This window comes from Anabaena sp. WA102 (assembly GCF_001277295.1).
Taxonomy (GTDB): domain Bacteria; phylum Cyanobacteriota; class Cyanobacteriia; order Cyanobacteriales; family Nostocaceae; genus Dolichospermum; species Dolichospermum heterosporum.
This window is the reverse complement of the sequence record NZ_CP011456.1, coordinates 519,044-980,416: the sequence shown is the minus strand read 5'-3', so window position 1 is coordinate 980,416 and position 461,373 is coordinate 519,044. Positions and strand designations below refer to the sequence as shown.

372 protein-coding genes, 5 tRNA genes, 7 pseudogenes, 1 CRISPR repeat array and 1 other annotated feature (2 of these 386 only partly in view) are annotated in these 461,373 nt (G+C 38.2%); of the genes and pseudogenes, 199 read left to right on the top strand and 185 right to left on the bottom strand.

All coding sequences use genetic code 11. From position 1 onward, the window contains the following. The 9 genes from AA650_RS03965 to acnB all read right to left on the bottom strand — a co-directional run. A protein-coding gene (locus AA650_RS03965) for an ATP-binding protein (RefSeq protein WP_053538045.1) crosses the window boundary here: on the bottom strand, window positions 1–1,804 show its 5' portion. It extends 176 nt beyond the left edge of the window; only the first 1,804 of its 1,980 coding nucleotides appear in the window; its start codon is at window positions 1,802–1,804; its stop codon lies beyond the left edge, outside the window. A gap of 175 nt (window positions 1,805–1,979) precedes the next feature. Next, complete coding sequence (locus AA650_RS03960) at window positions 1,980–2,321, bottom strand: XisI protein (protein WP_053538044.1); 342 nt, start codon at window positions 2,319–2,321, stop codon at window positions 1,980–1,982. After that, the gene (locus tag AA650_RS03955; protein WP_053541181.1) at window positions 2,309–2,722 is read right to left on the bottom strand and encodes an element excision factor XisH family protein; all 414 of its coding nucleotides are present in this window, start codon (window positions 2,720–2,722) and stop codon (window positions 2,309–2,311) included. The genes AA650_RS03960 and AA650_RS03955 overlap by 13 nt, the downstream gene beginning before the upstream one ends. A 145-nt stretch (window positions 2,723–2,867) precedes the next feature. Further along, complete coding sequence (locus AA650_RS03950) at window positions 2,868–3,107, bottom strand: type II toxin-antitoxin system HicA family toxin (RefSeq protein ID WP_053538043.1); 240 nt, start codon at window positions 3,105–3,107, stop codon at window positions 2,868–2,870. Beyond that, window positions 3,100–3,366, bottom strand: coding sequence for a type II toxin-antitoxin system HicB family antitoxin (locus AA650_RS03945; protein WP_015083084.1), 267 nt, complete (start codon window positions 3,364–3,366; stop codon window positions 3,100–3,102). Before AA650_RS03945 ends, AA650_RS03950 begins: the two co-directional genes overlap by 8 nt. A 10-nt stretch (window positions 3,367–3,376) precedes the next feature. Further along, a complete protein-coding gene (locus AA650_RS03940; protein ID WP_053538042.1) occupies window positions 3,377–3,580 on the bottom strand; it encodes a hypothetical protein in 204 nt (67 codons plus the stop codon). 35 nt (window positions 3,581–3,615) lie between these two features. Next, the gene (locus tag AA650_RS03935; protein WP_053538041.1) at window positions 3,616–3,864 is read right to left on the bottom strand and encodes a hypothetical protein; all 249 of its coding nucleotides are present in this window, start codon (window positions 3,862–3,864) and stop codon (window positions 3,616–3,618) included. Beyond that, window positions 3,864–4,016, bottom strand: coding sequence for a hypothetical protein (locus tag AA650_RS03930; protein WP_234413293.1), 153 nt, complete (start codon window positions 4,014–4,016; stop codon window positions 3,864–3,866). Before AA650_RS03930 ends, AA650_RS03935 begins: the two co-directional genes overlap by 1 nt. A gap of 89 nt (window positions 4,017–4,105) precedes the next feature. After that, the gene (acnB, locus tag AA650_RS03925) at window positions 4,106–6,736 is read right to left on the bottom strand and encodes a bifunctional aconitate hydratase 2/2-methylisocitrate dehydratase (RefSeq protein WP_053538040.1); all 2,631 of its coding nucleotides are present in this window, start codon (window positions 6,734–6,736) and stop codon (window positions 4,106–4,108) included. Window positions 6,737–6,933: 197 nt separating this feature from the next. On the opposite strand from acnB, the gene AA650_RS03920 reads away from it, so the two are divergent. From AA650_RS03920 to AA650_RS03905, 4 genes are read left to right on the top strand one after another with little or no spacing between them, the layout of a single operon-like run. Continuing rightward, window positions 6,934–7,812, top strand: a complete 879-nt coding sequence (locus tag AA650_RS03920) for an ATP-binding protein (protein WP_053538039.1) — start codon at window positions 6,934–6,936, stop codon at window positions 7,810–7,812. Then, entirely contained in the window at window positions 7,812–8,027 is a 216-nt protein-coding gene (locus AA650_RS03915) for a hypothetical protein (protein ID WP_053538038.1), read from the top strand. The genes AA650_RS03920 and AA650_RS03915 overlap by 1 nt, the downstream gene beginning before the upstream one ends. A 7-nt stretch (window positions 8,028–8,034) precedes the next feature. Continuing rightward, the gene (locus AA650_RS03910; RefSeq protein ID WP_053538037.1) at window positions 8,035–8,241 is read left to right on the top strand and encodes a hypothetical protein; all 207 of its coding nucleotides are present in this window, start codon (window positions 8,035–8,037) and stop codon (window positions 8,239–8,241) included. Continuing rightward, window positions 8,241–8,612, top strand: coding sequence for a hypothetical protein (locus AA650_RS03905; protein WP_039204460.1), 372 nt, complete (start codon window positions 8,241–8,243; stop codon window positions 8,610–8,612). The genes AA650_RS03910 and AA650_RS03905 overlap by 1 nt, the downstream gene beginning before the upstream one ends. Window positions 8,613–8,725: 113 nt before the next feature. Here the strand turns inward: AA650_RS03905 and AA650_RS03900 are convergent, their stop codons facing one another. From AA650_RS03900 to AA650_RS03860, 9 genes and pseudogenes are all read right to left on the bottom strand, one after another. Beyond that, on the bottom strand, window positions 8,726–9,502 hold the full coding sequence (locus tag AA650_RS03900; RefSeq protein ID WP_234413291.1) for a DUF3153 domain-containing protein: 777 nt from the start codon (window positions 9,500–9,502) through the stop codon (window positions 8,726–8,728). A 60-nt stretch (window positions 9,503–9,562) separates the two neighbouring features. Continuing rightward, window positions 9,563–10,084, bottom strand: a complete 522-nt coding sequence (locus AA650_RS03895; RefSeq protein ID WP_053538035.1) for a tetratricopeptide repeat protein — start codon at window positions 10,082–10,084, stop codon at window positions 9,563–9,565. Between the two features lie 236 nt (window positions 10,085–10,320). Beyond that, window positions 10,321–11,217: an acetylglutamate kinase gene (gene argB, locus AA650_RS03890; protein WP_053538034.1), complete on the bottom strand. Its 897-nt coding sequence runs from the start codon at window positions 11,215–11,217 to the stop codon at window positions 10,321–10,323. A gap of 144 nt (window positions 11,218–11,361) precedes the next feature. After that, window positions 11,362–12,342: an FHA domain-containing protein gene (locus AA650_RS03885; RefSeq protein WP_053538033.1), complete on the bottom strand. Its 981-nt coding sequence runs from the start codon at window positions 12,340–12,342 to the stop codon at window positions 11,362–11,364. Window positions 12,343–12,504: 162 nt separating this feature from the next. Next, window positions 12,505–13,221 (bottom strand): 6-phosphogluconolactonase, encoded by a 717-nt coding sequence (gene pgl / locus AA650_RS03880; protein WP_053538032.1) that lies wholly within the window; start codon window positions 13,219–13,221, stop codon window positions 12,505–12,507. A 770-nt stretch (window positions 13,222–13,991) separates the two neighbouring features. After that, complete coding sequence (locus tag AA650_RS03875) at window positions 13,992–15,680, bottom strand: potassium channel family protein (RefSeq protein WP_027404849.1); 1,689 nt, start codon at window positions 15,678–15,680, stop codon at window positions 13,992–13,994. Window positions 15,681–16,009: 329 nt separating this feature from the next. Continuing rightward, window positions 16,010–16,258, bottom strand: a pseudogene (locus tag AA650_RS03870) (four helix bundle protein); the annotation flags it as partial. Between the two features lie 245 nt (window positions 16,259–16,503). Then, entirely contained in the window at window positions 16,504–17,460 is a 957-nt protein-coding gene (locus AA650_RS03865) for an MDR/zinc-dependent alcohol dehydrogenase-like family protein (protein ID WP_053538031.1), read from the bottom strand. Window positions 17,461–17,592: 132 nt separating this feature from the next. Further along, entirely contained in the window at window positions 17,593–18,423 is an 831-nt protein-coding gene (locus tag AA650_RS03860; protein ID WP_053538030.1) for an inositol monophosphatase family protein, read from the bottom strand. A gap of 331 nt (window positions 18,424–18,754) precedes the next feature. Between AA650_RS03860 and AA650_RS27555 the strand changes: the two are divergent. Together AA650_RS27555 and AA650_RS03850 are read left to right on the top strand one after the other, a co-directional pair. Next, window positions 18,755–19,172: pseudogene (locus AA650_RS27555) on the top strand (transposase); the annotation flags it as partial. Between the two features lie 1,639 nt (window positions 19,173–20,811). Beyond that, window positions 20,812–21,153 carry a hypothetical protein gene (locus AA650_RS03850; RefSeq protein ID WP_039202515.1) on the top strand — a complete coding sequence of 114 codons (342 nt, stop codon included), beginning with the start codon at window positions 20,812–20,814 and terminating at the stop codon, window positions 21,151–21,153. 16 nt (window positions 21,154–21,169) lie between these two features. Here the strand turns inward: AA650_RS03850 and AA650_RS03845 are convergent, their stop codons facing one another. The 3 genes from AA650_RS03845 to AA650_RS03835 all read right to left on the bottom strand — a co-directional run bounded on the left by AA650_RS03845 (window position 21,170) and on the right by AA650_RS03835 (window position 23,741). Next, window positions 21,170–21,835: a hypothetical protein gene (locus AA650_RS03845; protein WP_053538028.1), complete on the bottom strand. Its 666-nt coding sequence runs from the start codon at window positions 21,833–21,835 to the stop codon at window positions 21,170–21,172. A 13-nt stretch (window positions 21,836–21,848) separates the two neighbouring features. After that, the gene (gene hrcA, locus AA650_RS03840) at window positions 21,849–22,925 is read right to left on the bottom strand and encodes a heat-inducible transcriptional repressor HrcA (protein WP_027402642.1); all 1,077 of its coding nucleotides are present in this window, start codon (window positions 22,923–22,925) and stop codon (window positions 21,849–21,851) included. A 456-nt stretch (window positions 22,926–23,381) separates the two neighbouring features. Beyond that, window positions 23,382–23,741 (bottom strand): rhodanese-like domain-containing protein, encoded by a 360-nt coding sequence (locus AA650_RS03835; protein WP_053538027.1) that lies wholly within the window; start codon window positions 23,739–23,741, stop codon window positions 23,382–23,384. A 30-nt stretch (window positions 23,742–23,771) separates the two neighbouring features. Here AA650_RS03835 and AA650_RS03830 point away from each other — a divergent pair, with 30 nt between their 5' ends. Continuing rightward, window positions 23,772–25,490 (top strand): DUF3352 domain-containing protein, encoded by a 1,719-nt coding sequence (locus AA650_RS03830; RefSeq protein WP_081424135.1) that lies wholly within the window; start codon window positions 23,772–23,774, stop codon window positions 25,488–25,490. A 718-nt stretch (window positions 25,491–26,208) separates the two neighbouring features. Beyond that, complete coding sequence (cysE, locus tag AA650_RS03825) at window positions 26,209–26,961, top strand: serine O-acetyltransferase (protein ID WP_027402645.1); 753 nt, start codon at window positions 26,209–26,211, stop codon at window positions 26,959–26,961. 234 nt (window positions 26,962–27,195) lie between these two features. On the opposite strand, the gene AA650_RS03820 is transcribed toward cysE, so the two are convergent. The 4 genes from AA650_RS03820 to AA650_RS03805 all read right to left on the bottom strand — a co-directional run bounded on the left by AA650_RS03820 (window position 27,196) and on the right by AA650_RS03805 (window position 32,492). Continuing rightward, window positions 27,196–27,954 carry a nucleotide exchange factor GrpE gene (locus tag AA650_RS03820; protein ID WP_053538026.1) on the bottom strand — a complete coding sequence of 253 codons (759 nt, stop codon included), beginning with the start codon at window positions 27,952–27,954 and terminating at the stop codon, window positions 27,196–27,198. 152 nt (window positions 27,955–28,106) lie between these two features. Beyond that, window positions 28,107–28,403, bottom strand: coding sequence for a DnaJ domain-containing protein (locus tag AA650_RS03815; RefSeq protein ID WP_053538025.1), 297 nt, complete (start codon window positions 28,401–28,403; stop codon window positions 28,107–28,109). Between the two features lie 225 nt (window positions 28,404–28,628). Continuing rightward, window positions 28,629–31,139, bottom strand: coding sequence for a tetratricopeptide repeat protein (locus AA650_RS03810; RefSeq protein ID WP_053538024.1), 2,511 nt, complete (start codon window positions 31,137–31,139; stop codon window positions 28,629–28,631). 333 nt (window positions 31,140–31,472) lie between these two features. After that, window positions 31,473–32,492: a transposase gene (locus AA650_RS03805; RefSeq protein ID WP_053537527.1), complete on the bottom strand. Its 1,020-nt coding sequence runs from the start codon at window positions 32,490–32,492 to the stop codon at window positions 31,473–31,475. Window positions 32,493–32,861: 369 nt separating this feature from the next. Between AA650_RS03805 and AA650_RS03800 the strand changes: the two genes are divergently transcribed. After that, window positions 32,862–35,243, top strand: a complete 2,382-nt coding sequence (locus AA650_RS03800) for a penicillin-binding protein 1A (protein ID WP_081424134.1) — start codon at window positions 32,862–32,864, stop codon at window positions 35,241–35,243. Between the two features lie 426 nt (window positions 35,244–35,669). Further along, the gene (psb35, locus tag AA650_RS03795; protein ID WP_053538023.1) at window positions 35,670–35,864 is read left to right on the top strand and encodes a photosystem II assembly protein Psb35; all 195 of its coding nucleotides are present in this window, start codon (window positions 35,670–35,672) and stop codon (window positions 35,862–35,864) included. 241 nt (window positions 35,865–36,105) lie between these two features. On the opposite strand, the gene AA650_RS03790 is transcribed toward psb35, so the two are convergent. The 3 genes from AA650_RS03790 to AA650_RS27545 all read right to left on the bottom strand — a co-directional run bounded on the left by AA650_RS03790 (window position 36,106) and on the right by AA650_RS27545 (window position 38,373). Next, entirely contained in the window at window positions 36,106–36,528 is a 423-nt protein-coding gene (locus AA650_RS03790) for a TerB family tellurite resistance protein (RefSeq protein ID WP_053538022.1), read from the bottom strand. Window positions 36,529–36,585: 57 nt separating this feature from the next. Beyond that, window positions 36,586–37,926 (bottom strand): 16S rRNA (cytosine(967)-C(5))-methyltransferase, encoded by a 1,341-nt coding sequence (locus tag AA650_RS03785; protein WP_053538021.1) that lies wholly within the window; start codon window positions 37,924–37,926, stop codon window positions 36,586–36,588. Window positions 37,927–38,223: 297 nt separating this feature from the next. Continuing rightward, window positions 38,224–38,373: a hypothetical protein gene (locus AA650_RS27545; protein ID WP_168637250.1), complete on the bottom strand. Its 150-nt coding sequence runs from the start codon at window positions 38,371–38,373 to the stop codon at window positions 38,224–38,226. Window positions 38,374–38,430: 57 nt separating this feature from the next. Between AA650_RS27545 and AA650_RS03780 the strand changes: the two genes are divergently transcribed. The 4 genes from AA650_RS03780 (at window position 38,431) to AA650_RS03765 (ending at window position 43,938) form a co-directional block, all read left to right on the top strand. Further along, window positions 38,431–39,672, top strand: a complete 1,242-nt coding sequence (locus AA650_RS03780) for an RNA-guided endonuclease InsQ/TnpB family protein (RefSeq protein WP_053538020.1) — start codon at window positions 38,431–38,433, stop codon at window positions 39,670–39,672. Between the two features lie 618 nt (window positions 39,673–40,290). After that, entirely contained in the window at window positions 40,291–40,686 is a 396-nt protein-coding gene (locus AA650_RS03775) for a Pepco domain-containing protein (RefSeq protein WP_053538019.1), read from the top strand. A gap of 7 nt (window positions 40,687–40,693) precedes the next feature. Next, window positions 40,694–42,574 (top strand): SUMF1/EgtB/PvdO family nonheme iron enzyme, encoded by a 1,881-nt coding sequence (locus AA650_RS03770; RefSeq protein WP_053538018.1) that lies wholly within the window; start codon window positions 40,694–40,696, stop codon window positions 42,572–42,574. 545 nt (window positions 42,575–43,119) lie between these two features. Beyond that, window positions 43,120–43,938: a DUF2887 domain-containing protein gene (locus AA650_RS03765; protein WP_053538017.1), complete on the top strand. Its 819-nt coding sequence runs from the start codon at window positions 43,120–43,122 to the stop codon at window positions 43,936–43,938. A 347-nt stretch (window positions 43,939–44,285) separates the two neighbouring features. Here the strand turns inward: AA650_RS03765 and AA650_RS03760 are convergent, their stop codons facing one another. Further along, complete coding sequence (locus tag AA650_RS03760) at window positions 44,286–45,734, bottom strand: glycoside hydrolase 100 family protein (protein WP_053538016.1); 1,449 nt, start codon at window positions 45,732–45,734, stop codon at window positions 44,286–44,288. 1,013 nt (window positions 45,735–46,747) lie between these two features. Here AA650_RS03760 and AA650_RS03755 point away from each other — a divergent pair. From AA650_RS03755 to purB, 5 genes are all read left to right on the top strand, one after another. Further along, window positions 46,748–47,818: an Mrp/NBP35 family ATP-binding protein gene (locus AA650_RS03755; protein WP_053538015.1), complete on the top strand. Its 1,071-nt coding sequence runs from the start codon at window positions 46,748–46,750 to the stop codon at window positions 47,816–47,818. Window positions 47,819–47,971: 153 nt separating this feature from the next. Beyond that, a complete protein-coding gene (gene rodA / locus AA650_RS03750; protein WP_053538014.1) occupies window positions 47,972–49,285 on the top strand; it encodes a rod shape-determining protein RodA in 1,314 nt (437 codons plus the stop codon). A 329-nt stretch (window positions 49,286–49,614) separates the two neighbouring features. After that, window positions 49,615–49,809, top strand: a complete 195-nt coding sequence (locus AA650_RS03745) for an NAD(P)H dehydrogenase subunit NdhS (protein ID WP_027402660.1) — start codon at window positions 49,615–49,617, stop codon at window positions 49,807–49,809. Window positions 49,810–50,032: 223 nt separating this feature from the next. Then, window positions 50,033–50,689, top strand: coding sequence for a hypothetical protein (locus tag AA650_RS03740; RefSeq protein WP_027402661.1), 657 nt, complete (start codon window positions 50,033–50,035; stop codon window positions 50,687–50,689). A gap of 67 nt (window positions 50,690–50,756) precedes the next feature. Next, a complete protein-coding gene (purB, locus tag AA650_RS03735) occupies window positions 50,757–52,052 on the top strand; it encodes an adenylosuccinate lyase (protein ID WP_053541177.1) in 1,296 nt (431 codons plus the stop codon). A gap of 411 nt (window positions 52,053–52,463) precedes the next feature. Here purB and AA650_RS03730 read toward each other — a convergent pair whose 3' ends face one another. Next, window positions 52,464–53,777 (bottom strand): IS1634 family transposase, encoded by a 1,314-nt coding sequence (locus tag AA650_RS03730; protein ID WP_081424133.1) that lies wholly within the window; start codon window positions 53,775–53,777, stop codon window positions 52,464–52,466. Window positions 53,778–54,520: 743 nt separating this feature from the next. Further along, window positions 54,521–55,687, bottom strand: a complete 1,167-nt coding sequence (gene hemH, locus AA650_RS03725; protein ID WP_053538013.1) for a ferrochelatase — start codon at window positions 55,685–55,687, stop codon at window positions 54,521–54,523. Between the two features lie 93 nt (window positions 55,688–55,780). Here hemH and AA650_RS03720 point away from each other — a divergent pair, with 93 nt between their 5' ends. Beyond that, window positions 55,781–56,413 (top strand): class I SAM-dependent methyltransferase, encoded by a 633-nt coding sequence (locus AA650_RS03720; protein WP_053538012.1) that lies wholly within the window; start codon window positions 55,781–55,783, stop codon window positions 56,411–56,413. A 150-nt stretch (window positions 56,414–56,563) separates the two neighbouring features. Here AA650_RS03720 and plsY read toward each other — a convergent pair whose 3' ends face one another. The 3 genes from plsY to AA650_RS03705 all read right to left on the bottom strand — a co-directional run bounded on the left by plsY (window position 56,564) and on the right by AA650_RS03705 (window position 60,213). Then, window positions 56,564–57,244, bottom strand: a complete 681-nt coding sequence (gene plsY, locus AA650_RS03715) for a glycerol-3-phosphate 1-O-acyltransferase PlsY (RefSeq protein WP_053538011.1) — start codon at window positions 57,242–57,244, stop codon at window positions 56,564–56,566. A gap of 135 nt (window positions 57,245–57,379) precedes the next feature. After that, window positions 57,380–58,591 carry a DUF3086 domain-containing protein gene (locus AA650_RS03710; protein WP_053538010.1) on the bottom strand — a complete coding sequence of 404 codons (1,212 nt, stop codon included), beginning with the start codon at window positions 58,589–58,591 and terminating at the stop codon, window positions 57,380–57,382. A gap of 116 nt (window positions 58,592–58,707) precedes the next feature. Next, window positions 58,708–60,213 carry an RNA-guided endonuclease InsQ/TnpB family protein gene (locus tag AA650_RS03705; protein WP_053538009.1) on the bottom strand — a complete coding sequence of 502 codons (1,506 nt, stop codon included), beginning with the start codon at window positions 60,211–60,213 and terminating at the stop codon, window positions 58,708–58,710. 76 nt (window positions 60,214–60,289) lie between these two features. Here AA650_RS03705 and tnpA (AA650_RS03700) point away from each other — a divergent pair, with 76 nt between their 5' ends. Then, a complete protein-coding gene (gene tnpA, locus AA650_RS03700) occupies window positions 60,290–60,694 on the top strand; it encodes an IS200/IS605 family transposase (RefSeq protein WP_053538008.1) in 405 nt (134 codons plus the stop codon). Between the two features lie 88 nt (window positions 60,695–60,782). On the opposite strand, the pseudogene AA650_RS03695 reads toward tnpA (AA650_RS03700), so the two are convergent. Then, window positions 60,783–61,160 (bottom strand): annotated as a pseudogene (locus AA650_RS03695) (DUF3119 family protein); the annotation flags it as partial. A gap of 88 nt (window positions 61,161–61,248) precedes the next feature. After that, on the bottom strand, window positions 61,249–62,034 hold the full coding sequence (locus tag AA650_RS03690) for an MlaE family lipid ABC transporter permease subunit (RefSeq protein WP_039205142.1): 786 nt from the start codon (window positions 62,032–62,034) through the stop codon (window positions 61,249–61,251). A gap of 333 nt (window positions 62,035–62,367) precedes the next feature. Here AA650_RS03690 and AA650_RS26060 point away from each other — a divergent pair, with 333 nt between their 5' ends. The 4 genes from AA650_RS26060 to AA650_RS03675 all read left to right on the top strand — a co-directional run bounded on the left by AA650_RS26060 (window position 62,368) and on the right by AA650_RS03675 (window position 65,225). Continuing rightward, window positions 62,368–62,664 (top strand): hypothetical protein, encoded by a 297-nt coding sequence (locus AA650_RS26060; protein ID WP_071992797.1) that lies wholly within the window; start codon window positions 62,368–62,370, stop codon window positions 62,662–62,664. An 876-nt stretch (window positions 62,665–63,540) separates the two neighbouring features. Further along, a complete protein-coding gene (gene sppA / locus AA650_RS03685; protein ID WP_053538007.1) occupies window positions 63,541–64,362 on the top strand; it encodes a signal peptide peptidase SppA in 822 nt (273 codons plus the stop codon). 122 nt (window positions 64,363–64,484) lie between these two features. After that, window positions 64,485–64,898 (top strand): chorismate mutase, encoded by a 414-nt coding sequence (gene aroH, locus AA650_RS03680; protein WP_053538006.1) that lies wholly within the window; start codon window positions 64,485–64,487, stop codon window positions 64,896–64,898. A gap of 39 nt (window positions 64,899–64,937) precedes the next feature. Then, window positions 64,938–65,225, top strand: coding sequence for a hypothetical protein (locus AA650_RS03675; RefSeq protein ID WP_053538005.1), 288 nt, complete (start codon window positions 64,938–64,940; stop codon window positions 65,223–65,225). Window positions 65,226–65,582: 357 nt separating this feature from the next. On the opposite strand, the gene AA650_RS03670 is transcribed toward AA650_RS03675, so the two are convergent. After that, the gene (locus AA650_RS03670) at window positions 65,583–67,568 is read right to left on the bottom strand and encodes an ABC1 kinase family protein (RefSeq protein WP_053538004.1); all 1,986 of its coding nucleotides are present in this window, start codon (window positions 67,566–67,568) and stop codon (window positions 65,583–65,585) included. 1,049 nt (window positions 67,569–68,617) lie between these two features. Between AA650_RS03670 and AA650_RS03665 the strand changes: the two genes are divergently transcribed. After that, window positions 68,618–69,592, top strand: a complete 975-nt coding sequence (locus AA650_RS03665; RefSeq protein WP_053541176.1) for an SDR family NAD(P)-dependent oxidoreductase — start codon at window positions 68,618–68,620, stop codon at window positions 69,590–69,592. 293 nt (window positions 69,593–69,885) lie between these two features. Here AA650_RS03665 and AA650_RS03660 read toward each other — a convergent pair whose 3' ends face one another. From AA650_RS03660 to AA650_RS03645, 4 genes are all read right to left on the bottom strand, one after another. After that, window positions 69,886–70,584 carry a DevA family ABC transporter ATP-binding protein gene (locus AA650_RS03660; RefSeq protein WP_053538003.1) on the bottom strand — a complete coding sequence of 233 codons (699 nt, stop codon included), beginning with the start codon at window positions 70,582–70,584 and terminating at the stop codon, window positions 69,886–69,888. Between the two features lie 268 nt (window positions 70,585–70,852). Then, on the bottom strand, window positions 70,853–72,028 hold the full coding sequence (gene devC, locus AA650_RS03655) for an ABC transporter permease DevC (protein WP_053538002.1): 1,176 nt from the start codon (window positions 72,026–72,028) through the stop codon (window positions 70,853–70,855). 92 nt (window positions 72,029–72,120) lie between these two features. Next, window positions 72,121–73,323, bottom strand: coding sequence for an ABC exporter membrane fusion protein (locus tag AA650_RS03650; RefSeq protein ID WP_053538001.1), 1,203 nt, complete (start codon window positions 73,321–73,323; stop codon window positions 72,121–72,123). A gap of 249 nt (window positions 73,324–73,572) precedes the next feature. After that, entirely contained in the window at window positions 73,573–73,902 is a 330-nt protein-coding gene (locus AA650_RS03645) for a hypothetical protein (protein ID WP_027402676.1), read from the bottom strand. A 1,452-nt stretch (window positions 73,903–75,354) separates the two neighbouring features. Between AA650_RS03645 and AA650_RS03640 the strand changes: the two genes are divergently transcribed. The 6 genes from AA650_RS03640 to AA650_RS03615 all read left to right on the top strand — a co-directional run bounded on the left by AA650_RS03640 (window position 75,355) and on the right by AA650_RS03615 (window position 91,123). Further along, complete coding sequence (locus AA650_RS03640) at window positions 75,355–82,263, top strand: type I polyketide synthase (RefSeq protein ID WP_053538000.1); 6,909 nt, start codon at window positions 75,355–75,357, stop codon at window positions 82,261–82,263. A gap of 260 nt (window positions 82,264–82,523) precedes the next feature. Continuing rightward, entirely contained in the window at window positions 82,524–85,175 is a 2,652-nt protein-coding gene (locus AA650_RS03635; protein ID WP_053537999.1) for a PfaB family protein, read from the top strand. Between the two features lie 238 nt (window positions 85,176–85,413). Beyond that, on the top strand, window positions 85,414–87,057 hold the full coding sequence (locus tag AA650_RS03630) for a PfaD family polyunsaturated fatty acid/polyketide biosynthesis protein (RefSeq protein ID WP_053537998.1): 1,644 nt from the start codon (window positions 85,414–85,416) through the stop codon (window positions 87,055–87,057). Between the two features lie 431 nt (window positions 87,058–87,488). Continuing rightward, the gene (locus AA650_RS03625) at window positions 87,489–88,817 is read left to right on the top strand and encodes a phthiocerol/phthiodiolone dimycocerosyl transferase family protein (RefSeq protein WP_053537997.1); all 1,329 of its coding nucleotides are present in this window, start codon (window positions 87,489–87,491) and stop codon (window positions 88,815–88,817) included. Next, on the top strand, window positions 88,818–89,123 hold the full coding sequence (locus tag AA650_RS03620) for an acyl carrier protein (protein ID WP_027402681.1): 306 nt from the start codon (window positions 88,818–88,820) through the stop codon (window positions 89,121–89,123). It abuts the gene before it with no gap. 140 nt (window positions 89,124–89,263) lie between these two features. Further along, window positions 89,264–91,123 (top strand): hypothetical protein, encoded by a 1,860-nt coding sequence (locus tag AA650_RS03615; RefSeq protein ID WP_199924371.1) that lies wholly within the window; start codon window positions 89,264–89,266, stop codon window positions 91,121–91,123. 464 nt (window positions 91,124–91,587) lie between these two features. Here the strand turns inward: AA650_RS03615 and cas2 are convergent, their stop codons facing one another. From cas2 to csx18, 3 genes are read right to left on the bottom strand one after another with little or no spacing between them, the layout of a single operon-like run. Then, complete coding sequence (cas2, locus tag AA650_RS03610) at window positions 91,588–91,866, bottom strand: CRISPR-associated endonuclease Cas2 (RefSeq protein WP_039203185.1); 279 nt, start codon at window positions 91,864–91,866, stop codon at window positions 91,588–91,590. After that, window positions 91,866–92,858: a CRISPR-associated endonuclease Cas1 gene (gene cas1 / locus AA650_RS03605; protein ID WP_053537995.1), complete on the bottom strand. Its 993-nt coding sequence runs from the start codon at window positions 92,856–92,858 to the stop codon at window positions 91,866–91,868. Before cas1 ends, cas2 begins: the two co-directional genes overlap by 1 nt. 39 nt (window positions 92,859–92,897) lie before the next feature. Beyond that, on the bottom strand, window positions 92,898–93,152 hold the full coding sequence (gene csx18 / locus AA650_RS03600) for a CRISPR-associated protein Csx18 (RefSeq protein ID WP_039203187.1): 255 nt from the start codon (window positions 93,150–93,152) through the stop codon (window positions 92,898–92,900). A gap of 293 nt (window positions 93,153–93,445) precedes the next feature. After that, window positions 93,446–94,359: a CRISPR direct-repeat array (repeat unit 36 nt; unit sequence ATCGCTTCTTTTATAGGAAGTGGAATTAATGGAAAC). A 141-nt stretch (window positions 94,360–94,500) separates the two neighbouring features. On the opposite strand from csx18, the gene AA650_RS29045 reads away from it, so the two are divergent. Then, window positions 94,501–94,632, top strand: a complete 132-nt coding sequence (locus AA650_RS29045; protein ID WP_257720892.1) for a hypothetical protein — start codon at window positions 94,501–94,503, stop codon at window positions 94,630–94,632. 78 nt (window positions 94,633–94,710) lie between these two features. Here AA650_RS29045 and AA650_RS03595 read toward each other — a convergent pair whose 3' ends face one another. From AA650_RS03595 to cas10, 8 genes are all read right to left on the bottom strand, one after another. Further along, window positions 94,711–95,283 carry an REP-associated tyrosine transposase gene (locus AA650_RS03595; protein ID WP_053537994.1) on the bottom strand — a complete coding sequence of 191 codons (573 nt, stop codon included), beginning with the start codon at window positions 95,281–95,283 and terminating at the stop codon, window positions 94,711–94,713. 118 nt (window positions 95,284–95,401) lie between these two features. Beyond that, a complete protein-coding gene (locus AA650_RS03590) occupies window positions 95,402–97,477 on the bottom strand; it encodes a WYL domain-containing protein (RefSeq protein WP_053537993.1) in 2,076 nt (691 codons plus the stop codon). 248 nt (window positions 97,478–97,725) lie between these two features. Further along, window positions 97,726–99,435, bottom strand: coding sequence for a hypothetical protein (locus AA650_RS03585; RefSeq protein WP_053537992.1), 1,710 nt, complete (start codon window positions 99,433–99,435; stop codon window positions 97,726–97,728). Further along, entirely contained in the window at window positions 99,420–101,270 is a 1,851-nt protein-coding gene (locus AA650_RS03580; protein WP_053537991.1) for an RAMP superfamily CRISPR-associated protein, read from the bottom strand. The genes AA650_RS03585 and AA650_RS03580 overlap by 16 nt, the downstream gene beginning before the upstream one ends. Window positions 101,271–101,289: 19 nt before the next feature. Then, a complete protein-coding gene (locus AA650_RS03575) occupies window positions 101,290–101,730 on the bottom strand; it encodes a hypothetical protein (RefSeq protein ID WP_053537990.1) in 441 nt (146 codons plus the stop codon). A gap of 12 nt (window positions 101,731–101,742) precedes the next feature. Beyond that, the gene (locus AA650_RS03570) at window positions 101,743–102,873 is read right to left on the bottom strand and encodes a type III-B CRISPR module-associated Cmr3 family protein (RefSeq protein ID WP_081424131.1); all 1,131 of its coding nucleotides are present in this window, start codon (window positions 102,871–102,873) and stop codon (window positions 101,743–101,745) included. Beyond that, window positions 102,873–103,037: a hypothetical protein gene (locus AA650_RS27540; RefSeq protein ID WP_199924370.1), complete on the bottom strand. Its 165-nt coding sequence runs from the start codon at window positions 103,035–103,037 to the stop codon at window positions 102,873–102,875. The genes AA650_RS03570 and AA650_RS27540 overlap by 1 nt, the downstream gene beginning before the upstream one ends. Window positions 103,038–103,131: 94 nt before the next feature. Continuing rightward, on the bottom strand, window positions 103,132–106,029 hold the full coding sequence (gene cas10, locus AA650_RS03565) for a type III-B CRISPR-associated protein Cas10/Cmr2 (protein ID WP_053537989.1): 2,898 nt from the start codon (window positions 106,027–106,029) through the stop codon (window positions 103,132–103,134). 468 nt (window positions 106,030–106,497) lie between these two features. Here cas10 and pipX point away from each other — a divergent pair, with 468 nt between their 5' ends. From pipX to proC, 4 genes are all read left to right on the top strand, one after another. Continuing rightward, on the top strand, window positions 106,498–106,776 hold the full coding sequence (pipX, locus tag AA650_RS03560; RefSeq protein ID WP_027402694.1) for a transcriptional coactivator PipX: 279 nt from the start codon (window positions 106,498–106,500) through the stop codon (window positions 106,774–106,776). Continuing rightward, window positions 106,773–107,462, top strand: a complete 690-nt coding sequence (locus AA650_RS03555; protein ID WP_053537988.1) for a YggS family pyridoxal phosphate-dependent enzyme — start codon at window positions 106,773–106,775, stop codon at window positions 107,460–107,462. The genes pipX and AA650_RS03555 overlap by 4 nt, the downstream gene beginning before the upstream one ends. Before the next feature lie 366 nt (window positions 107,463–107,828). Then, window positions 107,829–108,431 carry a cell division protein SepF gene (locus AA650_RS03550; RefSeq protein WP_053537987.1) on the top strand — a complete coding sequence of 201 codons (603 nt, stop codon included), beginning with the start codon at window positions 107,829–107,831 and terminating at the stop codon, window positions 108,429–108,431. A 52-nt stretch (window positions 108,432–108,483) separates the two neighbouring features. Then, window positions 108,484–109,299, top strand: a complete 816-nt coding sequence (proC, locus tag AA650_RS03545) for a pyrroline-5-carboxylate reductase (protein WP_053537986.1) — start codon at window positions 108,484–108,486, stop codon at window positions 109,297–109,299. A 181-nt stretch (window positions 109,300–109,480) separates the two neighbouring features. Here the strand turns inward: proC and AA650_RS03540 are convergent, their stop codons facing one another. Continuing rightward, window positions 109,481–111,556 carry a hypothetical protein gene (locus AA650_RS03540; protein ID WP_053537985.1) on the bottom strand — a complete coding sequence of 692 codons (2,076 nt, stop codon included), beginning with the start codon at window positions 111,554–111,556 and terminating at the stop codon, window positions 109,481–109,483. 151 nt (window positions 111,557–111,707) lie between these two features. Further along, the gene (gene hslO, locus AA650_RS03535; protein WP_053537984.1) at window positions 111,708–112,613 is read right to left on the bottom strand and encodes an Hsp33 family molecular chaperone HslO; all 906 of its coding nucleotides are present in this window, start codon (window positions 112,611–112,613) and stop codon (window positions 111,708–111,710) included. Window positions 112,614–112,728: 115 nt separating this feature from the next. On the opposite strand from hslO, the gene AA650_RS29040 reads away from it, so the two are divergent. Continuing rightward, window positions 112,729–112,854: a hypothetical protein gene (locus AA650_RS29040; protein ID WP_257720891.1), complete on the top strand. Its 126-nt coding sequence runs from the start codon at window positions 112,729–112,731 to the stop codon at window positions 112,852–112,854. A 76-nt stretch (window positions 112,855–112,930) separates the two neighbouring features. Next, window positions 112,931–113,314: a hypothetical protein gene (locus AA650_RS03530; protein ID WP_053537983.1), complete on the top strand. Its 384-nt coding sequence runs from the start codon at window positions 112,931–112,933 to the stop codon at window positions 113,312–113,314. A gap of 44 nt (window positions 113,315–113,358) precedes the next feature. Here AA650_RS03530 and AA650_RS03525 read toward each other — a convergent pair whose 3' ends face one another. Then, window positions 113,359–114,228: a CPBP family intramembrane glutamic endopeptidase gene (locus tag AA650_RS03525; protein WP_190381939.1), complete on the bottom strand. Its 870-nt coding sequence runs from the start codon at window positions 114,226–114,228 to the stop codon at window positions 113,359–113,361. A 197-nt stretch (window positions 114,229–114,425) separates the two neighbouring features. Beyond that, window positions 114,426–114,848, bottom strand: a complete 423-nt coding sequence (locus tag AA650_RS03520) for an AbrB family transcriptional regulator (protein ID WP_027402704.1) — start codon at window positions 114,846–114,848, stop codon at window positions 114,426–114,428. 1,257 nt (window positions 114,849–116,105) lie between these two features. Between AA650_RS03520 and AA650_RS03515 the strand changes: the two genes are divergently transcribed. Continuing rightward, window positions 116,106–117,101 carry a succinate dehydrogenase/fumarate reductase iron-sulfur subunit gene (locus AA650_RS03515; RefSeq protein ID WP_081424129.1) on the top strand — a complete coding sequence of 332 codons (996 nt, stop codon included), beginning with the start codon at window positions 116,106–116,108 and terminating at the stop codon, window positions 117,099–117,101. A 107-nt stretch (window positions 117,102–117,208) separates the two neighbouring features. Here AA650_RS03515 and AA650_RS03510 read toward each other — a convergent pair whose 3' ends face one another. The 4 genes from AA650_RS03510 to leuC form a co-directional block, all read right to left on the bottom strand. Beyond that, a complete protein-coding gene (locus AA650_RS03510; protein WP_053537981.1) occupies window positions 117,209–117,733 on the bottom strand; it encodes a TolB family protein in 525 nt (174 codons plus the stop codon). A gap of 288 nt (window positions 117,734–118,021) precedes the next feature. Beyond that, complete coding sequence (locus AA650_RS03505) at window positions 118,022–118,489, bottom strand: EVE domain-containing protein (RefSeq protein WP_234413289.1); 468 nt, start codon at window positions 118,487–118,489, stop codon at window positions 118,022–118,024. A 352-nt stretch (window positions 118,490–118,841) separates the two neighbouring features. After that, window positions 118,842–119,450, bottom strand: a complete 609-nt coding sequence (gene leuD, locus AA650_RS03500) for a 3-isopropylmalate dehydratase small subunit (protein WP_027402708.1) — start codon at window positions 119,448–119,450, stop codon at window positions 118,842–118,844. Between the two features lie 92 nt (window positions 119,451–119,542). Continuing rightward, complete coding sequence (leuC, locus tag AA650_RS03495; RefSeq protein WP_053537980.1) at window positions 119,543–120,946, bottom strand: 3-isopropylmalate dehydratase large subunit; 1,404 nt, start codon at window positions 120,944–120,946, stop codon at window positions 119,543–119,545. A gap of 184 nt (window positions 120,947–121,130) precedes the next feature. On the opposite strand from leuC, the gene petE reads away from it, so the two are divergent. Next, window positions 121,131–121,550: a plastocyanin gene (gene petE / locus AA650_RS03490; RefSeq protein WP_053537979.1), complete on the top strand. Its 420-nt coding sequence runs from the start codon at window positions 121,131–121,133 to the stop codon at window positions 121,548–121,550. 817 nt (window positions 121,551–122,367) lie between these two features. On the opposite strand, the gene AA650_RS03485 is transcribed toward petE, so the two are convergent. The 5 genes from AA650_RS03485 to AA650_RS03465 all read right to left on the bottom strand — a co-directional run bounded on the left by AA650_RS03485 (window position 122,368) and on the right by AA650_RS03465 (window position 128,961). Beyond that, on the bottom strand, window positions 122,368–124,602 hold the full coding sequence (locus AA650_RS03485) for a glycoside hydrolase (RefSeq protein WP_053541173.1): 2,235 nt from the start codon (window positions 124,600–124,602) through the stop codon (window positions 122,368–122,370). 127 nt (window positions 124,603–124,729) lie between these two features. Next, entirely contained in the window at window positions 124,730–124,963 is a 234-nt protein-coding gene (locus AA650_RS03480) for a NifU family protein (RefSeq protein WP_053537978.1), read from the bottom strand. A gap of 138 nt (window positions 124,964–125,101) precedes the next feature. Then, a complete protein-coding gene (locus AA650_RS03475; RefSeq protein WP_053537977.1) occupies window positions 125,102–125,740 on the bottom strand; it encodes a DUF3386 domain-containing protein in 639 nt (212 codons plus the stop codon). Window positions 125,741–126,105: 365 nt separating this feature from the next. Next, window positions 126,106–128,088 (bottom strand): WG repeat-containing protein, encoded by a 1,983-nt coding sequence (locus AA650_RS03470; RefSeq protein WP_053537976.1) that lies wholly within the window; start codon window positions 128,086–128,088, stop codon window positions 126,106–126,108. 111 nt (window positions 128,089–128,199) lie between these two features. Next, window positions 128,200–128,961 (bottom strand): S-layer homology domain-containing protein, encoded by a 762-nt coding sequence (locus AA650_RS03465; protein ID WP_081424128.1) that lies wholly within the window; start codon window positions 128,959–128,961, stop codon window positions 128,200–128,202. A gap of 143 nt (window positions 128,962–129,104) precedes the next feature. Between AA650_RS03465 and clpB the strand changes: the two genes are divergently transcribed. Continuing rightward, window positions 129,105–131,723, top strand: a complete 2,619-nt coding sequence (gene clpB / locus AA650_RS03460; RefSeq protein ID WP_053537975.1) for an ATP-dependent chaperone ClpB — start codon at window positions 129,105–129,107, stop codon at window positions 131,721–131,723. Between the two features lie 358 nt (window positions 131,724–132,081). Beyond that, on the top strand, window positions 132,082–132,654 hold the full coding sequence (locus AA650_RS03455) for a Uma2 family endonuclease (protein ID WP_053537974.1): 573 nt from the start codon (window positions 132,082–132,084) through the stop codon (window positions 132,652–132,654). Window positions 132,655–132,788: 134 nt separating this feature from the next. On the opposite strand, the pseudogene AA650_RS29405 reads toward AA650_RS03455, so the two are convergent. Both AA650_RS29405 and AA650_RS03450 read right to left on the bottom strand, forming a co-directional pair. After that, window positions 132,789–132,896 (bottom strand): annotated as a pseudogene (locus AA650_RS29405) (DUF4114 domain-containing protein); the annotation flags it as partial. A gap of 122 nt (window positions 132,897–133,018) precedes the next feature. Beyond that, window positions 133,019–134,734, bottom strand: a complete 1,716-nt coding sequence (locus tag AA650_RS03450; protein ID WP_053537973.1) for a hypothetical protein — start codon at window positions 134,732–134,734, stop codon at window positions 133,019–133,021. 513 nt (window positions 134,735–135,247) lie between these two features. Between AA650_RS03450 and AA650_RS03445 the strand changes: the two genes are divergently transcribed. After that, window positions 135,248–135,538: a type II toxin-antitoxin system Phd/YefM family antitoxin gene (locus tag AA650_RS03445; protein ID WP_233455512.1), complete on the top strand. Its 291-nt coding sequence runs from the start codon at window positions 135,248–135,250 to the stop codon at window positions 135,536–135,538. Then, window positions 135,522–135,875, top strand: a complete 354-nt coding sequence (locus AA650_RS03440) for a type II toxin-antitoxin system RelE/ParE family toxin (protein WP_053537971.1) — start codon at window positions 135,522–135,524, stop codon at window positions 135,873–135,875. Before AA650_RS03445 ends, AA650_RS03440 begins: the two co-directional genes overlap by 17 nt. A gap of 331 nt (window positions 135,876–136,206) precedes the next feature. Here the strand turns inward: AA650_RS03440 and AA650_RS27535 are convergent, their stop codons facing one another. After that, entirely contained in the window at window positions 136,207–136,344 is a 138-nt protein-coding gene (locus AA650_RS27535; RefSeq protein WP_168636213.1) for a hypothetical protein, read from the bottom strand. A 61-nt stretch (window positions 136,345–136,405) separates the two neighbouring features. Between AA650_RS27535 and AA650_RS26040 the strand changes: the two genes are divergently transcribed. After that, a complete protein-coding gene (locus AA650_RS26040) occupies window positions 136,406–136,498 on the top strand; it encodes a helix-turn-helix domain-containing protein (RefSeq protein ID WP_233455513.1) in 93 nt (30 codons plus the stop codon). A 13-nt stretch (window positions 136,499–136,511) separates the two neighbouring features. On the opposite strand, the gene AA650_RS03435 is transcribed toward AA650_RS26040, so the two are convergent. Next, a complete protein-coding gene (locus AA650_RS03435; RefSeq protein ID WP_053537970.1) occupies window positions 136,512–137,087 on the bottom strand; it encodes a DUF924 family protein in 576 nt (191 codons plus the stop codon). A 5-nt stretch (window positions 137,088–137,092) separates the two neighbouring features. Then, window positions 137,093–137,659: an SRPBCC family protein gene (locus AA650_RS03430; RefSeq protein ID WP_035082469.1), complete on the bottom strand. Its 567-nt coding sequence runs from the start codon at window positions 137,657–137,659 to the stop codon at window positions 137,093–137,095. Window positions 137,660–138,554: 895 nt separating this feature from the next. On the opposite strand from AA650_RS03430, the gene rd reads away from it, so the two are divergent. From rd to lpxD, 3 genes are all read left to right on the top strand, one after another. Next, window positions 138,555–138,719 carry a rubredoxin gene (rd, locus tag AA650_RS26030; protein ID WP_081424126.1) on the top strand — a complete coding sequence of 55 codons (165 nt, stop codon included), beginning with the start codon at window positions 138,555–138,557 and terminating at the stop codon, window positions 138,717–138,719. Window positions 138,720–138,803: 84 nt separating this feature from the next. Then, a complete protein-coding gene (locus tag AA650_RS03425; protein ID WP_053537969.1) occupies window positions 138,804–140,042 on the top strand; it encodes an NAD(P)/FAD-dependent oxidoreductase in 1,239 nt (412 codons plus the stop codon). 256 nt (window positions 140,043–140,298) lie between these two features. Further along, window positions 140,299–141,324: a UDP-3-O-(3-hydroxymyristoyl)glucosamine N-acyltransferase gene (lpxD, locus tag AA650_RS03415; protein WP_053537967.1), complete on the top strand. Its 1,026-nt coding sequence runs from the start codon at window positions 140,299–140,301 to the stop codon at window positions 141,322–141,324. A 213-nt stretch (window positions 141,325–141,537) separates the two neighbouring features. On the opposite strand, the gene AA650_RS03410 is transcribed toward lpxD, so the two are convergent. Then, window positions 141,538–141,942, bottom strand: coding sequence for an ExbD/TolR family protein (locus tag AA650_RS03410; RefSeq protein ID WP_053537966.1), 405 nt, complete (start codon window positions 141,940–141,942; stop codon window positions 141,538–141,540). Continuing rightward, a complete protein-coding gene (locus AA650_RS03405; RefSeq protein WP_053537965.1) occupies window positions 141,926–142,579 on the bottom strand; it encodes a MotA/TolQ/ExbB proton channel family protein in 654 nt (217 codons plus the stop codon). The genes AA650_RS03410 and AA650_RS03405 overlap by 17 nt, the downstream gene beginning before the upstream one ends. A 129-nt stretch (window positions 142,580–142,708) precedes the next feature. On the opposite strand from AA650_RS03405, the gene AA650_RS03400 reads away from it, so the two are divergent. From AA650_RS03400 to AA650_RS03375, 6 genes are all read left to right on the top strand, one after another. Beyond that, complete coding sequence (locus AA650_RS03400; protein ID WP_053537964.1) at window positions 142,709–143,014, top strand: type IIL restriction-modification enzyme MmeI; 306 nt, start codon at window positions 142,709–142,711, stop codon at window positions 143,012–143,014. Continuing rightward, window positions 143,011–143,262, top strand: coding sequence for a type IIL restriction-modification enzyme MmeI (locus tag AA650_RS03395; protein ID WP_053537963.1), 252 nt, complete (start codon window positions 143,011–143,013; stop codon window positions 143,260–143,262). The genes AA650_RS03400 and AA650_RS03395 overlap by 4 nt, the downstream gene beginning before the upstream one ends. After that, the gene (locus tag AA650_RS03390; protein ID WP_335337444.1) at window positions 143,222–144,082 is read left to right on the top strand and encodes a DNA methyltransferase; all 861 of its coding nucleotides are present in this window, start codon (window positions 143,222–143,224) and stop codon (window positions 144,080–144,082) included. The genes AA650_RS03395 and AA650_RS03390 overlap by 41 nt, the downstream gene beginning before the upstream one ends. Window positions 144,083–144,517: 435 nt before the next feature. Then, window positions 144,518–145,504: a hopanoid-associated sugar epimerase gene (hpnA, locus tag AA650_RS03385; RefSeq protein WP_053537961.1), complete on the top strand. Its 987-nt coding sequence runs from the start codon at window positions 144,518–144,520 to the stop codon at window positions 145,502–145,504. A gap of 120 nt (window positions 145,505–145,624) precedes the next feature. After that, complete coding sequence (gene hpnH / locus AA650_RS03380; RefSeq protein ID WP_053537960.1) at window positions 145,625–146,644, top strand: adenosyl-hopene transferase HpnH; 1,020 nt, start codon at window positions 145,625–145,627, stop codon at window positions 146,642–146,644. Window positions 146,645–146,832: 188 nt separating this feature from the next. After that, window positions 146,833–146,905: transfer RNA gene (locus AA650_RS03375), tRNA-Ala, on the top strand. Between the two features lie 16 nt (window positions 146,906–146,921). On the opposite strand, the pseudogene AA650_RS26025 reads toward AA650_RS03375, so the two are convergent. The 4 genes and pseudogenes from AA650_RS26025 to AA650_RS03360 form a co-directional block, all read right to left on the bottom strand. Beyond that, window positions 146,922–147,119, bottom strand: a pseudogene (locus tag AA650_RS26025) (3-phosphoshikimate 1-carboxyvinyltransferase); the annotation flags it as partial. 20 nt (window positions 147,120–147,139) lie between these two features. Continuing rightward, window positions 147,140–147,391: a hypothetical protein gene (locus AA650_RS03370; protein WP_053537959.1), complete on the bottom strand. Its 252-nt coding sequence runs from the start codon at window positions 147,389–147,391 to the stop codon at window positions 147,140–147,142. Between the two features lie 138 nt (window positions 147,392–147,529). Continuing rightward, entirely contained in the window at window positions 147,530–148,729 is a 1,200-nt protein-coding gene (locus AA650_RS03365) for an IS4 family transposase (protein ID WP_053537530.1), read from the bottom strand. Between the two features lie 55 nt (window positions 148,730–148,784). Then, the gene (locus AA650_RS03360) at window positions 148,785–149,801 is read right to left on the bottom strand and encodes an ATP-binding protein (RefSeq protein WP_053537958.1); all 1,017 of its coding nucleotides are present in this window, start codon (window positions 149,799–149,801) and stop codon (window positions 148,785–148,787) included. A 172-nt stretch (window positions 149,802–149,973) separates the two neighbouring features. Between AA650_RS03360 and AA650_RS03355 the strand changes: the two genes are divergently transcribed. Next, window positions 149,974–150,393, top strand: a complete 420-nt coding sequence (locus AA650_RS03355; RefSeq protein ID WP_053537957.1) for a hypothetical protein — start codon at window positions 149,974–149,976, stop codon at window positions 150,391–150,393. A gap of 242 nt (window positions 150,394–150,635) precedes the next feature. Beyond that, window positions 150,636–150,851: a hypothetical protein gene (locus AA650_RS03350; protein WP_053537956.1), complete on the top strand. Its 216-nt coding sequence runs from the start codon at window positions 150,636–150,638 to the stop codon at window positions 150,849–150,851. 93 nt (window positions 150,852–150,944) lie between these two features. Here AA650_RS03350 and AA650_RS03345 read toward each other — a convergent pair whose 3' ends face one another. Further along, entirely contained in the window at window positions 150,945–151,181 is a 237-nt protein-coding gene (locus AA650_RS03345) for a YgiT-type zinc finger protein (RefSeq protein ID WP_234413281.1), read from the bottom strand. Between the two features lie 146 nt (window positions 151,182–151,327). On the opposite strand from AA650_RS03345, the gene AA650_RS03340 reads away from it, so the two are divergent. Further along, the gene (locus AA650_RS03340) at window positions 151,328–151,549 is read left to right on the top strand and encodes a hypothetical protein (RefSeq protein WP_053537954.1); all 222 of its coding nucleotides are present in this window, start codon (window positions 151,328–151,330) and stop codon (window positions 151,547–151,549) included. Between the two features lie 40 nt (window positions 151,550–151,589). Here the strand turns inward: AA650_RS03340 and AA650_RS03335 are convergent, their stop codons facing one another. The 3 genes from AA650_RS03335 to aroA form a co-directional block, all read right to left on the bottom strand. Then, window positions 151,590–151,880, bottom strand: coding sequence for a helix-turn-helix domain-containing transcriptional regulator (locus AA650_RS03335; RefSeq protein ID WP_053537953.1), 291 nt, complete (start codon window positions 151,878–151,880; stop codon window positions 151,590–151,592). Beyond that, window positions 151,873–152,211 carry a type II toxin-antitoxin system RelE/ParE family toxin gene (locus AA650_RS03330; RefSeq protein WP_053537952.1) on the bottom strand — a complete coding sequence of 113 codons (339 nt, stop codon included), beginning with the start codon at window positions 152,209–152,211 and terminating at the stop codon, window positions 151,873–151,875. The genes AA650_RS03335 and AA650_RS03330 overlap by 8 nt, the downstream gene beginning before the upstream one ends. Before the next feature lie 141 nt (window positions 152,212–152,352). After that, window positions 152,353–153,702, bottom strand: a complete 1,350-nt coding sequence (gene aroA / locus AA650_RS03325) for a 3-phosphoshikimate 1-carboxyvinyltransferase (RefSeq protein WP_053537951.1) — start codon at window positions 153,700–153,702, stop codon at window positions 152,353–152,355. A gap of 339 nt (window positions 153,703–154,041) precedes the next feature. On the opposite strand from aroA, the gene AA650_RS03320 reads away from it, so the two are divergent. Next, entirely contained in the window at window positions 154,042–154,554 is a 513-nt protein-coding gene (locus tag AA650_RS03320) for a hypothetical protein (RefSeq protein WP_053537950.1), read from the top strand. A 320-nt stretch (window positions 154,555–154,874) separates the two neighbouring features. Here AA650_RS03320 and AA650_RS03315 read toward each other — a convergent pair whose 3' ends face one another. Continuing rightward, entirely contained in the window at window positions 154,875–155,450 is a 576-nt protein-coding gene (locus AA650_RS03315) for a thioredoxin family protein (RefSeq protein WP_053537949.1), read from the bottom strand. Window positions 155,451–155,693: 243 nt separating this feature from the next. On the opposite strand from AA650_RS03315, the gene AA650_RS03310 reads away from it, so the two are divergent. The 3 genes from AA650_RS03310 to AA650_RS03300 all read left to right on the top strand — a co-directional run bounded on the left by AA650_RS03310 (window position 155,694) and on the right by AA650_RS03300 (window position 159,573). Further along, window positions 155,694–157,307, top strand: coding sequence for an ABC transporter substrate-binding protein (locus AA650_RS03310; protein ID WP_234413276.1), 1,614 nt, complete (start codon window positions 155,694–155,696; stop codon window positions 157,305–157,307). A gap of 179 nt (window positions 157,308–157,486) precedes the next feature. Further along, window positions 157,487–158,512, top strand: coding sequence for an ABC transporter permease (locus AA650_RS03305; protein ID WP_053537947.1), 1,026 nt, complete (start codon window positions 157,487–157,489; stop codon window positions 158,510–158,512). A 137-nt stretch (window positions 158,513–158,649) separates the two neighbouring features. Beyond that, complete coding sequence (locus tag AA650_RS03300) at window positions 158,650–159,573, top strand: Rpn family recombination-promoting nuclease/putative transposase (RefSeq protein ID WP_053537946.1); 924 nt, start codon at window positions 158,650–158,652, stop codon at window positions 159,571–159,573. A 309-nt stretch (window positions 159,574–159,882) separates the two neighbouring features. Here AA650_RS03300 and AA650_RS03295 read toward each other — a convergent pair whose 3' ends face one another. After that, window positions 159,883–160,998, bottom strand: a complete 1,116-nt coding sequence (locus tag AA650_RS03295; RefSeq protein ID WP_053537945.1) for an ABC transporter permease — start codon at window positions 160,996–160,998, stop codon at window positions 159,883–159,885. Window positions 160,999–161,083: 85 nt separating this feature from the next. Here AA650_RS03295 and AA650_RS03290 point away from each other — a divergent pair, with 85 nt between their 5' ends. The 3 genes from AA650_RS03290 to AA650_RS03280 all read left to right on the top strand — a co-directional run bounded on the left by AA650_RS03290 (window position 161,084) and on the right by AA650_RS03280 (window position 164,127). Next, entirely contained in the window at window positions 161,084–162,235 is a 1,152-nt protein-coding gene (locus AA650_RS03290; protein ID WP_053537944.1) for an aminotransferase class V-fold PLP-dependent enzyme, read from the top strand. A 252-nt stretch (window positions 162,236–162,487) separates the two neighbouring features. After that, window positions 162,488–163,585, top strand: a complete 1,098-nt coding sequence (locus tag AA650_RS03285; RefSeq protein WP_053537943.1) for a glycosyl transferase — start codon at window positions 162,488–162,490, stop codon at window positions 163,583–163,585. A gap of 128 nt (window positions 163,586–163,713) precedes the next feature. Further along, the gene (locus AA650_RS03280) at window positions 163,714–164,127 is read left to right on the top strand and encodes a secondary thiamine-phosphate synthase enzyme YjbQ (protein ID WP_027403361.1); all 414 of its coding nucleotides are present in this window, start codon (window positions 163,714–163,716) and stop codon (window positions 164,125–164,127) included. A gap of 124 nt (window positions 164,128–164,251) precedes the next feature. On the opposite strand, the gene rppA is transcribed toward AA650_RS03280, so the two are convergent. Beyond that, window positions 164,252–164,998 carry a two-component system response regulator RppA gene (gene rppA, locus AA650_RS03275; protein ID WP_053537942.1) on the bottom strand — a complete coding sequence of 249 codons (747 nt, stop codon included), beginning with the start codon at window positions 164,996–164,998 and terminating at the stop codon, window positions 164,252–164,254. 74 nt (window positions 164,999–165,072) lie between these two features. Here rppA and hisG point away from each other — a divergent pair, with 74 nt between their 5' ends. Beyond that, complete coding sequence (gene hisG, locus AA650_RS03270) at window positions 165,073–165,717, top strand: ATP phosphoribosyltransferase (protein WP_027403360.1); 645 nt, start codon at window positions 165,073–165,075, stop codon at window positions 165,715–165,717. Window positions 165,718–165,766: 49 nt separating this feature from the next. On the opposite strand, the gene AA650_RS03265 is transcribed toward hisG, so the two are convergent. Both AA650_RS03265 and AA650_RS03260 read right to left on the bottom strand, forming a co-directional pair. Continuing rightward, window positions 165,767–167,155: a cytochrome c biogenesis protein gene (locus AA650_RS03265; RefSeq protein ID WP_053537941.1), complete on the bottom strand. Its 1,389-nt coding sequence runs from the start codon at window positions 167,153–167,155 to the stop codon at window positions 165,767–165,769. A gap of 3 nt (window positions 167,156–167,158) precedes the next feature. Further along, on the bottom strand, window positions 167,159–167,899 hold the full coding sequence (locus tag AA650_RS03260) for a cytochrome c biogenesis protein CcdA (RefSeq protein WP_027403358.1): 741 nt from the start codon (window positions 167,897–167,899) through the stop codon (window positions 167,159–167,161). A 352-nt stretch (window positions 167,900–168,251) separates the two neighbouring features. On the opposite strand from AA650_RS03260, the gene AA650_RS03255 reads away from it, so the two are divergent. Continuing rightward, window positions 168,252–168,659: an NUDIX hydrolase gene (locus AA650_RS03255; RefSeq protein ID WP_027403357.1), complete on the top strand. Its 408-nt coding sequence runs from the start codon at window positions 168,252–168,254 to the stop codon at window positions 168,657–168,659. A 56-nt stretch (window positions 168,660–168,715) separates the two neighbouring features. Here AA650_RS03255 and AA650_RS03250 read toward each other — a convergent pair whose 3' ends face one another. From AA650_RS03250 to psaK, 3 genes are all read right to left on the bottom strand, one after another. Continuing rightward, window positions 168,716–169,210, bottom strand: a complete 495-nt coding sequence (locus AA650_RS03250; protein ID WP_053537940.1) for an ureidoglycolate lyase — start codon at window positions 169,208–169,210, stop codon at window positions 168,716–168,718. 19 nt (window positions 169,211–169,229) lie between these two features. Then, window positions 169,230–170,573, bottom strand: a complete 1,344-nt coding sequence (locus tag AA650_RS03245; RefSeq protein ID WP_053537939.1) for a protein kinase domain-containing protein — start codon at window positions 170,571–170,573, stop codon at window positions 169,230–169,232. 731 nt (window positions 170,574–171,304) lie between these two features. Next, entirely contained in the window at window positions 171,305–171,565 is a 261-nt protein-coding gene (psaK, locus tag AA650_RS03240; RefSeq protein ID WP_027403354.1) for a photosystem I reaction center subunit PsaK, read from the bottom strand. Between the two features lie 229 nt (window positions 171,566–171,794). On the opposite strand from psaK, the gene AA650_RS03235 reads away from it, so the two are divergent. Next, window positions 171,795–172,229 (top strand): SufE family protein, encoded by a 435-nt coding sequence (locus AA650_RS03235; protein ID WP_027403353.1) that lies wholly within the window; start codon window positions 171,795–171,797, stop codon window positions 172,227–172,229. Between the two features lie 378 nt (window positions 172,230–172,607). Here AA650_RS03235 and AA650_RS03230 read toward each other — a convergent pair whose 3' ends face one another. Next, window positions 172,608–172,928, bottom strand: a complete 321-nt coding sequence (locus AA650_RS03230; RefSeq protein WP_027403352.1) for a DUF2973 domain-containing protein — start codon at window positions 172,926–172,928, stop codon at window positions 172,608–172,610. Window positions 172,929–173,175: 247 nt separating this feature from the next. Beyond that, window positions 173,176–173,490, bottom strand: coding sequence for a DUF2605 domain-containing protein (locus AA650_RS03225; protein ID WP_053537938.1), 315 nt, complete (start codon window positions 173,488–173,490; stop codon window positions 173,176–173,178). Window positions 173,491–174,000: 510 nt separating this feature from the next. Here AA650_RS03225 and thrS point away from each other — a divergent pair. Beyond that, window positions 174,001–175,821 (top strand): threonine--tRNA ligase, encoded by a 1,821-nt coding sequence (gene thrS / locus AA650_RS03220; RefSeq protein ID WP_053537937.1) that lies wholly within the window; start codon window positions 174,001–174,003, stop codon window positions 175,819–175,821. An 80-nt stretch (window positions 175,822–175,901) separates the two neighbouring features. Here the strand turns inward: thrS and AA650_RS03215 are convergent, their stop codons facing one another. Further along, on the bottom strand, window positions 175,902–176,363 hold the full coding sequence (locus AA650_RS03215; protein WP_053537936.1) for a DUF29 domain-containing protein: 462 nt from the start codon (window positions 176,361–176,363) through the stop codon (window positions 175,902–175,904). A 200-nt stretch (window positions 176,364–176,563) separates the two neighbouring features. Here AA650_RS03215 and AA650_RS03210 point away from each other — a divergent pair, with 200 nt between their 5' ends. The 6 genes from AA650_RS03210 to AA650_RS03185 all read left to right on the top strand — a co-directional run bounded on the left by AA650_RS03210 (window position 176,564) and on the right by AA650_RS03185 (window position 184,939). After that, a complete protein-coding gene (locus AA650_RS03210) occupies window positions 176,564–178,252 on the top strand; it encodes an NAD(P)H-quinone oxidoreductase subunit 4 (protein WP_053537935.1) in 1,689 nt (562 codons plus the stop codon). Window positions 178,253–178,428: 176 nt separating this feature from the next. Then, window positions 178,429–179,010, top strand: coding sequence for a hypothetical protein (locus tag AA650_RS03205; RefSeq protein ID WP_053537934.1), 582 nt, complete (start codon window positions 178,429–178,431; stop codon window positions 179,008–179,010). 77 nt (window positions 179,011–179,087) lie between these two features. Further along, the gene (locus AA650_RS03200; RefSeq protein WP_039199300.1) at window positions 179,088–179,318 is read left to right on the top strand and encodes a BolA family protein; all 231 of its coding nucleotides are present in this window, start codon (window positions 179,088–179,090) and stop codon (window positions 179,316–179,318) included. A gap of 108 nt (window positions 179,319–179,426) precedes the next feature. Continuing rightward, on the top strand, window positions 179,427–179,750 hold the full coding sequence (gene grxD, locus AA650_RS03195) for a Grx4 family monothiol glutaredoxin (protein ID WP_053537933.1): 324 nt from the start codon (window positions 179,427–179,429) through the stop codon (window positions 179,748–179,750). Window positions 179,751–179,823: 73 nt separating this feature from the next. Beyond that, window positions 179,824–184,128 (top strand): AAA domain-containing protein, encoded by a 4,305-nt coding sequence (locus AA650_RS03190; RefSeq protein WP_053537932.1) that lies wholly within the window; start codon window positions 179,824–179,826, stop codon window positions 184,126–184,128. After that, window positions 184,106–184,939 (top strand): hypothetical protein, encoded by an 834-nt coding sequence (locus tag AA650_RS03185; RefSeq protein ID WP_199308332.1) that lies wholly within the window; start codon window positions 184,106–184,108, stop codon window positions 184,937–184,939. The genes AA650_RS03190 and AA650_RS03185 overlap by 23 nt, the downstream gene beginning before the upstream one ends. Before the next feature lie 385 nt (window positions 184,940–185,324). Here AA650_RS03185 and AA650_RS03180 read toward each other — a convergent pair whose 3' ends face one another. From AA650_RS03180 to AA650_RS03165, 3 genes are all read right to left on the bottom strand, one after another. Then, entirely contained in the window at window positions 185,325–186,815 is a 1,491-nt protein-coding gene (locus tag AA650_RS03180) for an MFS transporter (protein WP_053537931.1), read from the bottom strand. A 337-nt stretch (window positions 186,816–187,152) separates the two neighbouring features. Next, window positions 187,153–188,349: a LeuA family protein gene (locus AA650_RS03170; RefSeq protein WP_053537929.1), complete on the bottom strand. Its 1,197-nt coding sequence runs from the start codon at window positions 188,347–188,349 to the stop codon at window positions 187,153–187,155. A gap of 532 nt (window positions 188,350–188,881) precedes the next feature. Beyond that, on the bottom strand, window positions 188,882–189,136 hold the full coding sequence (locus tag AA650_RS03165) for a DUF6761 family protein (protein WP_053537928.1): 255 nt from the start codon (window positions 189,134–189,136) through the stop codon (window positions 188,882–188,884). A gap of 1,123 nt (window positions 189,137–190,259) precedes the next feature. Between AA650_RS03165 and AA650_RS03160 the strand changes: the two genes are divergently transcribed. After that, window positions 190,260–191,021 (top strand): response regulator transcription factor, encoded by a 762-nt coding sequence (locus AA650_RS03160; RefSeq protein WP_027403339.1) that lies wholly within the window; start codon window positions 190,260–190,262, stop codon window positions 191,019–191,021. Window positions 191,022–191,437: 416 nt separating this feature from the next. On the opposite strand, the gene AA650_RS03155 is transcribed toward AA650_RS03160, so the two are convergent. After that, complete coding sequence (locus AA650_RS03155; protein WP_053537927.1) at window positions 191,438–192,181, bottom strand: ABC transporter ATP-binding protein; 744 nt, start codon at window positions 192,179–192,181, stop codon at window positions 191,438–191,440. 413 nt (window positions 192,182–192,594) lie between these two features. Between AA650_RS03155 and AA650_RS03150 the strand changes: the two genes are divergently transcribed. After that, the gene (locus tag AA650_RS03150) at window positions 192,595–194,142 is read left to right on the top strand and encodes a serine/threonine protein kinase (RefSeq protein ID WP_053537926.1); all 1,548 of its coding nucleotides are present in this window, start codon (window positions 192,595–192,597) and stop codon (window positions 194,140–194,142) included. A gap of 11 nt (window positions 194,143–194,153) precedes the next feature. On the opposite strand, the gene AA650_RS03145 is transcribed toward AA650_RS03150, so the two are convergent. Both AA650_RS03145 and AA650_RS03140 read right to left on the bottom strand, forming a co-directional pair. Continuing rightward, window positions 194,154–194,238: transfer RNA gene (locus AA650_RS03145), tRNA-Ser, on the bottom strand. A gap of 54 nt (window positions 194,239–194,292) precedes the next feature. Next, window positions 194,293–195,012, bottom strand: a complete 720-nt coding sequence (locus AA650_RS03140) for a M15 family metallopeptidase (protein ID WP_053537925.1) — start codon at window positions 195,010–195,012, stop codon at window positions 194,293–194,295. Window positions 195,013–195,554: 542 nt separating this feature from the next. On the opposite strand from AA650_RS03140, the gene AA650_RS03135 reads away from it, so the two are divergent. Beyond that, the gene (locus tag AA650_RS03135; RefSeq protein WP_053537924.1) at window positions 195,555–197,285 is read left to right on the top strand and encodes an Hsp70 family protein; all 1,731 of its coding nucleotides are present in this window, start codon (window positions 195,555–195,557) and stop codon (window positions 197,283–197,285) included. 12 nt (window positions 197,286–197,297) lie between these two features. Then, the gene (locus AA650_RS03130; protein ID WP_053537923.1) at window positions 197,298–199,088 is read left to right on the top strand and encodes a hypothetical protein; all 1,791 of its coding nucleotides are present in this window, start codon (window positions 197,298–197,300) and stop codon (window positions 199,086–199,088) included. A 438-nt stretch (window positions 199,089–199,526) separates the two neighbouring features. Here the strand turns inward: AA650_RS03130 and yidD are convergent, their stop codons facing one another. Beyond that, on the bottom strand, window positions 199,527–199,772 hold the full coding sequence (gene yidD, locus AA650_RS03125) for a membrane protein insertion efficiency factor YidD (RefSeq protein WP_053537922.1): 246 nt from the start codon (window positions 199,770–199,772) through the stop codon (window positions 199,527–199,529). 66 nt (window positions 199,773–199,838) lie between these two features. On the opposite strand from yidD, the gene AA650_RS03120 reads away from it, so the two are divergent. The 7 genes from AA650_RS03120 (at window position 199,839) to AA650_RS03090 (ending at window position 207,607) form a co-directional block, all read left to right on the top strand. Further along, window positions 199,839–200,531, top strand: a complete 693-nt coding sequence (locus tag AA650_RS03120; protein WP_053537921.1) for a diacylglycerol/polyprenol kinase family protein — start codon at window positions 199,839–199,841, stop codon at window positions 200,529–200,531. A gap of 258 nt (window positions 200,532–200,789) precedes the next feature. Further along, the gene (locus AA650_RS29035) at window positions 200,790–200,918 is read left to right on the top strand and encodes a hypothetical protein (RefSeq protein ID WP_257720890.1); all 129 of its coding nucleotides are present in this window, start codon (window positions 200,790–200,792) and stop codon (window positions 200,916–200,918) included. Window positions 200,919–201,001: 83 nt separating this feature from the next. Then, entirely contained in the window at window positions 201,002–201,376 is a 375-nt protein-coding gene (locus AA650_RS03115) for a CTB family bacteriocin (protein ID WP_053537920.1), read from the top strand. 752 nt (window positions 201,377–202,128) lie between these two features. Then, window positions 202,129–203,637: an HlyD family secretion protein gene (locus tag AA650_RS03110; RefSeq protein ID WP_053537919.1), complete on the top strand. Its 1,509-nt coding sequence runs from the start codon at window positions 202,129–202,131 to the stop codon at window positions 203,635–203,637. Between the two features lie 76 nt (window positions 203,638–203,713). After that, complete coding sequence (locus AA650_RS03105; protein WP_053537918.1) at window positions 203,714–205,882, top strand: peptidase domain-containing ABC transporter; 2,169 nt, start codon at window positions 203,714–203,716, stop codon at window positions 205,880–205,882. A 178-nt stretch (window positions 205,883–206,060) separates the two neighbouring features. Beyond that, complete coding sequence (locus tag AA650_RS03100) at window positions 206,061–206,384, top strand: hypothetical protein (RefSeq protein WP_053537917.1); 324 nt, start codon at window positions 206,061–206,063, stop codon at window positions 206,382–206,384. Window positions 206,385–207,427: 1,043 nt separating this feature from the next. Next, window positions 207,428–207,607, top strand: a complete 180-nt coding sequence (locus AA650_RS03090) for a hypothetical protein (RefSeq protein WP_053537915.1) — start codon at window positions 207,428–207,430, stop codon at window positions 207,605–207,607. Between the two features lie 162 nt (window positions 207,608–207,769). Here the strand turns inward: AA650_RS03090 and AA650_RS03085 are convergent, their stop codons facing one another. Next, the gene (locus tag AA650_RS03085) at window positions 207,770–208,645 is read right to left on the bottom strand and encodes an alpha/beta fold hydrolase (protein ID WP_053537914.1); all 876 of its coding nucleotides are present in this window, start codon (window positions 208,643–208,645) and stop codon (window positions 207,770–207,772) included. Window positions 208,646–209,474: 829 nt separating this feature from the next. On the opposite strand from AA650_RS03085, the gene pyrH reads away from it, so the two are divergent. From pyrH to AA650_RS03070, 3 genes are all read left to right on the top strand, one after another. After that, window positions 209,475–210,203, top strand: a complete 729-nt coding sequence (gene pyrH / locus AA650_RS03080) for a UMP kinase (RefSeq protein WP_027403325.1) — start codon at window positions 209,475–209,477, stop codon at window positions 210,201–210,203. Next, a complete protein-coding gene (frr, locus tag AA650_RS03075; protein WP_053537913.1) occupies window positions 210,190–210,738 on the top strand; it encodes a ribosome recycling factor in 549 nt (182 codons plus the stop codon). Before pyrH ends, frr begins: the two co-directional genes overlap by 14 nt. 266 nt (window positions 210,739–211,004) lie before the next feature. Beyond that, window positions 211,005–212,123: a geranylgeranyl reductase family protein gene (locus AA650_RS03070; protein WP_053537912.1), complete on the top strand. Its 1,119-nt coding sequence runs from the start codon at window positions 211,005–211,007 to the stop codon at window positions 212,121–212,123. A 60-nt stretch (window positions 212,124–212,183) separates the two neighbouring features. Here AA650_RS03070 and AA650_RS03065 read toward each other — a convergent pair whose 3' ends face one another. Together AA650_RS03065 and AA650_RS26010 are read right to left on the bottom strand one after the other, a co-directional pair. Then, the gene (locus AA650_RS03065; protein WP_053537911.1) at window positions 212,184–213,269 is read right to left on the bottom strand and encodes an AI-2E family transporter; all 1,086 of its coding nucleotides are present in this window, start codon (window positions 213,267–213,269) and stop codon (window positions 212,184–212,186) included. 88 nt (window positions 213,270–213,357) lie between these two features. After that, on the bottom strand, window positions 213,358–213,549 hold the full coding sequence (locus tag AA650_RS26010) for a hypothetical protein (RefSeq protein ID WP_081424125.1): 192 nt from the start codon (window positions 213,547–213,549) through the stop codon (window positions 213,358–213,360). A 271-nt stretch (window positions 213,550–213,820) separates the two neighbouring features. On the opposite strand from AA650_RS26010, the gene AA650_RS28560 reads away from it, so the two are divergent. The 7 genes from AA650_RS28560 to AA650_RS03025 all read left to right on the top strand — a co-directional run bounded on the left by AA650_RS28560 (window position 213,821) and on the right by AA650_RS03025 (window position 223,449). Beyond that, entirely contained in the window at window positions 213,821–215,404 is a 1,584-nt protein-coding gene (locus AA650_RS28560) for an ATP-binding protein (RefSeq protein WP_053537909.1), read from the top strand. Between the two features lie 250 nt (window positions 215,405–215,654). After that, complete coding sequence (locus tag AA650_RS03050) at window positions 215,655–216,857, top strand: WD40 repeat domain-containing protein (protein WP_234413275.1); 1,203 nt, start codon at window positions 215,655–215,657, stop codon at window positions 216,855–216,857. A 1-nt stretch (window position 216,858) separates the two neighbouring features. Then, window positions 216,859–218,106: an ATP-binding protein gene (locus AA650_RS03045; protein WP_081424124.1), complete on the top strand. Its 1,248-nt coding sequence runs from the start codon at window positions 216,859–216,861 to the stop codon at window positions 218,104–218,106. 1,307 nt (window positions 218,107–219,413) lie between these two features. Beyond that, a complete protein-coding gene (locus tag AA650_RS03040; RefSeq protein WP_053537908.1) occupies window positions 219,414–219,947 on the top strand; it encodes a YdcF family protein in 534 nt (177 codons plus the stop codon). Between the two features lie 105 nt (window positions 219,948–220,052). After that, on the top strand, window positions 220,053–221,216 hold the full coding sequence (locus tag AA650_RS03035) for a GuaB3 family IMP dehydrogenase-related protein (RefSeq protein WP_053537907.1): 1,164 nt from the start codon (window positions 220,053–220,055) through the stop codon (window positions 221,214–221,216). Between the two features lie 395 nt (window positions 221,217–221,611). Continuing rightward, window positions 221,612–221,935, top strand: coding sequence for a thioredoxin (gene trxA / locus AA650_RS03030; RefSeq protein ID WP_027403318.1), 324 nt, complete (start codon window positions 221,612–221,614; stop codon window positions 221,933–221,935). A 443-nt stretch (window positions 221,936–222,378) separates the two neighbouring features. Then, window positions 222,379–223,449: an LOG family protein gene (locus tag AA650_RS03025; protein WP_053537906.1), complete on the top strand. Its 1,071-nt coding sequence runs from the start codon at window positions 222,379–222,381 to the stop codon at window positions 223,447–223,449. 141 nt (window positions 223,450–223,590) lie between these two features. On the opposite strand, the gene AA650_RS27530 is transcribed toward AA650_RS03025, so the two are convergent. Continuing rightward, the gene (locus AA650_RS27530; protein WP_199924369.1) at window positions 223,591–223,740 is read right to left on the bottom strand and encodes a hypothetical protein; all 150 of its coding nucleotides are present in this window, start codon (window positions 223,738–223,740) and stop codon (window positions 223,591–223,593) included. A gap of 724 nt (window positions 223,741–224,464) precedes the next feature. On the opposite strand from AA650_RS27530, the gene AA650_RS03020 reads away from it, so the two are divergent. After that, window positions 224,465–225,787: a D-alanyl-D-alanine carboxypeptidase gene (locus tag AA650_RS03020; RefSeq protein ID WP_053537905.1), complete on the top strand. Its 1,323-nt coding sequence runs from the start codon at window positions 224,465–224,467 to the stop codon at window positions 225,785–225,787. Between the two features lie 243 nt (window positions 225,788–226,030). Here AA650_RS03020 and lptC read toward each other — a convergent pair whose 3' ends face one another. From lptC to metG, 3 genes are all read right to left on the bottom strand, one after another. Then, window positions 226,031–227,275 carry an LPS export ABC transporter periplasmic protein LptC gene (lptC, locus tag AA650_RS03015; protein ID WP_081424122.1) on the bottom strand — a complete coding sequence of 415 codons (1,245 nt, stop codon included), beginning with the start codon at window positions 227,273–227,275 and terminating at the stop codon, window positions 226,031–226,033. Beyond that, window positions 227,275–227,904, bottom strand: a complete 630-nt coding sequence (locus AA650_RS03010) for a LabA-like NYN domain-containing protein (protein WP_027403313.1) — start codon at window positions 227,902–227,904, stop codon at window positions 227,275–227,277. Before AA650_RS03010 ends, lptC begins: the two co-directional genes overlap by 1 nt. Window positions 227,905–228,132: 228 nt before the next feature. Then, window positions 228,133–229,728 (bottom strand): methionine--tRNA ligase, encoded by a 1,596-nt coding sequence (metG, locus tag AA650_RS03005; protein ID WP_039200952.1) that lies wholly within the window; start codon window positions 229,726–229,728, stop codon window positions 228,133–228,135. Between the two features lie 795 nt (window positions 229,729–230,523). Between metG and AA650_RS03000 the strand changes: the two genes are divergently transcribed. After that, window positions 230,524–231,363 carry an alpha/beta fold hydrolase gene (locus AA650_RS03000; protein WP_053537904.1) on the top strand — a complete coding sequence of 280 codons (840 nt, stop codon included), beginning with the start codon at window positions 230,524–230,526 and terminating at the stop codon, window positions 231,361–231,363. 419 nt (window positions 231,364–231,782) lie between these two features. Here AA650_RS03000 and AA650_RS02995 read toward each other — a convergent pair whose 3' ends face one another. After that, on the bottom strand, window positions 231,783–232,172 hold the full coding sequence (locus AA650_RS02995; RefSeq protein ID WP_039200949.1) for a DUF1815 family protein: 390 nt from the start codon (window positions 232,170–232,172) through the stop codon (window positions 231,783–231,785). A 1,869-nt stretch (window positions 232,173–234,041) separates the two neighbouring features. On the opposite strand from AA650_RS02995, the gene AA650_RS02990 reads away from it, so the two are divergent. The 6 genes from AA650_RS02990 (at window position 234,042) to AA650_RS02965 (ending at window position 238,988) form a co-directional block, all read left to right on the top strand. Continuing rightward, entirely contained in the window at window positions 234,042–235,076 is a 1,035-nt protein-coding gene (locus AA650_RS02990) for a HEPN domain-containing protein (protein WP_053537903.1), read from the top strand. A gap of 115 nt (window positions 235,077–235,191) precedes the next feature. Continuing rightward, window positions 235,192–236,781, top strand: coding sequence for an AAA family ATPase (locus AA650_RS02985; protein ID WP_053537902.1), 1,590 nt, complete (start codon window positions 235,192–235,194; stop codon window positions 236,779–236,781). Window positions 236,782–236,866: 85 nt separating this feature from the next. After that, complete coding sequence (locus AA650_RS02980; RefSeq protein WP_053537901.1) at window positions 236,867–237,241, top strand: DUF1257 domain-containing protein; 375 nt, start codon at window positions 236,867–236,869, stop codon at window positions 237,239–237,241. Window positions 237,242–237,332: 91 nt separating this feature from the next. Continuing rightward, window positions 237,333–237,545, top strand: coding sequence for a DUF2997 domain-containing protein (locus tag AA650_RS02975; RefSeq protein ID WP_015079055.1), 213 nt, complete (start codon window positions 237,333–237,335; stop codon window positions 237,543–237,545). 72 nt (window positions 237,546–237,617) lie between these two features. Then, entirely contained in the window at window positions 237,618–238,169 is a 552-nt protein-coding gene (locus tag AA650_RS02970; protein WP_053537900.1) for a nucleotide exchange factor GrpE, read from the top strand. A gap of 159 nt (window positions 238,170–238,328) precedes the next feature. After that, complete coding sequence (locus AA650_RS02965; protein ID WP_234413274.1) at window positions 238,329–238,988, top strand: Hsp70 family protein; 660 nt, start codon at window positions 238,329–238,331, stop codon at window positions 238,986–238,988. A 106-nt stretch (window positions 238,989–239,094) separates the two neighbouring features. On the opposite strand, the gene mutL is transcribed toward AA650_RS02965, so the two are convergent. Next, window positions 239,095–240,753, bottom strand: a complete 1,659-nt coding sequence (gene mutL, locus AA650_RS02960; protein WP_053537899.1) for a DNA mismatch repair endonuclease MutL — start codon at window positions 240,751–240,753, stop codon at window positions 239,095–239,097. A gap of 176 nt (window positions 240,754–240,929) precedes the next feature. Between mutL and AA650_RS02955 the strand changes: the two genes are divergently transcribed. Further along, window positions 240,930–241,265 carry a rhodanese-like domain-containing protein gene (locus AA650_RS02955; protein WP_053537898.1) on the top strand — a complete coding sequence of 112 codons (336 nt, stop codon included), beginning with the start codon at window positions 240,930–240,932 and terminating at the stop codon, window positions 241,263–241,265. Window positions 241,266–241,476: 211 nt separating this feature from the next. Here AA650_RS02955 and AA650_RS02945 read toward each other — a convergent pair whose 3' ends face one another. Then, entirely contained in the window at window positions 241,477–242,487 is a 1,011-nt protein-coding gene (locus tag AA650_RS02945; protein WP_053537896.1) for an adenosine deaminase, read from the bottom strand. Window positions 242,488–242,841: 354 nt separating this feature from the next. Here AA650_RS02945 and AA650_RS02940 point away from each other — a divergent pair, with 354 nt between their 5' ends. Then, window positions 242,842–243,300, top strand: a complete 459-nt coding sequence (locus AA650_RS02940; protein WP_053537895.1) for a pentapeptide repeat-containing protein — start codon at window positions 242,842–242,844, stop codon at window positions 243,298–243,300. A gap of 374 nt (window positions 243,301–243,674) precedes the next feature. On the opposite strand, the gene metK is transcribed toward AA650_RS02940, so the two are convergent. Next, window positions 243,675–244,916 carry a methionine adenosyltransferase gene (gene metK, locus AA650_RS02935; RefSeq protein ID WP_053541169.1) on the bottom strand — a complete coding sequence of 414 codons (1,242 nt, stop codon included), beginning with the start codon at window positions 244,914–244,916 and terminating at the stop codon, window positions 243,675–243,677. Window positions 244,917–245,376: 460 nt separating this feature from the next. Between metK and AA650_RS02930 the strand changes: the two genes are divergently transcribed. Beyond that, window positions 245,377–247,029, top strand: coding sequence for an AAA-like domain-containing protein (locus tag AA650_RS02930; RefSeq protein WP_053537894.1), 1,653 nt, complete (start codon window positions 245,377–245,379; stop codon window positions 247,027–247,029). A 96-nt stretch (window positions 247,030–247,125) separates the two neighbouring features. On the opposite strand, the gene AA650_RS27520 is transcribed toward AA650_RS02930, so the two are convergent. Continuing rightward, window positions 247,126–247,272 (bottom strand): hypothetical protein, encoded by a 147-nt coding sequence (locus tag AA650_RS27520; RefSeq protein WP_199924367.1) that lies wholly within the window; start codon window positions 247,270–247,272, stop codon window positions 247,126–247,128. Between the two features lie 86 nt (window positions 247,273–247,358). Continuing rightward, entirely contained in the window at window positions 247,359–247,505 is a 147-nt protein-coding gene (locus AA650_RS27515) for a hypothetical protein (protein ID WP_168635757.1), read from the bottom strand. A gap of 38 nt (window positions 247,506–247,543) precedes the next feature. Here AA650_RS27515 and AA650_RS02925 point away from each other — a divergent pair, with 38 nt between their 5' ends. After that, complete coding sequence (locus tag AA650_RS02925) at window positions 247,544–247,765, top strand: type II toxin-antitoxin system HicB family antitoxin (RefSeq protein WP_053537893.1); 222 nt, start codon at window positions 247,544–247,546, stop codon at window positions 247,763–247,765. Continuing rightward, complete coding sequence (locus tag AA650_RS25990) at window positions 247,753–250,491, top strand: AAA-like domain-containing protein (protein WP_081424120.1); 2,739 nt, start codon at window positions 247,753–247,755, stop codon at window positions 250,489–250,491. Before AA650_RS02925 ends, AA650_RS25990 begins: the two co-directional genes overlap by 13 nt. Before the next feature lie 31 nt (window positions 250,492–250,522). Here the strand turns inward: AA650_RS25990 and AA650_RS02915 are convergent, their stop codons facing one another. Next, entirely contained in the window at window positions 250,523–250,708 is a 186-nt protein-coding gene (locus AA650_RS02915) for a hypothetical protein (RefSeq protein WP_053537892.1), read from the bottom strand. A 274-nt stretch (window positions 250,709–250,982) separates the two neighbouring features. On the opposite strand from AA650_RS02915, the gene AA650_RS02910 reads away from it, so the two are divergent. The 3 genes from AA650_RS02910 to AA650_RS02900 all read left to right on the top strand — a co-directional run bounded on the left by AA650_RS02910 (window position 250,983) and on the right by AA650_RS02900 (window position 252,362). Then, window positions 250,983–251,399, top strand: a complete 417-nt coding sequence (locus AA650_RS02910; protein WP_053541168.1) for a XisH family protein — start codon at window positions 250,983–250,985, stop codon at window positions 251,397–251,399. Next, window positions 251,387–251,740 carry a XisI protein gene (locus AA650_RS02905; protein WP_027403289.1) on the top strand — a complete coding sequence of 118 codons (354 nt, stop codon included), beginning with the start codon at window positions 251,387–251,389 and terminating at the stop codon, window positions 251,738–251,740. The genes AA650_RS02910 and AA650_RS02905 overlap by 13 nt, the downstream gene beginning before the upstream one ends. A 226-nt stretch (window positions 251,741–251,966) precedes the next feature. After that, a complete protein-coding gene (locus tag AA650_RS02900; protein WP_053537891.1) occupies window positions 251,967–252,362 on the top strand; it encodes a CU044_2847 family protein in 396 nt (131 codons plus the stop codon). Window positions 252,363–253,143: 781 nt separating this feature from the next. On the opposite strand, the gene AA650_RS02895 is transcribed toward AA650_RS02900, so the two are convergent. Then, window positions 253,144–254,145, bottom strand: a complete 1,002-nt coding sequence (locus tag AA650_RS02895) for a phosphoribulokinase (protein WP_053537890.1) — start codon at window positions 254,143–254,145, stop codon at window positions 253,144–253,146. A 1,069-nt stretch (window positions 254,146–255,214) separates the two neighbouring features. Between AA650_RS02895 and petH the strand changes: the two genes are divergently transcribed. Both petH and AA650_RS02885 read left to right on the top strand, forming a co-directional pair. Continuing rightward, window positions 255,215–256,570, top strand: a complete 1,356-nt coding sequence (gene petH, locus AA650_RS02890) for a ferredoxin--NADP reductase (RefSeq protein WP_053541167.1) — start codon at window positions 255,215–255,217, stop codon at window positions 256,568–256,570. A gap of 131 nt (window positions 256,571–256,701) precedes the next feature. Beyond that, window positions 256,702–257,991, top strand: coding sequence for a homoserine dehydrogenase (locus tag AA650_RS02885; protein WP_053541166.1), 1,290 nt, complete (start codon window positions 256,702–256,704; stop codon window positions 257,989–257,991). Window positions 257,992–258,507: 516 nt separating this feature from the next. Here the strand turns inward: AA650_RS02885 and AA650_RS02880 are convergent. Together AA650_RS02880 and AA650_RS02875 are read right to left on the bottom strand one after the other, a co-directional pair. Further along, window positions 258,508–262,845, bottom strand: coding sequence for a DUF4347 domain-containing protein (locus AA650_RS02880; protein ID WP_053537889.1), 4,338 nt, complete (start codon window positions 262,843–262,845; stop codon window positions 258,508–258,510). 593 nt (window positions 262,846–263,438) lie between these two features. Next, window positions 263,439–263,876 carry a CAAD domain-containing protein gene (locus tag AA650_RS02875; RefSeq protein WP_039200902.1) on the bottom strand — a complete coding sequence of 146 codons (438 nt, stop codon included), beginning with the start codon at window positions 263,874–263,876 and terminating at the stop codon, window positions 263,439–263,441. An 807-nt stretch (window positions 263,877–264,683) separates the two neighbouring features. Between AA650_RS02875 and pcrA the strand changes: the two genes are divergently transcribed. Then, window positions 264,684–267,011: a DNA helicase PcrA gene (gene pcrA / locus AA650_RS02870; RefSeq protein WP_053537888.1), complete on the top strand. Its 2,328-nt coding sequence runs from the start codon at window positions 264,684–264,686 to the stop codon at window positions 267,009–267,011. A gap of 147 nt (window positions 267,012–267,158) precedes the next feature. Here the strand turns inward: pcrA and AA650_RS02865 are convergent, their stop codons facing one another. The 5 genes from AA650_RS02865 to AA650_RS02845 all read right to left on the bottom strand — a co-directional run bounded on the left by AA650_RS02865 (window position 267,159) and on the right by AA650_RS02845 (window position 271,999). Continuing rightward, window positions 267,159–268,118 carry a DUF4351 domain-containing protein gene (locus tag AA650_RS02865; RefSeq protein WP_053537887.1) on the bottom strand — a complete coding sequence of 320 codons (960 nt, stop codon included), beginning with the start codon at window positions 268,116–268,118 and terminating at the stop codon, window positions 267,159–267,161. Between the two features lie 19 nt (window positions 268,119–268,137). After that, entirely contained in the window at window positions 268,138–268,800 is a 663-nt protein-coding gene (locus AA650_RS02860) for a prepilin-type N-terminal cleavage/methylation domain-containing protein (protein ID WP_053537886.1), read from the bottom strand. A gap of 5 nt (window positions 268,801–268,805) precedes the next feature. Further along, window positions 268,806–269,363 (bottom strand): type II secretion system protein, encoded by a 558-nt coding sequence (locus AA650_RS02855; protein WP_053537885.1) that lies wholly within the window; start codon window positions 269,361–269,363, stop codon window positions 268,806–268,808. A 228-nt stretch (window positions 269,364–269,591) separates the two neighbouring features. Beyond that, window positions 269,592–271,151 carry a DUF7305 domain-containing protein gene (locus tag AA650_RS02850; protein WP_199924366.1) on the bottom strand — a complete coding sequence of 520 codons (1,560 nt, stop codon included), beginning with the start codon at window positions 271,149–271,151 and terminating at the stop codon, window positions 269,592–269,594. Window positions 271,152–271,291: 140 nt separating this feature from the next. Next, window positions 271,292–271,999, bottom strand: coding sequence for a type IV pilus modification PilV family protein (locus AA650_RS02845; protein WP_081424119.1), 708 nt, complete (start codon window positions 271,997–271,999; stop codon window positions 271,292–271,294). Between the two features lie 1,032 nt (window positions 272,000–273,031). Here AA650_RS02845 and AA650_RS02835 point away from each other — a divergent pair. The 6 genes and pseudogenes from AA650_RS02835 to AA650_RS02815 all read left to right on the top strand — a co-directional run bounded on the left by AA650_RS02835 (window position 273,032) and on the right by AA650_RS02815 (window position 284,134). Further along, a complete protein-coding gene (locus AA650_RS02835; RefSeq protein ID WP_199924365.1) occupies window positions 273,032–275,536 on the top strand; it encodes a beta strand repeat-containing protein in 2,505 nt (834 codons plus the stop codon). 720 nt (window positions 275,537–276,256) lie between these two features. Continuing rightward, on the top strand, window positions 276,257–277,831 hold the full coding sequence (locus tag AA650_RS02830) for a group II intron reverse transcriptase/maturase (protein ID WP_053537880.1): 1,575 nt from the start codon (window positions 276,257–276,259) through the stop codon (window positions 277,829–277,831). 88 nt (window positions 277,832–277,919) lie between these two features. Then, window positions 277,920–279,932 (top strand): annotated as a pseudogene (locus AA650_RS02825) (Eco57I restriction-modification methylase domain-containing protein); the annotation flags it as partial. 96 nt (window positions 279,933–280,028) lie between these two features. Continuing rightward, the gene (locus tag AA650_RS29400) at window positions 280,029–280,100 is read left to right on the top strand and encodes a DUF2887 domain-containing protein (RefSeq protein ID WP_442853958.1); all 72 of its coding nucleotides are present in this window, start codon (window positions 280,029–280,031) and stop codon (window positions 280,098–280,100) included. After that, window positions 280,096–280,599 (top strand): annotated as a pseudogene (locus tag AA650_RS02820) (DUF4351 domain-containing protein); the annotation flags it as partial. The gene AA650_RS29400 and the pseudogene AA650_RS02820, both read left to right, overlap by 5 nt. 115 nt (window positions 280,600–280,714) lie before the next feature. Further along, window positions 280,715–284,134: a helicase-related protein gene (locus tag AA650_RS02815; protein ID WP_053537877.1), complete on the top strand. Its 3,420-nt coding sequence runs from the start codon at window positions 280,715–280,717 to the stop codon at window positions 284,132–284,134. A gap of 4 nt (window positions 284,135–284,138) precedes the next feature. Here the strand turns inward: AA650_RS02815 and AA650_RS02810 are convergent, their stop codons facing one another. Continuing rightward, entirely contained in the window at window positions 284,139–285,125 is a 987-nt protein-coding gene (locus AA650_RS02810; protein ID WP_053537876.1) for a GntR family transcriptional regulator, read from the bottom strand. Window positions 285,126–285,388: 263 nt separating this feature from the next. On the opposite strand from AA650_RS02810, the gene AA650_RS02805 reads away from it, so the two are divergent. From AA650_RS02805 to AA650_RS02795, 3 genes are all read left to right on the top strand, one after another. Further along, window positions 285,389–286,156: a dienelactone hydrolase family protein gene (locus AA650_RS02805; RefSeq protein ID WP_053537875.1), complete on the top strand. Its 768-nt coding sequence runs from the start codon at window positions 285,389–285,391 to the stop codon at window positions 286,154–286,156. Between the two features lie 337 nt (window positions 286,157–286,493). Beyond that, on the top strand, window positions 286,494–287,396 hold the full coding sequence (locus AA650_RS02800) for a S1 RNA-binding domain-containing protein (RefSeq protein ID WP_053537874.1): 903 nt from the start codon (window positions 286,494–286,496) through the stop codon (window positions 287,394–287,396). A 272-nt stretch (window positions 287,397–287,668) separates the two neighbouring features. Next, window positions 287,669–289,912 (top strand): FdhF/YdeP family oxidoreductase, encoded by a 2,244-nt coding sequence (locus AA650_RS02795; protein WP_053537873.1) that lies wholly within the window; start codon window positions 287,669–287,671, stop codon window positions 289,910–289,912. A gap of 390 nt (window positions 289,913–290,302) precedes the next feature. On the opposite strand, the gene AA650_RS02785 is transcribed toward AA650_RS02795, so the two are convergent. Beyond that, window positions 290,303–291,367, bottom strand: a complete 1,065-nt coding sequence (locus AA650_RS02785; protein ID WP_053541165.1) for a mannose-1-phosphate guanylyltransferase — start codon at window positions 291,365–291,367, stop codon at window positions 290,303–290,305. Window positions 291,368–291,736: 369 nt separating this feature from the next. On the opposite strand from AA650_RS02785, the gene AA650_RS02780 reads away from it, so the two are divergent. From AA650_RS02780 to AA650_RS02760, 5 genes are all read left to right on the top strand, one after another. Further along, complete coding sequence (locus AA650_RS02780) at window positions 291,737–293,242, top strand: LCP family protein (protein ID WP_053537871.1); 1,506 nt, start codon at window positions 291,737–291,739, stop codon at window positions 293,240–293,242. 86 nt (window positions 293,243–293,328) lie between these two features. Beyond that, window positions 293,329–293,835, top strand: coding sequence for a pentapeptide repeat-containing protein (locus AA650_RS02775; RefSeq protein ID WP_053537870.1), 507 nt, complete (start codon window positions 293,329–293,331; stop codon window positions 293,833–293,835). Window positions 293,836–293,884: 49 nt separating this feature from the next. Beyond that, window positions 293,885–295,498, top strand: coding sequence for a murein biosynthesis integral membrane protein MurJ (gene murJ, locus AA650_RS02770; protein WP_053537869.1), 1,614 nt, complete (start codon window positions 293,885–293,887; stop codon window positions 295,496–295,498). 376 nt (window positions 295,499–295,874) lie between these two features. Continuing rightward, a complete protein-coding gene (mgtE, locus tag AA650_RS02765; protein WP_027404869.1) occupies window positions 295,875–297,224 on the top strand; it encodes a magnesium transporter in 1,350 nt (449 codons plus the stop codon). Window positions 297,225–297,309: 85 nt separating this feature from the next. Continuing rightward, a complete protein-coding gene (locus AA650_RS02760) occupies window positions 297,310–298,308 on the top strand; it encodes an aspartate carbamoyltransferase catalytic subunit (RefSeq protein ID WP_053541164.1) in 999 nt (332 codons plus the stop codon). A gap of 296 nt (window positions 298,309–298,604) precedes the next feature. Here the strand turns inward: AA650_RS02760 and AA650_RS27510 are convergent, their stop codons facing one another. Then, window positions 298,605–298,808 carry a hypothetical protein gene (locus AA650_RS27510; protein WP_152608789.1) on the bottom strand — a complete coding sequence of 68 codons (204 nt, stop codon included), beginning with the start codon at window positions 298,806–298,808 and terminating at the stop codon, window positions 298,605–298,607. Window positions 298,809–299,059: 251 nt separating this feature from the next. Here AA650_RS27510 and AA650_RS02755 point away from each other — a divergent pair, with 251 nt between their 5' ends. The 4 genes from AA650_RS02755 (at window position 299,060) to AA650_RS02740 (ending at window position 303,559) form a co-directional block, all read left to right on the top strand. Continuing rightward, window positions 299,060–299,968, top strand: coding sequence for a hypothetical protein (locus AA650_RS02755; protein ID WP_052149864.1), 909 nt, complete (start codon window positions 299,060–299,062; stop codon window positions 299,966–299,968). Between the two features lie 77 nt (window positions 299,969–300,045). After that, window positions 300,046–301,038, top strand: coding sequence for a pentapeptide repeat-containing protein (locus AA650_RS02750; protein ID WP_053537868.1), 993 nt, complete (start codon window positions 300,046–300,048; stop codon window positions 301,036–301,038). Window positions 301,039–301,141: 103 nt separating this feature from the next. Further along, a complete protein-coding gene (locus AA650_RS02745; RefSeq protein WP_053537867.1) occupies window positions 301,142–301,855 on the top strand; it encodes a hypothetical protein in 714 nt (237 codons plus the stop codon). A 183-nt stretch (window positions 301,856–302,038) separates the two neighbouring features. Beyond that, entirely contained in the window at window positions 302,039–303,559 is a 1,521-nt protein-coding gene (locus AA650_RS02740) for a bifunctional ADP-dependent NAD(P)H-hydrate dehydratase/NAD(P)H-hydrate epimerase (RefSeq protein WP_053537866.1), read from the top strand. 342 nt (window positions 303,560–303,901) lie between these two features. On the opposite strand, the gene rplL is transcribed toward AA650_RS02740, so the two are convergent. From rplL to rplS, 8 genes are all read right to left on the bottom strand, one after another. Beyond that, window positions 303,902–304,291 carry a 50S ribosomal protein L7/L12 gene (rplL, locus tag AA650_RS02735; RefSeq protein WP_053537865.1) on the bottom strand — a complete coding sequence of 130 codons (390 nt, stop codon included), beginning with the start codon at window positions 304,289–304,291 and terminating at the stop codon, window positions 303,902–303,904. A 74-nt stretch (window positions 304,292–304,365) separates the two neighbouring features. Beyond that, window positions 304,366–304,935 carry a 50S ribosomal protein L10 gene (rplJ, locus tag AA650_RS02730; protein WP_039201559.1) on the bottom strand — a complete coding sequence of 190 codons (570 nt, stop codon included), beginning with the start codon at window positions 304,933–304,935 and terminating at the stop codon, window positions 304,366–304,368. Between the two features lie 114 nt (window positions 304,936–305,049). Then, window positions 305,050–305,217: a sequence feature (ribosomal protein L10 leader region), on the bottom strand. A gap of 82 nt (window positions 305,218–305,299) precedes the next feature. Then, entirely contained in the window at window positions 305,300–306,016 is a 717-nt protein-coding gene (gene rplA / locus AA650_RS02725) for a 50S ribosomal protein L1 (protein WP_027404877.1), read from the bottom strand. 124 nt (window positions 306,017–306,140) lie between these two features. Beyond that, window positions 306,141–306,566 carry a 50S ribosomal protein L11 gene (gene rplK, locus AA650_RS02720; protein WP_027404878.1) on the bottom strand — a complete coding sequence of 142 codons (426 nt, stop codon included), beginning with the start codon at window positions 306,564–306,566 and terminating at the stop codon, window positions 306,141–306,143. Window positions 306,567–306,572: 6 nt separating this feature from the next. Beyond that, entirely contained in the window at window positions 306,573–307,205 is a 633-nt protein-coding gene (gene nusG, locus AA650_RS02715) for a transcription termination/antitermination protein NusG (RefSeq protein ID WP_027404879.1), read from the bottom strand. After that, complete coding sequence (gene secE, locus AA650_RS02710; RefSeq protein WP_015078220.1) at window positions 307,205–307,426, bottom strand: preprotein translocase subunit SecE; 222 nt, start codon at window positions 307,424–307,426, stop codon at window positions 307,205–307,207. Before secE ends, nusG begins: the two co-directional genes overlap by 1 nt. Before the next feature lie 181 nt (window positions 307,427–307,607). After that, window positions 307,608–307,680 (bottom strand) — tRNA-Trp (locus AA650_RS02705). Window positions 307,681–307,829: 149 nt separating this feature from the next. Beyond that, complete coding sequence (rplS, locus tag AA650_RS02700; RefSeq protein ID WP_039201563.1) at window positions 307,830–308,192, bottom strand: 50S ribosomal protein L19; 363 nt, start codon at window positions 308,190–308,192, stop codon at window positions 307,830–307,832. Between the two features lie 228 nt (window positions 308,193–308,420). Here rplS and hflX point away from each other — a divergent pair, with 228 nt between their 5' ends. Together hflX and AA650_RS02690 are read left to right on the top strand one after the other, a co-directional pair. Further along, a complete protein-coding gene (gene hflX / locus AA650_RS02695; RefSeq protein WP_053537864.1) occupies window positions 308,421–310,157 on the top strand; it encodes a GTPase HflX in 1,737 nt (578 codons plus the stop codon). Window positions 310,158–310,342: 185 nt separating this feature from the next. Further along, window positions 310,343–310,912: a Uma2 family endonuclease gene (locus AA650_RS02690; RefSeq protein WP_053541163.1), complete on the top strand. Its 570-nt coding sequence runs from the start codon at window positions 310,343–310,345 to the stop codon at window positions 310,910–310,912. Window positions 310,913–311,008: 96 nt separating this feature from the next. On the opposite strand, the gene AA650_RS02685 is transcribed toward AA650_RS02690, so the two are convergent. Further along, window positions 311,009–312,739 (bottom strand): bifunctional serine/threonine-protein kinase/formylglycine-generating enzyme family protein, encoded by a 1,731-nt coding sequence (locus tag AA650_RS02685; RefSeq protein WP_053537863.1) that lies wholly within the window; start codon window positions 312,737–312,739, stop codon window positions 311,009–311,011. 248 nt (window positions 312,740–312,987) lie between these two features. Then, window positions 312,988–313,536: a DUF2854 domain-containing protein gene (locus AA650_RS02680; protein WP_053537862.1), complete on the bottom strand. Its 549-nt coding sequence runs from the start codon at window positions 313,534–313,536 to the stop codon at window positions 312,988–312,990. Window positions 313,537–313,673: 137 nt separating this feature from the next. Here AA650_RS02680 and AA650_RS02675 point away from each other — a divergent pair, with 137 nt between their 5' ends. Then, window positions 313,674–313,856 carry a hypothetical protein gene (locus AA650_RS02675; protein ID WP_027403802.1) on the top strand — a complete coding sequence of 61 codons (183 nt, stop codon included), beginning with the start codon at window positions 313,674–313,676 and terminating at the stop codon, window positions 313,854–313,856. 624 nt (window positions 313,857–314,480) lie between these two features. On the opposite strand, the gene AA650_RS02665 is transcribed toward AA650_RS02675, so the two are convergent. Both AA650_RS02665 and ppk1 read right to left on the bottom strand, forming a co-directional pair. Continuing rightward, the gene (locus tag AA650_RS02665; protein WP_053537860.1) at window positions 314,481–314,915 is read right to left on the bottom strand and encodes a response regulator; all 435 of its coding nucleotides are present in this window, start codon (window positions 314,913–314,915) and stop codon (window positions 314,481–314,483) included. A gap of 467 nt (window positions 314,916–315,382) precedes the next feature. Next, a complete protein-coding gene (gene ppk1, locus AA650_RS02660) occupies window positions 315,383–317,548 on the bottom strand; it encodes a polyphosphate kinase 1 (RefSeq protein ID WP_053537859.1) in 2,166 nt (721 codons plus the stop codon). 1,135 nt (window positions 317,549–318,683) lie between these two features. Between ppk1 and AA650_RS02655 the strand changes: the two genes are divergently transcribed. From AA650_RS02655 to AA650_RS02645, 3 genes are all read left to right on the top strand, one after another. Next, window positions 318,684–318,896 (top strand): hypothetical protein, encoded by a 213-nt coding sequence (locus tag AA650_RS02655; protein WP_053537858.1) that lies wholly within the window; start codon window positions 318,684–318,686, stop codon window positions 318,894–318,896. A gap of 171 nt (window positions 318,897–319,067) precedes the next feature. Then, complete coding sequence (locus AA650_RS02650; RefSeq protein WP_053541162.1) at window positions 319,068–320,504, top strand: sensor histidine kinase; 1,437 nt, start codon at window positions 319,068–319,070, stop codon at window positions 320,502–320,504. 142 nt (window positions 320,505–320,646) lie between these two features. Continuing rightward, the gene (locus tag AA650_RS02645; RefSeq protein WP_053537857.1) at window positions 320,647–321,507 is read left to right on the top strand and encodes a tetratricopeptide repeat protein; all 861 of its coding nucleotides are present in this window, start codon (window positions 320,647–320,649) and stop codon (window positions 321,505–321,507) included. 157 nt (window positions 321,508–321,664) lie between these two features. Here the strand turns inward: AA650_RS02645 and AA650_RS02640 are convergent, their stop codons facing one another. Beyond that, window positions 321,665–322,063, bottom strand: a complete 399-nt coding sequence (locus AA650_RS02640; RefSeq protein ID WP_053537856.1) for a response regulator — start codon at window positions 322,061–322,063, stop codon at window positions 321,665–321,667. A gap of 218 nt (window positions 322,064–322,281) precedes the next feature. Here AA650_RS02640 and AA650_RS02635 point away from each other — a divergent pair, with 218 nt between their 5' ends. Next, on the top strand, window positions 322,282–324,825 hold the full coding sequence (locus AA650_RS02635; protein ID WP_053537855.1) for a DNA gyrase/topoisomerase IV subunit A: 2,544 nt from the start codon (window positions 322,282–322,284) through the stop codon (window positions 324,823–324,825). Window positions 324,826–324,911: 86 nt separating this feature from the next. Here the strand turns inward: AA650_RS02635 and AA650_RS02630 are convergent, their stop codons facing one another. Next, window positions 324,912–325,712 (bottom strand): DUF4058 family protein, encoded by an 801-nt coding sequence (locus tag AA650_RS02630; protein ID WP_053537854.1) that lies wholly within the window; start codon window positions 325,710–325,712, stop codon window positions 324,912–324,914. Window positions 325,713–325,851: 139 nt separating this feature from the next. Between AA650_RS02630 and AA650_RS02625 the strand changes: the two genes are divergently transcribed. The 3 genes from AA650_RS02625 (at window position 325,852) to AA650_RS02615 (ending at window position 330,405) form a co-directional block, all read left to right on the top strand. Beyond that, window positions 325,852–327,183, top strand: coding sequence for a P-loop NTPase fold protein (locus tag AA650_RS02625; protein WP_053537853.1), 1,332 nt, complete (start codon window positions 325,852–325,854; stop codon window positions 327,181–327,183). A 166-nt stretch (window positions 327,184–327,349) separates the two neighbouring features. After that, window positions 327,350–329,221 (top strand): tetratricopeptide repeat protein, encoded by a 1,872-nt coding sequence (locus tag AA650_RS02620; RefSeq protein WP_081424118.1) that lies wholly within the window; start codon window positions 327,350–327,352, stop codon window positions 329,219–329,221. A gap of 290 nt (window positions 329,222–329,511) precedes the next feature. After that, entirely contained in the window at window positions 329,512–330,405 is an 894-nt protein-coding gene (locus AA650_RS02615) for an alpha/beta fold hydrolase (protein WP_053537852.1), read from the top strand. Window positions 330,406–330,728: 323 nt separating this feature from the next. Here the strand turns inward: AA650_RS02615 and AA650_RS02610 are convergent, their stop codons facing one another. Then, entirely contained in the window at window positions 330,729–331,751 is a 1,023-nt protein-coding gene (locus AA650_RS02610; RefSeq protein WP_053537851.1) for an AAA family ATPase, read from the bottom strand. Beyond that, complete coding sequence (locus AA650_RS02605) at window positions 331,748–332,878, bottom strand: DUF262 domain-containing protein (RefSeq protein ID WP_053537850.1); 1,131 nt, start codon at window positions 332,876–332,878, stop codon at window positions 331,748–331,750. Before AA650_RS02605 ends, AA650_RS02610 begins: the two co-directional genes overlap by 4 nt. Window positions 332,879–333,281: 403 nt before the next feature. On the opposite strand from AA650_RS02605, the gene uvrA reads away from it, so the two are divergent. Together uvrA and AA650_RS02595 are read left to right on the top strand one after the other, a co-directional pair. Continuing rightward, window positions 333,282–336,224: an excinuclease ABC subunit UvrA gene (uvrA, locus tag AA650_RS02600; protein WP_053537849.1), complete on the top strand. Its 2,943-nt coding sequence runs from the start codon at window positions 333,282–333,284 to the stop codon at window positions 336,222–336,224. 119 nt (window positions 336,225–336,343) lie between these two features. Next, a complete protein-coding gene (locus AA650_RS02595; protein ID WP_168636296.1) occupies window positions 336,344–336,961 on the top strand; it encodes a PIN-like domain-containing protein in 618 nt (205 codons plus the stop codon). Window positions 336,962–337,461: 500 nt separating this feature from the next. On the opposite strand, the gene recG is transcribed toward AA650_RS02595, so the two are convergent. Together recG and AA650_RS02580 are read right to left on the bottom strand one after the other, a co-directional pair. Continuing rightward, a complete protein-coding gene (recG, locus tag AA650_RS02585) occupies window positions 337,462–339,927 on the bottom strand; it encodes an ATP-dependent DNA helicase RecG (protein WP_053537847.1) in 2,466 nt (821 codons plus the stop codon). Between the two features lie 534 nt (window positions 339,928–340,461). Further along, entirely contained in the window at window positions 340,462–341,019 is a 558-nt protein-coding gene (locus AA650_RS02580; protein ID WP_081424117.1) for a COP23 domain-containing protein, read from the bottom strand. A gap of 129 nt (window positions 341,020–341,148) precedes the next feature. Between AA650_RS02580 and AA650_RS02575 the strand changes: the two genes are divergently transcribed. The 3 genes from AA650_RS02575 to AA650_RS02565 are packed head-to-tail and all read left to right on the top strand — an operon-like array spanning window position 341,149 to window position 349,356. After that, a complete protein-coding gene (locus tag AA650_RS02575; protein ID WP_053537845.1) occupies window positions 341,149–344,637 on the top strand; it encodes a two-partner secretion domain-containing protein in 3,489 nt (1,162 codons plus the stop codon). Further along, the gene (locus AA650_RS02570) at window positions 344,627–346,435 is read left to right on the top strand and encodes a ShlB/FhaC/HecB family hemolysin secretion/activation protein (protein WP_053537844.1); all 1,809 of its coding nucleotides are present in this window, start codon (window positions 344,627–344,629) and stop codon (window positions 346,433–346,435) included. The genes AA650_RS02575 and AA650_RS02570 overlap by 11 nt, the downstream gene beginning before the upstream one ends. Then, window positions 346,387–349,356, top strand: coding sequence for a CHAT domain-containing protein (locus AA650_RS02565; RefSeq protein ID WP_081424116.1), 2,970 nt, complete (start codon window positions 346,387–346,389; stop codon window positions 349,354–349,356). The genes AA650_RS02570 and AA650_RS02565 overlap by 49 nt, the downstream gene beginning before the upstream one ends. Window positions 349,357–349,437: 81 nt before the next feature. On the opposite strand, the gene AA650_RS02560 is transcribed toward AA650_RS02565, so the two are convergent. The 6 genes from AA650_RS02560 to AA650_RS02535 all read right to left on the bottom strand — a co-directional run bounded on the left by AA650_RS02560 (window position 349,438) and on the right by AA650_RS02535 (window position 357,859). Further along, window positions 349,438–351,888 carry a protein kinase domain-containing protein gene (locus tag AA650_RS02560; protein ID WP_053537842.1) on the bottom strand — a complete coding sequence of 817 codons (2,451 nt, stop codon included), beginning with the start codon at window positions 351,886–351,888 and terminating at the stop codon, window positions 349,438–349,440. A gap of 332 nt (window positions 351,889–352,220) precedes the next feature. Beyond that, window positions 352,221–353,096, bottom strand: a complete 876-nt coding sequence (locus AA650_RS02555; protein ID WP_053537841.1) for a hypothetical protein — start codon at window positions 353,094–353,096, stop codon at window positions 352,221–352,223. 262 nt (window positions 353,097–353,358) lie between these two features. Continuing rightward, window positions 353,359–354,303, bottom strand: a complete 945-nt coding sequence (tsf, locus tag AA650_RS02550) for a translation elongation factor Ts (protein ID WP_053537840.1) — start codon at window positions 354,301–354,303, stop codon at window positions 353,359–353,361. A gap of 221 nt (window positions 354,304–354,524) precedes the next feature. Continuing rightward, entirely contained in the window at window positions 354,525–355,298 is a 774-nt protein-coding gene (gene rpsB / locus AA650_RS02545) for a 30S ribosomal protein S2 (protein WP_027403785.1), read from the bottom strand. Between the two features lie 242 nt (window positions 355,299–355,540). Continuing rightward, window positions 355,541–356,383 carry an RNA-guided endonuclease InsQ/TnpB family protein gene (locus tag AA650_RS02540; RefSeq protein ID WP_053537839.1) on the bottom strand — a complete coding sequence of 281 codons (843 nt, stop codon included), beginning with the start codon at window positions 356,381–356,383 and terminating at the stop codon, window positions 355,541–355,543. A gap of 171 nt (window positions 356,384–356,554) precedes the next feature. After that, window positions 356,555–357,859: an aminopeptidase P N-terminal domain-containing protein gene (locus AA650_RS02535; RefSeq protein WP_053537838.1), complete on the bottom strand. Its 1,305-nt coding sequence runs from the start codon at window positions 357,857–357,859 to the stop codon at window positions 356,555–356,557. A gap of 375 nt (window positions 357,860–358,234) precedes the next feature. Between AA650_RS02535 and AA650_RS02530 the strand changes: the two genes are divergently transcribed. From AA650_RS02530 to purU, 7 genes are all read left to right on the top strand, one after another. Beyond that, window positions 358,235–359,476, top strand: coding sequence for an FG-GAP repeat domain-containing protein (locus AA650_RS02530; RefSeq protein WP_053537837.1), 1,242 nt, complete (start codon window positions 358,235–358,237; stop codon window positions 359,474–359,476). A 185-nt stretch (window positions 359,477–359,661) separates the two neighbouring features. After that, complete coding sequence (locus AA650_RS02525) at window positions 359,662–360,657, top strand: ABC transporter ATP-binding protein (RefSeq protein WP_053537836.1); 996 nt, start codon at window positions 359,662–359,664, stop codon at window positions 360,655–360,657. Continuing rightward, window positions 360,658–361,470, top strand: a complete 813-nt coding sequence (locus AA650_RS02520) for an ABC transporter permease (RefSeq protein ID WP_053537835.1) — start codon at window positions 360,658–360,660, stop codon at window positions 361,468–361,470. It begins immediately after the preceding gene. 226 nt (window positions 361,471–361,696) lie between these two features. After that, a complete protein-coding gene (locus tag AA650_RS02515; RefSeq protein WP_053537834.1) occupies window positions 361,697–363,583 on the top strand; it encodes a GldG family protein in 1,887 nt (628 codons plus the stop codon). Beyond that, a complete protein-coding gene (pabB, locus tag AA650_RS02510; RefSeq protein WP_053537833.1) occupies window positions 363,580–365,319 on the top strand; it encodes an aminodeoxychorismate synthase component I in 1,740 nt (579 codons plus the stop codon). Before AA650_RS02515 ends, pabB begins: the two co-directional genes overlap by 4 nt. A 24-nt stretch (window positions 365,320–365,343) precedes the next feature. Further along, window positions 365,344–365,973, top strand: a complete 630-nt coding sequence (locus AA650_RS02505) for a DUF4340 domain-containing protein (protein WP_053537832.1) — start codon at window positions 365,344–365,346, stop codon at window positions 365,971–365,973. Between the two features lie 156 nt (window positions 365,974–366,129). Further along, window positions 366,130–366,984 (top strand): formyltetrahydrofolate deformylase, encoded by an 855-nt coding sequence (purU, locus tag AA650_RS02500; protein WP_027403777.1) that lies wholly within the window; start codon window positions 366,130–366,132, stop codon window positions 366,982–366,984. 6 nt (window positions 366,985–366,990) lie between these two features. On the opposite strand, the gene AA650_RS02495 is transcribed toward purU, so the two are convergent. The 3 genes from AA650_RS02495 to moaC form a co-directional block, all read right to left on the bottom strand. Then, on the bottom strand, window positions 366,991–367,524 hold the full coding sequence (locus tag AA650_RS02495) for a GNAT family N-acetyltransferase (RefSeq protein WP_053537831.1): 534 nt from the start codon (window positions 367,522–367,524) through the stop codon (window positions 366,991–366,993). Next, on the bottom strand, window positions 367,525–367,836 hold the full coding sequence (locus AA650_RS02490; protein ID WP_039200081.1) for a type II toxin-antitoxin system TacA family antitoxin: 312 nt from the start codon (window positions 367,834–367,836) through the stop codon (window positions 367,525–367,527). It lies immediately after the preceding gene. 96 nt (window positions 367,837–367,932) lie between these two features. Next, on the bottom strand, window positions 367,933–368,427 hold the full coding sequence (gene moaC, locus AA650_RS02485) for a cyclic pyranopterin monophosphate synthase MoaC (protein WP_039200083.1): 495 nt from the start codon (window positions 368,425–368,427) through the stop codon (window positions 367,933–367,935). Between the two features lie 37 nt (window positions 368,428–368,464). On the opposite strand from moaC, the gene AA650_RS02480 reads away from it, so the two are divergent. Beyond that, window positions 368,465–368,538, top strand: a tRNA-Arg gene (locus tag AA650_RS02480). 148 nt (window positions 368,539–368,686) lie between these two features. Here the strand turns inward: AA650_RS02480 and tnpA (AA650_RS02475) are convergent. Beyond that, window positions 368,687–369,088 (bottom strand): IS200/IS605 family transposase, encoded by a 402-nt coding sequence (gene tnpA / locus AA650_RS02475; protein ID WP_039204987.1) that lies wholly within the window; start codon window positions 369,086–369,088, stop codon window positions 368,687–368,689. Between the two features lie 55 nt (window positions 369,089–369,143). On the opposite strand from tnpA (AA650_RS02475), the gene AA650_RS02470 reads away from it, so the two are divergent. From AA650_RS02470 to AA650_RS02460, 3 genes are all read left to right on the top strand, one after another. Continuing rightward, window positions 369,144–370,139, top strand: a complete 996-nt coding sequence (locus AA650_RS02470) for an RNA-guided endonuclease InsQ/TnpB family protein (protein ID WP_234413273.1) — start codon at window positions 369,144–369,146, stop codon at window positions 370,137–370,139. Between the two features lie 536 nt (window positions 370,140–370,675). Then, entirely contained in the window at window positions 370,676–372,187 is a 1,512-nt protein-coding gene (locus AA650_RS02465; protein ID WP_053537830.1) for a group II intron reverse transcriptase/maturase, read from the top strand. A 91-nt stretch (window positions 372,188–372,278) separates the two neighbouring features. Then, window positions 372,279–372,608 carry a zinc ribbon domain-containing protein gene (locus AA650_RS02460; protein ID WP_053537829.1) on the top strand — a complete coding sequence of 110 codons (330 nt, stop codon included), beginning with the start codon at window positions 372,279–372,281 and terminating at the stop codon, window positions 372,606–372,608. An 86-nt stretch (window positions 372,609–372,694) separates the two neighbouring features. Here the strand turns inward: AA650_RS02460 and AA650_RS02455 are convergent, their stop codons facing one another. After that, window positions 372,695–373,918 (bottom strand): MFS transporter, encoded by a 1,224-nt coding sequence (locus AA650_RS02455; protein ID WP_053537828.1) that lies wholly within the window; start codon window positions 373,916–373,918, stop codon window positions 372,695–372,697. A 44-nt stretch (window positions 373,919–373,962) separates the two neighbouring features. Further along, window positions 373,963–374,937: a glycosyltransferase family 2 protein gene (locus tag AA650_RS02450; RefSeq protein WP_053537827.1), complete on the bottom strand. Its 975-nt coding sequence runs from the start codon at window positions 374,935–374,937 to the stop codon at window positions 373,963–373,965. A 15-nt stretch (window positions 374,938–374,952) separates the two neighbouring features. Between AA650_RS02450 and AA650_RS28555 the strand changes: the two genes are divergently transcribed. Next, complete coding sequence (locus tag AA650_RS28555; RefSeq protein WP_053537826.1) at window positions 374,953–375,150, top strand: hypothetical protein; 198 nt, start codon at window positions 374,953–374,955, stop codon at window positions 375,148–375,150. Between the two features lie 105 nt (window positions 375,151–375,255). Here the strand turns inward: AA650_RS28555 and AA650_RS02440 are convergent, their stop codons facing one another. Together AA650_RS02440 and csaB are read right to left on the bottom strand one after the other, a co-directional pair. Then, the gene (locus AA650_RS02440) at window positions 375,256–375,978 is read right to left on the bottom strand and encodes a C40 family peptidase (RefSeq protein WP_053537825.1); all 723 of its coding nucleotides are present in this window, start codon (window positions 375,976–375,978) and stop codon (window positions 375,256–375,258) included. Window positions 375,979–376,205: 227 nt separating this feature from the next. Then, a complete protein-coding gene (gene csaB / locus AA650_RS02435) occupies window positions 376,206–377,252 on the bottom strand; it encodes a polysaccharide pyruvyl transferase CsaB (protein WP_053537824.1) in 1,047 nt (348 codons plus the stop codon). A 26-nt stretch (window positions 377,253–377,278) separates the two neighbouring features. Between csaB and AA650_RS02430 the strand changes: the two genes are divergently transcribed. From AA650_RS02430 to AA650_RS02415, 4 genes are all read left to right on the top strand, one after another. Continuing rightward, a complete protein-coding gene (locus tag AA650_RS02430) occupies window positions 377,279–377,614 on the top strand; it encodes a DUF2499 domain-containing protein (RefSeq protein ID WP_015083349.1) in 336 nt (111 codons plus the stop codon). Beyond that, window positions 377,611–377,925, top strand: a complete 315-nt coding sequence (locus AA650_RS02425) for a DUF3593 domain-containing protein (protein WP_015083350.1) — start codon at window positions 377,611–377,613, stop codon at window positions 377,923–377,925. Before AA650_RS02430 ends, AA650_RS02425 begins: the two co-directional genes overlap by 4 nt. A 43-nt stretch (window positions 377,926–377,968) precedes the next feature. Next, a complete protein-coding gene (hisA, locus tag AA650_RS02420) occupies window positions 377,969–378,742 on the top strand; it encodes a 1-(5-phosphoribosyl)-5-[(5-phosphoribosylamino)methylideneamino]imidazole-4-carboxamide isomerase (protein ID WP_053537823.1) in 774 nt (257 codons plus the stop codon). Window positions 378,743–378,856: 114 nt separating this feature from the next. Next, window positions 378,857–379,291: a TOBE domain-containing protein gene (locus AA650_RS02415; protein WP_053537822.1), complete on the top strand. Its 435-nt coding sequence runs from the start codon at window positions 378,857–378,859 to the stop codon at window positions 379,289–379,291. Window positions 379,292–379,346: 55 nt separating this feature from the next. Here the strand turns inward: AA650_RS02415 and AA650_RS02410 are convergent, their stop codons facing one another. Then, the gene (locus AA650_RS02410) at window positions 379,347–379,631 is read right to left on the bottom strand and encodes a DUF427 domain-containing protein (protein ID WP_053537821.1); all 285 of its coding nucleotides are present in this window, start codon (window positions 379,629–379,631) and stop codon (window positions 379,347–379,349) included. A gap of 140 nt (window positions 379,632–379,771) precedes the next feature. On the opposite strand from AA650_RS02410, the gene AA650_RS02405 reads away from it, so the two are divergent. From AA650_RS02405 to AA650_RS02395, 3 genes are all read left to right on the top strand, one after another. Continuing rightward, window positions 379,772–381,262, top strand: coding sequence for a HEAT repeat domain-containing protein (locus tag AA650_RS02405; RefSeq protein ID WP_053537820.1), 1,491 nt, complete (start codon window positions 379,772–379,774; stop codon window positions 381,260–381,262). A gap of 233 nt (window positions 381,263–381,495) precedes the next feature. Further along, window positions 381,496–381,960, top strand: coding sequence for a hypothetical protein (locus AA650_RS02400; RefSeq protein ID WP_053537819.1), 465 nt, complete (start codon window positions 381,496–381,498; stop codon window positions 381,958–381,960). Between the two features lie 72 nt (window positions 381,961–382,032). Beyond that, window positions 382,033–385,230: a HEAT repeat domain-containing protein gene (locus AA650_RS02395; RefSeq protein WP_234413272.1), complete on the top strand. Its 3,198-nt coding sequence runs from the start codon at window positions 382,033–382,035 to the stop codon at window positions 385,228–385,230. A 124-nt stretch (window positions 385,231–385,354) separates the two neighbouring features. Here the strand turns inward: AA650_RS02395 and AA650_RS02390 are convergent, their stop codons facing one another. The 4 genes from AA650_RS02390 to AA650_RS02375 form a co-directional block, all read right to left on the bottom strand. Continuing rightward, window positions 385,355–385,651, bottom strand: coding sequence for a hypothetical protein (locus AA650_RS02390; RefSeq protein ID WP_053537817.1), 297 nt, complete (start codon window positions 385,649–385,651; stop codon window positions 385,355–385,357). Then, window positions 385,648–387,600, bottom strand: a complete 1,953-nt coding sequence (locus tag AA650_RS02385; protein WP_053537816.1) for an AAA family ATPase — start codon at window positions 387,598–387,600, stop codon at window positions 385,648–385,650. The genes AA650_RS02390 and AA650_RS02385 overlap by 4 nt, the downstream gene beginning before the upstream one ends. A 315-nt stretch (window positions 387,601–387,915) precedes the next feature. Then, window positions 387,916–388,425 (bottom strand): DUF29 family protein, encoded by a 510-nt coding sequence (locus tag AA650_RS02380; RefSeq protein ID WP_053537815.1) that lies wholly within the window; start codon window positions 388,423–388,425, stop codon window positions 387,916–387,918. Between the two features lie 81 nt (window positions 388,426–388,506). Further along, window positions 388,507–388,698, bottom strand: coding sequence for a hypothetical protein (locus tag AA650_RS02375; protein WP_053537814.1), 192 nt, complete (start codon window positions 388,696–388,698; stop codon window positions 388,507–388,509). 5 nt (window positions 388,699–388,703) lie between these two features. On the opposite strand from AA650_RS02375, the gene recQ reads away from it, so the two are divergent. Then, window positions 388,704–390,893 carry a DNA helicase RecQ gene (gene recQ, locus AA650_RS02370; RefSeq protein WP_053537813.1) on the top strand — a complete coding sequence of 730 codons (2,190 nt, stop codon included), beginning with the start codon at window positions 388,704–388,706 and terminating at the stop codon, window positions 390,891–390,893. Between the two features lie 451 nt (window positions 390,894–391,344). Here the strand turns inward: recQ and AA650_RS02365 are convergent, their stop codons facing one another. Beyond that, complete coding sequence (locus AA650_RS02365) at window positions 391,345–391,581, bottom strand: hypothetical protein (RefSeq protein WP_015083356.1); 237 nt, start codon at window positions 391,579–391,581, stop codon at window positions 391,345–391,347. Between the two features lie 347 nt (window positions 391,582–391,928). On the opposite strand from AA650_RS02365, the gene AA650_RS02360 reads away from it, so the two are divergent. The 9 genes from AA650_RS02360 (at window position 391,929) to AA650_RS02320 (ending at window position 400,886) form a co-directional block, all read left to right on the top strand. After that, window positions 391,929–393,893 (top strand): AMP-dependent synthetase/ligase, encoded by a 1,965-nt coding sequence (locus tag AA650_RS02360; RefSeq protein ID WP_053537812.1) that lies wholly within the window; start codon window positions 391,929–391,931, stop codon window positions 393,891–393,893. 91 nt (window positions 393,894–393,984) lie between these two features. Beyond that, window positions 393,985–394,434: a YlqD family protein gene (locus AA650_RS02355; RefSeq protein WP_053537811.1), complete on the top strand. Its 450-nt coding sequence runs from the start codon at window positions 393,985–393,987 to the stop codon at window positions 394,432–394,434. A gap of 389 nt (window positions 394,435–394,823) precedes the next feature. Next, the gene (hpsJ-A, locus tag AA650_RS27505; RefSeq protein ID WP_199924364.1) at window positions 394,824–395,600 is read left to right on the top strand and encodes an HpsJ-like protein, cyanoexosortase A-associated; all 777 of its coding nucleotides are present in this window, start codon (window positions 394,824–394,826) and stop codon (window positions 395,598–395,600) included. Between the two features lie 13 nt (window positions 395,601–395,613). Next, a complete protein-coding gene (locus AA650_RS02345; protein WP_053537809.1) occupies window positions 395,614–397,191 on the top strand; it encodes a cyanoexosortase A system-associated protein in 1,578 nt (525 codons plus the stop codon). Between the two features lie 285 nt (window positions 397,192–397,476). Further along, window positions 397,477–398,766, top strand: coding sequence for a dihydrolipoamide acetyltransferase family protein (locus AA650_RS02340; protein ID WP_053537808.1), 1,290 nt, complete (start codon window positions 397,477–397,479; stop codon window positions 398,764–398,766). A gap of 126 nt (window positions 398,767–398,892) precedes the next feature. Next, window positions 398,893–399,210, top strand: a complete 318-nt coding sequence (gene trxA, locus AA650_RS02335; RefSeq protein ID WP_053537807.1) for a thioredoxin — start codon at window positions 398,893–398,895, stop codon at window positions 399,208–399,210. A gap of 205 nt (window positions 399,211–399,415) precedes the next feature. Next, entirely contained in the window at window positions 399,416–400,111 is a 696-nt protein-coding gene (gene fabG / locus AA650_RS02330) for a 3-oxoacyl-ACP reductase FabG (RefSeq protein ID WP_053537806.1), read from the top strand. 213 nt (window positions 400,112–400,324) lie between these two features. Further along, the gene (locus AA650_RS02325; RefSeq protein ID WP_053537805.1) at window positions 400,325–400,531 is read left to right on the top strand and encodes a type II toxin-antitoxin system HicB family antitoxin; all 207 of its coding nucleotides are present in this window, start codon (window positions 400,325–400,327) and stop codon (window positions 400,529–400,531) included. 154 nt (window positions 400,532–400,685) lie between these two features. Next, window positions 400,686–400,886: a type II toxin-antitoxin system HicA family toxin gene (locus tag AA650_RS02320; protein ID WP_234413271.1), complete on the top strand. Its 201-nt coding sequence runs from the start codon at window positions 400,686–400,688 to the stop codon at window positions 400,884–400,886. 90 nt (window positions 400,887–400,976) lie between these two features. On the opposite strand, the gene AA650_RS02315 is transcribed toward AA650_RS02320, so the two are convergent. Next, window positions 400,977–401,411: a DUF29 family protein gene (locus AA650_RS02315; RefSeq protein ID WP_053537804.1), complete on the bottom strand. Its 435-nt coding sequence runs from the start codon at window positions 401,409–401,411 to the stop codon at window positions 400,977–400,979. Window positions 401,412–401,715: 304 nt separating this feature from the next. Here AA650_RS02315 and AA650_RS02310 point away from each other — a divergent pair, with 304 nt between their 5' ends. After that, the gene (locus AA650_RS02310; protein ID WP_053537803.1) at window positions 401,716–402,534 is read left to right on the top strand and encodes a hypothetical protein; all 819 of its coding nucleotides are present in this window, start codon (window positions 401,716–401,718) and stop codon (window positions 402,532–402,534) included. Window positions 402,535–402,715: 181 nt separating this feature from the next. On the opposite strand, the gene AA650_RS02305 is transcribed toward AA650_RS02310, so the two are convergent. Continuing rightward, the gene (locus AA650_RS02305) at window positions 402,716–403,564 is read right to left on the bottom strand and encodes a M28 family peptidase (protein WP_053537802.1); all 849 of its coding nucleotides are present in this window, start codon (window positions 403,562–403,564) and stop codon (window positions 402,716–402,718) included. A 266-nt stretch (window positions 403,565–403,830) separates the two neighbouring features. Here AA650_RS02305 and dnaK point away from each other — a divergent pair, with 266 nt between their 5' ends. After that, window positions 403,831–405,885, top strand: coding sequence for a molecular chaperone DnaK (gene dnaK / locus AA650_RS02300; protein WP_039201433.1), 2,055 nt, complete (start codon window positions 403,831–403,833; stop codon window positions 405,883–405,885). A 124-nt stretch (window positions 405,886–406,009) separates the two neighbouring features. Continuing rightward, on the top strand, window positions 406,010–407,002 hold the full coding sequence (locus AA650_RS02295; RefSeq protein WP_053537801.1) for a DnaJ C-terminal domain-containing protein: 993 nt from the start codon (window positions 406,010–406,012) through the stop codon (window positions 407,000–407,002). Window positions 407,003–407,027: 25 nt separating this feature from the next. On the opposite strand, the gene AA650_RS27500 is transcribed toward AA650_RS02295, so the two are convergent. After that, window positions 407,028–407,168 (bottom strand): hypothetical protein, encoded by a 141-nt coding sequence (locus tag AA650_RS27500; protein ID WP_168637285.1) that lies wholly within the window; start codon window positions 407,166–407,168, stop codon window positions 407,028–407,030. 29 nt (window positions 407,169–407,197) lie between these two features. Here AA650_RS27500 and AA650_RS02290 point away from each other — a divergent pair, with 29 nt between their 5' ends. The 3 genes from AA650_RS02290 to AA650_RS02280 all read left to right on the top strand — a co-directional run bounded on the left by AA650_RS02290 (window position 407,198) and on the right by AA650_RS02280 (window position 410,004). Continuing rightward, window positions 407,198–408,001, top strand: coding sequence for a Uma2 family endonuclease (locus tag AA650_RS02290; RefSeq protein ID WP_053537800.1), 804 nt, complete (start codon window positions 407,198–407,200; stop codon window positions 407,999–408,001). Window positions 408,002–408,894: 893 nt separating this feature from the next. Continuing rightward, on the top strand, window positions 408,895–409,527 hold the full coding sequence (locus AA650_RS02285) for a Uma2 family endonuclease (RefSeq protein ID WP_053537799.1): 633 nt from the start codon (window positions 408,895–408,897) through the stop codon (window positions 409,525–409,527). A gap of 30 nt (window positions 409,528–409,557) precedes the next feature. Then, window positions 409,558–410,004, top strand: coding sequence for a hypothetical protein (locus AA650_RS02280; protein WP_039201442.1), 447 nt, complete (start codon window positions 409,558–409,560; stop codon window positions 410,002–410,004). Between the two features lie 99 nt (window positions 410,005–410,103). Here the strand turns inward: AA650_RS02280 and AA650_RS02275 are convergent, their stop codons facing one another. From AA650_RS02275 to argF, 6 genes are all read right to left on the bottom strand, one after another. After that, the gene (locus tag AA650_RS02275; RefSeq protein ID WP_053537798.1) at window positions 410,104–410,901 is read right to left on the bottom strand and encodes a hypothetical protein; all 798 of its coding nucleotides are present in this window, start codon (window positions 410,899–410,901) and stop codon (window positions 410,104–410,106) included. Window positions 410,902–411,217: 316 nt separating this feature from the next. Further along, entirely contained in the window at window positions 411,218–411,511 is a 294-nt protein-coding gene (locus AA650_RS02270) for a helix-turn-helix domain-containing protein (RefSeq protein ID WP_039201443.1), read from the bottom strand. 3 nt (window positions 411,512–411,514) lie between these two features. After that, window positions 411,515–411,859, bottom strand: coding sequence for a type II toxin-antitoxin system RelE/ParE family toxin (locus AA650_RS02265; RefSeq protein WP_053537797.1), 345 nt, complete (start codon window positions 411,857–411,859; stop codon window positions 411,515–411,517). Window positions 411,860–412,005: 146 nt separating this feature from the next. Beyond that, window positions 412,006–413,487 (bottom strand): DNA phosphorothioation system restriction enzyme, encoded by a 1,482-nt coding sequence (locus AA650_RS02260; protein ID WP_053537796.1) that lies wholly within the window; start codon window positions 413,485–413,487, stop codon window positions 412,006–412,008. A gap of 390 nt (window positions 413,488–413,877) precedes the next feature. After that, window positions 413,878–414,483 (bottom strand): transcriptional repressor LexA, encoded by a 606-nt coding sequence (gene lexA, locus AA650_RS02255; protein ID WP_039201448.1) that lies wholly within the window; start codon window positions 414,481–414,483, stop codon window positions 413,878–413,880. Between the two features lie 176 nt (window positions 414,484–414,659). Beyond that, a complete protein-coding gene (gene argF, locus AA650_RS02250; protein WP_027403744.1) occupies window positions 414,660–415,580 on the bottom strand; it encodes an ornithine carbamoyltransferase in 921 nt (306 codons plus the stop codon). A gap of 229 nt (window positions 415,581–415,809) precedes the next feature. Here argF and AA650_RS02245 point away from each other — a divergent pair. The 7 genes from AA650_RS02245 (at window position 415,810) to AA650_RS02215 (ending at window position 422,493) form a co-directional block, all read left to right on the top strand. Then, window positions 415,810–415,881 (top strand) — tRNA-Thr (locus AA650_RS02245). A 281-nt stretch (window positions 415,882–416,162) separates the two neighbouring features. Further along, window positions 416,163–416,945: a TIGR04255 family protein gene (locus AA650_RS02240; RefSeq protein ID WP_053537795.1), complete on the top strand. Its 783-nt coding sequence runs from the start codon at window positions 416,163–416,165 to the stop codon at window positions 416,943–416,945. Further along, window positions 416,945–417,592, top strand: a complete 648-nt coding sequence (locus AA650_RS02235; RefSeq protein WP_053537794.1) for a hypothetical protein — start codon at window positions 416,945–416,947, stop codon at window positions 417,590–417,592. Before AA650_RS02240 ends, AA650_RS02235 begins: the two co-directional genes overlap by 1 nt. Further along, window positions 417,582–418,028, top strand: coding sequence for a HEPN domain-containing protein (locus AA650_RS02230; protein ID WP_053537793.1), 447 nt, complete (start codon window positions 417,582–417,584; stop codon window positions 418,026–418,028). The genes AA650_RS02235 and AA650_RS02230 overlap by 11 nt, the downstream gene beginning before the upstream one ends. 238 nt (window positions 418,029–418,266) lie before the next feature. Further along, window positions 418,267–419,286: a transposase gene (locus AA650_RS02225; protein ID WP_053537527.1), complete on the top strand. Its 1,020-nt coding sequence runs from the start codon at window positions 418,267–418,269 to the stop codon at window positions 419,284–419,286. After that, entirely contained in the window at window positions 419,283–420,527 is a 1,245-nt protein-coding gene (locus tag AA650_RS02220; RefSeq protein ID WP_053537792.1) for a restriction endonuclease subunit S, read from the top strand. Before AA650_RS02225 ends, AA650_RS02220 begins: the two co-directional genes overlap by 4 nt. A 148-nt stretch (window positions 420,528–420,675) precedes the next feature. Further along, window positions 420,676–422,493, top strand: coding sequence for a class I SAM-dependent DNA methyltransferase (locus tag AA650_RS02215; protein WP_081424113.1), 1,818 nt, complete (start codon window positions 420,676–420,678; stop codon window positions 422,491–422,493). Window positions 422,494–422,617: 124 nt separating this feature from the next. Here AA650_RS02215 and chlP read toward each other — a convergent pair whose 3' ends face one another. The 9 genes from chlP to AA650_RS02170 form a co-directional block, all read right to left on the bottom strand. Then, window positions 422,618–423,838, bottom strand: a complete 1,221-nt coding sequence (gene chlP, locus AA650_RS02210; protein WP_053537791.1) for a geranylgeranyl reductase — start codon at window positions 423,836–423,838, stop codon at window positions 422,618–422,620. Between the two features lie 567 nt (window positions 423,839–424,405). Then, complete coding sequence (locus AA650_RS02205; protein WP_053537790.1) at window positions 424,406–424,996, bottom strand: Uma2 family endonuclease; 591 nt, start codon at window positions 424,994–424,996, stop codon at window positions 424,406–424,408. Window positions 424,997–425,080: 84 nt separating this feature from the next. Next, window positions 425,081–425,872, bottom strand: coding sequence for an SDR family NAD(P)-dependent oxidoreductase (locus AA650_RS02200; protein WP_053537789.1), 792 nt, complete (start codon window positions 425,870–425,872; stop codon window positions 425,081–425,083). A gap of 195 nt (window positions 425,873–426,067) precedes the next feature. Beyond that, window positions 426,068–427,582 carry a thioester reductase domain-containing protein gene (locus AA650_RS02195; RefSeq protein ID WP_053537788.1) on the bottom strand — a complete coding sequence of 505 codons (1,515 nt, stop codon included), beginning with the start codon at window positions 427,580–427,582 and terminating at the stop codon, window positions 426,068–426,070. 2 nt (window positions 427,583–427,584) lie between these two features. After that, window positions 427,585–429,252, bottom strand: a complete 1,668-nt coding sequence (locus AA650_RS02190) for a PfaD family polyunsaturated fatty acid/polyketide biosynthesis protein (protein WP_053537787.1) — start codon at window positions 429,250–429,252, stop codon at window positions 427,585–427,587. A gap of 185 nt (window positions 429,253–429,437) precedes the next feature. Continuing rightward, complete coding sequence (locus tag AA650_RS02185) at window positions 429,438–432,752, bottom strand: PfaB family protein (protein ID WP_053537786.1); 3,315 nt, start codon at window positions 432,750–432,752, stop codon at window positions 429,438–429,440. Window positions 432,753–432,756: 4 nt separating this feature from the next. Then, window positions 432,757–434,109, bottom strand: a complete 1,353-nt coding sequence (locus tag AA650_RS02180) for a polyketide synthase (protein WP_053541161.1) — start codon at window positions 434,107–434,109, stop codon at window positions 432,757–432,759. 216 nt (window positions 434,110–434,325) lie between these two features. Continuing rightward, window positions 434,326–436,056, bottom strand: coding sequence for an SDR family NAD(P)-dependent oxidoreductase (locus AA650_RS02175; RefSeq protein WP_053537785.1), 1,731 nt, complete (start codon window positions 436,054–436,056; stop codon window positions 434,326–434,328). Window positions 436,057–436,364: 308 nt separating this feature from the next. Then, a complete protein-coding gene (locus AA650_RS02170) occupies window positions 436,365–441,743 on the bottom strand; it encodes a type I polyketide synthase (RefSeq protein ID WP_053537784.1) in 5,379 nt (1,792 codons plus the stop codon). A 1,713-nt stretch (window positions 441,744–443,456) separates the two neighbouring features. Here AA650_RS02170 and AA650_RS02160 point away from each other — a divergent pair. From AA650_RS02160 to AA650_RS02130, 7 genes are all read left to right on the top strand, one after another. Next, window positions 443,457–444,668: an ABC exporter membrane fusion protein gene (locus AA650_RS02160; RefSeq protein WP_039204155.1), complete on the top strand. Its 1,212-nt coding sequence runs from the start codon at window positions 443,457–443,459 to the stop codon at window positions 444,666–444,668. 193 nt (window positions 444,669–444,861) lie between these two features. Then, complete coding sequence (gene devC, locus AA650_RS02155; RefSeq protein WP_053537782.1) at window positions 444,862–446,040, top strand: ABC transporter permease DevC; 1,179 nt, start codon at window positions 444,862–444,864, stop codon at window positions 446,038–446,040. A gap of 195 nt (window positions 446,041–446,235) precedes the next feature. Next, window positions 446,236–447,240: an NAD-dependent epimerase/dehydratase family protein gene (locus AA650_RS02150; protein WP_053537781.1), complete on the top strand. Its 1,005-nt coding sequence runs from the start codon at window positions 446,236–446,238 to the stop codon at window positions 447,238–447,240. Between the two features lie 24 nt (window positions 447,241–447,264). Continuing rightward, entirely contained in the window at window positions 447,265–448,227 is a 963-nt protein-coding gene (locus AA650_RS02145) for a glycosyltransferase family 2 protein (protein ID WP_053537780.1), read from the top strand. A 356-nt stretch (window positions 448,228–448,583) separates the two neighbouring features. Then, a complete protein-coding gene (locus AA650_RS02140) occupies window positions 448,584–449,051 on the top strand; it encodes a DUF2141 domain-containing protein (protein ID WP_053537779.1) in 468 nt (155 codons plus the stop codon). A gap of 86 nt (window positions 449,052–449,137) precedes the next feature. Continuing rightward, window positions 449,138–450,397, top strand: a complete 1,260-nt coding sequence (locus tag AA650_RS02135) for a glycosyltransferase (protein ID WP_053537778.1) — start codon at window positions 449,138–449,140, stop codon at window positions 450,395–450,397. Window positions 450,398–450,705: 308 nt separating this feature from the next. Continuing rightward, window positions 450,706–451,962: a glycosyltransferase gene (locus AA650_RS02130; RefSeq protein ID WP_053537777.1), complete on the top strand. Its 1,257-nt coding sequence runs from the start codon at window positions 450,706–450,708 to the stop codon at window positions 451,960–451,962. A gap of 921 nt (window positions 451,963–452,883) precedes the next feature. On the opposite strand, the gene ftsY is transcribed toward AA650_RS02130, so the two are convergent. From ftsY to murG, 4 genes are all read right to left on the bottom strand, one after another. Further along, window positions 452,884–454,353, bottom strand: coding sequence for a signal recognition particle-docking protein FtsY (gene ftsY / locus AA650_RS02125; protein ID WP_053537776.1), 1,470 nt, complete (start codon window positions 454,351–454,353; stop codon window positions 452,884–452,886). 125 nt (window positions 454,354–454,478) lie between these two features. Beyond that, window positions 454,479–455,120, bottom strand: a complete 642-nt coding sequence (gene nusB, locus AA650_RS02120) for a transcription antitermination factor NusB (RefSeq protein WP_053537775.1) — start codon at window positions 455,118–455,120, stop codon at window positions 454,479–454,481. A gap of 67 nt (window positions 455,121–455,187) precedes the next feature. Then, the gene (locus tag AA650_RS02115; RefSeq protein ID WP_039201930.1) at window positions 455,188–455,973 is read right to left on the bottom strand and encodes a DUF502 domain-containing protein; all 786 of its coding nucleotides are present in this window, start codon (window positions 455,971–455,973) and stop codon (window positions 455,188–455,190) included. A 1,073-nt stretch (window positions 455,974–457,046) separates the two neighbouring features. Continuing rightward, window positions 457,047–458,120 (bottom strand): undecaprenyldiphospho-muramoylpentapeptide beta-N-acetylglucosaminyltransferase, encoded by a 1,074-nt coding sequence (murG, locus tag AA650_RS02110; RefSeq protein ID WP_053537774.1) that lies wholly within the window; start codon window positions 458,118–458,120, stop codon window positions 457,047–457,049. A gap of 85 nt (window positions 458,121–458,205) precedes the next feature. On the opposite strand from murG, the gene AA650_RS02105 reads away from it, so the two are divergent. Together AA650_RS02105 and AA650_RS02100 are read left to right on the top strand one after the other, a co-directional pair. Beyond that, window positions 458,206–459,018, top strand: coding sequence for a hypothetical protein (locus tag AA650_RS02105; protein WP_053537773.1), 813 nt, complete (start codon window positions 458,206–458,208; stop codon window positions 459,016–459,018). An 87-nt stretch (window positions 459,019–459,105) separates the two neighbouring features. After that, entirely contained in the window at window positions 459,106–459,867 is a 762-nt protein-coding gene (locus tag AA650_RS02100; protein ID WP_053537772.1) for an SDR family oxidoreductase, read from the top strand. Between the two features lie 161 nt (window positions 459,868–460,028). Here AA650_RS02100 and AA650_RS02095 read toward each other — a convergent pair whose 3' ends face one another. Next, window positions 460,029–461,039: an ABC transporter ATP-binding protein gene (locus AA650_RS02095; protein WP_053537771.1), complete on the bottom strand. Its 1,011-nt coding sequence runs from the start codon at window positions 461,037–461,039 to the stop codon at window positions 460,029–460,031. Next, window positions 461,036–461,373, bottom strand: partial view of an iron ABC transporter permease gene (locus tag AA650_RS02090; RefSeq protein WP_053537770.1) — the end only. It continues 751 nt past the right edge of the window; only the last 338 of its 1,089 coding nucleotides appear in the window; the start codon falls outside the window, past its right edge; its stop codon occupies window positions 461,036–461,038. The genes AA650_RS02095 and AA650_RS02090 overlap by 4 nt, the downstream gene beginning before the upstream one ends.

Sequence of the window (461,373 nt, the reverse complement as noted above, 5' to 3'; positions counted from 1 at the left end):
AAGCAATATAATAATTGTTTTTCCACTTATTTCCTGTTTCCCATACTACTAACATATCAATATCATTAGAATTTTTTTCTCCATGCTTTAAGTCTTCAATTAATCCATCAATTGAAAATTTATATTCTAAAACTTTTGGTGAATAAGAACAAAAAGGAAAACCGAACTTCTTATACTGAATTATGATTTCGTCCTTGAAAAGCCCAAGTGGATTCTTTTTTTCATCATATATATATATTTCTGAAGGCTCTATTTTGTGTTGAAATAAACAATCATAGATGAAAATCTGATCGGTTGACATAATCTCAATTCCGCAAATTACTTTTGCTCCAAGTAACTGATTAAACAAAGCAACTACTTCTTGTTCTCTTGCTGGTTTACATATAATCGGAATATTATAGATTGATAAATTTAGAGGGTTTTTTTCTGCATATTTTTTATATCTATCCTTCCATCTATCAACTAATTCTGGGCTTTGGCGATTGTCTTTTTGTCCAGTAGGACTTTTTGAAAATTGGCGGTATTGAGAATAATCAATAACAAGTATTTTAGCGATTTCTTGAGCAAAATCTTCTAACTCTTTTGAAAAAGATTTACGACCTATATCAACTTCACAATTATCAAAATGAATTACAATATATGTCCTGTCGGCATTTACAGATTTGTAATCTATAGGACGTATTTCTCCTTGTGGCATATTATCGGCTGCTAGTTGAATGCCACTTTTAAACATTTTTGCTGTACTTCTTATGTTTAAACCATTATTTAATTGCTCCCAAAAAGTTTCAGAATAAGAATAGCAACAGTAAATGTAAGGTTCGTATTGCCTACAAATATCTAACAGTGAATTTTTCAATTCATCATCTTTTAAGTATGATAAGTCTGTATTCTCGATTAATTGTATTAATATCTTAGAGTCATGAAAATCATAAATTATATCTAAATCTTTTAATTTACTAGGATAAAGCTTTAAATCTTTGAAATCTTTATATTTTCTATGCAAACTATCTTTTTTCTCTTTTATATGAGATAATCGAGTATTTTTTATTTGAAGAGGTAAATCATGAATCCATAAATATTCTATACCTTTTTTTTGATGATGATTATTCTGTCCATCTTTATCAATTACTTCAACAAATACTTCGATATTATCTTTTTTCTTAATAGCACCTAACCCAGTTTTTAGACGCAAAATATTTAGCCAAGTCTCAGCATCTTTTACCTGTAGCCAACTCAAATCACGAGGGAAAGTTTCTTTATCACACTTAATACAAATAGAAACTCCCTTATCAATACTATTAAAATTAGTATCTTGAGGATCATGATCAATAATCATCTTAGGAAATTGCTTTATATTGGGATCATCAACCCATTTTTTTGCATTTTCCATTCTAGCAATTATTTTAAAATCAGAAGTTTTACTACATATTTGAACATAATTAAAACTATAGGCTAAATATGTTGCACCTACCCCTTTATGACCTCTATATCCTTTATCTTTTAAAGTTACATTAGGCTGTAAAAAAGTTTTAAAGTTTTTTTCATCTAATCCAATTCCATTATCAGTTACCATTAAACAATTATTTTTTAAATCAATTGTCACCCAAATAGAAGGTTTATACTTTCCATCCTCTAATTTAATTCTTGCCTCAATAGAATCTAGTGCATTTTGAATAGCTTCACAAAAAGGATCATACCAACCATTATAAGAGGTTAAAAGATTATGTATTAATTTTTTAACTGCTATGGAGTTTAAACTAGAGTCATTATTTTCTAGAGGGTTAAATGGAGCAAGTTGTGACATAAATACAATACCTTAATATTTAAAGAACGGTTAAAATTCAACTTTGATATGTTAATGGCTTGAAGCTCAAAGTTACTTATCTAAAACCAACCATACCATTATACTATACCAAATCTTCTTCAAACTTAGGTATTTTCTCCACAGCAATCATCCACCCGAAACCCTCAAAACCTCTCTAAGCCACAGCAAACTCCGTCAACTTACGAGTTTCTGGATCATGAAAAGCCAAAACAATATCCTCTTTTGGTACACCTTCCCGTAATAACTCTGTTGCAATTCCTTCCTCAGTCCAATCTTCTTCAATGTAAATCTTCTCATTTTTAATACGAATATGGACAGAAATTCCCTTAATTCTTTCCTCAGTTGTCCAACCAACTTGAAACCATAAATATTGATCTCTTTTCTCATCAAAAGCTAAGAGCATTTCTATATTATCAGGAGATGCAGAAGAAAAAAGTTGATGATATTCTGTTAAGATTTTTTTGATTAAAAATCGGTAATTTTCTAACTTATCCATTTGGTAACAACCTCCTTGTCTGTATCTACAATGATTAATTTAAGTTGGTTTTCATCAACAACAACTTGGATAGTTTCGTCAAAATTAGCTTTATAAACAAGTTGACCAAGTGCTAAGTAAATCTGATGGTCTGGTGCAGTTCTTTTAAGATAATTACGGTAAATGATATACTGACCTACAGCCCTTTCTAAATCATAAATAAATGATGGATTTAGAAAACTTTTAACTTCTATCACTATTTTCTCATCACCTTTTTGAGCAGATAATGGACGTTCAGCACCTAGATCCGCAACAAGTCTTAATTTTCTATAAATTATATAATAAGGATCAGCCGTAATTGTCCAACCATCCTTAATTAAAGCATTTTTGACCGCATCATGGCAAGTATCCTTTGCTGGCATTGTTGACCCCGATAATAAACTATTATAACATTCAGGTGAGTCCATCCAGCCCACCCTAACCTAAATTATACCAAAGCCGCTTCTCCTTACTAATCACCCTCCCTTCATCCTCAAAACCAACAATTTGATCAAAAATATCCTTGATTTACCTCAACAAACCTTCAATCTCCTCATCACTAAAACCAAATTGCCGAAAAATCCGTAAAACATAACCTGGAGACATTTCCCTTGCACCCATATCTATAGGAACTACTCTCCTTTTACCTTCAACTTCACGAGTATATAAACAATGATCACCTTTTCCCTCTCTATAAAAACTACAACCTTCTTTTTCTAATAACTTAATTAATTCCTTGGGTCTTAAAGAAGGTATATTTTTAGGCATAAACCTTCCTTAATTCATAGATTTCTGATTGTTTTTCTTTTTCCTCAACTAATAAAAATTCATGTAATTCATCTATAGAAATAGGAGATTTATAAATATTATCTTCTGATTCATAAACATCTTCAAAAGATTCTATTGCTTCCTTTAATTTATTAACTGCATCTTCTTGAGTATCTCCCTGTCCAACAATACCATTTTCTAAACACAAACCTACCCAATAACCGGAACTTTGTCTGAGAACAACTGTGTAAAAGTTCATTTTTGTTTACCTATGGATTATGTATAAGCATTTTCTTAACATCAGCTAAAGATACGGAAAGACTATCTTTCTCTTCTTCCTTAGCATCCCGTAAATCTCTTAAATCTTCCAAATCTTCTAACAATTCCGTAATCTTCAAAAATTCCTCATAAGGTAAAACTGCAAATTGTTTTTGACCATTTTTTGTTAAAAACTCAGGATGTAATTCAATCATTTTTACACCTCTTTATATTCATAAGATTTTCTCCATTAATCATCTGCTAAAGTTTCCAACTCATCGGAAATTAAATTTTGCCAATCTTCATCACAATGGGAATGCAAATGAATAGAAGCTACCAGCAATTCTGAGAGAATTTTACCCTTTTGGCGATCGCTTAACTCAGAAAGTTGTAATTGATTAACCAGAGAAATCACATTTTGGCATTCTTCCTGTAATTCCATTAGTAACTGATTAAGCGTTGAGTTTTCACTGGTAATTTTTAGTTTTGCGAGTGTCATTAGTTTTTCCCCAATCTTTTTAACGCTTGTTTTATCCCTTGTTCAAAAGCTATGATTTCCTTTTCCCAATGATTAATCAAACCCGGATCTGGAAAATCCTTCTCTAATTCTAGCCTGATTTTTTCTTTGTGTTCAGCAATACGAGATTCCAAAGATGATATTGCTTTCTTAAAATGACTCTTCCCCATAAAATATAAATTATAACATTCAGGTGAGCCATCAAGACTCACCCTAACCTAAATTATACCAAAGCCGCCTGTTCCTCCTTACTAATCACCCTCCCTTCATTCTCAAAACCAACAATTTGATCAAAGTTCAAATAGCGATACAAATCATCAGCAAAAGGATGAATTCTTTCAGCGACAATATCCAAATATTCCTGCACATTAGGAAGCCTTCCCAATAATGCACAAACCGCTGCTAATTCCGCCGAACCTAAATACACTTGAGCGCCTTTACCCATGCGATTATTGAAGTTACGAGTCGAGGTAGAAAACACCGTTGTATTATCATCAACTCGCGCCTGATTTCCCATACATAAACTGCATCCAGGAATCTCAGTTCTCGCATTCGCACCTACAAAAACATCATACACACCTTCTACTTTTAATTGATGTTCATCCATTCTTGTAGGTGGTGCAATCCATAACCGCGCTTTCACCTCACCAGCACCTTCTAAAACCTTGGCTGTTGCTCGATAATGTCCGATATTTGTCATACAAGAACCCACAAAAACTTCTTGTACAGGATCATTGGCAACTGCCGATAATAACTTAACATTATCAGGGTCATTAGGAGCAGCAACAATTGGTTCTGTGATTTGGCTTAAATCAATCTCAATTATTTCTGCATATTCAGCATCAGGGTCAGCAGATAATAATACTGGATGATCTAACCATTCTTGCATTTTTGCCACCCGGCGCATAATAGTTCTGGCATCACTATAACCCCGTGCTACCATATTAGTTAAAAGGGCAATATTGGAACGTAAATATTCCGCAATTGTTTCTTCGCTTAATTTAATTGTACAACCAGCACAAGAACGTTCTGCGGAAGCGTCGGTTAATTCAAAAGCTTGTTCAACTTTCAAATTTGGTAAACCTTCAATTTCCAAAATCTTGCCAGAGAAAACATTTTTCTTGTTCTGCTTCTCCACAGTTAACAAACCTTTTTGCATAGCCACATAAGGAATTGCATTCACAACATCCCTCAGCGTTATTCCTGGTTGCAATTCTCCTGTAAACCGGACTAATACTGATTCTGGCATATCTAAAGGCATTACACCCAAAGCACCAGCAAACGCAACTAACCCAGAACCAGCAGGGAAAGATATACCCAAGGGGAAGCGAGTATGGGAATCTCCACCTGTTCCCACTGTGTCGGGTAACAACATCCGGTTTAACCAGGAGTGAATGATACCATCACCAGGACGCAAAGCTACACCACCACGGGAGGAAATGAAGTCTGGTAATTCCTGATGGGTTTTAATATCCACAGGTTTGGGATATGCGGCTGTGTGACAGAAACTCTGCATTACCAAGTCTGCACTGAAGCCTAAACAAGCCAGTTCTTTCAATTCGTCTCTGGTCATTGGTCCTGTAGTGTCCTGAGAACCCACTGTAGTCATGATTGGTTCGCAAGATGTCCCCGGACGTACTCCTGGCAAACCAGCGGCTTTACCGACCATTTTCTGAGCCAATGTGAAGCCTTTGCCGGTGTCGGTGGGGGATTGGGGGCGGATAAATAAATCGCTGGGTTTTAAACCTAATGCTTGACGGGTTTTGTCGGTGAGAGTCCGTCCAATTAGTAGGGGAATGCGTCCACCGGCGCGAACTTCGTCTAGAATGGTGTCAGGTTTGAGGCTGAAGGTGGAAATTACTTCTCCTGCGGCATTGAGAATAGTTCCTTTATAGGGATAAATGGTAATTACGTCACCGGTTTCCATTTTGCTGACATCGCATTGAATGGGTAATGCACCGGCATCTTCGGCTGTGTTAAAAAAGATAGGCGCGATCGCACTTCCTAAAATATAACCCCCAGCCCGTTTGTTTGGTACAAAGGGAATATCATTACCCAAATGCCATAATACGGAATTGATTGCAGACTTGCGAGAAGAACCTGTACCCACGACATCACCAACGTAAGCTACAGGATGTCCTTTTTTCTTTAACTCTGCAATGGTTTCTAAACTTCCCGGTTGACGGGTTTCTAACATCGCCAATGCGTGTAATGGAATATCTGGTCTGGTTGTAGCGTGGGTTGCGGGTGATAAGTCGTCGGTGTTGGTTTCCCCAGGAACTTTGAAAACGGTAACGGTGATAAATTCTGGTAATGTGGGACGGGAAGTAAACCATTCTGCTTCTGCCCAAGAGTTTATCACTTGTTTGGCGTAGGGGTTGGTTTTTGACAATTCCAAAACATCATGGAAAGCATCATACACCAACATAATTTTGCTGAGGGCGTTAGCTGCATAAGCGGCGATTTGTTCTCTTCCTTCTCCTCCCATTACCAAGGGTGTTTCTGAAGCTGTTGATACAGAGGTACTGGAAACTTGGAGTAAATCAATTAAGGATTGGACATTGTAACCACCAATCATTGTTCCCAGTAATTCTACTGCGTCAACTGGTGAAACCAAAGGACTGGTAATTTCTTTTTTAGCGATCGCAGTCAGAAATCCAGCTTTTACATAAGCAGCTTGATCTACTCCGGGGGGAATGCGATCGCGTAATAAATTTAATAATAACTCTTCTTCGCCTGTCGGGGGATTTTTCAGTAATTCACACAATGCTGATGTTTGTACTGCATCTAACGGTAAGGGAGGAATACCCAGTTGAGCGCGTTCTGCAACCTGTTGACGATATTCTTGTAGCATGGTTTAAATTTTTCTCCTGTAATGTCTTTCTTTATTTTATTGTAAAGGATATGTTACAGGAGTTACTGATAAACGAATTTGATCTATCATCAGTTTTTTGAGTAATATAAGAAATATTAAAATTTAATTAATTTCAAAATTGGATGTATTGTAATTATGTATAATGTTTCTAGTTAAGTTTTGAAGCTTTCTCTCTAATGAGTAACGGATTAAAGCAATTAACATCTGCCGAAATTGAACAAAGAATAAATCATCAGAAACTCTTTGGAATAGATGATTTATTTGAGTATCTTTTTAAATTTTGTAAAATATGTTTAACAGCAGATGAAAGTCAAATTGACGATTTTAGTCATTATGATTTAACTCCATCAGTATTGCTTTATGGTGTTCCTAATACTGGTAAAACAACACTATGTTATTCATTGTTTTATAAATTAAAACAAGAAGTTACCAATGAAATTAACTTCTATTCTCTTGATGTAGGGAGAATGCTTGATCCATCTTTAGGTCAATCTTCGCGTAATTTGGAGGATATTTTTGATGATCTAAAAAGTAAATGCAAAAATGGTTCTTCTGTATTTTTGTTATTAGATGAGTTAGACACTTTCTGTATGAGTAGAAGTAGAACTCAAGAACATGATGCTATTAGAAGGGCTATGACAACATTCATGCTTGAATTAGACCAACTTCATCCTAGTAAAGATAACAAACTTTTGATCTTTGGAATTACCAATGTTCCAGAGTTAATTGATACCGCAGTTTTCAGAAGATTCTCTTTAAAAAAAGAGATGCAACCTAAATTAGATTTATATTCTTTTGAAAAATATCTAAAGGATTTAGGTAGTACAATTAAATATTTTCCTTCTGTAGAAATTATAAATAAACTATATAATTTTTATCAAGAAAGAAATTTAACTGCGGGAGATGTAAAGACTTTTTACAAGGAAATTTACATTGATTATTTATGTCAGAGAATGGAAGAAAGTTTGATTCAAAAAAAAGTTTTAGAACTTTTTGAAAAAGGTTTTTCAACTTGGGAACATCTTTTAACAGCAAAAAAGGAATTGCTTAGATAATGTCTGATAAAACTGATGAAGATAAAAAGATAGAAAGATTAATAATTCATAAAAATTTAATTGGATGGTTAATCAATAAACTTCAGAAAGAAGGAATTGAATGTCAACGAACTACTGGTGATGATCCTGATGGCGATATACTATTACTTAATTCAGAAGATGTTCCCAGAGTCAAGGAAATAGTTCGTCAAATTCAAAAAGACTACAATTCATAATTTGATTATGCCTTACATAGAAGTAAAAAGTAGAAAAATAATTGATTCTACATTAGCTAAAAAAATCATAACTAAGGGTGATATAATTGCAGTTTTAACCACTGGACATATTACCAAACAAGCAAAGGTAGCATTTGATCAAGCTGATATAGCTTGGGCTGAATATATCGAAGAAAGACAATTTTTAGAATCTGAGGCACAGGAGGTAGAATAATGTTAGATATTACGTTTTACGGAAAAAATGGTGTATCACCGGCTACCATAGAATTTTCTAATAAATTTTATGAAACATTGATTAAATCAGACTTTGCAGAAATTGGTAAAGTTCGTGAATTAGAAATAGTAATTGATGAAGAAAAGAGTAAAATTGAAGCAATTGATCTAGAAAAAGGAACAATAACTAATAGACAAAGATTAATTGATTTCCTAAAAGAATCAATTGTTCAGGAAAGTTTAAATATGCTAGAAAAATTAGGAGATTCTCCTTCAAAACAGGAATATAAAGAGACAACTTCAACACTAAGAATTTTTCAAGAAATTCTCAAATGTTTAAAAAACAGAGAATATTGTTATCTTACATACTAATTGAGATGTTTGAGAGTTGCTTCTAGTTTTGAGAATTTAGGATGTGATAGCTTACTATTTCATAGTGATAATAGGAAATAAACACATCCTAAAAATTCTTAAATTCTGATATTTTACAATTCTTCCGCTGTTAACTGAATACCCGGACTTGGTAATAACGTATATCTCAGATATAATCCCAACCACACAAAACCGATAATCAACAAAGTCCCAATTCCCAGAAAATTCGGCAACCAAAATACTACCTCTACATGATTTATATCCCCTGCTTTAAGCTTCCATATTAGTTGATTACCATGCTTTTCTGGTTGGATAGCATTTTCATCATTTTCAATATTCTTGATTCCCCAAGGTGTTTGTAAGCTAAAGTCCAGATTGACAAGAGAACTATCACCTTTAGTCGTCAGCATAGCCAAAGAACGTAAATCTAAATCATAAACTAAATGATTTCTGGAGAATAGGAAAAAATTCCTATCTTCTGCAACTAAAGTAGAGGTAATATTTGCCAGTTCCGAACCATCACGATCTTCAGATGTGCGAGTATTGAAAAAGCCAGTAAATTTTTCTTGTAATTCCTTCGCACTGGTAAAGGGAATTTTGACAATAATTTCTGATGCGGAAACTCTTTCTGTTGAACCTGCTAATGTTCGCGCTCGATTTTCTAAAGTTTTTAACCATTCAGAGAGATAATCACCACTAAAAATAGTAATTTTTTCTGATAACTGAATATGCTGTACTAATTCACCATTATTTGTGCTATTAAAATTCACTCCTAAATCATACTTCACACAACCTGATAATAGTAATGAAGAAAGGATTACCATCAAGACAATTGGTTTGATTTTAGTAATTTTTCTAATTTTGTTAATAGAAAAAAATACAGATTTCATTGAATGTGATATAATCTTAATAAAAGTTAATACATTCATGACTAAATTTCTCCTTATTTGCTAAAAACTTAACCAAACTAAATAGAAAATTGTCAAACCTACAGAAATTAAACCTACCCAAACAAAATTATTGTCTTTAGTATTAACTGTACTCAAGTCAATGTATTCTCGTTCTACAGGTTTTGGTTTAGATGTAGATTTTTGAGATTGGGAAGTAACAAGTATTTTGGATTTGTTATCAGAAACTATACCAAAATCGGGAATTTCTGTCATCCACTCTTTTGGTCTGTTCAGTTTGGGTGCTTTTAAAATATAAACTAGGCGTTTTGCTTGTTGACGAATTTCATAATGGGGATGACGGCTGAGTTGTTGACAAAGATTTATTGCTTCTTCGGAACGTCCCGCAGCTTCATAAGCATTCACCAACCAAATTTCTACTTCACCAGCAAACCGGGTATTTTTTCCTAATAGAGTGCTGGCTTTTTCTAAACTTTCCACAGATTCTCGATATTGACCATTTTCAAAAGCAGTTGTCCCAATTTGGAAACACGATTTAGCGAGTTCTAAATTTTCTGTAGTCATTGGTCATTAGTCAGTTGTTAATTGTTGTCAAATTAAGCTAGAAATGGCTTATTTGTTGGCTTCCACACCCGCCCGGAACTTAATTTCCGGGCTAATAGCCAAAGTAAACGAAAGTTTACTAAACGATTTTAAAATTTTGGGGCTAAATTTAGTCATCTTTAGATGACTTAAGCTATTAGACAGGGAATTGATTCCCTGGCTGGCGGGGTATGGGTTTTACTTGTCCCCCATTCCGATTATTGTCTCGACTGATGAGAACCCAGAATCATTGTTCCAATCCCCACATCTGTAAATACTTCTAACAATAAGGCATGAGGAATGCGTCCATCAATTATATGTGAAGCTTTGACTCCTTGGGCAAGCGATCGCACACAACAATTCACTTTCGGAATCATCCCCCCACTGACTATACCATCAGCAATTAATTGTCGCGCCTCCCGAATATCCACCTTGGGAATTAAGGTAGAAGGGTCTTTATAATCTCTTAAAATTCCTCTCGTATCAGTCAGCAAAATTAGCTTTTCCGCCCCCAAAGCAGCGGCTATTTCCCCCGCTACCGTATCCGCATTAATATTATAAGCCTGTCCAGTTTCATCCGCCGCCACGCTGGAAACCACCGGAATATAGCCATTACTCGCAAGTGTTTCTAAAATTTTGATATTGACATTACTCACTTCCCCCACAAAGCCAATCCCTTCATCACCTTGAGGACGAGCCGTAATTAAGTTACCATCCTTACCGCAAAGTCCTACAGCCATTCCCCCAGCTTGGTTAATCAAAGCCACAATTTCCTTATTCACCCGCCCAACCAACACCATTTCTACCACATCCATCGTTGGTGCATCAGTTACGCGCAAACCATTTTTAAACTGTGCTTCAATTCCTAATTTACCTAACCAACTATTAATTTCTGGTCCACCACCATGCACTAAAATAGGTCGCAAGCCGACGCAAGATAAAAACACCACATCACGGATCACTTTATCCTTAAGGGAGCTATCCTTCATCGCTGCGCCACCGTATTTAACCACAACGGTACGACCAGCGAATTGTTGAATGTAAGGTAGTGCTTCGCTGAGAATTTCTACGCGATTAGCTTCAGCTTGCCTGATATATTCTGTATCATTAATCATGTTATTACCCAAGTTGCTAGTTATATAGTTTATGGGATAACTAGCAACAAGAGTTAATAAGCTGTTGTGATCATAGCAGGGGGCAGGAGGTCAGGGGTCATGGGGAAATATTTATTACCCTTACCCATTACCCATTACCTATTCCTAAGAAAGTTGAAACAAGAAAGTAACTAAATCTCCCTTACCCAAGCTAATGCGATCGCCTGGACGGAGGCGATGTCTGTTACCAGGTAACAGAGGTAAGTTATTAATGTAAGTACCATTAGAACTACCTGCATCCTCTATATAACAAGCATCTCCCTCAATCCGAATATCTGCATGAATCCGCGAAACAATCTCCGAATTTGGGAATCCCGAAACATCTATATCTGGAGGAACACGATCATTAGGCTTACCAATATGCACAACCGAGAGATTTTGTGGTAATTCTATTTCCTGATTAGCTTGAACATGGAATAATCGCGCTACTATCTGTTGTAATTGAGTATTTGCCACCTTTCCTGATGGTGCGACTGGAGCAACTTCAGGAATAGATATAGGATCTATCTGGGGTACATAAGCAGGGGGAATATAAGGCTCAGATCCTGGTACTGTATCCATAGCCACAGGTTCAGGAGTCAATACAGACGGAATATAAACTTCCGGTTCAGGTGCTACAGGTGCAGGTGGAGGAGTCAATACAGGCGGAATATAAACTTCTGGTTCAGGTGCTACAGGTGCAGGTACAGAAGGAACATAAACAGCTTGTTCCTGAACTACAGCCATAGGTGCAGGTGTAGGAGTCAGTACAGGCGGAATATAAACTTCTGGTTCAGGTGCTACAGGTGCAGATACGGTCGGATTAGATCGGGGCGCAACTTCCAACACATCAGGCTGTAGCAGTTGCATCATTAAGTCAGGAGCGACCACTGGTGCTGGCACAGGATTAACAGCACCAGTTGAGGCGACTGCAAGAGTAGCGCCAAAATGGAGATTGTAACCGCACTGACCACAGAAAGCGGCATCTGACTGTACAGTTGCTCCACAATTAGGACAACTAGCTGTAGCTGGTAACGGCGTATAGCAAGCTTCACATTGAACAGCGCCGTCTGGGTTAGGATGATTGCAATTAGGGCAGACGATCATGGATTTAAGCCTTAGTGAAGGTCGTTGTAAAAATATTACTGACAAGCACATAAGTAACTTTAGCTAGTGATGCTAAAAATTACTTACAGTGAGAACAGGTTGATCATTGGTGATGATTCTTCATCATCTCAATCAACCAAATCTCAAAAATCATAGTCAATGCTAGAGTTCCAAACCAGCCGCTGCGTCTAGCAACCAGTAGAGTTCTCCTTGGGGACGAATTAACCGTGATGGATAGGCGAAATCATCCGCTACCGGTGCAAAAACTTGGGCTAAAGCCGGTCTTTTATTAGCACCAGCAGCCATAAAAATCACACTGCGAGCCGCGTTAATAAATGGGTAAGTAAAAGTGATGCGGAGATTATCATCTTTATTACCAACAGTAACTAGGCGATCGCTCACCTTGAGAGCTTCCGTGTAGGGAAACAAAGATGCAGTATGGGCATCATCACCCATTCCCAGTAAAACTACATCCAATGCTGGGAACTCTCCCGATGCCGAATTAAAAAATGTTTGCAGATGCTGGTTATACTTAGCTGCATCTACCTCTGGGTTAGCAGATAAAGTAGGGATAGCATGAATATTCGCCTTGGGAAGTGCCACCTGATCTAACCATGCACGTCTCGCCATCAGTTCATTACTATCAGGATGATCTGCTGGTACATAACGCTCATCTCCCCAGAATACATGAATTTTATCCCAGGGCAACTTTTGATTAGCTATCGCCTCATACAAAGGTTTTGGTGTACTACCCCCTGACAAAGCAATTGTAAATTGCCCCCGTTCGCCAATAGCAGTTTCCGCTTTCGACAGTATCAATTCTAGCGCCCGTTGAACGAGTGCCGATACACTGGAATGGACTTCAACAGTTTTGTTCATGGCATTATCAACACATAGCCTGTTTCTTTGCAATACCATAGCGAACTTCTGACAATTTTCCGGTTTAACCCTAGAAACTTTTAATATCATCAGGTTAAGCCCAAGCTAATGCCTAGTAATCTGTCAACCCGAAAATGACGGGTGAAGGCAAGCAGGGGGAGAAGAGAGGCAGGGGGGGTAGGGGAGGGAAGAACAGAAGTTTTTTCCGATCATTACCCGTCAAAATAAATTTGACGAACTACTAGCCTAGCCATGAAATATCGTCCTCTACCTTCTTTACCATCATTTTCAGTTAGTTGTCAGTAGTCAGTTGTACTAATCGCTAATAATCACCCCAGAGAATTGTTATAGCGGACTTCCAATTAAAAAAATACCCAAAAATTTCTTGTGGTGCAGGACGAATTGCCCCTTAATCATCAAGAATTATCAAGGACGGGCAGGACTTGTGCTGAGCTTGTCGATAGCGTAGCGTGGCGTTAGCCATAGTATGCCCATCCCACAAAATTGGGTAATTTATTTTTTGGTGTTCCCTAGCAAGAATCAGGAAGTAGGGGCGCAGGGCCTGCGCCCAGTCCCTGCGCCCATGTCCTGCGCCCAGTCAAGAGTTAGGAGCAAAACCCTTTATTAGCAAGAGTTTAACCGTCAATTGATGTCCTAACTGCCTAATTTTTTCATGTTGCCCAAAATCTCTCAATCAAGTCTTGACTTCCGGCTGAGAATTTGATATCATTGACATTGATAAGGAAGAACTATCATAAAATAAAAATCAACTAAACCCCGATCCCCTTTCCTTCTTCTCGCCATAACTGATTTAACCTATTAGCGGGCATAGTTAAATACAGCACATCTCCGGGAGCAAGAATTGTTTCTAGCAAATCCCAGCCTTGTACAGTTTCATGGTTGATTTCCACATACAAAGGCACAAAATCCGCAAACTTAGCCACATCCTTCACCCACTCATCACAAAAAGGGTGTATCGGTGTAATAGTGGTTGCAAAAGCTACCCATAAATTATCAGCAATAATCCCATTACCAATAATCCTACCACCGAGAGCAGCCGCAGCAAAAGCAGGAGCAGCGAGTTCAGCAGGACTAAATACAGCCTCAAAATCAAATACCTGTTGTGCTATACCAGCAAAATCAGGATCAGCATAGTTGACAATTACAGGAATCTTTGGCGCTAAAGACTTAGCCTTGAGGGCAATTTCCAAATTAGTCGCATCATTATTAGTAACAGCTAAAACTGCGGTAGCAGTGTTAATATTACTTGCTTGTAAAGTAGCCCGAAAACTCGCATCAGCAAGAATAACCGGAATACTCATTCCTCTAGCAGTAGTCACATATCTATTATTAGCATCCGTTTCAATAACTACTACCTCATGTCCACTCAGGTGCAATTGTTGAACAATTCTAATGCCAATACCACTTAAACCACAAACAATATAATGATGATGTTGAGGAATTCTTGCCGCATCCAAAAATTGTTTTAAGCGACTACCCAGGATAAAATCCGTCAGCATCGCGTACCAAATCCCAATTACCGCAGCCCCAATTAGCATAATCACAATAGTAAATAACTTAATGCTGTCTGGTGCATTTTCGACAACCTTATCATTACCACCAGCCCCCGTAATCATGCCAACAGCAAAATATAAAGCATCAATAAAAGAGATACTATGTTTACTAGCAAAATAGGTAAAAGTGGATATTAAAATAATTACGAATAAAGCAATTGCCATACCCACAACTGATTGGGCGTGTTTCTGAAACTCCCGAATATTGGCAAAAACTTTAACTAATTTTCTGACTAATGACTTACGTTGGGGACGAATGCGAGGTTGAGTACCAATAATTAAGCGATCGCCTACTCTTAATTGTTGTTCCAACAGCACCGCAGATACTAAATTTAGCTTTCCTTCCACAGCCACATAATAAATCAGCATCCTTGTGGGATCTTCCCATAAATCACTAATTTTTCTGCCTTTCCAGGGATGATTTTCGTGGATATATTCCTCTTGAATTGGCCAAATTTGCTCAAGTAACTTAATTTGACCAATAGCCTTATTCCCCAAAGCCGCAAAGGTAAATACAGGTGCTGCCAAACCCACAACACTCATACTTAAATGATTCGACAGAGTTTGATCAAGACGTTCACCTAAATTCGTATTATAAAACCGATTAATAATCCGAATTTGGGGATTAAGAACCCGTGCTTGCATCATAATTGATAAATTCAAAGCATCATCAGAAGTTGCAATTACCAAAGTATGTGCTTCTGTAATTCCTGCCGCTTGTAAAGTAGAAGCTGCGTGTAACTCACCAACAATTATATTAGCAGCAGGTTCACCAGAAACAGGTTTGCGATGAATACCTACCACCAAAGCCCCCTGTTGTCTGAGTAAGCGAAAGATTTTATATCCGGTACGTCCTAAGCCACAAACAATAATTCGAGGTTTCATAAAACCGCAACATAAAATTTATATAAAGGGCTACATATCAGTTATCAAGAAAAGCATCACCGACTCAGAATTGAATTCAAGAATCCTTATTGTTGCTTAATTTGTGGCAAAATAACTGTAACTGAACACACGATATTTATCTCCAGGAAATTAAAAATTAAAAAATATTACGAGGTTAACCCGGATTTCTCACAAAGAAATAAAAAAAAGGTTAAAAACTACAAAAATGTATATTTAGGCAATACTTTGTCCATTTTTTGTAGGTCGGGTTAAGCGACAGCGCAACCCGACGCATTTGTTTGGTTATGGCTTCGCCACGCTCCCCGAACACAATCATTTAATTTAGCAACAAAAGCAGCCTCATAACGACGTTTACGCCAAGCTTCTGCCATATTCGCACAAACAGAACGAGAAGAACGACGAATTTGATCTGTTAGAGAATATCTTTCTTCAACAGGAAAATTTTTTGATAACCCAAAAATTTTCATTGCTGCTTCAACAGCAATTTGATAAATTCCCAAATCTCTATGAGATTTAACCATTGATATTGAGTTTGATTCTTCTGAGTTACCAATCATCTTCTTTCTCACCTCCTTTACTCTTTTACTCTTTTACTCTTTTACTCTTCACTCCCCTACTCCCCCCTACCTCCCCCACCTCCCCCACTCCCCTACTCTCCCCCACCTCCCGATTAAGGAGGGTAATTTAACTTGTGTGTACACGATAATTTGCAAGGGGAGGGTTAGGGAGGGGTAAAACATTTTATACAGCAATATGACTTTTCAAACACCCTCTGTTGATATCTTAATTCTATTAACCCTGATTAAGAACTCATTTCCAGTAACACTTTTAAAACCCCCTTAGTTTTGGCTTTTTCAAAAGCTTCTAAACCTTGAGAAAGAGGATAAGAACTATCAATTAAATATTGGACATCTACCTTTCCCGTCGCCAACAATTCTAACGCCGGAACAAAGGGACCACAACGAGAACCAATCAGGGTAATTTCATCTACTACTAACGAGGAAGCATCTAAACTAAGATTTCCCGCATAAGTGCTTTTTAAGATTAATGTCCCACGAGGACGTAAAGCCCGACGAGCAATATTAAAGCCTTCAGGATTTCCGGTACAATCAACGGAGATATCAAAATATCTATCGGTGAGACTATCAGCTAAACCTGTTTTAATTCCTTTTCCTGCTAAATTTATTAATTTGTCTTCGTGTCTTCCGACTACCAATAATTCACAACCAGTTAAGGCTAAAGTTTGGGCTATTAGTTGTCCTAGCTTACCATCTCCAACCACTAATACTCGGTCATCCTTAGATATTTGTATTTGTTGTTGAATTTCCAATGCTGCGGCTATGGGTTCAGTAAAAGTTGCTGCTGCTGTAGATACATTTTCGGGGACAAGATGCAAATTCTCAATAGGTAGAGATAGATATTCTGCAAATGCACCATTACGGTTAACAATTCCTAAAACCGTGCGATTTTCACAATGTGTTGGTTGTCCGCGACGACAAAAACGACAATTACCACAAGCGGCGTTAATTTCACCAACGACTCTTTGATTAATTAACTGTTTGGGAGCTTGTTCGACAATACCAACAAATTCATGACCGATAATGCCAGTATAGGGGTAATAACCTTTAATTAATTCTAAGTCAGTATTACAAATTCCTGCTCGCAAAACCCGCACCAAAGCCTCTCCTGGTGGTGGTTCAGGGATAGGAATATTGGTGCGTAATTCTAGTTGATTATTTTCTAACCAAAGTCCTTTCATAATTTTGTCAGTTGTCAGTTGTTATACTTGAGAAGGTAATAACTTGCGTTTTTACATCCATATATCCCCTTTACGCAAAGGCTCAATTTATTCCCCTGCGGAGTATAATTATTCGGTTTTAATTATTAGTTATTAAAATTTTACATTTTCTAGAAATGGTGTAAATATCGGAACTATATCGGAATTACTCACAACCATCGTAGGAAAAGAGCGATCGCTATAATCTATTCCCGGCGATAATGGAAAAGACTCAGAATTGAGCGATACCCACGTCCCACCCGCAGCTTGCACAATTACCCAAGCACCTGCAATATCCCATACCTTTGGTGTGGCTTCAATTCCTCCCAAAACCGCACCAGTGGCGACTGAAAGAAAATTATAACTAGCAACTCCTAACATCCGAATTTTACAGGGAAAACCTGGTTGAATAATGTCGGTACTGCGAGAACAAAGGTTAAAAAAGTGGTTTTTGCTAGGAGCATCTTTACTGGTATGAATGGGATGATTATTTAAAAATGCTCCCGTTGGCGTTGTTAAGCCCGATGAACCCGCCCAAAATCCATGAAAGACTTGATTTAATGGTGGTACGTAAACATAACCAAAAATGGGAGTTCCACGATAAAGTAAGCCCAAGGAAATAGACCAAATCGGAATTCCTCTGGTAAAATTTGTTGTACCATCCAAAGGATCAATAACCCAACACCATTCTGTATTCGGAAAAGTTTGACCTGCTTGCAGCAGCTCTTCACTATCACTTTCTTCGCTCAAAATGCCGTAACCGGAAAAGGTAGAAACAATCGCATCTCGAATTTCTTGATCTGCCCATTTATCAGATTTTGTGACTAAGCTACCATCAGATTTTTGTGAAGCTTGAACTTTGCCAAAATCCTGCATTAATTGTTTTCCTACTCTAGTAGTAGTAGTTTCCGCAAAGTCTAAAATCGTATTCCAAAAATCATTCATTTGATTAATTATCAGTTGTTAGTTGTCAATTATTAAATAATTTTATCATAGATGGATTCATAGAAAATTCAGTACAAAGTAAAAATCTGTATTTATTCAACGCAGTAATTATCATGAGCTTTTTTTAAAGTATCTTGAATATCTACTGCGACCCAATCCAATACTTGTCGGTCAAGGAAATGTAGGCTGGTTTGAGCGATAGCAAAGCGCTCCGTAGGAATCGCAAAACCCAACAAAATCCTTGATAATCTTGGGTTTCATGCTATTGCTCCGCGTTCACGCAGTGTCCCGCAGGGATACGTTTACGTTCCACAACCCAACCTTTCAATTTGCTAATACTGAAACAGAAATAGCTAATCTAGTTAAGCAACTTCAATCTGACGATTTAAACCTAATCGTACTGGAAGCAACAGGAGGACTAGAAACAGAATTAATAATTCAATTGCAAGCGGCTCTTTTACCAGTAGCATTAATCAATCCTCGTCAGGGAAGAGACTTTGCTAAAGCTACAGGTAAGTTAGCCAAAACCGATGCCACTCTAGTTTCTGACTTACCAGAATTAGGTCAATTAACTGCCAAGCAAATCTCTCGTTTAGTTGGTGTTGCACCAATTAATCATGATAGTGGTCAGCATAAAGGTAAACGAATGATTAATGGTGGTCGCGCCCACGTTCGTGCCATTCTTTATATGGGTGCTGTTGTTGCCATGCGTCATAAGGAATGTTATCAAAACTTTTTATGAGTGCCTGAGTTTGACAAGGCTGGGGCATCATTAGCGATCGCCTGAAGAAGAATCGCCCCCAACTAGAAAATGAGGCGATAGCGAAGCGCTCCGTAGGAATCGCCAGTAGACTATAGAAATTTGGTTTTGGACAAATCCTAAACAAGCAGATACTCATTGGGAGCAAGATTTACTGAAGGTAGTGAAAGAGAATACCTTACTAATGCTGGATAGAGGCTTTTATCATTTTGCATTTTGGCAGTAATTAATTGACCATAAAATTGATTTTATCACTCGGATAAAGAAAGGAGCATCCTATCAAATAGAACAGGTATTAACAAATTTTTTAAACATGAGTTTTTTCTGTTCCCTGTTACCCCAGGGGAAACGCATCTAATTTTTTTTGACAAAATGTAACTTATGTAAATAGAGAAAAAGGGCAGTATTAATAGTTTAATATCAAGTTAATATTTAAATACAGAGAAAATTTCATGGTAAATTTGTTTCTATAAGAATCAATAAAATAGGTTGAAGTGGTATCCTCAAAGAAAATAAAGAGACAAAATCTGGAAATGAAGTTACCACCAAAAATCACAATTGCAGATCACTTTAAAGATTTAGAATATCAAAGAGTTGAGCGAACAAAAAGACATAAATTAATAGATATAGACTTGATTTATTATTAAAGGGACTGGCAGGAGAGTCATTTATTTTAGTAATAGATGAAACAGGGGGCAAAAAGAAAGGAAAGACAACAGATTATGTAGACAGACAATATATAGGTAATTGTCAGATGGAAATATTTTTTGTCTGAATCAGGATGTCCAGGATTTGAGGATGTACAGGATGGTTATTTATCAATTGTTTGTTAGATGGAAATATTTTTTGTCTGAATCAGGATGTCCAGGATTTGAGGATGTACAGGATGGTTATTTATTAATTGTTTGTCAGATGGAAATATTTTTTGTCTGAATCAGGATGTCCAGGATTTGAGGATGTACAGGATGGTTATTTATTAATTGTTTGTTAGATGGAAATATTTTTTGTCTGAATCAGGATGTCCAGGATTTGAGGATGTACAGGATGGTTATTTATTAATTGTTTGTCAGATGGAAATATTTTTTGTCTGAATCAGGATGTCCAGGATTTGAGGATGTACAGGATGGTTATTTATTAATTGTTTGTTAGATGGAAATATTTTTTGTCTGAATCAGGATGTCCAGGATTTGAGGATGTACAGGATGGTTATTTATTAATTGTTTGTCAGATGGAAATATTTTTTTGTCATCCCTAGTTTTAGAACCTAATTGGGTCGCTACCACTTCCTCTAACATACCTCTAAGATACAAGGTTGGGTTGAGTGATAGCGAAACCCAACAAAATCCTTGATAATGTTGGGTTTCGTTCCATTGCTCCGCAACGCTGACGCGAACAACTCAACCTACCATATAATGAATTTTCAGGCTTGACCGAGCAGTATTAGCCCTGAAATATGGCTAACGCCACGCTACGCTATCATTTCAGGGTGGGTGTGGAAGCCAACAAATAAGCCACCTGTAGCTTAAGTTGACACCAATGAAGCTCTTGCTTTACCCCTACAAATCTAGGGTTTTCGTGATTTTACAAAAGTCCATGTCCTAACCGTTTTGAGTGTAATCAGGGTAATTATGCGCTTTTTAATGAGAATTGCCGGCTTTGGTTTGCTGATTTTAGGTATTTACTTAGTTGGGAAAAATATATTTTTTACAACCAATGTCTATCCTTACTGGTGGCGAGGAATTGCCGCTGATATTTCAGTGTTAGCACTAACATTAGGTGTATTGATGCTAGTTTTTTTCTCAGAAAGTATGAAAAATCTGGGATGGATTGCTATTTCTGTGGGTATTATGGCGGTATTTATTAGTAGTCGTGCAATTCTTAGTCCTACCAGTTTATGGCAATTTTTTCTCTCCTTAATTTGTATTACATCGGGTTATAAAATGTTCACAACTGGATACTCACCTTTTTGATTTTATTGTTTAGGAGTTAGATGATTATAGGCTTCTCAACTCCTATTTTATTTTCTATCTCTACAGGTGGACGGACACACAAATAAATCAAAGCTCCAAATAAAGGCATTACAAATAACCAAAATAATTGATTATCTTTCCCACCTCGTCGCGCCATATCATCTCCTAGTAATGTGGGAAACAATAGACTCAACATCACAAAATCTAAACTCATCACATGAATAAATCGGCTACTTTGCCACTGTTGGACAAAATCACCCCAATCGCCTTGTAAACCAGATGCGAATAAAACCGCCGCTCCTATAGTTAATAAAATTCCTAAAATGCGAGAATCTAGGATTTTCAGAAATAAATTTTTTTCACCAATAAACTTTTGATTGGGTTGTCTTAAAGCCAAATAGGGTAAAAGTGCAAAAGCACCTAATGCAAAAGCACCACTAGCGAAAGGCCAAGCTGGGATTTTTTGACCTCTACCATCAAAAAAGACGACTGCACTATATATAAAAGGCCAAATCCCCATGATATTAAATAAAGATATAATCAGAGGATTAATGCCTTGCCAATTGCCTGTAGAGAGATTTTTGATTAACTCAAAAGTATCAGGTTGTTCGGGAGGAGCAAAGAAAAAGGCATAGGAAACAAATCCTAGCCATAATAGACCAAAAGTGATTTTTCTCAACATGAATTTATGGAAATTAACTAAAAGCTTCCGAGAGATAATCTGCTGCTGCTGCAACTACAGCGATCGCACTCTCATAGTCTAACCTAGTTGGACCCAAAACTCCCACACTTCCTACTGGCACAGAACCCCGCCGATAAATAGCAGAAATCAAAGTACAAGTCCGAATAGGTTCAAGAGGATTTTCTGTGCCAATTCGCACTGTTACCTTAGACTTATTCATATCGTGCATTTCTGCTTCTTCACAAATTAAATGCCAAAGTTGGTCTTGTTCCTCTTCCAATAATTGCATAATTGTCTGTACCTGCTGTACCTGAGAAAACTCAGGTTGTCGTAAAACCTCTCCAATCCCCCGCACCATAATTTGTGTAGTTGTTGGTGCTAGAGCGCGATGAGTCAATTCTACCAAAGAACTTTTTAATAATTCACCATAAACTCTAAACTCCTGATCCAATTTACTCCAATCAAGATAGCCTATTTCTAATAAACTCTGTCCTCTTAAATGAGTATTCAAAAAGTTAGAGACAATCTGCAATTGATGATCAATTACCTCCGCTTCTGGTTTACTTTCTGGATTATGTAAAAATAAATCCATCACCTTAGAATGGGTTTCATAACTATCTGTCACCACAATTAACATAATTCGCTCTGATTCAATTTGCACCAGTTGCAAATGTCGTAACTTTGCGGTTGTGGGTTGCGGCATAGTAATTAAAGTAATACAGCCGCTCAATGTTGCTAAAATTTGGGCAGCGCCTTGTAATAAGGCCTCCAAACTGCAATCTTCCCAATGCAGATGTTTTTGTAATACGGTTTCTACCTCTTTTGCTAAAGTTTCTGATGGTTTAATTAATTGATCAACGTAAATACGATAACCAGAATCAGAAGGAATTCTACCCGCAGAAGTATGTGGTTGATAAAGTAACCCTGATTTTTCCAAAACACCCATCACACTGCGAATCGTAGCCGAGCTAACACCTAAATCAAATCCTTCAATTAAAGCTTTAGAGCCAACAGGCTCTGCTGTGGTAATATAATGACGTACAGTTGCATAAAGTATATTCTGTTGCCGATTAGTCAGATGAACTTGCATAAGTGATTTTTTTACTGAAGGCAAATCTTAATCAAAATTGGAAAAAAATGTGGTTTTTACCGCAAAAATGGAAAAAAGAATTAATTATTAATTAAAGTAAGATAGCAAATTATATACTTATATTGTATTAATTGAACACAAAATTTACTTTCAGCATTTATTTGCTGCATTTGTTATTACTACATAGCTGAAATCCAAAAAGAAGATGAATTTCTCTCTGTTTCAGTATTATCTCATAGTCTATCAACCTAAGTTGTGGTTTTAGTCACAAAATATTATTTTCTATTGATCAAAATTTTGACCGCGCCAGTAGAGGGTAGGGGTGGAAATATCTTGTTGATTCCTTCTGAATTCTGGGCGCAGGCCCTGCGCCCCTACGGAGAAGGGATACGATGATGAAATATCTTGTTGATTCCTTCTGAATTCTGGGCGCAGGGCCTGCGCCCCTACTGTTCCCTAATATTGCGGCACAGAAGGATCAACTAAAATCGAATAAGCGGAAATGCCACCCGTAATATTTTTAACATTTGTGAATCCTTGAGTAACTAACCACTGGCACATCTGAGCGGAACGCATACCATGATGACAGAGAACCAGAGTTTCTGCGTGGACATCAAAGCGAACAGGGACTTGTTGATTCCATTGCTCATATTCACTTAAAGGAAGATTGACAAAACCATCTAGCCGTGATATGGCAATTTCCTGGGGTTCACGCACATCTATTAACTGAAGGGGTTCTTCATGATTTTCAAGCCGTTTGGCTAGTTCCTCAACAGTAATTTCGGAAAAGGGTTGATCAAATGATGTATTTGTCATGCAGTTTTTCTAAAAAATCCTATACTATTCATGTTTGCAGAAAAGCTAGAAAATATAAAGAATGTGAACAGTCAACACTTAACAAAAAATATTAAACTTGGTTTCCTTATAGCTGGCATAATTACGCTTATACTAGTTTGTTTAGCTAAATTCTCCTGGTTTTCGGAAAAAAGTCCAGTTAGTCTTGTAGTTCGCAACTCTCAACCCGCTGCGGCTATATTTGTCTCCAAGTCCTCACCAGCAATGGTTTCATTATTGATCAATCCCGACGGGTTACAGAAAATAGCACCAAAAGGAGAATTTTCTCAACTCAAAAATCGTCTACTGGCAAAAAGTAATATAGATTATCAAGATGATATTAAACCCTGGTTGGGTGATGAAATTACCCTAGCTGTAACTACCATAGATATAGACCGTGATCCAGAGAACGGACTACAGACTGGGTATTTAATGGCACTTGCCACTGCAAAACCAGGGAAAAGCCGTGATTTTTTGGAGTTGTTATTTTCTAAACGGGCTTTTAGTGGGACTAATTTAGGAATTGAACGTTACAAAGGTGTCAAGGTTATTTATGATAATACCGAATATTCATCAGGCGTAAATATCCAAAATCCAATATCCAATATCCAAAATAATTTAGCTGGTGCAGTTGTTAATAATTTTGTTTTACTGGCTAATCATCCTCAAGTGATCAAGGAAGCAATTAATAATTTACAAGCTCCAGATTTAAACTTAATTAGTTCTCTAGAATATCAAAAAGCTACTCAAAAAATCTCTAAAAATGCTGTAGCTATAACTTTCTTAAATTTACCGGAAGTTGGTAAATGGCAAGGGTTAGAATTAGCAGAATCAACTTATAATAGCCAAATTCTATCTTTCGTTCTCAACTCCCAAGGGTTGCTCACAGAAAGTACATTTTTCACAAATTCCCAGATTTTACCTTCATATTTACCACTATCTCAACCTGTGGGAGCATTACAGTATATTCCAGAATCAACAGCTTTAGCGATCGCCGGCACAAATTTGAGTAAATTAGATAATAGCGATGTAGCAAAACTGTGGAAGCAACTGACAGCAAGCATTTACGGTTCTAGTAAAGATGGTACGGCTCGATTACTACAGCCCCTAGCAACAATCCAAGACCATTGGAATTTAAACTTTAGCGCAGATATTTTCAATTGGGTAACGGGAGAATACGCTTTAGCTTTATTACCCAATTCGGAAAATACAACCCTTAATTGGTTATTTGTCAGCGAAAAAACCCCAGGGTTAGCAGCAGGAATCACACATTTAAATAATATTGCCAGTAGAAGTGGCTTTAATGTTAGTTCCCTAACTTTAGATCAACAAAAAATATCAGCTTGGACAAAAATTACAGCCACAAGTAAAAATAACACATCTATTAATGTTGACACGAAAGTTAAAGGAGTGCATACAACCTTAGATAATTATGAAATTTTCAGTTCCGACTTAAAAACCCTGAAAACTGTTTTGAGTCAAAAGCAAAAATCTCTCCTAGAAAATCCCCAATTTCAAAACAGTATTGCGACAATTCCCCAACCCAACCAAGGGTATATTTATTTAGACTGGGAAAATAGTCAAGATATTCTCAAACGTCAACTACCTTTGCTTAAACTTGCAGAAGTGTTAGGTAAGCCACTTTTTGATAATTTAAAATCCCTGACAGTTAGCAGTTATAGCAGCGAACCAGGAACACTTAAAGGCGGAGTATTCTGGCAACTGCATTAAATGTCAGAATCAGGATATCCACCGATTAAAGGATAGACAGAATGAATAGCAATACAGTTCAGTTAAGAAAACATAGGTTGGGTTGAGCGATATTTTGCGTAATTCTTATGAAAATAAGGATTTTATGACCAATCAGCAAGCCCTAATTAGGGCTTGCTGATAGCGTAGCGTGGCGTTAGCCATATAAACCTAAAACCATCTAATAACAAAGGGTTTCGCGGATTTTTACCACAAAAAAGTGCCAGGTTTTGGCTAATGGTGTCTCAAAATAGGTGCAAGGTTTTTGAGAGGATGTTTGAAAAGTATCAGAGTTAATCGAGATCCCCCAACCCCCCTTACAAAAGGGGGCTAAATTCCTCAAAGTCCCCCTTTCCAAGGGGGATTTAGGGGGATCTGCTGTCGCCTCCCTTCAATAGACATCTCCGAAAATTAAATGTGCGTCGTTTGAAACCCTTGTAGAGACGTTCCATGGAACGTCTCTACAATCTTTACCGGGGAAGTCTAATAGAAAACTTATTCAGCAAACCCTAAGTAGGTGAACACAATAAAACCAAACTGTATAAAGAAACGTAAAATCGCCCAAACCCTCTTCACTCTTGCCTCTTGCCTCTTGCCTTTTGCCTTGCCATAACGACAATTTTCAACGCCAACCTACTTAATTACCAAGTCACGATAATATGGGAGAGTAGCTTGTTGTGCTATCAAGGGTACTATCTCAATGTTCTCTAGACTCCGTGCCGATTTTCGCATCATCTTTGAACGTGACCCCGCAGCCCGGAATTGGTTGGAGGTTTTGTTTTGTTATCCAGGTTTGCAAGCCCTAGTGTTTCACCGCTTTGCACACTGGTTGCGTCGTCTTGGTCTTCCCTTTTTCCCCCGCTTGATTTCTCACATTGCCCGGTTTTTAACAGGTGTAGAAATTCATCCAGGGGCTACAATTGGTAAAGGCGTATTTATTGATCACGGAATGGGAGTAGTAATTGGGGAAACAGCAATTATCGGCAACTACGCGCTGATTTATCAAGGTGTTACCTTGGGGGGAACAGGTAAAGAAAGCGGTAAACGTCACCCCACATTAGGGGAAAATGTCGTGGTTGGTGCAGGTGCAAAGGTTTTAGGAAATATTGAAATTGGTGATAATGTCCGCATTGGTGCCGGTTCAGTGGTATTGAGAGACGTACCATCTAGTTGTACCGTTGTCGGTGTCCCTGGACGGATTATTTATCGTTCTGGAGTCCGGGTTGCACCATTAGAACACAGCAATTTACCAGATTCAGAAGCCCAAGTAATTCGCACCTTAGTTGACCGCATTGAAGCATTAGAAGAACAAATTCAAGCTTTGCAAACTCCCGCAAAAACTCCGGTTTTAGTTGGTAAATTCCTTCCAGAAGATGAATTACCAAAAGAACACAATTTTTGTAATATCAGAGATAAACAGATTCAAGAATTCTTTGATGGTGCAGGAATCTAGTACCGCAAGGCGGAAGTCAAAAGTCAAAAGTCAAAAGTCAAAATGAAGACAGCATAGGCTTTTGGAGGATTTAGAATGGTTGGTTTATTTACGCCGTTTTGTACTAGTAGTCTGTCAACCCGAAAATGACGGGTGAAGGCAAGCAGGGGGAGAAGAGAGGCAGGGTGGCAGAGGAGTTAGGCGATCGCATCAACAATCTATCCCCTAAAGGCGATCGCTTAATCAGGTACTCCTCTATTTTTGTGTTGCTACAATCACCTGTGCTTCTCTTAAGACTCTATCGCCCCATAAATAACCCCGGATTACTTCCTGAATCACCGTATTTTCTGCGACATCTGCCCTTGATTTACGTCCTACAGCATACATTGTCTGGGAGTCAAAAGGTTTACCCTGGGCGACAATAGGAACAATACGGCGTTGTTTGAGTATTTCTAAAAGCGATCGCCTAATTAACTCCACTCCCTGTTGATTGCTGGTGAAAATTTCCGTTAATGATTCTGACATTGGTAACTTTTCTGGCTCACTGAATTCAGTATAATTACCATTAATCCAATCTAATAACTTTTCCCAGAAGCCTTTTTTTATTAGTGGTTTTGAGTTTGAGGTAGTAGATAATGCTTCTAGTTCTTCTTGCCAGTAAGTACAAGCCTGATCTAAAGCATCCACAATACCCAGCAAATCTTTGAGGAGTTTCTCCTGCTGCTGTTCAAATTTTCCCGATGCCTGTTTTTGAATTTCTTCCAAACGTATTGGCATCTGTTCTTGCTCTGTCCGAATTACCGCCAATGCTTGTACCAGAGCATCTTGGGTAGAATGCAATAATTTACCCTGTTGCTTAACTTCATGGCGGAGAGCAGTCCACTCGGACACCATTTGATAAGGATCAAAGGCATGAGCAGATGATGGTGGTTCACCTAAATATTCAGGGGGTAGTTGTTCTGATTGTAAATAATCTAGAAAATTGGCAAATAAAGCTTCTTTGTCAGTTGTCATTGGTAATCGGTAATTGGTGATTGGTAATTGGTAATTGGTAATTGGTAATTGGTAAAAATCTGTTCCCTGTTCCCTGTTCCCTGTTCCCTGTTCCCTGTTCCCTGTTCCCTGTTCCCTGTCCCCTGTTCCCTGTTCCCTGTTATATGAATTATTTAAAATGTGGCACGAATTAGATCATCTAAGCTAACTTCTAGTTGCGCCAGGGCTTTTTCTCGCAACTGTTTTAATATCTCTGGATTCAATTCTGCTTCTAGGGGACGCAATTTCAAGAACTCCTCCGATTGACTTGTCTCTCCTTTGCGAAGTGCCTCGTAAGCTCCTCGAATTGCCTTAAACTCTTCTGGATAAGTATGCGCGGGGAATTCACGTAATTTGGCATGATAAGCCGCTTTAATTTGGGCGCTGGTTGCTCCTGGTGAAATTCCTAAACGTTCGTAGTAGTCAGCCATAAATAATTTCCCATTAAGATGACATCAATTAAACTATCAGTCTTCATCTGTGTTTAAGTAGGTTGGCGTTGAAAATTGTCGTTATGGCAAGGCAAAAGGCAAGAGGCAAAAGGCAAGAGTGAAGAGGGTTTAGGCGATTTTACATTTCTTTACACAGTTTGGTTTTATTGTGTTCACCTACTTATCTGTGTTTATATGCGGTTCATTACTCTTGATATTTTACTTTTACAACAATTCCTGAAAACCCGCTTTTTTTCTACCCTTGCGTTTTTTAGATGGAGATGAATTTCTAAAGATAAAGTCTAAATCTATTCCATCTTCTTCGTCTTCTTCATCTTCATCATCATCATCTGAGAAATCAGGCATATTGTTTAACATCATTTTTTTGAGTTCTGGAAGCATCCGTTCAAACTCCGCTGGAGACATTTTATTGCCAAATAATTTTTTAATCATCCCTTCTAATAAGTCATTCATATCTGACATATCGAGATTGTCAAATTCATCTGCATCTGGCATAGCACTCTGAGTTTCTCTATCATTAACAAATGCCTGTTCTTCTCGAAATGCTTGTAAGGCTTTGGCATCTTGTAGGCGACGGGCTAATTCAAATCCCTGTTGTTTTAATTGTTCATAGTTTGGGTGATCAACGTGGTAGGTAGTGGCTCTAGCTAATAGCAATAAAGGGTTTTGTGGTTCTCGACGGAGTGCTTCATCTAAGAACGGCACAAGGGTTTTAATTTCGCCAAAACGGCGGGCTTGAAGTTGAATATTTGCCACAGCATTGCCCGGTTGGGGCATGGTGTCGAGGTAAGAACGCACGGGAATTTCTAGTTTTTTGGAACCATTTTCTTTGACGGCTAAGATAATTAAATTGGCAACTCTGGCTTCTGGGTATTCTATGGATAGGTTGATTAACTTTTGCTGATACTGACTTATTAAAGCGGCGATGCCTTTTTCCCGTTTAGCGAAGAGTTGAATAGAAAGAGCGATCGCTTGCAATACGGAAATTTGTTCTTCACCTGCTAATCTTTGGAGGAGATTGTCCCATACTTGGGCTGCGGCTTTTTGGTCTAATGACACCCGACCTCCGGAATTGGGCGGACTTTGAACTGCATTCACGAATATTTGACAGGCACGGATAGGCGGATCTGTGGGATCTTCTGTCTCCACAAAACGGCTAAATAAGGGATAACTTAACGTAGAGAGCGCATCTATCCAAGGCAATGTTTCTACTTCAGGTTCAAGATTCAAGTCGCCAAAATGCTTACCAAATTTGCGCCTAGCTTCATTGAATGCCTGTTTGTTATCTAGTTTCTTCCAACAGTGCAGCAGCGTCTGATAAACTTCTCCATACCGACATCCATTTTCTAATGCTTGGGTAAGTAGTGCGATCGCTTCATCATAATTTTCGCCTCCTGCCTCAATTAATCCCTTGCGTCCCCGCACTTCTGGCGATGTCGGACAAATTCGTTCTGCTTGTTGCACAGATCCCAAAGCGGCCCGATCACGATCTATTGCTATGTAAGCATCTGCCATCCAGCAGTGGAGATGTGCTTGGGTCAGTTTCAATCTTTGTGCAGGCCATTCTTGAGGGTTTCGTTTTGCTTCCTGTTCTAACCACTTCAAAAACCGTGTTAACAGGCGTGAACGTTCTTGATCATGATCATTAGCATCGAAAACTTCTAAGAGATTGATTGCCAATTGGGGGTTAAAGGGTTGCTCTGTCAACAAAGGCTGCCAGAATAGTTCAGCACAACTTGGTTCTCCTTGATTTAGTGCTTGTTGTCCGGCTAGGGTAAGCAGCAGTGGACGGAGACTTTCTAGTTCTGGAAAGCGTGGGGAACGTCGCTCCATCTTCAATAGCAGATGAGCGGCATCATGGTGATTACCTTGGTCAATCAGTTGCAACATTCGCAATATCGCTAATGCCTGTTGGCTATTTTTATCTACTGTTGTTCGTGAATTTATAAATTGGAAGGGTTTTTGTTCTGTTCTTCCATGTTGAAAAATCGCCAATCGCTCTAAAATTGGATGCTCCAAATACTTTGGTTGACCATATGAAAGTGATTTCAGCCCCAAAAGACTGGCCGCAGCATCCCAATTACCTATGACTTGTTGAGTATAAACGATCCAAGCTATGGGCAAATCTCCATCGGTGACGGCTCGCTTAATTTTCTGAAAAGATGTTAAAGCTGTTTCTGGTTGACCATTTTTGAGTGCCAGAACACCTCGTACCCAGTGGAGTTGATTAGCACTAAAGCGTTTAGATTGTTCCTGAATTAATTGCTCAACTGTAGCGGTATCTCCTTTGAGGAACAAGAGTTTTAGGTAGGAGATGCTGTAGTCTTTTGGTAGAGTACCTGCCTCAAAAGCATTTCTGAGTAATTTTAATGCCGCATCTAATTGCTTCAATTCCAATAAACATTTAGCTTGCCAGTAATGAACTTCTCCCACCAAACCGAATTCTAGAGCGCGAGCAAAGGATTTTTCTGCCTGTTTAAAATCTTGTTTCTGAAATTCTTGCTGACCCCGTAGCAACCAAATTTCTGATTCTGGGGGTGTAAATTCAATATTAGGGTGTAATCGCTGATTTTTCTTGATTTCTTCTAATGCTTGCCGATATTTTTTTTGGTTCAGCAATTCTTGCAGTTGCTTCTGGAAGGAGTTTTCCGCAACTTTTGTCTCTGTACTAGAGACCTGTGGTTGTGAGTGCTGTTTAGACTGATGTTTAGCCACTGGGCTTTCTTCCTAATTGTTGTTTGATTTTTACCCTTATAGTTAAGGGTGGCTCCAACTACTTTCTTAATTTCTATATTAGTAGGCAGTTCGCATTAATGTTACAGGGATTTGTAACATTTGGCTCTTGAGTACATAATATGCAAAATCTGAACAAAGAAATCTCATAAGCGATATTTTTGAATATTATGGCAAAATTTTGGCTCTTTGCCCTGTTAAGAGTTCCCCATTAGGAGTTCCCTATTACCGACTGGTAACTTAGGATACAGAAATGTTGAATAGCGTAATAAAACTTTACATATTGAAATAAACTTAGCCTATAAGTGCTATTTTTCATCTTATCCAAATAAGTTTTCTAAACCAATGAACATAACTTATTTCCTGACACATATAGGACTGAAGATAACGGAGTTTATCTAATAAAGTTTTGCCAAATTCTTGCGGTATTTCTATTAGTTGCAATATCAAATAAGCGATTAAACAGCACATTATCTGAATTCTAATTCCATTCTCATTCTTTGTCATAAGTCTGTCTAACTTGAGGTGCATTTTTAAGAATTTCCATAACAATTCAATTTGCCATCTTTGTATGTAAATTTCCATAATCTCTTGATTACTAACTTGCTCTTCTCCTTCATTTAATAAGTTTGTTGCTAAACGAAATTCACTCTTAGTTTCTATATCACAAAATGCTACTACTCTAATTTCCACTTCTCTTTCATCTTTGCCAACTTTACAATTACCATTTTCTAGCATTTCTAAAGTGACATTATTTTTAATTCTTAAGACAAAAGCTTTATTTTTTTGTTGTTTTAATTCAGATATTCTTTCGGAGGATGCAAATCCTCTATCCATTATCCCTACTCCTTTTGACGGAATTGCTTCTACTGTTTCTTGTCCATATTTATGGTCATGTCCTTGCCCAAAATGAATCACCATTCCACCAACTTCTGATGTCAAACTATCTAACCCACAAAATAGTTTTACTTGATGATATCCTTGACTCCATAATAATTTACTTGTTAATGTAATAATTGTTGAATCTATAGGAAATAATGCTTGGGTTTCTTCCTTTCCTTTTTTCTTTCTCAGTTGATTGTTTAATTCAGTTATTATCTCCAAAAATACTTGAGTATCTCTCTTTTTACTTGCCTTGGAAAAATTTGATATTTTTAAATCTATCCCTTGATTATTTAGTCTTTGAAATAAATCTCTCATACTCACTATACTTTTATCCATGACATACTGTAACCACACTGATACAAATGAAAATGTGTCCAGAACTGGATAATCTTTTTTGGGCAATGGTTTCAATATTGTTTTGACCACTTCTGGGAAATTCTTTAAGCGCATAATTTGATAATTCTTTATCTAGATTTTTTTAGATTGTATCAAATTATGGTACTTTTTTTTAATCTTTTCCTAACATTCAACACTTCTGCTTAGGATAATAAGTACGTAAGAGCCTAACATTTTCCATTCAGAGAGTATCTGCAAAGTTTGTTTACAGCATATACTGAGAAAAATTTTTTACCACCTATCAGACTTTTCTCATGCGATAATTGCATGAATTAATTGTCATTAATAATATTAATACCAATAATATGGCTTTGCAGAAAACATATATTTACACTGAATTAAGTTAATATTTTATGGGGCATTATATGGGATATTATATTAACACCAATATATTGCACTCAAACCAAACAGGAGAAACTGCTATTGCCATTGAGTAATCATCAACAAAATCACAAGTCCACAAATGAAAAATTACTACCGAAAATGCAGGTGAATGCAAAGCAGTTAATAACTCAGGTGACAACGGTATCATCTGGAATCTTGACCAGAATAGCCAGCAGCGATAAACCTTTTTATCGTCGTTTTTGGTTTTGGGCAGGATTAGGTGTTAGTAGTGGGATCATTGCTTTCCATTACACAATCTTAGAAATAGATAAAAATTTACCAGATCAGTCCGCACTCAGAGCATTGGTACGAGAGCAAACACTGACGATTAAAGCTGCTGATGGTAGTGTGCTACAACAGCAGGGAGAAGCTACAAGAGAGCAACTGAAAATAGAGCAAATACCAGATACTTTAAAGAAAGCTTTTATTGCTTCAGAAGATAGAAGATTTAATCAACACAATGGATTTGATCTCCAGGGAATTGCCAGAGCAGTTATCAATAACTTGCGATCGCAAAATGTGGTAGAAGGTGGTAGTACCATCACTCAACAGGTAGCGCGAATTCTCTTCCTCAAACCAGAAAAAACCTTCTGGCGTAAACTTAAAGAAGTCCGACTATCCCAAAAAATAGAGCGAGAATTGACTAAAGACCAAATTCTCGAACGTTATCTCAATCTCGTATACTTAGGTTCTGGGGCTTATGGCGTGGGAGATGCCGCTTGGGTATACTTCAGTAAATCCGTTGATCAACTGACTTTATCAGAAATGGCTACCTTGGCGGGTTTAGCTCCTGCACCTAACGTCTACGCCCCCGACAAAAACCCGAAAACAGCTACAGAACGGCGTAATCTGGTATTACAGCGGATGCTGGAAGATGGCATCATTACACCCGCCCAAAAACAAGCCGCGACTGAGGAAGCATTAATAGTTAACAGCAGTTTACCTAAACGGTTACAAGTTGATTTTCCCTACTTTACAACCTACGTTCACAAGGAATTGCCAAAGTACGTTGCCGCTGATGTTTTGGCTAGTGGTGGTTTAATAGTAGAAACAACCTTAAACCCAACTTCGCAAAAAGCCGCAGAAGCCGCAGTAGGCAAGATATTAAAAAATGAGGGACGGTGGCAAAACTTTAAACAAGCGGCTATGGTGGCCATAGAGCCTGGGAGTGGCGAAATTCAGGCAATGGTCGGCGGTAAAGACTTTGGTAAAAACCAGTTTAATCGTGTAACCCAAGCCCAACGACAACCAGGATCAACCTTTAAGGGTTTCGTCTATGCTACAGCGATCGCTACTGGTAAAAGTCCCTATGATAGTTATTTAGATGAACCCTTATCAATAGATGGTTATGAGCCAAAGAACTCCCATAACAAGTTCTCCGGTTGGTTAAACATCAGAGACGCGCTCACCAAATCCATCAATACAATTGCGGTAAAAGTCATAATAGAAATAGGTTTTGAACCCACCATTAAACTGGCCCATGACATGGGAATTAAGTCAGAACTCAAACCTAACTATTCCTTGGCGCTTGGTTCTAATGAAGTCAACTTATTAGAATTGACCAACGCCTATGGTACATTCGCCAATCAAGGCAATTATGTAGAATCTCATGGCATTCGTCGCATCCTCAACCGCGAAGGAGATGTCATTTGGTCAGCTAAATATAAACCCAAACAAGTTCTAGATGCTGATAGCAGTGCCATCATGACCTGGATGTTAAGAAATGTTGTCACCGATGGTACTGGTGCTGCGGCTCAATTAGATGATAGACAAGTTGCCGGCAAAACAGGTACTACTGATGAATCCCGTGATTTATGGTTTATTGGTTATATTCCTCAGTTAGTGGCTGGGGTGTGGTTAGGGAATGATGATAACACCCCTACCTATGGTAATAGTGGTAGTGCAGCTTATGCTTGGCATGAATTTATGGCAGAAGCTCTCAAGGGAATGCCTGTAGAAAAGTTTCCCCGACGACCTAATTTAGAAAATCGTAAAGGTACTATCAAAGCCCAACCTCTTAAACCAAGAAAACTTATCTATAAGTCGGTTGATGATAATAATCAAAAATCAGATGAGGACAACACCGATAATTCTGATTCCTCAACTAGACGCAGACGTAGAAGCAGAAGAACATATAATCAATCAGACGATTCATCAAATTCAGAAGAAAATCGGCCAAGACGAAGACGACGCTATAGTCAAGAGAATAATGATACATCTTATTCTACCCGTCGCCGCCGCAGACGCAGTCAAGAATCCAATGGCGATTCCCCTTCCCAATCACCTCGTTCACGACGCAGCCGCAGTCAAGAATCAGCACCGTCTAGATCATCTTCAGAAAACAAGAGTCCTGGAGGATCTTCATCATCACAACCTTCCTGGAGAGAAAGACTTAAACCCGATTCTTCAGGAAATAATTAAAATCAGGAGTCAGGAGGTAGGGGCGCAGGTCCTGCGCCCAGTCAGGAGTTCAGGAGTTCAGGAGTTCAGGAGTTCAGGAGTTCAGGAGTTCAGGAGTTCAGGAGTTCAGGAGTTCAGGAGTTCAGGAGAAAGAAGAAAGAAGAAAGAAGAAAGAAATTTCTCCCCTACTCCCCCTACTCCCCTACTCCCCCTACTCCCCCTACTCCCCTACTCCCCCTACTCCCCCTACTCCCCTACTCCCCCTACTCCCCCTACTCCCCTACTCCCCCTACTCCCCCTACTCCCCCTACTCCCCCGCCCCCTGCTCCCCTACTCCCTATTCCCTATTCCCTAGAAACAGCAAAGATTTTTCCTGGGGTAGATGTAGGTGATTAACTCAGTTTATACTTTGTTAAGAAGTGTAACCTACATTAGACGAATATAGTCATGAGTTATTTATTGCTCCAAGTCCAAGTACCAGATACCGGAAATCACTTTCCCCTAGCTTTTACTTTGGTGTATGTAGTGGGTTTTGTCGCTGCTATCACCATTGGTTCAATTGCCTGGTACAACTCCAAACGTCCCCCCGGTTGGGAAAATAAGGAACGCCCTGACATTATCCCCAAGGTAGAAAAGGAATAGATTCGGTAATTGGTGATTGGTGATTGGTCATTGGCAAGAATGTTTTACCCATTACCCATTAGAGACTTCCAATTAAAAAAATATCCCAAAATTTCTTGTGGTGCAGGCATCTTGCCTGCCAATAGTACAAGGACAGGCAAGATGCCCATCCCACAAGATTGGATAGCGAGGCGCTGCTGCAAGCAGTTCATCTTTTTTGTGGAGTTCTCTTACCCATTACCCATTACCCATTACCCATTACCTAATTCTGTACATCCACCCAACGACGGTAAAGTTTTTTAATCTGTTTGAGCAAAGTTATATGGATACTGGGGTGAGATTCACTAGACTTGCTTAACTCTTCCAATTGAGAGAGGAGTCTTGCTTCTTCAACGGCTACATCACCGTCACTGTAAATTAAGCCACTGATAGCTTCAATCAAATCCTCGTAATCTTCCTGAGTTGGGCGATCGCCTAAATATTCCTTGACCCATTGGTAACACTCATTTGGCTTGACTGGCACTAATTCATACAACCAAGGTTTAATCTCTGGATCATTGGCTAAACCTTTAACTTGGGCTATTTCTCGCAGATATTGCCGTTCTTCTGGTTGGATTTTGCCATCAATCCAAGCTGCTCCAATTAGGATTTTTACTAGGTTTTTTACATGAGAATGATTAACCATCACTGCCTCCTCTGGTAGATTCGGGCTTTGATTAAATCTTACAATCACTATTGGTATTCACTCGGAATCCTTAGTTTTTCTTAAGCGCACCATAAAAAAACCATCCATATCTTGTTGGTGAGGCCAGACTTTCAACCACCCCAGGGGAGAAATATCGGCAAAATCAAAGCTGGGAGGTTCAATTTGCCAATGGGGATTTGCGGCTAAAAACTCCGAAATTACCTGTTCATTCTCCGCTGGATGCAGTGTACAAGTGGCATAAACTAAAACGCCACCAGTCTTGACAAAAGTTGCATTGTGTGATATAAATTCTTTTTGTAATTGGGAAAGTTCTTGAACAGAAGCCGGTGTTTGTCGCCAACGCGCATCAGCGTGACGGTGCATAGTTCCCAAACCCGAACAAGGAGCATCAAGCAATACACGGTCAGCCGAATTGTAGAATTGCGGTAAATTGCGGCTGTCTCCTGAACAAATTTCGATAGATTGTAAATTTAGACGTTGAGCATTTTCTTTTAATTTCCGTAACCGGGAAGCAGTTTTATCACAAGCCCAAATTTTGCCTTTATCTCCCATTAACTCAGCAATATGGGTGGTTTTCCCCCCTGGTGCAGCACAAACATCAATCACCACATTACCGGGTTGAGGGTCAAGTAAATGACCAACTAATTGAGCGCTACTATCTTGGACAGTCCACCAACCTTCATGAAAACCAGGTAAATTTTGAATTGCGCCGTTATTACCAATTAATCGTAAAGCTTGGGGTAAATGGGGAATAGGTTTAACTAAGACACCAGCAGATGCAAAAGCTGATTCTACTTCTTCTAAAGAACTACGCAGGATATTTACTCGTAAATCAATTGTTGGGGTTTGATTCATCCAAGCACAAAGTTTTTCTGTTTCTGCAAAACCCAATTCTTTTAACCAAACCTCAATTATCCAATTAGGGAAACTGTGTAATATTCCCAATCTTTCTACTGGATTTTCTGGTAACTTTAGCGGTTCTGATGACTTTTCTGCAAGTCGGAGATATTGACGTAATAAACCATTGACAAACCCAGTTAAACCAGGAAAACCATTTTCTTTTGCTAATTCGACGGTGGTATTTACAGCCGCAGAAACGGGAATTCTTTCTTGATAACGCAGTTGATAAAAACCCAGATGTAAAATTGTGCGAAGGTCTTTTGGTTGTTGCTGAATTTTCTTTGTAGCAAGTTGGTCAATAATAGCGTCTAAAGTGCGTTGTCTTCTCACACTCCCATAGACTAATTCTGTCATTAATCGGCGATCTGCGTCGGGTAACTTAAATTTTTGTAGCGCTCGGTCTAGGGCAACATCAGCATAAGCTCCTTTGTGTACTTCTTTAAGAGCAATAAAGGCGAGTTGGCGGGGATTGGTCATGAAAGATAATCATCCTGTTTACTTTGGTTGAAATTGGTACACTTAAGTAATTGGACAAAAATATTTACAGTCATTGCGAGGGAAGGGAAGCAATCACAACCCTGGCGATTGCTTCATTTCACTTCGTTCCATATGGCTAACGCCACGCAACGCTTACGCAATAATATTGTGTAATTAATTCTGTCTCACTACTTAATTTACAAGGGAAACCGGGAAGTTTGAAAGCCCCTGAGAAACAGGAACGCTAGTTCCGTCTTTCGTGCTTCAGACAGGGGATGAAAAACGACACGGGCGGTTTTAACCACCTTCAATATTATCCTTGAGTTTCAAGCTATCTACCCAATCTTCTATCAATGCGGTAACTGTTTTCTCTCTTTGCGCTGCATATAAAAACAGCTTATGTTTTCTGCGTTCTGAGAGTCGGACTGATACTGTTTTATCTTTCATAATGTCTTGCGGTTGTTAGTACATTGTGTTATTATAAGACAAAGGGAGAAAAACGCAATGTATGGATGCCAGCAAATACTAATCAGTCCCAACAATGAATTAGGAGCGGTTCTTGAGTTCTTATGTGGGGAGTCAAATAAACTTGCTAATTGTGGGACTTATTATGCCAGACAATTGTTTTTTAAGACGGGTAAAATTCCTGGTAAGTTTGACTTGCATCGTGAGTTAGCAAGTAATTCACATTTTGGGGCAATGTATTCTCAAGCTGCACAGCAATGTTTAACAACTGTGGCGGAATCGTTCAAGTCTTATATTGGACTTTTGAAAGGGATTAAAAATGGTACAGTCACTCAAAAACCTAAGCTACCTGGATACCGAAAACCTGGATTAAATCTCGTAACTTTTCCTGGACAAGCTATTAAACTAAAGAACGGTAAGCTAAGATTTCCGATGGGTAGTAAGGTGAAAGTTTGGTTTGGGCTTAACGCTTTTTATGTTCCCATGCCTTCTAATTTAGAGCATAAGGACATCAAAGAATACCGCATACTGCCAAGGAATAATGAATTTTATTTGGAGTTAATTTATAAAATAACTTCTCACAAGCCCGACGTAAATATTGAGAATGTTTTATCAATTGATCACGGGTTGAACAACTGGCTAACCTGTGTCAGTAACGTTGGTACGTCATTTCTGATTGACGGACGCAAGTTAAAATCAGTGAATCAATGGTACAACAAACGAGTTTCGGTTCTCAAAGAAAATCAACTTCAAGGTTTTTGGTCTAAGCAATTAGCGTCAATAACTGAAAAGCGGAATCGCCGGATGAGGGACGCTACTAATAAAGCAGCTAGAATCGTAATCAACCATTGCATTGATCATAAAATTGGGACTGTCGTTTTTGGCTGGAACGTTGGACAAAAAGATTCTATAAATTTAGGTTCTAAAACTAATCAAAAATTTGTCCAAGTTCCTACCGCAAGATTAAAAAACCGCATTGCTCAACTGTGTGAACAATACGGCATTAAGTTCGTTGAAACTGAAGAATCTTATACCTCAAAAACATCGTTTCTAGACAATGATTTTCTACCTACATTCGGTGCAAAACCTGAAGGGTGGAAAGAGTCAGGAAGAAGAGTTAGCCGGGGTTTGTACCATTCTCAAGATGGTACAAAAATCAATGCAGATTGCAACGGTGCAGCTAATATTTTCAGAAAAGTAGCGGTAAAGCTAGGATTAAATTCTAGTGGAATCAGTAGAGGCGCATTGATATCGCCGTTAAGATTATTTATTTGGTCTTAAGAATCCCCGTCCATTTATGGCGGGGAGTGTCAAATATTTTGAATGTTCCTATCTTAATCCTGTTCATCCTTAAATCCTGGACATCCTGATTCAGACAACTCCATCACAAATTACACTTATGTACCAAAATCATCAAAACACCTATTGAAAATAGGCGTTGCTGAATTGAGGTATGAAATTTCCAAATTGAACCTTTAAAAATCTTACCTTTGCGTCTTTGCGCTTTTGCGTGAGACTAAAATTTATAAGCTGTTGTGCATTTAGTTTGTATAATTCTAGCGGGCAAGATGCCCGCACTACAAAGTTCAAGTAAATTATGGTTATCAAATTTAGCTGCGTAACAGCTTACCCTTAATCAGCAACGCCTGAAAATATTCCCATCTTAATCCTGTTCATCCTTAAATCCTGGACATCCTGATTCAGACAACTTCATCACAAATTACACTTCACTTAAGTAGGTTAGCATTGAAAATCGTCGTTATGGCAAGGCAAGAGGCAAAAGGCAAAAGGCAAGAGTGAAGAGGGTTTGGGGGATTTTACATTTCTTTACACAGTTTGGTTTTATTGTGTTCACCTACTTATGTGCGAGAATTGTCACAGCAGGTGTGAGAAAGTAACATGATAGACAAAAACTGGCAAGATGAAGAACTGTGGATTGTCACCGCAAGTAGTTCTGATGATGTTTCAAAACAAGGGATGAAAGCTGTTAGAGGTAATGGTAATCCTTACAGTAGTCCTGCGGTTACGGATGAAGAAATAAAAAACAGTCGCATTACAGCCGGCACCTTAGCGAAGCAAATGTCGCACTTTGTGGGAGTAATCAGTGGTGTGTTTAGTAATGTTCAGAAGCAAGTCGAAACCCAAGGGGAACTCCAGCTTGATGAAATTACCCTCACGGTAGAAATTAGTAGTGAAGGTGAAATTAAATTGCTGGGTACGGGTGTAAAGGCTGCTGGTAAGGGCGCAATTGAGCTAAAATTTAAGCGTTTATCACCCCAATCACCTGTAAATTGACCGCAATATGGCTAAGAATTGCGCTGTTGTCATTGGCGTTAACGAATATGACGAAATTCAGTGCCTCCAGTATGCAAAAACTGATGCAGAACGGGTGCGCGATTATTTTTCAACTGGTTTAGGTGTACAACCAAACTATCTATATTTTTTCTCTGATGATTCACCGCGCAACAGCCTGGGAAAGAAAACTCAACCAACCTACGGTACACTAAACAGCTTTTTCAATGATCGCTTTGAACAGCCTTTTTTAGAATCTGGGGATACTCTCTGGTTCTATTTTAGCGGTCATGGGATGCCCCACGAAGGACGAGATTATTTACTACCCATAGATGGAAATCCTCGCACTGTACCCAATTTAGCAATTCCCATTACCTACATCACAGAACGTTTGCGGCGCAGTGGTGCGGATAATGTAGTGTTGTTTATTGATGCTTGTCGCAGCACTGGTCAAAAAAGCGCTGGTTTGGGAATTGGTGAAGAAAAACAGCAAGGTGTAATTACCTTTTATTCCTGTAGTCCCAGTCAGGTTTCCTACGAAATTGAGGAAATTCAACAGGGTGCTTTTACTCACGTTTTACTCAATGGGTTGCAAATTCAAGGTGAAAGCAACTGCGCGACGGTTGAACGGTTGTATAACTATTTGCGCTATCAAGTTCCCCAATTGACCCAAAAGCATAAAAATTATCCTCAGACTCCCTATGCTGCCATAGAACCTGCTACAAAATTGCATTATATTTTATTGCCTAAATCTGCCACTGACAGGGATATTAGCACCCTGAGAGAAGATGCTATGCAAGCAGAAATTGAAGGAAATTTTGATTTAGCTTTTCAGTTATGGGTGCGTGTGAACGTGGCCGCAGGTGGACAGGATATGAAAGCCATTGCAGCCTTTGGGAGATTGTCAAATAAGCAGAACCTAACCCCCCAACCCCCTTCCCTACCAGGGAAGGGGGAGAAATCAAAGCCTCTCTCCTCCCAGGAGAGAGGTTTGGAGAGAGGTTCTTCAGAGGAACAGGGACAGAAAATAGCAGCAGCAAAACGCCAGGAGTTGACTGTAAATTTAGGTCAAGGCTTAACCATAGAACTGGTTCGTGTGCCAGCAGGGAAGTTTATGATGGGAATGCCCCCAGAGGAACGCCAAATAGCCCTAGAAAATGCCCTGAAATATAACGTAGAGCGTGAAGAGGCTGAAGAATGGTTAGATTGGTCTACCCCCCAGCATGAGGTGTATCTGCAAGAGTTTTTAATGGGCAAATATGCTGTTACCAATGCCCAATGGTACGCTGTCATGAAAACTAAGCCATGTGAGCAATATAATTCCGAGTTTCAAGGCGATAAGCAGCCTGTAATTGGCGTTTCCTGGCACGAAGCCCAGGCTTTTTGTGAAAAGCTATCTGAACAAACAAAGCGGGCTGTCAGATTGCCCACAGAGGCAGAATGGGAATATGCCTGTCGGGCTGGAACAACTACAGCCTTTGCTTTTGGTAAGACTATTACAACTGATCAAGTTAACTATAACGGCAATTATCCTTATGCGGATACCCCCAAGGGCAAATATCGAGAATGTACCGTAAATGTGGATAGTTTCACCCCTAACCCCTGGGGCTTATATCAAATGCACGGGAACGTCTGGGAATGGTGTTTGGATGAATTTCACGACAGTTATAGCGAAAAACCAGCGCGTTTAAAAAGTAATGGTAATGAAGTTTGGGGAGAATTGAAGGTAAATGAAGAAGATAATCGCGCTTATATATTTCGGGGCGGTTCTTGGTACACCTATGCTTTCTATTGCCGTTCGGCGAGTCGTAGCAGGGGCAGCGCGCGTAATCAAGGCGTTAATCTCGGTTTTCGTGTTGTGTTCGGGTCTTCCTCGCCAGGATTCTCTTAGCCCTTTACCCTCTTGCGCTTTTGCGCTCTTCTCTTTCTTCTCTACCCTTACCCCTCGCCGTCAGGCGATCAAATTTTTTTGATTTAGTAGGGTGCGTCAGATATCGAAATGTTTATTTTTACCGAAGTTATCATTTCTGACCCGACAATAAAGACTTGTAAACGATATCGCTGATTAATATTCGGATATTGTAAATTGAGGGTGGCTATCCTTGCTTATACTTCTTAGTATGTATGGCACATAGCTTGGGGTTGAGTTATTAAACGGGGCGGTTCTTGGTACAACAATGCTATCAATTGCCGTTCGGCGAATCGTAACAGGAACAACGCGCGTAATCAAGACAATAATCTCGGTTTTCGTGTTGTGTTCGGGTCTTCCTCGCCAGCACTCTCTACAGTCAGAGTTGATAGGAGGGATTCTATCAAGCGTACACCAGAGAGTCCAAACTCAAACCCAGTGATGTGGGTGACTATATCCAAATATAAAACCGAGCCAGTTAGCTTGGTAGGGAAACCGAAGACTTAACTGGCTCAATATTATAAACTATGCACACAGATACAATATTTTATCAAATTTTTCTCACTTTTCACACTCTATTGTTTGAATTGCTCGGACAACCAATAGAAAATGCTCAAGGTTATAATTTTACTTCCGTCGAAGTTAAAGAAAAAGCCTTTCGATTTGATGGTATTTTCATGCCAGATAGTTTGGAAAAACCCATCTATTTTGTCGAAGTGCAATTCCAACCCAAACTTGATTTTTATTGGGAATTAATAGCAGAAATAAACATTTATCTCAATCAATTTAAACCAGTACAAGATTGGCAAGCAGTAGCTTTATTTGCTAAACGGAGTTTAGATGTAGAAGTATTAACTAATTACCAACAAGAATTAATTGATAGTGGGAGAATCAAACGCATTTATTTAGATGAACTACCACCTGGTTCAATTGGTGTGGGGTTAATTGAATTAATTGTCAGTAAAGAAACCCAAGCACCAGAATTAGTCAAAAATCTCATGGCAAGAACAAAGACAGAGATTGATAATAACAGAGAAAAACAAGGTATTATAGAATTGTTAGAGACTGTTTTGTTGTCCAAATTTTCACAATTAAGCCGTCAGGAGATTGAAGCGATGTTTTTAGTTAGTGATATTAAGCAAACTAGGGTATATCAAGAAGCAAAGCAGGAAGAAGCAACAAACTTATTGGTGCGTATATTATCCAAGCAATTTGGGAAATTGAGTGGTAACTACATCGAAACTATCAGCAACCTCACAATAGAACAACTAGAAGACCTGGGAGAAGCATTATTAGACTTTATAGACATTACCGACCTGGAAGAATGGTTAAAATCTCATAAATAATCTATGATTCTGTACACAAACACTAAGCTGTTGTGCATTTAGTTTGTATAAGAGACTTCCAAGAAATAAATTATCCTAAGAAACGAACCACAGAGGCACAGAGTACACAGAGAGAGAATTTCTGCATCAGTTTTGGGACATTTTTTTATTTGGAAGTCTCTAATTCTAGCGGGCAAGATGCCCGCACTACAAAGTTCAAGTAAATTATGGTTATCAAATTTAGCTGCGTAACAGCTTAGCGTCCCGTAGGGATACATTGCAAGAGTCAGATCCCCGACTTCTCTAAGAAGTCGGGGATCTTGTTTTTCATAACTAAACCACCCTACGGTTTTCAGATAAAATTAGGTTTAAGGATTCATGTAAGGATCTATCCCACCAACTTCAAACTCACAGGCTCTAGAAACCACATCTGGAGGTAACTTATCAAAACTAATTAATGGTAAATAATCAGGATTATCTATGAGTTCCTGCGCTAATAAATAACCAGCAATTGTCCAAGTTTGATACTTTCTTGCTTGTTTACCAATTAATCTGCCTTTTTTTCCATCATAATATTCTGGCCATTCATCTTCCGATAATCTGACTTTAGCAATTGCAATAGCTTTTTCTGCCAACTGTGGTTTTTTTGTTTTCACCGCTGCTGCTGCTAACATCCACATTAAGACAGGCCAGCTACCAGCATTATGATATGACCAAGGTATATTTTTGGGGTCACATCCTGTGACGACTCGATATTCTTCACCTTGTAAAGCCGGATAACAGATTTTAACGGGCATATCTCCGACTAAATCATCCCATCGTTTTTCAATCAAATTCATAATTGCTTGGGACTGTTCTTCTGTGGAAAGGTCAGAAATTACAGCCATCAAATTTCCGAGGGTGAAGAACCGAGTATCCATTTGTGATGGTCCGACATTTCCGGCAAAATAACCACCTTTTTTCGGTAGCCATTTATCTAACTCATAATAAGGTAAGGAATCGGCATAAATATTGAAAAGATTAACCGCCGTTTTTCCGTATTCCTCACCCTTAAAGCGATAAATTGCATTCAGACGATTAATATCTATCCAGTAATGCTGACGAATATGACCACATAATAAAGGTAAGCGGTTATCAATTGCTTCGACAATATCCTCATTACCTTTACAAATTAGTAGTTCTCGCGCTGCACGTAAAGCGGCAAAAAATAGAACTTGAATTTCTAAAGGATGTCCATAAATTCCCATGCGTCTGTCTATCATACAAGCGCCATCAGGAACTAATAGCGTCGGGTACATATCAAACCGATTAGCTAAACAGATGTCCATAATTAACCTAATTCCTGTTTGGAATTCTGGTTGATAAGCCAGGGAATTATCTTGAGTAGCAACTACATAAGCACGTAATAAAATTAACCACCATAAACAAGAATCTACAGGTGTGACTCTGGCGATCGCGTGTTCACCAAAATCAGCTTCTAAAAACTCTTCCCCATTGGCAGAAACGACTTTAAAACTAGCTGGAATTAATCCTCTACCGGGTTTATAGGCATCTAATGCCTTTTCTTTCGGCTGTAACTTTAATGTTTCTTCTAGGAAATTCTTGACAATATCTGTTCTGCCTTTAATCAGAAAAATTAACGCCGAGGAAACAAAATCCCGGATAAAACATTGGTCATAATTTAATGCTTCGACGGATGAATCATAAGCCGCTACAGTACCAACGGGCTGACCTTTGTAGTAGAGAATTGAATTCTCTAATGCAAGCCAAGCTTCATTTTCTATATTTTTACTTGTCTCTAATTTGTTTAGTTGCATTACCAGACTAACTCCATTTAGATAGTATACTTGTTGGGAGTAGATGCACCTTTAATTCTTCTCTAATGCCATTTTCATCATAACTTTGAAATAGCAAATATCAATTCATTCAAAATACTAAATATCAGTCAATACCAAAATTAAACTCAATACCTTTGCCAAACTGAAAAAAGCCTTGATTCGTAGGTGGCGTTGAGAGCCATAATCCAATAAATGCGTTGGGTTACACTGTCACTCAACCCAATCTATAAGAAATGGCAAAGGTATTGTAAACTGCATCATATTTAACAGTTTTTTGAATTTCTAGAAACGTGGATTCTTCTGTATGTAGAACCACTTAAATATAGTATATCTACCTAATTAACAATTGGCTATTGCGATGACAAAATAAATTATTCCCCTACAACTTAACAAGTTATAACGTTTTTTCAGAATATGCAATATCAACAGCTAAGGGATCACCAAAAAATAAATTACCCAATTTTGTGGGATGGGCATCCTGCCTGTCCTTGGTAATTAGCGGGCAAGATGCCCGCACCACAAGAAACTTTTGGGGATTTTTTTAATTGGAAGTCCCTAAAAAAAATTGGGGGGGGGATTAATACTGATCAATAGATATATATTTTACTAGCCCTTCCTAAGTTGCAACTTTTGATATCCTTGATTAAGTACACAGGCAAAATTAATTATATAAAAGATTTGGATTTAATGTAGGGGTAGCGCCCCCGTGCCTACCCGTTGGGGCAACCACGGGGGGTTTGCCCCTACAGGATTCTGGTTTCTCAGAACTGACAACTAAACAACTAAGTAGGTTGGCGTTGAAAATTGTCGTTATGGCAAGGCAAAAGGCAAGAGGCAAGAGGCAAGAGTGAAGAGGGTTTGGGCGATTATACGTTTCTTTACACAGTTTGGTTTTATTGTGTTCACCTACTTACTCTAATAAAGTTAAGATTCTAGTATCTGTCAATGAAAATTTTTTAAGCTTTATAGTCAGCGGCAACGGTAAACACACTATGTATGATGTCCTAGATTCCCACGCAGTCCTAGAAGTGTTGCGACCAGTAGAAGATCCAGAACTTCGCAAAAGCCTGGTAGAGTTAAATATGATTCGCAACGTCAAAATTGACGGTGGCAAGGTTAGTTTCACTTTGGTGTTGACCACTCCGGCTTGTCCTTTACGGGAGTTTATTGTCGAAGATTGTCAAAAAGCTGTTAAAAAGCTCCCTGGTGTTACAGATGTGAGTATAGAAGTAACAGCGGAAACACCCCAGCAGAAAAGCTTACCAGACCGCAACGGTGTACCTGGGATCAAAAATATTATTGCTGTTTCTAGTGGTAAAGGTGGCGTTGGTAAGAGTACAGTAGCCGTAAATATTGCCGTTGCTTTAGCACAAGCTGGCGCTAAGGTTGGTTTATTAGATGCAGATATTTATGGACCTAATGATCCTACCATGTTGGGTTTGGGTGATGCTAAAATTAATGTCCGGTCTACAGAGGCAGGGGACATTCTCGAACCGGCGTTTAATCATGGTGTCAAGCTTGTTTCCATGGGTTTTTTGATTGATCGAGATCAGCCAGTAATTTGGCGCGGTCCGATGCTGAATGGTGTGATTCGTCAGTTTCTTTATCAAGTGGAATGGGGAGAACTGGATTATTTAATTGTGGATATGCCCCCAGGAACTGGAGATGCTCAATTAACTTTAGCCCAATCTGTACCAATGGCAGGGGCAGTTATTGTGACTACACCACAAACGGTAGCTTTGTTGGATTCCCGGAAGGGGTTGCGGATGTTCCAGCAGTTAAATGTTCCAGTTTTGGGAATTGTGGAAAATATGAGCTATTTTATTCCCCCAGATCAACCGGATAAGCAATATGACATTTTTGGTTCTGGTGGTGGTTCAAAAACAGCCGCAGAATTAGGAGTTCCTCTGTTAGGATGTGTACCATTAGAAATTTCTACCAGAATTGGGGGTGATAGTGGTATGCCGATAGTTATTGGTGAACCTAATTCAGCCGCTGCTAAAGCATTGAAGGCGATCGCTCTCACTGTAGCAGGTAAAGTTTCAGTTAATGCTTTGACATAAGATCAGGAGTATGGCTAACGCCACGCTGCGCTATCAGGAGTTCAGAAGGAAGAAATTTCTCCCCAACTCCCCCCACTCCCCCCACTCCCCCCACTCCCCCCACTCCCCCACTCCCCCTGCCCCCTACCCCCTGCCCAACTCCCTCCTCACACAATGTTATTAAAACCTTCGTTCCCGAAAATGCGTTGGCAATTCTGGCTTAAACCCTGGCAACAAATGGATGGGCTACTATTTATCCTCCCCGTTGCTGTTAGTATGTTCGGGGGGCTAATGATTCTGAGTACAGAATTAAAGCAACCTGTAACTGACTGGTGGTGGCACTGGCTGATAGCGGCGATTGGTTCAACTATTGCCTTGTTTTTAGCTCGTTGCCGTTATGAAAACTTAATGCAGTGGCATTGGTTCACCTACGGGCTAACGAACTTTAGTTTAATAGCTGTGATGCTCGCTGGTACTAGTGCCAAAGGCGCACAGCGTTGGATTAGTATTGCTGGTTTTAATGTCCAACCCTCAGAATTTGCCAAAATAGGGCTAATCATTACCTTAGCTGCGTTGTTACATAAGCAAACTGCTTCTACTATTGAGAATGTTTTCCGTGTCTTGGCAATTACGGCTGTACCTTGGGCATTGGTATTTTTACAGCCAGACTTGGCAACATCACTGGTATTTGGAGCAATATTTTTAGGAATGCTGTACTGGGCAAACGCTAACCCCGGCTGGTTAATACTCATGATTTCTCCGGTCATAGCAGCAATCTTATTTAGTATATCTTGGCCATTATCAACACCCATAGTTTTATCTAAAGAAATATCATTGAGTATATTGGGTTTAATATGGGCAGTAGCGATGGGGATAGTTGGTTGGGTTAGTCTGCCCTGGAAGCGTTTTGGTATTGGTGCTATTGGATCATTATGTCTTAATCTGCTTGGTGGCGAATTAGGCATTTTTGCCTGGAATCATATCTTAAAGGAGTATCAAAAAAACCGACTTAGTGTATTTATTAACCCTGAACATGATCCTCTTGGTGCTGGTTATCACCTGATTCAATCTCGCATTGCTATTGGCGCTGGTGAAGTTTGGGGTTGGGGTTTGTTTAAAGGTCCCATGACTCAACTCAATTTCGTTCCTGAACAACACACAGATTTTATTTTCTCCGCTGTTGCTGAAGAATTTGGTCTGGTGGGGTGCTTAATTTTACTATCAGTTTTTTGCTTGATTTGCTTTCGCTTGCTTCACGTAGCTCAAACAGCCAAAGATAACTTCGGTTCACTTTTAGCTATAGGTGTTTTGTCTATGATTGTGTTTCAACTGATTGTGAATGTTGGTATGACAGTTGGTTTGGCACCAGTGGCGGGGATTCCCCTACCTTGGATGAGTTATGGACGTTCAGCAATGCTGACTAACTTTATTGCGATCGGTATAGTAGAATCTGTAGCTAATTATCGTCAACGCCAGAAGTATTACTGAAGAGGAGTCAGGAGTCAGGAGTATGGCTAACGCCACGCTGCGCTATCAGAAGAATGAAGAATGAAGAATGAAGAATGAAGAATGAAGAATGAAGAATGAAGAATGAAATTTCTCCCCTACTTCCCCTACTCCCCCCACTTCCCCTACTCCCCCCACTTCCCCCACTCCCCCCACTCCCCCCACTCCCCCACTCCCCCCACTCCCCCACTCCCCCCACTCCCCCACTCCCCCCACTCCCCCACTCCCCCTGCCCCCTGTTCCCTGTTCCCTGTTCCCTGTTCCCTAATAAGCATTAAGCTATTAATAGGAAACTATTGAAGGTAAATAAGATGATCCTGCCTGGAGCAACTGTTCGCGTCAAAAATCCCGCAGATACATATTATCGGTCTGAAGGACTTGTCCAACGAGTGAGTGATGGTAAAGTAGCTGTATTATTTGAAGGTGGTAATTGGGATAAAATAATTACTTTCCGCTTAACAGAATTAGAACCTGTTGAAACTACAGTTCCGAAAAAAGGGAAATAGTAATTTAGTCTTTAGTCATTAGTCAGTGGTTATTAGTTATTTACTAAGACTATTGACTAATGGCAATTTTAAAAAAATTCTGCAATTCCTATAAGTAATGCGACAGAATTAATTACACAAATGATTTTGCTGTTCCCTGTTCCCTGTTCCCTGCTCCCTGTTCCCTGTTCCCTGTTCCCTGTTCCCTGTTCCCTGTTCCCTGTTCCCTGTTCCTTAACTGCTTATGCGTCTACCTTTACCACAGTTTGCTATTGAAAATCGCCATTCTCATCACTTTGCAGAGATAATTGAAACGACAAGTACGGAATTTTTGGCTCAGTGTTTAGAACCAGAAGACTTGAGTTTTCCACCAATGCCACCTTTTGGGAGTTGGGTTTGCGCTGTGGACGAAGAATCTGGTAATCAAGTTTATGCTGTAGTTTATCATGCCACAACTATGCCTATTGATTCTGTACATCGGGCAGTTGCTTTGGGATTATCTTTAGAAGCTTTGCGCGAGGAACAACCCCAGATATTTTCTATGCTCAAAACTGAATTTCGAGCGGCGATTGTGGGATTTAAGGAAAAGTCTATAAATATAGGTAATAACGGCAGGGTATATCAATACTTACCACCCCGTCCACCACAAATCCACCAGGCTGTTAATCATTGTCAGGCAGAAGAAATTATTCAGTTTACGGAAGAACTAGATTTTTTACGAACATTAATTTTTATTAGTGGTGCGCCTGTAGATTCTTTAGCTGCCGCCGCTATTCGAGGAGTATACCAGTTACGAAAAACTGATCGAGAATGGTTGATTAAAGCTGGAAGACATCTGAGTATGTTACTCAAAGATGATTATGATCGGTTGCGGTTTATCTTGAGCCAAATTCACCCTTAACCATAGAGTATTACTATTTTGGAGATGTCTAATGTAAAATATGACAGTTGTATTAGATGCTGTGAATGTGATTGAGCGTTATACCTTGCCCGAAATGGGCGATTTGTGGAGTGAAACCTATAAGCTGAAAACCTGGCTAGATGTAGAGATCGCGGTTTGCGAAGCACAGGCAGAACTGGGTTATATTCCAGCAGCAGCAGTAGAGGAAATTAAGGCTAAGGCGAATTTTGACCCCAAACGGGTGCTAGAAATTGAGGCAGAAGTTCGTCATGATGTGATTGCTTTCTTGACAAATGTTAATGAATATGTAGGTGATGCAGGACGCTATATTCACTTGGGTTTAACTAGTTCTGATGTTTTGGATACTGCTTTATCGCTACAATTAGTTGCTAGTCTGGATCTGTTGTTAAAACGCCTAGAAGATGTCATTGATGCTATTCGTAAAAAAGCTACTGCACATCGCAATACGGTAATGATTGGGCGATCGCATGGTATTCACGCTGAACCTATTACCTTTGGTTTTAAGTTAGCTGGTTGGTTAGCGGAAGTGTTGCGACACCAAGAACGGTTGCAAATTCTCAAAAAAACGATCGCTGTCGGTAAAATATCAGGTGCAGTGGGGACTTACGCCAACATTGAACCCCGTGTAGAAGCGATCGCTTGTGCAAAACTCGGACTTAAACCCGATATTGCCTCTACTCAGGTAATTTCCCGTGATATTCATGCAGACTTTGTGCAACAGTTAGCATTACTGGCTGCATCCATAGAACGTTTTGCTGTAGAAATTCGTAACCTGCAAAAAACAGACGTTTTAGAAGTTGAAGAATTTTTCGCCAAAGGGCAAAAAGGCTCTAGTGCTATGCCTCACAAGCGTAATCCCATCCGTTCGGAACGATTAACAGGGATGGCACGATTGGTGAGAAGTCATGCAGGGGCAGTATTAGAAAACGTCGCTTTGTGGCACGAACGGGATATTTCCCACAGTTCTGTAGAACGGGTAGTTTTACCAGATGCTTGCATTTTGACTCATTTTATGCTGCATGAAATCACCCAGTTGGCAAATAACCTGTTGGTTTATCCCGAAAACATGGCACGAAATCTTAACTGTTATGGTGGAGTCGTCTTTAGTCAAAGGGTATTATTAACCTTAATAGATAAAGGATTAAATCGAGAAGCAGCCTATACTATAGTCCAAGAAAGCGCCCATACTGCCTGGAACAAACCAGAAGGCAACTTCCGTGATTTAATCAGCACAGATCCTCGCGTCACTCAAAACTTATCCCCCGCAGAAATAGAAGCCTGTTTTGATCCACAACATCATCTCAAGCATTTAGAACAGGTTTATCAAAGATTGGGTATTTAGGAATGTGAATTAAATAAGGTGCAAAAGTAGGGTGTGTTAGCGACAGCGTAACGCACCATTCCAGGTTACATCAGAATTGCAGGTTATTAACCCACATTCCGCACCCTTGACTGTCACAAACGGTGATTACGGAGGTAAATTGATGAAAAATGAGTAAAAGAATACATTTATCTATAAAAAAACAAATTTTAGATAGGAAAATTGATTCAGATACATTCTCAATAAGAAGCAATAAAGAATGAGGGTGGTTTCTGGCAGAAAATATAATATAATTTTATTGTTAGTCTATCAAGACTTAATCATAACTTATATCCTTCTAGAAATAAACTTAAAAACAGCATTAAAACTTAAACTCATTAATAAAATCAATGAGTCAAATTGTATAATTAAACTATTAATAATGTTGATGAATCAACTTATATATCTGTAGTAATTACGGCAAGCTTCTGGGAGGAATAGGAGAATGTACTTCATTTCTGATGTCAAATTATAAAATTCTCTTTTTCCTTGAAAAGTCACAAGATGAACTGATTGAAAACATTGAAATATCCACCGCATAGTTGGATTGTTTATGGCCTTTCCTAATTGATTTTCTTCTTTGATTTTAGGACTTTTTTCGATAACTTCAATATTTTCTACTTGATGATATTTAAATTCTTTACTTATTTTTGTTAATTCCTTTCTAGCATCAGCCGCACAAGCAAATTTTTCTTGCGATAGGTTTTTTAACTTACTTTGAGTATTAGTCAAAGCTTTTTCTATTCTCTTTGATAATTTCTTTAAGTCAGATTTTTTTCTATCTTGACTTTGTACGATTAACCATCTTTGCTCTATATCTCCATAAGTTATTTTCTTCTCGGCATAAGAATATCCTGCTTTTTCACTTTTAACAAATTCCGATTCTGCTAAACTCATCACTAAGTTTTTTGCTGATTTTATCGTTAAGGGTACTCTGGTTAACCATTTGAGACTCGACATTAACTTGATATTTGATTCTGTATATAATGCGCTATCTGCTACTATCAAACTATCAACTTGTATTCTTTTCTGATATTCAACTGCGATTTCTCCAAATTTTTTAGAATCAACTTCATTCCCTGATACTGCTTTTATATATATTGGTATATCTCCATCTCCTGAACATACTAATTGTGTAATAAATTGTTTTAAATCTGGACGATGATCTCTAGAATAACCGTAAGTCAGCTTTATCGCTTGAGGTGATTGACTCTCTTCATTTTCTTTTTCTAATGAACCTGATTCTTTTGAATCTTCAAATATTACTGATGGTAAACTATTTTCATATTCTCCATGTACATGAAATGATGTTGAATCCAAGTGTGATGATGAGAGTGATATCTGATATATTTCTACTGCATTTAAACTGACGGCTAAAAATACTGTATCTAGTCCTTTTATAAATAATTTATCTAATACTCTCCCCAGCTTGTCATCATTGAGATATTCTGCTTTTACTCCTACACCAATTAAATGTTCACAAGCAATTAATTCAAAGAATTTTGGAAACATATATAACGGCTGTGACATCATACTTAAGCCGTTCAAAATCATCGCCTTTACCACCTGACCTGCACTGACTTTTTCTCCTGGCTCTGAACCTACTAAATTATTAATTATTTCTACAATCCCTATTGAATCTACTATTCCTGCTACTATCCCTAAATGGTCTATCTTCTTCAATTCCAGGTCTTTTGTACTAAACATGGTAACAGAAACTCCATATAAGTATCTGTTACCATGTTCTCATTTTTCTGTTGATTTAAAACGTTTTTTTAGTTTTTTATAGTCATTGAGGATAAAGCTTTCAATGATTCTGGACTAGGTTTTCCATTACAATCACCTCAGAATCAAAATTTCGTACTTAGTCGTTTTATTGACTATATATCTGCTTTAATAGTAATTATTCCTATTTAGCCTCAATAAATTTTAATCACCCCTCACAGGTATTAGTTCTTATGTACTAAATATATTGCTTTCCTTGGGGTGTGACACTTGGGGGTGCGGAATGTGGGTATTAAATTTGCGTTCCTTAGAACTGGAATTGGGTAATCGCACAAGCTTCCCCGGTCTGAAGACGCGGGGATTTCTGAAGAGTCCATAAAAGAACTTTCGTAGGCTAACGTGATTGGGGAATATGAAACTTTTTTCTTTCAAAATTCTGATTCGTCTAGCGCCTATAAATCTTTTACTACGGGCAAGGGGCAGGGGACAGGAAGCAGGGGTTCTTTTTAGGAACTACGGTCAGAAACGGTAAGTTCTACCGAGATTGTCTGTGGAGCGGGCAAACAAGATTGGAAGTCATTCTAAGACAGCGATGAAGCAGGAAATAAACACTAAGATTATCGCTGTCCAGATGTGTCTAGACTTTGGTAATTTTGGGTAAGTTTTATAGAACGGAAATAATTATTACCCATGACTCATGACCCATTCATTACCAATCACCACAACTAATGTAAAAGTCCGATAACGTGCAGTAAGCCTTTACCAGTGATTAATTCAATAATCAACCCAATAAAACCTAGCATGGCTATCCGACCATTCCAAACTTCTGCGCTGGTAGTGATTCCCCATTCCCACCGTTCTTGGGGATACATTTTCACCCTTTTTTTCATTTGGGTAACTTGAGAGAGTTTGAGATTAGGTTGTTGCAAGACATCAACTATCAGGTCGCATAAAGCTCTGATAAAAACTGGATTAGTATTGGGAGCAGGAACTCGTCCGAAGTTATGTATTCCTGCTTCTTCAGCTATTTCTCGATATTCAATGTCAATTTCTTGTAGTGTTTCGATATGTTCAGAAACAAAACTAATGGGGACAACTACCAAATCTTTCACACCTTTAGCACCGAGTTCGTTTAGTGCATCTTCTGTGTAGGGTTGTAGCCATTCTACCGGACCAACACGACTTTGATAGGCGAGGGTGTGGGGATTGGGACGATTGAGAGTTTGCATAATTAAGGTTGTGCATTCCTCAATTTCTTGCTGATAGGGATCTCCTGCTTCCTCTACATAGCTTTTAGGTACTCCATGTGCGCTAAAGAAGATATGCACACCATCAGGATGTGGAAACTTATCAAGTTCGCCAAGTATGAGTTCTGCCATTGCTTGTAGATAACCTGGTTCTTTGTACCAAGAGGCAATGACTGTATATTCAAGACTTTGGAGTTTGGGGTTTTCTTTCCATAGTTGTTCTAATAACCGGAAACTAGAACCGCTGGTGCTGATGGAAAATTGGGGATAAAGTGGGAGAATTACTAACTTATCAATGTGATCTTGGGTAAGTTGGGCGATCGCTTCCTCTGTATAAGGATGCCAATAACGCATTCCCACATAGATATTAGCTTCTTGTCCTAATTCACCTAACTTCGCCTTGATAGCTTCTCCTTGTTCTTCTGTAATCCGTCGTAAGGGAGAACCGCCGCCAATTTGCTTATAATTTTCTTGAGATGTTTTTTCTCGGCGTGTAGCAATAAACCAAGCCAGAGGTTTTTGCATCCAGCGAAACGGTAAACGGATAATTTCGGGATCTGAAAACAGATTATACAAAAAAGGTCCTACATCGTCTAGTTTATCAGGACCACCAAGATTAAGTAATAATACCCCTATACGACCCATAGCAGTTACTTTCCCCCAATCCTTACAGATTTTTCACTAATGTTAACAATATATCTTTATTAAATATAAAGCTTTATCGGCAGGAAAAATACAATGGCAACAATTTTTAGAGATTTAAGTTATAGATACCAATGGCTATATGATGGCATCTCTCGGTTAGCGGCTGTGACTGTGGGTGGTGAACCCCGGTTTCGTCAACTGGCTTTACAAAATTTAAACCTACAATCAGATACTCAGATTTTAGATTTATGTTGTGGTAGTGGTCAAGTAACCAGATTTTTAGTAAATTTTTCGGAAAACGTCACCGGTTTGGATGCTTCTCCATTGTCTATAAAACGATGCCAGAAAAATGTGCCAAATGCCACTTATATAAAAGCATTTGCTGAGGATATGCCTTTTGCAGATAATTTGTTTGATGTGGTACATACTAGCGCAGCTTTACACGAAATGCAGCCAGAACAACTCCGAAAAATCATTCAAGAGGTTTATCGGGTATTAAAACCGGGAGGAGTTTTCACTTTGGTGGATTTTCACCCCCCAACAAATCCGATATTTTGGCCGGGGTTGGCGATATTTTTCTGGTTGTTTGAAACCCAGACGGCTTGGGAATTGTTGAAAACAGATTTACCTGGTTTGTTAGGAGATTATGGTTTTGATGTGGGTAAACCTAGTTTATATGCTGGTGGAAGTTTGCAGGTAATTCAGGCAAGAAAAATTGTTGAATAGGAGTAGGGGCGCAGGGCCTGCGCCCAGTCAGTCCCTGCGCCCAGTCAGAGACTAGGAACGAGGTGTGGTAGGGATTTGAGCTTAAGTTGATACCATTAGGTAGGGGCAAACCCCCTGTGGTTGCCCCGAATAACGAACCAACAAAAAGTTCTAAGTAATTTGTTCTGTTTGTGTTTCTACCTTTTGACCAATTTTTGGTTCTGTACCCGCAATTAATCGCTCAATATTACTGCGGTGACGGATAATTACATATAAACCGCCAGTCAAACCAAGAAGAATGTAGGCTAAAGGTTGGTGGAAAATTACCATTAAAATAGAAACTGCGATCGCTCCACAAATGGAACTTAAAGATACAATTCTAGAAATGGCAATGACTACTGCAAATACTCCTAATGTTGATAATCCAATTTGCCAATTTATAGCTAGTAAAATTCCCACACCACTAGCTACAGATTTACCACCAGTAAAGCCGAGAAAGACTGATTTACTATGTCCTAAAAGGGCGGCTAAACCAGCTAATGTGACTAAATAAGGTTGCCAAATTCCGGGATTTACAGTTGGTGGAATTAAGTTTTGACTATAAGCAATGTTAAATAAGGCATAACCTAAATTTATGGCTAATACTCCTTTTAAAGCATCAATTAATAACACAAATGCCCCTGGGACTTTACCCAAAGTTCTCAAAACATTAGTTGCACCTGTTGAACCAGAACCAACTTCCCGAATATCAATTCCTTTTAATAGCTTACCTGCTAGATATCCAGTGGGGAAAGAACCCAATAGGTAAGCTAATAAAACCACCACTCCACACAAACTTAACCAAAGAAACATAAATTTGTCAGTTGTCAGTTGTCAGTTGTTAGTTGTTAGTTGTCAGTTGTCAGTTGTCAGTTGTCAGTTGTCAGTTGTTTTACCAATGACCAATCACCAATGACCAATCACCAATCACCAATCACCAATGACTAATTAAAAATCATCGTTAAAATCCCGATCTTTCATGGTTTTTGGGTCAGGGGCAAAAGCTAACCAGAGAGGGAATTGTAGTAATGTTAAACTAATTTGTTCCTCAGAATCATCAATGATAATTAAAGGCATTTGATTGGCTTTAACTAATCTCTCGGCTTTTTGGGCTAAAGCTGTCGGTGCTTCAAATAATACCACTCCTCTGTCGGGTCCAAAATCGGAACGACCGATACCTAAACAATCTTGTAAACCGCGTCGCCATTCACCTAAACGTTCTGGAGTGTTTGCTAAAATTAGGGTTCGCACGCGATAGCTTCGCTCGCCGGAGGCATCGCCATATAATTGATGTAATATCGAAATTGCCGATGAAGCAATTAAAATATTCTGTAAGCGGCTACCCATTGTCCGTAAAGCACCCCGTCCACCTAAGGTAAATAACCAATTTGAGATTTTTTCTGCATGAATTGGTTCAAAGGTGCGGCGTAATTGCCAGGGCTGTCCATAATAGTCTGGCTGGTTGCGGTATTGGTCAAGTAAGCGCCGGATTTTTTTAGTGGTATCCTGAAACTGCTGTTGACCAAGTTGTGGCATTTCCGATAGCGATAGCGTGGCGTTAGCCATTTGTTCTTGCACAGCTTTAGCTTCTTTCGGCGCTGGCTTTTCCCGTTCTTGTGCAGGTTTTACCAGTTGCATTTGTTCTGCTGCTGATGCCAAATCCTGTAAACTACCTGTGAGATAGTCTTTAAAACCTTGTACCCGAATTGCTATATCTTGAGATGTCCCTGCAAAGGTTGTCCGCATTTCATTACGAATTCGTTCTTGACGACGTTCAAGTTGTTCGACAGAAATTTGTAAGGCTTGTTTGCGTTGTTCTAACTGTGATAATGACTCTTGGACAACTTGCGAGAGTGCGGTTTGAGTTACACTAATTTGCGTCCGCAGGGTGGCATAAGTAGTTTCCAATTGAGCAATTTCTGCACTAAGGTCTGATGACTTTTGCTGTAATTGGGCTAATCTTTGTTTCGCTTGTATATATAGTGAATCTTCTGCTTCTAGTTCTGTTGTTTCTGACGTTGCCAATTCACCAGATGCTTTAGTTTCTAATTGTAAATCGGTGGACGGTTTTTCTGGTAGTTCATCTGTAGGGGGTTGCACTTCTATTTGTTCTAACCACTCATTTATGGGTTCTGGAGTTGGAGATTCTTCTGGGTTCATAAACGACTATATAAATTTTCCATGATACAAAAAATATCTTTCTTGAAATATCCAATTAACTAGAGACAAAATCTAATCAATGCTTGACACTCCCCGGTCTAAAGACGCGGGGATTCTTAATCGAATAATTGTAAAGACAACTGCTCGAATAATATCCGCTTTTCAGGTATTACCTTAGATGTACGGTTCTTGCCCTGATCCTGTTTGCCATTACTGGCAGAATCATCTCTGACAAGCGTAACTTTCCCGCAGTCCGCAGGTAGGTTTTTAATGTCTTTGCTGACAAATTTTAAATTAGCTCTTCGTAAAATTGTCCGGGAGGCTTGAGTATCAGCATGGTCAATATGACCGCAGTTTTCACAAATGAACTTTTCGCCATCTCTGTTAGCTTTACTAATATGATGACAAGCCGAACATTCTTGAGAAGTAAATTTAGGATTAACGGATAATACTGGCTTACCAGACTTCAATGCCAGCCAAGCGATTTTAGAAAATAAGTCACCCCAACTGGCATCAGAAATAGAGCGATTTAACCCACGTTTTGCAGATTGACCATTAGGCATAAATCGCCCTTTCTGCCGTTTAGGTTTGCAGCGGGACTTCATCGCCTTAACATTTAGATCCTCTTGGACAATTGCCTCAGCGGTGTTAACAACTTTATTGGCTGCTTTCCATTGATGATCATTCCGTTTATCTGCAATCTTTTTATGTAGTTTGGCGACTCTTTTCCCGGCTTTTTTACGATTATTAGAACCCTTGACTTTACGGTTAACCCGGCGCTGTCTGATTCTTAATTGACGACGGACTTTTTTGTTAGTTGCAAATTTAGGATTTTCAATAAATGAACCATCCGACAAAGAAATTAATTTATTAATTCCTACGTCAATACCCACCGCTGATTTGACAGTTTCAATTTCTGTGACTTCAGGTAGCGATTCAGGTAAATTGAGTAATACACTCATGTACCATCCGTCAGCTTCTTTAATTACTGTTACCGTCCTAATGTCAGCATCTACGGGAATAGTCCGACTATCAAAATAGCGCATAGTCCTCAGTCCAGGAAAGTAGGCATGGGAATAGCATCGGGGCTGATTGGATTCACGATTAACGGTTAATTTTACTTGTCCTGGCTTGAATTGAAAAGTTTTAAAATTAGCTGCTTTACGAAACGCAGGAAAACCCCTTTTGTGTTGAAAAAATCCGTTATAAGCAATATCTAATTTAGCTAAATTACCTTGTAAAACATCTGAATTAATTCGGCTATACCATTCAGATTCAGAACGTAATTCAGTTGTTCTCTTACTTTGAATATCAGTCGGACTACCCCAGCTTAAACCATGCTTCTTACTATTTTTTGTTAGCCCAGAGGACATTACGCCATGCTTAACGATAGGGCAGGTTAATGGGCAATAAGAACCATATTCAATACGACTATCTAAGTCTGAAAATGCGCCATATTGGTACATAACAGACTCATCTGATTTTTGGTTATTAGTTTCAAATCCGCGCTGACGTTCTGCTAAACAATAATTTCTGTGTTTCCGCAAAGTAACAAGCCACTCAGACATTAAGGCTTGTTGCCCAATATTCGGTTGTAGCTTGAATCTCCAGCGTATTTGCACAGGTTTATTTTGTTGATATGATTGACGATATGACTATCTTAGTCTACAATTTAAAGGAAGTCAATAGCTAAAATATATGAAAAAAAGTTCTTATGAATATCGGCATTATAATCACGCTGTCGGATTGAGCGTGATTCATTTAGTCTGGATACCTAAACGCCGAAAAAAAGTGCTTGTAGGGAAAATCAGGGATAGGATTTTTGAGATATTTTCGGCATTAGCTATTGAAAAAGATTGGAATATTCGGGCGTTAGAAGTTGCACCAGATCACATTCATTTATTCGTAGAGATTCATCCAACTGATGCAATATTTCAGGTAATTAAAGCATTTAAAGGACGCTCATCTAATTACCTAAGAAAAGAGTTCCCAGAATTAAAAAAGCTACCGTCACTTTGGACTAGCAGCTATTTCTTTTCAACTGCTGGAAACGTTGCTGCTGATACTATAGAAAGATATATTAATGACCCGCATCATGGTTGAGAATATTGGAAGCGGTTAAAACCGCACGAGTAGGCTTTCCCCCGCGCTCTAAAGAGACGCGGCTCCCAGCCTTCCCGCAATCTCCTGGTGGACAACGTTCTTCTAGACAAGATTTTAAGGTTTTGGGGTCAAATAAAATTGGCAAAAAGTGAATACTGTTCACTTCTTTAAAATAGAACAAAATGGGAACCGGATTCCAGAATATTCGCCAATTTTGCCATTCTTGGTAAGGAAAACGCTTAATTAACTTTTCGCCTCTATAAAGATCAAAATCAGTAGGGGTAAATAGAAAGCGCAGTGTTACAGCTTGCAACATCAAAAACAAACCTAATAGCGTTAATATTCCTCCCACCCAAGGTTGTACTAATAGGACGGGAATGGCGACCAAGACTAAGACAACAGGAATATTATAACTTGGCTTGAGTTCTACTGTTGATATGATGTTAGGTGTGAATGAACTATGCAAAATCTTTTTCTCCTGTTTCTATAATTCGTAATTTTTAATTACTCTATTTTGCCTTTTGCCTCTTGCCTCTTGCCTCTTGCCTCTAAAATCACTTTCCTGGCGATAATCCACTACCGGGACCTTGGAACATTACCCAAGATAAAAAGAAGTTGGTAATAAATATAACTAATAGGGCTGTGACAACAGCAGTTGTAGTTGATTGTCCTACACCTTTAGCACCGCCTGTGGTAGTCAAGCCCCAGCTACAGCCGATAATGGCGATTAATACACCAAAGCAACAGGCTTTAATCATGGCGTTACCAATATCCCAAATATCGAGAAAGTCCCGGGCTGAGTCTAGAAATACTGTATCGGAAAGGTTGTAAATATGGGTGGCTATGAGCAATCCTCCAGACATTCCTGTGATTAAGGATAGCAAAGTTAAGACAGGTAACATGATGAAGCAAGCCAGAAGTCTGGGAATAACTAGATAATCAATGGGATCTGTTTTTAACATTAACAGAGCATCTATTTGTTCTGTAACTTTCATTGTGCCGATTTCTGCTGCGAAAGCTGAACCTACCCGTCCTGCTAAAACTACTGCTGTCAATACGGGGCTAAGTTCTCTGGTTAATGCTACTGCTAATACGCCCCCAACGAGGTTCCCTGCCCCGAAGTTGATGAATTCCCGTGCTACCTGAATTGTGAATACTGCACCCACGAATATGGCTGTTAATAGGGCAATGAAGAAAGAGTCGGGTCCGACTATTGCCAATTGTTCTAGGGTGTTACGACGGTGAATTTTACCTTGAAGGAGGTGAAATATGACTTGTCCACCTAAAAAGGTCGCAGCCAGCAAGCGCTGACTCCATGTTCCTAAACTGGATTTGGCCATTGGTCACTGGTGGTGGGGGATAGAATTAACACTAGACAATATGCAAATTATTAACTTAGTTTACGGCTAGTCTCATAAAATTGAGCGAGTTTTTACAGTGGTTTTACTTCTAGTAAACTGCATACTGAGATGTAAATCCTGATTTTTTCAAGGTTTTACAGGTTTTAAACCTCAAAAATACCCAATGCACTTGGGGTAACTACTACCAGTGCAATTTAATGAAAACTTAAGATTCTTGACGAAATGAATGTTTGGGGGCGATCGCCAGTATTGTAGAGGTTGGCAGATAATTTTTCGGTTATCTCTCAAGTTACCCACTACCTCGGTCTGATTATGACTATATTTAGTAACTTTTTCCGATCTTTAGTGCTTACCACCATTTTTAGTTTTCTCGTCCCTGTCTTCCTCGTTGGTGGTTTGTTCTTGGTTTTATCACTTTTTAGCTATGTCCCTGGTCTACAAGGGATAATTTCGGATGTCTCTATGCAAATTCTGCATTTTCTCGCTACTTTCGGCAGTGGTAGTTCCCTCAACGGTCTATTTACGATTAGTTTAACTTGCGGCTTTGTTGGGGCGCTATTTGATATCTATGTTCATTACCGTTATCAAATTCTTCATACCGATTCTTGAATGTTGTCAAAGCATTTAAGCCATGTTGATGATTCAAAGAATCCCACAATGAGTAATCTTAATAATTGCGATCCATAGCTGAGTATTTCTATATTTACTGGAAGCTATTGGCTCTGTGCTGGAGATTTCTATTTTTTAAGGTCGTTATTTTCCCAAATTCTCGTGTAGTGCAGTGACACAACACAATAGGGTTGAGATGGGTATACTTGTGGCGAAGGCTAATATTTTTTAATACTTGGCTCTTGTTCCTTAAAAATACCAAATAAAACTACATATAAAATATAAAAATTTCCTTAAGCTTTTTAATAAGAGACTTCCAAATAAAAAAATGTCCCAAAACTTATGCAGAAATTCTCTCTCTGTGTACTCTGTGCCTCTGTGGTTCGTTTCTTAGGATAATTTATTTCTTGGAAGTCTCTAATGATTCGGGTGATATAGCAAGAGTTACCGAGTCAGGGGTTAAAAATAAAATTCTTACCCTTGTCTTTGGGACTTTTCCCAATTGGATTAGAGTTGACACTCCCTGGTCTAAGGGACTTCCAAGAAATAAATTATCCTGATTAACGAACCACAGAGGCGCAGAGGACACAGAGGAATAAGGGTTTGAGAGATTTTTGCGTTAGGTGGTTGAGTATTTTTTTATTTGGAAGTCCCTAAAGACACGGGGATTCTTGGTTCAACGAGACCACATAAGTGCTTGCCCCAAATATCGGGGTAGGCACGGGGGCGCTACCCCTACAAATCAAGACTTTTTTCGATTTGGACAAGGTATTGTTTATATAATCAATTTTGCCTACTTGTTTAGAACCCGTTAGGTTCGCGCTGGGCGTTCTATATTAAAGATATTCAGAAGATTAAAAAGTTATTTGATTGCCCATGATTTGGCCATTTAAGCCCAACTTTCGGAAACAAATTGCGCGGATTGAAGTTAGCGGTGCGATCGCTGGTGCAACCCGTAAGCACGTCCTAGAAGCATTGAAGACTATAGAGGAAAGTAAGTTTCCGGCTTTACTGCTACGCATTGATAGTCCTGGGGGTACAGTGGGTGATTCTCAAGAAATCTACAGCGCACTAAAGAGATTAGCCAAAAAAATCAAGATTGTTGCTAGTTTTGGGAATATTTCCGCTTCTGGAGGCGTTTATATTGGTATGGGTGCAGAACATATCATGGCGAATCCAGGCACGATTACGGGCAGTATTGGGGTAATTCTGCGGGGGAATAATTTAGAGGTGCTATTGGGAAAAATTGGTGTTTCCTTTAAGGTCATTAAGTCAGGACCGTACAAAGATATATTAGCTTTTGATCGGGAATTAACAGAACCGGAACAAACTATTCTGCAAGACTTGATTGATTGCAGCTATCAACAATTTGTGGAAACGGTAGCACAGGCTCGTTCATTAACCGTAGAGAAGGTAAGAAGTTTCGCTGACGGCCGAATTTTTACCGGACAGCAAGCCTTAGAGTTAGGTGTTATAGACCGCTTAGGAACAGAAGAGGATGCACGACGATGGACAGCGGAATTAGTAGGACTTGATCCTGAGAAAACTCTTTGCTATACGCTAGAAGAACAGAAACCATTTTTGAGTCGTGTTCTGCCGGGAAGTCGTCAAGCTAAATCGGTTATTGGTGGGGGGATTGATTGGCTAGAATTTGAAATGTCTACGAGTGGTTTACCCATGTGGTTATATCGTCCATAGAAAGTAGGGAACAGGGAACAGGGAACAGGGAACAGGGAACAGGGAACAGGGAACAGGGAACAGGGAACAGGGAAGAATTATTACAACTGACAACTGACAAATACAAAAGGAGGATTTTGGTAGTGAAATGGCAAATGCGAGCAATTCGGGGTGCAACAACTGTTGCAGAAAATAGTGTTGAAGCAATTCGAGATTCAGTGACAGAATTATTAGATGAATTGGAGCAAAGAAATAAACTCCAACCGGACGATATGATTAGTGTGACTTTTTCAGTGACAAAGGATTTGGATGCTATTTTTCCAGCAGCGATCGCCCGCAGTCGTCCTTTGTGGGATAGTGTAGCTATGTTAGATGTCCAACAAATGCACGTTGAAGGAAGTTTACAGCGCTGTATTCGCTTTCTAATTCACGCTAATTTACCAACTTCTACGCCAATTCACCATGTTTATTTACGTCACGCTGCTAAATTGCGTCCCGATTGGAGTTTACCCCAAACGTTACAAACTTCACAGCAGGTAGTGGAGACGAAAGTTTAAAATTAGCTGGTCAATAACATAAGTAAAAGTTAGCGCTAAATGAGCTATTACAGTGGTGACGCGGCTGCTCAACCTGCTACTATTGGTGGGAGTATTTTCACTCATCAGGGTACTGGTGTATGTGTAAAGTTAGATGCTTTTTTGGATATTCTTACCAAAGGTGAAGAGCCGCTTGTCATTGTCACCAGTGAAGGTTATTTTACGAAAATATATAAGTATGTGACTGCGTATAAGGGTTTTGTGTTTTTCACAGAATCCTTGGATAAATTGGATTTTAGTAGCAATATTGAGGTGATTTACGCTCAGAGTTTAGGAACGAATATTTGATTGTCTAAAATATGATTTGTGTGATTAATTAATCATCGTCTAAAATATGATTTGTGTGATTAATTAATCATCGTCTAAACTATGATTTGTGTGATTAATTTGATTTTTCTGATTAATTAATTATCGTCTAAACTATGATTTGTGTGATTAATTTGATTTTTCTGATTAATTAATTATCTCAATCAAAAAAACGTCTAAACTATGATTTGTGTGATTAATTTGATTTTTCTGATTAATTAATTATCTCAATCAAAAAAACGTCTGAACTATGATTTGTGTGATTAATTTGATTTTTCTGATTAATTAATCATCTCAATCATCTAAATCAAAAAAATCACAGTTTAGACAGTTTGGACATTATTCAGATGCTAATAAGTCCCGAATGACGCGAGTTACGGCTTTCTGGGTGACGCGAGTGGCAATTTGTTGACTTAAAAGTTGGACTCCTGGATTAACAATAATTTGGGCTAATTGAGGAGCAAATTTTGTGGCATCAAAGCCTTTAGTGTCTCGTAAAATTCCCGCAATGCGTTTAATATATTCTAAGGTTTGTTGTTGTTCAACTGAGGCTGAAGGAATTTGATGAACTGCGGTAATTCCTACCTTTTCTCGAAGTACATAAGTGAAGTTGTGTAAGGCATTTTTACTGACAGCATCTATACTGTTGAAAAATTCATCAACTAATCTATCACGAATAAATGCACCTCGGTCAGAGGAGAGAAATTCTACTCCTTGATTAACGACTAAGTTCAGATCATATTCTTGGTTACTGCGGGCATTTTTTAGCAGGTTTTCTAAGCGATTCCAGCGGAATTTCCCATCTTTAAACAGTAATTCTTGTAATGATGTTCTTAACTCGTTTGCGGGATCTGTTAACAGCCTTTTAGCAACATAAGGATAGGCTTCACTGAGAACTTTGAAATTGGGATCTATATAGATTGCAATTCCTTCCAAAGTCACAAGCGAACGAATAATTAAGGCGTAATATGGGGGAACACGGAAAGGATATTCATACATTAAAGCCGATAAATCATCGGTGATACTTTTAATATTCAAATCCGCGACACTTGCACCTTGGGCGTTAGCAAATACTTTGGCAAAAGCAGGAATAATCGGAGTTAGGTCTGTTTCGGGAGTGAGGAATTCTAGCTTTACATAGTCTTTTGCTAAACTATCAAATTCCCGATTAACGACGTGGACAATTGCTTCAATTAAACCATAACGTTGGGCTGGTTTTACTTCGCTCATCATGCCAAAATCGAGATAAGCTAATTTACCATCCATTGTCGCTAACAAGTTACCTGGGTGGGGGTCAGCGTGGAAAAATCCATGTTCTAATAATTGACGCAAAGAACATTGGACTCCAACTTCAATTAAATACCGGGCATTGATTCCTAAAGCGGCGATTTTTTCGGGTTGAGTTAATTTGATGCCGTTAATCCACTCCATCGTTAAAACGCGACGGTTGGTGTATTCCCAGTAAATTTTTGGTACATAAATATCCTTCATGTGACCATATAATTCAAAAAAGCGTTCTGCATTTTCGCCTTCATGAATATAGTCCATTTCTTCAAAAATGCGATCGCCTAACTCATCCAAAATTCCGACTAAATCACTACGTACCCGTTTGAGATTCCGCTGTACCCAAGCAGCCAGTTTCCGCAAAATATACAAATCTATCGTAATTCGTTCCCGTAAATCTGGACGTTGGACTTTAATCGCTACTTCTTCCCCAGTTTTCAATCTGCCTTTATATACTTGTCCCAAGGAAGCCGCCGCAATCGGTTGTAACGAAAATTCTGCGTAAATTTCTGACGGTGTTGCTCCCAATTCTTCCTGAATAAATTGGTAAGCTATTTCATTAGGAAAAGCTGGTAATTGATCTTGGAGTCTAGTTAATTCTTCTAGGTAAATTGGTGGGACTAGATCTGGTCTAGTGGATAAAGCTTGACCAATTTTAATGTAAGCTGGTCCTAGCTTTGTTAATAATTCTCTCAGTTGAACAGCGCGACGACGTTCATTTTTAACCAAAATTCTCCATTGCTTATCCCACCATAACCCGAAGACAAAGGCAAGAATTGGTTTTAAAACCGTCAGAATCCGCCGGACAACTTGCAGGAATCGCCCACTATACTGTGCTGCTATTTCCACAGGATCATACAGCACCGACTCCGGTTCAGATCCTGTCCTCACTTTGTGCCTTGGCTGTTGAGAAGCCTGCGCCGATTTGATTACTACCGTCTGTGTACTTTGTTCTGCTACTACCTCAATCACGGACAATTCGCCTCCGCGACTGTCCTCCTGACTTGTTCGAGAACTAGGGGGAAGTGTCTTAACCATCATGAAGAAGCCACCAGTTAAATCAACGTTGTTAAATATTGTAACAATATCTTGTCTTTTCGGGATATATTCGCAAATTAGAAATTCTTGCTGCTAGTTTTCTTGTTAACGGTCGAGTTTTAGTATATTTAAGTAAGGTATAGCGCAAATAGGTACGTCTGATGACGCTTGTGCAAGAATTACAGACGACTTATTTGTTTGGCTTCCACACCCACCCCGAAATGATAGCGTAGGGTGGCGTTAGCCATATTTCCGGGCTAATAGTCAAAGTTTACTAAAGTAAACTATAGACTTATGGAGATTTTTAGTCATCTTCAGATGACTTCTGCTATGAGACTGGGAATTCATTCCCAGTTGGGTTATGGGTTTTACGTTATACTCAAAACGGTTGGGACATGGACTTTTATAAAATCACGAAAACCCTAGATTTGTAGGGGTTTAAGTAGTGAGACAGAATTAATTACACAATGTCATTGCGTTAGCGCAGCGTGGCATTAGCCATATGGAACGAAGTGAAATGAAGCAATTCCAAGGGTTGTGATTGCTTCCCTTCCCTCGCAATGACTGTAAATATTTTTGTCCAATTACTTAACAATGCTCATTGGTGTCAACTTAACGTAAAATCCATAGCCTGGGAATGAATTCCCAGTCTCATAGCAAAAGTCGTCTCAAGACGACTCAATAACTAGAAAATTTTTGAACTTGTTTAGTTTACTAATGTTTTACCCCTCCCTAACCCTCCCCTTGTAAAGGGGAGGGGACTGGATTTTTAACTGGTTATTGTTGATATCCGAAAGGACAAAATAAATCGGCATCAATAATGTTATTGTTCCAATTATCGGTTTTTCTTAACCAACAGGTAAAATCGCCTATTTCCTCTTGCCTATTCCCTCTTGCCTCTTGCCTATTCCCTTCCTACAACGACAATTTTCAACGCCAACCTACTTAATTTGTTTGATGTCGCTGATTAGCGGATTCATGATAATTGACAAAATTGAAAATATTAATATAATGATTCTATACTAAAAATATAAATTTCCTCATAAAAAATGATTAAACATCTGCAAGGAAAAATAGCATTAGTCACAGGTGCTACTAGAGGAATTGGGAAAGGAATTGCAATTGGATTAGGTGAAGCTGGTGCTACAGTCTATATTACAGGACGCACTCTTGAACCTAATAATGACGGTCTTGGTGGGAGTTTACAGGAAACTGAAACCGCCGTTATAGAAGCTGGTGGGGTTTGTATTCCCGTGCAGGTTGATCATAGTGATGATGAGCAAATTCGCCAACTTTTTGCCCGGATTGAGAGAGAACAAAATGGTCAATTAGATATTTTAGTTAATAATGTTTATGCAGGAGTACAAGCTATTAGAGAGGGCTTTGGTAAAACTTTTTGGGAGTTAGAACCGAGTTTTTGGGATGCTGCGAATCATGTCGGTTTACGAAGTCATTATGTCGCTAGTATTTATGCTGCGAGGATGATGACAAAGCGGAAAGAGGGAATTATTTTTACTATTTCTTCTTGGGGCGGAATGTCTTATATTTTTAGTGTTCCCTATGGTGTAGGCAAAAGTGCCTGTGATAGATTAGCCGCAGATATGGCAAAAGAATTGAAAAAATATCATGTGACTTCTTTAGCTATTTATCCGGGGATTGTCGGTACAGAACAGATTACCAGTTTTGCTAAAGAACAGAGTTCAGAAGATGGTAAATCTCTATCATTTGGTGATAGTTATAATTGGGAAACACCCTTATTCACTGGGAGGGCGATCGCTAGTTTAGCTGCTGATGCTAATATTATCAAATATACAGGTAAAATCCAAATTGTCGCTGAAGTTGCCAAGAGATATGGATTTGTAGATGAAAATGGTAATCGTCCTGCGTCTTTACGTTCTTTGAGGTTTATTTTACCAAGGCAAATACCTTTTTTAAGAAATTATGCTGGGTTAATTCCTGATTTAACAATACCTTGGTTAGTGATTTTATTCTTTAGGGACTTCCAAGAAATAAATTATCCTGATTAACGAACCACGGAGGCGCAGAGGACACAGAGGAATAAGGGTTTGAGAGATTTTTGCGTTAGGTGGTTTATCGGTTGTCAAGAGATTGCTTCCTTTCACTCGCAATGACAACTCATGCAGCACAGGTTTATTAGAGACTTCCAATCAAAAAAATATCCCAAAATTTCTTGTGGTGCGGGACGAATTGCCCGCTAATCATCAAGGACGGGCAAGGATGCCCATCCCACAAAATTGGATCATTTTTTTTGTGGAGTTCTCTTAGTAAATTTGGTTAAGTACAAATCTAGGAGATAACCCTAAACTTCATGTTGGATTAAATAACCGTCCTCCATGTTGATAATTCTATCAGCAATATCTAAAATGCGGTTATCATGGGTAACAATTAAAATTGAGCAATCTTGTTCTTTTGCTAATTGCTGCATTAAATTAACCACATCTCGTCCTGATTTACTATCTAAAGCAGCCGTAGGTTCATCGGCCAATACTAACTTAGGATGACTCACTAAAGCGCGAGCGATCGCCACTCGTTGCTTCTGTCCCCCAGAAAGATCAGAGGGATAATAATTAATTCTATCTCCCAATTTCACAGCATTAAGTATTGCTTCAGACTGAATATAAGATTCCCATTGAGAAATATTAGATTGCAATTCTAAAGACATTTGTACATTTTGCATAGCAGTTAAGAAATCTAGTAAATTATGAGCTTGAAAAATATAACCAATTTGCCTACGTATTTGAACTAATTCTTCATTACTAGCATTTAATAATTCTTGTCCACTAAATTTTAAACTTCCCTCTTGGACAGAACGCAAACCACCGATTAATGTTAATAGAGTAGTTTTTCCTGAACCAGAAGGTCCAGTCATAATGACAATTTCTCCAGATTTGATCGTCAAATTAATATCAAATAAAGTTTGAGTTCGTAATTTACTATTACCAAAGTAATGATTAAGATTTGTGATTTGTAAAATATTAGCAGAATGTGAATATTGCATAAGTGGGTGAACGGTAAAAAACCGAAATATGTAACGAAAAGTAAAGTTGCTTAAGAGGGTGTTTGAAAAGTCATGATTGCTGGATCAAATATTTTACCCCACCCTAACCCTCCCCTTGTAAAGGGGAGGGAACTAATTTTTCCGGTTTCCCCCCAAAGCATCGGGGGGATTTAGGGGGGTAACAATGTGATGAAAATTACGGGATACCACTTTTCAAACAACCTCTAAAACCTCTTCTCTGTTCCCTTGTCATAATGACAATTTGTGGTTAATTAAAAATTTCTGCTGGATCTACCTTACGTAATTTATTAGTAGAAAAGAAACCAGAAGTTAAGCACATAATAATCACAGACGTAAATACTAATAAACCCTTATTTATATCCATAACAATTGGTAATTTAGTTGCATCTTTGGCAATATCATATAGTCCTAGAGAGATAGCAAAACCGGGAATATAACCCAAGACAGCTAAAATTATAGCTTGCTGAAAAACAACATTCAAAAGATATTTATTTCTAAATCCCATGGCCTTGAGTGTAGCAAATTGGACAAAATGGCTTGATATATTACTATAAAGGATTTGATAAACAACAATGACACCAACAACAAAACCCATCGTTACCATCAAATTAAACACAAATCCAATCGGTGTTCTTAATGTCCAATAGCTTTTTTCAAAATCAATAAATTCTTGGCGAGTCATCACTGTGACATCATCAGGTAAATTAGCAGATAAGGTTGCTAAAATTGTTTTTGGGTTAACATGAGGTTGCAGATTAATTGAGCCTATATCTAGTTCATTTGCTCTGCGTTCTGGAAAGATTCTAAAAAAAGTAGAAGAACTGACTATTAAATTACCATCCACACCAAAAGAAGGCCCAAGGGTAAATAACCCACTAACTTTAACCTTGTAACCAACTGTTCCTAAATAACTAAATATCTCCATACTGATAGGTTTATTTTTCTGGAAATATTCAGCAATTGGTCCAAATTCTGGACGTGCGGCTCGGTCAAAAAATACTTGATCAGGAATTTTGAGTAATTGAAAATCTTGATCTATTTCGGGTAATCTAAATATGGATTTAACCGGATCAAATCCCAGGACATAAATAGGATATTTGCGACCATTGAGAGGATTTTTCAGTTTAGCAAATTGGACATATAAAGGTTCAACTGATTCAATCCCATTAAAACCTAATATCTGATATAAACGACTGCGAGGAAAACTTTGAGTAGAAGTCAAGGATTTATATTGGGAGCTAATTAAAAACAAATCACCTCGAAGATGTTTATGTACTTGAGTCGCACTGGCATAAAGAGCATCTTGAAACCCAATTTGCATAAACATTAAAACAGAAATAAAAGCAATACCCGCTAATGCTACAAGAAAGCGTACTTTTTGCTTTGCTAATTGTAGCCAAGCTAAAGGTATATTTAAAATCATATTTTCTCCTATTTCCTATCTCATCATAGGATTTCAAAATACCCATTAGTCATCATCCCCATCAAATTAATTAGACAAATTACAGTTCAGGCTTATATCTGAATAAGTGCCTGGACTTGTAAATTAGTTAAATTAGAAACTCGTTGATTATCTGCTAATTTATCAATGCGAATTTTTACATCAACTATTTTATTATCTGTATCTGAACCAGGATTAGTGTTAAAGATATTTTGTCTGCCAACTTGTAAACCAATATCTGTAACTGTCCCTTGTAATTTTCCTGCGAAAGCGTCACCCGTGATAGTTGCTGATTGACCTAAACGAACTTTTTTAATGTCAGTTTCGTAAACTTCTGCAACTACATACATTTGTTGAGTTTGTCCTAGTTCTAATATCCCTTTATTGGCAATTATTTCTCCTGGCCAAGCATTAATTTTTAGGACTTGACCATTAATAGGTGAACGAATATAACTTAAATCTAACTCCGCTTGAGCTTGTTGAACAGATGCGATCGCACTTTTTATATTTGCTTGAGCTAGTTGCACATCTGTAGGACGAATTTCTGCAATACTATTAAGTCTAGCTTCAGACTCACTTAACTGTTTTTGCAAAGTTTCTACAGTCCGTTTCAGGTTAGCATTAGCTTCATTAAGTTGTTCTTGCACAGTATCCCTGCGTAATTTTTTAGTATCTGCATCAGAAGCAGAAATAGCACCATCTTCATATAATTTCTGATATCGTTTATTTTCGGTTTCTGAATTTTTTAGTTCAGCTTCTAGACGAGCAATTGTGGCTTTTTGGGTAGAAATTGATCCTCGTAATTCCACTTCTAAACGGGAAATTGCGGCTTTTTGAGCCGAAATATCACCTCTTTTCGCCCCTGCTTCTACTTGCTGAAGATTCGCTTGACTGACTTCTACTTGTCGTTTTGCTTTTTCTAAAGCTGCAAGATTAGGAATATAACTATCAAGAATTGCTACTACTTGTCCTTGACGAATTTTGTCTCCTTTTTTCACCAAAAGTTGATTAACTCTTATCCCTGTCTGAGAATTGGGTGCGGAAAGACGAATTACTTCTCCTTGGGGTTCTAACCGTCCTAAAGCAGCAACAGCAGTAATGGTAGGTGCAGAAATAGGGATAATAGGAGATATTGTAGAAGTTGATTTAGAATGTTTCTGAAAATATGAAAGGCTATAGAGAGATATTAGACTAGTAGCTATAACTCCAGAACTTGCTAACATTATCGGCCACAAACTCACAGGTTTTATTAATGAGTGCTTTTCTTTGTGTACCATGATTTTGTCTTTTAAATTAGGAAATACGACAGTATTTCTGATTCTCAATAAGAACCAGAAAAGTCCCTATACTTGATAACATCTCTTGACAACCTTATATATGATCCAATATCCAAAAAAAATACTATTGATCAAGAATTATTTACTCAGTTGATTAATTACCCATTACATAAAATATTTAAATGCTAAAATTTTGATAGGTAATGGGTAATCAGTTACTGACTATTACCAATTACCAATATCAAAAGTTTATTTATTCAGCACGACCTCTTTCTCTTTTTTCTTCCGCATAATTGCCAAGTATTCACTCCGTGTTCCGTCAACTCGATAGTGATCACAAATTTGACAAAGTTTGAGAAGATCCAAACGACTGAATATTTTTTGATGCTCAATAGCGTTGTCATTACGCCACCGCCAAAATGTTGTTCTATCAATTCGACGATTGCTTTCAGGCCATCTTCTCCGTGATAGAAAATCTACTAATTCATCTTCATGAAATGAGTAACCTTTTGGTAATTTGAGGAGGTCTTCTCGTAACTCATTCAGCGGGATGAGTGGATCTAATTCAGATAGTCTCATGCCAGCAATTCCTTGTAGTTTTGTAATTCCAATATTGCAGAAGCCAAATAATGCAATAAAGTTTAATTGACTAATTTAATGCTCAAAGACCGCTTTAAATTCACAGTCTAAATTTCCCTGATTTAATAATTTAGGTTAAACTTATTTTTTGGGAATTTCAACCTATATGCAACTAATTGTTTCATAAAACCTTATTTGTCGCACTATCTTAGATTTGTAAAAATTGCAAGCATCAAATTATTAACTCCTTGTATAGATTAAGAATTACTGACCTTTCATTATCTCAAACTTTAGAATCAATTTGATAGAAAAATATTTTTTTAATTCTTTAGATATATTTGGTAGTGACTAATTTTACAAAATATAAAAAAATCTTTCTGGAGATAGATGCAAATATTCACTATTTGGCATTAGAAACTAATGAACAATAATTACATATTCAAAATCCTATATCAAATCTTTTACCCCTCCCTAACCCTCCCCTTATAAAGGGGAGGGAACTGGATTCTTATTGTTTCCCTTCTTATAAAGGCTACGGTGTACACACAAGTTATCGAATCACCATTATTCCTCAAATTACCCCTCCCTAACCCTCCCCTTATAAAGGGGAGGGAACTGGATTTTTATTGTTTCCCTTCTTATAAAGGCTACGGTGTACACACAAGTTATCGAATCACCATTATTCCTCAAATTACCCCACCCTAACCCTCCCCTTATAAAGGGGAGGGAACTGGATTTTTATTGTTTCCCTTCTTATAAAGGCTACGGTGTACACACAAGTTATCGAATCACCATTATTCCTCAAATTACCCCACCCTAACCCTCCCCTTATAAAGGGGAGGGAACTAATTTTTCCGATTTCCCCCCTTTATAAGGGGGGATTAAGGGGGGTAACTTAACTTGTGTACGATAGCTTGTCAAGGGAAAAGGGGGTAACAATGTGATGAAAATTATGGGATACCACCTTTAAAATATCCTCTCAGGGAAAAATAAAATCTTTAATAAATTAAAACTAAGGATATGCAATCTATGTGCAACTTTGGTCAAAATGGCTAAAACTTAGATAATAATTTATGTATTGGATAAGCAAACACATTTTGTAGATAACTCTATCAATTTTACATTTGCAAGACTTTTATGAAGTTGCACATAAATTGCTTATGAGTTGCAATAGAGTTGTCACCAAACTCAGATTAATTTTGGCAAAAATTAATTTATAGACTACAGGATTAATTAGAGGATTCCATATTAAGCCGCCAGAGTATTCATCAATAATTAACGCAAAAAAAGATTTCAATACTGTTAAGGATGAAAGTCAATATTTACCTATACTAACTTCATCTAAGACTGTATAGAATCATCAGATATCTGAATTTATCCGTATTTATCTGCGGTCAATTACTCTTGAAACTTTAACTCCATATTACCTGCTCAAAAGAGCAAAATATGATCATGGCTATCTCCCAGTTTGAAACTGCTTTCACACAGTTAAAAGATGAAATTAGTAACTGTGAAAAGTCTGTACTCAAGATGATAAAAGTGAAAAAAAATATGCCTGAGACTACAAATATGAAAAATGAAATTAATGCTAAATTGCGAACAACCGATGTCGCAATTGTTGGTATGGCTTCTATTTTTCCCCAGGCGAAGAGTTTGCAAGAATACTGGGAAAATATTGTTCAGAAAGTAGATTGTATTACTGATGTTCCTGCGTCCCGTTGGCATATAGATGACTATTATGATCCTGATCCAAAAACACCAGATAAAACCTATTGTAAGCGCGGTGGTTTCTTACCAGATATTGATTTTAATCCTATGGAATTTGGCTTACCTCCCAATATTTTGGAGGTGACAGATATTTCTCAATTACTCGGTTTGGTAGTAGCAAAAGAGGCGTTAGAAGATGCTGGTTATGGTGCATCTCGACAATTTAATCATGAACGAACAGGAGTAGTATTAGGAGTAGCAATTGGTAGACAATTGGCTGTTCCTTTAGGTGCAAGATTGCAAGATCCACTTTGGAAAAAAGTTCTCAAAAATAGTGGTTTATCAGACGAAGATAGCCAGAAAATTATTGAAAAACTCAAAAGTGGATATGTGCAATGGGAAGAAAATGCTTTCCCCGGAATGTTAGCAAATGTGATTTCTGGACGTATCGCTAACCGTCTGGATTTGGGGGGAATGAACTGCGTAGTTGATGCAGCTTGCGCGAGTTCCTTGGGTGCATTAAGGATGGCTGTTAGCGAATTAGTAGAACATCGCGCCGACATGATGATAACTGGCGGTGTAGATACTGATAACTCAATTTTCGCCTATATGTGCTTCAGTAAAACTCCTGCTGTTTCTCCAGGGGAAAAGGTAAGACCCTTTGATGCTGATGCAGATGGAATGCTATTAGGTGAAGGCGTGGGAATGTTGGTACTTAAGCGCCTAGAAGATGCTCAACGAGATGGCGATCGCATCTATGCAGTCATTAAGGGCGTTGGCAGTTCCAGTGATGGTAAGTATAAAAGTATCTATGCACCTCGCGCCGAAGGTCAAATAATTGCTTTGAATCGAGCATATACAGATGCAGGAGTTTCTCCTGCTAGTATAGGCTTAATTGAAGCACATGGTACAGGAACGATGGTAGGAGATCCTACGGAATTTACATCTATTACCAGTGTTTTTGGCGAAAATAACCCGAAAAAACAGCATATTGCTTTAGGAACTGTTAAATCTCAAATTGGACACACTAAAGCGGCTGCTGGTGCTGCCAGTCTCATCAAAGCGGCTTTAGCATTACATCACAAAGTCTTACCACCGACGATTAATGTCAGTACCCCCCATCCTAAACTGAATATTGAGAACTCGCCATTTTATTTAAATACGGAAACTAGACCTTGGGTAAGTCATCCTACTCAACCCAGAAGGGCGGGAGTCAGTGCTTTTGGATTTGGTGGTACGAATTATCACGTTGTTTTAGAAGAATATGAACATGAACATCATCACCCTTACCGTTTACACCATACTCCACAATCCTTACTGCTATTTGCCCCCACCCCTTCAGAGTTGTTATCTCGTTGTCAACAAATCCAACAACAATTACAGAATGAGAATAAAGAAAAATACTATCAACAATTAATTACTGATTCTCAAACCGCTAAAATTCCCGTTAATTATGCCAGAGTGGGCTTTGTCGCCGATGATTTAGGGCAAGCTGGGGAATTACTGCAAATTGTCATAGAAGGGCTGAGAAACAAGCCTGAAGCCAAATCCTGGGAACATCCGCAAGGGGTTTACTACCGCCAAAAGGGGACAGACACAACAGCTAAAGTAGTGGCTTTGTTTTCTGGACAAGGTTCACAATACTTAGAAATGGGGCGGGAATTGGTAATGAATTTTCCCTGCTTGCGCCAAACCTACACTCACATGGATAGCTTGTTGTGTGAAGACGGGTTACAGCCTTTATCAAGTGTAGTATTTCCTCAACCTGTTTTTGATGAAACAAAAAAGCAAATTCAGTTAGCAACATTGCAAAAAACTGAATATGCACAACCGGCAATTGGTGTATTTAGTGCAGGCTTATATAAAATCTTGCAACAAGCTGGATTTAAACCCGATTTTGTTGCCGGTCATAGCTTTGGTGAATTAACAGCCTTGTGGGTCGCAGGAGTGTTAAATGAAGAGGATTATTTGTTCCTAGTAAAAGCTAGAGGACAAGCTATGGCTGCACCTGCTAATCCCAATTTTGATACCGGAGGAATGTTAGCTGTCAAAGGAGATATTCATCAAATAACGGAAGTAATTAAAAAGTTTCCCCAGGTAGCAGTTGCTAATAAAAATTCTCAGCACCAAGTAGTATTAGCTGGCAAGAAAGAGGAAATTATTCAAGTCCAAGATATTCTCAAAAATCAAGGTCTTACCACTTTTTTATTAGGAGTTTCCGCAGCATTTCATACACCATTAGTATCTCATGCTCAAAAACCTTTTGCCCAAGCCGTTGAAAAAGTAAATTTCAACGAAGCCCAAATTCCTGTTTATACTAATGTTACAGGTAGCCGTTATCCTCAAGAACCCCACGCCATTCAAAAAATCCTCAAAGAACAACTGTTAAATCAGGTGTTATTTCAGCAGGAAATTGAAAATATTTATGCTGCTGGCGGTTATTACTTTGTAGAATTTGGTCCCAAAAGTGTCCTTACCAATTTGGTGAAAGAAATTCTAAGTGATAAGCCACACATAGCTATAGCCGTAAATCCAAGTCATACCAAAAACAGCGACAAAACTCTTCGACAAGCCATAGTTCAATTGCAGGTAGCTGGATTATATTTGCAAAATTTAGATCCCTATCAAGTCGCAACTAAAATTCCCGAAGTTCCCGCTAAAAAAGTTTTAAATGTCCGCTTAAATAGTACCAACATTACCGAAAGAACTCAAAAAGCATTTGCGAAAGCTTTAGAGAATGGTCATCATGTGGGAGTGGTATCTCCCCAACCAACAATTGACAACAAACCGCCAACTGCATTTAATGAGAATCATCAACCACAGGGTAACAACAAACCGCCAACTTCATTTAATGAGAATCATCAACCACAGGGTAACAACGACCACCCAACTTCACTCAATGGTAAATTAGAACAAGTCGAAATCCAACCTGATAATCAGGGAAAAGTTATTCACAACTTAGAAAAAATTATCACAGAATTTAGCCAGCAACAACGAGATATTATCCACGTTCATGAACAATCTTTACACAATCAAACAGAATACACAAAGACATTTTCTCAATTAATGCAGCAACAGTATTTATTATTGGGAAATAATCAAACTACAGAACATCAATCCCAAACTCAACAACTAGCAATTTCCAACTCTGAACAGAACATGATGCGGTTTCATGATCATCAAGGTGATACCCTCCGCATTCATGAACAATATCTCAAATATCAACATGAATATACCCAAAATTACTTTCAACTTCTGCAAAAACATTTGCATTTACTGACCTCAGAAAATAAAGTCATCAATTTTGTAAATCATCCTCAAATTCAACAAGACTTAGAAAATGATCAAAAACCAGACTTACTGAATCAGAATATTTCCGAACCTCTTCCTCTCTGCGCCTCTGCGCCTCTGCGTGAAGAAAAAACCTTTGTAAATCATCCTCAAATTCAACAAGACTTAGAAAATGATCAAAAACCAGACTTACTGAATCAGAATATTTCCGAACCTCTTCCTCTCTGCGCCTCTGCGCCTCTGCGTGAAGAAAAAACCATCCCAAATATAGATAAAGCTACCCTTAGTCAAACTTTACTAAACGTTGTCAGTGATAAAACAGGCTACCCAGTAGAAATGTTAGAACTGTCAATGGATATGGAAGCAGATTTGGGAATTGATTCTATTAAACGGGTAGAAATTTTAGGAGGTTTATTAGAACTACATCCCGATTTACCTAAACCCAACCCCGAAGAATTAGGACAATTAAGAACCTTGGAACAAATTGCTGAATATATGCAAACTTTAGTTCCAGATATCTTAAATCAACAAGTAGAAATATCAACAGCAATTATTAGCAAAGAGGTATTAGTAGAAGTTCCCCAACCAGAATTAATTCCAGCCACACCCGTAGTTGAAGAACAGCAACAAGAAGGAGAAATTTTCCAAGATTTAAGCGATATTCTGCTAACAGTTGTCAGTGACAAAACAGGTTATCCTGTGGAAATGCTAGAACTGTCAATGGATATGGAAGCAGATTTAGGAATTGATTCTATCAAACGAGTAGAAATTTTAGGAGGTTTATTAGAACTATATCCCGATTTACCTAAACCCAACCCCGAAGAAATTGGAGAATTGAGAACTTTAGGCGAAATTGCCACTTATATGCAGCAACAAGCCCAGAGAATTCCTAATTTATTGACTGAAGAAATAGTAGAAGATATCACAATCACATCTGTACCAAATATCCGCCGCAGTATTGCTAAATTACAGCAACTTCCCACACCAGATAGTTTAGAATTTTCTCTTTCTGAAAATCACATTGCATTAATCACTGATGATGGTTCTTCCACCACAGAGAAATTAGCAGAAAGTTTGATAGCGAAAGGTTGGAAAACTGTAGTTTTAAGTTTCCCCGGTGTCGAGTCAAATGTTAATGCAGGTATCAATAGAGTAGTTTTAACGGATTGGAATGAAGACAGTTTACAACAACAGTTAAAACAGATTGCTGATAATTATGGGACTGTAGCTGCATTTATTCACCTTCACCCAGCAACATCATTAGACATAGATAAATCTATTCTGCGTCATGTCTTCTTAATCGCTAAATATCTGAAAGAACCACTCAACGCAGCCGCCAAATTTGGACGCAGTTGTTTTATTAGCGTTGCGCGTTTAGATGGTGAATTTGGATTAGGAGAAAGCCATAATTTTAGTGCAATTTCTGGAGGATTATTCGGACTTAGCAAGAGTATTAATCAAGAATGGGAAAATGTATTTTGTCGTTCCCTTGACTTAAATCCAGACTTAGATTCAGAAACATCTGTAAAAAATATCCTCGCAGAAATTTATGATGCAAACTTGTTAATTCAAGAAGTAGGATATAGCAACAAAGGTAGAGTTACTTTAATTGCAGATTTTAGCCCATTACCAACTACCAATTCTGCAAGAGAAATTACTAAAGATCAAGTATTTCTCGTGAGTGGTGGTGCAAAAGGAATCACAGCCCAATGTGTCATAAAAATCGCCCAACAATATCAATGTAAATTTATTCTTTTAGGGCGTTCCACCACAGAAGTTGAACCAGTTTGGGCAGAAAATTGTGAAAATGAAGCAGAATTAAAACAGCGAATTTTAGAAAATTTTCAAGCCCAAGGGGAAAAACCAACACCGATAATGGTACAGAAAAAGTATCAAATTATTTCCTCACAGCGAGAAATTCAAAATACTCTGAAAGCTATTGTAGAAGCTGGAGGGGAAGCAGAATATCTGAGTGTAGATATTACTGACACAGTATTACTAGAATCAAAACTTGCAGATGTAATTGAACGTTTTGGGGCGATAACAGGTATAATTCATGGTGCAGGAAACTTAGCTGACAAGCGCATTGAAAAGAAATCAATTCAAGATTTTGAAAATGTTTATGCAGCTAAAGTTAAAGGTTTAGAAAATCTCCTGCGGTGTGTACCAGCAAGTCAATTGCAATATTTAGTTTTGTTTTCTTCCGTAGTGGGATTTTATGGAAATGCAGGACAATCAGATTATGCCATAGCCAATGAAATTCTCAACAAATCAGCCCATCTAATTAAACATAATTACCCTAACTGTCATGTTATGGCTATTAACTGGGGACCTTGGGAAAGTGGCATGGTATCATCAGAATTAAAGAAAGCTTTTGCAGCCAGAGGAATTGAAGTTATTCCCGTAGAAACAGGAACACAAATATTAGTTGATGAACTAACAACGGCTAATCAAGGCACAGTTCAATTAGTGATTGGTAGTCCATTAATTTATGTTCCTGCAACCTTATCAAATGATTTAAAAACCTATCGGATTAAACGCCGATTAACATTAACAGAAAACCCATTTTTACAGGATCATGTTATCGCCGGTCGTCCCGTACTTCCTGCTACCTGTGGGTTATTATGGATGACTAATGCTTGTGAACAACTCTATCCTGGATTTACAGCCTTCAGTTCTCCCAATTTCAAAGTTTTAAAAGGCATAGTTTTTGGTGAGGACTTCGCAAGTGAATATATTTTAGAACTTCAAGAACTTGCGAAACATGAAAATCAGGAAATAGAATTTGCTGCTAAAATTAGTAGTCAGACACCAGACGGGAAAATCCGCTATCATTTCAGCACAAATCTAATTCTCAAAAGAGAAATTCCCACACCTCCAAGTTATGTAAACTTGAACTTTAATCAGGATGAAAATTTTCTCAAAACCAATCAAGAATTATATCAAGTAAATGCTTCTAGCCTATTTCATGGATTCACATTTCAAGGCGTAAAATCAGTTTTAAATACCAGTCCTAGTCAGATAACCATTGAATGCTGTTTACCAGAACCAACTACACAGCAACAGGGACAATTTCCGGTGCAAACATTCAATCCTTATATAGCAGATGTCCAGATTCATTCTCTCTGGATTTGGACACAACACTTTCATCAAGTTGGATGTTTACCATCAGAAATAAAGCATTTTGAACAGTTTGCAAAAGTCCCTTTTGGTGAAACATTTTATGTTACTTGTGAAGTCCAATCAAAAACAGAATCATCAGTAGTTACAGATGTGATTACCTATAACCGTCAAGGACAAGTTTATAATCGCATGATTGGTGCTAAAGGAACAATTCTACCTCGACAAATAGCCAAAGATTAGATTTTTTCACGCAGAGGCGCAGAGAGGATTTAAGGCATTGCTGATTAAGGGTATGAATTTTAGTCTCACGCAAAGGCGCAATCACGCTTCGTGATCTCGAAGAGTAGACGCAAAGGTAAGATTTTTAAAGGTTCAATTTGGAAATTTCATACCTCGATTCAGCAACGCCAAAATTAAAACTCTAAAACTTTGCGCCTTTGCTTCTTTGCGTCTTTGTGCGAAACATAATTAGGTTCAATTTTAAAAACCGGAGAATAATAATGAAATCAATTGCACAAAATCAAAAATTAGCAATTGTCGGTATGGATTGTTTTGTTAGTAATTCACCAACATTAAATAAATTTGAACGTCTGATTTATGAAAGCAAGCAAAATTTAGTTACATCTGAAAATTATCAGCAAACTCCATTAAGTCGAGAATTAATCAATTCTGCTCTAGAAGATGCTAAAATTCAACCAGAAACGAAGATAGCTTTAATTATCATTTCTCCTACAGAAAATTCTGCTAAATTAGCTAACTATATCTCTGCTGAATTAGCATTTTTTGCCGAGGAAAATTCGCTTTTATCGGCTTTGGATGTCAGTCAAAAATTATTAACTACCCAGCAAGTTGAAGCTGTTTTAATTGTCGGCATAGACAAGAGTTACCCGATAGAAATTAATGAAGGTGTATATACTTTTAGTTATGACGAAAAAGCTGAAAATGTAATTAAAACAGCAGGTGCAGCCGCAGTAGTGTTACAACTGCATGAAACAGCCAAGCAACAAAATCATTGCATCTATGCAATCATGGATGGTTTCAGTGTGGTCAAACATTCTCCCAATCACCCGGAAACCATTACTCAAGCTTGTCAGAATGCGTTTCAAATAGCAGATGTTCAAGCCGCAGATATTGGTTATTTAGAAGTGGTTGCTAGAGGGACTGCCAACGCAGATATAGCAGAAATTCAAGGTTTAATATCAGCCTATCATACAGGGGGAGAAAATCTGAGTTGTGGACTGGGTAGCGTTAAAGCAAATATTGGTAACACACAAGCCTCATCTGGTATATTTAGCCTCATCAAAACCGCACTTTGCCTATATCATCGTTATATTCCTGGTGTTCCCCAATGGTCTAATCCTAAACAGCCAGAAATTTGGCGCGGAAGTCCCTTTTATGTAGCGGTAGAATCAAAACCTTGGTTTTTAGAACCTGGTGCGACTAAAAGAGTGGCTGCGGTAAATATGATGGAAGAAAATAATATTTATGGACATTTAATTTTGTCAGAAGAAATCAGCCAAGTAGAACGCAGTAGTCAATATTTAGCAGAAATGCCTTATTATTTATTTCCTATTGCGGCTGATGATCGTTCTTCTTTATTAACACAAATTACCGCACTTCAACAAAGTTTCACAAATGGTTCTTCCATATCTCAACTTGCTAATGATTATTTTCAAAAATATCAGCAATATAAACAATCAACTTACGCCTTAGCAATTCTCTCACGACATCCAGAAGAATTAAAACGAGAAATTGAAAGGGCAATTCAGGGAGTAAAAATTGCTTTTGCTACTGGGAAAGACTGGCAAACTCCTCTTGGTAGTTATTTTACGGTTAATCCCCAAGGGAAAAAAGGTCATGTCGCCTTTGTTTATCCTGGTTCTTTTACTTCCTATATAGGACTAGGAAGAAATATTTTTCGTCTTTTTCCTCAACTACATAATGATGTTGTCATCAAAAGTGTTTATAACCGAGTCGCCAATATTGAAAAAATTCTCTATCCTCGAAGCATCAATAAATTATTAAGAAGACAACTAGAAAGCATAGAACAAACATTAATAGATGATCCCGTTTCTATGCTGGAATCAGAAGTTGGTATCGCCGGATTAATGACAGCAATTCTGAAAAACTATTTCCAAATTCAATCCCCATACAGCTTTGGCTATAGTCTTGGTGAAACCAGTATGATGTTAGCGCAAGGTGTCTGGACTAGCTTTAAAAGTACGAGCGATTATTTGAACTCATCTCCTTTATTTAAAACTCGGCTATCTGGTCCTAAAAACGCAGTTCGTCAACATTGGGGATTACCCTTAATTCATGAAGGTAAAAGGGAAGAATTTTGGAGTAACTACATTTTGATATGTTCCTATTCTCTAGTGCAAGAGGTTCTAAAAAATGAAAGTCGGGTTTATACTGTTTTAATCAATACACCTGAAGAAGTCATTATTGCTGGTGAAACTAAAGCTTGTGAAAGAGTTATTCAAACTTTAAAATGTGACGCTTTTCCCACATCAATTAATCATGTAATTCATTGTGAACCAATGCACTCTGAATATGATGAATTAGTAAAGGTCAATACCTTACCTATCCAAACCAATTCAAAAACAATTTTCTATTCTGCGGCAGAATACGCACCCATGAAAATTGATAGCCATTTAATAGGCAAAAATATTGCTAAAGCCCTTTGTCACCAACTTGATTTTCCTCGCTTAGTTAATCGTGCCTACAATGATAATGTCAGAATCTTTATTGAAGTTGGTGTTGGTAGTAACTGTAGTCGTTGGATTAGCGAAATTCTCAAAGACAAAGGACATCTAGCTGTATCCCTAAATAGAAGAGGTGTAGATGATCATACCTCCATTATTAAAGCCTTAGCCAAACTATTTAGTCATCGAATTGAGTTGGATTTATCACCTTTATATTCTTTGCCTAATATCAAATTTGCAGAAGATACTTCTTTATTAGATTATCAACACAAAATGACACCTATCCCTAATTATCAAAGTTTAAATAAAAATAATGCCCGTATGGCTAAAGCACACAACTTTTTATTACAGTCCCGGCAAACATCACTCCAACAACTTAGTCTCTTTCTCCAACAGCAATTAGACTTGTACAAAAAAATGGTGATACAAGCCAAAAAAGAACAGTAAAAATGGCGTTGCTGATTAAGGGTATGAATTTTAGTCTCACGCAAAGGCGCAAAGACGCAAAGGTTTGAGTTTTAAAGATTCAATTTGGGAATTTCATACCTCGATTCAGCAACGCCAAAATTTAAAGGTATGCGAAGAAAAGTAAAATCACTCAAAACTCTCTTCCTGTTCCCAGTTAAGAGTTCCCTTGCCCCAACGACAATTTTTAACGCCCACCTACTTATTCACTACAAAAATCATGTTAAAACAACATCAACAACTCAAATTTTCCCCTTCCATGAATAACAATTATCAAGGATGGCAAGGCGATTTAAATACTGTGTCCTTTGATGCAAAAAATATTAAAAATAAACTGATGAATTTGGATTCCCCTTGTTATATTCTGAATAAAGAAGGACAAATTGGTATTAGCAATGAAGGCAGTCTATCATATAGTGCTAACGGTAAAACTCAAAAGCTAGAAATGCTTTTAACTGTTCCTCCAATCGGATTTCATCAATTAGGTGATCCAGCTTTTCTAGAGTTCTACAGCGTCAAATATGCCTATATGACTGGAGCAATGGCTCAAGGTATTGCATCCGAAGAAATGGTAATTACCTTGGGAAAAGCCAACATTTTAAGCTCCTTTGGTGCAGGAGGTTTATCTCCTACCCGGATAGAAGCAGCAATTCACAAAATTCAACAAGCTTTGCATAACAAATCTTATGCTTTTAACTTACTTCATAGTCCTAGTGAACCTGCTATCGAAAGGCGTTTAATTGATTTGTATTTACAGCATCAAGTCAGAATAATTGAAGCCTCTGCATTCTTAGATTTAAGTGATAATATCGTCTACTATCGGGCGGCTGGACTGAGTTTAAATTCAGCCAATGAAATCGAAATCAAAAACAAAATTATTGCTAAAGTTTCTCGTCGGGAAGTTGCTACTAAATTCCTCCAACCTGCACCTACAAAAATTTTAACTCAATTAGTTGAACAAGGGTTAATTACTGAATTGCAAGCTAATCTTGCCGCAAAAATTCCTATGGCTGATGATATTACCGTAGAAGCAGATTCAGGAGGACATACAGATAATCGTCCACTGGTTTGTTTATTACCTTCTATTTTAGAATTAAGGGACGAAATTCAAGGCAAATATGATTATGAAAAACCCGTAAGAATTGGTGTAGCTGGGGGAATTTCTACACCTCAATCAGCCCTAGCAGCTTTAATGATGGGTGCGGCTTATATTGCCACTGGTTCTATTAATCAATCTTGCGTTGAAGCTGGGACTTCAGAATATACAAAAAAGCTCCTAGCTGAAGCAGAAATGACTGATGTAATGATGGCACCTGCGGCTGATATGTTTGAAATGGGAGTCAAATTACAAGTTCTTAAACGGGGAACTCTCTTCCCCCTTCGCGCTCAAAAATTATGGGAATTATACAGAAACTATAATTCATTTGCAGAAATTCCCCCAGATGAAATAGAAAAGTTAGAAAAACAAATTCTGCGAAAAACAATTTCCGAAATTTGGCAAGAAACATCTACTTATTTATCTCAACGTAACCCAGAAAAATTAAGTAAAGCTGCCAATAATCCTAAACTAAAAATGGCGTTAATATTTCGCTGGTATTTAGGATTATCTTCCCGGTGGTCTAATACTGGAGAAAAGGGTCGAGAAATTGATTATCAAATTTGGTGTGGACCAGCAATGGGAAGTTTTAATAATTGGGTACGTGGTTCTTATTTAGCTGATATTAATAATCGTCGAGTAGTTAATGTGGCAGATGAAATTATGACAGGTGCAGCGTATTTGTATCGGATTCAAAACTTGAAAATTCAAGGCTTACAAATGCCAGAAGAATACAGTCAATATCATCCACAAAGTAGCTTGGGTTGAGGGACAGTGTTCGCGTAGCGTGCCGAAGGCATAACCCAACATTAGCGGTAGGATAGCAAGGGGTGTTGGGTTTCGTCCATTGGTGTCAACTTAAGCTCAAATCCCTACCACATCTCGTTCCTAGTCTCTGACTAGGAATGCAGTTGATGAGGCTCTGCCTCTAATATTATTGAAGGCAGAGCCTTCTAGAATTCATTCCCAGTCAGAGACTGGGAATGAGATGACTTGAGTTCTTTGCGGGATAGAGGTTTTACGTGAACGTACCTCAACCAAACCTAAGTAGGTGAACACAATAAAACCAAACTGTGTAAAGAAATGTAAAATCGCCCAAACCCTCTTCACTCTTGCCTCTTGCCTCTTGCCTTTTGCCTTGCCATAACGACAATTTTCAACGCTCACCTACTTACATTTTACCAAAGGTTGTGATAAATATGGCTATAAATAGAAAGTTAGGACAGCTAGAAGAAACAATGGAAATCCTGAATCAACGGGCTAAAACATGGAATGTAGTTACGATTAGCCGGATTCGAGGAAATATTCAAGAAACAGTTCTCAGACAGTCTTTAAATATTATTCAATATCGTCATCCTGCGCTTAATTCTCATATTATTAACTCTCGAAATTCTTACTATTATCAGTCTAAAGGTACAGGAAAACTTCCTTTGCAAGTTGTTAATATTAGAGAAAGTCAGGAATGGGAAGCGATCGTTAATGCAGAAATGAATCAGGTAATTGATAGTAGTAAATACCTGCTGCGAGTCGTACTTGTCAAGATATTAAATCAGCAAAATATTAATTATCTGATTACAACCACACATCATGCTATTACCGACGGTTTATCAAGTGTCCAACTTCACTCAGAAATTTTAACCTACTGTCAAAAGATTACCGAAGGTAAATCTCTTCCCATAGTTACTACTTTAGAACGACTTCCACCCATTGAAAAACTATTACCCACTTGGACAAATAGTTTCAAAAGCAAACTAGGTAGAGTTGCTTTATTATTAAATATCGCACTTCAAAAATATTGGAATCAACCAAAAGCATTAAGAGTAGAAAAATATGTTCCTATTTCTCAACGTCGTTGCGAAATCATTCATAGACAACTTAGTGAAGAATCAACACGGCAGTTTATTCAGCAATGCAGACAAGAAAATACTACAGTACAAAGTGCTTTATGTGCGGCACTAATGTTAACAGTCTCCAAACAACTGGCTAAAAACCATGAAGATAATATTCCAGTTAGTTGTTTATCATATCTTGATTTAAGAAGACGGTTACAACCAGAAATTAGTACAGAGAATATGACGGTTTTAGCAGCGTCTTTGATGAAATTTTATAGAATTACCAATAATACATCTTTTTGGGAATTAGCGCGAAAAGTCAAACATAATCTCAATGAAAAAATTCACCAAGGAGAAATTTTTCAAATGATATATCTAGCTAAATATTTGATAAATTTTTCTTTACTATTCCCTAATCAAGTATCTCCTACAGTCTCAGTTTCCAATCTTGGTAAAGTCAATATTCCCCATAATTATGGAGAATTAGAACTAGAGGAAATCAGTTTTGTTGGTTCTCATGCTTTATATGCAGGAATGTTTATTGTTCACGCTGCTACTTTTCAGGAAAAAATGACCCTAAATTTTGTCTTTTCTCAACCTTCACTTAATCAGCAAACTATGGAAAGACTTGTTGATCATTGCATTGATTCTATCATGAAAGTCTCATCGCGTTACTTAATACCAGTAGGTACATAAATGAATAACAATATCTCTAATTCTCTCTCAGAAAACCAAGATAACGCTACTAAAATACAAGCTTGGTTAGTTTCGGAAATTTCCTCTTTACTGGGAGTTAATCCAGAAGAAATAAATATTCGTGAACCTTTAGATAGTTACGGTTTAGACTCAGCACAAACCATAGTTATCGCTAGTAAAGCCGAAAAGTTTTTGGGATTCAAATTGTCACTTATCCACCTTTGGTATTATCCCACCATTGAAGAACTTTCTCTCAGATTATCTGAAGAATTAGAAAATTCTCAGTCAGAAATTATCCAGATATAACCTCTACAAATTCTGTTTAATTACTGACAAACCAGTTTTTCCTCCTTGATTATTGGGACACTTCGCTAGATTAGGGTAGCCTAATTGAGCCAGGTGTCCTCTTTTCTAAATTCCTATTTTTAAACACGGGAGATTTTGTGATGAACGCAGCGGAAATTTTAGCAAAACTCACTCAACAAGGTGTATTATTTTGGTCAGAAAATAGCAAACTGAATATTCGTTCTCCCAAGGGTGTAATTACTCCAGAAATACAAATAGAAATAGCTAAATATAAAGAAGATATTTTAGCATTAATTCAGGAAATGAATGTTACTAATGACTATGTTCATGAACCTTTAATGCAAGGTATTAGTTTACAAACTATTGGTAAATTAATTGGTGGTTTTTCTGGAGAGTCACCCACGGGATATCAAATTCCAGTTATTAATCCTCAGTTTATGGCTGAGAACTTAAAAGTGACTTTTAGACCTTTACCGGATTATTATGATAATCAAGTTATTGTCAGATTTCGCCAACAATTAATATTTTATCTCCAAAAGCATGGGGTGAAGGTAATTCCTTGGAAAGAAGCAACAACGGAATTGAAACATACCATTAAAATTCCCGTTATTAACTGGCATAAATCTTTGAAAATGCAGAGTGTTAGAGCGGATATTGATGCTGTAATAGATGTAGAAAGACCAAATTCATGGTTAAGAAAATTAGGAATATTTGTCGCTGAAACTTGGTATAAGTTATCTTATACATGGCTGAAAGAAAAACAAAAAATGTCTGTTGTACAAATTGCTAAGTTAAGTAGTTGGGCTGAAGATCATGCTGCTAAATATGTTGAAGATCCAACAAATACACAAGTAATAATTTTAACTGATATAGATGATGAATTTGTTAATCCACTTACACCCTATCCAGAAAAAATTCGCATTGGCATAAATACATTGGTGAAAACTTTTTCAGAAATTGTGATTGGTGTATCTCATGAAAAATTTTCAATTCTGAATATGAATCTTTCTGATTCTAATTTTGCCCCCCATGAAGTCGAGAACTTTGCTTTAAAATCACTGATTCCCAAAGTATTTGTGCCGATTACTCCATTATTAATTAGTCGTTTTGAAATAGGAGAATATAATCCTCATTTATCAAGCTATGCTGGGAAATTAATTAAATTAGGGCAAGATTTAGCATCTACAGGGTTATTTCCGGCTGGGTTTAAATTAGATGAAGTTGTTAAAAGAAAATCCCATAGAGATATTGTGAATGTCATTGTGAATGGTAGAACAGGAGTATCTTATGGTTTTGTGGCTTATGCTGAACCTCCTCATTATGTAGGGAAGCCAGAAATCACTATTGATGAATGGGATAATTTATTACCTGTAGCGGGATTTAGTAGTTATGAACTTCGCCAAAATGAACAAGGTAGACGTTATATTAAACTAAATATCAACGCCGAAAATAGATTTAAGCAAATACCTGATATTTGGCTAGTTAGTTCTCGTTCTGGTGCGAATAAAACAGATTTAAGCATTGATACTGATATTCTACGGATTGGTTTACAAGATAAATTACATCTGCAATTACCATTAGGAAGTAATGCACAAAAAGCAGATATTAAACCATCCTATGATATCTATGTGATGTTAGCCATTAGTTTAGCTGCGGCTTTATATACACCAGAATTAATTGCTAATGGTGCGCCAATTGTTCACTTTCATGGTTATCCTGATGTTGATTGGTTTCAAGAAAAGGAATATTGTGTGGGGATGAATAATCCTTCTGTACCTTGTGGAACTTATGAATCAGGGGTTTTCAACTTTTTAGGAATTGCTGATTTAGGTGATCAAATAATCAGTGATGTCAATTTAATTAGCTTAGTAGAACCAGATCATGGGACAAATTTTATTGCTAATGATTTGGAGTATTTAGTAAATAGGTTAAAGGCTGGGTGTGTGACTGGACAAATTGAATTAGGTGGGAAAAATTTCCCTTCTCTGAAAAATCGCTAACAAGATCCCCGTAACAAGATCCCCGACTTCTTAAAGAAGTCGGGGATCTGATTTAGCTACGGTGTACACACAAGTTATCGAATCACCATTATTCCTCAAATTACCCCTCCCTAACCCTCCCCTTGTAAAGGGGAGGGAACTGGATTTTTATTGTTTCCCCCCTTGATAAGCTATGGTGTACACACAAGTTATCGAATCACCATTATTCCTCAAATTACCCCTCCCTAACCCTCCCCTTGTAAAGGGGAGGGAACTGGATTTTTATTGTTTCCCCCCAAAGCATCGGGGGGATTAAGGGGGGTAATTTAACTTGTGTGTACACGATAGCCTTTTAGGAGAGGGCTAGGGAGAGGTAGGGAAGGGGGGTTAGGTTTCTGGAGATTATCGGTTTCATCTAATACTTTTCAAACAACCTCTTAGATGTAACAAGATCCCCGACTTCTTAAAGAAGTCGGGGATCTGATTTAGATGATAGTAGAACCGGGAAGTTCTGTAACTGGTGGTTCTCCCCAAGTTTCAATTTGGTTGAATGTATGTTTACTTAATGGATAAAACCTGATACTATCTTCAGAAGATTTTATTTGTTTGCGGAGTCTTTTTTGCAATTCACTATATTTGGTTTGATTAAGAATACATTCAAAGACTGAATATTGAACTCTTTGACCATATCCTTCTAATAAATCAGAGACTTTTTTACGTCTTTTATCACAAGTAATGTCGTATACTATTACATACAATAACATTACCGGATTTGATAAGGTTTATATAGTTTACTTGGCTGGTAAACAAAATCTTTGAAAGCCTTGATTTGCTGTGTCATTAAATCCCAACGTGGTTGTTTCTCTCCTTCAGAATTTTGGACTTCTTCTTCTAGTCGTTGCAAGAAATACTTAATATATTTAGGTCTTCCCGAATTATTTAAGTAACAACCGCTATCATGATATTCAAAATCATTGTCAATGTTCATTATTTTGGTATTGACTAACCACAGTACCAAAGAATCAATAATTGGGGCGCGAAACTCTTCAATTAAATCAGAAGTTAATGCTGCATGGCGTTCTGTTCCTTGATGTAAACAAGCATAATAGGGGTCTAATCCTTGGAGTTCAATTAGTGTTAGTAGATGATTCCATAAAATTTGATAACCAAAACTAAGCATGGCATTTACTGGGTTTCCTGGGGGACGACGACTGCGAGCTAAAAAGACAAAATCAGGATTATTTAAACATTCCCCAAAAGCGTTAAAATATTGTGCAGCACCAGCGCCTTCTAAACCCATTAAACGCTCGATAGTTTCTGCTTCCCCGGCTTTTTGGGCTAACACTTCTAAACTTTTAATAGTAATTTCAGCGGTTTGAGAGGGATTACGGCGTTGCTGACGTTGTAAAAAGGTGCGACTATTTTTTAATTTGGCTTGAATAATTGTTCTAGCTGCTATCAATTTATCAATTGCTGTTAACTCTTGTTGATAACGAGATAGGCGACGATAACCACGCTCAATTGGCATTAATCTTCCATAACAGTATCCCATCCGAGATAAATAGGCAATGGGTATATCTCGCCAAAGACAGGTACGAATGGCTTGGGTGGTAATTTGTGATTTACCAAAGATTAATATTTGTTCTAGTAGTGGTAATTGAACTTCACCATGTACTATTTCTCCTTGTTTAATTATTAAGGTTTCACCTTTGAGGCTAATATAACAACCTTGGCGAGAAACATAAAGTGTTCGCATATATATAAACTAAAGATTATGTTATTCTGAGATTTATGATTAATCTTTTGTGATTTGTGACTGTTGGGACATGATTTCTGCTATCATGGTTTTGATTTGGGATGGTTGTAAAAAACGTACAACTCTATCTCCGGCTGTGGCATTTGCAAAGGTGGCGATGGTAACTAAGATAGTATTGATAATTACTGCTGCTAGTCCTAAAGGTGCTATTAGCAAAATAATCAGTGTAATTGTCCCATTAAGAAATGCAACGGCTAAGTTCCGCACTAAGGCAGCACGATTAGAAATATACATGGTTTAGTTGGAATTCGGTATTAATTGTACTTTTTTAAGTTAAATCACACAGAAAATTTATACAAGTGATTTTATGCGAATGACGAATTTATTTATTTGCGATGATTTGTTAGCGGCGGGGTCAGGTCAATGGCGGAAATGCTGATGTTTCCGTTAACCCCGTCGATGTCTTTCTGTATAAAGGTTTCAGGGTTTTTTATTGCCTGGTTATTTTCGGAAAGTAGCCGCCAATTGATACCCCGTCGCAAATGGCATCTAGACATTAGGCACTGTATGGGTTTAGAATGATGGGTATCGCTTCTTTTATAGGAAGTGGAATTAATGGAAACAAATTGGAGGGCGTAATGTCGAATATCGAATGGACTAGAGAATCGCTTCTTTTATAGGAAGTGGAATTAATGGAAACGAGTAATACCAATCTTCCCACTGCCTGCTGCTGCATTAATCGCTTCTTTTATAGGAAGTGGAATTAATGGAAACTCTTCCTTTTCCTGAGTCTCGCTAGACCACTCGCTGCATCGCTTCTTTTATAGGAAGTGGAATTAATGGAAACGTGGAATTGACGCACTAGGAGAATTAACTTTAAATAGATCGCTTCTTTTATAGGAAGTGGAATTAATGGAAACCCAGAACCTCAAGAGAACTAACAGAAGTCAGGCTATAAGATCGCTTCTTTTATAGGAAGTGGAATTAATGGAAACTCTAGCTACAGACTCAGGCATATTTGCATAGTTTGTAAATCGCTTCTTTTATAGGAAGTGGAATTAATGGAAACTTGACAAAGTGCCACTATCTGTGCTTTGGTTCTTCTTTATCGCTTCTTTTATAGGAAGTGGAATTAATGGAAACTTTACACCCAATCCCTTAATGTTAGCTAAACCTAAATCGCTTCTTTTATAGGAAGTGGAATTAATGGAAACAGAACTCTTTTAGCTAATGCGTGCTTACCAATACATCGCTTCTTTTATAGGAAGTGGAATTAATGGAAACCTAATTGAAGGGTACAAGGCTAACGCCTAAATAGATCGCTTCTTTTATAGGAAGTGGAATTAATGGAAACATATTGATGTTTGACCCAACATTTCCGTACTCTGCAATCGCTTCTTTTATAGGAAGTGGAATTAATGGAAACTTTTCTACATTGGTCAAGAGGCGTTCGATTTCTTCGGGAATCGCTTCTTTTATAGGAAGTGGAATTAATGGAAACTGTTGTCTAACCCAAATGACTTCTTAAACTCAAACTGCTCAAACTGTTCTATCGCTTATTTACTTAATTATTCCGGCTTTTTTCACTTTTGGTTTAGCAACACCAGCGTTAGCAAGTAAAGGAAAAGCTTTTGGTAAATGTATGTCAACAGCAACAAAAGCATCTATTAGACAAGATCAAAAAGATGGTAAATGTGGTAATGAGCCAGAGATTTATTATGGTTTATGTTGTTTGGGTATAATTGGTTTAGGTGTCGCAAATGAAGGCAAATAGAATATTAAAATTAATCATTTAATTAGATCCTAGATCCCAGATCCCCGACTTCTTAAAGAAGTCGGGGATCTTTTCTTTTCAATCATCGAGTAGTAGTTTTTTGAAGTCAGTAGAATTAGGTAAATTATGATCTAGCAAAAATTGTTGATAAATTGATTCTGACTCGATTTGCGTTTTGATATATTCTATGTTAGGAAGTGTTCCTGGTCGTAATCCTGCATATTCTAAATAGCTAGAAAATTCCCATTCTCCAGGATGGTTTACTATTCCGGCTTTTACTGGATTGAGGTGAATATAGCGAGAAAGATTGACAAGATATTCAGTTTCTTGGATGTGAATACTTTGAAACCGTCCCTGAAATAATACCCCCGAACGGTTAAACCGTTTATTAATTGCCTTTGTGTAAGCAAGAGAGAGAGATTTCATGGCATCAGATAGGGTTTCATCTCTCAGATATACCAATAAATGATAATGATTAGGCATTAAACAGTAAGCAACAATATCTACTACATTTTTAATAAGATGTTCCTTTAGTAACCGGAGAAAATAAATATAATTCTCGCGTTCAAAGAAAATATCTTGACGATTGTTACCACGATTATAAATATGATAAAAGTTACCACTTTGCCAGGGAGTTTTTCTTTGGGGCATAAATAAAAATATGGGATATTCAAATTTAATAAAATTTTACCAGATATCCGAGTTCCCAGATCCCTGAGTTCCCAGATCCCCGACTTCTTAAAGAAGTCGGGGATCTAATGTCGGGGATCTAATATCTATAAACATTCACAATGTCTTCACCGATTTGTTTTAATTTATTAACTAATGATTTTGGTTTTATTACCTTCACTCCTCCTTTAAAACCAAGAATCCAGCGCAAAAGTTCCACATCATCTAAAGACCATTGAGGTAATATGACTTGAAACCGATGAGGATAGTTTTTATTTTCTGTTTTATCAAGACAAAAAATAGATTTAGGCAAAGTTAATCTCTTACCTGTGATTGGTAGAGACATTTTCATCTGTTGTGGAGGAAACCGTTTAGTTCCTTCGGCAACAAATCTAAAAAGTTCATCATTAAACCATAGTTCAATAGTGATACACACTAGAGAACGTTCTTTTTTATTAACACTCAGAAATTGCTGTTGGTCTTGGGGATTGTAACCTAAAAAAATTCCTGCACTTCCTTGAGATAGTTTTTGTAATTTTTTTAAGGCACTTTCTTGTTCTTGTCGAGAACGCACCTTTGTTTGTATTTGACCAATGAATAATCTATCTAATCGTTCAAAACGAAACAAACCATTATATTTACCTGATACACATTCATAACCCAAATACCAAGCTGTGTTAGAAAAAACAATTTGTAATGGAAAACCTAAAAAGAATCCTTCCTCATCTAGGGTAAACTTGCCACCACCACTAAAACGATTTAATTCTAATAATTGTCCTTTAGCGATCGCTTCCTCAACTTGCTGTAAATTTCTGGCTAGAGATTCTGCTGGTAAATACTCTGGGTCAATCATACTGCGATTAGCGATCGCCCGTACTGGATAAATATCACTGACCCCTAAGCGACTTTGTGCCATGCGAGTAGCAAAGGTTTCATAAATTTCCAGTGCTATCGGGTCATTGAGACTTTGTGCTTGAGACTGGAGAACTTGAAACACCTGAGTTAATTCTAGTGCTGATAAAATTGCCGTTCCCGCAAAATAACCGTCTCGCATAGAAAAATTATGTAATATTTTATATGGTTTAAGGACTTTTTCAATATCTTTACGGACAGAATCTAAAGTATTACCATCAATAATCTCATATTCTTGCAGTGCGGACAGTAAAGTTTTTAAACTTCCTTGTCCAGAATTGGATAAAAACGGATGATGTAAGATGAACCTAATAGTTTGCAATAATCTCTGAAACGCTGGTAAATCTGAGTAGGGATGAGTTACCACAGCAACGGAAGCGGTCAGAGAAACAGCGCCAGGGGAGATAGGGAGATGGGAAGGTGAAGAGATAGAATTAACACCAATGAGGGAATTTTGCTGCAACCATAGTAAATTAGAGGCGATCGCAATTTCATCTGCATAGATATTCCCATACAATTGGCTGATACAAGCGGTGATTTCTTCTAGTGAACTGGTAAATTGAGGGATTTTACCCAAAATGCTGGCTAATAAACTGGGGTGAGTTGCTTGCAGATTACCAATTCCCGGATAGTTAATTATCAAGGAAATTAGATACATCAATCGCTCAAAATCCAGCAATTTACTGTAAGCATGAAAAGTAATTTGACTATTACGGTTAGTGCGGTTGATTAGAGTTCGAGAAAGCTGTTGAATTTGGGTAGAGATTTGGTGAAAGTTGAACTTTGGGGACGTGACATCAACTTCCTTAACTGCTGCAAACCCTTCAGCGGCCATTGGTGGAAAATCTTGCAGCCATTGGTGCATACTCTCAATTACCACATCTGGAACTTGACGGGTGCGTTGTTGATTCCATCCTTTACAAGTTAGCAAAGGGGTTTTTAAGTACCACCCCATCCATAAAACCGGGGAAGCTACGACTAATTTTAACTTTTCTAATAAATCCAATCGCCACGCACGCTTGGCATTAGTGGCATCATAGACTACAGCATTATTTTGAGCCAATGCTGCTGTGATTTGAGAAATTACTGCTGCTTCTATATCTATCCAATCACCCTGAATAGTGGTATCCCCATAGAGTTCTTGACGAATAACATCAGTAGAGACAATGCGATAATTCCCCAACTTGGCTAATTCAGTGGCGAAAGTGGACTTACCGCTACCAGGGACACCAATCAGGATGTGACAGATAGGAGGAGTAGACATGAGATGATGGTAGTGTCAAGAGCTTTTAAGTCTAACAAGTTTATCCAAACTACAAAATTATCTAAGAGGATGTTTGTAAAGTATTAAGTTGTAACAAGATCCCCCCTAACTCCCCTTAGAAAGGGGGGAACTAGAGTCAAAATCCCCCTTTTCAAGGGGGACTTAGGGGGATCTCAAGATTTTGGATACATGACGAAGGACTTTTAAAACATCCTCTAAGGTTAATTAGATAATTGAGAAAAAAGTATCTAACTCAGTCCATCAGTCATCAACTTATCAATAACCCAGTTTTTAACTTCAGAATAAATGTAGTAGTTAGTTTTATCAAGATTAACAAACTTACTTTCGGTTAAGTTTAATAGCTTGTAAGTTTGATCAATAATGATTGTTATCTCTGCTATAATTTCTTCTGGTTTACAAGCCACAAACTCTTGCTCATTATCACAATTTTCTTTGTCTTCCTTGAGTATTTTAGACATATTTTCTTTGGAAATACCTTCTGCACTGTGAATCAAATTATTTCTTTTTTCAATCCAATAATCTAGATTATCTAACGAAGTGGTAATTTTTTCCCAAGATGCCTTTTCCTTTACTTTATCTCTGTGTTGGATGAGAGCATTAACAAAGTTCCATTTACTAAATCTTCCTGGTAGACGATATTTGGGTTTGTGTTGAAAATTCCAATTTGCCCAACTTGAATTATTTTTATTTTCATTTTGCTCAAAATATTGCCACAAGCGAGGCTCAACTTTTCTCTTATCCAAGTACCAATCATGAGCATAATTTATTTTATCAAAGTATTTTAATCCATCCAATTTAATTATTAAATAATGTAAATTTTCTTCACAAAAAGAACCCAAACGAGATAAAAAATTTGCAACTTGGTTCAATTCCCAATAAATGCAACATTGAGTATAAAGATTTAGTGACTTGTTATATTTAACAGATATCTGTTTAAATATGCCTAGTGCCTCACTTGAATTGATGACTCTCCTAGCACCTAAACTGTCTAGATTGAAATAGCAAACAGCCATATCTAAGGATTTAACTACAGATTCAATTGCTGCTTTGCTGTCAGCAATATCTGTAACACCTGATTTACTCAATTGTTCTAGAGTTTCTATCCACTCTTTGAGAATTTGGGACGATCCATCAAAATCCCAACGTTCTAATAATTGTTTGATAATTTGATATTTTTGTGTACGATTGTAACGCCAATAAGAAATCTGTTGACACCTAGAAGGTTCTCCAGCTAATACATCTTTAATTGATAAAATAGGGTCGAGAAAAATTTGATTTTGGATTTCAGATGACATAGCCTGCACTCTAAGAGCAGTTTGCATCTGGTAAGTCCCTCCCTTAATACTTATTAAAATTTGCTCATTTTTATCTAGACTGCCAAAAAATTTGTAATACTCATGAAGTAACCCATCTTGGTTAATAGCTGAAATATTCTCAGTAATAAGTATGGGATGTAATTTTATATCTTTTGTAAATTCAATGTTAAACCAGTATTGCAACAGTTCAAATAGATGTATGGAATCTGTATCATATCCCACTCCAGGAGGTTGATTAGTTATAAAAATATAAGCGTTTTTGATTTGAAATCTGTCTCTAGCTTCCTTGATTACACCCCAAATTCTGCCTGGACGAATGCGTTGATGCCATTTATTGTTATCTTGTATGTAAGCTATTTTTAATCTCTTAGTAAATTCTCTAAAAGAGAATTTATCTAATCCCAATTCATGACAAACTGTTTGTTCAATAAATGTTTTTCGTTCGTCCCAAGCAACTTTATCATCAGGAGTTAAACCTGAGTAGTCTATATTCGGCTCATTACGGTCAAACCCAACAGGAAAGTAATATTCGTCAACTTTGATAGATAAGTCAGAATTGCCAATATTTGCGATTAAAATTGTCATATTTGTACCAGAAATATTTTCTAAATAAAATTCCAAATCTCAGAGTAATTTGAGCCTGCTTGCTCTTGCAATTTGTCCAGATATTGTTTTCGGGGATTGTCTGAATCTTCATTTACCCCAAAAATAGTAACTACTTGAAAATTTCCTACTTCTGCAATCCATACAGGAGATGGTTTTGCCGTTGAACCGCATAGATGCCGATGGTATCTTCTGCCTTGATACTCTATTTCATGTAACTTGGCTAAGGCAAAGAGTTTATTCTTCTCTGTACTGCCAGTAACACAAACAATTCGACAGTTGCTATCAACTACTTCTGCCCAAGTTTGCGGTGTAGGTGTAAGTATCGACCGGGGATGATGATAATTAATTTCTTCCTTTTCCCTAAATTGTTGTAAAGCCGTGTAAAAACCTTGTAATCTTAACCTGAATATCAGTTTTAGTTCATTTAAGTTGTTAGGAATCTTCCAGAAGTCATCTTTACTTATTACTGTTAGGCTTGCACCACGCCACCAAGGTGGATTGGAACGATTTTGGCGAGAATAACAAGGTCTTCGTGAACCCTGTCCTACTCCTCCTAAATGAAACATCAACCAAGTGAGGTTTTGTAATAATTGTTCTAAAGCTTGTTTTTTGTTTTCTAATAAACTTATAGTTTGGGAAGAATGATGTAAAATTAACTCACCTTCAGCCAAACTATAATTCTCATTTTTTTTAGTATTTTCCTGGTTTCTTCCATTTGTTATTTCTGATCTAAATAATCCTGTATGTGGTTTTGGTTCGATATCACCGAAAATTTCCAACTCTAAATCTCGTATTTCCTGATTATTCGATAAGACCCCTAAAGCTAATGCTCGAAACCAATAACGCATTGTTGAACGAAAAGCTGTAGGACGAACTTCTGCTAAAGCTTTTCCTGGAGGTTTCCATCCTCCATCATCTTTTGGTCGCCATGCTGTAAATTTTTGTCCTCCATGAATTAACTGCCCTTTGAGTTTAAAAATAACTGCTAATATTCTTAACCTTCTCTTTGGTTTCTCATCTTTAACATCTAATGAGCCGTATCCAGTATTGACTCTAGAACCAATACCGTATCCTAACCCTCTTTTCAACCATACGATGACTTGGTTGAAAATTTCTTCATAACAGTCATTGCCTTGACGCAGACCAATTACAAAAGTAGATTTTTTTAGAGATATAAAAACATTTGGGTTAGTATTGTACTCTGGTGGTGTCGTCCTATCCCATTTCCAAATAGAGTTAGCCATATCGGGACTCAAGCCACCTTGCTTATCCTCTCCAGGCAGTGGATAAGCATCTAAAAAAATGACTAAACCCATACTTGAATTTGGGTTGATGTCACCAAAAATATGTTTAATTTGCTCCTCAGTAAAATTGGGATCTTGCATAGCGATCGCTCGTGCTACACCCTTGAGTGTGCTGCTAGGAATATAAGGCATTCCCAAGGCATCAAAAGCTGGCAATAGCATTGATTCTGGACCTTTTGTCCCGCCTACTCTAATCCGCCACGGGCAAGTTACTTCAAACCATTCATGAGATAACTTTTTTGTCCTACTTGTTAGACGACTCAGAGACTTAGAAACATCATTATTTTTAAATTCTTGAAAAAGCTCCAAAATTGTGCCGCCGTCTATAGTTCCATCGCCAGATTTAACTCGCATCCATCGCAGATACTCAACAAAACTAGCATTATTATGAGATAGTTTATCTGGTAAATCTGGATGATCAAGCCAAGGAGATGGTTGGGATAGATTGTTAATAATATTACCATCTCCATCAGTATTACCAGCAGAAATTTTATTTCTCGGTTGTTTTAGCTTAGGTTTTTCCCATGAGTGATAAGAGTCTGTCATCAGTAATTCTCCCAGTGTATTATCCCGCAGTAGTATCTTGGTTATGTGTTGGCTGGACATCTGGATAAACTGCTTCTGCCCAGAAAGCAAACTCACGGGCAATTTGCAGCGCCAGCCCAGTTAGACCTAAATACTCAGACGCATTGAAAGATTCAGAATCACCACGTTTAGTAAGATTATTTAAACCTTGTCGTTCTAAGAAATGATCTGGTTTCTCTGGAAAAGCTATTTTTCCTAATATTTGAAAAAAGCATTTCACCACATCTTTTTTGCTGTTTTGACTAAGGGCAAACTCTTCAGCCTTGAGTCGCAGTAACCCCCAAGTAGCTATATAGGTGTAAAGTTCTACAGCTTGACTTTTCTGCTCTTTCTGGGCAGCTTGGTTAATTGTATCCTGTTGTAAATTACTTAAGCTTTGATAGACGTGTGTGGAAATGGTGCGCGGATCGTAAGTTAACATTATTGGTTACTCCTAGTTACTCCAAAGTTCTACAAAACCCCTACCCAGGCTTTCTTGTCCACCTAGCTGCCAACTTGTTTGCTGTTGTAGTAAACTCTTAAAAGTTGCACTCGCGGTATCACCTTTATCATTCATGGCTACGTTAGTTCCCCAAGGGAACAGATATACCGTTCCTGGTGGTACAAATGCCCGTTGTGGAAGCAGGGCAAATTCCTTATCTTGTTCCTTGCGTTGGATAGTAGATACACCACCCCACAATAAAGGGCGATCGCTCACACATCCGCTTAAATTCTCTTGCCAATTAATTGGATAAACTCCATACAATGCCGGCTGTTTCTCTGCTATTCCAGGAGTCAGCAAATAAGCAAAATTACTCCCATCTTTTGGTTGTTCATAAGTTGCTAAGTTTCGCCACGGCTGAAAATCTGGCAGAGATGAAATTAAAGCCCGATGTCCTTCACCACCTAAACGCACCACCATTTGTTCCAACTTTGCACTTATAGCAGCCACTAATCTCCATCCAGAACGTAGACGTATGGCTACCTCAGTAAAATAGCCTTCCTCATCTCGTACTTGTCTAGTACCAGACTGCATACGAATATGCGGTAAAATTTGCACACTCCAAGGATCTTCATGAAAATCTTTGGAATTGGTGAGGGTTTCTCCCTGCAAATACTGAATCAAAGCATCAGCTTTAATCCAAGGTTGAGGTCTTCCACATATAAACTCATCTGGTTTAATAGATGGTGTCACCATTGGTTTGAGTTCATCAGAGTCAAAAGGAATGTATTTCCGAACTTTTTCCTCTATAGGCTGTAAACGTTCGATTCTATGCCAATCATTCGTTTTTTCATCTAAGTCATCTCCTCCTGCTTCTTCATTAATTCTCCGCTTAGAGACTGCTAGTAAATCCTTGGGTGTTGGCAACCACAAATTATCGTCTTGATCCAATAAAAACGAGCCGAGAAATTCTAAATCACGATTCTTTTGTTGATACTGCTCTAAGGCTGATCTCAGTGATTGAAACACTGTAATTGGTAATGGTGGAAATTGCCCTTTAGCCCAAGAACCTTCACTGGGACTAAAGGGTTTGGCTTCCCGAAATAACAATACATCCAGTGGTTCAATAGAATACCAGTACATTAGTTACTCTCCTGAATATTAGATTTCCCCCAATTTTGACGTTGCACCATTTTGTCTACCCAAAAGGCACTAAAGCGCAATATGTTTCCTAAGTCTTCAGGTTGAGTACCAGTTTGTTTTTCGGTTCTTCGGTTATTTTTATGGAAAACCTGGTTCAAAATCATTGAAAGCCTTATTCTGTAGGCATTTCATTGAAAATATGGAAATAATTGTTTATAACCCTTGTCCCGTAAGGGTTTTGTTATCATCAATCCTCAATCACCATAAAAGAGACGCAAGAGCCTGTTTTTCTTTTTCTAATCTTTTAACCCAATCTTCCCATTTATTTAGCCAAGTAACTATAGAAGGAAAATTATCGAGTTTTTTGCTTTCATCTCGCCGATTCATAATTACATTGGCTGCTTTACCAAATAGTTGGCAATTCTCAGTTACAGCAGCGCGGCGAGGTAATTCTTCTGCTAGTCGCAAAAGCAATGGACTCAATTCCTCTGATGGTGAATTAACTAACCCGTACCAAGATTCTAATAATTCACCTTTCATAACAGCTTCTAGAGTATTTCCACCGCCATAAATGACGCGAAAACACAAACCATCTTTATCTGGTAGCTTTTTCGCTCGTTCTTTTTCTGCTTCCCAAATATTTTCTAAAACTGTAGGTAAAGGTACGCTTTTGTGAGCAATAACAACACCTATGCTCATTGTTGCTCCTGCACCCATAGTAAAGTGAGGACGATTAGATATTCCCGGTATATTTGATTGAGGAATCCAGTAACCGCCTTCATTTTTAAACTCATTGTACGGGTCATTACCTCCACACCAAGCTGCTCGTAGTGATAGCAGATATTCAGGCAAATCTTCCAGAGGTAAAACTGCCATAACATCGTCACCACCACTGTAGATAACTTTGCCACAAAAACGCTTTTCTGTCAGATAAGGTACGAGGCGATTGGAAAAATCTAATAAAGCACGATTTAGTCCTACGTGCGTGGCTGGACCCATACGTTTTTTAGTATCGAGCAATTTTAACCAATTTTCATTATTTAAATTATTTTTATCTACTGCGTCTTCAACGATATATTTATCATAATTTTCAAGTTTTGCACCTGAAACGTACTTACCCATATTATCGCCATCAGCAAGAACAATTACCCACCAATCAGAAGGACTTCCATCACTAAAACCACTTTGTTTATGTGCTTGTTCTACTAAACTCCGTAAAGTTTTAATTTCTTCTTTATCTTGCAAGCCCATATCTTCAGATAGCCACTTACTAGAAAACATGACACCGTTGTAGTCTTGACCATCTCGATTGTCAGGGTTTATTTTTTCATCAGTTTTATAAATATGGAAGGGACGACGGCGAGTACGATAATCAAATTTATGGTGTTGTTTTGGTAAGAATTCTTGCTGAATTAACTTATCGAGATAATCCCAATAACCATTAACTTTACTTGGATGATCATGAGCGAATCTAGCAGCAGCAATAGAACTTAAATTAGGAAAGCGAATTAATTTTTCATGGTCGATTTCTTCGTCTTTACAATTTACTTGAATTCCTAAAGATTCTGCAACACCTCCATATCCCCAAGCCATGCGTTTAGTTAGTTCAATAGCATTTAGCTTTTCTGAACCATTAAACAAACCTGGATATACTAGAGACATCAGCCGCCAAAACAGACCCATTGACCCTGAAGATAATCCGCCACCTTCACGAAACTGCTCGTTATAAAGTAAATTAGGATGCACTGCACTGAATTGACCAGAAAGGGTAGAACGTTCTCCTGGAGAAACTGGTAAACTCCATCTGCGGGTATTCTTGACTGATTGAATTAACTTACCCAGTCGAGATTGCACATTTGCCCACCAAGTCCCAACATTTAGTGATTGATAGGCTTGTTTTTCAGCCTCTGTTGGAGTAGGGTTATCATGACGTGAAGGAGCGATCGCTTCTGTTGCTTCTATCCAATCAATATTAAAACCATCTTGGTTTTTAGAAATCTCCAGTGCTTGCTCTGGATTACCCAATGGCACAGCAGTCCAGTAACTCTCCCAAGTATTATTTATCTGAGCATCCCAAAGTTTATTCCACTCCCAACAGCCATGCTGCTGCCATTTTTGTAAATCTCTCAGGTCAGCATCTGTAGCTTCAGCTTCAAGAGACTTTAAATTATTTGGTTGAGTCAACCATTCAATCACCTTAGTTTTAATATTAGAGCGGATTGGGTGAGCGATCGCTTGCCATTCCTTTGCTAATTGTTCATTCAGTTCTTTACCCAATTCTTTAGCAGCTTCTTTCCCTGGTACTAACACTGTGATAACATTAGGAAACCCTGCTGTTGAAAGAGAAGTGGATTGAGATTGATTAAATAGATTTACAGGATCTGTCCTATTAGAAGTATGTTTAAACTCTCCTTTCATATCTGGATACTTCTTGACTATAAAAGCATCAATAATCTCCTGACTCCACAAGGATGGAGTTATTACAGCATCGGGTCCATATTTTTCGGCAACATACCAACATAGTTTGGCACTAAGATAGTGCAACAGATAAGAACCTGCCCAGAAATCTAAGAATTTGCGTGATGATTTAATAAACTCCTGTACTGGCGAAAAAGTGAATAGCAGTAGATAGGGATAGGGATAGGGATGTTCAGGTTTTTCTGATTCTGAGCGCCAGTCGGACGGAAACATTGCACCTACTAATGCAGAAACTGTGCTTTTGTAACTATGTACTGGAGAATCTGGAAGAACTCTGTTAGATGGAATCAACAATGCTTCTGGTGCATTATTTGCCAGCATCTCTGGATAAAACCGCCAAAACCACCAAAATACTTTTTCTACATCATCTGTTTGTTGGACTATTTGACTAATTTTAACCATTGCACTCTGATCAGGTGCTGTAACAGTCTTGGATTGTGCGCTGATAGGATGACGCAAATGAAACACGCTATTACCAGATTTATCATGTGTGTTTAGGTTCACTTGATCAGATGAACTGCTAATATCACTAGCCTGTTTACCTAAACAGCACCACCAATCCTGCAAATTTTCTTTATGTGATTGTAAACATTGTAACTTTTCCAGAATTGCAGGTGGCTGAATAGCATTTGTTGACTCTTGCAACAAAGCGTAAAGCTTGCGATGGTAGACGTTCATATATTTGTATACTAAGACACTTCTCTACTATATAGCATCAAAATTAATAATCAAGTAGTTTTCATGCGAATGACAAAATTATTACTATTTTTTATGATTCTACAGAAGTGTCATACAGTACAAGACTTTTATCCCTGAAATACTATATGCCGGCTAGATAAATGTCCATCTTTGCGCCGTTGGGGGAGAATTGTGGCAGGATGGAAAGAAGCCTGTGCAACATCACAGACTTGTAAGGGTGTTGTTTTGCAGAAGAACCCGTCAAGAAGATTGTTAGTTTCGCACTGTCAACGAAAAATTTGGCGGAAGGGATATACTATCCTCTGAATGTTAGTAAATTGCAGAACAAGCTATAGCGGTTGTCAGTTGCATGAAAACATCCAGTTATCATCACACTGATTTGCCTTCATGACTTTTAATGCCTGTTCCCCGTCCTCGGCTACATATACTCCCCACCTTGACTAGGAAATGAATCCAGAAAACTCAGAAACTTACATAAATCATCCAACTTGGGGTTTACTCTATAGGATCTGTATGGTTGATGAGAACCAGGATCTGTTTACCACACTCTACGCCCAACGTTTATTTTTTTTGGTAACAACTGAGCTTAAAGTCCTGAAATTTCAGCCAATTGGCCGGACTGAGGCTAGGATGATGCTGGAAAATCGCTTACGGACTTTGCGCCGCAGTGGTAATTCTCAGGAGTACGAGCAACTTCAAGGTGTATTTCAGCGCACATTCCAATGAGTAGTTTAATTAGCGATCGCTCCGCTCACATTAGGCAACGCCTTACCCACATACACGCCTCACTCCCATCTACAGTGAGGTTGATTGCTGTTACGAAAAGAGTATCTACTGAATTAATGCGGGAAGCATACACCGCAGGAATTCGTGATTTTGCTGAAAGTCGCATCCAAGAAGCTGCCAGTAAACAAGCCGAATTGCAAGATCTAGCGGATATTACCTGGCACTTGATTGGACATCTCCAAACCAATAAGGCGAGAAAAGCCTTAGAACTATTTTCATGGATTCACTCCGTTGATAACTTGCCACTGGCACAACGCTTAAATATCCTAGCGGCAGAACTGGGAGTGAATCCAAAGGTATGCTTACAAGTCAAAATTCTCCCCGACGCAAATAAATCTGGTTGGATGGTTCCAGAATTATTGGCGGACTTAGCAGCGCTTAACCAATGTCAAAATCTACAAATTCAAGGTTTGATGACAATTCCGCCTCAAGGGTTGGCGGATGCAGAAATTTTAACAGTATTTAATACTACGTATGAATTAGCACAAACCATCCAATCACAAAATTGGCCAAATATTACCATGCAGCAATTATCAATGGGTATGTCTGGGGATTACCAATTGGCAGTGCAAGCAGGAGCAACAATGGTACGATTAGGTACAATTTTGTTTGGTGAACGAGCTTAGACATAGCTGTAGTCATACTTCCAGACGGCATGATTAACAATCGTTTGCGAATTTACTACCAAGTATTGATAATTGTCAAAAAATATAATACTCTCATAAGTAATTCTTAATTGCAAAGGTGGTCATACCCCCCTTTATTTTTAATGATCGTTAGGCTACAATTTTAACTCAATGTTACAGATTCGTTAATGTGCAGGCGTTAACATCAATATCTGTTAATAATTGGGAATTTGTACTAAAGGGTAAAATCAGTAGTACGATTGCTACGTCAAACATCTACTATAGTTACGACTACTGCCTAGAAGGAACTTTAATGTAACTTATAGCCAGGAAAATTAGGGGAATTTTAATCTGGGAGCATACAACATGAGCAATATATTTTCTAAACTCAGGGATTTTGTAGGGTTGAATGAACAGGTAGAATACGAATACTACGAAGAAGAAGCTGATACAACCAATAATTATCAGAATATCTATCAACAGGAAAATCCCCAACCAGCCCCACAGGAAACTACTCCTCCAAATCGGCGTTGGCGGGAAAATCAACCTAACAGTACAGAAGAAGTAGCTGCAACAGTATCTAAACCTATGAGTAACGTTATTGGTATGCCAGGCGCAATTAATGGAATCTCTGAAGTTCTAGTCCTTGAACCTCGCACGTTTGAAGAAATGCCCCAGGCGATTCAAGCCCTCCGGGAGCGCAAATCAGTAGTATTGAACTTGACCATTATGGACCCTGATCAAGCTCAACGTGCAGTTGACTTTGTTGCTGGTGGTACTTATGCGTTAGACGGACATCAAGAAAGAATTGGTGAAAGTATCTTCTTGTTTACCCCCAGTTGCGTGCAAGTTAGCACTCAAGGCGGTTTGATACATGAAGTACCTATCAACCAAGCCCGTCCCGCCCGTCCCGCAGCTACAGCAGCAACGACCGCTTGGGGAAATGAACCCACTCGGATGGCACAGTAAGGTAAATTAGTCATTAGTTCTGACAATTAATTGACCACTAGTGACTAATGAAATGAATATAAAATTTGGCTTAATTGGCGGTGGGGTAATGGGAGAAGCTCTATTATCCCGCCTTATTACAAGTAGCATTTATCAAGGCGCAGAAATCATTGTCAGTGAACCCCAAGCTGAACGCCGCAGCTATTTAGAACAGAAATATGGGGTAGTTGTGACAACGGATAATAGTCTAGTGTTAGGGGCAGCGAAAACAGCGGTGATGTTGGCAATCAAACCCCAGATATTTACGGCTGTAGCCCAAGAATTAGCAGATATCCTACCAACAGAACATTCACCCCTGATCATTTCCATACTAGCGGGGGTAACTTTAAAACAATTAGAAGCAGCTTTTCCTCAAGTTCCCATAATTCGCGCTATGCCGAATACTCCCGCTACAGTGGGTGCAGGAATAACAGCAATTTCTTTAGGTGCTTATACTCATCCTCATCACCAACAAACAGCACAGCAGATTTTTACCGCTGTGGGGGAAGTAGTGGAAGTACCGGAAAGCCTGATGGATGCGGTGACAGGATTATCCGGTAGTGGCCCGGCTTATGTGGCATTGATGATTGAAGCCTTAGCTGATGGGGGTGTGGCTGTGGGTTTACCAAGGGCGATCGCTAAACAACTAGCTGTACAAACAGTTTTAGGAACAGCAAAACTGGTACAAGAAACCAAAATTCACCCCGCCGAACTCAAAGATCAAGTTACCAGTCCCGGTGGTACAACTATTGCCGGTGTCAGCACCTTAGAAAAAGCTGGTTTTCGTTCCGCTGTTATCGAAGCTGTTAAAGCCTCGAAAGAACGCGCTCAGGAATTGGGGAAGGGATAACAGGGGATGGGGGCGTTGCTGATTAAGGGTATGAATTTTAGTCTCACGCAAAGGCGCAAAGACGCACTGAGGTTTGAGTTTTAAGTACTTATCAATTTTGCTATACAGAGACTATTCTTGCCTCTCCTAACCTCTGGATGGGCGCAGGCCCTGCGCCCCTACCTCCTGCTATCCGCAAGCCCTAATTAGGGATTGTTAAAGGCTGAGTTTTTTGAACTGCTGGTGTTTCCTCTGGTGTAGATTCTACAGAAGGACTGGGCGCTGATTTGGGAATCATAAATTGTTGCCAAGTTCTAATTTGTTCTTGAGCATCAGTATAAGCACTACTACCACGAGGAATTAAATTAGCTGTATCAATGGCTTTGGCAACATCAACCTCACTTTGAGAACGTGCCATTTGCAACAATTGTTGACTCCATTGGTCAATGGCAATATTGACATCTAAACGCAAAGTGTTACGACTAGATACCCGATTTGCCAACTGAATAGCTTGAACTAAAGCTTCTGGTGTGCCAGTAACTGCAACTTGCTTGGCTTTTTGCCAACTTTCTTTGGCGCGAATTTGGTCTTGCCAAGTATCTATGGAGGATTGAGCTTCACTAGATAAAGCGCGTCCTGAAGAGGCGATTTTTTGAGCTTCACTAATAGCCGTTGTCAAATTACCACTGTCGGCTAATGCCCTGGCTTGATCTAAGTACGGTTGATCTTGAATGCGCTCAATTTTGGCTGTCCATAGCCTAATCTTTTTTTTGGCTTCTGGATATAATGCTCGTCCAGAGCGAATTTGATTAAGTTCAGCGATCGCTGTTTGTAATGAGATAACATCCTCGTTAATAGCTATTTGTTCCGCCCGATCTAAATATGGTCTATCTTCAATAGACTCCACCTGGCCACGCCAACGACCAATTTCTTGACGGGCTTCTGTAGCCCGGGGATTATTCCCAGGAATTAATTGTACTTCCGAAATCGCTGCTGTTAAATCATTAACAGTGCCTTGACTAGCGAGATTCCGAGCTTTTTCTAACCGAGAAACATCTTGAATTTCTAATTGCCAACGGGCAATTAATTGTTGTGCTTCATTATAAATATCCCTAGAAGCATCTATTTGTTGAGCTTGAGAAATAGCCGTTTCTAACCCAGCCGTAGTCCCAATAAAAGCACTTCTTTGGGCTTCACCCAAAACCATAAAATCATCAACTTCAGCTTGCAATTCAGGAATGGGGGGAATTTGTCGGGCAATTTCCAAGGCTTGATCAGCATTTCGCTCTTTCATTTTAGCCTGTGCTAATTTGAGCATTTTTCTAGCAAACCCAGATATTAACTCTTGGGCTTTTTGATACAGATAACTATCTGGTTTAATCGTTTCAGCCAGTTTAATAGCTTTAAGTAAACTATCTAAATTGCGATTATTTGCTAAATTTTCTGCTTTGTAAAGTTTATCCCCATCTTCTCGCGCCGTAACAATAATGTTATTTAATTGATCATATTTAGTGCTTGCCCAATATTTATTATTGACCCGTAGCAATCTAGCCGTGAGCATAAAAGCTGATTGCCAATGTCGTTGGCGCAATTCTTTTTCTGCTTCTTGGTAAATTCCTTCCGCCTTTGACCAAATCGTTTGCCACTTTTGAATTTGCTCTTCTACTAGTTCACTAACCTTCACGTCAGTAGGAATTTTTCGGGCTGTAGCGATCGCTTCCTCCAAATTCCCCGCTTGGAAACTCTCATCCGCCAACCTGAGAACATCCCGTGACCATTCCTCTAAAAGACGATTAATTTCGCCCCGCAAAGGATGATTTTCTGGTAATTGTTTAACCAGAGTAATTGCTTGGAGCAAATCATTAATAGTTTGCTTAGAAGCCGCCAACTGAGCGCAGTGTAGCCTTACTGACGCACTAGCTAAAGGCCAAAAAATTTGTGGACAATTAGGAGCAGTAGGTAACTTAAACAGGATGGATAAAGCTAGAAAACCCATGCTTCCAGGAATTAAAGTTAATACTGCTGCCCAAACTACCCAATTTTTAGTCCAGCGCGGCATTTTCTCAATTAAAACATTGAGATTAAAAGTAGGTTCTGAATTATCATTTATAGCCAAAACATCGCCATCTTGCTTTTTTTTTTGCTTCATAGACTGAGAATGAGAACCAATAGCAGCGGTATCAGCAGTTTGATTATTTTGTATGTAGTTAGGCTGAACCCCAATTGGTTCTCCCGCTTGGTCTGAAGACCAATTATCTGGAATATCCCGCTCTGTCATTGCTCACACCACACTAATTGAATAGCGATATGAAAGTAGATAGATCAATATAGATAATTTTATGTTTGCTATCCTCACTTTCCTATCTAAAAAACCGTTTAAAACCCATCCCTAACATTACTGTTTTTTGGGTTGAGTATGACTGGTGACATTAATCAGAAATTAAAGATTCTCTTTGTATATCTCCAATTAACTGAGTTAAATCATCACTACTTGCTTGATAGATATTACCGCAAAAGTCACAAGTAGCTTCTGCACCATCATCTTTCACAATCATGTCTTGTAGTTCCGCTTCTCCCAATATTTTCAGCGCCCCTAGCACCCGATCAAAAGAGCAGCCACAATGAAAGCGTAACATCTGACTTTCAGGAAATATGTTCAATCCCATATCTCCTAACAAATCGTTAAAAATTTCCGTCAGTGTTTTACCTGCTTGCAGTAATGGCGTAAACCCAGATAAAGCCTCAATCCGCGATTCTAATGTAGCCACTAGCTCCTCATCCCTAGCAGCTTTGGGTAACACCTGGATCAAAATTCCTCCCGCTGCCGTTACGCCCTGTTCTCCCACAAATACACCCAAAACTAAAGCCGAAGGAGTTTGTTCAGAACTTGCCAAGTAGTGAGCAACATCATCACCTATTTCCCCCGAAACCAGTTCTACTGTACTAGAGTAAGGATAACCATGACCGAGATCGCGGACTACATATAGAAAGCCTGCACCTACTGCCCCACCAACATCTAGTTTACCCTTATGATTAGGTGGCAACTCCACGGACGGATTACCGACATAACCCCTAACCGTACCATCTAATCCTGCATCTGCCAATACACCACCTAAAGGACCATCGCCCTTAACTCGAACATTCACCCTAGAACCTGACCGTTTCATACTGGCAGCCATCAACAAACCAGCAGCCATAGTTCTTCCCAATGCTGCTGTTGCCACATAAGATAGTTTATGGCGTTGTCGAGCCTCTTCTGTTAACCGGGTACTAATCACACCTACAGCTTTAATCCCACCATCCGCCGCAGTCGCACGAATTAATTGATCTGCCATGAAAAACCTGACAATTCTTTACAAGATGACTTTTTTATTTTAGATTGTTTCGAGTCGGGAGGTAAGAGGCGGGGGGGAGGGGGCAGGGGGGCAGGGGGCAGGGGGAGTAGGGGAAGTGGGGGAAGTGGGGGAAGTGGGGGAAGTGGGGGAAGTGGGGGAAGTGGGGGAAGTGGGGGAAGTGGGGGAAGTGGGGGAAGTGGGGGAAGTGGGGGCAGGGGGCAGGGGAGAAAATTTTTTCTAACTGACCAATTACCAATTACCAATTACCAATTACCAATTACCAATTACCAATTACCAATTACCAATTACCAATCACCATGCTAGGTACATTTCAACAAAGCCAAATTCGTATCGAAGTTACAGCATCAGCCGATGCCATTCATGACAGTATTTTGCATCCTGCCGAACTAAAAAAATGGCTATTGGGGCAAAGTTTTCCCCCAGAAATGCCCACAGAATTACCACCAGGATTTGAGTTCACCACCTGGGCAGGACCAGTCTCCATTCATCACCAAGTAGACGTAGTAAAACCCAATTGTTTGCGCTTAATACTCAGTGGAGGCATTGACGGCTTTCACGAATGGTACTGGGGTGAAGGCTGGGTACAATCCCGCATAGAAGGCATATCCATGTTACCCCTAAACTTAGGACAAACCCTGAGTTTAGTCAGCTTACGCCAATTCTTAACCACAACCAAGTAATTTTTCTATTCTTTGCGCCTTTGCGCCTTTGCGTGAGAAAAGTATCACTTAACAATCAAATACATCCATAAAAGCACTCCTCCCGTCGCCAAAAGGCAGATAATTCCTGTCAACCCCGCGAGGGGTTTTTTATTGATCCCTGTCACCCATGTAGGAACTTGATCTGTGTAGGTAATTAATCCCGCTGTATCTATGGTAGCGATCGCCCATACCCAACCAGCATGAAGTCCCCAAGCAATCCCTAAACTATTGCCATCAGCTAATCTAGCTAATACTAAGACCATACCCATTAGCCATAATCCAGGCAGTTGAGGAAGAGTTTCTTTTTGTTCCCATACCAAATGTAAGACAGCAAAAACCGAGCTAGAAATAATTGCAGCTAACCAAATTGGATAATTTTGTTGTAACTGAGTGAATAAAAAGCCCCGAAATACAAGTTCCTCTATTCCCCCCACAAACAAAGCCACTAGGGAAATCGTCAATAAACTAGATGGGATTAAATTGATCTGAGATTTTTCTAAATAGCACCAACCGGCGCGAATTTGCCCAAAAAATACTATAGCTAGACCCAAAACACCCAAGCTAAAACCCAGTAATAAAGAGCCGAAAATAGAAGCCTTCCCCACTAATCCATAATCAGGGAAAGAACCCAATTTCAACCCTTGAAATCCCCAGAGAATTAGAGGAACTAATAAATAAAGAGATACTAATAAAGGAATTTTTTGCTCTGGTTGTAAAGATTTGTGTATTTGCCAATTCAAAGTAATGGCTAAAACTGCTACCAATGGCAACCAGCAACCTATCCAAACAATAAAAAAAGCCATGACCAAAAATACTGGCGTATCTTTGAGAAACTCCAGTAAAGTATGGACTGATGAATCTAAAAATGACAGTGGAATAGACATAAAAAACATGACTAACTTCCTGCAACAACAGATTTCTTGACGAATAATCAAGACTCTACTAGAATTTGTGACTCATGGAAGAGGTCAAAACGTTTTTTATGTCTTATCCCACTGCAATTATTTAACCACAGCTACTAATTAGCGGTAGCTCTAGGGATAAATTCATGACAATTTACCTTAAACTTATCCCTGATAGGTGAAAAAATTTATTCTTCTGCATCTGATTCATCAGCATCATCAGACTGGATTAATTGTTTATCACTTTCACCAAGCTGAATCAAGTGAATATGTTTGTAACCGAGTCTAATTTCAAATTCGTCACCGGGCTTTAGGTTCATTGCTTTGGTGTAGGTTGCACCAATCACAATTTGACCATTTTGATGAACACTGACCCGGTATGTCGGTTCGCGGCCACGTCCATCTTTTGGTGCTTCTGGGCTGAGGGGAATGCCTCTAGCTGACAATAAAGCATCATAAAAGTCTGTTAAGTTAACTCGAACTTGACTATTTTTAGTAACGGTGTAATAACCACATTGCTTTGCTCTTTCTCGACGTGGCAAGGTGGAAAGTTCTTTAACTTTCGCCAGCAATGTTTTTCCGGTTAATGGGGCAGTTGCAGTTTCGGTCATTATGCTCTAATTTTCCTTAATCTCTTCAAATTGATAGCGTAGCATGGACTTAGCCATTTCAGAATTTTCTTGTGTGTCTAGTATTGAGCAATCAGCGCAACTGGACTTCATAGGTCAACAAAACACGAGGGTGATGGGTGAATTCCTGCTGATATGTCAGCAACAGAAGACTCTATTACAGTTGTCCATAATAGGTTTATAAGTCATAGTTGCCACAGACATTTATTTCAGTAATTTTACGGCTTTTTTAACCATCATTGGCCATCGGAAATTAAATTATTTTCTCTTTGGTCACTGTTGTAACGGTGTAACTTCAAGCCACCTTTACAAGTCAGGTTAGTTCTACTCCAAAAAAGATAAAGCAGTCCGGTCTTGGGATTTCCCCAAATGGGGGAACTGCCGCGTAGAGCCAATAAATTACAGGTTTTTCACATTCAGTGCTGCTTTTCTCTTGCCTTTGAGTTATAGGAATAAAGACAGCATAGGATTTATGTGTGGTCTGATGGACATACACCCTTTTATTTTGCCAGTAGAGACATGAATTTTCTAGTCTCTACATTACGAAGAAACAAAAGAAGTGTTAGCCGTGCTTATGCGGCTATTCTGATTTTGTTAGTTCGTAATTTTCTATTAAATACTAGCATGAAATAATAATAGCAAAATATTTTTTGAATTTAAAATTCATATTACAACTAAATTTTGATCTAGATCCCTGGAGTTGAGCCGCTAAAATCCAGGCGAGATTTTCCTCAAGCTTGATACTGTCGGGAGGATGATGCCAGGACTTTTATAAAAGTTAATCTAATTTAGACGTGCTTTCTATGAGTGAGTCAGTTAAATTCTAGAGTTTCTATGGCTTCACTCCAGGATCTATCTGGGACTATAAACAAAAGGCGGGGTGAAAAATCCCTGCTGTTAATCATTATCAGATTCAAAGCTGCGATTAGATTATCTACGTCTGTCTAGGGGAAGAATAAATTTACCATATCTCCGGGATATTTGATAGCCACTCTTCTGAGATTTTCCCTGGCTTTAACATTTATATATATTTAAGGATGTAGAATTTTTATAGCTAGGGCTTGACGAAAGAAGTATTAAGTGTAAAGGATCAAGGGTGAAGGCTGCCGTCAACTCAAGCGGAAGAGAAAATCTATTTTTATACTTTACGCCTCATACTTCATCCTTCCCTAGTTTCATGATTTTTGAGGTAGGTAAGGTAAGACAGAAGATTTGCACCCAAGATTTGGATTGATCATCATGGAAGTTATTTTTAAGATTACTCGACAAGAAGAAAATTCTCACCCTGTTTTCAAGTCTTACGTTTTGGAGGTAGAACCAGGTAATACTATCCTGGATTGTCTCAATCAGATTAAGTGGGAACAAGATGGAAGTTTAGCATTTCGCAAAAATTGCCGCAATACAATTTGTGGTAGTTGTGCTGTGCGGATTAATGGGCGTTCTGCTTTGGCTTGTAAGGAGAATGTGGGCAGTGAACTGGCTAGACTGGAGAAAATATCATCATCTGCAAATCAGCCTCAAACTACTCCAGAAATTACAGTTGCACCTTTGGGGAATATGCCTGTAATTAAAGATTTGGTTGTGGATATGAATGGTTTTTGGCACAATTTGGAGACGGTTGCTCCCTATGTGAGTACCGCAGCTAGACAAGTTCCTGAAAGAGAGTTCTTGCAAACGCCTCAAGAGCGATCGCTTCTTGATCAAACGGGCAATTGTATTATGTGTGGAGCTTGTTATTCTGAATGTAATGCTCTGGAAGTTAATCCTGATTTTGTTGGTCCCCATGCTTTGGCTAAGGCATATCGCATGGTGGCAGATTCCCGCGATAGTAATACAGAACAAAGATTAGAAACCTATAGCACAGGAACTCAAGGGGTTTGGGGTTGTACTCGTTGTCTTTATTGTGATTCGGTTTGTCCGATGGAAGTTGCCCCATTAGAACAAATTACGAAAATTAAACAGGAAATTCTGAAGCGTAAACAAGCTGATGACAGTCGGGCAATTCGTCATCGTAAGGTTTTAGTGGATTTAGTTAAACAAGGTGGTTGGATTGATGAACGCCAATTTGGGGTTCAAGTGGTTGGTAATTATTTCCGCGATTTGCAAGGTTTACTCAGTCTTGCACCTTTGGGCTTGAGAATGCTAGTTAAGGGTAAATTTCCTCTTTCTTTTGAACCGTCCCCAGGAACTCAGGAAGTGCGATCGCTCATCGAATCTGTACAAAATAGTGATTAGTCAGTTGCAAAAGAATGTTTCCCTTTCTTGCGCTACTTATTTCTTAATTCTTCTTTCTGACTCCTGACTTCTGAATGGGCGCAGGCCCTGCGCCCCTACTTCCTGGATTAACTTGGCTCTTGGGGAATGTTCAATTTTCGCCCAAATCGGTCGTAAACCAAAATATCCCATTGTCCATTATTACTATACTCAAAGGCGATTCTACTACCATCAGCACTAATTGTTGGATTGCGGACTTCTCCTTGCACATCACCTGCTAAATTCCGTGATTGACGCACATCTCGATCATAAAAAACAATTTGTGTTCGTCCTTGACGACTAGCAGCAAAGACAATAAATTTGCCATTGTCAGAAGCCGCAGGATGGGAAGCAATTGTATCAAAGGAATTTAAGCCTGGTAGGTCTACTAAATTACGAGTCAATGTATCAAACATATATACATCTTGACTGCCTCGGCGATCGCTTGTGAATACAATATATCTTCCAGAAATTTGCGGATTTAATTCGGACGAGAAGCTATTTAAACTCCTTCCCCCGGAATCAAATGGGTAAGTGAGTAAACGCGGGTAGCCAAAACACCCGGTTAACAGAGTTGAGCATAAAACTAAAATTATTGATAATTTATAATTCATAGGATGTTAAGTAGGTTGGCGTTGAAAATTGTCGTTATGGCAAGGCAAAAGGCAAGAGGCAAAAGGCAAGAGGCAAGAGTGAAGAGGCAAGAGGCAAGAGGCAAGAGGCAAGAGTGAAGAGGCAAGAGTGAAGAGGGTTTAGGCGATTTTACATTTCTTTACACAGTTTGGTTTTATTGTGTTCACCTACTTAAATATTTTTGTCCAATTACTTAACCTTGCACTTTTTTGTTCTCAAAATCAGTGAGACCCTTACTGAGAGGCGGTTCTAGCTTTACTCAGCAAGCCCTACTTATCTTTGCCCATTTCTAAAATTCTACTGGCGACTGGTTCTATTACCGGAGTTACTGATAGACGATTGCCTTTTTTCACTACTAATAATTCATCATCATTAAACTCAGCTTTGAGTGTTGATAGTGAAAGAGGATGATTAAAAATTTCGACAAATTCCACTTTTACAGTTTGCCAACGGGGGGATTCAAGACTTGATTTGGCATCATAATATTTACTATTTATATCAAATTGTGTTGGGTCTGCAATACCTGTTTCAACTATCCGCATTAAACCAAAGATACCGGGTGGTTCAGTGTTGGAGTGATAGAAAAATGCTAAATCTCCTATTTGCATTTGCTTCAAGAAATTCCGGGCTTGATAATTACGTATACCGTCCCAAATCGTCTCACCTTGCTGTTGTAAGTTTGTAATACTATAAACTGCTGGTTCTGACTTCATTAACCAATAATTAATTGTATTCATTTAGAGGGTGTTTGAAAAGTTATGGTTGATGTATCAAATATTTTTTACCCCACCCTAACCCTCCCCTTGTAAAGGGGAGGGAACTGGATTTTTATTGTTTCCCCCCTTTACAAGGGGGGACTAAGGGGGGTAGCAATGTGATGAAAATTACGGAATAACACTTTTCAAACATCCTCTTAAGTAGGTTGGCGTTGAAAATTGTCGTTATGGCAAGGCAAGAGGCACTCATGCAAGAGTGAAGAGGGTTTGGGCGATTTTACGTTTCTTTACACAGTTTGGTTTTATTGTGTTCTCCTACTTAATAATTAATTCCATAATTGTAGAGACGTTACAGAGAACGCCTCTATATATACTAACTTGCTGCTAAATTACCCCAAGCAATATAAGGTAGTTTTGCTGCTGTTGCTTTTACCTGTTGGGCATTTGCTACTAACTGTCCGCAAGCGTCCCAAGTTCCGCTAATAAAAGTGCTTCTTGTGCCTTCACTAATCATAACTGAGGCAGTAAAATCACCAAGTTGCACTTGCAATTTTTCCAAATCTATGGTTTTAACTGCTTGAGGATTGGTAGTAACTAATTCTTGTAGATGTTTGACTACTTTCTCATCAGCAGTTACGCATGGTATCCCCATTGCTACGCAGTTACCAAAAAAGATTTCCGCAAAGCTTTCACCAATTAGGGCTTTAATTCCCCATTTTGCTAGGGCTTGGGGTGCGTGTTCTCGTGATGAACCACAGCCAAAGTTGCGGTTAACTATGAGAATTTTTGCGCCTTGATATTGGATTTGATCAAAGGGGTGTTCACCATTTAAGGCTTTTCTGTCGTCAACAAATACGCCTTCTCCTAAGTCGTCAAAGGTGATGGCTTTTAAGTAGCGGGCGGGGATAATTCGGTCGGTGTCTATGTCGTTACCAATGAGGGGAACGGCGTTACCGGATATTTGTTTTACTTCACTGACCATTGGTAATTGGTAATTGGTAATTGGTAATTGGTAATTGGTAATTGGTAATTGAAAAAACTCTTTTCTGTCACCTGTCACCTGTTCACTGTCACCTACAGTAGTTCACGCACGTCGGCGATTTCGCCTTTGATGGCGGCTGTGGCTACCATTGCGGGACTCATTAATAAGGTGCGACCGGAGGATGATCCTTGTCTCCCTTTGAAGTTGCGGTTGGAGGAGGAGGCGCTGATTTGTCTGCCTTGGAGTTTGTCGGGGTTCATGGCTAAACACATGGAACATCCTGGTTCTCTCCATTCAAAACCGGCGGCTTGGAAGATTTTATCTAGTCCTTCGGCTTCGGCTTCTTTTTTGACTCTTTCTGAACCAGGAACTACGAAGGCTTTTATACCTTTTGCAACTTGGCGACCTTGGGCAATTTTGGCGGCTTCTCTCAGGTCGCTGATGCGTCCGTTGGTGCAGCTACCAATGAAGCAGACATCTATTTTTGTGCCTTGGATGGGTTGACCGGGATATAAGTCCATGTAGCGATATGCTTCTTCGGCGATGAAGCGGTCTTCTTCCAGGAGTTCTGCGGCTGTGGGGACTTTTTCATCTACGCCAATTCCCTGACCGGGTGTAATTCCCCATGTGACTGTGGGGGGAATATCTTCGGCATTAAATACTACGATATCATCGTATTCTGCATCAGCATGACTACTGAGGGATTCCCACCAAGCAATGGCTTTTTCCCAGTCTGCACCTTGGGGAGCAAAGTCTCTATTTTGTAGATAATCGTAGGTGATTTGATCGGGGTTGACGTATCCGCATCGCGCCCCACCTTCTATGGCCATGTTACAAACGGTCATCCGTTCTTCCATGTTCATCTGGGTAAAGGTTGTACCAGCAAATTCGTAAGCGTAGCCTACGCCACCTTTTACGCCTAGTGTGCGGATGATGTGCAATATTACGTCTTTGGCGTAAACTCCGGGTTTGAGGTTGCCGTTAACTTCGATTTTGCGGACTTTGAGTTTTGATAATGATAGGGTTTGAGAGGCGAGAACGTCTCTAACTTGGCTTGTACCGATACCAAAGGCGATCGCACCAAATGCACCATGACTTGATGTATGGCTATCTCCACAAGCGATGGTCATTCCTGGTTGTGTTAGTCCCAATTCAGGGGCAATGACGTGAACTATTCCTTGATTTCCTGAACCAATATTGTAAAAAGTTATGCCATTTTCTTGACAACTCTTTTCTAATGCCTGAATCATTTCTTCGGCCATGCTATCCATAAAGGGACGAGCTTGGTTTTCTGTGGGAACGATATGATCAACTGTGGCTATTGTCCGTTGTGGAAATAATACTTTTAAATCCCGCTCCTTGAGCATTGCAAAGGCTTGGGGACTGGTAACTTCATGAATAAGATGTAGTCCAATAAATAGTTGTGTTAATCCTGATGGTAATGTACCAACGGTGTGTAAGTCCCAAACTTTGTCAAATAGTGTACCCTTGCTCATACATCAATCTACATTAAAGGAGTCGGACTTTCGATTGTATCAGAAATTTGGTGACAATGGAATTTTAGAAATCTAGCTGCCGATAGTGGTTAACAAAAAAAATATATGACGGGTTGTCATATTTGGCATTGATTGTATTTAAAATGAAATGAGAACAATAAACATACTTCCACAGGACAGAACCATGAAATCTATCGCAGCAACTTTGCGACGCTTGAGCCTAGCTGTATTAACAGTTATTGTAATTTTTGGTAGCTTTGCGGTATTCACTCCTACTGCATCTGCGGAAACATATACAGTTAAACTGGGCAGTGATAAAGGTATGTTAGCCTTTGAACCCAAGAAATTGACTGTTAAAGCTGGTGACACAATTGTTTGGAAGAACAACAAAGTTCCCCCCCACAACGTTGTCTTTGATCCTAAGAAGAATCCTACCGCAGATGCTGAGTTAGCAAAGTCTTTGTCCCACAAGAAGTTATTAATGAGTCCTGGACAAACCGAAACCACAGTTATTCCTGTTGATGCTGCTCCTGGTACATACACATTCTACTGCGAACCTCACCGTGGTGCTGGCATGGTTGGTCAAGTCACTGTTGAAGGTTAATATATAGCCACGAACCATCCTTGTTAATGTACAGGGATGGTACAGTAGCTATCAGTAAATCAAAAAGCTTACTTAGGGTTTGCTGAATAAGTTGTCTGTGAGGGTAGGGAACAGGGAACTCTTAACTGGGAACAGTTTCAACTATCTGGATATCCTCAATTTTCCAAATCCGACCCAGGAAAATGCACCGATTTTGAGACACCATCAGCCAAAACCTTGCACTTTTTTGTGATAACAATCCGCGAAACCCTTATTAATAAATGGTTTTAGCTTTATTTAGCAAGCCCTACTTAATATACTAAACACGGGTGAGATTTAAACTTTTGCCAAATGACAAAGAACCCAGACGTGTAGTAGGGGTAAAGCAAAAGCTGATATGTGTCAACTTAAGCTCAAATCCCTACCACATCTAGTTCCTAGTCTCTGACTAGGAATGCAATTGATGAGGCTCTGCCTCTAATATCATTGAAGGCAGAGCCTTCTAGAATTCATTCCCAGTCAGAGACTAGGAATGAGACGACTTGAGGTTTTTCGTAATTTTGTAAAAGTCCATGTCTGAACCGTGTTGAGTATATTACAAAAAACAGATAAGAAAGTCTAAAGTTTCAGAGTTTAGAGCTTCAGTCAAAAAAAGATGCTTTGCGTGAAACAAAAATCAGAAATCCCGATAAAAATCGGGAGAATTATGTAGGTGAACACAATAAAACCAAACTGTGTAAAGAAACGTAAAATCGTCTAAACCCTCTTCACTCTTGCCTCTTGCCTCTTGCCTTTTGCCTTGCCATAACGACAATTTTCAACACCCACCTACTTATCACTAAGGAACATCAATAGGAATCAGACCATTTTCTGGAACATAACCAGAAAAACAACCATCATCAGAAGACACCAAAATCAACCGCAGAGGATAATCTGGAGGGACTCGCAAATCAGCCCAAGGTACTGCTATTTCTAAACAAGAATCTAACGCAACTTGGGCGCGAGAGGCACGGGGATACCATAAATGATTGTCTCCTGCTGCTCGAAACTGCACCGATTGACTGAGTAAATTAACTTCTAAATGATGGTGAAATAGATAATTCAAAGGTGCGCTGTCTGGTACTTCGGCTAGAGGTATGGAACTATTCACCATTGTTCTATCTGGATAATACCAGAATAGGTGCAAATCTGGAGGTATATCTTTGCCAGGAACAGCACCTGTTTTAAAATCTACTCGCACATAAAAATTCAAATGGTCTACCCCATACCATAAACGTTGGATAGTGCTGCTGTTGTGCATTGTTCCTCTAGCACCACCAACTTCGATGCGCCCAGCTTTGTCCCAATCTTGTTCATCACCTTTACCATCTATGATAGGATGAATAAAGCCTTGTGGTTTATGGTCAGAACGGGCTTGATGGATTTCTAGGGGGGTGTGCAGATATGGAGGTATGGGTTCATTTAAGGCTTTGTAAATGCCATAGAGATGTTCCCGAAATAATTGGTCAAAAATGGCATCTTGATTGGAAGAATGTCCCTCTCCAAACCACCAAAACCAGTCTGAACCTTCAGCCGCATATAGGGCTTCCCAGGCGGCTGGGTTGTTTTGTTCTGTGGCTTCGGGATGATTTGCTAAGACTTGTCTAGCTGCGGTGAGATAGTCCCAGGCGCGGTTTTTGACGGGATCTCCTATCCATGTGGTAAAATTGCCGTCTACCCAAGAACCACTATGGAGTTGTGCAGCGGGAATAGTGGCGGTAGGTGGGTGTTTTTCAATGAATTCGGAAACGGTGACAAGTTTGATATGGGGTTCATTGCTCAAACTTTCATACAATGTTTCTAAGAAGTCTTTCCCGTCGTGGGGATAAAATTCCCAACAATTTTCCCCGTCTAGGGCAATTGTCACTAACCAAGGTTGATCATCGTTACTTTCTTTTTGTTGTTTAGCGATCGCTTGCAAATGTCCAACTAAATCCGCTGCTGCTTTCTTTGCCGGCATTGCACTGTATGTAAAGCCAATTAAATCTGATAATCTGTGATCACGGAAAACAATCGCCACTTCACCTGCTGGAGTTTGCAAACGATAGGGACGATAGAGCAATTCTGGTTCTTGGACATTTCCCGCAGCGTCTCGATGAAAAAAGTGTTTTAATGACCAACCTAAAACCGCTTCATCTGAGCAAATCCATTTAAACCCTTGTTTAATAATATACGGTAAAATTTCTGGACTAACGGACTGTTCAGAAGGCCATAAACCTCTAGGATCTTGCCCAAACCTATCTATATATAAATCCCAGGATTTTTGTAAATGCCGGGGGATATCTTCTACCCACTGAAACCGCTGCTTGGGTAATGTCATCTGCGGCACAGCCACCCGTCCTGAATTAGTATCAGCTAATAAGGGTAAAATCGGGTGAGTATAGGGAGTAGTGGTAACTTCCAGTTGTCCACTGTCCTGCATTTTCCGATGTTGGGGAATAATCTGACTGAGAATTTGCCGCTGTTTGGAATAAATGCGTTGGCGATCGCCTAAACTAAAATTACGACCTTGTGCTAACCAAGCCGCAATTTCTGGATCATGCCAAAATAAAGGATCAATCCAAGCTAAATTATGCCAAGCTAGTAAATCACCATAATCTGACAACTGCCAATTTGCTAAACACCAACTTTGTCCCTGTTCCTGCCTTTGGTAATATAACTCGGCATAACGAGGATGAGGATCAATCAAAGTATGATGGTTAGCATCAAAGAAATGTTGAACAATGAACTCTTTTTGTTCACGAGTCAACTTTTCTACAGGAGTTAAACTAGCAGTTAAATAAGGGTCAAAAGCCGTACCTGCAACATAATCTTCTATTTGCAATATTAACGAGGGAACTAAATTCACCGTTTGGTGCAGTTTAGGATACTTCTCTAACAATAATACTAAATCCAAATAATCCTTAGTCCCATGTAAACGTACCCAAGGCAAGCGGTACTGCTGGCTAGTCACTAGAGAACTACCATTTTCAGGAGACTTGTACAACGGTTGATGTTGATGCCAGATAAACGCAACGTGCAAAGGATGAGACATATAATATATAAAAGAGTAGGTGATGGAAAATAGGGAACGGGGAACAGGTGACAAGTATATCTTACCAATTACCTCTTCCCCATTCCCCATTACCAGCGATTTAGATAACTTTTTTTACTTCAGAAACTTATCCTACAACTTGTTCTACTTCAGAGATTTCAGGAATCATTTCCTTAAGACGGCGTTCAATACCCATTTTCAGAGTCATAGTGGAACTGGGACAAGAACCACAAGCACCCTGTAACTCGACTTTAACAATCGGTCCATCCAATTCTACGAGTTTTACGTTACCACCATCAGACATGAGATAAGGGCGCATCTCGTCTAATACAGTTTCTACATTTTCTATCGTTAGTTCCATAGGTTTAGACCTGTTTAGTAAATAAATTGGTAATTATCCGAGTTGCTAATTATCTAGTGTAGGCTGGAAATGGATAATTGGTCATTAGTCAGTGGTCAGTGGTCAGTGGGAAGAAAAATATTCTCCCCTGCCTCCTCCCTATTCCAGTAGCTGAATATTGGAATAAACAAACTCGGTAATTGATTGAGGAGTTGCAGTTTTCCCATCTTCATATTCTGCCACCACCTGCTTCGTTAAAATGTAGTAATTACCAAATTTTTGATATGTGTCCGTAAACTTGAGGATGCTATTAACATCACCTGTTTGCGAATTGCGAAAAACCACATCATAAGCAGAAGGGATATAACCGGAGTCTGTATCTAGGAATTGCTCAGAATTAATCTCCAAAGACATCCGACCCATAACCCGAATTTCTTGACAGATTTTTTGGTTACGGATTTGATATTGAGAATCAGTATTTTCGCCTTTGACAAAAACCGTTTCTGCTGCGTTACCCAAACTAAACTCATTTTCACTAGAAGAAGTTTGAAAATTGCTTCCTTGACAGCGAGTAATTATTTCCTGTAAATGAATATCAATTCCTGCTTCTATTTGTTTATCTGCAACTCCCGTAATTTCCACATTCAAATTACGGTCAATCTGAATTTTACCTGTATAAACTTCTCCTTCCTGTAGCAGTTGCACATCGGCAGCATAACCAGGAAAGTTTTCATCCCAAGTGTAACGACCTTCATAAGCAGTTTGAAATAAAATTTCTGCTGTTGACTGAATTGCCATATCACCACTTTGACTGTGCTTTCTTAACAGTTTAATTCAAAGTTGATAATTCCTATACAAAATATATTTGGCGAATTTAAACTTTGCGCCTTTGCGCGTTTGCGTGAGACATATTCTTGAAGAAGAATTCATGAGTCAGAAATAAAGTTTAAATCACAATTTTCGACTTAGCACACAAAAGCTCTCAGATTATATCACCAATATAGCAGAAACTGTAACTATGTCAATAATCAATTGCTAGAAAGTTGAAACTTCGTGAAATTATTGACAACATTCTCAATAACTCTGAGAATTACCCCCCGCTTATTGAGAATGGACTAATTTGCCGAAAATCCTATTTAAAAAACTTATCTATCGAGAATCCTTTAAGGTTTGCGAATATATCCCCATTTACCAGCGATAAAAGATGATTTTCCTGATTCTTGATTTGGTTTAAATTCTCCACCAACATTAACTAATGCCAGACCTTCAGAAAAAGGTTTAGCAAAATCAAAAGTCGCTGGAATGATCAACTCACCATAGCGATTGATATATCCCCATTTTCCTGCCATTTTTACAGGGGCTAATTCTTCGGAGAAAATATCAGCTTCATCAAATTGGGGATTGATAATAAATTGACCAATTCTATCTATATAACCCCATTTATTCCCAACTTTAACTAATCCTAAACCTGCGTAAAAACTTTTAGCATCATCAAATTCAGGGAGAATAATCATGCCACCTGCTTTATTAATAAATCCCCATTGATTTGCTACTTTTACAGCGGCAATATCCTCATGAAATGATTTAACCTCATCAAATTGAGGAGAAATAAAAATTTCACCAAAGGCATTAATAAATCCCCATTTACTAGCTATTTTTACAGCAGCGACACCTTCAGAAAAAGATACAGCATCATCAAATTGCAGCGGGATAATCTCCTTACCTGTTTTATTAATATAGCCATATTTATTCTTGATGCTGACTACAGCCATTTCTTCTATAAAGGGTGCAGCAGTATCATACTGAAGATGGGTAATAAATTTACCAATTTGCTCAATGTAAGCAGATTTATAACCTATTTTGATGACTGATATTCCCTCGGACAATGGCTCAACCCAATCGAATTTTACTTTCAGTCGAATTTGCTGTGATGTGGGATTTATATAATAATAATCATCGTTATTGCTACGCCGATGGGTAAAACTATACTTTTTGATTTCTTTCGCGTCAAATATTCCTGGTGGTTGCGAATAAATCCCAGATTTGAGAACTTTGGCTAAAGCATCATTATCTTCTCGCAACCCTTCATAAAACCAACAAGCTTCTCCTTGAATACCAACAACTTTGCGGTTGTAATTTAGGACATTAACTAAATGTTCTGGAGTAATTCGATATGTACCAGTTTTAATTTTAATGCCCGGAATCAATTGCAGTAATTGTTGTTGGGTAAATTGATCTTTTTTGATTCTATCTATCTCACTTTGATAATTTTCAAATGTATCTCTATATATTTGGGGATGAATTAAATCAACTAATCCCAAATCAATCCAAGTTTGAGAATCTTGCAGGTAGTTAACATAACCCCAAGGATACACGCTGGGAGATATGGAAATAATTAATTCAGGATTAACGTTAATGATTTCTCGATAAACACGGCTGAGAAAAACGGAAAGAATATCAGCCCTCCACCGTACCCATTGTTTCCATTTTCTAGTCCATTCTGGATCTTGTAATTTTGGATCTTGGGGATTTTGTTTTTCTGGGGGTTTTGGTGGTTGTTCTTTAAACTCTTGTTCATAAAGTGCAATTGTTTCTAGATTGTAACCACCTTCTATTGGAAAAGCCGGAAAATGATCATCTCCTTGAATGCCAGCAATATCATATTTATATTTTGTGGCAACTTCTAGGAATAAACTTAATAAAAAGTCTTGCACTTCGCTATCAAAAGCATTTAGCCAATAAAAATTATTGATAACTAGGTCTTTACCAGTAGAATCTATAGCTGTCCATTCGGGTTTTTTCTCGATTATTGATCCCTTTTTGATTTGATAAGAACTCATAAAGCCATATTCAAACCAGGGGATAACTGCAATATTCCATTTTTTAGCTTCTGTTATGATTTCGCTTAAAGGATCTCTATGTTTACCAGTATTTTTGTCTATAAAACGCGGGTTTATTTCTCTATCTTTACCAAATGTCGCTTTCATGAATTCACTGGGATAGTTGGTAAATCCCTGATTCCAAACAACAGGAAAGACAACGTTAAATCCAGTTTCGGCGAGAAATTTCATTGCCTCAGCAATGTTTTCTTGCTTATCAAATACTTTACTATCTGTGGTTGTTATCCAAACGCCGCGAATTTCCATGATTCGATTTTAGATTTTAGATTGTAATAGATTTTTGTAAGGGCAAGAAATCAGAATTATTTCCTTATTCTTCCTTCTTTCTTCTTTCTTCTGACTCCTGACTCCTGACTCCTATTTTATATTTTCTCTAACTAACGCCCATCCTTGGGAAAAAGAACTGGCTTCATCAAATTTGGGAGGAATTACAAATTTTCCGGTTTTGTCAATATAGCCCCATTTATTATCTTTTTGAACTCGTGCTAATCCTTCAGAAAAATCATCAGCTTGATCAAATTGTGGGGAAATGACAAATAATTCTCTGCCAGGAATATATTGAGCAGGTACAGTGGGAATTTCTAGAATTCGACAAATAAAAGGAGCTATTTCACCTCTAGTCAGGTTTTTATTGGGCTGCAAAAGTTTGATGTCTGGGTAATTAACAACTATGCCTTTTTCGGTGGCGGCTGCGATCGCTCCCATTGCATAAACGGGAATTTGGGCAAAGTCGGTATAATTCTTTTTTAAAGTAATAATAGGTTCAATTGTCACCCCATATTTTAACCCGGAAACTAAAGCTGTTAAAGCTTGGACACGGGAAATAATTTGATTAGGTTGAAAAGTCAAATTGGCATATCCAGAGAGGTAATTTGTTTGATATGCTTGAGCGATCGCCTTAGCTGCCCAATGATGAGTGGGAACATCTTTAAAAGTTACCGCTGGACGAGATAATGGTTGTTTGAATGATAATGGTGTATAAATAATCGCCGCAAATTCTGCGCGAGTCACAGGAGCATCAGGACGAAAAGTCCCGTCTGGATATCCTTTTAAGATATTTTGCCAAGCAGCAGCCAGAACAGATGCTTTTGTCCAATGGGTTTCAATATCGGAAAACATAGACTAGTTGAAGATAAATATGCTTAGTTAGCCAGTATTGGGCAATAATACTACATTTTAAAGACGTGAAGACCGATCTAGCTATTCCGCCAAATATTTTTACAATGATCTTATTAAACGGTAGTTTGTTATTCTAAAAGCTTATGCAGCCGACTAACCCCAATCAATTTACAGAGAAAGCCTGGGAAGCGATCGCTCATACCCCCGATGTCGCTAAACAATATCAGCAACAGCAGCTAGAAAGTGAACACCTGATGAAAGGGTTGCTGGAACAGGAAGGACTGGCCAGCGCGATTTTCACCAAAGCTGGGACAAGTTTGCAAAAAGTTCGAGATCGCACAGAGCAATTTATCCAACGTCAACCCAAGGTATCCGGCGCTAGTGCTTCTGTTTATTTAGGACGCAGCTTAGATACATTATTAGATCGGGCAGAAAAATATCGTCAAGAATTTAAAGACGAATTTATTTCTATTGAACATTTACTGTTAGGTTACGCCAAAGATGATCGGTTTGGCAAAAGTTTACTGCAAGAATTCGGTTTAGATGAAACCAAACTCAAAAATATTATTAAAGAAATTCGGGGGAAACAAAAAGTGACTGACCAAAATCCAGAAGGTAAATATCAATCACTGGAAAAGTACGGACGTGATCTCACAGAAGCCGCCCGCAAAGGTCAGCTAGACCCCGTAATCGGTCGTGATGATGAAATTAGACGCACAGTACAAATTCTCTCCCGCAGAACCAAAAATAACCCGGTTTTAATTGGTGAACCTGGTGTAGGGAAAACGGCAATTGCGGAAGGTTTGGCACAGCGCATTGTAGCGGGTGATGTTCCCCAATCTCTCAAAGATCGTAAACTCATCAGTTTAGATATGGGGGCTTTAATTGCGGGAGCAAAATTCCGAGGTGAATTTGAAGAACGTCTCAAAGCCGTATTAAAAGAAGTCACCGAATCCGGTGGGAATATTGTCTTATTTATTGATGAAATTCATACCGTTGTCGGTGCAGGTGCAAGTCAAGGGGCTATGGATGCCGGAAATTTATTAAAACCGATGTTAGCACGGGGTGAATTACGCTGCATTGGAGCGACAACTTTAGATGAATACCGCAAATATTTGGAAAAAGATGCCGCTTTAGAAAGACGCTTCCAACAAGTTTATGTAGATCAGCCCAATGTTCAAGATACAATTTCCATTTTACGCGGTTTGAAAGAACGTTATGAAGTCCATCATGGGGTGAGAATTTCTGATAGTTCCCTCGTCGCTGCGGCCACTCTCTCTAATCGTTATATTAGCGATCGCTTTCTGCCCGATAAAGCCATTGATTTAGTAGACGAAGCCGCTGCTAGACTGAAGATGGAGATTACCTCCAAACCCGAAGAACTAGACGAAATAGACAGAAAAATCCTGCAATTGGAAATGGAAAAACTTTCCTTACAAAAAGAAAGTGATCTCGCTTCCCGTGAACGTTTAGAAAGATTAGAAAAAGAACTCGCTGACCTTAAAGAAGAACAAAGAACTCTCAGCACACAATGGCAATCTGAAAAAGGAATTATCACCAAAATTCAATCAATTAAAGAAGAAATTGACCGAGTTAATCTAGAAATTCAACAAACAGAAAGAAACTACGATCTTAACCGGGCTGCGGAATTAAAATATGGCAAATTAACAGACTTACATCGCCAATTACAAGCCGTAGAAACTGAACTTTCCCAAACTCAAAAAACCGGAAAATCACTATTACGCGAAGAAGTTACAGAAGCCGATATTGCCGAAATTATTTCTAAATGGACAGGCATTCCCCTGAATAAATTAGTCGAATCAGAAAAAGAAAAACTCCTGCATTTAGAAGATGAATTACATCACCGGGTTATCGGTCAACATGAAGCCGTTACCGCTGTCGCAGATGCCATTCAACGTTCTCGCGCTGGACTTTCTGACCCAAACCGTCCCATAGCCAGTTTTATCTTCCTTGGTCCAACTGGTGTCGGTAAAACCGAACTAGCGAAAGCCTTAGCTGCTTATATGTTTGACACTGAGGAGGCTTTGGTGCGGATTGATATGTCCGAATATATGGATAAGCACAACGTTTCCCGACTAATCGGTGCGCCTCCCGGATATGTAGGTTATGAAGAAGGAGGACAATTAACCGAAGCCATTCGTCGTCGTCCCTACGCGGTAATTTTATTCGACGAAATCGAAAAAGCCCACCCCGACGTATTTAATATTTTCCTGCAAATTCTCGATGATGGTCGGGTGACAGATGCCCAAGGTCGCACAGTAGACTTTAAAAATAGTATCATCATCATGACCAGTAACATTGGTTCTCAATATATCCTAGATATATCTGGAGATGATAGCCGTTACGATGAAATGCGTAATCGCGTGATGGAAGCAATGCGAAATAGTTTCCGTCCAGAGTTCTTAAACCGTCTAGATGAATTAATTATTTTCCACAGTTTACAAAAATCCGAATTGCGGAATATTGTTCAATTACAAGTAGATAGACTCAGACAAAGATTAACTGATAGGAAAATGGCTTTGAAATTATCCAGTGCTGCTCTTGACTTTTTGGCAGAAGTAGGGTATGATCCCGTTTTTGGGGCAAGACCATTAAAACGAGCAATTCAAAGAGAATTAGAAACCCAAATAGCCAAAGCCATTTTACGCGGTGATTTTAGCGACGGTGACACGATTTTTGTAGATGTCCAAAATGAGCGTCTTGCCTTTAATCGCCTACCCGCAGAAGTGTTTACAGGTTAGATTTGAGAGTCCCTTCAAGCCAGGGAATAAATTCCCTGTCTAAAAGCTAAAGTCGGTTAAAACCGACTACTTTGGCATAAAATAAATAGGATGATTTTTGATTTTGAGTTAGAGGTTGTTTGAAAAGTATTATATCAAACCCGTAATCTCCAAAAACCTAACCCCCCTACCCCCCTTCCCTGCAAGGGAATGGGAGTTTTAAAGCCTCTCCCCTTGCAGGGGAGAGGTTTGGAGAGGGGTCAGTCTATACATTCGAAACTTTTCAAACATCCTCTTAACCAGAGTGGATTTTAACGCACTTTAGCTAAATTGGTAAAGACTTGACAATAATTTGAGAATTATTAAAAAAGGAAAAATTATGCAATCTCCTCTTTACTTTTTCACTGTCGAAGAATATCTAGAATTAGAACAATCTAGCGATATTCGTCATGAATATTTTGCTGGTGAAGTCTTTGCTATGGCTGGAGGTAGTAAAGAACATAATATAATTACTCTCAATATTGCTAGTAGACTACGTTCCGGGTTACGGGGTAGTTCCTGTAATGTTTTCATGTCTGACATGAAAGTGAAAATAAATTTAGCCAATGATAATAAAACTATATTTTACTATCCTGATGCGATTGTTAGTTGCGACACTGAAGATCAAGACCGTTATTTTTTAAATTATCCTTGTTTAATTATCGAAGTGCTATCACCAAGTACAGAAACTATAGATAGACGGGAAAAACTGGTAAATTATCGCAGTTTAGCAAGTTTGAAAGAATATGTTTTAATTTCTCAAAATGAAATCAAGGTAGAAGTTTATCGTCAAGATGAAAAAGGAAATTGGACTATACAAATTTTGATTAATCGTGATGATAAATTACATTTAGATTCCGTTGGTTTGATTCTAGAAATGGCAGAAATATATGAAGATATTATCAATATTTAATTGTTTAATTTAGTTAGAGAAAAAAATAGCAGATAGATTAAATAGACCACAATTCAGACAGAAACTTCTAATGAAGAAAATATCCCAACCTGTAGTACAAGCGTAGGGGTTTAGCACTGCTAAACCCCTACCCGCTAAACGACAGTCAAATTTACTTTGACAATAATATCATTGTAATCGTTATCTCCCCCACCTACTAAATCTTCAAAACCAAAGACGTTATTTCCTAACAAACGAATGTGATCTAAGTAGGTTGGCGTTGAAAATTGTCGTTATGGCAAGGCAAAAGGCAAGAGGCAATAGGCAAGAGTGAAGAGGGTTTGGGCGATTTTACGTTTCTTTACACAGTTTGGTTTTATTGTGTTCACCTACTTACCTTATCACTATTAGCTCCTAAATAAGCAAAGTAAGCTTGGTTAACTTGTCCATTCAGAACTTGATCTACAGTGCGACCATCAGTAAGAATAAACGGCGCAAAAATACTTCCTCCTGTCAATGTTTTATCTGTGAAAGAGGCAGTTCCTTGGTTATCAACTCCGAGATCAATTCCCGCAACACGATTTTTGATAGCCGCTTGAGCATAACCTGAGTCACCAGGACGGAAATCAACTGTACCATCACCATCAATATCAATACCACCATTTTCATCTGCTACTTTATAAAAGCCGACGAAGTTATTAAAAGCTGCTTCTCTATTAACAGTAAAATCAGCTTTTACATTGTTGGTTATCCCCCTTAAATCAAGGACTTCTCCTTGTTGTTTGCCTTGGAGATTTGTACCCAAGGGTAATGGGTCATTTGTGGATTTAATGTTGACTACCAAATCTTTGAAGTCAGTATCTGGATCTCCATCAACAACTAAAGGACTGCCACTGCTACCAGGGAAACCAAGATAAGCTAGTCGCTGTTGTTGAGTATAAACATTCAGTTTCCCTTTTTCCACCTTGACAGTGTTACTGCCGGTAGTAGAGAATCCATCAGTGACACTTACTTTGACGGTTAGAGACTTTTGATCCTGATCTTCAACATCAAAAGTTACTTGACCTAAACCAAGGTCGCCAGTCCGATCTTTCCCATAGGTTTGGATAGCTCCAGTTACTTTAGGAACATAGTATAAAACCTTATATGTAGTCCCTGTAGTTGCATTTTCTCCTTTCTCATCAATCAATTTTCCCTTTGAAGCATCTGGCAATGATTTCAAGGCAAGGTTTCCCTTCTGTTTGCCGAGATCAATCTTAATAACATCCCCTACCTTCCCATCCACATTAATCTCCGCAGCGTCAGTAGAAACAGAAAATTGCCAAGCTGTCCCAGACTGTGGTGCTGTTACTTTAATAGTAAGTTGATCGTTACCTGAAACTTGTTTAAATGACTTACTGCCACTCTTTCCATTGGAGACAAGTCCTCCCGTAGAGAAAATAGGAGTTGCCCCGTACCTTATTTCAAACTGATCGGGAATCGAAAAATGCTCGTATGAATAATTGACAGTGATGCTTTTTTCTGTTTGTCCTTGTGGTAAAGGATCGAGTTGAAATGGTAAAGTTAATCCTCCTACACCACCACTTTTTGAGATAGGCTGTGCTTGCTCAATTTGAATTAATTGTCCATCCAAAAAGATGATTGCAGTATCATCCTCAGCCTTCAATTGCTGTATCTGCTCAGGCTCAAATGTCTTTCCTTGAACAACACCTGAAAAAATTGCTCCCTCTTCTCCAGGAGTATCAAATATATTTATTTTAGCATCTACAGCATGACCAATTTCTTCCAATAATACTGAAGTTATAGATTCAATATCGGCTGCATTTTGGTTGAGATAATCTTGAGATAAATAGATCGTATTAGTGGCTTGAGCATAAGCTCCAATTGCTCCACCAAGTTCAGATCCGGTACGAACTTCAATATTGGGAATTACACTGAAATCTTGATTTTTCCAAGCAATTTGAAAACTATTTGAATCAACTGCAACACCAAAAGCCAACTGCATTTTAGTTTGAAAATCTGAACTATTTGCAAAACTATATAATTGATTTTTTGCTAGTTCTAATGCTGATGTTATAATTGATTGATTGATCTTTGTCATCGTTTAATAACAAACCGTAATTTTCAAACATTGTATGATCTCACTGGTTTTAGATATTTATAGTGAAATTACCCTAAAAATAGGGCTATTTGTCGAATTTTGATACAAAAACACGAAAAATGGTAGCTAGAATAACTAGACTACAATTCAGTGTATTCAATAACACAAGACCCAAGTGATATTAAAAGTTTATCAAAACCATGTCATCTATCTAAAGACATAGATTGAAATTGTTTTAGTAAAATTAAGCACAATCTAGAGAAAGCATCACCCTGAAAAAGGGAGTTGTGGAAATAACCCCCTTTAAGTAGTGAGACAGAATTAATTACACAATGTCATTGGGAATGGAACGAAGTGAAATGAAGTAATTCCAAGGGTTGTGATTGCTTCTCTTCGCTCGCAATGACTGTAAATATTTTTGTCTAATTACTTACCTAATATTCTTTTGTGCTTGAAATTTTTACACCCATAAGTTAACATGAAATATAATGAGAATTTCATGGAGAGGTAACAATGATGCTTGATGCACGGGAAATTTACCCCCTTTCAGACTTTCAGCGCAATGCTAGACAGTTCATTGAACAAATACAGTCGAGTCATAAACCAATCATTCTCACTGTTAATGGTAAAGCATCCGTGATCATGCAGGATGCAGCATCTTATCAAGAATTACTGGATGAGTTAGAACTAGTAAGGTCAGCCGCAAAAATTCGTCAAGGCATAGCTGAAGCTGCTGCTGGAAAGACAAAAGACGCGGTAGAGGCATTAGAAGAATTACGGTTAAAGCATGAAATACCTCGTTAGAATTACTCCAATAGCACTAGACGATGCGGAGGAATTTTATTTGTGGATTTCTCAAGATTCTCCTGTAAATGGGGCTAATTGGTTTAATGGATTACTTGCTGCAATTGATACTCTTGCTTCCATGCCTCACCGTTGTGCGATCGCACCAGAAAAGGAAATAGTAGGACAAGAAATCCGATATCTTCTCTATTCCAAACGCTATCGGATTCTTTTTGGCATTGAAGGTAATGCTGTGATAATTTACCATATTCGGCATACCTCCCAAGAATGGATGACAAGAGAAGAATTTTTGAGACAACCTTATGGAAATATCGAAAATATCGAACCAGAAAAGTGACCATTAGTATCAAATTAAGCTACAAATCGGTTATCAGTGAAAGCAAATAAAAAATTTACTTACAGCAAATTGTCATCAAACCTGGAACAAGAACCCCACCCCCAGCCCCCTCCAGTATCAAAAGCTTATCCTTTTCTTCCCCCCGCTGCGGGGGGATTTAGGGGGGTGCGATGAGGGGGCTAGGATGTACCTTATATGACCGGAAATCGCTGTAAATGAGAGAATTAAAAGTTTTAAACTCACATAGGGTGCGGGGGGGTAGAAACAGCTTGATAATTTCTACCCATAACTATCCATATATTACTGTTTGTCCAAGTCTTCAATAAGTTGATCAACAAAATCCCTCAACCGTTGCTGCTGTGTCAGGGACGGTTTTAATTTTTTCCCTGACTCCAGGTAAAACCTTAAATTGCAAGGGTGATTTATCGTAGGCTACTTGATTTTGTGGTTTAAATTTAATCCGAGGCATTGCCAAATCCTAATATGTCTGATATACTAGATATCATAGCACAACATTGAAGGTCGAATCAATGCTTTTATCATTCAAAACTGCACTAATTCCAAATAACCGACAGATTACAGCTTTTCGCAAGGCTTCTGGAGTCGCTAGACACGGAAAATAACCCAATTCCCAACTTAAAAGGAAGAACCTGGTTCTTCCAAAAATTCCTCTTCCTCTGGGGTAGAAATCCGTCCTAAAATGGCATTACGATGGGGAAAGCGACCAAATCGAGCAATTATTTCCTTGTGTCGAAAAGCTGATTCAATCGCTTTTGCACTGTAGGGATCATGACTAAGTTGTTGAAATAGCTTAATGCACTTGCGTTGATCAATTGGGTCTTCACTGTGTTCAAAGGGTAAATATATGAACCAGCGTTGCACAGCCAATAATTTTCTATCATAGCCTTTGTTTGTGGCGTGTTGCGCTAATGACAGTGCTTCCCAGTCCGTTGCAAAGGCTTGTGGGGTATCACGAAACATATTTCGGGGAAATTGATCTAGTAACAGAATTAAAGCTAGACAGGTTTCTGGTGAATTCATCCAATCATGCAAATATCCGGCTACCGCTTGTTGGTAATCTTCCAGAAAAAGGTCGCGGACTTTAGCATCGAAATCCGGTTGTTTTTCAAACCAAAATGGTTGAATTTTCCCGTAATTTGGGTCATTTAGATGACCAAACCAAAAATCCAAAATAGTTGTTGCCTGTGACATTGCTATTATTGATGATTACAAAGCACCTGTCGCATTTTACATAGATTTGCTGGTAACTCCAAATTCATTGCTTGTTCAATAAAAATTGAGGGGATGGGAATGTTGGGGGTGGCTTGTACCGTATAAGCTAATAAAGTGCCATTACCCATATCTTTGAGTTCTAAACTGGCATGAAAATCTGCAAATGAGCCTCTTTCCATGCGAAACTGGACTTGCTGCCCTAACACCTCCACCACGCTCAAATAAATTTCTACTTGAGCCGTGAAAAATAAAAAGGCTTTTTGTGCGGCTTGATAGAGACGTTTGACATCACCTTTAGATATGACTTCACTTTTGGTGATATCGGGAAAATATTGCACCCAACGGGGGTAATCTGTAATTTGTTGCCAGACATGGGATCTCATCAGGGGTACATACATACAAGCGGTAACAGCACCACCCCAGTTAGTATGGGATCTCGTTTGTACTAATACTTCCCCCTGAATCAGCAGTCTTTGCTGATCTTGATTCCAGAGGCTATCTGGTAATGGTAACATGGCGTAAGCGATATTTTTAAGATTTGAGTTTGACATAATATAATGCAGATATAGTGATTTTGGTAACGTTTTAACTGATTAACCTTGATAATTTAATTGAGTTTAACTCACTCAATTCTAATTACAGTCGAATTCATACAGTTTTCGCACATAATGAGTCTAAAGTTCATATTCACTTATAAGAAAATAGGCTAAAAACCTTTGAGGGCAGGTTTTGGAGCGTGGCGGAAAAACTTAACTGTCCTTTCTTTAGGCAAGGGATGAAAGCCAACTAGAGGCTGTCTTCCTCCAGTGACTTGTGTTATCCTAATTATCACAGGAAAGGTAATCAACCTGTCTAAAAACCTAACTGCCTAACGGTAATCTGTACCTTGACAATTAAATCTATGCGGTTCTACTGCATTGTTCTAGTTCCCTCCTAGCAGTAGGTAAAAGATTTATAGGAGCTAGACGAATCAGAATTTTTGAAACAGAAAAGTTTCATCCTCAACAGGACTTGCAGTCATGCAACTACGGTCGGGCAGACCGAAAGTTAACGCTTGGGGAGAGTCCCACCTCTGAGCTAGATAACACAAGGAGTCTAGTTTAAGTGGTCTCGTTGAACCAAGAATCCCAGTGTCTTTAGACCGGGGAGTGTCAAATCCAACGCAAATTGGAGTTAACAGGAAAACACCGTGAGTCAATCTTCTTTAAATGGCAAATTAATCCAAGGTTTTGGGATTCTCTTGGGGATGAGCGTATCCTTGTTCGTACTGAGAGGATTGGGTATTATCACTTTCCTTCCTGGTGGTGTAATTACTCTACTGTTCTTTGGGGCTATAGCTTTGGCAATCTTCAGTTATTGCTCAAGGAGATGGTGGCGTTTTTAGATTTACCACCAATAATTATTACATCAAAAAAACTGACAAGTCATTGATCATAGGTAAAAAAGATGCAAAAGTATATATGTACGGTTTGTGGCTATATCTATGACCCAGAAATAGGTGATTCAGATAGCAGCATAGAACCAGGAACGGCTTTTGAAAATATTCCCGATGATTGGGGGTGTCCAGTTTGTGGTGCAGCAAAATCAGACTTTGAGTTATATGAAGAGTAATATGGAGATAGGATAGATCCCCGACTTCTTTGAGAAGTCGGGGATCTGAAATCTGAAATCTGAAATATTAAAAAATTTTTGAAGTTGTTACCTTTGCAAATTGTAGTTATTGGTGGTGGGGCTGCGGGATTCTTTGGTGCGATCGCTTGTGCTGAGGCTAATCCCCAAGCCCAGGTTACTTTAATTGAAGCGAGTCGTCAACCTTTGGCGAAAGTGCTGATTTCCGGTGGAGGGCGTTGTAACGTTACTCATGCTTGTTTTGAACCAAAAATTTTAGTCCAGAATTACCCTAGAGGTGGTAAGGCTTTATTAGGTGCTTTTACCCGGTTTCAACCTTTAGATACCATAGCTTGGTTTACGGAACATGGGGTGAATATAAAAACGGAAGCTGACGGCCGGATGTTCCCAATTACAGATCGGGCAGAAACCATTGCTGAATGTTTAATTAAGGCGACTTTTGATGCCAAAATAGAACTTTGTATTGGCACACCTGTTACCGCTGTCACTCGCAAAAATGCCGGGTTTGAAATTCTGCTCAAATCGGGAGAAACGAAAGAATGCGATTGCTTACTTTTGGCTACAGGTAGCAGTTTAGCAGGTTATAAAATCGCTAGAGAATTAGGTCATGACATCCAACCCCCTGTACCTTCTTTGTTCACCTTTAATATTGCAGATCCTCAACTGCGGGAATTAGCAGGAATTAGTGTTAATTCTGTAAATCTGCGCTTACCTGGGACTGGAAAAACCCCCTTCCAACAAACAGGCCCTTTGTTAATTACCCATTGGGGTGTGAGTGGTCCAGCAGTATTGAAACTTTCGGCTTGGGGGGCGAGAATTCTCAATGAAAACCGCTATCAACATAAATTATTGATTAATTGGTTGCCAGATTTATCCCAAGAGGAAGTGAGACAAAAACTTTTAACCGTCAAAGCTGAATGGGGACAAAAAGCGATCGCTTTACATCGTGGTGTAGACTTACCACATCGGCTTTGGCAATATATTATCAATCGTACCCATATTCCCACAGAAGAACGTTGGGCAACCATATCCAACAAAACCTTAAATCAACTAGTCCAAGAAATCTCCCAAGGAGAATACCTAATCACAGGTAAAGGTGCATTTAAAGAAGAATTTGTCACCTGTGGAGGAGTCAACCTCAAAGAAGTCAACTTCAAAACAATGGAAAGTAAAATAGTCCCCGGCTTGCATTTTGCCGGTGAGATATTAGATATTGATGGTGTTACAGGTGGCTTTAACTTCCAAAGTGCTTGGACAACAGCCTACTTAGCCGGTCAGTCCATGACAAAATCAACAGGAAATTAATTTCTTCCTTTGCGCCTTTGCGCCTTTGCGTAGCGTGATATAGGCATAACAAAAATCTATAAATCGTTTTAGTGAAGTTAGAAAATAAACCATCAAACTCTTCTTAAGTTCCCTCTTGCCTCTTGCCTCTTGCCTCTTGCCTCTTGCCTCTTGCCTCTTGCCTCTTGCCTCTTGCCTCTTGCCTCTTGCCTCTTGCCTCTTGCCTCTTGCCTCTTGCCTCTTGCCTCTTGCCTATTCCCTTCTTTTGTAAATCAGTATGAAATTTAGTGAAATTCTCAATCAACTTGGTGATTATATTACCGAAAGTAGCCCTAACATTGATTTAGAAATTACTGGAGTTGCAGCCATAGATGAAGCAATATCTGGGACTCTCAGCTATGTAGAAGGAGCTGAATTTTCCGCATTGCTCAATTCTACTGGTGCGAGCGCTGTAATTTTGCCCCCCGATGAAAAATTGCAGAATCAAGCCGGAGAAAAGGGTCTAGCTTGGTTATCAACAACTCAACCCAGACTGGTATTTGCGAAAGCGATCGCCCTATTTTATCAACCTTACCGTCCTACTCCCGAAATTCATCCTAGTGCCGTGATTCACCCCAGCGCCAAAATTGGTGATGATGTGTATATTGGCGCTCATGTTGTTATTTCTCATGATGTAGAAATTGGCAATCATGCCATTATTCATCCTAACGTCGTTATTTATCCAGAAGTAAAAATAGGCGATCGCATCACCCTACACGCTAACTGTACCATCCACGAACGCACCCAAATCGGTGCAGATTGCGTTATTCATAGCGGTGCTGTGATTGGTGCAGAAGGCTTTGGCTTTGTCCCTATTCGGACAGGTTGGTTGAAAATGGAACAATCGGGTTACACCGTTTTAGAAGATGGAGTAGAAGTAGGTTGTAACACAGCCATAGACCGTCCCGCAGTCGGAGAAACAAGAATTGGTAAAAACACCAAAATTGATAACTTAGTGCAGATAGGGCATGGCAGTCAAATAGGCTCTGGTTGCGCCATAGCAGGTCAAACAGGCATGGCTGGAGGCGTAAAGATTGGAAATCGAGTAATTTTAGCTGGACAAGTGGGAATTGCCAATCAGGCTAAAATTGGAGATGGGGCAATGGCTTCCGCTCAAACTGGTATTCTCAAGGATGTTGCACCGGGAGAAATTGTCTCAGGTAGTCCAGCCATACCGCACAAACTCTACCTCAGAGCATCAGCAATTTATCGCCGCTTGCCAGAAATTTATCAAAATCTCAAAAAATTACAAAAGAGGGGGTAGGGGGCAGGGGAGTTGGGGAAGTTGGGGAAGTTGGGGAAGTAGGGGAAGTTGGGGAAGTTGGGGGAGTTGGGGAGAAATTTCATTCTTCATTCTTCATTCTTCATTCTTCATTCTTCTGAACTTCTAGCCCTCACAGATAACTTTTTGGTGCAAACCCTAATTAATCCTGCTAATCTTGATTCTTTGCGCCTTTGCGCCTTTGCGTGAGACATATTAAGGTGTTTGGGTGGCGATCGCTAATTTTGCCCCTTTTACCTGCCGCACCCGATCCATAACCATCACCACCTGACCGTGAGTAGCACTTTGATCAGCATTGATAATAACTACCACTTCCGTATTTTTGCCCATCAACTCCTGTACTTTTACTGGTAAAGTCTCAAGAGTGACTGGCTGGCGATTTAAATTCAGATCCCCTGCTGAATCTATGGTGACGGTAATTGGTGCGGCTGATGATTGGGCTTTGGCTGTGGCTGCTTTAGGTAAATTAACTGGTAAACCTTCAGAACGATTTAAAAATAAAGTGGACATAATAAAAAATGTCAAAATAGCAAAGATGACATCAATCATCGGCACAATATTAATCTGGGCTGGTACATCAGGTTCATCTTGTAGACGCATAGGATTTATCCCCTCTTTCATAATGACGACGATACAGTAATTCTAGTTGACCACCATATTCTTGAATCCAAGCAATTTGCCGCAAATACAGACCGCGAAAACTATTTGCAAAAAATAAAGTAATAATAGCTACAACTAACCCTGCTGCTGTGGATACCAAAGCTTCACTAATCCCAGCGGTAACACCAGCGGTTTTTGTCCCACCCACATCACCAATATCTAACGATGCAAAGGAAGTAATTAACCCTAAAACAGTCCCTAGTAATCCTAGTAAGGGCGCTAAACCAATAATTGTATCAAAAATGTTTTGAAACCTTTTTAATAAGGGGATTTCCGCCTGGGCCTCACTTTCCAAGGCCAAGCGAAATTCTTCTGGGTTGGCTTCTTCCAATTCTAAAGCCGCTAAAAAAATGCGGGCGATCGGTAAATCAGCATTTTTATGTAAGATATTTAAAGATGTAACTACATCACCTTGACGATAAACACTTAACACCTGCTTGACTATGCGATTCTGACGACCACTAATTCCTATCCAAAAGGTAATCCGTTCCAGAATCAGAGTGATTCCTAAAACCGAAAAAAATAGCAGTGGCCACATCACTACGCCACCAGCTTTGAATAAGTTGCTAATTTCCATTGACTATTTTGCTAATTCTGGACAAAGCTAGATTAACAGATTTTGGCAGCATTATTTTTTTGCTACATCCTGTAAATCCTTTAATCCTGTAAATCCTGATTCTGACAATAATTAATATTCTAGATTGCCATGAAAAGTGAAGATCGTCAACGAGTAGAAATATTCCTCAAAAAGTGGAAAGGTTCGCAGGGTAACGAAAGAGCAAATTACCAGGGTTTCTTTTTAGAACTTTGTGATGCTTTGGCGGTAGAACGTCCATTACCTAAAGGTAGTATGGCAAATGATCCTTATTGTTTTGATAAAGACATCAAAATATTTAACAAAGATGGAGTTACTACAAACTTTGCGGACTTCTATAAAGAAGGACATTTTTTAATTGAAGCTAAACAAGGGGGAAATGCAGCTAAACGGGGGACAGCTAAACGAGAGTCATGAATACTGGGGGAGAATTTAACTTTGATGAAATTCCCCAATTTAATGGCAGCTTTTTTAAAGATGCGACAGCTTTTGATTTACCTAAAGAACAGTTAGAAGTGCTATATGAAGCCGCAAACAAAGATTGGACAGAGGTAGAACCGGCGATTTTTGGGACTTTATTAGAACGAGCTTTAGATAGTAAAGAACGTAAAAGTTTAGGAGCGCATTACACACCAAGATCAAATTCCTATTTATCGTTATCTTAATCCTCGTCCTGCTCAATGGCCAGATGCAGATTATATTGTTTCTAATCCTCCTTTTATTGGTAATAAGAGGATGAGAGATAGATTAGGTGATGGTTACGTTGAAGCGCAACGAAAAGTTTATCAAGACATACCAGATACAGTTGATTTTGTCATGTATTGGTGGTATCATTCAGCTAAATTAGTTGTTGAAGATAAATTAGAAAGTTTTGGTTTAATTACAACTAATAGTATTACTCAAACATTTAATAGAAAAGTTTTAGTTAAGCATCTAGTAGGTAATAATTCACTATCCCTTTCATTTGCAATTCCAGATCATCCTTGGATAGATACTACAGATGGTGAAGCAGTTAGAATTGCGATGACTGTAGTAAAATCTGGAAAACATGAAGGAATTTTAGCAAAAGTAGTTAAAGAAGTGGAAAGTGATGATGGTGTAACTATTGTTGATTTAGCTATATCTAAAGGATTTATTAATGTAGATTTAAGCGTTGGTGTAGATGTGGTATCAGCATCTAAGTTAGCACCAAATGAAGTTACTCAACAAGTGCTAACGGAAGTCATGGAAACAGAAGAAACTGTGATTATTCCCACCGAACAAAAAACTTTTCCCAAACAACCAAAAGAGCAACTTGCAGCTATCCGCGACTTACTCCGCACCAATACCAGCGACTGGACTGTGGATCAAATTGCTGCTCAATTCAAAAATGGTGGAAAATACAAAAATGCCATTGCTGAAAATGTAGAAAGATTAGAATGGTTTGGGATTTTAATCTGTCGAGAAACAGGAGCAACCAAACGCTGGCAATATGTGGAAATATAGAGAGGATCAAGATCCTCGACTTCTTCAAGAAGTCGGGGATCTGATTTACAGGATTTTAGTCTCTTCAATTTCTCAGGACATCAAAAAATTAAAAAAAATTAAATTTTGAAAAAAATTCGTTTTTTGGGGTTCAACCCCGTTGACTTTTCCCGCCAAATATGATATTTTTATAATGGGAATGTGTGCCTTAATAAAAATTTTGCTTATGTTCCATTATATTCATATATCTATAATACCACGCCGGCAGCGATCGCAACCTCTCAAATAAAAAAATTTTTTGAAAAACTTATTAAAAATTTAGAAATTCATAATTAAAACTTATCTATGAGAGAAACTAACTCGGTTATTTGCTACATCCTGTAAATCCTGATATGGCTTACGCCACGCTACGCTATCAGACAATAATGAAATATTCAGAAAATTTGGGGTGATGGAATGCGAGTATTTGTAACTGGTGGTACGGGGTTTATTGGTTCTCATGTGGTGCGATCGCTTTTACAGGAAGGATACCAAGTGACAGCCTTGGTACGTCCTCATAGTAACCTGAGTAATTTACAGGGTTTGGCTGTAGATATTGTCAAAGGTGATTTGAATAACCCGAATATCTGGGAACAGATGCAGGGTTGTGAATATCTGTTTCATGTCGCCGCCCATTATTCCCTGTGGCAAAAAGACCGAGACTTGCTTTATATTAACAATGTAGAAGGAACGCGCAATATTTTAGCCGCAGCCCAAAAAGCGGGAATTGAACGTACAGTTTATACTAGTTCCGTTGCCGCTATTGGTGTGGGTAAATTGGGACAGGTTGTAGATGAAAATTACCAAAGTCCCGTAGAAAAATTAGTGGGGGATTATAAAAAATCTAAATTCCTAGCTGAACAAGTGGCAATATCTGCGGTGAACCAAGGTCAAGATATTGTGATCGTTAATCCTAGCAGTCCCATTGGACCCTTAGATATTAAACCTACGCCTACGGGGGAGATTATTCTGCGGTTTTTGCGGAGAGAAATGCCCGCTTATGTGGATACGGGGTTAAATTTTATTGATGTGCGCGATGTAGCCAAGGGACACCTATTAGCTTTACAAAAAGGCAAATCAGGCGATCGCTATATTCTCGGTCATCAAAATCTTAGCCTTAAACAACTCCTAGAACAACTCTCCCAAATCACCAATTTACCAGCACCACAAACATCCATCCCAGCTTGGATACCCCTTACAGTAGCTTGGGTAGAAGAAAAAATCCTCGCACCACTAGGAAAAACTCCCACAGTTCCCATAGATGGAGTCCGCATGGCACAGCAACCAATGTATTATGATGCTTCTAAGGCTATCCGCGAATTAGGTTTACCTCAGTCACCCCTGAATGTAGCCCTCAAGGATGCTGTAGATTGGTTTGTGTCTAATGGTTATGTGAATAGGTGACAGGTTACAGGTTACAGGTTACAGAAATTAATTACCAATGACCAATGACTAATGACCAATGACCAATGACCAATGACCAATGACCAATGACCAATGACCAAATTGAGGAGTGTTAGTTTCATGGCAATTAATTTACAACAAGCAATAGATATAGGTAAATATTTAGTTACACAACGCTTATTAGGGCGGAAACGCTTCCCCCTCGTATTGATGTTAGAACCCCTATTCCGGTGTAACCTAGCTTGTACTGGTTGCGGTAAAATCCAGCATCCAGTAGAGATCCTCAAGCAAAATCTTACTCCAGAACAGTGTTTTGCGGCTGTGGAAGAATGCGGCGCACCGGTTGTTTCTATTCCCGGTGGCGAACCCCTCCTGCATCCCCAAATAGGTGAAATTGTTGAAGGTTTAATTAAACGCAAGAAATATATTTACTTGTGTACTAATGGTTTATTACTAGAAAAGAGTCTCGATAAATTTAAACCTTCTCCCTATCTAACCTTTAGCATCCATTTAGATGGAATGCGAGAATGGCATGATAAATGTGTAGACAGAAAAGGCGTTTTCGATACTGCTGTCCAAGCAATTCGCGCCGCTAAAGCTAAAGGGTTTCGTGTCGCTACTAACACGACCATTTTTGAAGGTTGCGATATCCAAGAAATGCAGGGGTTTTTCGATTTTCTGGAAACCTTGGGTACTGACGGGATGATGATCTCTCCTGGTTACAGTTACGAATGGGCACCAGATCAAGATCATTTTCTGCAAAAAGAACAAACCCGCGCTTTATTTAGAGAAATTCTCTCACCTTACACATCTGGAAAAAAGAACTGGAACTTTAATCACAACCCTTTATTCTTAGATTTTCTCATTGGTGAAAAAGACTATGAATGCACCCCTTGGGGTAGTCCTAGTTATAGTGTTTTAGGTTGGCAAAAACCTTGTTATCTATTGAATGAAGGTTACTATACAACCTTTCAGGAGTTGTTAGATAAGACTGATTGGAGTCAATACGGTGGCGCTAGTGGTAATCCTAAATGTGCTGATTGTATGGTGCATTGTGGTTATGAACCAACAGCAGCGATGGATGCAATGCAACCGAAAAATATTGCCCGTTCTCTAACCACTGTGTTTGGTAAAGGGTAAATATAGCGATTATCTTAGGGGTAGCGCCCCCGTGCCTACCCTATTGTGAGAAGATTTGTCTGATTCACTGCTTAATATTTCTTAACATAACTCTCTTGACTGAATTGACATAGATTGACATATAATCACAAAAGAGACAACTAAAAAAACTAACCAATAAGCCTTTTTGCTTACTGAATTAGGATTTCGGGGTTATAGCGCAGTTGGTAGCGCACCTCAATGGCATTGAGGGGGTCAGCGGTTCGAATCCGCTTAGCTCCATGCAAATTATAATTAATACTTTGGTGGTTGTACCAATGGCGTTAAGGGCAGCGATCGCTAAACTCATGGCAATGCGATGATCTGTATGGCTATCTACTTCTGCACCAACTAGGGGAGTACCACCGGTGATTTCCATTCCGTCGGGTAATTCGCTGATTTTTGCCCCCATTTTAGTGAGTTGTTGTGCCATCACAGTAATGCGATCGCTCTCCCTATGATGCTAACATTTTCGTATTAACAACAAGTTCTCACATATTCTTGAAAAACTGGAGATAATTTAAACAGAATCTTATCTTCCTTGATTTTCGTGATTAAATACCGTTGTTGTAAGGATTGTAACCCATTATTAAAATCAACTGAGGATAAATTTAAACTTTGTCTTAATTCTTCTCTGGAAATAGGGTTTTCAAATTTACTTAGTTCTAATACTATTTCTTGTTCTTGGGGTGATAGGTGGTGAAATGTCTCTTGAAAATGAGACTGCATTTGATTGGTAATATGTAAAGTATTTTCAGCTAAAAAATCAGCAACTTGATCATCATAATTTTTATTGATTAGGATACTAATACTTTTTAAATAAATTAAATTACCTTCATATAATTTGCTTAACGGGTGACAAGGCGGCTAAAGAGCTTGTTTCATAAGGGATAGAGCCTGAAAGCCCCGTTGAAAAAAGAGGCGTTTATGAGGCTTGAGATTGATTAAATTCAGAGCTAAATCAGCCCATAATTCCATACCATAAATCCATAGTTGTCCGTAGAGAGCAAAGCTAAAATCACTTTGACGTGGGTACTTGTCCTGATGTTGTTGAATACGTCCGGCATAAGTCTCTATACCTAATTTTTTCATCCGTTGACCGTGCATAGTGGCTAAACTATAAGCAATGACAATCAATAATACTAAAGCTAAAAAGCGAGTTTCATTTACTTTAGTATCCTCTAAATTATAACCACCAGTTTTACAATCCTTAAAGAATTGCTCAATTCCCCATCGACATCTATAGAGGCATAAAGTTTGTTGGAGAGTTGGTAGATTCGTCAAGATATACCAAGGTTCTTTTGGTCCAGAGTTCCGATATTTTCTCTTCCAATAAACAGCGATATTAAATAAGCCTAATTCATCCCCTTTACCACATTTAACTTTTTCATAAAATCTCGACATTCCTGGCTTAAATCCTTGATTTTTAAGAACTTGATATTCTTGTTCAGGTTTTTCTTGAAAATAAAGGTTTTTCTTCTGGCGTAAAGCGAAGTAAACTCCTTGCTCATCAAGCCATTTAGCCAGTTTTGGACTATGAAATTCTCTGTCTGCTAACACCACAATTCGACATTTTTTTAACAACTTTATTGCTGTCTTTATTAATCTTTTCTGTGTTTGTAAATTACTATTTCCGACATGATTTAATGTTTCCCAATATAGTGGTAGGGCATGAGTACCCCATACCAATGTCACCATAAATATATTTCGCCCCTTCCACTGTGTTCTATCCAGTGCTACCATCCAATAACCATATTTTTGATACTGTTTTTTATGAAAATAACGGCGCTGTTCTCGATTCAGTTGTTTTGGTGTTAACGATTGTCTAATCCAATATTTTATCAATGGAAACCATAATAATTTTACGCAGAGTTTACCTATTCCTAAAAATCTTTGTAGATTACGTTTCCTGCTTTCATATTTAATTGGTTGGGGAAACAAGCTGGCCAATTTTGACAGTTTTACTTGGCGATGAGCCTGTATTAATAACAACAATATCTCTAGTGTCAAATACTGCTGTTCACTCAAATGCTTTCGGAAAATTGTTTGATATGATTGTGGTAACATTTTTTGCTTCGGGGGCTTCTTTGTCCCTATTTTTTTACTCCCTTATTTTCTCAAATTATTGCCACATCTCATCTTCAACCGCCTTGTCACCCGTTAAGTATAATTTGATTAATTTTAACCAACTATCCTTATTTTTTAATCCGGTATTTTTGAGGATTTCTGGATTATCTAAACCTGATAATTCTAAAGATTTAATAGGATATAATTCTTCATCTAAACATTCCATTTCTGGACATTGTTCTTGACTAATTAATATGACGCTACTTTGATGTTGGGTTTCTGTAATCATTTTGAATAGGGTTTGATAATCTTGATATTCTGGTTGATATTTTCCCGCGAATTGACTAGGAATAAATATATTTTGTAAATCATCAAGGATAATTAAACATTTTTTATTTGTGAGAATATCAAATAATTGTTTTAATTTATCATTTATTGTTGGTAATGAGTCTAATTTGTGATGTTTTAGTAAATCATCAAGTAATAAATCTAGAGATTGAGGAAATTTTAAACTTCTCCAAACTATAGCATCAAACTTTTGTTGATGTAAGTCTATAAATCTTTTAACGAGTGTGGTTTTACCAATACCGGATAATCCTAAGATTGAGATTAAATGAGTATTTTGATTTAATATCCACTTAGATAAAGTATCAATTTCGGAAGTGCGATCACAAAAACGATTAATTTTGGGAGCAATAGTTAAATCATAATAGAGTTTATTCTTAATACCTTGTTTTGTATTTTTAGAAGATTCATTATTGTCATTATGACAATAATTTATCTGATTATTACCAAAATTATAAAACTGAGAATTATTTATAACTCTTTCTATAGTCCAACAAAAATTATGCTTATTAACATCTTCTCCTAAAGATTCTGATAAAATTTGCCATAGTTTACGTCCAACACTTCTAACGCGACTTTCACTACGATTACACTCTTCCGCAATTGTCTCATAAGTTTTTCCTTCATAAACTCCTGTAATGACAGTTTTTTGCAGATCATCTAAACGTTTTCCTGTCTTATTTATGATTAATTGATCTGCAAATTGTAAAATTTCAGTAACATTCATAACATCCAATTATGATGAGGCTTTCAGCAATTATAGCGTATTGTTACGCATCATTGTAAGCTATTTTAATACATTAGTTAATATTTTATTACAAAAACATAGTCTTTTATAGGCTTTTATTTACTTAAATTTTGAAAGAAAATACGAAATCAGCAAAAATAAGTCTAAAAATATGAAATTATCAAAGTTTTTGACTACGTTGGTTTTCACCGCAACTTTAGCTGTTTCTCAAATGGTGGATTTATCCAACCCGAAACAAGTTCAAGCTCAAACTTCTGGTTGTGGTAGTGGTACAAGTACTTATTTACTTCGAATATTCTCACCCGTTGGTTCTCGTCAGTTTAGAGTGGCTTGTAATGAGCATGATGCTTGTTATGATACTTTAGGTAAATCACAGCAAGAATGCGATAAGGCTTTTCATAACAGAATGTTAGGTATATGTGCAAAAGACCATAATACTTGGGTCGGAAAACCTCTAAAAATAGCTTGTAATGGAAGGGCTGATGCTTACTACACATCTGTTATGAAATATGGTGGTAAGCTGTTACGCATTTGCTTTTTTTGCCTAAAAGCCTTACTACAAGGACTCTAGGCTGCAAAATATTAAATTTAGCTGCGTAACAGCTTAAGGCGTACAATGAGAGTCAAGCTAAAGCAAGAGCTTCTCAACCAACTATAACACCAGATATAGTTGTAAACATCAGAAATGGATATCGTCTTATTTTTGATCGCTCAAAAGGTACGGGTTTCATTGTAACTGCTCAGGGACAAATCATTCGGCAATATAACCATTGGAGTCCTAACTGGACGATTATTCATGCAATAAGACCGGATATGGTTATACTATATGACCCTTCAGGTCATGCTGGAATTTACCACATAGCTGAAAATGGAGATATGTCATTCTTATATGAATATAACGGCTGGGGTAAAAATCATCGCTCATTTACAAATGTAGGAGATAGTTTAGTAAGAATTGAGAATGCTAATGGACAAGCTGGTATATATCGAGTAGCAGATAATGGAATGTTTTATGATTACAAACCATAAAGATTGAAATCATAGTTATTAGTTGTAGGTTGGGTTGAGGTAACGAAACCCAACATTTCTAAACCTGACAACCTGACTCACTCAAGTTATCAGTTAAGCAGAAAAAGCAAAAACATCAATCTCAATTTTTCTCTGAGATTTTTGATTACTATTCAACATTAAACGAATATTTTCAGCAGTTTCACTACTAAAGGTTGTTTCTCCACAACGATAACAAACCTTAGCTGGAATACCCTCCACTAAAATTAGTTTACCTTCGATTTCAAAAGTTTCATTAACTAATTCTTCAGTAAATTTATCTGAACCACAAATATGACAACTTTCCATCATAACCTCCTTTGGGAATAATCAATCCATTCTGTTTGATCAGGATCATATAAAGTAATAATAGTTAAAATATCAGATTGATAATTTCCAGTAAACTAAACAAAAATAGTTGTACAATTGTAATAGTATTATTATACCAACAAACAAATATGCAACAACTAATCATTCAAATTGCTGATAAAGAAAAAGCACAAATGCTATTAAAACTTATTTCTGCTTTAGATTTCGTTAACTCTGTAGAAGTAATAGAGGATAACACAAATATATCTGATGATGAGAAAGATTTTTTTTCCTTGGCAGGAATCTGGGAAAATAGAAATATTACTACTGATTCCATTCGTCAAGAAGCATGGAGACAAGAAACGAAATGATTTTATGTGATACAAATATTCTCATAAAATTTTATAAAATTCATATTACCATTAAACCTACTTTTAATCCTAAAGACTCTAGCAATATTCGTAAAAGATTAAATTCAATTTCACCTGTTTCTTGAAGTTTTTCTGCAAATTTCATGAGAGTTTTTTGAACATCTTTAGACAATAAATTTACCCCGCCTCTTGCTTCAATTACATTAAAAAAGGCTTTTTTAATCATCATTGGATCACCTTCTTCTAGCACAACTTCAAGATAAACTGCTGCTTCAGAAGTATCTTTTAAAGATTCAATTAATTCAGTATGATAACTAATACTTTTAGGCATTGTCTTGACTCCTGTAATCTTGCCAATAATCTTGAGCTTGACGAATATCTTTATTTTGTCTGCTTTTATCGCCACCCCATAGCAATAAAATGATCACATCACTTTCTTCTCCAAAATAAATTCGATAACCAGGACCATAATCAATACGCAGTTCATATACTCCTTCACCAACAAACTTACAATCTCCTAAATTTCCCTCTTCTACTCGGTCTAATCTTGCTCTAATTTTAGCTCTAGCTCTAGCATCTTTCAAGGAATCTCGCCATTCTAAGAAAGGAGTAGTTCCTTCTAAAGTTGTATAAATCCTAATTTCTTTAGGGGTTGCCTCCATCATATCTATATGCAAAAAAGATTTTACAGAACGAAACCTAACAATTGTATCAAATTTTAATTAAACGATGATTAACGTACTTACCTGAGCAAAATTTAATCAAAATCCCTGTACCTTTTCCCTATCACCTGTCCCTAAAAATCATTGACAAATTTCCCGTAGTGTGTTTGTGAAGTTGGGATAAGAAATAGCAGCAGCTTCAGCGCGGTGAATGGTGGTTGTACCAATGGCGTTGAGGGCTGCGATCGCTAAACTCATGGCAATGCGATGATCTGTATGGCTATCTACTTCTGCACCAACTAGGGGAGTACCACCGGTGATTTCCATCCCGTCGGGTAGTTCGCTGATTTTTGCCCCCATTTTATTGAGTTGTTGTGCCATCACGGTAATGCGATCGCTCTCTTTGACCCTTAACTCCTCCGCATCTCTTATAATTGTTGTCCCCTCAGCAAAAGCCGCTGCAACTGCCAAAATAGGAATTTCATCAATTAATCTGGGAATGATATCACCAGCAATCGTACAGCTTTTTAAACCACCCGAACGGACGCGGATATCAGCCACAGGTTCTCCCGCTACTTCCCGCTGGTTCTCTAGTTGAATATCTGCCCCCATCAGTGCCAAAGCTTCTAAAATGCCAGTACGGGTAGGATTGACACCGACATTTTCCACTACCAAATCTGAACCAGGAACGATCGCCCCAGCCACTAACCAAAAAGCCGCTGAACTGATATCACCAGGGACAATTACAGTTTGTCCGTAGAGTTTCGACCCACCCGTAATTGTGACGCTATTTGTGTCTGGATCTATACTTAATTCTGCTCCATAAGCCCTTAACATTCGTTCACTGTGATCCCGTGATAAAGCAGGTTCGGTGACGGTGGTTTGTCCTTCGGTGTTTAAACCCGCCAGGAGGATACAGGATTTAACTTGAGCCGAAGCAATGGGAGAATGATAATGAATGGGTTGCAGGGCTTGTCCTTGAATGGCTAGAGGTGCTAAGGTATTACCCTTACGTCCCCAAATTTGCGCCCCCATTTGTTGCAGCGGTTTGACAACACGGGACATGGGACGCGATCGCAAAGAACTATCACCTGTCACCGTGAAAAATCGCCCTGGATGGGATGCTAACAACCCCAACATCAACCGCATCGTTGTTCCAGAATTACCAGCATCTAAGACATCTACAGGCTCTTGAAAATTGCCTAAACCGATGCCTTTAACTTTCACCAATTCTGTATTTAGTTCCGAAATTTCCGCCCCTAGCGCCCGAAAACAGGCAGCAGTGCTACGGGGGTCTTCACCTAACAGCAATCCTTGAATTTGAGTTTCACCTTCAGCGATCGCCCCCAACATCAAAGCGCGATGGGAAATAGACTTATCACCAGGAACTCGGATACGTCCCTGCAAAGACAATCCAGCCGCAGGGCGCTGAATAATTAAGTGATCAGAAGAGTTTGCTTGAGTTTCTAAATTAATAACAATAGCTGACATTAGGATACAATGACTTTTGAATAGAATAAAAGCTAAACAGCGACTTGTTTATCACTATTCACTTCCAATTTAGTATCCTACCGCTTTTTGGTAACTATAATCCTTCTTCTGGTAGATAGCAGGTAACAGGTAATACCATATTGAATGGTTTAGATTAACAAATCAAAATATTTGCTAACGATGAAGCAGGTTTTACTATTTATTAGATATCTTGCTTAAATGTCTTGTGTTTTGTTGCTTTCACCAAAAACGTCAGCCGTAACGTTAAATAACAGGCAAAACTGGCAATTTAGAAAATCGCTCAACTTTTATTCTTTATTTGTAACCCCTCACACTCTCATGCTAACTCACCACCGCAAACCCGTATGTTTATCAATGATTTCCACGGACTTACCGATTTGGTCTGTGGTTGACACTGCTGGAACTTTAATCCAAAAGGATACAGATAAATTTCATTTACTATTAACTGCACCACCTCTTATTAGTTGTGAAGTAGGCAGTTATTTAAATCCAGAAGATACAATTTACCCAACTAAAAACAATTTTTCTCCTCCCAGCAGTCCCAGAATTTTATGGCTGGAAATTTCATCTCGGCGGTTAATTATGACAATGCAAGGTAATGCACAAGTCAGTTACCGCCACTTTTGGGAATTAGGTGTTTATGGCATTAGTCGTTTCTGGTTGCCAAATGAATCATTACAACCCCATCAACCTATCCGTTTGCGTAATTTTACCAAAAGTTTTACTCTTAGCGGGCATCCTTTTCCAGAGAATCTCCGTTTAGAATACGAATTATGGACAGGAAAAATCCAATTAGGGCGTTATATTCTCAATTTGGAAATTCAGCATTGAAGGGAATAGGTGACAGGTGACAGGTGACAGGTGACAGGTGACAGGTGACAGGTGACAGGAGGTAGGGGAGGTAGGGGAGGTAGGGGAGGTAGGGGAGGTAGGGGAGGTAGGGGAGGTAGGGGAGGGGGCAGGTAAGAGTTTTACCAATTACCAATTACCAATTACCAATTAAGTAGGTGAACACAATAAAACCAAACTGTGTAAAGAAATGTAAAATCGCCTAAACCCTCTTCACTCTTGCCTCTTGCCTCTTGCCTTTTGCCTTGCCATAACGACAATTTTCAACGCCAACCTACTTACCAATTACCAATTACCAATGACTAATAATTAGGTTCATTACCTACTTTCCATTTGATATTGCAACCAATACTAGGTTTTTGTTCACTTGTCACAGGTTGATTATTTAAAACTGCGGTAATAGCTGATCTTAAGTCTTTACCTGTTACGGGTTGATTATTACTAGGACGACTATCATCTAATTGTCCGCGATAAACGAGTTTTCTGTCGCCATCAAATAAAAAGAAATCTGGTGTACAAGCTGCCGTATAAGCTTGTGCTGTTGCTTGAGTTTCGTCGTAACAGAAGGTAAAATCAAAACCCAATTCTATACACATTTCTTTTAATGATTCTGGGGCATCATTAGGATAATTTTGAGCATCATTAGCACTAATGGCAATAATCCCTAAATCACTGTTGCTGTAATCTTGATCTAATCTGGCTAATTCTTGTTGAATATGCTTAACAAATGGGCAGTGACGACAAATAAACATGATTAATAATGGTTTTTTATCGGCAAAATTATCAAGAGAAATTATTTTTCTAGATACTACTTCTGGTAGATGAAAATCTGGTGCTTTCGTGCCTAGAGGCAACATTGTGGAAGCTGTTAAAACCATAATTTTTTTAAATGTTTTGATCAGGGTTTTTTCTAATAATAGAATAATCCATCTTGATTTAGGAAAATTACCAAATTCAAATACATAACTTATTAAAAAATTTGAGTATATTATGAGTTATGTAATTAAGTTATGGGAAAAAGATCAATATTCCCTGTTCCCTGCTATAATAACTGACCGTTGATTGAAAAAATTTTAATAATGATCACTTGGTGTTCCTTGCTAATGAAACAATGGGGTAGGATGACAAAATTGCTATCCTTGTTCTGTCTTTGTCTATTATTGGTTGTTAGTTGTACTCCTAAACAGCAAACAAATACACCACAGTCTAGTGCTGTAAATACTACTGCGGGTGATGGTCGGATTACCGTAGGGACAACGGAAAAGCCAAGAACTCTTGATCCTGCTGATGCGTATGAATTGGGATCTTTGAGTTTAGTATTTAATATGAGCGATCGCCTGTACACTTACGAACCAGGTAGTACAGAAATTAAACCACAATTGGCAACAGCATTACCAAAAGTGAGTGCAGATGGTTTAACTTATACTATTCCTATTCGCCAAGGAGTCCTATTTCATGATGATACTCCCTTCAATGCCAAAGCAATGGAGTTTAGCCTGCAACGCTTTATCGAAAACAAAGGTAAACCTTCTTTCCTGCTTTCTGATACCGTAGCTTCAGTTAAAGCCACAGGAGAGTATGAATTAACAATTAAACTGAAAAAACCCTTTGCAGCTTTTCCTTCGTTGTTAGCATTTTCTGGAGTCTGTGCAGTTTCGCCAAAATCCTATGAAATTGGGGCGGGAAAATTTAAACCGAATATTTTTGTTGGCACTGGTGCTTACAAATTAGCCAAATATGGAACTGATTCCTTAAAGTTTGATGTATTTGATAAATATTGGGGAACAAAACCCGAAAACAAAGGTGTCAATGTCCAAATTCAAACCAGTCCAGTTAACTTATTTAACGCCTTTAAAACTGGGGCGATAGATGTCGCCTATCTATCCTTACAACCAGATCAAATTCAGAGTTTAGAAGCCAGTGCGAAAAAGGGAGATTGGCAAGCTATATCTGCTCAAGGTAGTGTAGTTACTTATATGACTTTAAATCGCAATCAAAAACCTTTAGATAAAGTAGAGGTGAGACAAGCGATCGCATCATTAATTGATCGTAAATTATTAAATGATCGGGTATTATTATCACAGGCTGATCCTCTTTATAGCATGATTCCCACCACCTTCAACGTTTCCCAACCATTGTTTCAAGATAAATATGGTGATGGTAAATTTGAAGAAGCCAAAAAATCCTTAGTCGCTGCTGGTTTCTCCAAAGAAAATCCAGCAAAAGTGCAAATTTGGTATCCTGCAAGTTCAATGACGCGCAGTTTAGTCGCCCAAACCTTAAAATCCCTAGCTGATACTAAAATGGATGGTATTTTGCAATTTGAAGTTAAAACCGTAGAAGGTGCAACTTTCTATAAAGAAATTTCCAAAGGGTTATATCCCAGTACCTTAACTAATTGGTATCCAGACTTTTTAGATCCAGATAACTACGTACAGCCATTTTTAGCCTGTGAAAAAGGTTCAGTTGCTAAAGGTTGCGAAACCGGCGGTAGTCAAACTCAGGGGTCGTTCTATTATAGTGAAGCTATGAATAAACTCATAGATCAACAACGCAAAGAACAAAATCCTGAAACTCGGAAGAAAATATTTGCCGACATTCAAACCCAAGTATTAACTGATGTTCCCTACATCCCCTTATGGCAAAATAAAGACTTTGTATTTGCTCAAAAAGGCGTAGCCAATGTCAATCTTGATCCCACCCAAAACCTGATTTACAAAACAATTAAAAAGTAGTATCAATACCGGGTAATTTCTCTCTCATTCTCTCGTTCCCAGACTCCGGCTGGGAATGCCATTTAGAGGCTCTGCCTCATATAATTAACAAGAGGCAGAGCCTCTAGGCTGCATTCCTTGTCAGAGACAAGGAACGAGGTTTTAGGTCGATTTCAATTTTGAATTTTTAATTAATAAATATGTCTCGTTCTAAAGCATTACAGTATTACATTTTTTCCCGGTTACTATTTGCGCCACTGCAACTATTAACTATTATCACCATTGTTTTTATTTTACTTAGAGCCACCCCAGGAGATCCCGCAGATGCAATTCTGGGAGGAAGAGCGCCAGAAAGTGCAAAAGAAGAATTAAGAAAACAACTTGGTTTAGACTTACCAATTTGGTTACAATATCTCAATTATTTAGGTAATTTACTACGCTTTGATTTAGGAACTTCCTTAACCAGTCGCGGGCAAAATATAGGTGAAATAATTGGTCAATATTTTCCAGCCACAGTAGAATTAGCATTTGCGAGTATGGCTGTGGCGCTGATTGTCGGCGTTTTAGTGGGAACTATTTCCGCTTCTCGTCCGGGAACTGCTTTTGATATTGGGGGGCGGTTATTCGGGATTATTACCTATGCTCTACCGATGTTTTGGGCAGGTATGTTATTACAATTAGTTTTCTCAGTTCAATTGGGTTGGTTTCCTAATTCCAATCGGTTTCCGCCCAATCTTCCTGCACCTACAAATATTACTGGTTTATATACAATTGATAGTTTATTAGCTGGGAATTTAAGTCAATTTTTCATATCTTTACATCATTTAGCTTTACCAAGTTTAACTTTAGGAATTTTGCTAAGTGGCATTTTTGAACGCATTGTCAGAGTTAACTTAAAACAGACTTTAAAAGCTGATTATGTAGAAGCGGCTAGAGCGCGAGGAATTCCTGAAAATAAGATTTTAGTTTCCCATGCTTTAAAGAATGCCTTAATCCCGGTAATTACGGTCTTAGGATTAACATTTGCTTCCTTATTAGGTGGAGCGATTTTAACAGAGGTGACATTTTCCTGGCCAGGGTTAGCAAATCGTTTATATCAAGCTATTGCCGACCGAGATTATCCTACCGTTCAGGGTGTGTTAGTATTTTTTGGGGCAATTGTGGTGAGTGCCAGTATTCTGATTGATATTCTCAATGCTTATGTAGATCCGAGAATTAGATATTAAAAAAGGAGTATGATTTTAGCATGGCTAACGCCATACACCATATAGTGCTAATAGAAAGTGATTAGCTGGACTGATAACTTTGTCAAAAAAATTTTAGATCGCTACTTTTTAAACTCATGTAAAAGAACAGCACTCTTGTGAAAACAGATACTATATTCTATCAACTATTTCAGACATTACCTAGTATCCTTTTTGAACTGATTGGCAAGCCAGCCACAGAAGCGGAAGCATATCAATTCACATCTGTAGAAATTAAGGAACTAGCATTTCGCTTTGATGGTTTATTTATACCTGATTCAGAAATACCTGAACAACCGATTTACTTTGTAGAAGTTCAATTTCAACCGAAAGCGGATTTTTACTGGCGGTTATTTACCGAAATCTTTGTTTATCTGAATCAATATCAACCAAAGAATGATTTTCACGCAGTAGCCATTTTTGCTAAACGTAGTTTAGATCCTGGTGTACCAATGCAGTATCGGGGTTTGCTAATGAGTCAGCAAATCACGTTTATTTATTTGGATGAGTTGGAGGTAACAACCGATAATTCAATAGGACTGGGAATGGTACAGCTAGTAGTGGAAAAAGAGGAAACTGCTATTGATCATACAAGGCAGTTAATCCAAAAATCTCGACAACAATTAGCAGATGCCAGTAAAAGACAAAAAGTCTTAGAATTGTTAGAGACGATCTTGGTTTACAAATTAAGTAATTTAACTCGTCAGGAGATTGAAGCAATGTTTACTCTAGATGAATTAAAGCAAACAAGGTATTTTCGAGAAGTTGCGGAGGAGGCGAAAGTACAAGGTAAGTTAGAAGGTAAGTTAGAAGGTAAGTTAGAAGGTAAGTTAGAAGGTAAGTTAGAAGGTAAGTTAGAAGGTAAGCTGGAAACAGTACCTTTGTTATTACAGTTAGGTTTGACTGTGGAACAAATAGCCGCAAATTTGGCTGTGGATATTGAAGCGGTAAGAAAGGTTGCGGAAACATCTGTTAATGAAACTCCTTCAGATTCAGAGGGAACAGGGAACGGGCAACAGGGAACAGGAAAAACTCATGTTTAAAAACATGAGATTGAAATAATGACACTGTTTTTTTCGTGCTACGCATCTTTTAAAAACATCCTTTTTTTGACTGAGCTTTAAACTTGTGCAAATGAGTGTTTCTTATTTGCTCCCAGTTAAGAGTTCCCAGTTAAGAGTTCCCTTCTTTTGTAATAGAAGAAATGGAAAGTGATTAGTTCAACTGATCACTTTTTTAATATTTTGCAATTAATTGTCTAATTTTTACTCCTTGGTCTTTTAAGGCTTGTTTCAAGTCAAACTTTAACTTTTATTCCTACCTGCTAAATTGTTGTACTATCAGACACATTATTACCTTTGCAAACTACGAGGATCAAGAGCATCACGTAAGCCATCACCTAATACATTAAATGACAAAACGGTAATAATAATCAAAATTGCTGGTGGTAAAATTAGCCAAGGTTGTAATACTAAAATAGAAGCATTACTGGCTAAAGAAAGCATATTTCCCCAAGAAGGATCTGGTTGTTGAATACCTAAACCAATTAGACTTAATACTGCTTCTGCTCCAATAAAACTAGGAATTGTTAAAGTAGCAGAAATAATAATGTAAGTTGCAGTTTGTGGTAAAACATGACGAACAATAATATAAATGGGATTACCACCCATGACCTTTGCTGCTTGCACAAATTCAAGTTCTTTGATTGATAATACCTGTCCGCGAATTATCCTCGCTAAACCTGCCCAACTAATTACAGAAGTGATGAGAATGATTAATAAAAATCGCTGAGTGCTGGTTAATTTGGGACTTAAAATCCCTGATAATGCTACTAATAAATAAATACTCGGAAAAGTCATCAATACTTCTGCCAAACGCATGATGATACTATCAATTATTCCCCCAAAATAGCCCGAAATACCACCAATAAGCAAAGCCAATGGATAGGTAATAATAATCCCAAAAATACCAATAAACATACTAATCCGACCACCATGCAGCAGCCGACTAAATTGATCGCGTCCTTGTTCGTCTGTTCCCAAAATATTCAATTTTGCGTCACCAATAACGCCAAACAAATGCCAATTTAAAGAAATCCCCGGAATAATTGTGACTTCCTGCCATTTTGGTGGGAGGGAAATAGTCAAGTTGAATAATTGATATTTAGGTCCAGCCACAAATAATCTTAATGGTGAAGGTTTTGTCTGGTCTATAATTATTTTTCTTTCCCCGGTTTCTAAATTAGTATCTCCTTGTGTTGTAGGATATACATGAGGTCCAATAAACTGCCCTGATTGAGATACCCAATGAATCTGAGTCGGTGGCAGTAGCGAACCATTGGTTTGTGAATCATAAGGGTTATAAGGAGCGATGAAATCAGCCCCAATTACTGCTAAATAGAAACATAAGAGGACAATTGCCCCAGTTCGTGCTAAAGGATTTTTGTTGAGTCGTTGCCACCAATTCATAGTTTTTGATGTAAAAGTTAATGTTGATTAATTGTTGATAAAAGTATATATCAATAGATTAGATAAAAAACCGCAAACCTATTTTATGAATAACCTGCATCACCATCGGTCACAATTTCCCGCTTTAAGTAATAAGCTTTATTTTAACTACGGAGGACAGGGTCCAATGCCGCAAAGGGCTATGGATGCTATCACCCAATCTCAAGCCCATATTCAAAGTATAGGTCCTTTTGGGAGTGAGGCATACAGTTGGATTGCACCGCAAATACAAGCCAGTCGGGAAGCGATCGCCTCTATACTAAATGTACCATCTGATACAATAACTCTCACGGGTAATGTCACAGTCGGTTGTAACATTGCCTTATGGGGAATTGATTGGCAACCGGGTGATCATCTTCTCCTTTCTGACTGCGAACACCCTGGTGTCATTGCTACTGCCCAAGAAATTGCCCGCAGATTTGCAGTAGAGGTTACTACCTGTCCCTTAATGGCTACTTTAAATGAGGGGAATCCCATCAGTATTATTGCTGAAAACCTCCGTCCCAAAACCCGCTTAGTAGTTTTAAGTCATGTCCTATGGAATACAGGTCAAGTTTTACCCATTGATAAAATTGTAGAAATATGCAAAAGCAACAATTCTCTGTTATTGATAGATGCGGCTCAATCAGTGGGCGTTCTTCCTTTGGATTTAACTGCTTTGGGTGTAGATTTTTATGCCTTTACTGGTCACAAATGGTTATGCGGTCCTGCTGGTGTGGGTGGTTTATATGTGCGTCCTCAAGCCAGGGAAAATTTGCACCCTACTTTCATTGGCTTAAATGGAGTAGTTACTAATAATCAAGCCCAACCGACGGGTTGGCAACCAGATGGACGCAGATATGAAGTATCTACTTTACCAACTTCATTATATGTAGGTTTAAAAGAAGCAATTACAATTCATGAACAATGGGGGACAGCACAGGAAAGATATGAGCAAATTTGCAAAAATAGTAATTATCTCTGGCAAAAATTAAACTCTTTACCTAATGTTAAATGTTTAAAAAATTCACCTCCAGAAAGTGGATTGATTTCTTTTCAATTAACTAATCAGCCTAGTTCTAAATTAGTGCAATCTCTAGAGTCAGAAAATATTTTAACTCGAACAATTGCCAGTCCTAATTGCATTCGTGTGAGTGTTCATTATTTAACATTAGAATCAGAAATTGACCAATTAATAGCAGCTATAAAAGGCGACTAGAAGTCGCGGCTACACAGACAAAACCCACCTTCGTGGGTTAAATATTAGTCCGCGACGGCGGACTTTGCTTGTGTAGTAGTGATTTCCAATCGCCTAATAAGTAGGTGAACACAATAAAACCAATCTATGTAAAGAAAAGTAAAATCCCCCAAACCCTCTTCACTCTTGCCTTTTGCATGAGTGCCTCTTGCCTTGCCATAACGACGATTTTCAATGCTAACCTACTTACTCTTTTTAACCTTGTTTTAAATCATGAAAAGACCAACTATATATATAGCCATCACAAATCACGGTTTTGGTCATGCTACCCGCACAGCTTCCATTGCTAACACCATCCAAAAATTATATCCTGAAGCATTATTAATTCTAGTCACCACTGCACCTCGCTGGTTACTGGAATCTTATATAGAGGGTGATTTTATTTTACGTCAACGGGCGTTTGATTTAGGTGTGATTCAAGCTGATAGTTTGACAATGGATAAACCAGCAACTTTAGCAAAACTGCGAGAAATTCAAAAAAATCATAAATCCTTAATTGCTTCAGAAGTTAATTTTATTCGTCAAAATCGCGTTGATTTAATTTTAGCAGATATTCCTTTTCTAGCTGCTGGATTTGCTGAAGCTACGAATATTCCTTGCTGGATGATTAGTAACTTTGGTTGGGATTTTATCTATCGAGATTGGGGGGAAGAATTTACGGAAATGGCTGATTGGATTAGTGATTGGTATAGAAAATGCGATCGCCTATTTCGTCTTCCTTTCCATGAACCCATGTCAGCATTTACCAACATTACAGATGTCGGTTTAACTGGTGGTTCTCCCCATTTTAATATTGATGAATTACGTAACAATTGGGGAATAACTACATCCTTAGAAAAAACTATCTTAATGACATTTGGTGGCTTGGGTTTGCAAGAAATTCCTTACACTAATACCAGCAGATTTCCCGATTGGCAATTTATTACTTTTGATGCCTCAGCCCCAGATTTACCTAACTTAATTAAAATTACAAATCATCAATATCGTCCTGTGGATTTTATGCCGATTTGTGGGAGAATTATTTCTAAACCTGGATATGGGACATTTTCAGAAGCTACCCGTCTAGAAATACCAGTTGTAACCATACCCCGTCATGATTTTGCCGAAGCAGCTTTCATGTTAGCAGGAATTGCTAATTACAACCACCATCAAATTCTCACAACACCAGAATTTTTTCAAGGAGATTGGGATTTTCTTGATCAATCACCCCAAGCACCAAAGCAACCCAACATCATAGCCAAAGATGGGAATGAAACAATAGCCAAAGCTGTGATAGATTATTTAGAGACAAATATAGCGGTATGCACCTGAATAAAATACATCATAAGCCCCCTCCTTGCACCCCCCTGAATCCCCCCGCAGCAGGGGGGAGAAAAGGATAAACTTCTTGTATTTCACTCAGCCAAGAACCGCTATATATAAACTACTATAAACTAGCCATGACCCACTACCAAAAACTATTAAGAGTTTCCACCAATGGAAAATCATTTCACAATATTACCGCCAAAATTGAAGCTATTGTTGCCGAATCTGGTATAGAAACTGGGCTTTGTAGTTTATTTTTACGTCACACCTCAGCTAGTTTAGTAATTCAAGAAAATGCTGATCCTGATGTATTACTTGATTTAGCTAATTTCATGACAAAAATAGTCCCAGAAGGAAACCATTACATTCATGATGCTGAAGGACCAGACGATATGCCAGGACATATCCGCACAGTTTTAACCCATACCTCCGAACAAATTCCCATTAATCGTGGTCATTTGGTATTAGGAACATGGCAAGGAATCTATGTTTGGGAACATCGTCAACAGAATAATGTGAGAGAGTTAGTAGTTCATATTTCTGGATAGGATTGAAAAAGTTATCTGTGATGTTCCCCCCCCACCTCTCTTCTCCCCCTCCCCCCCCCCACCTCTCTCCCCCCCACCTCTCTTCTCCCCCTCCCCCCCTACCTCTCTTCTCCCCCTCCCCCCCCTACCTCTCTTCTCCCCCCCCCACCTCTCTCCCCCCGTCATTTTCGGGTTGACAGACTACTACCTCAGCAGACCCAAAACGATAACCTCTACCATAAACAGTATGAATCATTGGTGTTTCATCCACTCCTTCTACCTTGCGACGCAACAGACGAATTAAAGCCGCAATCACATTACTATTAGGTTGCTCCTCATTTTGCCATAAATGCTGCAAAATTTGAGCATGAGTCAGTAATTGTCCTGAATTTTCCATAAAGTATTGTAATAATTGACTTTCCTTTTGAGAGAGTTCTATGATTCTTCCGTGACGATAAGCTATTTGATTTTCTATATCAAGTTCCAAATCGGCTATAACTAACTTTCCTTTTGTACTACTATAAGATTCTGTACCAGTACGACGTAACAAAGCCCGGACTCTTGCCAGTAATTCCCGTAATTCAAAAGGTTTGACTAAATAATCATCAGCACCTGCATCCAAACCTTGAACTCTGTCATCTAAAGTATCTTTTGCCGTTAGAAATAGCACAGGAGTTATTTTCCCTTGCCGACGTAATTCCTGACAAATCTCTAACCCCGTTTTTCCCGGTAACATCCAGTCTAAAATCAGTAAATCATAACTGCCTATTGCCGCTAAATTACTGCCACTTATTCCATCATCAGTAGCATCAACACTGTAACCTTCACGGGTTAACAGACGACTTAAAGGGTCAGTTAGTTCGACTTCATCATCAACTAATAAAATTTTCATATGTTAGTAGTGAGTAATATAGATATATTCTCAATATAGTGAACTGCAAACACATCAAGAATACAAAAAAAAGAATGTTAACTGTTGCAATACCAAAAGGGGAACTACTTAAACCTAGTCTCCGCATATTACAATCTGTAGGATTAGATTTTAGTGCTTTTTTAGAATCAGGCAACCGCCAATTGCAAATTCCTGATGCCAGTGGACAAGCAAAAGCATTGTTAGTCCGAGCGCAAGATGTACCTGTTTATGTAGAATATGGTCAGGCACAATTGGGAATTGTCGGCTACGATGTCCTGAGAGAAAAACAGCCCCAAGTTGCCCAATTAGTGGATTTAAAATTTGGATATTGTCGGATGTCTGTGGCTGTAAAAGCTACCAGTTCCTACAAATCTCCTTTAGATTTACCTGCTCATGGTCGAGTTGCTTCTAAATATGTAAATTGTGCGCGAGAATATTTCCAAGGTTTGGATTTACCAATAGAAATTGTCCCCTTATACGGTTCTGTGGAATTAGGTCCAATTACCGGAATGTCGGAAGCAATTGTTGATATAGTTTCCACAGGAAAGACTTTAAAGGAAAATGGTTTAATTGAAATTGCGACTTTGTATGAAAGTACAGCCCGGTTAATTGTCCACCCTTTAAGTTATCGGTTGAATACAGGTAATTTAGATCAATTAATTGAACAAATGCGATTAGGACTTCTCACAGCAGTTTAATTTAGTTTCTCAGATCCCCGACTTCTTGGAGAAGTCGGGGATCTTAAATTTAGGACTTTTTGACGTTATTGACAGCACTAAGTTGATCTAAAATTGCGAGAACCTCTTGTTCAAATGCAACTTGAGCGCGGTTAGTTTTTCCGCCAATATACAAAGTTTCGCCCTTTTGTAAAGCCCAAATTTGAGAATGGGAGAAATAACTCATAACTACACCTAACATCAACAAACCAAAACCTGTATAAACAATAGGAATACCAGGATCAAATTTGATTTGTAAACCCGTGCTACCCATGATATCAAGAATTTGTAAATTTACCCCATTTACAGGGGTAGACATTCCTGCACGCACAGTATTAATTAATTTACCTTGGGCATCATAAATTAATACCATACCTTGCAAATCCTTGGCTAATAGGGAAACACCTTCACTTAAATCAGGTTTAGTCGGAATCCAAGTTCCCCAAATTCTCCCTCTACCTTTGGTGTCTAATTGTACCATTGGTAATTGAAAAATTGGACTTTTATTTAATCTCACCCGAACATTAGAAATTCCCCAATCTGTTTGATAGAAAACGACACCATGATAACGGAGAGGTTTGTTAACATAAATTTTCTCATGGTTAACTTCTTGACCATCATTATTCAACACAGACATATCTGAATAAAATTGGTCAATCCCCCCCGTTGGTGTGTAATCAATCCAAAAGCGATTGACACGCACAGACCAATCTTTTAACACATCTTTAGATGACCAAGCACCAGCATCAACAATATTTTTTACCTGGAATGTATCACCGCTAGTAATCATTTCTTGAGCCATGAATCCCGTCATTGCTCCCCAAATTCCTCCCAGCAAAATAGCAACAATACCAATGTGAACAATGATCGGACCAATGCGCCCAACTATACCTTTACGGGCATAGAGAATATCATCTTTTTTTTGATTTGTTCCTTGAAATATGCGATAACTTTTTTGCTGCAAAATTGACGGAATTGATGACAAACAAACACCCTCCAATTCAGCGCTCAAAGCTAACTTTGTAAAGTTACGAGGTTCTTCGTAATATTTCCACTTCTGAGCAGCTTTGAGGGCTGGTAATTGCCGAGTAAAGGTACAAGCTGTTAAACTAGTTCCAAATAAAACTAATAAACTCAAAAACCACCAAGTTCTATATACATGATCTAATCCAACTACTTGAATAACTTTCCAAGAAAGAAAACCAAATAAAGCAGGATGTTCTGGATAATTAGATTGGTAAAAATCAGGCAATTGTCCCTGTTCAATTACTGTACCACTAACACTAAATAAGGCAATAACCAGTAATAGGATAATTGCCAACCGTAAATCAGTTAATACAGGTAAAATTTGCCGACGGATAAACCTACCAGGGATTAACCACCAACTTAATTCTGTGGATGTTGTCTGATCTGAAGTCATTGCTTAGAAACTACCAATAGGAATGCGAGAAAGTAAAGAAAAAACACCAAAGCCTACTAATAACCCACCACTAACAGGATTGATCCAACCAGACCAACGGCGCAATTCTAATAGGTTTTTAATTGCAGCAGTAAATGTACCTGCTAGAATTAATGGAGTTACATATCCGGCTGTGTAAGAAAGTAGTAAAACAGCACCTAAAACTAAATCTTGAGTATTAGCAACCCAACCTAATAAACTAGCTAAAACTGGTGTGCTACAAGGAGAAGCGACTAACCCAAATGTTAAACCAATCAAGTATGAACGGACTCCGGCAGGTAAATCTTGAGAAATCCAATTTGTTTCATTCAAAGAAGGAAATTGTATGGGTAATGCTTCTAATAAGTTTAGTCCCATAATAATAGCGATAATGCTGACAATAATTGGTAAACCAATTCCTATCTGTCCATAGACTTTACCAACTAAACCTGCGAGGATTCCCATACCTGCTAATGTAGTTGCTAATCCTAACGCGAACCAAGTTGATTGGGCTGCTGCTTGCAAACGACTTTTAGCCTCATAACCACCAATATAGCCAATGGTAATGGGCAGCATAGATAGCATACAAGGCGTGAGGCTGGTCAGCAAGCCAGCCAGAAAAATAATGCCAATGCTGACGAAACTCAAGTGGGTGAGTTGGTTCGCAACAAGGGTGTTGGCAAATTGTTCAAGTTCATAAATGCGTGTTTCCAGAGTTTCTAGCATGGGTATATTTACGTGATAAATGCTTACTCTGCTTGAATTTTAACGTATTTTGGGTGATGAAGTCATAAAAGTAAGTATCATACTGCAAAGTATACTTCCGGATTTTTGTGAAAAATTAATGAATTTATAGTAAAGATTACCCGAAATTGGATTAAGAGACTTCCAAATAAAAAAATGTCCCAAAACTGATGCAGAAATTCTCTCTCTGTGTACTCTGTGCCTCTGTGGTTCGTTTCTTAGGATAATTTATTTCTTGGAAGTCTCTAATTGTTCTGACAGTTGCCTTAATGGCACATTATCATCAAATACACATTTAAAATCAAAAAGACTCATTCAGAAGGAATCTACCACCATGACTCGCAAAGCCAACAAAGTCTTACAACAATCTGGAGTTATTCCCTATCGAATCATAGATGGAAAAGTTGAAGTTCTATTGATTACCACTCGCAGCCGTCAAGGTTGGGTAATTCCTAAAGGGGGACTTTGTAAAGGTATGAGTCCCCATGATTCAGCAGCTAAGGAGGCATGGGAAGAAGCAGGAGTTGTCGGTAGAGTCACAACTGAAGAGTTAGGTAATTATAAATATCGAAAACGCGGGAATACCTATCAAGTAAATTTATTTTTACTACCTGTAGAAATAATCTTAGAAGATTGGCCAGAAGCTACCGCCAGAGAAAGAAAATGGTTAGAGGTTAATCAAGCCGCCGAATTAGTCAAGGAAACTTCACTCAAAAAAATTATTCAAAATTCATGGATATAGACACCTATCCAGAATATCCAGATCCCCGACTTCTTTAAGAAGTCGGGGATCTTATTTTAAATCATCTCAAAAGCTAAATTATGACTTTTAAGAAAATTATGAGTAAAATGATCTACTACATTTGTATCACTCAATTCTAAATTGTAAAAATCTACGAACTCATGATCAAAATATGGTCCTGCGTGCCAAGTTCCTACACTTAATTTAATAAAACAATTTCCCGGAATCCGAAAAGCCGCAAGTTTTGATAATAGAGGTTCATTCGTCTCATTATCAGGTGGACAAACTGCCATTAACCAATCTTTACCCTCCAAAGAACCTAAACATTGAGTACATTTGATATGACGAGTAATTTGGTGAAATTTCCGTCCTTTTTTTTGCAATCGCATAATATAAAAACGGGGAATACCATTTTGTAAATTTAACTGTGCATCTTCTTGATCAAAATTTTTCCCATCTTTACTTGCGTATATTACCTGTCCATAAGGTTGAAAATTTTCTGGTGTAATCAATTGACATGGCAGTTCTTGTATTGTTGATAATGCACTCATAACTTTTTTACTTCATAGTTTAGCTACAATCTAACAACGCCTGTTTAAATTCTGCTGCTGTTTGAAAATAAATTTGCGGTTGTTCCCGCAAAGCTAAATCTATCACCTTTGCTAACTTTTGGGGAATACCATGATGACGCTGAAGGATAGGAACAGGGCTATTTTGTAAAACTGATAACCAAGGATCACCTGTAAAATTACGGGGGAAATATCCCGTTAGCATATTATATAAACAAGCTGCTGTTGCCCAGATATCAATTTCCGGTAATTCGTCTTTAAAATTTAGCACCTGTTGACGCGGCATAAATGCAGGTGTTCCCATCTTTGTGCCGGTTAAAGTTTGTCCACTTAACCCAGCTAAGTCAAATGCTTTGGATAAACCGTAATCGCCTATTTTTACAACTATTTTATCGTTAATTTTACTGATGAAAATATTATTGGGTTTTAAATTTTGATGAACTAAACCCTTATCTTTTGTCATTATTCCATCAACTGATTTAATATAGGGAATTTCGACTTCATGGGCATATATTAAACCATCAAGAACTTGTAAGGTTATATCTACGGCAATATCAATAGGTAAACGCCATCCTGATCTTTGCATGAAGTCCCAAACATTACCTCCTGGAAAATATTCCATTGTGAAAAAGAAAGTATTTTCTACAAAGCCATAATCTAACAATTGCACAATATTAGGATGTTGTAAAATCTTGATGTTTTCTGTTTCTCTCAAAAACATTTCTATCCCATTTTTTTGATTTGCAACCGCAGGTAACATAATCTTAAGAGCGATGGATTTCTTGGTTTGAATATCCTTGGCTGCAAATACTTCTGCAAAGTCACCTTTACCTAATGACTTGGTTAAACTATAGCCAGAGATACTTTGAAGACTAGCATGACCACTTTGAGATAAATTTATGAGTTTTTCAGCAACGGTTAAAAAATTCCGTTGTTCGTTTTCTTCTGGGACAGGTAAATCTGGTATTTGGTTTAATTGATCTTCTACTTGTACGCTAATTTTAAAAAGAATATCACCCAACTTAATTTCATCACCGTCCTGTAAATTGTATTCGGGAAAACTTAATTTTACAGCTTCTTGGGCTGGTTGTTGCCTTTGTCTTTGTCCAATTTTTTTACCGTTTACAAAAGTACCATTTAAACTTCCTAAATCTCGCACACGAATATCTGGGGGGTTAATATCAAGTAAACAGTGATAGCGGGAAATAGTCATATCAACCTTGTCAGCTATTTGCAAGTTACAATCATCGTTTCTGCCAACAATACAAGTGCTGCGAGATTCAAAAACATATTGTTTTCTAGAAAGTTTACCCTGTGTGATGGTAAGTGTAATTTTAGATGGCATTTTTAATAATTAATAATTCAAACTTGAACTAGTAGTCTGTCAATCCAAAAATGACGGGTAAAGGCAAGCAGGGGGAGAAGAGGGGTAGGGGGAGTAGGGGAGGGAAAAACAGAAGTTTCTTCCTATCATTATCCGTCAAAATAAATTTGACGAACTACTAAGGAACGCAAATTTAATAACCTGCAATTCTGATGTAACCTGGAATGGTGCGTTACGCTGTCGCTAACACACCCTACTTTTGCACCTTATTTAATTCACATTCCTAAGTAGGTGAACATAATAAAACCAATCTGTGTAAAGAAAAGTAAAATCGCCCAAACCCTCTTCACTCTTGCCTCTTGCATGAGTGCCTCTTGCCTTGCCATAACGACGATTTTCAATGCTAACCTACTTAGTGCTTATGCGAAGTTAATTTATATAGCATAACAGATTCATGAATGCTTAGATTATTATTAAAACAAGTTATGAATTATACTCAGAAATTACTCCCATATATTTAGCTTAAACTCAATACCACTTTTCAAACATCCTCTGATAAAAAAGGGAGAAAATATGGCGTTGCTGATTAAGGGTATGAATTTTAGTCTCACGCAAAGGCGCAATCACGCTTCGTGATTTCGAAGAGTAGACGCAAAGGTAAGATTTTTAAAGGTTCAATTTGGAAATTTCATACCTCGATTCAGCAACGCCGAAAATATATATATTTCTCTCCCTTTTCTCATCAGCAGAACTTAGATTTTACCAATACTGTGTAGTCCTAAAATAATACCTGCTCCTAAAATATGCCCAAAAGAAGCAGTTGCTAATACCGCAGGTAAACCAAAACCACCGAAAAGTTGAGGTGCTGGTAATTCTGGTTTAGCGTTAGGATGCTCAATAGTGAATTTGCCAACAGCAATAGCGAAAATATTGGCAATAATCATAATTATGCCAATATTAGGACTCCATTCTAGAGATGTGGTGACTGTAGCCAGTAAGTTTGAAGTCAACATCTAATTTACTCCTGATATTTTCGGATGCTTGACAATATCATCCAAATATTGATTAATAAAAATCTATATAATTGCTTACTTTGTAGTAAATTTTAACATTTGTTTTCAATTCTTAATAAGGATAACTGCTGTACTGAATAACAATTTTCGATATTTGTCGCTGTTTTAATGGTATATCTGTAATGGCTGGTAATTGCTAAAATAAGGGTAATTATTTCCTGGATTGATCATGTCCTCAACTCTTGATTCTTTACCGCCGGCACTGAATAAAATTGTCCACCGTTTTCAACGTGCTACAGAACCTAAACGACGATATGAGCAGTTGATATGGTATGCTCAAAAGCTACAAGAGTTCCCTGAAGATGGGAAAATTCCCGAAAATAAAGTTCCAGGTTGTGTTTCTCAGGTGTATGTTACGGCATCACTAGAAGATGATAAAGTCATCTTTCAGGGTGATTCTGATTCCCAATTAACAAAGGGATTGTTAGCATTATTAATAGAAGGATTAAATGGATCAACACCCACAGAAATAGTTCAGCTTACTCCTGATTTTATTCAAGAAACTGGCTTAAATGTGAGTTTGACTCCTTCCCGCGCTAATGGTTTTTACAATATTTTCAAAACAATGCAAAAAAAAGCTTTGGAATGTAAATTAGAAAATTAGCAATTGGCGATTCAACAACTCGAATACTTTTTGAGGGTTTAAATTATTCTTTCTTTGTTGTGAACTTCCCTCGGCTATGGAGACTGGGCAACCACGGGGGGCATTGGTGTCAACTTAACGTAAAACATCTATCCCGCAAAGAACTCAAGTCGTCTCATTCCCAGTCTCTGACTGGGAATGAATTCTAGAAGGCTCTGCCTTCAATGATATTAGAGGCAGAGCCTCATTAACTGCATTCCTAGTCAGAGACTAGGAACGAGATGTGGTAGGGATTTGAGCTTAAGTTGACACCATTACGCGGGGGGTTGCCCCTACCTATGGAGACTGGGCAACCCCCCGTGGTTGCCCCTACAGATTCTGAATATTAATAATGATAGATTATGCGCCTTCTGAGCGATCGCTTTTTTGACTAGGAGAAGATTCATAAAGAGCATCCAACTGTTCCCGTGCATCCTCAATATTAATTGAACGCATGACTAGCAGTGGTTCTTTAATCATGTTACCTGCGCTGTCTAACAATTCGGGATGGGAAACATACTGCTTTCTACCCGCATAATAACCAAAGCCACCTTGTGATGATTGGTTAGCTGAATATGTCCTTTCTCTATCGAAACTGAACATGATCAGATTCCGAATTAAGTTACCGACAGCTATGAATGCCAAAACGGTGAAAGCCAGAATATAGAGTAGGTGTAGCATTGAATTTTCCTCCAGAACAGTAAAGGTTAAAATGTTATTTCGTAAAACTTAAAACTCCGCAAATAAATGATTCGCGGTAAAAAAAGAAGAATGTAAAATTTCTTACTTGTGCGCCTATGTTATTTGATGCAATCCTTATATTCAGATTAAGGTAACATGAGACACATTATTTTTTTATGAAAACAATGTTAAGAATTGTCTAATATCTTTACAATTTCCAACTCATTTAGATTTTGCCAGGGATTTATTATTCCTTGGATTGACCTAAACGCATTCCCACACTCCAACATTCTGTAACTAATTGATGCCAAGGCATTACAGTTGCCATATCAATTCCCACTTGTTTTTCAGTTGCTGTAAACAACATCCTTACTGTGTTCAGTTCACATTCTGCATCTTTGACTCGTTTTAGTAAGTTTAGTTGCTCTTGTTCACTCATGAATTGGATTTTCTCATTTTCCAGGATTTGACTATAGCGCTCAAACCAATATTGAAAATCCTCTAACAGCGGTTCTAAGACTGATTTCAGTAAATCAGCACTTGGTAAATTCGAGTCTCTCATATACGAGAAGCATATTTCCTAATTCTCTTTTTATATTAACGTTATTTACGATTCTTAACAATCAATTCATAACTTCTCACATCAAAAATCTTGTAAATCTGTAACTTCGTATCTGAAGCACAATTATATAAATTTGGCAATAAATTTGTAAAGCTCCTTGGGAGTAAGCCTGGATACCTCTAAAGGAATAAATCATTCAGGAGTCAGAAAGAAGAAAGAATTAAAACTGCTATAGCGGTATGCAGTGGAAATAAGATCCAACATTTACCTAAAAAACCGTAAACCAAAAGACTTTCAACTGTGTTCCCTGCTATATATAGGGTTTGCTGAATAAGTTGTCTGTGAAGCGTAAGCGTACCCCAAGGCGCAAGGGAGTATGTGGAGTATGTCACCAGAAGTCTGTGATTGAGCTAAATTAGGAGAAACCATAGCCAGTGGACTATTATTTATTTTGTAAAGATATTTTTTGTCAAGTTTATTTTTAACACTTCGCCAAAAGTTTAACAGCCAATGTCGCCAAATCAAGAAACCCAAGCAGTCGAAAAAATCTATTTACCCCGTACCAGCGAATCAGAAACTTTAAAAAAGATTCGCCATACAGCTTCCCATATCATGGCAATGGCAGTACAAAAGCTGTTTCCCAAAGCGCAAGTCACAATTGGTCCTTGGATTGAAAACGGGTTCTATTATGATTTTGATAGTCCAGAACCCTTTAGCGATAAGGATTTGAAAACCATTCAAAAAGAAATGGTGAAGATTATTAATCGCAAATTGCCATTAATTCGGGAAGAAGTCAGCCGCGAAGAGGCACAACACCGCATTGAAGCTATTAAAGAGCCTTATAAGCTAGAAATTCTGGCTGATATTAAACAAGAACCCATCACGATTTACCATTTGGGAGATCAATGGTGGGATTTGTGTGCTGGTCCACATTTGGAAAATACCAGCGAAATAAATCCCAAAGCTATAGAATTAGAAAGTGTTGCTGGTGCTTATTGGCGGGGAGATGAGAAAAAAGCCCAGTTGCAGCGTATTTATGCTACGGCTTGGGAAACTCCCGAACAATTAGCTGAGTACAAACGCCGCAAGGAAGAAGCTTTACGCCGTGATCATCGTAAACTGGGTAAAGAACTGGGGTTATTTATCTTTTCCGATTTAGTCGGTCCTGGTTTACCTTTGTGGACTCCGAAAGGAACTTTGTTAAGAACGATTTTAGAGGACTTTCTCAAAAAAGAGCAGTTAAAACGGGGCTATTTACCTGTGGTGACTCCCCACATTGCTAGGGTTGATTTATTTAAGACATCGGGACATTGGCAGAAATATAAGGAAGATATGTTTCCTTTGATGGCTGAAGATGAGGAAGCAAGAGCCATAGAACAGGGTTTTGTCATGAAACCGATGAATTGTCCTTTTCATATCCAAATATACAAGAGTGAATTACGCTCTTATCGGGAATTACCGATGCGGTTGGCGGAATTTGGCACGGTTTACCGTTATGAACAGTCGGGAGAATTGGGGGGTTTAACCAGGGTGCGCGGTTTTACGGTTGATGATTCTCATTTGTTTGTAACTCCTGAACAGTTAGACAGCGAATTTCTGAATGTTGTAGATTTGATTTTGAGCGTTTTCAAAAGTCTGCAATTGAAGAATTTTAAAGCCAGATTGAGTTTCCGTGACCCAGCCAGTGATAAATATATTGGTGGGGATGAAGTTTGGGATAAAGCGGAAGGGGCGATTCGTCGCGCTGTGCAACAATTGGGAATGGAGCATTTTGAAGGCATTGGGGAAGCGGCTTTCTATGGACCCAAGCTAGATTTTATCTTCAGTGATGCTTTGGAACGAGAATGGCAATTGGGAACGGTGCAGGTAGATTATAATTTACCTGAACGGTTTGATTTAGAATATGTGGCTGAAGATGGTTCGCGCAAACGTCCGGTAATGATTCACCGCGCCCCTTTTGGTTCTTTAGAACGATTAATTGGGATTTTGATTGAAGAGTACGCGGGTGATTTTCCCTTGTGGTTAGCGCCTGTGCAAATCAGGTTATTACCTGTAGGTGATCTTCAGTTAGATTTTACCAAAGAAGTGGCAGCAAAGATGGTTGCGTTAGGGATTCGGGCGGAAGTGGATTTGAGTGGCGATCGCCTCGGTAAGTTGATTCGTAACGCCGAAAAGGATAAAATACCTGTCATGGCGGTGGTTGGTGCGAAGGAAGTAGAAGCCAACAGCTTGAGTATCCGTACCCGTGCTTCTGGGGAATTGGGAGTCATAACTGTAGATGAAGTTGTGAATAAGATCACAGAAGCAATTACTAACTTTAGTAACTTCTAAAAAAGTAGGTTGGGTAGAAAGAAGGGAAAGTTTAAAACTCTCTGCGACTCTGCGCCTCTGCGTGCAAAAAAATCACTTTTCTACCCAACAAAATCCCAAAACTTCTCACTCAAAAGCGCATCAACATTCAGACTAAAATCCCACACATCAGGAAATTGAAAACTAGGATAATCTTCCCTAACTTCCATCAGCGCCTCTTCCCAAGCTTGATCTAATACTGCTGTAAAATATCGCTTCAGACTAGGGGATTGTTTGAGAAGAATTCTTAACTGACGACGTTGTTCTCGAATTGTCACTTCCCATCCACGATTATCATATTCACTATTAACATAAATCCGTTTTAATAAATGCACCCATAGTACAATTAGGCGGCTTTCAACCTCAGCCCTATCCCTACTCGCCAAGATTTCCATCTCCTCAATTAAATGTTCCACATCCAAACCGTGAAAATCTCGCGCCTTGAGTTTTAGGATTGTCTCCTCTAACCAGAGGTACTGATCTCGATTATCAAGACCTGTTTTAGCCAATTGAATTTCAGTCATTGATTTAACAGTACGTCTAATACCTTATTTTAAATCATCGGGGAGACAAAGGAAAACGTTTCAATCTACTCAATCCTAAGCATAAGATTTATTTAGGTATATATTCTTGTATGCCAAACTGGGGTAAAAACTTATAAAGAAATTGTTAAAAAGTTTAGTACAATAACATCATCAACCAATAAGTATTTTTTCCTATTGACATGATAGCGGATCATTTTCCTTGGCTTACCGCGATTGTCCTATTTCCACTGGTAGCATCCTTGTTCATCCCCGTATTGCCAGATAAAGATGGCAAACTTGTCAGATGGTATGCACTAGGCATAGGTATTGCCGACTTTATTTTCATGTGTTATGCCTTTTGGCAACATTACGATGCCAGTAATGCGAATTTTCAACTGGTAGAAAATTATGTCTGGATGCCTCAATTGGGCTTAAACTGGGCTGTTTCTGTGGATGGTATTTCCGCCCCGTTGGTACTTTTAGCGGGCTTTGTTACCACACTGGCGATGTTCTCAGCTTGGCAAGTTGACCGCAGACCAAAGCTTTTCTATTTTCTCATGCTTGTGTTGTATTCTGCACAGGTTGGGGTATTTGTCGCCCAAGACTTGCTGTTATTTTTCATTATGTGGGAAGTCGAACTAATCCCCGTATATTTACTAGTTTGTATTTGGGGTGGACAACGACGACGCTACGCAGCTACAAAATTTTTACTTTATACCGCAGCAGCTTCTATATTTATCTTGGTAGCAGCCCTAGCAATGGGGCTATATGGCGGCGGAAATGTCACTTTTGATATTGCAGAACTCGCACAGAAAGAATATCCTCTCACCCTGCAACTCCTACTATATGCGGGTTTGTTAATTGCCTTTGGCGTAAAATTGGCGATTTTCCCATTGCATACTTGGCTACCGGATGCTCACGGTGAAGCATCTTCTCCAGTATCCATGATTTTGGCGGGTGTGCTGTTGAAAATGGGCGGTTATGGACTAATTCGCCTGAATCTTGACTTACTTGCCGATGCTCACGTTTACTTTGCGCCGGTTCTGGCTATTCTCGGTGTTGTCAACATTATCTATGGTGCTTTAAATTCCTTCGCTCAAACGAATATGAAACGGCGTTTGGCTTATTCGTCAATTTCCCATATGGGTTTTGTATTAATAGGAATTGCTTCTTTCACCGATTTGGGTATCAACGGTGCAATGTTGCAGATGATATCACATGGTTTAATTGCTTCCGTGTTATTCTTCTTGGCTGGTGTAACTTACGATCGCTCCCACACGATGATGATGGCAGAAATGGGCGGTATTGGTCAAGCCATGCCAAAAGTGTTTGCCCTGTTTACAATGGGGGCTATGGCATCTTTGGCTTTACCGGGAATGAGTGGCTTTGTTGGTGAACTTTCGGTTTTCGTGGGAATAGCAACTAGTGATGTTTACACCTCTACATTCTGCACCGTCACAGTTTTCCTAGCGGCTGTGGGAGTTATCCTCACACCTATTTATCTACTTTCTATGCTGCGTGAAGTATTTTATGGTTCTAGTGCAGCCCTGATTTGCGATATTAACAATGCTGATTTAGAAAATCAGGAAGATGAAGGAACGGCTTGTTTTGGTACAGATTGCCTTTTACCAACGGAAACTGTATATAGTGATGCCAGACCCCGTGAAGTGTTTATTGCTGCCTGTTTTCTGGTGTTGATTATTGGTATTGGTTTCTACCCGAAGGTGGCTATGCAAATGTATGATGCAAAAACTGTAGCTGTCAATGCTCATGTTCGCCAATCTTATACGATTATTTCCCAAACCAATCCTCATATTTATGCGAGTGGATTCTTAAATCCGCAGATTCCAGCGACTGAGTTAACACCTGTTTTGGGAACTTTAAAATAGGTAACTGACGACTAACAAAAAGTATGGAGAATATATCCTCTAGCGGTAGTTGGGGGATTTTTTCTTCAGCTTTTGGAATAGTTATCAAGTAACTAACTTTATCTCTAGGACAAAGAGAGTTAAGATACACAAGGTTTCCCAACTTTTTCTATAGAATTGTTGCCCTAATTAAACTCATGAATGCTGCTACCTTAATTCGCTTAACATCTTTATCACTCATAGTATCTTTGGGACTGCTATCACCTACCTATGCTGAAGGGAAAAAGGTATCCAATCCTATTAGTCAAGCCAAACCAAAACCGATTGATACAGATAAACCTAATACTCTTACTCCTACAGGAACAAGCAATAATCTTTTAAGTATAGAGGGGGGCGATCGCTTGATGAAAGAATCAACCGAAGCGGTTTCTAGTCAAAACTACGCCCTAGCAGCCAAAAAACTCCAAGAAGCCCGCCAAGTTTATAATCAATTATCAAGCTTTTACCAAGACCTCAACTCTAGTTTTGCCGGTATTGACATTCGTGCCGCCGATGCCTACCGCAAAAATGCTTTAACAACTGCCCAAAAGCGAGATGAAGCCACCTATCAATTAGCCCTAGTACATCGAGCGCAAAATCAGCCAGAATTAGCCATACCTTTACTAGTGCAAATCATCAAAAGTCAAAACCCCACCAGAGAACTAGGCACAAAAGCATACCAACAATTATTTGAACTAGGTTTTGTAGATGTCCCCTTTCCGCGTCAAGGTAAAAAATAATCGGCAAATGCTAACAGGCAACAGCCAACCGCTACATATCTGTTAATAATAGAGAAGTAAGTTTTTCAGGAATGGCGATGATAAGTCCGCAACAGGTAGAGGCAATGATCAAGGCAGAAATGCCAGATGCCCAAGTGCAAGTACAAGACTTGACAGGTGGTGGTGATCACTATCAAGTAACAGTAGTTTCATCGCAGTTTGCAGGTAAGGGACTAGTGCAACAACACCAACTAGTTTATAGCGCATTGCAAGAAGCCATGTCCACAGAAGCGATTCATGCTTTAGCACTTAAAACCTCCACTCCCTAAGCTTGACAAACAACAAACTAATTTTAGATTTGGGATTTTGGATTCAGAAAACAAAATCTAAAATCGGATCAACTCTTGAATTTCAGTAACATAAGGAAATAACTAATCATGACCCCAGAACTTAAAGAAAGAATTGATACTTTGGTAGAAGAAAACAAAATTATGGTTTTCATGAAGGGCAACAAATTAATGCCCCAATGTGGTTTCTCTAATAACGTTGTCCAAATTCTCAATACATTAGGAGTTCCCTTTGAAACCATTGACGTACTTGCAGATCAAGAAATTCGTCAAGGCATCAAAGAATATTCCAACTGGCCAACAATTCCTCAAGTATACATCAATGGTAAATTCGTTGGCGGTTCTGATATTTTGATTGAAATGTACAACAAAGGTGAATTACAGGAAGTGGTAGAAGTAGCACTAGCTTCTTAATATCAACACAAGATAAAGATCCCCGACTTCTCTAAGAAGTCGGGGATCTGATTCCTTATTTATTACAAAAACTATGAATAATAAAACGAAGATAGAAGATTGTGGTTATACATTCATAGGTTCAGCAGTTGATAATTTAGTTCGCCATTTTGAAGGTCAATCATCCCTACAATTATATCCTGACTTTCGAGAACGACGAGAACGTGCCAATGAATTATTATTTGATTTAGTTGGTAAACAACCAGGTTTATTTTATATTCGTCGTCAAGGAACAGGAAAAGAATCAGGAGAAGAGATTTGGGAACTAACTATAGCCACAGACCAAGATAACTTTCAACTCCCAAAAAAACTGAAACAGCTAGGAAAGACCCTAGCATTTAAAGCTGCTATTCGTCAAGATGGACATGGCGGATTTAAAATTTTATCAGCTTATTTACTACATGAATTGCGAGGAAATATTGATGGCTATGCCTTACCCTATTGGTTGCGACTAAGCCCAAATCATCAACATCATTTGGATATTCCCAAACCATTATTGGCAAAAATAAAAAATATGCCAATTTGCGGAAATCATGTCCCCACCGAAGATCAACTTAAAGCCTGGAAAGCCTTTTTAAAAGTAGAAGAACGGATTGCTAAATCACGCCAATTTTGTGTATCTTTTCTGATTGCTAACAATAGCTCAAATTCTCGACAAATCGCGTTAGAAATTAAAGTTAATTCAGCTACGCTTAACGGTTCTGAAGAGAATATTTTAGGTGTGGAGAATTTCTGGGAACGGGTCAAAAAAGCCAAAAATCAGGAAGTCAACTTTCTCGATTCCGTACCGACAGATAAAAATCGTCGCCACAGTCGTCAATTAGGAACTATTGAAAAAATTGATCAAAAACATAATCTTATTCATATTCGCCTAGAACGAGAACTAATCGAATATATAGCCAAAGGTAATTATCAACTTCCCAATAAAGGCTACTTATTTTTTGATGCTGCTGGAGACATCAAACAAATCGAACGTAAAGAAAAAGCTTTAGAACAATTAAGACAAGGACGCACTCAAAATCCCTATTTAGGTAACTTTTTATTCGACGCTTCCCAAGCCAGACCGATTATCAAAAGGATTAAACTTAACTCAAAAGACTTATTATTATCCTCCGCAAATGCTGGACAAAAAGCCGCAGTTGAAAAAGTCCTGTCCGCAGAGGACTTAGTGCTAATTCAGGGACCACCAGGTACAGGGAAAACTACCGTAATTGCGGAAATTTGCTATCAGGTAGCTTTGCGTGGAGGACGGACATTAATTACCTCTCAAGCCAATTTAGCCGTTGATAACGCCCTCAGTCGCTTAGTACATAATCCCGTTATTCGCGCTATTAGGAAGGGACGAGCCGAAAAAGTTGGTGAAGAAGGACAGCCATTTTTAGAAGATCAAGTAATTGGTACATGGCTACAAAATACCGCCACTGACTGTGAAAATAATCTCAGTCAACGTCACGAAAATATCAAAATTCTCAATCAATTATTACTGTTATTACCACGATTCACAGACTATTTTCTGGCAGAAGCAGAAATCAATCAGCAACAGAATGAACTCAAAACCGAAAAACAAAATTTAGAAGCAGCTTATCAAAATCAACAGCTTGAATATCATCAAACTTTAGTCAAGAAAAAAGAAATTGAATATTTAATTACTGGTTTAGAAAACATTCTCAAAAATTCCACAAATATAGACTGGGAATCTTCAGAAATTAACAATTTTTTACCACAAACTAAACCTTATACAGAAAATAACCAACAAGTAGAAGATTTTCGAGAAAATGTGCGTCAAGCTATCAAATGTATTGAAGAACTTGGTTTTGTCCGTCCAGGTTTTGGCGCATTTGGGTTAGCAGTTTGGTTACAGGAAAATATCACAACACATCTTTCTGGATTTAAACCAGGATTAAAAAATGCCAATGATGTAGGTTTAGCTATTTCCGAAGTAGCAAAATTAGTTTATATTTTCCAACAGCATTCTTTATCCTTGGAGAAATTAGAAACAGATTATCAAAAATTTAATAACCAAAACGATTTACAGCCAACAATCCAAATTTGGGAAAATCGCAAACGGGAAATTGATTATATTATTGAAGCTGTTGTCGAATGGAAGTCTACAGCTAACAACAACTTGTATCAAGTCTTAAAAGAATGTCAACAATCTAATTTAGTTTTAACAGAAAACATGGTAGATTTACCATTAGGTTTATTGATGTTTGCTAAGACATTAAAATTAACTATTGTTCCTAAAAACTATCAAATCAGTTTACCAGATTGGGGAGTATTAACAAAAGCCATAGCTTATGAAATAGAAGGTAATTTTATAGATAGGAAAGGTAAAAAACATGATTTTAGTTATTTTTTACAGCAAAGTTTTAGTCAAATTCCGATAGTATTATCAAAACCCGATCAAATTCAATGGCAAACAACCTATCAAAAACTCCAAAATTATCAACTCCTCAATCCTAAACAGCGAAAATTGCTAGTTGAAAATACTCAAGTCTTTTTAATTAGATTGGAAAAAACATACAGTAATTCCTTTGAATGGAACAATGTTGAAGCTACTCTTACCCGCATTACCCAAGAATTACTAGATATTATCTTAGTTCATGCCCGTCAATGTGTTTTAAGAGTTAAAACTGAAGCTGAACAACAATTACAAATTTTAAACCAGCAATTTCAAGAACTTCCGCAAAATGCAATTTCTTCAGAACAAATATCTGAAGCTAAATCTCAGGTAAGAAAAAGCAAAGAAGCTGCTAATTTAAACCTGGCAGAAGTTATTCATAACTTACAATTACTTCATAAACAGCAAAATATCCCTGCGCCATTAAGGATTATAGCAGAAAAATATCTGACTAGACAAGCAAATATTTGGGAACAACCGCAGGAATTTTCTCAGCAAGTCAAATTTTGGGAAAATCGCGTCAATGAAATGGAAACTCTGATTTCCTCATTAGCACCTTTTACCATTTTAGCAACAATTAAAGACTCTTTAAATCAGGAGTTCATAAATTTGCAAGCAGAAGCTGATATTTATCAACAAGAAATTGCAGAATTACAAATAAAAATAGCTGATTTAGAACAGAAATTACAATTACAGTTATCAGCTAGTTTAATTAGCGAACGGAATTGGTGGCAGTCAATTTGGCAAACAATCCCAGATAAACTCAAACCAGAATTATCTAATGATAATTTATTTGATTCAGACTCTTTATGCAGTATTCAAAATAAATTTAAATCATGGAAACGACAGCTAAAAAGTGAAGAAAATTATCTGCAAAAATATCAAAACTTTGTGCAAGATTGGGTTGCAAAACTTCGTAAACCTTCAGAACAAGATAGTAAAGATTTAAGGGGAATCTATTTAGATAATGCTAACGTTGTTGGTATTACTTGCGTCCAAGCGGCAAATTATAATTTCTCAGAAGAATTTCAATCTTTTGATGTTGTGATTATTGATGAAGTTAGTAAATGCACTCCTCCAGAATTGCTAATTCCGGCTTTGAAAGGTAAAAAATTAGTCATGGTAGGAGATCATCGGCAATTACCACCTATGCTTGATACTAGCACTGTGGAAGAAGTTGCGAAAACAATGGGTAATACCAGAGAAGAATTGCAATTTTTAGAAGAGTCATTATTTAAAAGTCAGTTTGAAACCGCAGATAAAAGCATTAAAAAAATGCTGAATACTCAATATCGAATGCACCCAATGATTATGGGCGCAATTAATCAATTTTATCATGGTAAATTGGAATGTGGGATTTTAGAACCTGATACAAAACGCGCTCATAATTTAGCAGGGGAAATTATTCAACCTGACAATCATTTATGTTGGGTAAAAATGCCCAGAGAAAATGAATTTCAAGAAGAACGAAGTGGAACTTCATTTTTGAATACTAAAGAAATTGATGTGATTGAAAGTATCTGTCATCAATTTGAGAAAGTTTGGGTGAATAAAGTTGCAAATGGAGAACCAAGAAAAGAAATAGCTGTAATTACATTTTATGGCGCTCAATTACGGAAAATTGATGAACGGTTGCAATCTGAATTTTTCCCTTCTTTACAAATCAGAACAGGTACAGTTGATAGATTTCAAGGTATGGAAAGACCAGTAGTAATTGTCAGTATGGTGCGGAATAATCATCAAGGAGATGTGGGATTTGCAAATAAACCAGAACGGGTAAACGTGGCTTTTTCCCGCGCTCAAGAATTATTGGTAATTGTCGGTTGTCACGATTTATTTACCGCTAAACCCGGTACAGTGGGTAATATGTATTCTGAAGTTGCCAACACTGTTAATTATCATGGAGGTTTTATTGATGTTTCCTGCTTCTGTAGTTAAACAGATTGATGAAAATCTAAAATATATAGTTGAGAAAATTGAAACTGAAAATTCTGGTTTGTTAGTTTTAGCTGCACGTCTATTTGGCTATACAGTAACTCAAAATTTCTTAGAATTAACTATTAAAGAATCTCGCAAATTTAATGTCTTAGAAGAGTTTATTATTCGTGCTGGTATGGAGTTTAATCCCCCACCTACCGCTAATGATTTAGCGTCTATCTTAGGACTAGATTCTGTATTTGTTAAAAGCACTATTGCTAATCTGCAATCTTTACAAACTCTAGCAGATACATCTCAAATCACTGTCACAGCAGAGGGGAGTTTATTCTATGCACAGGGTTCTGTACCTAAACCTCCATACTCTATGCAAATTTATGCAATTACTGATAATTTAGCCGGGAAAATTATATTTCAATATGAGTCATTAGAAGATGTTGTAATTAAGCAACCAGACTTAGCAGAATTTGTGAATATAGAAGTGAAAATTACCCCAATTTCCAGGCTACAACTTGCAGATATTCAGGACATTATTCAATCTTGCCATTTACCTCTTCATGTCCCCACAGAAGGTAAATTTGTGACTGATTTTAAGGTGAAAGGTAGTACACAAACTATTGGGAGAAATATATCGCTATTTGTGGTTTTTGATGAAAATCTAAATAAATTAAACATCGAAATCAGAAGTGGTCAGGAAATTTTAGAAGCTGCTACCAAGAAGATTGAAGAATTATACAATGACAAAAAGATATCCCTAGAAGAATTGTGTCAATTATCTGAGGAAACCATCCATTTAAAATCCAATCCAGATTAATGACTTCTTAAATAAGTAGGTTGGCGTTGAAAATTGTCGTTATGGCAAGGGAACAGGGAACAGGGAGAGAGTTTTGGGCGATTTTACGTTTCTTTACACAGTTTGGTTTTATTGTGTTCACCTACTTAGGGAACACCAAAAAATAAATTACCCAATTTTGTGGGATGGGCATCCTGCCCGTCCTTGATGGTTAGCGGGCTTTTCGGCCCGCACCACAAGAAATTTTTGGGTATTTTTTTAATTGGAAGTCCCTTAAGTCAGGTATCTAAGTAGGTTAGCATTGAAAATTGTCGTTTTGGGAAGGCAAGAGGCAAAAGGCAAGAGGCAAGAGTGAAGAAGCTTTAGGCGATTTTACTTTTCTTTACACACTTTGGTTTTATTGTGTTCACCTACTTATATCAGAAATGAGTTTTTCCATTGATACTCGCTTTTGTTTAATCCACCATAAATAAATTGCAAATATTGTAGAAATAACTAAGAGAATAGTAATGAAGCGAAAAGTAATTTGTGTACCTAAAACTAATGATGCAACAGGTGCATTAGTGATATTAATATTTGTGTTTAGTTGAGTATTGTTAAGAGTCACAAATGAAAATATAGCTCCCACTAATGGCACACTTATAGTTTGTCCTAATATTCGTGACAAGGATAATAAACCCGAAGCAATCCCTAAACTATCTTGTGGTGCTGCTCCCATAATGGCGCTATTGTTGGGAGATTGAAACATTCCTATACCCAACCCATAGGGAATAATTGCAATTATATAATTGATTATCGTTAATTCTGCGTTAAATGTGCTGATTAAAAAGCAGCCAATAGCCATTAATAATAATCCTGTTATGCTAATAATCCGTGAGCCAAATTTATCAGAAAGCGTCCCAGCCATAGGTGCGGTTAAAACAATGATAATCGGTGGAATTGCTAATAGAAAACCAGCTTTATTAGTAGGATATTGTTTGACTAGTTTGAAAAAGAAAGGGAGGATAAAGATTGATCCGGCAATCACGAAGTTACCTATAAACCGCAATCCTAAACCTAAACTTAAGTCTAAAGATCTAAAAATTTTCCAATCTAAAATAGGGGTGACAGTCCGCATTTCTATGAAGATGAGAAAAGCTAAACTAATCATAGATAAAAATAGTAAAGCTAGAATGATATTTAAGTCATGATTCTGTTCTTCTAATAAGGTTATTGCCAATATAAAGCAAGTTAATATAAATGTGATAACTATAGTTCCTATGATATCAAACTGTTGTTTTTCTCCATTAACAATAGAAGGGGGGACAAAATAAGCCATAATTAAAATCCCTATAATCCCAATTGGCACATTAATAAAGAAAATTAAAGGCCAATCTCCGATACTAACTAATAAACCTCCTATTGTTGGTCCCAACATCATTCCTAAACCAAATACTCCAGCGCGAATACCTAAACCCAGCCCTCGTTCTTCCACTGGGAAAGCTTCTACAATCATCGCTGTTCCTAGTCCTGAGATAAATGCAGCCCCTACTCCTTGAATGGCACGAAAAGCTATTAAAAAGCCTATATTTGGGGCAAGTCCACATAGCAAAGAACTAATTGTAAACACTATCATACCGATAATGTACAACTTCTTTTTACTCCATATATCGCCTAATTTAGAAGCACTCAAAACAAAAATAGATATTGCTAACAGGTAACTCAATACTACCCATTGACTATTTGCAAAGGTCGTATGTAGTGATTCCAGCATTATTGGTAGAGCTAGATTAACTATATAAACATCTAAGGAAAAGATAAATACACCAATACTAACGCTCAGTATAGTCCACCATTTTGCAGATGGTTTGATTTCAGTTTTGAGACAATTAAATTCAGGTTCTTGAGTTTTTAACATATTGTAAGTAGGTTAGCATTGAAAATCGTCGTTATGGCAAGGCAAGAGGCAAGAGTGAAGAGGGTTTGGGCGATTTTACTTTTCTTTAAGTAGGTTGGTGTTGAAAATTGTCGTTATGGCAAGGCAAAAGGCAAAAGGCAAGAGGCAAGAGGCAAGAGTGAAGAGGGTTTGGGCGATTTTACATTTCTTTACACAGTTTGGTTTTATTGTGTTCACCTACTTACACAGATTGGTTTTATTGTGTTCACCTACTTATATCAGGAGTCAAAAAGAAGCAGTAGGAATAATTAAGACAAAATAAGCAAGGGTGAACTTAATTCTTAATTCATTCCTGAACTCAAACAGATAAATTACAAATATCGTTCCCGAATGGATGTGTTGCTACACTAAATTGTTCTATAATTTTCGGTAGTTCTGCTTCGATATCAATGGGAGTTCCTCTTTTGGCAATTACTTTAATCTCTTGGAGAATTTTATCTACAAGGTCTTTATTTTCAGCTAGTTCTCCTTGACCAATTTGCTTCAGTGCCATTTGCACAGCAGTATATCCTGATTGCATTCCTAATGCAAAACTACTTTGTTTGCCGAGAAGTTGCGGATTTAAACTTTGATAAAGTTCCTCATTTTTGGCTACAGCTTTAACATGAACTCCAGCATAGTGGGTAAAGGCATTTTTTCCGGTGATAGCTTGATGGGGAGGAATGGGAATATGAGAGTGCTGACTCACGAATTTATATAACTCTTCTAGATAGTTAAGTTGCCATTTTTTTTCTTTTTCACCCATATCTATTAAATTGATTAATAGTTCAGCTAAATCAACAATTCCTGCTCTTTCTCCTAATCCCATTGTGGCTACATCAATAATGTCTGCGCCTCCTCTATAGGCATCTAAGGCATTGGCTAAAGCTAAACCTTTATCATTATGACAATGCACCTCTATCTGTGGATATAAACCACGATTTCCTAATTCTTCTTTTAGGGTTTTGACATAAAAATACATACTACGCTGGGGATGGAAAGGTGTGGAGTAGCCAGTTGTATCTGCTATACTAATGATATTCACTCCTGCTTTGACTGCGGCACTGGCTGCGGCAATGACATTTTCTATAGGCGATCGCACTGTATCTTCTGCTGTATATCTAATTAATAAGTCATGCTTCTGTTCTTTGGCAAAAGTAACTACTTCAATAATCTTTTCAATTGCTACATCTAAATCAATATTATAATCTTGTTCTAATCGCTTTTTAGAAACACTAAAAAATATCCCTAAAAAATCAATACCACAATCTAAAGCTTTTTGCACATGATCTATTTTACAAAGGGAATGAGCGCCTATTTTCGCCTTAAGTCCTGCTTGAGAAATGCGCGTGATAGCTAAAGCTATTTCTCGATCTACTGCGGGATTACCCACTTCAATAATATCAACTCCTATCTGATCTAAAAATTGGGCAATTATCATTTTTTTGTCTGGAGAAAAATAAACTCCTGGAGTTTGTTCTCCTTCTCTTAAAGTAGAGTCAAGAATTTGCAACATATTTACCCTAAGTTTCAACCTATTCAATGTCAATTTTACTCAAGAATATTCGTAAACTGTAGTCTATAAATGCTCATACAAGTAGTGATACAGAATTGATTACACAATGTCATGGCGTAAGCGTTGCGTGGCGTAAGCCATATGGAACGAAGTGAAATGAAACAATCGCCAGGGTTGTGATTGCTTCCCTTCCCTCCCAATGACTGTAAGTAGGTGAACACAATAAAACCAAACTGTGTAAAGAAATGTAAAATCGCCCAAACCCTCTTCACTCTTGCCTCTTGCATGAGTGCCTTTTGCCTTGCCATAACGACAATTTTCAACGCCAACCTACTTAATGTATGGTTAATAATCTTCTAAATTGACAAATAAACAAAAAAATTCCCCTTAGTGATGTACAACTAAGGGGGCTTGATTTCATACTAATTGCAGTATTTCCCAAATTTAGTCCCCTATACCCCATTGACCAAGGCAAAGATCGTGCTATGATCATCGGCGGTAGTAGGCTAGTTAGCAAAATCGGATAGTACCTTTAATAGTAGCCATGTTGTTTTTCGGGTTCTGGTTGAACCATTGCGAAGTTAGATACATCATACAAATAACGGCTGGCTTCCTCTTCTAAGCGATGAATCCAATATGGTTCCATGATGTTACTATGTCGAAGTGCGGCAAGGTATCCATCCAAATACATCCGCATATCATCCATACGATAACCGCGATTCCATAATTCGACGAAGGCGTCGGTAAGTCTTTGGTAGTAGCGGATGGTTTGTGTGTCTTGGAGCATAACTGCTGTATTAATCTCTTTGCGATGAGAATTGTAGATGATTATTCACGCTTAATGAAGTATCACTTCCCTCTTCTGTATTAACTTATAAGTTAATATTTTCACCTTGGGTGAGACCCCCCAGCAGCTAAAAACTTAATTAAATCCTACGCCAAAAAATTGGAAATATGCTGATTTTGTAAGGTATTTTTACGATTTTTTGTCAGGATTTTGATCTGATAGCTTGAGTTTAGCTATCTATTTGTAACCACAAGGGTAATTTATTTTTATCCAATTTTTTAGACGTTGTTCACTGGGAATACAAATCTAGCCATTAGTGGATAAATCTGTAAAATCAAGTTTTAGAATTTACTAGTTGTTTCCGGGCTAAATAACAACCTGTCTCTACCTTTGGTTATAATCGGGTGTGATTTTTGTGCTACTCCCTTTGGTAAATGATTGTCCTATTGAGTTTACCATATCTCTTAAGGAGTAAGACAGATTGCTAAAAATAAACTTTAATGATATGGGGTAGGAGTCAGGAATCACTCGATTTTGGATTTTGGATTGATTCCGCCCCCAAGTGTAGAGCTTGAAAATTTGGGATTGACGTTAGCGAAGCGTACGCAGCGCAGCGCAGCGAGGATTTTTCCGTCCTCACGGACGGGGATTTGTACCAAATTTTTTTCATCTAAAATCCAAAATTCCCGGTCAGAAGTCAGAGGTCAGCACTTCGACTTCGCTCAGTGACTAGCAGTTCGTCAAATTTATTTTGATGGGTAATGATCGGAAAAAACTTCTGTTCTTCCCTCCCCCACCTCCCCTACCTCCCCTACCTCCCCCACCTCCCCCACCCCTGCCCCCTGCTTGCCTTCACCCGTCATTTTCGGGTTGACAGACTACTAGTTCATGTCGCTACAATTAATAGAAAAGTAATTTTATTTACCTATTATGGATATAATGTAAACGTAATAAAAACTTAATAAAGCTACTAGCTTGGCTGTAAATAAAGTAAAAAATAAATTTTCTGCAAGGTTTTTGAGGGAAATGTGAAGAATATGTCTATTGAAGTAACAAAAACTACAAAACCTTAACCATGAGATTGTTAATTTGAGATTCATCAACGCTAAGGGGTTTTACCACTGTGGGTTCGGTTTGTATAGAAATTGTTGAGGGGAATCCCCATCTGAGGTCGTTGTTGGGTTGGCACTTGCAACAACTAGAATACCGAGTTCATCAAGCTGCCAGTATTTACCAAGCAAAAGAAGTGTTTATCAGCCATCAACCCACTCTAGTCATTCTAGATGCGGATTTATCGGATGGTGATGGGGTCGAGTTTTGCCGCTGGTTACATCGTCAACAACAGCCTTTAATTCTTATGTTATCTGCTCGTACGAACGAAGCCGATATTGTGACGGGATTAAAAGCGGGGGCGGATGATTATTTAAGCAAACCTTTTGGAATGCAGGAATTTTTGGCTAGGGTTGAGGCAATTATCCGCCGTAACCGGACACCTACTGCACCAGCCTATTTAGATTATGGCAGTTTGCAAATTGATTTAGTTCAGCGTCGGGTGCGGTTTCAAGGGGAGTTTATTGATTTAACGCCCCAGGAATTCAGTTTATTGTATGTTTTGGCACAAGCTGGAGGAGTGCCTTTGAGTAGATCGGAATTATTACGTCGTGCTTGGCCTGACGCTATTGATAACCCACGCACCATTGATACTCATGTTTTATCGTTGCGGAAGAAGGTGGAACTTGATCCACGTCAACCCAGTTTAATTCAAACTATCCGCAATGTGGGATACAGATTTAACATGGAAATCTTGAATGTTAATGTTCCACAAACACAAACAAAATTACCAAGAGAAAGATTTACTAATCAAATTCCTGTACTAACTAAGTAATTGGACAAAAATATTTACAGTCATTGCGAGGGAAGGGAAGCAATCACAGCCCTTGGAATTGCTTCATTTCACTTCGTTCCATATGGCTAACGCCACGCAACGCTTACGCAATTACATTGTGTAATTAATTCTGTCTCACTACTTACTCAAAGTTCATGAAACAGGGAAAGGGGAGCAGGGAACAGATAATGAGTTACAGCAATTCTCGTTCTTATGAAATACAATGGAGGGCGCAATTGAGGGCGCAATGGAGGGCGCAATTGAGGGCGCAATTGAGGGCGCAATTGAGGGCGCAATTGAGGGCGCAGGCCCTGCGCCCCTACGAATTTTGCGATAAAAAACTGTACCTCATAACATCAGAATGTGCTTTAAGGGGATGTAGAAACCCCATCTTCAACGAAGTAAGATGGGGTAGTTTATGTCCATTCTGCTAGTGTTTGAGTTTCGGCTTGAATTAAGCTGGTTGCTAAGTTACTCCAATCTATCTCAGCAGCAGGTTGATTGACTACTAATTGACCTTGTTGAAGATGTAAGAGGTGGGTACAAAATGCTTGAGCTAAATCTATTTGGCGATTTACCATCAGAATTGCCGAGGAACGGGGTTGATTTAGGTGAGTTAGTATATTTATTAAGTGAGTGGATGTGGGAGTATCTAAGGCTGATGTAGGCTCATCTAGAAGTAAAATCTGGGGTTCGGTAACTAGGGCGCGAGCGATCGCAATTAACTGTCTTTGTCCAGCAGCAAGTTGTACCTCGGTTCGTCCTAACCATTGTTCAGGAATTTGCAGTTGTTCTTGCCAATAACTGACTTGTTCCTGAATCTTTTGCTTTGGTAGACCACGCAGAACTAAAGGATAAGCTAAGGCTTCCCCAACTGTCATCCCCAATAACTTAGATTCTTGTTGGACAAGCATTACCTGTTGACGGAGTTGGATAACGGGAATTTGCCGATATTCCTGATCTTGAAGATAAATTTTGCCGCTCGTGGGTTCATTTAAACGGTTGATGAGGCGTAATAAAGAAGTTTTCCCAGCACCGGATGTACCGACAATGGCTAGGCGATCGCCCGGTGATACCCTAAAGGAAATATCCTGTAAAATTGGGTATTGGTGTTGATGCTGTAACCGCCGATAAAAATTAACAGATTCTAGCCTCAGCATAGGGAATAGGTAACAATTAATAATTATTTTGATAAGTAGGTTGGCGTTGAAAATTGTCGTTATGGCAGGGCAAGAGGCAAGAGGCAAAAGGCAAGAGTAAAGAGGTTTTGGGCGATTTTACGTTTCTTTACACAGTTTGGTTTTATTGTGTTCACCTACTTACAGCAGATTGGGTAGTTAGGAGTTACAAAATCTGGTGTTGCTGATTAAGGGTATGAATTTTAGTCTCACGCAAAGGCGCAATCACGCTTCGTGATCTCGAAGAGTAGACGCACTGAGGTTTGAGTTTTAAAGGTTCAATTTGGGAATTTCATACCTCAATTCAGCAACACCCAAAATCTAAAACCCTTGCCATAATAGATGAGATGAATAACCCAATTAATTATCTGCTTATTTAAGACTGAAAAAACCCTATGTTAGCAGGAACAATTTTGCAGAATGGAAAATATACCATCCTCCAGGAAATAGGGCGGGGCGGATTTGGTGTTACCTTCAAAGCTATGCACCACTATTTAAATCAAGAAGTGGTGATGAAAACTATCAATGAAAGGTTGCGGCAACATCCCGATTTTCCCAAATTTCAGCGCCAATTTCAAGATGAAGCCAGGAGATTAGCCGCTTGTGTTCATCCTCATATTGTCCGAGTCAGCGACTTTTTTGAAGAAGACAGTTTACCTTACATGGTAATGGAATACATTCGCGGAGACACTTTAGGCGCAGCATTTATTTTACCAGGAATACCCTTACCAGAAGCTACAGCCATTCATTATATCCGCCAAATAGGCGCAGCCTTGCAGGTAGTTCATGATAACGGGTTGCTACACAGAGACATTAAACCAGATAATATTATCTTGCGTCAAGGAACTCAGGAAGTAGTGCTAATTGATTTTGGCATTGCCAGAGAATTTAATAATGGGGCAAAACAGACACATACAGGTTTAGTCAGCGAGGGATATGCACCCATTGAACAGTATTTAACTCAAGCACAGCGCACAGCAGCCACAGATGTTTATGGGTTAGCAGCAACCCTCTATGCACTCTTGACAGCACAAGTTCCCATACCTGCATTATTGCGTGACCGAGAACAAATGCCTTCTCCTCGTGAATTACAACCTCATCTGAGTGCGGCTGTTAATCAAGCAGTTAGCCGAGGAATGGCTGTAGAACCACAATTTCGCCCCACCACAGTAGCAGAATGGCTGCAACTTTTACCAGGAAATAGGTTGGCTGTCACATCACCAAGTTTACCTACCCAAGCAATCCCCACCATTAATTTATCGGATTTAAAATCAGAATATTCACCTAAAAAAGCTACTTTTCATCCCCTGTCCACACCATCAAAAATCGCCAACATTGGCAAAAAAACAGGTATACCCAAGGGAGTTATTAGCATTAGTATTGCTTTGGTTGCAGCTACCGCAGGTTTTAGCATGACGCAGATATTATCAAAACCCAATTTACAATCATCACCTAAACCATCTTTTGCACAATCTACTTATCAACCTATTCCACCTAAACCTGTTGTGGAAATATCACCATCATCTGCAAATCAAAAACTTCAAAATTCCTCATTCAATCAATCTGTACCATTACCTCGTGTGCGGAGAAAACGTAAGAATATTCGCGTTTCTCCAGAACCAGTTCCTACTAGCAATTCTCAAGAAACAACGGCTGAGAATCAGAACTCTCAACCCACACCAAATTCCGACAATACCACCAAGAAATCAACACCGGTTGTGACTTCCTCACCATCCTTAATGGATACCCTGCGCGATTCTAAAGAATCCCAAAAAGCTTCTCCACCTCCAGAAAATACAGCACCAGAACCTCCTCCCGTAGTGACTCCACCCCAGGAATCTCAACCAGAAAATTCTTCGGGTGTGGTAGTTCCCACTGTGGAAACCAAGCAAAACCCAGCGCCGGAAATTCAGCAACGAAAGGAAGAAAAGCCGCAATTATAACATAAATTCAACGGAGAGGGGGGGATTTGAACCCCCGTTGAGTTTCCCCAAAACGCATTTCGAGTGCGTCACCATCAACCACTCGGACACCTCTCCAACATAAACTATGAAGTTTTGCTTCACTAGTAGCGTCTACGATTATAACACAACCTATGGAAAATTCCTGGATGTATCTGAATTCAATCTTCCATAACGTGCTGTCATCACAGTTTCGGGATGAGATTGATTATATAACCAAGCCCACATTTGATCACCAAAGGAGAAATGCCACCATTCTCTAGGATTGCGTTGAAATCCAGCTTTTAACATGATATCCCGTAAGAGTTGACGGTTAGCATCATATTCTTGATGACTATGAGTATAATATTCTGGATGGGAGCGATCGGACATTTCATCAATAGGTGAACCCATATCTACAACTTCCCCAAGATCATTGACTAGAGTAATATCTACCGCAGCCCCCGTGCTGTGGGGAGGAGGGGTTTTCATATCCAAACTGGGTACAGCCCAAATTTCATAAACCAGCTTCCATACATCTTCCCGTTGCTGGGGTGATAATTCCTTTTCTGTCAAACCCCGTTCTCGCAACGCTTCCCCAAAGCTGTAATCTACCATAAACTGCTGCACAGCCACAGGACGATAAGCATCAAATATTTGAATATACCAATTAGGACATAGTAACTGTAAATTATTTTGCGCCTGAATCAAATTTTCAACAACACTTTGGCGCAAATAATAAGGTGAATGTCCGCCGTAGTTAGCACCTAACTTTTGATAAGGGTGAGGAGACTCCACCGCAAACAATTCTAGAGGAATCTTAACTAAAGGTTCACCACATTCAATAATGGGGATTTGGTAATAAGGTCGCATTTTAAGTAGGTTAGCAGTACTGTTAAAAGGCTGGATTTTTTTATTTATTTTAAATGACTATATATAAATTATTATACAACTACAGCAAATTGTCATCAAACCCGGAACAAGAACCCCACCCCCAACCCCCTCCCCGCAAGCGATGAGGGGGCTAAGATGTACCTTATATGATTGGAAATCGCTGTAAGTACTGAGAGAATCCCTTTAGAACAAGTAGAGGAATCTGTTGTGAAATTGAAACCGCAAGAAATAGAAATTCAAAACATAGACCATCTAGTACATTGAGAATAGGTTTTGATGACATTTTTGGTGATTTACTGTTTCTCAAATGCTTTTTTCACTTTATATGTTTGTTTTGATGCTCCCTTTGATTTATCTCTACGTAATTTCCCTCTGTGACAGTTTGGGGTGCGGAATGTGGGTTATATATAGGCTAAGTTTATTTCAATATGTAAATTTTTATTACGCTATTCAACATTTCTGCTATGATACAAAGAGATAGTGTTTGAAGTTACTTTCATAGTTTGTAGGAGATTAGTGTAGTGGTCCTTGATAGCAAGAAGATCAAAGTTGTCGCAGCCATTGACTTTGGAACATCGCGTTCAGGCTATGCTTATGCCTTTAAAGACGATAAACGGGTTATCGGGCGCTATGAATGGGACAAACAACCCTTTCCGTACATCAAAACTTTGACGCAAAGCCTCTATAACAGCGATCGCAAATTGGAAACATGGGGATATGCGGCCTTATCCCGATTAGCGGAACTGCGTCAAGCCAAAAACGCTAAAGACTACAGCTTTTTTCCTACCTTTAAAATGGCACTGCGAGAAAGCTGTAAACGTACTGATAAAGGTCCCATTGCCACAGCTAACAACGGACAGGAATTTCCAGTCATTAACCTTGTAGCTGATTACCTCCATCAACTAGGTGGATTATTGCGTAAAGAACTGGATAATGCTACCAGTGGTGAACTTAAAGATCACGAAATTCTTTGGTGTTTAACTATTCCTGCCATTTGGAAGGATGAAGAAAAATCTTTCATGCGTCGTGCTGCTATCAAAGCAGGACTAATTACTGGCAGCGATGATGATCGGGAACGCCTGTTACTGGTTCTCGAACCTGAAGCGGCCGCTATTTACTGTCAAGAAAAAGACCAAGCAGAACTAGAAGCTGGTAAACGCTTCATGGTTATAGATTGTGGTGGTGGTACTGTTGATATTACAGTCCATGAGGTTTCCCCGCATGGTGGTCTAGATGAAGTAGCAGAAGGCAGTGGTGGAGCTTATGGTTCAACCTGTGTGGACAAAGAGTTTCGGGAATACTTGGTCACTAAATTGACGGCTCAAGCCTTGATGAGGTATGAAGAAGAAGACCCTATTGGATGGTTAGAACTGATGGCAAACTGGGAACGGAAAAAGTGTGACTTTGACCCTACCACAACAGCCACAACTTATTTTGAAATTCCCAACCGACTCTACAAAATCCTCTCTAAAGAACATCCCCAGGTATTAGAACAACTTGCTGATGAACAGGAAGGTGATGATGAAAAAGTTCATGTTAGTAAAGAAACCATGCAGGGCTTTTTTGAGCCTATATTGGATGGTCTGGTACGAAAAGTAAAAGAACAATTTGCCAGGCTAGATGATCGCGGATGTGACATTCTCTATGTGGTTGGTGGATTTTCTACATCCCCAGTTTTACGTCAACGGATTCAGAAAGAGTTTGGGAGTCGGATTAAGGTTGTTATGCCATCAGATCCGGGTGCTGCTATTGTCCAAGGGGCGGCTTCATTTGGTGTCAATCCAGAAAGCATCCGCTCACGTCGTTCCCATCTTACTTATGGTTGTCAAAGTTGTCAACCATTCGATAAAAACCACGATCGCAATCAAAAAAGCAACCGACAATATTTAGAAGACCAAGGTGGCTGGCATATTTTCAATCGTTTTAGATCTTTTGTATTGGCGGGTGAAAGTATCGGTGTGAATGAAGTTGTCACTCATTCCTTCAACCCTGTAACTGCCGATCAAACAGTCATTAACTTTAAATTTTATGCAACGCGGAAACAGAATCCACGCTATGTCGATGAGTCGGAGATAGAAGAATTAGGTGAATTAGATGTTGATATTTCCTCAACAGTAGGAACACGCGATCGCCCTGTGGAAGTTTCCATGAATTTTGGTAAAACTGAGATTGCTGTCACGGCTATAGATATCAAAACAGGAAAAACTTACAACACTGCTTTGCGATTTTCTTCTACCTACTCGATTGAATAAGGAAGGTTATACATGATGGAATTTCAAGAAACAAATAACTCACAGCCAGAAACAAAAGAACAAGTTGAACAATTTCCAAAAGAGAAAAAAATTGAACTTATAGATCAAGCAAAAAATACATTAAAAAGTATGCTAAGTATGTCTCGAACAAACGAAAAAATATACAACAAACTTCTGCTGGTTTATAACTGGTTATGTGCTATTTACGATGGGCAACCTGACACACAGTTTGAATATTCAGAGATAAAAGTGGCTTACGAAAATATTCAGCCAGCACTTAATTTAATCAACAGATTATTAGATGATAAAGAGAAATTGCGCCAACAACTAACTGAAAAAGAACAAGATAATGAATCGCTAAATCGTGAAAATCGTAAATTAGAGAAAATCTGTCAAGACTGGGATAGAGACGACGAATCACTAAATAAAGAACTTGCCAGGATTACCGCAGAGAGAAACAATTTTTCTCCTTTAATAGGAAGGTATCAAGGACAAATTGAAACTCTTCAGAAAGAATTGAATAATACAATAAGTAATTACCATCAACAAATTGATAGAAAGAATGAGGAAATTGAAACTCTCAAAAAAGAGAATCAAACGATAGTTCAAAATTTAGCTGAATTAGAAGCAAGCAAGGGCAGACTTTTAACACAACTAGCATCTGTCAAACAAAATACAGTAACTCATTACGATGGAACAAGCGATCGCCCCCAGCATCATGTATTGACAGGTGAATATAAAACTCTCAAAGAGCAATATCTTGATCCTTTAGCAAATAGCTTGTTTACATTGATGGCAACAAGCAACCCAGAACTCAAGCAACAACGTCGAGAAAAAGTCAATGATATTAAAGCTGATATCTCGGCTATTGTTCTGATTGGTGGACAGGCAATCATGCGAGGAGAAAACACAATTTCAATAGAATTACTATCAGGAATGCTAAATGAAATGCTAAACTTGTTTTCTCAGAAGCTAGGAATATTTGATATACAAAGTCAATTATCACAAGTTTCAGAACTGCTGACAAAAGCAGCAAATCTCGCACAGGGAAAAGTTCAATATCCTGTTCCTGGCAAATGGCAAGAAGACGACTTTAAGCAAACTATAAGAGAATTGAGCGATCACCTTTGTCAAAAACTCCACCTTAATTTTACATCTCTAAACCAAGATATTCAAACTGAAATCCAGCAATCAATTAACAACGCTTTAATATTTCTGCAACGTGCTAACCTTGCAGATCCACCAGCTTTTCTGAGTCTCGAAAGTAAAGGTGCGCCTTTCCGTTTCAATTATCACGAAGCCGCAAAAGGGTACGATGATGAGGGAAAAATCATTAAAGCAATTTATCCTGTTTATCTTGTCAATTCTGAAGCAAAAGTGAAAGCAATTGTTCTCACTGAAACAACAATAACAACAACAACAACTGGTCAAAGAAATCCAGATCCTGCACATAATAGTATCAGATATGAAACATTATCCCCAACAGAACCACCATCAAATCCACCTGCATCTGCGACAAAACTTTCGGAGATTAGTGAAGATGAAAAAGAAAAAATGATTGCCCAGGGAATGCTACAAGGAAAACCTGAAACTCTCATTAAAAATGTGAAAACTAGATGGATTGATAATGCCGATTATTCATATTATGGTGGTGATAAAGATTCAGATAATGAATTACTAGAAAAGTTAGCAAATATCACCAATATTGAGGTAATTGAACAATTGGAAGATGAATTGATTATAATTAAATATTTTGGCTCTTGCGGTAATTTTATGGTGGAAACTCAAATAACTAAAATTTAGTACCTAAAATTTATATTCATTAAGTCTCAGACTTCAGTACCAGCAAGAGATTACAAGATTTTAAATATGTTCAGATAGCAATGATGATATAATGATAATTATAAAACACAAAATTGCTTATAGTTTGGCTACTATGCTTAAGTAGTCAGTAACCCAGCCCTAAAGGGACTGAGCTTGCAAGAGTAATCAGGCAAGCTGTGCTGACCAGACCACCTTGAGCTTAGTCTCATGGTAGCCGTGAGGCAGAGCCTCATCAACTGCATTCCTAGTCAGAGACTAGGAACGAGATGTGGTAGAGATTTGAGCTTAAATTGACACCAATGAGATTTTGCTTTACCCCTACCTTTAGAATCAAACAATCAAGCCGTTTTGAGTATATTTTTGTCCAATTACTTACCAAAAGCATCCGTGTAATCCAGTAATCCCTTAAATCCGTGATCACTCTTCATGTTCACAACAAGATTTTGCTTTCGCATCTGGAACAGGATCATAACCTCCTGGATGAAAAGGGTGACAGCGTAAAATCCGCATGATAGCCATCCAACCACCCCGAAATACCCCAAACCGTTCAATAGCTTGAATCGCATACATAGAACAAGTAGGTTGAAAGCGACAAGTAGGGGGAAATAAGGGAGAAATAAATAAGCGATAACCCTTAATTAGCCAAATCAATAATATTTCCATATCCAAATCCCATAAAGTAGAATTAAAGTTAAAAATACCCCTATTTCCTCATTGTTTAACACATTCATGAGCTTAGAAACCCTTTCCCCATTGTCGCTGCCAATTGCCACCGCTGCGGCTTGGGTAGGATTGATTATCTGCATTGCTTGGGTAGTTAGTCGTTTTACTGATAGCGAACCAGAAATCATTCGTAAAATCGTGCATATTGGCACAGGTAATGTGATTTTAATTGCTTGGTGGTTAGATATTCCTGCTTATGTGGGAATTACAGCGGCAGTTTTTGCGAGTATCATCACCTTATTATCTTATCAATTCCCCATTCTTCCTGGTATTAATAGTGTTGGTCGTCAAAGTTTGGGAACATTTTTCTATGCTGTGAGTATCGGTGTTTTAGTAGGTGTTTTTTGGCATTTACACCAACCGCAATATGCTGTTTTAGGAATTATGACTATGGCTTGGGGAGATGGATTAGCTGCTTTAATTGGGAAACGGTTTGGCAAACATAAATATATAGTTTTCGGTTCTCAAAAAAGCTGGGAAGGTTCTTTAACAGTGACTTTAATCAGTTATTTTATTTGTGTAACCATTTTACTTGTTACCCAAGGTAGTATTTGGCAAACCTGGATAGTTTCTTTAATTATTGCCTCAATCGCTACGATTTTAGAAGCCTTTTCTTTTCTGGGAATAGATAATTTAACAGTTCCTATCGGTAGTGCCACCTGTGCCTATTTATTGAATCAGTTACTATCGGGTTACTAATTAATTCCTGATATAGCCAAATGATATTTATAAAATTAGAGATAAGTAGGTTGGTGTTGAAAATTGTCGTTATGGCAAGGCAAAAGGCAAGAGGCAAGAGTGAAGAGGGTTTGGGCGATTTTACATTTCTTTACACAGTTTGGTTTTATTGTGTTCACCTACTTATCTAAAAATATAGATATTTTAATTTTTTGTTGATTGTCAACCTTAACGAATATATATATTCAGAGTTCTCTGGAAAAACAAAAAATAAATACTATGCAGAATCGTGCAGGTTTTATTGAACTAGAATTTATCTTTATTATTAATAATACTATTTTAATAATTACAACCTATTTTGTCTCTACTTTTAGAGGTAAATTTGCAAACTTTACTTTCTACCTGTAGGTTTATGAATTATTAGGCAACAATGCTTATAGTTGAGTTGTTAGGTGATGAAACACCTAATTTTGTAAGTGAGGCTAATAATTGTGTTAAATCAAATGGACGCATCCGATTTGATTGTTGCTTTATCTGATCAGCAGCAAGAAATAGTGACTGGTGGGGCTGACTTTGAACTAGCTGCTAGTAATTACGCTAACAAAGGATCGCTTTTAATGGGATCAAGCGTCTCCGGTCCTCAAGGTAGCAGTGCTACTTCCGCAGGTAAGTCTAATACTATCCTGACTGCGGGACAAGATTTCTTAGGTTTAGGTGCAGAGCTTCCTGCTGGTGTCGGAGCTTTAGGTCCAGCCGTATTACCAGGTGATGGAACAGCAACAACTGCACCCGCAGTAACGACTGTACCCGCAGTTCCCACTCCTCCAGTTACTGGTGGAGTTGGATCTCTAGGGATTCTTGTGTAGATATGGGCTAGTCAGCCTATAAATTACCTAATCTTAAAGCAAGAGTAATCTGGTGCGGCAGAGTGGGATGGAAAAATTGAAACATGAAAACTCAAAAAGCAACTTGCACCAGCTTTTTGTGAGTTTTTAATGGTTAGTTATTTCCACCACTCCGCACGGCTAGTACCGCAAGGCGGAAGTCAAAAGTCAAAAGTCAAAATGAAGACAGTATAGGCTTTTGGAGGATTTAAGTAGGTGAACACAATAAAACCAAACTGTGTAAAGAAACGTAAAATCGTCTAAACCCTCTTCACTCTTGCCTCTTGCCTCTTGCCTCTTGCCTCTTGCCTTTTGCCTTGCCATAACGACAATTTTCAACACCCACCTACTTAGAATGGTTGGTTTATTTACGCCAACCTGTACTAGTCAACACCTTTTGCGAGAACAAAAGGGGGTAAGGGAAATGATAAAGGCTTGCTCAATGTAAGTGAGGACTTTGAGAAAGTTTGAGCTTTTCCCTACTTCTTCTTAATGCTTGATCTGCGTTAAAGATTTGAGAAAGCAATTCCCACACAACAGCGGAAGAACTATCTCTACCCCCTTCACTAGATTATAACCTATCATCCAATTATTTTTCATGATGTGAACACAGAAGTTTGCTTGTTTTTATTCCTAATAATTTATTACCTGAGATAGTTGATGTTTGATTGCATGATATTAGCAATTTCTATCTTAGATCAGACTATTTTAGCCCTAATAGAAGGTGTAATACCGTGAACTCCTTACAGAGTCAAAATAACAATTCTCCCTATAATTTAAATAACTCGACTACAGAAGATTTGCATATACTAGAAACTAATGAGTTTCTCCCCCATATTGGTAAATGGATTCATCTTGGTGGGGGAGTGATGATTACGATGTTTGTAGTTGCTGTGAGTCTCACATCTGTTCTCTATTACAACATCACAGTTAAAGTTCCTGCAACTATCCGACCATTGGGAGAATTACGGTTAGTTGAATCTGCAATGACGGGAACTATTAAAAAAATTGTAGCTAAAGAAGATCAGGTAGTAAGCAAGGGAGAAATAATTGCTTATCTTGATGACTCCCAACTCCAATCTCAGAAAAAACAACTGCAAAATACTATTCAGCAAAGTCAATTACAACTTCTTCAAATTGATGCTCAAATTAATCAAATCAATACTCAAATAATTGCTCAGACTAACTTAAATGACCGTACCATTATGGCTGCACAGGCCGAATTAACTGGCACTGAACGCAACTATAAAGATCAGCAAATTAAAACCGGTGCGGAAATGACACAAGCTAAAGTAGCTATAAATTTAGCAAAGGAGCAACTAGCAAGATTACAAAAAGAAAAGGTATTAATAGCCACTGTGGAAGAAGCAGAAGCAGGTTTAAAGCTGGCTATATTACAGCGCGATCGCTTGCAGAATATAGCTCAATCGGGAGCAATATCTCAGAATTTAGTCGAGGAAAAAGAACAGGCTGTTAAGTCTGCTCAAGCCAAATTAGAACAAGCCAAATCTAGTTCTAAAAATCTCCAAGAAGAAAAAGAACAAGCTGTTAAATTAGCACAAATAAACATACAAAAAGCAAAAATTGGCATTAATCCCAGTAATGCAAGTGTAACAGTAGCTTCGGAAAGAATTAGGCAAGAAAAAGCCAGAGGTGATGGCAATTTAGCAGCTTTAAAAAAAGAACGGGAACTATTAATCCAGCAACGTCTAGAGCTGCAAAAACAACAAATTCGCACTCGTCAAGAATTACTACAACTAGAAAATGAGTTGAATAAAAGTGTAATTCGCTCCCCAACAAATGGCACACTAATGCAACTCAAACTCCGCAACTCTGGACAGGTTGTACAACTTAGTGAGGCTCTTGCTCAAATTGCTCCTGTGGATGCCCCTTTAATCATCAAAGCTCACGTTTGGGCTAAAGATATTGACAAAATAAAAACCGGTCAAGCAGTACAAATGCAGGTTTCATCTTGTCCCTATCCAGACTATGGAACTCTTAAAGGAACTGTAAAAACAATTGCACCAGATGTTCTAGCAACTACACAAAATAACTCTATTATCAGCACCCCCCAGGTAGCTACTTACGAAATCAATATTGAACCACAAAGTCTATTTTTAGGAAAAGGTAATCATTTATGTTATCTCAAATCTGGCATGGAAGGACGTGCTGATATTATTTCTCGTCAAGAAACTGTACTACAATTCATCCTCAGAAAAAGCAAATTAATCACCAATTCATAAATTAAATTGTAGACAGAATTAAGCAATAACTCAAGCCAATACAAGTGTTAATTAACCTAAGTTCTTCTGAACAATTATGTTTAATATCTTCAAACCTCATCAGAATTATCAATGTGTTTTACAGTTAAGTGAAGAAGACTGTGGAGCAGCTTGTTTAGTTTCTATTACCAAACACTATGGACGCTTTTTAAGTATGATTAAAAGTCGAGAAGCTGTTGGTACTGGACAATTAGGAACAACATTATTAGGGTTAAAAAGAGGTTCAGAAAATCTTGGTTTTAATGCTAGAGCAGTCAAAGCTTCTCCAGAAATTGTAGACAGAATTACAGAAATTACATTACCTGCAATTATCCATTGGCAAGGCTATCATTGGGTTGTTTTATATGGTAAAAAGGGAAAAAAATACGTTATTGCTGATCCGGCTGTGGGAATTCGTTATCTGACAAAAGAAGAATTAACCAATGCTTGGGATGGGGTAATGCTCTTATTAGAGCCAGATCCAGACCGCTTTTTTGAACAACCCCAAGAAGAATCAAAAGGTGGAATAACGCGCTTTTTTCGCCGACTTTTACCCTATCGTGGCTTACTAGCTCAGGTTTTAATGATTAATATTGTCCTGGGTTTACTAGCTTTAGGAACTCCGGTTTTGATTCAATTATTAACAGATGATGTTCTCGTGCGTGGAGATGTACAATTACTTACTGTTGTAGTTTCCGCTGTTGTTGTTATGAGTTTATTTGGCGGAGGATTGCAAGTATTTCAAGCCTTAATGATTTCTCATTTTGGACAAAGATTACAACTAGGTTTAGTTCTAGAATTTGGTCGTAAACTTCTCCAATTACCATTAAATTATTATGAATCCCGTCGAAGTGGAGAAATTACTAGCCGACTGCGAGATATCGGCGAAATTAATCAATTAGTATCACAGATTGTGATTGTTTTACCTAGCCAATTTTTTATCGCTGTAATTTCTTTTGGCTTAATGTTATTTTATAGTTGGCAATTAACAATAGCCGTTTTATTTGTTGCTGGTTGCATGACTTTATCTACCTTACCTTTCTTACCCATTCTCCAACAAAAAACCCGCAGTCTTTTAGTCTTAGGAGCAGAAAATCAAGGTGTTTTAGTAGAAACATTTAAAGGCGCACAGGTAATCAAAACTACAAATGCTGCTCCTCAATTTTGGGATGAATTTCAAAGTCGGTTTGGTCGTTTAGCTAATCTGGCTTTTAGCACGGTGCAAATAGCAATTATTAACGGTACTATCGCTAAAATTATCTCTACAATTGGTGGTGTTATCTTACTAGGCTTTGGAAGTATGTTAGTAATTCAAGGCAATTTAAGCATCGGTCAAATGTTAGCTTTTAATGCTTTACAAGTAAATGTTGTAGGTTTAATTAACTCATTAGTTGGCTTTGTTGATGAATATTTTCGTTCCCAAACAGCAGTTTCTCGATTGTTAGAAGTTATTGATGCCACACCAGAAGTAGTTGGAGGAAGTCAAAAACCAACTGCACAAATTTCTAGTGTGGCAGATATTAATTGTTCTCATCTCCAATTTCATCACGCAGGTAGAGTTGACTTATTAGATGATTTTTCTCTTCAGCTTCCTGGGGGAAAAGTCATTGCCTTAATTGGTAAATCTGGTTGTGGTAAAAGCACCTTAGCTAAATTATTAGCTGGGTTATATGTACCAGATTCTGGTAATATCCGCATCGGCTTTTTTAATATCCAAGATATTGCTTTAGATTGTTACCGACAACAAGTAGTTTATGTTCCCCAAGAACCTCATTTTTGGAGTCGGACAATTTTGGAGAACTTCCGTTTAGGTACACCTAATATTTCTTTTGAAGACATAGTTCAAGCTTGTGATATTGCTGACGCTGATGGTTTTATTAGTCAATTACCTAATAAATATCAAACCGTATTAGGGGAGTTTGGGGCGAATCTTTCTGGGGGACAAAGACAAAGATTAGCGATCGCTCGCGGAATTCTCACAAATCCACCTATACTGATTTTAGATGAAGCTACCGCCGGATTAGACCCTATGAGTGAAGCTAATGTTTTAGATCGGCTTTTAGAATATCGCAGAGGTAAAACCACAATTTTAATTACCCATCGTCCCAGCGTTATCCACCGTGCTGATTGGATTGTTCTCATAGAAAAAGGTCAAGTCCAAATTCAAGGAACTCCTGATACTTTCTTATCAAAACCCGGAGAGCATTTACAGTTTTTAACCGTATAAATAAATATTTTTAAAGTTTTTATTTATCTATCACTCAACTTAAACTAAGTAGGTTAGCATTGAAAATTGTCGTTATGGCAAGGCAAGAGTGAAGAGGGTTTGGGCGATTTTACTTTTCTTTACACAGATTGGTTTTATTGTGTTCACCTAGTTAGTTGCTTATCTAAGGAGTAATAATATGCTGAAAAATACTCAATTAAATCACCATCAATTATTTAGATATCTTGATGATACAGAACAAGAATCTCTTGTCGGTGGGCAAATTTTACCCATGTTAGGTTTATTCGCTGATGGTAAATTATTCTTCCAAAAAACCGATCTGGAAACTGAGGGCAAAAATGATTTAACTCTCGCTTCAGGTGATTCTACTTCACAAACTACTAAATATAAATTATCCCAAATAACCATAGCACTTTCTTTCACATTTGGATTGCTAACAATTAGTTATAGCGGTGATAAATTGAGTAATTTATTACCAGATTTTCTCCATAACTTCCTTTGACAAAATAGATTAAGATAACTCCACAAAAAAGATGATTCAATTTTGTGGGATAGGCATCTTGCCTGTCCTTGTATTATTAGCAGGCAAGATGCCCGCACCACAAGAAAACTTGGGAGATTTTTTTTAATTATAAGTTTCTCAATATAATTTTGGTTGCAAATCAAAATGAAGTATTGTCAGGTGCGTTACTCTGTCGCCAATGCAGCCTACGTATTGTTTTCAGAATCAAACCAGATTGCTATATTTTGTCTAAATAGAACTATAACTCAAGACTAATTTAAGCTATATAAACCTATGACTAAGGGGGCATTTTTTTCTAATTATTAATAGTTATAAAAGAAGTATAGGCAACATTCACTTATTCATAAATTGAGGCTAATAATCATGTTGAATAAAAACATGAAATCTGATTTTATAGTGAAGTTGTCAGCAAATTAAAACCGGAAATAATTCAACTAAGTGAGGCTTATAATGTTAAATCAAGATAATAAATCTACGTTGCTTGTAGAATTATCAGCAGAAGAACAACAACTTTTATCTGGGGGATGTTACCAGTCACCCCCTCCCTGTTGTTGTAAACCTAAAAAATGTGGCAGAGACTATCCACAATATGATCAACCTACACCCTATTCCAGAGAAGATAGCTATCCTGAGCGTAATGACTAGCGTGGTAATGCATACTCTTCCTAAATAAGCAAAATATCTAACTGGACTATTTTTGATAGTCTTAGGGTTTCAATTTTGTAATTATAGGGTGAGGAGAAATTTTCAGATAGATTGCTTGATATCAAATATTAGCAGTATCTTATGCCAAAATTCTGGCTTAATTTTCTCCTCTTTCCTTTTTTATCATCAGGCTTTAAATAAAATTGCATGAGTCTATCTCTAGTTATATAATAAGTTGATTTATTTGCATCAAATGATATAAGTTATCAACTAATATTTCTAACCATAGAATCATTAAATTGATCAGAAATATCTTTATAAAAGTAAACATGGTTGTACAAAACCTAGCAAAAAATTAATTGAGTTCAACAATTATTATGTCAAACCAAAATATTCCATCTCAAAATATCCCATCTGATTTAGTTGTAGAACTATCCGTAGAAGAACAGCAACTTCTATCTGGTGGTCATGGTGGCTGGCGTGGTGGCCGGCGTGGTGGCCGGCATGGTGGCTGGGGTGGTGGCTGGCGTGGTCATCGTCGCCACGGATGGTGGTAAGTTAGCCTAGTCCACAAAATCAGTCTTAATAGTTTAAAGTTAATTTCTCTGAATTTGCTTTTTTTCTGTACTAGTGCCGCCGGGCAATCAACCATTAAAAATTTCTGAAAAGCTTGTGTAATCAGCTTTTTTTATTTTTAATGGTTGATTTTTAATTCCGCCCTACGGTACTAGTAGTTCACCAATCCAATCAAGTAAAATTGGATTTACTAATTCAGGTGCTTCATCTTGAGGACAATGTCCCACACCTTCTAAATGAATAAACTTTTGAACTTGGGGGAAATTGGCTAACTCTCTACCTAAATTAATAGGTTCCCAAGGGTCAGCCGTTCCCCATAAAATAATTACTGGACAAGATATTCTAGGTAATAAGTCTTCCGCTAAAGGACCACTGGAATAAGCCGTAAAAGCTAAAAATACAGCCGCAGCCCCAGGATCTTTTGCCGGTGTCATTAAAATATCTACTAACTCATCTGTTACCGTTTCTCCGTTAGCATAGGCTTGTAAAAGAATATTTTTAACTGTTGGTGGTTGAGCTAGACGATTAAAAAAGAAATTACCTACTAGTTTAATTGCTAGAAAGTTTTGTAAAATTGGTGTACCAAATCGCTTAATCCAAGGTAAGCTTGGACGTTTACGATCATGTAATAACCGCAAAGAACAGTTAAGCAAAGCAGTTCCCAAAGCCATATCCGGGTTAATTACCGCCGCTTGCATAGCGACAATACAACCAATAGAATTACCTACCAAAAATGCAGGTTCACCCACCACTTCCCGACAAAAATCTGCTACTTGTTGTCCCCAAGTTTCTAAGGTATAGGTAATTTCTCCTGGTTTGGGTTTAGCTGAACCCCCAAAACCAATTAAATCAATTGCATAAACTCGGCAATTTGCGGCTAAAGCTGGAATATTTTTGCGCCAGTGTCCCCAGGATGCACCAAATCCATGTATCAGAATTACAGCGGGTCCTGTATTCCCTTGAGTTTGGTAACAAATAGGAAAATCTTGCCAAGTCCAAGTTTTCGGAGAATCTGTCATGATAAATGCAGTTTTTTGTTAATTTAATATTAAGGCTTTAAATAAAAATTATGTAACCGCTCAATAAATGGGGACGGACTAAGTAGTGAGACAAAATTAATTACACAATGTCATTGCGTAAGCGTGGCGTTAGCCATATAGAACGAAGTGAAATGAAGCAATTCCAACGGTTGTGATTGCTTCCCTTCGCTCGCAATGACTGTAAGTAGTCGGACAAAATTAAATTCACTCGTTGAGAGAGGGAACAGGGAACACTTCGACAAGCTCAGTGCATCGCAGGGAACAGGGAACAGAAAAATCAATTGTGTAATTAATTCTGTCCCATTACTTAAATATTTTTGTCCAATTACTTACCTGTTCAGGAAAGATTTTACGCCATTTGGGGCTTGTCCTTGAACGATTAACCCCGGATTATTGAGCAGTTACAGATGATCACCCACAAGCAGCATCAGCCCAGGAAGTAGATTATTTAAGAAATGCGGGTTCTTCGGTTCTTTTTATGGAAAACCTGGTTCAAAACCATTGAAAGCCTTATTGTGTAGGCATTTCATTGAAAATATGGTCATAATTGTTTATAACCCTTGCCCCGTAAGGGTTTTGTTATAATCAGTCCTCAATTACCATAAAAACAACGCAAGAGCCGAAATGCGATCGCTAAATTACCCCAAGATATGTTCGAGTGATGGCAAAATCAGCAAATACAGCCAGACCAAACCGAACAAATTGGGACTTTATGCAAATGGCGGACAACCTAAATAGACACAGATAGTCACTCTACTGCTATCTTAAATTGGAGGCAATTGCAACTTTTTTGATAAAGCGGAACTTCATGGGAACGAATTACCGACGGGTTTTACTTAAACTGAGCGGTGAAGCCTTAATGGGCAACTTAGGCTATGGCATTGACCCAGAAGTGGTTGAGGAAATAGCCAAGGAAATAGGAGAGGTGATAGCCACTGGTGTACAGGTGGCTATCGTGGTTGGCGGTGGCAATATTTTTCGAGGCATTAAAGCAGCATCAGCAGGTATGGATCGGGCAACCGCTGACTATATCGGCATGATTGCCACGGTAATGAATGCCATGACCCTGCAAGATTCTCTAGAACGAATGGGAATCCAGACAAGGGTGCAAACGGCGATCGCTATGCAAGAACTAGCAGAACCATATATTCGCCGTCGTGCCATCCGTCATCTTGAAAAAGGACGGGTGGTAATTTTTGGCGCAGGTTCAGGGAATCCCTTCTTTACTACAGATACTACTGCGGCATTAAGAGCGGCAGAAATTGAAGCAGAAGTGATTTTCAAAGCTACTAAAGTAGACGGCATTTACGATGCTGACCCCAAACTTTATCCTGATGCCAAGCGTTTTACCACCCTTACCTACGCCCACGTGTTGGCTAAAGATTTGCGAGTTATGGATAGTACCGCAATTGCTCTATGTAAAGAAAATAATCTCCCCATTTTAGTATTTGACCTCACGGTGCGAGGTAACATCCACCGGGCAGTCATGGGAGAATCTATTGGCACTCTTGTGGGAGGTTCTTGTGAAATTAGCTGAAGCTGAAAGTACGATGCAAAAAACCGTTGAGTCTACTCAACGGGCTTTTAATACAATTCGTACCGGTCGCGCCAATGCGAGTTTATTAGATAAAGTCCAAGTGGAGTATTACGGTACACCAACATCTTTGAAATCTCTGGCAAACATTAGCACGCCAGACTCTTCAACCATCCTGATTCAGCCCTACGATAAGGGCAGCTTAAATATCATTGAAAAAGCTATCTCTCTGTCGGACGTGGGCTTAACTCCCAGTAACGATGGCGTTGTGATTCGGTTGAATATTCCCCCACTAACCAGCGATCGCCGGAAAGAATTTGTTAAACTTGCGGCTAAGTATGCCGAAGAAGGTCGTGTAGCAATTCGCAATATCCGCCGAGATGCTATCGAGTCCATTCGCAAACAGGAAAAAAGTGCGGAAATCTCCGAAGATGAATCACGAGATCAGCAAGACAAACTCCAAAAACTGACCAACAAGCACACAGAAAAAATAGACCACTTGTTTGCAGAAAAGGAAAAAGAGATCACCACTGTGTAAGGTGACAGGTGACAGGTGACAGGTGACAGGTAAGAATTTTACTAATCACCAATCACCAATCACCAATTCCCAATTCCCAATCTCCATTTACTAAAAATTAATAAAAAAATCATCACCCCTTATATATACTGGACATCTCCAGAAATTAAATATGCGTGTCCTAGAACCCTTGTAGAGACGTTCCATGGAACGTCTCTACATTCTTTTCTGGAGATGTCTACTGAAAAATCAACTAAGTTAAAATAGAACGCAAAAAATTAGTCATTATGTACGATTGTATAATTGTCGGTGCCGGACCTGCCGGTGGAACAGCCGCATATCATCTAGCGAAGAAGGGGCGGTCGGTCTTAGTCTTAGAAAAAGAATCCCTACCCAGATATAAGCCCTGTGGCGGTGGCGTGTCACCTAGCGTAGCTCAATGGTTCGACTTTGACTTTAGTCCTGCTATCTCTACCAAAGCTGACTCTTTGCGCTTTACCTGGCAATTAGGCGATCCTGTAGAAGCAAAAATTGATACCAAAGAACCCGTTTGGATGGTGCGGCGGGATATTTTTGATCATTTCCTGATCCAACAAGCTCAAAATCAAGGGGCTGAACTACGAGACAAAACAGAAGTTAGAGGAATAGAATTTAAAAACGATGCTTGGCAAGTTACCACCACCACAGGGATAGTCGCTGGTCGTTATCTCATCGCCGCTGATGGTGCAAAAGGTTCTATGGCTAAATGGCTAGGTTTTAAAGAACGCAAACGCCGATTAGCCGGAGCATTAGAAGCAGAAATTCCGGCAATTGTCGAGAAAAAAACCACAATTCACTTTGAGTTTGGCTTGGTCAAAAACGGCTATATCTGGAACTTCCCCAAAACTGACTGTCATTCTATCGGAGTCGGCACTTTTATGGGTGGCGAACCCCAAGACTTTAAGAAAATTTTAGATGAATATGCCAAATCTTTTAATTTAGATATCAAAACTAGTAAACAATACGGTCATCCTCTATGTATTTGGGATGGAAACCAAAAACTCCATACCCAAAATGCAGTTTTAGCTGGAGAAGCAGCCTGTCTAGTTGATCCCTTTACCGCCGAAGGTATTCGTCCCTCCATTTTTAGCGCCGTTCTTGCCGCAGGATTTATTCACGATGCTTTAAATGGTGATATTCACGCCCTCGAAAACTATACCAATGCCATTAACGAACAATGGGGAAATGATATGGCTTGGGCGCAAAAACTAGCAGGGGCATTCTATCGCTTCCCTGGTGTTGGCTACAAGGTCGGTGTCAAACGCCCCTCTGGCGCTCAAATCATGGGTAAAATCCTCTGTGGAGAATTACGTTATAGTGATGTCGCTGGTCGCGCCTTAAAGCGGTTAATTCCTGGTTTTGGTTGATACAGCAAGATTCACCTAAGTAGGGGCGCAGGGTCTGCGCCCAGTCAGGAGTCTCAACTTTTACACCTGATCATTGATATCCGAATATTCCTCAACTATAGTTAATTCTGGATGATCTTCTTCATTATTATTCCAATTATCTAACACATCTTTAATTAATACTTCTTGTACCCAAATTTTGGCAACAACCGTCAGAGGAAGTGCTAAAAATAATCCTAAAAATCCAAAAAATGTCACAAAAAATAACTGAGAAATTAAAGTAACTGCTGGTAGTAAAGACACTTGATGTGCCATGACTACAGGTGTGATAAAATTGCTCTCAGTCTGTTGAATAATAAAGTAGAGAATAAACACAGCAACAGCTTTCCAGGGATTATCCAAAAGAGCGATCGCCATTGCTGGGACTACACTCATAGTTGGACCCAAATTAGGAATTAAATTCATAAATCCCGCTAACACGCCCAAAGCTAGTGCAGCCTTCACTCCTAAAATTGATAAACCCACCAAACTCATCAGCCCTACCACCAAAACACCAATAGAAGCACCAGTCACCCATCCTCCTAAAGAAACTTCACATTCCTGTACAATCCCCCCTACCCGCCGCCGATAAAAGGAGGGAAATATGCGAATAAATACTTTTTGATAAGCATCAGGATTAACTAAAAACATTCCTGTTAACACCAGGACTAATAGAATTTTGAGAACAACTTCTAAAGATCCAGAAACAAAAGCAAAAGAATTACCTAATAAGCGATTAAATAGCGGTTGGGCTTGTTCAATTAAACTATTCAGATCCGGTATATAAGGTAATAATTGTGCAGGAATATGACTTCTTTGGACATCAATCCAACTATTAAACCGCCCAAATCCTTGGGGAACTCGATAAGTGAGTTCATGAAATTGCTGGATAAAAGGTGGTACGATTAACCAGAAAAAACAGACAACACCCGCAAAGAAAATCCCTACAGCTAATAAAACTGATAATCCTCGTTTTATTCCTAAACTTTGAAAGCGCCGGGCGAGACGATTTAAAGTCGTCGCTAAAACAACCGCCGCAAATATTAGTAGCAGAACGTCACGAAGTTGCCACAATACATATAAAGATATAACTAAGGCAATTAAGCCTATCCATTGACCAAGATTCACAAGCAAGACTCCCAGCTTGGTAAAATGCCTTTTGATGACAATGCAGTTAGGTTAGCTGATTTTAGCAACACGGACTATATTTTTTCCGTTAATTTTGCTTTTGTCTGGGTATTCGCCACAGGAGAACAGTGGCCATAATTATAGTTGGTAACAAAACCATAATTAACACATTTGTCACCGTTGCTGGAATCCCTAAAAACGGACAAGCATATTTAATTAATACCGAGAGCAAAGTCGAAAATAATAGCAACTTTAACAAAAATCCTATTTGGTTTTCCATAACAGTGCGGGGAACACATAATTTTATAGGGTATATACCAAATAATAACTGAAAATAATAAATCTTTATCTCGTTCCTAGTCTCTGACTAGGAATGCAGTTGATGAGGCTCTGCCTCCATCTTATCTCATTGAAGGCAGAGCCTTATCTTATTCATTCCCAGTCAGAGACCTGGGAACGAGATAAAAATAATAAATATTGTGTTAGCTAAATGTTGCCATCTACCGTTAGGATCGAGTATAGGTGTGAATTTCTATCATATTATCGCTAAAATGGAAATAAACTCAGTAATTAGTGCGATCGCTAAAATTGCTCCTGCAACTGCTACCCTGGCTATCAAGCAAGCACAACGGAATGAAAATGTAATCAAAATTGTCAAGGAATTAGGGATTGATCCGATTCAACCGCCAGATGATCCTATTAGCGTTTATGTCTATGCTTTAATAGAATATGGAGTATATAAGCCTGAACCACTACTGAAACTTTTTAGAGAAAAAGAAATTCAAAAAGCTTTCTGGAAAGATTTTAATGCCGATCATCCCTTAATTTTGACTCCAGAAATAGAACATTTTCTAGATTGGAATATTTTGGGAGATGAAATAAGAGAATTAGAAAATATTAATATTCGTCAAGAATTTGAAGAATTTTATCAAGTTTTTGTTAGCGTAGCCAAACGCACGAGGACACCTGCGGAAGTTTTACGTGATAGAGATCAAAGATATCCGTATCCACCGGAATTTCAATCACTAATTGAAGAAAAAATCAAATCATTCTGCGGTCGCGGATTTGTATTTGCTAAGTTTGAAGAATTCATCAACGCCAATAAAAAGGGCTATTTTATAGTTAAAGGTCATGCCGGAATGGGCAAAAGTACCATTGCTGCAAAATACGTTATTGAACATCAAACAATTTGTTATTTTAACGTCTTAGTAGATGGTAGTAACCGTCCTGAATTGTTTCTGGCAAGTATTCGTAAACAACTGATTAACCGCTATAAATTAGCAAATGTTGAAACTGCGGATTTATCAACATTACTGACCGAAGCTACCGCAAAACTTAGCACTAATGAAAAATTAATTATTGTTGTTGATGCGTTAGATGAAGTAGACCAAAAAGAAGGAGTAGAAAATATCTTATATTTACCGAAAACTCTGCCAAATAATGTTTATTTTTTCCTGACCAGACGACATTTTGAACCAACTCAAGAACGACTCTATACTGAAGGATTGAAAAAAGAATATTTAGATTTAACTGATAGTAAATATGACCAAGAAAATCAGCATGATATTCAAGAGTATATTCGTTTCTGTTTAAACAATGATCCAGAACACAAAGCCGGATTACAAACTTGGATAGAAAACAAAAATATTACTCCTGACGCTTTTGTAAATCAGTTAGCAACCAAGAGCGAAAATAATTTTATGTACCTGCGCTATGTTTTACCAGCTATAGCAGAGGGTGATTATAACGATTTGAATTTAACCCAACTACCCCAAGGTTTAGAAAATTATTATCAAACTCATTGGAACCGGATGAATATGAATGATTCATCTAAAAAAATGAGAGTAATGATTCTGTTTATTTTAGTGGAAATTGGTACACCGATATCCGGTGAGATGCTTTTTGAGATCGTTAATGAAGATGAATGTGATGTGCAGAATATTTTAAATGAATGGATTGAATATTTGAAACTGCAAACCATAGATGAAGATATTTGTTACAGCATCTATCATGCTAGTTTCTTAGATTTCTTGAAAGGGAAAAGAGAATTTAAAGCAACTCGCAAATTATTTACAGAAGTAAATCAGCGCATTGTTGATTATTGGGACAGGACAGGGATGATAATAAAATCTTAGGATTTCCGTAGGTTGGGTTAAGCAAAGCGCAACCCAACCCACCACCTTGATTCACACTAAAAAAATATCCAACTGTCATTGCGAGCGAAACAAAGTGTAGCGCAGCAATTGCAAAGACTTGAAGATTGCTTATTGATTCAAAAGGAGAAATTGAGATTGTAGTTAGCGAAGCACAACCACACAACCAATTTAATGTTGGGTTTCCTTACGTCAACCCAACCTACAGATATTAATTTTTATCAAAAATCTTATGCCAGCAACTAACAAAAAATCATTATCAGATAAATCCTATTCCCAAAAAGCTTATTTGGGTAAATTTCCTTATAATTTGGTAAACTCCGGTAACTTAACCAAATATTTCCAAACCCTCACAGATTATCAATTCATATCTAACAAAATCAATCATCCTGACTTTGGTATCCAAGCCTTAATTGAAGATTATGATTTATTAGATGCTACCCAAACCGCAACCCACCCAGACCAAAGCAAAACCTTAAAATATATTCAAAGTGCTTTGCGACTGTCTGCACATATTGTCACCCAGGATAAACAACAATTAGTAAGTCAATTATGGGGAAGGTTACAAACCATCAACACCCCAGCAATGCAAACACTATTAACCCAAGCACAACAAACTCACCCTCTCCCTTGGTTGCGTCCCCTCACCCCCAGTCTCACCCAAGCGGGAGGAAGGTTACTCCGCACCCTCTCAGGTCATAGTCATTGGGTACGAGCAGTAGCAGTGACAGCAGACGGAAAACGGGTGATTTCTGGTTCATCTGACAAAACTGTGAAGGTGTGGAATTTAGAGACAGGGGAGGAACAGTTGACCCTCTCAGGTCATAGTGATTCGGTACAAGCAGTAGCAGTGACAGCAGATGGAAAACGGGTGATTTCTGGTTCATCTGACAAAACTGTGAAGGTGTGGAATTTAGAGACAGGGGAGGAACAGTTGACCCTCTCAGGTCATAGTAGTTATGTACTAGCAGTAGCAGTGACAGCAGACGGAAAACGGGTGATTTCTGGTTCTTCGGACAATACTGTGAAGGTGTGGAATTTAGAGACAGGGGAGGAACAGTTGACCCTCTCAGGTCATAGTGGTTATGTACTAGCAGTAGCAGTGACAGCAGACGGAAAACGGGTGATTTCTGGTTCTTCGGACAATACTGTGAAGGTGTGGAATTTAGAGACAGGGGAGGAACAGTTGACCCTCTCAGGTCATAGTGGTTATGTACTAGCAGTAGCAGTGACAGCAGACGGAAAACGGGTGATTTCTGGTTTTGATGACAATACTGTGAAGGTGTGGAATTTAGAGACAGGGGTGGAAATAGCTACTTTTAGTGGTGACGCTGACTTTCATTCCTGTGCAGTTACACCAAATGGGTTAACAATTATTGCGGGTGACGCTGGGGGAATGGTGCATTTTTTAAAGTGGGAAAATCCGGGAGCATGAAATGATGAGTTTATCACCCAGACCACCAACTATGAATAATTCCATAGTTAATCACCAAGAATTTGCAGCCATAATTCACCAAAAAAGCGCGAATTTTATCGGTCGTAATTTCGTGTTTACTGCGATTCATAATTTTCTCAATCGCTACAACCGGGGTTATTTCACTATTATCGGTCTACCCGGTAGCGGTAAAAGTGCAATTATTGCTCAATATATTAATCAAAACAATCCCCCAGAAAATCGCCAGGTAATTTATTACAACGCTGAACTAGAGGGGAAAAATCACGCTGAAGAATTTCTCAAATATATATGTTCTCAAATTATCGCCACATTTGATCAAATATCTCTGCCAAATTTACCCGATAACGCAACAGAGGGAAGTTGGTTTTTATCATTGCTTCTCCAACAAATCAGCGACAGTTTACAACCAAATCAAAAATTAATTATTGCCATTGATAGTTTAAATTGCATCAATTCCCAATTACAACCACCAGGAACAAATATTTTTTATCTTCCCCGCTACATTCCCCAAGGGGTGTATTTTCTCCTAACCCGTCGTCCGTTTTTATCCAGTAATTCCGGTTTATTAATTGAAGCACCGGTGCAAAGTTTGCATTTAGCAGATTATCCACAGGAAAATAAACAGGATATTCAAAATTATATTCGGAGAAACCTAACCCCCCTCACCCCCCTTCCCTACGAGGGAATGGGGGAACAAGATGCTTCTAACTCCCCTTCTCCTATTACAGAAATAGAGGAAAAAAACTTGTCTAACTCCCCTCTCCTCGCAGGAGAGGGGTTGGGGGAGAGGTCAATCAAATCCTGGTTAAATACCCACCAAATAAATGAAGCAGAATTTATGACTAATTTAACCAACCGCAGCGAAAATAATTTTATGTATGTTAGTCAAATTTTAGCTGCTATTACTAATAATTTTTATCCCCAACCTTCCCAAATAGGAACATTATTTCCACCACTATTAGAAACCTATTACCAACAACATTTAGAAAAAATGCTGGGTTCTCAATATGAAGATTTTCCCCTAGCAGTGTTGCAAGTTTTATCCCAGACAACACAACCCATATCAGTTACAGATATGGCCAATTTCCTAAATACTGATGAATATGATATTGAAGAATTATTAGAAAATTGGTTAGAGTTCTTGCAAATAGAAACTATTTCTGACTCAACCACCTACAAATTCTATCATGATAATTTCCGCCAATGGCTCATAAAATCTTTGTTTTGATCCTGTACATCCTTTAATCCTGCACATCCTGATAGCGAAGCATGGCGTATCACTCCTCCGTCGTCACGCAAGCTATAGCCATTTCTGACAATTTACCTAAGAGGATGTTTGAAAAGTGTTATTCCGTAATTTTCATCACATTGCTACCCCCCTTTCCCCTTGTAAAGGGGGGAAACAATAAAAATCCAGTTCCCTCCCCTTTACAAGGGGAGGGTTAGGGTGGGGTAAAAAATATTTGATACATCAACCATAACTTTTCAAACACCCTCTAAGAGACTTTCAAATAAAAAAATGTCCCAAAACTGATGCAGAAATTCTCTCTCTGTGTACTCTGTGCCTCTGTGGTTCGTTTCTTAGGATAATTTATTTCTTGGAAGTCTCTAACTAGTACATCACGGCGTAAATAAAGCAACCATATTCAATCGCCAAAAAGCTTACTGTATATTAGTTTTGACTTTTGACTTTTGACTTCCGCCCTGCGGTACTAGCCACTTAGAGACTTCCAAATAAAAAAATGTCCCAAAACTAACGCAAAAACCCTCCCTATTTCTTCTCTCTCTGTGTACTCTGTGCCTCTGTGGTTCGTTTGTTCATTTATTTATTGGGATAATTTATTTCCTGGAAGTCCCTTAGGAACGCAAATTTAATAACCTGCAATTCTGACTTAACCTGAAATGGTGCGTTACGCTGTCGCTAACACACCCTACTTTTGCACTTTATTTAATTCATATTCCTTAATATTACTAGCAAAAGCGATCGCCTCGAAGGTAAATATAAAGATTTATGTATTCTTTCCTGATTGTATTCATTAAGAATTGAAAATTATGTTTGTGAAAACAAATAAATCATTGTCACATATAGCAAGCAGTTGCACTAATTAAAATTCTTAGGCGTGTTAAGTCTTATAGTAAACCTAAAAATTATGTTGTCAATGAATGGTGAGACACCTTTGATTAATTTTCTCAGATAGTTTAGGATATGGCAGAAATTACAGCGACGTGGATTCAGTTAAGTAGGTGAGCGTTGAAAATTGTCGTTATGGCAAGGCAAAAGGCAAGAGGCAAGAGGCAAGAGTGAAGAGGGTTTGGGCGATTTTACATTTCTTTACACAGTTTGGTTTTATTGTGTTCACCTACTTACTATGATCGCAACGTTACAACTTTTTTCTAGACATAGTTCGCAAAAACTTATACTAACCATCATCCCTGTGCGTTATTGTGCTGATTTTTAAAGAAAACTCTAGTCCGAATAGACATACCTATAGAGCCTTGAATAAGCTACTTTTGACAGGGAAATCTGTGAGGGTTATGGCTTGTCTCCTACCCTTATTTATCTGGTGGGGGTGCAAAGCAGTACAAAACCAATTTGTACAACCACAAGCAATCTTAGTTTTGGGCGGTTCTACTCGCTTACTAGAAAGAGAAAAGTTTACAGCCAAATTAGCTCGCCAATATCCCAATATACCTATTTGGATTTCTGGAGGCAGTCCACCGCAGCATACTAAAAAAATATTTGCCAATGCAGGAGTTGATACCCAGCGTTTAAATTTAGACTATGAAGCTGTAGACACAGTTACTAATTTTACTACTACAGTGGATGAATTGCAATCTCGTGGCATCAAAAGTGTTTATTTAATTACATCTGACTTTCATATGCGTCGTGCTTGCATCGTTGGTGAAATTGTTTTAGGTAGTCGAGGCATGAATTTTAAACCCCTATCAGTTCCTTCAGAAAATTCACCAGAACCGATTGAAAAATCTCTTCGGGATGGTGCTAGGGCAGTTATTTGGGTAGCCACAGGTTATACAGGTGCTAATTATGCCAATAAAAATAAACCCTAGAACATCAGAACCGAATTAAAAATCAAAAATTTTCAATTGTTCCCAATTCCCAATATCACCACAATTTGATACCCTAGCTTAAACAGTTTTGAGAAAAGTTAAAGCGTGGAAATTCAACTTGGGCGGGGAAAAGTGGCGCGTCGAGCCTATGGAATTGACGAAATTGCTTTAGTCCCTGGTAACAGAACTCTCGATCCGAGTTTAGCTGATACCAAGTGGCAAATCGGCAATATTGAGCGAGAAATCCCCATTATTGCCAGTGCAATGGATGGTGTGGTTGATGTACAAATGGCTGTTCGCTTGTCCCAGTTGGGGGCATTGGGCGTAATTAATTTAGAGGGTGTCCAAACTCGCTATGCCGACCCCGAACCGATTTTAGATCGGATTGCCTCCGTCGGCAAAGATGAATTTGTCAGCCTGATGCAAGAACTATATGCTGAACCAATAAAGCCGGAATTAATTGAAAAACGTATTCAGGAAATTAAACAACAAGGCGGTATTGCGGCAGTTAGCGCAACTCCAGCAGGTGCAAGCAAATATGGCGAAGTCGTAACTAAAGCTGGAGCAGATCTATTTTTTATCCAAGCTACAGTAGTCTCTACCGATCATATATCTCCAGAAGCTATTACTCCCCTTAATTTAGCGGAGTTTTGCAGTTCTATGGCTATCCCTGTGGCTTTGGGAAATTGCGTTACATATCAAGTCACCTTAGAGTTGATGAAAGCTGGTGCAGCAGCGGTATTGGTAGGTATTGGACCCGGTGCTGCTTGTACTTCTCGTGGAGTGTTGGGCGTGGGCGTACCTCAAGCCACTGCGATCGCCGATTGTACAGCCGCTAGAGACGATTATTATCGGGAAACCGGTAAATATATCCCCATCATCGCTGACGGTGGTTTAATCACCGGAGGAGACATCTGTAAATGTATTGCCTGCGGTGCTGACGCTGTTATGATTGGTTCTCCATTTGCCAGAGCCGCCCAAGCCCCTGGGCGTGGTTATCACTGGGGTATGGCAACTCCTAGCCCAGTCTTACCTCGTGGGACTCGCATTCGCGTGGGTACAACTGGAACTCTAGAACAAATACTCAGAGGACCTGCTGGTTTGGATGATGGTACTCATAATCTTTTAGGAGCTTTAAAGACGAGTATGGGAACTTTAGGGGCTAAAAACATTAAGGAAATGCAGCAGGTTGAAGTTGTCATTGCTCCTTCTTTGTTGACAGAAGGTAAGGTTTACCAAAAAGCCCAACAGTTAGGTATGGGTAAATAAGGGATTGGGGACTGGGGACTGGGGATTGGGGATTGGGGACTGGGGATTGGGCATTGGGGACTGGGGATTGGGCATTGGGCATCGTTAAGGGTTTTCTGCTGACAACTGACCATTGACAACTGACAACTAACCATTGACAACTGACAATTGACAACAACTTTGAGAATGACTGGAAAAATCACATATCTAGCCTACAATAGAGATGGCGGAGACAAAAGTTTCCGTTCACTCCTCACACCACACTCCGCCCGGACTAATGTTCGGGCGGTTCCTTATGGTAGGGATTAGTTTTCTAGTTTCCTGGCAAATGTATATCCTTTATCCTTAATAGGATGTTTTTGCTATGGTAGAATTTTCACCAACCTCGGAAATATCTTATGTAAAGGTTTTTAGGTATGTCAGCAGCAGAACAAGTTACAGATTCTACGTTTAAGCAAGAAGTCCTCGACAGCGAAGTTCCCGTATTAGTTGACTTTTGGGCTCCTTGGTGTGGTCCATGCCGCATGGTAGCCCCTGTTGTGGACGAAATCGCCACTCAGTATGGAGATCAATTAAAAGTTGTGAAAGTTAATACTGATGAAAATCCTCAGATTGCTAGTCAGTATGGTATTCGCAGTATTCCTACATTAATGATTTTCAAAGATGGACAAAAAGTAGATATGGTGGTCGGTGCTGTACCTAAAACCACTTTAGCTAACACTTTGGAAAAGTATCTTTAAGCTGAATAGACAATAAACTTAGCTTAAACAGTAGAAGCCTCTCACCTACCCGATAGGGAGGTGATGAGATGAATACAATACGCGTAAGTGAAGAATTGACCAACGAGCAAAATTGAGCATAGCGAAATCAGCAATGTTGGTCGATGTTAGCGCAGCGGCACGAAGTGCGGAACGAACACTTTTTTCGTTTTTCTCCAAATATCTGATATAACACTCAGTGATAGGTGTAACCCAAATTAAATGCACCAAAGGCAGCCTATTACAAAAGTTAAAAATTATCTCCAAATGTTTGAAAAGTCATGATTGCTGTATCAAATGTTTTACCCCTCCCTAACCCTCCCCTTTATAAGGGGAGGGAACTGGATTTTTACTGTTGGTTGATTTGCGCTTTACTGTATTAGCAACTTTCGTTAAAATATAATGCCATTATTGCGGCAGTAAGTATGACTTCTGAAGCGTCCTTTTCTTCATTAGATTCTCTCCAAGCAGATATTGCTGAACTCATAGACCGTTTACCGACACTAAAACATCGGCAATTTATTCAGCAATCACTCACCACAATTTTGCGTCTTGCTGATAGTGATATTGAACGTCTGGATTGGAAAATATTATCTGCCGCTTTAGCAGATATGGAATGTGGTTTCCAATTATTTTATAACTACCGTCATGTGCGGAAAATTACTATTTTTGGTTCAGCGCGTCTAGCACCAGATACACCAGCATATCAAATGGCTCTGCAATTTAGTCGGGCTGTTTCCGCGCTAGGATTTATGATTATGACAGGTGGTGGTGGTGGGATTATGCAAGCTGGTCAAGAAGGTGCTGGTAGGGAAAATTCCTTTGGTTTAAATATTCAGTTACCTTTTGAGCAACAAGCTAACCCAATTATTGAAGGTGATGCTAAACTAATTAATTTTAAATACTTTTTCACTCGCAAGTTATTTCTTCTGAAAGAAAGTGATGCTGTGGCTTTGTTTCCTGGTGGTTTTGGCACTCAAGATGAGGCTTTTGAATGTATGACATTGAGCCAAACAGGTAAATTTGGTCCAGTTCCTTTGGTGTTAATTGATCAACCAGGAGGCGATTATTGGCGTTCTTGGAGTCAATATATTGATGAGAAATTGGTAAAAACAGGGCTTGTTAGTGCAGATGATCCGAGTTTGTACACTGTTACAGATAATCTTGAAGTTGCTTGTAATGCCATTACTGGATTTTACCGAATTTATCACTCTAGTCGTTATGTTGGTGATCAGTTGGTGATCCGGTTAAAAGAAGATTTATCCGATGCTCAAGTGGAATTACTTAATACTCATTTTTGTGATATTTTGCTGACAGGTAAAATTGTTAAAAGCCAAGCATTACCGCAGGAGGAACAAGATGAAACATCTAGTTTACCCCGGTTAGTTTTAAATTTTAATCAACGAGATTTAGGGCGTTTATATCAAATGATTGGAGTAATTAATCAGGTGGGTGTTCCCACTCCAGAGGAATTGGCACATCCAGAAAGGAAGTAAGTAGGTTGGCGTTGAAAATTGTCGTTATGGCAAGGCAAAAGGCAAGAGGCAAGAGGCAAGAGTGAAGAGGGTTTGGGCGATTTTACGTTTCTTTACACAGTTTGGTTTTATTGTGTTCACCTACTTAACCTATCCAATTTATTAATTAGGAATGTGAATTAAATAAACTGCAAAAGTCAAAAAGTAGGGTGTGTTAGCGACAGCGTAACGCACCATTCCACAGACTTGCACTATGGGAAATATTATGTAGGGCTTGCTGATAGCGTAGCGTGGTGTTAACCATATAAACATAAAACTGTTACAAGTTAATGATTTGATGGGGATAGAAGGTGAATTAGGTGCAAGGAATAAGCGTTAAAATTGTTCATTTACCAAACTGACAAGTCAGCACTGACGCTATCACTTTCCCAGATTTAATCTTTTTTATAATCGTCTTTAGCCAGGGGAGTGTCAACAATACTGATAAATATAATCAGGCTCGTATATTAGTATAAGTTGCTAGGAAAAGAGGGAATTAAAAGTTAAAAATAGTTTCAGAATACAGCACTTCCCGATGTTATCAGGTACAAGAACCCCACCCCCCACCCCCTCCAGTATCAAAAGCTTATCCTTTTCTTCCCTCCGCTACGGGGGGATTGAGGGGGGTGCGATGAGGGGGCTAAGATGTACCTCATAAGAGCGAAAACCGCTGTATCAATACCTTGTCCAAATTGGAAAAAGCCTTGATTTGTAGGTTGGATATCAGCTTAAGGGACTTCCAAGAAATAAATTATCCTGATTAACGAACCACAGAGGCGCAGAGGACACAGAGGAATAAGGGTTTGAGAGATTTTTGCGTTAGGTGGTTGAGTATTTTTTTATTTGGAAGTCCCTAAAAAATATGAAACCCAACAAATGCGCTGGGTTGCGCTGTCGCTTAACCCAAACTACAGAAAATAGACAAGGTATTGAATATAGTTTACGCTTACGAAATTAAAGAAAACTCTTACCAATTAACGAATAAAGGAATTTAAATATGCTGGAATTATTAGGATCAGGTTTGTTTTCTATCTGGCTAGAAGTGGCTAAGGCGCAAATTCAACCGTTAGAAGCTTTGAGTGTGTTGGCTTGGCAAGGTAGCTCTAATTTGATTCTTGTCCCTGATCCAAGTCCAGCAGGTGCTATTACGGTTCACGAATATCTTAATGGGTTAATTACGTCAAAATTAATTGACCAAAATCTCATGTCCTCTCAGGGGATTTGGTTACAGTCGGGACCAATGCTGATGGCTAATCATCAAGGTACTATACCTTTACCCGCTGCTTCTTTAACTAAGGTTGCTACTTCATTGGTGGCTTTGAAAGCTTGGGGACCAGATCACCAATTTGAGACTTTAGTTAGTAGCACTGGACCTTTAGTAAATGGGGTGGTGCAGGGTGATTTAGTGATTACTGGTAGTGGTGATCCTATGTTTGTGGGGGAGGAAGCGATCGCTCTGGGAAATACTCTGAATAAAATAGGTATTAAGCAAGTTAAGGGAAATCTGGTAATTACTGGGGCTTTTGCCATGAATTTCCAACGTCATCCCCTGCTTGCCGGTCAATTACTCAAACAAGCACTAAATCACCAAACTTGGTCGCGTTCTGTGGTTTTCCAATACTCAATTATGCCCAAAGGAACACCTAAACCCCAAGTGATTATTGCTGGTAATATTAAAGTAGACCCTCAACCTAAAGTTGGGCAAACTTTACTGGTACGTCATCTTTCCTTACCTTTGCAAAAAATCATTAAGGAAATGAACGTTTTCAGTAATAACGATATTGCGGAAATGTTAGCCAATTCTGTGGGAGGTGCAGATGTAGTTAGCACCACAGCATCCCAACTGGCTAGATTCCCAAAGTCAGAAATTCTCTTGATTAATGGTTCTGGTTTAGGGAAGGAAAATCGAATTTCTCCCAGGGGGGTTTGTGCTATGTTTATGGCATTACAACGGGAAGCTAGTTTTTATCAGTTAAATTTAGCTGATTTATTTCCTACCTCTGGACTAGATCATAGAGGCACGATCCATTCTCGACATATGCCCAAAGCAACGGTAATGAAAACTGGTACTCTCAATGATGTTAGTGCTTTAGCTGGAGTTGTCCCCACACGCGATCGCGGCTTGGTTTGGTTTACAATCATTAATCGTGGTGGCAATGTATCAGCTTTTCGGGTTCAACAAGATAAACTTCTCCAGACTTTAGAAAAAGAATTAGAAGTATCTACTGACATTCCCGATACTGTCACACCTCGATTAGATAATTCTTTACCAAATCTTGGTGCAGATAATCGCAATAAAGTTTTATACAACCAATCATAGGGGGGAAGGAGTCAGAAGAATGAAGAATGAAGAATGAAGAATGAAGAATGAAGAATGAAGAATGAAGAATGAAGAATGAAGAATGAAATTTCTCCCCTACTCCCCCTACTCCCCCTACTCCCCCTACTCCCCCTACTCCCCTTACTCCCCCCACTCCCCCAACTCCCCCCACTCCCCCTACTCCCCCAACTCCCCCAACTCCCCCACTCCCCCCACTCCCCCACCCCCCAACTCCCCTACCCCCTACCTACCTTCCTGGGGGATAATTTCTGTGACTACTCTGCTTTTGGATGAATTACCACCTTTAACAACAATATTTTCTGTTTCTAAATTACCGACGGCTGTTTCCCCTTGAAAAGTTAATTTTGGTTCAATTTGACGATAAATTATATTTCCTTGAGCTTCTAACAATTTTTTATCTAAATACCAAGTCAGTTGATTTGATTTTAAAGACTGACTACGTTTTCCAACCGCATTAACATTACCAGTGAGATACACCGTGTTTTCTGGTATTTTCATTTTTCCCTGATTAGCGGTGACAGTCACATTCTCAGCAGTTTGAAATATGCGAATAGGAGAATTTGTGGTAATATTTTCTTTGTTAATATTCCAGGTTATAGAGTTACTAGTAATTTGCATTGGTGGATCTATTAACTCTAATTTTGCCTGTGGTTTGAGAGTCGCAATTTGAGTTTTTAAATTAATTTCTGCGGCGTTACCCTGACCACGTGCAGTAATTTTGTTATCTTTATATCTTTCTATTTGAATTGGGCGATCGCTAAATAATTTCTCCTCCTTAATATGCCATATTAAATGCTCAGTTTGCATTTGCAACTGTGGATCTGTGGATTTAGCAACTACTCCTTGTGAAAATTCTACCCGTTGTTCACGAGTTTTAATCTTTGCCTCTTGAGCTACAGCCTGTAATTGTTTATGACTACCATTTAACTGATTGCGAACAATTAATAAATCTTCTTGAGGCCGCCATTCTAGCTCATTACCCTTGAAGACAATCCCATTACGGGTATCAGTAGCGACAATTTTACCTTGAAGAAATAGTTGCTTACCATCTTGCTTAATGTCAGCTTTTTCTGCTTTAATTTGGTAGACAACTTTTCCATCTTGGTAAAGTTCCCCTTCAGGATTTTCCGCCTGACCTACTTGTTTATCTGTAGTGTACTTTGCCTCTTTAGCTTTAACTTTCCAAATTGGTCTACCTACCTCATCAAATTGTTCAAAAACAATCCTAAAAAAAGTTATCTTAGTATCATCATCTTTTGGAGATGAAGGATCAGTTTTTGATTGGGTAGGTAATAGATTACCGCAACTCGACAAGCATAAGCCTAAACATAATATCAAAGGCAGGTAAAACCAATTAGTTAGTGATGTTAACCCCAAAAATGAACAGAAGTGGGGAGAATGATTTTTAATTCCCCTCTGATGTTTTCCATCTTGTCTTCCATTCTCCCTCGCTTGTGAATCTTGCATTATTCTGGAACTTCTAGATGTCTATTACTATCTCTAGGATCGTCTAAAAAGCCCATACTAGACAATGGGCGATATGGATAACTTTGGCGGGGAGTTTTTTGGATATCTTCTTTGATGGCTTCTAAATCAATATAGCGATCGCTCACATTAATTAAACTATCACTAGTCATAGAACGCAAACTCACCACCTCTACCCTCACCCCACGATAGCTGACAGAATTGACAGCATAAGCCAAATCGCCGTCACCGCTGACTAAAACTGCGGTATCATAGGAATCGCACAATGCCATCATATCAACAGCTATTTCCACATCTAAGTTAGCTTTTTTAGAGCCATCTGGTAATTGCACCAAATCCTTAGCAATCACCCGATAACCGTTACGACGCATCCACAACAAAAAGCCTTGTTGTTTCTCATTTGTCCGATCCACTCCTGTATAGAAAAAAGCCCGTAATAGCCTTGATCCGCCAGTCAATCGGCACAATAACTTAGTGTAATCAATTTCGATTCCTAGTTGTAGTGCCGCATAAAATAAGTTTGAGCCATCAATAAAGATAGCCACCCGACCCCGATTTTCCAAAACCTGTTCTGGGGTAAATATTGAGTCGTTTTCAAAATTGTTCAACATTGTTGTCATACCTTGTGTTGTTATCCCTGTTATGATAGAAATTTCTAACTATCTACTTGTTAGAGTTGCTTATGATAAGAATTCAGGAGTTCAGAAGGCAAGAGGCAAGAGGCAAGAGGCAAGAGTAAAGATCAATATTGTTCTTTATTCCCTGTTCCCTGTTCCCTGTTCCCTGTTCCCCGAATTCTTTGGTTTTTTAAGAAATTCGCAGTTCCCAAAATTAATCTTTTATTTTGATGTTTCTATCCGTTTAAAAACTGGTTTTGGCGTTCCCAATATTTGTTTATCGGATAATATTCCCCATGTTGAGTGGGTACAAAAAGGAGCTAAAATTGCACTTTCTTTTTGTTCATTAAAATTTATTCCCCAGCCTAATTGCTGATAAATATCACTGCTGATATTAGGAATAATTGGGGAGAGAAGATAAGCTGCTAGTCTTACAGATTCCAGCACCGCATATAGCACCACTTCCACTTCCCCCTGCTTACCTTGTTTATATAATGACCAAGGAGCTTGATCATCAATAAACTTATTACTGGCTTGTACCAGAGATAAAACATAGTGACAGGCTTCATTGAAAGCTAATGCTGTGTATGCTTGTTTCACCTTTTCTCCTAACTGCAAACCCATTGTTTTCAAAGGATTGTCAATGGGAATAGCTGATTGGCTGATGGACGGTACTTGACTAGCACAGTATTTCTTCACCATGTTTAAAGTCCGATTTAACAAATTACCTAAATCATTCGCCAAATCTGCATTCAAAACATTAATGAACCTTATTTCATTAAAATCGCCATCTTTACCAAATTCGATTTCCTTAAGGAAGTAATAACGAACGGCATCACTACCATAATTTTCCACTAAAGTAATAGGATCAAGGGTATTACCTAAAGTCTTCCCCATTTTTTGACCATCTTTAGTTAAAAAACCATGTCCAAATACCCTGTCTGGTAAAGGTAAACCTGCTGACATCAACATTGCTGGCCAGTACACAGCATGAAAGCGTAAAATATCTTTACCAATCAGGTGCAGGTTAATCGGCCACCATGTTTGTAAAGCATTAGCTAAAGTTGGTTCTGCATCTGGTTCTAACAATGCCGTAACATAACCCAGCAAAGCATCAAACCACACATATAATGTATGTTGAGAATTCACAGGTACAGGAAAACCCCAATCCAGATTTACCCGGGAAATTGAAAAGTCCTGTAAACCTTGAGCGACAAAATTGAAAACTTCATTCCGTCTGCTGACAGGTTGGATAAAATCTGGGTGGGACTGGTAAAACTCCTCTAACTGGGTTTGATATTTAGACAAGCGAAAAAAATAGTTCTGCTCGTCTCGCCACTCTACTTGTTTGTTAGTATGGGTGGGACAGTGTTTGTCTGCAAGTAAATCCCGTTCTTCCTTGAATTCTTCACAGGAAACGCAGTACCAACCTTTCTGTTGTCCTTGGTAGATGTCACCAGTTTCCCAAACTCGCTGAAAAAACTCTTTCACTATCGCTTGGTGACGGGGTGCTGTAGTCCGACTAAAGCGATCATATTGAATGTCGAGTAAATCCCACAAGTTAAGAAAACTAGGAACGATTTCATCACAAAAATCTTGTGGTGGTTTTCCTAAATTTGCTGCTGAACGCTGAATTTTTTGCCCGTGTTCATCTGTACCTGTAATTAGTAGCACTTGATGTCCCTGTAAGCGATTAAATCTGGCTACTACATCCGCTGCTATAGTTGTATAAGCACTGCCAATATGCGGAACATCGTTGACATAGTATAGTGGTGTGGTCAGTGCAAAAGTCTTTTCTGTTTTATTCACAAGATTCATGGACTATAAAAGCAAATTATTAATCAGTTTTCTCTATTAATAATCTAGATGATTTAGACAAAACTACGTAATTATATAACATTGCTACTTTTTTTTCAAACTCCTGGCGATGGATAACAAGTTTATGGACTGAAGAATTGTTTAATTACTTCTATAAATCCACCTGATTTTTAACTAAATCAGAGAAAGTATAGGAATCCGGTTTGATTCCTGAATTTTCCGTTGAGTTAGGGAACAGGGAACAGGGAACAGGGAACAGGGAAGAAGGATTTCAGTATGTACCGAGTTCTGTTCAAAAATCAAATAGGAGTCCTATATTTACTAATAATCATGGTAAAACCTGTTTCTGTCCTTAGTAGTTACAGAGAATACACTAACTGAAAATCTAGCGATATAACTAATTGTGTGGATATGATTTTGCATATTATTCCCAGTAATAATTGACTAAACTGTTAGTTGTAATTTTGAGTAATGTACTAGGTTGTTGTTCTAGAAATTCCTAATTTAGCGAGCCTTGTTTGGGAATTTTTAATCCATTAATCATTGAACTAACTATTAAAAATTTACTCGCAGCATTTAGCTAATGTCTAGCGACTGAATGCTGACTTACATACTTATATATCATGAATACAAATTGCTATAAATTCTGTAATTATGGTTTCAGAGTGGATGATTTTTTATCTGGAAAGGTTGATTTTAGACAGATGAGAAAAGATAAAAATTTCATCACAATCCCTATCTGGATACAGAAGAGGGTAAAGTTAAAGATAGAGTAGACGAATAAAAATAAGTAAAATGCCAGCAGTTGATCCTAAACCTTGTTTTTTAACGCCAAATCCAGTAGAATCAGATTCTCCTTTATTTATCTATTTACCAGGTATGGATGGGACTGGTGAGTTATTGCAATCTCAAATCCCAGAATTAGCCTCTGGTTTAGATATTCGTTGCTTGTCCATACCCAAAAACTGTCTGGCCACTTGGGATGTTTTAGCGAAGAATGTTTTGGACTTGGTTCACGCTGAGTTAGAAAAAAGCTGTCAACGGACAATATATCTATGTGGTGAATCTTTTGGTGGTTGTTTAGCAATACAAGTAGCTATCCAGTCGCCGCAGTTATTTAAGCGTATTATCTTAATTAATCCTGCTTCGGCTTTGCAGCAGCAATCTTGGTTTAATTGGATATCCCCGGCTACTCAGTTTGTGCCATCATTTCTATTTAATGTTGGTGCGTTGGGTTTGTTACCGTTTCTAGCATCATTAGAACGGATTTCTCCAAGCGATCGCCATACACTACTTACAGCTATGCGTTCCCTACCATCAGAAACTGTAAATTGGCGCTTATCCTTACTGCGAGATTTCCAGGTTGATAGCAAAGAGCTACAACAGCTAACACAACCAATTTTACTCATTGGCAGTGGTAGCGATCGCTTATTACCCTCTGTAAGTGAAATTACTCGATTGGCAGGTATTTTACCAAATACCCAAACATTTATCCTACCATATAGCGGTCATGCCTGTTTATTAGAGAAGGATGTGAATCTCTATCAGATTCTCAAAGATAATGATTTTTTAGAAGTTAATATTAATATACCAAAAATTCCTAAATCAACGGACAGTCCTATTTTCACCACCTGAGTTCGGTGTTAGGAGTTCGGAGTTTCTCCTTCGGAGACGCTACGCGAACGGAGTTATGATTTTTTCAACGAGATCATAAGGGTTTGAGACTCATACTTGGGGCAGTTTTCCACAAATTAAGTAGGTTAGCCTTGAAAATCGTCGTTATGGCAAGGCAAGAGGCACTCATGCAAGAAGCAAGAGTGAAGAGGGTTTGGGCGATTTTACTTTTCTTTACACAGATTGGTTTTATTGTGTTCACCTACTTATCTTATGTCGAACTCAGGTTTTCACCAAGTCCGTGTGAAGCCCGGTTGTATTAGTATATGGGGTATAGGGGCAATTTATCTAGCTTGCGTCCGAAAGGGTCTTGCCCCTACAATGTGCAATTCTCCAGAGAGATTATTAGCAACCTGAAATACCAATATATTATCAGGAGATTATCGGTGAGTTTTCACACTTCCCGCTGTATTCTGTAACATCCGTTTACTCTTCGGGGATGAATACTCAATATCTCTAGAGGTTTGCATCGCCTCTTTAACAAGAGTTGCTAATTCTTCTAACTGATTAATTGCTTCTGCACCCTCTAACTTCATTAACTCTCTATCATCACGCATTTCTGTCCAAGTAATCCCATAATCGGATACTAAAAAGCGAATTAAGTGATTATCGCCTAAGCTTACCATAAAAGATGCACTGTTCATTTGGTCGCCGCAAGTATAACAAGAAGCCGGATAACCATACCTCTCTAGTACAACTGCTAGAGCTTGCAAATTCATTACTAAATCTTGAACAAATTGTCTATGCTCGTTTGCTAGTCTTAAAAACACTTGTCCCTCCAGACACCACAGTCATTTGAGTTTATTTTATATTTTCTTTAGATTTTCTCATGAATCGGTGTTGTAAAATGGGTTTTACAATTTTTAGTGTTTCATGGGTTCGTTAATTAGTTAACTTGTCTAGGTTAGTAGATAACGATTCTTGAATAAGTATCAGGCTATTCAATTTATCAGGTAGTTATAGCAGGCTCAATTACTAAAATTTACATTTTGGCTTTATTGCTCTGTCGGAACTGTACCTAATAAAATTTAGACCTTATTAGCCTAGCTTAAATTCCTTCGTAGTCAAGTTCTTTAAAGCCATACCTGGCACTATTACAGGTCATATAGAACCATATTAAGATGATTTATTCAGTCTAACGCTTATTTTCGTTCTTTGTGTTTTTACCTCCACTTCAAATAAACCTCGAATGGTATAGCATAGATTGAGATTAACGCAATTGTCGAATATACTTAATTAATGTATCGTTTTTAATATATATTTTTAATACCCTCCATAACACTGATTAGGATTAGAGGATTTACAGGATTGTAATTTGATGGTTAATGACTCAGTTTAGGAACGCAAATTTAATAACCTGCAATTCTGATGTAACCTGGAATGGTGCGTTACGCTGTCGCTAACACACCCTACTTTTGCACCTTATTTAATTCACATTCCTTATAATATTTTGTCAGAATCAGGATAACCAGGATTATAGGATTAACAGGATGATTATTTGATAATTACTAGACGTGAATGATGTATTGATTATTACAATAATTTGATAAAAATGAACCTTTCTTCATACATTTATTTAATATTTTGTCTGAATCAGGATAACCAGGATTATAGGATTAACAGGATGATTATTTGATAATTACTAGACATGAATGATGTATTGATTATTACACTAATTTGATAAAAATTAACCTTTATTCATACTAATCATCAACAACCAACCAATAACTAAACAATCACATCCTGTACATCCTCAAATCCTGGACATCCTGATATGGCTTACGCCACGCTTCGCTATCAGACAAACACAACATTCACCACACAACAAATAATCATCCAATCACATCCTGTACATCCTTAAATCCTGGACATCCTGATATGGCTTACGCCACGCTTGTGAAAACACAACATTAGTATGTCATGCTGGATATGGAAACTTTGCAACCGTTAAAATTGTAGATTCTAGTGGTATTGAAGTTGATTATTTTGTTGTTTTTACAGTATTTCGGGAAAGTAAAAAGCTGAGGTTGCACGTAGAAAGCGCCTACCCTAAATATGATGGTATAGGTAAAATCAAAAAAGTTCGCTTTTTTGTGATAGCTAAAAACTTATTAAATAATAAAAAATTACCCAGTCCTTAAATAACAAAGACTCCTTGAGGAGTCTTCGCCAAAAATCAATTTTTGGTATTCAGAACGTCTTTACCGGAATTCCTCGACCATACAGGTAACGGGATGTCATGTTTAGACTATCTTTCAATGCCTAAATCATGTCTGCTGCATCCTATATTTCCATATTAGGCTATATTTTCAATTTCGTCAAGTTTGTATTTGTCTGATAGCGTAGCGTGGCGTAAGCCATATCAGGATACCCAGGATGAAAGGATTTACAGGATGGTTATTTGATGGTTGATGACTATTTACTTAATATTTTGTCTGAATCAGGATATCCAGGATTGAAGGATTGACAGGATTGTAATTTGATGGTTGATAGATGAGACTATCTAAACTATACAGATTTATAACTAGTCATCAGGCACTTTAACTAACGAAGGTTTCTGATTTATATTCTGGGATATGGCTAGATTATAATTGTCTAAATAAGGCTGTTTTTAAGTAATATCTGAGGATGAATTTAAAATGAACCAAGATGAAATAGATGCTAAAATAGCTCAATTAGTAGCTAATATAGATCGCAGATTGGCAAGTGAAAATATATCTATTTTTGACAGAGTTTATATTGTTCAGAGGGAAATATGCCATGCTCTTAATATTAATATTGATTCTTTTCATTTAGATACAAAGACTATATCATTATTGATGAACATTGATAGTTGGTATAGAAAAAATTATATGATTAAAATAAATGTCAAGAATTTCATCCAAGAGAAACCATTTTTTCTGCAAGGAGGTATTTATTATATTTATGTGGGGAAATTAACAGGTGAATATTACAGTATCCCTGATAATACAAATTTACCAGAAGTCATAATACAAGATTTAACAGAACAAGAAATTAAATTTTTACGTGATGAACTTAAAAAAGTAAAAATACAATGGAAAGCCATAGACAATCTAAAATCTGTTATTATTTGGCGGGATGAAAGAGAAAAAAGTGAAAATGATTTTATCGGTCTTCAGGATGATGATTTTTACTTAGCTGCTGAAACAATAAATTTTCTTTCTCTTGCTATTGAGGATTTGAATCTTGCTATTCTTACTTTAAAAAATACCAGCACCAATAATTATCAATTCGTAATTTTTCCGCTTTCACAAGCAATTGAAAAGCTATTAAAAGCTTGTGTTATTTCAGAAAATTTAATGCTGGGTCAAGAAATTGAAGACTTACTGACAACTTTAAGAAGTAACAAATATGGACACAATTTACTAAAAATAGTTCAAGATTACAGGCAAATTATTCCTTTTCCTGAAAATATAGAATCAGAGATAAAAAAATATTCTTTTTTCCATAACAATGCTAAGTCTAGATATGATATTACGCCCGTCTCCTCAGAGCAAGCAGTAGGTATGATAGACGCTGTATTAAATATCTTTCAATTAATAAGCGGAAAACTTTATATGCCTTTAGAGGAAGCTATGTATGGTCATGAATATTCTTCGGAAATATCAGAATATTATGATCAATTAGAGGATGATAATTGTGATTTTGATTAATACAGTTAAAATAATTATGTGGCATTTTCTGTCATAAATTACTTAACAAATTACAATTATTACCTACAAATTAAAAATCCAATAAACTAACAACTAATCCCCCTATTCATACATAATGAATAACCCCCATCAACAACTACTCCAACAAATAGACTTAATGCTTCGCGCCCGCTATCCCCTACTATATATAGTCGGAGTCGAAGAAGAACCAATAGAACAAGTCCTGCAACAACTCACCCAAATATCCCAGACACCACGACAACTATTATTATGGGATATCGTCACCGGTTGGGATGACAACGGAACTGATAAAGGTTCTGTCATGGGTGCATTATCAAGAATTACCAAAACCCCAGAAAATACAACCATAATTTTTGTATTGCGAGACATCCATTTTATCCTCAAAAACTCCGAAACAGAAAAAAATGCTCCCGTAATTCGTGCTATCAAAAACCTCACCCGTCAACTCAAACGCACACGCCAAACCCTCGTCCTCACCAGTCATATATTAACCATTCCCCCAGAACTACAAGAAGAAGTTACAGTAATTGATTTTCCCTTACCCAACATCGAAGAAATTGATTATTTAATTCAGCAATTAATAGTCCCCGAAAAACTTAACTTAAATGGACTAGGAAAAGAACAATTAATCAAAGCCTGTCAAGGATTAAGTCGCGCCAGAATTAGAAGAGTTTTAGCCGCCGCTTTAGCAGCAAAAGGACAAGTCAACGAAACAGATATTGATAGAGTTTTAGAAGAGAAAAAACAAGCAGTTCGCCAAACCGGAATCTTAGAATTTTACACCGCCAATGAATCATTAAAAAACGTCGGTGGCTTAGAAAATCTCAAACAGTGGGTGCGAATGCGTCAAGATGCTTTTACCGAAGAAGCACGACGTTATGGAATCCCCAACCCCAAAGGCATTTTATTAGTAGGAATCCAAGGAACAGGTAAATCATTATCAGCCAAAACTATCGCCCATGAATGGCGTTTACCATTGTTACGTTTGGACGTGGGGAGATTATTTGGGGGTATAGTGGGAGAAAGTGAAAGTCGCATTCGGCAAATGATACAATTAGCAGAAGCAATATCACCCTGTGTATTATGGATGGATGAAATAGATAAGGCATTTGGTAATATTAATAGTGGTGTAGATGGTGACTCTGGAACATCGCGCCGGGTATTTGGTACACTCATTACCTGGATGCAAGAAAAAACCAGTCCGGTGTTTATGGTAGCTACTGCTAATAACGTGCAAATATTACCAGCCGAGTTATTAAGAAAAGGGCGATTTGATGAAATATTCTTTTTAAATTTACCCACAGAAAAAGAACGCCATGATATTTTTAAAGTCCACTTGCAAAAAATCCGTCCTTCCCGACTGCGAGAATTTGATTTACAAAGACTCGCAAATCATAGCGAAAACTTTAGCGGTGCTGAAATTCAACAGGTAATTATTGATGGTATGCACCGCGCTTTTGGTAGTTTAATTGATGGTAATAGGCGGGATTTTAACACTGAAGATATTTTAGCTGCGGTGTCGGAAACTGTTCCTTTGGCGGCTATTGCTAAGGAACAAATTACTAGTTTAAAACGCTGGGCTGCGGAAGCTGGCGCAAGAACGGCTTCTGTTGATACGCTGTTAATTGAGGAGTTGAAGGTTTATTCTCAGCAGCAGGGTTTGGGTCCTTTGGAGGTGGATTAAATAATAAAAGAAAACGAACCGCAGAGGCGCGGAGGACGCGGAGGGAAGAGGTTTTGGAGATATTTTTTATAGGAGTTGATTTTTTATGTCTCATTTTACAACTATCAAGGTGCAAATTAAACAGGGTGAAGTTTTGCTTGACGTTTTGCAAGAGTTAGGTTATCAAGTTGAACAAAATACTCAAGTTCGGGGTTATAGGGGTGATAAAACTAATGCTGAATATGTGATTAAGCAATCTAATGGTTATGATTTAGGTTTTCGTAAAAATGAAGAAAGTTATGAATTAGTGGCAGATTTTTGGGGTGCGAAAATTAATCAACAGGAGTTTATTAATAATATCAGTCAAAAGTACGCCCATAAAACTTTGATGGAAACCATACAAACTGAGGGTTTTAGTGTGGAAGAAGAGGAAGTTTTAGAGGATGGTACGGTGCGGGTTTTAGTTGGTAGATGGGTTTAAATAAGATCCCCGACTTCTTTTTAAGATTTTATCAATAAATGATTAAATAAGGTAAGAAGTCGGGGATCTGAGGACAAAAGGAAAAATCATTATGGCTGAATATCAAAAAGTTGAATATCGCATTGGTAAAGATGGTAAAATTGTGGAACGGGTTTTAAATGCAATCGGTTCTAGTTGTGTGGAAACAACAAAAGGGTTAGAAAAGTCCTTGGGAGAAATAGAATCTCAGGAATTGTTACCGGAATATTATCAAGATGATGAGTTAATTACCACTTCCGAAAATCAATCTTTACAACAACAATAAACTAGAATAAACTAGATCCCCGACTTCTTTAAGAAGTCGGGGATCTGAACACCAACTACATAAACAAATAATATGCTAGAACAAATTAATGATATTGCTTTTGCTGTAATTCTCGTAATCATCGTTTATATTATTCTCCGGTTTTTATTCCCAGCAAATAATCAAGATATACCTATTAATAATCAACCCGTAACTTCTCTAGACACAGAACATAAGATTAAAGAGTTAGAAATTCAATGTCAACGACTACGAGAAGAATTAAAACAACAATCTCAACAATTACAAAGTGATTTTCAACATGAAACTTTTACCCAATTACAAACTTTACTCAGCAATTATCCCACAGTCAAAAAAATGGCTTTAGCTAAACCTGACTTACCTGCTAAAAACTTAGTTTCTCTATTTACATCTTTAGATAATTTAATTACTAATTGGGGTTATACTGCTATTGGGGAAACTTGGGAACAGGTTAATTATAATCCCCAATTACATCAAGCTGATAGTGATGATATTCAAGAAGGGGAATTAGTCTATGTTCGTTTTATTGGTTATCAAGATGGTGATAAAGTTCTCTATCCTGCTAAAGTTAGTCGCACTCTTCCCCCAGGATTCAATAATACTTAAACTCATGAATTTGTAGGTTGGGTTGAGGAACGAAACCCAACATTTACTGCTTACAATTTTTTAGATCATATATTTATTCTGTCTTAACCCAACATCAAGATATCAATTATCTATCATTTTTGTTGGGTTGCACTTCGCTTAACCCAACCTACTTAAATTATGACAACTATCGCAATTGATTTTGGTACAAGCAATACTGTAATTAGTATTTTAGAAGCTGATACTCAACAACCTAAAAGTTTACGTTTTCCTAATTTATCCCGTGTATTTGTGGATGTTACTCCTCAAGGTGAAAGAGTAGAATTTCCGATTATTCCCAGTTTAATGTTTATTAAATCAGGTAATAATATTATATTAGGTGAAGGTGTTCGTAGTCAAAGATTAGGACTTTCTCAAGCTTATCCTCCTGAACGGTTATTTAAAAAGTTTAAACGTGATTTAGCTGAAGATTATCAACCACCAGCAAGACAAATTGATGGGATAAATTATAATGCTATTTCTGTTTCTGAGTTGTTTATCCAAACTATTTGGACAGAAATTAAAAAGCAAAATATCGAACCTAGTCATTTAATTTTTACTGTTCCCGTTGGTGCTTTTGAACGTTATTTAGATTGGTTTCGAGATTTAGGTCAAAAATTAAATGTTCCTCAAGTTTCCATTGTTGATGAATCTACAGCAGCAGCTTTAGGATATGCTGTAAAACGCCCTGATAAGTTAATTTTAGTGGTTGATTTTGGTGGGGGAACTCTCGATTTAAGCTTAGTTAAAACTGTGAATAATTCTGATGAAAATAACAGTTTACGCGCAGTTTTATACTAAACACGGGTGAGATTTAAACTGATTTAAACTTTTGCCAAATAACAAAGAACCCAGACGTTTAGAATCAAACAATCAAGCCGTTTTGAGTATAGTTCAATAAAATATTTCAAATTCCATGACTTTTGCCAATTACCCAATTACGTCGGAAAAACCGTGCTAGTGCTGATTCTTCCAAAGATAAATAAATCGGTCTACCATGAGGACAGGTGCGCGGGTTGCGGGTACGTTCCCAATTATCTAATAAGGTCTGCATTTCTGGTAAACTCATTTTTGTGCCATTGCGAATTGCACTCCGACAAGCAACAGCAACTTGAGCAGTTTGTAAATCCCCTCCCCAACTTAATTCTAAAATTGCTTCTGCACAATCTTCTCGTTGTTTTAACATGATAGGAATGTTACGCACTGCCCAAAGGTTATCACCAAATGGTTCTATATCTAAACCAATGCGTTGTAATTGGGAAACCTGGGCTTGTGATAATTGATAAATAATAATTGGGGTTTCTACAGCTACTAATTGCCAACTATCACATAATTGTTCATATAATACTCGTTCATGGGCTATATGTTGTTCTACTAACCACATTCCTCCAGAATGTTCAGCAACAATATAAGTATTACTCAGTTGGGCAATGGCTTTTAAATAGGTTTGATTTTCACTACTTTGGGATTTTTGAGAGTTGAAGTTATATTCACCTTTTGATTCTGCGACTTTCAATAAATTACTAACTCTGGTTGTGTGAATGGATTCTTTTATATTGGTTTCCGAAATCCGCAGAGATTTGTGAATAGCTTCAGTAATTTGTTCTTGCCAAAAAGTTAGTTCATTGAGATAAATTTCTGTTTTGGCTGGGTTACGATTCCAGTTAATTTGTTCTGGGGAAATAGTTAAGTGTAGAAAACAAACGGGATAGCGATCGCGTGGTAATATCTTATGAAAGGCTGAAAATATTGTCTGTTCTAGTTCTGGCGTTTTAATCATTCTGCCATTAATTGCCACTTTTACCCAATCAGGACGATGACGATGGCATCTATCGGGTAATCCTATCACCAAATGCAAAGACGAATTTTCCAGATTTGGTATTTGTAAATTCACCTCATGTAAATCACCTTGTCGCACCTGGGGGAGAATTTGGGGAATTAGTTTTCCCACAGTTGGTGCGGGACAAATCGTAAACCATTCTTTGTCATTTTGCCAAATTTGATAATTAACATGAGGATGACACAAAGCTATCTGTTGAATGACATTTTGTACAGCCTTTAATTGCTGATTTGTCGCCGGTAAACCCTGACGACGAGCTTCATAATTAGCAAATAAATTATTAACTGTTACTACTGTACCCGGTGCGATCGCTACCACTTCTACTTGTGATACTTCTCCTTCATTATTATAAGCAACTCGCCAACCTTCACTTCCCCCCAAAGGACGACTTAAAACTTCTAAATCTGCCAAAGTCGTTAAACTATGTAGCGCCTCACCACGAAATCCCAAACTGCTGATTTTCCATAAATCTGCACTAGAATGAATCTTACTGGTACTGTGGGCAGTTGCGGCTTGTTGTAAATCATCCAAATTCATGCCACAACCATTATCAGCCACACGAACTCGCCACATTTGCGGCCATAAAGAAACGACAATGCGTGTTGCTCCAGCATCTAGGGAATTTTCCACCAACTCCCTGACAACAGCTACCCAAGAGTCAATTACTTCTCCTGCCGTAATTAGATATACAACCTCTGTTGGTAAAGCTTGAATTGTAGATGCCATTATCATTAAAAATTACTAATTAAAAATTAAAAATTGTCTTTACGGTTAGATAATTAGCTTACAATATTATGACTGCAAAATATTAATTTCTTAAATCTGCTGTCATTCTAAAGAAATACGAATTAAGAAGGGATATTTGGTAAATTTCTGATTAGATTAGAAGCAGAGAAAAGCTTATGAGTATTAATTTAGTTGCTGATGTTAACGACTTAAAGAACAGTCTTCTATGGGGTCAACCTGCTTTTACAATTATTGATGTGCGCGATCGCTCAACATACAATCATAGCCGCATCACAGGAGCGATTTCTATCCCCCTCAATGACTTAGAATCTCGCGCCCAAATATCCCTCTACAGAGAACGCCAAATCTATGTTTATGGCGAAAATGACAGCCAATCAGCCCAAGCTGTGAGAACCTTACAATTCCTCGGTTTTACCACAGTAGCTGAACTGGGCGGTGGCTTATCAGCCTGGAAATCTATCAACGGTGCTACAGAAGGGGTAGAGGGTTAAAGGAGTAGGGGGAGGTTGGGGGAGGTTGGGGAGGTTGGGGAGGTTGGGGAGGTTGGGGAGGTTGGGGAGGTAGGGGAGGTTGGGGAGGTTGGGGAGGTAGGGGAGGTAGAGGAGGTAGGGGAGGTTGGGGAGGTTGGGGATAAAAGAATCTTGCCTCCCCCGACTCCCCCAACTCCCCCAACTCCCCCGACTCCCCCAACTTACCTGTCACCTACCTCAACAACCCAGTTAACAAAGATGCTGGACGTTGACTATGAGGCCAAGCGAAAGCATGACGGAAAGCTGCCTCTTGACAAGCTTGTAACTGTTGAAAATTGATAATGTCGTAAGTCAAAAGATTTTCATATTCAAAGGGAAGACGCACATTATGTAAACCCGCATTATCCGTACAAATAGCGATATCCACCCCAGCTTCAAAACATCGGTCAAAAACCAACTTGAGTTGCCGAATATCCTGTAAAGTCCCTGTTTTTAAATAAGTTGTTGGACAAACCTCTAAACATTGTCCTCTTCTGGCAATTTCTGGCAGCAATTCAGGATACAAAAGCGGAACTTGGATTCCGTGACCAATTCGCATTAAATAGGGTAACAATTCTGGATAACAACCATCCTTAGTTTCATAAAGATGCCCTGTGGTGTTAATACCCAGTGAATGGGCATAATTATATAAACTAATCCATTCTTCCATGCGTTCATCATAATAGCGATCGCCACCAGCCACATCTATCGCACAAACATATTCTCTATTTTGCGCCGCCAAATCAATAATTGCCTTATTTACCTCAAAAGATAAACGGGAGTGCATACAAAGAATTTGACTAGTAACAATGGGATATTCGGGTACATGACTAGATTTACCCACAACATCTACAATCTCCGCCATCTTATCAATTCTTTCCTCTTGACTCAAATGTTCAGGAGTTCGTAAATAGGGAGTATAGCGTAATTCCAAATAAGCCAAATTCTCAAAAATATAAGCACCGCGTAATAAGCGGTAAATAAAGTAAGGTAAAGTCTCCACCGTTTGCACACTTTCCACAAGGGTATGCAATTCTAGATATTCATCCAAAGTATTACGAGGACGAGTATAAAAATCTTCAAACTCTGCATATTCACCAAAGCGAGAAATCAACTCAGTATTATGACGCTGGAAATATCGCCATAGGACACGAGGGACAACGGAACCACCTAAATGCCGATGTAATTCTGCATATAAAGCCATAGTGGTATTTCACCAGAAAAATTTCATCAATCTTAACAAAAACCACTATAAAAAACTAGGACTTACGAATTGACGCAGTTTACCAATTGTCTAAGTAGGTTGGTGTTGAAAATTGTCGTTATGGCAAGGCAAAAGGCACTCATGCAAGAGGCAAGAGTGAAGAGGGTTTGGGCGATTTTACATTTCTTTACACAGTTTGGTTTTATTGTGTTCACCTACTTATTCCCAATTACTGATTTATAAAAAGAAATATCAAGCTTGTAGTTTAAATCAACATTTTTTAGCTAATTAGTGAGATAATGAATTCGTGAGGCAAAGAACGGACATAACTATATTGTGAGAGGGGGAAATTTTATGAAACTTCAACTATTAGCCGTTATGGCCTTGATAACTCCCCTGTTTCTAGCTAGTTCAGTTCAAGCTGGCAGCCAAAAAGATTTACAGAAACTTTTGTCAACTAGAGAATGTGTCCAATGTAACCTATCAGGACTCAACCTCAGTGGTACTCATTTAATTGGTGCAGACTTACGAGGCGCAAATCTTCAGGGTGCTAACCTTACAAATGCTAACTTAGAAGGTGCTGACTTGACCGGAGCAAACTTAGCAGGTGCTAACTTAACATCAGCCTTTGTTACCAACGTCAATTTGAAAAAAGCTAACTTAAACGGCGCAAATCTTACCCGCGCCACAATTAATGATTCCAACGTCTATCAAGCATCAATGGACAATCTTAACATTACCGATGCTGGCATATATAACACAGGGATTGGTATTGGTGGCGAAGATGGAGCTAACTTTCCTGACTGGGATTAAGTAGATTAACTAGGACTTACGCACTATACAAATTAGACATGATATGTTTTATGCGTAGGGTGCGTCAGATGGAAAAATATGGCTAATGTGGTTAAATTATCGGGTCTGACGCACCCTACAAGAGACGAAAAACCGCAATCCATCTTTAGTAAAAGTTGTCAATGCGTAAGTCCTATTAACTTAGAGACTTCCAAATAAAAAAATGTCCCAAAACTGATGCAGAAATTCTCTCTCTGTGTACTCTGTGCCTCTGTGGTTCGTTTCTTAGGATAATTTATTTCTTGGAAGTCTCTTAGGAAACTCCAAAAAAAAGAGGCTATAGATATTTAAACTGTCTATAACCTCAAATTAAGTCTGGGTATTAAACTAACTGATTAAGCAAACGCCGCTTTCTTTAAAACGTCTACCTTATCAGTGTGTTCCCAGGGTAAATCCAAATCCGTTCTTCCTAAATGACCATAAGCTGCAACGTCCTGATAAAAACGTCCGCCTCTTTCACTTGGTAAGTTACGTAAATTGAACACATGGATAATTCCCGCTGGCCGGAGTTCAAAGTTTTCTTTGACTAAGTTCAACAGAATTTCATCATCCACTTTACCTGTACCGAAAGTATCAACAAAGATACTGACAGGACGCGCTACACCAATGGCGTAACTTAGCTGCACTTCACATTTTTCTGCTAACCCAGCCGCAACAATATTTTTTGCTGCATAACGAGCCGCATAAGCCGCAGAACGATCTACTTTCGTGGGGTCTTTACCGGAGAATGCACCACCACCATGTCGAGAATAACCACCGTAGGTATCAACAATGATTTTCCGTCCTGTTAAACCGGAATCTCCTTGGGGTCCACCAATGACAAACTTACCAGTGGGGTTAACTAAAAACTTGGTTTCCTCACTTGGTTTGATAGCAATATCACCAAATATAGGTTCTACTACTTCTGTCCACAGGTCAGCCTTAATCTTAGCCTGTACCCCAGCATCATCGGTAATATCCCCAATGGTAGCTGTATGTTGGGTAGAAATTAAGATGGTGTCAATGCCTACAGGTTTGCCATCTTCATAAACAATGGTAACTTGGGTTTTACCATCAGGACGCAGATAAGGGAGAATACCAGCTTTGCGAACTCCTGCCAATCTTCGGGCAATGCGGTGTGCTAAACTGATGGGTAAAGGCATCAGTTCTGGGGTTTCGTTACAAGCAAAACCAAACATGATCCCTTGATCACCAGCGCCGATTTTATCGAATAGTTCTTCACTATCCTCGGTTCTGGCTTCTTTAGCAGTATTTACACCTTGAGCAATATCCGCTGATTGTTCATCCAAGGCAATTAGAACACTAGCGCTATCCGCAGAAAAGCCGTTACCAGCGTCAGTATAGCCAATTTCCGCAATTTTTTTACGGGCAAGATTGACGTAATTGACATGAGCTTTAGTGGTAATTTCTCCAGTAATTAGCACCAAACCAGTATTAACTACAACTTCTGCTGCTACACGGCTATTAGGGTCTTCTGCTAATAGCGCGTCAATGATGGTATCCGAGATTTGATCACAAATTTTATCTGGATGACCTTCTGTAACTGACTCGGAAGTAAATAAATAGCGTCGAGACAAAGGAATTTCCTCCTGAAAGAATGTTTTCACTGATGAGATACATCAGTTACTAATTTCTGAAATCATAACAATATTTACAGTTTTTGGAATAAGTATCTTTTATCCCAGTGTCTAAAGGCTTGTGTGTATAACAAGAGGCACTCAGATCCCCGACTTCTTTGAGAAGTCGGGGATCTTGTTGTTGAAGTTCTAAGAGGATGTTTTAAAAGTTTTTAATGTGTAAACAGACCCCTCTCCAAACCTCTCCCCTACCAGGGGAGAGGCTTTAAAACCCCCATTCCCTTGTAGGGAAGGGGGGAAGGGGGGTTAGGTTTTTGGAGATTATGGGTTTCATATAATACTTTTCAAACAACCTCTAAATAGCCTGAGATTTGATCACCGTTACGGTTTTGGTAACTATAAAGGATACAATACTTCACATACACAGTATTGGTAACTATATCTTTATAAAACGACGGTGATGAAAAAAATTCTTATTTTAACCGCTAACCCCACCAACACAAAACCGTTGCGTGTAAGTGAAGAAGTCAGGGAAATCAAAAGTGCTTGGGAGCGTTCCCAAAACCGTGAACAATTTGAAATTAGTATAGGAGAAGCAGTCCGTCCTCAAGAATTTCGTCGTACCCTATTAGATCATAAGCCAGATATTGTGCATTTCTCAGGACATGGTGGAGGAGAACAGGGTTTAGCTTTAATGGCAGATAATGGAGAAGCCTTTTTAGTTAAAGTTGCTCCTTTAGCCAAATTGTTTAAAGCATTACAAGAAATATTTTTTATTGATTGTGTTTTTCTCAATGCTTGTTATTCAGATGTACAAGCAGAAGGTATTTATCCTTATGTTAATTATGTCGTCGGGATGAATCAAAAAATTGGTGATCAAGCCGCTAAACAATTTGCTATTGGTTTCTACGATACTTTATTTGCAGGACAATCAATTAAAAGTGCTTTTGATTTAGGATGTAATGCGATTGAAATGGAAAATATTCCAGAGCATTTAACTCCAGTTTTGAGGACAAAAGATGCAACGACTAAAAAAGCTATTATTCAGGGTGTATCTGAGTCGAAATCTGAACCTATTCAACCAAGAGATATTAATATTCCTTTTGAAAATTTAGATGGTCAAGTTCCTCTAAATTCCCCTTTCTATGTTGAACGTCCTCCCATTGAAGTTAACTGTTATACTGCTATTGTAAAACCTGGGGCATTAATTAGGATTAAAGCACCTCGACAAATGGGGAAAACTTCATTAATGAGTAGGATTTTAGGTCAAGGAGAAAAGCAAGGTTATCAAACAGGATTTATTAATTTATGGAGTCGAGAATTATTTAAAAATCTGGATAGTTTTCTAGAGTCTTTTTGTGCCAATATCAGTTTAGAATTAGGGATTGAAGAAAAGATAGATCAATATTGGAAACCTCAACGTTATAGCAGTCAAACTAATTGTACAAATTACTTCCAATCCTATCTTTTGAAAGAATTGAAACAGCCTGTAATTCTAGGATTAGATGAGGTAGATAGAATCTTTCAATATAGTGAAATTGCTGATGAATTTTTCACTATGTTACGTTCATGGCATGAAAAAGGCAAAAATAATGAAACTTGGCAAAAACTGAGATTAGTTATTTCCCATTCTCAAGAAGTTTATATTTCTTTGGATGTGAATAAATCTCCTTTTAATGTGGGTTTACCAATTGATTTAAATAAGTTTAGTTTAGCACAGGTTCAGGATTTAGTTAAACGACATGGATTGCAATGGTCAGATACAGAAATTAATCAATTAATGGGGATGATTGACGGTCATCCTTATTTGGTGAGAACAGCATTATATCATATTGCTACTAACGACTTAACTTTAAAGCAATTTTTAGCAATTGCTCCCACTGAAGAAGGATTATATGAAGACCATTTATATCGTCATCTTTTGATTTTAGAAGAAAATAAACAACTAAAATCAGCTATGTTAAAATTGGTTAATAGTGATGATGCTGTTACCTTAGAACCAATTTATGCTTTTAAATTAAAAAGCATGGGATTGGCAGAATCAAAAGGTAATAAGGTAATTCCCCTGTGTAATTTATATCGGCTTTATTTTAGCGATCGCTTGCAAGATTAATTGATGTCATTTAAAATAATGACAATTAACTAAATCTAACCAGAGTTATTTTGTTATAAACATAAACCGCCCTGAACTTTAGTTCTGGGCTAATAACTAAAGTCCGTTGAAACGGACTGTGAATTTTTCTTCAGTCGTCTTTAGACGACTTTTGCTATTAGACTCAGAATTCATTCTGAGGCGGGCTATGTAATTTGTATCGGCTTTATTTCTGCGATCGCTTGCAAGATTAATTGATGTCATTTAAAATAATGACAATTAACTAAATCTAACCAGAGTTATTTTGTTATAAACATAAACCGCCCTGAACTTTAGTTCTGGGCTAATAACTAAAGTCCGTTGAAACGGACTGTGAATTTTTCTTCAGTCGTCTTTAGACGACTTTTGCTATTAGACTCAGAATTCATTCTGAGGCGGGCTATGTAATTTGTATCGGCTTTATTTCTGCGATCGCTTGCAAGATTAGTTGATGTCATTTAAAATATAACAAAGTAGATCCCCCTAATTTAAAACCATGACTAAAATTTTCACCGCTTATATTGAATATGATGCCGATACCAAATTATATGTAGGAATTATTCCCGCTATTCGAGGAGTTCATACTCAAGGAGCGACTTTAGACGAATTACAACAGAATTTAAAAGAAGTCTTAGAATTATGTTTAGAAGAATCTCAAGAAGATTTAAGTCAATTACCTCAATTTATCGGTATTCAACAAATTAAATGGAAAACTTAACCTCAGTGAACTATGAATATCAAGTAAGTGGTTCGCTCCCAGCTTCTGCTCCTACTTATGTTACCAGAAAAGCCGATAATGAACTATATCAAGCGATAAAAAAGGGAGAATTTTGTTATGTTTTAAACTCCCGACAAATGGGTAAATCTTCTTTAAGAGTTCAAACAATGAAACGACTTAAAGAAGTAGATGGATTTGCTTGTGCTGCTATTGATTTAACTAATATTGGTTCAGCCAATATTACCCCTTTACAATGGTATGCAGGAATTATTAATGAATTAATTAATACTTTTGAATTAAATGAAAAATGTGATATAGATAGTTGGTGGGATAAATATGACCAAGAATCTTTATCTGCGGTGAATTTTTTTGGTAATTTTCTCCGAGATCTTCTTTTAAAATATGTTGAATCAAATATTGTTATTTTTATAGATGAAATTGATAGTACCATCAGTTTACAGTTTAATGTTGATGATTTTTTCGCTTTAATTCGCTCTTTTTATAATCGTCGAGTTGATAATGTTGAATATAATCGTCTGAGTTTTGTATTATTAGGTGTAGCGACTCCCAGCGATTTAATTCAAGATAAAAATCGTACTCCCTTTAATATTGGTTATGGAGTAGAATTAACAGGTTTTACCTTTGCAGAATCTCAAGCATTAGCAAAGGGATTAAGTGTTAAAACCAATCAACCGGAAAAGTTATTAGAATTAATTTTAAATTGGACTGGAGGACAACCTTTTTTAACTCAAAAAGTCTGTATTTTAGTTTTAAATTCTTCTGATTTATCTGAAGGAAATGAAGAAGAATGGTTAGATAATTTAATTAGAACTAATATTATTGAAAATTGGCAAGTAAAAGATGAACCGGAACATTTACGGACCATTGAAAGACGGATTTTAATTGATGAACAAATAGCAGGTGAATTATTAGATATTTATCAAAATATTTATCAACAGGGAGAAATAGTTAGTCAGAATACTGGAGAGGAAGGAAAGTTACAGTTATCGGGTTTAGTGGTGAAAATAAATAATTATTTACAGATTTATAATCCCATTTATCGAGAGGTTTTTAATCAACAATGGATTGATAATCAATTAGCTGATTTACGTCCCTATTCTGAGTCTTTGAATGATTGGGTAAAATCAGATTATTCACATAAGCACCTGTTAAAAGGTAAGGTGTTAAAAGAAGCTACAGTTTGGGCAAAAGATAAAAGATTAAGCTCTTTAGATAAACGGTATTTAGATGATTCTCAAAAATTAGAATATAAAAGAAATATTAAGAATATATTTGTGGTTTTCGCAAGTGTTGCTACAGGGGTGGTAGTTGGACTTATCGGTGCATTTAGTTGGTATCAGTATAAATATGCTTTTTGTCCTATTGGAGAAAGAATAGAAGGGAGTGATAAATGTGTTAGAAATATTAAAACTAGTGGTGAACAATCGAAAATATTTATTGATGATATAAATTTTCATCTGGATAAGGGAAGCGAATATTTTAAAAAAGGAGATTATGAAAATGCAGAGAAATTTTTTTATTTAGCTAAAGAGGCTAATCGTAATGACCCAATTCCCCAAATATATTTGAATAATACTAAAGCCAGGTTAGCAAGTCAAGCAGGGAAAGGAAAACCTTTAAAACTGGCAGTTGTAACTGGAATTGATTTTTACGGATATACGTCCAAAGAAATTTTTATGGGTGTAGCTGATGCTCAAGATGAATTTAATAAAAGTGGAGGAAAAAATGGCAGATTGCTAGAGATAGTTATTGCGAATGATGGTAATCAACCAGAAATATCAAAAAAAGTAGCAGAAAAGTTAGTTAATGAGTCAGATATTTTAGGAATTATTGGACATCATGCAAGTGAGAGTAGTGAGGTAGCAATACCTATTTACAGACGAAAAGGATTAGCAATAGTATCTCCTACAAGTTCTAGCAGCAAATTGAAGGACGATGTATTTTTTCGAGTTATTCAAACTACAACAGAAGCAGCCAAACTTTATGCAAAGTATATCAAAAATACTTTACATTCAGATAGTATAGCAATTTTTTACGATCAGAAAAGTGTTTATAGTCAAAGTTTGCAAGAAGATTTTATAAAAGCTTTTCAGGATTTAGGAGGAAAAGTTGATATTAATAATACTTCTGTTTTTGATCGGGAACAAACAAGTCCACCAGATATTGATGCAGAAATTGATAATATCATCTCATACCAAATAAAAACAGTTTTTTTAATACCTGGTGTAAAAACAAATTCAATAGTAAGAGCTTTTGCAAGAGCGAATCAGGAAAAAACAAAAAAACTGAACATAGAAAACCTGAACCTAATATTCGCTATGTCTGTTTTTGAACAGCCAACTTTAGATATAGGAGGTGATGCTCTTGAGGGTGCAAGTTTGGCCACACCTTGTGTAAACAAAACATCTTTATATATGAAAGGTGCAATAAAAAGATGGCAACAAAAAAATATTTATTGGCGTACCATGACTGGATATGATGCAACCCAAGCATTCATTGGAGCTATTAATAAATCATCGAATGAACCGACAAGATCAGAAATTCTCAAGAATTTGAAAACTCTGACACTCCCTGTTGAAAAAACCTCTGGCTATGGATTAAATTGGTCAAAGGAAAATGGCTATTTGTATCAATCTAATATTAATAGTTCATATTGTATGTATAAGATTGAAAATGGTCAATTTAAAGAAGTTTTGGTTAAGTAGTCTACCGGAAACTTATCCAATTTATTCCACATTAGCGACAATCATTGATTTTGTTGGGTTTCACTGCGTTATGGGTTGGTTCATCAGGCAATAATGAATGAATTATAACTTGCTTAGTTTCCTCTTCTCTTCTTTTGCGGAGTATTTCAAATAGAAAATCTTGATCTTCTTTTGATAAACTGGCCAGTGAATTAATAATTTCTTGCAATGTTATCATAAAATCTCTAACACTTTCATCATTGGCAAATTATAGCACAATCTCCCAGTCGAAAGCTTCCCGTTATTCAAAAAGCCTTTTTGCATTTCCGCCGCTTCTGGGTTAGAGTGAATATATCTAAGGATATAGAAACACCTGACGGCATTTATGACGAGTTAACTTAAATTCACGGTTATTGCAACGAGTGGTAATATGATAAGTGTACCCTGGTATTGAGTCGCGCTTTGGTCGTGGCATTAGATGTCATAATGAAATTTTACTCAATAGTTACATCATGCCAGCAAAAGATATATACCATAATGAAGTCAAAACGGCTTTAATAAAAGACGGTTGGACTATCACAGATGACCCTTACTTTATTAAATATGAAGATGCTGAACTTTACGCAGACCTAGCAGCAGAAAAACCTATAGCAGCAGAACGTCAGGGACAGAAAATTGTGGTAGAAATCAAGAGTTTTGTGGGTAAGTCGCAGATGTATGATTTTCATAATGCCTTGGGACAATACATAGTTTATCGGAAACTTATTCAACTTACTGCACCAGAATATAAACTTTATTTAGCTATTGATGATGTTGTGTATGAAAAGTTTTTTCAACGTAAGTCTGTACAAGCAGTCATCCAAGAAAATCAACTTTTATTAATAGTTGTGAATACAGAAAAGGAGGAAATTGAACAATGGATAAACTAGAACAATATCGTCATGCTATCAAAAAGATATTGACAGAATATTACGAAATGAGTAATCCTCAAAATGTTGAAAATGGCAAAATGGAGGCTAGTGAACGTTTAGCTTTTGATGAAAACAGAGATCAATATATTTGGTTTCGATTTGGCTGGGATGACAAAAAACAAATACAGCATATTATCATCTATCTTTGCATCAAAAACGGTAAAGTTTGGGTAGAAGAAGATGCAACTAATTTATGTGTTGTTGATGATTTGCTATCAACAGGAATACCTCAAAGCGATATTATTTTAGGTTTCCAGCATCCCAGTAAACGCAGTTTAACAGAATTTGCTACTGCTTGAATAGGTGACTATTCGTTATTCAAAAAGCCTTTTTGCATTTCCGCCGCTTTTGGGTTAGCGTAAATATATCTGAGTATAGAGAAACACCTGACGGCTTTTGTGACGAGTTAATTAAAATTCACGGTTGTTGCAACGAGTGGTAATATGATAACTGTATCCTAGTATTAAGTCGCGCTTTGGTCGTGGCATCAGATGACGGTTACATTGTAAAAGATAATTTACCTTTATGTCACAACTAACGCCGATTCAACTAGAAGACGGAACAATTATCTATATCGAAGCATCAGAAAATATTGCTGTATCTATTCCCCAACCTCCAAAAAACGAGAACCTAGATTTTCTAATTCCCACCCCTGAACAAGCAGACCGCAGTTTTGGCTTAGAAAAACTGAATGAAAAACTGAATATTAAAGAACAGGGAGACAAACTCCAAAAAACTATTCAATCCTATTCAAAACATATTATTCAATCCTTCAAAGATTTAGCTTTAGCCGAAGTTTCTGAAGTTACTTTAGAATTTGGCGTTAATGTGGGAGGAATGACAGGAATCCCTTATATTGTCACAGGAGAAACCAGCAGTAATATCAAAATTACCGTTAAATGTAAATTTAATCAGAAATAAATTTTGTCAGAATCAGGTGGTTATCGAGCGAAGTCGAGATAATGTCCACCGATTAAAGGATGCACAGGATGTTATTGTTGAATTAATCTAGGAATTTTCGGTATTCTAGTGTTTAGAGAATGTTGTTTATTTTAGGCATTTACAAAATATTCTTTTTCACTCATCATCATAATCCTTATAATCCTTAATTCTGTCACAATCAAATAATATTCAAATATACTGCAAACGGTTTATAGTTTAACCAAATATGAAACCCCTCTTATAAACCTCTCCCCGCAACGGGGAGAGGCTTTGAGCCTATTCGTTGTATTATAAAAAAGTCCAAGTTCTAGCCGTTTTGAGTATAACAATCCTGTAAATCCTCAAATCCTGGAAATCCTGATTCAGACAAAATATTCACTTAATTCTGTCACAATCAAACAATACAGCAATTCTCGCTCTAATGAAATACAATGGAGGGCGCAGTCCCTGCGCCCCTACGTGCCACAATCAAATAATATCCCAATAACAATCCTGCAAATCCTCAAATCCTGGACATCCTGATTCAGACAAAATATTCACTTAATTCTGCCACAATCAAACAATATCCAAATAACCATCCTGCAAATCCTCAAATCCTGGACATCCTGATTCAGACAAAATATTCACTTAATTCTGCTAATCTCAAAATAATATCCAAATAACCATCCTGCAAATCCTGAAATCCTGGACATCGTGATTCTGACAAAAAAGAGGGAACATATTTAACTGTTCCCCCTGAACTTTGACACAAACTGCTGTTTTAGACTTGAACTGCTAATTTTGCTTCTTTAGCTGTCAATCGCTCATAAGCATCACGCATTTTCAACCCTGTCAATACTTGGAATAAACCAGTACCATTATTAGAGCCTGGATATTCACGGTGTTGTAGTAACAAGTGAGTCATCTCACCTTGATATTTGGTGGATGTTTTGCTCAAATGAGTTTCGATGTAAATTACTTCATCGAGGTTATCAAATTGACCGTCTACTTCTAAAACAGAGACGTAACGACCATAGTAAACATCAGTACCGTAGTAAAGCTGCATACCGGGGTAAGAACAGGTCAGTTTGCGTCCGCAAGGAGTCCACTGAATCGTTGAACCCTCGTCAAACAGGTAACTTGGCTCAAAGCCTTCTTTACCTTCCCGTTGTAACATCCGTACCCGTAAAACTTTACGTTCTGTATCGTTTTTAATTAAGTTTGTGGGTAATACTTGCAGAACCACGTCAGCAAATTCTCTTTGTGGTTCGATGAATTTTTCAAAATCAGGTTTACGAGAATTGATTTGTGCTAGAACATCTTCATAGCGGTGACCTCTTTCAGCCATATCGCGTTGAATTTTCCAAGCAATTTTGACTTCATCGCTGATATCAAAATAAACGCTGAAGTCTAGAAGCGCTCTTACTCGTTCATCATACAAGGGATGCAGCCCTTCTACAACAATAATATGATTTGGCTCAATCCATTCTGGTGGATCAATCATGCCAGTTTCATGGTTATAAATTGGCTTATGAATCGCCTGACCTTCTTTAAGAGACTTAATTTGTTCATACATTAAGTCAAAGTTATTTGCTCTGGGGTCAAGTGCAGTTATGCCTGTTTCTTTACGTTGTTTACGATCTAGGCAATGATAGTCATCTAAACAGATAACTGTCATAAATTCTTCGCCAAATAAATCAATCAACCGACGCAAAAACGTAGATTTACCGCACCCAGAGTCTCCGGCTACTCCAATTAGTACCACGCGTTCCGGCTTAGTCATAAATTCCCTCTAAATACTAAATGTGTCAATCAATAATTTTTCTCACAGCAGATTCTGAATCTAGGAGCTTACCCCAACGGTATTGTCCTACGTTCTGGCTATCCAGCATAACGATGACAGATTTCAACAAATAACTTGTACGCCTATAGCAGTTACTCGTCCTAATTAGCCTAATTTTATGGCTGGTAAGTATTTAATCTTAGTGTTGCCCTAAATTTTAACAGAATGGGGTGTACTCTCACAAGATTTACCTTAAGAACGAATCTAGTTCCCTAGCAATTATCTGTTTAACATTCTGCCATAGATGATACATTTTTTTAGATTTGAGAGAAAATAGGAGTTAGCACTTCGGCTGACTTCGACAAACTCAGTACAAGTCCCTCTGTTACCAGTCAGGAAGAAGGAAGAAAGCTTGTGAGTATTTGATAGTACAGCGTGGCGTATGGCTCAACTCGCACTACGCTAAATTCATGTATTATTTTAACACTGTACTTAATTTACCTGGAATGTACTGTACCTATAGGAATCCGGTTTGATTCTGTGAATTTACTTGTGTGGTCAGGGAAAAGGGAAAAGGGAAAAGGGAACAGGGAACAGGAAAGACAGAATTGATACCTATTGAGTCTTGTTTAAAAATCAAATAGGAGTCCTATATAAAATTGATTATTAATAAAGTCCGTTACTGCACCGTCATGGTAAGATGGTACTGGTAGTTTTAGAAATCAAAAAGCTTTTTTTGCAAACCCAGGATTTTTGCAGGATCAATATGCAGTAGAATATTTGATTAACAAGCCTAAAACTATGTAGTTCGAGAAAAAAAGATTAAAGTGATTCACTATTAACATTCTCGCAAAGACTTATCCTCTAATTTAGAAGGTGAACAGGTGTGTTTTTTGCCATGCCTACTGGTCTTGGGCGAGTGTACTGAGCAAGGCATCATCATAAATGATGTCGTTTTCCCAGATGGCTAGTTTTGTGATCCGAAAATCCGGTAAACTAAACCTCGCATAAGGATGGGAATGATTTTTTTTTGATAAACGGTTAAGTAAATATCGGAGTGTTAGAAGGAATGTACAATCAAGGTGCTGTTGAGGGTGCTGCCAATATAGAATCAGGTAGCCGCGTCTTCGTTTACGAAGTGGTGGGTCTGCGTCAGGTTGAAGAAACTGATCAAACCAACTACCAAATTCGTAGAAGTGGCAGTGTATTCATCAGAGTACCTTACAACCGCATGAATCAAGAAATGCGACGGATCACTCGCCTGGGCGGTAAAATTGTTAGTATCCAATCTGTTACAGCTTTACAGCAACTCAATCGCAAAGTTGACTTAGTAGTTAACGAAAAAGTTGAATTGGCAACTGCTGACATTAAAGTTAGCAGCGAAGTCGCGGCTGAAGTAAGTGCTAACAAAGATGAACATGGCAAATCCACACCTGTAAGTAATGTTAGTGAAGCTAAAGGCTTTGCTAAAACACCAGCTAAGGATAAGAAAGGCAACTCCATGACTCAAGCAAAAGCCAAAAAAGATGCTCATGCTGATGTTCCTGTGAACATTTACCGTCCTAATGCTCCGTTTATTGGTAAGTGTATTTCTAATGAAACATTAGTTAAAGAAGGTGGAATTGGGATTGTTCAACATCTCAAGTTTGACCTGTCTGCTGGCAACTTGAGGTATTTAGAAGGACAAAGTATTGGGATTATTCCTCCTGGTGTAGATAAGAATGGTAAGCCTGAAAAACTCAGACTGTACTCCATTGCTTCTACTCGTCACGGCGATAATCTAGATGATAAAACAATATCTCTGTGTGTTCGTCAGTTAGAGTACAAGCATCCAGAAACAGGTGAAACGGTTTATGGTGTTTGTTCTACCTATCTGACTAAAATTAAACCAGGTGATGATGTCAAAATCACTGGTCCTGTTGGTAAGGAAATGTTATTGCCGGAAGATCCTGAAGCTAATGTGATCATGTTAGCAACAGGTACAGGTATTGCGCCTATGCGGACTTACCTGTGGCGGATGTTTAAGGATGCAGAAAGAAAAGCTAATCCAGAATATCAATTTAAAGGATTTTCCTGGTTGTTGTTTGGTGTGCCAACATCTCCCAATATTCTCTACAAAGAAGAATTGGAAGCAATGCAAGAGAAATATCCCAAAAACTTCCGTCTTACCTATGCTATCAGCCGGGAACAAAATAACCCCGCAGGTGGCAGAATGTATATCCAAGACCGAGTTGCAGAACACGCTGATGAATTGTGGCAGTTGATTAAAAACGAAAAAACTCACACTTACATCTGCGGTTTGCGCGGTATGGAAGAGGGCATTGATGCCGCTTTAAGTGCTGCTGCTGCTAAGGAAGGTGTGACTTGGAGTGATTACCAAAAGGATCTAAAAAAAGCTCACCGCTGGCACGTAGAAACATACTAATTTGTTATTGGTCAATGGTGAGTGGTCATTGGTCATTGGTTATTAGACAATTAAAAGCAGATAATTAGTAGGTAGGGCTTATGGCTCTGCCTACAATTGTTTTATGTAAATTTAATGTGGGTGCAAAATCTGTGGCTGTCAAATTAGGAATACTTGGATTAGGTACGGTGGGAACGGGGACAGTACAACTGTTGCAAGACAAAGTAGGTCGTCATCCGCTGTTACAGGAAATGGAAATCTATCGAGTGGGTGTGCGATCGCTCACGAAACCCCGTGCTGTAGAATTATCCCCAGAGGTGATAACTACGGATTTAGAAGCAATTGTTAATGATCCAGCCGTAGATATAGTTGTAGAACTGATGGGGGGATTAGAACCCGCACGCACACTCATCTTGACAGCTATTAAAAATGGTAAGCACGTAGTTACTGCCAATAAAGCCGTGATTTCTCGATTTGGTGGCGAAATATTCACCGCTGCTAATCAAGCGGGTGTCTATGTGCTGCTAGAAGCTGCCGTTGGTGGCGGTATTCCTGTAATTCAACCCCTGAAACAATCTTTAAGCGTTAATCGCATTAGTGCTATCATGGGCATTGTCAATGGCACAACCAACTATATCCTCACCAGGATGCAAACAGAAGGTAGTGAATTTGATCATGTCTTAGCAGATGCTCAAAAATTGGGTTATGCTGAAGCTGACCCCACAGCGGATGTGGATGGTTTAGATGCTGGAGATAAAATTGCTATTTTGGCATCTTTAGGATTTGACGGGCGAATCAATCGGGAAGATGTCCATTGTGAAGGAATTCGTCAAGTTACAAAAACAGATATTGCCTATGCCGCTAAATTAGGATTCGTAATTAAATTACTAGGAATAGCTCAACATTTAGATGAAGATAACTCCCAACTTTCCGTGAGAGTTCATCCTACCCTAGTTCCCCACAGCCACCCTTTAGCTAGTATTAACGGTGTTTACAATGCTATTCTGATTGAGGGAGAACCGATAGGACAAGTGATGTTATTCGGTCCTGGGGCTGGGGCTGGTGCTACCGCCAGTGCTGTATCATCAGATATCTTGAATCTTGTCGCTACTCTGAAAACTAATACAGCTAAACCAAATCCTCTCCTCGCTTGTAGACATCAAAATTACTCGGAAATTACCCCCATTTCCGAGTTAGTAACCCGGTTTTATGCCCGTTTCCTCAGCAAAGACCAAGCTGGAGTTATTGGTAGACTGGGAACTTGTTTTGGTAATTATGGCGTGAGTTTAGAATCAGTGGTCCAAACTGGTTTTCAGGGAGAACTAGCCGAGATTGTCGTTGTTACCCACAATGTCCGGGAAGGGGACTTTAGACAAGCTTTGGCAGAAATTCAAGCAATGGAATCAATAGACAGTATTCCCAGCGTATTACGAGTGCTTTGAAACATAAAAACATCAAAATATCCCCGACTTCTCAAAGAAGTCGGGGATATTGTCATTCTATTCTTAATTAACGACAAGATAGTTCTTCCTTATCAATTTTATGATAACATTTTTAAAATTGTTTGTCAATACCATAAATCTCTTTTTTCCCGTTGGCGTTTTTGCGTTTTTTAGCGAAACATTATGGGGTGATGATGTATACTTAACACGGCTTATTTGTTTGGCTTCCACACCCGTCAGGGAATAAATTCCCTGTCTCATAGCTCAAGTCCGTTAAAACGGACTAATGAATTTTCCTAGTATTTAGTCATCTTTTAGATGACTTTCGCTATTAGCAAGGAACTTGAGTTTCCTGCGGGATGAAGATTTTGCGTTAAGTTGACACCAATGAAGCTCTTGCTTTACCCCTACAAATCTAGGTTTTTCGTAATTTTGTAAAAGTCCATGTCTCAACCGTGTTTAATATAAATCAGGAAGACAGAGAATTTATTCCCTGTCTTCTAGCTAAAGTTCGTTTTAATTGAACAAGAAATTACCACCAAAGAGGTTGATATTCGCATTGGCGCTGGTAAATCCTGATGTCCCTGATAAGGTCACTAATAACTGACCAGTACCAAAACCAGTATTACCACCAATACCATCCCCAACTCGCACTAATGTAGAAGTACCTGATGTAATTACATCAAAATTGGCAATACCTGTAAAGTTCAATTTATCACCACCGACACCGCGCACAAATTGATAAACTGTATCTGTAGCATCACCAAGAACGTAATTAACGTTATCTACAACATTATCGTTTAAACCTAAATACAGGCTATCATTACCCAAACCACCAATTAAAGTATCTGCACCTGCATTACCAGTGAGGATATCATTTCCTAAACCACCTGTAAGAACGTTAGCTGCTGTATTACCTGTAATGCTGTTATTGAGGTCATTACCTGTACCGTTAATCGCTGTTGTTCCTTGTAAAGTCAGGTTTTCTAGGTTGGTGGTGAGGGTGTAAGTTACACTGCTGAAAACGGTATCAGTTCCTTGATTCAGATTTTCTGTAATGCTATCTGCTGTATTATCCACATAGTAGGAATCATTACCAGCGCCACCAATGAGGGTATCTGCACCAGCACCACCATTAAGAACGTTATTACCAGTGTTACCTGTAATGATATTATTCAGGTTATTACCTGTACCGTTAATAGCGGTTGTTCCGGTTAAGGTGAGGTTTTCTAAGTTGGCTTTTAATGTCCAAGTGATAGAAGATTCAACGGTATCAATACCACCATTTAAACCTTCAGCAATGTTATCGCCAATATTGTCTACGACAAAGGTATCATTTCCTTTACCACCGATTAAAAGGTCTGTACCTGTTCCCCCGTTCAAGTAGTCATTACCATCTCCACCGGTTAAATCATCGTTTCCTGTACCACCTTTAACCCAATCATTACCAGTAGTACCATCAAAGCTGACTGTACCTGTAAAGCTAGTTAAATCAAAGCGTTCAAATCCGAATACTGTTGTCCCAGGAATATCTAATTGATTGGTGGTGTTACTGGTATCTATGGAGATAATATCATTAACTGTTCCGCCGGTGATAATTAAAGTATCTGTGCCATTACCACCTTTGATGGTGTCGTTTTGTTGTAAATTGGCAAAGGTGCTGGTGATGGTGTCGTCTCCATCTTGAGCATCTATGATATCTTGTTGGGGTGTGGTGATGAAGCTTTCGTCTTCGTTAAGGTCAGTGACTCCAATAGTTAATTGTTTTTCAAAGGATAACCCACCTTGGTCTGTGGTTCTAACTCGAATGTTGTAACTGTTTTTGGTTTCGTAGTCAAATACAGAATTGGTTGTGAGTTGATTATTGGTAATAGCAAATAAACTATTATCAGTTGCACCTGTTCCTGTAACTAAGCTATAGGTGAAGCTGTTACCTGTATCTGGGTCGGTGCTGGTAAAACTGCCGATCGCTGTTCCTACTGCCAAGTTCTCAGTGATCGCGCTATTGGATAGGGTAAGGTCAGTTGGGGCTTGATTAATGGAAGGATTAGTAAACGTACTCACATCAATAATTTTTAGCCCCCCATCTCCGTCAGCAACATAGGCGTAATCTCCTATCACCCTCACATCAGCTACAGAGCCAGAGGTATCATAATTTCCTGCTAAAGTCGGATTAGTCGGATTACTAATGTTAATGATTTGTAGCCCATACATACCATCAGCAACATAAGCATAATTGCCCACTACAGATACACGGGTCGCATCCCCAGGTGTATTGTAAGTTCCTTTAAGGGTCGGAGCCGATGGGTTGCTAATATCAATAATTAAAAGTCCCTGGGTTTCACTAGCGACATAGGCATAGTTTCCGACAACTTCTATTCCTCTCTGACGATAACTACCACTACCCAAAAAATTGCTGATGAGGGTTGGAGTCGTTGGGTTGCTAATATTAACTATTTGTAATCCTGAGTAACCATTAGCAATATAGGCATAGTTACCAATGATTTGTACATCATAACCCTCACCAGCATAATTTCCTTTGATAGTAGGAGCCGTAGGATTGGTAATGTCAATGATTGATAGTCCTGAGTTAATGTTAGTCACATAAGCGTAATTACCGATTACCCGTAAAGCTGTAGTGCCGTAATATTGACCTGGAATAGCAAGCGTTGCTTTGGAGATGGGATTATTGGGATTGCTAATATCAAGAATTTTTAGCCCCTGATCCCAACTAGCAATATAAGCATAACTACCAACTACCTCTACGTCTTTTGCACTAAAACTTACATTGGGAGTAGAGTTGTAGGAGCCATAGTGACTTTTTAGTGCTGGGCTAGAAGGATTACTGATGTCAAAAATTTGTACTCCCGAAGAATTTTTGCCAACATAAGCATAATTATTCGATACCCATACCGTTACAGATTCCCCACTTGAGGTATCGTAAAATCCTTTTTTGACTGGAAAATCAGGATTACTAATATCAAAAATATTCAAGCCAGTCCCAGAGCCTGCATTATAAAGATTATTGCCAGAAACGTCTATGCCATCAGGCCAGCTAGATGCGTAATCACCTTTTTTGATTGGATTAAGAGGATTGCTGATATCGATAACCTGTCCTCTAGTATAAGCATAATTACCACTCACATTTATATTTTTTACCCAAAAAAAGTCATCAGGCTTGTATGTTGCTTTGAGAAGGGGGAGAGCAGGATTACTGATATCAATGATTTGTAGTCCCGATCTCCAATCACCGACATAGGCATAATTACCAGCTACCTGTAAACCCCAAGCAAGGTCAGGAGTATCGTAACTGCCTTTAAGGGTGGGAGCAGTGGGATTGCTGATGTCAATAATTTGTAGTCCTGATTGTTCATCGGCAACGTAAGCATGGTTGCCTATAACTTGTACCGCAGAAGCCGAACCAGAAGTATTGTAAGTTCCTTTGAGAGTAGGATTAGAAGGATTGGTAATATCAATGATTTGTAGTCCTGATTGTCCATCGGCAATGTAAGCATAGTTGCCTATAACTTGTACCGCAGAAGCTGAACCAGATGTATTGTAAGTTCCTGTAAGGGTAGGATTTGTGGGATTGCTGATGTCCAGAATTTGTAATCCAAAACCTGAAGCAGCAACATAAGCATAGTTTCCTACAATCTGTACATCCTTGGCGTAATACCCAGCACTATCCTGAGTTACAGTAAATTCATAAGTTCCAACAAAAACAGGGCTAGATAGGTTGCTAATGTCAATGACTTCTAAGTTGTCCCCCACTACATAAGCATAGTTGCCCACAATTGCGATCGCATTTGCTATCGTTAATCTGTCCCATTTACCCACCAGAGTTGCCGCTTGTTCAACCGTGATAGATTGCCCATCAATAGAAATCACCGCATAATCATTTTCCGCTTGAATACGAGCCAAATCAGACGCAGTTAAATTCACCCCGCGCACCAAAGCCGAAAATAATTCCCCCTCATCACCAGCACTATCCGAAGTATTGATGTGAGCATCCACAAAATGCCCATATTCTTCTAATATCACCGCTAATAAAGACTGCTGACTCGCCGTTGTCACAAACTGGCCTGATAAATAAATTTTATTCGTGCTAATTGCGTAAGCTCCATTGGCACTGCCCAAAACATCGCTACTTACCACCTCAATCGTGGGAAATTGGCTAAAATCACCCATCTGCCATTGAGAAAGAAACGACTCAGCCAAGACGCGATTATATTGACTACCAAAAGCCTCATCGAAACGCTGCCAAAAACTTTCTAACCCAGCAAAGGCAGTTAATTGCCCATAAACCGCCGTTAAAATCGTCGCAAATGGGGATGCAAATATACCCTGATAACGAGCTAAAGTGTCTGCACCAAACACCGGAGATTTCCCCTTCTTTTCAGGAATATTAACCTCTAACTCCCAATTTCCCCCTAAAGCTGCATTTCCCGTTTTTGTGGCTGACGCGCTAATGGTTGCGTTGGTAATCTCATGTAACTTTCTAATAAACTCTTCCCCAGCGTCCCCGGCAGCGACGTTACAGCCATAGAGTAAAATATTCTGACGTTGCCAGTGTTGTAACTGTTGGGTGTAATTGTGAATATTGGTTAAGTTTAATTGACTATTGCCTAAATACAAGCATCCCGGCGCACCGTGGGAAAGGATATGAATGGTGGTGATGTGGGGATGTTGTTGTAAAATTTGGCTAATTTGCTCAATTCCGTCTTGATTTCGGGAAAGAATCACCGTTTCTACACCCTCTACAACTCCTGTTTGTAGGGTCTGATAGTCGGAAACAGAAGAATCAATAAAAACAATAGTTGTCGCGGTTTGACGGAGAAAAGAGTTGCTAAACATATTTTTTTCCTTTGTACTTGGTAACTAAGCTTTTATACCCGCCCGGAACTGAAGTTCCGGTCTAATAGCTAAAGTGCGTTGAAACGCACTGTGATAACATCGAAATCAGAAATTATCCTATTTATCGAATAAGTACCGCCAAAATAGTCGGTTTTAAACGACTTGAGCTATTAGACAGGGAATTAATTCCCTGGCTCAAGTCTCTGATGACATCGAAATCAAAAATTATCCTATTTCTCGAATAAATACCGCCAAAATAGTCGGTTTTAACCGACTTGAGCTATTAGACAGGGAATTAATTCCCTGGCTTGAAGGTACTTGACACTGTTGAGCAGTGGTAAACCTTTACAAATTCTTATCCAAACAGGTTAAATATGTATATGATGGTAAGATGTGTTATTTATAAACACAACCGTGATCTTTCAGTTATAAATAATCTTTTCGTAACACATATTTGGACTGACGTATGTGACATATTCTAAATTCACAAAAAAACAACGAACTCTTGGCTTTGTAAAAAAGAAAAAAGAAAAGAAAAAAGATCCCCGACTTCTTTAAGAAGTCGGGGATCTAAATTTGTCTAAATTTGTGAGTTAAGATTTAGAAGTGTGCTTACCGACAACTTGGGATTTGAGGGTGGTAATTTCTTCAGATAACTCCTGTCTGCTAGAAGCTTTGAGTAAATAGCGATAAACAAACCACACAGAATAACCAATGCCAATTAATTCAAAGGTAGGTGCTACCAAAGGAACATCATTAAGAGCATCTAATACAGCCAATAGTACCTTAACTGTGATTACTCCTGTCACTACTAAGCCAATACTAACAATTGGCTGCTGATATTGACCAAAGAATTTACCTACATAGTCTGGTAATGTCCCCAAAAAACCAGAAATTCGTTGTCCATATTTCAGCCATTGTTCTTGAGACTGCATAGGAGGTTGAAGTTTGGTCAAATTCCCGGTTTGAGTGTTAATTTCGGGTATGGTTGTTTCTTTAGACTGGGTTTCTTTAAATTCTGGTTCTTGCATTTTTGTTTCCATGATTTTGAAAGTTGAGTTTCTTACCTAGATATTTACAACCAAAAGGCTGTTAACCGGCACTTTCCCTCGCTAATCAGAGTGAGAGATTAGAGATTATTGGTTTATCTTACATCTAGAGTTCTTCACAAGTGTCAGTAACCCAGCCCTAAAGGGACTGAGCTTGCAAGAGTAATCAAGCAAGCCGTACTGACCAGACCACCCTAAGCGTTGTCGAAGGGTAGCCGTTATTTGAGTCACGACACCCACCGAATGCGTTGCCAGTTCCCTGCTCTGTCGCTTGTGATTAAACAGTTCTAAGGTCACTGGAACAGTGTTGCAAGCCCAACAAGCTCTTATAACAGGTCAAGGCTAACATTACCCCAGAAATGGGAGTTGGTTTCCAGATTCCAATCAAAAATCTGGTTTCAATTTTAATATCCACAGCGGTTAAAACCGTGGTCAGTGAGCTTGCGATGCCCTGAGCCTGTCGAAGGTCGAACTGCTCGTGTCGTGGCTGGTGAGCTGCGTCGAACCATCCCTCTCAGGGCTAAAGCCACGCTCGTTTCCCACTTACCGGGTATTCTTATGATAAAACTTTACACAAAATCCAGTAACATGAAGTTGCTAGTTATGGAACAGGCAAGGATAAAACTAAATAATCTCATACTATATCAAATTTTCTCAAAGTTTAGCAATTTAAGTAAATTTTTATCATTTTTGCCCCATTATGCTGCTTTTGTTTGATTCTTTGTACTGAGTTCGACGTTGACAGAATAACCCGATAACAAATTGTCCTTTTCATCATTGTTGTAGTTTATGACCACAAATATTGATTTTCTTGCTCACCTTAATCCTAGTCAACGTCAAGCAGTCGAACACTACTGCGGACCATTGTTAGTGGTGGCTGGCGCTGGTTCAGGGAAAACCCGGGCGCTGACTTACCGCATTGCTAATTTGATTATTAAACATCGTGTTAATCCTGAAAATATCCTCGCGGTGACATTTACCAATAAAGCTGCTAGGGAAATGAAGGAAAGAATTCAAAGGATATTTACTGAACAATTAGCAATATCACAACATGGTAAAAAGTTTGATTTACTGACAGAATATGAACAAAGCTTACTAAAAACACAGGTTTACCGCACTACTATTAAAGATATGTGGTGTGGAACTTTTCACAGTTTATTCTCGCGGATTCTGCGCTGGGATATCGAAAAATATCAAGATGAAAAAGGTAGAAAATGGAATAAAAACTTTTCTATCTTTGATGAATCGGATGTCCAAAGTGTGATTAAAGAAATTGTCACCAAAGATTTGAATTTAGATAGTAAAAAATTTGAACCTAAATCTATTCGCTACGCTATTAGTAACGCCAAAAATCAAGGACTTTCTCCCCAACAATTTGAAAGTGAACAACCAGACTATCGGGGTAGAGTTATTACTGATGTTTATAATCGCTATCAAGATAAACTTGCCCAAAATAACGCTTTAGATTTTGATGATTTAATTTTAATTCCTACCCGATTATTTCAACAAAATGAGCAAGTTTTAGCTTATTGGCATCAAAAATTCTCTCATATTCTAGTTGATGAATATCAAGATACCAACCGGACTCAATATGATCTAATTCAGCTTTTGGTGACAAATGGAGAAACCCGTAAAAGTGAATGGAAATGGCAAAATCGCTCTGTGTTTGTGGTTGGTGATGCTGACCAGTCAATTTATAGTTTTAGAATGGCAGATTTTACCATTTTGCTAGAATTTCAGGAAAATTTTGGGGATGGTTTAGCAGATGATGATACTCGTTCTATGGTGAAATTAGAAGAAAATTATCGTTCATGTGAAAATATTCTCCAAGCGGCTAATGAATTAATTGAAAATAATACTCAACGGATTGATAAAATCCTCAAAGCCACAAGAGAACCAGGAGAAGGAATTTATTGTCATAAAGCTGATGAAGAAATGGCAGAAGCAGCTTTTGTGATTAACCAAATTAGAAATTTAGAACATCAACACCCGGAATTAAATTGGGGTAACTTTGCAATTTTATATCGAACAAATGCCCAATCTCGACCTTTTGAAGAATTATTAGTAAAATATCAAATTCCTTATACGGTTGTGGGAGGCATGAAATTTTACGATCGCAAAGAAATTAAAGATGCTGTGGCATATTTAAGGGCGATTAATAACCCAGCGGATACTGTCAGTTTATTACGAGTTATCAACACACCTCGGCGGGGAATTGGTAAATCTACTGTTGATGCTTTGGTGAATGCTTCCCAGCAATTAGGAACAACTTTATGGGAAATATTAAGTGATGAAACATCTGTAAATACTTTAGCAGGACGTTCGGCGAAAGCTGTGAATAATTTCGCCGCCATGATTCAAAATCGTCAAGAACAAATCAAAGTTGTTCCCGGTTCGGAAATTTTACAAGGGGTTTTAGAGGATTCTGGCTATATTAAGGAATTGCAAGATCAGGCTACAGATGAAGCTGATAATAGAATTAGTAACGTCAATGAATTATATAATGCTATGCTGCAATTTCAAGAAGAAAATGCTGGAGAAGATATTTCTTTACAGGCATTTTTGCAAAGTGCGGCTTTGAGTTCTGATTTAGATAATTTAAAAGAGGGACAAACAGCGGTTTCTTTAATGACTTTACACGCTTCTAAGGGGTTGGAGTTTCCTGTTGTCTTTTTGGTGGGATTAGAACAGGGACTTTTTCCGGGTTATCGTTCTTTACAAGATCCTTCATTGTTAGAAGAGGAACGGCGTTTGTGTTATGTGGGAATTACCCGCGCTCAAGAACGGTTGTTTCTATCTCATGCCAGAGAAAGACGTTTATATGGGTCTAGAGAACCGGCAATGCGATCGCAATTTCTCGATGAAATCCCCGCAGAACTATTAACCACCCAAAATAAAGTTACCCGGAGTTCGACTAAAACCACTTCTGCAACCACTAGTAAACAAACCACCCCCGGAATTTGGCAAGTAGGTGACAGAGTATTACATAAGTCCTTCGGACTTGGGGAAATTACCCACGTTTTCGGAGAAGGAAATAAAGTTTCTGTAGCGATTAAATTCCTGAGTTTAGGACAGAAAATCGTAGACCCCAGAGTAGCACAATTACAAAAAGTCTAACTTATCATAAAAACGTAGGGGCGCAGGGCCTGCGCCCATGATTAGGTTAGGTTAAGCGACAGCGAAACCCAACAAAATTCTTGATAATGTTGGGTTTCATTCCTCAATGTTGGATTTATAATGTTGGGTTTCGTTCCACAACCCCACCTACAAATTTTGTAACCATTGTTCTAAATCGGTAATGGAAGAAAAATCCAAAAGTGCTTCACCCAGCAATTCTAATTGGTCAATTGTTAAAGTCCGAATCGTGTCAATTAATGATGATTCAATTTCACCAATTCGCCGATTTAGTTGCCTGATAATTAGCTGTTGTTCTCGTTGTATACCCTGTTGTATTCCTTTTTGCTCACCCCGTTCCATTGCCAGTTCTTCGGTTGGACTAATAAAAGGCATTTTAGTTTCCTCCTCAAAATGTTTGATTTTAGCGACTAATCCTGCTTGTAACGTTTTAGGTAGGGTCATCATTTTATCAATGATTTTAAAGAGCTTAACAGTTTGTTCTTTTGTTAAACCGCGTTCATAAAGTCCGCGAATTAATGTCCATTTCCATTCTTCCCGTTCTGAAAAATTACCAGTAGTGGCTTTAGTTTTTAAATGCGCCATTACTATCATAGCAAAAGGATTAGGATTAGATTCTAATTCATGCCAACGCGATTCATAGTCCAGAAGTTTAGCAATGGGAAATTTGAGCCTCAATTCGCAATCTAACATGGCTTGATCATAACTGTTAGGTCGCCATGTAGGGCTTGTATCGCCTAAAATTGCCAAACCAACCACAAATTTATGATAAAGGTCAAAGGCTCGGTAATTATAAGTGTACATTCTTTCTTCAAAGTTAACATCATATTGACTCTGAATTTCAATATGAATTAAAATCCATATTTGTTGTTTATCCAACAACCAAACCTTATAAAGTTTATCTGCAATTCGTCTTTCGGTTTTTGCTGAAGCCGTAATTGCTTGCAGTTCTTTATCCAGAGATTCAGGTTTTTGTGTCCAATCAATTGCTTGATAAGCTAAAGGAAAGAAAAAGGATAAGAAGCTTTCAAAATATTCGTTTAATGCTTCTTTCCATGATTCGTCATAATTTGCTGTTACTTCACTCATTTTCTATTCAATTGTTTAATTATTTAGCTCTAGTAACAGCAGTAGTGGTTACTGGGTCAGTCTGTTGAGGTACTTTTCCAGATGAAGTTAAAATTGGAGGTAAAGTTCCAATTAAAGTCAAAACAACCTGACGATTAGAAGAAACAGAAGCAGTAAAACTGTTAACTCCATCTACTAACATAGAATCAGATGGACTACTACCACTAGATGGAATTAGCCGTCTATAAATTATATAATCACACGCCCAAATAGTGGTACTTGTATAAGTAGGAGGAGAACAATTAGCAGAAGTAGGAACTATATAGTATTCGTGGTTAGGAAATGCAGTATCACTAGGAATAGTTAAACGTAGCTTGCCTATAGCACCTGAAGGTTCTGGAGGTGATGTGTAAGTTGCCGGCACTGAAATACTATTTGCCATTCTCACCTCATTGCTAATATAATCCAAAGCCCGATTCAAATTAGCACGTCTGTCACTTTCCGATAATGCTTTACTATTTTGTTTCAACATAGCCACAATACCAATACCAGCTATAATCAAAACACCAGACATGATAGCTATTGCTACTAACAACTCTATCAAAGTAAATCCCTCATTGCCATTGAGAGAAAATTGAATAGTTTTATAATTTTGAAGATAAAATTGGATATTTTTTTTGATATTAAAAGTATTGTTTAACATATTTTTTAAGGTGTACAATTGGATGAATAAGTAGCACCACTACCCGTATATTTGCCAGTTGCAATTAATCCTAATGGTTGCGAGACAACCATACACTTTTTATCTCCAGTATTACTTTCATGCTGGAGTACGATTGTGATAGGGTTTGTGGCAGTTATTTGACCAAGATAATCAAAAGTTAAATTAGCCGTGTTAGAACCAGTAATGTTAACTAAACTAGTATTATTTGTAGATACTTGCATAGAAACGTTATATAGTTTGCCCGTACCTGTAGATAGACAGTTACCACTAGTGGTACTAATTTTTGGTGCTGGCTTTGGATCAGGTAATGTATCATAAGAAAACAAAAGCGCACAGTTTTGACCTCGACGAATAGCGCTTCTTTGTGCTTCTAGTAAAGCATTCTTAGCGCTAGTGAGATCCTGAGTAACTTTATTCCTGCGATTTAAAGCTGAAAAACTAGGAGCAGAAATAGCAGCTAGGATGCCGACAAAAAGCATAACCACGATTAATTCTAGTAAAGTAAATCCATCTTCACTGTAATGGGTGTTGTCATGATTCATATAGTATTACCTGGGTATAAGCTACTGCACTTAAAATGCCAATAATAAGGATCGTTAACGTTTTCATCAGAGTGAAACCCTGACTATTTTCATGGAGATGATCAGGTAACATTAGCTATCATTTCAGTAGGTTGGCGTTAAAAATTGTCTTTATAACAAAGGAACAGAGAAGAAGTTTTGGGCAACTTTACTTTTTGTTAATACTTCGGTTTTTTATCATCCACTTACTTAATTTACACTCTGACGCTGCCATGAATTAACATTGCCAAGATTTATCGTTTGAATACTACCAGAGGCAGGCTGGGAAATTTCTGATAAATCAGTCCATGAAACCGCAGACTGATTAATATTTCCATTCCCAGTAGCAGTAAAACTTTTTGTCCACAAAGAACCAGAAACGTTACCATTTCCCGTTAATCTTGTGGCTATAAAAGGTGCAAATATGAAAGCGGAGGATGAACCATTACCCGTGAGATTTACTTCTTCGGTCCCAGTGCCATACATATAAAATTTAAAATACTTTGGGTTGTAAGTTGCACCGTTACCCGTCAATGTTAAACTCGCATTTAGTCCCGTATAAAAAATAACTTTTGTTGTTAGTCCCCCTGCACATACAGTTGGAGCAACAAGACCGTTACCACTCAGATTAAGATCAGCATCGGCATAAATTATTATTGTTTCGTTACAAGCACCACGTGAAGATCCAAAAGTTATACTGGCATTTCCACTTAAGTTAATGGAATTGCTACCGCTTGCGCCTATACGATATATGTATGTTGAATTTTGCGGTACTGTGGCACTAAATGCTACTCCATTGCTATTGATATCACCCGTACCAGGAAGTGTTAGAGTGCCATTATTACGATTAATTCCAGTGGAAATATTGTTAACATTCGATGTCGGAGGCGTATATTGGTTACCATTAGGTAGATCCGGAAATGCCTGATTGGACTGGATGAGTGTACCCTTTGGATTAGCAGTATTAGGATCACCATCATCCACAGTTCCTATCCTAGTATAGTTTCCACTGGCATCCTTGGTCTGAGGAAAAGCAGTAGTACCTGTACCACCACAACTAGCATCCTGAACATTTGCATTTGCTATGGCATTACCACCACTAAAACTAAAACTATTTGCCCATAATCCAGCCGGTGCTGTACCTGTATTCGTAACCGTATTTGGAGTTGTAGTGGATGATACAGGAATACTGACTACAAGCTTGGTGGTGGCTGGATTAGCGTCATTTTGCTTAACTCGACCTAGAACCGTCAGTGTGCCAACTCCTGGTGCAGTAGGAGGATTGGTTGCTACACCACTAGGTGTATATTGGTAGCTAACAAGCTGGTATTGTCCTTTACCTACATCACTTGCGTCTATATTTTGCCATCCAGTCCCAGTAGCTATTTGTACTTGAGAGGTATTTATGTTCGTAGTGTTGCTATTGCTAACACTACCACAGCCACTACTACTGCTACTGCTACTGCTACTGCTACTAGATGATAAAACGGTCTGCCAACTCGTATTAGGGTAAACAGCAATATTCTTATTTTGGCTAATTATACCCTGGTAACGAGTAATACCTGTCTCTGCTGCTGCCAACGCTCTAGATACCGTTTTTTGAGATGATGCACTTACCGCATCACCCTGAGATCTCATAATCATCGTCAGAGCAATTATGAGCATGACTAACCCAAATCCCACAGCAATGGGCATAACAAAACCCTCTTCGCCCGATAGATGGACAAGAGTAATCTTGAGTCTTTGGTTCATCAGTTTTTTATTCATCATCTTTACCTCCTAAGTATTAATTGAGTTTTAATTTTTTTATTCATAGCGACTTGAAACCTCTGTAAAGACGTTCCATGACTAGGGATTCTCGTTTCTACAATCTTTTTTGGAGATGCCCATATGAATACAGATTAATATACTTAACATTGATAAAACGCACTAGGAATAACCTCGGCATATATTGATGCCACTTTGACGTTACTGTTGCTTTGAGGAGTCACAGTGTAGGACAGTGCCAGAACTTCGTAACGAGGAGTAGCTGTAAACGGAGAACTTTTAACCTCAGAACTCCGAGTAACGGTGTATGCTTTTCCACCGATATATTTTGTAAATGGAGATGAAGGCAAACCCTGTTGTAAATCCTGTTGTAGGTAATAAGCAAAGCCAGCATTAGCGGATGTGGCTGTACATTTGCTGACCGCAGTGACACCTGCATTGGCGGACTGATCGGTACCAAGATTAGCTGTGAGGGTAAGTAAATTTCCACTAATACTTTGAATCGTATAGGTCGTTGTATCTGTTCCGATTTTGACCTGATCGTTATTTGCTAATCCAACAGCGGATTCCAACACAACTTCTTTTTGTTGAGCAGCAGCATTAGCTGATAAGATGGATAAATTCGCTGCCTTATCTCTGACTGCTTCTAGATCCGCTTGAATCCAAGTAATACCACTAGAGTATGCTTTTGCCTTACTTTTAAAGAGCGCAGCAGTCACTAATCCCATCAGTGCTACATTCACGAAAGCAGTAATTACTACAATGGCAACCAGCACTTCTAAAAGTGTGAATCCCTGCTGTGACTTTTGAGGGTTTTTTTCCCAGGATAATCGTTTAAAAAGTTTCATCATAATGCACCTCTTGTTACTGCCAGGAATTCACAGGAGCAATCTGTAGCGACAGGCAAATTGATTGTTACCAAACAAATTGCATTACAGTTAAGTTTTTACGCCCACAAATTGCACCATGATTATTTTCTACAATTGGAAAAAATAAAATTTGATAATATCTTAGAACTAATACTAAGCAGCCTAAAAGACAGAATGATTATTTGAATCATTGAGCCACATAAAATATTGGTTCAGCACAGTTTCACCCAGACACAACCTCACCTTCTGATTGCGTAAATTGCCAGGAAGAGATCAAGAATGGGTTTAAATTTTAGTCGCACCTAATAGGGAATCACTATAGTCCATTGATGTCAACTTAAGTCAGAAATAGCTTATGTGTTTTCTTCCACACCCGCCCAGAAACGAATTTCCGGGCTAATAACCAAAGTAAACTAAAGTTTACTAAACAATTTAAAAAATTTTCTAGTTATTCAGTCATCTTCAGATGACTTTCGCTATGAGACTGGGAATTCATTCCCCGTCGGACTATGGGTTTTACGTTAAGTTTACACCAGTGACTATAGCCATAGTATATCATAGCTTTTGATGGTGATACTGATGAAACTACTGAATCTCATGAAAATTTAGGAAAAATTCATTTTCTGAACCCTGAATCAGAATTTACAGTTAGATATACTAAACACGTTTGGGACATGGACTTTTACGAAATTACGAAAAACCTAGATTTGTAGGGATAAAGCAAAAGCTGATATGTATCAACTTAACGTAAAACCCATAGCCCGCAAGATTGGATTATCTTTTGTGTGGAGTTCTCCCAAACAATCTGTTGAGAAGAGCTTTTTAAGTATATTCACGTATGTAGTCAGGGGCTACATCGAAGTATTATGCTAATTTAATTACTTTTAAAGCAGCAATCTCCAACCATGTTTTCATTATAAACATTGAATTATAAAAATATTATAGACAATTGATTTTTTTTTATACAATTAAGATTAGATCCAATTAATTAGGTCATTAACCTAACTTACCATCATGCCTTCTTCCTCAACTATCACTAGGAAATATACAGGTGGTGTCAGCGGCATCTCCAACAACAACACCACACTTGCATTTGCAACCGGGAATTATCTAATCACTGCTACAGGCACTACTAACGGCATCTTGAACAGCGGCACTATTCAATTTAACAGTGGTAACGATAAAATCACCGCGACAGGTGGTAGTTACGGCATCTTGAACAGTGGCACTATTCAATTCGGCGATGGTAACGATAGTGTCACTGCTACAGGTAGTTACGGCATCTTGAACAGTGGCACTATTCAATTCGGCAATGGTAACAATAAAATCACTGCTACAGGTAGTATTTACGGCATCTTGAACAGTGGCACTATTCAATTCGGCAATGGTAACAATAAAATCACCGCTACAGGCAGTAGTTCCTACGGCATCTTGAACAGTGGCACTATTCAATTCGGCACTGGTAACGATAACATCACTGCTACGGGTAGTCTTGGTCTATTAAACAACGGCAGCATTCAATTTGGTACTGGTAACGATAGTATAACGGCTAAGGGTAGTAGTTCCTACGGCATTGAGAACTATGGCACTATTCAATTCAGTGGTGGTAACGATAGTATAACTGCTATAAGTAGTAGTTCCTACGGCATCTTGAACAGTGGCACTATTCAATTTGACAATGGTAGCTCTAGTAGTGTTGATAACATCACTGCTACAGGCATTACTTATGGCATCTTCAACGACAACGGCGGTATTCAATTCAGTAATGGTAACGGTAACATCATCGCTACAGGTGGTAGTTACGGCATCGGGAACTATGGCGCTGCTAGTCGTTTCACCAGCGGCGGCAGTATTCAATTCGGCAATGGTAACGATAACATCACTGCGACAGGTGGTAGTTACGGCATTGACAACTATGGCATTATTGAACTAGGCAATGGTAACAATACCATCACCGCTACAGGTGGTAGTTACAGCGTCTCGAACAGTACTACTCAATCTTCAAGTGGTAGCTCTAGTAATACTAGAGGTTGTGACGACGACAATAGCCGAAGTCAAGGTTGTAGTGGTAGCTCTACCAGAGGTCGTGACGACGACGACGACAGCCGTACTGGTCAAGGTTGCGATGATGATAGCTCTAATAACAGTAGCTCTAATAACGTTACTACTACATTTACTATTACAGGCAATGGTGCTGGCATCCAAAACAGCGGCACTATTCAATCCGGTAGTGGTAACGATATCATTACTGCTATCGGTGGTCTTTACGGCATCCAGAACAGCGGTAGTATTCTACTAGGCGATGGTAACAATACCATCACTGCGACAGGTGGTAGCTACAGCGTCTCGACCCGCACTACTCAATCTTCAAATAGTAGCTCTAGCGGAGGTTGTGACGACGACCACGAAGACGACGACCACGATTACAGCCGGAATAGTCAATCTTCAAGTGGTAGATATAGCTCTTCCAGCGGTCGTAACAACGACGATAGCCGCAGTGGTCAAGGTTGCAATGATAGCTCTTCCAGAGATTGTGACGACGACAACCGGAACAGTCAATCTTCAAATAGTAGCTCTAATAAAGTTACTACTACTACCGTTACTACTACAGGCGATGGTGTTGGCATTGGCATCCAGAACGCGAACACTGGCACTATTCAATTTGGCATTGGTGACGATAGTATAACGGCTAAAGGTGGTCTTTACGGCATCCAGAACAGCGGCACTATTGACCTTAGCGATGGTAAGAATACTATCACTGCTACAGGTGGTACTTACAGCGTCTCGACCAGCACTACTCAATCTTCAAATAGTAGCTCTAATAGCTCTAGCGGAGGTCGTGACGACGATTACGAAGACGACGACCACGATTACAGCCGGAATAGTCAATCTTCAAGTGGTAGATATAGCTCTAGCAACGGTCGCGACGACGACAGCCGCAGTGGTCAAGGTTGTAATGATAGCTCTGATGAAGGTAGCTCCAATAACGTTACTACTACTACCGTTACTACTGGCAATGGTGTTGGTATTGGCATCCAGAACGCGAACACTGGCACTATTCAATTCGGCATTGGTAGCGATAACATCACTGCTACAGGTGGTCTTTACGGCATCGAGAACAAGGGTAATATTAACCTCGGCAGTGGTGACGATAGTATCACTGCTACAGGTGGTACTCAAGGCATCTATAACGATGGTACTATTAACCTCGGCGATGGTAACGATAGTATTACTGCTATAAATGGATTCTCCGGTAGTGGTTATGTTCTTTTAGGAGCCGGTAACGACGTTGTATCGGGTTTTGGTACGGGATACTTTGTTGGTGGGGACGGTGTGGACACCTTGAAATTATCTAGTGGTAGCTATACTCTTGGTTCTACAACTGTTAATAATGAGAATTTTGTGACAGTTACGCAAGGTGCTACAACTATGAATGTATTTGGTTTTACTAACTTAATCGTTGGCAACCAATCCTATTCTTTTAGTAGTCTATCTAGCACTCAAGTAATAACTGCGTAGTATAAATTCTTTAGCAAAAATTCCTTTCTGAATACCGTCAAACCACGCAATTTATTATGTCAGGATTTTGCGAAGTTTGGCGATTTTTTATGCTGAAGTTCCCCTTGCTATCCTACTGCTAATGCTGGGTTTCACTGCGTTCGACTCAACCTTGTATCTTAGAGGAAGTGGGTGCGATTCGTTGTTAGCTGAATCACGGTAATCAGTCCGTACATAAGCCAACCAACCTAATCCAATCATGGAAAGAGGTTGAACTCTCGGTCGGATATGGGTGTAAGTCCCATCTACCAGACTCAGGTATGACTCCCTATCTGCCCACGATGACCCGACTCGGTATCGGGAGGTCGAAGCTGGAAGACGCAATCAGACATCAGTTGTGGGGTGACACTTGGCGTTAACGGGGAGTTCCTACGGTGAAACAGAGCCTAGAAAAGCAACCTACTCTAAAGCAGGACACAACTCAAAATCCTTGACTTAACTGGAATTAATTCCCGCCGCATCTCCGCTTGATAGCGGCAAGAGTCTAGGGATTCCAGTGGTTGAAGTGGCTACACCTAACGGAACGATCAATCAACCGAGGGAACGAATAAAAACGGATTGAGGGTCTAGGGGAGGTCGAACCCCATAAGTAGGCTAGACGAGCAGCGGAATCCCCTCAATTCGGGTAGGACAGACCGTAATTGGTCTGAGGTGTTCAGAATACACAGATTGGAACAGAGCATGATTAGACACAGAGACAACTCTAGTGAATCCTGGAAGACGTTACCGTGGAAGAAATTCCGCCGTAACCTATTCCGCCTACAAAAACGCGTGTATAAAGCGGTTCAAGTTGGCGACAAGCGCAAAGCAAAGTCACTACAAAAGCTGATTCTGAAATCAACCGCAGCGAGATTACTGGCTATCCGTCAAGTAACACAGCTAAATACTGGAAAAAAGACAGCGGGAATAGACGGGAAAACCGCGCTCACATTCGAGCAAAGGTTTCAACTGAGTGAAAAGCTCAGAACCGAATGTAACGGCTGGAAACACCAGGGGTTGCGTGAAATACCCATCCCTAAAAAGGATGGAAAAACCCGGATTCTCAAAGTCCCCACTATTGCGGATAGGGCGTATCAATGCCTTGTCAAATACGCACTAGAACCAGCACACGAAGCAACCTTCCACGCTAGGAGCTACGGTTTCAGAACGGGACGCTCGGCACATGACGCGCAAAAATACTTGTTTGACAACCTACGCTCATTTTGCAATGGAAAAGATAAACGAGTTATAGAACTCGATATTGAAAAATGCTTCGACAGGATAAACCACACCGCCATAATGGATAGACTCATCGCTCCTTATAGCATAAGACAGGGAATTTTCCGATGTCTCAAAGCCGGAGTTAATCCAGAGTTTCCCGAACAGGGAACACCGCAGGGCGGGGTAGTGAGTCCACTATTAGCTAACATCGCCTTAAACGGGATTGAAAGTATTCATAGATATCATGGGGTATCTAACAGAAGAATCACCGACAAAACCCCCAGGAAAGATATTACCGAGCCAACAATTCGCTATGCGGATGACATGGTAATAATACTCCGACCCCAGGACGATGCCACAGATATACTTGACAAAATCAGTCAGTTCCTAGCAGAGCGGGGAATGAAAGTCAGCGAGAAAAAGACAAAGCTAACCGCCGCGACAGATGGGTTTGATTTCCTCGGCTGGCATTTCAAAGTCCAGAATAACGGAAAGTTTAGATGTGTCCCTTCAGTGGATAACTACAAAGCTTTTCGCAAGAAAGTAAAACACATCGTCAACAACTCGAATTATGGTGCTACCACAAAGGCTGAGAAATTAGCCCCAGTAGTTAGAGGTTGGAGGAATTATCACCGCTTTTGCAAGATGGACGGTTCACGTAACTCATTATTCCACATCGAAACAAGAGCATTTAGGGTATTCAACAGGGAAACGAAACAGAATCGCTACACTAGCAAGAAATTACTAGATAAGGCATTCCCATCAGTTCCCTACTCCGAAAACAAACACATCAATGTTAAAGGTGAAAAATCGCCTTATGACGGAGATTTAACTTATTGGAGCGAACGTAACAGTAAGCTCTATGACAGTCATACCTCTAAAGCCCTCAAACGGCAAAACCATAAATGTGGACATTGTGGATTAAAAATGCTTAGTGATGAAAAGGTACATCTGCATCATGTTGATGGAAACCACGAAAACTGGAAAATAAAGAACCTTTTAGCCATTCACGAAAGCTGCCACGATTATATTCACATGAGCAAAAGCGAAAGCTAAGAACATCGGAAGCTGGGTGCGGTGAAAGTCGCACGCCCAGATTTAACAGAGAGGGGCGCGGGATAATACCCGTCCTCGACTCTACCTAGAAATTGCTAAGTTACGGTTATTTTTAAGTTTGGTTGCTTCTGCGAAAACTGTTGATGATTTAGAACCTTTACCTAATGTTGATTTTAACATTATGGCAGGTAATTCTTTAATTGGTTTGATTCGGGTTGATGATAAACGTTTTGATATTGTGGGAAACCCTGATATTTTACAACAATTAAAAGCGCAGGATTATCAAACTATTTTAAATGAGAAAAATGAAAGTATTAAGATGTATAAGGAACACGCTTTTATTGCGGGAAAAGTTGAAGATACGGAACAAGAAGATCGTTTACAATTTTTGAGACATCATATTAATGATGTTAACCGGGAATCTTTGGTTAAGTTAAATCAATTGTTGTTAGATGAGTTTGGGAATTTAAAGATTAAATATGAGGAAGTGCAGTTAAAGGGGAAAGCTAGTAAACGGGTTTTAAATATTGCTGATATGGAAGCATTAAAACCTTTTCATTGGGGTTATCATTTTGATCAAATTATTGCTAGGGGTGGTTTTGATATTATTTTGGGTAATCCTCCTTGGGAGATTTTTAAACCACAAGCTAAGGAGTTTTTTGCGGAATATAGTGATTTAGTAACTAAGAATAAGATGGATATTAAGACTTTTGAGAAGGAACAAAAGCAGTTATTAGCAAATCCTGAAGTTGCTGCTGCTTGGTTACAGTATCAAAGTCAATATCCTCATGTGAGTTTATATTTTAGAAGTGCTGAACAATATCTTAATCAGATTTCTGTGGTTAATGGGAAAAAACAGGGAACTGATATTAATTTATATAAGTTGTTTGTGGAACAATGTTTGAATTTACTTTCTCAACATGGTGAATGCGGTTTAGTGATTCCTAGCGGGATTTATACAGATTTGGGAACTAAGCAACTCCGAGAAATGTTGTTTTCGCAAACTAAGATCACTGGTTTATTCTGTTTTGAAAATAAAAAGGCTATTTTTGAAGGAGTACACAAAAGTTTTAAGTTTGTGGTTTTGACTTTTCAAAATCTTGTAGGGGCGAATGGCCATTCGCCCCTACCATTACAGGGTACAATATCATTTCCTGCTAAGTTTATGCGTCATGATGTGGGAGAGTTAAATAGTTTTCCTGATCATGATTGTATTCATATTTCTGTGGATTTAATTAAACAGTTATCTCCTGATTCTATTTCGGTAATGGAATTTAAATCTGATTTAGATATTGTCATAGCTGAAAAGATGAGTCGGTTTCCTTTGTTGGGTGAAGAAATTCAGGATAAATGGAATTTAAAGTTAACTGCTGAATTTCACATGACTAATGATAGTCATTTATTTAAAACTGAAGCAGGGAATGGAAGATTACCTTTATATGAAGGGAAAATGATTCATCAATTTACCCATAAGTTTGCTGAACCTCGATACTGGATAGACGAAGAGGAAGGAAGAAAAGCGGTATTAGGTAAATATGGTGTTGATCAGGGGCAAATGTTAGATTATCAGCGTTATAGATTAGGGTTTAGATCAGCAGGGGAAAATACAAATATTAGAAATTTAATTGTTAGCATTTTACCAAAAAATGTATGTTGTGGAAATTCTTTAATCTTATCTAATAGTTGCTGCAATAATTCAGAATTGTTATTAATTTGTGGATTATTGAATAGCTTTGTGATTGATTATGAAGTTAGACTAAAAATATCCCGTAATATGAATATGTTCTATGTTTATCAATTACCCGTACCCAGATTAACAGAAAAAGACCCATATTTTCAAGAAATAGTAGAACGTGCAGCCAAACTAATCTGTACAACACCAGAATATGATGAATTAGCGAGAGAAGTTGGTTTAGGAAGTCATAAAAACGGAGTTACAGACGAGAGAGAAAGAGGGAAAATCCGCGCCGAATTAGATGGAATAATTGCCCATTTATATGGGTTAACAGAAGGGGAATTTAGTCATATATTGAGTACCTTTCCCATTGTTGCAGAAACCGTGAAAGATGCAGCTTTAAATGCTTATCGGGATTTGGTTTAACCACCAAGATCCCCGACTTCTTTAAGAAGTCGGGGATCTGACTCTTGGATTGCTATATAATAATCACACAATTAATTAATAGAAATTAGTTATGTTATGCGTCGAGATACAATCTTTTACAAACTATTCCAACAATTTCCATCTTTATTGTTTCAATTACTAAGATGAATTGGGGGATATTCATCAATTACCAACATGGGTAGGAGTGATGATATTAACCACTTTAGAAGAAAGTCAAGCACCAGAAGCAGCTAGGTATTTATTAACAAAAACTAAGGAAGAAATACCATCATCATCAAATAGCGTCATAATAGAAATGATCACAACTATCATGATGTACAAGTTTGAAAATCTCAACCGTCAAGAGGTAGAATCTATGTTAGGAATCACACTCAAACAAACACGAGTTTATCAAGAAATTAAAGAAGAAGGCCGGGAACAAGGAAAAGAAGAAGGAAGGAAAGAAGGACGAGAAGAAGGACTAGAAGAAGCAACTTTTAATTTAGTCATGCGACTGTTGAGTAAGCGGTTTGGTAAAATATCGCCGAAAATACGCGGTTCTGTTGCTGGTTTATCCTTACATATTTTAGAAGATTTGAGTGAAGCATTATTAGATTTTAATAATGTGGAGGATTTACTTGCTTGGTTAGCAAAAGTTGAAGATTAAGATATAATATCCCCGACTTCTATCATCAATTTATCATTTATTCACAAGATTTATCAAAGAAGTCGGGGATATGGAAATATGCTATAATTCAGACAATTAACTAATATAAACAACTATGCCTCGGATTTTTGATAATATTAATGATCAACTATTACCTATACTCAAAAAAAGCCTCCAATCTGCAAATAGGGCTGATTTTTGTGTCGGTTATTTTAACTTGCGAGGATGGAAATTAATACAGGAAGAAATTGAACAATTTACCGGAGGAGAAAATAATTGTTGTCGCTTATTAATTGGAATGCAAAAACTTCCAAAAGATGAACTTCAGGAACTATTAGGTTTAGGAATATCCCAAAAACCCATAGATAGAAATAAATCTTTTCAATTGCAAAAACGCATAGTTCAGGAATTTCGACAACAGTTAATGATCGGAAAACCAAATAATGCTGATGAATTGGGTTTAAAAAGACTTAAATCACAATTAAAATCTCAAAAAGTAGTTGTGAAACTCTATTTACGTCATCCCCTCCACGCGAAACTATATTTAGTTCCTCAAAATCATGCAAATTTACCCGCAATCGGTTTTTTAGGAAGTAGTAATTTAACCTTTTCTGGTTTATCAGCACAGGGAGAATTAAATGTTGATATTTTAGATCATGATGCTACTAATAAATTACAAACTTGGTTTGATGAACGTTGGGAAGATAACTTTTGTTTAGATATTTCTGAACAATTAGCAAAAATTATAGATGAAAGTTGGGCAACGGACAAGTTAATTGATCCTTATTATGTGTATCTGAAAATGGCTTATCATCTATCGCAAGAAGCGCGAGATGGTTTAAGTCAATATCAAATACCTTCAGACTTTCAATTATTTCCTTTTCAAGCAGCAGCAGTGAAAATAGCCGCGCATTATGTTAACCGTCGTGGTGGTGTGATGATTGGGGATGTGGTAGGATTAGGAAAGACTTTAGTTGGGACAGCTATAGCGAAAATTATTGAAGATGAACTGGGAATTAGTACCCTCATTATTTGTCCTAAAAATCTCGTTTCTATGTGGGAAAAATATCGAGAAGAATATGGTTTAAGAGGTGCAGTAATTTCTATTAGTCAAGTCACGAAAATATTACCCACAATTCCCGCTCGTTTTCGCTTAGTCTTAATAGATGAAAGTCATAATTTAAGAAATCGAGATGGACAACGTTATGCAGCTATTAAAGAATATATAGAACAAAGCGGAAGTCGGTGTATTTTACTGACTGCAACTCCTTATAATAAAAGCTATTTTGACTTATCTGCACAGTTACGGTTATTCGTTCCTGAATCAAAATATTTAGGAATTAAACCCGAACATTTAATCAGGGAATTGGGGAATGAAATGGAGTTTAAACGCAAACATCCCCAAACCGATATGAGAACTTTAGCAGCATTTGAAAAAAGCGAATATTTTGAAGATTGGCAACAATTAATGAATCGTTATATGATTAGGAGAACTCGCAGTTTTATTAAAAATAATTATGCTGATACAGATCCTTTAAATGGACGTAAATATTTACAATTTACTGATGGTACTCGTTCTTATTTTCCTGTGCGGATTCCCAAAACTGCTAAATTTACGATTAATAATGATGATAATTATGGAAAATTATACTCTAGTGAAGTTGTCGAAATTATTAATTCTCTATCTTTACCCCGTTACGGTTTAGGAAATTACACTTTAGATAAATATAAACAACCTCCCACAGCAACAGAACAACAGATTTTAAATGGTTTATCTCGTGCGGGAAGACGGTTAATGGGTTTTTGTCGCACGAATTTATTTAAAAGATTAGAAAGTAGTGGTATTGCTTTTTTAGAATCTTTAGAACGGCACATTTTACGGAATTATGTTTATCTTTATGCTTTAGAAAATAAGTTAGATATTCCTATTGGTACACAGGATGCAGAATTTTTAGATACTTGTAATAATGATGAAGATGCTGATACGGTTAATTCTACAGCTTTAGATTTTGAAATAGGTGATGATGAAAATGATGAAGGTGATGAAATTAGTTTTGCAAGTTTAACCAGTAAAGATACGGAATATAAACGTCAAGCAAAAGCTATTTATGAACTTTATCAAAGCAAATATCAAAAACGGTTTAAATGGTTAGATTCTCGATTGTTCAAATCTGAATTAAAAAAAGATTTACGCGAAGATGCTTTATTGTTATTGAAGTTGTTAAATAATTGCGGAGAATGGAGTTATAAATTAGATCAAAAGTTTCAAACTTTGCAAGGGTTATTAACGGAAACTCATGCATATGAGAAAATATTGATTTTTACTCAATTTGCAGATACAGCGCGTTATTTACAAGAGTCTTTGGAAAAAGAGAATATTCCTCAAGCTACTTTAGTCACAGGAAAAATAAATGATCCGACAATATTAGCATATCGGTTTAGTCCAGAAAGTAATAAACAAAATATTCCCCAAGAACAACAAATTAGAATTTTAATTGCTACTGATGTTTTAAGTGAGGGTCAAAATTTACAAGATTGTCGGATTATTATTAATTATGATTTACCTTGGGCAATTATTCGCTTAATTCAAAGAACGGGAAGAGTGGATAGAATTGGACAAAAAGCGGCAGAAATTTTCTGTTATTCCTTTTTACCTGCGGAGGGAGTAGAGGAATTAATCAATCTGCGCGGAAGATTAGGGGAAAGATTACAAGAAAATGCTAATGTGGTGGGAACAGATGAGGCATTTTTTGAAGATACTCTTTCCTATCAAGAAATTCTTGATCTTTATCATGAAAAGTCTGGTATTTTAGATGAAGCAGAAGATGGAGAGGTTGATTTAACATCGGAAGCTTTTCAAATTTGGAAAAATGCCATAGATGCTGATCCTGATTTAGAGAAGATTATTAAAAATCTGCCTAATGTTATCTATTCTACCCGCGAATATCAAGGAACAAATTTAGATCCTGAAGGTGTATTAATGTATCTTCGCACTGCTGATGGTACAGATGCTTTAGCTTGGATAAATAGGGAAGGAGAAAGTGTAACTCAATCGCAAATGAGAATATTAAGAATGGCGAGATGTAACCGGAATACACCCCCTTTAGAAAAGCATCCCCAACATCATGAAATTGTCTCGCAAGGGGCTGATTTGGTATTAGAACAGCACAAAACGACTGGAGGACAATTAGGAAGCTCTAAAGGGGCAAGATATCGAACATATTATAGATTAGATGCTTATATTAAGAAGACAGAAACCCCATTATTTTCATCGTTATTTTCATTAGGTGAAGATTGGCAAACTTTGAAAAAGGCCGTTGAAGAAATCTATCTTTATCCATTAAAAGAAACGACGATTGTTAAACTTAATCGGCAGTTGAAAAGTGGGATTAGTGATGAACAATTAGCCACAATGATTATTTCTTTACGTGATAATAATTCTTTGTGTGTGATTCATCCTGAAGACGGACAACAGGAAGCGCAAATTATTTGTTCATTAGGGTTATTTCCGGGACAAATGACCACTGAAAACTGACAAATTAAATTAATCCCAGTTCGCGTTTTAGTAAGTTGATGGACTGTGTGCCGATGTAGTTTTCACAGCGAATCAGTTTGGGTGGACGGATGAGGTCTTCTAAGACTGTTTGCATAGCTGCTTGGGTTGTGGCATAGCTGACTTGATCTGTACAAAAGATTATTTCTGAGCGTTTAACGATCGCGTGTAGTTTATAAGCATCCTTTGGTTGAGCAGTCATGACTAATATTTCGTCTCCTCGTAAACCGTGGAGAATGACTTCTGTGGCTCTGAGAATACCAGGACTGAGGCTAACTATACCAATACAACTGGATTTGGGTAGGCTTTTCACGACAGTCATTTCTTTGCCGTAGTCGTGAATATCTAGGGGAATCACGCGAACTGCTTTGGGTGCAGCGATCGCTTCCACTTCTCCGATAAAATAACGACTGGTGACTAATGTGGCTGAAGTGGTTTGGTCTAATACTCCAATCAGTTGTTCCATTGCGACTAGCTGGAGGGGGATTTGCAGGGATTCTTCTAACTCATCAACCATTAATTCCCCAGCCCCAATATCTTGAGATGGTGTCACCACTAATACTCTGGTACTACAACGCAAGCGCCAGTCAACTTCTGCTAAAAATAGTTCTCGTGATTGATTGAGAGAACAACCTTGACCCAGTAACTCATCTAGGGCTTGTTGCACCACCTTATAGGCTTGAGGATTTTGTTTGAGCATGGGAGACTGGGATCTGCTTCCGCCTTCATGACCTTGAGCGCGGACATAGATGCCTGAACCTGCTAAACTTTCGACAAATCCTTCTTCCTCCAATTGGCGGTAAACTTTACTGATGGTGTTGCGATGTAATCCAGTTTGCATGGCTAAAGCCCTGGTACTGGGTAGTTTATATGCGGGTGAATATTGCCCAGAGGCGATCGCAAATCTGATCTGATTAAACAGTTGATTAGATGCAGGAATTTCACTATCTGGCTGAATACGGAATTGAATCATTACCAATTCTGCTCCATAAGACTTATACAAATAGCCATAATTTACCTGTTTAATATATGATTAATGGGTTAGTTTGCTATGGAAAATATTATCACAGAAGAATACACCAAATCAGAAGGTAAGGGTCAAAATGAATGTAAGTCCGATCAGTAAATAAATCGTAATTCACAACGCCATTAGTGGTTACTAATTGCTGATAGATATAACTATTATTAACTTGTGCTTCGTACCTCTTACCTATTTCCCTACTCACAACTTATATTATGACAGAGTCAGCAATACAGACTACAACAATTCAAATTCCTCAAAACAATTTGCAAATAGCCGCCTATTTAGCTCAACCCACCGCGCCCGGTTCTTATCCGGGAATTGTCGTTCTCCAGGAGATTTTTGGGGTTAACGCGCATATTCGGGATGTCACCGAACGGATTGCTAAACTAGGATATGTGGCGATCGCTCCAGCCCTGTTTCAACGTCAAGCCCCTGGATTTGAAACTGGTTACACGCCCGAAGACGTGGAAATAGGCAAAAAATACGCTTGGTCACAAACCACAGCATCAGAACTTTTAAGCGATATTCAAGCAGCCATTGACTACTTAAAAACTTTACCCAATGTTAGACCAGATGGATTTGGTTGTATTGGCTTTTGTTTTGGTGGTCACGTCGCCTATCTAGCTGCAACACTCTCTGATATTAAAGCCACTGCTTCCTTTTACGGTGCGGGTATCACTACTCGTACTCCCGGAGGTGGAAATCCCAGTATTACCCGGACATCAGCAATTAAAGGCACTATCTACACCTTTTTTGGTGAGGAAGATGCGAGTATTCCTCCAGAACAAGTAGACGAGATTACCGCCGAACTTGCAAAATATCACATTTCTCATCGTCTGTTTCGTTACGATGGATCTGGTCATGGATTTTTTTGTGACCGTCGTGCCAGTTATAATTCTAAAGCTGCGGCAGATGCTTGGGAGCAAGTTCAACAACTTTTTAGCCAACTAGTAGTCTGTCAACCCGAAAATGACGGGTGAAGGCAAGTAGGGGGCAGGGGAGGTAGGGGAGGTGGGGGAGGTAGGGGAGGTGGGGGAGGTAGGGGAGGTGGGGGAGGGAAGAACAGAAGTTTTTTCCGATCATTACCCGTCAAAATAAATTTGACGAACTACTAGTACCGCAGGGCAGAAGTCAAAAGTCAATACTTCGACAAGCTCAGTAACCAGTTAAAAGTCAAAACTAAGACGTTATAGGCTTCTTAACGATTTAGAATAGTTGGTTTATTTCCGCCAATCTGTACTAGCCTAACCACTGACAACTGACAACTGACCACTGACCACTGACAACTAAACAAATAACAATTTATCTTCAAACGTCATGAATTCCGAATCTAAACTTTCTCAAACAGCCAACTCGTCTTTTTCAATGGATGATTTTGCCAAAGCCTTGGAAAAACACGATTACCAATTTCAAAAAGGACAAGTTGTTCGTGGTAAAGTTTTCCAAGTTGACCACGATGGCGCTTATGTTGATATTGGTGGGAAATCCTCCGCGTTTCTTCCCCAAGAAGAGGCTTCCTTGAGAGCAGTAGCTGATTTGTCGGAAGTATTACCGATGAATGAGGAACTAGAGTTTTTGATTATTCGGGATCAGGATGCTGAAGGTCAAGTTACCATTTCCCGCAAGCAATTGGAAGTGAAACAAATTTGGGAAAAACTGTTAGAAATGCAGGAGAATTCCCAAAGTGTGCAAGTACGGGTAACAGGTGTCAATAAAGGTGGTGTCACTGTTGATCTTCTAGGTGTCCGGGGTTTTATTCCGCGATCGCACATCGCCGAACGTGATAACCTAGAAGCACTCAAAGGTCAAACTCTCACCGTAGGCTTTTTAGAAATCAATCGGGAAACCAATAAACTCGTTCTCTCTCAACGTTTAGCCGCTCGTTCTAGCAACTTCAGTTTATTAGAAATCGGTCAATTAATCGAAGGAAAAATTACTGGCATCAAACCTTTTGGTGTATTCGTAGATTTTAACGGTGTCAGCGCCTTACTACACATCAAACAAGTGAGCCAAAAATTCATTGACTCTTTAGAAAAGGTCTTTCAAATCGGTCAACCCATTAAAGCTGTAATTATTGATTTAGATGAAGGTAAAGGTCGAGTTGCTATTTCTACCAGAATCCTAGAAAACTTCCCCGGTGAAGTTGTGGAAAACTTTGCAGAAGTCATGGATTCCGCCGAAGCTCGTGCTAATCGTGCAGCTAATAAAACGGCTGAATAGGTAATTGCTAATTGACCCAGATCCCCGACTTCTTGCAGGAATTTATCATTGATTAACAAGATCAAAAAAGAAGTCGGGGATATTAACTTTATTTAAATCAGCTAAAATAATCAATATTATCAATTGAACGCAGATGAACGCAGATGAACGCAGATGAAGAGGGATAAATTAATTAATGGATTTCATGTTTCTGTGCAGCCTTATATAAAATTGGTATAAGCTAAATATTAAAAAATCGGTCTGTAAAAAAATAAGATAGGAAACTCCTATTTATGAATAATTTACCTGAAAACAAATCTAATTCCCAAGCCGGTGGTGGTTTACCTGTCATCCAATATTGGGTAGAAAAAACTCTCTCACCCCAAGGATTACAATTATGGCAAACTCTCAATCATAAAAGTGCCTGTTTATCCTGTGCTTGGGGTACAGGTGGACAAAAAGGAGGGTTTGTTAATGAAGCAGGAGAATACTTACAACGTTGTGCTAAAAGTGTAGAAGCCATTGCTGCGGAATTGCAACCAGGAATTAAACCAGATTTTTTCCAAGAATATAATATTAATGAATTACAACAACTGACCTCTCAAGAATGCGATGATTTAGGTAGATTGACTTATCCTCTCATCCTCAAATCAGGTTCATCTCATTATCAACGCATTAGCTGGGAAGAAGTTTATCAAATCGCCACAACAGCTTTTCAACAACCAGCAGAAAAGATTGCTAGTTATAGTTCTGGACGTTCATCTAATGAAGCTGCATATTTATTACAATTGTTAATGCGATCGCTTGGTAGTAATAATCTAGCAGATTGTTCAGATTTATGTCACGTCCCCTCAACCATCGGCTTAAAAAAAGTTTTCGGTTCAGGCACATCAATGGTAAGTTTAGAAGGCTTACAACATAGTGATTGTCTAGTTTTAATTGGTTCTAACGCACCCGCAAATCATCCCCGCTTAATGAACGAATTGATCAAATTGCGAGCAAGAGGCGGTAAAGTAATTATTATTAACCCCCAAATAGAAATCGGTTTAGTCAAATTTGCTTCGCCAGCATTTCCCATTAAATCATTACTCACAGGTGGTTCAGATATCTCTTCTTTATATTTACAACCCATTCCTGGTAGTGATGTCGCATTATTTGTCGGGTTGCAAAAATCCCTCATTGCCCAAAATTTAATCAAAACAGAATATCTCCAATCCTACACTCAAAACTGGCAACAAATTTTAGATTACGCAGAAAATATATCCTGGGATCATATCACTAATACCTGCGGATTATCCCAAGAAGAAATTACAGCCACAGCTTATCTAATTGGTAAATCAGAAAGTGTAGTATTTGCTTGGGCTATGGGAATCACCCAACAAGCCAACGGCGTAGAAAATGTTTTTAGTATAGCAAATACGGCTTTAATTACAGGTAACGCCGGTAAAATTGGCGCGGGAACAATGCCCATTCGAGGACATTCTAACGTGCAAGGATTTGGTTCAATGGGTGTAACCATCAATTTGCGAGAAGAAATCAAACAAGCACTATCTAAGCTGTTAGGAAAACCCCTCAATGAAACTCCTGGTTATCATACCCGTGATTTAATAGCAGCAGCAGAATTAGGAAAGATCAATACACTCTTTTGTTTGGGGGGAAATTTGTATGCAGCTAACCCAGACTTACAACAAGCAAAACAGGCTTTATCACAAATAGAAACCATTTTTTATGTAGCAACAAAACCGAATATAGGACATTTTCATGGATTAGGAAAACAGCAAACTTTAATATTACCTGTTTTCAATCGGTTTGAAAATCCCCATAAGACTACAACAGAATCAGGTAATAATTTTGTGAGGTTAAATGATGCAGGTAAAAGTCATTTACACCCAGGCAATTCTGATTTAATTTCTGAAGTAGAATTAATTACAGAAATTGCCCATCGTCTACATGATGAAAATCCGATTAATTGGCGTAAATTGCAAGATACTATTTATGTTAGAGAATTAATTGCTAAAACCATTCCTGGCTATGAAAAAATAGGTGAAATTGATCAAACTCAGGCAGAATTTACCATTGCCGGGCGGATTTTTGATGAACCGAAATTTCCCACTTTTAATGGTAAAGCGCAGATGTTTGTTACACCTTTACCACAGTTAACTCTACCTCATAAATCAGCTTTTGGGGTTGAGGAAAATCAGCCAGGAATTGTAGTCATATTGGGAACAGGACGCAGTTATGGACAACATAACACGGTAGTTTATCGCAGTGAAGATAAATATCGCAAAATGCCCCATCGTCATTGTATTTTAATGAATAGTTTGGATATACAAAAAGCAGGATTTCAGGAACATCAACAAGTTACAGTTAAAGGAAATGCGGGGGAATTAGAAAATATTGAAATTATTTGTGGTGCAATTCGTGAAGGGGTAGCTTTTATGTTTTATCCTGAAGCTAACGTTTTATCTAAAGCAGATATTGACCCCAAAAGTGGGATACCTGCTTATAAAAGAGTTCCAGTTTTTGTTTATCAATAAAATCTCAATAAAATCTTGTTCCCAGTCTCCAGACCTACGGTGTACACACAAGTTATTGAATCACCATTATTCCTCAAATTACCCCACCCTAACCCTCCTCGATGCTTTGGGGAGGGAACTGGATTTTCTTGTTTCCCCCAAGTTAAAACTGTTCCCTGTTCCCTGTTCCCTGTTCCCTGTTCCCTTGTCCTCACAGACAACCTATTCAGCAAACCCCAAGTATGAATTCACGAGTCTTTGACTCCACTTGACAAAAAAGCAGAGTCTTCGGAAATTTATGCCAAAAAAGGCTCAAATCCGTTATTTGATATATACTGTCACAAAATACTATTAACAGTCTAGTTATAATAAACAGCAAGACTTTGAGCCATCTACCAAGGAGTTTAAATTTTACAACAAGCCTGTAAATCTCTCATCATTTTGCAGAATTTTCAAAATCTGCTTAATTTCTTGGGTGCGGTCTTTCTTCACTACCAGAGTAACATTGCGATCGCGCACAATCACCACATCCTCTAAACCAATCGTGACAATGACATCATCAGCATTGGAGGCATAAACAATCGCTCCCTGAGTATCTAAACCCACATGAGTAGCAAGTTCTAGATTAGGATTATCATCCTGCTTCAGCAAGCGTTCAATAGCATTCCAGTCACCCAGATCATCCCAACCAAATGCTACTGGCAAAACATAAGCTAGACTGGTTTTTTCCATTAAAGCATAATCTATACTTTTCTTAGGTAACTGGGGATAAATATCAACACCATGTTGTTCCAAAGGTTTCATAATTTCCGGTGCATGGGTGCGTAATTCTGACAAAACAACACCGGCTCGAAAAACGAACATCCCGCTATTCCAGCTAAACCGTCCCGTTGACAAAAAAGTTTCCGCCGTTTCCCGGTCGGGCTTTTCAGTAAATCGGTTTACATGATACGCTGGTAACTCATTGAAACTACCTATTTTTTCGCCTTGTTCAATATAACCATAGGCAGTTGATGGAAAATTAGGTTTAATACCCAAAGTCACAATCGCTGCTTTCTTAGTCGCCAAATCCTTAGCAGCCGCTAAAGTTTCGGCAAATAGCTCCGGGTCAGCAATCCAGTGGTCAGCAGGAAAAAAGCCAATAATAGCATCTTCCCCGTAACGCTTTTTAATTTCTAAACTTGTCCAAGCAACAGCAGCAGCAGTGTCTCGACCCTGGGACTCAATCAGTAAATTCGACTCTGGCAAATCAGGAAGTTGTTCTCGCACCCCTTGAGCAATGGGACTAGAAGTAATCACCCACAAATTTTCCCAACCACCAGCCAGAACTAATAATCTATCAGCAGTTGCTTGTAGTAAACTTCTTGAGCTACCATCAAGGCTTAAAAATTGCTTAGGTCTGTCTAGTCGGCTCAAAGGCCAAAAACGCTCACCTTTACCACCCGCCAGAATCACAGGAAAAAATAAATTATTCATATCGGCATACATCGGTAATTCAGAACAATATACAGCAGAATTTACCGAATCAGGAGTCACCGGGTCAGGAGTCACCGGGTAAAAATGGCTTTGTATATAGGTTTCAACTTAGATTTCGTACCTCCTAACCCCGCCACCTGCTGTATCTGATATAAATGTTTACGCATTCACTTTGAGATGATCTTCACTGATGAATTTTTCTGGTTAAGTATGTTGTAATTATCACTGATTGAAACTGTGAGGACAGCAATAAAAAAATATCCGATTAACTTTTCACAAAATCTAAAATTTCCACAGCGAGTTTTAACTCGCAATATTTGTAGCTTGTATTAACATACCTTTGAGGAGTGGTTGAGTGGGGAGAAAATTATGATTAAACAAATTCAATGGTCAGAAAATCAGATAGTACCTCAACAAGTCCCAACTTCAGAACTGGAGGTAAAACAGCCACCAGTTCAAATGTCGGAAAATCAGGTAGCAACCCAACCAGCACCAGCCCCAACTTCGCCGGTGAAGCCAAAATCATCAGTCAACTCTTCTCGGAACGTCCTTGAATCCGCTGGCACTATTCCCAACGAACTCTATGACCGTTTAGGCTTAACAGTTCCCCGCTGGTTATTGTGGGTCTTAACAATTGTTTTAGGGATAATTCTATCTGGATTACTAGCATCAAGTTTGGCACTATGGACTCCCCTCTGGAGCAATCTCGACCAAGCGAAAGATGATGAATTCAGTCCTAATAAACAAGACCAAATCAAAGTACCTGGGGACTTATGGACTAAACTTTCTCAGTACAAACTATCAAAACCCATGAATATTTTAATTATGGGCATTGAACCAGTTCCAGGTACTGTAGACGGTTCACCAGAAAGTTTTGCTGGTACAAGCGACACCATGATGTTGGTGCGGCTCAATCCCAGTGATAAATCTATTCGCCTACTGTCAATTCCCAGAGGGACAATGATAGCCATTCCCGAACAGGGATTAACCAAGGTATCGGAAGCTAACGCCAAAGGTGGCCCAGTTTTAGCCGCCAGAGTAGTTAGTCGGAGTTTAGGTAATGCTCCCATAGATAGGTATATCCGCATTTCTACTAGCGGTTTTCGGGAATTGGTGGAACAGTTAGGTGGTGTGGATGTATTTGTCCCTCAAGCCATGAATTATCAAGATCAGGCTAGTGGCTTTGCCGTGAATTTGGTCGGCGGTTGGCAAAACCTCAACGGTGAACAGGCAGAACAGTTTGCCCGTTTTCATGAAGAAGGTAAAGGAGATTTACCCAGAGTCCAGCGACAACAAGCACTAATAAATGCTTTAATGCAACGACTCAACAGTCCCACTGTTTTACCCAGGTTGCCCCAATTAACTCGCGTCATGCGAAAGTATTTTGATACCAACCTGAAAATGGAAGAAATGATGGCATTAGCGAATTTTTCCGTCAATGTAGACCGGGATAATTTCCAAATGTCCATGTTACCTGGTACATTTAGCAAATTCAGTCAAGATGCCAATAGCTATTGGTTAAACATGACTGGACAACAAACCTTATTAAATGATTATGTTGGGGTAGATATAACTGGCATTAAATCAGATACCAGACCGGTCTCTATTCAAAGAATTGCTGTGCAAAATACTACTAACCAACCCCAGTTAACGGAAAAAGTAGTTACCTATCTTAAACAGAAAGGTTTTACTAATGTTTATGTAGTTCCCGACTGGCCAGATACTCAACGCCAAACTCAGATTATTGTCCAAAAGGGCAACCGACAACCAGGAATTGACTTGCGACAAGTTTTAGGTTTAGGACAAATCGAAGTTTCTGGAAATGGTGATTTGGAATCTGACCTCACAATTCGCATTGGTAAGGATTGGAAATAGGTAATTGGTAATTGGTAATTGGTAATATTTACTCTTGCCTCTTGCCTCTTACCTCTTGCCTCTTACCTTCTACAAATTTAAAATTTATGAACAAGATTTTTTGCCGATTTTTGAGTTTAATATTGGTTTCTATTTTGGCAGGATTTTCGGTAATTACGAATCCTCAACCAACTTTTGCTCAAATTAACACCATTAATTACAATAATGCCAGTTTGGAAAACCGTGACTTTTCTTATACTGATTTAGTTGGTGGAACTTTTGTGGCAGCGGAAATGCGGGGAACAAATTTCCAAGGTGCAAATTTAACTAACGCAATTTTTACCAAAGGCGTTTTATTAAAAGCAAATTTAGAAGCTGCAAATTTAACAGGTGCTTTGGTTGATCGTGTTACCTTGGATAGTGCTAATCTAAGAAACGCTATTTTCACAGAAGCAACTTTAACCCGTAGCCGTTTTTATGATGCTGATATCACTGGTGCTGATTTTACAGACGCACTTATTGACCGTTATCAAGTATCCTTACTCTGTCAAAGGGCGGATGGTGTGAATCCTGTAACTGGTGTTTCTACAAGAGATAGTTTGGGTTGTCGGTAAAAAATTGACAACTGACAACTAACAACTGACAACGGACTAATAAATATTCGTGACACAACAAGATCAAAAACCTGCTCGTTCCTTCGCTGGCATTGCTGGGATTGTTGCCGCAGCAACATTAATTAGTAAAGTGTTTGGTTTAATTAGGCAGCAAATAATCGCTGCGGCTTTTGGTGTGGGTGCAGCAGCTACAGCTTATAGTTATGCCTATATTATCCCTGGTTTTCTTTTAATCTTACTTGGTGGTGTCAACGGACCTTTACATAGTGCCATTGTCAGTGTTTTGGCTAAACATAAAAAAGAGGAAGCTGCACCGATAGTAGAAACAATCACAACTCTTGTGGGTGGGTTGTTATTAGTGGTGACATTTGCTCAGATTTTCTGCGCTGAGTATATTGTTGATTTTGTGGGTCATGGCTTAGAAGCAACTACAAGAGCGATCGCTATCCGTCAAATCCAAATTATGGCACCTTTAGCCTTATTTGCTGGTTTAATTGGGATTGGGTTTGGAACTTTAAATGCAGCTAATCAATATTGGTTATTATCAATTAGTCCATTATTATCTAGTATTACTGTTATTATCGGTATTGCTATTTTAGGGTTACAACACGGTAAAGAAATTATTCGTCCCGAATATGCTTTAATCGGTGGCATGGTATTAGCTTGGGGAACTTTAGCAGGGGGAATTCTCCAATGGTTAGTACAGCTAATTGTGCAATGGCGGTTAGGACTAGGAACATTACGCCTGAGATTTGATTTTAAATCCCCCGGTGTACAAGAAGTAATTAAAATCATGACTCCCGCGACAATATCATCAGGAATGATGCCAATTAATGTCGCTACTGATCTTTATTTTGCTAGTCCTATTGTTGGTGCAGCGGCAGGTTTTAACTATGCTAATCTTTTAGTCCAAACTCCATTAGGAATTATTTCTAATATTATTTTACTGCCTTTATTACCGACATTTGCCAAACTTTCCCACCCAGACAACTGGGAAGAATTAAAATTACGCATTCGGCAAGGACTTTTATTAACTGCCGTTACCATGCTACCTTTAGGGGCATTAATGGTATCCTTATCTGTGCCAATTGTCCAGATAGTTTATCAACGGGGAGCATTTAAACAAGAAGCAACTCAGTTAGTATCTTCTCTATTAATTGCCTATGGAATTGGGATGTTTGTCTATCTAGGGCGTGATGTTTTAGTTAGAGTATTTTATGCTTTAGGTGATGGACAAACACCTTTTAAAATTAGTATATTTAATATTGTTCTTAATGCTGTATTAGATTTAATATTAGTTGAGCCTTTTGGTGCGCCTGGATTAGTTTTAGCTACAGTTGGAGTTAATTGTAGTTCCATGTTGATGTTGTTATTTTTGCTCAATCGCAAACTTAATGGCTTACCTTGGCAAGAATGGTGTTTACCAATTTTGGGGTTAACGGTTGGGAGTATAATTGCAGGTTTAGCCAGTTTTGGAACTTTGGTTGCTTCCCGACAGGTGTTAGGTAAACTAGATTTAATTAGTTTACTAGTAGAATTATCCATATCTGCTTTTGTGGGAATTGGAGTATTTGCGATAATTGCTTCTAGAATGAATATCCCCGAAGTGAATATTTTTGTAATCAAGATGCAGCAAAAGTTTTTGAAGAAAAATATCAGGTGACAAACCACGAATAATCTTCCGAAAAATCCCTCAAAAACACACAAAGTCAACAGCCTACATTCTTCCTGTTCCCTGTTCCCTGTTCCCTGTTCCCTGTTCCCTGTTCCCTGTTCCTAGGTAAGGGGTTAAAATATCTTTGACCTAATTTTCTGTCAATAGTTGTATACATGACAAATTCAGCTTAGAATATCGCACAGTATCGGAAAACTGGATTCCGAGCTAAAATCTTTAATTAGCGGTGCTATTTTTAATTTTCACGTTGATATTCAATTTTACGAGAGGTTATGGACAAAAGTCCAACAGATGGCAGTAGTATCCTCCTCTAAGCTGGCGAGACAGTCTTCCAGCGCGGGGGAGACTTTAGGAGATTTCTATTATGCTTACACAGGAAATTCGCAAGTCCTTAGATATTGCTGACTTAAATCAGCTTAAATGTGACTTGAATTGTTTACAGCCAGTAGATGTGGGTGAGTATATCACTCAATTGCCCGAAAAACAAAGAGCGATCGCCTTCCGATTACTCAACAAAGATCAAGCCATAGATGTCTTTGAGTATTTACCCACAGAAGTACAGGAAGACTTGATTAACTCCCTCCACGATGCCCAGGTAGTAGACCTCGTTGAAGAAATGAGTCCTGATGAACGGGCATATTTATTTGATGAACTACCAGCAGGAGTAGTCAAACGCTTATTACAACAACTCAGTCCCGAACAAAGACAAGCTACAGCCACAATTCTCGGCTATCCAGAAGGGACTGCGGGGCGGGTAATGACAACGGAATATGTTCGCTTGCGACGAGGTTTAACTGTTGGTGAAGCCCTCAGTAAAATCCGCTTGCAAGATCAAGATAAGGAAACAATTTACTATGCCTATGTCACTGATGATAATCGCAAATTAGTTAGTGTTGTTTCTTTGCGTCAGCTATTATTTACCTTTCCCGATGTCTTAATTAAAGATATTGCCAGTTCCCACGTTGTCAAAGTTAGGACAGAAACCTCTCAGGAAGAAGTCGCTCGCATCATGCAGCGATACGATTTAATCGCTATACCTGTGGTTGATAGAGAAGATAGATTAGTCGGTATTATTACAATTGATGATGTCGTAGATATTTTAGAAGAAGAAGCTACAGAAGATATCCAAAAATTGGCAGGGGTCAGTGGTGATGAAGAAGCCTTATCTCCCGCACATATTACTATTCGGAAACGGTTGCCTTGGTTATTGGGGATTATGGGATTATATATTGGTGCTGCCAGTGCGATCGCTCCTTTTCAACAAGTCATCGCCGCTGTACCCGTTCTCGCCGTGATCATGCCCATATTTTCTAACACAGGGGGGACTGTAGGTATACAAGCCCTGACTGTCACTATTCGCGGTTTAGGTGTAGGAGAAGTCACACCGGAAGATACTGGTAAAATTCTCCGCAAAGAACTTTTAGCTGGGTTAGGAACAGCCGTAGCTTTAGGGCTGACAATGGTTGCCCTTTCCCTAATTTGGGCTAAACCCCAAGAAAGATGGGTAGCTTTAATAGCTGGGGCAGTTATGGCTACTAATACAATGGTAGCGGTGACTTTAGGAACTTTGCTACCAATGGGTTTAAAGCATTTAAAACTAGATCCAGCCTTAATGAGTGGTCCGTTAGTGACAACAATGCTAGATACCATCGGATTTTTAACCTTCCTCAGTATGATTTCTATTGCTTTAAAAGTATTTCATTTAGAAAGTTAATCGGTTGGTAATTGGTAATTATGCTTTTCTCATTATTACCAACAAACAATTATCTAAAATCTCAAATCTCAAATCTAAAATCCCAATGCCTACTACTACCTGGAATCGTCATCACATTCTCACACTCGCTGACTTCACAACCGCTGAATATAACGCCGTTTTACAAACTGCGGCTTCTTTTCAAGAGGTACTATCACGACGGACAAAGAAAGTCCCCACATTACAGGGACAGGTAGTAGCAAATTTATTTTTTGAACCCTCTACCCGCACCCGCAGTAGTTTTGAAATTGCGGCTAAAAGGCTAAGTGCAGATACTCTCAACTTTGCCGCAGCTACATCTTCCATGACCAAAGGTGAAACAATTCTTGACACCGCCAAGACTTATTTAGCAATGGGAACTGATATTATGGTAGTTCGCCATAAGGATGCAGGAGTGCCACAAGCGATCGCTCAAGAAATGGATCGTCTAGGTGTAAAAGTTAGCGTCCTCAATGCCGGTGATGGACAACATGAACATCCATCCCAAGGATTACTAGATTTATTCACAATTTGTAGTTTAATTGACCCTGCACAACCCAAAATTGAATCATTGCAAGGTAAAAAAATTGCTATTGTCGGCGATATCTTACATTCTCGCGTAGCCCGTTCTAATATTTGGAGTCTCATCGCTAGTGGTGCCGAAGTTCACCTGGCCGCACCTCCCACATTATTACCTAAATTCTTTGCAGAATATTTAGGATGTCCAGCAGAATCTAGCCGATTATTTACCCATTGGCAACTAGAACCAGCTTTAGAAAATGCTGATTTTGTGATGACATTGCGGTTACAAAAAGAACGGATGACAGCCCATTTATTACCTAGTTTACGAGAATATCATCAACTATTCGGCATTACTCGCACCAAGTTAAAACTTTGTCAACCTAACGTTAAAGTATTACATCCAGGTCCAGTAAATCGGGGTGTAGAAATTAGTTCTGATTTAATGGATGATCCCGAATTTAGCTTAATTCAATCTCAGGTAACTAGCGGTGTAGCAGTGCGGATGGCACTTTTGTACTTTATCGGTAGTGGTAGAGTTAATTAATCATGATGCTATAGCACTTGCATGATTGAAAATCATACTTGGTTAGGAGAATTTATTTAAATAAAAATATTGATTGGCTAAAAATAAGAGTATAAAATTGAATTTTATTAAATCGCTAAATGATAAATAGTGAAATTTTATAGACTTTTCCCTTTCATTTTTATCTACAGCACTTCCCGATGTTATGAGGTACAAGAACCCCACCCCCAACCCCCTCCCCGCAAGCGATGAGGGGGCTAAGATGTACCTCATAAGAGCGGAAACCGCTGTATCTACTCGTGCTTGACCTGATACTTTTAACCGAGACATTCGCCGACATCTGAGATATCGTGAATATCCAGTATAACATCACCAACTGAGTTAGTGAAGGTGGTATCCCACATTGCCTTAGAACATAATTCTAAGGCTCTTGATTGTCTATCAACGAGTTCAATACCCAAATTTTCTCTAGAACTACCAAGTTTTCTAAGGAAAGGTTTATTTTCTTTGTAGCCATTCAAGTCTATTCGGAACCATTACAGTTACTCAAAATATTTATTGACTTTAAATTAACTACAAAACTCTCGTATACATATATAATATTATGAACCTATTGTCGGGAAATGTCAATAGATGCCTGAAGATTTGATGTCCTATTCTTTGCTCCTTTTTTAACCCTATACAAAACTTTTACTACCCAACAGTGTGCTAGTACAGCTATAATTTATAACTGTTCCTGCTATTGAATACTTGTACTGGAGATATCCCGATCATGACCCTATTTAGTTTTGATGAAATAGTGAAATTCTTAGAACAGCATGAAAACTCAAAACGAATTAAGAAATTAATATTCTTCGCTTGTAAAAATGAGTGGGAAAATGATCAAGATACCCTAGATAGATTTAAATTAGAAGAATTAATTCAAGAATTATCTAGTTTAAATCCCACAATCAATCACTTAACCGCAAATTTATCTATTGCTGTTAAAAGTCTTAGTAAACCAAAACAATATTCTATAATTGCCAGTATCATTATCAAAGAATTACAAAAATTATATCCAACCTCTGATGAGCAGACAGGAATAATATTAAATCAAGCGAATGAAGAAGATACAGGAATAATATTAAATCAATCTGACCAAAATTTTCCTATATTTAATCATAGTGAAAAAACATCATTAAATCCATCAACTGTATCTTCAAGCATTTCAACAAAATCTCAATATGATCAATTTGATTTGCGGCAAAACTTGATGAGATATACTAGCCCATTAAGGGCAAAAATAATTTTATTTTCCGCACTTGATAAAAAATTTACCTTCAATGAAGAGGACTGGTTGAAACTAAAATCTGAAGAACTTGATAGTTTATTGCAGAAATTATTTGATTCTTGTCCAACTATCGGAGAACTTGAATCCAAAATTAACAATACAGTTATCTCTTTAGGGAACCTAGATAAAAATAATCAAGCATCTGGTGTAATCATCAGGGTCATGCGTACCTTGTATGGTAATATGCCAGTTAATACCAAGTCACATAAACCGCCTAACAGTTATTTACCTGAAAGAACTAAACCACCTACTAATCCTAATTATCAACCTGTACACACTCAATCTGATGATTTAGATGATTATGATGACGATGACAGTAATACCTGTCAAATTACAATACCGCCTACTTGAAATATACTCAATCACAAAGAATCAAACCTATTTTTGCTTTTGGAAAACCTGATCACAATAATTGAGAGATATCTATTATGGATGCCAAAGAACTTCTGAACCGATATGCAAATGGAGAAACAAAATTTATCAACGCAAACTTAAATAACATAAATCTATTTGATGCAGATTTAATTGGTATAAATTTAAATCAGGCAAATTTGCGTAACTCTATCCTAACTTTTAGCTATCTAAGTCAAGCTATTCTCAATAATGCCAATCTAATTTGTGCAAATCTTCGTGGTGTAAACCTAACTCAAGCACAGTTACAGAATGCCAACTTACATGATGCTGACTTGCATGGTGCAACGTTGCAGGGGGCTGATTTGCGTAATGCTAATTTAACTTTGGCACATCTACTAGATGCTAACTTAATGGGTGCTGATTTGCGCGGTGCTGATTTGAGTGGTGCTAACCTTACAGGCGCTTGTCTTCGCGGTGCTAACCTGCGAGAAGAAAAAAGAGCCTATTATGCTAATCTCTTGGGTGCTAACCTCCATAAAGCTGACTTACGCAGTGCTAATTTAACTGGTGCAAACTTAGCTAAGGTAAATCTAAGTGGTGCTAATTTAAGTGAAGCCACGCTGCGTAGCGTAGATTTGAGTGGTGCTAACCTGAGCGGAGCTATCTTACAAAATACCACTTTAACTGAGACTAATCTAGAAGGCTGTAATTTGAATGGCGCTAATCTGACAAATGCTAGACTGGCAAAAGCGAATTTGACTGAAGCAGAATTAATAGGTGCTAACTTGCAGGGTGCAATCATGCCAGAAGCTATCCTAATCAAAGCCAAGCTAAACCAAGCAAACCTCAGTTTTGCTAGACTGAGTAAAGTTAACTTTAGTCGAGCTAATCTCCGCGAAGCTGATCTAACTGAAGCAGAATTAGTATATGCTTGTTTAGCAATGACGGACTTTACCGATGCTAATTTAACCAAGGTAAATCTACTCGGAGCAGAAATTAGTACGACAAATCTCACAGGTGCAAATTTGTTTAAAGCAATCATGCCTGACGGAACAATTGGCTACTAAAAATCAATAAATTCATGAGTAATCTCACCGCTTTAATGCTCTTTTTAATTATTCTATCGCATTGGAATTAAACTCAAAACTTTTGCAAAAAATGGTAACAAATATGCCTATTTTAAGAGTTTGTCGTTTTACCTCTTTACCCGTATTTTCTTTACTGATAAGTGGAAGTTGGATGTTTCTCGGTGAATATAGTTGGGTTCAAGCTCAAATACCTAATAATATTCCCATATTAGCCCAAGGAACACTTCCATATCCCCAAGAAATATCCATTGACCAGCAGCCATTATCGCAGTTACCATCAGTCAAATTATATCAATCTCAAGGTATACAATATAGTCAATATAATCAAGGATTTGATCGATATTTTGTTTATGTTGACAGTAATAATTCTCAAGTCTTACAGCGAGTTCGGCAAATTGAAACTAATGCCTATATTCGCAATTATAATGGACGTGAGGTTATCCAATCTGGCGTTTTTAATGGACAAGCTAATGCTCAACGACGAGTAAAAGAATTGGAATCGAATGGTATTCCTGGCGCAAAAATTGTTAATTCTGATAATATAGAATTAAATCCCCAACAAGAAAACAGAAATTCATATTATGTAGTTATTCCCAGTAATTCTAATAGATTAATTTCTTTAGGGACAGAAATTCGCCAAAAAGTTAGTATTAGTATTAATGTATTTAGGAGAAGTCAGCCATTGGGATCGCACATAGCTGTAGGACCACTTAGCGATCGCTTGGAAGCGGAACAATGGAATAACTATTTGAAAAATTCAGGTTACGGCAATGCCAGAGTCTATTATGGCAAATAAGGTAATTGGTAATTGGTAATTGGTAATTGGTAATTGGTAATTGGTAATTGGTAATTGGTAATTGGTAATTGGTCATTAGTAACAACTGACAACTAACCAATGACAACTGACCAATGACAACTAACCAATGACAACTGACCAATGACAACTGACAACTGACAACTGACAACTAACAAATGACCAATGACTAAAGAACAATTTGTTGTTACCGCAACCCAAATGCGGCAGATTGAAGCCAGAATATTTACAGCAGGAATGCCTGTAGCTGCTTTAATGGAAAAAGTAGGAGGACTAATTTGCCAACGCTTACAGGCTATTATTTCCCCAGGAAAATGTGTAGGAATTTTAGTTGGACCTGGTCATAATGGAGGAGATGCCTTAGTAGTAGCTCGTGAATTGCATTTTCGCGGTTATCAAGTTTGGATTTATCAACCTTTTTCTAAATTAAAAGAATTAACTTCTCAACATTTCCAATATACACAAAGTTTAAAAATCCCCTGTTATCAAGAAATTTCCCAATTACCAAGTTATGATTTTTTAATTGATGGTTTATTTGGCTTTGGTTTAGAAAGAGAAATTGCTGATTCTATCGCTGCGGCAGTTAATTATTTTAATAACAAAAATCAACCCATTATTAGTATTGATATACCTTCAGGTTTACATACAGATACAGGGGAAGTTTTAGGAACAGCAATTCAAGCAACTCATACATTTTGCCTGGGTTTATGGAAACAAGGTTTATTGCAAGAACAAGCATTACCTTATGTTGGTAAAGCCGAATTAATTGATTTTGATATTCCCCTCGCAGATATTCATGCTGTGATCGGCGACATTCCCAAAATCAAACGGATTACACAAACAACGGCATTATCCACCTTACCTTTACCTCGTCCCCTAATTACTCACAAATACAAACAAGGACATTTATTATTAATTTGTGGTTCTCGACGTTATGCCGGTGGAGCGATTTTAACAGGTTTGGGTGCGCGAGCTTCCGGTGTGGGAATGCTATCCATTGCTGTCCCAGAATCCTTAAAAATGTTGTTAGTTTCCCAGTTACCAGAAGCCTTAATTATTGGTTGTCCTGAAACAGAAACAGGAGCGATCGCTAGTGTACAATTACCAGAAAATATAGATTTAAACTCATTTACTGCGATCGCTTGCGGACCCGGTTTAACCAAAGACAATATATCTATTATTCCCGAAATAATTAAATGTGAATGTCCCCTAATCCTTGATGCTGATGCCTTAAATATTTTGGCACAAATAGGCACTATCCCCACCCTAAAACAGCGAAAATCAGCCACCGTCCTCACACCCCATACAGGAGAATTTAAGCGGTTATTTCCGAATATTGACCACACAGACCGAATCAAAGCCATCCAAACAGCAGCCCAAGAAAGTGGTGCTATAGTCCTATTAAAAGGGGCAAGAACAGCCATATCTAATCCCCAAGGTAATGTTTGGATAAATCCTGAAAGTACCCCAGCCTTAGCTCGTGGAGGCAGTGGTGATGTATTGACTGGTTTATTAGGTGGACTATTAGCGCAAATTATGAATAAAGAAATTTTTATAGAAGATATAGTCGCAACTGCCGCTTGGTGGCATTCCCAAGCCGGAATTTTAGCCGCACAAACAAGAACAGAATTAGGAGTTGATGCCTTTACACTCACACAATATTTAATGCCAGTTTTGAAAAAATAATAATTGAGTAATAACTCAATGTCAAAAACTAATTGACGGGTAAATAAATTTTTCCTCTTCCTTCTTTCTTCTTCTTTCTTCGCGCTCTTTGCGTCCTAATGCCTACGGCACGCTCCGCGAACGTGGTTCATTTCTTCTTTATCCGTCAAAATTTATTTGACAGACTACTAGTTGAGGTTGGTAATAAGTAATTGGTAATAGGTGATAAAATTCCAGTTCTCATCCTGTACATCCTGATTCTGACAATTTCTCTAACTAGTAACTTACGTTAATGGGTAACAGGTAATGGGTAAAAAACTCTTCCCAATTACCAATTACCCATTACCAATCACCTAATAACAATTACTTAACTGTTACCTTACCACCAGCTTCTTCAATCCGCTTCTTAATATCTTCAGCAGCGTCCTTAGTTACAGCTTCCTTAACAGCTTTAGGAGCAGCTTCTACCAAGTCCTTAGCTTCTTTCAGACCTAGACCGGTGATTTCACGAACGATTTTCAAGACGGCAATCTTCTTATCGGCAGGTACAGAATCCAAAATTGCATCAAATTCAGTCTTCTCTTCTACTGCTTCAGCAGGAGCAGCACCAGGAGCAGCCATCATCATCATACCACCACCAGTAGCAGCAGCACTAACACCAAAAGCTTCTTCGATTTGCTTAACCAATTCAGAAGCTTCTAATAAAGTCAAAGATTTCAATTGGTCTAAAATTTGTTCGGTTGCAGCAGACATGGATATAACTCCTAAAGAATTTTTGATTTTTCAGTTGAAAAAACCCGTGAGGGTTAATTGTTACTTGTCAGTGATTAATCTTCACTAACTACCGCTGACTCAGAAGCACTTTCAGAACTGTCGCCATTTTCTTTTTCAGCAACAGCTTTTAAAGCGCGAGCCAAGGAACTTGGAACTTCGTTGATACCAACAGCCAGCTTGGTAGCCACACCGTTGATAGCTCCAGCAATTTGAGCCATGAGTTGTTCCTTAGAAGGCAAGTCTCCTAGAGCCTTGACATCAGCTTCACTCAGGACACGACCTTCCATCACACCACCGCGAATTTCTGTTTTCTTGGTGGCTTTTTGGAATGCTTGGTAAGCTTTAATCGCAGATAAATCTTCTTTAACTAGCAGAAATGCAGAAGAACCATTCAGTAATTCTGACATTGGCTGCCATTGTTCCTGATCCTTAATCGCAATGCCCATAAAGGTGTTTTTTGTCACCTTACAGATAGCACCACTAGGACGGAGTTGCCGACGCAAATCGGTGATTTCAGCAACAGTTAGCCCCTGATAATCAATTACCAGTGCTAAAGTTGACACACTCAAACTTTCTTTGAGATCAGCTACTATCTCTTTCTTGTTTTCTAACGTTCTTCCCATACTTATCTCACCTCCAATGTCAGTTGTCAGTGGTCAGTTGTTAGTTGTCAGTTCTAAGTAGGGGCGCAGGGCCTGCGCCCAGTTGTCCGTCACCTGTCACCTTTTTGCTGACTTACCGAAAACAATTAACCCCAGCTAACTTAGCCAGGGTTTCAAAGTGGTATTTTTAATACTGTCGTTGTCACAGTTTTACTGTTCAAACTTCAGATAGTTAAAATTACAACCTCGGCAGGGTATTAAGCTATTAGCACCTGCTGTCTCCGGCTTTATCTATTTAATTTTGGTCATTAGTGATTAGTCATTGGTCATTACTGATTATATTCATCTATCACCAATTACCAATTACCCATTACCCATTACCAAATTATGCAGCGTCAGTTAGTTTTAACTCTCGTAGGGCGCTAATGTCAATAGCAATTGATGGTCCCATTGTCGAGGATATGTACAATGACCGCCAATAACGACCCTTAGCACCTGAAGGACGGTTACGGTCAATTGACTCTTGTAATGCCTTCAGATTGATCAATAAATCTTCAGGTGAAAAAGCAGTCTTACCAAACATAACATGGACAATCCCAGTTCGATCAGCCCGATATTCTAATTTACCAGCTTTGAACTCAGCGATCGCACTAGCAACATCAAATGTCACTGTTCCCCCCTTGGGTGAAGGCATCAAACCACGTGGACCTAATAATTTACCCAGCTTTGCTACCTGTGGCATCACATCCGGCGTAGCAATCAGCTTATCAAAGTCCATCATGCCTTTCTGAATATCTTCAATCAGTTCTTCAGAACCGGCAATGTCAGCACCAGCGTTAGTTGCTTCTGTGACTTTTTCACCTCTGGCGATAACTGCTACCCGGATAATTTGTCCTGTTCCCTTGGGTAGTGCTACCGTTGTCCGCAATTGTTGGTCTGTATATTTAGGGTCAATTCCTAAACGGATATGAGCTTCAGCAGCTTCAGGAAACTTAGCAGTTGCCGTTTCTTTTAACAAAGCTAATGCTTCTAAGGGTGTATAATCCTTATCTTCTACCTTTTCCAGCAACGCCTGTAAGCGGCGTGATACTTTTTTTGCCATTTTTTTCTCCTGGGGTCATCTCGAAGTTGTACTTCTCCCCCGATATGATTTTGTTATTAGTCAGTTGTCAGTTGTCAGTGGTTATTTTTTTATTTACTGTCACCTGTCACCTGTTCCCTGTCACCTAATCTGTAACTGTTACGCCCATGTTTTTAGCAGTTCCTTCCACAATATTCATGGCTGCATCAATATCATTGGCGTTGAGGTCAGGAAGTTTAGTTTGAGCAATTTCGCGTAATTGCGTTCTGCTAATGCTACCAACTTTCTTTTTGTTGGGTTCATTTGAGCCTCTTTCAATCTTCGCTGCCTTGCGAATCAACACTGATGCTGGTGGAGTTTTGAGGACAAATGTAAAACTTCTATCTTCATAAACAGAAATTTCTACAGGTATAACCATCCCAGCTTGGTCTGCTGTTTTGGCATTGTACTCTTTGCAGAACATCATGATGTTAACACCATGTTGACCCAACGCAGGACCAACTGGCGGTGCTGGGTTGGCTTTCCCAGCATTCAGGGCCAACTTAATGACCGCTACTACTTTCTTCGCCATTTGTATTTAGCTCTGTTTTTTAACCTGATTAAATTCCAATTCTACTGGTGTATCTCTTCCAAAGATCGAGAGTAGAGCTTTTAGTTTACTCCTTTCTGGGGAAACTTCAATCACCTCACCTTCAAAATCCTTAAATGGACCAGAAAGCACAACTATCTTATCACCTGAAGCCATATCAATTTTGACTACTGGCTCTTGTTCCAAGGCTTGTTTGAATATGCGTTCAACTTCCGAAGGATTTAGGGGAACTGGCTTAACGTGACCACGACCTCTGCCGCTACCACGCTTTTGCTCTGCACCCACAAAGTTAATCACATGAGAGGTGTTTCTTACCACTTGCCATGTATCATCACTCATTACCATTCGGACTAGCACATAACCAGGGAAAACCTTTTCTTCTGAAGGTAACCGCTTACCATCCTTACGGATTTTCACCGTTGGGGTGTGGGGAATTTCCACTTGGATGATTTTGTCAGCGACATCAAAAGTTTGGATACGTTGCTCTAAATTTGTCTTTACCCGTTTCTCACAGCCAGAGGCTACTTGCACTGCATACCAGCGTGCTTCTTTCATCGCTGTTAAGAGTGTTTCCTCTAACTGCAACTCGGAGTTGCGTGGTTCGTCTGTTGCAGAAGTCATCAGAACACCTGTTTTGCTGCCCAAGCGAACAATCCATCGACCAGATATATCAAAGATGCGGAGAGTGTAACCATTAATAGTACAGCGGCTGATTCACTTACCAACTGTTTCCGACTGGGCCAAATCACTTTCTCAAGTTCTTCCTTTGTACCCTGGAAAAAATTGTTTAAGTTAAACCCATTTTCGGTTTCTGGCATTTCTGCTTCATTTTTTTTGGCCACAGTCGTTATACCCCCGTTTCTTAAGTAGCCTAACCTTGTGATTTTTAAGGTTTACAGCTTCGGTCTCAATGATCTCGCAATAAGAAAGCTACATTTTAAAAAAATTATACCCGAAATAATTGACGTTTTCCGCTGTTTCGGCAGTGACGTTATTGCTTCGGGCAATATTTTTCTTTTTGAGCGCGCCCTGGAGGACTTGAACCCCCGACATCAGGTTTTGGAGACCTGCGTTCTACCAACTGAACTAAGAGCGCACAAGCTTTTCTTTTTACAGTCATCGCGTTGAACTTTTTTAGTTTAACGCAATTTCGATTCTAATTGTAACCTATTTTTTTTCTTTTGGCAAGTTAGCGGCGGATGCCGCTTGCAGACTGGGTTTCGTCTATTAATTCACCATTGAGAATCACAAAGGGCGGTCGAATCTTTGTTTAATGCGGGTTGCCTTACCGACCAGTTTACGTAGGTAGTACAGTTTAGCACGTCTAACTTTACCACGACGTAATACTTTAATACTTTCAACTAGGGGAGAATGAAGCAAAAATACTCGTTCTACACCCACACCTTGGAAAACTTTGCGGACTGTGATAGTTTCGTTGATGCCGCCATTGCGTCTAGCTATAACTACACCTTCGTAAGGTTGCACACGGAACTTAGTGCCTTCCTGAATTTTAACTCCGACTTTGACTGTATCACCGACATAGATTTCGGGTAAATCAGATTTCATCTGTTCCGCTTCAATTGAGCGGATAATCTCTTGGGCGTTCATTACTTTTCTGTTTTTTGAAAAAACTCACAATCGTTAATTATAAATCTATAATCGCTTGAGAGTCTAGAAATTTCACTCATTATAAATAAAAACTACTCACAAATTCAAAATTAAGAATTAAAAAACTCTTGTCTGTTCCCTGTTCCCTGTTCCCTGTTCCCTGTTCCCTGTTGTAAAATAGACAGTGTAAGGATTCAGGGGGAACCAGGTAACTGGTCATAAACGCCTATAGAGACTATCTTTGGCAATGTTCAAGGTTTGAAGTCCAGCCAGCTAAAACAACTCCAGCGGCTGTACCACCAGCGGATATCAGGTGATTGTATTACTACAACTGATTTTGCTCAACGTCTGGCAGCAGTCAGTACGGAAATCAATCAACCTGTTTGTGTTTACATTAATCGTCGCGGACAGGTAATTCGGGTTGGTGTCGGTACTCCGCGTCAAACTCAAATTCCGCCCCTAGAACTGCCCCGTTACGGAGCAGAACGTCTCAGCGGTATTCGTTGTTTATCCACCAATCTTAAGTCAGAACCACCAAATGAAGCAGCCTTGACGGCAATGGCTTTACAAAGATTGGATGCTTTAGTAGTTTTAAATATTACTGGGGCGGGATTTACAAAGCGTGGTGGTGGTTCAACTGGGTATGTAAAAGAAGCGTATTTAGCCCATCTGGTAGCCAATAGTAGACAGTTAGTTACGACTCAATCTTCTGATATGAGTATTTCCGATGCTGTGATGTATTCTCATGTATCATCGCCTCTAAGTTTAGATGCTTTAGCCGACCAGGATTTTCTCAACTTAGTGGAAGGTTTAGAAGAGGAATTTAGTCGGGAGTTTGTTGGTCAAGAAGTAGATGCTGATCATGATCGAGTGTTAATTGTTGGGGTATTAACGGAAAATACTAATCCACAACAATTCCAGGACATCATTGTGGAATTGACCCGTTTAGTGGATACGGCTGGTGGTACTGTATTACAGGTATTACAACAAAAGCGATCGCGTATTCATCCCCAAACAGTGATTGGTGAAGGTAAAGTCCAAGAAGCTGCTCTCACAGCGCAAACTCTGGGTGCTAACTTGGTAGTATTTGATCGTGATCTTTCACCCTCCCAAGTTCGCAATTTAGAAGCGCAAATTGGTGTTAGGGTAGTTGACCGTACCGAAGTAATTTTAGATATTTTTGCCCAACGCGCTCAATCTGGTGCAGGTAAATTACAGGTAGAATTGGCACAGTTAGAGTATATGATGCCACGACTCGCTGGTAGAGGTCAATCCATGTCCAGATTAGGGGGTGGTATTGGGACAAGAGGACCTGGTGAAACCAAACTAGAAACAGAACGCCGAGCTATTCAAAAACGCATTTCTCGACTCCAACAAGAAGTTAATCAATTACAAGCACATCGTTGTAGATTAAGGCAACGGCGACAACATCGAGAAGTTCCTTCGGTGGCTTTGGTGGGTTATACCAACGCTGGTAAATCTACTTTACTTAACGCCCTTACCAATTCAGAAGTATACACGGCTGACCAACTGTTTGCCACTCTTGACCCCACAACCCGACGCTTAACACTTCCCCATGCGGAGACGGCCGCACCCCAGGAAACTCTAATGACGGATACTGTAGGGTTTATCCATGAGTTACCTGCATCTTTGATGGATGCATTTCGGGCAACTTTGGAAGAGGTTACAGAAGCGGATGCTTTACTGCATTTAGTAGACTTATCTCATCCGGCTTGGTTGAATCATATTCGCGCAGTTCGGGACATACTCGCGCAAATGCCGATTACACCAGGACCGGCGTTAGTTGCTTTTAATAAAATTGATCAAGTTAATAGTGAAACACTGGCTTTGGCTAGAGAAGAGTTTCCTTTAGCAGTGTTTATTTCTGCTAGTCAACGTTTAGGACTGGAAACTCTGCGTCAAAGGCTATCGCTGTTGATTCAATACGCTGTTGGTGATGATTGATAGTAGGGGTAGCGCCCCCGTGCCTACCCCGATATTTGGGGCAACCACAGGGGGTTTGCCCCTACAAAATGGGTAATATTTTGGATAAAAATTGTTCAATATTATTGATAATAATGTCAATGATTCAACAATATATCCAATTTTGCTAGAATCATGATTACTTCAATGTAATTGGTTACAAGATGATGATTACTACTATTGAGCGCCGTTATAGTTTAGATGAATATCGCGCCATTGAAGAAAAAGCTGAAGAACGCAGTGAATATCGTGATGGAGAAATTGTGCCAATGTCGGGAGGATCACTCAATCATAGTCGTATAGGTGGCAATATTTTTGCATTTCTCAAGTTTATTTTGCGTGATAGTAAATGTGAGCCAATTAATAGTGATTTGAGGTTATGGATTCCTGAATATAAACGCGGAGTATATCCAGATGTCATGGTTTTTGCAGATGAACCCCAACTAAATGATAACCGCAATGATGAAGTTTTAAATCCTATTTTAATTGTAGAAGTATTATCACCTTCAACCGCTGATTATGACAGACAAAGCAAGTTTCGGATGTATCGTTCAATTAGCAGTTTTTGTGAATATTTATTAGTTGAACAAGATGAAATTTTTATAGAAAAATATAGTAAACAGTCTCAAGGTTGGTTATTGAGTGATTTTAATGATGTAGAAAAATCCATTTCTTTGGAGTCTGTTGGGGTTGATTTACCGATATCGGAAATTTATCGCGGTGTTGTTTTTGGGTAATCTGAATCAGGAATAATAACCTGATAATTCACCGTTAAGAAGGGAAAAGAAAAAGAAGGGCAGAGGGTAAAAGAATAAGAGTATAAAGGGCTACAACTACAAAGTTCTGGAACAGAACACGACCCGGAAACCGTAGCGGTGGTCACGATCATAACGCGAAGTCCTACCGCGATCCCCCTGCGGCCAGAACATAGCAGTGTAGTCCCGATAACTGCCGCCACGAAGAAGCTTTTCGCTGCTACCGCTTCGACTCTTCCAAGCACTACCATCTATAGGCAAATCCATATAGTTATAATGCCAGTCATCTTCGCACCACTCCCAGAAATTCTCGTGCATATCGTACAATCCAAAAGCGTTAGGGGGAAAAGTTCCTACATCTGTGGTTTGTTCTCGATATTTGCCTTTTGGCGCGGAATTGTAGGGATCATTGCCATCATAATTAACTAAATCTGTGGTGATGTTGTCACCAAATGAAAATGGCGTTTTTTTCCCGCCTCTACAAGCATACTCCCATTCTGCTTCACTGGGCAATCTGTAGTTTTTCTGTGTCTTTTGAGTTAACTTTTGACAGAATGTAACTGCCTCATCCCAACTGACATTTGCAACTGGGCGGTTATTGCCTTTGAAGTAAGAGGGATTATTACCTATGATAGCTTGATATTGTGCCTGTGTTAATTTATATTTGCCCATAAAGAAGCTGGGAACTGTGACTTGATGTTGAGGACTTTCATCACTATCTCTTTCTGCTTCATTGTCCGGTGAACCCATGAGAAAAGTTCCTCCGGGTATGGCTATCATTTCTAATTTAATACCCTTTCCTAAGTCTTCAGTAAATGATGATTGAGGATTGATATTTAAGCTGGTATTTGTTGGTGGAGAAATAAACTGAAAAATTTGTTTGAATAGATTATTAGAACCTTGTGGTTGTGAAATGGGAATAACTATTGTTTTTTGATTTGCTAATGCTGCTAAAACTTCTGTGGCTGATTGATAACGATTAGCAGGAATATCCTGTAACATTGTTTCTAATACATCTATTAATTCCTGACTTAAAGACACATATTTTCGCCATGTCCACTGCATTCTGTTAGTATCAAACAATTGATCTGAACCATCGGACTTTTGAAAATGTCCCGTCAATAATCTCACACAGGTAACAGCTAAACTATAGAGATCACTATTATGGTAAGCCGTACCCCGCAACTGTTCTGGAGGTGCATATCCAGGAGTACCTACTGTAGTTCCAATTCTAGTTAAAATACTGCCGCTTGTTTCTTTGGAAACGCCAAAATCAATGAGGAATAATTTACCCTTTTTGCTTCTGATAATATTTTCTGGTTTGATGTCTCGATGAATGACTTTGTTATCATGGATAAATTGTAAAACAGGTAATAATTCTATTAAGATATTTCTGATTTGCGGTTCGTTTAATGTGCCTTGATTTTGAAATTCTTCTAATAGGTTTTGACCATCAATAAAATCTTGGACTAAATAAAGTCTATCATCTTGAGAAAAGAAGGCTTCTAAATCTGGAATTTGGGGATGTTTTCCTAGTTCTTGCAGTCTTTGGGCTTCTTGTTGAAATAATTCAGTCGCTTTTTGTAATGCGGCGCTTCCTGTTTGTTGGGGTAAGAATTGTTTGATAACGCAGGGTGTATTTAATCTTTTTTCATCTACTGCTTGAAATGTTCTGCCAAAACCACCTTCTCCGAGAAATTTAATGGGACGATAACGATCATCTAAAAGGATTTTATCGCCGCATTCTTGACAAAAGTTAGTACCTTGGGGATTTGGGTAAATACAGGCGGGGTTAAGGCATTGGCTCATGGTAGATGGTGGGTATTTCTAGGGATGCTTATACTATACTAAGATAGTTCTACCAGTAGCTAGATTTAAGTTTAAACACACCAGAGAATAAATTATTAAGCTCAAATCTTTACCATATCTCGTTCCCAGTCTCCGACTGGGAATGTCCTCACAGAGGCTCTGCCTCTGCTATCATTGAAGCCAGAGCCTTCTAGAATTCATTCCCATACAGAGTATGGGAACGAGAAAAAGTCGAAGTCCCAACGTTTTTAGGTTAAAGTTTTCATCAAAGTTAGTTCAATGTAGTCCTCTCTGGGCTGTTTCATGCTCACTTCTACATCTGGTCCAAAATACTTAGTCATTTTTTCCTGCTTTTGCTGCCAGGTATCAAAGGTGATTAGTGGTGAATCAAATTCTAGAATTAAGGTATAAGCGCCATTGATTTCGGTTTCTCGTAAACCTGTTACTATTGGTCTTGCGTCATCGGTGGGACTTAAACCTAGATAGGCTAGGGCTACATCTAAATGAGCTTTTTGCCCATAACAGTTGCGGGTGATGTCTTTGCGGATTTTGGTCTGTGTAACTGTTGCTTGTTGCTTTCTGAGTTCTAGGATGGATGGTGTGCTAGTTTGGCTGAAAGGTACAGGTTTAAGTTCATTGGCTTTTAGGGCTAAACCTCCCAGTAATAGGGGAAATCCATAGAAAAATCCCACTAGATTGAGGGTGGCATTATCTACAAAGTAGGCAACAAAACCTGTTATGGTGAGTATAGTACCTATTGTTAAGCCAAGTGTTCCTAAAGAAATTCTGCCGAGCATAATTTGAGATTAGTATAATTTATTTTCATCTTTTATTATCATCGCTGATTGGTGACAAATTGGGAAAGGGGATATGGAGATTTTTACTTTTTGCGTTAACTTTAGATTTGAAGTGTTTCAAAATAGGAAGCAAAAAAATGGATATTCAGACAATTAAAGACCGAATTAGCACTGTTCAAGATAAACGTGAGCGGTTGCTGAGTTTATTGGAACAACCCAATCTAGGAACTTTAAGAGTTGATGTGAATCAAGCTTTGGAAGAATTAGATGATTTACTTGATGAGTTTAAACGGACTATTCCTGAAACGAGAAATAATTAACCTAAGTTGTTAGTTATGTCAATTTAGGCAGGAAAAAAGGTAATTGATAATTACAATACCTTTGACAAATTGGGCGTTGCTGAATTGAGGTATGAAATTGGAAAATCAAAAAAATGAAACTCTTACTCTCTGAGACTCTGCGCCTCTGCGTGAAATAAAATCATACTCTTAATCAGCAACGCCTAAATTTCATGCTGTTATTAATGAATCGTTTCTGGGCGCAGACCCTGCGCCCCTACTTTCTGAATTTTTCATGGTCAGAATCTACTAGTAGTTGGTCAAATTTATTTTGACGGGTAAGTAGTGAGACAGAATTAATTACACAATGTCATTGCGTTAGCGTGGCGTGGCGTTAGCCATATGGAACGAAGTGAAATGAAGCAATTCCAAGGGTTGTGATTGCTTCCCTTCGCTCGCAATGACTGTAAATATTTTTGTCCAATTACTTAATGATTGGAAAAAACTTCTGTTCTTCCCTCCCTTGCCCTCGGTGCCTCTCTTCTCCCCCTGCTTGCCTTCACCCGTCATTTTCGGGTTGACAGACTACTAAAGAGGTTTGCAGAGGGGTTTATTAATACATTAAAAACTTTTAAAACATCCTCTTAACCCAATCTACAAGGAAGATTAAGCAGAGTGCAATCTTTCTTCAAAAAATGAAGAATACCCAAGTTTGTTGCCTAATTTTCTGACTAAGGTAATGAGTTCTTTTGTGGGAATATCTTTTGTGCAAACTTTATCAAATTGATATTTAATTTTATAGTTATGAAAATATGATTCATCTATTGAGGAATAAGCCAAAATTTGAGTATTTGGAGATATAGCTTTAATGTAATTAGATGCTGACCAACCATCCATAATCGGCATTTGTAAATCGAGAATGATCACATGAGGTTGATGGCATTTAACCATGTCTATAGCTTCTTGACCATTACTAGCTAAACCAACAACTTGAATATTTTCTTGAGTAGAAAAAATTAGGTACAGACTTAAACGAGTGAGTTCATGATCATCAACTACAAGAAGGCGCAATTTAGAAGGCTCTTTGGACAACATTAACATTCCCAAAAAATAATAAATATGTATGACTATAGTTTATGAATGCGAGTTCTAAATTTACTCTGTCTGATGAGTGAATTTTGGGGGCTAAAAGGTGAATTTTATGCAAATTTTGCATAACACTGATGTAGTAGATGCACCGATTAGGAAACTGGCATAGGATGATCGGACATTATGTTTAAAATATGTTATTTGGGGTTTACTAAAAAGGTCTTTTTGTGATAGCGCAGTGTGACGTAAGTAGGTGAACACAATAAAACCAAACTGTGTAAAGAAACGTAGAATCACTGAAAACTTCTTTACTCTTGCCTCTTGCCTTGCTATAACGACAATTTTCAACGCCAACCTACTTAAGTCATGGGATAGATGAAGAATTGACAAAAGGGTATGTAAATTCAGATATGCTTAAGCCATGCTTACGCTATGAGAATTTGAGGTGATGATTCACTTTTGCTGCAACTAATGAGAGTCTAATTTATGCCGGCGGAACGTAAAGCCATAGACATAATTGTTTTTTGAGAATTGGCTTCTGGACAGTTATCACCTGGGCATCTTTGGGTATAATTGCCATCAGGTTGTAATTCCCAGGCATGACGATTATCTGCTAACATAATCCCTAAGATTTCTTGTAAATCTTTGGCAATTTCTTGGTCTTTGATGGGGGTAATAACTTCGACGCGACGATCTAAATTACGCCGCATCCAATCTGCGCTGCCGATATATATTTCTTCTTGGTTATGATTGTAGAAGTAATATATGCGGGAGTGTTCTAAAAAGCGGCCAATAATGCTGATAACGCGAATGTTGTCGCTGAGATTTGGTAGTCCGGGACGCAAACAACATATTCCCCGAATAATTAGGTCAATTTGAACCCCAGCGCGGGATGCTTCGTACAGGGCAGAAATTATTTGTGGGTCAACTAGGGCGTTCATTTTGGCGACTATGCGACCGGAAAATCCGTTTTGCACATTGTCAATTTCGCGTTTAATTAATTCGAGAAAGCGATCGCGCATATTCACAGGTGCTACCATAATTTCTCGATAGGATTTTTGGCGAGAGTAGCCTGTTAAGAAGTTAAACACATCTGTTAAATCTGCGCCTAATTCTTCTCGACAACTAAATAAGCCTAAATCTGTATAGAGTCGTGCGGTTTTGGGGTTGTAATTCCCAGTCCCAATGTGTACATAACGGCGCATTCTGTCTTTTTCTCGTCGCACTACCAAGACGATTTTGCTATGGGTTTTCAAACCGACTAAACCATAGACAACATGAACACCAACTCTTTCTAAACGTCTTGCCCAATAAATGTTATTCTCTTCATCAAACCGGGCTTTTAATTCGACTAATACGGAAACTTGTTTACCATTTTCTGCTGCTGCAATTAAAGCATTAACTATGGGTGAGTCTCCAGAAGTCCGGTAGAGAGTCATTTTGATGGCTAGGACGTTGGGATCATGGGCGGCACTAGTAATAAAGCGCACTACTGTCCCGGAGAAAGATTGATAGGGATGATGAACTAGCAAATCTTTTTCTCGAATTATGGAAAAGAAGTCTTTTCCTTCTTCTTGTTCAAGAACGTCAGTATCAATACAGGGTTCTCTGAGCCGTTGTAAGCGGGAAGGAACGACGGATTGACGGGGGAGATCTTTAAGTTCTGGTAGTGGTAGTGCCAGAAAGTACATTAAATCCCGCAGTGCCAACAGACCATCAACTTCATAAATGTCGCTGTTGGTGAGTCGTAAATCTTCTAAGAGACGGGAACGCACTGATGCAGGGGTTTGGGAGCGAATTTCTAACCTGACGGTATTCCCCCCCATGCGGCGTTTGCGAAGTTCCTGTTCAATGGCTAATAACAGGTCGTCGGCTTCATCTTCCTCTAATTCTAGATCAGCGTCGCGGGTAATGCGGAATGGGTGATATTCTTGGATACTCATGCCGGGAAAGAGAGATTCTAGGTTATGAGCGATCGCTTGTTCTAAGGGAATCCCTGACCAGTTAGCAATTTTCCCATTGTCTTGAACTCTCAACTCTGGGGGTAATGGCAAAAATCTTGGTAAGACTTGAGGAACTTTAACTCTGGCAAAAAACTCCTCTTCTGTATCAGGATTTTTGACCACCACTGCTAGATTTAAACTGAGATTAGAAATGTGAGGAAAGGGATGACTAGGATCAACAGCAAGAGGAGTCAGAACTGGAAAAATCTGCTCTTCAAAATAGTTATCTAGATAACTTCGCTGTTTGGGATTCAATTCTATGTAATCCAGAATATAGATTCCCTGCTGGACTAACAGTGGTCGCAGCACTTCCTCAAATTCCGCATTGTGCTTTTTGAGTTGGGGATTCAAATGCAAACGAATATCATCTAGTTGTTTCTGTGGTGTCCGGCCATCAGGAGTTAATAAATTAACAGTGGCTTCTACCTGTTGCTTTAAACCTGCCACTCGTACCATAAAGAACTCATCCAAATTGGAACTAAAAATGGCTAAAAATTTCAGCCTTTCCAACAGAGGAGTTCTGGGATCACAAGCCTCATGTAAGACCCGATTATTAAATTCTAGCCAACTTAACTCACGGTTGATGTAGTATTGTGGATCACTCAAATTCATGGAAGCAGAATTTTTTTTTGGTTTCGCCATAATCACCTAGAGGTAGGTAGACATCGTCTATAGAGCGTGAATATCAATATCTTAATTGCTACTGCATAGATTTTTACACTTCTTGATCTAGAAACCTGATTAAGTTGGCAATTTGATATTCTTATGTATAAAAAAATAATTATTTTTAGATAAAATTTCTCAGTTTCAGTGTTTTAATCAAAACCGAGTGACTGATTGAATAACATCAAGCAAGGATGGGAATTATGAAATCATAAGTAATGGGACAGAATTAATTACACAATTGATTTTTCTGTTCCCTGTTCCCTGTTCCCTCTCTCAACGAGTGAATTTAATTTTGTCCGACTACTTATTCAGCTTATTTTATAAAGTAGATGCCGAAAACCCTTGAAGATGCGTTCTCGTGATTTTTGCAAAGACGACTATCCTCCAGAGAATGAGGTTCTTTGGGTTTAGCAGTGATCATAGGTGTCAACTTAACGCAAAACCGACAACCCAACTGGGAATTAATTCCCAGTCTAATAGCAAAAGTCATCTCAAGATGACTAAATAACCGTAAAAATTTTTAAATTCTTTAGTAAACTTCAGTTTACTTTGGCTATTAGACCGGAACTTAAGTTCCGGGCGGGTTTGGATGCTAAACAAATAAGCTATTTGTAGCCTAAGTTGACACCAATGAGCAGTGCTAAACCACTACAAATCTGTGGTTTTCGTGATTTTACAAAAGTCCATGTCTCAACCGTTTTTAGTATAATAAATAACTGAGTTTCCAATTTTTCTGTAGTGAACTCGCGTACTCACTCACCGGAGGTACTTAGGCTCATAAGTAATTGGACAAAAATATTTACAGTCATTGCGAGCGAAGGGAAGCAATCACAACCCTTGGAATTGCTTCATTTCACTTCGTTCCATATGGCTAACGCCACGCAACGCTTACGCAATGACATTGTGTAATTAATTCTGTATCACTACTTACTATATTGAGTGGAAGAATTGCCGATCTTAGAGATATTGTTAAAATAGCCGTATAACACTATCTTGCTAAAAATTTACAGCACTTCCTGCTGTTATGAGGTACAAAGTTTCATCGCCAATCCTGTAGGGGCGCAGGGTCTGCGCCCTTAATTGTATTGCATTCAACCTGCAACTGCTGTATATGATCTCCCAACAAATTGAAGATCAATCTCAACAACTTGAGTCACGAGTTGCAACCTTAGAAACAGAATTAGCACAAATGAGACAAATGCTATCTGTATTAGTTCCTAACAAAACTCCTTGGTGGCTGAAAATTGCTGGTAGCTTTGAAAACGATCCTCACTTTGAGGAAGTAGTTAAGTTAGGGAAAGAATGGCGTAACTCTGCTGAATAGCTTAATCTCATGTATATTCTTGACACCGATAGCGAAGCACTGCTGCAAGCAGATAACCTCAGCTTTATCCGGCGTAATGGGCAGGAAGGAAAGCAAATTTTAGCGAGGCTGGCAACCATACAAGAGAACGAAGTGACAGGTTATCAATTTATTCATTTTATGTCTATTTATCTGTTTCAAGCTACTCGTCGCCGGTTGGCAATTTGGTACACGGCTATAACGGCAATTTTACTATTATTATTTGCTAGTGGAGTATATTTATATGTTCGTAGTACATTGGTTGAGCGCATTGACGATACACTATATCATGTGGTGGAAGTTGTCGAGCGCTCTTTGGTAATTGAACCGATAAATTTTCACCCAAATCAACTGCGAATAAATGTAGAAGCTAGTTTTCCTAATAATGCTGAAAGTGCCGAAGATGATCGGATTGATTTAGAGTGGTTTAGTTCTAATGGTGAATTATTATGGTCAACTTTTTCGGAAATATTAGATATTCCTATTCATACTCATCATACAGGTGAAACTGTGCGAATAGAGGGCATGGGAGGATGGGGAGAATCTGCACAGTTATTTAGACAAGTTACGAAAAGGATAGAAAAAGGAAGACAAGTTTTAGGATATTTACGAGTTAGTCATCCTTGGTTTGAGGTGACGAAACCTAGCCGGGAATTAATTTTTGATTTGGCTTTAGGTATTAGTTTAATGCTATTGTCAGTGGCGGCTAGTGGTTGGTTTTTATCGGGTAAGGCGATGGAACCTGTGCGAGAATCTTATCAACGCCTAAAACAATTTACTGCTGATGCTTCTCATGAATTAAGAAGTCCGATTGCTTTAATTCAAACTAATGTTCAAATTGCTTTGGCTGATTTGGATGCAGGGGAAGAAGAAAAAAATACGGTTGAATATAAACAACAATTAAAGGTAGTAGAACGACTTACTCAAAGATTGGGGAAGTTAGTTAACGATTTGCTATTTTTGGCTAGACAAGATAGTGGTATTAGCACGGATTTATTTTCATCTTGTCCTCTTGATGCTTTATTAATGGAAGTTGTAGAAGAACAACAACTGGTAGCTAGAGAAAAACAAATTAATCTGGTTTTAAATTTAGTTGATTCTGCGTTGACAAAAGTTAATCCCGAATTACTAGAAAATTGGTTTACTCTCAGGGGGAATTGGGAGCAATTAGTCAGGTTATTTACAAATTTGATTGGTAATGCTTTGCAGTATACTCCACCTCAAGGAGTCATAAAAGTGGAGTTAGAAAGAATAGAGGGGATAAATCGAGTTACAGGAAGGCGTTACACTAATTCTCATTTACAAATAAAAGTTAGTGATACTGGCACTGGTATTCCTGCGGACGCGCTACCAAAATTATTTGACCGCTTTTATCGAGTTGATCCAGCACGAACTCATAGAGGTGGGAAAACCGCTACAGCCACAACTACTGGTTCAGGATTAGGATTAGCGATCGCTCAAGCCATTATCGAGCATCATCAAGGACAAATTCAAGTAACTAGCAATCTGGGCGAAGGTACTACTTTCACCGTTATTCTGCCAATTTTGTCCCAGGAGTCAGGAGTTCAGGAGTTAGGAGTTAGGAGTTAGGAGTTAGGAGGAAGAATAAAATTACCCAATGACCAATGACCACTGACTAATGACTAATGACCATCCTATCTGATTTTGTTAAGCTATCTTAAGCGAAAGCGTTAGCGATAAGATTCCAATATTCGGACTAGAAGGTGGTAGTGTGCCAAAATATATTCGGTTAATTTCGCTTTTAGTGGCAATCAGTTTATGGAGTTTGCCAAAAGCTGCCCATGCTCAGGCATTCATTCCGCATACAGTGCAAGTTGATAATGCTCAGTTAGAGAAACAGGGCTTGAATTTAGCCCAGGAAGCGGCTCAATTAGCTCAGTTTCAGCAAGTTGAAACAGCTTTAGTTAGAGCGCAATTGGCGGCGAAATTAGCCCCACAGAATGACAAAATATGGTGGTTACTGGGAAGTTTACATTTACAAAATCGAGATCTTGATCAAGCTGTCATCTCCTTGAACAAAGCCCAAACCCTCAATCCTAAAAATCCTGAAGTGCTGTTTGCATTGGGTTCAGCCAAATTTCAAAAAAAAGATTACCAAGGAGCTATTAGCCATTATCAAGCGGGTTTGAAATTAAAACCCAATTATTCCGGGGGTTTGTTTGATTTGGGTAATGCCTACCTTATGTTACAGAAATTCCCAGATGCGATCGCTCAATTTAATTTAGCAGTTAACCAAGATAAAAAGTTTTGGCCAGCAATTAACAATATTGGTTTAATCAAATACGAGCAAGGCGACATTCCGGGCGCAATTCAGCAATGGCAAACAGCAGTTAATATTGACAAAAAAGCCGCAGAACCTTTACTCGCTTTAGCCGTAGCATCCTATAATCAGGGCGATAAACAAAAAAGTTTAGAAATGGGAGTATCCGCACTCCGCATAGATTCCCGTTATGCCAATTTAGATTTTCTCAAAGAAAACCTATGGGGCGATCGCCTACTTGCAGACACCAAAAAATTCTTAGAAATACCAGAAATTAAATCAGCGTCACAGCCAAAGGAGGAAATACCCTAATAGGGGAGTGGGGGGAGTGGGGGGAGTGGGGGAGTGGGGGAGTGGGGGAGTGGGGGGAGTGGGGGGAGTGGGGGAGTGGGGGAGTGGGGGGAGTAGGGGGAGTAGGGGGAGGAGTTTTACTGATGACAACTGACAACTGACAACTGACAACGAACAACTATCCTTGTGGTAAAAGAGCCATAATTTGGTCAATAAACAGTTGGTGATCGACTACAGGCTTAGAAATATAACCATCAGCACCACTTTGGTTCAAAAAATTCTCCCGATCGCCTTCCATCGCGTGTGCTGTTACTAAAATCACTGGTAAGTTAGCTGTTAGTGGGTTAGACTTTAACATTTGTGTAATTTTGATGCCATCAACAGACTTACCTTGGTATACACTATGTGATAGGGACACATCCATCAAAATCAGGTCAATTTCATGGGATTGAGCTATTTTCATCACCTCATCTACATCTTCTGTATGTTTTACCTCCACCCCCCCACGTTTACTCAGTATTTTAGAAAAAACACGAGCATTAATTAAATCATCTTCAACAATTAGAACAGTTTTCATAAGATTTCATACTAAATAGGGCTAACATCTGATCAAAATCTATTGTATTTTTAATAATCCATAAGCATAGATCACATCAAAAATAATACTACTGCTTTTTCTCATCATGAGTATCAAGATTATGTGAGTATTTCTATTTGATCATCCGTTATGCTGTAATTTTAGAGCGTGTTATCTTCTAGCGGCTGTTGTGTAGTGAAAATTCAGGGAAAAACCTCATGGCAAAACAGTTAAACCTTCTCTCCAAGGGACAGGTCATCACCACCGCCCTGCACACCGAAATGCAACGGTCATACCTAGAATATGCCATGAGTGTGATTGTGGGGCGAGCCTTACCAGATGTTCGAGATGGATTAAAACCAGTACATAGGCGCATCTTATATGCCATGCACGAATTGGGTTTAACACCAGATCGACCTTATCGAAAATGCGCCCGTGTGGTGGGAGATGTTCTCGGTAAATATCATCCTCACGGCGATCAATCAGTTTATGATGCATTAGTTCGGTTAGTCCAAAACTTTTCCAGCCGTTATCCCCTACTCGGTGGACATGGTAACTTTGGTAGCGTGGATAATGATCCACCAGCAGCCATGCGTTACACAGAAACCCGTCTTGCACCTGTGGGACATGAAGGAATGCTGGCGGAAATTGCCGAAGAGACAGTGGAGTTTACTGGCAATTTCGACAATTCTCAACAAGAACCAACCGTACTCCCCGCTCAATTACCATTTTTGTTACTGAATGGTTGTGCGGGAATTGCTGTCGGTATGGCTACAAATATTCCCCCCCACAACTTGGGAGAAATCGTTGATGGCTTAATCGCCTTAATTGACAACCCAGATTTAACAGATGAAAAATTATTTCAATTAATTCCCGGTCCAGACTTTCCTACTGGTGGGGAAATTGTTGATCATGGTGGCATTAAAGAAGCCTATACCACCGGTAAAGGTGGTATTGTCATGCGCGGTATCGTCACAATGGAAGAAATTCCCGCCACCAGGGGAACTAAACGCCGGACAGCATTAATAGTCACTGAACTGCCCTTTCAAGTTAATAAGGCTGGTTGGATTGAAAAAATCGCCGATTTAGTCAATCAAGGTCGGTTACACGGAATTTCTGACATTCGAGATGAGAGTGACAGGGAGGGAATGCGCGTAGTTATTGAACTCAAACGCGATACCAACCCCCAAGAATTGCTCCAGCACTTGTATCACCAAACAGCTTTACAAACCACCTTTGGCGCGATTCTCTTAGCTATAGTTGACGGACAACCCCGCCAACTAACATTACGGCAACTATTACAGGAATTTCTCAAGTTTCGAGAACATACCCTCAACCGTCGCTACAGTTACGAATTAGAAAAAGCGGAAAATCGGGTAAATATCCTGGCAGGATTGTTAAAAGCTTTAGCAAATCTAGATGATGTTATCGCTATATTACGACAAGCCCCCGATGGCAGTACAGCCAAGATGACACTTTGTAGCCAGCTAGATTTAACGGAGGTACAAGCAGATGCTATTTTGTCTATGCCATTACGTCGTCTCACTGGTTTAGAACAGCAAAACTTACAACAGGAATTTGACCAACTTAACCAGGAAATTAGCGTATTGCGAACATTACTGGCAGACAGACGGGAATTACTCAAAGCCCTGAAAAAAGATTTGCGAACTCTCAAACGGAAATATAATGATCCTCGACGGACGAAAATAGTTCACACTACAGAAAAACCAGTTTCCGAAGAGAAAGGTAAAGCTAAACCAGCAGCAGTAGCCGCAGCAGAAAATTCTCCAGCAAAAATCCCCACTCCTAAACCGGAACAACCCCCAGAAGAAACCATTTTAGAAGTTACCCAACGAGGTTATGTCCGGCGAATTTCCCCCAACAGTAAAAAAACAAAAGGGGAAAATGGCTTGCTAGATCATGATTTCCTGATCCAAACTGAATTAACTAATACTCACAAAGACCTGTTAATCCTCACCAGCGGTGGTAAAGTTTACCCGATTACGGTGGGAGATATTCCCCTAACTACTGGACGTAGTTCGACTTCGCTCACTACAAGTTCAGCGCGAGGAACGCCATTGATTACGATGCTTACCAGTACCGCCCAAGGTAACACGGAAGCTATCATTACTCGGTTCTTGCTGCCAGAAAAACCCGAAACGTTGGAAATGGTTCTGTTAACGAAGGAAGGACGGATTAAACGCCTATCTTTATCAGAATTTGTGAATCTCTCACGGCGCGGAATTACAATTTTGAAGCTTAAAGATAATGATGAATTAGCGTTTACCCAATTCCTCAGCAGCGGAGAACATCTAACTTTAGCGAGTTCTAGCGGTCGTCTACTCAGGTTTCCCGTTAATGATGAACAACTACCGATTATGGGTCGGGCTGCAATGGGGTTACAAGCTTTCCGCCTTTTGAAAAATCAGCAAATGGTTGGTTGTGTCAATGTCAGTAAACATCATCAATTATTGTTGGTGACTGAGGAAGGATATGGCAAAATTATGGCTGCAAATCAGTTGAGGGCGGCGAATCGGGGGGATTTAGGAATACAACTTTTGAAGTTTAATAATAAAACCGACAATTTAGCGGCTATGGTAGCAGCAAAGCCAGGTTCGGAGGTCGCATTATTGACAAATAAGGAGCGAGTTATCCGCGTATCAATAGATGCAGTTCCTAATCTCAACAAAGATAGTAAGGGTGAAAGTATTTGTCAACTCAATAGGGATGAGAGGATTATTAGTGTGGTGGAAGTAGAGTAGGGTTTTGACAGTCCCCGGTCTCTAGATACGGGGATTTTTAAGACCAAATCAATCATTTTAACGGCAATGTCAGTAATAATTTTTATTTACTCTCTTCTTCCTTGTTCTTTTAATAATATATCCATCCATTCTCTATCTTCCGCTAACAAGTCTGGTACAGGAGGAATATGATAATCTAAAGTTAAATCAAATGCAGCTTGTTCATATATTTCTAAGAACAAATTCTGTAAATTTAACTCTATTTCCTCCTCTCCTTTTTGTAGAGGTATGGGAAAATTAGGTATAGTTTGTTTGACGGAAAATGCAAATAATTGAGCCGATGGAAACCGATAGGATCTCACAATTAAAATGCGATAATCTGTATCAGAAATCTTGGTGACAATGGGCATTTTTTCCCCAGTTCTAATTAAGTCAATTTCTACTAAGTTAGTATCACTTTGCAATATTTTCTCCCGTTTATCTAAATAGGATTTTCTACCTTCTTTAGTTTTTTTATTAGTGGGAGAAAGTATCTCAATTATAGTTACTACCTTACCTGTAGAAACTTCTCTAATTTCTAAATATCCTTCTTTAATTTCTAAAGGTAATGGTAAGGTTACAGTAATCGCCCTATTCTCTGTTTCTGTGGGTAAAGTCGCTATTGCAGTTTTATGAATATTTGGTTTTTGTGCTTGTTTAACTGATAAAATTGCTACATCAGGAATACCAATTAATAAAGAGTCTTCAGTATCAAGTCTATAGGTACGTTTTTCTATAGCTACTCGATATTGAGGACGCAAAGTAGGAGAGATAGCAATAGCGATCGCTGTAATTAATCTATGATGTACTTCTGACCATAAATCAGGATTTTCTAAGTAGGGATTCATCCCTGGAAATGGTGAACTCATAAATTTATCACTCTAAGAGTTACTCGTTTAGTATAGCATTTATGCAGGTTTTGCTCTGGATGCTGGTAAGTATTCAAATAAAAATATAAATCTCAGTGTTTTTGCGTTAATATAACTCTAGATGCTGAAATTTACGACTATGACCTCAAATTTTGCCTTCTTAAAACAGTTGTATAACGCTTTTGACCCATTCCGACCTTTACCTGCTGGAGATCCTGCTTATGTGGATTGTACGGATGTGCGGGGGGATGGGGATATATTGGAAGCGGTAGGGAGAGAGATATTATATTCTGACAGAAAAACCTGTCAACTGTATGCAGGTCATCGTGGTGCAGGTAAATCTACAGAATTACTACGACTACAAAAAGATTTAGATGAAAAGGGTTTTTTTGTCGTCTACTTTGCGGCAGATGAAGCAGATATTGATCCAGAGGATGTTCAATATACAGATATTCTTTTAGCTTGCACTCGCAATATTTTAACAGCATTTAAAGATAGAACAGATTCTCAAGCTGTATTGAATTGGTTAAAAGAACGATGTGAAGATCTAAAAGATTTATTACAAACAAAGATTTCTATAGATGAATTATCAATTGAAGCACAGGTTTCACAATTTGCCAAAATTACGACTAAAATCCGAAGTGAACCCAGTGAACGCCGAAAAATTCGTGATTTAATTAATCCCCATACTACCACTTTAACTAAGGCATTAAATCAATTTATTCAAGATGCTAAAAAAAATCTACCTTCCCAATATCATGAGTTAGTCTTAATTGCTGATAACCTAGATAGAATTGTCCCTGTAACTAAAGCAGATAACCGCAGCAATCATGACGAAATTTTTATAGACCGTAATGAACAACTGAAAGATTTAGATTGTCATTTAGTTTATACCATACCAATTTCTTTACTTTATTCTGACCGCGCAGCATCATTAACAGAGATTTATGGACTTCCCCAAGTTTTACCGATGATTATGGTAAGAACTCCTGAAAATGAGCCTTTCCAACCAGGACTTGATAAAGTTATTGAAATTCTCCAAAAACGACTAAATACAGTAGATGCTAGTAAATCTATTGTTGATTTCTTTGAAAGCAGATCATCTTTAGAGATGTTATGTTTAATGAGTGGCGGTCATGCGCGGAATTTATTATTATTAATGAAGGAAGCACTCAAATATACAACCTCTCTACCTATTACTGACAAAGCCTTGCAGCGTTCATTTAGCGAATTGCGAAAGACATATAAAGATACCATTTATGCGAATGAATGGGAAGCTCTGGCAAATGTTCATTATTCCAAAGAAATAGTTAATGATCAGCTACATCGGGGTTTATTATTTAATCGTTGTATTTTAGAATATCGTTATCTCGAATCAGATGGAGGAAGTAACGTTTGGTATGATATTCATCCTCTAATTAAAGGAATAAAAACATTTCAGGATGCCTATAATCAATTATATCCTGGATAGTTAGACCTCTCCCTAACCCTCTCCTCTTAGGAGAGGGGACAGGAAAAAGTTTAGATGCTGTGAATTTTCTATTTTTGTTCCCCTTCCCTTGTAGGGAAGGGGTTAGGGGTTAGGTTTTTAAAGTCGTAATATTAATAACAATTTTATTAAAAAATCCTCTAAAATTATGCCTCTTAAACTCAGTGATTGGGATCAAGATTTACCAATAGAAAAAGATGAAGAATATCAAGCCTTTATTCGTACACTTCAGTTTACAGACGGCTTTAGTATATTATTTGTGCGTTGTTCTCCGGCCGGAGGTGAACAATTAATTAGTCAAGTGAAAGCAGATATTCATGATCAAAATATAGAAGTGATCAAATTAGATAAAGATGTGACTAATTTATATGAAATAGTTAATAAATTACCTAACAAAAACAATATCAATATATTATTTATTACAGGCTTAGAGTCTTCATTATATAAATACGAAGAAGCCAAAACTTTAGTAGGTTGGACTAGTCGAGAAACTCATCATTATAGTTGGGAAGGTGTACCACCGATTTTAATTAACATCAACCAACAGCGAGAACGGTTTAGAGATAGTTTTAATATTTGTTTTGTTTTCCTATTACGACAGTTTGCTATTAAATATTTTATTCACCGCGCCCCCGATTTCTTTGATTGGCGTTCTGGGTTATTTGATTTTCCTTTAGATTCAAAAACTCTAGAACAAGAAGCTACAAGGATTATTCAGGAAGGAACTTATGAGAAATATGCAAATTTAACCAATGAAGAAACAAATCAGAAAATCTTAGAAATTATAGATATTATTGAACATGAAATAAATAATGAACAAAAAGCTGAATTATTTTTTGAATTAGGTTATTTGCAAAGAGTTAGAAAAAATTATGAAGAAGCCATATCTTCCTACGACAAAGCTGTGGAATTTAAACCTGATTACTACGAAGCTTGGAACAACCGGGGCATTTCCCTAGCTAATTTAGGCAGGTATGAAGAAGCCATATCTTCCTTCGACAAAGTTGTGGAATTTAAACCTGATGATCACCAAGCTTGGAACAACCGGGGCTATTCCCTAGGTAATTTAGGCAGGTATGAAGAAGCCATATCTTCCTTCGACAAAGCTGTGGAATTTAAACCTGATTATCACGAAGCTTGGTACAACCGGGGCTATTCCCTAGGTAATTTAGGCAGGTATGAAGAAGCCATATCTTCCTACGACAAAGCTGTGGAATTTAAACCTGATAAACACGAAGCTTGGAACAACCGGGGCATTTCCCTAGGTAATTTAGGCAGGTATGAAGAAGCCATATCTTCCTTCGACAAAGTTGTGGAATTTAAACCTGATGATCACCAAGCTTGGAACAACCGGGGCTATTCCCTAGGTAATTTAGGCAGGTATGAAGAAGCCATATCTTCCTACGACAAAGCTGTGGAATTTAAACCTGATAAACACGAAGCTTGGAACAACCGGGGCATTTCCCTAGGTAATTTAGGCAGGTATGAAGAAGCCATATCTTCCTACGACAAAGCTGTGGAATTTAAACCTGATAAACACGAAGCTTGGAACAACCGGGGCATTTCCCTAGGTAATTTAGGCAGGTATGAAGAAGCCATATCTTCCTACGACAAAGCTGTGGAATTTAAACCTGATTTTCACGAAGCTTGGAACAACCGGGGCATTTCCCTAGGTAATTTAGGCAGGTATGAAGAAGCCATATCTTCCTACGACAAAGCTGTGGAATTTAAACCTGATTATCACCAAGCTTGGAACAACCGGGGCATTTCCCTACGTAAATTAGGCAGGTATGAAGAAGCCATATCTTCCTACGACAAAGCTGTGGAATTTAAACCTGATTTTCACGAAGCTTGGTACAATAAAGCTTGTGGTTATGCCTTGCAAGGTAATATTGAACAAGCAATTGAAAATCTGCAAACAGCAATCAATTTGCATCCTGAAGAAGTTAGAGAATGGGCAAAAAATAATTCAGATTTTGATGCTATTCGGGAAGATGAACGTTTTCAAGCTTTACTTTAAAATAATCTCTACTTTCCCCAGGGCTATTTCGTTCTAACCATAAGTAGTGAGACAGAATTAATTACACAATGTCATTGCGTAAGCGTTGCGTGGCGTTAGCCATATGAAACAAAGTGAAATGAAGCAATCGCAAGGGTTGTGATTGCTTCCCTTCGCTCGCAATGACTGTAAATATTTTTGTCCAATTACTTATCTCACCGCTAAAGCCGCTGAGTTTTACGTTTACCGGATATTTCTATAAACTCTGGCAATATGCTGTATATTTTTATTAATTGAAATTTGATAGAAAAATGACAACTACAACTGAGCATTTACAAATTTTAGAAAAACGGGTTTGGATTTGGAGAGATTACCAAATTCAATATACTGTAATGGGTACAGGACAGCCTTTGGTACTAATTCACGGTTTTGGTGCGTCCATTGGTCATTGGCGCAAAAATATCCCGGTTTTGGCTAATGCTGGTTATCAGGTGTTTGCCTTAGATTTGTTGGGATTTGGTGGTTCTGATAAAGCTATTATAGATTATAGCATGAATGTGTGGGCAGAATTATTAAAAGATTTTTGCAATGCACATATTCAAACACCAGCAATATTTATTGGTAATTCTATTGGCGCTCTTTTAAGTTTAATTGTTTTAACAGAATACCCAGAAATTGCGGCTGGAGGGGTCTTAATTAACTCTGCTGGTGGTTTGAGTCACCGTCCCCATGAATTAAATCCAGTTTTGCGAGTTGTAATGGCAACTTTTAACAAATTAGTGGCTAACCCAGTTACAGGTAAATTCGTTTTTAACCGTATTCGTCAAAAATCGCAAATTCGCCGGACTTTATATCAAGTATATAGCGATCGCACTGCGGTGACAGATGAACTTGTAGATTTACTTTATAACCCATCTTGTGACCCAGGAGCGCAAGAAGTTTTTGCTTCTATTCTCACCGCACCTCCCGGTCCTAGTCCAGAGGAATTATTACCGAAGTTGGAATTTCCGTTATTAGTAATTTGGGGTGCAGAAGATCCTTGGACACCAATTACCGGCGCAAATATCTATGAAGCAGCGCGAGAAAATGGTCAAAATATTAAAGTTGTTCCTATTCCCGGCGCTGGCCATTGTCCCCATGATGAAGTTCCAGATATTGTGAATAGTGAAATTATTGATTGGTTAGGACAGGTAATTGATAATTAGTGATTTCTTAAACAGCAGAAGTTCAATAATTAGGCTATAAATCTCATGTAACTCCAGTAAATAGTGGAATAAAACATTGGATATTATGGATATAAGTCTATTTAGAGACTTCCAAATAAAAAAATGTCCCAAAACTGATGCAAAAATTCTCTCTCTGTGTACTCTGTGCCTCTGTGGTTCGTTTCTTGGGATAATTTATTTCTTGGAAGTCTCTTATTGAATTTTAATACCAATATAGCCAATCATAATTTCAGTTGGTTTTAAAGGATAAAAATACAATCTCCATGCACCCGGAGTCATGCGAATATGCAAACTAAATAATCTTACTTCTCCGTTAGAATTTTAATTTCATTCATTTGACTTTGTATTTCAAAAAAGTGTAATTGTACATCTTCTGGCTTAATTTTACCACCATGAACAGCAATTCTTATACCATTTAAAATATGATCACTATGACTTTCAAGAATTATCTGAATCCCATAATTTGCTGCTAAAGCTAATAATTGACCTAGTTGTGATTGTCCTTGAGGGTGAAGATGAGATTCAGGATTCTCAATAATTATCATTGTTCCTGGTTTAGAGGAAAGAATTGCTGTTAGAATGGGTAAAGAATAAGTGACACCAAAACCTACATTAAAAGGAGAATATTCTTTACTAACTCCAACTTTACTAACTCCAAAAGAATATTTTATTGTCATTGCATTGGCAACTTGTCTTATGTTAATATTAATATTGGGACTAATTTCTCCCATCCAAGCATCAACTTGATCTTTTAAACTTTGAGATTTACTGCAAGGATGACTTAATTCACTAATGGGAATATCTTGATTACCAAATTCATATAAAAAATGTGCTGTATATTCTCCTTTTTTACCTATTTGTCTATGTTTAACAACATCATTTTCAGACAAAGGATAAGATTCCTCTGGTGTAATTCTTTCTGCACCTAAATAGTGAAAATTATCATTAAATAAATTAAATTGATTAATTGTAGAATCATTACCTATTAATGCAATCGGTAGCACATTACTACTAGGAGAATCATAATCAAAATTCCAGATTGTTTGTTGATCATTTTCCCAAACAATACCAAAGCTAATTAATTCTTCGTCAGCATTTTCATATATAGCATCTTCACCAGTACCTATATACGCTATTTCATTATCAAGTTTTAGCCCATTATTAGGTAAATAATCTGTTCTATAAGCATAACGTAATAAAATCAATGGTTGAATTACAGAAGATTTACCTGTACTATTTAAACCAGAAATTAAGGTAAGAGGTTTAAAATCAAAATTTTCATCTGCAAATGCTTTAAAGTTTTTTAAATGTAATTTTTTAATCATGACAATATACTTTGAATAATTCCTTGAATATGCTTAAATCGCTCTTTGACGATGTTAGCATCTCCAGCACTTTTATATAAGATACTATCAAACTTACCATTTTCTTGTTCTTTTAATAAAACTTTAAGTAAATCTTCTTTTCTTTGTTTAAGAATATTGATTTCCTGATCATTTAATTTAGCCAGGTTAATTGACCATGCTTCCAGTAGTGCTTTATTAATAGGATATCTTGGTTTTTTTCTTGGTTTCCTAAATGCTTGTTCCTCAAATAAATCATCAGCAAGATTCATGATTAACAAAAATCTTTGTTTAATTTTCTCTATTTCAGAATCATCCATTTGATTCATTTCAGTCATTTTTTTATCTAAAAAATAATCATAATCTTTAAAATCCAGGTTATCTATATTACTCGTCATTAAAGATAAAACTTTTAAAATACATTCTTGGTCAATCATCCTTTTATCTTTAATTCCCTTATCTGTTGTTTTTTTAAATTCTGGAGATTCAGAAAGTTCTTTTAATAAATTTGTGATTTTATTTGAAGAGTTTTTAGCATAACGCATTTCTTGAGCAGAAAGTGCAGTTCCTCCTTGATTAATCCGTTTAAATATATTAAAAGTAATTTCGGGTGATGTTCCTCTTAAAAGTAAATATACTGTTAGTTTTGTTTCTTTAATTCTTCTTTTCCAACGAGGTGTAAGTTCCTGATATTTTTTACCATGTAAATCAGTGAAAAAATCTAATCCATTCAGATTAAAACTTTGATCAGTGACAAATTCCTTAAATGTTGTTATTCTTTGGATTCCATCTATGACTAACCATTGATCATCATTAGTTGCATCAATATAAAAAGCAGGTAAAGGAATTTGCAATAAAAGAGATTCAATTAACCGACTTTTTGCAGTTTTAGTCCAAATACCTTCTTTTCGTTGAAATTCAGGTGCGATCATGCGATGATTATTTAATCTGTCCAGAATTTGCTGTACGGTCATGATATTAGTTCCCATACTAATGCAAGTCGGATCAAATCCTTGAGAAAGCGTTGGTTCTTCTTCCTCTTCAATATCTATATCTTCCTCATATTCTGAATTAATATTATTTTGTTGCAAATAGTTTGTTTCTGTCATAATTATATTCTTAAATTATTGCTTGTACTTCCTCTACTAATGTATTTTTGCCCTCGACGGGATACCAAAATAAATCTCCATCTACAAATATATTTGGAGCATTAGCAAACAGATAATCTCAGTTTTGCTGAATTTCTACAAGAATAGGAAACTGAATTGTGTTATTTGCCACCAGTTGTCCGTCACAATCTGAGTAAATGACCTCTAGCTGGGCTGGTGCGGCGATTTGTGAAACCATAACTCTATCCTCAGCAAGATTTTTTCTAATTATCTACTAAATCAAGAAAATATAAAGTGATATCCTGGTTAGAAAATTAAGATGATTGATACTTTACTATAACCTGAGTAAAGATAGTATTATTAAGGATTGTTTCACTGTGTAACCTTTCCTTAGCCTGTCAATATGTCAGAAAACCTAGCTGCTTCTTTAAACGATGTGCTTCCAAACGCTCACAATAGCCAAAATACTATCCGCATTCGGGGTGCTAGGCAGCATAATCTGAAAAATATTGATTTGGAATTACCCCGCGATCGCCTGATTGTCTTTACTGGCGTTTCTGGTTCGGGTAAGTCTTCTTTGGCGTTCGATACCATTTTCGCCGAAGGTCAACGCCGTTATGTGGAATCTCTCAGTGCCTATGCTCGGCAATTTTTGGGACAGTTGGATAAACCCGACGTTGAAGCAATTGAAGGTTTAAGTCCGGCAATTTCCATTGACCAAAAATCAACTTCCCATAATCCCCGTTCAACTGTGGGGACGGTGACGGAAATTTATGATTATTTGCGATTGTTGTATGGTCGGGCGGGTGAACCTCATTGTCCCATGTGCGATCGCTCTATTGCCCCTCAGACCATTGACCAGATGTGCGATCGCATCATGGAACTTCCCGACCGTACCCGCTTCCAAATTTTAGCCCCTGTAGTCCGGGGAAAAAAGGGAACTCACCGTAAATTAATTTCTGGTTTAGCCGCCCAAGGATTTGTCCGCATTCGGGTAAATGGAGAGGTGCGAGAGCTATCAGATTCCATTGAGTTAGATAAAAATAACACACATACTATAGAACTGGTTATTGACAGATTAGTTAAGAAAGATGGTATTCAAGAGCGTTTGGTAGATTCTCTAGCAACTTGTCTTAAGCAATCTAACGGAATTGCCACAATTGAGGTATTAAAAGATACATTGGATAAGATGGCGCTAGAGCGACCTGATAGTAAGTATATAGCAACTGAGGCAGAAAATCAAGGTATTTCCGCACAAGAATTACCCACAGAAATGGTATTTTCGGAAAACTTTGCTTGTCCCGAACATGGTGCGGTAATGGAAGAATTATCGCCCCGATTGTTTTCTTTTAATTCCCCTTATGGTGCTTGTCCCCATTGTCATGGGATTGGGACTTTAAGAAGATTTTCCCCGGAATTGGTTGTCCCTAATCCAGATTCGCCCATGTATGCAGCGATCGCTCCTTGGTCAGAAAAGGAAAACTCCTATTATTTGGAGTTGTTATATGCTGTGGGGTTGAATTATGGCTTTGAGTTACAAACTCAATGGGGGAAGTTGACACCGGAACAGCAAAAAGTTGTCTTGTATGGGGAAGAGAAACGAACCACAGAGGCGCAGAGGTCGCAGAGTTTTAAGGGTGTAATTCCCATTTTACAAAGACAGTATGAAGGGGGAACGGAGTTAGTTAAACAGAAATTAGAAGAATATTTAATTGACCAACCCTGTGAAGTTTGTGGTGGGAAAAGATTAAAACCCGAAGCCTTAGCTGTGAAGTTGGGACAATATGGGATTTTAGATTTTACCAGTGTTTCCATTCGGGAATGTCGGGAAAGAATCGAAAAATTAAAATTGAGTGCTAGACAAACTCAAATAGCTGATTTAGTTCTCAGAGAAGTTAAAGCCAGATTACAATTTTTATTAGATGTTGGCTTAGATTATCTCACCTTAGATCGTCCCGCCATGACATTATCAGGTGGAGAAGCCCAACGCATTCGATTAGCCACACAAATCGGTTCAGGACTAACAGGAGTTCTTTACGTTTTAGATGAACCAAGCATTGGGTTACATCAAAGAGATAACGGAAAATTACTCAAAACATTAACCAAATTACGCGACTTAGGAAATACCTTAATAGTTGTGGAACATGATGAAGAAACTATCCGCGCTGCTAACTATATAGTTGATATTGGTCCCGGTGCAGGAATTCATGGGGGAAATATTATTTCCCAAGGCAGTTTTGAGGATTTACTCAACGCAGAAGCATCTTTAACTGGTGCTTACCTATCAGGAAGAAGAGTGATCACTACCCCAGCTAAAAGACGAGAAGGAAATGGCCGCGCCTTAACTATTAGAAATGCCCATCGTAACAACTTACAAAATATAGATGTAGAAATTCCCTTGGGAAAACTTGTCTCCGTTACAGGTGTTTCTGGTTCAGGAAAATCTACCTTAATTAACGAATTACTTTATCCAGCCTTACAACATCATTTACTGAAAAAAGCTCCCGCACCCAAAGACATGGATGAAATCAAGGGTTTAAACTGCGTTGATAAAGCCATTGTCATTGACCAATCACCCATTGGGAGAACTCCCCGTTCTAACCCTGCAACTTACACCGGAGTTTTCGATATTATTCGTGATGTCTTTTCCCAAACCGTAGAAGCCAAAACTAGAGGTTACAAACCTGGACAATTTTCTTTTAATGTCAAAGGTGGACGTTGCGAAGCTTGTAGTGGACAAGGTGTAAACGTTATCGAAATGAACTTTTTACCTGACGTTTATGTGCAATGTGAAATTTGCAAAGGTGCGAGATATAACCGGGAAACTCTCCAAGTTAAATATAAAGATAAATCAATTTCTGATGTTTTGAATATGACCGTTGAAGAAGCATTAGATTTTTGTCAAAACATTCCCAAAGCCGTAACTAGATTACAAACTCTATTTGATGTTGGTTTGGGTTACGTGCAATTAGGACAACCAGCCACAACCTTATCCGGTGGAGAAGCACAACGGGTGAAATTAGCCACAGAATTATCTCGACGTGCCACAGGAAAAACACTTTATTTAATTGATGAACCCACCACAGGTTTATCTTTTTATGATGTCCACAAATTGTTGGACGTTTTACAAAGATTGGTAGATAAAGGCAATTCAATTTTAGTGATTGAACATAATTTAGATGTAATTCGTTGTTCTGATTGGGTGATAGATTTAGGACCAGAAGGAGGAGATAAAGGCGGAGAACTGATTGCTGCGGGAACGCCAGAAGAAGTGGCAAAAAATCCGCGTTCTTATACTGGTCAATATTTACAGCAGGTATTAGCACAATATCCAGCAGTGGGGTGATTTTTTCTCATGCAAAGAGGCAGAGGAAAGAGTACGAAGAGAGGACTTTGCTGGGAGTTCCTCTTTTTCAGTTACGTGTTATAGTTGTATTTATACAAATTACACTTTAAGCATATATTATGCGTGATTTATTCCCTGGCTATTATCAGCCTACAAAAGAAGAGTTTACTGAACTATGGAAGGAATGTGTTTTTTCTTTTGATACAAATGTTTTATTACATATTTATCGTTACTCTCCTAAAACAAGAAAAAGATTGTTTGATATTCTCCAAAAGCTTCAAGAAAGAATTTGGATTCCACATCAGGTAGTTTACGAGATTCATAAGAATCGCTTAACCGTAATATCTGATCAGTCATTAGCTTATAAAGACATCGAAATTATTTTAGAGAAGAATCTAACTATAGGCTCATTAAAAGAGCAGCTATTCAAGAAGTATAAAAGGCATCCTTTTATTGATATAAAGCAAATTATCGAAGAAATTGAAGGAGCTATTACTAAAACAAAAGATGATTTACAAGCTGCAAAGCAAGAACATCCTGATTTTCAAGAAAATGATGAACTGTGGAATCAATTAATAGCCATTATAAATGGTAAGGTCGGATATAGAATTGCAAATATTTACCACAGCACAAAGCTTGTCTATGTATACAAAAGGAGAACTACAAAGAAAACTGCAAGTTATAAAAGAAGAGCAAGCTTGGCTCAAAATAGAACTAAAACGATTCAAGTTAAATGAAGATAAATTTGATATTACTCCTATTAGCACATTACGAGCTTATGACAAACTTATAACCCTACAAAAAGTACAAAGTCTTGTGGAAGAAAAACTAGCAGAATTAGAATAGATGAACCTAAAATTTAAAAACTCTTAATCCCTTTTCCTTCTTCCTCCCTCTTCCTTCGTGTCCTTTGCGTCTTCGTGGTTCAATTACTACCCACCCTCAATATCAACGGGAAAATATATGACTAAAAATAATTTATTTACCCGCAAAAAACTCCAGCTATTATTAGCAATTCTGAGTTTCGCTACTTTTTCCCTTTTACCTATTCTCCCATAAAAAGCCAAAAATATCCCCTTATCTGTAGGTTGGGTTGACGCAAGGAAACCCAACATTAAGAACTTTCAACAGCTACAAACGAATAATTTAAGTTAGAAAATATGAGATTTCACGACATATTTACCACTACTGATTTTGGATACATGATCAAGGATTTATAAAACATCCTCTAAGAAAATTACGTCAAAATTGCTCCCCCCATTAACCGCTCATACCTATACCTTAACTCATCCTGCATTAATGGCCAACGCGCCAAACTTGCATCCATATCAATCACTTTTTCTGCTGCTTGTCGCGCTAACAGCAAAATGTCCTCATCTTCCACCAAACTAGCTAAAGTAAAATCTGCTACACCAGATTGACGAGTTCCCATCACCTCCCCAGGACCGCGAAACCGCATATCCATTTCCGAGATAAAAAACCCATCTTGGGACTGTTCCAACACCTTCAAACGTTGTTGAGCATCAGGGCTTCTGGTACTACTCATTAATAAACAATAGGATTGCGCCGCACCCCGTCCCACTCGCCCCCGCAATTGGTGCAATTGTGATAAACCGAATCTTTCCGCGTGTTCAATCAGCATAACGGTGGCATTAGGTACATCCACGCCCACCTCAATCACAGTCGTAGAAACAATGATTTGAGTTTCATTATCACGAAATTTATTAATTGCTTCTTCTTTTTCGGCTGAAGTCATGCGTCCATGCAATAACCCAACTTGAAAATCAGGAAACACACTTTCTTGTAACTTCTGATGTTCATCTACAGCCGAACGCAAATCTAATTTTTCTGATTCTTCTACCAAAGGTAAAACTATATAAACTTGTCTACCTTGGGCAACTTCTCGGCGGATTAAATCATAAGCTTGGGGACGTTGTTGTCCACTTAACATCGTGGTTTTAATTTGTTGTCTTCCTGGTGGTAATTCATCAATTTGACTAACATCTAAATCCCCATGTACAGTTAATGCTAATGTGCGAGGAATGGGTGTAGCCGTCATCGTTAAAACATGAGGTTGTTCGCCTTTTTGCTGTAACTTTGCTCTTTGTTGTACACCAAACCGATGCTGTTCATCTATGACAACCAAACCCAAACGTTGAAAATTAACTTTATCTTGAATTAAGGCGTGTGTTCCTACCAATAAAGGTAATTCACCTGTTTCTAACTGGGAATGAATTTCTCTTCTTTTAGCTACTTTTGTCGAACCTGTTAATAATTCGACTGGTAAATGGAGGAGATTAAACCAACTTACTAATTTACGATAATGTTGTTCTGCTAATACTTCCGTAGGAGCCATTAACGCCGCTTGATAACCTGATTGAATTGCTGCCAAAATAGCAATAACAGCAACAACAGTTTTCCCTGAACCAACATCACCTTGGACTAAGCGATTCATAGCTACAGGTTTTTGTAAATCGGTGAGAATTTCATTCACAACTCTCTGTTGTGCGCCGGTTAATTGAAAAGGGAGAATTTCGTCGAATTGTTCTAATAATTTGCCTGTGGGTGCAAGTATGGCACTGGTTTGAATTTCTCGCGCTTTTTTTTGCCGTTGCAGTAAGCCAAGTTGTAAGTAGAAAAATTCATCAAATACTAACCGACGACGGGCAATTTTTAAAGAGTCACTATCTTTGGGAAAATGAATATTAGGAATTGCCTCTTTCAATTCCATCAAAGCATATTTTTCTCGTAAACCTTTAGGCAAAGGATCTTTTAAATTCACTGCTGCTGTTAAAGCCGTCATTACAGCCTGTCTGACTGTATTAGCCATTACTCCTTCGGTCAAGGCATAAATAGGGACAACTCGCCCAATAGTTAAAGAATCAATAGGATCTCCTGGATTTGCCAAAACTTCTAATTCTGGATTATCCAAAGTTAAACCATATTTACCACCTTTGACTAATCCACAAGCTGCCAACATACTACCTACAGGATAGTTGCGTTTTAAACTTTCTTGCCAACCACGACTACTAAAACGCGCACCTGCGTAAAAACGGGTAACTTTAATTTGTCCGGTATTGTCTTTTAAAATTAATTCTAAAATTGATAACTTCTTATTTTTAGGACTGGTGAAAAAATTAAATCTTTTGACGGTCGCTATGATAGTTACTGTTTCCCCCCCTTCTAATTCACTAATATTCACCTGACGGGCATAATCAATATGATCACGAGGATAATAAAACAATAAATTCCGAACAGTATGTAAATCCAACCGCGCTAAACTATCAGATTTTTTAATGCCAATTTCTGGTAAATCTCTAAGTTTTTTATCCAGTGTTGGTGCTAATTTTTTACTAATTTCGGCAACAATTGGCGTGGTGGGATGTTGGTTTTTAGATTCGTAATTTATTTTGGTTTCTTCTGTTTCTAGTTCTTGTTGAAGTTGATTTAGATATCTTCTAATTTCTGCTACTAAGTGTTGTCTTTCTGGTAATGTTAAATTTGGATAGTTGGCAAATTCCATTCCTACTTGATGCCAGCGGGGTCTTTCTTTTGGTGGTAAGGCAGTTGGGAAATTACCAAAAGTCAAACACAGAAATTCACTAAAGCGATACTGCTTACCTATTAAATCTATAAAGCCTTTTTCTGCCTCAAACGCCAAGGCTTTATTTAATCTTATCCAATCGGGTATTTCATTAGTCATTAAACATCTCCAAAATACTAAAATTCCTCTTTTATTCTCGTTTATCTAGTCTACGCTTATATAATTCAGTACACTTTTAATTATAGGTTCATGACTATTGACAATAGATAGAAAATATAATAAGACAAAATATATATCATGTTTTGATAAAAAATATCCATTAAAAATAATAGAGAAAGTCCAGCGCAAGTATAGCACTTTTGAGCAAATATAATAAAACCTATCGATCTAGGTCAGAACATCCGCTAAAAATATAGGTTTTTCTCGTTCCCATACTCTGTATGGGAATGAATTCTAGAAAGCTCTGCCTTCAATGATAGCAGAGGAAGAGCCTCTGTGATAGCATTCCTAGTCAGAGACTGGGAACGAGATTAACCTACGAAGATGGGTTTTGTCTGTGTATACTTCGCAAAGTCACAATTTGAGCCTTTGCTTAAAGGGGATATATAGATGTAAAAACGCAAGTTATGACCTTCTCAAGTATAACTGTGATTGCTAGTCGCTGAGTAATAAATTAGACTTTTCAACCAAACTCTAAGAAAATATTTTCTGCCAGAATGGTCTTGGTTGAATTTCGGGGTAAAACATTTGTCTGTATCCTTTAACAACATCGCTTAAATCCTTTTGCTTAAATTTAGCTAACTTAGCATCTACAATTTGAGCTAAATTTTTGTCTAAATTTTCCTTAGCTTCTGATTTGACCGAAAACAATTTTTCTCCTGAACCGCAATTACCGTCCACAGCTTTAGCCAAGCAAATTGATATTGGACGATTGGATTGATTGCCATCAACTACTATATTAAAATTTAGTCCTTTATTGTAATATTCGTTGAATTTATTGGCTGCATTGTCACAATCTCCCTTAATATCCTTTGATTCGATATACTTGCTATCCCAGTGAATTAGCGGTATTTTTTTCGTTGTTTTGGAATTATAAGCAAAGGTGGTTCGTTTACCTTCAATTTTGCCACATTGAAATAAGTCTTTACTCGTAGGATTGGACTGACTAAAGGTTGGGGTAGCTGTAAGTGCGATCGCTGTAGGCATCACTACCATCGTCAAACCCATGAACAATGATTTTTTAAGTGTCATATAGCTTATGTAGTGTAACTAAATTGGTATTTATAAGAAATATAGCGAATTATTTGACTATTGTCTACTATTTGTAGTAAATATCAATACTAGTTCTGTTATCGCTATCCTTTGGCTATATAGTATTAAATGAGACTAAATTATTTACCATACTGGGTTGTTGGCTGTCTCCCTTTGTGCTTGCTTGCTGTCACAAACCCCACCAGAGCGCAAATCATTCCCGATCAAACTCTATCAGTTAATTCAGCGGTTACATCTCAAGGAAATACAAAAGTCATTAATGGGGGAACTGTTGCTGGCAGTAATTTATTTCACAGTTTTCAGGAATTTTCGGTTGGTACTGGTGAAAGCGCATATTTTAATAATTCTTTAAATATTCAAAATATAGTCACAAGAGTGACAGGTAAATCAATTTCTAATATTGATGGGTTACTCAAGGCTGATGGTAATGCTAATTTATTTTTACTCAATCCTAACGGAATTATTTTTGGTCGTAATTCTACTCTAGATATAGGCGGTTCTTTTGTAGTAAGTACAGCTAATAGTCTCAAATTTACTGACGGTGGTGAATTTAGTGCTATTAATCCTCAAAGTACATCTCTATTGAGTATAACCATGCCTTTGGGATTGCAATTTCCCGGAATGCCTGCAAGCATTATTAATCGTTCTGCTAATCTGCAAGTATCATCTGGAAAAACCATCGCTTTAGTTGGTGGGGATATTAGCTTAGAAAGTGGTAAATTGGCTGCATCACAGGGACGAGTTGAACTAGGTAGTGTTAGTGGTGAAAGTCTAGTGAGTTTGCATCCCACAGCCAATGGTTGGTCTTTAGGATATGACGGTATAAATAATTTTGGTAACATTCAACTACTAACTGAGTCTAAGGTAAGTGCTGATAATGGTGGGGATATTTCTATTCGAGCCAACGATTTAACAGTGACAAATGGCTCTGCAATCTCAGCAAATACTTCTACTACAGCAAATGGTGGTCAAGTTACTATCCAAGCTAACAAAGTCGAAGTTAGTGGTGCATCGGCAAACGGTCAAATCTTCAGTACAATTGCTGCGACATCAACAGGAAGTGGCAATTCTGGAAACATAGAAATTACAACCAACAGGTTAATTACCAAAGAGGGTGGTGATGTGTCGGTGAAGACAGTTGACTCAGGGAAGGGAGGAAACCTCACCGTCAATGCTTCTGAGTCCATAGAACTGATTGGGACTGTATCTATTCCTAATAGTACCATTTTCAGTCGCAGTGGTTTTTTTGCTGCTACCGAAGGCATTGGAGACGGTGGTAATATCACAATTAATACTCCTCTGTTACAGGTGCTAGATGGTGCGCGGGTATCAGTTTCTACTCGCGGTGCAGGAAAAGACGGTATCACCGGAGGTAAGGGAGGTCTCTTAACCGTAAATGCAGCAATGATAGACCTCAGTGGTACGAGCGCTGATGGTAGATTTATCAGTGGTTTGTTTGCTTTGTCTGGAGAAGAAAGACCCAATATTAAAGAAACTGATGCTACAGGTAATGGGGGAAATATCAAGATTGAAACTAGTCAGTTAAATATTAGCAATGGAGCGGGATTATCAGCAGCCACTTTAGGTGTGGGCAAGGGCGGAAATATTACTGTACAAGCTGATACCATAAATATCACTGGAGCATCAACTATTAGTCAGAAGTTTAGCACCTTAGCTACTGACTCTCATGCTACAGGAAACTCAGGAGACATCAAGATTGATACCAAACAGTTAAGAGTGAGTGATGGAGCAGATGTTTCTGTAACAGCTTTTGGAGCAGGGCGTTCAGGAAACCTCACTGTCAATGCTACAGAGTCTATAGAACTCATTGGAGCTAGTGCTATTCCTAATAGTACCATTTTCAGTCGCAGTGGTTTTTTTGCTGCTACCGAAGGCATTGGAGACGGTGGTAATATCACAATTAATACTCCTCTGTTACAGGTGCTAGATGGTGCGCGGGTATCAGTTTCTACTCGCGGTGCAGGAAAAGACGGTATCACCGGAGGTAAGGGAGGTCTCTTAACCGTAAATGCAGCAATGATAGACCTCAGTGGTACGAGCGCTGATGGTAGATTTATCAGTGGTTTGTTTGCTTTGTCTGGAGAAGAAAGACCCAATATTAAAGAAACTGATGCTACAGGTAATGGGGGAAATATCAAGATTGAAACTAGTCAGTTAAATATTAGCAATGGAGCGGGATTATCAGCAGCCACTTTAGGTGTAGGCAAGGGCGGAAATATTACTGTACAAGCTGATACCATAAATATCGCTGGAGCATCAACTGTTAGTCAGAAGTTTAGCACCTTAGCTACTGACTCTCGTGCTACAGGAGACTCAGGCGACATCAAGATTGATACCAAACAGTTAAGAGTGAGTGATGGAGCAGATGTTTCTGTAACAGCTTTTGGAGCAGGGCGTTCAGGAAACCTCACTGTCAATGCTACAGAGTCTATAGAACTCATTGGAGCTAGTGCTATTCCTAATAGTACCATTTTCAGCCGCAGTGGTTTATTTGCTGCTACTGAAGGGATTAAAGACGGTGGATCTTTAACTGTGAATACATCTCTACTGATAGTTAAAGATGGTGCCAGAATTTCCGTATCCACTCGTGGTAAGGGTGAAAATGGCATCCCTGGAGGCAAGGGAGGTAACTTGATTGTTAATGCCAAAGAAATTGAACTGAGTGGTATAGGTAAGGTGCAACTGCTCCGCAATGGTCAGACCGAAACACGCACATTTCCCAGTGGATTGTTTGCGTTGTCTGGAGAGATCAGACCAAATATTGCAGACAATGAAGCTACGGGTGCAGGTGGTAACTTAGAAATTAACACTGACTTGTTAACTGTGCGAGATGGTGCAGAAGTATCAGTAACTGCCAAAGGTGCAGGAATAGCAGGAAACTTAGTTACAAAAGCCAATGGAATTAGATTGCAAGATGGCTCAATTATTGGTGCAACGGTGCAGGGTAGCGGCGCTAACATTACCTTAGAAGTTCGGGATTCTTTGCAACTAAGGGGTAACTCTCAAATCTCCACGACTGCTGGGGAAAATGGGGATGGAGGAAACATCAAAATCACCGCAGATACCCTGGCTATTCTAGAAAATAGTAGCATTAGCGCTGATGCTGGTAGACAAGGTGGTAATGTGCAAATTACAACCAAAGGAATTTTCTCCCTTCCAAATGCGATTACTGCCAGTTCTGCACAGGGAGCGCAATTTAGTGGCAATGTGTTAATAAATACTCCTGATATTCAACCGACTCAAGGGTTAATTGCTCCCCCTGAAAAATTTCTTAGTCCTGAAAATCAGGTAGCTTCAGCTTGTGCTTCGGAAAAAGGACAAAACCGCAGTCAATTTATTATTACTGGACGTGGTGGACTACCACCTGATCCCACAGAACCACTCAGTAGTGAAACGGTGAGGGTAAGTTCATCAAAATTGTCATCAGATCATAATTCTATAACTTCAGTACAGTTACCACAACCGGCGACGGGGTGGGGAGTTAATCACAAAGGTGAACTGATCTTAATTGCTAATACAGCAAATTTACCAGGTCAGAGTTCTCAAATACCCTCTGCTAATTGTCATGTCCATTAAATATCGTAGCCTTGCTTTTTTATCTGAGTTGTTAGTGCTAAATCTGGGATTTTTGGCTGTGGATGGGATATTTTTTTCAGTGCGATCGCAAAATATCCCTCCTACTCAAATTCCAGTTAATCCTACTATCCCTGAACTCCCATCTAAACTTAAACCGTTACTTTCTCCAGAAGAACTCAAGGAAATTTTACCCCCAGATGCCAATAAACCAGAACAAAATTTCGATGTTTCTGGAAGTATTCAGGTTAATAAATTTGAGTTTGTTGGTAATACGAAATCAGTATTTAGTGATAAAAGATTAGCGAAGGAGTTGCAGGAATTTACTAATAAAGATATTACTTTTACGGAATTATTACAAGCTGCTGCTAAAATTACTAATCTTTACGCTGAAGAAGGATATGTTACTTCCGGTGCTTATATTCCAGCACAAACCTTAACAGGTTGTTTGGTGAAACCAGAACAAACTTCTCACAGTTGTGATATCACAATCCAGATTGTTGAAGGAAGTTTAGAAGAAATTCGTATTAGTCGAGATGAGAACAGTAAAAACTTTTTGCATGATAGTTATGTGCGATCGCGTTTGAATTTAGCCACCGGAAAACCTCTAAATATCCGCAATTTAAAACAAGCTTTACAATTTCTACAATTAAATCCTTTAATTAAAAGTCTTTCTGCGGAATTATCTGCGGGGACAATTCCTGGCACTAATTTACTGAAAATTAAAATAGAAGAAGCAAACACTGACAATATTAAAATCATTGCTGATAATAGTAGAAATCCTAGTATTGGCAGTTTTCGGCGCGGTTTAGAAATAGAAGAATCCAACTTAACTGGATTAGGAGATAGTCTGAATCTAGCTTATAATAATACCGATGGTAGCAACGCCATAAATGCCAATTACACCATACCAATTAATCCCCGCAATGGAACTATTGGTTTTAGTTATAGCAACACCGAAAGTACCATCATTGAACACCCATTTGATGAATTAGATATTAAATCAAATTCTCGCAATTTTGAACTTACTTTACGTCAACCCATAATCGAGAAAGCTAATCAAGAATTTAGAGAAGAATTAGCACTTGGTTTCACACTAAATAGAAAGGAAAGTAATAGTTCTCTATTAGGAGTAAACTTTCCTATATCTGTAGGAGCAGACGCACAAGGAAGCACGCGAATTTCTGCATTGCGATTCTTTCAAGAATGGAACCGGAAAAGTTTGCAGCAAGTCTTTATTGCTCGTTCTCAATTTAGTTTAGGTGTGGGAACATTTGGTGCAACAATTAATAATCAAGCACCTGATAGTCGCTCTTTTGCATGGAGAGGACAATTACTATGGTTACACTCACTTGGTTCTCAAACTGATAATCCCAAACTGAAACCAAAAATTTTACTTCGTTCTGATTTACAATTAGCAACTAGATCACTTTTACCTTTGGAGCAATTTACATTAGGTGGTGTTTTCAACGGGCGGGGTTATCGTCAAGATGCTATTTTTAGTGATAATGGATTTTTTAGTTCTGCGGATTTTCAATTACCGATTTACAATACCAATAATGGAGAAAATATTTTACAATTAATTCCATTCATTAATGTTGGAACTACTTGGAATAGCTCTAGTAAACCAAATCCTGATTCTAATACCCTAGCTTCTTTAGGTTTAGGTTTACAGTGGCAAATGGGCGAAAAATTAAAAGCTCGTTTAGATTATGGCATTCCTTTAGTTAAAATTAATTCAATAGATAGAACATGGCAAGACAACGGTGTTTATTTTTCCATGCAGTACAACCTCTTCTAAAACCAATATTTATGTGGAAATATCGTCGCAAATTAACAACATTTTTCTTGGCATTATTAACGCTAATTTCAACCTTGATTTTTCCTATTTTCTCTGCTAATAAAGTGACAGGAACTGAAATAAAAATAAAACCAACTTCGGTTCTTATTTCTCAAGTATCTAATAGCTTGAATTTAGAACAGCAAGGGAAAAAATACTATGATATTGGCAACTTTTCTGAAGCAGCCAAAATCTGGCAACAAGCAGCAGATGCTTATGGTAAAGACGAAGAAGGCAAAAATAGAAATCTTATTAATAAAGCCAAAGCTTTGCAATCCTTGGCTTTGTATCCTGAAACTTGTAGTCAACTATTACAAGTGTTTAATATTGTTGACTTCAAATGTGAGCAGTTAAAGAGTAGTGATAAAAGTATTGATAAAAAAAATATCGAAAAAACTATCAAAAATCTAGAATTACAACCAGATTCTCTAAATAAAGTCATTGGTTTGCGGCTTTTAGGTGAAACATTCCAAAAATTTGGACAATTAGAACTTTCTCAACAACTTTTTTTAGAAATTAGTAAAATAGCAGCACAACAATACCCAGATCAGCAAAGTGCAATATTTATTGGTTTAGGAAATATAGAAAGAGCTATTGGTAATAGAGAGCGAGATAAGTTAAATTATACTTCGCAAATTGAGTTTATTCTTAGTGAACAGTGTAATAATGAATTTAATCTACATGATGAAAATAAAATCAAAAATAAAATCAAATGTACTAACAATGAATATATAGATATAAAATCATATTATGAAGCATTTGGACATTATAATAAAGCTAAAAAAGATTATAACCAAGCAGCAAATAATCATACTAACTCCATAACAGGAATTCAAGCAGAACTAAATCAACTCAGTCTATTATTAGATATACAAGAATGGTGGAATGAACAATTTAATAAAAGTCAAAGATATCAACCATATACTTGGACTGAATTAAAAGATGATCTAAATAATCAAATCGAATATTTATGGAAATCTATTAATTATCATTTAGTTAAATTACCTGAAAGTCCTCAAATAATTCGTGAGTTAGTATACGCAAAGATTAATTTTGCAGAAAGTTTAACTCGGTGGAGAAAAAATACTCAAAACGATAAACTTCCACAAGAACAAGAAATTGCTCAACTTCTATCAACAGCTATTCAAAACGCTCGTACATTTAAAGATCAGCAAGCTGAAGCACTTGCTTTAACTCATCTTGCTAAGTTATACGAACTACAATCACAGAAAGAAAACTTAACAAAAAAAGACAGAGTTGATAACCTTTCTCAAGCGAAAATTTTCACAGAACAAGCTTTAATGCTGTTAAATAATCTGAATTTTGATAATCGGCAAATTCTATATCGTAATAGACACCAATTAGGACGCATTTTAAGAGATTCAGAAAATATTGAAGGAGCATTAATATCTTATGCTGAAGCATGGAATATACTTCAGTCACTGCGAGCAGATTTAGTCAATAGTGCTGATAACCAGTTTTCTTTTCGTCAAAATGTCGAACCCGTGTATCGAGAATTTATTGATTTACTATTGCAAGCTGAGGTAAAAAACATTGATTTCAAAAAATTAAACTTGGTATTAATCAATAATATCACCACAGTATATAGTTCTCAGGAAGAAAAAACTGAAAAAAATATTCCCTTCAACATAGCTCGTTTAGTTATGGAATCGCTGCAATTGGCAGAGTTAGATAACTTCCTCCAAGATCCTTGTTTACCACCAATAGAAAAGTTAGTACAAATTGAAAATATTGATGAAAAAGCAGCAGTTATTTATCCGATTCTTTTGAAAGATAGACTAGAGGTTCTTCTCTTTCAAAAAAATAAATCTCCTTATCATTATTCAGTTATTAAAGATTCGCCAACAGATTTTAATCAAACTATCGAAAAATTCGCAGACCTTATCTATAGTCAAGTTGAGGATGGAAAATTATCTGCTTTGGAACAACAGAATAGAGATAGAAATGAAAAGTTTAATGAGAATAAAGAAGAGCTTCTAAAAGTTTCTCAACAACTATATAAATGGTTAATTGAACCGCTAAAACAAAAAAATCATTTGAACAATGTTGAAGTTGAAACTTTAGTATTTGTACTAGACCGTGTTTTCCAAAACATTCCCTTAGCTGCTCTTCATGATGGTGAAAATTATTTAATTGAAGATTATAATATAGCTATAAGTGTGGGTCAACAACTCAAAGACTCAAAACGACTTGAACCAAAAAATATAGAGATTTTAGCGGCTGGTTTGAGTAAAGAGGTTTCAGTCCAAGGGAATAAATTTCCTGAACTCAAAGATACAAAAGATGAGTTAGAAAATATTAAAAATTTAAAGAATAAACTCAGAATAAGTCCAAAAATACTTTGTGATGATAAAGAAATTTGTTCCCAAGAATTTACAAAACATAATGTTCAAATAGAGATGAAATCCTCTCCTACTGTAGTACACCTATCAACACACGGTGTTTTCAGTTCTAACCGAGAGCAAACGTTTATTGTCACTAGTGATATTGACGACAACACGATTAAAATAGATGATTTTCAGAATTTACTCAACCCCCAAGGTAAAAGTAGAAACAAAAATATTGAGTTACTGGTTTTAAGTGCTTGTCAAACAGCTTCAGGAGACGAGAAAGCAGCCTTGGGTATGGCTGGGGTAGCTTTGCGTTCCGGTGCAAATAGTACCATTGCTAGTTTATGGCCTGTATCAGCTAAAGGTACAACAGAGTTAATGAAGAAATTCTATGCAAATTTAACTAACTCTGATCCAGAAATGACTAGAGCGAAAGCACTTCGCGAAGCCCAAATTTCTCTCATGGAACAAAATGGATATCAACATCCTTTTTACTGGGCGGCTTTTACCCTTATAGGTAGTTGGCTTTAGCTATATTGAGGAATTAGGGTGATTAGAAAAGAAGTTCTTACACCTCTTCTTTTTTTATTCACAAAACTATCCATATTCATCTTATTTACTTTTAATTTCCTTTAAGAGTTGATCACGAAGTTCTTCCGCCTTTTTTTTTCCAGGCTCAAATTTACTTCTATCATACTCGTCTGCTTTATCAATTGCTTTCTGGAATTCTTTAATAGCTTCTTCTAAAAGTTGTATGGCTTTATTCTTATCTGATGGATTTAATTGTTCGGCTTGGTACATTAAGGTTTCACCTTTATTATATAAGTTTAAAGAACAACCTTTATTCAGGTCTGTTGGAGATTGATGACCTTTATTTTGAGGATAACAACTTAACTGAATAGCCTGTTCAAAAGATGCCTTTGCCCTATCATAATCTTGCAAATCTTTTTGAGCATATCCTAAACAAGACCAACCACTAAAATCATTTTGATTATTATTAGTTGCTTTTTCACAAACACTCTCTGCATCTATATATTTTTTTTGATTATTATAGATTTGTCCTATGCTAACTTGAGGAAGTATATAAGTTTTATCATTTGCTATTTTTTGTGACATATTATAATCTGCGATTGCTTTTGTATATTTTTTTTGACCATTTAGCGCATTTCCTTTTAATAAATAAGCCTCTTTAGATGGACGGATATTGATGGATTTCTGACAATCTATTTCAGCTTCACCATAATTTTCCCGCTCATTTTTTTCCTTACAACTTATCAGCAAAGTCATTTCTGGTGGTTCTGGTCTGTTTAGTTTCCAAACGATATACGCTAAAAATCCTATACTAAATACACTAAAGATGAACAATAATTTCTTATCCTTCTTTAACCATTTCACAATTCCATTTTGAGGTTTGAATCCTCGACCTAAACTCTTCAAATCCTTCAAAACTTCTTGTGCAGATTGATAACGATCTCCTAAATGAAAGCGCACCATTTTAGTTAATATTTTTGCCAATTTAGAGTTAATCTGGATTCCATTCGGCAAGATTACCTCATTACGCGAATCTCTTTTTAAAGATTGAGGATGTACTCCTGTTAAAAGTTGAATAGCTGTCATCCCTAAAGCATAAATATCACTACTGGGTTCTGGTTGATTTTCTTTTTGTTCAAAAGGCATATATCCATCCGTTCCCCCTGGTTGCTTAACTATTTTGTTATTTCTATACTCTAAAGTAAAAATTTCCTTGAATTTAGAAAAATCAATGAGAATAAATTTTTTATCTTCTGTTCGTTGAATTAAGTTAGAAGGCTTAATATCACCGTGAATAATACCTTGTTGATGGATAGGAGACAATAATTCTAAAACATCTGTTAAGAAAGCAGTAATTTCTGATTCATTCCAATGCTTACCTGTTTTAATTTTGTCGCTGAGATTTTCACCGTCTATAAATTCATAAACTAAAGATAAAGTTATTCCCTCTATAAAGTGATCTAATAAATTGGAAACTTGTGGGTAACGATCAAAATTTTGTGTTGATTCAAATAGAGTTTCTAAACGAGATCTTACTTCGTTGAAAATATGTGAATTATTGGTTGTCAGAATAAATTGCTTAACAATACAACGACGGTTTTGTCTAGCACTGCGAGTATCATTTGCTAAATATGTATGACTAAAACCACTACCACCCAAATAGCTAATAATTTTATAGCGTTGAATTAATTCTTGACCCAAGAAAGTTAGTGGTTTTAAATCTACGAGAACATCATTAGCTGTTGAGTAACGTTTTTGTAAACTGACCCGCACCATCTTAGTTAAGATTCTCGCTAAGTTTGGGTTAACGGAAATCAGATTTTTCCATATAACTTTATTATCAGAATCTTCTTCTAAATCTTGAGGACTCACTCCTGTTAAAAGTTGAATTGCTGTCATACCCAAAGCATAGATATCACTGGCAAATTGTGGTCTTCCTGCAAATTGTTCTGGGGGCGTATAACCTAGCGAAAACACAGGTATTGTTGTAACTGTTATGCCATCAGGTTCTAAGGTTAAGGTACTAACTTCTTTAACTGCACCAAAATCAATGAGAAAAATCATTCCATCCTGGTCTCTCTTCATTAAATTTGTTGGTTTTATATCTAAATGTTTAACATTTTTAATATTGTTATGATGAATGTGATTTAATATTTTTAATACCTCATGAAGAATATTAATAACATCCGTTTCCGTGAAAATCTGATTTTTAAAATCCCTACCTTGAATATATTCTTGTACTAAATACAATCTTTGATTTTCTTCAAATTCATCATAAAGTTGTGGTATTTGTGGATGATTTCCTAATACACGCAATATTGCTGCCTCATCGCTGAACATCTTTCTTACGGTATTCCATGTTTTTGGATCTGTAGAATGGTATCTTAGGTATTTTATCACCCGATAAGACCCTGGTAACTGTGTATCTTCTACTAGATATGTCTCACCAAATCCCCCATAACCTATAGGATTTATTATTTTATAACGCCCTTTTATAATTTCCCCATTTTTGTGTTCGTATTGTTGTGGCATATAGGGTAGTGCAAGTTATTGTTAAGTAAGTAATTAATTGCAAGTTTAAATACGAATACATCGAATAGAAGTTGATGTATTTTTAGAAACAAAAAACTCCTTGGCGCTGTTTTGGGAGTCTTTTAACCTATTTTTAGGTTTTAATCAATTTTCTGCATAAATTATACTACACTTATTTATACCATTTTCCAGAATATCAGCATTTTTTACTTTCCATCCGATAAATCCTAAAAACAAGCCCTGGCGATTGTAAATCACGGAACCACACAAACAAAGTCCACCTGCGTGGACTAGATGCGGTTTCCAACCGCCGATTTAATGTTAATAGGACTCTAATCCTCAAACCAACTGGCACGCCAAGCGGCTTCGGCTTCAGCAATTTTAAGTTCTCGTTGCCTTTTTTGATATTCTCGTCCTAGTTTATTCAATTGCATTAAAATATTGCGAATTGCTTTGCGTTCTGCCAATAGTGTCGCTTCAGCAAATTCTATTTCTCCTAGTCGTAAGTGAATAGCCATAATCTGAGTCAGGCTAGAATCTTCGGAATCTTCCTCGTCACTAATTTCTATCACTAAGTTTAATAGATTGGGAGGACTAGGTATCATATTACTAGAACCCTCTGAGGAAGCAGCAGCAGCGGTGGCTGCGACTAAAATTGGTTCTGGTAGTTTTTTGGGGAGAACTCCGGTTTTTTGGATTAAAATATTAGCTGCTTGTGAGACTTTTTTCAAAGTTTCTTGAATTGCTTCTTCTAAATCTTGTTGCCATTCAACTAGTTCTATGGGATTAGAAGGATCTAAGGCTTTAGGTTGTTGTTCGTTTTCTTCGTTTTCTTCATGTTCTTCGTTTTCTTCATGTTCTTCATTTTCTGCTTCAATGTTCTCTTGTTCTTCAGTTTCTATAACTGCTTCTGTTTGGGTAGCTTCTGGGGGTTGAATATAACTAATTAATTCTTTAGCGGCTTGTTGACTGAACTTACGAATGCCTTGTTGTAATTTTTGCCGCTGATTTAGTGATAAGTTCAGAAATTCATCAGGATATCCCTGGGTACACAGGTAATAACTAGCTAAAATCAATTGTTTTTGTAAGGCTGAACCCAGTATATGTATATATCTAGCATAGGCTAAATTGAGTTCGTAAGCGATCGCACTAATTGCCTCTTTTAAGTCAGTAATATCTTTTTCTATCCGTTCAATTGCTCTAGCCATAAGTTTAAGCTGGTGAGTTGTCAGTTGCTTTATATAGTACAAATATACAGAATTTTGAATAAATAATCATCATATAAAGCACAGGACAGCGTGTTATTTATTACCTTAAGTTGACACCAGTAAGCACTAATAAACCTCCGCGAACGGTATCCAATCTTGTGGGATGGGCATCCTGCCCGTCCTTGTATTATTAGCAGTCAAGATGCTTGCACCACAAGACATTTTGGGACATTTTTTTATTTAGAAGTCTCTAAGAACAAAATTACTTAGCACCAATTTGGGCAGCAACTTCATCAGCAAAGCTCATTTCTTTCCTTTCAATACCTTCACCGAGTACATAACGCACAAAGCGACTGACTTGAATTCCCTCACCAACTATTTTTTCTACTTGCTTCACCAAGTCTTCTACCGAAATACTTTGATCACGGATAAAAGGTTGATCTAGTAAAGTCATTTCTTTAAGACGCTTTTCAATTCTACCTTGAACAATCTTTTCTTTGATGTTCTCTGGCTTATTACCCAAGTCGTCCTTACCCATTTCGATGTCTTTTTCTTTGGTGACAACTTCGACAGGAATTTGGTCTATGCTAATGTACTCGACGTTAGGACAAGCGGCAACTTGCATTGCAGCATTCCGTGCCAAGTTTTGGAACTCTTCCTTGGTAGAGGCTGCATCGGTTTGAGAATTTAATTTTAATAGTACACCAACACGACCACCAGTATGAATATAGCTATCTACTATTCCTGGTTTGTCAGTGGTAAGAGAGAAATTCACAAAGCGCCGGACTTGAATATTTTCACCAAGAGTTGCAATTGTTTCTTTGATGAATTCATCAACAGTAACACTGGACTTTTCAGTATAGGGTTGAGCCAATAAAGACTCAACAGTATCAGCATTTGCAGCTTGTTTTGCCAGGTTCTTAACTAAGGCTTTGAAAGCTTCATTGCGGGCAACAAAGTCTGTTTGACAGTTTACCTCTATTAGTACACCGACTTGTCCATCAGGTCGAATGTAGGTGTCTACTAGACCTTCTGCGGCAATGCGAGCGCTTCCTTTATCAGCTTTAGCAATACCTTTTTGCCGTAGCCAAGTTGTAGCCGCCTCGACATCACCTTCATTTTCCTTCAGTGCCTTTTTGCAGTCCATCATGCCAGCACCGGTTTTTTGGCGTAGCTCCTGGACGAGTTTTGCAGATATTTCCGCCATATTGCCTCAATTCTTAACTTGACAGATACAAATATTATTCAAGATTATCAGACGATCAGGACTCATTTGAAAATCATTTAAGAGACTTCCAATCAAAAAAATACCCCAATCTTTAGTATAGATTCAGGGGTTTAGCACTGCCAAACCCCTACTTATTTGCCAGACTACTAAAAAATTGGCTAATTTATTCTTTGGTACGCCTTAATCCCGATCACAGATGCTTATGCTTCGTCTTCTGACTCAGTGCTATCACTTTCATCATATTCGTAGTCTTCGTCAGCGTAATCATCGTAGTCTTCTTCCGCTTCTAGCTGACCATGACGACCTTCATAGATAGCATCTGCTAATTTACCGATAATTAGTTTAATGGATCTAATTGCGTCATCGTTGGCTGGGATCGGAATATCTACAACGTCTGGGTCACAGTTGGTATCCAACATGGACACAATCGGAATCCCCAATTTTTCGCATTCTTGAACTGCGTTATATTCCCGCTTCTGGTCAACAATAACCACGATATCGGGAACTTTCCGCATATTTTTAATGCCGCCCAAATATTTTTGTAGCTTCGTCATTTCCCGACGCAGCATGGAGGCTTCTTTTTTGGGTAATAAATCCAGTGCGCCGCTTTCTTCTCTCCGTTCTAAATCTTTGAGACGCTCGGCTCTGGTTTTAATGGTTGCCCAGTTGGTGAGCATTCCACCCAACCAACGTTGGTTAATGTAGTGAGAACCGCAACGGAGTGCTTCTTGGGCAATAATTCCGGCTGCTTGGCGCTTAGTGCCAACAAACAGGAATTTTTTACCTTGCTCTGACTGGGTTCGCATATAGTTATACGCGTTATCCATCAACTGGGCTGTTTGTACCAAGTCAATGATATGTACACCATTTCGAGAGGTGTAGATATAAGGAGCCATTTTGGGGTTCCAACGTCTGGTCTGATGACCAAAGTGAACGCCTGACTCCATCATTTGAGCCAAGGAAACTACTGGCATATTTTGTTACTCCTATTCGGGTTAAACCTCCATCTAGGTGTATTTCTCAATTTAAGAAACACCCGAATTCCCAGATGTGCGGATTTTAGACAACTGTACTAGGGTAACACAAATATGTTGAGTTTGGTGGTGAACTTGGATTTTTTGTAAAAGGTGTACGGTGTACACACAAGCCGATGTACAAAAAGAAAATATATAACAGGTGACAGGTGCTACGCATAATTTAGTATTTATTTTGTGAACTACCCACACTGACCTGACGGTACAGTGTCGGCTTCCTGTCCAACAGAAAGCACAGTAGTAGACTTCTTGCGTCCTCTATTACTGCGACTTATTTCTGGGCGACAGGCTTCTTGATGAAGTTGTTCATGGGGGAAACCCCCAAGACCACACTTCATCGCTTTATCCCCCGTTCCAGAGGTCAAAATTCGTAGTCCCTCATCTCTGAGGTTTATTGCTGCATTAATATCTCTATCATGTCTAGTCTGGCACTTTTCACAAGTCCAGAATCTTATATCAAGTGGCAAACTACCCACTTGATTAAGGCATACATGACAAGTTTTCGACGAAGGAAAGAATCTATCAACTTCTTGATAAATCTTCCCTTCGTTTTCTGCTTTGTATTTAAGCATGGTGCAAAACATCCCCCAGCCAACTTGTTGAATAGATTTGGCTAGGCAGTGATTTTGCATCATGCCTTTAACATGAAGATTTTCCACCACAATAACTTGGTTTTCGTTAACTATCCTACGAGATAGTTTATGGAGAAAATCTTCTCTACAATTAGTTATCTTTCTATGGACTCTAGCAACTTTCTTTCTAGTTTTATTGCGGTTATTAGAGCCTTTTTGTTTTCTGGATAATTGCTGTTGTTTTATTTTTAAGTTCTTCTCATGTTCTTTCTTTAGCTGAGGAATTATCTTTTTGACTTCGTATCCAGACAGTCCTTTACCCGTTTCTTTATATGTTTCATTCATCAAATTCAAAAAATAGTTCCATAACCAACGACAACTGCCAAAAGCTTGTGCTAATGACTGCTGCTGCTGGGCATCTGGATATAATCTGATTTTGACAACTTTTAACATATTAGAGCGAAAGAAATTTACTATAAAACACTGTAACACACTATAACACAAGATTTGTGAATTGCCTCCATGTTTTTCTCCCTTGCTGTCGCTTTGGTCGAAAAACTGTCGTTAATTCACGCGCCATTCATCCCACGCTGCCCTTCGGGTCAGTCGTGGGGCTTCTGTCGGTTAAGCTAAATCCTTTATTTCCTTGGGAACTCCCGCTGTTAAAACCTCATTTCCATCTGCGGTAACTAATACATCATCTTCAATGCGAATCCCAATCCCTACCCAACGGGGGTCAATTTCCGGTTGGTCTTCTGCCGGTTTGGTGTCCGGGACTATATAAAGTCCTGGTTCTATGGTTAGCACTTGGCCAGGTTGTAAGGTTTGGGGATTTTCGCCATGTTGATAAACTCCTACATCATGAACATCTAAGCCTAACCAATGACTGGTGCGGTGCATATAAAAGGGTTTATATTTTTCCTCTGCGATTAATTTGTCAATTTCTCCTTTGAGTAAACCCAGTTCAACTAATCCTTCTGTCAATATCCGCACGGCTGCATTATGAGGTGCATGGAAGGAATTACCCGGTTTTACTTCTGCTATTGCCTGTTTTTGTGCTGCTAATACTATTTCATATAATGCTTTTTGTTCTGGTGTGAATTTACCGCTGACGGGAAACGTGCGGGTAATATCAGAATTGTAATAACCATAAGCGCAACCAGCATCAATCAAGAGTAAATCATTGGCTTGCATTTGACAGTTGTTTTCTATGTAATGCAGTACGCAAGCATTCTTACCTGATGCGACTATGGAAGGATAAGCTGGACCCATGCCACCCCGTAAACGGAAAATATGTTCTATTTCGGCTTGGATTTCATATTCATAACGTCCCGGTGCGGTGGTTTTTAAAGCATGATTGTGAGCTTCTACGGCAATTTCTACGGCTTGACGCATTAGGTCTAATTCTGTTTTGCTTTTATATAACCGCATGGTATTAATGACAGTACCAGGATCAGTAATGGATGTGGGTCCTGTACCGCGTTTAGGATAGGTTCGGAGTAAACTTTGATAATGTTTGAGAATTTTGTCGTTGAAATTGCGATCGCGTCCTAAATGATAATAAATACAATTGGCTTTTTCTAAATATTGGGGTAACTTCTCATCTAACTCCGCAATGGGGTAAGCTGCGTCTGCACCATAAAACTCCTTCGCTGCATCTATTCCACAACGATAACCACTCCAAACTTCCTTTTCTCGGTCTTTGGGTTGGACAAATAAGATAAACCGATGTTCTGGATGATGTGGTGCTAATACTGCGACTGCTTGGGCTTCATTAAAGCCAGTTAAGTAAAAGAAATCACTATCTTGACGATAAATATACTCGACATCGTTGTGCATTACTGCTGTTGGCGCACTTCTAAAAATCGCTGTACCACTGCCTATTTTCGCCATTAACTGCTCACGACGTTGCCGATATTCTGTTTGCATAGTTGATTTATTGATAGTGTTGTTTTTGGCTTTAACAATTCTAGACTACTGAGAAATGTTATCAGAAAAATTGTTAATTTTAGTTATTTTAACCAATTTTTAATTTCCTTGACAATCCATGAGGACTTTTAGGGATGAGATTGTCAACAAAACAGGATTTCATTTTTAAATTATGACATTGATAAACAGAAAATAAAATATTTTTTGATTGTTTAGATATTACTTTAAAAATTAAAAGTTAGTGTTAATGAACATTATGAAAATGTCTATAAATAATGACATTCAATCAAAACAATTAAACAAATGTTTGTTGTTTACAGAATCTTCATGAAAATCAACTTAAAAATGGATATTAATTACTCATAAAAACAAGTCATGCCTGATCAATTATCTTTAGATACAAGAAATTACGGTTTACAAGCTCAAAATAAAATCGAGCAAGCATCACCTCTTGAAGATTTAAATCCTTCATCTTTTAGCGGTAGAAGTTCTTCTGGATCTGCGAATGCAGATCCATTAGTTCCAACAAATCCATTAGCTCAAATCCCCATTGGCGGCAGTGCTAACCCTAATCCTAATCCTTATTTAACCAGTGCAGCCATTGTTCCTGATTTTAATGGTGATGGGAAAACTGATAAACTTTGGGTGAATGCTCAAACTGGTGAAATTTTAGTTCGCTTGATGAATGGAACTCAAGTTTTAGAACAGGCTTCTTTGGGTAGCTATGACTTAAATACCTGGGAATACAAAACTGCTGATTTTAATAGCGATAATAAGACTGATTTCTTATTACGGAATAAATCAACTGGTGATAATGTGATTGTGCTAATGGATGGCGCAAAAGTTTCCAGTTACTTGACTTTAGATCGAGTTGATCCAGGTTGGAGTGTGAATATTGGCGATTTTAATGGCGATCGCAAAACTGATATTTTCTGGAATAATGCCACTACTGGTGAAAATGCTATTTGGCAAATGGATGGCACAAAAGTAGCTAATGCGACTGTTTTAGAAACTACAGCACCAGGATTGACTGCTACCATTGTTGATTTTGATGGTAATGGTAAGAGTGACATCTTCTGGCGCAATTCCAGCACAGGTGCAAATACCGCTTGGTTTATGGATGGTAGCCAAGCCACTAAGTATGATCTCCAATCTCAAGATGCTTCTTGGACTTCTACTCTTGGTGATTTTAACGGCGACTTCAAGACTGACGTTCTGTGGCGCAATACCTCTACAGGCGAGAATAAGATTTGGACAATGAATGGCGTTTTTGTGACTGAAGGTGTTGTTAGCACATTGGGTACAGATTGGAGTGCGAGAATTGGCGATTTCAATGGCGATGGTAAAACTGACATCTTCTGGCACAATGCGACTAGTGGGGCAAATACTGCTTGGTTAATGGATGGTACAGCGGTAAGTTCTGAAGCTTTCCTACCTAGCAATACTCCTGGTTTGACAGCATCTTTAGGTGATTTCAATGGTGATGGTAAGACTGATATCTACTGGCGTGATCAACAAACGTCCGCAGATAAAATCTGGACTATGGATGGAACTCTAGCGACTGAAACTCCTGTTGCTGATACAGAGAAGCTGACTCCAGAATGGTATACAGGTTGATTTGGTAATTGATCTATGATCAATTTATATTAGGCGATCGCTCTTTTGATTTTACAAGTAAGATCCCCGACTTCTTAGAGAAGTCGGGGATCTTATTGATCATCGCTTTTTTGTTGCTGTTGAAGCTAATTACCCATTCTTTCGCTAAGATTGTGTGGGTATTCTCATGATTAGTGATTAGGTGAATGATCGAAGTTGAGCATCTGAGTAAAATTTATGGTTCGACAACAGCAATTACTGATGTTACCTTTAGTGTTGAACCTGGGGAAATTTTAGGTTTTTTGGGACCGAATGGGGCTGGTAAAACCACAACTATGCGAATTTTAGCTGGTTATTTACCGGCTACAAGTGGGACAGCCAAGATTGCGGGTTATGATGTTCATGATCATTCTCTATTGGTGCGACAGCGAATTGGTTACCTACCAGAAACGCCGCCATTATATCCAGAGATGACTGTGGAGGGTTTTTTACACTTTGTCGCTCGGATTAAGGGAGTTTCTTCAGGCGATCGCCCGACAAAGGTAACAGCAGCTATTAACCGTTGTAACTTAGAAGATAAGCGCAAAGTTATTATTCGTAAACTTTCTAAAGGTTATCGGCAAAGAGTGGGAATTGCCCAGGCGATCGTTCATGATCCACCAGCTATTATTCTTGATGAACCTACCATTGGTCTTGACCCTCGGCAAATCATCGAAGTGCGAAACTTAATTAAAAGTTTAGCAGGAACACACACCATTATTTTGTCTACCCATATTCTCCCAGAAGTGAGCATGACCTGTAGCCGAGTTGCCATTATTAACAGGGGGCAAATAGTCGCAACTAATACCCCAGAAAATTTGATGACACAGTTAACAGGTGGGGCGGGATATGAGTTAGAAATCGGTGGAGATGCAGCTTTAGCTAGACAAATGCTGCAAAATATAGCCGATGTAAGTTCAGTAGAATTAATGCCTAACCATCAGCAATCGTCAGACAATCATACTTGCCTCCGGGTAATATTGCAGCCAGGAACAGAACCAGGAAAAGAAATTACTGCTGCTTTAATTCGGGCTGGGTTTGATTTATATGAAATGCGACGAATCAATGCCACACTAGAAGATGTTTTCTTAGAATTAACTACAGCAGAAAAGAATTTACCAATGGAAATAACCCCAGAAATTGAAGAAGGAGAGGCTGCGTAAATGGGTATAGTTATCGCCAACATTATTGCCATTTATCGTCGAGAACTACAGAGTTATTTTGTTTCGCCATTAGCCTATGGAGTAGCTAGTGCATTTTGGTTTTTAGCCGGGTTATTTTTCGTGATGATTTTGTTAGGACCAGAGGGAATTTTAGTCACAGTTTCTAGCTATGATTTACAAGGGCAACAAATGGGAGTTTCCGCCCCAACAATAGATGTTCCCTACGAATTTGTGCGGGCATTTTTAGATAGAATGGGGTGGTTAATGTTATTTGTATTACCGATTCTCTCAATGGGACTCTATGCCGAAGAACGCAAACGGGGAACTTTAGAACTACTAGCCACATCGCCGATTACCAACTGGGCTGTAGCTGTGGGTAAATTATTAGGGGTATTGACATTTTTCTTAACCATGATTTTACCATTAATGGGATTGGAGGCGATCGCATTATCCAATTCTAATCCTCCCATATCCCCCATAATTCCTATACTTGGTCATTTAGGATTACTCCTCCTAGCAGCAGCAATTTTATCTTTAGGAATGTTTATTTCCTCATTAACAGACAGCACAATCTTATCGGCTGTCCTCACCTTTGCCCTCGTCATTTTGCTATTATTTATTGATTTAATTGCCAAAGCCATTCCCGGACAAATGGGTGAAGCAGTGAGTCATTTATCCCTTCTCAAACATTATAACACCCTGATTCAAGGCATTTTTGATACTAGCAGCTTGATTTTATTTGCCAGTTACATTGTCTTAGGTATTTTTCTCACCGCCCAATCAATTGATGCACTCCGGTTTCAACGTCAGTAATTGTCAGTTGTCTGTTGTCTGTTGTCTGTTGTCTGTTGTCATCAGTAAAACTCCTCCCCCTACTCCCCTACTCCCCCTACTCCCCCACTCCCCCCACTCCCCCCACTCCCCCCACTCCCCCCACTCCCCCACTCCCCCCACTCCCCCCACTCCCCCACTCCCCCAACTCCCCCCACTCCCCCCACTCCCCCACTCCCCCCACTCCCCCTACTCCCTAATATGAAGAATGAATAAAAATAAACTTTGGCAACTTGTATTTTGGCTAGGACCATTCTTTTTAACTTCCGGCTTAACCATTGGTTTAATATCAGAAAAATGGGGAATAATCCCTTTATTATTAACAATACTAGGTTTAATAATTTGTAGCCTCTGGATAATAATCCAAAGCCAACAAAGTAAATGGTGGCAAAAACGTTCCACCCAATCGGGTACTAACGCTCTTGTCGCCACCTTATCAGTATTAGTTATCTTAGGATTAATTAACTTTTTAGGTATTCGCTATCACCTGCGCCTAGATTTAACAGATAGTCAATTATTTACCCTATCCCCTCAATCAAGAGAATTAGTCAGTAACTTACCCGAAACCATAAAAGTTTGGTTATTTAGTAAAGACCAAAATCTCCAAGATAGAGAATTATTAGATAACTATCATCGTCAAAGTAATAAATTTAAATTTGAGTATATTGACCCTCAATTAAAGCCAGGAATAGCCGAAAAATTTGGTGTCAAAGATTATGGCGAAGTTTATCTAGAATTTCAAAACAAACGGCAATTAGTCCAGATAATTAATGAAAATGAACGTTTATCAGAAATAAAATTAACTAATAGGTTACAACAAATTACCAGTTCCACAACTGCTAAAGTTTACTTTCTTCAAGGTCATGGTGAACATCCACTTACAGCTAGTAAAGGGGCAATTTCCCAAGCAATTAAAGCATTAACCGATAAAAACTTTACCACATCAGCTTTGAATTTAGCAGAACAGCCGCAAGTTCCTGATGATGCTACTGTTATAGTTGTCGCTGGACCTAAAAAAGAATTATTGATAGGGGAAGTTACAGCTTTACAAAATTATCTCAATCGTGGTGGTAACTTATTATTGATGATTGATCCCAATACTGACCCGAAAATAGACACTATTTTAAAAGATTGGGGTATACGCTTAGATAATCGTTTGGCTATTGATACTTCTGGCGAAAATTTACAACTAGGACCCGCTGCTATTCTGGTGACAGAATATGGACAACATCCTATTACTAAAGATTTTGCTAAAAATATTTCTGTATATCCCTTAACTCGTTCTTTGGAAATTGATCCTGTTTCTGGTATCGAGTCTATGGCTTTATTAAAAACTAAACCCTATCCCAACAGTTGGGCAGAAAGTGATCAAAAAAGTGAAAAATTAGAGTTTAATGAAGGTCAAGATTTAAAAGGACCTTTAACTTTAGGAGTAGCATTAACTAGAAAGTTATCAAATGCAATTCCCACAACTTTACCAACACCAATTCCCACAACTTCACCAACACCAATTCCCACAACTTCACCAATTCCAATTCCCACAACTTCACCAATTCCAATTCCCACAACTTCACCAATTCCAATTCCCACAACTTCACCAATTCCAATTCCCACAACTTCACCAATTCCAATTCCCACAACTTCACCAATTCCAATTCCCACAACTTCACCAATTCCAATTCCCACAACTTCACCAATTCCAATTCCCACAACTTCACCAATTCCAATTCCCACAACTTCACCAACACCAATTCCCACAACTTCACCAACACCAATTCCCACAACTTCACCAATTCCAACTTCCATAAATTCTCAACCTACTGCTAAAGAATCCAGATTAGTAATATTTGGAAACTCAAATTTTGCTGTTGATGGTTTATTTGAACAACAATTAAATGGAGATGTATTTTTAAACTCAGTTAGTTGGCTAAGTCAACAAGATCAACAACTTCTCTCAATTCGTCCTAAAGAACCGAAAAATCGCCGCATTGTTATATCAACTCTTCAAGCTAACTGGTTAACAATAATTGCTGTGTTTGTATTACCTTTAATTGGATTAACCACAGGATTTATTATTTGGTGGAAACGCCGATGAAAAATAAATTAGTAATTCATGATGCTAAATTCAAGCATTGGCTTTGTTTTCAAAATCCTGATGAAATTATCAAAGCTGATAGTATTGATCAAGTTGTTCCTAAATTGCAACTTGTAAATGATTTAATCGCCAAACATCAAATGTATGCAGCGGGTTTCATTAGTTATGAAGCTTCCACAGCTTTTGATTCCGTACTAGAAACCCATTCTTATAGTTCATTTCCCCTACTTTGGTTTGGATTATATAAAAAAACAGAAATTATTGAATTACCAAAACCAACCTTACCGACAGAATATCAACTCAATTGGAAACCTTCAGTTAGTGAAGCCGAATATCATCAAGCCATTAGTAAAATCAAAGAATATATTGCTTTGGGGGAAACATATCAAGTTAATTATACCTTACGACTAAATGCGCCCTTTAGTGGCGATACTTGGGAATTATTTATCAAATTAGTGCAAGCACAAAACGCCGACTATGGGGCTTATGTTGACATTGATAACTTTGCTATTTGTTCCGCTTCCCCCGAACTATTTTTTGATCTTGACGGTAATAATTTAACCTCTCGTCCTATGAAAGGAACAGCAGCTAGAGGTTTAACATTAGCAACCGATCATAATATTGCTAATCAACTACATTTTTCTGAAAAAAACCGCGCTGAAAATGTGATGATTGTGGATATGATTCGCAATGACATGGGAAGAATAGCTGATATTAATACTGTCAAAGTTCCCCATTTATTCAATGTTGAAAAATATCCCACAGTTTGGCAAATGACATCCACAGTCACAGCCAAAACTACAGCTTCCCTAAGTGAAATTATGAGGGCGTTGTTTCCCTGTGCGTCTATTACTGGCGCACCTAAAGCCCGGACTATGCAAATTATTCAGAAGTTGGAAAATACACCACGCCGCATTTATACTGGATGTATTGGATTTATTAGTCCCCACCGTCAAGCGCAATTTAATGTGGCTATTCGGACTGTATTAATTGATAAGGAAAATAGTCAAGCTGAGTATGGAGTCGGAGGAGGAATTGTTTGGGATTCTGTAAGTAGTGATGAATATCAAGAATGTCAAATTAAAGCCCAAGTTCTCACCTTAAATCAACCAGATTTTTCACTTTTAGAAACGATATTATGGCAACCTGATCATGGCTATTTTGTTTTAGATTATCATTTACAAAGGTTGCAGTCTTCAGCAATTTACTTTAATTTTAATGTTGATATCAATAGTTTGAAAAAACAACTTGATGAATTAACAAAAACATTTTTAAGTCAAGCTTATAAAGTGCGGTTGTTATTAGATTATTATGGTGACATTACATATCAAACTATACCTTTATCTCCTGTGAATAATCAGGAATTTGTTAAACTAAGTATGTGTTGCACAGCCATTGACTCTAATAATCCATTTTTGTATCATAAAACGACTAATCGCCAAGTTTATGAAACAGCGAAAGCTGCTTTTCCTGATTGTGATGATGTTTTATTATGGAATGAAAGAGGTGAAATCACAGAAACTTGTATTGGTAATATTGTGGTAGAGTTGAATGGAGAATTATTGACACCTTCGGTAAAATGCGGTTTGTTAGCAGGTACTTTTCGCGCTGATTTACTTGAAAAAGGAAAAATCAGAGAAGAAATTATTGCAGTTGAACAGTTACAATATATCAATCGCATTTATATAATTAACTCAGTGCAAAAATGGCGAGAAGCGGTTTTAATTTCTAACTAATTAGATAATTTAGTAATATTCAACATGAAATTACCAAAAACGACTTTAATTTTAATACTTTTAGCCTTGGGATTAGGTAGTTTTGTCTACTTTCATGAAATCAAAGGTAAAAATCAGCAAACAGAAATAAAACCCCAAAAACAGAAAATTTTTGCTTTTAATGCTGATGATGTGCAATCTTTAACAATTAATTTTAAGGAAACAATATTACAAATAGAGAAAAGAAATACAACTGAAAAACCCCAATGGGAAATAAAATCTCCCATATCAACACTAGCAAATGATGCAATTGTTTCTTATTTAATGGATTTATTAGTTGAGGGCAAAAGTGAAAGAACAGTATCAGTTTCACCCACTGAATTATCAGAATTTGGTCTGGATAAACCTGTAGCTACTATTGATGTTAAACTAAAAAATAAACAAAGCCATCAATTGATTTTAGGTAAAGGTGATTTTAATAATCAATTTTTATATGCTCAAGCTGATGGTAACAAAAATATGAATTTATTGTTAGTTTCTAAGGATTTTGTGAATGCAGTTAATCGAGATATATCTGAATGGAAACAAATAGCAGAAAAGACTGATGTACAGCCATTACCAAGCCTTCCTTCACCAACTCCTCCAAATAGTGTCAATAAACCGACTGGGAATTAATTCCCAGTCTCATAGCAAAAGTCATCTAAAGATGACTAAAAATCCTAAAAAATCCCCAGTTTACTTTAGTAAACTTTGGCTATTAGCCTGGAACTTAAGTTCCAGGTGGGTGTAGAAACCAACAAATAAATCTGAAATATAATCTTCAAAACTCCAATGACAAAACAAACAGCAACTTTATTAATTTCTTGTCCAGATCAACGGGGATTGGTAGCAAAATTTGCCAATTTTATCTATGCTAATGGTGGTAATATTACTCATGCAGATCAACATACAGATTTTGAAGCTGGACTATTTCTAACGCGGATAGAGTGGCAGTTAAAAGGGTTTAATTTACCCAAAGATGTAATTACTCCTGCTTTTAATGCGATCGCTCAACCTTTAAATGCAAAATGGGAATTACACTTTTCTGATACTCTTCCCCGCATTGCTATTTGGGTAAGTCGTCAAGATCATTGTTTATTTGATTTAATTTGGAGACATCGTGCTAAAGAATTTCATGCAGAGATTCCTTTAATTATGAGTAATCACCCTGACTTACAACCGATAGTTGAACAATTCGGTATTGATTACCATTACTTACCAATTACTAAAGAAAATAAACAAGAACAGGAAGCTAAACAACTAGAATTACTGCATGAATACAAAATTGATTTAGTTGTCTTGGCAAAATATATGCAAATAGTTAGTGCAGATTTCATTGAGAAATTCCCGCAAATTATTAATATTCATCATTCATTTTTACCTGCATTTATTGGGGCTAATCCCTATCATCGCGCCTTTGAAAGAGGTGTGAAAATTATTGGAGCAACAGCCCATTATGCCACTGCTGACTTAGATGCAGGACCAATTATTGAACAGGATGTGGTGCGGGTAAGTCATAGAGATGAGGTGAATGATTTAATTAGAAAAGGTAAAGATTTAGAAAGAATTGTGTTAGCAAGAGCGGTAAGATTGCATTTACAAAATCGCGTTTTAGTTTATGGCAATAGAACTGTAGTTTTTGAGTAAATTTATTTAATCTGAATTGATCATTTTAGCTATCGTTTCCATCATCAAAAAAAGCCGATGAGAATAATCAGGAAAGCAAATGAATTGATAATGCTCATAAAAAGAACGGGCTTTATCATCTTTGGCATCAACAACTACCGCAATTGTCGCAATTTCATTTTGCAAACTACGATATAGGGCATCCATTAACAACATTTCCCCTAAACCTTTTTGACGATGATTTTGATCAACTGCTAATCTACCTAAAAGAGTAGCGGGAAGTTGAGGATATTTTGGTAGTTTTTTAGTAATTTCTATCGGCAATTCTCCGATTTGAATACTTGTTGATGATAGTGTGTAATAACCTGCGACGAAACCAGAACTTTTTTCTACTAAAACAAATGGGGCTGCTATGCGTTTACGTGCATCTTGCCCAGCTTGTTTTTGGAAATATTTATCTAATTGATCAACTCCACAACAAAAAGCCGCCCGGTTATGCTTTTTTCCTAGCGGCTCTATTAAATAATTCTCAAAAGCATCAAAATTATCTGTTAACTGCACTTATACACCCATATTCTTTTTATAGCGTTGAGCCGCAAGCCGTAACTTGTTACTGGGTTCTGGCGGATTAAGCAGTGCTTCTACAAAAACTTCTTGGTCTTTTCTGCTTAAAACCATGATTTCATTTTCCTGAATAATCTGGTTTGCAGCACTGACAAGACTGCTAACTACAAAATCTGTAAGTGTTCGCCCTTGAATATCAGCCGCCCGTTGGAACAGTTCCTTATTCTGTGGACTGATACGGGCTTCTAATCTTTCTGATTTGGAACTCAAGGATTTTTCTGGGCTATTTCTAGCCACTGAGTGAGTCATGATACTTTCTACACAATAAATATGATGTGTAAATCTTTAGTGTACGGCAAATCTCCTAACAAATAATAGTGTACTGATTTATTCAACAAATGTCAACTATCCCCAGTCTCCAGACTTTCCACCTGTCTTACTGACTAAATGAATCGCCTCAATTTGAATAGACTTTTCTAACGCTTTAGCCATATCATATAAAGTTAAAGCGGCAATAGATACCGCTGTTAAAGCTTCCATTTCCACGCCAGTTTCTGCTTTGGTTTTGACAGTGGCATCAATTTGATAACCAGGTAGTTGGGCATCGGGGATAATCTCAACGGTAATTTTTTGCAACGGTAAGGGGTGACAGAGAGGAATTAAATTCGCTGTCTGTTTAGCAGCCATGATTCCCGCTAACCTAGCAGTTGCTAAAACGTCCCCTTTGGGAGTGTTTCCGGCTTGAATAGCGGCGAATGTCTCAGGTAACATTCGTACCTTACCAGTGGCTACTGCTTGGCGAACAGTGGCGACTTTGCTGGATACATCAACCATTTGGGCTTGTCCCTGGGCATCCAAATGGGTTAGTGGAAAAGAATTTGGAAAATTAGCTTGCGTCATTGGGAAAGTATGTGCTATTATGAAATTCATGAGTCAAGGGTGTGTAGCTCAGTGGACTAGAGCACGTGGCTACGAACCACGGTGTCGGGGGTTCGAATCCCTCCTCGCCCATTATCTGATTTTAAATGCACAAGTTCCTTTTTTGGAGTTTGTGCATTTTTGATAATTATAAGACCTCGCGGTAAGCGTAAAACTCAGCGGCTTTAGCCCTGAGATATAAGCGACACGAGCGGTTTTAACCGCTTTGGTATTTTCTATATTAACCGTGATGCGGGTCTTCAATATATCTCCTCACGGATTCGCTACTAACATTCCCTGCGGTGCTTATAAAATAACTACTTGTCCAAAGAGACGGTAGTTTTTTTAATTGGGGAAATTCTTTTCTCAAGTAGAAGCTAGAACGACCTTTAAATGCCTTGATAACTAAATGTGGGGTATCTGTGGGCTTAACGCTAATAAATAAGTGGATATGGTCTGGAGCTACTTCTAAAGCTAAAATATCCCAACCTTTTTCTATAGCCAGTTCAGCAAAAATCTGTCTCGCTCTTGTTGCTATTTCTCCTACTAAAACTTTTTTCCGTCGTTTAGGTATCCAAACAAAATGGTAATTAACCAGGAATTTAACGTGGTTGTGGGTTTTATAGTCTTCTTGCGTTAACATATTCTCTTGTTGTTTTCTTGATAGCTATTGACAATACTAGCTTAATCAATTATTCTTGAGAAGTCAACTTCTCATAAATCGTAACTTGGTGGCAAAAAATAAAAAAGCAATGGGAGTACAACAGGTTTTGTTGTCTCCCGATAATGAAACAAAGGCAGTATTAGAATATCTCTGTCAGCAGTCAGGGAAGCTGTATAACAGTGGTGTTTATTTCGCTAGACAAACATTTTTAAAAACTGGAAAGTTGTTAACGGGTAAGTTCGACTTGATTTACGAGCCTTCAGTGTCTAAAACTATGGTTGCTCAATCGATGCCATCTATCCCCGCACAACAAACTTTATTATCTGTAACAGAAGCCTTCAAATCTTTTAAAGAATTACGTTCTTTGTTTATCAAAGGACAATTACACTTTAAGCCTAAAGTACCCGGCTATCTAACAGGTTCTAAACTTTTCAAGGTTGCTTATCCTCATAGTGGAGGACAGAAACCAACTCTAGTTAATGGACAACTTAGATTTTCGTTGGGACTAACGGTTAAAAGATGGTTTGGAATTTCTGAATTTTTTCTACCGATGCCGTCAAATTTAGATATAGCTCATGTTAAGGAGTTTACTATCCTACCTAAAAACGGTGCTTTTTATCTAGAGATGTCTTACGAAGTTGAGAAACAACAGCATGATTTAGACATTAATCAAGCTCTATCTATTGACTTGGGAACGGCTGATAATTTAGCGGCTTGTGTTGATACATTGGGTAATTCCCTATTGATTGATGCCCGGTCAATGAAAGCCATGAATCAGCTTTGGAACAAGAAAATATCAACAAAAAAAGAGGGGAAATCAGAAGCTTATTGGGATGCTTGGTTAGACCGTGTAACCCGTAAACGTAACCATCAGATGCGTGATGGTATTAATAAAGCAGCGAAACTAATTATTGACCATTGCTTAAAATATGGTATTGGTACATTAGTTATCGGCTGGAACGAGGGGTTTAAATCCAACGCTAATATGGGGAGAATTAACAATCAAAAGTTTGGTGCGATTCGTTGTTAGCTGAATCACGGTAATCAGTCCGTACATAAGCTAACCAACCTAATCCAACTATGGGAAAAGGTTGAACTCTCGGTCTGATATGGGTGAAAGTCCCATCTACCAGACTCAGGTATGACTCCCTACCTGCCTACGATGACCCGACTCGGCTTCGGGAGGTCGAAGCTAGGAACAGGACGCAATCAGACATCCGTTGTGGGGTGACACTTGGCGTTAACGGGGAGTTCCTACGGTGAAATCGAGCCTCAAAAAGCAACCTATTGATAGGCAGGACACAACTTAAAAACCTGACCTCATTGGAGTTAAATCCCGTCACATTCTCAAACTAATAGTGGCAAGAGTCCAGGGATTCCAATGGTTGAAATGGCTACACCTAACGGAACTACTAATCAACCGAGGGAACGAATAAAAACGGGTTGAGGGTCTAAGGGCGGTCGAACCCTATAAGTAGGCTGGACGAGCAGCGGAACTCCTTCAATTCGGGTAGGACAAACCGTAATTGGTTTGAGGTGTTCAGAATACACAAATTGGAGCAGAGCATGATTAGACACAGAGACAACTCTAGTGAATCCTGGAAGACGTTACCTTGGAAGAAATTTCGCCGTAACTTATTCCGCCTACAAAAACGAGTGTACAAAGCGGTTCAAGTTGGCGACAAGCGCAAAGCTAAGTCCCTACAAAAGCTGATTCTGAAATCAACCGCAGCGAGATTACTGGCTATCCGTCAAGTATCACAGCTAAACGCTGGGAAAAAGACCGCAGGAATTGACAGCAAAAAGTCCCTTAACTTTAAGGAACGCTTCGAGCTTAATGAACTGCTAAAAGCATCAAGTAGCAACTGGAAACACCAAGGGCTAAGAGAAATACCCATCCCCAAAAAGGACGGTACTATCAGGATGCTGAAAATCCCCACTATTGCAGACCGAGCTTGGCAATGCCTAGCAAAATACGCATTAGAACCAGCACACGAGGCAACTTTCCACGCCAGGAGCTACGGGTTTAGAACGGGACGGTCAGCGCATAACGCGCAGAAACACCTATTCGACAATCTAAACTCACGAGTAAATGGAATAGATAAACGAGTCATAGAACTCGATATTGAAAAATGCTTTGATAGGATAAACCACACCGCCATCATGGAGAGACTCATAGCTCCTAGAAGCATAAGACAAGGAATCTTCCGATGTCTCAAAGCCGGGGTCAATCCAGAATTTCCCGAACAAGGAACACCTCAAGGTGGGGTGGTAAGTCCACTGTTAGCCAATATTGCGTTAGACGGTATAGAGTCAATTCACCAATCAGTACGGTACGCCGATGATATGGTAATCATACTCAAACCCAAAGATAACGCACCAGAAATACTTGACCGAATCAGTCAGTTTTTAGCAGAGCGGGGAATGAAAGTCAGCGAGAAAAAGACAAAGCTAACCGCCGCGACAGATGGATTTGATTTCCTCGGCTGGAATTTTAAAGTCCAGAAAAACGGGAAGTTTAGATGCGTCCCATCAGGGGGCAATTATAAATCTTTCCGCAAGAAAGTAAAATTTATCGTCAACAACTCGAATTATGGTGCTACCACAAAGGCTGAAAAATTAGCCCCTGTAGTTAGAGGTTGGAGGAACTACCACCGCTTCTGCAAAATGGACGGGTCGCGCAACTCGCTATACCACATTCAAAACAGAGCTTTCAGGGTATTCAACAAGGAAACCAAACAGAATCGCCATACCAGTAAGCAGTTACTAGACAAGGCATTCCCAGCAGTTCCTTACTCCGAAAACAAACACATCAATGTCAAAGGTGAGAAATCACCCTACGACGGAGATTTAAGTTATTGGAGCGAACGTAACAGCAAGCTCTATAACAACGATACCTCTAAAGCCCTTAAACGGCAAAACCATAAATGTGGTCATTGTGGTCTAAAGATGCTCAGTGATGAGAAGGTACATTTACATCATGTTGATGGAAACCACCAAAACTGGAAAACTAAAAACCTTCTAGCCATTCACGAAAGCTGCCACGATTATATTCACATGAGCAAACGCGAAAGCTAAGAACATCGGGAGCCGTGTACACGGAAACGGGTACGCACGGATCTAACAGAGAGGGGCGGGAAATAATATTCCCCCTCGACTCAACCTCCAAATGCCATTGGGTAAACTTAAAGATAGATTAAGACAACTCTGTGAATTGCACGGTATTAGATTTCAAGAAACTGAAGAAGCATATACGTCAAAAGCTAGTTTTCTAGATGGAGACTCCCTACCTAAGTATGGCGAAAAGCCAGAAGGGTGGAAAGCATCAGGAAAGCGTGTTAAGCGTGGATTGTATGAATCGGGCGATGGTTCATTCGTAAATGCAGATTTGAACGGAGCAGCTAATATTTTAAGAAAAGTATCGGGAAGGTTGAGTCTATCACTTGATCAACTCAGTAGACGATCTTTGGCAATCGTAGCGAGAATTAAATTAAATTAATTCTGTCCGCAGAATCTCAGCGGCTTTAGCCCTGAGAGTGTCAACAGTGCAGGATATGGAAGGGCGCAGGCCCTGCGCCCCTACGGTTATTTGACGGCGTAGATATCTTCTGTGCGACCAAGGGCAAAACGCAGAGATTGAGGAATATTGCGGCTAGACTGGGTGAGGAAGATGATCATGGCAATGACTGTTAAACCTGTAGTCAAACCAAACATATTTCGATAACCAAGTGTTTCGGCAAATGTACCAAAAATTGGACCTGCGATCGCTAAACCGATATCAAATCCCATTAAGGAAGCACCAAATATTCTCCCGCGTTCGTAGGGTAAAGCCCTATCTGTCATCAATACAGAAATCATGGGGATAAGTGTACCAGAAGCAGCACCTTCCATGAATGCTCCCAATAAGAACATGAAAGAGTTATTTGCTTGCCAAATGCAGATGACAGAGAATGTATAAGCTATCAAACTCATGGTGACAAATAAACCCCTTCCATATCTATCAGAAGCTTTACCAGTAAATAATCTACAACTAAAACTGGAGACAGCCGCCGCAGTAAAAAATAAACCTGGATTTAAATCAACTCCGGTTGATTTAATAAATAGGGAGATGAAAGTATGCAAACTACCTAAAGTCAAACCACTCAGGAGTAAGACGATAGCGGGAATCCGCACCCGATGACTAGTTAATATTTGCCAAAAGTTATCATTTTTACTGTTAGTTGGTTTGGTGGCAATTGGTGGATTAATAATGGGGATGATACATAATAAACCCAAGGAACATAAAGCCGCAGATGAGAGAAATAATGGGGTATAACCAGCACTTGCTTGTAAAAACCCACCTATAGCCGGACCTATTCCCACACCTAAAGGATTCACCAAACTCATGTAACCAACGACTTCACCGCGACGGTGTTCTGGTGCTAAATCGCTGACTAGGGCAATGTAAGCTGTGGCAAAAGCGGCGATACTAATGCCATGAAAGGCACGAATTACCATGAGGGGAATAATTGATTTTACACATAAATATCCCAAAGGAGCGATCGCTGCTGCGGACATTCCAATCAATAATACTATTTTACGACCCCGAATATCTGCTAAAGCACCCATTGACGGGCGACATAGCAACATCCCAATGGCAAAGCTACCCATGACAATGCCAATTTCCTGTTTGCTTGCACCAATATGTTCAATATATAAGGGTAGGGTAGGCAATAATGAAGCCAAACCTGACCAGAAAAACAGACCCGCTGCAAATAACATGAGCAGGTTTTTTCGCAGATTAGCGTCAAAAGTATCAAAGGCTTTCACGGCAGATGCAATAATGTAAAAAGTATTATTTCTCTATTGTTACGTTACTTAACATTTTTTGCCACAACTTCTCGCACCCGATAGATTGGTCGTCCTTGAGATTCATGATAAGTTCGCATCAGTAATTCTGCCAAAAGACCGAAGCAAAATAACTGGACTCCTGTTACTAACAGCAACACTGCCAAAATCAACAAAGGACGGCTACCAATATCTACATGAAAAGCCAATTTGACGAAAGTTAAATATATACCTATTCCCCCACCAGCAATCATGGAAATCAATCCCAACAAGCCAAAAACGTGCATGGGACGGGTGAGAAACTTCTTCATAAATAGAATAGTTAATAAATCCATCAATACCCGGAAAGTCCGTGATATCCCATACTTACTTTGTCCAAACCGCCGCGCATGATGACGCACAGGTACTTCTGTAATTCTTGCCCCTTCGATATATGCCAAAGCAGGTAAAAAGCGGTGTAGTTCTCCATAAAGATTCATATCTGCCACCAATTCAGACCGATAGGCTTTCAGAGAACAACCATAATCATGAATATAGACGCTTGTAGCCCCACGAATTAACCAATTGGCAATTTTAGAAGGAAGCAACCGATTAACCGCCCCATCTTGGCGATTTTGCCGCCAACCACTAACTAAATCATAACCCTCATCTAGCTTGGCTAATAACATCGGAATATCAGCGGGGTCATTTTGCAAATCAGCGTCTAAAGTCACAATTACTCTAGCTGTAGCATAATTAAAACCCGCAGACATAGCCGCAGTTTGTCCATAATTACGTCGCAAAATCACCGCTTTTAAATCAGTGCGAATTTGCGCTTGTTCCTTGAGAAATTCCGCTGTACCATCACTAGAACCATCATCTACACAAATAATCTCATAATTCAACTTACTAGTGGTGAGAGTCGTAGAAATGGCTTCTAGTAATAAAGGTAAACTTTCGACCTCATCTTTAATTGGGACAACTACGGATACATCTAAACTTGGTGATTGGTAATTGGTCACAAGAATACCCGGTAAGTGGGAAACGAGCGTGGCTTTAGCCCTGAGAGGGAAACGACACGAGCGGTTTTAACCGCTGTGGATATTAAAATTGAAACCAGATTTTTGATTGGAATCTGGAAACCAACTCCCATTTCTGGGGTAATGTTAGCTTTGACAATGTTAGAGGTCGGTAACTATCTTAAAAGCACTGGTTTAACCCTTAAGCCTGTTTAACTTTGAAGTTCTAGAGCAGGGAACTAGCTACGCATCCCCTGGTAGGTCTTTAACTCTTACCTCTAACGTAGTTCGGTTAAGAACTGAGTCTGGTCAACTAGGCTTTTACAAGCCCTCACTTACCCGAAGGGAAGTGATGGGTGGTTGACAACTTTTCACAACTCTCCCAGCGCCGCGTAACTGTTGATAATAAGCCTGACTAACTTTGTTTCCCTGTTCCGAAAGTTGGTCAATACCAATACCGTTGCGTCCTTGTTCTTTTCCTGAACTGTGAATATAGCAATTATTACCCAAATATAATCCTACATGAGTAGCTTTTTCAGGAGTTCCAAAAAAGATTAAATCCCCTGGTTGTAATTCAGTAATATCAATTGCTTGGGTAAAAGCTTCTTGTTGATAAGCGTCTCTCGGTAGCCACACACCCACAGATTTAAATGCTGCTTGCATTAAACCCGAACAATCATAATTAGGTGCGACTGTGCCACCCCAAAGGTAATAATTATCTTCTGCTTTTGCTGCTTGGGTAAAAGCGATAACTGTGGGTATGTGCTGTTGAATTTCTGCGGTTGAGATGAATTGAGGTTGATATATTGTTTCTGTTGGTTGAAGAAATTGCAAATCTTGAAGTGATAACCATCCTGGATAGTCATCTTCACATAAACATACTGCAACTGCTGTATCTGGATGATTTGATGTTATTTGTAAATGTCGTCCGGTGGCGGCTTGGGTAGCTAAACGGATACATTTAGGGGAATCATAGATATTTAGGTTGGTGTTACAGAAATATTCTGCTGTTGGGGAATGGGGAATTATTAGGTTTATTGACATAAGTAAGTAGGTTGGCGTTGAAAATTGTCGTTATGGCAAGAGGCAAGAGGCAAGAGGCAAGAGGCAAGAGTGAAGAGGGTTTGGGCGATTTTACGTTTCTTTACACAGTTTGGTTTTATTGTGTTCACCTACTTACGCCACGCTATGCCTGATGCGTTTGGTACACTACGTGAACGCTATCAGGATTTAAGGATGAACAGGTTTCACATGATAGTATAAATCGCTTTTTATGGTAACACTTTCTTTAATAAATCCCGATGTAAAAAAGCCTCATTTACTAAGGATTGAATTTTATGAGGTGACAAAGCCACACCATTATTATAATAATCAATCCAAATTTTACTGATTAAATCTACATCATCTGGTAAATCCTTTAAATCCCAACCAGGTATTTCTAAATCTTCCATTAATCGGTTGACTTTGGGATCATAACTTAATGCAAAACAACGAGAACCTTCACTAGCTGCCATAATTAAACTATGGAGACGCATTCCTATGGACATTTCCACACCGCGAAATACACCTTTTAAAATTTGTGGATCTTCCGAACAAATAACTCTACTCACATCTGGTAATTGAGTATGAATTTTTTCCGCAATTCCTAGATCTTCACTTTTTTGAAATGGTAATAATAAAATAAAAGCTTGGGTTTCCTTCTGCAAATTAACTAAAGCTTGAGTTAAATTTGTTAACCGCTTTTCTGTCAATTGAGGATGATTTCTTAAAGTAACTGCAATTCTGGGTTTTGGTAAATCTACTAATTCCGGGACTGGCTTCGATTCCAATGCCCAAACCGGGTCAGGGGCAAGGATATGGGGTATACTCCAATCTGATAATAACCGAGAACTGGAGCGATCGCGCACACTCACTTGAGTACAACCTGCAAAATTCCCCTTTGCTAACCAACGAGTTTGGAAATGCAACAAAGGACCTATACCCTGTCCCCAAGCCACAGTTTTCAAACCCATAACTTGAGCTAAAGCCATCAATCCCCCATAATAAAAAGGGCTAATCAGACTGGTAGCATCTTGAATTAAACTACCACCACCCCAAACAAAAGCATCACAAGAACGCAAAGCCTTTAAGACTGAGAAAATCGCCATGCGGTTGTAACATTCCACACCATAATGCCGATGAGTTTCTTCAGGATTTCCAGAAAGCACCACAGGAGTAACATCAAGTGGTAGCATTTGCAGAAGTGTGGCTAACAAAGCTTCATCACCACCATTACCCTTACCGTAATACCCAGACAATAAAACCCGCATTTTCCCCATTTTAAATTTTAGATTTTAGATTAATTATGCACGCCCTTTCGATTCCCACCTGGATAATTCATATTTCTAGCGTCATTGAGTGGATAGCCGCAATTTGGCTAATTTGGATATACGGTGAACTTACAGAAAATCGGAGTTGGTGGGGATTATCCTTTGCCATGTTACCAGCTTTAATTAGCGCAATGTGTGCTTGTACTTGGCATTATTTCGACAATTCCGAATCATTAGAATGGTTAGTCACCCTACAAGCTACCATGACATTAGTTGGTAACTTTACTCTCTGGGCAGCAGCTTATCTAATTTGGCGTTCTACCAAGTCTACAAGCCCCATTGAGACACAATCTATCAAATCAGAACAATGATATCAAAAGAAACCCTCTTTGCCCTCTCTCTGTTTCCCTATCTGGGTTTCTTGTGGTTTATCAGCCGCAGTCCACAAATGCCACGTTTAGCCCTATATGGATTTTACGGCACATTGGTATTTGTCGCCATCACCATCCCCGCCGCCATTTACGCCAAAGTCCAGTACGGAGAACAACTAGCCAACGTAGACTGGTTACATGGCAGCGCAGAAGTCTTTTTAACCCTTGCTAACATCTTACTAGTCTTAGGTTTTCGCCAAGCAGTACAAGAATTAGGGAACAGGGAACAGGGAACAGGAAACAGGGAATAGAAAGAATTACCAATTACCAATTACCAATTACCAATTACCAATTATGGAAGTAATCCCCGCAATTGATTTACTAGAAGGTCGCTGTGTGCGACTATATAAAGGAGACTACGAGCGATCGCAAGTATTCAGCGAAAACCCCGTTGAAGTAGCGAAAATGTGGGCAGACCAAGGCGCGACAAGACTACATTTAGTTGACTTAGACGGCGCAAAAGCTGGGAAAATCGTCAACTTAGCAGCTATTGAAGCCATTAGAAATAATCTTGACATACCCATTGAAGTTGGGGGCGGATTGCGCGATCGCTCCAGTGTTGTACAATTATTCAATCTGGGAGTAAATTGGGCAATTCTCGGCACTGTCGCCGTCGAACAACCTCAATTAGTCCAAGAACTCTGTCAAGAATTTCCCCAACAAATTATTATTGGCATAGATGCCCGTAACGGCTTAGTCGCAACTCGCGGTTGGTTAGAAACGTCAACATTATTAGCCACCCAACTAGCAGTACAAATGCAAGAACTAGGTGCAGCAGCCATCATTTACACTGATATCAACCGTGACGGCACATTAGAAGGACCTAATTTAGACGCATTACGAGAACTCGCAGCAGCAATTTCCATACCCGTAATTGCTTCCGGTGGCGTAAGTTCCGTCACCGATTTATTAAGTTTATTAGCCTTAGAACCCCAAGGTGTAACAGGTGTGATAGTTGGTAAAGCCTTGTATACGGGTGATATTCTCCTCAAAGAAGGATTACAAGCTATTGGACCGGGAAGACTGCAAGATATACCACCAGATTTCGGTATTTCTAGCATTGCTTAAAATGAATTAGCAATATAGAGAAACCTGTAGGGGCGCAGGGTCTGCGTCCTTGATTGTATTGATTATTGCTAGTATTGTATTAGGATTATATTTACTCAATAAATTAGTAGTTTTATGCCAAGAAAAGACCAGGGTTGGGTGACATTTCAAACATCTGAAGAAGAACGCAAGATATTAGAAGAATTTTGTCAAAACTCCCAGCGGACTAAAACTGAGATTTTGCGAGAATTAGTCCGGGGACTTAAACAATATTCAGCACCGTCCATATCATCATCAACTTCACCAGAAAAAGCAGAAACAAAAAATATTGAATTTGAAATTGTTAGTCCCAAAAAAGCATTAAAAGTTAGTTCTCGTAATGTTTTAAAAGGAATTGTAAAACGAGTAACTACAGGCAGTATAAATACTGAAATAACTTTAGAAATCGTTCAGAAAGTTGAATTAACTTCCATGATTACTAGAGTTTCCGCTGAAGAATTAGAATTATCTGAAGGTACAGAAGCCTATGCTGTGATTAAATCTAATGATATTGTGATTGCTAAAGATTAGAAATACTTAACTTAGATTCCCGACTTCTTAAAGAAGTCGGGAATCTTTTTGTTTACTAAGCTTCGATTTTTACACCTTTCCAGAAAGCAACATAACCTTCTATATTTTTAGCCTTTTCCTTAGTGCTAGGATAATACCAAGCGGCATCTTTATTAACTTGTCCATTAACTTCAACACTGTAGTAACTAGCAACCCCTTTCCAAGGACAAGTGGTATGAGTGCTGCTGTCTGTAAAGTATTCCTTATTAATAGCGTCAACCGGGAAATAATGATTTCCTTCCACAACTACAGTATTATCGCTTTCGGCTAGAATAGCACCATTCCAAATTGCTTTCATGATTTGAGTCTGAAAAAAGTTAATAATTCATATTGTTACATTTAAAATGATAATTTACTAACGTGATACAGTGAATTCTAGTAATTTTTTTCAAAATACCACCTGTCAATCTCGAAATAAGTTTTATTATTTATAGTAAATTTATGAAACCAGAGGATTTTGCCACAACGGTGACTGATGATTGGGATGTCTTCTTGCCCAAAAACCATAAAAATCAACCCATAGACAATCAAGCATACCGCATTTTTGAACCCCAATGGCAACGAGTAATATTATCCTGGTTTGGACGCGAAGATGTGCCCAAAGAGTCAAAAGAGGCATTTATTCAAGCTTTGGTCAATTTTGAAGATGGCTGTGTACCATATCAGGGTAAGGGTTTTTATGGTTATCGCGCCTATTTTTTAGCAGCAGCAGCGATCGCTCAATTCCCAGAATCGGCAAAAGCTGATAACATAGTTCAACAACTGGTAAATTGGAAATTAGATTATTATTGTTTCAATAGCATTGAACAGCAAGTTACTGTAGCACTTCAAGAAACCGACAGAACCAAAGCCATAGATACTTTAGTCCAATCAATCAACACATTACAACAAAATTTCACCCTTTCTCTCGCCATTACCAGCTTAGAGACAATCGGATCTGGTAGTGAAAAAGCCATTTCCGCTTTAATACAACTATTAGATACCTCAGAGGATAAAGATATCCTTAGACGAGTAGTTAAAAGCTTAGGAAAAGTAGGCTATGGTAATGAACAAGCTATTTCCGCTTTATTAAAAATTATAACTACATCAGAAAATAATGATGTCCGTAAACAAGCGACTGAAAGCTTAGGAGAAATAGGCTATGGTAATGAACAAGCTATTTCCGCCTTAGTGCAAATTTTAGATACAGCACAAAATGATGCTATTTATTGGCAACTAGCTGAAAGCTTAGGTAAAATAGGCATTGGCAATGAAAAAGCCATTTCTGCTCTAGTACAATTACTAGATAAATTAGGCAATAAATATACAAGTGGATTAGGAAAAATAGACAATAACCACGAAAAAGCGTTTATTCTCCAAGCTGCTACAACCCCATATCAAATAGAAACTGATCACGAAAAAGCCATTGCCAATTTAATCCAAATCTTAAATGTATCAGAGGATGAAGAAGCGATTAGTCAGGCACTTTATACATTAGGAGAAATAGGCAAAGGTGATGCAAAAGCCATCTCTGCTTTAGGGCAACTCTTAGATACATCACAGAATGAGTATATCCTTGTGCAAGTAGCCGAAAGCTTAGGAAATATACATCCTGGTAACGAAAAAGCCATCTCCGCTTTATTGCAACTTATTAACACATCAGAAAATGATGAAATTATTGTCTATGCACTAGAAAGCTTAGGCAATATAGGTATGAATAATGAAAAAGCCATTACCGCCTTAGTGCAACTTCTGGATAAATCACAGAATGAGTACACCCATAAACTAGCCGCTAAAAGCTTAGGAAAGATAGTCACTAACAATAAAGATATATTCTTGGTGGTGCAAGCTTTACGTCGCTATAAATTAGATAGTGAAGACTATGATTTGATTTGGAATTGCGCCCAAAATATGCCCTATCCAGAATTTTATCAAGCTTGGCATCATTCTTGATTTATCAAAAATATTTTCCATTTTTCTGTTTGCTGGGTTATGTAAATTATCAGATTGGTAGTTTATTTTCACGCTAGTCCTAAATTCATAGCAACAGGCTTAAATTACCATTTATTTGCGTGATATACTGAGTTTGGTAAAAACTTTTGCGAAACAGGGATAGCGAACCGCTGCTGCAAGCAATTCGTATCTGTTGAAATAATCTTTACACCATTTTAATTTATAGCGAATTTATGGAATCTTTAACACTCATGGCTGTTGTAAATACTATTGCTGCTATATCAAGTAACCCTCTAGTAAGTAAACCTCTAGAAAAAATTGGCGAAAATTTTGGTGATTTAATCTGGACGCAAGTAGGGAAATTAATCACTAAGTTACGTGAAAAGAAGCTAGTACCGCGATTAATTGAGGCTGTTGAAGCAAATGAACCTCAGCCATTAGATTATGGTCAAGCTGTGTTAGAACTCACAGAAGCCGCCAAGAAAGACCCAGAAATTGCTCAAGCTGTGCTAGATGTAGAAGCAGCAGTTAATAATGATCAATCTGAAACTGCTAAGAAAATTCAAAAATTAGCAGAAGAAATTAAAAATCAGTCTTCAGTTGTTAAGAATTATAATTTTAGCAAATTAGCAGAAGAAATCAAAATAGAAAAAGGTGGAATACTCGCCCAGAATATTGATACCATTAATATTCAATGACCACAGTCGCTCGACGGGGAGAATCGGGCAAAGTTAACTCCCATTAATTGGACAGAAATCTGCCGAGAACTGTTGGCAGAAACGCAAAAATTAACTACAAATTCCCTCACTTATTCTGAGGGGGTTAATTTACAAGTGCCAGATGTTTATGTGCCACTAGGTTTAGTAGAACGAAAAGAAATATCTAAGCGTGAAAATGATTCTTTTCCAGATAAAGGATCAGAACTTTATCAAGAACTTGAAATTATTCAAAAGTTTGAGAATCAGGAATTTTTAGAACAAGTTTTAAAAGAGAAAAACACACGCAAAAGTAAATGTAAACGCATTGCAATTATTGGTGAACCGGGGGCAGGTAAAACTACCTTATTACAAAAAATTGTTGATTATTTATCTAAAAAAATTAATCAATCAATTATTATTTGGATATCTTTAGCCGATTTACAAGGTGAAAAATTAGAAAAATATTTATTTGATACTTGGCTAACTGCTGCTAGTCAAAGAATAGGACAAGCAGAAGCTACAGACCAAATTAAAAATGATTTTGTCACCCAATTTAACAAAAGTCGAGTATGGCTATTATTAGATGGGTTAGATGAAATATCTAGTAATTCTGGTCATATTTTAGCTGATATTCATAGACAAATTCGGCAAAGTGGATGTATTAATCAAGCACGAATCGTTGTAACTTGTCGGTTAAATTTATGGGATGGTGGCAGCAATGCGCTTAATGATTTTGATATCTATCGAACTTTAGACTTTTCTTATCCTGAACAGGTAGAAAAGTTTATTGATAAATGGTTTACCGCAATTCCTGAACTGGATAGAGAACGAGGTAAACGATTATGTAATTCTTTAAAAGAAACTGGTAAAGAGCGCATTCAAGATTTAGTTAAAAATCCTTTGCGATTAACATTACTTTGTTTAAATTGGCAAGCCAGAGAGGGAAAATTACAAGATACACAAGCGGGATTCTATCAGCAATTAGTTGATGATTTTTATAAATGGAAACAAGATGAATTCGTCACGAAAGCAGCACAACGTCAACAACTGAATATTAAATTAGGTGAATTAGCGAGGGAAGCAATAGATAAAGAAGCAACTCGTTTTCGCTTGCGGGGTGAGTTTATTAATCAGTTTTTGGGTGATGCTGATGATAAAAATTCACTACTAAGTTTAGCTTTGAGATTAGGTTGGCTAAATAAGGTGGGAAAAGATACAGATAGAAAACCTGTGTATGCTTTTTTTCATGCCTCATTTCAAGAATACTTTGCTGCCACAGCAATTAATGATTGGGATTTTTTCTTACCCAGAAACCATAAAAATAAACCTGTAAAAAATAAAAAATATCGTATTTTTGAACCACAGTGGAAACAGACAATATTGCTGTGGTTAGGACGACCAGAAGAAAATATAAGAACTCAAAAAAAACAGTTTATTGAGGCATTAATTGAGTTTAAAGATGGCTGTGTGAAATATAAAAATAAAGGTTTTCATGAATATCGAACCTATTTTTTAGCTGCTGCTGGAATTGCTGAATTTAAAGATTTTTCTCAAACAGATGAAATAGTTAAGCAAATTATTAATTGGTCATTAGATATTTCTAATTATAGTAATATTCACGCTCAAGCAGATGTAGCGATACAAGAAACAGATCGAACAAAGGCGATCGCAGCTTTGGTAGAATTAATCAACACATCACAGGATGAATCTACCCGTAGGCAGGCGGCTGATAGCTTAGGGAAAATAGGCCTTGGTAATGCAGTTGCGATCGCAGCTTTGGTAGAATTAATCAACACATCACAGGATGAATCTACCCGTAGGCAGGCGGCTGATAGCTTAGGGAAAATAGGCCTTGGTAATGCAGTTGCGATCGCAGCTTTGGTAGAATTAATTAACAGATCACAGGATCTTTTTACTAAGAGAATGGTGGCTGAAGGCTTAGAGAAAATAGGCATTGGTAATCAAGTGGTGATCGCTGCTTTGGTAGAATTAATCAACACATCACAGGATGAAGATACCCGTTGGATCGTGGCTCTTAGTTTAGGGAAAATACACCCTGATAATCCAGTTGCGATCGCAGCTTTGGTAGAATTAATCAACACATCACAGGATGAATCTACCCATAGGATGGCGGCTGTTAGCTTAGGGAAAATAGGCGTTGGTAATGCAGTTGCGATCGCAGCTTTGGTAGAATTAATCAACACATCACAGGATGAGTATACCCGTGGGCGGGCGGCTGAAAGCTTAGAGAAAATAGTCGTTGGTAATGCAGATGAGATCCCTGCTTTGGTACAATTAATCAACACATCAAAGGATAAGGTTATCCATATATATGTGGCTCTTAGCTTGGGGAAAATGGGCGTTGGTAATCCAGTTGTGATCGCTGCGTTGGTAGAATTAATTAACACATCACAGGATTCGTGGTATACTCGTTTGCGCGCGGCTGAAAGCTTAGGAATAATAGACCCTGGTAATCCAGTTGCGATCGCAGCTTTGGTAGAATTAACTAACACATTACCAGATACTTTCATCCGTGGAATTGTCGCTGAAAGCTTAGGGAAAATAGGAGTTGGTAATGCAGAAGCGATCACGGCTTTGGTAAAATTAATCAATACATCACAGGATGAGCAGACACTTAGGAACGCATCTGAAAGCTTAGGAAAAATAGACCCTGGTAATCCAGTTGCGATCGCAGCTTTGGTAAAATTAATCAATACATCACAGGATATTTTTATCCGTGATTATGTGAGTGAAAGTTTAGGGAAAATAGGCATTGGTAATCCAGTGGCGATCGCTGCTTTGGTAAAATTAATTAACACATCACAAGATGAGGAGACCCATAGATGGGCGGCTTATAACTTAGACGAAATAGACCCTGGTAATGCAGATGCGATCGCTGCTTTAGTAAAATTAATTAAAACATCACAGGATAATAAGACCCTTGGGTTGGCAGCTTATAACTTATACGAAATAGACCCTGGTAATGCAGATGCGATCGCTGCTTTGGTAGAATTAATCAACACATCACAGGATGGGGGTATCCGTAACTTGGCGGCTGATAGGTTAGGGAAAATAGGCGTTGGTGATCAACCTATGGTAATTAAAGCCATAAGTGGTTATCAGCTAACTAATGAACATTATCAACTCATTGGGAAAATCGCCCAAAATATGCTTTATCCAGAATTTTATCAGACTTGGCATCAACCTTCCTCTTTTACTCGTTTATTCCGCACTGTCAAAAGCATTTTCTATAGTATTTCCAAGAGATAGAAAAACTTCCTTAAACTTCAGAATAATATCGAAACCCGAATAAATATAGTACCACCGGAATACAGATAGTACCATAGTACCGAATAATATCGAAACCGGATCATAACCCAATAATTAGTCGGTTTTAACCGACTTTAGCTATTAGACAGGGAATTAATTCCCTGGCTAAAGCTAGTTTAGGGTTAACCGTTTTAGGAATAAAATGATCAACTGCTGGGCTACCTGTGTCATAAGGAATCCATTGTGCTGAATATACACAAATATGATTACAAGCATCGTATAAATCAGGCAATGATTTTCGCCAATAATCTCTCCACTCTTTAGTTTTGGGATTAGGAACTTTACTTAAAAAAGCTAAACCTGGTTGTCTAACTTTTTCGTCAAAATCATCAGGTTTAGGCTGGGGTTTAATAGGAATCACAAATCTACTCCATGCTGTTCTGCAAAATAAACCCACCTTGGCCAAAATCTATCATCTTCTGATAAATACCTTGCCAAATCATTTGATACTCTTGCCACATCTTCCGAATTTGGATTATCTGATAATTGTAAAACTTTCGCTGCTTCTATAGCCTTTTCTGCTTCCAAAGAACGAGCATGACGCAATTTGAAAACATCAGACATTAACCAAGAGTCTACCACACCTTGACGGATAAAAGGAAGTTCTTCAATTTGGACTTCATTACCTAATAAATCGCTTTTCACCAGTTCTAAACTAAATAGCTTATCAACTCTTTCATCAAATCTAGGTTCTACAGATGCCATAACTAAAGGAGAATGAGTAGCAACCATAATTTGCACTTGTAAATCAGATGCTAAATCATCTCTCACATCTAACAACGCAGGTAAAATAGCCCTTTGCCATTGGGGGTGAAGATGTGCTTCTAATTCATCTACTAAAATAACCATTCTCTTCTGTGGTTCTATGCGGATAAGTTTTGATTGTATTTTATGTTCTTCATAAGCCCAAACTATCAAATAAGCCATTGTAATTATCCTCTGTACCCCTGCGGAAGCATGAATAATGGGAACAGTTCCATAAGGATGTTCTATGGTGGGAATTTCTCTAGCATCATAAGGAAGTCTGACAGGTTCTCCCGGTTTCAAAATTCCTAAATCCCCTTCTTCGGGAGGTGATAAACGTTCTAATACTTTTACTAAGGTGTCAAATGGATATTTATCTGGTCTACTTTGCCATTGAATCCAATCTTGTAATAATCCATTAATAAAAGTATTGCCATTTTCATCTTTTTGACCATTCCATAACTCATCTTTTGTAAACACAAAAGGAAGTGGTTTTTTCTCAATATTTCTAATCCGTGAAGAAGATGACAAATATTGTTTTGCTGTGTCCCATACGGCAAAAGAACCATCTACTCTGGCATAAATTAAAAGACCTGGAATAGTTGAGCGATTTTTAATTTCATTCCATCTTTGAAGTTGCCAGTCATAAGAAATACTCTCTGTATCAGATTCAGAATCTCCAGAAATTTTAAATGTAATTACAGGTTCATCTTCACTTCCGGTTTGCGTTGGATATGCTGGTAAATTTGCCCACTGTCCAGTTAAAGCCCACCAAGCACATTCTAGTAAAAAAGTTTTACCCAGTCCATTATCACCTGTAATTAAACTCAGTCGTTCTGCTGGTTCAAAAAAAAGTTTTTTTGCAGCCCCTACCCCTTGTATTTCTAGATAAGTTAAAGTACCTTCTTCGGGTGGTATAAATGGAGGTTTTTCAATAACAGTTTTCAATTCTGTCCAAGACACTTTTTTATTTTTGAAAAGCTGGCTTATGTTGGTATTTTCAGGAATAGAAATATCAAATAAGTTGTTAAATTCTTGTTCATTTATCAAAAAATCATCTTTAAATTTTTCAATAATATCTTCTGGTGTTGTTTCAGATGACCATTCTTTTTCACGATATAGCCATACAGCTAAATGAAAAGTAGGAATCAGTTGATTATCATACTGAAACAAACAGGATTTTAAAATTTCAATATAGTTATCTTTCCAGCCCCATCTGTCTTCATTTATGTTATTGATTAATGATTCTCTAAATATTGGTGTATGGATATCTTTATAAATCTCTCTATAAACATCTTCTATTATAGAATTTACATATCTGTTAAGTTTTATCCATCTATTTTTATTTTTTGATAAACGGAAACATCTATAAGAAAATGTTGAGTCCTTATAGAGTTTATAGTTTTTTTCTAAAAAATCTTTAATTTCCGAATATAGAGATATTTCAATCGTATTACCTACTGGTAATTGTAATTGCTTAAACTTCAAAAAAGTAATTCCCCAAAAAGAATCTACATTTTCCAAATGTTTAAGAGACTCTCTAATCTGTTCAATACTAATAAACATGAGTTTATCCTGTTCACTTTTTTAAGTTAATCTGAATACATTACAGGTTAAATTCTTTCACAAAATAGCAAAATACAAAAACCTGGGTAATTATTAAAACTAGCTTACCTAGTTTATGACAAAAAATATCCAACAAACACAATCTACCAGAACTAACGCAAAAACTCTCTAAAACTCTTCTTCCTTCGCTACCTTCGCTCCTTCGTGGTTTGTTCATCTAATATCTTATCATCACGAAGACAACAAAAGCATATATCTACGCCAAGTTGGTCATTCATTACTTCATTATCTTCAACCAACTTAGTTTTGCCCAAACTACTCAAACCAATCTTCACCACCTGGTAATTGTGATAAATAATTATCAATCATCTTTGCTAACTCTTTAGGTTGATATTCATAAGTTAACAACAAAAGGTTTTCAGCAAAATCAATTAATTCTTTTCCTTGTAATCTTTGAGAAACTTGACTTGGTTTTAACGTTCCGCCAAAAATCTCCGCACTAGCGGGACGAATTGCCATTTCTAAAGCTTCTGCTAAATATTCACCCCATGCATCAGATTTAATATAATAAGATTTTTGATTATCTTTAATATTCAATTTGGCAATTTGAATCACAGAATCAGAAATTGAAGCAATCCAAGAATTAGTTAAACGCTGTTCAATTTGATTTTTAATCAGATGAATAACCAACCTCACTAAAAAAGCTTCTATTTTTCGCAAAGTTCCCTGTTTGCTCATCTCCTCCAAATCATCAAGAATTTCCAAGGCATCATCATAACGCCCTTCTAATATAGTTTGTCTTAACTCCATTAATTCTTGCGTCATAGTTATTTTATTCTACCTAGTTGCAGACATTAGTTGATCTTGTAGTTTTGATGTTCTATAATAACCCAAATTGCTAGATATCTAGCTAAGACTGGGAATGGGTAATAGGTAATCAGTCATAAAATCCCTATTTTTATCCTGTTCATCCTTTAATCCTGGATATCCTGATTCTGACATTTTCCTATCTATAAATTCTAGCGTTCCCTCTACCAATTCCCCAACGTGCGTTAAAATTCTAATATCTTCATCACAAACCAGACACGCAGCAGCCATCTACCATGCTTCAGTACCCACACCTAGAAAAAGCCTTAAAACATCATTTTGGTTATGATCAATTTCGCCCTGGACAACGGCAAATTATCGAAGATGCACTAGAGAATCGTGATTTAATGGTAATTATGCCCACAGGTGGGGGTAAATCTCTGTGCTTTCAATTACCGGCACTTTTAAAACCCGGTTTAACAGTGGTAGTCTCACCCTTGATAGCTTTAATGCAAGATCAAGTAGAAGCACTGCGAACTAATAACATTTCTGCCACATTTCTGAATAGTAGTCTTAACGCCTATAAAGTTCGCTCCCGTGAAGAAGCGATCATGAATGGTAAAATAAAATTGCTTTATGTCGCCCCAGAACGCCTTGTTAGTGACCGATTTCTCCCCCTTTTAGACGTAGTTAAGGAAAAAGTGGGGATTTCCACCTTTGCCATTGATGAAGCCCATTGTGTCTCAGAATGGGGGCATGATTTCCGCCCAGAATATCGGCAATTAAGATTACTCCGAAAACGTTATCCTGATGTGCCTACAGTTGCCCTCACTGCTACCGCCACAGATAGAGTCAAGGCTGATATTATTGAACAATTAGGATTAAGACAACCAAGTATTCATATTGCTAGTTTTAACCGCCAAAATCTTTATTATGAAGTCCGGGCTAAAAGTAACCGTGCTTACGCCGAATTATTAGAAATAGTTAGAGAAAATGAAGGTTCGGGAATTATTTATTGTTTAACTCGCAAAAAAGTTGATGAAATAACTTTAAAACTCCAAAATGATAAGATTTCTGTTTTGCCTTATCATGCTGGTTTAAGTGATGAGGAAAGATCAAAAAATCAAACTCGGTTTATTCGGGATGATGTGCGAGTAATGGTAGCCACCGTTGCCTTTGGCATGGGCATTAATAAACCTGATGTGCGGTTTGTTGTGCATTCCGATTTACCCCGAAATCTAGAGAGTTACTATCAGGAATCAGGGCGAGCCGGTAGAGATGATGAACCTTCTAAATGTACATTATTTTTCAATTATGGTGATATTAAAACTATAGAATGGAGTATTAATCAAAAAACCGATCCTCAAGAACAATTAATAGCTAAACAGCAACTAAGACAGGTAATTGATTATGCGGAAGGGACAGATTGTAGACGCACAATTCAATTAAGTTATTTCGGGGAAAGATTTCCCGGAAATTGCGGAAATTGTGATAATTGTCTTTATCCTAAACCTGTCCAAGATTGGACAATTGAAGCCATGAAATTTCTATCTTGTGTGGCCAGGTGTAAAGAAAGATATGGAATGTTACATATTATTGATATATTAAGAGGCGCGAAAAATCAGAGAATTGTTGTTAATAAACATGATCAACTTTCTACCTATGGAATTGGCAAAGATAAAACAGTAGATGAATGGCGAATGTTAGGAAGATCACTTTTACATCAAGGGTTAATAGAACAAACCGCAGACGGTTATTCAATTTTAAAACTTAATGCTTTGAGTTGGGAAGTAATGCGAAAACAACGCCCAGTTTCCATTGCTGTTCCTATAGCAAAGAAAATTACTTGGGAAGAGGAAAATGTCAAAGCAGCAGATGTAGAAGTGCTAATGCAAAAATTGCGATCGCTTAGGAAAGAACTCGCAGACGAACAAGCAGTACCACCCTACGTCATCTTCCATGATTCTACCCTCAAATTAATGGCACAAAGCCAACCAAAAACCTTAGATGAATTTGGCAATCTTTCCGGGGTTGGTAGTCATAAATTATCTCAATATGGCGAAAGATTCTTAGCAGAAATTCAAAAATACCGCCAAGAACAAGGGTTACAAGAAAAGACTATTAATCGAGTTAGTTCCTCACCTCATTCTCACTCACCTTCTGATACAGAATTAACAACATTGGAATTATATAACCAGGGTTTGAGTATTGAAAACATCGCTAAACAACGCAACGTTAAAACTGCCACAATTATCAATCATCTCTCCAATTTAATTGAGAAAAAACAACCTGTAGATTTAAGTAAATTAGTCCCCTTAGAACGCCAAAAGAAAATCTGGAACGTCTTAGAAATTGTTGGTGATATTGCCCTCACACCCATTCGGGAAAATTTAGGTGAAAGCTACAGTTTTGACGAAATTCGTTTAGTTAGAGCAAAATGGCGCAGAGAAAAACAAAAAACCATTAAAGATGATATTGATTTTTAGTTTTTTGCAGATAAAGCCAGAGATAGCAGCTTTGGTAAAACCAAACAAATAGCCGCATTCAATATTGTTAAAAATAGACCATCAATTAAACTCATAAATAACTCTCCCTGTGATAACTACATCTTGATTTTGCATTCTAAACACCATTTTTGAATTTTTGAATGTCTTTGACATTGCATAAGTAAATTAAATACTTGCAACTTTTCTATTCCCTGTTATGTATAGCAATCCTGTCTGATTTGTGAAAATTGATGTTTTTACCGAGAATTACAGCGGTTTCCGCTCTTATGAGGGACAAAGTTGAATCATGAAACTCTTGTAGTGCAGGCATCTTGCCCGCTAGATATGTACCTCATAACACCAGGAAGTGCTGTATGAATAGCGCAGAGAAGAAAATAAATAAATATATTCACAAATAATTGAGGATTGCTATTATTCGCTAATATTCTCTTTAATTAGGAGAACATTGGGAACAAAAATTCGGACTAAATTTACAAGATTGACTACCAGTTAATCCGTAGGCTGTACAATATGGGAAACTGGTCATTGCCATTTTGGCGGATTTGCAACTAGGAGTAAGGGCAAATGGTTGAGATTGTTGAGGTTTACGAACCAAAACCATAGATAGCAGCTTAGGCAAAGCCAAACAAGCCCCTGCATTGATGACGGTGAGCAATAATACATCCATCAAATCTATAGGGAATCACCCCCAAATGAAATTACATGAACACAGTTTGACTAAAACTAAAATATATGGCAATGTCCTAAGACTCAACCATAGTATTTAGTTTATATAAAATCAGTTTAGCATAGATTTTTATATATGGAACGGTGATAATTCAGTAATTGTGATCAATTAATGTGTAAACTAAAGATTAAATAATTGGTTATTATTGGATTTAACATCAGTATTTAAGTAGGTGAACACAATAAAACCAAACTGTGTAAAGAAATGTAAAATCGCTGAAAACTTCTTTACTCTTGCCTCTTGCCTCTTGCCTTGCTATGACGACAATTTTCAACGCCAACCTACTTATGACAAAAACCCAATCTGCAACTTCTTTCTTAGCTAACATTTCTGAGCGGGAAAGCCTGGCTTTACAGAGTTTAGTAGATTACACAAACGTCGAGTCACTACCAGAAATTTGGACTTTAGCTGCCAGGAAATTTGGTAATATTGTTGCCCTGCATAACCCCCACTCCAAACCAGAAGTAAAAATTACCTATAGTCAGTTGTCAGGGCAAATTCAACAATTTGCCGCCGGTTTGCAAAAGTTAGGCATCAATATAAACAATAGCGACACTCTTCCCTATGGTGAACGGGTTTCCCTCATTGCTGACAACAGTCCCCGCTGGTTTATTGCCGACCAAGGTATAATGACCGCTGGAGCGGTAAATGCAGTCCGTAGCGCCCAAGCAGAACGAGAAGAATTACTCTATATTATTTCCCATAGTGGCAGTACCGCATTAGTAATTGAGGATCTCAAAACTCTAAATAAGTTAGGAGAAAGCTTAAATGAATTGCCGATTAAGCTGGTAGTTCTCCTTTCTGATGAAGCACCACCCACAGAACGTAATTTTCCAGTGGTGAACTTTTCCCAATTATTAGATATTGGTAGTAACAACACTTTAATAGCTACCAAACAAAGCAGCGAAAGTTTAGCAACTCTAATTTATACCTCCGGGACTACGGGAAAACCCAAGGGTGTAATGCTATCTCACAAAAATTTGCTGCACCAAGTTAAAAGTTTGGGGGTAGTTGTCCAACCAGAAAAAGGAGATATTGTTCTGAGTATTCTGCCCACATGGCATAGTTATGAACGCAGTGGAGAATATTTTTTACTTTCTCAAGGTTGTACCCAAATTTACACTAATTTGCGTTCTGTGAAAGGGGATTTAAAGAAATTTAAACCCAATTACATGATTGCTGTTCCTCGACTATGGGAATCAATTTATGAAGGAGTGCAAAAACAATTCCGCGAACAACCAGCTAAAAAACAAAGTTTGGTCAAATTTTTACTGGATATGAGCCAGAAATATGTTGAAGCGCGGCGTATTTCCCAGAGATTGAGCTTAAATCACATTCACACCTCACTTATTGAACGTTCCCAAGCCAAAATAGCAGAATTAGTCTTGTTACCACTCCATATACTAGGTGAAAAATTAGTTTATGCCAAAGTGCGAGAAGCCACAGGTGGAAAAATTAAGCACGTTATTAGTGGTGGTGGGGCGCTACCTGCATATATAGATAACTTCTTTGAAATTGTTGGTGTGGAAATTTTACAAGGTTATGGTTTGACAGAAACCTCACCAGTAACTAATGCTCGTCGTCCTTGGCGAAATTTACGGGGTTCTTCGGGACAACCAATTCCGGGTACGGAAGTAAAAATTGTCAATCCTGAGACTCGTCAACCTCTACCAGTTGGAGAACGGGGTTTAGTCCTGCTCAAAGGGCCACAAATCATGCAGGGCTATTATCAAAATCCCGAAGCCACAACCAAAGCCATAGACACAGAAGGTTGGTTTGATAGCGGTGATTTAGGTTGGGTAACTCCTGAAAATGACCTAGTATTAACAGGTAGAGCAAAAGACACCATTGTTTTAACCAACGGTGAAAACATCGAACCCCAGCCCATAGAAGATGCTTGTTTGCGATCGCCCTATATTGACCAAATCATGTTAGTAGGACAAGATCAACGTAGCATTGGCGCTCTGATTGTTCCTAACCTAGAAGCCTTAGCAAAATGGGCAGAAACTCAAAATAATAGTGAAAAGATTGACTTAGAGAGTAAAATAGTCCAGGATTTGTTTCGTCAAGAATTAAATCGGGAAGTCCAAAACCGTCCCAGCTATCGAGCCGATGATCGTATTGGAGCATTTAAACTCATTGAGGAACAATTCTCAATTGAAAATGGACTCATGACACAAACTCTGAAAATCCGTCGTCACGTTGTCATGGAACGATATTGCGATATTATTAACAAGATGTTTGCTAAATAATTTCCTAATTTCCCCCTAAATCTTGGGCGGGGAAACCCCTACTGACTCCTCTCCACACTACAAACTATTTAAGAGTGAACGTACAAATTTTATGGATGTCTCCAACCCTCAATTGCTTTTAAAACGCCCAATTAATGTCAAAGCCATAGTTACTAGTCTCTGGAAAGAGGAAGTACAACAGCAACTCCAAGCTCAGATTAATCAAGTTGACCAACAACTACAACAACTAGACGTTGAAGGACAAAGAGCAATTAGCGCCATTCAAAAGCAAAGTGTTCAACCACCAGGACCCCAAACACTCCAACAAATTGACAATATTCAACTGCAAGTCAATCAAAAGAAAAGTGAACTCCTAGAGCAGAAAAACCAAATGCTGCAAAATCTCCAGCAAGTACAATTGTTGGAATTAGATCAAGAAGTCAACCAATTTCAAATGGAAAGCTTTTTCCGCATCGAACTGGGTGATAACTTGATTAGTAAAATGCAGGTGGAAGTCGTCCTGCGTGATGGCATTGTTGAAGAAATTCGCGGAGATATCTAAATAACTTAATCCTCGACTTCTTGGAGAAGTCGGGGATATTTCTTGAAGCAGGGGGAAGCGATCGCTTATTTGATAAATAAATGAAATAAATGACTATATTGAATCTCTAAAAGATAAATATTACTAATAATAGCTAAAAACCGAAATTTTTGACACACTACCAATTTATAATCAATTAGATAGTTTGGCTTTGTTCCTGCTAATTAATCTTATTATCAGTTTTTTGGCTATTTTTTAACAAAGTTACATCAGCCTACCGATACCGCTATAACGGTTATCTTTAATTTATAACATAATTTAGGGCGTATAATCTACGCTACTACAAAGGTTATAATTCACTGACTGTATCTCACTCAAGTGCATACCGCTATATAGCATAAACAAACATCATGAACATGAAGAACATTAGAAAAAGCATTAATTTCTTCTTTTTCTCTTTAGTCAGGAATTTTATCAAATTTTTCCGTCGGGTTAAATTAATAGGAATCTCATTTAAGAGTAGTGATCTGACTGGTCTATTACCAATCATCGGTTATGCTCTTGTGATTATGTCATTCATAGACTTTATCTATGTTCTTTCTGAGTTCCAACTCCAAAACTTTGAAAGTGAACTTAATTCTATTAGAGCATTCACTGAACACAGTTGGATTTTTTTGATTGGTTTGGGGTTTATTTTTACTCGTTATTTTAGTGAAAATCAATATGACATCCGCTTTCCAGAAATTATTTTTCAAAAAATTATTCGCTGGATAATCCTATTGATGGGAGTCGCATTTTTCCTGGCAATTCCCCTGGTTTTTGTAAATACAGGACGTTTATTAAAATCAGTAAATAATCAGATCATCGAACAGCAAAAGAGCAATATTGAACAAATAAGCCAAATCGAGAAGAGTCTAAATTCTGGGGTTAGTACAAAACAACTCAAGCTTTTTGGTAAGAATATCAACCTGAGTCCAAAGGAATTAAATTTACCAGATCCTCAGATCAAAAATGCAATTACACAAAACTTACTCATTGCCAAAAGAAGAATTTCCGAAGCGGCAGCCCAAGCTAAGCGACAGCAATATAGGAATAGATGGAAAAATAGTTATAGAACAATTATTGCTCTCTTTATTCTTGGTTTTACCTTTGTGTTTGTTTGGTTCAAAATAGGCCAGGCTTTTTAGAATGTTACAGATAATGTTAGCAATTAAACGTAAAATGGGAAGATTCAGGAAAGTTAACTTACTCAATCATACTGATCATACTTTCCTGCTCCTATTCATCTTTGGGTTGATTTCTTCAATTAACCTAACACTCTACTGGCGAGTTGAACAAGATTTCAATCAATGGTTCTTGGAACTAGCGCTATATACAAGTATCCTGGGGCATCTTTACCAGAAACGCTATGACCTCACCTTAGTTAGCCGATTTCCGACTAATTTTATTGGTTGTTGTTTGATAATCATTCCCTACCTCAATGCAAATTTTTCATTCCAAGAAATCTCTATTTTCTGGTATTTTCTGCCATTAATCAGTTCCATAGGTTTCGCTTTATTGGCATCAGGATTTCAGGGAATTAAACAATTCCGGCAATATTTAGTAATTATTGCCCTATTTCCTTTAGTTATTATCTTGGTAAAATTATTGGGAATGCTGATGCAGATTACGGTCATTTCTGCCAAATTCACCTCTTTTCTTTTATGGTACTTGGGCTTTGATTCTACTACTCAGGGCGCTCTTGTTTCTGTGAATAATGGGACAATTGATGTTTTGTCAGAATGTACAGCGATACCACTGCTGATATTGCTATTAAAAGTTTCTTTGCTGCTGGTCATTCTTTTTCCCGGGTTCCTGAAAAATATTTATTTGCCTTTTATCCTTGCAGTCGTTATTAGTCTGATTTTTTCCATTATCCGATTGGCTATTATCGCCTTCGTAGTCACAGATAAACCTGCATTTCATTATTGGCATGGTTCTCAAGGTGGTAATATCTTTGCTGTACTCTCGTTCCTATTGTTTGGGACTGTGATTCTCTTACTATCACCCAATAACCAAATTCCATCATCACTATCATCACTGTCAGAAGTCACCCCTCAGAAATCCCAGCCAGTATCCTATTCAAGTGTACTGATAGGTATCAGTTTAGTCATCATTTTATTTAATTTTTGGGTCTATCCCAGAGCGGGCTTGAGTGAAGCCGCCGTCTATCGTTTTCCACAGCAAATTCCTCTCCCTGGGTGGCAATTCACCGCTAGTGAACCTCTGTCTCTACCGCAAAAGACTACAGATATGGAAGCAGATAAGAGGAAGGATGTCTTGGCTGGACAAATTTATCATTACCAAAAAGCCGGACAGAGTTTAACTGTCAACTTCTACTACATCCCTATCAGTTTAGGTGATATCCAATCTGAATATGAGCAATTTAGTTATCTACCTGATTTACCTAAGCTAATAAAGCCTCTGGAAAAGGTCAATCCCAAAGGTTATCATTTACAATTCTCCTCTGAGCAAAACCACTATTTGACAGCCTGCATTAATTCTATGGGAAAAAGTACAGTCACAGCGTCTCAATTCATTGCCTATTTTTATCGTCCTTATTTAAATCCCTCTCAATGGTTGAATCTCTTCAACGGTAAACAGACTCTCCGTGACAAACGCTGTGTCTGGGGGCAACTCTCCTTAGCGAAATCTGATGGTAGTGATGCTGAATTGGAAGCTGTTTGGCAGACTTTATTGTCTTATTGGCAGGGTAATTTCCCTAAGTTGAAAAACTAGACAAAAAGATTTACTCCCATAAAAACGCCAAAATAGAGTATTAGGGGGTTGACAAACGATTTTGGATTTGTTATCGTAAAACCGATAAGGAAGAACTATCTTCTTACAAAAATCTATTCAACTCCCCAGAACCGCTGACAATGAAGTAGGCGGTTGTGTTTTGTGCAAAAAAAACAGATAGTTTTCATCAATCTGATTTTTCCAAAAAATCACCCACTTGATCACAAAACTGTTAAAATTCGTAGATTGAAGTCCATATATAATTGATTCTGAAACCACCATATCATGAGCATTAACGAAGTATTTATGCCGGCGCTGAGTTCCACCATGACCGAAGGCAAAATTGTCTCCTGGGTCAAGTCGCCGGGAGATAAAGTAGAGAAAGGCGAAACGGTGGTGGTTGTCGAATCAGATAAAGCTGATATGGATGTAGAAACCTTCTATGAAGGATATCTCGCCCATATTATTGTTCCTGCCGGTGAAACCGCACCAGTCGGCGCAGCGATCGCTTACATTGCCGAAACAGAAGCAGAAATAGCCACAGCCAAGTCCCTAGCCAACGCAGATAACGCTGCTGCCCCCTCGACACCTGCTCCCACACCAGTTGCAGTTGCCGCAGTTGCCGCCCCTGTCACCGCATCTCAAAATGGTTCTAACCATCAACCGGGCAGAGTCGTAGTTTCACCCCGCGCCCGTAAACTAGCCAAAGAACTCAAAATAGATTTAAATACCCTCACAGGTAGCGGTCCCTACGGTCGCATTGTCGCTGAGGATGTAGAAGTTGCAGTTGGTAAAGTTCAGCCAATTGCTACCCCTGTTGTCACTGCCGCCCCAGTACCAGTACCAGTACCAGTACCAGTAGCAGCACCAGCACCTGTGCCTGTAGTTAGTAGTGCTGTTCCCGGTCAAATAGTACCATTCACTACCTTACAAAATGCCGTAGTTCGGGGTATGGTAGCCAGTCTATCCGTACCTGTATTCCGTGTTAGTTACACAATTAGCACCGATGGACTCGATAAACTTTACAAACAAATTAAGTCTAAAGGCGTAACAATGACCGCGCTACTAGCCAAAGCTGTAGCCGTGACATTGCAAAAACACCCCATCCTCAATGCCAGCTACTCAGACGAAGGAATTGTCAATCATCCTAATATTAACGTTTCCGTCGCCGTAGCCATGGATGATGGTGGTTTAATAACACCCGTTTTGCAAAATGCAGATACAGTTGACATCTACTCTTTATCTCGCAACTGGAAATCCTTAGTAGAACGCGCTAGAGCGAAACAGCTACAACCAGCAGAATACAACAGCGGTACTTTCACCCTCTCCAACTTGGGAATGTTTGGTGTAGATACCTTTGATGCCATTTTACCACCTGGACAAGGTTCTATCTTAGCCATTGGTGCATCACGTCCTCAGGTAGTAGCCACAGTCGACGGCTTATTTGGTGTACGTCAACAAATGCAAGTAACTGTTACCTGTGATCATCGCATCATTTATGGTGCTGATGCCGCCGGATTCTTGCAAGACTTAGCAAAATTGATTGAAACCAATCCTCAGTTTTTGACAATGTAAGAGATTAATACCCAGATTCCCGACTTCTTAGAGAAGTTGGGGATCTATAAAAAATATAAACATATACAAATTACAGATTCTAAGAACTAACATTAAAACAAACAATTAATTAAAAACTGGTGTGTTATGACCATTAAAAAACAATTCAACAGCTTTGAAGAAATGCTATCTGGTTCAGATGTACCCGTATTGGTAGACTTTTATGCTGACTGGTGTGGTCCTTGTCAAATGATGGTGCCAATTTTAGAACAAGTCAACAGTCAATTGAAAGACCGTTTGCGGATTGTCAAGATTGATACAGAAAAGTATACAGAATTAGCCAGCCGATACGGCATTGAGGCTTTACCAACCTTGGTACTATTTAAACAAGGACAGCCTGTAGATAGAATTGAAGGTGTTATGCAAGCACCACAATTAGTACAACATCTGCAAGCAAAGCTTTAACCTTTAAAATAGTTACTGTCTTCAATTAGAGATGCCAAATCCCGCGTCTCTATGACAGCGGTTTTCCGTGTATTTCTTCCTTTGCCCCTTTGTATCTACCCCTGCGGGATCTCTAAGAGAGATTGTGCGAAACAAAATCATGAAATTGATTCTGGAAAATCCACGCTATCTTGAATAAAGAATATCCAAGGAGTGCATCTTTATAATGAAAGGCAAACAAGTTTTACTTACAGGTGGCACAGGGGGACTCGGTTTAGGTGTCACACCCGCAGTTATCGCCCAAGGTGCAGATGTAACTATTCCTTATCGTAATCCTCAAGATGTAGAACGGCTCAAAGGAATTATTTCGCCGGCGGATTTTGCGAGAATTCATTTTATTCCTGCTAATTTGGAAGATGAAGCCTCAGTAGAGAAACTGGTCAGCCGCATGACAAAAGTGGATGTGTTAATTCATTTAGTTGGTGGTTTTTCTATGGGAAAAACTCACAAATACAGCTTTGATGATTGGAAACAGCAAATAGACTTAAACTTAAATACAACTTTTTTAACTTGTAAATATAGCCTTGAAAGTATGCTAGAAAATGGTTATGGGCGTATTGTGACTGTAGGTTCTCGCGCTGGTGCTGAACCTGCGGCAAATTTAGCGGCTTATTCTGCGGCCAAAGCTGGGGTAATAGCCTTAACAAAAGCGATCGCTCATGAAACCAAAAATACTAATATTACAGCTAATACCATTCTCCCCAGTATCATTGATACTCCCAGCAATAGAGCCGCTATGGGTGCAGAAAACGCTGATAAATGGGTAAAACCCGAATCTATCGCCCAAGTTATCTGCTTCTTAGCCTCAGAAGCAGCTATTGATATTCGTGGCGCAGTCATTCCCGTTTATGGTAGTTTGTGAAATAAACCACGACTGAGAAAGAGAACGATTATGAGAGTGGTATCTGTTTGTTACTCAGCAGGTATCACTTATAATTATTATTTAAAGCGATCGCAATTGACTTTTTCCGAGAATTTGCGGTAATCTTTCATTAAGACTAAAACTGTGGAAGTTCAGTTGGATAATCGAAATTTTAAAAGCTAAAATACAGGTATTACTTAACTACAACTTAGTATGAAATTCAATGTTACGATTGATCGAGATGAAGATGGTGTCTGGATGATTGAATGTCCTAGTATTCCTGGTTGCATTAGTCAGGGAGCGACAAAAGAAGAGGCTTTAGAGAATATTCAAGATGCAATTTCTGCTTGCTTACAAGTGAGGGCAGAAATGGGGTTGCCATTGACTATTGAAACTAAACAAGTAGAAGTCTTAGTATAGTTATGGCATCAAAACTACCTGTTCTGAGTGGATAAGAAGTAAGTAGGTTGACGTTGAAAATTGTCGTTATAGCAAGGCAAGAGGCAAGAGGCAAGAGGCAATAGTAAAGAAGTTTTCAGCGATTTTACGTTTCTTTACACAGTTTGGTTTTATTGTGTTCACCTACTTAGTTCGTACCTTTGAAAAGCTGGGCTGGCGATTTGCACGCCAAAGTGCAAGTCATATAATTTTAGTCAAAGAAGGTGAAATGGTAACTTTGTCTGTTCCTGATCATCATGAGGTGGCAAAAGGGACTTTACTCGGTCTGATACGAACTGCTGGGTTAACAGTAGAAGAATTTATTGCCAATGTTTAAATATATTGTATGTATTATTTGTAGTATTGGCGATCGCTATGCTGACCTTCTGAATCGCCTAAGCTCCCATTAGAATCCTTAACACCCAGTTTAAATTTCTAGATTTGTAGAGATTAAAATCATGGCGCGATCGCATATCTCTTGACGGTTGACTAGTTTGGCTAACTCATGGGGTTCATAGCGTCCTTCTTCAACCTCTAAGGAGGCGCGATCAACTGCTTCTGTATAAGCTTCAGAAATTGCTAGGCTTAATTCCTCGGTATTGAGGTATGTTCCGCCAGCTTTACGTCGCTGGTTTTTGGTTTGGATACCGCGTATAGAGTTGCGAATTGATAGCTCCCACGATTTCGTGGTGCGATTTTCTGCTTTTTGCTTGATTAGATGCATGAGCAGAATTACTGCATAGCTACGAATGTTGTTGATTTTATCGTCTCTGCTCATTTCTTCTAATTCGTCAACAATTGCTAAAGCTCCAGTCATATCACCTTTAAGTAGTAATTCCCTTAATGTCAAAAGTTCTTCCATATCTTTAGTGATGTGAGAATGAGATATATAGTAGTTATAGCATTAGTTACTATATCCATTAAGATAAGAGGCGATAGCGACGCTGACCTTCGGATAGTATAATCGTAATCTTGAGAAGATGATTGTTAAGGCGATTACTAGGTCGCGCTTCGCAAAAGTTAATAATTGAGAAGCGATCAGGGCATAACAAAACATTGGAGCGGACAATATTGTGATATTTTAGTTTTGAGTTGCAGGTGATCGTTTGCCACTCAATTCAACCGCTAACTGCATTGCTAAGTGATCTCAACTATTACCAGTCGTTATGCAACCAAGAACACCTGGAATACATAATTTGTGTCCTGAAATCTTTCATGAACAGATTGAAGATTTAAGAAAAATTGGGATAGATTTATCTTCAGGCTTAGAGCTTGCTCTGGCTCAATCAGTGATAATAAACACTCTTGGAGGTAACTTTTGGGCTAAGGAATGCACAACATTTGGTCGTAGACAGGATTTTTTTGCCAACAAAGGTGATGTCCGAATTATTCATCTTGCTCATATGCTTTGGTCTTTAAAAGATCAAGAGGGATTTGCCGAGTTTCTGAAAAACAAAGATAGAAGTAATTTTGAGTCTACTTATTATGAAGTGACATCTGCTCACTGGTTCTTGAAAAGTTCAAAATCAATCCGACTTGTAGTTGAAAGCGGTGTCAAGGGGGCAGACTTTGATATCGAGGTAAAAGGCTTCTTTCCCTATGACTCCCTGAATGTTGAAGTCAAAGCCAAACAAATAGACTTTACAACAGAGCAGCAGATTATAAATAAATTTAAGAAAACAAGATCACAGCTTCCAAAAGATGGGAATGGTGTTATTTTTTGCAAAATTAACTTGTCGGGATTACTAACTCAAGAAGAATTCATCCGGGCAACTCAAACCTTCCTCAAGTCAACTAATAGGATTGCATTCATCGTCTACTGCTGGGACTCATGGGATCTTATACAGGAAGGTATTGCACTAGCTTATATAGCTGTTAACCGAGAGGGAGAGATGCACTCAATTTTCGGAGAAAGTTCGACACCAGTGAGACCAGCGTTTCTTGTAGAAGCTATGGAATGGCATCAGAAAGTGATTAATACCTAACAATCCCAATGCACTGGAACAAAATAAATATTAGTTTTGTGGTTGTGTGAAATAGCGATCGCGAAGCGCTCCGTAGGAATCGCTTATTTACGGCATAAACGTCCGAATTGACGAACAAAAGAAGTTTTCATCCTGTTAATCCTTAAATCCTGGATATCCTGATTCAGACAATAATATTAATTTACAATCCTCTAATTCCCTGTTCCAACCCCTCACATACACCCGTGAGAAAATCTAAATCCAATGTAGCAATAGTATCACTAGCCTTGTGATAATGAGGATTTCGCATAAACGCCGTATCCGTCACCATGATTGCCGGATAACCTTGATCCCAAAAAGGTGCATGATCACTTAAGCGAGTTTGGGGAACTAATAAACCCCGATTTGGTGCTGGTAGCCATTGACTAGGGATACCAGATGGATCAATACTTTTACTTAAACTAATTAAATCACCTAAAGTCCTTAAATTGCCAATTAAAGCAATAAAATCTCCACGATTGGGGTAAAAAAACTGTAGGGGAAATGGGTACTTTTGAGAACCAGGAGTAGAATCTCGATATCCCAACATTTCTAAAGATATCATCAAGCGAAGAGGTTGCTTTTGTTCGTGCAACAAAGCTGCATAATTAGCACTACCTAACAACCCATATTCTTCCATGTCAAAAGCCACCAACCGCAAAGGATATCTCGCGGGAGTTTCGGCAAAACTTCTGGCAAATTCTAATAAAACTGCCACCCCTGTCGCATTATCATCCGCTGCTACTGTACCAGGGACACCATCATAGTGAGCGCCAATTAAAATAGGTGGTAAATCTGCCTTTTGTTTTGTGGTTGCAGCGGGTAAATTTAAAATTAGGTTTTTACAGGTTTTGCCTCTGACTTCAAAGGTGTGGATTTCCACACTTCCCCATTGTCCTAATTGCTGGCGAATGTATTCTTGAACAAAGAAATGCGCCGCACTGTCCATGTATGGGTTGCGTTCTCTGGCTACTTCCTGAAGATGGGTTTCTAACCGCTGTTTTAAATTCAAAGTGGATAAAGATAATGTTTAATGGGCAAGAGTAAAGATCAAAATTTCCTTTTCCAACTGACCACTGACAACTGACAACTGACAACTGACCTAAAATGCTATCCTAGTTTAGCAAGTAGCACTGCTGTTGCTAAAATGCCTCTAATTCCTGATTTAATGATGACTATTATATTATTGGATTGTTGACCTGATTTAGCGCCAAGCTGAAAGCAGTCTTATTATATCATAATAAATTTATAAAACACGCAACAGGAGACGAGTAACGCATGGGCAAGGTAGTTGGCATCGACTTGGGTACAACCAACTCAGTAGTCGCCGTCATGGAGGGTGGCAAGCCGGTGGTGATTGCCAATGCAGAAGGAATGCGAACAACCCCCTCCGTCGTTGGCTTTAGTAAAGAAGGGGAAAGGGTTGTGGGGCAAATGGCCAGACGGCAAACCGTCCTTAATCCCCAAAATACCTTTTTTGCGGTAAAACGCTTCATTGGGCGCAAGTATGGCGAATTAAACCCAGATTCTAAGCGCGTACCTTACACTATCCGTAAAGATGAAGTTGGCAATATTAAAGTTGCCTGTCCTCGGCTGAATAAGGAATTTTCTCCAGAAGAAATTTCAGCTATGGTGCTGAAAAAATTAGCTGATGATGCTAGTCGTTATTTGGGTGAACCTGTTACCGGGGCTGTCATTACTGTTCCGGCTTATTTTAATGATTCCCAACGCCAAGCTACCCGTGACGCGGGCAGAATTGCTGGTTTAGATGTGTTACGAATTCTCAACGAACCCACAGCGGCATCTTTGGCTTACGGATTAGATCGAGGTTACACAGAAACTATTCTCGTGTTTGATTTAGGTGGGGGAACTTTTGATGTGTCCTTGCTCGAAGTAGGTGACGGCGTATTTGAGGTTAAAGCTACTAGTGGAGATACTCAACTTGGTGGCAATGATTTTGATAGAAAAGTAGTTGATTGGTTGGCGGAACAGTTTTTAGAAGCAGAGGGTGTAGACTTAAGACGCGATCGCCAAGCTTTGCAACGGTTAATGGAAGCCGCAGAAAAGGCGAAAATCGAACTTTCGGCGGTTAGTGTCACCGATATTAATTTACCCTTCATTACCGCCACAGAAGATGGTCCAAAACACCTAGAAACTCGCCTGACGCGATCGCAATTTGAAGGTTTATGTGTAGACTTATTGAGTAGAATCAGAACACCAGTCAAACGGGCGTTAAAAGATGCCGGACTTTCTCCTGTAGATATTGAAGAAGTTGTCCTCGTTGGTGGTTCTACGAGAATGCCAATGGTAAAACAGCTAGTTCAAGACTTAATTGGCATTGAACCTAATGAAAACGTCAATCCTGATGAAGTCGTCGCTGTAGGTGCAGCTATTCAGGGCAGTATTCTGGCTGGTGAACTTAAAGATGTTCTCCTCTTAGATGTCACACCCCTATCTATGGGCTTAGAAACCATCGGTGGTGTAATGAAAAAACTCATCCCCCGGAATACAACCATCCCAGTCCGTCGTTCTGATATTTTTTCTACTTCTGAAAATAACCAAAACAGTGTAGAAATCAATGTAGTGCAGGGTGAAAGGGACATGGCTACAGATAACAAGTCCTTGGGACGGTTTAAACTCTATGGTATTCCTCCAGCCCCCAGAGGTATTCCTCAAGTTCAAGTATCCTTTGATATTGATGCTAATGGGATTCTCCAGGTAACGGCACTAGATCGTACCACTGGCAGGGAACAAAGCATTACTATTCAAGGTGCTTCTACTTTGAGTGAATCAGAAGTTAACCGGATGATTCAGGATGCTCAAAAATACGCCGATGTTGACAGAGAACGGAAAGAACGAGTTGAAAAACGTACCCGTGCCGAAGCGTTAATATTACAAGCAGAACGGCAACTGCGAGAAGTGGCTTTGGAAATGGGAATGCAATTTGCCCGTAACCGTCGTCAACGCATTGATAATATTTGCCGAAATTTACGAGAAAGTTTACAAGCTGACGAAGATCGGGGGATTGATCAGGCTTATGCTGATTTACAAGATGCTCTGTATGAACTGAATAGAGAAGTCCGTCAGTATTATGCTGAGGATGAAGATGAGGATTTATTTGGCGCTATCCGGGAAATCTTCGTGGGTGAAAAAGAAAGAGAACCGGAACGGGATGTTTACAGAGATAACTATCGCCAACGAGATTCATCTAACCGAGGTGTTAACAGAGATTATGGCAACCCAGGGCGTTCTCCCAATTATGAAAGTCGTCCCACTCGCAGCAAACGCCCCAGCTACCAGGATAACTGGGATGATGACGATGATTGGTTATAATTCGATTTTAGATTTTTAAATTGGGATTTAATATCTTTCCCAATATTGGATTTGCAGGGTCAGTCACAAGTAGAAACACCACTGACCACTGACCACTGACCACTGACCACTGACGTTTAAATATATGCAAAATTTGCAAAATTTTCGGGATTATTACGAGATTTTAGGAGTTTCTAAAGATGCCACAAGCGAAGAAATTAAAAAGGTTTATCGGCGTTTAGCTAGACAATATCACCCTGATCTGAACCCAGGGAATAAGGAAGCTGAGGAGAAATTTAAAACTATTGGGGAGGCTTATGAAATCCTTTCCGATTCTAGCAGGCGATCGCAATATGACCAATTTAGCCGCTATTGGCAACAAAACGGCTTTGCTGGCAATAAACAAACTCCCAAGCCTAAAGGTTGGGATAGCCGTCCTAACGGGCGTTCTAGTCAGGATGTAGACCCCAGCCAATTCAACGATTTTGAAAGTTTTGTCAATCAAGTGATTGGTGTCAGCAACCGTAAAGATCCTAAAAATAGTCCGGGAAGCACCACCACTAGCGACCCCTTTCGCACTCCTAGAACTAAAGTGGCATATACTGTCAATACTCCACCCCGTAGCACTCGCAGGGATATCGAAGCCAGATTAACTTTACCATTGGAAAAAGCTTATCAAGGTGGGAATGAGAGAATAAGGTTAGAGGATGGGCGATCGCTCGAAGTGACAATGCCCCCAGCTATGGTGACAGGACAAACCATCCGCTTACGAAATCAAGGAATTAGTGGTGGTGATTTATACTTAAAAATTACCGTAGATCCTCATCCTTTGTTTAAACTAGAAGGTACTAACATTTTCTGTCAAGTCCCTGTAACTCCCAGTGAAGCAACATTGGGCGGACAAGTTGAAGCACCTACCCTTGATGGTCCAGTGAAAATGACCATTCCCCCTGGTGTTCGGTCTGGGCAAAGATTCCGTCTTGGTAATAAAGGCTACCCTAGTGAAAGCGGTCAACGAGGTGATCAACTGGTAGAAATTCAGATAGTAACTCCGAAAAATATTACTCCCCAAGAACGGGAACTTTATGAAAAATTGCGAGAAATAGAAACCTTTAAACCTCGTGCTGATTTAATTTAATTGTCAGAATCAGGATTTCCAGGATTTAAGGATTAACAGGATTAAAAGAACAACGTAAATGTTGATATTTGTAACCATTAACAATGAGAGGCTGAGAAATTGAATTTTCCACAATAATGGGCAGTAAAATATGAGGATGACAACTTTTTTGAGTATCTGTTACCATAAGAATAGATCCTCCACTACCTTGCAGCTATGACCGTCACCCAAAATATTGAACCCGGTTTGGATGTAATATTTCCACCAAGTAATCTAGAAAGTGACGAACCCCCTTTGGAATCATCTTTACATCTACAACAAATGCTACTACTAATCCAATGTCTCAATTGGTGGTGGCGAGATATAAATAAAATTAATGACTATTTTGTTGCTGGGAACATGACTATTTATTACAGTCCTCGGCAAATTAAAACCAAAGATTTTCGTGGTCCAGATTTTTTCCTAGTGCTGGATACAGAAAACCGCGATCGCAATAATTGGGTAGTCTGGGAGGAAGATGGTAAATATCCTAACTTAATTATAGAATTGCTTTCTCCCTCCACTGTTTCCACTGATAAAGGGTTAAAAAAACAAATTTATCAAGATATTTTCCGCACACCTGAATATTTCTGGTTTAATCCGCAAAATTTAGAATTTGCTGGTTTTATCTTGTTTGGTGGAACATATCAACCCATAGAACCTAATCCTCAAGGTTTATTATGGAGTCAGCAGCTAAATTTATATTTGGGTGTCCATGACGGTAAATTGCGTTATTTTCTGCCAGAAGGACAGTTAATGCTAACACCAGAAGAATATGGGGTACAAGCAACCCAACGTGCAGAACAGCAAGCTCAACTCACAGAAGAAGCAACCAAACTTGCAGAACAACAGGCTCAACGTGCAGAACAACAAACACAACTTGCAGAACAACAAACACAACTTGCAGAACAACAAACACAACTCGCAGAACGTTTAGCTGCCAAACTCAGAGAATTGAATATTGACCCTGACATTTTATGAAATAACACACTTTGTGCAGGTTGGGTTGACGCAAGGAAACCCAACATTTAAAATATTCAATTAATTTTGCACAGTTAGCTATCAATTGTCAATTGTCAATTGATAATTCATACTTGGCTAGTTTGGGAAAAGTGGATCGTAGGATATCAAAAAGTTTGTCAGCAGATTAGATGACTGTGCCAAACGCTACAAAGGCTTTTGCGAGCGATATAAACCACCAAAAAAGAAACAAGAAAAATGTAGTTGGGGTAGTCGGTTTTTGACGAGTTTAGGCATCAGCAATAGTAGTATACCCAAGGTCAGGACTGAACACAAAGCGTCACCCCAACAATTGTCCCTGCCGTTTTCGATTAAAAATTTACAGTCATTGCGAGCGAAGGGAAGCAATCACAACCCTTGCGATTGCTTCATTTTACTTCGTTCCATATGGCTAACGCCACGCAACGTTTACGCAATGACATTGTGTAATTAATTCTGTCTCACTACTTACTATACTGCAATCGGTTCATGGTTTAACCAAATATGAAACCCCTCTGGTAAACCTCTCCCCGCACCTCTCCCTAACCCTCTCCTAAGAGGAGAGGGAAAAGGAATAATATTTAATACTGGAGAGGCTTTGAACCTTGTTCTTTGTATGATAAAAAAGTCCAGCTTCTAGTACAAAACGGCGTAAATAAACCAACCATTCTAAATCCTCCAAAAGCCTATACTGTCTTCATTTTGACTTTTGACTTTTGACTTCCGCCTTGCGGTACTAGCAGTTTTGAGTATAACTGGAATTTTTAAACCTGATTAATCAAGTGGTAGAAATTGACTTGACAGATTATTATATTAATAATATCAGTAAAATTCTCAGTATTTTATCTAGTATCGTGATGGAATAGGTATTGTATATGCTTCCGGAGTCAATTACTGCTGAACAAAGAACGGTTTTATATAACGTTAGCTGGGAAACCTTTGAAGCCTTGTTAAGAGATACAGGTGAGGATAGGGGTTCTCGGTTTGCTTATGACTGCGGTACTTTAGAAATTATGACTCCACTATTTGAACACGAAAATCCAAAAATTCAATTTGACAGATTGATATTTTCCTTAGCTGAAGAATTAGATATAGAACTTAGAAGCGCTGGTTCTACAACATTAAAACGTAAACTCTTTGCAAAGGGAATAGAACCAGATAGTTGCTATTATATCCAAAATGAAGCAGTTATGAGAGGTAAGGAAACTTTAAATTTAGAAATAGATCCTCCTCCATATTTAGCAGTTGAAATTGATATTACTAGCAGTTCTGTGAATAAGTTTAATATTTATGCGGCTTTAGGTGTGGCTGAACTTTGGAGATATGACGGTGAAGTTTTGAAGTTTTATCAATTGGTGGAAAATCAATATATTGAAATTAAGTTTAGTATGACTTTTCCTCTAGTTTCTGCTGGGGATATGAATAGATTTATCCAGCAAAGTAAAACTATGGGTGAAATTGCTTTGTTGAAATCTTTCCGCACTTGGGTAAAAGGGAAGATAGGGTAGTTTACTTACCGCAAAGTCAAGGAGGCAATAATGTTTGTATCAAAATTATATACAGACAACTGGACGGGAAACAGAAATGAAGAAAACTTCATTGAAAATCCAAATTTGCAACAAATTAAAACAGCTATTTGTGATTTAGATGGTAATACTAAAACTTTAGTCAGTTTAGAAGTAGACGACGAGAGTTATATGATGATTGGTGGTGGTAATGCTGGTAAATATATTGTTACTGCAACCTTAGATGATGAGGTTTTTTATTCTCTCTTATATCCGGTTAATTATGAAATAGCTAAATCAGATGTCTATGCTAAAAATAATAGTGTGAATTCTGATAATGAGCCAAAATTAATTGTTGGTGGACAAGCGGGGAATTATGCTGAGAAAGTTTGTGTTAATTTACCTCAATGTTTAATAGCTGCAATCACCTTTACTGAATCTGGTAAACTTGAATCTTTGTTTTTTTGGGAAGAAGATTAATTTTTAGTTATTGTATTATTATCCAATAAAGTAAAACTTTTTCTTCCCAAAAGATAACGATAAATCAACTATAGTAATCCTTCTTAGTGCTATGTAGTTTTATATTTCCCATTGTTTTTTAATGCTTTTAATGCTTTCTTTATAGAACTTTAATTTATTTTCGTGAGTTATGCGACCATCTATTATCTTTTTCCACTCAGCACCATTACTACCTGATGGATGAGGAAAATATTTATGTTTAATTCCTAAGTTTATTTGATTGACCGCATCTTTGGCTTCTTTACCCCAAGTAATTAATCCAACTGGATTAATTATATTCAATTCCCGCTTTAACAGTTGAATAAATCTTTGTCGATCTTTTATTCGCAGTCGTCTTCTCTCTATTTTTTGCTTTGTATGATCCCCAACCCATATCTTGTAAGCATCAGTTAAATATACCTTACAATTCAGTTCCTCAAGCAGATTATAAATTATTTCAAAATAAAATACTGTTTCAGGAGGATATTTTTCACGGGAATCTTTATGATGTAGCCCAAAAGGTGTACCAACTATTACATCTTGACAAAGGTCTTTACCGTAAGGATCTTGAGCAATAACAGCAATTGTTGGTTTATTAACAGAATCGTTTTTCAGTTCCATGAGACTAGGTAAGTCAACAGCAATCACAGGTGATTTTTGATAGTAGTCATTATGAAATTTTTCGTCCTGAGATTTGAAGAAATTCCTTTCTGTGAATTGTTTTGGCCAGCCGTCAATGTGAAAGTTATCATGAATTTTTTTGTATAGTTCTGCTAATTCGGCTGGAGAGGTTTCAAACACATTAGAAATTTCTTGACATAGTTGATTAAATTCTTGGGGTTGGAACTTGGAAAATAACAGATTTGATGGAGTTTGCATACAATACCCTGATGTAAAATAAGTGACTATATTTTACCTTTTCTAGTACACAAATTCAATAACTATTGATTATTGTTATATATCCCTACTCTGACAGAACAGGGATAACTCAAAAGATGTCAAGTGAACAACGTATCTCTATCAAAATTCATCCGGGACCTAACAGAAAAAAATTAATCAGCTTACTGCTTACGAATAAATTCCAAAAAGAAGATGTAGATTATGTCCTATACCCTGAAGATCAAGAATAAACATAAAATAATGTTTTGATCCAAAAAGCCGGAGGTTGTTTTTTTGCTTAACCTAACACTATTTTTTAAACAGTATCTACTAATTCAAAACGGATTTTCTTACCAACAACTCTAGCAGCTTTATCAATTGTCTCTAAAGTAATAGAAGAATTATCAGGATCTAAAAGTCTATCAACAGATGATCTACTTGTTTTCATTTTCTCAGCCATTGCTGTTTTAGTAAGATTTTTCTCAGCCATTGCTTCTTTAATCTGCCAAGCAATCACTCTTTTAATAGCTATTAAATTGATTTCATCTAACATTCCATCTTCTTCCAAAAAATCATCAAAAGAAGAACCAATATACGCATTCTGTATCATAGTTTATGCCTCCAATGTGTGTTTACGTTTCAAGGCTAATTCCAATTGCTTTTTTGGAGTTTTCTGACTTTTCTTAATGAAGCCATGCAGCAATATCATTTTACCTTCATAAAAACAAAATAATACACGAGCAATTTGATTTTGTGGTAAATTTGTTCTCACTTCAAATAATCCGTCACCCATTGGCCGACAGGTTGGCATTCCAATTGGCCAACCAAATTCAACTGTTTTGATATCAGCACCAATCAAAAATCTTTCCTCTTTAAGTAAACTTTTTAACCAATCACGGACTGGTTCAGTACCATTCTCGTTTCTATAAAATTCAGCCGGAACTCTTTTATCTGTCATACATCTAACCTAATTAAATGTATAAGTTAGAATTAGGTATTCTGTATACCTTTACTCAACAAATACATACATTAGATTTGATGCTACACCATATTGTACCTTTTTTGGTACATAAAGTCAATAACTATTGATAAATCCGCATAACATTAAATATCCAATAACCCATATCGTTTTTGCAAAGCCAATAACTTCATCCTCGCTTCTCCAGCATTATCAGCTAAATCTGCAAATTCCACAAACCGCCGTAATTCCTTCTTTAATAAATTTCGTTCCACTTCAATAGTTTCTCTATCCAAATCTGGCGGTAAAACAATCATATCAAAAATCGTTGCCCGTTCTTTGCCAGGGTGAGGACGTAAAACCCGTCCCCGACGTTGGATAAATTGGCGGGGATTTCCTGAACTTGATAAAATGACTGCGGTTTGAATTGCGGGAATATCTACACCTTCATCTAAACACCGAATTGCGACTAAACCCTGTAATTCTCCACTTTCAAATTGCTGGCGTAAAGTTTCTCTTTCCTCTAAAGAAGTATTTGCTGTGTAGGTACTGACTTTATAACCTAATTCTCCTCCCAAAAGTTGAGAAACGGCTTTGAGTTGACGCAGAGAATAACGTTGTCCGATTTCTTGAGAACCATCACTACAATAAAAGAGTGTATGGGTGGTTTCTCGACGAGTTGACATTAATTCTTTTAATGCTATTAATTTATTTTCTGCTGTGCCAATTAACCGCGCTCTTTGCATTAATAATGATTTGATATCTTCGTTGTCTTCAAAATCTCCTGCTTCCCCCATATCTCGATCTCGATAAAGAAGAGAACGCCCAATTTTTTTGGTTAATTTTAAATAAGCGATACTCTCAGTTTCCGTCAATTCTACCAACACCGGATTATAGATATAATGAACTAATGCACCTTGAGAAATTGCATCCTGTAAACTAAATTCAGGTTGAAGAATATTCCCAAAATAATCTAATAAAGATTCTGTACCATCATCATCAAAATATCTTTCTGGTGTGGCTGATAAACCTAGACGTAAACCAACTTTTCGGGGTAAACTTTCTTCTAGTTTTGGTGCGCCTAAATTATGGGCTTCATCGCCAATAATCAATGTTTTTGGCGGAAAATATTTAAGTTGTGTTTGAAAACCATCACCAATTAAAGTCGAGTTAGTGGTAATTACCGTCACGAAATCTTGAGAACCAGAAGACAAATTATAGATTTGTGTAGAAAGTTGACTTTGCCAACTGCGTAAATTATCAAATGCTAAAATCGGCTGTAAGTTAAATTTCTCACATTCTCTGCCCCATTGGGTGACAAGATGACGATAGGGACACACCACTAACAAGACTTGTAAACCAATTTGCTGGTACAATTCGCAAGCGATCGCTAATGCAGTAATAGTCTTACCACTACCAGTAGCCATTTTTAATGTCCCCCTACCATGATTAGCAAACCAGCTAGTCACAGCTTGGCGTTGATATCCCCGCAATTGCAGAGATAAAGGCATTTTTGGACATCCCGGTAATGATTTATTAATTTGATAACTGCCTTTTTTCTCACCCGCATAAGGTAACTTGAGCTTAAAAGTAGGCAATTTCGGTACTGCATTTTGCGTTAGGTACATAAATTGGTAATTATTAGTAGGAGTAAAGTAAAACCTTAGTTCCGCAAGGAACTTAAGTTCCTTGCTAATAGCTCAAGTCATCTAAAGATGACTAAATAATTTGAAGAATCTATGGCTTACGTTACGCTTTGCTATCAGTCTACTTTAGTACACTTTGGCTATTAGCCCGGAAATTCATTTCTGGGCGGGTGTGGCAGCTTACAGATGAGCCATTTGCAGCTTAAGTTGACACTCATGAGCATTGCATTTTACCCCTACAAACTGACAAGAGACTTCCAAGAAATAAATTATCCCAAGAAACGAACCACAGAGGCACAGAGTACACAGAGAGAGAATTTTTGCATCAGTTTTGGGACATTTTTTTATTTGGAAGTCTCCAAATGACATCCTTTAGTTATAATTACGCCAAATACCCACCAAAGAACCTTGTACCTCTACTTGCATTGCTGATACTTCTATCGGGTGATAATTACGATTTGCAGGTTTAAGGGTGACAAGATCATCATGGCGATAAAATCGTTTTAAAGTTGTTCCATGTCCTTCCACCCTTGCCGCGACGATAGTTCCATTTTTTAATTGATTTGGTTCGGCTACAGGGCGCAAAAATACGACATCACCATCTGCTATTAAATCCTCAATCATACTATCCCCCGCGACCCGTAAAGCATAGCTTTGAGGAGGTAATGATAAATTAGCCAAATCTAAATGTTCCACCGCATCAGTGAACGGTTCAATTAAACCACCAGCGGCAATAGTTCCTAAAATTGGTACACCTTGTTTAACAGGATGAACTATCCGCAAAGTTCTTGCCCTGCCTTCATTCCAGCCAATGTAGCCCTTATTGCGTAAATGTTCTAACCGACTTTGAATGGGTGCGGGAGATTTCAAATTCATCCCTTCCATCATTTGGCGAATTGATGGAGAATGTTGATTCAACCTGATATATTCTACCAACCATTCGTATAGTTCTTTTTGGGGTTCTGTGAGACGTTCCATAATTTTTTTGGGAAGTAAATAATAAATGTCCCTAGAACATTGGTACTACAAAATTCTTCCCTTAACAAGCTTTTATTAAAAATTTATGGTAATTAGTAACTAATAGGGAATAGGGAACAGATAATAATTTCACTAATTACCCATTACCCATTACCCATTACCCATTACCAATACTGTTATTTTGCCCCAAGAATACTTGCAAGTAAAGCTTTTTGAGCGTGGAGGCGATTTTCTGCCTGATCCCAAACCCGTGATTGTGAACCTTCAATTACCTCTTCAGTAATTTCTTCACCGCGATGGGCTGGTAAGCAGTGTAAAACAATTGCTTCTGGATCTGCAAGACTTAATAATTGTTGTGAAATTTGATAAGGTTGAAAAACAGGGAAGCGATTATTGGCTTGTGTTTCTTGCCCCATGCTTGCCCAAACGTCAGTATAAAGTACGGATGCACCTTTTGCTGCTGCTTCAGGATCGTGAGTCAAGATAACTTCAGTTTTTTTATTAGCTATTTCCCTAGTTTTTTCTACAATTTCTGCATCTGGGGCATATCCTGACGGAAAAGCGATTCTGACATTCATTCCCACCAAAGCACAACCCAACATCAGGGAATTAGCGACATTATTCCCATCACCGACATAGGTTAATGTTAAACCCGCCAAACTGCCAAATTTTTCTTGAATGGTGAGTAAATCTGCCAATATCTGACAGGGGTGTTCTAAATCCGTGAGGGCATTAATTACAGGAATTTTCGCATATTTGGCAAAAGTTTCCAACTCCTGTTGAGCAAAGGTACGAATTGCTAAAACATCCAAATAACGATCTAACACCCTAGCAGTATCCTGGATAGGTTCTCCTCGACTCACCTGAGTGACATTAGGATGCAGATCAATTACCTGTCCGCCCAGTTGGTACATTGCGACTGTAAAACTGACTCTAGTGCGTGTTGAAGCTTTGGAAAATAACAAACCTAGAACCTTGTTACAATGCAACTTCAGTTTTTCTGACTTGAGTTGAGTAGCCAATTCCAGAAGTTCTTGCAGTTCCTCAGAACTCAGATCCGCTAGACTTAATAAATCTCTGCCTATCAATGCTGCCATGCTTGATTATCTCTAAAGAACAAATGTTCCTGCGCTTTGGTATAGCCGTGTCACCAGGAATACTCCAATTGCACTGTACCAAATATTTTTGCATCAATCTACAGCACGTCCGCTAGTTTTACTGATTCTTGGCAACTGGAAAAATATTTTGTTTACCCTCTAGACAAATGATATGCCTATGCTATAATATGAAATCGGTGAGGCAATTAAAAACGTTCTTACCCAAACCGCCAGCATAGCACAGTGGTAGTGCATCCGACTTGTAATCGGAAGGTCGTAGGTTCAAATCCAACTGCTGGCCTTTATTCTTAAACACATATTCTCTTTTGTTAGTGTGGTTTGCGATCGCTTCCCTAGATAAAGGTAAAGCTGTAATTCCTGTCTGACTAGATGTTATTTATCAACATTTATCTCTGGAGCTAGGAAAAAACTAAGACTCTTATATATAAAGCAGATACACTTTACTTTAAACTGTTCAGGATGCGATCGCCTACTGTACTGACAATATATGGTTAATAAAATATGCAAGATAATTAGCCTTGTAAGTTAAGATAAAAGAGTGTAAGAAACCATAGTTTAAAAATGACCCTAGAAAACTTAACAAACAAACCTCTTGTCGAGGCAATATTTGAGATTAGATGGTATGTAGAACAACCACAATTAATAGGTGGTGATCCTAATACTCAACTAATACTTGGCAGATTATTTGACAGAATAAATGAGAATTATCCCGTATATGAACAATTGCCCTTTGCTTCTATTCCTGAGCAAATGGCAGAAGGTATTATTAAACATAGATTCAAGAGTAATCAAGGTTGGCCTCTAGTACAATTAGGTAATGGAATTTTAACAGTTAATGATACAGAAAATTATATTTGGCAAGATTTCAAAAAACGAATCATTGAAGTTGTAGATAATTTGTATATAGTGCATCCAAGTAAAGATAAATTTCGTCCACGTCATCTCATATTAAAATATATTGATGCTATAGATTTAAACTTAAAAGAAAATGAATTTTATGAATTTTTAAAAAATAGAATGAAAATAGAATTAAATTTGAATCCTTTACTTTTCGAGAAGACATTAGTAAAAAATAATCCCATACAATTAGATTTACAATTTGCCTTTAACTCTGAAAATCCTAAAGGAATTGTAAATTTCAGAATTGTTAAAGGGCAAAAGTTGGATAATCAGACAAATTTACCCAGTGATGCTTTAATATGGGAAATTACTATTCAATCAATTGCACCTGATTTACCGGAAATTCCTGCCAACTTAGATAAATGGCTGGAAAATGCTCACTCAGTTTGTCATAATTGGTTTTTCACATTAGTTGATGGTGATTTATTAAGGAGTTTTGAATAATGACTAACAATGGTAATTTTCACATTGATAATAGGAGAAATAAATTAAAGGCATTAGAGAGAAATGTTCACAGCCATTTCTCACTTGGTCTATCTACAAACAATAAACTAAAACTTAATCCATCTCCAATATACTGGGATATAGAAAATGAAACAGTAGAGTTAGCTGCTTGTTTGTTATATAGAGACAAAAATCAGAATGAACACCGTACAAATCCTTCCATAGAAAGCATACAAACTAACTTATTAGCAGGTTCTTATTTTTCAACAGACATATCTAATCACGTAATTAATAATAGTTCTGTTCCTTTATTAAATAATTTTTTCAGTGAAATTAAAAATCTATACACTTTGATTCATCCAGGAGAAATATTGAAATATTTGCATGAAAAAACAAATTTAATTCATTTATTAATAGAAGCTCATGAACAAATCAAAAATATTTTTAATAATGAAAAAAGTGTACTGAGGGTTGCCTATGATCCAGAAATTATTGGTTGGCAAAAATTAATTATTGATATTCACACTAACCTTGATGTAGATGAAGCATTTGATAAATTAAAAATGCTGGATAACAGTTGGTGGTTAGATGTCTCTTTTAAGTTCGGTAATGATTTAGAAATTAATATTAGTTTTGATGAAATTTAATTGGGCTGAATATCTTGAACTAGCCAAAGAACTAGCTGATATAAATTCTACCATTTCTAGTGATTCAGAAACAGATTCTAAACCCACAATATCTGAAGCAAAACTACGTTCATCTATAAGTAGAGCCTATTATGCTGCCTTTTGTATAGCTAGAAATTATTTACGAGATGTTTTACATGAGCCAAGATTGTCAAAAGCCAGAACTGGTGATATCAATGAACACCAATTTGTGGCAGATGAATTTAGATGTAATAAATCAAAAAATAAAAAAATGATAGAAATAGGAAATGATTTAGGTCGGCTTAGGCAATCTAGAAATAAAGCAGATTATGATGACACTATATATACTTTAGAGAAAGAGGTGAAATTTTCGTTGAAAATAGCTCAAAATATTATTGAAAAAATCACAGAATTAATTCAAGATGCAAGTAAGTAAATTACTATTTTTAGTATTGACTTTTATTCAGTACCCATATCATTCAATAAATATTTTTAAATTTCAGAATATCAAAAATAGCTGTAGAACAAACAATCAAACCACATTGCCGAATTTTGCACCATTTGAGAAATTCAAAAAGTGGGCATACAGAAGTGTTGAATGTTAGGAAAAGATTAAAAAAAAGTACCATAATTTGATACAATCTAAAAAAATCTAGATAAAGAATTATCAAATTATGCGCTTAAAGAATTTCCCAGAAGTGGTCAAAACAATATTGAAACCATTGCCCAAAAAAGATTATCCAGTTCTGGACACATTTTCATTTGTATCAGTGTGGTTACAGTATGTCATGGATAAAAGTATAGTGAGTATGAGAGATTTATTTCAAAGACTAAATAATCAAGGGATAGATTTAAAAATATCAAATTTTTCCAAGGCAAGTAAAAAGAGAGATACTCAAGTATTTTTGGAGATAATAACTGAATTAAACAATCAACTGAGAAAGAAAAAAGGAAAGGAAGAAACCCAAGCATTATTTCCTATAGATTCAACAATTATTACATTAACAAGTAAATTATTATGGAGTCAAGGATATCATCAAGTAAAACTATTTTGTGGGTTAGATAGTTTGACATCAGAAGTTGGTGGAATGGTGATTCATTTTGGGCAAGGACATGACCATAAATATGGACAAGAAACAGTAGAAGCAATTCCGTCAAAAGGAGTAGGGATAATGGATAGAGGATTTGCATCCTCCGAAAGAATATCTGAATTAAAACAACAAAAAAATAAAGCTTTTGTCTTAAGAATTAAAAATAATGTCACTTTAGAAATGCTAGAAAATGGTAATTGTAAAGTTGGCAAAGATGAAAGAGAAGTGGAAATTAGAGTAGTAGCATTTTGTGATATAGAAACTAAGAGTGAATTTCGTTTAGCAACAAACTTATTAAATGAAGGAGAAGAGCAAGTTAGTAATCAAGAGATTATGGAAATTTACATACAAAGATGGCAAATTGAATTGTTATGGAAATTCTTAAAAATGCACCTCAAGTTAGACAGACTTATGACAAAGAATGAGAATGGAATTAGAATTCAGATAATGTGCTGTTTAATCGCTTATTTGATATTGCAACTAATAGAAATACCGCAAGAATTTGGCAAAACTTTATTAGATAAACTCCGTTATCTTCAGTCCTATATGTGTCAGGAAATAAGTTATGTTCATTGGTTTAGAAAACTTATTTGGATAAGATGAAAAATAGCACTTATAGGCTAAGTTTATTTCAATATGTAAAGTTTTATTACGCTATTCAACATTTCTGGGTAAAGTTGGGGGATGTTTGTGAATCAAATACAGGTACTTATAATCCTGAAATTAATCCAGATAATACATTCAAATATGTAGATATTAGCGGGGTTGACAATATTTCAAAATGTATAATTGAAGTAAAAATACTGCTTGGTAAAGATGCTCCTAGCCGTGCTAGAAAAATTATTCATACTGGTGATGTTATTATCTCCACAACTCGACCTAATTTAAACACTGTGGGCTTAGTTCCACCAGAATTAGATAAACAAATATGTAGTACAGGATTCTGTGTTCTTCGTGCTAAAGATGAACTTGATCAAAACTATTTATTTAGATTTGTTCAAACTGGATATTTTGTTAATAATCTTTCGAGTCTTGTAAAAGGGGCGATGTATCCAGCCGTTACAGATAGTCAAGTTAGAGAACAATTAATCCCTCTTCCTCCACTGGATGAACAAAAGCGAATTGCTGGAATTTTAAATGAAAAAATGGAAGCAGTGGAGAAAGCTAGAGAAAGTGCGATCGCACAATTAGAAGCAGCAAAGGAATTAACCTCAGCTTATCTCCGTGATCTTTTCAATAGTCCAGAAGCGCAGAAATGGGAAATTAAGCGATTAGAAGAAGTTTGTAATGATATATCAGACGGAACTCACTTTACTCCTAATTATTTAGATAAAGGAATACCATTTTTATCAGTTAAGGATATCAGAGAACATGGTATTTATTTTGATAAATGTCGCTTTATTAGCAAGGAACAACATCAGGAATTATGTAAAAGATGTAAACCAGAAAAAGGAGATGTGTTATATACAAAAGTTGGGACAACTGGAATTGCTAAAGCTATTGATACTGATCGAGATTTTAGTATTTTCGTCAGTGTTGCTTTATTAAAACTTAGTTGTGATATTATTCCTGAGTATATGGAAAAGATTTTAAATGCACCTATATGTCGAGAACAAGCTGAAAATCTAACACAAGGTGCAGCTAATCGAAATCTTGTGATTAGAGATATAAAAAGTATTAAAATTCCTCTTCCCCCACTGGATGAACAAAAACACATAGCTACAACCTTAACTGAAAAATTAACAGAAGTAGAACAATTATGTAAAACCATAAAAGAACAACTCGAAACCATCAACAAACTACCAGCCGCATTTCTGCGTCAAGCATTCAACGGTGAACTATAAAAATATAAAAACCTTGTAAAAACGTCTCTTTCTTCTCTTCGTGTTCTTCGCTTCTTCGTGGTTCATTTAAAAAAGATTTATTGAAACAGAGAAGATCATTATATAATAACCCTTGCGTGAGAAATAAACCCAAATATTAATTAAATCTATGACAACAACCCGCAAAAAAACTAACAATCAAAAATATTCCAGCCAACAAAGTTTAGACAGCTATATATATAGTATTTGTGACATAATTCGCCGATCAAATTGTGCCGGTGCGCTGCAATATATCCCCGAATTAACTTGGATTTTATTTTTACGTATTCTTGATGAACAAGAACAAAAAGAAGCAGAAAATGCCGAAGCATTAGATATAAACTTTACCCCATCCTTAGAAAGTCCTTACCGTTGGCGTGACTGGGCTGCAACTTATGATGAATCTCTCTTTAAGCTAGATGAAAAACAACGTCCACAAGGTTGGAAACGCAAACAAATCACAGATCATACCCTGGAAGTTGAAGAACTAGATAATTTTAGAAAAAGTGGAATTAATTTATCTGAACCCTTCAAAGTGTGGGTAGATTTAGTATTAATTCCCCATCTTAAACAACTCAAAGATCATGAAAAAGCTACCCCCAGACAAAAAGTAATTAGCCAAGTTCTGTCCGGGGTAGAAAGAGTCAGAATAGACACTCAAAAAAACCTGCTTGATGTTTTAGATAAAGTCCATGAAATCAGCAATGCAACAGTAAATATTAACTTCATTTTTCCCCTTTCTCAAGTTTTTGAAGGGTTACTATTGAGAATGGGTGAAAAAGGTAACGACGGCGGACAATTCTTTACACCTCGTCCCATTATTTCGGTGATGGTAAAAGTTATTAATCCGAAAATAGGCGAAACAGTTTATGATCCGGGACTGGGAACAGGTGGATTTTTAGCCCAGTCTTATGAACATATCAGAAGTCAAAATGGTGGACAAATTACCTCAAAAGATTTAGAAATTCTCAAACGCAAGACATTTTATGGACGGGAAAAAGATAATTTAATTTACCCCATTGCGATCGCTAATTTAGTATTACATGGAATTGATGAACCCCATATCTGGCACGGAAACACCTTAACAGAAAGCGAAACCTATGGAGGTTTATTTACAAATGCACCAGATTTACATGATGTTATTTTAATGAATCCGCCCTTCGGTGGTAAAGAAAGTAAAGAAGCGCAAATAGGTTTTGATTATCAAACCAGTGCTACCCAAGCCTTATTTTTACAACACGCTTTTAAAAGCCTCAAATCTAACGGACGCTGCGGTATAGTATTAGATGAAGGGATTTTATTTAGAACTAATGAAACTGCATTTGTTTCCACAAAACGCAATCTTTTAGAAAATTGTAATCTTTGGTGTATCATCAGTTTACCAGCCGGAACATTTGTGGCTGCTGGTGGAGGTGTGAAAGCTAATATTTTATTTTTCACTAAGGGAGAAACCACCGAAAAAATTTGGTATTATGATCTTTCTGATATTAAAGTTGGGAAACGCACACCTTTAACAGAATCCCATTTTGATGAATTTTTCCGCTTACTTCCCACCCAAGGAGACAGCGAAAGAAGTTGGACAATAGATATAACTGAACGTAAAGCTGTCGCTGAAGAAAAATCTGCACCTTTCAAACAAAAAGCCGCAGTTATTGAGGAAGAAATTAGAGAACTTAAAGACAGACTAACAGCATTAAAAAAAGCTAAACAGCAGGATAGTGAAATATATACAGAACTAGAAAAAACTGTTAAAGAACAGGAAAAGGAAGCAAGAGAGTTAAAATCTCAAGCTGAAGCCATTGATAATGCTGTATATGATTTAAAAGCTGTGAATCCTCATGTAAAAACTGAGGAAGATAACCGCACACCGGCAGAACTGCTAGAGTTTATTGAAATCAAAGGAAAGGAAATAAATACAATTTTATCGAGTTTAAGGAACAAGGGATAAAAATTATTTCTATCTTTGTCATGTGCGGACACTTTTGACAAAACCTGTAATGAGTAGAACACAGGCGAAAGCACCCCAAAAAAAGAAGCCCAGAAACGAATTTCCGGCTTCTGATTTCCTATATTTAGGGTGCAAGGGCGTTACCACGAATTAAACTACCAATGGTTTTGGCAGTAATTTTTAACTGGGTGAAGGGGTTAGCGGGAACTACAGTTTTATAGAGATAACTATCAAAAGTTAGCTTTTGTACATCCATGTCATCACACATTTCTACAAATGCTTCCCGGGTAGCATCGGAACGGTAGAAGACGTTTTGAAGAATGTCTAACACTTTGTAGGTGAGTCCGTATTTCTTATCCCAACGCTTGATGTACACTTTGAGGTCTCGTTCTGTGGGAATCCGCGCCCCACCGTTAGCGGCTTCCACAATGGCTTCAGCGCACATTCTGCCAGATTTAGCAGCGAAGTAGATACCTTCCCCAGAGGACTTGGTAACATAACCAGCAGCATCTCCTACCAAGGCTATGCGACCGACAACGCGACGGGGGCGGGGATGTTCAGGGATGGGGTGTGCTTCTATTTTGATGATTTCACCGCCGGCGAGTTTTTCTGAAGCACGGGCGCGAATACCAGTTTGAAATTGTTTGATTCTGGCTTTGTTGATGTGCATTGTGCCAGTACCGACGGCTACGTGATCGTGTTTGGGGAATACCCAAGCGTAGAAGTCGGTGGAAACATCATCGCCAACGTACATTTCGGCGAGGTCGTTGTAATAGTCCATTTTGTCTTGGGGAAGACGAATGCGTTCTTGGAAGGCGATCGCATAATTGTAATCTCCAGCACCCATATCCTTGGCAACGCGGGAATTTGCCCCGTCAGCACCCACGATTAAATCCACCTTCAGGGTTTTGGTAACGCCTTGCGCCCCGTCTCCTGTATGGTCAACGTAGTGAATGGTATAGGGGTCGGTATTGTTCCCAGGAATATCAACTTTATGAACAGTGGCGTTAATTAAATTTGCCCCTAATTTTGCCGCCCGGTCCCGCAAGAAACCATCCAGCACTTCTCGGCGGCACATTCCTATATATTCTTCTTCATTTATCAGATTGATATCAACTTCACGATTAGAAGGAGAAATCATTTTCATCTTCCGTACCCGACGGTCAATAATTGCCGGAGGTAAGTCAAACTCACTCACCATGCACAGGGGAATAGCTCCCCCACAAGGTTTGGCGTTATCTAACTTGCGCTCAAACAAATAGGTTTCAATCCCAGCTTTAGCTAGGGTTTCGGCAGCGCATGAACCCGCAGGTCCCGAACCCACAACAGCAACCCGTAGTGTCAAAGGTTTTCTCCTAATTATGAATATTTTCCCAAAGTATCCTATCACGGACTTTTGGCTGAATTTCCTTTGTAGCTCCAGGTTTTGATATAAATACAATATTCCTTAATATTTCGACATAAAAATCGGCTATTATATATCTTATGGACGTGGCTGAATTGAGGTATGAAAATCAAACATTCTATTTCTCAAACTCTTACTCTCCGGGACTCTGCGCCTCTGCGTGAGAGAAAATCATACCTTCATTCACCAAAGCCCAAAATTCGGCGTTGCTAATTAAGGGTATGAATTTTAGTCTCACGTCAAGGCGCAAAGACGTAAAGGTAAAAGTTTTAAAGGTTCAATTTGGAGACTTCCAAATAAAAAAATGTCCCAAAACTGATGCAGAAATTCTCTCTCTGTGTACTCTGTGCCTCTGTGGTTCGTTTCTTAGGATAATTTATTTCTTGGAAGTCTCTTGGGAATTTCATACCTCAATTCAGCAATACCATATGCAAAATTCTATATTTAATAGTTTTTCCCGGCAAATCAGTGTAACAGCAAATACAGGATATCAAAGATACATTATGATTATTCTTGATTTTCATTGCTTTGGGTAAAATTTACCTGTTCATATATTTCACTTAAAGCAATCTGAAAATCTATAGTTTGTAATGTTAAAATGTCTGATTCCGATTCTAACTCTGTGAATATCCATTTACCATCATTTGTTTTCACATATTGCATGACATGATATTGATATTGATTGATTAAAATATATTCTTTAAATTCAGGTATAGAACGATAATACATGAATTTATCACTTTGGTCATAATTACTAGTTGATTTAGATGAAACTTCAGCAATTAATAAAGGATTCATCACAGTGGTAGTATTTTCAGTAGCATAAATAGGTTCTCCTTGAATTATCATCACATCAGGGTATGTATGTTGACGATAACGCGGTATCCACAAGCGGACATCACCAATATAAACGTCATAGTTTTTCTTTCTTAATCCGTATTTTAAGGAAGCTGCGAAATTAAGAGCTATTTTATTATGATTTGTTGTTCCTCCAGTCATAGCTATAATTTCTCCATCTCGATATTCGCTTTTATACTCTGCTTGTTCTTCGAGTTCTAAGTATTCTTCTGGTGTGTAGTATCGTGTTTGTGTTTGCATAATATCAACACAGAGTTAATAATTGTGATATTAATAAGATTCTATCATGATCTAATTTTGTGACGGTTCAGCAGTTCTAAACCCCTACTTGTCTTCTTGCATACTTCTGACAATTTTTGTGACAATTTTTCTAGGAATAAACCGGACACATTTTGACATCAGTTTATTCATAAACCCAGGAATAACAATTGTCTTTCCTCTCATTAACGCATCATAGCCCATCTGAGCCACAGTTTCCGCATCCATCATATTTTTCCCCTTCAGCATTTTAGAATCTGCCATGCCGGTTCTTTCATGAAAAGCAGATGCAGTTGAACCTGGACAAAGAACTGTGACAGTGACACCTGTACCTTCTAATTCATTAGCGATCGCTTCTGAGAATGATAAAATATAAGCCTTAGTGGCAAAATACACCGCCATTAACGGACCTGGTTGAAATGCAGCCGCAGAAGCAACATTTAATATCTTGCCATGACCTTGTTTAACCATTTCTTTGAGAAACAACTTAGTTAAATGGGTCAGACAAACTAAATTTACCTGCAACATTTCCAATTCAGTCTTGAGATTAGTTTCATTAAATAACCCATAAGTACCAAATCCGGCATTATTTACCAGAATATCAACTTTAATACCAGATTCTTGTAATTCTGTGAAAATTTCTTCAGGAGATGTAGATATAGATAAATCTTTAATAATAGGTTTAACAGAAATTCCAAATTCTTCTGCAAAATCAACAGCTATTTTGGTGATTTTTTCTTCTAGTCTATCTACCAATACTAGATTATAATGATTATGAGCAAAAATACGAGCTAACTGATAACCAATACCATTAGCTGCACCCGTTATCAGAACTGTTCCCTGACGTTTTATGTTCATTTTAAGAAAGATGAGTTAGCTGGAGTTAGCATTGATAAATTGTGCCAACACCCTTACATTATAACAAATAAAAATTAAGCTGCATATAATAAGATTTCCAGAATAATTGACCGCAGATAAACGCAAATGAACGCGGATAAATACGGATAAATTCTGGGATTTCATAATTATATGCAGCTTAACCAAAAATTGATATTAAGCAAGACTTAAGAAACCAGTTTGTACTAGGTAAGATGTGTAAGTCATCAACAATTGAGAATCAATGGGAGGACAAACAATGGAACTGCCTTTGAGTGCTTCTAGAGTTGCTTCACAACTGATAATTGGTCTTCTTGCTTGTAAATACAAATCAGGAATGGTGATTTGTTCATCAGACCAACGTTCTAGTAAAAATGGTCGCAAAGTATATAATGGATTGTCTTGAGAAGTGACATTATTAATTAACTCTGCTTGCCATTCTTCATAGGGAATCATCTTCAGTGAAAATCCAAAAGAACGCACCCAATCAACTAAAGATTTTAAAGAAGCAGGTTGAGGATGTTGTAAATGGAAAGCTTTACCTACAGATGTTTCTTGTCGAGAAAGATAAACAACAGATTTGCTCACATAATCAACAGGAGACATATCCAACATATAATCTACATCAGGGAAAGAACCCATTTGCAGACAACCTTTAATCATCAAATTGATGAAATCATGGGTATTACAAATCCCGGTTTGGCTATCTCCAGAAATTAAAGGAGGTCTATGAATAGTAATAGGTAATCCTCGACTACCAGCAATTTTTACTAATTTTTCTGCCACCCATTTAGTTTGGGAATAACCGAGGAAAATACCTTCCCAATCATGAAAATCATCATCTTCTTTAACTAACTTACCAGCATAAGCACTGGATTCAAAAACAGCCACACTAGAAACATAATGCAATGGCTTAACTTTAGTTTGACAAGCCAAACGCAAAACTTCCTGTGTACCCAAAACATTAGCTGTTTTTAATGCTGAGTAAGGATAAACATAATTCAGTAAAGCTGCACTATGATAAATAGTATCAATATTAGCAGCTAGATTTTGAAATTGTTCTCCATTAATTCCTAAATGTGGCTGTGCTAAATCCCCAATAATGGGAATAATTCTGCCACTATAATGATCTTGCCAAATGCCATATTGTTGCAAATTATTTTCTAATTTGCTTTTACCTTCTTCCAAATTACTAGCACGGACTAAGCAATAAAGAGTTGCGTCCGATACTTCTAGTAATTCCTTGATAATGAAAGCACCTAAATAACCTGTTCCCCCGGTTAAAAAGATGTTTTTAGGGTTAGTAACAGAAACAGCAGTGCCTATGGGTTGAATAGTGGGGTCTAGAACAGCTTCCGCAGCCAAATCTAGAAGAGGAGGAGCAAAACTAACAGGGGAATTTGTTCCAGAACCTGCATCTTGTAGCTGAGAACCATTACTAGATTCTTCTGACAATCGTTGGGAAAGTGCCGCAATATTAGGATAATGCCAAAGTAAAATAGGAGAAGGTTTAAAACCTAGTAATTCCTCTAATTTACTAATGATCATCATGGCTTGAGCAGAATCCAAACCATAATTTTCTAAGTTTTCATCAACATCAATTTCTGCGGTTTCAACTCCGACAACTTCCGCGAGATGGGAAACTAGAAATGATTGAATACTTTCAGAAGTACAAGACTGTTTTAAACTCATTTTTACTTCTCCAATGTAGAAGGAATTGGTTGATATTGACTGTAATAAGTAGGCATTTGTAAACCCTGCATTTTTAAACTGTGACTACGATATAAAAATGCTGTCCCCCTCATAATTTGGTCAGCAACATCAACAACATGACGCTGATTATATTCTGACAAATATGAACCACGCACCCAGTCATTGAAACCACCCATAGCTGGACCACACCATATTTGATAATCAACTTCCCGACCTTTTTCACCAGTGCTAGACCACCGAGAAGATAATCCTAAATACCAACGAAAGATGACAGCCATTTTCAATTTAGGATTATTAACAGCTTTACCCAATTTTTCAGGATTTTTTTGGGATAAATAAGCCGCTGCACCTTCCCAAACTTCCGCAAGACTTTTACGGAAAATTTGTTTTTCTAGCTTCTCTTTTTCTGCTGAGGGAATCTGTTCAATAGAGTCGTAAGTGCGATACAATTCATATAGTTTTTGCGCTCGCATGGGAAACATTGTCCCCCGTTTGAGAACTTGTAATTTGACTCCCATTTCAAACATATCGGCTGCGGGAGCCATTGTCATATCTGCCATTTCTGCTTGTGCTAACAACTTTTTAGTATGTTCACAAGCGCCAGATTCCACACAAGATTGATTAATTGAACCAGTCATTATATAAGCAGCACCCATCATAAAACCAGCTAATGCTGCTTCTGGTGTACCAATGCCTCCAGCCACGCCAATTCTAATAGGAACTGAGTAATTATATTGCCCTTGAATTTCATCTCTGAGGGCAACAATTGATGGTAATAAACATACTAAAGGACGATTATCTGTATGCCCACCAGAATCAGCCTCAACGGTAATATCATCAGCCATTGGCACTTGTCTAGCCAAATTAGCTTGCAATTCGGTAATTAGTCCTTGCTGAAGTAACTCTTTGAGAATTCGTTCCGGTGCTGGTTGTAAAAATTTAGTGGCAACTTCTCGACGAGAAACTTTAGCTATTACCTTATTTCGGATATCAATTTGATTAGCTGCATTTAATCTTAACCCAGCAACTCGATAATAAACGATATTAGGAGTTAAGTCTAAAAATGCTGATGCTTCTACAGTTCTGACACCATATTTTAGATATAAATCTACAGCGCGGCGTTCAATAGCTGGTTCGTTAGGACTGTGAATTAAATTGAAAGCATAAGGACCACTAGGTAACGCTTCTTGAATAGTATTAATCGCAGTTTCTAAGCGTTCTGGAAGTAAACCACCTGCACCAAAAGAACTTAAAATTTTCTCTTTTCCGAGTGCAATTACCATTTCTTCAGAAGCAATACCCCCAGCCATTGCTCCTGTCATATAGGCATATTTTACACCATAAGCGGCGAGAAAACTAGGGTCGCCAAGTTGTTGTAAACGTAGGGGAGGGAGTGATATTAAAAGTTCTGCTTGTCCAGATAAAGCATTATCAGCAGATGATAAATAACCATCATTAGTAGCACCGATTTTCCCAGCTATTTTAATAATATAACAAGGTTTATCTGATGTTAATAGTTTATCTTTGATAGCACTTTTTTCAAAGCTAACACAATCTAATGAACCCTTCCAAATTTGGTTCTGGTGATTACAGGTGAAAAAACCCAGTCCATTATCATGTTTACTTAGTACCGTCTCGATTGTTGTCACGGTAATTATTCCTCAATTTATAAGCAAAGGATGTGAAATGAAGAATCTAGCTCACGCAGAGGCGCAGAGGTACAGAGAAAGAGCATTAATCTTTTTACGTCTCAGTTAAGCATTTTTCTTCCCTCTGTGTCCTCTGTGCCTCTGTGGTTAGTTAAAAAAGAGTTTTACACTTAACACTAAGTGAATTATTTCTCTTCCTTGAGTAAGTTTTGAGCGCAAGCTAGTTGCAATTGAATAATTTCGCTCATTTGCTGACTAAAATCCTGTCTGGCTGCTAAGAAGTTTGTGTGAGTTTTAGTTAATTTGGCAGTATTGTTACTCAAGTTTTGATACTGAGCTTTTTTTAAATCATTCATGCTAATTTTTTCACCAGATTCTTGATTTATGTTTGGCTTTAAGATTTTTGTTGACTCAAAGAATTTTAGTTTCTTTGACAATTCCAAACCGTTCTCCATGATCGTTTTTATGGTATTTTTTTGTAGCTTTGGTTGGGGTTTGGGGTAAATCTCTGTGGGCGCTATTTTTTCGGATGTCTGTAGAGAATTAATGATTTTATACTCTGGCTGAGTAGAAATTGTTTGCTTTTGGTTATTAGCAAAAATTTGGCGATTTTCTGCATTTAAAATTGCAGCAGTCATGGAACTACCACCTAATGTAACTTTCCTCAGTGCAGCTTTTTTTTGTTGAGTGTTTTCTGAGAATAGGTTATATAAAGGAGCTAGATTCAACTTGACTTGATGACTTAATAGTTTTGCTAATGCTTTAATTAGGGAACTATGGTCATCTGTACCGCGTCGGTTTAGGGATACGGTAAGATGTTCTTGATTAGCTAAATTTTTATCTATCCAGCGTGAACAAATACCACCAGCGCCGGCTTCAATAAATATTTTTGCCCCGTCACCATAAACGCGATTAACCAAGCGGGGGAAGTCGAGTTGTTGACATAACCCTGTAGTAATATTGTGAGCAATTTCTTGGCTATCAAGTTCAATTGACTGATATTCAGCCGCAGAATAAAACTTAATTCCGGGTATTTTTTGCGCTGGTATAGTGTATAATTTTTCCAATTCTTGAGATTCTGATTGCATTGCTTGACAATGAATTACATGATCAAAAGGAGCAGGAAAGGAATTACAACCCAGGGTTTTAATTACTCGTTCACACGCGGCTGGTTCTCCAGCAATTAATACTTCTTCTGCTGTATTAATCTGTGTCAAATAAACGTGAGTTTCATTTTTTAAACATTCTCTAACTTGGGCTGAACTAGCCATGAGAACGTAGTTAGCCCATAACTTATTTTCTGGAACTATGTCAGTTTTTGGTAGTCCCCAATACTCACGGACAGCATTTTTAGGACCAGATAATCTGTCTCCAAATAAAGCTGATGAATTAAATGTGTGACTGACTTCATAAAAATTACTCCATACTCCTTGAGCAACCATCATGCTAGTTTCACCTAAGCTATATCCGAAAATATATTTAGGTTTAATTTGGAAATCCTCGGTAATAATTGTGGAGATTAATCTGGTAAAAAGCACTTCTGCTTCAAACATTGCCAGAGAGTCATCTAACAATTTCTTTTCTAGAATTTCTAATTGTCGAGTTGACAATTTACTCAAACTTCTCGGAAATACCAATTTTTCAACATCCGCAGCCCGTTCGTCAAGACTTTTGATAATCACATCATCTAAGACTTTAGGAAATAAACGGAAAAGACTCCGACCAATACCCAGGTAAGTATTAACAGCAGCGGGATAAACAAAGGCAATTTCTCCATCTTTACCCAGGGGTTTGGGTGTAAAATAACTACCTATGGGAGTTTGCCAATCTTTACCATTTGCAAAGGCATTAGTTACACCTTTTTTCGCAGAATTAATTTCTTTAATTAATTCTTTTTTGTTGCGTCCAGTTAGGGAAAGTGTATATTTGCTGTCAGAATTTTGTTGAAATTTAACAAAGGTTTGACTCGCAATATTTTTGAGAGAATCAGCATTTTCAATTGTTGCTTGCAAATGATCCAATGCTGCTAATAAGCTAGATTGATCATCTGCGGCAATGGGTAATAAATGCAAAGGTCTGGATTCTAAATATTTGCTAGTGCGTTCTGGTTGTTGGGTTTCTTCTGATAAGATGATATGGGCAAAAGAACCGTCGCAACCAATACTATTAATCGCAGAAATTCGAGATTTGACTTCTTTTTGCAAAAACCAGGGTCTCGATTCTGTGGCAACATAGAAAGGACTACCTTCCCATACTTGCGGTGTTTTCACACCAGACCAATTAGGAGTTCCGGGAATATACCTGTGATAAATACTCAGTGCAGTTTTAATTAAACTGGCAATTCCAGATGCAACGAAGGTATGACCAATATTAGCTTTAACGCTACCTATAGCGCAGTGTAAACCATCTCCTACTGAGGGATAAGCTTGGAGGATACCGTTAATTTCGGCTTCGTCTTCTGCGGGAATACCACTAGCGCAGACTTCTAAGTAATTAACTTTTGTGGGTTCAATGTCGGCTTGTTGAAAAGCTTGTTGACAGACTTGGGTAATGGTATGGCTATCTACAGCCATTGAGGAAGATTGACCAATGCTAATACCATCAATTACTGCATAGATACGTTGATTATTTGCTAACGCTGTATCATGACGTTTAAGAACAACTGCACCTGCACCTTCTCCCACATTCCAACCATTGGCTTTTTCGTCAAAACTTAAGGTATTGACTCCTGTATTAATTTTGCCAAATTGACTTCGCAATAAGACATTTTCTACACCTCCTGCTAAGTCAACAGCACCCACAACTACAGCATCTACTTCATTAGTATCTAGCAGCATTTGCGCTAGTTCTAGGGCTTTAAAAGCGGCTGTTTCGACGGCACTAATGGTAAAAGATGGACCAGAAAAATTCCATAAAGAGGAAATCCGACTAGCCATAATATTGGTAACGTGACTGAGATATTCACTAAGTTCAACTTGATTGTGAATACTATCTTGAACTATGCCTTCTAATTGATGGATCTTTTCTGGTGATAAAACAATTTCTGCACCATTTAAACCATCTTTAATTTGCCAAGGTAAATTCCATCTTTGCTGGAGTTGGTGTACAGATAATTCTGTATCTGCGGCAATAATTACCGCTACGTTGCTATTAGGTGAAAGTCCCGCATCTTTGAGGGCGCGGTCAGCAACTCTTAATAATAAAAGTTGTTGAGAGTTGATTTTTTCAACTTCATTAGGAGGAATTTTGTAAGCTAAAGTATCAACTTCAAAATTATCAATATACGCTCCTTGGGGGACTTTTCCTGCTTCTAAACCATACTCTCGCAGTAAAGTTTCTTGTTCATTAATACCATGCCATCTTGATTCTGGTAAGGTGACAAAATGCTGTTTTCCATCGTAAATACTGTTCTCAAAGGCATCTAATTCTTGACATTCTCCAAAAAAGGCATCCATGCCCACAATTGCCATTTTTGCGGTCTTATGTTGCTGAATATTCATTTGCTTACTTTCCCTGTTCTAGAATAATATGAGAGTTTGTTCCACCAAAACCAAACGCACTTAAAGCTACTCTTTTAATTCCTTGACTTGGCCATTTAGTCGGAGTTCTGACAATGTTTTGTGGAGAGATAACATTATTTTCAGAACCTATGGGTTGAGTCACATGAATAGTTGGAGGAATAACCCCATGAGACATACTTAAAATTGTCTTGGTTATGCCTACCATGCCCGCAGCAACTAGTAAATGACCAACATTTGTTTTTGTTGAACCTACTAATGGTGCTGCTTTATATGGACTAAAAAAGCCTTCAATTGAGTTACATTCTGTGGTATCTCCCAATAGAGTACCGGTGGCATGGCACTCTAAATAATCAATAGTTTCGGGGTTAAGTTTAGCTTCTGAATAAGCTCTTTGATATGCCAGAGTTTGCCCTTGAGGATTAGGACTAAGAAGGTGTTTACCTTTACCATCATTAGATAGTCCATTACCACAAATTGTTGCCAGAATCTCGTCACCATCTCTAACAGCATCACTATGTCTTTTGAGCATTACCATTCCTGTGCCTTCGGAGGTAATTAACCCGCGTGATGACTTATCTAGTGGACGACTAATGCCATTATCTGGATATCCTTGAATACCAGAAAATAACATTCTCACAAATAATGGATCTGCACAACTAATTGCACCGGCTAACATCAAATCAGTTTTACCAGATTGCAAATAATGAGATGCTAATTTAATGGCATAAAATGATGATGAACAAGCAGCATCTATACAGAAATGAGTTGCAGATAAAGAAAAGGCCTGGGAAACTATAGCAGCGGGTAAACCAGAAACCATAGCATTGTATGGAGAGACTTTTTTAGAGATTGATGAACCGCCTAAACGAAAGTCTTTTTCCTGTAATAGTTCACTAATTGCAGGTTGAATATTTTGCTGATAAATAGGAGCAAATAGACTATTGGAAGCTTTGGTAGGAAATCCTAAAGTTCCTAAGACTACGCCACATTTTGCAAGTGCAGTTTGATTTCCCAGATAGCCACTTTGAACAATAGCTTGTTTAGCGGCGTACAATGACCATTTGAAGGTATTATCTAAGCTTTCTAGAAATGCCGAAGGTAAGTTATACTCGTTGGCATCAAATTTAAAGTCGCGGATAAATCCACCTTTTTGAAAGTAGAATTTTTCCGGTTTACCTTTCTTCTCATCGTAGAATATAGCGGGATCTATTCCCAAATCTGCTACAGTTATAGATGATGTGGAATCTTTTTGAGCGGTGAGATTCTGCCAAAATTCTTCAGGATTATTCGCATCGGGAAATAGGCAAGATAACCCGATGATTGCTATTTTTTCCACTTTTGAAATCCTCATTGGGGGATGAGGGAAGGAGATATTATTTACTCTTTTCCCTATGTTATTTAGGATTTACGCGATTCCCCAATGTTTACGGATTATGGACGCAGGAAGAAGCAAGATAGAAAATTGTAGGTTGGGTTGACGGAAGGAAACCTAACAAAGGTTTATAAATGTTGGGTTTCACTTCGTTCTACCCAACCTACGGAATTTAGGTTTTTACTTTTTATTTAACATTTTCATTGGCCAAATTACGGCTTTTGCTCCTAAGATTTTGGAGTAGATTTTTCCTTGACGATCATGGATAATGAAGTTGACTGTTGCACCTGTGTCGGTTTTGGCTATGATTTCACAGGAAACATAAAAGGGGACGTTGAATGGTACTGCTAGATATTGTTCACAGTATGTTAATTGTCCTGGTAAACAAACTTCTTTATGGATATAATTTAACCATAGCCATAATGTTTGGGTACTCAAATCAATGATGTAAGGGTTATGCCATTTTACGGGAAATTGTCCTTGTTCTTTGGCTGTGATTTCTTGCCAACAACATTCGGCTGTGAGTTTTTCTGAGCTAATATTTAAAACTTTGGTAATTTTTTGGAATGCGGGACCATGAAATAGGGATAAATCACCATTTTGATAGAAGTCTTTGGCTGTATCAGTGACGATATTATCTTCTCTGAGATCCATTGCTTCATAAATGGGTGCTTCTGGCATATTTTTTACCAGTTTTATCAGAGAACTAAAGTGATAATGAGTTCTACCTTCGGGGGTTTTACTCAATATTTTGGTCTGAAATTCGACAAAATCACCATCAACTTTGGCAACTTCTTGGATTTCTAGAATATGTTCTTTAGCTAAGGTAGAATTAAAGGTAATTCCTTTTAAAACTTTGAAGTCTTGGCAACTGAAATATGTGTAACCTGGATAAATTTCTTCACAGCCATTTACCATCCATGATTTAGCACAGGTTGCTGGTAAAACTGGTGAACCTGCAATTGTATGATCATGCAAAAATGGATTTTCTGCTAATGTCATTCTTCTGCGAATACGATAGCTACGAAGTTCTAAACCTAAAGGAGCAGGTGGTAGTTTCATGGGACTACCAATCACAACTTGTGGATGATCTTGATAGGCTGGATGTAGTTCATTAACTAACATTTGTGTCCCAACTTCTACGGGAATAATACTAATTCCTCTTTCTGCAAATGCTTTTTTTAATTGTGGTGTCACCATGCCACTATCCCAACCACCCCAGTTAATTGCCACTACATGACAATTGGGGTTATATTGTTTCATTAAGTGGGCTGATTTACTGAGAATTTCGTTAGCGATCGCATAATCACTTTGACCAATATTACCATAAAATCCAGTCACGGATGAAAACAATACTAAATGTTGTAATTGCTGAGGATTAACACAATTGAGGAGATTTTCTAAACCCTGAACTTTGGCTGTGTAAACTTTCTCAAAATCATCTTCTGTCTTTTTTTCAATTAACTTATCGGCTAAGTTACCAGCACCGTGAATAATTCCGGTAATTTGACCAACTTTTTGAGAAACTTCTTGTAATTTAGCTTGCAATTTTACAGTATCGGTGACATCAACACTGATATATTCAGCCGTTCCTCCTGTCGCTTCAATAGCTGCTAAGGTCTTCTTAATTTCTCGACTAGAATTAATTTGATTAAATATCTTTTGTACCATCATGGGTGTTGGTTTCTCACCTTGAGAAATCAAATTTTCCATAATGCGCTTTTTCAAAGCAGAATCTTCCACACAATCATGAACATATTCAGGTTCTGTGGTAATTTCTGAACGACCTAAAAGAATAAATTTACAACGTTGATGTTGAGCTAATTTAATCGTACATTGAGCAGTGATTCCCTTTGCCCCACCACTGACAACAAAGACAGAAGATGGGCTAACTTGAACAGTTACAGTCATAAATCCTCACGTAAAAATCAAAATATCAAACAGAATCTAAATCGAAAAAATCATCCCTCTCTTCTTCTTTTCTTCCTTCGTGTTCTTCATCCCTTCGTGGTTCATTTAATCCATATTCTTCTAAAAAGAAGAGAATAATTGTTGAAATATAGCAATCCTATTTGAGTTATGAACTAGTTTTTTAACGAACCACAGAGGCACAGAGGACACAGAGGTAAGAAAATAAGAGATGTGATACCTACGGCACGCTTCGCGAACACATTTTATTTAGGATTGGTATAGTGGGTAATTAATACCCACTATATAAATTATTCAGCTTTAGCAACTAGGGTTACTCTTCCTTGATTACCATAACCAACTTCGCCAATATAGCGATTAGAATCATGCAATTCAGCGACAATATATTGGGCAGATTCATGATGATCTAAACTAGGATTGAGGTCAATTGCTCGGAAGAAGACCTGTGGCCATTCCCAGCGCAAACTTTTTGTTAAACCAAACAAACCGGCAGCGATCGCACTAAAATTACCTTGATGTCCTAAGCCAAATTCACCGTCAAGATGGGCAACTGTACAAAAGCTGGTTCTTCCTGGTAAAGATGCGGCATTATTCAAAGTTGCTTTCAGATGTTTAGCCATTAAAAACACTTGTTTAAGAATTGCCTTTTCTGCTTCTGGATAGGAAATATGTCCAGGTTTTTCCGGTGTAAATTGAGGATGTAGGTGAATGAATGCCCCAATCGGTCCGTGTTTAGTAGTCACACTTTGCAATAATAATTGCAGATGTTGTTCACTCATATTTGCCAATGTGACGCGGGTAACACTTGCTGGTAATGGCAATTGTTCGGGAACTAAGGATTGGGGGAAACTCAAAACTACTACTTTCCAACCTTGTTCTATCAGTGCGTGGACTACTTTGCTAGTAGTTAAAGAACCATCATCAGTAATTAAAGCAATGTGTCCTTCGGGTAGCTGCGCTTCTAAAAAATCTGGTCTGGGTAAGGTTCTTAGCTGAACTGGACGACGGGGAAGATTGATGTCTACTATCGGTGGTGGGGTGAGGTCGAGGAGTGGGCGCAGTCCCTGCGCCCCTACGGTGGTGGTTGTTACCGGGTTAACATCAATGTGCGGCTTTTTTTTTTCACCTCCCACCAGTGATTGGAGGTAGTTAACGATTTGTCCGATTGTCCGTAGGTCGCCTAATTCTTCTATATTGGGTTTGGGTAGGTCGGGGTATGCTTCCTGCATTGCTCCGAGTATTTCTACCCGTTTGATGGAATCTATCCCTAAGTCGGCTTCCATGTCCATGTCCAGTTCTAGCATTTCGACTGGATAACCTGTTTTTTCACTGGTGATGTTTAACAGGGTTTGTCCTAAATCTGCATATTCGTTACTGGAGACTGGTTCAGGTATTACTTCCTCTATCACTTGGGTTTGCACTTGAGGAATAATCACTGGTTCAGGTATTACTTCCTCTATTACTTGTGTTTGCACTTGAGGAATGATAGCGGGTTCAGGTGCGATTTCTGTTGTTACCTGTTTTTGTCCTTGCAGATATTCGACAACTTGACCAATGGTACGTTTTTCTGCTAGTTCTTCCAGGTTGGGTTTGGGCAAGTTGGGATATAATTCCTGCAATCCTCCCAGAATTTCTACTCGTTTAATGGAGTCAATTCCTAAGTCGGCTTCCATATCCATATCGAGTTCTAGCATTTCGATAGGATAACCAGTTTTCTCGCTGGTAATGCTTAAGAGGTTGTTAGCTAGATCATCCAGATTTAAGTTGCTGGTTACAGGTGTGGGTTCTGGGACAAATGCAACTGGGGACTGGGGAATAATAATTGGTTCAGGTTCAATGACTTGTGCTGCAATTACAGGTTCTGCAATTTGAACTTTTGGCTCAATTACTGGTAATGGTTGAGGGGGAGTAATGGTGGCTGTGGGAGGGACAGGTGCTTCTTCTGGAGTAACACTAACATTTGCAGGTGCTATTTCTTGGGTGTCAGAAATAAGTTGAGAATATTCTTCTTGAATGAGTTGGAAAAAGTGTTTGGTATATTCTATCTGTTCCCGCAGATATTGTTCATGAATACGGAGGGTTTCACCTTGTTGGGAATGAAACTGAATCATACTCCGCTCTAAGCTTTCCATGATTACTTGCTTAATTTGAGCGGCTTGGGCGGAGGATTTAGCATTAGCAAATAAGGTGTTTTGCTGCTGCATTAGTTGGAAGAAGGTTTTGGCGTATTCTATTTGATGGTTGAGATAGGTGCTGTGAACTTCTAAATTCTCGCTTTGGTTGTGCTGGAACTGGCTCAGAAGTTGTTCTAAGCTGGTGAGAATTTGTTGGCAATTTATAAGTTTATCTGGTGTTTGCATCTTCTCGCTGGATTGGGGCGCGAACAGTTCTGGACTGGATTGTTTTTGAATGGTTGCAGTGGTAGTCATCTGATGCTGTAGCTGGAACTGGGTTTCAATGAGGGGTTGTTTTTTGTGTCCGTTACCGTTACCGTTATGTCCGTTGGTTGTGGGGATTTTGGCAATTACAGGAGTTTCTATTTCTAAACTCTTGAATTCCTGAACTTGTGCAACTTTGGGTGCGGGTTCTGCCGAATTGGGCGCGGGCCCCGCGCCCCTACTGATTTTGTGTCCGTCCTGTAAGGCTTCGGTAAAGGCGTTTTTGGTTTTGTCGGAAATGTAGTTAATGCCTGTTAGTTTGACGCTGAGGGTCTTTTTGGTGGCAATGGGGGGAAGTATGGCAGGAAGTTTGTAGGGGTCAAGATTGCCCAAATTCATGCCAATGACGCGCAATTGGACGGCTGCTTCTCTGAGGGAGCGATCGCTGTTTTTGGAGGCACTGGGATTGAGAGATATGGTAAGATGGGGGCGATCGCCTAAAATATCTTTTACCAAGTTACTTAAAACCCGTTTGGGTCCAAATTCTACAAAGCAATAACCACCAGCCCCATAGATGTTTTCAATCTCTTGTTTAAACAACACAGAACTAGCCAAGTGGCTTTCTAAGTTCTTTTGAATTGCGGTTGCGTCGTGGGGATAATGTCTACCAGTGACATTACTAAAAACTGGAATTTGCGGATTTTGGAAAGTTACCGACTTAGTTGCAATAGCAAAGGACTTTTGTGCGAAGGCAATCAACGGAGTATGGAAAGCCGCAGACACAGGCAATAAAACCGCACTGTATCCTAATTTCTGGCAAGCATCTTGAACTTTCTGAATTTCTAACTTTGGACCCGCTAAAACAATTTGGGTAGGAGAATTAAAGTTAGCAATACTTACTTTTGGAAACTGCTTCAGCAGCGGTTCAATCTTGCTGATATCTTCCTTCACCGCTAACATACTACCAGCATCATGATCTGGATCTTTGGGTGCGGCCATTGCTTGTCCTCTAGCTTTCACTAGGAACAAATAATCAGCCTCACTCAACACTCCAGCCGCCCACAAAGCCGTTAATTCACCAAAACTATGTCCAGCGGCGAAATCTGCCTTAAACCCAGCCTGTTGCAAAATTCCATACAAACCAGCACTAAACACCCCAATTGCCGGTTGTGCATATTCGGTTCTTTGCAAAGTTGCAACTTGGGCTTTTTTCTCAACTTCATCAAAAGTAGAACGAGGGAAAACCACCTCAGAAACCGGTTGCAAATTACCCTGCTTGAACAGATGATCCATCTTCCCATACAACTGTCGCAAGCTAGGGAAATTCATCACCGCTTCTCGTCCCATTTCCAAGTATTGAGAACCTTGTCCAGAGAATAAAGCGACAACCTTTCCAGCCAAATCCATACCAGCAGAACGGTAATAAATACCTTGAGGATGTTCCCAAGAAATTGCATCAGGCTTACTTTTTAATAAACCAATACCAACTTCTAGCAACTTACAAGCCTCTTGTAAATTCTCGGATACAAACCCAATTCTGAGTGCAGTTTTGGGAATAGCTAAAGATTGACAATCTAACAATAATTGAGAATAATATCTTTCCCCATCATTAGCTTGCAAATTATTTAAAGTCGCTTCTAACTTGCTAATTAATTCCGCGTGAGTAGCACCAAACAACAGCACCTCACCCGCAGCACCATGTAAACGATAGGAACTTTGTTGTTCCGGTTCGTATTCTTCTAAAACAACATGGTAATTTGTACCACCAAAACCAAAGGCACTCACCCCCGCACGTCGAGGAGTTTCACCTTCTGCCTTAATCCAAGGTCTAGTTTGAGTATTCAGATAAAAGGAAGAATTTTCAATATCTAATTTAGGATTTGGTTCAGTAATATTGATGGTTGCCGGTAATACTTTATGATGCAATGCTAGGGCAGTTTTAATTAAACTAGCAGTACCGGCAGCGGCTTTTGTATGTCCAATTTGGGATTTCACACTTCCCAAAGCAATATGTTGTTTTTGGCTGTCATATTTCCCAAAGAAATCCTGCAAAGAACTAAATTCTATCGGATCTCCAGCCATTGTCCCTGTACCGTGTGCTTCCATTAAACCCACAGTTGCCGGAGAAAAACCAGCATCATCATAAGCCCGTTCTAAGGCTTTAACTTGTCCTTCTTTTCTAGGGGCATAAATACTCTTATAACGCCCATCACTAGAAGTACCAATTCCCTTAATTACCGCATAGATTTTATCCCCATCTTTTTGGGCATCTTCTAAGCGTTTGAGGAGAATCATCCCAATACCTTCACCTAACATCATGCCATCGGATTTAGCATCAAATGGTTTCACATTATCGCTAGGAGTAACCGCCGGAGTTTTGCTGAAGGAAATGTAAGCCATGATTGTGTTATCGGTGTCTACTCCACCGGTTAACATCATGTTGCTACGATGTTCAACTAATTCACTAATGGCCATTTTTAATGCCCCAAAGGAACTAGCACAAGCCGCATCAACTACACAGTTTGTACCGCCAAAGTTGAGACGGTTAGCAATTCTGCCAGCGACCACATTTGCTAACATTCCAGGGAAAGCATTTTCATCCCATTTCACATAAGCAGATTTGATTTTATCAACGATTTTTTTAGTATCTTCGTCAGATAAACCACTGCTTTTGAGAACTTTTTCCCAAATCGGATATTCTAATCTGGCGGCTAATGGCATTCCCAATTGTTTGCCCATAGCCACACCCAAAATCACGCCGATATTTTCGCGGCTAAATTCACGGGAGTCGCTATAACCAGCATCTTCCATTGTTTCTTTAGCAACTACTAAACTTAATAGTTGAGAAACATCTGTAACTTCTAAAATGCTGGGAGGAATTCCGAATTCCATCGGATTAAAATCAACTTCAGGAATAAAACCACCACGTTTACAATAAGTTTTATCTTCTGCTGTTCTCGGATTAGGATCATAGTAATCTTCTACACTCCAATGGCTAGAAGGAACATCCGTAATACAGTCAATTTTATTAACAATATTTTGCCAGTAATCCCTTAATGTTCTCGACTGAGGCATTAAAGAAGCCATGCCAATAATAGCTATAGGAGTTGTGTGCAGTTTTCTATTAATTTCGTTCGTTGACATGGAATTTATCGAATTTTCTAAGTTTCCTGAATTCATTTTTCCTTCCTCTATAAACTTCAGCACAGCCTGTTCAAAACTATTAATTTGGGCTTCTAATTCCGTCAAAGAACTTTTTATTGTGTCTATTTTTTGAGGGGGGCAAGACATAGGACATAGACTAATTTTGAGTACCGTGAATTGTGCAGCAGACTATTAACAGATAGTTATCCAATCTGCATTCGTTCGCGCCGCAGGTAAGTTTAAATGCTTGACTTGACAAAATTTTGAGTATTTTTTGGATATTTTTCCACAATTTTAGAACCTTGTATTCGTGAATAAATACTAGAAAATACTCAACTTGTGAAAATGAGATCCAGTCAGCAAATTGTAAAGTCTGTAGGGGCGCAGGGCCTGCGCCCTCGATTATATTGCACCAAGCGTGATTACCGCTATAAAAAGTGTCAATTACATTGTGTTAATAACTGGCAAAAGGACATACTTAAACTGAAGTGGTTTTATCTCGTATTCATTCAATGTTTTACCTATTGGATAACAACGTTGTGTATGTTGATATAGAAATTGCCAGTTTTGAAAGTCCAGGATAACCTATTTTAGATGATTAGACTGATCAAAGCTGCCAAAATCGTTACAAAAATAATAAACACTCTGTGGAGAATTTTGTGAATAGTGAAAAAATACTTAAACAGGTTTTCAATCATCTAGCAGTTGCTAACTTAGTGAGATCCAAAACCCCGGTTTATTCAGGGATAGGTTTTGTTTCTTTAGGCAATCCTACTGTAAAAAACTGCATGGATTTTAGTATTTCTTCCGTTAATGGAAATCAAATCAACAATTTATCTTTCATCTATAAATGTTGAATTAATAAAAAGACTAGCACAATTTATGAAAACGGAATAGTTCATTTTTGCTAATTTTTGGGAGAAAATATTTGTCAAATTACCTCATGGTCAATAAAACATAATTAGCCAAGTATAATTCAGAACTATATTTATCCATAACATATCCTGAGTAATTACGGGTTTAATATCAATCTTAGCTTGATAATTCAAGAGTTGTAGTTAAATTGTCTTATAAGTAACTTATAAATAAATCACACAGCCAACATTTGAACATAATTGGGTCTTTTTTGAGCAAACTATCATAATCAAGTCTTTGTTTTTGATGAATTTATAAGATAACTTACCTTTTATAGATAATTGGTTATTTATAAACCAAACATTAATTTATGGGATGTTGAACATTAACCTGTAAACATATCAATTGTGATGAAATATGGACAATTAGCATCTATTTACGATAATTTGCTAAAAAAAGTACAGATTTTTAAATTAATTTATGAGTAATTAAATATAGTATCTAGTCAAGGATTTTCTTGATAAAAACGACTAAATTTAGTTGACAATATCCAAGTTATTTGGGATAATCACAGGTAAGTTTATTGATTTACCTAAGTTATTAGCATCATCACAACTTGGGCAGTGCAGATTTTTATTTCTCCTTAAAGCTATCGTATTTTAGGCTACTTAATCAAATGGCAACTCAACATAAAATTGATAGCATAGCGTGGCATTAGCCATAGATAATTGTAAGTAAAAAACCGCTAATTTGGGTATTTATAACAGCTAAAATGCTGATAACAATTCATACATAAATAATTAGACATATCTCTGATCTAAAAGCAACAGAGAATAAGTCTATAAACATGACCGGGAATTTTAGATTTTAGATTAAAAAACTTGGTACAAGTCCCCAATCGTCAATCCCAAATCTAAAATTTTCGAGCTTCTACACTTTAGGTTGGAGTCAATCCAAAATTGAGTGACAAGTATTTTTCCGAAATAATACCATTGGAATAAAAATATGGCAGTAAATAAAGAACGCCAACTATTCAACCTGACTTCATTAAAATGGAGAATAATTCTAGCAACTTCTCTAACTTTCTCTACAGGTTTAGTATCTTTATACATTTTCCATCAATTAAAGACCAATTCTCAAACTCAAACTCCTGCTGTTAGTTCCGTTATTAAATCTCAATCCACTCCTGTTAAAGTTGCCGTAACTGCTTTAGGAAGATTACAACCACAAGATAAAATTACTTATTTATCTGCTCCTAATTCTGTCAATGGTGTTCGCGTAGAAAAATTATTGGTAAAGGAAGGAGATAATGTTAAAAAAGGACAAGTATTAGCCTATCTAGAAAACTATGCTCGTTCTCAAGCAGCTATCCAACAAACATTTGATAAATTATTAATTGCCAGAACTAAACTTGCACAGGTACAAGCTGGAGCAAAAACTGGAGATATCAATGCTCAAAAAACCGCAATTACTAGATTAAATTCCCAATTAAAAGGAGACGCTGCGGCTCAAACAGCAACAATCAACCGCATTCAGGCTGAAGTCGAAAATGCACAAAAAGAGAGCGACAGATATCAACAATTATCAAAAGCTGGTGCTGTTTCTGCTTCTGTTGCTGATACTAAAAAGTTAGTTCTCAAAACCACACAACAGCAGTTAAAAGAAGCCGAAGCTACTCTCAAACGCACACAAGACACATTACAAGATCAACTTAAAGAAGGAAAATTCAAACTTAATAGTCTTAAGGAAGTCAGGACTGTAGATGTAGAGTTAGCAAAAACTGAAGTTAAAAGTGCAGAAACTGCAATTAAACAAGCAAAAGCTGACCATGATTTAACTTATATTACTTCTACTATAGACGGCACAATTTTAAGAATTCACACCAAAAATGGCGAAGTAATTGGTACTTCTGGTTTTGCAGAAATTGGTAATACGTCAAAAATGCAGGTTCTAGCAGAAGTATATCAAACCGATATTCAAAATGTTCGAGTTGGACAAAAAGCTATCATTACCAGCACTACATTTCCTGGCAAATTACAAGGAACTGTTAGAGAAGTTGGTTGGCAAGTTGATAAACAAGGCATCTTTAGTATTAATCCCAATTCTGACGCAGACCGGAGAGTAATTGAAGTCAAAATATCTATTGATGATTCCACCGATAGTCAAAAAATATCTCGCTTAACTAACTTACAAGTTGATGTTGCTATCCAGATTTAGTCATTGGTTATTAGTCATTAGTCATTGGTCATTGGTCATTGGTCATTGGTCATTGGTCATTGGTTATTGGTTATTAGTTATTGGTTATTAGTTATTTTCTAAAACTGACAACTGACAACTGACAACTGACAACTGACAACTGACAACTAACAACTGACAAATAACAACTAACAACTAACAACTAACAAATAATATGAATATCAAAATTCCTTTAGGGTGGCTACAGCTTGCCCAACAGAAACTTCGTTTTGTAATAGCTGTAGCCGGAATTGGCTTCATTGTCCTGTTAATGTTCATCCAGCTTGGTTTCCAAGATGCACTATATTCTAGCGCCACAGCACTACATCAACGATTGCACGGTGATTTATTTTTAGTTAGTTCTCAATATAAATCTTTGACAGCAATTCAAAGTTTTTCTCGGACTCGATTATACCAAACTTTAGGTTTTGATGGCGTGGATTCCGTTAGTTCAATTTATTTGCAATTTGCAAAATTAAAAAATCCTGTCAGTGGTGAGAAATATTCAATTTATGTCATTGGTTTTGACCCTGGAAAATCCGTACTAGATATTCCAGAAGTCCAACAAAATTTGGATAAACTCAAAATTCCTGATGTTATGCTCTTTGATAGAGATGCCCGTCCAGAATTTGGACCAATAGCAGAATTATTTAATCAAGGAAATATTGAACAAGCAATTGAAATTTTTCCCTTTGATGCTGTCAAAGGTTATCGAGTGAGAGTAGGTGGTTTATTTAGTTTAGGACCGTCCTTTGGTGTTGATGGTAATTTAATTGTGAGTGATTCAACTTTTCTAAGAATCAACCCTAATAGCCGTCCAGTTGAAAAAATAGATATGGGAGTGATTAAACTCAAAGATGGTGCGGATATAAAACGGGTTCTAGCAAATTTAAAAGCCAATTTACCAAAGGACGTTCAAATATTTACTCGCCAAGAATTTGTCGCTTTTGAAAGACAATATTGGTCGGTTAGAACCCCCATTGGTTTTATTCTTAATCTGATGCTCATCATGGCTTCTGTTGTGGGTGTGGTAATTGTTTATCAAATTTTGTATAGCAATATTGCTACTCAATTTATTGCCTATGCAACTTTAAAAGCTATTGGTTATGCTAATGGATATTTATTGAATGTGGTTTTTCAACAAGCAATAATCTTGGCATTATTAGGTTACATTCCTGGTTTTATTGTTTCTATTGGTTTATATGATTTTGCTATGAGGGCAACTAAATTACCCATCATGATGACAAGTAATAATGCCTTACTTGTTCTAGTCTCTACAGTCTTAATTTGCATTACCTCTGGAGCTTTAGCTATTAATAAACTTCGTTCTGCTGATCCGGCTGATAGTTTCTAGGAATTTGTTGCATCTCAAATTAATCAACTTCTGCTAAATATTTAGCAAATTAACACCAACTAAAGATAGAAGTTTAATGTTATTCACAACGGTAAAATGCTTTTGCAAATACAATACTTCGTAGTTGCATTTAATCGCAATTTTTCAACTTAGATTGTATAACTTTTTCATTACCGAACACTTATCTACATCCCCATGAACTTACAAAATAAAACTCTGCTAATTACTGGAATTGATGAATTTATTGGCTTACGTGCAGCCGAATTAGCTGTAGCGCAAGGCATGAAAGTTAAAGGTATTCAAAGTTCTCCAGTTAAAGATCAAACAGCCCAAAAATTAGGTGTAGAAATTTTTGTTGGTAATATCACTGACCCAGCAATTTGCTCGAAAGCTTGTCAGGGAGTAGATATAGTTTTACATAACGCTCAATTTGCCGAAGAAGCCGGGGATATTAAGCATTTTCGAGAAATAAATGTCAGCGGTACTGTAAACATTGCTAAGGCTGCTAAACAAGCTGGTGTGAAGACATTTGTTCATCTTTCAACTGCCTTAGTATATGGATTTGATTACTCAGATAAAGTCACAGAATCAGGTGTGCTATCTGGGGAAAATAATGCTTATTGTCAAACAAAAATTGAGGCGGAAATCGAAGTTTTAAAACTCAATAATGCTCCAGAATTTGGAGTAATTGTGATTCGGGCTGGTGATGTTTATGGGCCAGGAAGTCTGCCTTGGATTGTCCGCCCAATTCAGATGATGAGACAAAAATTATTTGCCTATGCTAATGAAGGCAAAGGTGTGATGAATCATCTATATGTGGATAACTTAATTGATGCTATCTTTTTAGCCATAGAAAAATCGGTTTATGGAGAGGTTTTTAATATTACCGATGGTAAAGAAACTTCTTGGAAGGAGTATTTTATTCATTTAGCATCATTGGAAAATTTACCAGCGCCAATGTCTTTACCTAAAGAGGAAATGAAATTATTTCTAAAAGTGCGTCTTCAGGGGCAAAAACTATTTCGGAAAAAGGCAGATATTCTGCCAGAATCAGTTGATTTTATGAGTCGTCCCTATGCCTATTCTATTGCTAAAGCAGAAAGTGTTTTGAATTACCAAGCTAAGGTTGATTTAGCGGAAGGAATGCGCCGCACTCATGAATGGTTGCAAAAAACTGACCTTCAAAAATTAATGAAATAATACCTAGATTTTAGGAATTTGTGCATGAATAACTCTCAAGCAAAGTTAAGTATTGGATTACCTGTATATAATGGGGAGAAATTTCTTGAAAAATGCCTAGATTCGCTATTAGCACAGACATTTTCTGATTTTGAGTTAATTATCTCGGATAACGCATCTACAGATAATACTGAGGCTATTTGTAGGACTTATGCAGCCCAAGATCAACGGATTCGTTACTATCGTAATGAAACTAATATTGGTTGTGCTTGTAACTTCAATCGTGTTTTTGAATTATCTCACGGTGAGTATTTTAAATGGGCTGCTTATGATGATTTGCACGCCCCCGATTTTATTGAGAAATGTATGGATGTATTGGAAAAAGATCCAACATACATTTTATGTCACTCCCACACATATTTTATTGATGAGCAGGGAGAATTTATCCAAAATTATGACATTAAACTCAATACTAATTCTCTAAAAGCTCATCAAAGATTTCATGAATTACTAACTAAACATTTGTGTTATCAAATTTATGGAGTTATTCGCAGTAGTTCATTAAGACAAATACCTCCTATGGGTGGTTATGGGAATGCAGATGGAATTTTATTATTAAGGCTGGGGATGCTGGGAAAATTTTATGAAATTCCCGAATATCTATTCTTTGCGAGAATCCATCCTCAACAATCCCTGAGTATGTTCTTTCCTGATTATTTGTCATTTAATCAAAATAATCCCCAGTATTCATTGAATATGTTGCCTAATTTTTATGATTATGCAGTCTGGTTTGATTCAACGAATAAGGGAAAAATTTTGTTACCTCATTGGCGAATTTTACAGGAATATTGGGTTTCTATTCATCATAGTCAACTTAATTGGTATGAGCAAATTTTGTGCCATATCAGCATCGCTAAAAAGCTATCAGGTACAGAATGGTTATTGGTGAAAGATTTCTTAATGGCTGCCAAAATGTTGTTTCTGCGTAAGTTTAGTTATCAAACCTGAACTATAGCAATATTAAGTAAGTAGGTTGGTGTTGAAAATTGTCGTTATGGCAAGGCAAAAGGCAAGAGGCAAGAGGCAAGAGTGAAGAGGGTTTGGGCGATTTTACATTTCTTTACACAGTTTGGTTTTATTGTGTTCACCTACTTAGTCGGACAAAATTAAATTCACTCGTTGAGAGAGGGAACAGGGAACACTTCGACAAGCTCAGTGCATCGCAGGGAACAGGGAACAGAAAAATCAGTTGTGTAATTAATTCTGTCCCATTACTTAGCAATTTATTGGACAACAAATCACTTTTAGTAGTAAAAAACTACTATTAAATTCCTCTAAACTTATTACGGGTGAAATATTGATCTATGTTGAAAATATTCCAAGTTAGTAATTTCTTGCTTGCTACTTTACTAACTGTTAACTTCACAGACATAGCCTATGCTGAATCAACAGGATCTTTAACTGTGGTTGTTAATGGTATTACTAACAAAACTGGGGAAATTTGTATGAGAGTTTATAACTCTGAAAAAGGATTTCCCGATAATGCTAAAAGTGAAGTTAAAAGTGGTTGTACTAAAATTACAGGTAGTTCTATAAAGCGGGTATTCTCTGGATTAAAACCGGGAACTTATGCTGTAGCTGTAGTTGATGATCAAAATGGCGATCGCAAACTCAATAAAGATTTTTTCGGAATCCCTCAAGAGGGCTTTGGCATTTCTAAAAATCCTACTGTTTCTATCAGCACTGGCTCACCTACGTTCAATAATTCCAGCTTCAAAGTTGACAAGAATACTACCATTAACATCTTTCTTAAGTATTCTCTTGATCCCTAATTGGGAATTAGACATAATTCCTCACTTCTGACTATTGGGCGGGGAAACCCCGCCCCTACTGACTCCCTTCTAAGACTATAGAAATAATGCCAGATTTTATGATATTTCTATCTAAGTCTTTGTTCGGCTGGCTGGTAATTCAAACTTGTTTAACGTTAGTATTTTTATGGTATTTACGTTCACACAAACCCAAGTCATTACCAGATGAACAATTACCAAAAACGGCAGTAATCCTCTGTTTACGGGGTGCTGATCCTTTTTTACCTAATTGTTTGCGATCGCTCTTACAACAAAACTACCCAGAATACGATTTAAAGCTGATCATTGATAGTAAAGAAGATCCAGCTTTGAAAATTGCCACCGAAACAATCAATCAACTAGGTGCAACCAACGTTGAAATTAGCATATTAAGAGCAGTTCGTCATAATTGTAGCCTTAAATGCAGTTCCTTAGTTCAAGCTGTTTCTGATTTGGATAATGCCTATCCAATTATAGCTTTTATAGATGCTGATACTGTAGCTCATCCTAATTGGTTACGAGAATTAGTTACCCCCCTTATTGATGATCAAGTTGGACTCACCACAGGAAATCGTTGGTATCTTCCCACAGGTAATTATTGGGGTTCATTAGTTCGCTACTCTGGTAACGTTTCCACCGTAGTGCAAATGTTTCTCTTTCAAATTCCCTGGGGTGGAACATTAGCAATCAAAACAGAAGTATTAAACCGCATCAACCTTTTAGATAAGTGGGGAGAAGTATTAACAGATGATATGCTTCTCCATAAACTTATCAAGCAAGAAAAGTTACAAATCAAATTTATTCCTTCTTTATTGATGCTAAATCGGGAGGAAAGTAGTCTACGTAACTTACTAGAATCATTAAAAAGGTTAATAATTGGTTCTAAACTTTATCATCCCCGGTGGTTAGCCATAATCAGTGAAGCATATTCTAGTATCATCGTCCCCAATGCAGTCATCATTGTTATTTTTCAGCTATTGATTGAGGCTCAATGGGACGCAGCCGCCTTGCTATTTTCCGCCTATATTTCCTATACCATGGGCTTAGTCCTGCTAATGCTATTGATGGAATTTGGCATACATAAAGTGCTGCACAATCAAGGTGAAAAAATACCCAAATTGTCGCCTTTAATCATCCTAAAAATGTTGATAGTTATTCCCCTAACACAATGGGTTTACGGGTTAACAATATTATCTTCTTTGTGGGTATCAACAATTACTTGGCGTGGACTTACTTATCGCATTAAAGGGCGTGAAAATATTCGGTTAATTGAATATCGTCCTTACCAATGGCTAGATCAACCAATTGATCCCAAAGCATCTCTTTAAATAATATTGCTCGGCTAACTAAATGTAAGTAGGTGAACACAATAAAACCAAACTGTGTAAAGAAATGTAAAATCGCCCAAACCCTCTTCACTCTTGCCTTTTGCCTCTTGCCTTTTGCCTTGCCATAACGACAATTTTCAACGCTCACCTACTTAGGTTGGGTTGAGAAAACCCAACATATTTATTTAAGAGAATAGGGAAATTTTAGATTTTTTATTTCACTTCAATATCTAAAATTCCCAATTCAACAATTATTATAAACCAGCGCATCAGTAATCTATTTTTGCAAAAAATATTTCCTCAAAGTCATGAAAAATAAACCCCTTCGTATCGCCTTATTTACAGGATTATATGCCCCATTTTTAACCGGAGTTTCTGTCGCCGTTCATCAACGAGTTCACTGGCTATTAAAACAAGGGCATGAAGTTTTTCTAGTTCACCCAGAAATCAATAATAAATATCCTAACCAAGTGGGAAATCGTCCCATGTCGGGAATAGAAGAACTAGAAACATTTATTAATTTTTCCTCCTATTCATTTCCGACAGAACCACTGATATTTTATAAATCTTTACCCCAACCATTAAACCATCGTCATTGGAGTGATACAAAACTACTTAATCACTTTCAACCCGATATTATTGTTGTTGAAGAAGCCCCACAAATGAGAGGTTTATATTCTGGCTTCCTACAAGGTTATGGGCGTTCCGTGGGAGTACAATATGCCAAAAAAACCAAAACACCCATTATTTCAATTTTCCATACAGATATCATTGCCTATATCCAATATTATTTTGGAAATACATTCTTTAACCTAGTTCGTCCTCTCCTCCCACTTTTAGTTAAACAATTTAGTGAAACTTATGATTTAAGTTTATTCTCTTCCCGCGAACAATTAACTAAATACCAAAAACTAAAAGCGCAACGTAGCGAATATTTACCCTATCAAGGAATTGATTGCGAAAAATTTCACCCTCGCAATATTTGTTATGATCCAATTCCTGATGATAAACGTCCAACTATTTTATTTGTGGGACGCATTACCCCAGAAAAAAATGTCAATCAACTTTTAGATATTTATCCCCTCATTGCTGCCAAAATTCCCGATGTCCATTTAGTAATTGTCGGTAGCGGTCCCCTAGATGCAGAAATTCGCCGTCGTGCCGAAAAATTCCCCAATGGTGTCACAATTTGGGGTGAATCTCATGGGAAAGAACTTTTAGGTTGGTTTGCAAAAGCAGATATATTTGTCAACCCTTCTGTCACCGAAAATTTCTGTACCACAACCAACGAAGCCTTAGCTTCTGGAACTCCCGTAGTGGCTGTTGTTGCCCCTTCAACCGCTGAACAGGTTATTTCTGGAGTAAATGGTTTTTTAGCTGCACCTAATAGCCCTGAAGACTTTGCCCAAAAGGTAATTACCATACTCGAAGATCCTGATCTTAAAAATCAATTGACTGCACAAGCACGTCCCTCGATTCTAGAATTTGATTGGTCAGCTTGTACCCAAAAGTTTGAAAATAAGCTTTACGAATTGGTTAATATCCCTCGCCAGCTAGATATCTAGTAGTCTGTCAACCCGAAAATGACGGGAGAGGGGGTAGGGGAGGTAGGGGAGGTAGGGGGGTAGGGGAGGTAGGGGAGGTAGGGGGGGAGGTAGGGGGGTAGGGGAGGTAGGGGGGTAGGGGAGGTAGGGGAGGGAAGAACAGAAGTTTTTCCGATTATTACCCGTCAAAATAAATTTGACGAACTACTAGTTGAGAGTTTAAAAAATGCCAACTTGGCTACTGAGATAAAAAGACCTCTGCTAGAGTATTTAAGTAGTTGACCTGTGGGCTTTTAGGTTCTTAGTTTGAGATGCTGACAAGGCTATTTTGTGATCAGTTTAAAGATTGCCTACTCCAACTGATCACAACATTGCTATTGTTCTCAATCGTTCCTAAAACTCTTTATACCTCAGAAGTTTTACTTCTGGGGTTTTTGTTATACTCAAAACGGCTTGATTGCTTGAGTTAAGATTTTACTCTTTTCTCTCCTTATTACGATACAAGGGGTAAAGCAAGAGCTTCATTGGTGTCAACTTAACGTAAAACCTCTATCACGCAAAGAACTCAAGTCATCTCATTCCCAGTCTCTGACTGGGAATGAATTCTAGAAGGCTCTGCCTTCAATAATATTAGAGGCAGAGCCTCATCAACTGCATTCCTAGTCAGAGACTAGGAACGAGATGTGGTAGGGATTTGAGCTTAAGTTGACACATATCAGCTTTTGCTTTACCCCTACACATCTGGGTTCTTTGTCATTTGGCAAAAGTTTAAATCTCACCCGTGTTTAGTATATTAAGTAAGTAATTAGGGCTTGCTGAATAAACCTAACTTGTGATCCCGTAAGGGATACCTGGACTAATGAAAAATTAAGGCTTCTTAACCCACGAAAGTGGGTTTTGTCTGTGTATCCGCGACTTATAATCGCTTTTTTGATGGCGTTATCAACCGCTTAGTAATGCTTCTACAAATTCGTAACTAGAAAATGGACGCAAATCTTCAATTCCTTCACCAGCGCCTATAAAACGGATAGGTAAGCCTAATTGCTGGACGACAGCGATCGCTACACCCCCTTTACCTGTTCCGTCTAATTTGGTTAAAACAACGCCACTGAGTTGGGCTGCTTGGGAAAATACTTCAGCTTGTCGCAGTCCATTTTGTCCCAAGGTGGAATCGAGAACTAACAGGGATTCAACGCGGGCATTAGGGGCTTTTTTATCTATGATTTTGCGGATTTTGCTGAGTTCGTCCATGAGGTTTTTCTTGTTTTGCAGTCTCCCAGCGGTATCTATTAATAGTAGTTCGGTTTCTCTTGATTGGGCGGCGGCGATCGCATCAAATACCACTGCTGCTGGATCTGTGTTTTTCCCAGGATTGGCGATAACTTCTACACCGCTTCTATTTCCCCAAACTTTGACTTGTTCCACAGCCGCCGCCCGGAATGTATCTGCCGCCCCAATCAGGCATTTATAACCAGATTTTTGGGCTAGATGAGAAATTTTACCGATGGTGGTAGTTTTTCCCGCGCCATTGACTCCGGTAATTAACCAAATGGTAAGTTGGTCTTTTTCCGGTGCAAAGCTGGGTTTATCTTGGTTTTGCAGGGGTGCATCTAGCATACCTCTGAGAATTTCTTTCAGATAAGCGATCGCTTGTTCCGGTGGAGTAACTTCCGCCAGGATTTTTTTCTGGAGCGCAGCAATAATATAATCCGTTGCCTCTACACCCACATCTGCCTGTAGAAGTAATGATTCAATTTCATTTACAGCCGCTTGATTAAGAGGTCCTTGACCAACAATTGCTTTGAGTTGGTTGAGAATATTCCGTCGGGTTTTATCTAAACCTTGGCGCAGTTTTTTCAACCAAGTAATTTCTTCTAGAGAAATATCTTCAGCTTTTCTCCCTTGGGCGGCTAAAACCTTGGCTGACCACTTAAACCCATCATCAAACACCAGTTCTGGAATCTCGACTTCTGCTGCTATTGGGGTTGTCGGTGTTTCTGGAATCTCTGTTTCTATCGCACTAGCAATTAATTTCTCCTGTTTAGCTTCTCTTTCAGCCGCAGCCCGTTCTAAAAAAGATAAATTAGCTGTTTCTAATTCACTGACAACATCCTCAGTAATTTCTGCTATATTGGTGGCGATTTCTATCGGTGCAGTTTCTTCTTCTGCTTCAGTTTCTACTATTTCTTCAGTAATAGTATTTTCTTCAACAGCTACAGGTGATTCTGGTTCTATTTGTTGTTTTTCTTGAATATTTTTATAAGCAGCTTTAGCAAAAGCCAACAAATCCGCCGTATCTAGTCCGGTTGTTTCTGTTTCAGTTGCTTCTACTGCGGGTGTTTCCTCCTGATTTTGAGTTTCAGGAGTATCAGCAGATTCATTATTCGGACGACGAAACCAATTAAAAGCCATTGTAGTTTAGGGAATGGGTAATGGGTAATGGGTAATGGGTAATGGGTAATGGGTAATGGGTAATGGGTAATGGGTAATGAATAATAGTTTTGCAACTGACAACTGACTAATGACTAATGACTAATTCAAACAGGTTGTTTTTGTTCGCTAACTCGACGGAGAACACCATTAATAAAACGGTGTCCGTCTTCTCCACTGTAGCGTTTAGCTAATTCTACAGCTTCGTTAATGGCAATACTATTGGGAACTTTCATAAACTTTATTTCTGCGGTGGCTATTTGCAGGATATCTCTATCAATTTGGGCTAGACGGGTAACTTGCCAATCTACTAAAGCATGAGAAATATATTCTTCGATAGCCTGATGATTTTCACTAACGGTAATAATAATAGCTTTAGCGTAATTACGAACTTCCTTATCTTGATTAGCTAACTGAATTAATTCAGGAAAATCAACGGATGTACCTAATTGATTGATAGCTATTTGGGTATAGGAAATTGCCTCTTTCAACATAGTTCTAGCCGTATTTAAGTCAGCGGCTCTAGTTTCGCTAGTTAATAGGCGATCATTACTCCGTTGTAGTTCGCCCGCGGCATTGTTCAATGTGTCCTGTACCTCTAATGTCAGGGTACGGACTGCCCCTAAAACTAACTTAGAGACTAATTGCTCGTCTGATAGGGTTTCCAGTTTCTTGGGGTTAATTGGTAATTGGCTAAGGCTTAACAGAGCCAATTCGCGGGCTATTTGTTGGGGTTTACGACGTTGCATACAGTTGGGATGATGAAAAATATATGAGTTCTAGCACAGATGAACAATTAGCTTATCTATTTTTTGTTCACTTTGCTAGGTTGGTATCGAGTTTAGTTTCTATTTCGGGAATTTCCCGCTGTTGTATTTCTAAAGATGATCCTGCTGACAGTGCAGAAAGCTCTGGTGATGGAATATTAGGGGCGACTATACCACCTGACACAACTATCTTAAAAGCATCCTCTACGGATATAGAGAGATTAATTACATCCTCTTCTGGTACTACTGCATACCATCCTGTGGTCGGATTAGGGGTAGTGGGAATAAATAGACTGATGACGGGACGGGATATTTGACTTTGGATTTCATTGCTAATTGCGCCGGTGACAAATGCGATCGCCCAAATGCCCGGACGAGGGTATTCTACTAAAACTACCCGTCGAAATTTACCATTAGAATCTTTTAGGAGAGTTTCTAAGAGTTGCTTAAGAGTTTTATATACCTGTCCTGCCAGAGGAATCGCTTGTAATAACCGTTCACCGAAATCTAATAACCATCGCCCAGCAATATTCCTAGCCATTAAACCGATAGCCAGAATACTTAATAATGGCACGGCTAATCCTACTAGCAAATTAAGTATATTCACTAATATCGGATTTAAGCCATCAAAGGGATTAAGTTGTTTAGGAACTTGGGTGAGAAAGTTAATTACCCAGGTAGCTATGGTAATTGTTAACCAGATTGTGGTTGCCAGGGGAATTACCACCAGCAAACCAGCAATCAGGTCATTTTTGAAGTCTTGTTTCCACCGTTCCATTCCCAAACCCCGATTCTCCTTATTTAGCTTTGTCAAACTGTTGTGATTATTTTCCATTTCAGCAAATTAGTCACATTGGGAATATCAGAAACTGATGACAACAGGCTTTTATCATTGTTAGAAAATGCCCTTTGTCCTCTTCTCTCATAATAAAAGTCAAACTATACTCAACACGGCTTATTCATTTGATTTTGTGGGTAGGGATTTAGCAGTGCTCATTGGTGTCAACTTAGGCTACAGATGGCTTATTTGTTGGCTTCCACACCCACCCAGAAATGAATTTCCGGGCTAATAGCGAAAGTAAACTAAAGTTTACTCAAAAATTTCTGGGTTATTTAGTCATCAAAAGACAACTTCTGCTATTAAGTAGGTGAACACAATAAAACCAAACTGTGTAAAGAAATGTAAAATCGCCCAAACCCTCTTCACTCTTGCCTCTTGCCTCTTGCCTTTTGCCTTGCCATAACGACAATTTTCAACGCTCACCTACTTAGACTGGGAATTCATTCCCAGGCGGGCTATGGGTTTTACGTTAATGCTATTAGGGACTTCCAAGAAATAAATTATCCTGATTAACGAACCACAGAGGCGCAGAGGACACAGAGGAATAAGGGTTTGAGAGATTTTTGCGTTAGGTGGTTGAGTATTTTTTTATTTGGAAGTCCCTTAGACTGGGAATTCATTCCCAGGCGGGCTATGGGTTTTACGTTAAGTTGACACCAATGAAGCTCTTGCTTTACCCCTACAAATTTAGGTTTTTCGTAATTTCGTAAAAGTCCATGTCCTAACCGTGTTTAGTATATCGCTACAAAAGTTCGCAATTTTCCTAGTTCAATGTAAATATAGTCATTAGTCCACCGTAGTGGCGGCTGGTAAATCTTTTAGAGTGTTACTTACAGCAGAATTCAGGAGGTAGGGGCGCAGGGTCTGCGCCCAGTCAGGAGTCAGGAGTAAAACTGGCTTTCTGTCTGGCTTTGAATTTAAATCCTGTACCTCATTCGTTTAAAATATGCTGTGTTTTTGTAATACTTGTAAACGATTGTTGCAAATCTGAGAGATATTATCTATCCTACCGCGCCATATCACCAAATGCTCACAATTTAGGAATGACTATTTTGAGTTAATGGGAATTAATTGCCGATCGCCTCTCTCACCAAAGTCGCCAATTTATCTGCACTATCAGGAACAGCGATCGCTTTGGCCTTCTCTCCCATTTTCCCTAATTCCGTCGGAGACTGCAACAAATTCAATACCTGAGTTGTAAATATTTCTGGAGTTAAATCCGACTGTTTAAAGGACAAAGCCGCACCAGCTTGAGTAAATACTGCCGCATTATAAGATTGATGATCTTCTGCCGCAAAGGGATAGGGAATCAAAATTGCTGGAGTACCACAAACTGCCAATTCTGTCAAGCTACCTGCACCAGAACGACTAATAGCTAAATTAGCTCTTCGCAACAAAGCCGCCATATGATCATAAAAAGCCAAAGCAATATATTGAGGATGTTGAAGACTATTAATATCAGGATCATTATCACCCGTTAAATGCACAATATAAGCACCGGATTGAAACAAAGCGTCCGCAGACTGTCGGACTAATTTATTGACAGCTACAGCCCCCTGACTACCACCAAACACCACAATTAGAGGCACACCATCAGGAATAGGTAAATCTAAAGTGTTATTAACAGACTCATCTAAAAACTGAGAACGAACAGGAGTACCCACATAGACAGTTTTTGTCCCAGGTAAATATTGAGTAGTTACATCAAATCCTATTGCCACTGCCTTACACCAAGGCCCAAAAAAGCGGGTAACTTTGCCAGGTATTGCATTAGATTCATGAAAAACCACAGGTAAACCCAAAGAACGCGCTGCAATCACCGCAGGACCGGCAATATAACCCCCTGTGGTGAAAACTCCTTGGAACTTTCCTTGTTGCAAAATCCGTCTAACTTTAAGAATCGAACTGATTAATTTCCACAAGGTGCGGACAGAACCAAGACTCAAACCTTGCTGAAACCCTTCAACAGCAACCGTATTTAAAGGATATATCTTGGGAACTAACTGAGTTTCTAGGCGATTTGGCACACCCAGCCATTCAATATTGTATTCTGGCAGTTTTTCAGCCAATGCGATCGCCGGAAACAAGTGTCCACCTGTCCCACTAGCTGCTATGAGTAATCTAATTGATGGATTTACCATTCCCGACTATACCATTTATCTCCCAGTTTCATTAAGATAAAACAAATTCCTGATCTTGTATCATCAAATCACTAAAATCTTCCCTATGACTAAAATTATCTCCTTATTAATGAAACGTAACAAAACATTGATCACGAGTATTTCCCTAATTTCCAGTGTACTAGCAATTGGTTTATCCAGCACCTGGCAATTGGCACAAGCTGGTCAACCCGGAAATGCCCCTGCTACACTCACTAACCTATTAACACAAATTAATAATGCTGCTAATCAAGGTAATGTGAACGGTGTCATGGAATTTTATAGCCCTACATTTACTCATGGTGACGGTTTGAATCGCAAAGCAATGGAACAAGCCTTAACAGGACTTTGGAAACGATATCCCAAATTACGTTACACAACCAAGCTAGAATCTTGGAAATCGGAAGGCAATACAATTATTGCGGATACTGTCACCACAATTAGCGGTTTACCAGCATCAGGTAATAATAATTTAACTCTGCAATCTACAATTAAATCGCGGCAAAAAGTCGCAGGTGCAAAAATCGTTCATCAAGATATTTTATCAGAACGGACTCAACTAACCGCTGGCAGTAAACCACCCCAAGTAGAAATTAAATTACCACAACAGGTAAAAGTTGGGGAAAAATATAGTTTTGATGCCATTGTCCAAGAACCATTAGGTGAAGATTTTCTCTTGGGAACAGCCATAGAAGAACCCATTCAAAGCAGTAAACTCCTCAACCCCACAATTGCAAATTTAGAATTTCTCAATTCTGGTGGACTCTTCAAAATAGGACGCGCACCCTCTACTCCCGGACCTCAATGGATTTCCGCTGTAATTCGCCGAGGTGAAGATATGACTATTATTACTCAACGGTTGCAGGTAGTCAAGAAGTAGGGGATTGGGGACTGGGTAATAACTATTTTAACTGTTGGGTGCATTTAACTTTTGGGCGCAGGCCCTGCGCCCCTACTGGACTTTTCTATGCAAAACCAAATTGTTTTCATTACTGGTGCAAGTAGCGGTATTGGTGCTGCTTGTGCCAAGATTTTTGCTCATGCTGGTGCAAAACTGATTTTAGCTGCACGACGGTGGGAACGGTTACAGCAATTAGCTAATTCGTTGGATATTCCATCAGAGAAAATCCATTTATTACAACTTGATGTGTGCGATCGCTTGGCGGTAGAATCTGCTATTGCTAACTTACCCTCATCTTGGAAAAATATTGATATTCTCATTAACAATGCTGGTTTAAGTCGCGGTTTAAGTAAATTACAGGAAGGCGACTTTCAAGACTGGGAAGAAATGATTGATACTAACATCAAAGGGTTGCTTTACCTCACCCGTTATGTTGTCCCCGGAATGGTAGAACGGAATCATGGTCATGTTATCAATATCGGTTCTATTGCCGGACATCAAACCTATCCTGGGGGTAATGTCTATTGTGGAACAAAAGCCGCCGTTAAAGCCATTTCTGAAGGCTTAAAACAAGACCTTTTAGGAACTCCCGTGCGAGTGACATCTGTAGATCCTGGTATGGTAGAAACAGAATTTAGTCAAGTCCGGTTTCATGGTGATACAGAACGGGCGAAAAAGGTGTATGCAGGTGTTAACCCCCTAACTCCTGATGATGTAGCTGATGTGATCTTTTTCTGTGCCACTAGAGCCAGTCACGTTAATATTAACGAAGTCATACTTATGCCAGTTGACCAAGCCAGTGCTACCTTAGTAAATCGGCAGCTTTGAACTCAATCCTCATTCCCAGTCGGAGTCTAGAACTGTAAAAATCAAAATCCCACAGATTCTTCACTCCTGCCCTTTGCCTCTTGCCATAACGACAATTTTCAATGCCAACCTACTTAAGTAAATTAAAAAGAAATAGGGTAATTTTTTGTATAATTACGAATTTAAAAACTTAAAAATTTAATTACTTCATATAAAGAATAATGTGTAGACACAGCTTTATATTTCCTGACTTTCCAAAAAACCTCTTGAGGACTAGAAATAACTTCTACTGTAATTTGTGCAGATTTACCACCTTGTAAAACTGTAAATCCTACTCTTTCTAAGGCGCGAATTGTCCAAATAGCAGCAACACCTTCACCTATTAAATTAACTGTTCCTTTTTCAGGTATATGCAGATTAAATTCCCCAGAAAAAATATTAAATTCCACCCCTTCACTGCGGAAAGTATCAGCAAATGCACCACTTAATATCAAATCTTCTGGTGCGCCAACGTGGAGAATACCATTATTTCCTAACAGCCAAATTTTATCAGCAAGGCGCAAAGCTAAATCTAAATCATGGGTAGAAAGCAAAATTGCTTGATTTGTATCCCTTGCTAATTGACGTAACAATTGCATAATTTCCACCCGGCGTGGTAAATCTAAAAAAGCTGTAGGTTCATCCAATAACATCACCATAGGCGACTGCGCTAAAGCCCTAGCAATCATAATTTTCTGTCGTTCACCATCACTTAATTCACTCACATTCCTTTGGGCTAAATTTACCGCCCCCACAGATTTTATCGCCCAATTAATAATATTTTCATCTTCAGATGATAACTTTCCCCACCAGTCAGTATAAGGATATCTGCCCATAGTTACCAAAGCATAAGCTGATAACATTCCCACATCAATTTTTTCAGTCAATACCAAACTTAAACGTTTTGCTAATTCCTGTGGTGGTAACTTATAAATATCATCTTCTAAAAGTTTAACTTCCCCAGCAATTGGTGGCTGCATTCCTGCCAGAGTTCGCAATAAAGTAGACTTACCCGCACCATTAGGACCAAGTAGACAAACTAATTCTCCTGTTTGCAAAGATGTAGAAATATTCGCGGCCACATTCCGAATAGTTTTCTGGGAAGTCTTATAACCAATAGTCAAATTATGAGTTTTCAGAATTGAGTTACTCATGAGGGAAAAGATTTTCTAGAGTTACGTTGTAGAATTACCCAAGTAACAACAGGAGTTCCTATCAAAGCAGTAATAGCATTTAAAGGTAAAACCATTTGATTTATCAGAATTTGGGAAACCAAATCAGCAAATAAGGCTAAAATTGCCCCCATGATTATGACACTAGGAATTAATATCCGATGATCTGAAGTATTAAAAAGACTACGACAAAGATGGGGAATTGCCACACCTAAAAATGCTATCGGACCACAAAAAGCAGTAATCGCTCCCGCTAATATAGAAGCACTGCTAATCACAGAAAATCTGGTTTTTTGGACTGTTAACCCTAAACTGC

Bases quoted from the DNA above. Each gene is read 5' to 3' on its own strand.
- AA650_RS03960 (WP_053538044.1), bottom strand. From the start codon at position 2,321: ATGGATAAGTTAGAAAATTACCGATTTTTAATCAAAAAAATCTTAACA.
- AA650_RS03955 (WP_053541181.1), bottom strand. From the start codon at position 2,722: ATGCCAGCAAAGGATACTTGCCATGATGCGGTCAAAAATGCTTTAATT.
- AA650_RS03950 (WP_053538043.1), bottom strand. From the start codon at position 3,107: ATGCCTAAAAATATACCTTCTTTAAGACCCAAGGAATTAATTAAGTTA.
- AA650_RS03945 (WP_015083084.1), bottom strand. From the start codon at position 3,366: ATGAACTTTTACACAGTTGTTCTCAGACAAAGTTCCGGTTATTGGGTA.
- AA650_RS03940 (WP_053538042.1), bottom strand. From the start codon at position 3,580: ATGATTGAATTACATCCTGAGTTTTTAACAAAAAATGGTCAAAAACAA.
- AA650_RS03935 (WP_053538041.1), bottom strand. From the start codon at position 3,864: ATGACACTCGCAAAACTAAAAATTACCAGTGAAAACTCAACGCTTAAT.
- acnB (WP_053538040.1), bottom strand. From the start codon at position 6,736: ATGCTACAAGAATATCGTCAACAGGTTGCAGAACGCGCTCAACTGGGT.
- AA650_RS03920 (WP_053538039.1), top strand. From the start codon at position 6,934: ATGAGTAACGGATTAAAGCAATTAACATCTGCCGAAATTGAACAAAGA.
- AA650_RS03915 (WP_053538038.1), top strand. From the start codon at position 7,812: ATGTCTGATAAAACTGATGAAGATAAAAAGATAGAAAGATTAATAATT.
- AA650_RS03910 (WP_053538037.1), top strand. From the start codon at position 8,035: ATGCCTTACATAGAAGTAAAAAGTAGAAAAATAATTGATTCTACATTA.
- AA650_RS03905 (WP_039204460.1), top strand. From the start codon at position 8,241: ATGTTAGATATTACGTTTTACGGAAAAAATGGTGTATCACCGGCTACC.
- AA650_RS03900 (WP_234413291.1), bottom strand. From the start codon at position 9,502: ATGAAATCTGTATTTTTTTCTATTAACAAAATTAGAAAAATTACTAAA.
- AA650_RS03895 (WP_053538035.1), bottom strand. From the start codon at position 10,084: ATGACTACAGAAAATTTAGAACTCGCTAAATCGTGTTTCCAAATTGGG.
- argB (WP_053538034.1), bottom strand. From the start codon at position 11,217: ATGATTAATGATACAGAATATATCAGGCAAGCTGAAGCTAATCGCGTA.
- AA650_RS03885 (WP_053538033.1), bottom strand. From the start codon at position 12,342: ATGATCGTCTGCCCTAATTGCAATCATCCTAACCCAGACGGCGCTGTT.
- pgl (WP_053538032.1), bottom strand. From the start codon at position 13,221: ATGAACAAAACTGTTGAAGTCCATTCCAGTGTATCGGCACTCGTTCAA.
- AA650_RS03875 (WP_027404849.1), bottom strand. From the start codon at position 15,680: ATGAAACCTCGAATTATTGTTTGTGGCTTAGGACGTACCGGATATAAA.
- AA650_RS03865 (WP_053538031.1), bottom strand. From the start codon at position 17,460: ATGAAAGGACTTTGGTTAGAAAATAATCAACTAGAATTACGCACCAAT.
- AA650_RS03860 (WP_053538030.1), bottom strand. From the start codon at position 18,423: ATGAATGATTTTTGGAATACGATTTTAGACTTTGCGGAAACTACTACT.
- AA650_RS03850 (WP_039202515.1), top strand. From the start codon at position 20,812: ATGCGCTTTTTAATGAGAATTGCCGGCTTTGGTTTGCTGATTTTAGGT.
- AA650_RS03845 (WP_053538028.1), bottom strand. From the start codon at position 21,835: ATGTTGAGAAAAATCACTTTTGGTCTATTATGGCTAGGATTTGTTTCC.
- hrcA (WP_027402642.1), bottom strand. From the start codon at position 22,925: ATGCAAGTTCATCTGACTAATCGGCAACAGAATATACTTTATGCAACT.
- AA650_RS03835 (WP_053538027.1), bottom strand. From the start codon at position 23,741: ATGACAAATACATCATTTGATCAACCCTTTTCCGAAATTACTGTTGAG.
- AA650_RS03830 (WP_081424135.1), top strand. From the start codon at position 23,772: ATGTTTGCAGAAAAGCTAGAAAATATAAAGAATGTGAACAGTCAACAC.
- cysE (WP_027402645.1), top strand. From the start codon at position 26,209: ATGTTCTCTAGACTCCGTGCCGATTTTCGCATCATCTTTGAACGTGAC.
- AA650_RS03820 (WP_053538026.1), bottom strand. From the start codon at position 27,954: ATGACAACTGACAAAGAAGCTTTATTTGCCAATTTTCTAGATTATTTA.
- AA650_RS03815 (WP_053538025.1), bottom strand. From the start codon at position 28,403: ATGGCTGACTACTACGAACGTTTAGGAATTTCACCAGGAGCAACCAGC.
- AA650_RS03805 (WP_053537527.1), bottom strand. From the start codon at position 32,492: ATGCGCTTAAAGAATTTCCCAGAAGTGGTCAAAACAATATTGAAACCA.
- psb35 (WP_053538023.1), top strand. From the start codon at position 35,670: ATGAGTTATTTATTGCTCCAAGTCCAAGTACCAGATACCGGAAATCAC.
- AA650_RS03790 (WP_053538022.1), bottom strand. From the start codon at position 36,528: ATGGTTAATCATTCTCATGTAAAAAACCTAGTAAAAATCCTAATTGGA.
- AA650_RS03785 (WP_053538021.1), bottom strand. From the start codon at position 37,926: ATGACCAATCCCCGCCAACTCGCCTTTATTGCTCTTAAAGAAGTACAC.
- AA650_RS27545 (WP_168637250.1), bottom strand. From the start codon at position 38,373: ATGAAAGATAAAACAGTATCAGTCCGACTCTCAGAACGCAGAAAACAT.
- AA650_RS03780 (WP_053538020.1), top strand. From the start codon at position 38,431: ATGTATGGATGCCAGCAAATACTAATCAGTCCCAACAATGAATTAGGA.
- AA650_RS03775 (WP_053538019.1), top strand. From the start codon at position 40,291: ATGATAGACAAAAACTGGCAAGATGAAGAACTGTGGATTGTCACCGCA.
- AA650_RS03770 (WP_053538018.1), top strand. From the start codon at position 40,694: ATGGCTAAGAATTGCGCTGTTGTCATTGGCGTTAACGAATATGACGAA.
- AA650_RS03765 (WP_053538017.1), top strand. From the start codon at position 43,120: ATGCACACAGATACAATATTTTATCAAATTTTTCTCACTTTTCACACT.
- AA650_RS03760 (WP_053538016.1), bottom strand. From the start codon at position 45,734: ATGCAACTAAACAAATTAGAGACAAGTAAAAATATAGAAAATGAAGCT.
- AA650_RS03755 (WP_053538015.1), top strand. From the start codon at position 46,748: ATGTATGATGTCCTAGATTCCCACGCAGTCCTAGAAGTGTTGCGACCA.
- rodA (WP_053538014.1), top strand. From the start codon at position 47,972: ATGTTATTAAAACCTTCGTTCCCGAAAATGCGTTGGCAATTCTGGCTT.
- AA650_RS03745 (WP_027402660.1), top strand. From the start codon at position 49,615: ATGATCCTGCCTGGAGCAACTGTTCGCGTCAAAAATCCCGCAGATACA.
- AA650_RS03740 (WP_027402661.1), top strand. From the start codon at position 50,033: ATGCGTCTACCTTTACCACAGTTTGCTATTGAAAATCGCCATTCTCAT.
- AA650_RS03730 (WP_081424133.1), bottom strand. From the start codon at position 53,777: ATGTTTAGTACAAAAGACCTGGAATTGAAGAAGATAGACCATTTAGGG.
- hemH (WP_053538013.1), bottom strand. From the start codon at position 55,687: ATGGGTCGTATAGGGGTATTATTACTTAATCTTGGTGGTCCTGATAAA.
- AA650_RS03720 (WP_053538012.1), top strand. From the start codon at position 55,781: ATGGCAACAATTTTTAGAGATTTAAGTTATAGATACCAATGGCTATAT.
- plsY (WP_053538011.1), bottom strand. From the start codon at position 57,244: ATGTTTCTTTGGTTAAGTTTGTGTGGAGTGGTGGTTTTATTAGCTTAC.
- AA650_RS03710 (WP_053538010.1), bottom strand. From the start codon at position 58,591: ATGAACCCAGAAGAATCTCCAACTCCAGAACCCATAAATGAGTGGTTA.
- tnpA (WP_053538008.1), top strand. From the start codon at position 60,290: ATGAAAAAAAGTTCTTATGAATATCGGCATTATAATCACGCTGTCGGA.
- AA650_RS03690 (WP_039205142.1), bottom strand. From the start codon at position 62,034: ATGGCCAAATCCAGTTTAGGAACATGGAGTCAGCGCTTGCTGGCTGCG.
- AA650_RS26060 (WP_071992797.1), top strand. From the start codon at position 62,368: ATGACTATATTTAGTAACTTTTTCCGATCTTTAGTGCTTACCACCATT.
- sppA (WP_053538007.1), top strand. From the start codon at position 63,541: ATGATTTGGCCATTTAAGCCCAACTTTCGGAAACAAATTGCGCGGATT.
- AA650_RS03675 (WP_053538005.1), top strand. From the start codon at position 64,938: ATGAGCTATTACAGTGGTGACGCGGCTGCTCAACCTGCTACTATTGGT.
- AA650_RS03670 (WP_053538004.1), bottom strand. From the start codon at position 67,568: ATGATGGTTAAGACACTTCCCCCTAGTTCTCGAACAAGTCAGGAGGAC.
- AA650_RS03660 (WP_053538003.1), bottom strand. From the start codon at position 70,584: ATGCAATATTCACATTCTGCTAATATTTTACAAATCACAAATCTTAAT.
- devC (WP_053538002.1), bottom strand. From the start codon at position 72,028: ATGATTTTAAATATACCTTTAGCTTGGCTACAATTAGCAAAGCAAAAA.
- AA650_RS03650 (WP_053538001.1), bottom strand. From the start codon at position 73,323: ATGGTACACAAAGAAAAGCACTCATTAATAAAACCTGTGAGTTTGTGG.
- AA650_RS03645 (WP_027402676.1), bottom strand. From the start codon at position 73,902: ATGAGACTATCTGAATTAGATCCACTCATCCCGCTGAATGAGTTACGA.
- AA650_RS03640 (WP_053538000.1), top strand. From the start codon at position 75,355: ATGGCTATCTCCCAGTTTGAAACTGCTTTCACACAGTTAAAAGATGAA.
- AA650_RS03635 (WP_053537999.1), top strand. From the start codon at position 82,524: ATGAAATCAATTGCACAAAATCAAAAATTAGCAATTGTCGGTATGGAT.
- AA650_RS03630 (WP_053537998.1), top strand. From the start codon at position 85,414: ATGTTAAAACAACATCAACAACTCAAATTTTCCCCTTCCATGAATAAC.
- AA650_RS03625 (WP_053537997.1), top strand. From the start codon at position 87,489: ATGGCTATAAATAGAAAGTTAGGACAGCTAGAAGAAACAATGGAAATC.
- AA650_RS03620 (WP_027402681.1), top strand. From the start codon at position 88,818: ATGAATAACAATATCTCTAATTCTCTCTCAGAAAACCAAGATAACGCT.
- AA650_RS03615 (WP_199924371.1), top strand. From the start codon at position 89,264: ATGAACGCAGCGGAAATTTTAGCAAAACTCACTCAACAAGGTGTATTA.
- cas2 (WP_039203185.1), bottom strand. From the start codon at position 91,866: ATGTTATTGTATGTAATAGTATACGACATTACTTGTGATAAAAGACGT.
- cas1 (WP_053537995.1), bottom strand. From the start codon at position 92,858: ATGCGAACACTTTATGTTTCTCGCCAAGGTTGTTATATTAGCCTCAAA.
- csx18 (WP_039203187.1), bottom strand. From the start codon at position 93,152: ATGTATATTTCTAATCGTGCTGCCTTAGTGCGGAACTTAGCCGTTGCA.
- AA650_RS29045 (WP_257720892.1), top strand. From the start codon at position 94,501: ATGTCAACAGCAACAAAAGCATCTATTAGACAAGATCAAAAAGATGGT.
- AA650_RS03595 (WP_053537994.1), bottom strand. From the start codon at position 95,283: ATGCCCCAAAGAAAAACTCCCTGGCAAAGTGGTAACTTTTATCATATT.
- AA650_RS03590 (WP_053537993.1), bottom strand. From the start codon at position 97,477: ATGTCTACTCCTCCTATCTGTCACATCCTGATTGGTGTCCCTGGTAGC.
- AA650_RS03580 (WP_053537991.1), bottom strand. From the start codon at position 101,270: ATGACAGACTCTTATCACTCATGGGAAAAACCTAAGCTAAAACAACCG.
- AA650_RS03575 (WP_053537990.1), bottom strand. From the start codon at position 101,730: ATGTTAACTTACGATCCGCGCACCATTTCCACACACGTCTATCAAAGC.
- AA650_RS03570 (WP_081424131.1), bottom strand. From the start codon at position 102,873: ATGTACTGGTATTCTATTGAACCACTGGATGTATTGTTATTTCGGGAA.
- AA650_RS27540 (WP_199924370.1), bottom strand. From the start codon at position 103,037: ATGATTTTGAACCAGGTTTTCCATAAAAATAACCGAAGAACCGAAAAA.
- cas10 (WP_053537989.1), bottom strand. From the start codon at position 106,029: ATGAACGTCTACCATCGCAAGCTTTACGCTTTGTTGCAAGAGTCAACA.
- pipX (WP_027402694.1), top strand. From the start codon at position 106,498: ATGAATCCAGAAAACTCAGAAACTTACATAAATCATCCAACTTGGGGT.
- AA650_RS03555 (WP_053537988.1), top strand. From the start codon at position 106,773: ATGAGTAGTTTAATTAGCGATCGCTCCGCTCACATTAGGCAACGCCTT.
- AA650_RS03550 (WP_053537987.1), top strand. From the start codon at position 107,829: ATGAGCAATATATTTTCTAAACTCAGGGATTTTGTAGGGTTGAATGAA.
- proC (WP_053537986.1), top strand. From the start codon at position 108,484: ATGAATATAAAATTTGGCTTAATTGGCGGTGGGGTAATGGGAGAAGCT.
- AA650_RS03540 (WP_053537985.1), bottom strand. From the start codon at position 111,556: ATGACAGAGCGGGATATTCCAGATAATTGGTCTTCAGACCAAGCGGGA.
- hslO (WP_053537984.1), bottom strand. From the start codon at position 112,613: ATGGCAGATCAATTAATTCGTGCGACTGCGGCGGATGGTGGGATTAAA.
- AA650_RS03530 (WP_053537983.1), top strand. From the start codon at position 112,931: ATGCTAGGTACATTTCAACAAAGCCAAATTCGTATCGAAGTTACAGCA.
- AA650_RS03525 (WP_190381939.1), bottom strand. From the start codon at position 114,228: ATGTTTTTTATGTCTATTCCACTGTCATTTTTAGATTCATCAGTCCAT.
- AA650_RS03520 (WP_027402704.1), bottom strand. From the start codon at position 114,848: ATGACCGAAACTGCAACTGCCCCATTAACCGGAAAAACATTGCTGGCG.
- AA650_RS03515 (WP_081424129.1), top strand. From the start codon at position 116,106: ATGGAAGTTATTTTTAAGATTACTCGACAAGAAGAAAATTCTCACCCT.
- AA650_RS03510 (WP_053537981.1), bottom strand. From the start codon at position 117,733: ATGAATTATAAATTATCAATAATTTTAGTTTTATGCTCAACTCTGTTA.
- AA650_RS03505 (WP_234413289.1), bottom strand. From the start codon at position 118,489: ATGAATACAATTAATTATTGGTTAATGAAGTCAGAACCAGCAGTTTAT.
- leuD (WP_027402708.1), bottom strand. From the start codon at position 119,450: ATGGTCAGTGAAGTAAAACAAATATCCGGTAACGCCGTTCCCCTCATT.
- leuC (WP_053537980.1), bottom strand. From the start codon at position 120,946: ATGAGCAAGGGTACACTATTTGACAAAGTTTGGGACTTACACACCGTT.
- petE (WP_053537979.1), top strand. From the start codon at position 121,131: ATGAAATCTATCGCAGCAACTTTGCGACGCTTGAGCCTAGCTGTATTA.
- AA650_RS03485 (WP_053541173.1), bottom strand. From the start codon at position 124,602: ATGTCTCATCCTTTGCACGTTGCGTTTATCTGGCATCAACATCAACCG.
- AA650_RS03480 (WP_053537978.1), bottom strand. From the start codon at position 124,963: ATGGAACTAACGATAGAAAATGTAGAAACTGTATTAGACGAGATGCGC.
- AA650_RS03475 (WP_053537977.1), bottom strand. From the start codon at position 125,740: ATGGCAATTCAGTCAACAGCAGAAATTTTATTTCAAACTGCTTATGAA.
- AA650_RS03470 (WP_053537976.1), bottom strand. From the start codon at position 128,088: ATGGAAATTCGCGGCGTTTGGATAACAACCACAGATAGTAAAGTATTT.
- AA650_RS03465 (WP_081424128.1), bottom strand. From the start codon at position 128,961: ATGTTTTCCGATATTGAAACCCATTGGACAAAAGCATCTGTTCTGGCT.
- clpB (WP_053537975.1), top strand. From the start codon at position 129,105: ATGCAGCCGACTAACCCCAATCAATTTACAGAGAAAGCCTGGGAAGCG.
- AA650_RS03455 (WP_053537974.1), top strand. From the start codon at position 132,082: ATGCAATCTCCTCTTTACTTTTTCACTGTCGAAGAATATCTAGAATTA.
- AA650_RS03450 (WP_053537973.1), bottom strand. From the start codon at position 134,734: ATGACAAAGATCAATCAATCAATTATAACATCAGCATTAGAACTAGCA.
- AA650_RS03445 (WP_233455512.1), top strand. From the start codon at position 135,248: ATGATGCTTGATGCACGGGAAATTTACCCCCTTTCAGACTTTCAGCGC.
- AA650_RS03440 (WP_053537971.1), top strand. From the start codon at position 135,522: ATGAAATACCTCGTTAGAATTACTCCAATAGCACTAGACGATGCGGAG.
- AA650_RS27535 (WP_168636213.1), bottom strand. From the start codon at position 136,344: ATGCCTCGGATTAAATTTAAACCACAAAATCAAGTAGCCTACGATAAA.
- AA650_RS26040 (WP_233455513.1), top strand. From the start codon at position 136,406: ATGCTTTTATCATTCAAAACTGCACTAATTCCAAATAACCGACAGATT.
- AA650_RS03435 (WP_053537970.1), bottom strand. From the start codon at position 137,087: ATGTCACAGGCAACAACTATTTTGGATTTTTGGTTTGGTCATCTAAAT.
- AA650_RS03430 (WP_035082469.1), bottom strand. From the start codon at position 137,659: ATGTCAAACTCAAATCTTAAAAATATCGCTTACGCCATGTTACCATTA.
- rd (WP_081424126.1), top strand. From the start codon at position 138,555: ATGCAAAAGTATATATGTACGGTTTGTGGCTATATCTATGACCCAGAA.
- lpxD (WP_053537967.1), top strand. From the start codon at position 140,299: ATGAAATTTAGTGAAATTCTCAATCAACTTGGTGATTATATTACCGAA.
- AA650_RS03410 (WP_053537966.1), bottom strand. From the start codon at position 141,942: ATGCGTCTACAAGATGAACCTGATGTACCAGCCCAGATTAATATTGTG.
- AA650_RS03405 (WP_053537965.1), bottom strand. From the start codon at position 142,579: ATGGAAATTAGCAACTTATTCAAAGCTGGTGGCGTAGTGATGTGGCCA.
- AA650_RS03400 (WP_053537964.1), top strand. From the start codon at position 142,709: ATGAAAAGTGAAGATCGTCAACGAGTAGAAATATTCCTCAAAAAGTGG.
- AA650_RS03395 (WP_053537963.1), top strand. From the start codon at position 143,011: ATGAATACTGGGGGAGAATTTAACTTTGATGAAATTCCCCAATTTAAT.
- hpnA (WP_053537961.1), top strand. From the start codon at position 144,518: ATGCGAGTATTTGTAACTGGTGGTACGGGGTTTATTGGTTCTCATGTG.
- hpnH (WP_053537960.1), top strand. From the start codon at position 145,625: ATGGCAATTAATTTACAACAAGCAATAGATATAGGTAAATATTTAGTT.
- AA650_RS03370 (WP_053537959.1), bottom strand. From the start codon at position 147,391: ATGCAGTCTCATTTTCAAGAGACATTTCACCACCTATCACCCCAAGAA.
- AA650_RS03365 (WP_053537530.1), bottom strand. From the start codon at position 148,729: ATGTTACCACAATCATATCAAACAATTTTCCGAAAGCATTTGAGTGAA.
- AA650_RS03360 (WP_053537958.1), bottom strand. From the start codon at position 149,801: ATGAATGTTACTGAAATTTTACAATTTGCAGATCAATTAATCATAAAT.
- AA650_RS03355 (WP_053537957.1), top strand. From the start codon at position 149,974: ATGAAATTATCAAAGTTTTTGACTACGTTGGTTTTCACCGCAACTTTA.
- AA650_RS03350 (WP_053537956.1), top strand. From the start codon at position 150,636: ATGGTTATACTATATGACCCTTCAGGTCATGCTGGAATTTACCACATA.
- AA650_RS03345 (WP_234413281.1), bottom strand. From the start codon at position 151,181: ATGATGGAAAGTTGTCATATTTGTGGTTCAGATAAATTTACTGAAGAA.
- AA650_RS03340 (WP_053537954.1), top strand. From the start codon at position 151,328: ATGCAACAACTAATCATTCAAATTGCTGATAAAGAAAAAGCACAAATG.
- AA650_RS03335 (WP_053537953.1), bottom strand. From the start codon at position 151,880: ATGCCTAAAAGTATTAGTTATCATACTGAATTAATTGAATCTTTAAAA.
- AA650_RS03330 (WP_053537952.1), bottom strand. From the start codon at position 152,211: ATGGAGGCAACCCCTAAAGAAATTAGGATTTATACAACTTTAGAAGGA.
- aroA (WP_053537951.1), bottom strand. From the start codon at position 153,702: ATGTCAGCTATTGTTATTAATTTAGAAACTCAAGCAAACTCTTCTGAT.
- AA650_RS03320 (WP_053537950.1), top strand. From the start codon at position 154,042: ATGCTAACTCACCACCGCAAACCCGTATGTTTATCAATGATTTCCACG.
- AA650_RS03315 (WP_053537949.1), bottom strand. From the start codon at position 155,450: ATGGTTTTAACAGCTTCCACAATGTTGCCTCTAGGCACGAAAGCACCA.
- AA650_RS03310 (WP_234413276.1), top strand. From the start codon at position 155,694: ATGACAAAATTGCTATCCTTGTTCTGTCTTTGTCTATTATTGGTTGTT.
- AA650_RS03305 (WP_053537947.1), top strand. From the start codon at position 157,487: ATGTCTCGTTCTAAAGCATTACAGTATTACATTTTTTCCCGGTTACTA.
- AA650_RS03295 (WP_053537945.1), bottom strand. From the start codon at position 160,998: ATGAATTGGTGGCAACGACTCAACAAAAATCCTTTAGCACGAACTGGG.
- AA650_RS03290 (WP_053537944.1), top strand. From the start codon at position 161,084: ATGAATAACCTGCATCACCATCGGTCACAATTTCCCGCTTTAAGTAAT.
- AA650_RS03285 (WP_053537943.1), top strand. From the start codon at position 162,488: ATGAAAAGACCAACTATATATATAGCCATCACAAATCACGGTTTTGGT.
- AA650_RS03280 (WP_027403361.1), top strand. From the start codon at position 163,714: ATGACCCACTACCAAAAACTATTAAGAGTTTCCACCAATGGAAAATCA.
- rppA (WP_053537942.1), bottom strand. From the start codon at position 164,998: ATGAAAATTTTATTAGTTGATGATGAAGTCGAACTAACTGACCCTTTA.
- hisG (WP_027403360.1), top strand. From the start codon at position 165,073: ATGTTAACTGTTGCAATACCAAAAGGGGAACTACTTAAACCTAGTCTC.
- AA650_RS03265 (WP_053537941.1), bottom strand. From the start codon at position 167,155: ATGACTTCAGATCAGACAACATCCACAGAATTAAGTTGGTGGTTAATC.
- AA650_RS03260 (WP_027403358.1), bottom strand. From the start codon at position 167,899: ATGCTAGAAACTCTGGAAACACGCATTTATGAACTTGAACAATTTGCC.
- AA650_RS03255 (WP_027403357.1), top strand. From the start codon at position 168,252: ATGACTCGCAAAGCCAACAAAGTCTTACAACAATCTGGAGTTATTCCC.
- AA650_RS03250 (WP_053537940.1), bottom strand. From the start codon at position 169,210: ATGAGTGCATTATCAACAATACAAGAACTGCCATGTCAATTGATTACA.
- AA650_RS03245 (WP_053537939.1), bottom strand. From the start codon at position 170,573: ATGCCATCTAAAATTACACTTACCATCACACAGGGTAAACTTTCTAGA.
- psaK (WP_027403354.1), bottom strand. From the start codon at position 171,565: ATGTTGACTTCAAACTTACTGGCTACAGTCACCACATCTCTAGAATGG.
- AA650_RS03235 (WP_027403353.1), top strand. From the start codon at position 171,795: ATGTCCTCAACTCTTGATTCTTTACCGCCGGCACTGAATAAAATTGTC.
- AA650_RS03230 (WP_027403352.1), bottom strand. From the start codon at position 172,928: ATGCTACACCTACTCTATATTCTGGCTTTCACCGTTTTGGCATTCATA.
- AA650_RS03225 (WP_053537938.1), bottom strand. From the start codon at position 173,490: ATGAGAGACTCGAATTTACCAAGTGCTGATTTACTGAAATCAGTCTTA.
- thrS (WP_053537937.1), top strand. From the start codon at position 174,001: ATGTCGCCAAATCAAGAAACCCAAGCAGTCGAAAAAATCTATTTACCC.
- AA650_RS03215 (WP_053537936.1), bottom strand. From the start codon at position 176,363: ATGACTGAAATTCAATTGGCTAAAACAGGTCTTGATAATCGAGATCAG.
- AA650_RS03210 (WP_053537935.1), top strand. From the start codon at position 176,564: ATGATAGCGGATCATTTTCCTTGGCTTACCGCGATTGTCCTATTTCCA.
- AA650_RS03205 (WP_053537934.1), top strand. From the start codon at position 178,429: ATGAATGCTGCTACCTTAATTCGCTTAACATCTTTATCACTCATAGTA.
- AA650_RS03200 (WP_039199300.1), top strand. From the start codon at position 179,088: ATGATAAGTCCGCAACAGGTAGAGGCAATGATCAAGGCAGAAATGCCA.
- grxD (WP_053537933.1), top strand. From the start codon at position 179,427: ATGACCCCAGAACTTAAAGAAAGAATTGATACTTTGGTAGAAGAAAAC.
- AA650_RS03190 (WP_053537932.1), top strand. From the start codon at position 179,824: ATGAATAATAAAACGAAGATAGAAGATTGTGGTTATACATTCATAGGT.
- AA650_RS03185 (WP_199308332.1), top strand. From the start codon at position 184,106: ATGTTTCCTGCTTCTGTAGTTAAACAGATTGATGAAAATCTAAAATAT.
- AA650_RS03180 (WP_053537931.1), bottom strand. From the start codon at position 186,815: ATGTTAAAAACTCAAGAACCTGAATTTAATTGTCTCAAAACTGAAATC.
- AA650_RS03170 (WP_053537929.1), bottom strand. From the start codon at position 188,349: ATGTTGCAAATTCTTGACTCTACTTTAAGAGAAGGAGAACAAACTCCA.
- AA650_RS03165 (WP_053537928.1), bottom strand. From the start codon at position 189,136: ATGCTCCAAGACACACAAACCATCCGCTACTACCAAAGACTTACCGAC.
- AA650_RS03155 (WP_053537927.1), bottom strand. From the start codon at position 192,181: ATGCTGAGGCTAGAATCTGTTAATTTTTATCGGCGGTTACAGCATCAA.
- AA650_RS03150 (WP_053537926.1), top strand. From the start codon at position 192,595: ATGTTAGCAGGAACAATTTTGCAGAATGGAAAATATACCATCCTCCAG.
- AA650_RS03140 (WP_053537925.1), bottom strand. From the start codon at position 195,012: ATGCGACCTTATTACCAAATCCCCATTATTGAATGTGGTGAACCTTTA.
- AA650_RS03130 (WP_053537923.1), top strand. From the start codon at position 197,298: ATGATGGAATTTCAAGAAACAAATAACTCACAGCCAGAAACAAAAGAA.
- yidD (WP_053537922.1), bottom strand. From the start codon at position 199,772: ATGGAAATATTATTGATTTGGCTAATTAAGGGTTATCGCTTATTTATT.
- AA650_RS03120 (WP_053537921.1), top strand. From the start codon at position 199,839: ATGAGCTTAGAAACCCTTTCCCCATTGTCGCTGCCAATTGCCACCGCT.
- AA650_RS29035 (WP_257720890.1), top strand. From the start codon at position 200,790: ATGCAGAATCGTGCAGGTTTTATTGAACTAGAATTTATCTTTATTATT.
- AA650_RS03105 (WP_053537918.1), top strand. From the start codon at position 203,714: ATGTTTAATATCTTCAAACCTCATCAGAATTATCAATGTGTTTTACAG.
- AA650_RS03100 (WP_053537917.1), top strand. From the start codon at position 206,061: ATGCTGAAAAATACTCAATTAAATCACCATCAATTATTTAGATATCTT.
- AA650_RS03090 (WP_053537915.1), top strand. From the start codon at position 207,428: ATGTCAAACCAAAATATTCCATCTCAAAATATCCCATCTGATTTAGTT.
- AA650_RS03085 (WP_053537914.1), bottom strand. From the start codon at position 208,645: ATGACAGATTCTCCGAAAACTTGGACTTGGCAAGATTTTCCTATTTGT.
- pyrH (WP_027403325.1), top strand. From the start codon at position 209,475: ATGGGAACGAATTACCGACGGGTTTTACTTAAACTGAGCGGTGAAGCC.
- AA650_RS03070 (WP_053537912.1), top strand. From the start codon at position 211,005: ATGTACGATTGTATAATTGTCGGTGCCGGACCTGCCGGTGGAACAGCC.
- AA650_RS26010 (WP_081424125.1), bottom strand. From the start codon at position 213,549: ATGGAAAACCAAATAGGATTTTTGTTAAAGTTGCTATTATTTTCGACT.
- AA650_RS28560 (WP_053537909.1), top strand. From the start codon at position 213,821: ATGGAAATAAACTCAGTAATTAGTGCGATCGCTAAAATTGCTCCTGCA.
- AA650_RS03050 (WP_234413275.1), top strand. From the start codon at position 215,655: ATGCCAGCAACTAACAAAAAATCATTATCAGATAAATCCTATTCCCAA.
- AA650_RS03045 (WP_081424124.1), top strand. From the start codon at position 216,859: ATGATGAGTTTATCACCCAGACCACCAACTATGAATAATTCCATAGTT.
- AA650_RS03040 (WP_053537908.1), top strand. From the start codon at position 219,414: ATGGCTTGTCTCCTACCCTTATTTATCTGGTGGGGGTGCAAAGCAGTA.
- trxA (WP_027403318.1), top strand. From the start codon at position 221,612: ATGTCAGCAGCAGAACAAGTTACAGATTCTACGTTTAAGCAAGAAGTC.
- AA650_RS03025 (WP_053537906.1), top strand. From the start codon at position 222,379: ATGACTTCTGAAGCGTCCTTTTCTTCATTAGATTCTCTCCAAGCAGAT.
- AA650_RS27530 (WP_199924369.1), bottom strand. From the start codon at position 223,740: ATGTTTATATGGTTAACACCACGCTACGCTATCAGCAAGCCCTACATA.
- AA650_RS03020 (WP_053537905.1), top strand. From the start codon at position 224,465: ATGCTGGAATTATTAGGATCAGGTTTGTTTTCTATCTGGCTAGAAGTG.
- lptC (WP_081424122.1), bottom strand. From the start codon at position 227,275: ATGCAAGATTCACAAGCGAGGGAGAATGGAAGACAAGATGGAAAACAT.
- AA650_RS03010 (WP_027403313.1), bottom strand. From the start codon at position 227,904: ATGTTGAACAATTTTGAAAACGACTCAATATTTACCCCAGAACAGGTT.
- metG (WP_039200952.1), bottom strand. From the start codon at position 229,728: ATGAATCTTGTGAATAAAACAGAAAAGACTTTTGCACTGACCACACCA.
- AA650_RS03000 (WP_053537904.1), top strand. From the start codon at position 230,524: ATGCCAGCAGTTGATCCTAAACCTTGTTTTTTAACGCCAAATCCAGTA.
- AA650_RS02990 (WP_053537903.1), top strand. From the start codon at position 234,042: ATGAACCAAGATGAAATAGATGCTAAAATAGCTCAATTAGTAGCTAAT.
- AA650_RS02985 (WP_053537902.1), top strand. From the start codon at position 235,192: ATGAATAACCCCCATCAACAACTACTCCAACAAATAGACTTAATGCTT.
- AA650_RS02980 (WP_053537901.1), top strand. From the start codon at position 236,867: ATGTCTCATTTTACAACTATCAAGGTGCAAATTAAACAGGGTGAAGTT.
- AA650_RS02975 (WP_015079055.1), top strand. From the start codon at position 237,333: ATGGCTGAATATCAAAAAGTTGAATATCGCATTGGTAAAGATGGTAAA.
- AA650_RS02970 (WP_053537900.1), top strand. From the start codon at position 237,618: ATGCTAGAACAAATTAATGATATTGCTTTTGCTGTAATTCTCGTAATC.
- AA650_RS02965 (WP_234413274.1), top strand. From the start codon at position 238,329: ATGACAACTATCGCAATTGATTTTGGTACAAGCAATACTGTAATTAGT.
- mutL (WP_053537899.1), bottom strand. From the start codon at position 240,753: ATGGCATCTACAATTCAAGCTTTACCAACAGAGGTTGTATATCTAATT.
- AA650_RS02955 (WP_053537898.1), top strand. From the start codon at position 240,930: ATGAGTATTAATTTAGTTGCTGATGTTAACGACTTAAAGAACAGTCTT.
- AA650_RS02945 (WP_053537896.1), bottom strand. From the start codon at position 242,487: ATGGCTTTATATGCAGAATTACATCGGCATTTAGGTGGTTCCGTTGTC.
- AA650_RS02940 (WP_053537895.1), top strand. From the start codon at position 242,842: ATGAAACTTCAACTATTAGCCGTTATGGCCTTGATAACTCCCCTGTTT.
- AA650_RS02930 (WP_053537894.1), top strand. From the start codon at position 245,377: ATGAAAAAAATTCTTATTTTAACCGCTAACCCCACCAACACAAAACCG.
- AA650_RS27520 (WP_199924367.1), bottom strand. From the start codon at position 247,272: ATGACATCAATTAATCTTGCAAGCGATCGCAGAAATAAAGCCGATACA.
- AA650_RS27515 (WP_168635757.1), bottom strand. From the start codon at position 247,505: ATGACATCAACTAATCTTGCAAGCGATCGCAGAAATAAAGCCGATACA.
- AA650_RS02925 (WP_053537893.1), top strand. From the start codon at position 247,544: ATGACTAAAATTTTCACCGCTTATATTGAATATGATGCCGATACCAAA.
- AA650_RS25990 (WP_081424120.1), top strand. From the start codon at position 247,753: ATGGAAAACTTAACCTCAGTGAACTATGAATATCAAGTAAGTGGTTCG.
- AA650_RS02915 (WP_053537892.1), bottom strand. From the start codon at position 250,708: ATGATAACATTGCAAGAAATTATTAATTCACTGGCCAGTTTATCAAAA.
- AA650_RS02910 (WP_053541168.1), top strand. From the start codon at position 250,983: ATGCCAGCAAAAGATATATACCATAATGAAGTCAAAACGGCTTTAATA.
- AA650_RS02905 (WP_027403289.1), top strand. From the start codon at position 251,387: ATGGATAAACTAGAACAATATCGTCATGCTATCAAAAAGATATTGACA.
- AA650_RS02900 (WP_053537891.1), top strand. From the start codon at position 251,967: ATGTCACAACTAACGCCGATTCAACTAGAAGACGGAACAATTATCTAT.
- AA650_RS02895 (WP_053537890.1), bottom strand. From the start codon at position 254,145: ATGACTAAGCCGGAACGCGTGGTACTAATTGGAGTAGCCGGAGACTCT.
- petH (WP_053541167.1), top strand. From the start codon at position 255,215: ATGTACAATCAAGGTGCTGTTGAGGGTGCTGCCAATATAGAATCAGGT.
- AA650_RS02880 (WP_053537889.1), bottom strand. From the start codon at position 262,845: ATGTTTAGCAACTCTTTTCTCCGTCAAACCGCGACAACTATTGTTTTT.
- AA650_RS02875 (WP_039200902.1), bottom strand. From the start codon at position 263,876: ATGCAAGAACCAGAATTTAAAGAAACCCAGTCTAAAGAAACAACCATA.
- pcrA (WP_053537888.1), top strand. From the start codon at position 264,684: ATGACCACAAATATTGATTTTCTTGCTCACCTTAATCCTAGTCAACGT.
- AA650_RS02865 (WP_053537887.1), bottom strand. From the start codon at position 268,118: ATGAGTGAAGTAACAGCAAATTATGACGAATCATGGAAAGAAGCATTA.
- AA650_RS02860 (WP_053537886.1), bottom strand. From the start codon at position 268,800: ATGTTAAACAATACTTTTAATATCAAAAAAAATATCCAATTTTATCTT.
- AA650_RS02855 (WP_053537885.1), bottom strand. From the start codon at position 269,363: ATGAATCATGACAACACCCATTACAGTGAAGATGGATTTACTTTACTA.
- AA650_RS02850 (WP_199924366.1), bottom strand. From the start codon at position 271,151: ATGATGAATAAAAAACTGATGAACCAAAGACTCAAGATTACTCTTGTC.
- AA650_RS02845 (WP_081424119.1), bottom strand. From the start codon at position 271,999: ATGATGAAACTTTTTAAACGATTATCCTGGGAAAAAAACCCTCAAAAG.
- AA650_RS02835 (WP_199924365.1), top strand. From the start codon at position 273,032: ATGCCTTCTTCCTCAACTATCACTAGGAAATATACAGGTGGTGTCAGC.
- AA650_RS02830 (WP_053537880.1), top strand. From the start codon at position 276,257: ATGATTAGACACAGAGACAACTCTAGTGAATCCTGGAAGACGTTACCG.
- AA650_RS02815 (WP_053537877.1), top strand. From the start codon at position 280,715: ATGCCTCGGATTTTTGATAATATTAATGATCAACTATTACCTATACTC.
- AA650_RS02810 (WP_053537876.1), bottom strand. From the start codon at position 285,125: ATGATTCAATTCCGTATTCAGCCAGATAGTGAAATTCCTGCATCTAAT.
- AA650_RS02805 (WP_053537875.1), top strand. From the start codon at position 285,389: ATGACAGAGTCAGCAATACAGACTACAACAATTCAAATTCCTCAAAAC.
- AA650_RS02800 (WP_053537874.1), top strand. From the start codon at position 286,494: ATGAATTCCGAATCTAAACTTTCTCAAACAGCCAACTCGTCTTTTTCA.
- AA650_RS02795 (WP_053537873.1), top strand. From the start codon at position 287,669: ATGAATAATTTACCTGAAAACAAATCTAATTCCCAAGCCGGTGGTGGT.
- AA650_RS02785 (WP_053541165.1), bottom strand. From the start codon at position 291,367: ATGAATAATTTATTTTTTCCTGTGATTCTGGCGGGTGGTAAAGGTGAG.
- AA650_RS02780 (WP_053537871.1), top strand. From the start codon at position 291,737: ATGATTAAACAAATTCAATGGTCAGAAAATCAGATAGTACCTCAACAA.
- AA650_RS02775 (WP_053537870.1), top strand. From the start codon at position 293,329: ATGAACAAGATTTTTTGCCGATTTTTGAGTTTAATATTGGTTTCTATT.
- mgtE (WP_027404869.1), top strand. From the start codon at position 295,875: ATGCTTACACAGGAAATTCGCAAGTCCTTAGATATTGCTGACTTAAAT.
- AA650_RS02760 (WP_053541164.1), top strand. From the start codon at position 297,310: ATGCCTACTACTACCTGGAATCGTCATCACATTCTCACACTCGCTGAC.
- AA650_RS02755 (WP_052149864.1), top strand. From the start codon at position 299,060: ATGACCCTATTTAGTTTTGATGAAATAGTGAAATTCTTAGAACAGCAT.
- AA650_RS02750 (WP_053537868.1), top strand. From the start codon at position 300,046: ATGGATGCCAAAGAACTTCTGAACCGATATGCAAATGGAGAAACAAAA.
- AA650_RS02745 (WP_053537867.1), top strand. From the start codon at position 301,142: ATGCCTATTTTAAGAGTTTGTCGTTTTACCTCTTTACCCGTATTTTCT.
- AA650_RS02740 (WP_053537866.1), top strand. From the start codon at position 302,039: ATGACTAAAGAACAATTTGTTGTTACCGCAACCCAAATGCGGCAGATT.
- rplL (WP_053537865.1), bottom strand. From the start codon at position 304,291: ATGTCTGCTGCAACCGAACAAATTTTAGACCAATTGAAATCTTTGACT.
- rplJ (WP_039201559.1), bottom strand. From the start codon at position 304,935: ATGGGAAGAACGTTAGAAAACAAGAAAGAGATAGTAGCTGATCTCAAA.
- rplA (WP_027404877.1), bottom strand. From the start codon at position 306,016: ATGGCAAAAAAAGTATCACGCCGCTTACAGGCGTTGCTGGAAAAGGTA.
- rplK (WP_027404878.1), bottom strand. From the start codon at position 306,566: ATGGCGAAGAAAGTAGTAGCGGTCATTAAGTTGGCCCTGAATGCTGGG.
- nusG (WP_027404879.1), bottom strand. From the start codon at position 307,205: ATGACTTCTGCAACAGACGAACCACGCAACTCCGAGTTGCAGTTAGAG.
- rplS (WP_039201563.1), bottom strand. From the start codon at position 308,192: ATGAACGCCCAAGAGATTATCCGCTCAATTGAAGCGGAACAGATGAAA.
- AA650_RS02690 (WP_053541163.1), top strand. From the start codon at position 310,343: ATGATTACTACTATTGAGCGCCGTTATAGTTTAGATGAATATCGCGCC.
- AA650_RS02685 (WP_053537863.1), bottom strand. From the start codon at position 312,739: ATGAGCCAATGCCTTAACCCCGCCTGTATTTACCCAAATCCCCAAGGT.
- AA650_RS02680 (WP_053537862.1), bottom strand. From the start codon at position 313,536: ATGCTCGGCAGAATTTCTTTAGGAACACTTGGCTTAACAATAGGTACT.
- AA650_RS02675 (WP_027403802.1), top strand. From the start codon at position 313,674: ATGGATATTCAGACAATTAAAGACCGAATTAGCACTGTTCAAGATAAA.
- AA650_RS02665 (WP_053537860.1), bottom strand. From the start codon at position 314,915: ATGTTAATGTTGTCCAAAGAGCCTTCTAAATTGCGCCTTCTTGTAGTT.
- ppk1 (WP_053537859.1), bottom strand. From the start codon at position 317,548: ATGGCGAAACCAAAAAAAAATTCTGCTTCCATGAATTTGAGTGATCCA.
- AA650_RS02655 (WP_053537858.1), top strand. From the start codon at position 318,684: ATGATCTCCCAACAAATTGAAGATCAATCTCAACAACTTGAGTCACGA.
- AA650_RS02640 (WP_053537856.1), bottom strand. From the start codon at position 322,063: ATGAAAACTGTTCTAATTGTTGAAGATGATTTAATTAATGCTCGTGTT.
- AA650_RS02635 (WP_053537855.1), top strand. From the start codon at position 322,282: ATGGCAAAACAGTTAAACCTTCTCTCCAAGGGACAGGTCATCACCACC.
- AA650_RS02630 (WP_053537854.1), bottom strand. From the start codon at position 325,712: ATGAGTTCACCATTTCCAGGGATGAATCCCTACTTAGAAAATCCTGAT.
- AA650_RS02625 (WP_053537853.1), top strand. From the start codon at position 325,852: ATGACCTCAAATTTTGCCTTCTTAAAACAGTTGTATAACGCTTTTGAC.
- AA650_RS02620 (WP_081424118.1), top strand. From the start codon at position 327,350: ATGCCTCTTAAACTCAGTGATTGGGATCAAGATTTACCAATAGAAAAA.
- AA650_RS02615 (WP_053537852.1), top strand. From the start codon at position 329,512: ATGACAACTACAACTGAGCATTTACAAATTTTAGAAAAACGGGTTTGG.
- AA650_RS02610 (WP_053537851.1), bottom strand. From the start codon at position 331,751: ATGATTAAAAAATTACATTTAAAAAACTTTAAAGCATTTGCAGATGAA.
- AA650_RS02605 (WP_053537850.1), bottom strand. From the start codon at position 332,878: ATGACAGAAACAAACTATTTGCAACAAAATAATATTAATTCAGAATAT.
- uvrA (WP_053537849.1), top strand. From the start codon at position 333,282: ATGTCAGAAAACCTAGCTGCTTCTTTAAACGATGTGCTTCCAAACGCT.
- AA650_RS02595 (WP_168636296.1), top strand. From the start codon at position 336,344: ATGCGTGATTTATTCCCTGGCTATTATCAGCCTACAAAAGAAGAGTTT.
- recG (WP_053537847.1), bottom strand. From the start codon at position 339,927: ATGACTAATGAAATACCCGATTGGATAAGATTAAATAAAGCCTTGGCG.
- AA650_RS02580 (WP_081424117.1), bottom strand. From the start codon at position 341,019: ATGACACTTAAAAAATCATTGTTCATGGGTTTGACGATGGTAGTGATG.
- AA650_RS02575 (WP_053537845.1), top strand. From the start codon at position 341,149: ATGAGACTAAATTATTTACCATACTGGGTTGTTGGCTGTCTCCCTTTG.
- AA650_RS02570 (WP_053537844.1), top strand. From the start codon at position 344,627: ATGTCCATTAAATATCGTAGCCTTGCTTTTTTATCTGAGTTGTTAGTG.
- AA650_RS02565 (WP_081424116.1), top strand. From the start codon at position 346,387: ATGGCAAGACAACGGTGTTTATTTTTCCATGCAGTACAACCTCTTCTA.
- AA650_RS02560 (WP_053537842.1), bottom strand. From the start codon at position 351,888: ATGCCACAACAATACGAACACAAAAATGGGGAAATTATAAAAGGGCGT.
- AA650_RS02555 (WP_053537841.1), bottom strand. From the start codon at position 353,096: ATGGCTAGAGCAATTGAACGGATAGAAAAAGATATTACTGACTTAAAA.
- tsf (WP_053537840.1), bottom strand. From the start codon at position 354,303: ATGGCGGAAATATCTGCAAAACTCGTCCAGGAGCTACGCCAAAAAACC.
- rpsB (WP_027403785.1), bottom strand. From the start codon at position 355,298: ATGCCAGTAGTTTCCTTGGCTCAAATGATGGAGTCAGGCGTTCACTTT.
- AA650_RS02540 (WP_053537839.1), bottom strand. From the start codon at position 356,383: ATGTTAAAAGTTGTCAAAATCAGATTATATCCAGATGCCCAGCAGCAG.
- AA650_RS02535 (WP_053537838.1), bottom strand. From the start codon at position 357,859: ATGCAAACAGAATATCGGCAACGTCGTGAGCAGTTAATGGCGAAAATA.
- AA650_RS02530 (WP_053537837.1), top strand. From the start codon at position 358,235: ATGCCTGATCAATTATCTTTAGATACAAGAAATTACGGTTTACAAGCT.
- AA650_RS02525 (WP_053537836.1), top strand. From the start codon at position 359,662: ATGATCGAAGTTGAGCATCTGAGTAAAATTTATGGTTCGACAACAGCA.
- AA650_RS02520 (WP_053537835.1), top strand. From the start codon at position 360,658: ATGGGTATAGTTATCGCCAACATTATTGCCATTTATCGTCGAGAACTA.
- AA650_RS02515 (WP_053537834.1), top strand. From the start codon at position 361,697: ATGAATAAAAATAAACTTTGGCAACTTGTATTTTGGCTAGGACCATTC.
- pabB (WP_053537833.1), top strand. From the start codon at position 363,580: ATGAAAAATAAATTAGTAATTCATGATGCTAAATTCAAGCATTGGCTT.
- AA650_RS02505 (WP_053537832.1), top strand. From the start codon at position 365,344: ATGAAATTACCAAAAACGACTTTAATTTTAATACTTTTAGCCTTGGGA.
- purU (WP_027403777.1), top strand. From the start codon at position 366,130: ATGACAAAACAAACAGCAACTTTATTAATTTCTTGTCCAGATCAACGG.
- AA650_RS02490 (WP_039200081.1), bottom strand. From the start codon at position 367,836: ATGACTCACTCAGTGGCTAGAAATAGCCCAGAAAAATCCTTGAGTTCC.
- moaC (WP_039200083.1), bottom strand. From the start codon at position 368,427: ATGACGCAAGCTAATTTTCCAAATTCTTTTCCACTAACCCATTTGGAT.
- tnpA (WP_039204987.1), bottom strand. From the start codon at position 369,088: ATGTTAACGCAAGAAGACTATAAAACCCACAACCACGTTAAATTCCTG.
- AA650_RS02465 (WP_053537830.1), top strand. From the start codon at position 370,676: ATGATTAGACACAGAGACAACTCTAGTGAATCCTGGAAGACGTTACCT.
- AA650_RS02460 (WP_053537829.1), top strand. From the start codon at position 372,279: ATGCCATTGGGTAAACTTAAAGATAGATTAAGACAACTCTGTGAATTG.
- AA650_RS02440 (WP_053537825.1), bottom strand. From the start codon at position 375,978: ATGTCAATAAACCTAATAATTCCCCATTCCCCAACAGCAGAATATTTC.
- csaB (WP_053537824.1), bottom strand. From the start codon at position 377,252: ATGGGGAAAATGCGGGTTTTATTGTCTGGGTATTACGGTAAGGGTAAT.
- AA650_RS02430 (WP_015083349.1), top strand. From the start codon at position 377,279: ATGCACGCCCTTTCGATTCCCACCTGGATAATTCATATTTCTAGCGTC.
- AA650_RS02425 (WP_015083350.1), top strand. From the start codon at position 377,611: ATGATATCAAAAGAAACCCTCTTTGCCCTCTCTCTGTTTCCCTATCTG.
- hisA (WP_053537823.1), top strand. From the start codon at position 377,969: ATGGAAGTAATCCCCGCAATTGATTTACTAGAAGGTCGCTGTGTGCGA.
- AA650_RS02415 (WP_053537822.1), top strand. From the start codon at position 378,857: ATGCCAAGAAAAGACCAGGGTTGGGTGACATTTCAAACATCTGAAGAA.
- AA650_RS02405 (WP_053537820.1), top strand. From the start codon at position 379,772: ATGAAACCAGAGGATTTTGCCACAACGGTGACTGATGATTGGGATGTC.
- AA650_RS02400 (WP_053537819.1), top strand. From the start codon at position 381,496: ATGGAATCTTTAACACTCATGGCTGTTGTAAATACTATTGCTGCTATA.
- AA650_RS02385 (WP_053537816.1), bottom strand. From the start codon at position 387,600: ATGTTTATTAGTATTGAACAGATTAGAGAGTCTCTTAAACATTTGGAA.
- AA650_RS02380 (WP_053537815.1), bottom strand. From the start codon at position 388,425: ATGACGCAAGAATTAATGGAGTTAAGACAAACTATATTAGAAGGGCGT.
- AA650_RS02375 (WP_053537814.1), bottom strand. From the start codon at position 388,698: ATGGCTGCTGCGTGTCTGGTTTGTGATGAAGATATTAGAATTTTAACG.
- recQ (WP_053537813.1), top strand. From the start codon at position 388,704: ATGCTTCAGTACCCACACCTAGAAAAAGCCTTAAAACATCATTTTGGT.
- AA650_RS02365 (WP_015083356.1), bottom strand. From the start codon at position 391,581: ATGGATGTATTATTGCTCACCGTCATCAATGCAGGGGCTTGTTTGGCT.
- AA650_RS02360 (WP_053537812.1), top strand. From the start codon at position 391,929: ATGACAAAAACCCAATCTGCAACTTCTTTCTTAGCTAACATTTCTGAG.
- AA650_RS02355 (WP_053537811.1), top strand. From the start codon at position 393,985: ATGGATGTCTCCAACCCTCAATTGCTTTTAAAACGCCCAATTAATGTC.
- hpsJ-A (WP_199924364.1), top strand. From the start codon at position 394,824: ATGAACATGAAGAACATTAGAAAAAGCATTAATTTCTTCTTTTTCTCT.
- AA650_RS02345 (WP_053537809.1), top strand. From the start codon at position 395,614: ATGTTAGCAATTAAACGTAAAATGGGAAGATTCAGGAAAGTTAACTTA.
- AA650_RS02340 (WP_053537808.1), top strand. From the start codon at position 397,477: ATGAGCATTAACGAAGTATTTATGCCGGCGCTGAGTTCCACCATGACC.
- trxA (WP_053537807.1), top strand. From the start codon at position 398,893: ATGACCATTAAAAAACAATTCAACAGCTTTGAAGAAATGCTATCTGGT.
- fabG (WP_053537806.1), top strand. From the start codon at position 399,416: ATGAAAGGCAAACAAGTTTTACTTACAGGTGGCACAGGGGGACTCGGT.
- AA650_RS02325 (WP_053537805.1), top strand. From the start codon at position 400,325: ATGAAATTCAATGTTACGATTGATCGAGATGAAGATGGTGTCTGGATG.
- AA650_RS02315 (WP_053537804.1), bottom strand. From the start codon at position 401,411: ATGGAAGAACTTTTGACATTAAGGGAATTACTACTTAAAGGTGATATG.
- AA650_RS02310 (WP_053537803.1), top strand. From the start codon at position 401,716: ATGCAACCAAGAACACCTGGAATACATAATTTGTGTCCTGAAATCTTT.
- dnaK (WP_039201433.1), top strand. From the start codon at position 403,831: ATGGGCAAGGTAGTTGGCATCGACTTGGGTACAACCAACTCAGTAGTC.
- AA650_RS02295 (WP_053537801.1), top strand. From the start codon at position 406,010: ATGCAAAATTTGCAAAATTTTCGGGATTATTACGAGATTTTAGGAGTT.
- AA650_RS27500 (WP_168637285.1), bottom strand. From the start codon at position 407,168: ATGGTAACAGATACTCAAAAAAGTTGTCATCCTCATATTTTACTGCCC.
- AA650_RS02290 (WP_053537800.1), top strand. From the start codon at position 407,198: ATGACCGTCACCCAAAATATTGAACCCGGTTTGGATGTAATATTTCCA.
- AA650_RS02285 (WP_053537799.1), top strand. From the start codon at position 408,895: ATGCTTCCGGAGTCAATTACTGCTGAACAAAGAACGGTTTTATATAAC.
- AA650_RS02280 (WP_039201442.1), top strand. From the start codon at position 409,558: ATGTTTGTATCAAAATTATATACAGACAACTGGACGGGAAACAGAAAT.
- AA650_RS02275 (WP_053537798.1), bottom strand. From the start codon at position 410,901: ATGCAAACTCCATCAAATCTGTTATTTTCCAAGTTCCAACCCCAAGAA.
- AA650_RS02270 (WP_039201443.1), bottom strand. From the start codon at position 411,511: ATGATACAGAATGCGTATATTGGTTCTTCTTTTGATGATTTTTTGGAA.
- AA650_RS02265 (WP_053537797.1), bottom strand. From the start codon at position 411,859: ATGACAGATAAAAGAGTTCCGGCTGAATTTTATAGAAACGAGAATGGT.
- AA650_RS02260 (WP_053537796.1), bottom strand. From the start codon at position 413,487: ATGTACCTAACGCAAAATGCAGTACCGAAATTGCCTACTTTTAAGCTC.
- lexA (WP_039201448.1), bottom strand. From the start codon at position 414,483: ATGGAACGTCTCACAGAACCCCAAAAAGAACTATACGAATGGTTGGTA.
- argF (WP_027403744.1), bottom strand. From the start codon at position 415,580: ATGGCAGCATTGATAGGCAGAGATTTATTAAGTCTAGCGGATCTGAGT.
- AA650_RS02240 (WP_053537795.1), top strand. From the start codon at position 416,163: ATGACCCTAGAAAACTTAACAAACAAACCTCTTGTCGAGGCAATATTT.
- AA650_RS02235 (WP_053537794.1), top strand. From the start codon at position 416,945: ATGACTAACAATGGTAATTTTCACATTGATAATAGGAGAAATAAATTA.
- AA650_RS02230 (WP_053537793.1), top strand. From the start codon at position 417,582: ATGAAATTTAATTGGGCTGAATATCTTGAACTAGCCAAAGAACTAGCT.
- AA650_RS02225 (WP_053537527.1), top strand. From the start codon at position 418,267: ATGCGCTTAAAGAATTTCCCAGAAGTGGTCAAAACAATATTGAAACCA.
- AA650_RS02220 (WP_053537792.1), top strand. From the start codon at position 419,283: ATGAAAAATAGCACTTATAGGCTAAGTTTATTTCAATATGTAAAGTTT.
- AA650_RS02215 (WP_081424113.1), top strand. From the start codon at position 420,676: ATGACAACAACCCGCAAAAAAACTAACAATCAAAAATATTCCAGCCAA.
- AA650_RS02205 (WP_053537790.1), bottom strand. From the start codon at position 424,996: ATGCAAACACAAACACGATACTACACACCAGAAGAATACTTAGAACTC.
- AA650_RS02200 (WP_053537789.1), bottom strand. From the start codon at position 425,872: ATGAACATAAAACGTCAGGGAACAGTTCTGATAACGGGTGCAGCTAAT.
- AA650_RS02195 (WP_053537788.1), bottom strand. From the start codon at position 427,582: ATGAGTTTAAAACAGTCTTGTACTTCTGAAAGTATTCAATCATTTCTA.
- AA650_RS02185 (WP_053537786.1), bottom strand. From the start codon at position 432,752: ATGAATATTCAGCAACATAAGACCGCAAAAATGGCAATTGTGGGCATG.
- AA650_RS02175 (WP_053537785.1), bottom strand. From the start codon at position 436,056: ATGACTGTAACTGTTCAAGTTAGCCCATCTTCTGTCTTTGTTGTCAGT.
- AA650_RS02170 (WP_053537784.1), bottom strand. From the start codon at position 441,743: ATGTCTTGCCCCCCTCAAAAAATAGACACAATAAAAAGTTCTTTGACG.
- AA650_RS02160 (WP_039204155.1), top strand. From the start codon at position 443,457: ATGGCAGTAAATAAAGAACGCCAACTATTCAACCTGACTTCATTAAAA.
- devC (WP_053537782.1), top strand. From the start codon at position 444,862: ATGAATATCAAAATTCCTTTAGGGTGGCTACAGCTTGCCCAACAGAAA.
- AA650_RS02150 (WP_053537781.1), top strand. From the start codon at position 446,236: ATGAACTTACAAAATAAAACTCTGCTAATTACTGGAATTGATGAATTT.
- AA650_RS02145 (WP_053537780.1), top strand. From the start codon at position 447,265: ATGAATAACTCTCAAGCAAAGTTAAGTATTGGATTACCTGTATATAAT.
- AA650_RS02140 (WP_053537779.1), top strand. From the start codon at position 448,584: ATGTTGAAAATATTCCAAGTTAGTAATTTCTTGCTTGCTACTTTACTA.
- AA650_RS02135 (WP_053537778.1), top strand. From the start codon at position 449,138: ATGCCAGATTTTATGATATTTCTATCTAAGTCTTTGTTCGGCTGGCTG.
- AA650_RS02130 (WP_053537777.1), top strand. From the start codon at position 450,706: ATGAAAAATAAACCCCTTCGTATCGCCTTATTTACAGGATTATATGCC.
- ftsY (WP_053537776.1), bottom strand. From the start codon at position 454,353: ATGGCTTTTAATTGGTTTCGTCGTCCGAATAATGAATCTGCTGATACT.
- nusB (WP_053537775.1), bottom strand. From the start codon at position 455,120: ATGCAACGTCGTAAACCCCAACAAATAGCCCGCGAATTGGCTCTGTTA.
- AA650_RS02115 (WP_039201930.1), bottom strand. From the start codon at position 455,973: ATGGAAAATAATCACAACAGTTTGACAAAGCTAAATAAGGAGAATCGG.
- murG (WP_053537774.1), bottom strand. From the start codon at position 458,120: ATGGTAAATCCATCAATTAGATTACTCATAGCAGCTAGTGGGACAGGT.
- AA650_RS02105 (WP_053537773.1), top strand. From the start codon at position 458,206: ATGACTAAAATTATCTCCTTATTAATGAAACGTAACAAAACATTGATC.
- AA650_RS02100 (WP_053537772.1), top strand. From the start codon at position 459,106: ATGCAAAACCAAATTGTTTTCATTACTGGTGCAAGTAGCGGTATTGGT.
- AA650_RS02095 (WP_053537771.1), bottom strand. From the start codon at position 461,039: ATGAGTAACTCAATTCTGAAAACTCATAATTTGACTATTGGTTATAAG.